Raw genomic sequence first — 357,226 nt, 5'->3', positions numbered from 1 at the left:
TCACGCGGCGCCCCCGCCCGGCTTCCGGCCCGGGCCCGGTGGTCCGGCGAAGGCCTGGGCGATGTTCAGCCAGTGGTCGGCGTCGGGCCCCTCGGCCCGTACGGCCAGGTCGTCGCGGTGGGCGCGCTGGGTGACCAGGAGGCAGAAGTCGAGCGCAGGACCGGTGACGCGCTGGGCCGCGTCCTCGGGGCCGTACGTCCAGATCTTGCCGTCCGGGGCGGTGAGTTCGACCCGGAACTCCTCGGCCGGCGGCTCCAGCCCGCGCGCCGCGTAGGCGTACCCCCGGGCCCGTACGCCGATGCGGGCCACATGCCGCAGCCGGGCGGTCGGCGTACGGCGCACCCCCAGCGCGTCCGCCACGTCCTGACCGTGCGCCCAGGTCTCCATGAGCCGGGCCGTCACCATCGACAGGACGCTCATCGGCGGCCCGTACCACGGGAGCCGGGCGCCCGGCGGCTGCGCGGCGAGCACCCGCGTCAGCCGCTCCCGCCCCTCCCGCCACCGCCGCAGCAGCACGGCGGGCGCGTCGGCCGCCCCGCGTTCCGCGCCCTCGTCGACGAACCGCTCCGACGCGGCGAAGGCCTTCCGCACCTCGTCCGCGAACCCCTCGGGATCTTCCGCCGCCTGCACCACCCGTGCGTCGGTCCAGGCGAGGTGGGCGATCTGGTGCGCGATGGTCCACCCGGCGGCGGGCGTCGGCGCGGCCCACGCCGCGTCGGACAGCCCGGCCACCAGGCCGTCCAACTCCTCTCCTTCGGCGCGCAGTTCGGCGAGCAGAGCTTCCGTCTCGGACACGCGGGACTCCCGGTCGTGATGCGATGGTGCGGAGCGTCGGGAGCGAGCGTGGCAGCGCGGCACAAAACAATCAAGCGTGCTTGCATGATTTTCGGACGGCCGAGCCCCATCCGGTGGGGCACGAACGCGCCGCGGCCGGGGGTCAGTCGGCCGCCGTCGGCCGCAGCGCGTCCATGACGAGGTCGATCAGCCGTCCGGTCTGCTCGGGGGCGCTGTCGACGGTCCCGGCGGCGAGGAAGATCCCCATCAGCATCAGAACGGCATCCTCCGGTTCGACGTCGGCGCGGAGTGAGCCGGCTTCGGATCCGGCGGCGAGGAGCGCGGCAATGGCGGCGGTGACGCGCTCCCGGGTGGCCGGCGTGGCGATCCGCCCCGAGGCCCACCCCGCCCGGAGCGTGTCGAGCATGCCGCGCTTCGTCGCGACGAACGCGGCGTAGCGCTCCATCCACGCCCGGAGCGCCGCGTCCGGCGGAAGTTCGTGGAGCAGGGCGGGAACGCTGCCGGTGACGTCGTCGAGTTCGGCGGCGTACACGGCCTCCACCAGGTCTTCGCGGGTCGGGAAGTGCCGGTACAGCGTGCCGATGCCGACACCGGCCTCGCGGGCGATGCCTTCGAGCGTGACGGCACCGCCGGCGGCCGCGAACGCGGCCCGGGCGACCCGGACGAGCCTGTCGCGGTTGCGCAGTGCGTCGGCACGGGGGGCGCGGGCGCCGCGCGGCTTCCCTCCGGGACCGGCTCCTGTGGTGGCGTCGGAATCCAAAGCGGAGGCACCTCCGGTAAAAGTGCTACAGTCGATGAAGCGGAGCTTCCTCCGCTTCCTTATCGTCTCATGCGGAGGGGATCTCCCCCATGACCACGAGCAGCACTCCCTCGCCCCAGCTCACGGCCACCGGCGCCCCGCGCGCCGGAGGGACCGGCACCCTCGGAGGCCACACGGTCTCCCGCATCGGATACGGCGCGATGCAACTCGAACGCCTGCGCGCCGACCGCGACGCCGCGATCGCACTCCTGCGCCGCGCGGTCGAACTCGGCGTCGACCACGTCGACACCGCCCAGTTCTACGGCAACGGGTTCGTCAACGGGGTCATCCGCGACGCGCTGCGCCCCGAGGACGGCGTGCTGATCGTCAGCAAGGTCGGCGCCGACCCGGACCCGGGCGGCACCCCTCCGCTGCGTCTCGCCCAGCGGCCCGAGGAGCTGCGGGCGAGCGTCGAGGACAACCTCGTATCCCTCGGCCTCGACCGGATACCGGTGGTGAACCTGCGCCGCACGGACACCGGGCCGGGCGTGCGGGCCGAGGGCGGCCAGGTGGTCGACCTCGACGATCAGCTCGCCGTGATGGTCGCGCTGCGGGACGAGGGCAAGATCGGCGCGATCGGCCTGAGCGCCGTCACCCCGGACGGACTGCGCCGGGCCCTTCCCGCCGGTATCGCCTGCGTCCAGAACGCCTACAGCCTGGTGTCGCGCGAGGACGAGGAGCTGCTGCGGCTCTGCGCCGAGCAGCGGATCGCCTGGGTGCCGTTCTTCCCGCTCGGCGGCGCCATCCCCGGCTTGCCCAAGGTGAGCGACGCCCCGGCCGTCACCGCCGCCGCCCGGTCCCTCGGCCGCACCCCCGCACAGATCGGCCTCGCCTGGCTGCTCCACCACGCGCCGAACACGCTGCTCATCCCGGGCACCGCGGACGCCGGCCACCTGGAGGCGAACATCGCCGTCGGGGAGATCGAGCTCGACGACGCCACACTGGCCGCACTGGACGCCGTCGAGTCACGGTCCAACGACATCGCCCTCGGCTGAGGAGAGCGCCGGGGTCATCACCGCCGGGGCAGCCGCTCCGCCAGGACCTCGGCCAAGTGACGGGCCGGGCGTCCGCCGTCGAGCTGGTCCAGTTGGGTGCGGCAGGAGAAGCCGTCGGCCAGGACCTCGGCGTTCTCCTCGGCGTTGCGCACGGACGGCAGCAGCTGGTCTTCCGCGCAGGCCACCGAGACGTCGTAATGGCCCGCCTCGAAGCCGAAGTTGCCCGCCAGGCCGCAGCAGCCGCCGCTCAGCTCGCCGGTCAGGCCCGCGCGTTCGCGCAGGCGACGGTCGGCGGCGTCGCCGAGGACGGCGTGCTGGTGGCAGTGGGTCTGGCCGACGACCGGGCGGTCGACCTTCGGGGGCTGCCAGTCGGGGGCGTACTCCTCCAGGGTCTGGGCGAAGGTCCGCACGGAGTCGGCGAGGCGGGCGGCGCGGGGGTCGTCGGGGCCGAGGAGTTCGGGGAGGTCGGTGCGCAGGGCGGCGGTGCAGCTGGGTTCGAGGCCGACGACGGGCAGACCGGCGTCCAGGGCCGGGGCCATGACGTCCAGGGTGCGCCGCATGACCGCGCGGGCGCGGTCGAGTTGGCCGGTCGAGACCCAGGTCAGGCCGCAGCAGACGGGTTTGGGGGGTACGACGACCCGTAGCCCGGCCGCCTCCAGTACGCGTACCGCCGCCTGGCCGGCCGAGGGGGAGAGGTAGTTGGTGAAGGTGTCCGGCCAGAGCACGACGGTGCGGCCCGTCTCCGGACCGCGGGGGACACCGCGCGCGTGGCCGCGCCACCACCGGGTGAACGGCTCGCGGGCCAGCTCGGGGATGTCGCGTTCGGGGGCGATGCCGCCCGCGCGCTTGGCCACGGCGGACAGGAAGCCGACGCCGGACGCCGCGTTGGCCACCGGGGCCGCCCGCAGGAGGGCGGCCGCCCGGAGCCAGACCGGGAGCCAGCCCATCGCGTAGTGGGCGGCGGGGCGCACCCGGCCCTCGTAGTGGTGGTGCAGGAACTCCGCCTTGTACGTGGCCATGTCCACCCCGACCGGGCAGTCGCTGCGGCAGCCCTTGCAGGACAGGCACAGGTCGAGCGCGTCCCGTACCTCCTCCGAGCGCCAGCCGTCGCGCACCACCTCGCCCGCGAGCATCTCGTGCAGCAGCCGGGCGCGGCCGCGGGTGGAGTGCTGTTCCTCGCCGGTCGCGCGGTACGAGGGGCACATCACGCTCGCGCCGGACACCGCCTCGTTGCGGCACTTGGCGACGCCGACGCAGCGGCGCACGGCGGCCGAGAAGTCGCCGCCGTCGTGCGGGTAGCCGAACTCGACGTCGACCGGGCGGCGCGGCAGAACGTCGAAGCGCAGGTCCTGGTCGAGGCGGCGGGGGCGGGCGAGGACGCCGGGGTTGAGGCCGCCCGCCGGGTCCCACAGGTCCTTGAAGCGGCCGAAGAGCCCGACCATCTCGTCCCCGTACATGCGCGGCAGCAGCTCGGCGCGGGCCAGGCCGTCGCCGTGTTCGCCGGAGAGCGAGCCGCCGTGGGCGACGACGAGGTCGGCGAGGTCGGTGGAGAAGTCGCGGAAGACCCGCACCCCGGCCTCGCGCATCAGGTCGAAGCCGATGCGGACGTGGATGCAGCCGTCGCCGAAGTGCCCGTACGGGGTGCCGCGCAGCCCGTGCTGGGTGAGCAGGGCGCGGAAGTCGCGCAGGTAGGCGCCGAGCCGGGCGGGCGGCACCGCGCAGTCCTCCCAGCCGGGCCAGGCCTCGCTGCCGTCCGGCATGCGGGTGGCGGTGCCGGAGGCGTCCTCGCGGACCCGCCACAGCGCGCGCTGCCCGGCGGGGTCGGCGACCACGGTGTGGTCGGTGGTGGCGTGCGCGGCGGCACGCGCTATCTCCTCCGCGCGGGCGTACGCCTCCTCGCGCCCCGCGCCGCCGACCTCCACGAACAGCCAGGCACCGCCCTTGGGCAGCCCCGAAGCGCCCACGACCAGGTCCGCGGCCATGCCCTCGACGGTGAGCGGCCCGTACGGCAGCAGCGTGTGCGCGGCCTCGGCCGCCGCGGACTCGTCGGGGTACCCGAGCACGGCGAGCGCCCGGGCGGCGGGCGCCTCGACGAGCCGCACGGTCGCCTCGGTGAGCACGCCGAGAGTGCCCTCGCTGCCGGTGAGGGCGCGGGCCACGTCGGCGTTCTTCTCGGGCAGCAGCTCGTCCAGGGCGTAGCCGGAGATGCGGCGGGGCAGCTCGGGGAAGCCGGTGCGCAGCAGCGCCAGATGGTCACCGGCGAGGGAGCGCATGCCGTCGCGGAGCCGGGCGGGGAGCGCGTCGAGCCCCTGGGCGGCGCGGACCCGCTCACCGCCGTACGTCAGGACGTCCAGCTCCCGGACGTTGTCGGCGGTGGTGCCCCAGGCGACCGAGTGCGAGCCGCACGAGTTGTTGCCGATCATGCCGCCGAGGGTGCAGCGGCTGTGGGTGGACGGGTCGGGGCCGAAGGTCAGGCCGTGCGCGCCCGCGGCGGTCCGCAGCTCGTCGAGGATCACGCCGGGCTGGACGACGGCGGTTCGCCGCTCCGGGTCGAGGGAGACGATGCGCCGCATGTGGCGGGTGAAGTCCAGGACGACGCCGAGCCCGGTGGCCTGCCCGGCGATGGACGTGCCGCCGCCGCGCGCCACCACCGGCACCCCGCGCTCCCGGCAGACGGCCAGCGCGCCCGCCACGTCGTCCGCGTCGCGCGGCGCGACGACACCGGCCGGCACGCGCCGGTAGTTCGACGCGTCCATGGTCATCAGGGCCCGGCTCGCCGCGTCGAAGGAGACGTCCCCACGGACGGCTCGGCGCAGCGCCTGCTCCAGTTCGTCTGCCTCGTGCTCAGCCATGTCCCCATGGTCCACGGCGAGGGGCCCGATGGATACGCCCACACTGTGCCGCAAGACCATGATCATGGATCACTGTGCACGGGAGGCTCCGGGGCGCCGGTGTCAACATGAGGCCGCTCACGGTCCCCTTCCGTGGACGGATCGTCTCAGCGAATGGACTCCCCGCTGAATGCCGGGTTGGGACGGATTAGGCTGCGGGCGTGGCTGAGATCCGGATTCCCGAAGACATCAAGCCCGCCGACGGTCGCTTCGGCGCAGGCCCCTCCAAGGTGCGTACCGAGGCACTCAGTGCCCTCGCGGCGACCGGCAGTTCCCTGCTGGGCACCTCCCACCGGCAGGCCCCGGTCAAGAACCTGGTGGGCAAGGTCCGCGACGGCGTGCGGGAGCTGTTCCAGCTCCCCGAGGGCTACGAGGTCATCCTCGGCAACGGCGGCTCCACCGCCTTCTGGGACGTGGCGACGCACGGCCTGATCGACAACAAGTCCCAGCACCTGTCCTTCGGCGAGTTCTCGTCGAAGTTCGCGAAGGCGGCCAAGCTCGCGCCGTGGCTGGACGAGCCGACCGTGATCTCCTCCGACCCCGGCACCCACCCGCAGCCGCGCGCCGAGGCGGGTGCGGACGTCTACGCCCTCACCCACAACGAGACCTCGACCGGTGTCGCGATGCCCATCCAGCGGGTGGCCGGGGCCGACGAGGGATCGCTGGTGCTGGTCGACGCCACGTCCGGGGCGGGCGGTCTGCCCGTGGACATCGCCGAGACGGACGTCTACTACTTCGCGCCGCAGAAGTCCTTCGCCTCGGACGGCGGCCTGTGGATCGGGGTCTTCTCCCCCGCCGCGCTGGAGCGCGCCGCCCGGATCCACGGTTCCGGCCGCCACGTCCCGGAGTTCTTCTCGCTGCCGACCGCGATCGACAACTCGCTGAAGAACCAGACGTACAACACCCCGGCGCTCGCGACCCTCTTCCTGCTCAACGACCAGCTGGAGTGGATCAACGGACAGGGCGGCCTGGACTGGGCCGTGCGGCGCACCGCCACCTCCTCGCGCACCCTGTACGGCTGGGCCGAGGAGTCCAAGCACGCCACCCCGTTCGTCACCGACCCGGCCAAGCGGTCGCAGGTCATCGGCACGATCGACTTCAACGAGGACATCGACGCCGCCGCGATCGCCAAGGTGCTGCGCGCCAACGGGATCGTGGACACCGACCCGTACCGCAAGCTGGGCCGCAACCAGCTGCGGGTGGCGATGTTCCCGGCCGTCGACCCGGCCGATGTCGAGGCGCTGACCGCCTGCGTGGACTACGTCATCGAGCACCTGTGAGGCGTGCGGTCCGAGGCGGCCTGAAGCGGTCTGAAGCGACCTGAAGAAGGCTGAAGAAGGCTGAAGCGGTCCGCAGAAGGCTGAAGAAAACTGAAGCGGCCTGAAGCGGTCCGGAGAAGACCGAAGGAGTACGGGCCCGGGGCGTATCGCCCCGGGCCCGTACCGTGCTCGGCTCCTACGACGACGGGCGGCGGCGGACCAGCCGCCGCAGCCCGAGGAACAGCACCAGCGCGCCGCCGAAGGTGAGCGCGGCCTTCACCAGGTTGCCGTTCTTCTCGGCCTCGGAGCTCTGCCGCTTGCCGTCGGGGCGCGAGGAGTACTCCCCGTCCTTCTTCTGCTTCTTCGCGGTCGCGTCCGGCAGCAGCTCCCCGCCGAGGTCCACCGCGGTGACCTTGCTGCTCGGGCCCTCCGTGCCGTACATGAGGGTGCCGCCGTCGGGGGTGAAGGTCACCGACTCGCCCTGGCGCTGGAGCGGCAGCCCCGGCTCGTCCTTGAGCTCCTGGAGTGGCCGCGGCTTGCCGTTCCGCCAGCGGTACTCGGAGGCCGAGAAGTAGCCGCGGAGCACCAGCCTGCTGCCGTCCGGGGCGAAGGCGCCGTCGGTGACCTCCATGTCGAGGCCGGCGACCCGGCGGAAGACGTTGGTGCCCTGGGGGGAGAGCGTGGCGGGCGCCTCGTACAGCCCGGGGTCGTCGTCGCTCTTGCTGGCGATGTAGACCCGGCCGGTCTTCGGGTGGACCATCATCGCCTCGGCGTTGCGCGGCCCGCCCTGGTACTGGACGGTGAACTGGGTGGCGGTGACCGTGGTGTCCTTGAGGACCTTGGGCTCGGGGAAGCGGTAGATCCATACGTGCGGCCAGGTGCCGCCGAGGTTGTCGCCGATGTCGCCGACGTACACATTGCCGTCGGGGCCTATCGAGATGGCCTCCACGTCCCGGGGGCGTCCTATGCCGCGCAGGGTGACCCGGGCGACCGTCTTTCCGGTCCTGCTGTCCACGGCGTAGACGTACGCCCCGTCCGAGCTGTCGTTGTGCGTCCAGTAGACGCCGGGGTGGGCCCGGCTCGCGGCGAGCCCGCTGGACTCGGTGATGCGGGGGTCCTCGATCGTGAACGAGGACGGGGACGAGTCGTCGGCCACCGCGGGAGCGGGGGTGGCGACGGGCAGAGCCGCCAGCACGGCGGCACCGAGGACGTACGGAAGCGGACGCATGGGCCCAAGCCTGCCATCCCGGCGGGGCGCGAACGGCGCGATACGGCCGCCGGGGCACGGTGGCGCGGCCGGACCGCCTCATGAATCACGGGAAGAATCACGGGCCGATAACGTACGTAAATCATTCGTGGCGACCGGGCCGGGTAAATAACCCGCGGATTATTTGAATCCATCCGGGGATTATCTGCGCCGGAAATTTATCGGGCATTGACGGCATAGCGGACGGGGGCATTGCTTTCCAGAATGGCCGCCTCTACGGTTTCTACCCATGAGCGAATACAGCCATTCCTCTGATGCGCAAACCGCGCCACCGCCGATGCATTCCGCCGGCACCCCGGCCGGAGGCACGGCGGCCGCACCGCCGAAGAAGTTCGCGGTGCTCGGGGCCGTCGGCGCACTTCTCGCGCTGGCCGGCTCCTGTGTGAACTGGGTGGTGTCGACCTCCGACGCGGCCGACGGGGGCGTCAAGGGCATCGACGGCGACGGCATCATCACGCTGATCATCGCCCTGGCCGGGGCGGTGCTCATGCTCGCCGCACTGGCCACCAGGAAGGGCGTGGTCTACCTGATCGGCGCGGCCACCGGCGTCGCCACGGCGATCGTCCTCGCCATCAACATCGCGTCCCCCGAGCGCCTGCTCGCCCAGAAGCTGCAGGACGAGGAAGGGGTGTCCGCGAAGGTCGCCGAAAAGGCGGCGGAGCAGGCCGCGAAGCTGTACGACCTCACTCCCGGGCCCGGAATCTACATCGCCCTCGCCGGTGCCCTGATGATTCTGGTCTTCGGTGTCCTCGGATTCATGAAGACCCGCTCCGGACGCTGAGAACAACCACCATTCCGGAGATTCTGGTAGCCCGCTTTTTGACCGCGACGGGGGGCCAAAAAGCGGGCCTCCAGACTTTCCGGAATACGGCGTCCAGCGCCCGGCAGGCAGCGACGGACAGACAGCGACCGGCAGGCCCGGGGCGGCCCTTGATTAGAGCGCACTCCAAGGGATTGGCTGGGGGCATGGAGTACACGCAGCTCGGACGTACCGGCCTCAAGGTCAGCCGACTGGTCCTCGGCACCATGAACTTCGGCCCGCAGACCGATGAGGCCGACAGCCACGCGATCATGGATGCCGCGATCGACGCGGGCATCAACTTCTTCGACACCGCCAATGTGTACGGCTGGGGCGAGAACAAGGGCCGCACCGAGGAAATCGTCGGAAGCTGGTTCGGCAAGGGCGGCGGACGGCGCGAGAAGACCGTCATCGCCACCAAGGTGTACGGCAACATGGCCGCCGACGGCGAGCCCTGGCCCAACACCGACAAGCTCTCCGCGCTCAACATCCGCCGGGCCGTGGACGCGAGCCTCAAGCGGCTGGGCACCGACCACATCGACCTCTACCAGTTCCACCACGTCGACCGCGCGACCCCGTGGGACGAGATCTGGCAGGCCATCGACGTCCTCGTCCAGCAGGGCAAGATCCTCTACGTCGGGTCCTCCAACCACGCGGGCTGGCACATCGCCCAGGCCAACGAGACGGCCCGGCGCCGGAACTCCTACGGCCTGGTCAGCGAGCAGTGCCTGTACAACCTGGCCGAGCGGCGCGCCGAGATGGACGTGATCCCGGCCGCGCGGGAGTACGGCCTCGGCATCATCCCCTGGTCCCCGCTGCACGGCGGGCTGCTCGGCGGCGCGATCCGCAAGGAGCGGGAGGGCGGCGCCGGTGCCCGCACCTCGGGCGGGCGCGCCGCGGACGCGCTGAAGAACCCGGCCGTGCGCGAGCAGGTCCAGGCCTACGAGGACCTGCTCGACAAGCACGGTCTGGAGCCCGGCGAGGTGGCCCTGGCCTGGTTGCTGACCCGCCCCGGGGTCACCGGTCCCATCGTGGGGCCGCGTACCGCCGAGCAGCTGGCCTCGGCCGTACGGGCGTCCGAGCTGACGCTGAGCGACGAGGTACTGAGCGGGCTGGACGAGATCTTCCCCGGCCCGGGGCCGACGCCGGAGGCGTTCGCCTGGTAGCCGTGTCCGTACCGCCGTACGGAGGGGGTGTGACCGTGTGCGGTCACACCCCCTGCCGGTGCGGGTCTCCACCCCGGCGGCTCATCCTCCGAAGACGGCCGCGACGGCCACCACGACGAGGATCATCACCAGGGCACCACTCATGATCATGTTTCTGGTCTTCGGGTCCACACCCCGAGGTTAGCCGGGCCGCTCAGCCGCCCAGCGGCCAGGCCGCCACCACCTCGTACCGCGGCTGCGCCCCGGGCACTCCGGGGGCCGGCGGATGGCTGCGGACCAGGCTCAGCTCCCGCACTGTCCAGTCGCGGCCCGCGAAGCCGGTCAGGCCCTCGGCGAACGGCGCGAGGCCGGTGGTGGAGCGGTTGCGCGCGACGGTCAGGTGGGGGTGGTACGGGCGTTCGTGGTTCACGTCGATCCCGACGCGGCGGGCCCCCGCGGCCGCGGAGTCGGCGAGCCCCCGCAGGACGGTGCGATCGCCCTCCACGCCGGCCCACAGGGCCCGGTCGGCGAACCGGCCGCCGCCCGCCAGCCGCAGCCGGTGGGGATGGTGGCGGTGGGCGGCGCGGGCCAGCCGGGTCGCCAGCTCGGGGCGGACGTCGTCGCTGACCTCACCGTAGAAGGCCAGGGTGAGGTGCCAGCCGGTGCGCTCGGTCCAGCGGAGGGCGTCCGCGCCGGGCAGCCGGTGCAGTGCGTCGACCCGTGCCCCCAGCTCGGTCAGGACCGGATCGGGGGGCAGGACGGCGGCGAAGAGTCTCATCGGATGAGGCTTCCCCCGGCCCGGCCCGCCCCGAAACCGCGCCCGCACGGGCAGCGGCCCGGCGGCCGTCACGCCGCCGGAGCCAGCCGCTCCTCCGGCACCCGCGGCACGAAGGCCACATGCGGATGGCCGCGGCGCAGATCCACCTTGAGGCGGAGGCCGCCCGCGCGGGCCAGGGCGAGGCCCACCCCGACCGCGGCGGCGGCCGAGATCAGCCCGCCGAAGGCGAAGCCGACCCGGGCGCCCCAGGTGTCGGTGACCCAGCCGATGAGCGGGCCGCCGATGGGCGTACCACCGACGAAGACCATCATGAACAGGCTCATCACCCGGCCGCGCATCGCCGGGTCGGTGGCGAGCTGGACGCTGGAGTTGGCCGTGACGTTGAAGGTCAGGCTGAAGATCCCGACCGGCACCATCAGCGCGGCGAAGAGCCAGAAGTACGGGGTCACCGCGGCGGCCACCTCCAGCACGCCGAACAGCAGCGCCGCGCCGACCAGCAGCCGGCGGCGGGTGGTGACGCGGCGGGCGGCGAGCAGGGCGCCGGTGACCGAACCGGCCGCGATCAGGGTGTTGAGCAGGCCGTACGTACCGGGCCCGGCGTGGAAGACATCGTCGGCGAAGGCGCTGAGCCAGATCGGGAAGTTGAAGCCGAAGGTGCCGATGAAGCCGACGAGGACGATCGGCCACAGCAGATCGGGGTTGCGGCCGACGTAGGCCAGGCCCTCGCGCAGCTGGCCCTTGCCGCGCGGCGCGCGCTTGACCGGGTGCAGCTCACCTGTGCGCATCAGCAGCAGGCCGATGAGGGGGGCGCCGAAGGAGAGGCCGTTGATGAGGAAGGCCCAGCCGCTGCCGACCGCGGTGATCAGGACACCGGCGACGGCGGGGCCGATCAGCCGGGCGGACTGGAAGTTCGCGGAGTTGAGGCTGACCGCGTTGCGCAGGTCGCGGGGGCCGACCATCTCGTTGACGAAGACCTGACGGGTCGGGTTGTCGACGACGGTGACCATGCCCAGCAGGAACGCGATCAGGTAGACGTGCCAGACCTGGACGTGTCCGCTCAGGGTGAGGGCGGCGAGCGCCAGACCGCACAGGCCCAGCGCGGCCTGGGTGACCAGCAGCAGCTTCCGCCGGGGGTACCGGTCGGCGATCACGCCGCCGTACAGGCCGAAGAGCAGCATGGGCAGGAACTGCAGCGCGGTGGTGATGCCGACCGCGGTGGAGGAGCCGGTGAGGCTCAGAACCAGCCAGTCCTGGGCGATCCGCGACATCCAGGTGCCGGTGTTGGAGATCACGGCACCGGTCGCGAAGAGCCGGTAGTTGCGGACCCTGAGTGAGCGGAACATGCCGCCCTTTTCGGGGGCCGCCGTGGTGTCGGCGGAAAGGGAGTCGGTGTGCGGTGCGGGTGCGGAGTCTGCTCCGGGTCCCGTACTCAAGCTCGTTCGCCTCCTGGCTGCTCGGTTGTCTCACTCCATGTGCGCGAGCTTCTCCAGGACGGGCGCGGCGGCGCGCAGCCTCTCCCACTCGTCCTCGGACAGCTGCCCGACCAGTTCGCTCAGCCAGGCGTTGCGCTTGCGCCGGCTCTCTCCGAGCATGACCTCGGCCCGCTCGGTCGGCGACACGACCTTCTGCCGCCGGTCCTCCTGGTGCGGCTCCAGCCTGACCAGTCCCTTGGCCTCCAGCAGGGCCACGATGCGGGTCATCGACGGCGGCTGGACGTGCTCCTTGCGGGCCAGCTCGCCGGGGGTGGCGGAGCCGCACCCGGCGAGGATGCCCAGCACCGACATCTCCGTGGGGCTCAGCGACTCGTCGACGCGCTGATGCTTCAGCCGTCGCGACAAGCGCATCACTGCTGACCGCAGAGCGCTCACCGCGGCCGCGTCATCGAGGGGCGCCTCCGTCGTGGACGACGGCAGACGGGACGGATCCGGCATGGTCTTTAGCATAACTCATTACCTCGCCTAATAAAAACCTCGATACAGGTGTCCTCGCTCACTCACCCATACGAGTGAGCCAGGGCACCGGCACACCGGATCACACGACGCCGAGCGCCTGCTCGATCGGGTGGAGCAGGAAGTAGACCAGGAAGCACAGCCCCACGGCGGCCAGCAGCCACGGGATGTCCCGGACCCGCCGGGTCGCGACACGCAGCAGCAGGTACGACAGCACGCCGAGGCCGATGCCGTTGGTGATGCTGTAGGTGAACGGCATCGAGATCATGGTCAGGAAGGCCGGGACCGCGATCGTGGCGTCGCTCCAGTCGATCTCCTTGACGTTCGCCGCCATGATCATGAAGCCGACGACCACCAGCGCGGGGGTCGCGGCCTGCGACGGGACGACCTTCGCGAGCGGGGTGAAGACCAGCGCGAGCAGGAAGAGACCGCCGGTCACCACGTTGGCGAGGCCGGTGCGCGCGCCCTCCCCGACACCCGCCGTGGACTCCACGAAGCAGGTGTTCGCGGAGGCCGAGCCGAAGCCTCCGCCCGCGACCGCGACGCCGTCCACCATCAGGATCCGGCCCATCCCGGGCAGCTGGCCGCGCTCGTCCGTCAGCCCGGCCTCCTCGCCGACACCGATGATCGTCCCCATCGCGTCGAAGAAGCCGGACAGCAGGACGGTGAAGACGAAGAGGCAGCCGGTGAGGACGCCGACCTTGTGGAATCCGCCGAAGAGGCTGATCTGGCCCACGAGCCCGAAGTCCGGGGTCGCCACCAGGGTGTCCGGCACGTCGGGCACGGTCAGACCCCAGTTCGCGTCCGGAGTGGAGGTGACGGCGTTGATCGCGATCGCGGCCAGCGTCATGACCACGATGCCGATGAGGATCGCGCCCCGGGTCTTGCGGACGACCAGGACGAACGTGAGCGCGAGACCGGCCACGAAGATCAGCACGGGCCAGCCCTGGAGCTTGCCCTCGATGCCGAGGCCCAGCGGAACGGTGGTGTGCGCCGCGTCCGGGTTACGGGTGACGAAGCCGGAGTCGACCAGGCCGATCAGGGCGATGAACAGGCCGATGCCGATCGCGATCGCGCGCCGCAGCCCGCCGGGGATCGCGTCCATCACCCGCTGCCGCAGCCCGGAGGCGACCAGGACCATCAGCACCACACCGGCGAGGACCACCATGCCCATCGCGTCCGGCCAGCTCATCTTGGGCGCGAGCTGGAGCGAGACGACCGCGTTGATACCGAGGCCGGCGGCGAGGGCGATCGGGACGTTGCCGATGACGCCCATGAGCAGCGTGGTCAGGCCCGCCATCAGGGCGGTCGAGGTGACCAGCTGGCCGTTGTCCAGATGGTGGCCGTACATGTCCTGACCCGATCCGAGGATGATCGGGTTCAGCACGATGATGTACGCCATCGCAAAGAACGTGGCCAGACCGCCGCGGATCTCCCGGGACGGGGAGGAACCGCGCTCGCTGATCTTGAAGAACCTGTCGAGGAAGGGCGGGTGGTTCATGGGCGGTGTCGGTGCCTGCTGTGCGGCATCGACCGGCTCGCTGGCCGAGGGAGACATGGACGGACCCCAGTGGTGGTGAACTCGTGAAGCGGGCCTCTTGGAGGATCGCACAGGACATTCCACCCGGACCCAGAACGGTTCAGTATGAATATATAAATCGCGGATCGCCAAACCGCGTGCCGCGCCCCGGCCCTCCCACGCCCACCGCGCCGCCGAGGCCCCGACCAGCACCCCCGTAAGCTGGACCCATGACGAAGTGGACACCCCGGCACGAAGCGCCTGCACCCCTGGAAGGCAACGTCGTCGCCACCATCACCGGCGGCACCATCGTGTGGTTCGTCCTCTTCCTCGCCCAACTCCCGTTCTACGGCTGGTACGCCGACCACGGCCATCTGTGGTGGCTGTGGACCTGCCTGACCGGCGGCGGGCTCGGGCTGCTGGGCATCTGGTACGTACGGGCGCGGGACGCGGCCATCCGGCGCTCCCCGGAGAGCGACACCGGCTGAACCGCGCCCCGCGCCGTCATGCCGTGTGTTACCTCACATCCACGTAGTCGCCGCCCGCCTTGACCGGCGGGGTCGTGCCGGTGCCCGCGAAGTTCCAGCGGAACCAGCCGTCCTGGGCCGCCTTCACGGTGGTCTTGAGCGCGCCCCGGCTGCCGGAGGTCACCGTCTTGACGGCGGTGTAGGCGGAGCTGTCCGCCTTCCGGAACTCAAGCGTCACCGGCTGGACGGTGTAGCCCGCGAACGTGCCGGTCTCCCAGTTGGCCCGGGTCAGGGCGCCGGTGATCGTGATCGTCTCGCCCTTCCCGACCGGCTCCGGCGCGGCGTCGGCGGTCAGCTTCGCGGCGCGCCGCACGGCGAAGGACCCGGCCTTGTCGGCGCTCAGGTAGTCGCCGTCCTTGGCGTCGATCCAGACATTGGCGTACCACCGGCCCGCGACGCTGTTGTCGACGAAGTCGACCCGCGGGTCCAGGGTGAAGGTCGCCTCGCAGGTCGAGGTGGTCGGGTCGTCGGCCGCCGCGGCGCACTTCACGGCGCCGGTCGGGGTCGCGTACCCGTACGACGGGCCGTCCAGGTACACATCGGCACCCTGGATGCCCGAGTCGTCCTTCGCCGTCACCGAGACGGTGAAGGTCTTGGCGCCCGAGGTACCGAGGACGGCGTTGCCCACGGCCACCTTGGTGACCTCCGTGTCGCCGGAACCGTCCGCGTGCGCCGCCGGAACGGCGAGCCCCCCGAGAGCCGCCGCGGTCGCGGTGGCGAGCACGGCACAGGTCATGCGCTTGCGCATCTGCATCCCCCACAAGATGAAGACGGCTCCGGTGCGTTGACCTGCGTCGAGATGGACGCCGACGCGAACTCGGAGCCGAGTGTTGCGCAACTGTACGATTTTCACCGGCCTTTCACAACATCACCGGAGCTTCACATCGGCCCGTTTTTGATGGGACGTCACCTCTTCTGGTCAACCGATCAGTAACATGCGCGGTATGACCGGCCACCGTTTTCGCAGCGACGAAATCGACACCAGCAAGCCGCACTCGGCGCGCATGTACGACTACTTCCTGGGCGGCAAGACCCACTACGAGGTCGACACCGAGGCCGCCCGGCAGGTCGAGGCCGTCTGGCCCGACGTCAAACCGTGGACCCGCGCCAACCGGTCCTTCATGCACCGGGCCACCCGCTGGCTCGCCACCGAGGCGGGCATCCGGCAGTTCCTCGACATCGGCACCGGCATCCCCACCGAGCCCAACCTGCACCAGATAGCCCAGAAGGCCGCCCCGGACGCGCGGATCCTCTACGCGGACAACGATCCCATCGTGCTGGCCTACGCCCAGGCCCTGCTGTTCTCCTCCGCCGAGGGCCGCACCGCCTACATGCACGCCGACATCACCGACCCGCGTGCCATCCTGGCCGCCGACGAGCTGCACGCCACGCTCGACCTGAGCAAACCGGTCGCGCTGTCGCTCAACGCGGTGCTGCACTTCATCGCGAACGAGCAGAAACCGCACGACATCGTGCGGCAGCTGATCGAGCCCCTGGCGCCCGGCAGCTATCTGGTCCTCTCCCACGGCGCGCTCGACCCCCGTAACGAGGTCTCCGAAGCGGTCACCCGGCTCTACCGGGCCAGCGGCATCCACGTCCAGGGCCGCACCCACGAGGAGATCCAGTCGTTCTTCGACGGCCTGGAGCTGATCGAACCCGGCGTGGTCATGCCGCACCGGTGGCGCCCCGAGAGCGAAGAGGCCAGGACCTCGGCGGAGGCCCTGGACCTGTGGATCTACGCGGGCGTGGCCCGCAAGCCGTAGCCCTGGATTCGTGCCCGGACGAAATCTTCCCTAGTGCCGCGTCAGCCAAGGTTCACCCCGCTCGCCGCCCTGGCACGGCCACCTGCGGCGTTGCCGAATCGACCGAGTAGGCCCACTACGAGGCCGATCCGGCGCCTTGCATCTGACCGCACCAGGACGCCTCGCTACCGGGCAAACCTTGGCTGACGCGGCACTAGTCGAACCAGCGGGCCCGGGCCAGTTCCTCGGTGCGGGTGAGGTCCTCCAGGAGGGCCGCCACCTCGAAGCGGCGGGCCCAGTGGCCCGCCGCCCAGGACAGGCCCGCCGCCACGCCCTCCACCGTCGAGGCGTGCAGGGTGCCGTTCACATAGCGCCAGTCCAGCTCGGTACCGCCCTCGATCAGCAGCTCCTCGTGCTCGACGTACGACAGCGGCGCGTCCGGAAGCAGCTCCCGGACCGCCGCCGGGACGTCGTGCGTCTCGCCCCGCGAGGTCACCGGGGCCGGGTACGCCTCGCTCAGCAGCCGCACCTGGAACAGCTCCGCCAGCTCCGCCGCCCGCGCCGGGCGCACCGGCAGCAGGGCACGGCCGTCCGCCTCGGCCAGCGACATCAGGTCCGGCGCGTCGGCGACCAGCACCCCGTCCGCGTCGACCACCCGCGGCTCGCCGTCCACCACGGCGCGCAGCTCGTCCGGCAGGGTCACCTGCTCGGGGTCGAGGTCCGCCAGCAGGCCGTAGAGCGCGTGCAGCTGGGCCGGGGTCACCGGGCGGTCCGGGTCGGCCAGCCGGGCCAGCAGCTCGGCCGCGCCGCCCGGCTCGTCCAGCAGCGCCGCCACGGAGGTCCGCACGCCGAGCGCCCGCAGCACCTGCTCGTCCTCGAACCCGGCCGCGTCCACCGCCTCGTACAGCCCGGCCAGCAGCGGATCGCCGCCGGCCGCGCGCAGCCCGGCGGGGCGGCGGCCGTCCAGCACCGGGTGGCCACGCAGCCACCACGCGGTGTACGAGCGCACCGACTCCGTCGTGCCGTCCGGCAGCAGCACGCGCACCGGCGCGGTCAAGGCATCGCGCAGCGGCGGCTGGGCGAGCATCGCCAGGGCGCGCGGCCAGGCGTCGTCGTCCACCAGGTCCAGGTCGCGCACGGCGACGATCTCGGTGGCCACCGGCGGCACCGGGGTCTCCGGCAGCCGGTCCAGCGCGTCCTCGCACCACACGTCCACGGCGTCCAGCACGCCGACGTCGTCCGGCTCGGCGAAGTCACCCTCGCGCGGTTCCAGTTCGTCCGGGTCCAGCACCACGTCGGTCGCCCGGACCAGGGTGAAACCGGCCAGCACGCCGACCGCGGCCAGCGGCTCCTCGCCCCAGCGCTCGGCGAGGTCCGCGTCGCACGCGGCCAGCTCGCCCTCTCGCATCACCTGTTCGAAGGCGCCGCCGGGGAAGACCAGCTCACCGGCGGGCGCCAGCTCGCCATCCTCGTCCGGCAGCGCGAGCGCGGCCAGCCACGGCTCGTCGCCGGGCGCCAGCCGGGCCTGCTGGACGAGGCCGAGCACCGTGTCGGCCAGGGTGTCCGGGTCCAGCGCGGCACCGAGCCCCGCGCCCTCCTCCGGATACGGGTCGTAAGCGTCCTCCGCCTCCAGCGAATGCGCCACGGCCGCCCGCACCTGCGGGGTGGTCAGCACCGCGCGCGGGGTGGCGGGGGTCGCACCCAGCTTCTCCAGCAGCGGATGCGCGGCCTCCGGATGTGCGACCTTCAGGCCGAGGCGGGCCAGGGTGCGGTGGGTCTCGCCCGCCGAGCCCTCGCCGGTCTCACCGCCCTCTCCCCCGCCGCCTTCCGTGCCGGTCCCGCCGTCCCCTCCGTCCCCTCCGTCTACGTCTCCCGGCAGCGGCAGCAGCACCTGCCGGGGCCCGATCGTCGTCCGGCCGTCCGCCAGCGGCACCGGCAGCCCGCTCAACCGGTCCGGGTCCGTACCGGCCAGCGCGTCGTACAGCCGCCGCCACCAGACCGGGGCGCGCTCGACGCCCGCCAGCCGGTCGATCACCTCGCCCAGCGGCACCCGGGGCACGTCCAGCACCCGCAGCTCCTGCCGCCGCTCGAGCCCGGCGGGCAGCAGCGTCGGGAACAGCTCGGCCAGCACCTCCACGGTCTCCGCGCCCGCACCCTCCACGATCTCCGCGTCCCGGGGGCGCAGCGCGTACGGCTCGCCCTCGAAGGTGCCGCGCGCGAGGATCGCGGCGTCCCGGCCGAGGCCCGCGTCCGCGTCCGGCGCCGCCGCCTCCGGTTCGAGCGTGTCCGGCGCGGCCGCGCTCGGCAGGAACGGCACCCGCGGCAGCCGCTCCAGCACCCGCGCCCGCAGCTCCCCGTCCAGCTCGCCCTTGCCCAGCGGGCCCGGGACCAGGCCGATCGTGCCCGTCCCCACCGGATGCCAGTCGCGCAGCAGCGTCGCGTACGCCTCGGCCGCCCGCTCCACCAGGAATGCGGTGAGCGGGCCGGGCGCGGTGTGACGGCGGGTCGGCTCCAGCGGGAACGAGGCGATCAGCAGCGCGGGCAGCCCCAGCGGCTCGTCGGTCGGCGTCGGCGCGTGCACGACCGGCGCCGTCGCGGGCCGCACCGGCGCGCCCTCGGCATCCACCGGCACCGCCCAGGTCACCGACCACACCGGGCGCAGCCGCTCCTCCACCGGGCGGTCGGCGAGCAGCTCCGGGTCCAGCCGGCCGCTCGCGCGCTCGGTGCGCCAGCGCGTCGTACGGCGGTCCTTGGCGCCCCCGGCCGCGCCGCTCCCGTCGCCTGTATCGCCCGCGTCGGCTGTGTCGGCTGTGTCGGCTGTGTCGGCTGTGTCGCTGTGGCCCGTCTTGCCCGTCCCGGCGGTCTCGTCCTCGATGACCGCGTAGGGGCCCTCCTCGCGGCGCCGCAGCGTCCGTACGCCCTCGGCCGTCTCGACCACGACCTCGGCCAGCCCCGGCAGGGTCAGCAGCAGCGCGTCGTCCACCGCCGCCAGCAGCCGCTCCGCCACGTCCAGCGCGGCGCCGTCGCGCAGCGGCAGCACCACGACCGTGTCGTACCCCTCGGGCGCGGAGCCCTCGGCGGGCAGCGGCAGCCGCAGCAGCGGTACGTGACCGTCGCGGCGGCGCAGCTCGTCGGCGAGGCCGGGGCTGCGCAGCGCCGCCTTGTGGGCCAGTTCGCGAGCCTCCGCCAGCGACCAGCGCACCCCGCCCGAACGGCCCACGACGGCGGGCTCGTCGCTCACCGCGAGCACCGCCGCGAAGCCGACGCCGAACCGGCCCACGGCCCGCCCCGGGTCCTCGTCCCGCTTGGCGGACGCGCGCAGCGTGGACAGCGACTCGGCCCCGGCGGCGTCCAGCGAGGCGCCGGTGTTGGCGGCGACCAGCACGGCCGGTTCGCCGTCGGTCGCCGGGCGCAGCGTCAGCCGCAACCGCCCGGGGGCGCCGATGCGGGCGGCGGCGTCGGCCGCGTTCTGGGCCAGCTCCACGACCAGCCGGTCCCGGTGGCCGCCGAGCGCCAGGTCCTCCTCCGCGTTGGCGTCCTCCCGGAAGCGGGCGGGCGACGCGGCCCAGGCGTCCAGCACGCCGCGCCGCAGCCGCGCGGTCCCGAAGGGGTCCACGTCCTCGGTCGCGCCTCGCACCATCGCCGTGCTGCTCACGTATCGCCTCCGGGTCCTGTGGGTGCCCCCACATTCCACATTGCTAGACCGCGAACGTACCCCTATCGCGGGCACGCACGCGTTCCGCCCTCCCACGGCGAGCGCGGCGAACGCGGCGAACGCGGCGGACATGGCCAACGCGGCGGGGCAGGCGGGGCGGGCACGACGGGACGACCGGCGCGGGCGCAGGTCGTCCCGGGAGGGCTCAGGAGTGGCCCAGCTCCTCCGCCGGGGCGTCCGGCTCCACGGAGCCGCCGGTACGGTCCGGGTGGAGGGGCATCGGTTCGACGACCGTCTCGTCGACCACCGGCGCGGCCGGGCGCGGGGGCTTGGGCATGACGGCCGCCTCGGAGTGGGCGCCGCAGCCGTACGCCAGGGAGACGACCCGGCCGTCCGCCGGGCTGAACTCATTGGCGCACACACCGAACGCCTGCTTCAGCGAGCCCGCGAGGGGCATCAGGAAGCCGCAGGTCACGCACGTGCCGGGGGCCGCCTGCGCCATCGAGGACTTGGCGCCGTACGCCTCGTCCCAGCGGTCGGCGGCGACGTGCAGCCCGTAGCGGGACAGCACCCGGGCGCGGCGCATGCCCAGTTCCTCGGCGAGGGCCGCGATGGTGCCGGTGCGGGGCACGGCCGACTGGGCGGACGGCGGACCGGCCGTGACATCGGCCTCCTCCACCGCCGCGAGCTGCTGCATCTCCTCGGAGACGGCGGAGTTGGGCGGCGGGATGTCCTCGCCCGAGTAGCCGGGCTCCAGGCGCAGGTCGTCGGCCTCGGTGGGGAGCAGATCGCCCGGGCCCATGTCACCGGGGCGCAGCCGCTCGCTCCACGGCACCCACTCCGGCGCGAGCAGCGCGTCGGGGCCGGGGAGCAGCACGGTCTCGGCCAGGGTGACGATCTTCGCGCGGGAGGCACGGGTGACGGTGACCGCCCAGCGCCAGCCGCGATAGCCCGCCTCGGCGCTCTCGAAGAAATGCGTGACGACGCGGTCGCCCTCGGCGATCGCGCCCACGTGCTCGCCGACCGTCCCCGGGTGGGCCGCTTCCGCCGCCGCCTCGCGGGCGAGTTCGACCGCCTCGGCGCACAGGCGGTCTGGGGTACGGCTCCGCATCGCAGCACTCACAGGATCGATTCTCTCTTCCACGCCGTCTCAGCCGTCGTCTGACGAGTGCGCCAGCCGTACGGCCGGACGGCGGGACTGCGGACGGAGCGGACCGTAGGACCGCGTCGACGTCCGCACCCGATCCGGCCTCGGGCGCACCTTGTACGTCCCATTCTGCGGGATGGCGACTCGGCGCATGGCCAGGAACGACCGTGGATGGCGCGTAACGCACGCTACCTTGTCCGGCCGCGCCGCCCCCACCCCCGTCTCATGTCCGGCGTTCGTGCACCCACCCACCGGATGGTTGTTTTCGCTGGCCAGAAGGGTTTGCGCGAGTAGAAGAAGAGAGAGTCATGGCCGGAAAGCCGTCGTAGGTCTCACGTTGCGGGCGGCTTGGCGGCACCATGGTCGGGTGGCAGGCATGCGGTTCCACGACGGCGGTCCGATCAGACGATCGGGCCGTCTGCTCGGCCGCGCGCTCCATCTGCCGTTCACCGCGACCGGCCGCGGCATCCGGCGAGCCACCCACGCCCACGGGGCGGGCGAGTCCGGGCTCGGCAAGCTGATCGAGCTGCACGCGGTCAACTCGGCCGGTGACATGCTGATCACGGTCGCGCTCGCCTCGACGGTCTTCTTCTCGGTGCCGACGGACGAGGCGCGCGGCCGGGTCGCCCTCTACCTGGCGATCACGCTGGCCCCGTTCGCCGTGCTCGCGCCCGTGGTCGGCCCGCTGCTGGACCGTATCCCGCACGGCCGCCGCGCGGCGATGGCGGGCTCGATGCTGGCCCGCGCGCTGCTCGCACTGACCATGGCGGGCGCGGTGGTGGGCGGCGGCCTGGAGCTGTATCCGGCGGCGCTGGGCGTGCTGGTGGCGTCCAAGGCGTACGGGGTCGTCAGATCGGCCGTCGTGCCGCGGCTGCTGCCGCCCCGCTTCTCGCTGGTCAAGGCGAACTCCCGGGTGACCCTGGCCGGGCTGCTGGCGACCGGGGCGGCGGCCCCGGTGGGCGCCGGGCTGCATCAGCTGGGGCCGGGCTGGCCGCTGTACGGGGCATTCGTGATCTTCATGGGCGGGGCGTTCCTGTCCTTCACCCTGCCGCACAAGGTGGATTCGTCGAAGGGCGAGGCGAAGGCGCGGCTGACATCGGGCGAGCACCCCTTCGGGCACCGCGCGGCGGCGCCGAAGGCGGTGCCCGCGAAGGCGCCGACGGTGGTGACGGTCGCCGACCCGAAACCGGGCGACACCGCGAACCCGGGCCCGGGCGCCGGGCGGTCCGGCAGCGCCGGGCGGTCCGGCAGCGCCGGGCGGTTCGGTGGCGGGCGGGCCGGCGCCGGGCGGCGGTTCGGCGGGATGCTCGGCTTCGGCCGGGGGGTCGCCGGGGGGTGGGCCGAGCGCGGCAGGAAGCCCGGGCTGCGGACGGTCGGCCCGTCCGTCCTGCACGCCCTCCAGGCCTGCGCCTCGCTCAAGGCGCTGTCCGGATTCCTCACCCTCTACCTCGCGTTCCTGCTCCGCGAGCATCCGGTGGGCGGGCTGTCCCCCGAGTTCTCGCTCGGCCTGGTCGCGGTAGCGGCGGGCGGCGGCAACGCGCTGGGCACGGCGATCGGCGCCTGGCTGCGGGCGCGCGGCCCGGAGCGGATCATCGCCGTGGTGCTGACCTCGGCCCTCGGCGTGACCGTCGTCGCGGCGGTGCTGTACGGCACGGTGACGGTCGCCGCGGTGGCCGCGGCCGCGGGCATTTCCCTGGCGCTGGGCAAGCTGTCGCTGGACGCGCTGATCCAGCGGGACGTACCGGAAGAGGTCCGCACGTCGGCGTTCTCCCGCTCCGAGACCACCCTGCAGATGGCGTGGGTGGTCGGCGGCGCGGTGGGCATCTCGCTGCCTCTGAGCGGGGTGGCGGGCATGGCGGCCGCCGCGGCGATGATCGCCCTGGGCGCGGCCGTGAGCGTCCGTGGGCTGCTGTCCGCGGCCCGGGGCACCGCCGCGCACCCCCGGGCGGCGTGACGCCACCGGTCCGTACGGGCGGCATGACGCCCCCGGTCCGTACGGGCGGCGTGCCGCCACCGGTCCGTACGGGCGGCGTGACGCCCCCGGTCCGTACGGGCAGGCGGAAGTCCGTACGGGCGGGTGAGGGCGGGCGCCGCGAATGCGCCACCCCGGCGCCGGGCGGCCGGAAGGGCCCGATAGCCTGCCCGCATGACCGCTGCGCTGTTTTCCAGGGGCAAGGGCCGCCGCGCCACCACCGCCGCCTGCGCCGTTGCCCTCGGGCTCATCGCCCTCTCCGCCTGCGACAAGCCGACTCCGCTCGCGACGGTGACGGTCGGTTCGAGCACCGTGACGGCGGAAGCGAGCAAGGGCTGCTTCGGCGACGGAAAGAACCTCGGCTCCAGCACGTTCAAGAAGTGCCTGTCCGCCAAGCCCACCGAGACCGTCAAGGTGGGCGCCGGGGACAAGGTGCGGATCGGGGTGGACCCGGAGATCGCCGACTCCAGCTGGGGTCTGATCGCCAACAACCCGGTCATGGCCGAGGCGAGCAAGGAGACGTACCGCAGCTTCGACAGCGACACGCTCTTCGCGCAGCAGAACGCGCAGACCGGGCAGACCACCATGTCCAAGAGCGTCACCATCACCGTCGCCCAGCTCGGCGACGGCACCCAGGGCGTGAAGGGCATCTGGCGGTTCAAGCTCGAACGGGACAGCTGACGTCCCTTCTCCCCGTTCACCTGGTTCGCGGCACGACAGCCGGGAGGCGCTGATGCGCGTACTCATCGTCACCGCCGTACCCGCGGAACGGGACGCCGTGGTACGCGGTACGGCTGACCCCGCCGAAGTGGCCGAAGTCGCCGTGCCGGGCGGGGTGCTGCACCGGCTGGAGGTGGGCGGCCCCGACGGGCCGCCGCTCACCGTCGACGTGCTGGCCGCCGGGGTCGGCCCGGCCGCGGCGGCGGCCGGGGCCGCCACCGCGCTGACCGTCGCCGCCGTCCGAGGGGCCCCGTACGACCTCGCCGTATCGGCCGGTATCGGCGGCGGTTTCGCGCCCCGCACCCCGCTGGGCTCCGTCGTGGTCGCCGAGGCCGTCGTCGCCGCCGACCTGGGGGCCGAGACCCCCGACGGCTTCGCCGCCGTCACCGAACTCGGCTTCGGAACCGCCGAACACCGGCCGCCGCCCGTGCTCGTCGCCGCCGTCGCCGGGGCGACCGGGGCGGTACGCGGCACCGTGCTCACCGTGTCGACCGTGACCGGCAGCGCCGAGCGGGCCGCCGCGCTGCTGCGGCGCCATCCGCGCGCCGCCGCCGAGGCGATGGAGGGCTTCGGGGTGGCCGAGGCGGCCGCCGCCCAGGCCGTACCCCTACTGGAGGTGCGGGCCGTCTCCAACCCGGTCGGCCCGCGCGACCGGGCGGCCTGGCGCATCGGCGAGGCCCTGGACGCCCTGGCGGAGGCGTTCGCACGGGCCGTGCCCGCCCTCGCCACCGCCCTCCACACCCCGCACCCGGACGCCGCCCCGGACTTGGATCCGGACTTGGATCCGGACTTGGATCCGGACTTGGATCTGGAAGGAAGCCAGCAGTGACCCCGTCGGCAGAAACCCAATCGGCAGCCCAGCCGCTCACGATCTCCTACTCGCCCTGCCCGAACGACACCTTCGTCTTCGACGCCTGGGCGCACGGCCGGATCCCGGGCGCGCCCGCACCGGACGTCACGTTCGCCGACATCGACATCACCAACGGGATGGCCGAGCGCGGCGAGTCCGACGTGCTGAAGGTGTCGTACGCGGTGCTGCCCTGGGTGCTGGAGGAGTACGCGCTGCTGCCGTGCGGCGGGGCGCTGGGGCGCGGCTGCGGCCCGCTCGTGCTCACCAGGGAGCCGGGCGCCGCGAAGGACCTCGCGGGGAAGACGGTCGCGGTGCCGAGCGAGCGTTCGACCGCGTATCTGCTCTTCCGGCTGTGGGCCGCCGACGAGGTGCCGGGCGGGGTCGGGGAGATCCGGGTGCTGCCGTTCCACGAGATCATGCCCGCGGTACGGGACGGCCTGGTCGACGCCGGACTCGTCATCCACGAAGCCCGGTTCACCTATCAGAATTACGGGCTGCACTGCCTCGCTGACATGGGCCAGCACTGGGAGCTGACCACCGGGCTGCCCATCCCGCTCGGCGCGATCATCGCCAAGCGCTCGCTGGGCGCGGAGCGGCTGCGGGAGCTGGCCGAGACCATTCGTACGTCGGTCCGGATGGCATGGGACGACCCGGAGGCGTCGCGTCCGTATGTCCTGGAGCACGCCCAGGAGATGGACCCGCGCGTGGCGGACCAGCACATCGGGCTGTACGTGAACGAGTTCACCGCGGACCTGGGCGAGGACGGTTACGCGGCGGTGCGCGGGCTGCTCACGCGCGCGGCGGCCGAGGGACTCGTACCGCCCCTCGGCCCGGACGCGCTGGAATTCGCCTAATTCCGTTCGCTTTTACGTTCGCTTGCTCACCGGCGCTTGCGGCTCAGAGCGCCTACGCCTCAGAGCCCTTACGCCTCAGAGCGCTTGCGGCTCACCGGCGCTTGCGGCTCAGACAGCTTGCCTCTTAGACATCGAGCTGATCGGCCACCGCCCGCAGCATCCCCGCGATCTTGTGGCCATGCGTCTTGTCGGGATAACGGCCCCGCTCCAGCTGCTGCGTCACGTTCTCCAGCAGCGTGGTCAAATCCTGGACGATCGAAGCCAGCTCATCCGGCTTACGCCGCTGAGCGGCCGCCACGGACGGCGCCGGGTCGAGAAGCGTCAACGAAAGCGCCTGGTCACCGCGGTTTCCCGCCACGACACCGAATTCAACGCGCTGCCCCGGCTTCAGCGCGTCCACGCCGTCCGGAAGCACCGACGAGTGCACGAAGACGTCACCGCCGTCATCGCGGGAGAGAAAGCCGAAGCCCTTCTCACTGTTGAACCACTTGACCTTGCCGGTAGGCACGTCTGTCCTCGTCCTCGTCGCTCGTCGGAAAACACGGAAAAAAAGCTCTGGATAGCACTAGAGCGGGTCGTAAGACCCGCCACCACCAAGGCTAATGGTCCCGAGCCTGGTGACAAGACGTACCCGGGTGGTTCCGGGTGGTTGGTATGCGCGCTCTGGCACCGATCTACCCTGGAGCGGTGAGCAACGAAACCCCGCACCGTGGAACCGGTGAGAGCGCGCCCGGCGACCGGCTCGTGCGCATCGGCGTGATCGTCTTCGCCATCGGCGCGGTCGCCACCCTCGCCACCGTCGCGCCCCTGTTCCTGGGCGCCGATCCGCTGCCGTCGGTGGCGTACTTCGTGTGCATGCTGATGGGCGTCGGCTTCGCGCTCGCGGCGGCCGGGATGCTGCGGTCGATCGCGGCGCAGCGGCGGGAGGCCGCGCGGGCCGCGCAGATCGCGCGGGCTGCGCGTAACGGGTCATAACGAGTCATAGCGGGCCATAGCGGGGGCATCGCCTCCCGGCGCGGGGTCAGGCCGCGGTGTGGGCCTCCAGCCACGCCGGGAACGCGGTCAGGTCGTCCAGCACGACATCCGCCCCCGCCTCGCGCAGTTCCTCCGCGGCGCACGGCCCGGTGGCGACCGCCACCGACAGCGCCTCCGCCGTCCGCGCGCCCCGTACGTCACCGGTGTGGTCCCCGACGTACACCGACGCCCCGTACTCGCGCAGCGCCTCCGCCTTGGCCTCCGCCCACAGCCAGCCGATGACCGCGTCCGCCTCGATGCCCAGGTGACTCAGGTGCAGCTCGGCGTTCGGCTCGTGCTTCGCCGTGACGACGATGGCGCGCCCGCCGGCCCGCCGCACCGCCGCCATCGCCTCCCGGGCGCCGGGCATGGCGAGGGTCGGGGCGATCGCGAACTCCGGGTACAGCTCCCGGTACAGATGGCCCATCTCCTCGATGCGCTCGTCCGGGAACCAGTGCGCCAGCTCCTGCTCCAGCGGCGGGCCGAGCCGGGTGATGGCGAGTTCGGCGTCGATGGAGGCTCCGGTCCGGGCGGACAGCTCCTCGTAGGCGGCCTTGATGCCGGGGCGCGAGTCGATGAGCGTCATGTCGAGGTCGAAGCCGACGGTCAGGGTCCACGTGCTCGGCGCGGTGCTTGTTGCGGTGCTCGGCGCCGTGCTCGGCACGGTGCTTGGTGCGGTGCTCGGCGCGGTGCTTGTTGCGGTGCTTGTCCCGGTGCTTGTCCCGGTGCTTGTCCCGGTGCTTGTCGCGGTGCTCGGCGCGGTGCTTGGTGCGGTGCTTGGTGCGGTAGCTGCTGCGGTGCTCGGTGCGACGTTCGAAGTGGTGTGCGAAGCCATGCCCGTCATTGTGCCTGGCCCTTGCATACACTTAGCCTCGCCTAACCTGCGACGACCTCACGCGCGAGAACCGAACGAGCGAACGGAAGCGATGTCTGCCGACCGGACCAGCAGCCGAAGTCCCAGAGCCGCACTGGTCCGGCGCCGTATCGGCTGGACGACCGCGGCCGTCGTCGCGCTCCTCTTCGCGGTGCTGCTCAGCCTCGCCCTCGGCAGCCGCCAGATCGCGCCGAGCCAGGTCGTGGACGCGCTGCTGCACGGGGGCACGAGCGACGCGGCCGACATCGTACGGTCGCTGCGGCTGCCGCGTACCGTCGTCGGCCTGATGGTCGGTGCGGCGCTCGCCCTGGCGGGCACCGTGATGCAGGGCGTCACCCGCAACCCGATCGCCGACCCCGGGGTGCTCGGCATCAGCCAGGGCGCGTCGGTGGGGGTTGTCCTCGCGATCGCCTTCGCCGGGGTGCACACGCTCACCGGGTACGTGTGGTTCGCGTTCGCGGGCGCGGGCCTCGCCTCGGTCGCCGTCTACGCCATCGCCGCCGACGGGCGGGGCGGCGCGAGCCCGGTCAAGCTCGCCCTCGCCGGGGCCGCCGTCAACGCCCTGCTGGTGTCCATCACCTCGGGCGTGCTGACGACGAAGGCCGCGGCGCTGGACGAGTTCCGGTTCTGGCAGATCGGCTCACTCGCGGGGCGCGACGCCGAGATCATCGGCCAGATCTGGCCGTTCCTGCTGGTGGGCACGGTGCTGGTGGCCGCGGTCGCCCGCGGTCTGGACGCGCTGGCGCTCGGCGAGGACGTCGCGAAGGGGCTCGGCCAGAACATCGCCGTCGTCCGCGTCCTCGCGGGCCTCGGCGCCACGGTCCTCACCGGCGTCGGCGTCGCCGCCGCGGGCCCGATCGCCTTCGTCGGCCTCGCGGTTCCGCACCTCGCGCGCGCGGTGGTGGGGACGGACCACCGCTGGGTGCTCCCGATGGCCGCCCTGATCGGCCCGGTGATGCTGCTGATATCGGACGTGGTGGGCCGTCTCGTCTTCCCCCCGAGCGAGGTCCCGGCCGGCGTCATGACGGCCCTGATCGGCGTCCCGTTCCTGGTCACGCTGGTGCGGCGCAGGACGGTGACCGCATGAGCCCGGTCGAAAGCGGCGTGGTGGAACGAACCGCCGGCCCCGCCCGTCCCGCCCGTCCTGCCCGTCCCGTCGGCTACGGGCTGCTGCGCACCGGCCGCCGCGCCTCGTTCCTGCTGCACCGCCGCGCCGCCGTCGTCGCGCTCGCGCTGGCCGCCGCCACGGCGGCCGTGAGCGTCGCGTACCTGTGCCTCGGCGAAAGCCCCATCGGACCCGCCGACGCCGTGAAGGCCGTCCTGCACACCCAGTACGGCATCGGGCAGCCCACCCCGAACGACCTCGTCGTCGGCACCCTCCGGCTCCCCCGCATGACCCTCGGCCTCCTGGTCGGCGCGGCCTTCGGCATCGCGGGCGCGCTCATCCAGACCGTGGCCCGCAACCCGCTCGCCAGCCCCGACATCATCGGCGTCACCCAGGGCGCGAGCGCGGTCACCGTCGGGGCGATGACGTACGGCGTGACGGCCTTCAGCGTGCTGCCGTACGTCTCCGTCGCGGGCGGCCTGGCCGCCGCCGCCCTCGTCTACGTCTTCGCCTGGCGCGGCGGCCTCCAGGCCACCCGCTTCGTCCTCATCGGCATCGGGTTCGCCGTCGCGCTGCGCTCCATCACCCAGCTCTTCCTGACCAAGGGCGACTATCTCGTCGCCCAGCAGGCCAAGGTGTGGATGACCGGCTCCCTCAACGGGCGCGGCTGGGACGAGGCCACCCCGCTCGGCTGGGCGCTGCTGGTCCTGCTGCCCGCCGTCCTGTGGGCGGCGCGGGCGCAGCGCACCGTCTCGATGGACGACGACACGGCGACCGCGCTGGGCGTACGGCTCGGACGGGTACGGCTCGGGCTCGCCACCCTCGGCATCGTCCTCGCCGCGATGGCGACGGGCGCGGCGGGCCCGGTCGACTTCGTGGCGCTCCTCGCCCCGCAGATCGCCCGCCGCATGACCCGTACCGCGCAGATCCCGCTCCTGTGCTCGGCGCTGACCGGCGCGTTCATCGTCGTCGCCGCCGATCTGCTGGCGCGCAAGCTGTTCGCGCCGACCGAACTGCCGGTGGGGGTGCTGACCGCCGCCGTCGGCGCCCCGTATCTGATCCACCTGCTGCTGACGTCCGGGGGACGTGGCCGCAGCGGCCGCAACGGAGGCACCACGGCATGACCGCATCACCATCCACGCCCGGGGCCACCTCTGGCCGACTCGCCGCCCGCGAACTGACCCTCGCCTACGAGGACCGGACCGTCGTGGACGGCCTCGACCTGGTGATACCCGACGGCGAGGTCACGGTCATCGTCGGCCCCAACGCCTGCGGCAAGTCCACCCTGCTGCGCGCCCTCGGCCGTCTCCTCAAGCCGCGCGGCGGCGCCGTCCTCCTCGACGGGACCGATCTCGCCCGTATCCCCACCAAGAAGATCGCCCAGTCGGTCGGCCTCCTCCCGCAGACCCCGGTCGCCCCCGACGCGATCACCGTCGCCGACCTCGTCTCACGCGGACGCCAGCCGCATCAGCACTGGTGGCAGCAGTGGTCCGACGAGGACGAGCGCGCGGTCGGCGACGCGATGGAGCGCACGGACGTGACGGCGCTCGCCGACCGGCTGGTGGACGAGCTGTCCGGCGGCCAGCGGCAGCGCGTCTGGATCGCGATGGCGCTCGCGCAGGAGACCGGCCTTCTGCTGCTGGACGAGCCGACGACGTACCTGGACATCTCCCACCAGGTGGAGGTGCTGGACCTGGTCCGCCAGCTCAACCACGAGCGCGGCCGCACGGTGGTGGCCGTCCTGCACGACCTCAACCAGGCGGCGCGGTACGCGGACCACCTGATCGCGATGAAGGCGGGGCGCGTCGTCGCGCGCGGGCGCCCGTCGGAGGTGGTCACGGCGGAGCTGGTGCGGGAGGTGTTCGGGCTGGAGTCGGTCGTCGTACCGGACCCGGTGACGGGCAGCCCCCTCGTCGTCCCGGGCGCGCCCTGGCAGCCGGAACGGCCGGCGGACGACTCGGCGGGGGACGATCGTGCGGCGGATGACCGGGCGGCAGACGGCACGGCGGGGGATGACGCGGCGGCGGATGACGCGGCGGCGGATGACGCGGCGGCGGATGACCGGGGCGCGGCGGACGGCACGGCTACGGATGACCCGGCGGTGGGCGACGCGGGGACGGATGACGCGGCAATGGGCGACGCGGCGGTGGGCGCCGAGCGCGGCTAGGGGTGCCGCGGCGGTGGACGCCAAGCGCGGTTGGGGCGCTGCCGCGGCGGTCGGGGCCGAGCGCGGCTAGCGTACGCGGACGAGGTGCCGCGGCGGTGGGCGCCGAGCGCGGTTGGGGCGCTGCCGCGGCGGTCAGGGCCGAGCGCGGCTAGCGTACGCGGACGGGGCGACGCGGCGGTCGGGGCCGTCCGCGGCTAGCGTACGCGGACGGGGCGACGCGGCGGTCGGGGCCGAGCGCGGCTAGCGTACGCGGACGAGGTGCCGCGGCGGTCGGGGCTGGGCGGCCGCTAGCCGGTTCCGCCGCGTCGGCGCGCCCGCCACACCAGGAAGAGCACCGTGGCGACGGCCGCGCCGCGCACGACCACCGGCCAGGTCTCGGTGAGCACGTCCTTCATCCCGTCCTCCGGGATCGGGTCGCCCCACTTGTCGCTGGTCCGGCCCCACAGCCAGACCATCGCCCCGGCCGCCACCAGACCGGGCATGCCCATCACCGCCCACTTCGCCTCGGCGCGGGACAGCTTGCCGGTGCTGTACGTGAGCACCCAGCCGAAGGCGAGCAGGACGATGTTGCCGATCACGGCGCCCGCGATGAGCAGCGCGATCGCGAGCAGCAGCACCGGGCTGAGTCCCGCCGCCCAACCGGCCCGAACGCCCGCCGCGCCGGTGCCGCCCTCCGCCCCGGCGGACTTGCCGGGGCCGAGCAGGGCACGGCGCACCAGACCGCGCCGACGCGCCCCCTTCCCGCCGGTGTCCGCCCCGGCGCCCTCGACGGCCTCGGCCGCTTCGGCCTCAGCCGCCTCCTCCGCCGCGCGCTTCTCGGCCTCCCGCTTCTCCCGCTGCTCCTGCTCGGCCGTCTTGCCGTTGCCGAGCAGTTCGGGCAGCTCGATACCGCCGACGAATCCCTCGACGAACCCGAACTGGCCGTCCGGATGCTCGGGCTGGGCGAACGGGCCGGGCTCCACGTGCCACCAGTCGGGATTGGACTCGCGCGGGCTCAACTCGTCCTCACCCGCCAGATGAGGCGGGGACGCGGCGGCGGACGAGCGGCCGGGGGGCTTCGCCCTGGGGGCTTCCGGCGCCTCGGGGGTCACGGGCATGTGCTTGGCGAGGGAGAGCGGGGTGTCACCGCCCGACGTGCCGTTCGGCTCGCGCGGCGAGGGCACCTTGTTGCTGAGACCGGTGCGTTCGGCGAGCCCGGCCAGCTTGTCGCGGGCCGCCCGCGCCGCGCCCGACGTACGCGTACTCTCCCCGGCCTGCCCGCCGCCGGAGCCGCCTGAACCACCGGCCCCGCCAGAACCGCCAGAACCACCGGACCCACCAGACCCACCGGACCCACCGGACCCACCCGCGGCGGCGACCACCTCGGCGGGCGTGCCCAGCTTGGCCAGAATCCGCTTCACCCCGGCCGGGCTGTCCGTACCGCCCGTTGACCGCCGGTGGTCGATATCGGCCCGCAGTCCGGAGACCAGCCGCATCCGTTCGCCGGACGGCAGACCCTGCTGCTGAGCCAGGTCCCCGACACGGCTCAGATAGTCGTAGACGAGCTTTTCGCTCTCGATCCCCACCAAGACCCCTGAGAATGCGCATGGTCGGCGTGCCAGACGGCACGACGGTACCGTGCGGAGGCTGGATTCCGCCGCACCCCCGACGCCCGGCACCCCCGGGTAGTGTGGATCGAATGAGCAGCTCGCGTAATCGGGAGGCATGCGTGACCGCAGGGACCGGCCCAGACGCCAGCGGCCGCGCGGCGCCCCGCACGCTGGCCGAGGAGCTGCGCACGCGCCCCGACGAAGCCCTCGCCGCGCTGCTGCGCGCCCGCCCCGACCTGCTGTCCCCCGTCCCGGGCGACCTCACCCAGCTCGCCACCCGGGCGGGCACCCGCGCCTCGGTCGTACGGGCGGTCGAACGGCTCGACCGCTTCGCCCTCCAGACCGCCGAGGCCCTGGCGGTCGCGCCGGACCCATGCCCGTACGAGACGCTGAGCGCCCTGATGACGGGGGACGACGACGCCGCTGCCTCCGCCGATGACCCTGCTGCCGCTGACCCCGCCACTGCTCCTGCCGCCGCTGCCCCCGCCACTGACCCCGCTGCCGCTGACCGCGCCACTGCTCCTGCTGCCGCTGACCCCGCCACTGCTCCTGCCGCTGCTGACCCCGCCACTGCTCCTGCCGCCGCTGCCCCCGCCACTGACCCCGCCGATGACCCCGCTGCCGCTGACCCCGCTGCCGTGCTCCGCGACCGGGTCGCCGCCGAGCTGCCGCGCGCCGTCGCCACGCTGCGCGCGCGGGCGCTGGTCTGGGGCGGGGACGACCGGCTCCGCCTGGTCCGTACCGCCCGCGAACTGCTCGCCCCCTCCCCCGCCTCCCCCTCCCCGACCGGGCTCGGGCCCACCGTGCACGAGGCCACGGCCGGGATGTCGCCGGGTCGGCTTCAGGAACTGCTGGCGGCGGCCGGGCTGCCGGCCACCCACGATCCGGTGACGGCCGTCGCCGCGTTGACCGAGCTGTTCGGCGACCGCGACCGGATGGCGGCGCTGCTCGCCGAGGCACCCGACGAAGCGGCCGCCGTGCTCGCCAAGCTGACCTGGGGCCCGCCGTACGGGGAGGTGTCCGTCGCCTCCCCCACCCCGCCCGTCGCCTGGCTGCTGGACCGCGGTCTGCTGCTGCCGTCCGGGCCGCGCAACGTCGTCCTGCCCCGCGAGGTCGCCCTGCATGTGCGCGGCGGCCGCGCCCACCGCGCCCCCGAGCCGGTGGCCCCGTCCCTGGCGTCCACCGCCCAGCACGATCCACAGGCTGTGGACAAAGCAGCGGCCGGGCAGGCGTTCACCGCCCTGGCGACCGTCGAGGAGCTGCTGGGCGAATGGGAGAGCTCCGGGCCGCCGGTGCTGCGCGCGGGCGGGCTGAGCGTGCGCGACCTCAAGCGGACCGCCGTCGCGCTCGACGTCTCCGAGCCGGTGGCCGCCTTCTGGATCGAGCTGGCGTACGCGGCCGGGCTGCTGGCCTCCGACGGCGAGACCGACGAGCGGTACGCGCCCACCCCCGCGTACGACGACTGGCTGCGGCTGCCCGCCGAGCAGCGCTGGGCCGCGCTCGCCATCGCCTGGCTCGCCGCGACCCGTACGTCGGGCCTGGTCGGCGGGCGTGACTCCAGGGGCCGTACGTTCTCCGCCCTCGGCGCCGACCTGGACCGCTCCCCTGCCCCCGAGGTCCGCCGCCGGGTCCTCGAACTCCTCGCCACCCTCCCACCCGGCGCCGCCCCCGACCCCGACACACTGCTGACCCGACTCCGCTGGGAACGCCCGGCCCACCGGGCCCCGGCCGGCGCGGCGGGCCCTGCGGTGGCTACGGGGGCTACGGGGGCTACGGGGGCTACGGGGCTGACCGCCCCCTCCCCCACCAGCAGGGGCGATCTGCGGTCACGGCTGGCGCGCTGGACCCTCGGCGAGGCCGAACTGCTCGGCATCACGGGCCGCGCCGCACTCTCCGCCCACGGCCGCGCGCTCCTCGGCCCGGCGGCCGAAGGGGCAACGGATCCGGCCGCGGCAGCCACCGGGTCCGTCACGACCCCCACCGGGTCCGTCACGACCCCCGCCGAGTCCGCCACAACCCCCGCCGAGTCCGCCGCCCTCGCCGCCGAGGCCGGGCGGCTCCTCGCCCCGCTGCTCCCCGAACCCCTCGACCACGTACTCCTCCAGGCCGACCTGACCGCCGTCGCCCCCGGCCCGCTGGAGCGGCCGCTCGCCGACGCGCTCGGCATCCTCGCCGAGGTCGAGTCCAAAGGCGGCGCGACCGTCTACCGCTTCACGCCCGCCTCCGTACGCCGCGCGCTCGACGCCGGGCAGGCCGCCGACAACCTGCACACCTTCCTCGCCGCGCACTCCCGCACCCCGGTGCCTCAGCCCCTCACCTACCTGATCGACGACATCGCCCGTAAGCACGGGCACCTCCGCATCGGCGCGGCCTCCGCCTATCTGCGCTGCGACGACGAGGCCCTGCTCGCCGAGATCCTGGCCGACCGCCGCTCCGCGGGCCTGCGGCTGCGCCGCCTCGCCCCCACCGTGCTGGCCGCCCAGGCGCCGCCGGACGCACTGCTGGAGGGCTTGCGCGCCATGGGGTACGCACCGGCGGCCGAATCCGCCGAGGGCGACGTCCTGGTCACCCGCGCCGAGGCCCAGCGCACCCCGCCCCGTACGCCGCCCGCCCCGGTCCCGGACGGCCCGCCCGTCCCCGACGCCACCCTGCTGGGCGCGGCGGTACGCGCCATCCGCGCCGGCGACCTCGCCGCGACCGCGCCCCACAAGCCCCCGGCCAGCACGGCCGCCACCGCCGCCACCTCTGCTCCTGCGACCGGCGGCCGTCTCCCCCGCACCACCTCCGCCGACACCCTCGCCACGATGCAGGCCGCCGCCCTCACCGGCTCCGCCGTCTGGATCGGCTACGTCAACGCGGACGGCGCCGCCAGCCAGCGCGTCATCGCCCCGGTCCGCGTCGAGGGTGGCTACGTCACGGCGTACGACCACACCGCCGACGAGGTCCGTACGTACCCGCTCCACCGCATCACCGGCGTCGCCGAACTGGCCGACGAACCGGGCTAGTAGGCGCCCCGTCCGCTCAGGCGGAGCTGCCCCGCCGCTGCCACCAGTGCCGACGGCGCGGGTGGAGGGCGTGACCGAGGCGGCGGCCGATGAGGACGTAGCCGAGCAGGGCGCCCGAGGTGTTCAGGATGACGTCATCGACGTCGAAGGCCCGGCCCTCGACGATCAGTCCCTGTGCCGTCTCGACCATCACCATCACCAGCGACGTCACCAGCACCACCCGCACCGCGCCCCGCGCCTTCGGCACGAGCATCGGCAGCAGCACCCCGAAGGGCGCGCCGAGCAGCACATTGCCGCCGATCTGCTTCACCGTGTCCCGGAAGGCGGGCTGGTTGACGTAGGCGCGCAGCGAATCGCCGGGGCGCAGATTGGTGTGCACGAGATCGCTGGACCCCGGCGACGGCACGAGCGTGGCCTTGGCGAGCGCCGCCGCGAACCCGACCATGCAGACGAACGCCAGCAGCAGCACCAGCACCCGACCGGCGCGGGAACCGAAGGAATCGCGCTGCAGGGGCGGGGACGCCGAGGGCGCGGCGGGGGCGGGGGAACTCTGCGGCTTACGGCCGGCAGCCTTGGCGGCCGCCGCACCGGTCTTCTTGGCGGGCACGGGCACGCCGAACGGCTTCTTCTTCGCCGCCCCGGCCGCCGGGCCGCCCGGCTTCTTCTTCGCCGCCCCGGCCGCCCCGCCACCCGGCTTCTTCTTCGCGCCCGACAACTTCGCTCCGGCCGATGCCCCGGCCTTCCCCTTCGAAGCGCCCGTCGCACCCGTCGCACCCGTCGCACCCGTCGTACTCTTCGCGCTCTTCGCGCTCTTCGCGCTCTTCGCGCTCTTCGCGCTCTTCGTAGGCGCACTCTTTGTCGACGCACTCTTTGTCGACGTCCGCTTCATCGTCCGCCGGATCTCCCACCCAGCGATGCTGATCACAGCGACCTACCTCCCACCCTCGTTCCGGCCCTCTTCTGTGTCCCCGCTTGCCCCTAGCCATGCGGAGTATCCCTGTGGCCCTCCGCCAGGTACGACCGATGAGGGACACTGGGTCTTTGGCCCCGACGGCACGAAGGCCTCCGGCGACACGAAAGGACTTAGGCGCGTGAACGGACCGCTCATCGTCCAGAGCGACAAGACGCTCCTGCTCGAGGTCGACCACGAGCAGGCGGAAGCGTGCCGCCGCGCCATCGCTCCCTTCGCCGAGCTGGAGCGCGCCCCCGAGCACATCCACACCTATCGGGTGACCCCGCTCGGCCTGTGGAACGCGCGTGCCGCCGGGCATGACGCCGAGCAGGTCGTGGACGCGCTCGTGGAGTTCTCGCGCTACCCCGTACCGCACGCCCTGCTCGTCGACGTCGCCGAGACGATGGCCCGCTACGGGCGGCTGCGCCTGCTCAAGCACCCCACGCACGGGCTGGTCCTGGAGACCAGCGACCGCCCCGTGCTGGAGGAGATCCTGCGGTCGAAGCGGGTCCAGCCGCTGGTCGGGGCGCGTATCGACCCGGACACGGTCGTCGTCCACCCCTCCGAGCGCGGCCAGATCAAGCAGACGCTGCTCAAGCTGGGCTGGCCCGCCGAGGACCTGGCCGGTTACGTGGACGGCGAGGCGCACGCCATCGAACTGCGCGAGGACGGCTGGGCACTGCGTCCGTACCAGACGCAGGCCGTCGAGGGGTTCTGGCACGGCGGCTCGGGCGTCGTCGTACTGCCCTGCGGGGCCGGGAAGACGCTGGTCGGGGCAGGTGCGATGGCCACCGCGAAGTCGACCACGCTGATCCTGGTCACCAACACCGTCTCGGCCCGCCAGTGGAAGCACGAGCTGATGCGCCGCACCTCCCTCACCGAGGAGGAGATCGGCGAGTACAGCGGTACGAGGAAGGAGATCCGCCCGATCACCATCGCCACGTACCAGGTGCTCACCACCAAGCGGAAGGGCATCTATCCGCACCTGGAGCTGTTCGACTCCCGCGACTGGGGTCTGATCATCTACGACGAGGTGCATCTGCTGCCCGCGCCGGTCTTCAAGTTCACGGCGGACCTGCAGGCCCGCCGCCGCCTCGGCCTGACCGCCACGCTCGTACGGGAGGACGGCCGCGAGTCCGACGTCTTCTCGCTCATCGGCCCCAAGCGCTTCGACGCGCCCTGGAAGGAGATCGAGGCGCAGGGTTACATCGCGCCCGCCGACTGCGTCGAGGTCCGCGTCAACCTCACCGAGACCGAGCGGCTGGCGTACGCGACCGCCGAGACCGAGGAGAAGTACCGCTACTGCGCCACCACCGCCTCCAAGCAGCGGATCACCGAGGCGCTGGTGGCCAAGCACAAGGGGCAGCAGACGCTGGTCATCGGCCAGTACATCGACCAGCTGGACGAGCTGGGCGAGCATCTGGACGCGCCCGTCATCAAGGGCGAGACGACCAACGCGCAGCGCGAGAAGCTGTTCAACGCCTTCCGGGAGGGCGAGCTGTCCGTCCTCGTCGTCTCGAAGGTCGCCAACTTCTCCATCGACCTCCCCGAGGCCACCGTCGCCATCCAGGTCTCCGGCACGTTCGGCTCCCGCCAGGAGGAGGCCCAGCGGCTCGGCCGGGTGCTGCGGCCGAAGGCCGACGGCCACCCCGCGGTCTTCTACTCGGTCGTCGCGCGCGACACCATCGACCAGGACTTCGCGGCGCACCGCCAGCGGTTCCTGGCCGAGCAGGGGTACGCGTACCGGATCGTGGACGCGAGCGCGCTGCTCGCCGACGAGGACGTCTGAAGAGGCCACCCGCGCCCATGACGTGTGTCGTGGGCGACCGGTGATGGCGGACCCTGCCCCCAGCGGCCCCGGCCCGGAAGAATCCGAAGCCGGAAGACACACGGCAGCGGCAGGTGCGACGCCGTCATAAACCGTTCGCGCACCGTCCACGCCCTGGCTACAATCCCCCGTCTGCCGCCTCCCGCCGGGGAGAGCCGCCGCCCGGACGGAAACCGGTCGGCATCTCGTCGGTACGTACCGCCGTACGTACCGACGTACGAACCGCCGTGCCGCAACCCGCTTCGTGTACCCGCCGGAGGCTACGCCGTGCCCTCGCACGCCCCTGACCAGCCAGAACCTCTGACAGAACCTCTGACAGAACCTCTGACAGGCCCACTGGCAGAACCGCTGACCGACGCCCTGCCGGACTCCCTGCCGGACTCCCTGCCGGACCCGCTGCCAGAACCGCTGACGACCGGCCCGCTGCCAGAACCGCTGCCAGACGCCCTGCGGGACCCGCTGCCAGAACCGCTGACGACCGGCCCGCTGCCAGAACCGCTGCCGGACCCGCTCGCGAACCCCCTGGCGCGGGAACGCGCCCATCTCGCCGCCTCCCGCGCCGCCCTGCGCGCCATGCGCGCCGACGTGGAGGCCCTCGACCTCCGGGACGTCGCCGCCAACTGGGTCAATGCCGCAGCCCTGCACCACCAGGTCGCCGAACGCATCAAGGCCCTCGCCGACCTCTCCCACACCCCGCTCTTCTTCGGCCGCCTCGACTATCTGCACGCACCGGGCGCGGAAGCGGCGGAGGAGGTCGACGGCAAGTACGCCGCCGGAGGCGGCTCGACGGACACTTTCTACATCGGCCGCCGCCATGTGCACGACGCCGACGGCGACCCCATGGTCATCGACTGGCGCGCCCCCGTCTCGCAGCCCTTCTACCAGGCGTCCAAGAAGACGCCCATGGACATCGCGCTGCGCCGCCGCTTCGGCTACACCGGCGGGGAGTTGACCGCGTACGAGGACGAAAAACTCTCCGACCCCGCCGAGGAAGAGCAGACCAGCAAGCTGCTCCAGTCCGAGATCGAACGGCCGCGCGTCGGCCCCATGCGGGACATCGTCGCGACGATCCAGCCCGAACAGGACGAGATCGTCCGCGCCGGAATCGGGGGCACCGTCTGCGTCCAGGGGGCGCCGGGCACCGGGAAGACGGCGGTCGGCCTGCACCGGGTCGCCTATCTGCTCTACGCCCATCGCGAGCGGCTGGCCCGCTCCGGCACCCTCGTGGTCGGCCCGAACCGTTCCTTCCTCCACTACATCGAGCAAGTCCTGCCCGCGCTGGGCGAGTTGCAGGTCGCCCAGGCCACCGTCGAGGACCTGGTGGCGCGCCCCGCCACGGGCGTCGAGGTGCGCGGCGCCGACTCCGCCGATGTGGCCCGCATCAAGGGCGACGCCCGCATGGCCGAGGTGCTGCGCCGGGCCCTGCGCTCACACGTCACCCCGCCCATCGAACCGTGCGTCGTGGTCCGCGGCTCGCGCCGCTGGCGGGTGCCGGCGTACGAGATCGAGGAGATCGTGGCGGAACTGCTGGCCCGTGACATCCGCTACGGCGCCGCCCGCGAAGCCCTGCCGCAGCGCATCGCCCACGCCGTCCTCGTCCGCATGGAGCAGGCGGGGGAGGCCCCCGACGACCGCGTGCAGGACGCGGTGGCCCGTAACCCCGCCGTGAAGGCGGCCGTCAAGGCCATCTGGCCGCCCGTCGACCCCGCCAAACTCGTGCTGCGGCTGCTCTCCGACGCCGACTTCCTCGCCGCCCACGCCGACGGCCTCCTCACCGAAGACGAGCAGAAGACCATCCTGTGGGCCAAGCCGCCGCGCAGCGTGAAGTCCGCGAAGTGGTCCCCGCCGGACGCGGTGCTCGTCGACGAGGCCGCCGACCTCGTCGAACGCACGCATTCCCTCGGCCACGTGGTCCTGGACGAGGCGCAGGACCTGTCCCCCATGCAGTACCGCGCCGTCGGCCGCCGCTGCACCACCGGCTCCGCCACCATCCTCGGCGACCTCGCCCAGGGCACCACCCCCTGGGCCACTGACAGCTGGGAGGAGGCCCTCACCCACCTGGGCAAGCCCGGTTCCGCCGTCGAGGAGCTGACCCAGGGCTTCCGGGTGCCGCGCGAGGTGATCGCGTATGCGTCGCGACTGCTGCCCGCCATCGCGCCCGGCCTGTCGGAGGCCACCTCGATCCGCGAGGCGGCGGGCGACTTCGCCGTACGGGCCGTGGATCCGGCGGAACTCGACGCGGCCGTGATCGCCGCCTGCCACGAGGCCCTGACGCACGAGGGCTCCATCGGTCTCATCGCGGCCGACGCCCGCATCCCGGCCCTGGCCGCCGCCCTCGCCGCGGAAGGCCTGGCTCACCTCGCCCCCGGCGAGGAAACCAGCCCCGAGGCCCGGCTGACCCTGGTGCCCGCGACGCTGGCGAAGGGGCTGGAGTACGACTACGTGGTCCTCGACGAACCGGCCGCCGTGGTCGACGGCGAACCCGACGAACGCACCGGCCTGCGCCGCCTGTACGTCGCCCTGACCCGAGCCGTCTCAGGCCTGACGGTGATCCACGCGGCACCCTTGCCGGAGCGACTGGCGTCGTAGCCCCCGCGGTGAGCGGGACTGGGCGCACCTCGAACCGGTCCGCTCAGCCCACCGAAACGGGCCGCTTCAGCCCACCGAACCGGGCCGCTCAGCCCACCGAAACGGGCCGCTTCAGCCCACCGAACCGGGCCGCTCAGCCCACCGAAACGGGCCGCTCATCCCACCGGCACCGGGGCGTCGAGCGCGAGGCGCCACTGCCCGACGGCGACCGCGTCCACCGAACCGTGCCATCCGCCGGGCCGGGCCGCGCTGCCGATGTGAAAGGCGGTGATGCCCGCTGCACGCAGCTCGGAGAGGTGGTCGAGGCGAAGCCCTCCCCCGACCATGATCCGCGCCTCGTACCCCGGCGCCCCGCCCCGCGCGGCCTCTGCCCGGAGGGTCGACAGCCCGTGGTCGACGCCATGGGCGGAACCGGCGGTGAGATACGTGTCCAGTCCAGGCAGCCCGGCCAGCTGCCGACGGAGCACGTCGCGGTCGGCGGCGCGGTCGATGGCCCGGTGGAAGGTCCAGCGGCTCTCGTCCACGCCCGGCCCGGCGCCGATGACCTCGACCAGGGTGGCGATGGCGTTCAGATCCGCCAGACCGTCGGCATCGAGAAAGCCCAGCACGAACTCGTCCGCACCCTCCGCGTGCAGCGCGGCGGCCTTGCGGCACAGCGCGTCGACGGCCGCGGCGTCCCCTGCCGCGAACCCGTCACTGGCGCGGAGCATCACTCGCACCGGCAGATCCACCGCCGAACGGACGGCGGCGAAGGTCTCCCGAGACGGCGTCAGCCCATCGGCGGCCATGTCGGTGACCAGCTCAAGACGGTCCGCGCCTCCGGCCTCTGCCGCGATCGCGTCCTCCGGGTGGAGGGCGATAACCTCGAGAATTGGTCTAGACATGCCGCATAGCTTGCCACACCCCCCACCACCCGCAACCCCGCGCCCCCGCGCACCCCCGCACAATGGGGCCATGTCCGACCACCCCGCGCTCCTCAACCGCTGGGCGCTCCTCCTCAACAGCGCCCGCGACACCACCACCCCCGACCCGGAACCTTACGGTCGCGACCTCCTCTCCCGCTGGGCCGAACCCCAGCGCCGCTACCACACCACGGACCACCTGATCGCCGTACTGGACCGCGTGGACGAGCTGCTGGAACACACCGAGGCGCCCGACCCCGACGCGATCCGCCTGGCCGCCTGGTTCCACGACGCGGTCTACCTCCCCGAGCGCTCGACCAACGAGGAACGCAGCGCCCGCCTCGCCGAACGCGCCCTCCCGGAAGCGGGCGTCCCGGAGGCCCGCGTGACCGAAACCGCCCGCCTCGTCCGCCTCACCACCGACCACGACCCCGCCGAGGGCGACACCAACGGCGAGGTGCTCTGCGACGCCGACCTGGCCGTACTGGCGGGCTCGCCCGAGGCCTACAGTGCGTACGCGGCAGCGGTCCGCGAGGAGTACGCCTTCGTCCCCGACGACACCTTCCGCGAGGGCCGCGCCAACGTCCTCCGCCACCTCCTGGGCCTGCCCTGCCTGTTCCGCACCCCGATCGGCCACGACCGCTGGGAACCGGCGGCCCGCCGCAACATGACCACGGAGCTGAAGCTGCTGGGCGCGTAACACGTACCGTTCGCGGGCGGGTCCGCTACTTCACCACGGCACGACCTGGTCCTGGTAGTTGACGAAGTGCAAGCCCCCCTCCCCGGCGTGCTTCTCGATCGTGTCCACGACTCCGGGGACGCTCTCCTCGATCGTCAGGAGCGCAGCCGGACCGCCCAGCTCGGTCCGCACCCAGCCGGGGCAGAGGAGCAGCATGGTGCGCGGATCGTGGGCGTGGCGCGCGGCGAAGCTGCGCATCAGCTGGTTGAGCGCGGACTTGCTGGCCCGGTAGACCTCGTATCCGGCCCTGTCGTTGCGCGTGAGGCTCCCTTGGGTCGACGACATGACCCCGATCGTGCCGGTCGGCGGGACGACGTCCTGAAGCGCCTCTACTACGCGTATAGGGCTGAGCGCGTTGGTCACCATGACGCGGTTGAACGTCTCGGTCGACACTTCGGTGACCTGGACATCACCGTTGGTGATCGCGGCATTGACGAAGAGCAGGTCGAAAGCCGTGCTGGCGACCCGCGCACGCAGTGCGGCGACCTGCTCGGGCACGGTGATGTCAACCTTCTCGACCGTCAGTCGACCGTCTGCCGAGTCCGCCAGGTCGTGCAGCTCTGTCCGTCCGTCGCCTCGGACGGTGGCTGTCACATTCCACCCACGGGTCAGGTACTCAGCGGCCATTGCCAGCCCGAGCCCGCGGGACGCCCCGATGATGAGGGCGGTGTTCTGCTTTGAGTGATTGGTCATGTACTTGAGGACATCATCAGAGGCCAACGCTCGTCCAAGACCCATTCACCGCCTCATCGATAACCTCCAGGCATGGATCGATTGGAGACGCGGGAGCTGGAGTACTTCCTCACCATCGCCGAGGAACTGCACTTCGGTCGTGCCGCCGCACGGCTGGTGATCGCTCAGCCGGCGCTGTCGAAAGCAATCCGACGGCTCGAACGCCGGCTCGGTGTCCGGTTGCTGGAACGCAGTAGTCGCCGCGTCTCCCTTACGCCGGCCGGAGAGGTTCTCTTCAGAGAAGGGCGGCAAGCACTGGACATGGTGCTGGCCGCGGCCCGCCGCGCCCAGCAGGCCGGCAATCCCGACGCGCGCCTCAGACTGGTGGTGAAACCAGGGGGTGACGGCGGTCTTCTGCCCGACATCCTCGCCTGCTACGAGCAAGAGCCAGACGCACCGGCCGTGGAGGTCCTCTTCGGTGGTGTCGCAAATCGGGCGAACCTGCTGCGTGACGGACGCGCAGACGTGGCGCTGCTGCACACCCCGCACGAGAACATCGACCGGCTTGAGGCCAGGACACTGGTGATCGAGCAACGCGTAGCAGTGCTGCCCGACTGGCATCGCCTGGCAGGGCGAGCGAGTGTGCGCCTCGTCGATCTGCAAGGCGAGACGCTGCCCCGCTGGCACGGCCTGACAGCCGATGGTGCGACCGGGCCCGAAGTCGCCGACATGACCCAGTTGGCGCAGCTGGTCGCCCTTGGACGCACCATCGCGGTCCTACCCCAGTCCTTCGCGGAGTCGTTGGGTCCTGACCTCCTACGCGTGCCCGTGCTCGACGCAGTCCCCAGCACTCTGGTCGTCGCGTGGCCACCGGCCGCTCCCGCGCGGCACGTCGAGGCCTTCGTCCGAGTCGCAAGGACCGTGGCGGCCCGCCGTCACCACACGAACCAAACGCCGGCCAACGCTGAACCCTCCTGACGTGCGAGCACGCTGCCGCTGTGGGTGGCGAGCCCGGGTCACATTGCGGCCTGCCTGCGGCTGCGGCAAGGCCCTGCCGTAGGCGTGTGAGGCGTGCGATCTTCGCGTCCAGGGTTGCCGGGCGATCAGACGTCACTGAACCATCCAGGGCGGCTGCCTCAGGCTGGGTCAAGCGGCGGCGAACGCTCCACGTATGAGAGCGGTGACGAACAACGACCAGCCGTCTGTGGAGACGATCAGCTCCGGGCCGTGCGGGTTCTTGGAGTCACGGACGGGGACGGCGCCGTGGGTCTGGGCGAAGGTGCGGGAGAACTCCACGCATTGGCCGCCACTGGCGTCGCTGTAGGAGGATTTGATCCACTCGGCAGTGGTGAGATCCAAGGCGTTGCGGGTCGCCGAGAGCAGGGGTGGACGACTCCTCGCATATGTCGAGGACGGTGCCCATGAACATGAAGTGGACACGGGTCATCCCGAACGGCGGCCCGGGTAGCGGATCGGCTTGCGGCAATCCGGGGCAGCGGTGGGTGGCAACTGACCATCGAGCGCGTAGCACAGGGCCGCGTGCAGGTGCTCCGCCGCGGTGGGGGTCAGCCGCAGCTCGGCGGTGCCGAGGCGCTGATCGCCTCTGCTGATGTGGAGCGGGAGGGCAAGGCCGCCGTCCTCGATGCGACGCACCTTCCACTCCGGGGCGTGGCTGATCTGCCATTCCGTCATGCTGGTCCCTCACCGGTAATCGTGCGGGTGGTTGGTGTAGGTGTGGCCGGTGGGGGCGGTCCACGTGGTGGTGCCGGATTCGGAGTCGCGTTTCAGAGCCCAGCCGGGGTGGTGGGTTTTCATCAGGTGGTGGCGTCTGCACAGGGTGGTGAGGTTGTCGGGGGTGGTTTGGCCTCCTGCGGTGGGGTCGGTGTGGTTGAAGGGTGCGACGTGGTCGAGGTCGCAGCGGTGGGCGGGCATGTTGCAGGTGGGAAAGGTGCAGTGGGCGTCGCGGGCGACGACGTGGCGCTCGACTTCGGCGGTGGGCTTGTAGGTGGTGGGGTCGGTTTTGATCAGCATCCCGGTGGTGGGGTGGGTGATCAGGCGACGCCAGACGGTGCCTTCGGCGAAGGCGACTCCGCGGGCCTGACCGGCGGTGATGGGCCCGTAGCCCTTGAGGTGGGCGGGGTCGTCGGTGTCGCCGATCAGGACGTCCAGGGGAACGGTCACCTGGACCACCGCCGCTGAGCGGCCGCCCGAGGGTTCGGGGGTGCTTGCGGTGCTGCGATTGACGACGAGGTCATAGAGGGCGTCGACCCGCTTCTGCTCGAGGGTGCGGCCCTCGTCGGGGAGGGTGGCGGCGTGGCTGTCCACGGCAGCGGTCATGGCCGCGGCCTGTTCGGCCGGAAGGACCGCGCCCCACATGGCCATGCCGTCGTCCTGCGGGTAGTGGACCATCTGCCGCTGTCGCTTGCGGGCCTGGTGGCGCTGCTCGGCACCGTCCGGGTCGGCTCGGACGATCTCGCGGGCCAGGACGCGACGGGTCTGACCGGTGGTCATGGCGGGCAGCTTGTGCAGCACGGCCGCCTCGACCTGCTCCGCGACCTCGGGAGCGAGGACGGCGCAGGCTTCGGTGACCGCTGCGGCCTGTGAGTAGGAGATCTCGCCCTCGGCCAGGAGGGCGCGTGTGGGCGGGTAGCGGCTGGCCAGGTCGCGGGCGACTTCCAAGCGCTTGGCGGCCGTCAGGCCGGACAACTTCAGGGCACAGGCCACTTCCTCACAGGTGAAGTTCCACGCGGCCTCGGTATTGCGGTCCCATTCTGTCGGTGGGATCGAGGTCCAGGCGTCGGCTTCCAGCGCGGCGAGAATGTCCGCCTGCTGGGCCTGGATCCAGGCGGCGTGGCGTTCCAGTGCCTTCAGGGCATCGATGCGGCCGGTGTGCGACAGCTCCTCCGCGCGCAGGACCGGCAGAACCGATGCGGTGTGCGGGCCCGGCGCGGTGGCGGCGAGGTGGGCCGCCCATTCGTCCAGGCGGTCTGGGCCGGCGGCCCATTCGTCCAGACAGTCCGGGCCGTTCAATTCGTTGGTCGTGTTCTCGGTAGCGTCCTCAGTGATGTCCTCGGCCATGGCGGTCGGCATGGCGATCGCTCCCCCCGTAATGCCTCAACACCCACCTCCCCTCGGCGGGTTCACATCTCGATTCTTCATCACTCTCCGTGATGCCGCCAGGTCATAGCCGCCCGACCATCACTTCGAGTGAACGTTCGGGAAATGCGGAACGCTCCAGCCGAGGAATGGCCAACAACCCAGCGGTGTTGACGTCGGCATGCCCATCGCCGTTTATGTACTTGGCCTGTCCGTCTTCGCCCTCGGGACCTCCGAATTCATGCTGTCCGGGCTGCTGCAACCCGTCGCGGCAGACATGGGGGTGTCGATCCCCACGGCCGGGCTGCTGATATCGGCGTTCGCGATCGGGATGGTGGTCGGGGCGCCGGTGCTGGCGGCGGCCACCCTGCGGCTGCCTCGGCGGACGACGCTGATCGCGCTGCTCGCCGTCTTCGGGCTCGGGCAGGTCGCGGGGGCGGTCGCGCCGTCGTACGGGGTGTTGTTCGCGTCGCGGGTGGTGAGCGCGCTCGCGTGTGCCGGGTTCTGGGCCGTGGGGGCGGCGGTGGCCGTGTCGTTGGTGCCGGTGAACGCGCGGGCGCGGGCCATGTCGGTGATGGTCGGCGGGCTCAGCGTCGCGAACATCGCGGGGGTTCCGGCCGGGGCGTTCCTGGGGCAGCACGCGGGGTGGCGGGCGGCCTTCTGGGCGGTGGCCGGGCTGTCGGTGGTCGGGCTGATCGGGGTGGTCGCGCTCGTACCGCGTACGGAGGCGCCGACCGGGAAGGACCGGCCGCGGCTGCGGACCGAGTTGCGGATCTACCGTGACCGTCAGGTCTGGCTGGCGCTGGTCACCACCGCGCTGAGCGGAGGCGCGGTCTTCTGTCTGTTCTCGTACCTCGGGCCGCTGCTCACCGACGTGGCGGGGCTGGACGAGGGCTGGGTGCCGACCGTGCTGGCGCTGTTCGGCGTCGGCGCGCTGATCGGTACGGCGCTCGGCGGACGGATCGCGGACGCGCACCTGTTCGGAACGATGTACGGCGGCATCACCGCCTCGACGGTGGTGCTGAGCGTCCTGGCGCTGACCGCGCACAGCCCGGTCGCGGCCGTGGGCCTGGCGCTGCTGCTCGGCTTCACCGCCTTCTTCACCGCGCCCGCGCTCAACGCCCGCATGTTCAACGTCGCGAACGCCGCCCCGACGCTCGCGGGCGCGACCGCCACGTCCGCCTTCAACATCGGCAACACGCTGGGCCCCTGGCTCGGCGGCCTGGTCATCGACGCGGGCTGGGGTTATCCGGCGGTGGCCTGGACGGGCGCCGCCCTGGCCGGCACGGGCATCGTGACGACGGCGTTCGCGGCGCGGCTGCACCGCGCGGAGGGGCCGTCTCGTGTGGTCGCCACCGGGCAGGCATCAGTCCCCGCGCACGAGGTGGAGGCGGCGTCGGAAGCGGGGCGGGGCCGGTAGGTCTCAGCCGCGCGCCGCACGCGCCTTACGGCGGCGCAGGCCCGCCGCCGTGAGCCTGCGCAGCAGCTCCTTGCTGCCGACCTCCTCCGCCCCCGCGCGTACCGCCCGCGCGTAGAGGTCGCTCGGGACGTCGTAGTGGTCGCGGTCGAAGCCCCGGCGCGGGGCGCCGATGCGGGTGGCGAAGGCGTGGAGTTCGTCGTACGAGACGTCGCTCACCAGGTGCGACCACATGCGGCCGTGGCCCGGCCACGAGGGCGGGTCGATCAGTACGGCCATCAGAGGGTGGCCCCCAACGAGCCCACGGGGGCCACCGCGACCGCCGTCTTGCCGCAGACCCAGTGCGGGTCGGGGCCCAGTTCGGGTTCCACGTCGAGGGCGTGGAGATCGCCGCCCCGGGTGCAGACCGGGCACAGGGGCCAGCGGCCGTAGCGCTCCAGCAGGGCGTCCTGGACGTCCTGGGCGACCAGACCGGCGACGTACGCCACGCCTTCCGGCCATTGCTCGACCCACCAGCGGCGGTGCGTGATGGCGTCCTCGACGAGCGAGACGATGTCGGCGTGGGCGACGTCTCCCGCCGCGAGGTCGGCCAGGACGAGCGCCCGTGCCGCGTGCAGTGCGTGTTCGAGCTTCATGGGTCCCATTGTCACCTTTGCTTCGTCGCGCCGCCTTCCCGCGCGGGGGAGGGGCGGAAGAGGCCCTCCGCGCGCAGTCTTGACGGGCCTCGTGGCCGGAAATAGTTTTCAGATGTGAGTAGCAAGTTGAAGGAAACTTTCACTCCCCTCACCGACCCCGCCGTGCCCGCCCCCTCCGCGCTCACGGCGAAGGTCCGCACCCTGGGCCCCTCCATGACCCGCTCGATGCAGCGCGTCGCCGAGGCCGTCGCGGGCGACCCGGCGGGCTGCGCGGCGCTCACCGTCACCGGGCTCGCCGAGCGCACCGGTACCAGCGAAGCCACCGTCGTCCGCACCTCCCGGCTGCTCGGCTACCCCGGATACCGCGATCTGCGCCTCGCGCTCGCCGCGCTCGCCGCGCAGCAGGCCGCGGGCCGGGCCCCGGCCGTCACGGCGGACATCGCGGTTGACGACCCGATCGGCGACGTGATCGCCAAGCTCGCGCAGGAGGAACAGCAGTGTCTGGCCGACACCGCCGCCGGGCTCGACACCGGCCAGGTCGAGGCCGCGGTCGCCGCGGTCGCCGCCGCCCGCCGGATCGACGTGTACGGCATCGGCGCGTCGAACCTGGTCGCCCAGGACCTGGTCCAGAAGCTGCTGCGGATCGGCCTGATCGCGCACGCGCACGCCGATCCCCACCTGGCCGTCACCAACGCCGTACAACTCCACTCCCGCGACGTCGCGCTCGCGATCACCCATTCGGGGCGGACGACGGACGTCATCGAGCCGCTGCGCGTCGCCTTCGAGCGCGGGGCGACCACCATCGCGATCACCGGCCGGCCGGACGGCGAGATCGCGCAGTACGCGGACCTCGTCCTCACCACCTCCACCGCGCGCGAGAGCGAGCTGCGCCCGGCGGCCATGTCCAGCCGCACCAGCCAGCTGCTGGTGGTGGACTGCCTGTTCATAGGCGTGGCGCAGCGCACGTACGAGAGCGCGGCGCCCGCCCTGTCCGCCTCGTACGAGGCCCTCGCACACCGACACGACCCCCGCCCGCGCCACCGCTGAGACCGACCGGCGCCCGCGCGCCGTCGCCACCACCCCCCACCGTCACGCTCACGTAGGGAAAGAGCCGCCTCGCCATGACGTCCGCCGCCGAGCAGCGACCTCAACAACAGCAACCTCAACAACAGCGACCTCAACAACAGCAGCAACAGCTCCGCGACCAGCTGGAGACCCTCACCACCGAGGCCTTCCGCCCCGAACTCGCCGAGATCGACCGGCTCGACACCGTCGAGATCGCCCGCGTCATGAACGCCGAGGACGCCGGGGTCCCCGCCGCCGTCGCCGCCCAGCTCCCCCGGATCGCCGCCGCCATCGACGGCATCGCCGCGCGTATGGCGGGCGGCGGGCGGCTGGTCTACGCGGGCGCGGGCACCGCCGGGCGGCTCGGGGTGCTCGACGCGAGCGAGTGCCCGCCCACGTTCAACGCCCGGCCGGACCGGGTGGTCGGCCTGATCGCGGGCGGGGAGACCGCCGTGGTGTCGTCCGTGGAGGGCGCGGAGGACAGCGCGGAGCTGGCCGCCGAGGACCTGGACCGGATCGGGATCGGGCCGGACGACGCGGTCGTGGGCGTCTCGGCCTCCGGCCGCACCCCGTACGCCGTGGGCGCCGTCGAGCACGCCCGCCGCCGTGGGGCGCTCACGGTCGGGCTGTCGTGCAACGCGGGCTCGGCGCTCGCCGCGGCCGCCGACCACGGCATCGAGGTGGTCGTCGGACCGGAGTTGCTCACCGGCTCCACCCGGCTCAAGGCGGGTACGGCGCAGAAGCTCGTGCTCAACATGATCTCGACCATCACCATGATCCGGCTGGGCAAGACCTTCGGGAATCTGATGGTCGACGTGCGCGCCTCGAACGAGAAGCTGCGGGCGCGCACCCGCCGGATCGTTTCGCTGGCGACCGGCGCCCCGGACGAGCGGATCGAGAGCGCGCTGGCGGCCACCGGCTGGGAGGCCAAGAACGCCATCCTCACGATCCTCGGCGGCGTGGACGCGCCCACCGCCGAGAAGCTGCTCGGCGAGGCGAACGGCCATCTGCGCGCCGCCCTCGAAGCCGCCGGAGCCTGAATACCGGAACATACGGCGGCCCGGAGCCTGAACCCCGGAACGAACATACGGCGGCGGGGCGGCACCCCTGGGAGAAAGGGTGCCGCCCCGCCGTCGTCAGTGGACGGTATGACCGACCGGCGCGCGGGGCGCCGAAGCCGATCAGAAGTCCATGTCACCGCCCGGCATGCCGCCCGGGGCGCCCGCCGGAGCGGCCTTCTCCGGCTTGTCGGCGATGACGGCCTCGGTGGTGAGGAACAGCGCGGCGATCGACGCGGCGTTCTGCAGCGCGGAGCGCGTGACCTTGGCCGGGTCGATGATGCCCTCGGCGATCAGGTCGATGTACTCGCCGGTCGCGGCGTTGAGGCCGTGGCCGGGGGTCAGGTTGCGCACCTTCTCCACCACGACGCCGCCCTCAAGGCCGGCGTTGACGGCGATCTGCTTCAGCGGGGCCTCCAGGGCCAGGCGCACGGCCTGGGCACCGGTCGCCTCGTCGCCCTCCAGCTCCAGCTTCTCGAAGACCGAGACGGTCTGCAGCAGGGCCACGCCACCACCGGCGACGATGCCCTCCTCGACGGCGGCCTTGGCGTTGCGCACCGCGTCCTCGATGCGGTGCTTGCGCTCCTTCAGCTCGACCTCGGTCGCGGCACCGGCCTTGATGACGGCCACGCCGCCGGCCAGCTTCGCCAGGCGCTCCTGGAGCTTCTCGCGGTCGTAGTCCGAGTCGGAGGACTCGATCTCGGCGCGGATCTGGTTGACGCGGCCCTGCACCTGGTCGGTGTCGCCGGCGCCGTCCACGATGGTGGTCTCGTCCTTGGTGACGGTGACCTTGCGGGCGCGGCCGAGCAGGTCCAGCCCCGCGTTCTCCAGCTTGAGGCCGACCTCCTCGGAGATGACGGTGCCACCGGTGAGGATGGCGATGTCGCCGAGCATGGCCTTGCGGCGGTCACCGAAGCCCGGGGCCTTGACGGCGACGGACTTGAAGGTGCCACGGATCTTGTTGACGACCAGGGTCGCCAGCGCCTCGCCCTCGATGTCCTCGGCGATGATCAGCAGCGGCTTGCCGGACTGCATGACCTTCTCGAGCAGCGGGAGGAGGTCCTTCACGCTGGTGATCTTCGAGTTGACGATCAGGATGTACGGGTCGTCGAGCGACGCCTCCATACGCTCCATGTCCGTCGCGAAGTACGGGGAGATGTAGCCCTTGTCGAAGCGCATGCCCTCGGTGAGCTCGAGCTCGAGCCCGAAGGTCTGCGACTCCTCGACGGTGATGACGCCTTCCTTGCCGACCTTGTCCATGGCCTCGGCGATGAGCTCGCCGATCTGGGTGTCGGCGGCGGAGATGGAGGCGGTGGAGGCGATCTGCTCCTTGGTCTCCACGTCCTTGGCCTGCTCGAGCAGCTGGGCGGAGACGGCCTCGACGGCCTTCTCGATGCCGCGCTTGAGGGCCATCGGGTTGGCGCCCGCGGCAACGTTCCGCAGGCCCTCCTTGACCAGCGCCTGGGCGAGGACGGTCGCGGTCGTCGTGCCGTCACCGGCGACGTCGTCCGTCTTCTTCGCGACCTCCTTGACCAGCTCGGCGCCGATCTTCTCGTACGGGTCCTCGAGTTCGATCTCCTTGGCGATGGATACACCATCGTTGGTGATCGTGGGGGCGCCCCACTTCTTCTCGAGGACGACGTTACGGCCCTTGGGGCCGAGGGTGACCTTGACGGCGTCGGCGAGCTGGTTCATCCCGCGCTCGAGGCCGCGCCGCGCCTCCTCGTCGAACGCGATGATCTTGGCCATGTGAAGTGGTCCTCCCAAGACGGGGTGGATTGCTCCGGACCGCGCCTGGCGCCCGCGACGGACGGCCTGCCTACCGTGCGGTTCCTTGCTCCGCGCGGCGTCGGCGAGCCTCACCGACCCGATCCTTCTGTCACTCTCACCTTCAGAGTGCTAACGCAATAATTAGCACTCGCCCCATGAGAGTGCAAGCGCCCGAAGGGCGTCAAGGGAGCCACGGGAGAGCCCGGAGGCCCGGGTCCCCGCGGACATGCCAGAGGGCCCGCCCCCCTCGCGGGGTACGGGCCCTCCGGCTTTTCTCGTCAGCTGCCTCGCGTTCGGCGCGTCAGCCTACGGCCACGCGGACCATGTCCGCCTGCGGGCCCTTCTGGCCCTGCGAGATCTCGAACTCGACCCGCTGGCCTTCCTCGAGGGTGCGGTAACCGTCCATCTGGATCGCACTGTAGTGGACGAACACGTCCGCACCACCGTCGACCGCGATGAAGCCGTACCCCTTCTCCGCGTTGAACCACTTGACGGTGCCCTGAGCCATTCCTAACTCCCCTATTGCTGGCCCTTGCGCAGGACCGCACTCCGCGGACCCGGGTCAGACCTCACCCCCCGAGTCGAGGGGGGTGTGCGCCGGAACGCGTCGACCGCCGCTGAATGTATCCGTCCCAACGCCCTCTGCAACAGGTCAATTGGACGAGAATTCTGGGCATGGCCGATCGGTAATAAGCGGAGAATTCCTGTGAAGTTCGGGCAAAGCCGACGGGACATAGGGTACCAACCCGACAAATCGCGCACACAGTTTGCGCACAAGTTGACGAGTTCTCATATGCGGTTCCGGCGCCGGGGCCGAGGGGGAAGCTCACGCCCCTTGGTCGGGGCGAGGCAACTCTATCGCGATTCCACACACGGAATCGCCCCGTCCGTTTCTACCCGGACGGGGCGATTTCCAGAGGTGAGAGGGGTGATGGGGCGTCAGCAGCCACCCGCGACGGCAGGAATGATCGACACCCCGGCGCCGTCCGGCGTGGCCGTGCCCAGGCCGTCGGCGAACCGCACGTCGTCGTCGTTGACGTAGACGTTCACGAAGCGGCGCAGCTTGCCGGTGTCGTCCAGGACGCGGGCCGAGATGCCCGCGTGGTTCTTCTCCAGGTCCGCCAGAACCTCGGCGAGGGTCGCGCCCTCGGCGCTGACCTCGGCCTGGCCGCCGGTGTAGGTACGCAGGATGGTCGGGATTCGGACGTTGACGCTCATGCGAGGCCAGCCTCTCGGAACGAGTCAAGGGTGGGTCGGATGATGGCGGAGGGGCCCGTGGTGGGGGCCACCGCGTCGAGGGTCTTGAGGCCGTCGCCGGTGTTCAGGACGACGGTCGTCAGGGACGGGTCGAGCAGCCCGTCCTCGATCAGCTTCTTGGTCACGCCGACGGTCACACCGCCCGCGGTCTCCGCGAAGATCCCCTCGGTGCGGGCGAGCAGCTTGATCGCGTCGACCACCTGCTCGTCGGTGACGTCCTCGACCGCCCCGCCGGTGCGGCGCGCGATGTCCAGGACGTACGGGCCGTCCGCCGGGTTGCCGATGGCCAGCGACTTGGCGATGGTGTTCGGCTTCTGCGGGCGCACCACGTCGTGGCCCGCCTTGAAGGCGGTGGAGACCGGGGAGCAGCCCTCGGCCTGGGCACCGAAGATCTTGTACGGCTTGTCCTCGACCAGACCGAGCGCGATCAGCTCCTTGAGCCCCTTGTCGATCTTGGTGAGCTGGGAGCCGGAGGCGATCGGGATGACGATCTGGTCCGGCAGCCGCCAGCCGAGCTGCTCGCACATCTCGTACGCCAGGGTCTTGGAGCCCTCGCCGTAGTACGGCCGCAGGTTGACGTTGACGAAGCCCCAGCCCTCGCCCACCGGGTCGCCGATCAGCTCGCTGCAGAAGCGGTTGACGTCGTCGTACGTGCCCTCGATGCCGACCAGGTCACCGCCGTAGACCGCGGCCATGACGACCTTGCCCGCCTCCAGGTCGTGCGGGATGAAGACACACGAGCGGAAACCGGAACGGGCGGCCGCGGCACCCACCGCGCCGGCCAGGTTGCCGGTGGAGGAGCAGGACAGGGTGGTGAAGCCGAAGGTGCGGGCCGCCTGGACGGCGATGGCGACGACCCGGTCCTTGAAGGAGTGGGTCGGGTTGCCGGAGTCGTCCTTGACGTGCAGCTCACCGGTGATGCCCAGCTCACGGGCGAGCCGGTCGGCCTTGACGAGCTGGGTGAAGCCCGGGCGCAGGCTGGGGAGCGTGGCCACGTCGGCGGGGACGGGCAGCAGCGGCGCGTAGCGCCAGATGTTGTCCGGACCGGCCTCGATCTGCCGCCGCAGCCCCTCGGGGTCGCCGCTCGGAAGGTCGTACGCGACCTCCAGCGGCCCGAAACACGACACGCACGCGAAGATCGGACCGAGGTCGAAGCGCTCACCGCACTCGCGGCAGGACAGGGCGACGGCGGGACCGAACGCGGCGGAAGCGGAGGACGCCGGGGAATCAGCGGCGGCGGAGTCGGTTGAGCTTTCTACGGATTGCACAGCCATGGAGGCGAGGCCCTTTCTCCTCATCTTCCTCGGGACGCGTTTCGCCACGAGACGGAATTGGCACCTTCCCGAGCTGGGAGCCTCGCCATAGTGAACGAGACCAGCTGGAGGGTTGCCGGGGCTTCAACGGGCCGTTCCCTCTGCCCCTCTGGATGAGCGGTATGGCCGCCGGGCAGAACCCGGGGCGTTTGTCCGCACGGTGCCCCCGACATACGAAGGTCATGTGCGCTGTTCAAGACTGTAACCGACGGCCCGGAGGGTTGAGCCAGCCGTCCGAACCGCGAGATGGATCACAACGATCACGGCAAGCGATCACAGCAGGGAGACAAAACAGGTGCTGGATGAGGTGGAGCGCTGGCTGGAGCACCGCTCCTGGTCGGCCGACGACCGTCCGCTGGACCACCTGCTGGACGCGAAGCGCCACACGGCGACCAGCGTCAGCGTGGTGCTGCCCGCGCTGAACGAGGAGGCGACCGTCGGCGAGATCGTCGCCGCGATCCGCCGCGAGCTGATGACCGAGGACATGCCGCTCGTCGACGAGCTGATGGTGCTGGACTCCGGCTCCACGGACCGCACCGCCGAGGTCGCCGCCGCGGCCGGGGCGACCGTGGTGCACCGCGACACGCTGCTGCCCCGGCTGCCCGCGCTGCCCGGCAAGGGCGAGGTGCTGTGGCGGTCGCTGCTGGCGACCAGCGGCGACATCGTCTGCTTCATCGACGCCGACCTGCGCGAGTTCGACGCCCGCTTCGTCTCCGGGATCGTCGGGCCGCTGCTCACCGACCCCGGGGTGCAGCTGGTCAAGGGCATGTACGACCGTCCGCTGCGGGACGCCGCCGGCCAGGGCGGACGGGTCACCGAGCTGGTCGCCCGGCCGCTGCTGAACCTGCACTGGCCGCAGCTGGCCGGGTTCGTCCAGCCGCTGGGCGGCGAGTACGCGGCCCGGCGCTCGCTGCTGGAGCGGCTGCCGTTCCCCGTGGGGTACGGGGTCGAGCTGGGCCTGCTCGTCGACGCGCTGCACACGGTCGGGCTCGACGCCCTCGCCCAGGTCGACATCGGCGTGCGCAAGCACCGCCACCAGGACGGCAAGGCTCTCGGCAGGATGGCCGCCGCGATCTACCGCACCGCCCAGCTGCGGCTGGCCCGCGGCCATCTGGTGCGGCCGCGGCTGACGCAGTTCGAGCGCGGCGAGAACGGCTTCGAGCCGCGGACGACGGCGGTCGACACGGAGGAACGGCCGCCGATGGCCGAGATCCCGGAGTACGCGGAGCGCGGGCGGCACAGCGTCGCGTAACGCTCAGGGGCAACGGGCACAAGAAGGCACCGTGAACGCGGGCGCCATACCCCTCACGGGCACAAGAAACCGCACGCGCACCTCCCCAGACGCACAGACCGACGCGCGCGCCCTAACCCTCCCGAGCACAAGAAACCGCACGTACGTTTGCGCACGGTGTCCGATGGCTAGGCTCGCGACATGGCCGTTGAACGCAGCGCACCGATCCTCGTCGCGTCCAACCGCGGCCCGGTCTCGTACGCGCTGGACCAGGACGGTTCGCTCGTCCCCAAGCGCGGGGGCGGCGGGCTGGTCTCCGGGCTGAGCGCGATCGGGCCCGACGCCGGTGCCGTATGGGTGTGCGCCGCCCTCGGTGACGGCGACCGCGAGGCGGCGCGCCGCGCCGGGGCCGGGCACCTCGACCCGGACCACACCGGCGGGCAGCAGGTGCGGATGCTCGACATCGCGCCGGACGTGTTCGCCGCGGCGTACAACGGCGTCGCGAACTCGGTGCTGTGGTTCATCCACCACCTGCTCTACCAGACCCCCGTCGAGCCGGTCTTCGACGCGGAGTTCGGCGCCCAGTGGGCGGCGTACGAGACGTACAACGCGGCCTTCGCCGACGCGCTCGCCCAGGAGGCGGCCGAGGGCGCGGTCGTGCTGGTGCAGGACTACCACCTGGCGCTGGTCCCCGGGCTGCTGCGGGCGCGCCGCCCCGATCTGCGGATCGGCCACTTCTCGCACACGCCCTGGGCGCCCCCGGACTACTACCGGCTGCTGCCGGACGATGTCGCGGCGGGCGTGCTGCGCGGCATCCTCGGCGGCGACCGCGCCGCCTTCCTCACCGGGCGCTGGGCCGCCGCGTTCGCCGACTGCTGTGCGGCGGTGCTGGGCGCGGAGGTCGTCCGGGGGACGGACGGTTCCGCGGCCGCCGTGCGCTTCGAGGGCCGGGAGACCCGGCTCGGGGTGCACGGCCTCGGCGCCGACGCGGACTTCCTGCGGGAGCGGTCGCGGGCGGCCGATGTCGACGAGCGGCTGGCGGCGCTGCGCGAGCAGATCGGACCCGGCAGGAAGACGATCGTCCGGGTGGATCGCACGGAGCTGTCGAAGAACATCGTGCGCGGGCTGCTGGCCTACCGCCGTCTGCTGGAGATCCGCCCCGAGTGGCGCGAGCGCGTCGTCCACGTGGCCTTCGCCTATCCGTCCCGCCAGGACCTCGCCGTCTACCGCGACTACACCGAGCGGGTGCGGGTGCTCGCCGAGGAGATCAACGCGGAGTACGGGACGGAGGGCTGGCAGCCGGTCGCGCTCCATGTGAAGGACGACTTCGCCCGCTCCCTGGCCGCCTACCGGCTGGCCGACGTGGCGCTCGTCAACCCGATCCGGGACGGGATGAACCTGGTCGCCAAGGAGGTGCCGGTCGTCTCCGAGCGGGGCTGCACGCTGGTGCTGTCGCGGGAGGCGGGGGCGTACGAGGAGCTGGGCGCGGACGCGGTCGTGGTGAACCCGTACGACGTGGAGGGCACGGCGCGGGCGCTGGACGAGGCGCTGCGGACGCCGGAGGGCGAGCGGGCGGACCGCACCAAGCACCTGGCCGCCGCGGCGACGGCGCTGCCGCCCCGCGACTGGTTCCTGGCGCAGCTGCGAGCGCTGCGAGAGGGGTAAGGGCCGGGGGCTCTCAGCGCATCGCCCCGGCCAGCGCCTCCAGCAGGGCCACCACCCCGGCCGGGCCGTCGACCACCACGTCCGCGCGCTCGGCCAGCTCGGTCACCTCCGTGCTGCCGCTGCACACCAGCAGCCCCGGCACCCCTTCCTTCCGCAGCCGCTCCACGGCGGCGAACGCGGCCAGGTCGCCGAGGTCGTCGCCCGCGTAGAGCACCGCGCCCGCGGACGTCTCGCGGACGTACTCCAGCAGCGCGACGCCCTTGTCCATGCCCGGCGGGCGCAGTTCCAGGACGAGCCGGCCCGGTTCGACGATCAGGCCGTGGCGCTTCGCCAGCGCGTGCAGCGGGGCGCGGAGCTGGTCGAAGGCGGCCTGGGGGTCCTCGGTGCGGCGGGTGTGGACGGCGACGGCACGGCCCTTGTCCTCGGTCCAGGTGCCCTGCCAGGCGCCGTTCGCCTCCAGCACGCCCGGCAGTTCGGACCGGACGGCGGCGATGCCCGGGTGGGCTTCGGGGGCGCGAACGGTATGGCTGGACGCGTCCCAGCGCTCGGCGCCGTAGAGGCCGAGGACGACGAGGTTGGCCGGGGCTCCGCTGTCCGCGAAGCCGCCGTAGCGCACGGCGACCTCGGCCGGGCGGCCGGTGATCACCGCGAGGGAGCGCAGCCGGGGGCCGAGCGCGGAGAGGGCCGGGACGGCGCCGGGGTGGGCGCGGGCCTGGTCGGGGTCGGGAACGATGTCGGCGAGGGTGCCGTCGAAGTCGACGCCGACGACGGCCCGGTCGGGCCGGTCCAGGAGGGCGGCAAGGCCCTCACGGCCGGCGGCGGTGACGGGTACGGGAAGGGGGTGGCTGCCCATGCGGCGACCCTACCCGCCCCCGCCCACCGGCATCCGTAGCGGCGATGGGCGTCGGCCACCCGGGGCCCCCACCCGGGGACCCCACCCGGGGACCCCACCCGGGGACCCCACGCGGGGACCCCACGCGGGCGGCGGCCCTCAGCGCCGTTCGCGCCGCTCGTCGCGCAGGCGGCGCAGCCGGTTGACCGTCACCGGGTCGTGCTCCAGCGCGCGGGGGTCGTCCAGCAGGGCGTTGAGCAGCTGGTAGTAGCGGGTCGGGGTGATGCCGAGCCGTTCCCGTATGGCCCGCTCCTTGGCGCCCGGCCCCGGCCAGCCGCCGCGCTCCACGGCGAGCACGGCCAGGTCCTGTTCGGAGAGTTCCTCGGCGGTCACGGCTTGGCCGTCTCCATGGCGTCGGCCGCGCGCTGGATCTCGCCCAGGACGCTCGCCGGGTCTCCGCCGCTGCCCACCGTCGAGCCGATCTTCTCCTTGATCATCTTGCTGATGGTCGCCCAGGAGGTCTTGTCCGCCGGGTAGAACTGGGCCCGGTCCATCTGGTCGAGGAAGCGCCACAGCTTCTTGTGCTCCTTCTCGTGGCGCATCGTGGCGGAGACGGACGTGGTGACCGGCAGCAGGTCGTACTGGTCGGCGAAGGCCAGCACGTTCTTGTCCTGGTAGACGAAGTCGAGGAATTCGCCGATCTGCTTGCGCTTGCCGTTCGCCTTGAAGGCCATCAGCCAGTCGGCGACGCCCATCGTCGAGGTCGACTTGCCGTGGCGGCCGGGCAGCGGGGCGGTGGCGTAGTCGATGTCGTGGCCGGACGCCTGCTGCATCAGGGTGGGGTGGCCGTTGAGCATGCCGACCTCGCCGCGGATGAAGGCGCCGAAGACGTCCTGGCGGTTGGTGCGGGCCGGGGAGCGCGGTCCGGTCAGGCCCTCGCCGACCAGCTCGTCCCGCAGCCATTCGAACGTCTCGATGTTGGCGGTGGAGTCGATGGTGTAGCTGCCGTTGGAGTCGGTGTAGCCGCCCCCGCCGCCGAGCATCCACATCAGGGTCTCGGCCTGCGACTCCTCGGGGCCGAGCGGAAGGCCGTACGGGGTCTTCACCCCGGCCGACTTGAGCTGCCGCGCCGCGTCCTTCAGCTCCGTCCAGCTGGTGGGGGCGGAGGATATGCCCGCGTTGTCGAACAGCTTCTTGTTGTAGAAGAGCAGCCGGGCGCTGGAGACGAAGGGCAGCCCGTACTGCACCCGGCTGACCTCGCCCGCCTGGGCGATCGAGGCGATGAAGGAGGCCTGGGTGGGGATGGAGAGCATCTGGTCGGCGCGGTAGAGCTTGCCCGCGGCGGCGTAGTCGGCGTACGCGCCGATCTGCGCGATGTCCGGGCTGTCGCCGTCCTTGACCATGTCGGCGACCTTCTTGTCGACTTCGGTCCAGCTGTAGACCTTGGTGTCGACCGTGATGCCGCTGTGCTTGGCCTCGAAGGCCCGGGCCAGCTTGTCCCAGTACTTCTGGGAGGTGTTCTCGGCGTTGTCACCGTAGTCCGCCGCGACCACCTTCAGGACGTTCCCGTCCGATCCGGAGCCGTCACTGCCGCAAGCCGCCAGCGTGGGCATCGTCACCGCCGTCGCGGCCCCAGCCGTCGTCAGACTCAAGAACCGTCGCCGCTGCACTGCCTTTTCCCACCCTATGGCTTGATTCATCCTCCGCGGTCGCTTCTCACGAAGGTCGAGCGAGTCTGCCTTGCAAACCTCCACAAGGTCTACACCATGGGCGTATCGCTTCGGTATCGGACCTCTCCTTACCAGGTCAGACGTATCGCACACCCCTACGTGTGATGTGTCACGCCGTCACAACTCGCCGACCCGCACGCGAGAACCACCCGGCGAGTGGACTAGACCTCTCATGGTGGATCGCGGGAGACTGTCCCCGTGAGACACGTCATCGCCCTCGATGTGGGCGGCACCGGCATGAAGGCCGCCCTGGTCGGGGCGGACCGCACACTCCTGCACGAGGCCAGGCGGCCCACCGGGCGGGAGCACGGGCCCGAGGCCGTGGTCGCCGCGATCCTCGACTTCGCCGCCGAGCTGCGCGCCATCGGCGAGCGGCGGTTCGGCGAACCCGCCGCGGCCGCCGGGATCGGCGTGCCCGGCCTGCTGGACCACGACCGCGGCGTCGCCGTCTTCGCCGCCAACCTCGGCTGGCGCGACGTACCGCTGCGCGCGCTGCTGTCCGAGCGGCTGGGCGGCGTCCCGGTCGCCCTCGGCCACGACGTACGGACCGGCGGGCTGGCCGAGGGGCGGCTGGGGGCGGGCCGGGGCGCCGACCGGTTCCTGTTCGTGTCGGTGGGCACCGGGATCGCGGGCGCCATCGGCATCGAGGGCCGCCTCGAACCGGGAGCCCACGGCGACTCCGGCGAGATCGGCCACATCGTCGTACGGCGCGGCGGCGCCCGCTGCCCTTGTGGCCAGTCCGGCTGCCTGGAGACGCTGGCCTCGGCCGCCGCGGTGGGCCGCGCCTGGGCGGCGGCCGGCGGCGGGCCCGGCGCGGACGCGGCCGACTGCGCCAAGGCCGTCGAGTCCGGCGACCCGCGGGCGGCAGCGGTGTGGCGCGAGGCGACCGGCGCCCTCGCCGACGGCCTGGTGACCGCCCTCACCCTGCTGGACCCCGAGCTGCTGATCATCGGCGGCGGGCTCGCCGAGGCCGGGGAGACGCTGCTCACCCCGCTGCGCGCGGCGGTCGAGGAGCGGATCACCTTCCAAAAGCTCCCCCGCGTCGTCCCCGCGGCCCTCGGTGACGCCGCCGGCTGCCTGGGCGCGGGACTGCTCGCCTGGGATCTCATCGCCACGCCGTCGCCGCACCCCGAGCAGTCCTCCGCGTCCCCTTCTCCCCCCTCTCCCCACGCGCGGTCCGCGCAGTCCACGGAGGTATCCGGCTGATGGTCCAGCGAACGGTTCTCACAGGCGCCCGGGTGGTGCTGCCGACCGGCGTGGTCACCGACGGACGGCTGACGGTCGAGGGCACCCGCATCGCCGGGACGGCCGCGGGAGCGCCGGGAGGCGCGGGCGACGCCGTACGGGATCTGCCCGGCTGCTGGATCGTCCCCGGCTTCGTCGACCTGCACCTCCACGGCGGCGGCGGCGCTTCGTTCTCCACGGGCACCGCCGAGGAGGCGCTGACCGTCATCGGCACCCACCGCGCGCACGGCACCACCACGATGCTCGCCTCCACCGTGACCGGCGACCTCGACGACCTCGCCCGGCAGGCCGCGGTGCTCTCCGAGCTGGCCGAGGAGGGCGAGCTGGCGGGCATCCACTTCGAGGGCCCGTTCATCTCCCCGCACCGCTGCGGCGCCCACCAGCCGACGCTGCTGCGTGACCCCGACCCGGCGGACGTGCGCAAGCTCCTCGACGCGGCGCGCGGCACCGCGCGCATGATGACGCTCGCGCCCGAGCTGCCGGGCGGTCTGGAGTCCGTGGCGCTGCTGGCCGACAGCGGCGTCCTGGCGGCCGTCGGCCACACCGACTCGACGTACGAGGCGACCCGGGACGCCGTGGAGGCGGGCGCGACCGTGGCGACCCACCTGTTCAACGCGATGCCGTCGCTGCTGCACCGCGAGCCAGGACCGGTGGCCGCGCTGCTGGAGGACGAGCGGATCACCGTCGAGCTGATCAACGACGGGACCCATCTGCACCCCGCCGTGCTCCAACTGGCCTTCCGGCGCGCGGGCGCGGACCGGGTCGCCTTCATCACCGACGCGATGAGCGCGGCGGGCATGAGCGACGGCAGCTACGCGCTCGGCCCGATGGAGGTCGAGGTCAAGAACGGCGTGGCCCGGATCAGCGACGGCCCCACCGCGGGGTCCATCGCGGGCTCCACCCTCACCCTCGACCACGCCTTCCGGCGGGCCGTCACGGTCGACGGGATCGGCGTGGACGAGGCGGCCCGGGCGCTGTCCACGACCCCCGCGAGGGTGCTGGGCCTGGCGGACCGGGTGGGGTCGCTGGAGGCGGGCAAGGACGCGGACCTCGTCGTCCTCGACGCCGACTTCCACCTGCGGGGAGTGATGCGGCGCGGCGCCTGGGTGGTCGACCCGGGCTAGTGCCGCGTCAGCCAAGGTTTGCCCGGTAGCGAGGCGTCCTGGTGCGGTCAGATGCAAGGCGCCGGATCGGCCTCGTAGTGGGCCTACTCGGTCGATTCGGCAACGCCGCAGATGGCCGTGCCAGGGCGGCGAGCGGGGTGAACCTTGGCTGACGCGGCACTAGAGCCGCCGTTCCCGCCCATTGGTGCCGCGTCGACCCCGAATTGGCTGATTCAGCGCCATGATTGGGCGTCCCGGTCACCCCAAAAGGGTGGGCCGGGCGCCGCGCCTTTGGCATGATCGCTCACGCGCGGGGCGCCGCTGGGCACCCGGCCACACGCTTCAGCACAGGAATCTCCGTCCGGCGGGGGGACGGGAAGGGAGATGCCGGGTGATCCTGACGGTCACGCTCAACACCGCCCTCGACATCACCTACCGGGTGCCTCGGCTGCGCCCCCACGCCAGCCACCGCGTGACCGAGGTCACCGAGCGGCCCGGCGGCAAGGGCATCAACGTCGCGCGCGTCCTCGCAGCCCTCGGCCACCACACCGCCGTCACGGGATTCGCCGGAGGGGTGACCGGCACGGTGGTCCGTGAGCTGCTGGCCGCGGAGCCCGAAGCGGATCCGGACGCGGGCACCGGCGGCGGGCGGATCACCGACGCCCTGGTGCCGATCGCCGGTACCACCCGGCGCACCCTCGGCGTCGTCGACACCGCGTCGGGCGACACCACCCAGCTCAATGAGGCCGGACCGGCCGTCACCGCCGCCGAATGGGCCGCCTTCATGGACGCCTACGCCCGGCTGCTGCGCGAGGCCTCGGCGGTCGCCCTGTGCGGCAGCCTCCCGCCCGGCGTGCCCGTGGGTACGTACGCCCAGCTCATCCGCGAGGCCCGGACCGCGGGCGTCCCCACCCTGCTGGACACCAGCGGCGAACCGCTGCGCCGCGGCGTCGCCGCCCGCCCCGACATCGTCAAGCCCAACGCCGAGGAGCTGGCCGGGCTCACCGGCTCCACCGAGCCGCTGCGCGCCGCGCGCGACGCCCGGCGGCGCGGGGCGCGCGCCGTGGCCGCCTCGCTCGGCGCGGACGGGCTGCTCGCGATCACCGCCCAGGGCGCCTGGCAGGCGGCCCCGCCGGAGCGCCTGACGGGCAATCCGACGGGCGCCGGGGACGCGGCGGTGGCGGGGCTGCTGTCCGGGCTGGTGGACGAGGTGCCCTGGCCCGAGCGGATCGCCCGCGCGGTGGCCCTGTCGGCGGCGGCCGTACGGGCACCGGCGGCGGGCGAGTTCGACCGGGCGGTCTACGCGGAGCTGCTGGGCCGGATCGAGGTCACCGAGCACCCGACGGCGGCCTGAGGCGGCGGGACGGACCCGCCGCCGGTTCTGCCCCAGCTCCGTCTCAGCCCCTCTTCAGCCACATCTGGTCGAGGTTGACGTCACACTTGTCGCCCTCGCCGCACGACAGGGTGATCGTGTTGCTGCCCTGGCTGAGCTGCACGATGGACCACGAGTACGTCCAGCCCTTCTCGTAGTCGCCCTTGGGCGCGTTGGAGAAGTTCTTCATGCTGATCGGCCGGTCCGACTTCTTGCCGTTGACCGTCAGCGACAGGCTCTGGTCCTCGCCGGGCACGCCGTAGCGCACGTACAGCTTGTACGCCTTGGCCCGGTCGACGTCCACGTTCCAGGTCGCCGAGGAGCCCGGGCTGTTGAAGCCGCCGACGTAGGTGCCGCCCTTGCCCTTGGCGCCCTTGACGTCGCTCGCCGGGGCGGCGCCGCCGCCGAGCTGCATGCTGGCCGCGTCCTCCTTGGGCAGCTTCCCGCCGGGCTTCTCGGAGGGCTCCGGCTTGCCGCTGGGCTCGACGCTGGACGCCGCCGTGGGCTTCCCGCCCGCCTGGTCGCCCTGGTCCTTCTTGTCGTCACCATTGGTGAGCATCGCGACGCCGATGCCGACGACGACCACCGCCACCACGGCGACGGCGCCGATCAGCAGCCCCCGGTTGTTGGGGCCCCGGCCGCCACCGCCACCGCGCGGGGCGGCGGACTGGCGGTGGCCGTTGCCGCCGGGCAGCGTCTCGGGGGCGGCGTAGTGGGCGTTCTGCCGGCCGTACCCCTGCTGGCCCTGCTGCCCGTAGCCCTGCGGCTGCTGGTTCGGGATCTGCTGGCCGTAGTTGCGCTCGCCGACCGCGCGGACGTGGTTGTACGAGGTGCGGGGCACCCCCGGCTGCTGCCGGCCGGCCGGGCCGGGGTAGCCGTACCCACCGGTGCGGGCGGGACCCGGCTGACCCGACTGGCCACCCTGTCCGCCCTGGTCGCCCTCCGAGCGGTACAGATAGGCGAACGGGTCGTCGTTCTCCGGTGTGTCCGAGCCGTTGTTGCCGGCCGTCATCCCTGGTCACTCCCCTATGCATATGGCCATCGGCGCTCAGGTGTGCGTACGCGCCACGACAGCTCATATCAGGGCCGACAGGGCCTCAACAGGGCGTGGGCTATCCGGATGGCCAATATTCATGATCGGTTCACTGTCGGCGGCAGGGCCGCATCGACGCAGCGTACCTCGATCGGAGCGGGCCGGGCTCCCGCCCGTCCCGGCCGAGGCCCGTACGGACCTCACCCGGCCCGTCTGCGCTCCTTCGAACGGGCCCGTTTCTCGACGTACATGCGCTGGTCGGCGGAGTGCAGAACCTCCTCGGCCGACATGCCGCAGCCCGCCCAGCCGATCCCGAAACTGGCCCCCACGCGCACCGCACGGCCGTCGACCCGGATGGGTGGCAGGATCGCGTTGCGCAGCCGGACGGCCAGGTCCTTGGCGTCCGCCCGGCCGAGGCCGTCGGCGAGGACGACGAACTCGTCACCGCCGAGCCGGGCGACGGTGTCACCGTCCCGCACCCCGCTGGTGAGCCGTCGGGCGACCTCGATGAGGACCGCGTCACCCGCGTGGTGACCGAACCGGTCGTTGATCGACTTGAAGCCGTCGAGGTCGCAGAAGAGGACCGCGAGCCCCTTGTGGCCGTCGTCGACGTCGTCGTCCTCGTTGGGCGCGAAGGTGTGCACATGGTGGTCGAACTGGACGCCGCCCGTGGCGAGCGGGGGCCGGGAGCCGAAGCTCTCGTACTGGTCGAAGCCGTGCGGGAAGCCGCCGCCGGCGGGCGCCACCCCCTCACCGCCGTCCGCGCGTCGCGGCCCGTCGGCGAACTCCGCCCGGCCCCCCGGCGGCGGATGGGCGCACAGCCTGCTGCCCAGACGGGCGCGCAGCTCGGCGCTGTTGGGCAGGCCGGTCAGCGAGTCATGGCTGGCGCGGTGGGCGAGGGCCAGCTCATGGCGCTTGCGCTCCTCGATGTCCTCGACGTGGGTGAGCAGGAAGCGCGGACCGTCGGCGGCGTCGGCGACCACCGAGTTGCGCAGCGACACCCAGACGTACGTGCCGTCGCGGCGGGCGAGCCGCAGCTCGGAGCGGCCGCCCTCGTGGGAGGTGCGCAGCAGGGTGCCGATGTCCTCGGGGTGGACGAGGTCGGCGAAGGAGTAGCGGCGCATCGCCGAGGCGGGGCGGCCCAGCAGGCGGCAGAGGGCGTCGTTGGTGCGCAGCAGATGGCCGTTCTGGTCGCCGCCCATCTCGGCGATGGCCATGCCGCTGGGCGCGTATTCGAACGCCTGACGGAAGGATTCCTCACTGGCCCGGAGGGCCTGCTGCTCGCGCTCCAGCCGCAGCAGGGCGCGCTGCATGTTGCCGCGCAGCCGGGCGTTGCCGATCGCGACGGCGGCGTGGAAGGCGTACATCTGCAGCGCCTCGCGCCCCCATGTGTTGGGGCGGCGCCCATTGCGCGGCTTGTCGACGGAGAGGACCCCGATCAGCTCGCCACCGGAAGCGCCCGCCGCGTGCAGGGGGGCGAACAGGCGGTCCCTGGAGTGCCACTCGTCGGCGAAGCGGGGCTCGGGGCCGGTGGTGTGCCACTGCGGCACGTCGTCATCGTCGAGGACCCAGCCCTCGGTGTGCGGGATGAAACGCAGATCGCCCCAGCGGTCGCCCATCGACAGCCGGCGGTCCCAGGAGGCGCGGGAGCCGACCCGCCCGGCCATCAGTGCCTCGGCGCCCGAGCTGCCGCCCACGGCGGCGACCACGAGGTCACCGTCCGGACGGACCAGATTGACGGCCGACAGCTCGTAGCCGAGCCCGGCTATGACGCCGTCGGCAACGGTCTGCACGGTGTCGGCGAGGCTGCGCGCGGTGTTCAGGTCGGCGACCACCTGATGCAGCTGCCGCAGGGTCGCAAGACGGATATAGGGCTCCGACTCGGCCTCCATCGCTCGCCCTCCCCCGAGACCTCGACAGCAACTCCTGGCTTCCTTTGTCGTCCGATTGCCAACGGCCACTGAATCACAGCGAGCTGCCCACTCGGTACACAGGGTCAACAATTACCGGCTGCTGTGACTCATGTCACAGAACGTGTTCGCGGCCCTCCGGAACCGCGTGGGAGCGCTCCTCTTTTTTCTGAAAGCAAATTCCGCAAGCGGGCCGCCTACGGCCGCAGACCTACGTCCGGACTGGTCCGGCGGCCCGATGCGGAGGGCGGCCGGATCTGACTAGCGTGGAGAACGTGTTCCAGACGACGCCTTCCACTCCCGCCCCCTCCCCGACCCCGGCCGGGCCCGCCGTCCCGCATGCTGGTGGGGTGAGTGAGGACGACTTCCGCGCCGCCCTGTCGCGACTCGCGGCGGGCGTGGTGCTGGTGACGGCGCACGACCCGGAAGAGGGGCCGAGCGGTGAGGACGTCGGCATGACGGCCACCGCGTTTATGTCGGTGTCACTTGACCCGCCGCTCGCGATGGTGAGCGTTCGCAACGGCTCCCGGCTGGACGAGCTACTCGAACGACAGCCGCTCTGGGCGGTGTCGGTCCTGTCGGAGAGTCAACGGACCACAGCGGGACGATTCGCCATGAAGGGGCGCATCAGCGACAGGCTGTTGTTCGCGGACATGGCCGTGACGCGCGGCGCGGAGTCCGGCGCTCCGCTGGTGTCCGGGGCGCTGGCGACGGTCGAGTGCCGCACCGAACAGCGGGTGCCGGCCGGGGACCACACCCTCGTGATCGGCCGGGTGCTGGCGGCGGCGACGCCGAGCACGGAGGGCGGCCCGCTGACGTACTTCCGCGGCCGCTACCGCACCCTCGAATAGCCGCTGCCACACCCTCGCGCCGCCATACCCTCGCGCCCCCGCCCCCAGAACAGGGGGGACCGTCCCCGTCCCCTCAGTCCCAGCCGCGTCCAGAACGACCGCGCTTGGTGTCGCTCCGCTTCTTCTTCTCCCGCAGCCGGCGCTCGTTGATGCCGCGCGGGATCCGGGTCGGGCGGCGCGGCTTGGGCGGCGGCGCGCTCGCCTCCGCGAGCAGCGAGGCGAGCCGGACGGCGGCCGTCTCGCGGTTGCGCCACTGGGAACGGTGCTCGGACGCCCGTACGGTGAGCACCCCGTCGGCCAGCCGCCCGGCCAGCCGCCGCAGCGCGCGCTCCTTCCATACGGGCGGCAGCGCGTCGGTGGCGGCCAGGTCGAAGCGCAGCTCGACGGAGGTGTCACTCGTGTTGACGTGCTGTCCGCCGGGCCCGGACGACCGGGAGAAACGCCACATCAGCTCGGCCTCCGGCAGGGAGACCGCACCACGGATGACATAGGGCCCGGACATGGCTCCATCGTCACCCGCCGACCCCCGCGCCGTCATCCCGTTTTGGCGGGGCGCGGGGCGGGGCCCACGGACCCCCATCAGGGTTTGGCAAAGAAAGTAAAGGTATCTGGAACCTGCCGGTGCCCTGACGGCGTTGTGGAGGGTGACGGCGGCTTCGCCCGGAGCTTTGAGGACGAAGCCCGCCGGCTCGAACCATCGAGACCACGAAAGGGACTCCCCATGGCTGTAAGCCTGTCCAAGGGCGGCAACGTCTCGCTCACCAAGGAGGCACCGGGCCTGACCGCCGTCACGGTCGGCCTCGGCTGGGACGTCCGCACCACCACGGGCACCGATTTCGACCTGGACGCGAGCGCCATCGCCGTGAACACGAACGGCAAGGTCTACTCCGACCAGCACTTCGTGTTCTTCAACAACAAGGCCACCCCGGACCAGACCATCGTCCACACCGGTGACAACGTCACCGGTCAGGGCGAGGGCGACGACGAGCAGATCAACGTCAACCTGGCGGGCCTGCCCGCCGACATCGACAAGATCGTCTTCCCGGTCTCGATCTACGACGCCGAGTCGCGCAGCCAGAACTTCGGCCAGGTGCGGAACGCGTTCATCCGCATCGTCAACCAGGCCGGCGGCACCGAGATCGCCCGCTACGACCTGAGCGAGGACGCCGCCACCGAGACCGCCATGGTCTTCGGCGAGCTGTACCGCAACGGCGCGGAGTGGAAGTTCCGCGCCGTCGGCCAGGGCTACGCCTCGGGCCTGGTCGGCATCGCGCAGGACTTCGGCGTCAACGTCTGAGGTTCCCAGCGCTTCACGCGGCGAGGGCCGCCCCCACCCCAGGGGGCGGCCCTCGCCGCGTTTACGGACACGTGCGCATCAACCGGGCATTTCCATGCCATGCCTGACTGACCGAAATTTGCCCTGTTTGAATAACGAATGGTCAATTTCTTGTTACGCACCTGTCAGAACGGATCGTTCGATGACACTCTCTGCTCGGCTCGCCGCGCGTCGTTCCTGACTCCGCGGTAGCCCTGGTTCGCATTTGGCACCTCACGCACCACTCCTGCTCGACCGGGCAGCCCACCCACGGCTGTCCGCACCCCCTACGCAGGGCCGCGACCCCGCGGCCCCTCAGCAAGGAGACCGAGTGAGACCTCACGCTTCCTCCCCCCGCAAGCAGGCCATCCGCGCGGCCGCGTTCGTCGCCTCCGCCGCCATGGTCGTCATCGGCGTCCAGACCGGTTCGGCCACCGCCCAGCCGGACAACTCCCGCGAGGCAGGCGCGACCGCGCTGCAGCTGACCCCCGCGGAGCGCACCGCCTCCATCAAGGCGGCGCAGGCCGATGCCTCCGCCCAGGCCGATCACCTGGGGCTCGGGGCCAAGGAGAAGCTCCTCGTCCGCGACGTCATCAAGGACGCCGACGGAACCGTGCACACCCGCTACGAGCGCACCTACGACGGGCTGCCCGTCCTCGGCGGCGATCTGGTCGTCCACGAGAAGCCCAGCGGCGCCCGCACCGTCACCAAGGCCACCAGCGCGACGATAACCGTGCCCGGCACGGACGCCGCGGTGTCCGCCTCCGCCGCCTCCAAGGCGGCGTTGAAGGCCGCGACCGCGTCCGACTCCGGTGAGAAGGCCAAGGCGCCGCGCAAGGTGGTCTGGGCCGAGTCGGGCAAGCCCGTCCTCGCCTGGGAGACCGTCGTCACCGGCACCCAGAAGGACGGCACGCCCAGCGAGCTGCACGTCATCACCGACGCCGCCACCGGCAAGAAGCTGGCCGAGAACGAGGCCGTCGAGACCGGCACCGGAACCAGCAAGTACAGCGGCACGGTCACCCTCGGCACCACCAAGAGCGGTTCCACGTACAGCCTCACCGACTCCACCCGCGGCAGCCACAAGACCTACGACCTCAACCAGGGGTCGTCGGGCACCGGCACGCTCTACACCGACGCCGATGACGTCTGGGGCGGCGGCCGCCAGACCGCCGGGGTGGACGCGCACTACGGCGCGGCCGAGACCTGGGACTTCTACAAGAGCTTCCTGGGCCGCAACGGCATCAAGAACAACGGCGTGGGCTCGTACTCCCGCGTCCACTATGGCAACAGCTATGTGAACGCCTTCTGGCAGGACTCCTGCTTCTGCATGACCTACGGCGACGGCTCCGGCAACTCCAACCCGCTCACCTCGATGGACGTGGCCGGCCACGAGATGTCCCACGGCGTCACCGCCGCCACCGCCAACCTCAACTACAGCGGCGAGTCCGGCGGCCTCAACGAGGCCACCTCGGACATCATGGCCACCGCGGTGGAGTTCTACGCGGGCAACGCCTCCGACGCCGGTGACTACCTCATCGGCGAGAAGATCAACATCAACGGCGACGGCACCCCGCTGCGCTACCAGGACAAGCCGAGCAAGGACGGCGCGTCCAAGGACTACTGGTCCTCGACGCTCGGCAACGTCGACGTCCACTACTCCTCCGGGCCCGCCAACCACTTCTTCTACCTGCTGTCCGAGGGCAGCGGCGCGAAGACCATCAACGGCGTGAGCTACAACAGCCCGACGTACGACGGCTCGACGATCACCGGCATCGGCCGGGACAAGGCCATCAAGATCTGGTACAAGGCCCTGACCACGTACCTGACCTCCACCAGCAAGTACGCCCAGGCCCGCACCGCCACCCTCAACGCCGCGCGCGACCTCTACGGGGCGAGCAGCACCGAGTACAACACGGTGGCCGCCACCTGGACCGCGATCAACGTGAAGTAGCCCCGCCTCCCGCCCCGCGGCGACCCACCTGCCCGCGGTAAGCGGAACGGGCCGCACCGGTGATGCCGGTGCGGCCCGATGCGGTCGCCCCGAGTTCCTGTCGTAGCCGCTGATCGGCCCTTACGCTGCTTCCATGACTCAACACGTACGCGGCGTGGTGGCCCCCGGCAAAGGCGAGCGGGTCCGCATCGAGACGATCGTGGTGCCGGACCCCGGCCCCGGCGAGGCGGTGGTGAAGGTCCAGGCGTGCGGCGTCTGCCACACCGATCTGCACTACCGGGAAGGCGGCATCAACGACGACTTCCCGTTCCTCCTCGGGCACGAGGCGGCGGGCGTCGTGGAGTCCGTCGGCGACGGCGTCACCGAGGTGGCCCCCGGCGACTACGTCATCCTCAACTGGCGCGCGGTGTGCGGCCAGTGCCGGGCCTGCCGCCGCGGCCGCCCCTGGTACTGCTTCGCCACCCACAACGCGTCCCAGCCCATGACGCTCACCGACGGCACCGCCCTGACCCCCGCCCTCGGCATCGGCGCGTTCGCCGAGAAGACGCTCGTCGCGGCGGGCCAGTGCACCAAGGTCGACCCCGCCGCCTCCCCGGCCGCCGCCGGGCTGCTCGGCTGCGGAGTGATGGCCGGCATCGGCGCCGCCATCAACACCGGCAACGTCGGGCGCGGCGACGCGGTCGCGGTCATCGGCTGCGGCGGAGTCGGCGGCGCCGCGATCGCCGGATCCCGGCTCGCCGGCGCCGCGAAGATCATCGCGGTGGACGTGGACGACCGGAAGCTGGAGCAGGCCCGCTCCCTCGGCGCCACCCACACCATCAACGGCAAGACCGCCGACGTCGTCGAGGCCGTCCGCGAGCTGACCGACGGCAACGGCGCGGACGTGGTGATCGAGGCCGTCGGCCGCCCCGAGACGTACCAGCAGGCGTTCTACGCCCGCGACCTGGCCGGCACCGTCGTCCTGGTCGGCGTGCCCACCCCGGAGATGAAGCTCGAACTGCCGCTGATCGACGTCTTCGGACGCGGCGGTGCCCTCAAGTCCTCCTGGTACGGGGACTGTCTGCCCTCCCGCGACTTCCCCCTGCTGATCGACCTCTACCAGCAGGGACGGCTCGACCTGGACGCCTTCGTCAGCGAGACCATCGGGCTCGACGACATCGAGGCGGCGTTCGACAAGATGCACCGCGGCGACGTCCTGCGCTCGGTGGTGATGCTCTGATGATCCCTGGTGGTGACACCGCGATGACCCCTCCGCCCGTACGCATCGACCATCTGGTCACCTCCGGCACCTTCTCGCTGGACGGCGGCACCTGGGACGTCGACAACAACGTCTGGCTCATCGGCGACGACCACGAGGTGTACGTCATCGACGCCGCCCACGACGCGGACGCGATCGTCGAGGCCGTCGGCGACCGCCGGCTGCTCGGCGTCATCTGTACGCACGGCCACGACGACCACATCGACGCGGCCCCGGACGTCGCCGACCGCACCGGCGCCCCGATCCTGCTGCACCCGGACGACGAGGTGCTGTGGCGGATGCGCCACCCCGACCGCGCCCCGGACAAGCCGCTGGCCGACGGCGACGTGCTCACCGTCGGCGGTACGCAGCTGCGCGTCCTGCACACCCCCGGCCACTCCCCCGGCGCGGTCTGCCTGCACGCCCCCGCCCTGACCACCGTGTTCTCCGGGGACACCCTCTTCCAGGGCGGTCCGGGCGCCACCGGGCGCTCGTACTCCTCGTTCGACACGATCATCGAGTCCATCCGGGAGCGGCTGTTCGCCCTGCCGCCGCAGACCGTCGTCCGCACCGGGCACGGCGACCCGACCCTGATCGCGGACGAGGCACCGCACCTGGAGGAGTGGATCGCGCGCGGCCACTGAGGCGACGACGCCGAGGCGGCACCGCCGAAGCGACGACGCCGAGGGCGCCCGGCCCCACCGCCCGGGCGCCCCTGCCGCCTTATCGGCCGGCCCCCGCATGACACCATCGACCCCGTGATCGACCTGGGCTACTCCCTTTCCCGCCGCTTCCCGGACCCGCCGCAGACGGACTACCGGAGCGCGGACACCCGCGCACTGCGCCACGACCTGTTCTGCGGCGACGTCTATCTCGCCGACACCGTGGCCGACCGCGAACTGTCCACAGCCTGGGGATGGGTTCCGGTGCTCGACTTCGCCTGGGCCCTGTGCGACATCGTGGAACGGCTGGACCGCGACCCGCGCGGCAGCCGGTCCGCCCGCCGCATCCACGAGGAGCTGGACTTCACCGAATCCGCCGACCGCATGCTCTTCGAGCGCCGCTTCGGCTGGGTGGACATCACCGCCGACTGGGTACCGCTCGAAGAGGCGCCGCTGACCTTCCAGCACTCCGCGCTGCGCCGCGAGGCCCGCGACTTCCTCCAGGACCTGATCGCCGACCTCGTCGACATGCACGAGGGGCTGGGCGACAACCCGGCGATCTGGGACCTCCAAGCACGCTACCCCCGCGTCTGAACCCCCGGCCCCCTTGCCCCACGAACCCCTTGACCCACGAACCCCTTGCCCCATGAACCCCTTGCCCCATGAACCCCTTGACCTGAACCGAGGTTGAAGTCGAAGGCTGACGTCGGCCGGCCCCTGGTCCCGTACGCGAAGCACGCGGGCGCCACCGTCGTGGGTCTCGCGGGCGGCCCGGCGAAGCCGGCGCGCGTGCGCGAACCGGACGCCCTACTTCGGCACGCTGGCCCCGACGTCGTCCAGCACCGCGTCCGTCACCAGCCCGGTGTCCTCCAGCACCGTCATGTGGTCCATCACGGTGTCGTTGGTCACCTGGGCCAGCCGCCGGACCAGATGGTTCTTGGTGGCGGCGCGGACCTCGCCGATGGTGATGAAGATCTTCCCGTGCGAGGCGCGCAGCAGATCCACGAAGAGCTGGTCGAACTTCTCGCCGTCGGCGGCCTTCAACTGCCGTACCCACGCCTGCTGTTCGGCCGAGGCCTCGTCCGGTATGGACGACGACAGCGCCTTCGCGTCCTCCCGCACCAGCTGGTCGAGCTTGCTGTGCCCGTCGAGCAGATGCGTCCCGGCCCGCTTGATCGCCTCGCTCGACGCCTGGGTCTGCGCCATCCGCCCGGCCGGGATCTCCCACAGCCCGGCCTGCCGGACCTTGACCAGGAACGTCTTGTCCAGCTCGCTCAGCGGCCCGGAGTTCGCGGCCTCCGCCCCCGGCGCTGCGGCCGCCCCGGCCCCACCGTGCGCGGACGGCATCCCGCTGTCGGTCACCGACTGGCTCCCCTCGTCATCCGCCTGGGAGACCCAGATCCCCGCCCCCGCGACCACCGCCGCCAGGGCGACACCGCCGGCCGTCATGCGGCTGCGGTTCGATGCTGCGCGGCTGCCACGCCCGTGAGTTGTCATCGTGCCTCCTGGTGGGGGGTGCTGGAGTACGCGAAACACTAAACTTTGCCTGCTGCAAAAAACCGCGTTCGTCAGGAGTGCACAAAAGCACCCACACCGCGCCCGGCTTGCCCCTACACTCCCCGCGCCCCAAGGCCTACCTGCCGCCGTGATCTGTGGGCGCGCACCACGGCCGACACCCCTCGGCCATGCGCGAGGCGGCTATCGCCCTACCGCCGGCGTCTCCCGATGCGCCGCGTCCATGATCTGCCGCATCTCGGCGAGCGCGGACCCCAGCGCCTCCCGGTTGGTCGCCTCCTCCGCCACGACCTCCAGCTCCCGCAGCCGTGCGGCCCGGGCCGGATACCGCTGAATCGCGACGAACTCGCCCCACCACTGGAGGAAGGTACGCAGCGGAGAGATCGTGCCGTTGCGCGCGGCCTGCTCGACGGCCCGGTCCAGATGCTCGACGAAGGCCGTCAGCTCCCCGGGCGCGATCTGGGCGACCGCCGCCCGCAGTGCCGACGGGGTGAGGACCGGCATCGGGATCAGGGGCCCGTCCTGGGCGGAGGACTGCTCGGTCATCACCAAATCTCCTGACACACCATCAAGCGATCGCCGGTCGCGAGCCTACGCCCGCGTCCCATCCGCCACACGCCCCTGACCTCTATTGATCGTTTGGCCTCGCCCCGGCAGCGGAAAGTGAACGCCCCGGACGACCTTTGTCCGCCTCGCGAACCGCTGGGTGGATGAAGCGTCGGAGAACACTGCGCGGCGCATCCACGAGGCTTTCCGGAACGACGGCTCCGCGCTATCCGAATTGCCGCCGTCTGTCCGGGCTGGGCGGGCTTCGGCGGCCGTAGCGTGAACCGCCCGTGGCCGTTGCGCCCGAGGTTCCGTCGGTTCCCCCTTGTTCGGTTCCCCCTTGTTCGGTTCCCCCTTGTTCGGTTCCCCCTCGTGAGGATGACGCAGGTCTGATGCAGGTCAGGTTTCAGCAGCCGCTTTCCCCGGCCGTCGACTCGCCCGGACGCGGTGGGGCCGCCGTGGCCGGGCGCACCGGCGGCGACTCCCCGCCGCGGACGGCCCCACCGCGTCCGGCCCCGCCAGGGACGGCCCCGACGCGAAAGGTGGCCACCGTCGGGCGGCCCCGGCTGTACGTCGTCGACGGCATCCGCCTGGTCGCCGCGCTCATGGTGGCCCTGCACCACTACGCGGGCACCAACCGGGCCAACCAGCCGGGCAACGCGATCTGGGGGCGCCCCGCGTCCGAGATCATGCCCACCCTGTTCCACTTCGCGTCCTTCGGCTGGATCGGCGTGGAGATCTTCTTCGTGATCAGCGGCTTCGTCATCTGCATGTCGTGCTGGGGCCGCACGCCGAAGGACTTCTTCGTCTCCCGCGTGATCCGCCTCTACCCGGCGTACTGGGTCGGCGTGGCCTTCACCACGGTCTCCATGATCGTCCTGCCGGGCGTATGGGACCGGCCGCCGGGGCGGGACATCCTGCTCAACCTCACCATGCTGCAGTCGGGTTCCGACGTGCCCGACGTCGACCTCGTCTACTGGACCCTCTGGTCGGAGCTGCGCTTCTACCTGCTCTTCATGGTCGTGGTCGCCATGGGCCTGACCTACCGCAGGGTCGTCGTCTTCTGCTGCGTATGGGGCGCGGCCGCGATGCTCGCCCCCGTGTCCACGTTCCCGCTGCTGGTCCTGGCGGCCGACCCCGGCGGCGCCTGGTACTTCATCGCGGGCCTCGCCCTCTACCTCATGCACCGCTTCGGCCAGGACCTGCTGCTCTGGGGCATCCTCGCCATGGCGTGGCTGATGGGCCAGCGCGAACTGGCGATGCGGGTCGCGTACGAGGACGTCTCCAGCTGGCGCGGCGCCGTCCTGATCTTCACCGTCTTCCTGCTCATCATGGTGGCCGTCGCGCTCGGCTTCACCGACCGCATCCGCTGGAGGTGGCTGGTCACCGCGGGCTGCCTGACCTACCCGCTCTACCTGATGCACTACGTCGCCGGCGTGTCCCTGCTCAACCGCCTGCACGACACCATGGACCCCCGCCTGCTCCTCGCCCTCGTCATCTCCGGCTTCCTGGCCCTGAGCTGGCTGGTGCACCGCTTCGTGGAACGCCCGGCGGCGCGGCTGCTGAAGCGCGGGCTGGAGTCCTCCTTCACCAGGCTCCGCTCCTTCGGCCGCGCGGCCTGACCCGCGTCCGTCTCAGCGAAGCAGCAGGTCGATCACCCCGGTCGTCCCCTCGTCGCCGTGTCCCGCGGCGAGACGGCGTTCCATCAGCGCCATGAACGGGCTCAGCAGTTCCGGGCTCACGCCCTGCTCCTCGGCGGTGCGCAGCCTCGTACCCCGCGCCCAGCCACGCCCGAGCGAGCGCGGCGCCCATCGCGCCGAGGCCGAGCACGGTGATCTTCTTGAGGTCTACGACGAGGTGCCGCCGCGCGTCGCGTACTCGCTGACCGCGTTCGGCACCTCGCTCAACGAGGCGCTGGCCCCCTCGGCGCCTGAGGCCGCGAGAACATCCTCGACGGCGCCCACCACGACTGACTCCGGCTTCTCCGTAGCCCCTCAGCTGCCCGGGCCCACCGCCGCGCCGTCCACGTGCCGCGATTCCACCGCCCTCCCCGGCACCAGGACGGCAAGGGTGCTGCGCGCTTCGCGCCGCAGCGAGCGGCGCCGCGCGAAGGTCGCGGTAAGAGCGAGAATCGAGATCGTGGCCCCGTAGAAGACGGCAACGATCGTGGAGAGGAGCCCGACCGTCATCGGGCACGCACCTTTCTTCCCCCGCTCGGCCCGCCCAACTCAACGTTCGAGGCGGGGCGTTGATGCGTTTCCGCTCCACCATACGTCCGCCGTCAACCGGCCGGTACCCAATTGCTGGATGGCGGAGGCCAGGAGCGCCAGCTTCCCGGCGCTGTCGGTGCCGGGATCCGGGTGGTGGACGACGAGCGTCTGGCCATCCGCGCCGCCGATGCCCAGCCGCTCTCGATTGAGCAGCAGCCGGCCGACCTGAGGGTGGTCGATGCGCATGGGTACGCCTTCGCATACGTGCACGTCATGGCGGGCCCAGAGGCGGCGGAAGCGGGTGCTGGCGAGGGAGAGTTCGCCGACCAGCTCGATGAACCGGGGGTCGTCCGTGGCGGTGCCGACGGACTCGCGGAAACCGGCGACCAGTCCCGTGGTGGCGTTCTCCCAGTCCGGATAGAGGGCCTGCTCGGCGGGGTCGAGGAACAGGTCCCGCAGCCGGTTGGCCCCCGCCACGAGGCGCGGCGACAGCGCCGTCGCCAGCGCGTTGGCGGCGAGGACGTCGAAGCAGCGGCCCTCGACGTACGCGGGCAGCGGGAGCGTGGCGACGAGCTTGCCGACGCCCGGAGGGACGGCCTCCGCCGGGGGCCGGGCCCGACGCCGCCGGGCTTTGGCCGCGCCCAGCCGCAACAGATGCGCCGTGGCGTCGTCGTCGAGCCGCAGCACCCGGGCGAGGGACTCCAGGACCTGCACCGAGGGGTTGCGGTCGCGGCCCTGCTCCAGGCGCAGGTAGTAGTCGGCGCTGATGCCCGCGAGCATCGCGACCTCTTCCCGGCGCAGCCCCGGCACGCGCCGCCGCCCGAGGGCGGGGATACCGGCCTGTTCAGGGGTGACGAGCTCGCGGCGGGCGCGCACGTAATCGCCCAGCGGATTCGGTTCGCCGGTCATCCCCCGACCCTAATGTGCCTTCTCGCCCGCGTGCCTGGCCCTGTCACCCCCAGGACCGCGGGGACCCTGGCCCACCCGGAGCCCGGGCACCAGCCTGATCAGCGACCCGGACATCCACGGCGAGGAGCAGCCCATGTCCTTGTATCTACTGATCCACGGTGCCTGGCACAGCGGCCGATGCTGGGAGCGGGTGGTTCCGCTGCTGACGTCGGCCGGCCACCGGGTGCTCACGCCGTCGCTGACGGGCTACGGCGACAAGGCGCATCTGCTCGGCCCCGAGGTAGGGCTCGACACACATGTCGACGACATCGTCAGCCTGATCGCCGAGGAAGACCTCACCGAGGTGATACTCGTCGGCCACAGCTACGCCGGGCTCGTCATCTCCTCGGTGGCCAACCGGATCCCGGACCGGATCGCGCGCTTGGTCTACCTCGACGCGATGGTCCCGGAGGACGGCGAGAGCGCGGCCGACATCATGCCCGTCACCCAGGGCCTGATCGACCTCGCCGTCGCGTCCGACAGCGGCTGGCGAGTCCCGCCGCTCCCCGAGCTGCCGCCGCCCGCGGGCCTGTTCGGGGTCACCGACCCGGCGGACGTGGCGTGGCTGCGTACCCTGCTGTCGGATCAGCCGGTGCGCTGCCTCCAGCAACCGGTCCGCCTGGACAACCCGGCCGCGCGCGCGATCCCCCGGACGCACATCCACTGCGTCGTCGGCGAGCCGGAGGGCTACGCCCGGCGCCCGGTCCCCCCGGTACAGCCCAACGGCACCCCGGCCCAGGTGTGGGAACTGCCGACCGGCCACGACTGCATGATCACGATGCCGGTGGAGCTGACCGAGCTGCTGCTCAGGCTCGCCCCACAGCCCTGAGACCCCACCGACGTCAAGCCTGGTGAACCAACTCGCACAGCGCGCGGTCGGCGAGCGTACGCATCACGGGCGCGGAAGGGCGGGACCCGGTGAGTGGGCCCCGCCCTTCCGCGCCGCTGTGGTCAGCAGCTCATGGCCGCGGTTCGGATCAGGCGGCTCACTCGGGGTCTTCGACGTCGTCGTCGGACTGGAGACCTTGCGTGGGGGGCGGGTCAAGGGCCCCGGTGGGGTTGGTGCATCCGGGGACGCTGCCTTCGGGGGCGCAGTTGTCCGGGGTGTTGTTGACGACCTTGGTGTTGGTGAGCGTCACCTGACCGCCCGACTGGTTGTCGATGCCGCCGCCGGCGGTGATCGCCGTGTTACGTGTGATCAGGCTGTCGACCAGTGTGGCGGTGGCGTTGGGGCCGAGGTTCGAGAGGCCCGCGCCTCTCACGGCGATGTTGTCCTTGAGGGTGGTCGACTTCAGGTTCAGGGTGGAGGTGTTCACGTTGCGGATGCCACCACCCTCGATGGCGGTGTTGCCCCTGATCGATACGGACTCCAGGGTCGCGGTGCCCAGTTGGTTCTCCAGACCGCCACCATTGCTGGTGACGGCCCGGTTCTTGATCAGGGCCCCGCCCTTCATCGTCATTGTGCCGTTGCCGGTGGTTGTGCCGTTACCGGTGTTGAGGACTCCGCCGCCGAAGCTGGCCGCGGTGTTGCGTTCGACGGTGGTGCGGTCGAGGTGGAGCTGTCCGCCGTTGTTGGAGACGCCACCACCGGTCACCGCGAAATTGTCCTTGAAGACGGTGTTCTTCAGGTTCAGCGTGCCCTGCTCGTTGAGGGCTCCGCCGCCAGAGTCCCTGCTGACGCCGCCGCTGACCGTGAGGGACTTCAGGGTGAGCGTGCCACCGGACACCACGTGGAAGATGCGGAAGCTGCCCGTGGCGTCCGGGTCGCGTCGGATGGTGGAGCCGTTGCCGGAGATGGTGACATCCCCGGTGATCTCGGGAAGCCCATCGTCCGGGTTGTCCGGCGTGGTCAGGGTGTAGGTGCAGCGGGACGCAAGCGTGATGCGACCGCCGTTGGCGTTGGCCTGGTTGATCGCATCCACCAGGCCGGAAATGTCGTTGCACCGCACGCGAGTCCCCTCGGCGGCACTGGCCGACCCGGTCGGCAGGACCGCGAGGGAGAGTCCCGCACCGACCGCGACGGTCATGGCGCCGGACCGCGAAATGAACCTCATCGCTACGCCTTCCTCAGCGCTGGAGTGAAGCGGCGCATCACCGGCATCAGCGGTCATGCTGGTCAACCGGGATGGCTGGATGACGTTCTCTTTCTAACGACAGGTGATCGCGCCCTCACCTGATGTGCCGCCAAACGGGTCCGGCCGTTGCCTCAGTGTTCGCTGCTCGTGGGGGTCTGGGGGGCCTCCGTCGGGGCAGGCTCGCCGGCGCAGCATGCGTCGGTGGTGTCGAGTGCCGCGCTCTTGCCCATCCGGTCGGCGTCGCCCTTGACGACGTAGACCTCCCACGGCTCCTCACCGGGGCCGTGGACCCAGACCTTGTCCTGGAGGGCGTAGCAGCAGGAGGTGTCGTTCTCCTCGAAGGTGGCGAGCCCGGCCTCCTTGAGGCGATCGGTGGCGGCGGTGACCTGGTCGGTGGAGGCGACCTCCACCCCGAGGTGATCCAGGCGCGTTTCCTGCCCGGCCTCTCCTTCGATGAGGACGAGCTTCAGTGGCGGCTCGGTGATCGCGAAGTTGGCGTATCCGGGGCGGCGCTTGACTGGCCCCACGCCGAAGAGCTTCGAGTAGAACTCCACCGAAGCGTCCATGTCGGGCACGTTGAGGGCGAGCTGAACACGAGACATGACCGTCCCCCATCTCATTACATCGATGTCCTTCGATTCAAGATTGCGCCTTGGATCGAAAGACGTCAACATAGAAGCATGTCGAAACAAGACCTCGCGGTGGTGGGCCAGGACAGCGTCGACGGCTGCTGCCCAGGACTGCTGACCGCTCCCCTGGACGAGGCGCAGTCCGTCGAGCTGGCGAAGGTGTTCAAGGCGCTGGGCGATCCGATCCGGCTGCGGCTGCTGTCGATGATCGCCTCCCGCGCCGGGGGCGAGGTGTGCGTATGTGACCTCACCCCCGCCTTCGAGCTGTCGCAGCCGACGATCTCCCATCACCTGAAGCTGCTGCGGCAGGCCGGGCTGATCGACTGCGAGCGCCGGGGCACCTGGGTCCACTACCGGCTGCTGCCGGAGATGACCGACCGGCTCGCCGGGATCCTCACCCGCCCCGCCGGACAGCCGCTGCCCGACCGTGCCGGGACGGCGGTGGACGCCTGATGACCGCCGAATCCATGACGGCGCCCGTTGCCGCGCGCCTGTCGTTCCTCGACCGCTTCCTCGCGGTGTGGATCCTGCTGGCGATGGCCGCAGGCCTCGGCCTGGGACGGCTCGTTCCCGGGCTCGGTGACGCCCTGGCGAAGGTGACCGTCACCGGCGTCTCCCTGCCGATCGCGCTCGGCCTGCTGGTGATGATGTACCCGGTCCTGGCCAAGGTCCGCTACGACCGCCTCGACACGGTCACCCGGGACCGACGCCTGCTGATCCTCTCGCTCGTACTGAACTGGGTCCTCGGCCCGGCGATCATGTTCGCACTCGCCTGGCTTCTCCTGCCGGACCTGCCGGAGTACCGCACGGGCCTGATCATCGTCGGCCTGGCCCGCTGTATCGCCATGGTCATCATCTGGAACGACCTCGCCTGCGGCGACCGTGAAGCCGCCGCCGTCCTCGTCGCCCTGAACTCCGTCTTCCAGGTGATCGCCTTCTCCGCGCTCGGCTGGTTCTACCTCACCGTGCTGCCCGGCTGGCTCGGCCTGGAACAGACCGGTCTCGACGTCAGCGTGTGGGAGATCGCCCGCAGCGTGCTGATCTTCCTCGGCATCCCGCTGGCGGCCGGCTTCCTCACCCGGCGCCTCGGCGAGAAGGCCAAGGGCCGGGCCTGGTACGAGACCCGGCTCATCCCCAGGATCGGCCCCTTCGCGCTCTACGGGCTGCTGTTCACGATCGTCGTGCTGTTCGCCCTCCAAGGGGACGCGATCACCTCCCAGCCGATGGACGTGGCGCGGATCGCGCTACCGCTCCTGATCTACTTCGCCGTGATGTGGGCCGGATCCATGGCACTGGGCAAGGCCGTGGGCCTGGACTATCCCCGCTCGACCACGCTGGCCTTCACCGCCGCGGGCAACAACTTCGAACTCGCCATCGCCGTCGCCATCGCCACCTTCGGCGCCTCCTCCGGGCAGGCCCTGGCCGGAGTCGTCGGCCCGCTCATCGAGGTCCCCGTCCTGATCGGCCTCGTCCACGTCGCCCTGGCCGCCCGCCGCCACTTCCCCCAACCCACCGCCGCGGCCACCGAGCGCACACCCGACGAGGAAGGCACCGCCCATGTCTGACCCCCAGAAGCCGGAGAAGCCATCCGTGCTGTTCGTCTGCGTCCACAACGCGGGCCGCTCCCAGATGGCCGCCGCCTTCCTCAATCACCTCGCGGGTGACCACATCGAAGTCCGCTCCGCCGGCTCGGCACCCGCCGAGCACGTCAACCCGGCCGTGGTCGAGGCGATGGCGGAAGTCGGCATCGACATCGCGGCAGAAATCCCGAAGGTCCTGACCGCCGAAGCGGTCCAAACCTCCGATGTCGTCATCACGATGGGCTGCGGCGACGCCTGCCCGTACTTCCCCGGGAAGACCTACCTGGACTGGAAGCTCGACGACCCGGCCGGCCAGGGCGTCACAGCGGTGCGGCCGATCCGCGACGAGATCCGCACCCGCGTCCACAACCTGATCGGCGAGATCATCACCGAAGACCGGCTGTGACCGGCATACAGAGTCGACCATGAGCTGCGCACGGCCATGGGGGCCACGGTCGCAGCCCGCCCTCCATGCTCTGTCCGTTGCCGGTGCACTCGAGTTCGTCCCACAGACGACGCGGGCCGCCCTGGTGCACGGAGGACGGCTCCGTCCGTTCGGCCGACGCACGCGCCCATGATCCGTCAGCGTGGACGCCGAACGCCCCGGACGAAGATCGTCCGGGGCGTTCGCGCAGCTCCCGCACAGAGCCGACTGTCGGGTTCGAACCGACGACCTTCGCTTTACAAGAGCGGTGCTCTACCAGCTGAGCTAAGTCGGCGTCCCCAGCAGTGTACCCACCACACCGGGGTGCTCCGTTCGAAAATTGTGGTGCCCGGAGTAGAGACAGGGTGGGGGTGGGCGGTATAGCGTCACGCCAGTCCACTTCAAGTGGACTAGACCCCTACCTTTACTCGGATCGTCCGGCACGTTCCTGCCGGTGAAGGGACCAGATCACCATGGCCACTGTCACGTATGACAAGGCGACCCGGATTTACCCGGGCACCGAGAAGCCCGCTGTCGATCAGCTCGACATCGCCATCGAGGACGGGGAGTTCCTCGTACTCGTCGGTCCCTCCGGGTGTGGGAAGTCCACGTCGCTGCGGATGCTCGCGGGGCTGGAGGACGTCAACGGCGGAGCGATCCGGATCGGGGATCGGGATGTGACGCACCTGCCGCCGAAGGACCGGGACATCGCCATGGTGTTCCAGAACTACGCGCTGTACCCGCACATGACCGTCGCGCAGAACATGGGCTTCGCGCTCAAGATCGCCGGGGTCAGCAAGACCGAGATCCGGCAGAAGGTCGAGGACGCGGCGAAGATCCTGGACCTCACCGAGTACCTGGAGCGCAAGCCGAAGGCGCTGTCCGGTGGTCAGCGGCAGCGCGTGGCGATGGGGCGGGCCATCGTGCGGGAGCCGCAGGTGTTCCTGATGGACGAGCCGCTGTCGAACCTGGACGCCAAGCTGCGTGTGCAGACCCGTACGCAGATCGCGAGCCTGCAGCGGCGGCTGGGGATCACGACGGTGTACGTCACGCACGACCAGGTCGAGGCCATGACCATGGGTGACCGGGTGGCCGTCCTCAAGGACGGGCTGCTGCAGCAGGTCGACACGCCGCGCAACATGTACGACCGGCCGGCGAACCTCTTCGTGGCGGGTTTCATCGGGTCGCCCGCGATGAACCTGGTCGAGGTGCCGATCATCGACGGCGGTGTGAAGTTCGGCAACAGCGTGGTGCCGGTGAACCGGGACGCGCTGGCCGCCGCGGCCGACAAGGGCGACCGTACGGTCACCGTGGGTGTCCGGCCCGAGCACTTCGACGTGGTGGAGGCGGGTGGCGCGGCGGCGAAGACGCTGTCCAAGGCCACCGACGACGCCCCGGCCGGTCTCGGGATCACCGTCAACGTGGTCGAGGAGACGGGCGCGGACGCGTACGTCTTCGGTTCGGCCGAGGTCGGCGGCGAGAGCAAGGACCTGGTGATTCGGGTCGGCAGCCGCCAGGTGCCGGAGAAGGGCGCGCAGCTGCACGTCGTGCCGCAGCCGGGTGAGGCCCACGTCTTCTCCACCTCCACCGGGGAGCGGCTCAGCGACTGAGCCAGGGTTTGAGGGAAGGCGTCGTCGGCCGCCGGTGCGCGGGGGCGGCGCCTTTCTCGTGCGGGGAAGCCAGATACATGGCGTTGTGGTGTTGTCGATAAATTCCTCGACATTTCGGTCTTTTCGATCGTGTTCGTCAACACGTCTGCGACCAACTACGGGTTTCCATCACCCGGCATGGTGACTCAATGTCGCCAAATCATCGCTCCTCGCTACGATCCCTCCCGTGAACACCGTAGCCCGCCGTATCGGCAGAACCCTCGCGCTCGTCCTCCCCGTCGTGCTCGTCCTCTCCGGAACGCTCGCCGTCACCCGCGTCCCGTGGGCCTCGCCGAGCGCCGAGTCGCAGATCCTCACCGCCTCCTCCGACCGCGCCTCCACCCGCGCCGTCCACCGCGCACCGCACGAGCTGCTGCGCGACCGGCTGCTCGCGGAGTTGCAGGAGAAGGATCCGGCGGTGGCCCTCACCCACCTCCAGGTCGCCACAAACGAACGGCCCTCGCTGGCCAGGCACTGCGCGGACATCGCCCGTGCGCTCGGCCGCGCCGCGGTCGCCAAGTACGGGGGGACGAAGCAGGCGCAGGCCTACGCCCGTCCCGTCTGCGACACCTCGTTCGCGTCCGGCATCACCCAGGCGTACCGCTGACCAGACCGCCGGGCATCAGATCACCGCGCACCACACCACCACGCACCACACCCCCGTCGGCCACACCCGGCTCCACTCCCCGTGCGGTCACCGCGCCACCGCATATGGTGCGATCCATGACCGATGACCTCCACAGGCCGGGGCACCACGCTCACCATCCGCACCCCCCGCGCCCCACACAGGCCGTCGTCCTGGCCGGAGGCCAGGGCTCGCGGCTGCGTCCGTACACCGACGACCGTCCCAAGCCGATGGTCGAGATCCCGGGTACCGGGACCCCGATCATCGGCCATCAGCTGGCCTGGCTGGCCGCCGAGGGGGTCACCGACGCCGTCGTCTCCTGCGGCCATCTCGCGGCCGTCCTCCAGGACTGGCTGGAGTCGGCGGAGCTGCCGCTGCGCGTGACGACCGTCGTCGAGAAGGAACCGCTCGGCCGCGGCGGTGGCCTGAAGTTCGCCGCCGCCCGGCTCCCTCACCTCGATGAGCCCTGGTACGCCACCAACGGCGACATCTGGACCCGCTTCTCGCTGCGCGAGATGGCCGACTTCCACCATGAGCGCGACGCCGTCGCGACGCTCGCGCTGGCCCGGCCGCGCATCCCCTGGGGGGCGGTGGAGACGGACGAGTTCGGTCACGTCCTCGACTTCATCGAGTCGCCGCCCTCCCCGTACCTCATCAACGCGGGCGTGTACGTCTTCTCCGCCACCTTCACCGGCCTGCTGCCGGGGCGCGGCGACCACGAGCGGACGACGTTCCCGCGGCTCGCCCGGGAGCGGCGGCTGGCCGGGTTTCCGCTGCCCCACGGGGCGTACTGGCGGGCCATCGACACCGCCAAGGACCTCACCGAGGCCGCCAAGGAACTCTCCGCCGGCCCTCCCCCGACCGGTCGCGGCTCGCTGGAGTCAACACCGGTCAAGCCGCTGCACGATTGAGCCCGCAGGTACGGGGAAGGGCCCTCCGCGCGGAGGGCCCTTCCCCGTACGCGGCGTACGGCCGTCAGCCGAGGAGGCCGCCCAACGCCGCCTCCTCCTGGGCCGGTTCGCCCTCGTCGTAGGAGCCGGCCGCCGGGGCGCCACCGCCCAGGCCGCCGCCCTCCGAACTCGTACCGCCCAGCCCCGCGGCGCCCGTGCCGTCGAGGTCCGGACCGCCCGGGGTCGTCATCGGGGCGGCGGGCCGGTTCGGGGTACGGGGGGCCGTACGGTGGCCGCGCCGCGCCTGACCGGGGCTGCCGGAGCCGCTCGCCGGGCCCGTCGCGCTGGGGCTGCCCGAGGTGGCGGACGCCGACGGGGAGGCGGAGGGGGTCGTACGGCCCAACGGGGCGCGGTGCGAGGGGGTTCCGGGGGTGTCCACCGCGCCGCCCACCCCGCCGCGCGGGCTGGTCTCGGGCTTCCGGGGCAGCGGCGAGCCGGGGAGGCTGTTCCTCGGCACCTCGCGCGGCTCGGGCGCGCGCACCGTCTCCGAGGACCGTACGGCGCCGCCGATCATCGAGCCGAGCAGCAGGGTGAGCCCTGCCACCACCATCGCCATGACGGTGCCCCGGCGCAGCACCCGCCGCCGCAGCGCCCAGAGTTCGACGCGCGGGCCGAGCCGCCGCCAGGCCTCGCCCGCGAGGCGGGCGTCGGCCGAGTAGACGGGGGCACCCGCGATGATCAGCGGGCTCCAGGCGGCGAGGTAGATGATGTCGGGGGCGTCGTAGACGGGGACGGTGCGCCAGCTCACGGTGAGGATCAGCGCGGCGGACAGCACCGCGCCGACGCAGGCCGCGAGCCGCTGCCACAGCCCGAGGATGGTGAGCACGCCGACCACGATCTGCAGGAACGCCACGGTCAGCCCGGCGCCCACCGGATGTTCCAGGGCGAGGTCGCGCAGTGGCTCGGCGATCGGCCAGGGGTGCAGGGACCGCAGCCAGGTGACCATCGAGCCGCGCTCGCCGCCGTCGAAGTACACCGGGTCGGAGAGCTTGCCCATGCCCGCGTAGACGGAGATGAAGCCGAGGAAGACGCGGAGCGGGAGGAGGACGACGCCCAGGTTCATCCGGCGGTCGGGGTAGTACGCGTGCCGCACCTGGTCGGAGGGGCGCCGGGGTCGCGGGACCTGGGGAGTCCGGTGGGGGTGGGGAGTTCGGTGGGCCGGCTGCGGCATCCGGCGGGTCGGCTGGGCCGCGTGGGGCCGGGGGACGCGTGGCGTCGGGCCGGTGCGGTGCGTGGCGTCCGACTCCCGCGGCCTCGGCGGGCGTCCGGTCTCTCCCGGCCTCGGCGGCCGCCCGTTCTCCGGCGCCGGGTCCCGGCGCGGGCTGCGCGGCCCGATGACCGTGGGCGGGCCGTCGTCGAAGGTGACCCGCGGCAGCACCTGCGTGGTGCCCACGTCCTCGGGGCCGTCCACGGTTTCGGAGTACCGCACGGCCTGCAGCAGTCGGGTCGCCGCCGTGTCCCCGCCGGGCCGGGTGCGGCCGCTCCACACCACGGGCGGGCGGCGCCGGGGCACGGCCCCGGTCCCGATACCGGCGTGCCGGGCCGTGTCCGCCAGCGCGCTGCTCACGACCGGGGAGGCGAGGTGCACCCGGAAGCTGGGGGGATTGACGGCGACCTTCGCAGGATCACACGGCACCTTGGCCATGGTCAGCTGCGGTTCGTCGTCGAATCCCGGCGCGCGTCCCGCCAGGGGCGTGCGGAATTTTCTGGTCTCCACGCTCAACTAACCGAGTGACCGGCGGGAAAGACACTGCCGGGGACGGTGTGATCTGTCGGGGGACCGTCAAGATCGTCCGGGGTGGGGACTGGCGGGGACGTACGCCCCGCCTCGCCCGACACACGCCTCACCGCCCCCGGCGTACGACTCACACCGCCCGACACACGACTCACCGCCCGGCGTACGCCTCACACACCGCCCGACACACGCCCCGTCTCGCCCGACGTACGACTCACACCGCCCGACACACGACTCACCGCCCGGCGTACGCCTCACACACCGCCCGACACACGCCCCGTCTCGCCCGACGTACGACTCACACCGCCCGACACACGCCCCGTCTCGCCCGGCGTACGCCTCACACCGCCCGACGCACGCCCGCCTCGCCCGATCACAGCGGAACACGGGCGGGGCGAGGCCGGCCACGCCGTTACGACCGGCGCCGCGACGCCTCGTACAGCACCACGCCCGCCGCGACACCCGCGTTGAGCGACTCCGCGCCGCCCGGCATCGGGATGCGGACCCGGAAGTCGCAGGTCTCGCCGACCAGTCGGGACAGTCCCTTGCCCTCGCTGCCGACGACGATCACGACCGGGCCGTCCAGCGCCTCCAGGTCCTGCAGTTCCGTCTCGCCGTCCGCCGCGAGGCCGACGACCGTGAGGCCCGCCTTCTGGTAGGACTCCAGCGCCCGGGTCAGGTTGGTGGCGCGCGCCACCGGGGTGCGGGCGGCGGTGCCGGCGGAGGTCTTCCAGGCGCCGGCGGTCATCCCGGCCGCGCGCCGCTCCGGTACGACCACGCCGTGGCCACCGAAGGCGGAGACGGACCGCACCACGGCGCCCAGGTTGCGCGGGTCGGTGACGCCGTCGAGGGCGACGATCAGCGGGTCCTCGCCCTCGTCGAAGGCGGCCGCGCTCAGGTCCTCGGGGTGGGCGTAGTCGTACGGCGGGACCTGGAGGACGAGGCCCTGGTGGTTGAGCCCGTTCGTCATCCGGTCCAGCTCGGCCTTCGGGGCCTCCATGAGGTGGATGCCACCGCGGTCGGAGGCGATCTTCAGCGCCTCGCGCACCCGGTCGTCGCTGTCGATGAACTGCTGCACGTACAGCGTGTTCGCCGGGACGCCCTCGCGCAGCGCCTCGACCACCGGGTTACGGCCCACCACCAGCTCGTTCGTGCCCTTGGCACCGCCGCGGCGCGGGGCCGGGCGCTTGGCGGCCTGCCGGGTACGGGCGTTGGCGATGCGCTGCTTGGCGTGCCCCTTGCGCGCCTCGGCGGGCGGGGTCGGGCCCTTGCCCTCCAGGCCCCGGCGCCGCTTGCCGCCGCTGCCGACCGTCGCGCCCTTCTTGTTGCTGGTACGGCGGTTCCTGCGCTGGCTGTTGCCGGCCATGAATGTCACCCATCTCTTCACTGCTCAGCGCTGCTCGGCAAACGGCAAACGTCGAACGCCACACGCATCTACGGTCTACGGTCACATATTCGGTCACCAGTGTGCCGCCCGGCTCGGCGGGCGGCACAACGGCCCACGAAGGACGAGGTCAGCGGGTGCCCAGCTCCCAGCGCGGGCCGGACGGGGTGTCCTCGATGACCAGCCCGGACTGCTGCAGCTGGTCGCGGATCGCGTCCGCCGTCGCGTAGTCCTTGCGGCCGCGCGCGGCCTGCCGCTGCTCCAGGACCAGCCGTACGAGCGAGTCGACCACGCCGTGCAGATCCTCGCCCCGGTCCGAACCGCCCGACCAGTGCTCGTCGAGCGGGTCCAGGCCCAGCACACCGAGCATGGCGCGCAGCTCGGCCAGCCGCGCGACGGCCGCCTCCTTGTCGTCGGCGGTGAGGGCCGAGTTGCCCTGGCGGACGGTGGTGTGGACGACCGCGAGCGCCTGCGGCACCCCGAGGTCGTCGTCCATCGCCTCCGCGAAGGCGGGCGGCACATCGGCCGCCGGCTCGACGTGCCCGGCCTTCTCCACGACTCGCTGGATGAAGCCCTCGATGCGCGCGAAGGCGGACTCCGCCTCGCGCAGCGCCTCCTCGCTGTACTCGATCATGGAGCGGTAGTGCGGGGTGCCCAGGTAGTAGCGGAGCACGATGGGGCGCCAGCGCTTGACCATCTCCGAGACCAGCACCGAGTTGCCGAGCGACTTGCTCATCTTCTCGCCGCTCATGGTGACCCACGCGTTGTGCACCCAGTACGTGGCGAAGTCGTCGCCGAACCCCTTGGCCTGCGCGATCTCGTTCTCGTGGTGCGGGAAGATCAGGTCGACGCCGCCGCCGTGGATGTCGAAGGCGCTGCCCAGGTACTTGTGCGCCATCGCCGAGCACTCCAGGTGCCATCCGGGGCGGCCGCGCCCCCAGGGGGTCTCCCAGCTCGGCTCGCCGGGCTTGGCCGCCTTCCACATGGCGAAGTCGCGCGGATCGCGCTTACCGGTCTCGCCCTCGCCACTGGGCTGGCGCAGCCCGTCCAGATCCTGGTTGGAGAGCCGGAGGTACTCGGGGTACGAGCGCACGTCGAAGTAGACGTTGCCCTCGGCCGCGTAGGCGTGACCCCGGTCGATCAGGCCCCGCATCATCTCGATCATCTCGGGGATGTGACCGGTCGCCCGCGGCTCATAGGTCGGCGGCAGGCAGCCGAGGACGTCGTACGCGCTGGTGAAGGCGCGCTCGTTCGCGTAGCCGATCGACCACCACGGGCGGCCCTGGTCGGCCGACTTGGCGATGATCTTGTCGTCGATGTCTGTGACATTACGGACGAACGTGACGCCATACCCGCGGTACGCGAACCAGCGGCGCATGATGTCGAAGTTGAGCCCCGACCTGATGTGCCCGATGTGCGGGGCAGCCTGCACGGTCGCGCCGCACAGGTAGATCGAGACGCAGCCCGGCGTGAGCGGGGAGAAGTCACGGATCTGCCGGGCACCGGTGTCGTACAGGCGAATAGTCACGCGTCAAGGGTAGTCGGAACCCGGCAGTGCCCCGCGACCCGTCGGCCGCGGGGACACAGAAGCGTGACACTTCTCCGTGACGCTTGCTTCTCCGTGGCACGCCCCCTCAGAGGCTGCCGACGACCTTGCGGGGAGCGATCCGCACGACGATGCGCTCACCGTCCTGGTCGGCGGCCGGGTTGAACTCGGCGTACCTCTTGCCCGCGTACTTCAGCGACAGCTCGTCGATCAGGTCCTGGCCGCCGTCGGTGGTGTAGCTCGCCGTGCCGCGGATCTCGGCGTACGTGTACGGCGCGTCCGCGGGCTGGACCAGGACCGTGACACGGGGGTCGCGGTCGATGTTCTTCTGCTTCCGCCGGCCCATGGTGGTCGAGAACAGCAGCTCGTCGCCGTCGCGCTTCACCCACACCGGTGACAGCTGAGGGCTGCCGTCGGGCTGGGTGGTGCCGATGATGACGAAGACGCGGGTGTCGAGGACGCGTTTGAGGTCCTCGGAGAGTGTGGTGGTCACGGGGTGCTTCCTTTCCTCGCGCCGGCCGGGCGGTGGTACGGCCGGGTGGTGGTACGGCCGGGTGGTGGTACGGATGGGGTAGGGGTTACCCGATCCGTACCCCACACACCGTCAGGGCATTTCGGTTCCGGACGCGGAACGGCCCGTACGGCGGAGACTCAACGCCGCACCACCAGCGCGGTCGCCACCGCCGCCAGACCCTCCGCCCGGCCGGTCAGGCCCAGCCCGTCCGTCGTCGTACCGGACACCGAGACCGGGGCGTCGATCGCCGACGAGAGCGCCTTCACCGCCTCGTCGCGGCGCTTGCCGATCTTGGGGCGGACTCCGATCACCTGGATCGCCACATTGCCGATCTCGAAACCGGCCGCCCGCACGATCCGGGCCGCCTCCGCCAGCAGCGTCACCCCGGACGCGCCGGACCACTCGGGGCGGTCGGTGCCGAAGTGGGCGCCGAGGTCGCCGAGTCCCGCGGCGGAGAAGAGCGCGTCACAGGCGGCGTGAGCGGCCACGTCACCGTCGGAGTGCCCGGCCAGGCCGTACGCCTCGCCCTCCCACAGCAGACCGGCGCACCACAGCTCGCGGCCCTCCTCGAAGGCGTGCACATCCGTGCCGATGCCCACCAGGGGGAGCGCCGCCTGAGCGTCAGAAGCCATCGTTCGCCCTCCTGCGCGCGAGAACCGCCTCGGCCAGCACCAGATCCAGGGGCCGGGTCACCTTGAACGCCTCCTCGTGGCCGGGCACGACCACGACCTCGACGCCCATCCGCTCGACCATGCCCGCGTCGTCCGTCGCGCCGTCGCCCTCCAGGACGATCTTCTCGTGCGCGGCGGCGAGCGTGGCCCGGTCGAAGCCCTGCGGGGTCTGCACGGCGCGCAGCAGGGCGCGCTCGGGGGTGCCGACCACCGGCTCGGGCTCACCGGCCCGGTCGCCGGTGCGCGGCTCGACCCGCTTGACGGTGTCGGTGACCGGCAGGGCCGGAACGACGGCGGGCGAACCGTCCCGTACGGCGGCGACGACCGCGTCCACGGTGTCCACGGGAACGAGCGGGCGCGCCGCGTCGTGCACCAGCACCGTCGTGACGGTGTCGGGGACGGCGGCCAGGCCCAGGCGCACCGACTCCTGGCGGGTCTCACCGCCGGGGACGACGACGACCTCCGTGGTCCCGGTGAGCGGGTACGCGTCGAGCAGTCTGCGGACCTCGTCGGCACCGTCCGGCGGGGCGACCACGACCACCAGGGAAACGGCGCGGGATCCGGCCATCGCCCGAACGGCGTGGACGAGCATCGGCGTACCGCTCAGCGGGCGCAGCGCCTTGGGGGCGCCCGGGCCCAGCCGCACGCCACGACCCGCTGCGGGGATCACGGCGGCGGTGCGGGCAGGACGCCCGGGGTCGCCGGCAGGCGGGGTTACGGACATTGAGTTGGCGTTCAGGTTTGCTTCCTCGGCCGAAATGGGTATGGCCACAGCGTGCCGGGCGCGATGCCCCGACCGGCCCCTTCCGTGACGACTGGTCGAGCCAGCTGCCCGGGCCCGGCACACTTTGCAACACAACAGCGACACCACAAGCGGTCTTGCGCCATGGGCTTGGATGTGGTGGGCTGAGGTGCCTGTGTGCGAACATGCCGCAGCGCCCGGCGAACAGACTTACAGGGAGCAGGTCTGCATCACTCGGGCACCGCGGCATCTATGCGTCAGGACGCGAGTACCTCATCCAGCAGGGCCTCGGCCTTGTCTTCATTGGTGTTCTCGGCGAGGGCGAGCTCGCTCACGAGGATCTGGCGCGCCTTGGCGAGCATGCGCTTCTCGCCGGCGGACAGTCCGCGCTCCCGCTCTCGGCGCCACAGGTCACGCACGACCTCGGCAACCTTGATCACATCACCGGAGGCGAGCTTCTCAAGATTTGCCTTGTAGCGACGGGACCAGTTCGTGGGCTCTTCCGCATACGGTGCGCGCAGCACCTCGAAGACTCGGTCCAGCCCGTCCTGGCCGACCACATCACGCACACCGACGAACTCCGCATTGTCCGCCGGTACACGAACCGTCAGGTCACCCTGAGCGACCTTCAGCACCAAGTAGGTCTTGTCCACGCCTTTGATCTGACGAGTTTCGATGGCCTCGATCAGCGCGGCCCCGTGATGGGGATAGACCACGGTGTCGCCTACCTTGAACGTCATGTGACAGGTACCCCTTCCGTGGCTATCCAGGGTAACACGTGAACGCCTTCTTCTGAATGGCGTTTTCGCAGGTCAGGGCATATCTCGGGGCTTGACAACAGCGGCTGGGACGTGCTGGGCACGGTGGGCGGAACCGGGTATTCGCAGGTGGGAGCGGTTGTCCGGGCGGCGCGAAACCGGCGCGTTACGTACCCCGAGAGCATCATGCGGGTGGCCGTACGTCCCGTTTTGCCGGAGTCCGGTCGATGGACTTCCGCTACTCCGTTCGGCCGAGGAGCGACAGATCCGGCCCCGATTCCCGAATTGATCACGGCCGTGCTGATCATGCCTGTGAGACATCCGTGGTCAAGTGCGTGATCAATTCTTCGGACGTCCACGGATTCCTTACCGATAATCTCCCCGATCTGTCACCGAACCGATATTCAGGGTGGTCGGGAGGGTCGTCGCGGAAGCGCGGTGAGGGGCATACGGGACGGCCGCGTCGCCCGGGAGGCGGGTCGGGTGCGGAGCCGGAAGGGCGGATCGGTAACCTAAGCGCGCTGGTCCACCTTTTACCTCGTCCTAGGAGATGCCGCCGCCGTGAGCAGCAGCCTTCGACGCGGCGCCCTCGCCGCAGCCGCCATCGTGGTCTCGGTCGCCCCGCTCTCCGCCTGCGGAGCCGGGAACGACGCGCAGACGCTGGAGGTCAAGCCCGACAACGCCGCGACGTCCGTCGGAGACATCAAGATCCAGAACGCCAGCGTGGTGACCCAGCCGGACCGGACGGCGAAGGGCCCGGCCGTCATCACGGCCCGGATCTTCAACAACGGCGACCGGGACGAGACGCTCACGGCCATCACGCTGCCCGAAGCGCACGGCGCGAAGGCCAAGCTGCACCCGGCCGGCAAGGCCGCGGGCAAGGTCGTCGTCCCCGCCGGCGGCTCCGTCATCCTCGGCGGCAAGGGCAACGCCTCCGCCGTTCTCGCCGACGGCCGCGAGGCCGCCAAGGACGGCGACGCCCAGCGGGTCGTCTTCGATCTCAGCTCGACCGGCGACGTGCCGATCACGGCCTTCGTCGTGCCCGCGACGAGCTACTTCGAGGGCTGGGGCCCGTCCAAGGTGCCGGCCCCGGCCCCGTCGGGCACGCCGGGCGGTACGGCCTCCGGGACGCCGGGCGGGACCACGAAGCCGGGCGGAAGCAAGCCGGGCGACAAGCCGTCCGGCGAGGCGAGCAACAAGCCGGGCGGCCAGAGCAACGGCATCGCTTCCGGCGAGCCGACGCCGAACCACTGAGCCCGCGCTGAGCCCGCACTGAGCACACGCGAGGGCGGCCCCGGAGATCCGGGGCCGCCTTCGCGTCGTCAGCGGGCACGTGACCGTGCCGGGTTCCCCTGCACCGTGCGCACCTCGCACCGAACGGCCCCGGGGGCCTCGGGGGCCTCACGGGCTTCGGCGGCCCTCGGCGGCCTTCAGCGGGCCGGGGATCGTTCGGTTTACGGCTCGAACTTGTAGCCCAGGCCGCGCACCGTCACCAGATAGCGCGGCGCCCCCGGGTCCGGCTCGATCTTGGCTCGCAGCCGCTTGACGTGGACGTCGAGCGTCTTCGTATCGCCCACGTAGTCCGCGCCCCACACCCGGTCGATCAGCTGCATCCGGGTCAGCACCCGGCCCGCGTTGCGCAGCAGCATCTCCAGCAGGTCGAACTCCTTCAGCGGGAGGTCCACCTTGCCGCCGCCGACCGTGACCACGTGCCGGTCCACGTCCATCCGGACCGGGCCCGCCTCCAGGGCCGCGGGCGTGACCTCCTCCGGCTCGCCGCGGCGGCGCAGGACGGCCCGGATCCGGGCCACCAGCTCACGCGACGAGAAGGGCTTGGTCACGTAGTCGTCGGCACCTATTTCCAGGCCGACGACCTTGTCGATCTCGCTGTCCTTGGCAGTGACCATGATCACCGGGACGTTGGAGCGGCCGCGCAGCTGGCGGCACACCTCCGTACCGGGCAGTCCCGGCAGCATCAGGTCGAGCAGCACCAGATCGGCGCCGTTCCGCTCGAACTCGTCGAGCCCATCGGGTCCCGTTGCCGCGATGGCGACCTCGAATCCCTCCTTGCGGAGCATGTACGACAGCGCGTCGCTGAACGATTCCTCGTCCTCGACGACCAGAACTCGGGTCACGGAAGGACCTCCGGGGCAGAAAGTTGATCGTTGGTGAAGGTCTCGTACGGTCGGTCGCCGTCCTCCCCATCGAGGTCGGATCCTGAATCGTACGGCTCGCCCGGCCCGCCGGCCGTGCGATCCCGGTCCCGCGCCGCACCGGCCTCCGGGAGCCTCAGGGTGAACGTGGAGCCCTGTCCCTCGGCGCTCCACACCGTGACCTCCCCGCCGTGCGAGGCGGCCACGTGCTTGACGATGGCGAGACCGAGGCCGGTCCCGCCGGTCTGCCGCGAGCGGGCCGGGTCGACCCGGTAGAACCGCTCGAAGATCCGCTCACGATCCGTCGTGGAGATGCCGATGCCCTGGTCGGTGACGGCGACCTCGATCAGATCGCCGCCCGTCGCGGGGATGCGGCGGGCCGCGATGCCGACGCGGGTGCGGGCCGGGCTGTAGTTGACCGCGTTCTCGACGAGGTTGCCGAGGGCGGCGGCCAGCTGGCCGCGATTGCCCCACACCCGCAGATCGGCGGTGCCGCCGGCGGCCATCGTGATCTGCTTGGTGCCCGCCTGGTGGCGGCAGCGGTCGATGGCCTCGGCGACCAGCTCGTCCACCCGGACCGGCTCGGCGTCCTCCAGCGGGTCGTCGTTCTGGACCCGGGAGAGGTCGATCAGCTCCTGGACGAGGCTGGACAGCCGGGTCGCCTCGACCTGCATCCGGCCCGCGAAGCGGCTGACCGCCTCCGGGTCGTCCGACGCGTCCATGACGGCCTCGGAGAGCAGGGAGAGCGCGCCGACCGGGGTCTTCAGCTCATGGCTGACGTTCGCGACGAAGTCGCGCCGTACGGCCTCGATCCGGCGGGCCTCGGTGAGGTCCTCGACCAGCAGCAGGACCAGCCGGGAGCCCAGCGGAGCCACTCTGGCGGACACGGCGAGGGCGTCGCCCCGGCCGGTGCCGCGCCGCGGCAGGTCCAGCTCGATCTGCCGTATCTCGCCGTCCCGCCGCGTGTCGCGGGCCATGGCCAGCATCGGTTCGACGGCGAGCTTGCCGCCGCGCACCAGCCCCAGCGCGTACGCGGCCGAGCTGGCCTTGACGACGGCGTCCGCCTCGTCGAGGACGACGGCCGAGGAACGCAGTACCGAGAGCACGGTGTCCACGCCGGGCGGCAGGGCGGCATCGGTGTGCAGCGATGAGCGCGTAGGCTTCGCCTGTTCGCGCTCGCTCCATCGGAACGCCAGCATGGCGATGACACCGGTGCACAACCCGGCGAGCGCCGCCACTGCGGCGATCGCCGCGTTCACGTTCATGCGTCCAAGGTTATGCGGGCGGGGAGCGGCCTCCACAGCCCCGCACGGGCTCCCTCGAACAGACGTTGCCGAGAGTTCACCGGTGGGTTGGCGCCGGTTCACTCCCGGCGCCGCGCCGACCGGCCGCCGCACGGGGTGGCGTGGGGGACGTTACCGAGAGTTCACCTCGACGTCCGGGGCGGTTAACCGAGGGGCGCCGAGCCGGACGCGTTCCGATCCGAACGTGGCAGGGTGGGTCACACGAGTCCACGAAGATCCGTCAGCGAGAGTCAGTGAGAGAAGGTCAGTGATGCGCGACGCGTACCACGAGGAGCTGGATTCGATCGGGGAGGGCCTGGTCGATATGGCCCGGCTCGTCGGTTCCGCCATCGGCCGCGCCACCACATCCATCCTGGACGCGGACCTGAAGCTCGCCGAGAGCGTCATAGCCGCCGATGAGAAGGTCGACGACCTCCAGCGCGACCTGGAGAACCGCGCGATAGCGCTGCTCGCCCGGCAGCAGCCGGTCGCCACCGATCTGCGGATCGTCGTCACCAGCCTGCGCATGAGCGCCGACCTCGAACGCTCCGGTGACCTGGCGCAGCACGTCGCCAAGCTCACCCGGCTCCGCTTCCCGGCCAACGCCGTACCGCACGACCTGCACGCCACCATCCTGGAGATGGGCCAGCTGGCGCAGCGGCTGATGGCGAAGGCGGCCGAGGTCATCATCACCAAGGACGTCGACCTCGCCTCGCAGCTGGAGCAGGACGACGACGCGATGGACCTGCTGCACCGCACCCTCTTCCAGCACCTGATGGACGACCGCTGGAAGCACGGCATCGAGACGGCCGTCGACGTCACCCTGCTGGGCCGCTACTACGAGCGGTTCGCGGACCACGCGGTGTCGGTGGCCAAGCGCGTCATCTACCTGGTCACCGGTGAGCACGCGGACGAGATCGGCGCGGCGACCACCCACGAGGCCTGAGGCGGACGCGGCGGCATCACGGCGGCGTGCCTCCGCGCGCCGTCGATGCGCCCCTGTGGGCGGGCCGTGGACCGGGACCATGAGCAGCAGGTGTTCCCTTCCGAGGAGACGACTCATGGCGGACATCACCCGTCCCGAACCCCACCCCACCCACCCCGTCGGCGCCTGCGGCTGCGGCTCGGGCTGCGGCTGCGGCTGCCAGTCCGGCGGCTCCTGCTCGTGCGGCGGCAACTGCGGCTGACGCGGCGGCGCGGCCACGAACGACCGGGGCCCGGGACCGAACGATTCGGTCCCGGGCCCCGTCCTGTCCGCCGCCCGAGGTGCGGCTTTGCCGCCCGAGGTGCGGGCGGCGGCCACTGCGGCGAATCTGGTCCTATGAGCGATGAGACCCCTGCCCGCCCCCGCGTGGTCGTCGAGGAACCCCTCGACGGCCGCCGTCGCGTACGGGTCGACGGCGAGGACGTGGGAGTCGTGGTCGACCCGGACGAACTCCGCCGCCTCCTGACCCGCGCGGGCCTGACGGACGAAGCCGCCCCCATCGACGACCCGAACCTGATCGACTGGCAGGGCGGCGGCCCCGACGACTGGCCCGCGGCGTAGGGGCCGGGCTTCGTACCCCCGACGGGTGAACGACTCGTAGGCGGCGGGCACTGCCCGCGGCGTAGCGTGGATGGACCATCCACCGGGGCGGGGGTGTACATGCGGTACCGGAGCGAGAGCATCGGCGATCGGATCGGCCGGCGGCGTGCTCTGCTGCCCCAGCTCATCCGAGACGCCCGCGCCGCCGCTCGCGGGCATCATGGTGGTGACCAAGCGGCCGCGTATGCGGTGCTCGCCGAGGCGTACCAGGTGGCGGCGACCACGCTCACGGCGTTGGGCAGGGAAGACGCCGCGTTCACGGCCATGGAGCGCGCCGTCGAAGCCGCCGGACGCTCCGACGACCCCCACTTGGCGTCCATCGGCGCCTCCACCCTGGCGTGGATCTTCACCAGGCAGGGGCGGCTGGAGGACGCCGAGCGGGTCGCCCTGACGCACGCCGACCGGATGGACCCCGGCTTCCACTCACGGCCGGTCGAGCTGTCGCTATGGGGGACCTTGCTCCTCCGCGCGGCCACGGCGGTCGTGCGGCAGGGCGAGAGCAAGTACGACAGGGTGGAGGAACTGCTGCGGCTGTCGCCGGGTGCCGCGGCGAGCATCGGAACCGATCGGCTCGACTACGCCACGCCGTTCAGTCCCACCAACGCTGGTGCGATCGCCGCGGCGCGGACGGTGCCGGACATCGGGTCGCTCCCCCACCCCCCACCTGGCGGGCCAGGTTCCATGTGGACCGCGCCCTCGCGTACTTCGAACTCCGGCAGGACGACTCGGCCACCCGAGCCCTGTTGAGGACCGAGCAGGACGCCCGGGAATGGATGAGGTACCACGGGACCACACGCCACCTCGTGGCCGAACTGCGCGGCCCTGAGCGCCGCCGCACCTCTCCGGTGACCCAGCCCGCCGACCGGCTCCACCTGGCCGGGTAGGGCGCTGCGTCCTACCGTCCGGAAGGTCCAGGACGGTGCGTCACTGTCCGAACATCATCGGCGACCAGTCCGGCGCGGTCATCCAGGACCGCTGCAACACCTTCTACTGGCTCACCGCCCCCGGCGGCGCCGCGTCATGGAATCTGCGGCGGGTCCATGTCCTCGGCGAGACGAAGGGCGTCACCACCTACCTCGGTGTCCCACGGACCGGACATCCGGCCCCGGGACGTACTGGCGGGTCCCGTTCACCCGCGACCTGACCGACCCGGCACTTCCGTACAAGGCGCCGGCCGTCGCCCTCACCGAGGACGCCTCGTGACGTCCCGGGTCTGCGCGCGCTGCGACAAGCGGACCAGCAACCCGGTCGTCGTCGCGATCGAGCACGGCGCGAGCGTGGGAGGCCGCACGATCTACGCCTGCCCAGGCCGTTGCGCCGCCGGCTTCCCGCCGCAGGGTGACCCGTTCACCGAGGCCACCGCGCTGCGCCGCAACCACCAGCAAGAGGACGCCCGATGAGCATCAAGCCGGACCCGACCCACGTGCGGACGTGCCGCTGCCTGCGGCGACAACCACCCTGCTCGGACAACGCCCTGGAGCCAGTTCCTCTCCCACGCCGCGAACTGCGCCGACTGCCAGACCGGCCAGCCGTGCACGATCGGCAACGACCCACGCCACGCGGCCCGGCAGGCCCGCGCTACGACGGCCCCATAACGCATCGCCCTGTTGCCCGTCCGTGTGCCGTCCTGTGGTACGCGGGCGGGCCTTCGCCGCACCGCTACCACTCCACAACAGTGTCACTTCTTCTTGAAGTCGGTCACCTCGCTTGCCATCGGTCGCTTCTGGGCCCTTCGAATTGCTCCCATATGGCCCCGCTGTCAGCAAGTCGCGCTACGATGCGGGGGCTTGGCCGTCTCATCTCGACACACTCCCCCGCTCCCAGGGGGCGGGTCTTCAGAGATCACATCGAGATGAGGAGTCAAGCTGATGGCACGATCAAAGCAAGGTCGTAGGCTGCGCCGGGACCGTTCCGAGTCGGATTGGCTGCGAGCGGTGGTCGCCGTCTCGGCTGCCGTGACTGCCATCGCGCGGTGTATCGGACTGTTTCTCCGCTGACCGGTACCGAAGGACCCGCCGATCGGGGGGCTCACTGATGTGGGCCCGACCGCCCTATGTTCGGCCGGGCCCACGACCCGCGTGACAGGTCCGGTCCATGGCCCCTATTCCATGGACCGGACCTTCCGCGTCTACGCGGGAGTTTGAGCTACCTGCCCGTGTGCCTGACGGAGTCCTTCACGACCCGCTGGTCGACTGGCGGGACTCACCCGTGGAGATACACACGGCCTGTCCGGCCAGGTTACTCTGCCGCTTGTTTCGAGGGGCCCGTAGCGGGCCGGATACGCGAAGGAAGCCTCCATCGACGAGACTGGCCGCCCCCGTTCATGGTCTGCGTCTGCGTCTGCGGCAGCTGGTGATGTCAGATACACCGCTCGTCACAGGCTCCCATGGCGTGGAAGTTCGGTCGCGCCTCGGTGAGGCTTAGTCCGCGGTTGGGGCCACCACGGACCTCATCAGCATCGTGATCGTCCTGTCCGTCGTCCTCCCAGAAACAGACGGGACAGCTCTCGTAATCCGCAGCAGGGGCAGCGGTAGGGACGGTTCTCGGTCTTCCCACCGACGTTGGAGAACGGAGGGGGCTTTCGTTATGCCCGGCGGGACGCTCCATCCGGCCAGATGACATCCACAGGGATGTCTGCCTCGCGCGCCTGGCGCACCACGTCCGCTGTGCCGCCGCCCTTGCCGGAGGGTGGCTGTCCGTTCCACACCGCCACCAGGCGGTCGGCGCGGTCCAGCAGCACCGCGTTCGCCCCTTCGTACGCCTGACGGTTCGCCGTCTCGTGCGGCATCACAAGAACCTCGTCAGCCGCCTCCACGAGCCGGTCGAAGGTCTCGGCGTGGTCCGGCTTCACCTTCGCCTGCCGGTAATCCTGCGACGGAATCACCACGGCCAGGCGTCCGCCGGCCGCCAGGACCGCCTCGGCGAACAGGCTGTCGCTGCCCTTCGCGATGCATGACACGCCGACCAGCCCGGAGGGCTCGTAGGCCGCGAGGACCTTGTCCAATTCGGCTCGCACCAGCGGGACCGACTCGTCGGTGAGGTCCATGTGCCCGGTCACGGAGATCGTCGTCATCGAGTCTTCCTCGTCATGTGGTGAGCAGGGTGCGGATGCTACCGCGCACGTCGGCGACGGTCCGGGGCACGCTGTCGCCCAACCACAACGCCGCCCGCGCGGCCGAGCCCTCCTGCCGCAGGACCTCAAGCGGACCGCGTGACCGGGGACCACACGTCGAACCACTGCTCGGCGCCATTGTCCTCGTACCGCTCCACCTCGGTGAACCCCAGCTTTGCCGCGAGGCGCATCGAGCGCTCGGATATCTCGGGCACCTCGCGTTCGAACTCATCACGCGGTCGAGGGCCACCGAGGTACACCTCCGGTGAGGCGAGCAGCTCGATGAGCTGATGCGAAAATGCCCCCGATCCGCGCCATACGCGCGGGTCGGGGGCGTGATCAGAAGGGCTACTTCTTCTTGCCCTTCTTGCCGAGGATCTTGAGGAGCTGGGTTTTTGCTGGTGAGAGCCATGTAGGGCCTGACCGGGCGGTCCTCGTCGGTCGTCGTTGGTCGCTGCCGAGTGACCTCGGACGGCCCAGACACGGCCCGAAAGTGCAGTGCCGTGTCATGATGCGGCCTTCCGATCCGTAGCTCAAAAGACATCGGCATCAGGGGTCACACAGGTTGCCGGTCAGTCCCTCAGAGCTGCGCTGCTGTACTACAGCGGCTCTACGAACGCGCCTCGGCCAGTGGCGTGCCCACGTTGGCACACATGGCGCGCCGGACGATCGCGATGGAACTCAGGGTGATCAGGCTCTCCAGGATGCCTTGAACTTGGTCAAACCGGGCCCAAATCACCACGATGATCAGAACGACGACCCACGTGTCGGGGCGGACGATTGACATTGACGGGTTCGTTGGGGACACACTCATCTCAGCGCCTCCTAGCTAGGTGCACCGCCCACCCCTACTGCCCTCGCCGGGAAGCCTGTGCAGCATGGGGTGGGCTCTTTCATGTCGACACCACTGTGATCTGAGCCACTGTAAGTTCGCAATTCCGAGTTGAGCGGGAAAGGTCACACTGTGTTTGGCCTACAGGATTTGCCGAATTCCGCGCACCGAGATGACAACTCACCTACACTGCCAGCCCACCCCAGGGCCCTCCCAGCCGAGCAGGACCCACGCGGGCGGCGCAGCGGCTTTGGGCTGGAGCTGCTTTGGGGCGAGTGAGGCTCGCCCCAAAGTGGCGCCTAAAGCCGTGGAGCGGGGTGGAGACAGGAGCGCAGGCACGGCCGGGGGCCGGGCCGCGCGCGGTGAGCGGAGCGAGCCGCCTTGAACCAGTAGAGAAGGTTGTAACTCACTGCTGTCCGGTCCCGGTGTGCCCCTCGTACGGCCTTCGGCCACGGGAGGGGCTTTGTCGGTCAAGGCAGCGCGCTGGCTTCTACCGGAACGGGGCTGTTCAGCCGTCCCCGCCGGGTCGGCCGCGGGTACCGTTCTGGGTGTCCAGGGCAGAACGGAGTTCAGCATGCCGCAGAGCATTGAGGAACACACCGGTGCACGGATCGCACGCACTCGTCGCGAGCGTGGTCTGACGCAGCAGGGTCTGGCGATGCGCGCCAACGTCTCGAAGTCGCTGCTGTCCAAGGTCGAATGCGGCCAGAAGCCCGCCTCGCCATCGCTGATCGCCACCTGCGCTCGCGCGCTCAGCGTCACCACATCGGATCTCCTCGGCCAGCCCTACACCCAGGAACTCCGGCGGGAGCGGCTGGATGAGGTGATACAGCCCATCCGGGTCAGCATGGAGAACTGGGACATCCCCCTCGACTGGCAGGTGCCGGCCTGAGGTTCCCCCGAGATGCGGGGAGGGGTGACAGGGGGTGGCCGCCACGGCCCCGTGAACCGAGCGGGCCACCGCGCCTGAGTCCCGGGCCGGACGCGCCGACAGCAGTCCGCTCCCTCGCTCCCTCTGATCGGCTGCTGGACTTCCATCGGCCACAGGGAGGGTCAACGTCACTCCTCGGCATCCCCCCGGAGGCACCGTGAGCGACTACAGCGAGTACCAGGACAAAGCATCTGGCCTCAGCAAGGGCAAGCACAGCAAGAACAACGACACCGGCCGTCACCGCGAGCCGCCCCCGGGCGGCGATCAGGGCGTGGCCGGCGGGTCGAGCGGCTGCATGGTCGTCGGTCCGGCGGCGGGCGCGTTAGCCGCTACCCTCGTGACCGCTCTCATCTGGACTCGGAGACGGTGACCATGAAGATCCGCAGTGTGCACATGTGCCAGGACGCGGCGTGTGCCGGAGGCGAGCCGCATGAGGACGACAACGGCACCCGCTTCTTCGGAGTGCCCGCATGGGCGATCTGCCTGGTGCTGTGCGCGGCGATGCCGGTTGCGCTGCTGGCCTACACGTACGCCAGCCGCTGACCGCGCAATGCCCACAGTGGCCCGGCTGTGAGAATGCCCCCGATCCGCGCCATACGTGCGGGTCGGGGGCGTGATCACAAGGGCTACTTCTTCTTGCCCTGGTTCTTGACCGCCTCGATGGCCGCCTTCGCGGCGTCCGGGTCGAGGTAGGTGCCGCCCGGGTTGGTGGGGCGGAAGGCGGCGTCGAGCTCGTAGGAGAGCGGGATGCCGGTGGGGATGTTGAGGCCCGCGATGTCGGCGTCGGAGATGCCGTCGAGGTGCTTGACCAGGGCGCGCAGGGAGTTGCCGTGGGCGGCGACGAGGACGGTGCGGCCGGTGAGGAGGTCGGGGACGATGGCGTCGTACCAGTACGGGAGCATGCGGACGACGACGTCCTTGAGGCACTCGGTGCGGGGGCGCAGCTCCGGGGGGATGGTGGCGTAGCGCGGGTCGGCGCTCTGGGACCACTCGGCGCCGTCCTCGAGCGGGGGCGGCGGGGTGTCGTACGAGCGGCGCCACAGCATGAACTGCTCCTCGCCGAACTCGGCGAGGGTCTGGGCCTTGTCCTTGCCCTGGAGGGCACCGTAGTGGCGCTCGTTGAGGCGCCAGCTGCGGGCGACGGGGATCCAGTGGCGGTCGGCGGCCTCCAGGGCGAGCTGCGCGGTGCGGATCGCGCGCTTCTGGACGGAGGTGTGGACCACGTCGGGGAGCAGGCCGGCGTCGCTCAGCAGCTCACCGCCGCGGACTGCCTCCTTCTCGCCCTTTTCGTTGAGGTTCACGTCCACCCAGCCGGTGAACAGGTTCTTCGCGTTCCACTCGCTCTCGCCGTGGCGGAGGAGGATCAGCTTGTACGGTGCGTCGGCCATGCGGTCGAGCCTACTGGACCGGTCCGAGGGGGTCGTTTGACGGACCTGATCAATTGAGTGGCGGCCCGGGGACGGGGATCGGTAATGTGCGTATGCCGCTAGCACCTCTTACATGGGGATGCGCAGTCACGGGGGGTTCGGGATGTCCGTCGCTCGGTTGAGAGAGGCCGCGAAGGGGAGCGTGTCGGGGTTGCCCCGGGCGTTCTGGTGGCTGTGGACGTCCACGCTGGTGAATCGGCTGGGCGGGTTCGTGGCGACGTTCCTTGCCATGTACCTGACCGTCGAGCGGGGGTACTCGGCGACGTTCGCCGGGCTGGTGGGGGCGCTGCACGGGCTGGGCGGAGTGGTGTCGGCAGTGGTCGCGGGGGTGCTCACCGACCGGCTGGGGCGGCGGCCGACGCTGCTGGTGGCGCAGGTGTCGACGGCGGTCACGGTGGCCGTGCTGGGCTTCGTACGGGATCCGGTGGCGATCGCGGTCATGGCGTGCCTGGTGGGCATGGCCACCAGCGCGTCGCGGCCCGCGGTGCAGGCGATGATGGCCGACATCGTCGCTCCCGAGGACCGGGTGCGGGCGTTCTCGCTCAACTACTGGGCCATCAACCTGGGCTTCGCCTTCTCCGCGACGGCGGCGGGGCTGATCGCACGGCACGGCTATCTCACGCTGTTCCTGGCCGACGCGGGGATGACGCTGCTGACCGCGCTGATCGTCTTCGTGAAGCTGCCGGAGTCCCGGCCGGAGGGGCAGAGTCCGGGGCGTGGGGCGGACGGAAAGTCGGTCGGGCTCGGGACCGTGCTGCGGGACCGGCGGTTCATGGCCGTGGTGGCGCTGACGTACCTCGTCGCGACCCTCTTCCAGCAGGGCTACGTCGCGCTGCCGGTGGCGATGGGCGCGGACGGGTTGTCCAGCGCGGACTTCGGGCTGGCGATCGCGACCAACGGGGTGCTGATCGTAGTACTCCAGATCCCGGTCACGCGGTTCATCGAGCACCGGGACCCGGCGCGGCTGCTGGTCGTGGCCGCGCTGCTGACCGGGTACGGGTTCGGGCTGACCGCCTTCGCCGGGTCGGTGGGCATGTACGCGCTGGCCGTGGCCGTCTGGACGCTCGGCGAGATCATCAGCTCGCCGACCCAGATGGGGCTGGTGGCCCGGCTCTCACCGGCCCAGGGGCGGGGCCGCTACCAGGGGATGCACGTGCTGGCGTGGTCGCTCGCCTCGCTGACCGCGCCGCTGGCGGGCGGCGCGGTGATCGACCGCTTCGGGGCGGCCACGCTGTGGGCGGCGAGCGCGGTGGTGGGCACGGTGGCCGCGGTCGGTTACGCGGTGCTGGGGCGGCGGTTGCGGAGCGATGAGGCGGAAGGGGCAGGGGCGGAGGGGGCAGGGGCGGAGGCCGCCGGTGTGCGGGCGGAGGAGGTGGCGGGGGTGGCCGCCGCGTGACGCTCTCGCGGTGCGGGTCAGGGCGTGGCTCGGGGCAGGAGCGGGGCGATGTCGAGGCTCGGGCGCGGGATCGCCGTACGCCACGGCGGCGGCGCCGTGGGCAGCGCCCCGGTCGGGTTCGGGGTCGGGTACGGGGTCGGGTTCGGGGTCGCGTACGGGTTCGGGTTCGAGGTCGCGTACGGGTTCGGGTACGGGGTCGCGTACGGGTTCGGGTACGGGGTCGCGTGCGGGTTCGGGTTCGGCAGGAGTGGGGAGTACGGGGGCCGGCCCGGCTGGGTGGGCGGGTTCCAGGGGGTTACGGCGGTGGCGGGGACCCGGGGGTAGCCGGGCTCGTCGCGGTTCGCCCACACCCCGTACGACACAGCCGTCAGCCCCAGCAGCACGGTGAGGGACAGCGCCCGGACCGAGGTGATACGGCGACGGGCGGGCTCGGATACGGCGGGGGCGATGCTGATCTCGGGTGGCGTGCCGGGACCGGGCTCCGGGGTGTCGGGGGCCGGCTCCCGGGTGTCGGGGGCCGAGGAGTTCCGGGGTGCGGTGGCGCGGGGCGGGGCGGGTGGGCTCGGGCGCAGCGGGACGTGTTCGTCCACGCCCAGCGCGGCCAGGTGCAGCCCGAGCCGCCGGGTCTGGCCGGGCTGCCGTACGGCGGCGTCGGCCCAGTCCCGGATGTCGTCGGGCGCGGTGCCGGCGGGCGGGACGAGGATTCCGGGCCCGGTCCAGTGCATCGCCCAGTACGCGGTGCCGTTCGCGACGAGCTGCGCCCCGATCAGGGCGGCCAGGGCGGTGGACAGCGGGCCGAGTGGGTCCCGTTCGGCGTCCGCCGAGACCTCCGAGGGTGGGAGGGCGCCGTTCAGGGCGCGGGCGAGCGGCATGCGGCGGCCGCTGTCCAGCAGCCGCAGCACCCGATGGATCGTCAGTCCGGCGGTGGACGGCGCCGCGCCGCGTTCGACCGTACGGACCGCCTTCGCCAGCGGCGCCAGGGCCTGGGTCGCCCGGTGTTCGGCGAGGAGGCCGAGCCACTCCCGCCACGGCACCGTCGCCCCGTCCGGTGTCCCCACCGCGCGGGCCAGCCGGACCGCGTACCGCGACGGTACGGAGAGGGGTTCGGCGGGCGGCGGCGAGCCCTCGGGCAGGCGGGCCAGCCGGTCCAGGCGGGTGGCCAGATCGGGGTGGGGGTCGTCGGGGTCGGCGCGGTGTTCGGTGGCGCGGGCGCGCAGGGCGGCCAGGGGCTCCCGTAACTCGGGCGCGTCCACCATGTGCCCGAAGGCCCGGAAGGGGTCGTCCGGCACACATCCGTACGCGCGGCGCATGGGCGTCAGGTGGGCCGTGGTGAACTCCAGCCACGCCGCTTCGAGCGCGAGCGCGGCGCGCAGCGCGTCGGCGACGGCACGGGGCCCGGCCGCGCGGGCGGCCTCGCGGTCGGCTTCCAGCTCCTGCCGCCGCCGGACCGGGCGGGTGAGCCCGGTGAACACACGGGTGTAGAGGCGGAGGAGGAGCAGGGGGCCGCCCGCGTACATCCGGACCAGGTTGTTGGCGGTCGCCGCCTCCACGATCGCCTGCCGGGCGGCGAGGAGCCCTGCCGTACCACGGTGGGCGAGGACGCCGAAGCGGCCGTGGCGGCGGGAGAAGTGGCCCAGTTCATGGGCGAGGACGGCACGCAGTTCGGCGGGGGTCAGGCCCATGAGGAGGGGCAGGCCGAGGTAGAGCGTGCGGCCACCGGGGGCCAGGCCGAGGAACGGGGCGTCGTCCGTGACGGACGCGTTGACGTCGGCGGTCAGCCGGACGCGGTCGGGCGGCCGGGTGCCCACGGCGCTCGCCAGCTCCTCGACCACGGCCCACAGCGCGGGCGCCCCGCGCCGGGACACCGTCACCGCGTCGGGGCGCGGGGCGGCGGGCCGGGCGGTGCGCACCACCGCCCAGAGCAGGGCGACGACGACCGGCGCGAGGGCGGCGCACAGCATGATGACGTTGGTCGGGGGCGTCGTGGCCGTCGGCTCTCCGGCGCTCCACACCGCGACCACCAGGGCGGCCACCCACAGCAGCACGACGACCGCGACCAGTGCGTAGAAGCCGGCCAGCAGGGCGAGGGCGAGGACGGCACGGGCGGCGGCCGTCATGCCGGCGGCCGTCATCCCAGCTCCTTCCGGGCGGTCGGCCCCTGCCGGGCGGCCAGCGCCTGCCGTCGCTGGGCGATGTGACGGTCGGCGCCCAGGCCGTCGCGCAGCCACGCGGCGGCGCCGCGCAGCGCCCCGCACACCGGATCCAGCTGGTCGGCGGAGATCAGGCGCTCGCCGTCGGGGCGAACGTCCCAGGAGAGGTCGAGCAGCAGGGTGAGCCGGGCGCGGGCCTTGTGCAGATTGCTGCCGACGCTGCCGGTGGAGATGCCGAGTTCGGCGGCGATCTCCGCGTAGCTCATGCCCTCCAGCGAGTGCATCACGACCACCTGACGCTGACGCGGCGGCAGGGTGCCGAGCGCGCGCAGCACGGCCAGCGCCTCCGCGGTCTCCTCCACGGTGGCGGTCGTGGCGGCCGGAACGGTCAACTCGACCGGCTTCCAGCGGAACCACCAGCGCCGCCCGTCGCGCGAGAGCTTGCGGCGCATGGTGGTGTCCACCCATGCCTCGGGCGAGGCGCAGGCCCTGACGTGCGGCCAGCGGCGCATCGCCTCGATGTACGCCTCCTGGACGGCGTCCTCGGCGTTCTGCCGGTTGCCGCTGAGCATCACCGCGCGGGCGGCGAGCACCGGGTAGGTACGGGCGTAGAACGCGTCGAACTCCTCGCCGCGCGTGGTCTCCTCGGCCGTGTCACTCATGGCCGCCCCCTCGGTGCACGGTCACCGCGGCGCCGTCGGCGCGGCGGTCGGTGAGCACCGTGCCCGGCTCCGACCTGTCCAGCATCTCGATCAGCATGCGCGCCCGGACGCGTTCGCCCGAGCGCGCCGCCAACCAGCGGACGACATCCCCCATCAGCCGTAGCACCCCCACTGTCACGACCGTTGCCACCGTGAGCCACGGATTGTCCATGAGCACCGCTCGTCTCCCTCGTATGGTTCCCGGCTGTCGGCGCCGGTTCACCAGAGAGAGTCATCGGGGGGCGGTTTTCTTCACCGCGGGGCGGAGGGATTTCGCGGGACAAGACGGGGCGGGACGGGGCGGAACGGGGCGGGATCGGTCAGCGCAGGGCGCGCTGGGCCTCGTACAGATTGCGCGGGCGGACGGCCTCGGGGTGGCCGTAGGACTCGATACGGGAGTGGAGCGAGCCCTGGAAGTCCGGTACGTCGGTCTGGCCGAACTCCCGGACCTCGCTGATGCCGACCGTCGCGCTGTACGGGGCCACGTCGTCGATCCTGACGCACCCCGCGCGCTGATTGGCGACGGTGACGTTCCAGTGGGCGAACCGGGCGCCGTACAGCGGGCCCGCGACCGCGTCGCCGCCGTGCGCGCCGGTGTTGTCGAGGGTGATGTCGGTGCGGACATTCGCGAACGGCATGCCGCGGTGGGTGTCGAAGGTGCCCATCTCCATCCGGCCGCGTGACCAGACGTTGTAGCTGGACAGCCCCTCGACGTTGATGCCGTGCAGCTGTGTTCCGGCGGGCGCGGGCACGGTGCGCTGTTTCAGCACGAAGTCCTCGACCAGGTTGTCGTGCGAACCCTCGCGGCAGCAGTACGGATGGTGGCTGCCGCGCCCGGAGACGGTGACCCGGCGCAGGGTGCACGCCTTGGCGGCGACGAGCAGAAAGCCGTTGTCGACGTTGTTGACGGTCACGTCGTCGATCCAGCAGTCCCACGCGCACTGCAGCGCGACGCCGTTGTAGCCCTTGTCGAGCAGATGCAGCCCCTGCGGCGTCTCGACGACGTCCAGGGTGATCCCCTCGACGCCGGAGCCGGTCACCGGCCGGATCAGGGTGGTGAACCGGGGCTTCCAGGCGGGCCGGGCGTCGAGCGGCAGCGGACGGTCCAGCGTCACCCGGCGGCGGCGCCGGTCGACGGCGGTGACGCGGCACGGCCATTCGTACGGGACGTACGAGGTCAGCTTGGTCTTGTCGGCCCACGGATACCCGGCGGCGCCCTCGACGTCCCCGGCCATGTGCTGCAGCAGGGTGTGCGCGTCGTCGTCCGCGAGCTGGAACAGCACCCGGTCGCCGCGCCGGAGGGCGGCGGTGCTCTCGACCGGCACGGTCCAGTCGCCGCGCCGGGCGGGGCGGTCGACGGCGGTCAGGGTGCGCCACTCGTCGCGCTCGTTGCCCGTCCAGCCCTCGAACGGCCACGCCTGGGCCCTGATCGCGGCGGTGAGGGAGCGCCAGCGGGCGTCCGGGCACATCCAGATGAGGCCGCCGGCCCAGGACCAGGACGACTTGGTGCCGCCGTAGCGGCTGCCGTACGGCCCGATCAGCTCGGTGAGGTCGCGGGTCGCGTGCAGCGTGGTCCGCCCGCTGCCCGCGCCGCGCAGCACGACGTTGTCGTGGCCGATGCGGATGATGCCGTCGATGCGGTACGTCCCGGGCGGCACCACCACCGTGCCCCCGCCGCGCCGCCCGACGGCCTCGATGGCGCGGTTGATCGCGGGGGCGGCGTCGGCCGAGCCGTCGGGCCGGGCGCCGTAGCGCCGTACGTCGGCGGCGACCGGGTAGCGGGGTAGGTCCCGGCGCCCGCCGCGGAATCCGGCGCGGCCGACGTAGGGGATCTGGGGGTGGTGGTACGGATCGGCGCGGAACTCGCGCCAGAGGGCGGAGCCCTCCGTTCGGTCGGCTGTTCGTCCGGTCGCGGCGGCGGGGGTCGCGCCCAGCAGCCCCACGGCGGCGGACCCGGCCGCGCCCGTGGCCGCGCCGAGCAGCGTGCGTCTATCGATTTGCCTGTCGATTTGCCTGTCGTTTTCCCCGTCGTTTTCCCTGTTCATGAGGCCCACACCTTCCATGGATGTGAACGTCGTTCAGATGAGCGACGGCGTGAGCATGCCACGGGAGTCTCCGGCGCAGAAGGGGTCAGGCCCGCGTGGAGGGCGCCGCTCCGGGTGACCGCCACCAGCACCGGGGCCGTCGGCTAGGAGCGGCTGACGCCGTCGAGCCGGAGCGAGGGCGTCACTCGGTGGCCACGTCGCGGGTCAGGTTGGTGAACGCCTCCAGGTTGCGGGTGGATTCGCCGCGCGAGGTGCGCCAGGCGTACTCCTTGCGGATCGCGGTCGCGAAGCCCATCTCCAGCAGGGTGTTGAAGCTGCCGTCAGCGTTCTCCAGGACGGTGCCCAGCAGCCGGTCCAGTTCCTCCGGAACGACGGCGGCGAGGGGGAGGCGGCCCACCAGGTAGATGTCGCCGAGCTGGTCGATCGCGTAACTCACCCCGTACAGGCGGGTGTTGCGCTCCAGCAGCCAGCGGTGCACGGCCTCGTGGTTCTCGTCCGGGTGGCGGACGACGAAGGCGTTGATGGAGAGCGAGTGGCGCCCGACCCGCAGGGAGCAGGTCGTCGACAGCTTGCGGGTGCCGGGGAGCTTGACGACGTACGTGCCGTCCTCCGGGCTCTCCCACTCCAGCTCGGCGTCGTTCAGCGTCCGCTCGATGACGGTGCGGGCGTCGGCCTGGGGGGTGGTGTCAGCCATGGGCCGATCGTAGGCGACGCCGCTCGCGCATCGCGGCCCTACGGCCCCGTCAGCCGAAGAGCGGTGTCAACCGAAGACCGGTGTCAGCCGCCAGGCCGGTGTCAGCCGGAGACCGGTGTCAGCCGCCAGGCCGGTGTCAGCCGGGGACCGACCGCAGGCTACGCCGCTCGCGCATCGCGTCCGCGTAGACGTCCGCCGTCGCCGCCGCGGCCGTGTCCCAGCCGAAGGACTGGGCGTGGCGGGCGGCGGCCGCGCCCATGTGGGCCGTCCGTCCGGGGTCGTCCGCGAAGGGGCGCAGGGCGCGGGCGTAGTCGGCGGGGTCGTGGCCGTCGACCAGGGTGCCGCTGACCCCGTCCCGTACCGCCACCGGAAGGCCGCCCACCGAGGCCGCGACCACGGGGGTGCCGCAGGCCTGGGCCTCGACCGCGACCAGGCCGAACGATTCGCTGTACGACGGCATCACCAGCACCGACGCCGCCCGGTACCAGTCCGCCAGCTGGTCCTGGGCGACCGGCGGCTGGAAGCGGACGACGTCGCCGATGCCCAGGCGCGCCGCGAGCTTGTGCAGCCGCTCGGGCTTCGCCAGGCCGGTGCCACTCGGCCCGCCCACCACGGGGACCACGATCCGCTCGCGCAGCGACGGCTGCTGCTCCAGGAGGTGGGCGACGGCGTGCAGCAGGATGTCGGGCGCCTTCAGGGGCTGTATGCGGCCCGCGAAGAGGGGGATCAGCGCGTCGGGCGGCAGCCCGAGCCGGGCCCGGGCGGCGGCGCGGCCGTCGCCGGGGCGGAACCGGTCCAGGTTCACCCCGGGGTGGACGACGGCGACCAGATCGCGGTCCGCCTCGTAGTGGCGCACCAGTTCCTCCGCCTCCTCGGCGGTGTTCGCGATCAGCCGGTCGGCGGCGCTGACGATCTGCTGCTCGCCGATGACGCGGGCGGCCGGTTCGGGCGTGTCACCGGCGGCGAGGGCGGCGTTCTTGACCTTGGCCATGGTGTGCATGGCGTGCACCAGCGGCACGCCCCACCGCTCGGCGGCAAGCCAGCCGACGTGGCCGGAGAGCCAGTAGTGGGAGTGGACGAGGTCGTAGTAGCCGGGCCGGTGTCCGGCCCACGCCTGCATCACCCCGTGCGTGAACGCGCACAGCTGCGCCGGAAGCTCCTCCTTGGCCAGCCCCTCGTACGGGCCCGCGTCCACGTGCCGCACGAGCACGCCCGGCGTCAGCTCGACGGTCGGCGGGAGGGCGCCGGTGGTGGCCCGCGTGAAGATCTCCACCTCGATGTCGATGGCGGCGAGGCGACGGGCCAGCTCGACGATGTACACGTTCATCCCGCCCGCGTCGCCGGTGCCCGGCTGGTGCAGCGGCGAGGTGTGCACGCTGAGCATCGCGATCCGCCGCGGACGGCGTGGAGCGCGTCGAAGGCGCTGGTGGTGGGCCGGGCCGCCGAAAGGTGCATGGGACCGGCCACGCAGGCCGCCGAACCGGTACGGGTGCTGGCTCACCGCGCGATACCTCCTTTTCGGGGCAGGCTTCCCCTGTGCCTCCCCCTTCCAGGCCACAACACCGGAACCCTTCATTCCCATTTCCGCTTTGCCAAAGTGTGACGTTCGCCGCTCGTGGGGCGGGCGCCTTCGTGGGCAGGGCGCCTTCGTGGGCGCCTTCGTGGGCAGGGCGCCTTCGTGGGGCGGGCGCCTTGACCGCACATGGTCAGGGCACGCCACACAGCGCATAGGCTGCTCGCCATGTATGCCCGCGTGCCTCCGGCGATCCGCCCCATCGGAACGGTCACGCGCGGGACCACCAACCCCAACCGGCTGCGCCGCATGGACCGCTGGATCGCCGCCGTCCACGGCGCCACGCTGCGCCGCGCCGAGACGGCGGTGGCCGTCGACCTCGGGTACGGGGCCGCGCCCTGGACCGCCGTGGAACTGCTGCACCGGCTGCGGACCGTACGGCCCGGGGCCCTCGTGGTCGGGGTGGAGATCGACCCGGCGCGGGTCGCCGCCGCGCGGCCGTACGAGCGGGACGGGCTCGTCTTCGCGCACGGCGGGTTCGAGGTGCCGCTGCCGGGCGGGGTGCGGCCCGTGCTCATACGGGCGGCCAACGTGCTGCGGCAGTACGACGAGGACGAGGTCGCGGGCGTATGGCGGCGGCTGTGCGCGCGGCTGGCGCCCGGGGGCGTCCTGGTGGAGGGCACCTGCGACGAGGTCGGCCGACGGCACGTCTGGGTCGCGCTCGGCCCGGAAGGCCCCCGTACGGTCACCTTCGCCGCCCGCCTCGGATCCCTGGAACGCCCCTCCGACCTGGCCGAACGGCTTCCGAAGGCGCTCATCCACCGCAATGTGCCGGGCGAACCGGTGCACACCTTCCTGCGCGACTTCGACCGCGCCTGGGCCGCCGCCGCGCCGTACGCGACGCTGAGCGCCCGGCAGCGGTGGATCCGCAGCGCCCAGGCGCTGCGCGCGGCGGGCTGGCCCCTGACGGACGGTCCCACCCGCTGGCGCCAGGGCGAGATCACGGTGCGCTGGGAGGCGGTGGCCCCGGGCGGGGCGTGACCGGCTGGTGGCCCCGCGCGGGGCATGTGACCGGCTGGTGGCCCCGCGCGGGGCATGTGACCGGCTGATGTGTCCGCGCGGCGTGACCGGCTGATGTGTCCGCGCGGGGCGTGTGACCGGCCACCGAAACGGGCGGGCGGGCGGTCAGGGGGTTTCGCGGGAGCGGGTGAAGACCCGCTCCCGAGCCTCCTCCGTCGCCGTCGCCACCGCGCCCAGCAGGACCGCGTCCTCGCCGAGGGTGCTGGCGCTGACCCTCGGGCGCAGCGGGCCGATCCGGTGGAGGGTCGCGGTCACCGGCGGCAGCAGCAGGTCCGCCCCGCCGCCGAGGCCGCCGCCCAGGACGACCAGGTCCGGGTCGAGTACGGCGGCGACGGCGGCGATCACATGGGCCAGCCGCTCCGCCTCCTGCCGTACCGCCGCCACCGCCGGTTCGACGCCTTCCCGGGCCGCGTCGAAGACGTCCTTGGCGGATCCCGGGTGGGCCATGCCCAGTTCCCGCGCGGTCCGGACGACCGCGCCGCCCGCCACCGCGTCCTCCAGGCCCGGCCCGCCGCTCGGCAGCGTCGGCAGGAAGCCGATCTCCCCCGCCGCGCCGTGCGCGCCGGTGAAGAGGCGGCCGTCGGCGACCACGCCCATGCCCAGGCCGGTGCCGACCATGATGGAGACGAAGAGCCTGCTGCCCCGGCCCGCGCCGAAGGCGTACTCGCCCAGCGCGGCCAGGTTGGCGTCATTGTGGACGGACAGCGGTGTGCCCAGTTCCTCGCGCATCCGGTCCAGCAGGGCCGCCCGCCCCCAGCCGGGGAGGTTCACCGCGTACCGCACCCGCCGCCGCTCCGGGTCGTACACGCCGGGCGCGCCGACGACCGTGTGCACGACCAGCGCCGGGTCCACCCCGGCCTCCGCGACGACCCGGCGGGCGGCGCCGACGGCGAGGTCGGCCATGGCGGCGGCGCTGCGGCCGCGGTTGCGGACATCGGACCGGGCGACGACGGTCCCGTCCAGGTCGGCGGCGGCCACCCGCAGCCAGGAGCGGCCGATGTCCAGGCCGAGGACGTACCCGGCGGTCGGGTCCGGTTCGTACAGCACCGCGACCCGCCCCCGCTCCGGCGGCGCCTGCCGGCCCGCCTCCCGGACCAGGCCCGCCTCCTCCAGGGCGGCGAGCGCGGTGGAGACGGTCGGCTTGGACAGACCCGTGTCGCGGGCGAGCTGGGCGCGGGAGGCGGGGCCTCCGGCGCGGAGCCGGGCGAGGAGCAGGCGTTCGTTGTTGCTGCGCAGCCGCCGGCGGTTCCAGGGGCGGGCGTCGTCACCGGGCATGCCGGACCCGGGCATGCCGGACCCGGGCACATGTGTCATCGCGGCACCCTCCCCGGTCGTCTCCAAGGCCCTTGAGCGTGACCCTTGACGGCATCAAGTAAGGCTCCTTAACTTAATCCATCCCACGGAGGTGGACATGTCCGGCACCGGGGGCGGATTCGTCCGCCGCATCGGCCTCTTCCAGGCCACCGCCATCAACATGAGCCAGATGTGCGGCATCGGGCCGTTCGTCACCATCCCGCTCATGGTCGCCGCCTTCGGCGGGCCGCAGGCCGTCGTCGGCTTCGTCGCGGGCGCCGTGCTGGCGCTGGCCGACGGGCTGATCTGGGCGGAGCTGGGCGCCTCGCTGCCCGGGGCCGGGGGCAGTTACGTCTATCTGCGCCAGGCGTTCCAGTACCGCAGCGGCAAGCTCATGCCGTTCCTCTTCGTGTGGACGGCGATGCTGTTCATCCCGCTGATCATGTCCACGGGCGTGGTCGGCCTCGTGCAGTACCTGGGCTATCTGTGGCACGGCATGACCCAGACGCAGGGCGATCTGGTCGGACTCGGCGTGATCGCGCTCGTCGTCGGGCTGCTGTGGCGCGGGGTCGAGCACATCGCCCGGATCACGGCCGTGATGTGGTGCGTCATGATCGCCTCGGTGGTGCTGGTCATCGCCGCCGCGTTCAGCCACTTCGACCCGGGGCAGGCGTTCACGTACCCCGCGCACGCCTTCGACCTGGGCAGCGGCCAGTTCTGGACCGGCTTCGCGGCCGGGCTGACCATCGGCATCTACGACTACCTCGGCTACAACACGGCCGCGTACATGGGCGCCGAGATCAAGGACCCCGGCCGCACCCTGCCGCGCGCGATCGTCGCCTCCATCCTCGGCATCATGGGTATCTACCTGCTGCTCCAGATCGGCACGCTCGGCGTCGTCGACTGGCACCGGATGCTCGACCCGAACTCGGTCGCGTCCCAGTCCGTCGCCTCCGCGGTGCTGGAGGAGACCTGGGGGAAGACCGCGGCGAACGTCGTCACCGTCCTCATCCTCATCACCGCCTTCGCGTCCGTCTTCGCCGGGCTGCTGGGCGGATCGCGGGTGCCGTACGACGCGGCCCGCGAGCGCGTCTTCTTCCGCCCCTACGGCACGCTCCACCCCCGGCACCGCTTCCCGGTGCTGGGGCTGGCGACGATGGGCGTGGTGACCGCGGTCGGGTTCCTCATCGGCCGCCACACCGATCTGGCCACGCTCATCCAGCTGCTGACGACGGTCATGGTGATCGTGCAGGCGCTGGCCCAGGTCCTCGCCGTGACCGTGCTGCGCCGCCGCCAGCCGACGCTGCGGCGGCCGTACCGGATGTGGCTCTACCCGCTGCCGAGCGTGGTGGCGCTGGTGGGCTGGCTGGTCATCTACGGCTACGCGGACAAGAACTCCCCCGGGCGGCACCCCATCGAATGGTCGCTCGCCTGGGGCGCGGCGGGGTGCGTGGCGTTCGTGCTGTGGGCGCGGGTGGAGAAGGTGTGGCCGTTCGGCCCGAAGGAGATCAGCGAGGAATACGTGGAGCAAGGGGCCGGGGGCGGCGACCCCGACGCGGCGGGCCCGGCGGGCACGCGGGGCGACGCCGCCTCGGTGTGACGGCCCAGTGGGTGTCCGAGCGGCGCGGCCACGTCCGGTTCCGCACCGAGCAGCCGCCGTACTCGATCCTGGCGCGGAGCGTGGAGGCGGCCGTGCTGCCGACCGCGCGGAAGTACGGGATGGGCGTGCTGAGCTGGAGCCCGCTCTCGGCGGGCTGGCTCTCGGGCCGCTTCATGAAGGCGTCGGACATCGATCTGACGGGCGGCAGCCGGGCGGCGCTGGAGCGGTTCAAGTTCGACCCGTCGCTGCCGGAGAACGTCCGCAAGCTCGAAGCGGTCGACGAGCTGAGCAAGCTGGCCTCCGACCCCGGGGTCTCACTGCCGCACCTGGCCATCGCGTTCGTACGGGCCCACCCCGCCATCGCCTCGGTGATCATCGGGCCGCGCACGATGGACCAGCTGGAGGACCTGCTCGCCGGGTCCGAGGTGGAGCTGAGCGCGGACGTCCTGGACCGCATCGACGAGATCGTGCCGCCGGGCACCGACCTCAACCGGGCGGACAGCTACTACGTGCCGCCGTCGCTCGCCGACAAGAAGCTGCGCCGGCGCTGAGGCCGGCCCTCAGGACGCGTCGAGCGCGGTGAGCAGCGCGTCCACGAGGGTGCGGTCGTGGTCATAGGTGAGGCGGTCGCGGGCCGCGCGCGGGGGCAGCCAGAGCAGCCGGTCGACCTCCCGGTTCGGCACGAACGTCTCGTCGGGTACCGCCTCGGCTGCCCAGTAGCGGACCTCCTTCGGGCGGCCCCTGGCGACGTAGTGCAAGGTGGGCAGCTCCACGCCGGGCGTGCAGCCCATCCCGGTCTCCTCCGCCACCTCGCGCACCGCGCAGTGCAGCGCGTCCTCGCCGCGCTTGAGCTTGCCCTTGGGGTGCGACCAGTCGTCGTACCGGGGCCGGTGGACGAGGGCGATCTCCAGCCCGTGGGTGCCCCGCGGGATGTGCCGCCAGAGCACACAGCCCGCCGCCAGCACGGTCGTCACATCGTCCCGGGCATCACGCCGGCTCATCCCGCCGTCCCGCCTCCCCTCGCGTCCGTCGTGCGTCGTGCGTCGTGCGTCGTGCGTCGTGCGTCTACGGCTTCCGTATACGTTCGTACGTCAGGATGCCTGGCCCGCGACGCGCCGCCACATCCGGCCGAACGCGAACCGGGCCGCCTCCACCTCGTGCCGCTGGTCCGCGTGCAGCACGCCGAGCGCGTACGCCGTCGCGGGTGCGATCCGCGGCGTACGGGCCGCGGCCGCCGCCGACGCGGCCGCCTCGGCCGCGTCGCGGTGCCGCTCCAGCGCCTGCCCGGCGGCCCGCAGCCGCGTGGCCCGGGACGGTTCCCCGTCCACAGCCGAGGACGCCCCCGCCATCAGATCCAGCACTTCCAGCGCGTAACGCCGCATCCGCACCAGCCGCCGCACCTGGTGCCAGGGCGCGTCCTGCCGGTCGCTGGCGGGCGGCGCGTCGGCGGAGGGCGTCGCGGCGAGCCCGTGGACCAGCGCCTCCGCGTTGTACGGATGCCCCGCGCGGCCCAGCGGAAGCGCCTCCACCGCCTCGATCAGCCGCCGGTTCGCCAGCTCGGCGAGCGGCGGCAGCACCTGCTCGGCGGGCCGCCCGGCGGTCGCCTCGTCGAGCGGCACCTCGGAGGCGAGGAGCGCGACGGTGTCGGCGACCGCGTGGAAGCGGGACGAGCCGAGCGCCTGGAGCGCGGCGGTGTGCGCACGGGTCCGGGCCAGGGTGAGCTGGCGTTCCAGCAACGCCCCCGCGCGGGCGGCCCCCACCGTCAGCGCCCCGCCCCGGGCCTCCTCCACGTCCCCGGCCCGCTGGTGCGCCGGCGTGCGCGCGCCGCGCGCGCGTCCCCCCTCGGCGCCGCTGCGCCCGCCGGTACGGCCCGCCCGACCGGTCTCGCCCTCCGGGCCGGCCCCCGGCCCGGCGGCGCCCGCGGCGCCCGCGGCGCCCCGGCCCGGCGTGTCCGGGGATTCGGCGCACCCCGCCGTCCGGCCGGGCACCTCCGTACGCCCGTCCGTACCGCCCCCCGCCCCGGCCGCTTCCGCGCCGGGCCCGTGCGTACCGCCCGCACCCGTACCCTCCGGCGGGGCGGCGGCGTCGCCCCACTCCTCGTAGCCCTCGTACGGGCGGCGGGGCGCCGTGTCCCCGTCCGGGGTGCCGGAGGCGGCGCTCCGCGCCCGGGCGGTGCGTCCGCCCGCCTCCGCCGCCTCGGCCCGCGTGGCGCGGGCCGACGGGTCCGGGGCTCCGGTGGCCAGGGAGACGCTGCGGCGGGCGGTGCGGGACGAGCGGGGGGCGGCGCCCGTGGGGCCGTCGACCCCCGCCGTCACCCCGCCGCGCGCGGTGCGGGCCGCGAGGGTGGTGGATCCGGAGGCCCCCACAGCCTCCGGATCCACGCCGGTGGGCGCCGGTTCCCCGGCCGCCGTGTCCCCCTCGGCCGTCCGGTCCGGCGGTCCCCCCGCGCCCGAGAGCCGCTGCAGGGCGTCGCGCAGGCGGGCCAGCCGCCCGGCGTACGCGTGCTCCAGCGCCAGCGTGCCCGACAGCCACACCAGCTCGGCGCGCAGCTGATCCGACCAGGCCGTGTCGGTGATGGGGCGGTAGACCCAGAGCGCGCCGCTGATCCGGCGGGCGGCGCGGCGCAGCAGGCGGGCGGCCTCGGCCGCCTCCTCGACGTCGGCGCCGCTCTCGCGGTGCAGTCGCAGGCTGCGCAGGAAGGCCCCGGCCTGGGTGTGCAGATACTCCGAGAGCACCTCGCCCGCGGTGCCGGGACCGGTGGCGGGCCCGGTGCCGGGACCGGTGGCGGGACCGATGCCGGGACCAGTGCCGGGACCGATGCCGGGACCGGTGGCGGGACCGATGCCGGGACCGGTGGCGGGACCGATGCCGGGACCAGTGCCGGGACCGATGCCGGGACCGGTGGCGGGACCGATGCCGGGACCGGGACCAGTGCCGGGACCGATGCCGGGCGCGGACGCCGCCACGGGCGCCTCCGCGACCCGGTCCGCCGCGTGCTTCGTCATGTCGTACCCCCCGGGACCCACGGCTGCGGCGGCGGTGCGGGGCGAGGCGCCGGGTGCCCCTCCGGCCCCGGTAATCCCGACCAGCGGCAGGTCATGTCGTTGAACCACGCCGTCGCCTCCGGGCGTCTATGAGCATCTCCTGTACGTTCCGCAGCGGCTGTCCGTCCGCGTCCGTCGCGTGCCGGGTCCAGCCGCCGTCCGGGCCCAGGTGCCAGGAGGAGGTGGAGTCGGACATGCCGGTCTCCAGCAGGCGGTTGAGCGAGGCGCGGTGGGCGGGGTCGGTGACCCGTACCAGCGCCTCGATGCGGCGGTCGAGGTTGCGGTGCATCATGTCGGCGCTGCCGAGCCACACCTCCGGCTCGCCGCCGTTCCCGAACACGAAGACGCGCGAGTGTTCCAGGAACCGGCCCAGGATGGAGCGGACCCGGATGGTCTCCGACAGTCCCTCGACGCCCGGCCGCAGCGCGCAGATGCCGCGCACCCAGATGTCGACCGGCACCCCGGCCTGCGACGCCCGGTAGAGGGCGTCGATGACGGCCTCGTCCACCATCGAGTTGACCTTGATCCGTACGGAGGCGGGACGTCCGGCCCGGTGGTGGGTGATCTCCTTGTGGATGCGGGTGACGAGCCCGTCGCGCAGCGACTTGGGGGCGACGAGGAGCCGCCGGTAGTTCTCGCGGCGCGAGTAGCCGCTGAGCCGGTTGAACAGGTCGGAGAGGTCCGCGCCGACCTTGGGGTCGGCGGTGAGCAGCCCCAGGTCCTCGTACAGCCGGGCGGTCTTGGGGTGGTAGTTGCCGGTGCCGACGTGGGCGTAGCGGCGCAGCGTCTCGCCCTCCTGGCGGACCACCAGCGACAGCTTGCAGTGGGTCTTCAGCCCGACCAGGCCGTAGACCACATGGCACCCGGCCTCCTCCAGCTTGCGCGCCCACTTGATGTTGGCCTGCTCGTCGAACCGGGCCTTGATCTCGACCAGCACCAGCACCTGCTTGCCGGACTCGGCGGCGTCGATGAGCGCGTCGACGATCGGCGACTTGCCCGACGTCCGGTAGAGCGTCTGCTTGATCGCGAGGACGTCCGGGTCGGCGGCGGCCTGCTCGAGGAACGCCTGGACGGAGGTCGAGAACGAGTCGTACGGGTGGTGCAGCAGCACATCGCGCTCGCGCAGCGCGGCGAAGATGTCGGGCGCGGAGGCGGACTCCACCTCGGCCAGGTCGCGGTGGGTGCCCGCGACGAACTTCGGGTACTTCAGCTCGGGCCGGTCGGAGGCGGCTATGTCGAACAGCGCGGTGAGGTCGAGCGGGCCGGGCAGCGGGTACACCTCGGCGTCGGAGACCTTCAGCTCGCGCACGAGCAGGTCGAGGACGTACGGGTCGATCGACTCCTCGACCTCCAGCCGCACCGGGGGCCCGAAGCGGCGCCGCAGCAGTTCCTTCTCCAGCGCCTGGAGCAGGTTCTCCGCGTCGTCCTCCTCGACCTCCAGGTCCTCGTTGCGGGTCACCCGGAACATGTGGTGCGCGAGCACCTCCATGCCGGGGAACAGCTCCTCCAGATGCGCCGCGATCACGTCCTCCAGCGGGACGTACCGGTGCGGGGAGGCCTCCAGGAACCGGGAGAGCAGCGGCGGAACCTTCACACGCGCGAAGTGATCGTGTCCGCTGACCGGGTTGCGGACCACCACGGCGAGGTTCAGCGACAGCCCCGAGATGTAGGGGAACGGGTGCGCCGGGTCCACCGCGAGCGGGGTCAGCACGGGGAAGATCTGCTGGCGGAAGAGGGTGAAGAGGCGGGACTGCTCCTTCTCCGAGAGGTCCGCCCAGCGGATCAGGTGGATGCCCTCCTCGGCGAGCGCCGGGGCCACGTCCTGCTGGTAGCAGGCGGCGTGCCGGGCCATGAGCTCGCGGGACCGGGTCCAGATCAGCTCCAGCACCTCCCGGGGCTGCAGCCCGGAAGCGGAGCGGGTGGCCACGCCGGTCGCGATGCGCCGCTTGAGCCCCGCGACCCGCACCATGAAGAACTCGTCCAGGTTGCTGGCGAAGATCGCGAGGAAGTTCGCCCGCTCCAGCAGCGGCGTCGCCGGGTCCTCGGCCAGCTCCAGCACCCGCTCGTTGAACGCCAGCCAGCTGCGCTCACGGTCCAGGAACCGGTTGTGGGGCAGCTCGGTGCCGTTCGCGTCCGGACCGGCGTGCTCTTCCTTGTAGGTGTCCGGATCGCCGTCGAGATCGGGATCCAGGGCCCGTACGGGCGGGGCGGCGACCGCGTGCGGACGGTGCGCCGCGATGGACCCGACCGACGGCTGGGGCTGGGGCTGGGGAACGTGGACCGGTGCCTGACCGCTGGACTCGTTCATGACCTCATTGTTCCGCGCCGCGGCGAGACGCGGCGTGGCGGAAGGCGGCGCGGGAGCGGCACGGAGCCTCCGGTTCGAGGGATCGGGCACAGCGGGCTGCATTCAGTGATGCTTGCAACCGAGATTGAACCGTCGGTAACGGAGACATGGCGCTTGGGAAATCGGGACTCGACTCGCGGGAGTCCCGACCGCCCCTCTCGCGGGAGTCCCGACCACCCCTCCCGCGGGAGTCCCGACCACCCCTCCCGAATACCCGGATACCCGGATACCCCTTGCCCTCAGGTCTCGGTCCGATACATCAGATCCGTCTCGTGCGTGACGAAGCCGAGCCGGTCGTAGACGGAGACGGCGGCGAAGTTGTCCGCGTCGACATAGAGCATCGCGGTCGGCAGCCCCTGCGCCGCCAGATGCCGCAGCCCGATCGCGGTCAGCGCCCGGCCCAGACCGCCGCCCTGCGCGTCCGGCCGCACCCCCACCACGTACACCTCGCCCAGCCGCTCCTCGCCGTGCACCTTCGTCCAGTGGAAGCCGACGATCTCGCCCGCGCGCTCGGCCAGGAAGAACCCGGCGGGGTCGAACCACACCTCGCCCTTGCGGTCGTCCAGGTCACGCTGGGTGAGCGAGCCCTGCTCGGGGTGGTGGGCGAAGGCCGCGGCGTTCGCGGCCAGCCAGGCCGCGTCGTCCGCGCCGGGCCGGAAGGTCCGTACGGTGATGCCCTCAGGCAGCGTGGGCTCCGGAATGCCCAGCTCGTCCGGCGGCCCCAGCGGCCGCCGCATCTGCCGCAGCTCACGGAACAGGGTCAGCCCCAGCACCTGCGCCAGATGGCGCGCCGAGGCGTGCCCGCCGTGCGCCCACACCCGCAGCCGCTTCCCGGACTCCTTCAGCAACGTCACGCCCAGCGCCCGGCCGTGCCCCCGGCCGCGGTGCGCCGGGCTCACCACCAGCTCGGCGGCCGGGGCCTCCACCGGGTCGGTGTCCTCCAGCTGTGCGTAGCCGACCAGCTCCCCGCTGGGCTCGCGCAGCACCAGATGCCGCACCCCGTCCCGGCGCCCCCGCAGCTGCAACCGCCCCTGCTCGGACACCGCCTGCTGCCCATCGGCGCGCGCGGACTCGGCGATCAGCCGCAGCACGTCCTCCACCACGGCGGGGGCCAGCTCGTCCTGCACCTCGATCCGGCGCGCACCGGGCATCTCGTTCACCACGTCATCCATGGGACCGAGCCTACGGCCGCCCCCCGGCCGGGCAAGGTGGCGGACTCCCCGTCTCCGGCGGGTCACCCGGTTGACCACCGGCAACCAGCTCGTAACCTCCATCCCCCTGCCCCGCTACGCGCGTTGACCGTAAGCTGCGGCCCACCATTCACCACCGGGCACACAAGGGGACGACATGTCAGCGAGACTTGGGCGGCGCGGTGCGGCACGCCGTTGGGCCACGGGAGTCGCGGTGCTGGCCGCCGCGGCCGGGGTGCTGTCCGCGGCGAACCCGGCCGGGGCCGACGCCCAGCGGCACGGGCCCGACCGCACCGTCGACGTACAGCTGCTGTCCTTCAACGACCTGCACGGAAACCTGGAACCCCCGCAGGGCTCCTCCGGCACCGTCACCGAGACCCAGCCGGACGGCACCACGAAGGCCGTCCCGGCCGGTGGCGCCGAATACCTCGCCACCGCGCTCCGCCAGGCCCGCAAGGGCCACGCGTACTCCGTCACCGCCGCCGCCGGCGACATGATCGGCGCGAGCCCGCTGATGTCGGGACTCTTCCACGACGAGCCGACCATCGAAGCCCTCAACAAGCTCGACCTCGACGTCACCTCCGTCGGCAACCACGAATTCGACGAGGGACGCGCCGAGCTGACCCGCGTGCAGAACGGCGGCTGCCACCCCAAGGAGGGCTGCTACGAGAAGGGCAGGACCTTCCGCGGCGCCGACTTCCCCTACCTGGCCGCCAACGTCACCGACGAGAAGACCGGCAAGCCGATCCTCCAGCCGTACACCGTCTGGCGTCACAAGGGCGTCAAGGTCGGCTTCATCGGCGTCACCCTGGAGGGCACCCCCGACGTCGTCACCGCCGAGGGCGTCAAGGGCCTGAAGTTCCACGACGAGGTCGAGACGATCAACAAGTACGCCAAGGAGCTGCAGCGCAAGGGCGTGAAGTCGATCGTCGCCCTCATCCACGAGGGCGGACTGCCCGCCTCCGCCGCGTACAACGACGACTGCGACAACGGCGGCGCGGGCAAGGGCATCTCGGGTCCGATCGTTGACATCGCCGAACACGTCACCCCGAAGGTCGACGCCCTGGTCACCGGCCACACCCACCAGGCCTACGCGTGCACCATCCCGGACCCCTCCGGCACCCCGCGCACCGTCACCTCCGCCGCCTCCTTCGGCCGCCTCTACACCGACACCACCCTCACCTACGACCGCCGCACGAACGACATCGTGCGCACCACCGTGAAGGGCGCCCACGCGGCGAACCACGTCGTCGACCGCGACCGCCCCAAGGCCGCCGACATGACGTCCCTCATCGGCCGCTGGAACAAGCTCGCCACCCCCGTCGCGAGCAAGCCCGTCGGCTATGTCTCCGGCGACATCAACGGCCGGGGCGCCTCGACCTACGAATCCCCGCTGGGCGACGTCATCACCGACTCCCAGCTCGAAGCGCTCGCCCCGGACGGCAAGGGCGGCGCACAGATCGCCCTCATGAACCCCGGCGGCATCCGCTCCGACCTCGCCTACAAGGCGTCCGGCGGCGAGGGCGACGGGGTGGTGACGTACGGCGAGGCGTTCACCGTGCAGCCCTTCACCAACATGATGAACGTCGTCGACCTGACCGGAGCCCAGCTCATCACCGCGCTCCAGCAGCAGGTCAGCGGCTCCAACGAGGCATCCCCCAGGATCCTCCAGGTCTCCAGGGGCCTCACCTACACCCTCGATCTGACCAAGTCCGGCAAGGACCGCGTCATCACCGGCACGGTGAAGCTGAACGGTGAGCCCATCGACCCCGCCAAGACCTACCGCGTCGCGATGAACGAATTCCTCGCGGGCGGCGGCGACGGCTTCTCCGCCTTCAAGGACGGCAAGAACAAGCTCGTCGGCGCCTCCGACCTGGAGGCGCTGACGGCCTACCTGGGCGCGCACTCCTCGGCGTCGGCGCCCCTGGACCCGCCGAAGGCGGACCGCATCACCATCGTGAAGTAGCCGCACCGGCCGCACCCGCGGCCCGGCCTTGCGGGCCGGGCCGCGGGCGTGCGTCAGAACCTCAGCTCAGCATCTCCTCGATCAGGTCCGCGGCCCGCGCCGTGCCGCCCTCGGCCCGCGTCCGGTCCCGCAGTTCGGCCGCCCGCCGGGCCACGCCCTCGTCCGCGGTGAGCTCCAGCAGCGCGGCGCGCAGCACCCCGGCGGTCGCGTCCGCCGTGTCGACGCGGCGGGCCACGCCCAGTTCGACGAGCCGGTCGGCGTTCATGGGCTGCTCGGCCCCCTGCGGTACGGCGATCATGGGCAGCCCGCAGTACAGGCCCTCGCCGCTGCCGCCCATCCCCGCGTGGGTGACGAACGCGTCGGCCTGCCGCAGGATCGCCAGCTGCGGCACCCACCGGTGGACCTCGACGTTGGCCGGGACGGGCCCCAGCTCCCCCGGGTCGACATAGCGGCCGATCTGCAGCACGACGTGCCAGCCGGGCAGATCCCCGAAGGCGGCCAGGCACTCCCGGTAGAAGCCGGGCTGCCGGGTGAAGGCCGAGCCCAGGGAGACCAGCAGCACCTTCTCGGCGCCCGCGGGGCGCTCCCACCGGCCCTGGTCGGCGCGGTCGCCGAGACACGGCCCGACGAACGTCACCACCTTCTCGTCGACCCGGTCGGCGTGCGGCTGCATGGCCCGGGGGATCAGCGCGATCGCCCGCCCGGGCGGGCCGCAGAAGGCGTTCACGTCGGTGGTCACCGCCCCGCAGCCGGCCAGCCACGCGGCGAACTTCGTCTGGTACGCGTCGGCCCCCGGCAGCGCCATGATGTGCGCCGCGACCTCCTCCTCGTAGCCCTCCCAGGCGACGAAGGACGGCGACAGCTGCAGCGCCGGGCGCCCCTGCTCCTCGGCGAGGGCCCGCCCGGCGTACCCGCCGATGTCGTACAGGTAGAGGTCGGCGGGGTCGTCGTCGTACACGGCGCGCAGCTGCGGCAGCGCCTGGATCGCGTCGTCCAGGAAGACGGTCATCGCGGCGATGGGGTCCTCGGGCCAGTCGTTGTCGGCGACCGGCAGGGTCGAGGCGTACGGCACCAGCGCGGCGCCGGTGGGCTCGATGACATCCGCCCGGCGGGGGTCATTGGCGTACGTCACGCGGTGGCCCCGCGTCACCAGCTCCCGGATCACCTCAAGGCTGGGGAGCGTATGGCTGATGGCGGGGATGCCGACCATCGCGATATGGGCACGGCGACGGGACATGAGAGATCACTCGATTCAGGTCTGCGGCGAAAGGGACACGACGGCCCGGCACAGCGGCGATCTCGCCGGTGCGCCGGAGGGAGCGGTGTGTCAGCCGTAGATCTGACGGAATGAGTCCATGCGGGCACACTACCGTCGATCGTTCGTCCGGCCGTACTGATTTTTCCCCCCGCTCAGCCCGCCATAAGCGCCCGCTCAGCGTCCGGCCATAGGGTCGCCCCTGCGACGGGCCGCCCGTTCTCCCCCTCTCCCGGCGGGCCGTCGCCCCCAAAGGCCACGGGGTGCCGGAAGCCGCGCGTTCCGCCACGCGGCCGAAACGCGCCCCATAACGCCGGTGTTTCCCTTTCCCGGTAGCCGACGGCTCTTTATCGCATGAGCCTTTCGACGTGATCGGAATGGCGCATATGACAAAAGGGGCCGCTGGACCGTTCAGAAACGGTCCAGCGGCCCCTCAGCCGCTCACAAGGTGACGCTTACGCGTCCTTGCTCAGGTTCGGGCCACCACCGGCGGCGGACTCGATCGGCGGGGTGTCCGGCAGCGCGGACTTCTCCTCGCCGCGGAAGGTGAACTTCTTCTCTTCACCCTCGCCCTCGGTGTCCACGACCACGATGTGGCCCGGACGCAGCTCGCCGAAGAGAATCTTCTCCGAGAGCACGTCCTCGATTTCCCGCTGAATCGTCCGGCGCAGCGGCCGGGCGCCCAGCACGGGGTCGTAGCCCCGCTTGGCGAGCAGCTTCTTGGCGTCACCGCTGAGCTCGATGCCCATGTCGCGGTCCTTGAGCCGCTCGTCCACCTTGGTGACCATGAGGTCGACGATCTGGATGATGTCTTCCTCGGTGAGCTGGTGGAAGACGACGGTGTCGTCGACACGGTTCAGGAACTCGGGGCGGAAGTGCTGCTTCAGCTCCTCGTTGACCTTCGCCTTCATCCGCTCGTAGCCGGTCTTCACATCGCCCTGGGCGGCGAAGCCCAGGTTGAAGCCCTTGGAGATGTCCCGGGTGCCGAGGTTGGTGGTCATGATGATCACCGTGTTCTTGAAGTCCACGACCCGGCCCTGGGAGTCGGTCAGCCGACCGTCCTCCAGGATCTGCAGCAGCGAGTTGAAGATGTCCGGGTGGGCCTTCTCGACCTCGTCGAAGAGGACCACGGAGAACGGCTTGCGGCGCACCTTCTCGGTGAGCTGGCCGCCCTCCTCGTAGCCCACGTATCCGGGCGGGGAGCCGAAGAGCCGCGAGACGGTGTGCTTCTCGCTGAACTCCGACATGTCGAGCGAGATCATCGCGTCCTCGTCGCCGAAGAGGAACTCGGCGAGAGTCTTGCTCAGCTCGGTCTTACCGACACCGGACGGGCCCGCGAAGATGAACGAGCCGCCGGGGCGCTTGGGGTCCTTGAGGCCCGCACGCGTGCGCCGGATGGCCTGGGAGAGCGCCTTGATGGCGTCCTTCTGGCCGATGACGCGCTTGTGCAGCTCGTCCTCCATGCGCAGCAGCCGGGAGGACTCCTCCTCGGTGAGCTTGAAGACCGGGATACCGGTGGCCGTGGCCAGGACCTCGGCGATCAGCTCCTCGTCGACCTCGGCGACGACATCCATGTCGCCGGCCTTCCACTCCTTCTCCCGCTTCGCCTTCGCGGCCAGGAGCTGCTTCTCCTTGTCGCGCAGGCCCGCGGCCATCTCGAAGTCCTGCGAGTCGATCGCGGACTCCTTCTCCCGGCGCACGTCGGCGATCTTCTCGTCGAACTCGCGCAGGTCCGGCGGCGCGGTCATCCGGCGGATCCGCATCCGGGAACCGGCCTCGTCGATCAGGTCGATCGCCTTGTCCGGCAGGAAGCGGTCCGAGATGTAGCGGTCGGCCAGGGTGGCGGCCGCGACCAGGGCCGAGTCCGTGATCGAGACGCGGTGGTGCGCCTCGTAACGGTCCCGCAGGCCCTTGAGGATCTCGATGGTGTGCGGCAGCGACGGCTCGGCGACCTGGATGGGCTGGAAACGACGCTCCAGGGCCGCGTCCTTCTCCAGGTACTTGCGGTACTCGTCGAGCGTCGTCGCGCCGATGGTCTGCAGCTCGCCCCGCGCCAGCATCGGCTTGAGGATGCTCGCGGCATCGATCGCGCCCTCGGCGGCGCCCGCACCCACCAGGGTGTGGAGCTCGTCGATGAACAGGATGATGTCGCCGCGGGTGCGGATCTCCTTGAGGACCTTCTTCAGGCGCTCCTCGAAGTCACCGCGGTAGCGGGAGCCGGCGACCAGGGCACCCAGGTCCAGGGTGTAGAGGTGCTTGTCCTTGAGGGTCTCGGGCACCTCGCCCTTGACGATGGCCTGGGCCAGTCCCTCGACGACCGCCGTCTTGCCGACGCCGGGCTCGCCGATGAGGACCGGGTTGTTCTTGGTACGGCGCGACAGCACCTGCATGACCCGCTCGATCTCCTTCTCGCGCCCGATGACCGGGTCGAGCTTGGATTCGCGGGCGGCCTGCGTCAGGTTGCGGCCGAACTGGTCCAGGACGAGCGAGGTGGAGGGCGTGCCCTCCGCCGGGCCGCCGGCCGTGGCGGCTTCCTTGCCCTGGTAGCCGGAGAGCAGCTGGATGACCTGCTGCCGCACCCGGTTCAGATCGGCGCCCAGCTTCACGAGGACCTGGGCGGCGACGCCCTCGCCCTCGCGGATCAGGCCGAGCAGGATGTGCTCCGTACCGATGTAGTTGTGGCCGAGCTGAAGGGCTTCGCGGAGCGACAGCTCCAGCACCTTCTTGGCACGGGGGGTGAAGGGGATGTGCCCGGACGGGGCCTGCTGGCCCTGACCGATGATCTCCTCCACCTGCTGGCGGACCGCCTCGAGCGAAATCCCGAGGCTCTCCAGGGCCTTAGCGGCGACACCCTCACCCTCGTGGATCAGGCCCAGGAGAATGTGTTCGGTGCCGATGTAGTTGTGGTTGAGCATCCGGGCTTCTTCCTGAGCCAGGACGACAACCCGCCGCGCGCGGTCGGTGAACCTCTCGAACATCGTTAATCGCTCCTCAGAGCGGTCAGAAAGATCGGGGACGATCCCCTCCCTGTCCTTCCGCATGCTAGTCCCGCAACCCGGGACAGCTCATTCCAACTGCCGACAACCGTCCGGATCGGCCCCACTCTCACAGGGCTCACAGCAGATGGCCTCCTGCCCGAACAGCCGACAACTGCTCCAACCCGATGGTGCGAGACGATGTTCCCGCAGGCCAGGCATATACGCCCACCGTCACTACGCCGATGGCGAACGCCCCTTTCTCCCGACACGCGGACCGCCCCTCCCACTAGGGATGTCTTACCCGCAAGCACGGACACTCCATGCCGCGCGGGCCGGTTCCCTCCGCTACGGGCGAACAACCTTGCGCCGGTTCACCACCCCTGCAGCCCCTCACCCGGTCACGCCTCGCGCTCGTTCGGCCACGTGACGTACACGGCGGGACGTAACCTTCGGCCGGGGAGACAGTTGCTCTGGGCATGATCTCCACCGCCGCGGCGCAGTCCGGCCGCTCACAGGACCGCTCGGCCCCCGGTCCGGGGGCATCGGGATGTGCGCGGTGGTACGAGCGGGAGCTGGGGTGGCCGACGACCGGCAGTGGTCCCGTCGAGCTGCTCACGGGGGTGGCATTCGACGTACTGGAGCTGCCGGCCGTCGCCGGTTTCGCGCTGCTGCGGCGCGTACCGCGGACCGGTCCGGTCGCGGTGGAGGGCCCCTGGATGCGGCTGCTGGTGGCCGCGGGCAGCGCCGACGAGCTGCCGGGGCTGCTCGACTGGCTGGAGTGGGGCGGGATTCCGCTGGATCTGACCGCACTCGGCGCCGGCGGCCGGATCACCGCTCCGTGTCCCTCCGCCTCGTGGCCTCCGCCCGGGGAACCCGGGACGCCCCAGGCGCCCGGTGAACGGTGCCCGCAGGAGGCCGCCGTATGGCTGCGGCCTCCCGAGCCGGGGGGCGGGGTGGAGCCGACGCTGCCGGTGACAGCCTTCGGGGGCGATGGGGACGCCCCCGACCTCGTGCGGCTCGTGGGTGCGGCGGCCACGGAGTGCCACCGGGCCCGGTTGCTGCGCGCCCGGCCACTGCCCAGACAGCGGCGAGCCGGGGAAGGGTGACGTGCTCAGCCGTTGGCCTTCTCGTACGCCTCGCGAACGGTCGCCGGAACGCGGCCGCGGTCGTTGACCTCGTAGCCGTTCTCCTTCGCCCAGGCGCGGATCTTCGCGGTGTCCTGACCGCCGCCCGACGCCGCGCGCGCCTTGCCGCGGCCACCGGAGGCCCGGCCACCGGTGCGACGGCCACCCTTGGTGAACGGCTCCAGGGCGTCACGGAGCTTGTCCGCGTTGGCCGTGTTGAGGTCGATCTCGTAGCTCTTGCCGTCCAGCGCGAACGTCACGGTCTCGTCCGCCTCGCCGCCGTCGAGGTCGTCGACAAGAAGGACCTGAACCTTCTGTGCCATGGGGTTCCTTTCAGGGAAAACGGGGGGCTCGGGGCGCGGCCTTAGCCGCTGATGTCACACCCCCCAGGTAATTACACTACGGGAGAATAGGAAACCGCTTTTCCCGGAAAAACACAAACCCTCCGGGAAGGTTCGACCGATCGACCATGCGGGAAGGCTGATGGAACCCACTGTTCCGGAGCTATGTGATAGGGGCGCGATTCGGACATAGGGCCCGCGATCACAGTTGCAGAAGCATCCGGCTGTTGCCAAGGGTGTTCGGCTTCACCCGTTCGAGACCCAGGAACTCGGCGACGCCCTCGTCATAGGAACGCAGCAGCTCGCTGTAGACATCCCCGTCGACCGGCGTCTCGCCGATCTCCACGAAGCCGTGCTTGGTGAAGAAGTCGACTTCGAAGGTGAGGCAGAAAATGCGCCGGACGCCGAGCCAGCGCGCCGTCTGCAACAGCTTGTCGAGCACCAGGTGGCCTACACCACTCCCCTTGGAAGCGGGATCCACCGCGAGAGTACGAACCTCCGCGAGGTCTTCCCACATGACGTGGAGTGCGCCGCAGCCAATGACCTCAGCATCCTCGTCCCGCTCCGCGACCCAGAACTCCTGGATGTCCTCGTAAAGGGTCACCGTGGCTTTGTCGAGCAGGATGCGATCGCTCACGTAGGAGTCGATGAGCCGGCGCACCGCTCGTACATCGCTGGTCCGGGCGCGGCGGACGGTGACTACTTTTGATAGTGCAGAGGACATGCCCGGACGCTATCGCCCCGGCTCATCGCTCCGACTCACCGGGGCTCTCCCCGGGCTCACCGAGTTGTGCGACCCGCATGGCATCCCGCAGTGCCTCTCGCTGCTCTTCGGACATCATCCCGAAGAACGCGACGAGGGCCGCCGCCGGGTTGTCACTGGTCGACCACGCTTCGTTCATCAGTGCGGCCGAGTAGGCGGCCCTGGTGGAGACCGCGGCATATCGATAGGCGCGGCCTTGCACCTCCCTGCGGAGCCAGCCCTTGTGATGGAGGTTGTCCATTACGGTCATGACCGTCGTGTAGGCGATCGAACGTTCTCGTTGAAGGTCTTCCAGGACTTCTCGGACCGTGACCGGGCGGTTCCACTTCCACACCCGCGTCATGACCGCGTCTTCGAGCTCTCCCAATGGCCGAGGCACATGTGAATAATAGTGGGAGATGTGCCGAATGTCGGGGGATGTGGGCGCCGAAAGGCCGCACGCCCCGGGATGCGGGCGCATCCCGGGGCGTGGCGGTGAAGCGGGGGCGGTGTGGGGCCGGTGTCAGGACGCGTCGCCGACCGGCGCCTGACCGGCCGGTGCCTTGCGGTCCGCCTCGGCGCGGGCGAGCGCCGCGTCCACGAGGTGGTCCTCCTTCGCCTTGTTGGCGCCACCCTGGCTCTTGATCATCGTCACGATCAGAAAGGTGAAGGCCACGGCCATCACCAGGGGCGGAACCAGCGCGGAGACGTAATCCATGGCTATCGGCCTCCTTTTGCTCGATGCCCCCAGATTACGCGGCGCCCGCGTCGACCCCCGCGCCGGGCCGGACGCCGCGCCGGACGCCGGGACTCGGGCCGGGGCCGAGGCGGGACTCGTGGTCCGGCGGCGGGGAGGGGCGGCGGCGCTTGGGCGGGAAGACCTCGGCGGGCGTCGGCACCGGCCGCTGCGGGCGCCGCGGGGTGCCACGGCCCGGCTCCCGCCGCTTCGGCTCCTCGCGGTCGCCGCGGTCGGGGGCGGGGGTGGGCTTCTTGCGCGGCTCCTGCTTCGGCTCCTCGTCCTTCAGCAGCGGCTCGGGCACTCCCTGGGGCACGACTGCTCCCCGCGCGGCTCCGACGCCGCCCGGCAGGGCGCGCAGCCGGGCCTCCGGGAGGCGGGAGCGGGCCGGCGCGGGGGGCACGGCAGGCGTCGCGAGCCGGGCGCGTACGCAGCGCTCGGCCAGGCGCTCGCAGTGGCTCAGCAGCGCGCGGCGGCGCTCGGCCTCGCCGTCCGACGCGGCGTCCCGGCACAGCGTCCGCAGCGCTGCCAGATCCTCCGGGAGCGGCTCGTAACCGGCGGCCAGGGCGCCCTCGAGCTGCTCCAGATAGCCGACGGCGGCACCGGGGAGGGCGGCGCGGTAGCGGGCCAGCTCGTCGAGCAGGAACGCTCGCAGCCGCCCGCCCTCGCGGACCGCCTCGTCCACGGCCTCGGCGAGCCGGAAACAGTCCTGGACCTCCTCCGCCCGGTCCGGGCCGAGGGGGCCGGGGGGAGTGACGGGTTCGGGTTGGAGGGCGATGGCGAGGGCGCGTCGGAGCACACGCAGCTCATCCGCACTGAACGCCATACCGCCGCGGGATCCATAGGGCGTGGGCATGGGAGGACTTTAAGTGCTAAGCGGACAAATTTCGCTGAGCGGCGGGCGGTGCGGCGCGTTGCGGGGGCGGCCATTCGGCGGTGGGAGCCGGGTCGCGGTCCGCCGCGGCGGCGGGGCCCGTCCGGAGCCGGTCCGGAGACCGGGCGGACGGGCTCGGGGGGCGGCCGGGCGGGTTCCGCTTGTCGATCCCGAATTCGACGGGACGGCATTCCTCGACTGCGCCTCGGCAGTCGGTGGAGTGCCCTCGGCGCCGCCCCGCCGAATGAACAGCGCGATGAACCGTGCGAGGAACACGGCGATGAACACCGCGATGAACACCGGCCGGAATTCGTTTCGTAATGCCGCCAATACCGCCGAGTTCGCAGGTGAACGGTGTTTTCGGCGCGATCGGGCGCCGAACGGCCCGATCGCGCCGATCAGCCGCGCGCGACGTTGCGCTCGTAGACCAGCCGCAGCCCGATCAGGGTGAGCCAGGGCTCATGCTCGTCGATCACCGAGGCCTCACCCAGCACCATCGGGGCCAAACCGCCGGTGGCGATCACCGTCACGTCCTCGGGGTCCTCGGCCAGCTCGCGCGCCATGCGCCGGACGATCCCGTCGACCTGGCCCGCGAAGCCGTACAGGATGCCGGACTGCATGGCCTCGACCGTGTTCTTGCCGATCACGCTGCGCGGCCGGGCCAGCTCGATCTTGCGCAGCTGCGCGCCGCGCACGCCCAGCGCCTCGACCGAGATCTCGATACCGGGCGCGATCACCCCGCCCACGTACTCGCCGCGCGAGCTGACCGCGTCGAAGGTGGTCGCGGTGCCGAAGTCGACGACCACGCACGGGCCCTCGTACAGCTCGACGGCGGCCAGGGCGTTGATGATCCGGTCGGCGCCGACCTCCTTCGGGTTGTCCATCAGGATCGGCACGCCGGTCTTCACGCCCGGTTCCACCAGCACGGACGGCACATCGCCGTAGTAGCGGCGGGTGACCTCGCGCAGTTCGTGCAGGACGGAGGGGACGGTGGAGCAGATCGAGATGCCCTCGATGCCGTCGCCCAGCTCCTCGCCGAGCAGCGGATGCATCCCCATCAGGCCCTGCAGCAGCACGGCCAGTTCGTCGGCGGTGCGGCGGGCGTCGGTGGAGATCCGCCAGTGCTCGACGATCTCCTCCCCGTCGAAGAGGCCGAGGACGGTATGCGTGTTCCCCACGTCGATGGTCAGCAGCATGGGCGACACCCCTTCCGGTCGGACTCACGGCAGAGGGCGGGTTCTGGGGCGACGGGCGGGGCGATGGTCAGCAGCATGGTTCAGTCACCCCGCGTCGCGCAGGTCCAGGCCGATGTCGAGGATCGGGGACGAGTGGGTGAGCGCGCCGACCGCCAGGTAGTCGACGCCCGTCTCGGCGTACGTACGGGCGTTGGCCAGGGTCAGCCGGCCCGAGGACTCCAGCGCGGCCCGGCCCGCGACCAGTGCGACCGCCTCGCGGGTGCGCTCCGGGGTGAAGTTGTCCAGCAGGATCAGATCGGCGCCCGCCTGAAGGACCGGCGGGATCTGGTCCAGGGTGTCGACCTCCACCTCGATCGGCAGGTCCGGGAACTCGTCCCGTACGGCGCGGAACGCCTGCGCCACGCCGCCCGCCGCGACCACGTGGTTGTCCTTGACGAGCGCCGCGTCCGACAGCGACATGCGGTGGTTGACGCCGCCGCCGCAGCGCACCGCGTACTTCTCCAGCGCGCGCAGCCCCGGCGTCGTCTTCCGGGTGTCGCGGACCTTCGTCTTCGTGCCCTCCAGGGCGTCGGCCCAGGCGCGGGTCGCGGTCGCGATGCCGGAGAGACGGCACAGCAGGTTGAGCGCGCTGCGCTCGCCGGTGAGCAGGTCGCGGGTGCGGGTGCGGACGCTCAGCAGCTTCTGGCCGGGCTCGACCCGGTCGCCGTCCTCCACGTGCCGCTCGACCTCGAACTCGTCCGTACAGACGACGGACAGGACCGCCTCGGCGATCCGCAGCCCGGCCACGGTGCCCGCCTCACGTGCCGTGAAGTCGCCGGTGGCGAAGGCGTCCTCGGGGACGGTGGCGACGGTCGTCACGTCCACGCCCTGGTCGAGGTCCTCCTCGATCGCCATGTGCGCGATGTCCTCGACCTGGACGGGGTCGAGCCCGGCCTCGTCCAGCAGCTGGGCCAGGTCGGGGTCGAGGCCGCACTCCATCGGGTCGAGCCCGTACGCCCCGTCGTCGTCGGTGCCACAGCCGCAGGCGCTGCCGCAGCCGCCACCCTCGCCGCCGCCCGGGCCGCCGATCTGGAGCAGCGGAAGGGCCACGGGCTGCGGGGGACTCTGCTGGCGGTCGTCGGAGATGCTGCTCACGGGTGGGACTCCGTCTCGGATCGGGTGGTGGGTGAGGGGAACGCCGCGGAGTCCGTCGTACGGACGTCGAGCGAGCCGTCGGGGCCGAGGGTGACCAGGAGGTGCCGCCGCCAGGCCGCGTCGTCCCGGTCGGGGCGGTCCTCCCGCCAGTGGCAGCCGCGGGTCTCCTCGCGCCGGAGCGCGGCGGCCACCAGGACCCGGGCCACGAGGAGGAGGTTCGTCGCCTCCCAGGTCTCGACGCCGGGCTCGGCCGTCTTGCCGTCGCGGCGCAGCGTCTCGACGGCGTCGTCCCGGACGCGGTCCAGCTGCCCGGCGGCGTGGGCGAGGCTCGTCGCGGAGCGGAGGACTCCGGCGCCGGCGGTCATGATGCGCTGGACGGCGTACCGGGCCTCGGGGGCGAGCAGGGGCCCTCCCCCGCCCTGCCCCGCCTCGGGGGCGGCCGCGTCCCGGGGTGCGGGGCCCGGTGTGCGGGTCGGGCCGGCGATGTCCGCCGGGTCGCGCTCGGCGATGTCCGCCGCGATGCGCTCGGCGAAGACCAGGCCCTCCAGCAGCGAGTTGGACGCCAGCCGGTTCGCGCCGTGCACGCCCGTGCAGGCCGTCTCCCCGCACGCGTACAGCCCCGGCACCGTGGTCCGCCCCCGCAGGTCCGTCCACACCCCGCCGCTGGCGTAGTGCGCGGCGGGGGCCACCGGGATCGGCTGGGTGACCGGGTCGATGCCGTGGGACCGGCAGGCGGCCAGGATGGTCGGGAAGCGGTGCTCCCACATCCGGGCGCCGAAGTGGCGGGCGTCCAGGTACATGTGCTCGGTGCCCTGCTCCCGCATCCGCCGCGTGATGCCCTTGGCGACGATGTCGCGGGGCGCCAGCTCGGCCAGCTCGTGCTGCCCCACCATGAAGCGCACGCCGTCCGCGTCCACCAGGTGGGCGCCCTCGCCCCGCACCGCCTCGGAGACCAGCGGCTGCTGCCCCTCGGCCTCCGGGCCGAGCCACAGCACGGTGGGGTGGAACTGGACGAACTCCAGATCGCTCACCTCCGCCCCGGCGCGCAGCGCGAGGGCGACGCCGTCGCCCGTGGAGACGGCGGGGTTGGTGGTGGCGGAGAAGACCTGGCCCATGCCGCCGGTCGCGAGGACGACGGCGCCCGCGTGGACCGCGCCCACGCCGTCCCGCGCGCCCTCGCCCATGACGTGCAGGGTGACGCCCGCGGCGCGGCCGGAGGCGTCCTTGAGGAGGTCGAGCACGAGGGCGTTCTCGACGGTGTCGATCCCGGCCGCGCGCACCGCGTCGACCAGGGCGCGGGAGATCTCCGCGCCGGTCGCGTCGCCGCCCGCGTGGGCGATGCGGTGGCGGTGGTGGCCGCCCTCGCGGGTCAGCAGGATCTCGCCGGTGTCGTCGTCGGCGTCGAAGCGGGCGCCGGTGCCGATGAGGCGGTGGACCGCGCCGGGGCCCTCGGTGACCAGCATCCGCACGGCCCGCTCGTCGCACAGCCCGGCGCCCGCGACGAGCGTGTCGTCGAGATGCTGCTCGGGGGTGTCGCCCTCGCCGAGGGCGGCGGCTATGCCGCCCTGGGCCCAGCGCGTGGAGCCGTCGTCGAGGCGGGCCTTGGTGACGACGGTGACCTTCGCCCCGGCGGCGGCGCAGCGCAGCGCCACGGTCAGGCCCGCGACGCCCGAGCCCACGACCACGACATCGGCCTCGGTGGCCCAGCCCGGCGCGGGGGCGCGCAGCGCGGCGGACGGGGTCATGGCGGCGGACGGCGCGGTCATCGGCCCGCTCACGCGTCCGCTCCGAACCGCAGCCGGATGTTGTCGATCAGCCGCGTGGAGCCGACCTTGGCGGCGACGGCCAGGACGGCCTCGCCGGTGTGGTCGTCGGGCGCCTCGGTGAAGCCCACCGGGTCGATCAGGTCCAGGTAGTCGAGGGCGAGCGGTGGTTCGAGGAGGGCCGCCTCCTCCAGCACCGCGCGCGCCGCGGCCCGCACCGCGCCGGGCGAGGCGACCCGGACGAGGCCGTCCGTATCACCGCCTCCGGTGCCCCCGGCGGCCCGCGCCGCCAGCAGCCCCGCGTCACGCCCCGCGAACAGCGCCCGGGACAGGGCCAGCGCGGTGTCCCGCTCCGGCGCCGACAGATAGCGGTTACGGCTGGAGAGGGCGAGCCCGTCGCCCTCCCGGACCGTGGGGACGCCGACGATCTCCACCGGGAAGTCCAGGTCCCGCACCATCCGGCGGACCAGCACCAGCTGCTGCGCGTCCTTCTCGCCGAAGAAGGCGAAGTCCGGGCGGGTGAGGTGGAGCAGCTTGGCGACGACGGTGAGCACCCCGTCGAAGTGGCCGGGCCGGGAGGCGCCCTCGTACCCCTCGCCCATGGCCCCGGCGGCCATCCGTATCCGCGGCTCGCCGCCGCCGTACACCTCCTCGGCCGAGGGGGCGAAGACGATGTCCGCGCCGGCGGCGGCCGCGACCTCCAGGTCGGCGTCGAGCGTGCGCGGATAGCGGTCCAGGTCCTCGCCCGCGCCGAACTGCAGCGGGTTGACGAAGACGGTGACGGTGACGAGGCCCTTGGCGCCGACCCGGTCGCGCGCGGCGCGGATCAGCGAGGCGTGCCCGTCGTGCAGCGCGCCCATGGTCATGACGACGGCCGTACGCCCCGGCGCGGCGAAGTGCGCCAGCGCCGCGTCGAAGTCCGCGCGGCGCGCGAACAGCTCGACGTCCGGCTCACCGGGTCTCGGCTTGGTCCACAGCTTCGGGCTCATGATCCCGCTCCTCCCCGGCCCCGGGCATCCGAGACATCCGACAGAACGCCCAGCAGGTTCTCCGCCAGCTCCGGCTTGAGTGTGCCGTGCGCGAGCGCCCGGTCCGCCGTGGCCCGGGCCATCGCGAGATATCCGGCGACGGTCTGCGGCGCGTGCCGCCGCAGCTCCTGGACATGCACGGCGACCGTGCCCGCGTCGCCGCGCGCGACCGGGCCGGTGAGCGCGGCGTCGCCGCTGCGCAGCGAGTTGTCCAGGGCGGCGCCGAGCAGCGGGCCGAGCATCCGGTCGGGCGCCTCGACCCCGGAGGCGCGCAGCAGCTCCATGGCCTGGGCTACCAGGGTGACCAGGTGGTTGGCGCCGATGGCGAGGGCCGCGTGATACAGCGGACGGGACTCCTCCGCGACCCACTCGGGCTCGCCGCCCATCTCGATGACCAGCGCCTCGGCCGCGAGCCGCAGCTCCTCGGGGGCGGTGACGCCGAAGGAGCAGCCCGCGAGCCGCTGGACGTCGACCGGGGTGCCGGTGAAGGTCATCACGGGGTGCAGGGCGAGCGGCAGCGCACCGGCCCGCAGGGCGGGCTCCAGCACGCCGGTGCCGTAACGGCCGGAGGTGTGCGCCAGCAACTGGCCGGGGCGCACCGCGCCGGTCTCGGCGAGGCCCGCGACCAGCTCGGGCAGGGCGTCGTCGGGGACGGTGAGCAGCACCAGATCGGCCCGCGCCAGCACCTCGGCGGGCGGGACGATCGGGACTTCGGGGAGCAGGGCGGCGGCCCGGCTCACGGAGGCGTCGGAGACGCCGGAGGCGGCGACGGGGCGGTGCCCGGCCAGCCGCAGCGAGGCGGCGAGCGCCGGGCCGACATGACCGGCGCCGACGACGCCGACGGTGAGCCGGGCCGGGCGGTCCCGCGGCTCGGGAAGTGGATGTGCGTTCACGCGTCTGCGGCCTTCCGTTCCAGTCCTCAGGGGGTACCGGACGATTCCCCGCCATGCTACGCGAGTGCCCCTGGGGGACTGGGCGCGTCCCCACGCCTGTGGATAACTCCGCCCGGCGCCTCCTGCCGCCGCCTGTGGACAACTCCGGGGGTGACCTGTGCGTGGGTCATCATCGGATCATGGCCGACATGGCCGACATGGCGGATGCGGGGGATGTGGTGGTGTGGTGGACGTGACGGATGAGGCTTCTCCGGCAGAGGGGACCGAGCAGGCGGCTCGGGCGCGCCGGCTCGCCGCCTGGCACGGCTCCGAGCGGACCCTCGCGCGCGGCCCGGCGGAGCAGCGGATCGGCGAGCGGCTGGCGGCCCTGACCGCCGCCGCCCCGGGCCTCGACGGCGCCCTCGACGACTGGGTGGACGGGTACGGGGACGGGGTGGTGGAAAGGCTGGAGCGGCGGGTCGCGGACCTGCTCGGCATGGAGGCCGCGGCCTTCTTCCCCACCGGCACCATGGCCCAGCAGATCGCGCTGCGCGCCTGGGCGGGGCGCACCGGCAATCCGGTGGTGGCCGTCCATCCGCTGGCCCATCTGGAGGTGCACGAACGGGACGCGTATCTGACGGTGAGCGGGCTGCGCGCGGTGCGGCCGACCAGCGAGCCACGGCTGCCCACCGCCGCCGAGATCCGCGAGCTGGACGAGCCCTTCGGCACGCTCGCCCTGGAACTGCCGCTGCGCGACGCGGGCTTCGTGCTGCCCGAGTGGGACGACCTGGTCGCCGTCGTGGAGGCCGCCCGTGAGCGGGAGGCGGTGGTCCACTTCGACGGGGCCCGGCTGTGGGAGTGCGCCACGCGCTTCGGGCACGGGCTTCCGGAGATCGCCGCCCTCGCGGACACGGTGTACGTGTCCTTCTACAAGTCGCTCGGCGGCATGGCCGGGGCCGCGCTGGCGGGGCCGGAGTCGCTGATCGCGGAGGCGGTGGCATGGCGCCACCGGTACGGCGGCCAGGTGTTCCAGCAGTGGCCCACGGCGCTCGCCGCCCTGGCCGGTCTGGACGGGGAACTGCCACGGCTGCCGTCGTATGTGGCCCATGCGGCGGTGGTGGCGCGGGCGATGCGCGAGGCGTTCGCGGCGGCCGGGGTGGCCTGGTCCCGGGTGCACCCGGAGGTGCCGCACACCCATCAGTTCCAGGTGTGGCTGCCATATCCGGCGCGCGTGCTGGACGAGGCGGGGATACGGCTGGCCGAGGAGACCCGGACGACGCTGTTCCGGCGCTGGTGGGAGCCGGGGCCGCCCGGTCTGGCCATGTCCGAGGTGACGGTGGCCGCGCCCGCGCTGGGCTGGACGGCGGAGGAGGTGACGGAGGCGGTCGCCGCCTTCCTGACGCGGGTGCGGGCGGTGCTGGCCGAGGACGGCCCGGACGACGACGCCTGAGCCGGAGGGACGGCCGGACCGGACGGGACGGATAGGACGGGACGGATAGGACGGGACGGATAGGACGGCCAGGACGCACGGGACACACAGGACACACGGGACGCACGGGACGGACAAGCGGTGCTCAGCCGGTGGTCGGGCACGAGGACGGGTCCGCGGCCGGGCGGGCGGGGGCGGCCCCGCGCAGCGGCCCGGTGGCCGACGGCTGTGCGGTGCGTACAGGCCATACGAGCCGTACGGGCCGGGCGGTGCGTACGGCCCGGACCGTTCCCGCCGCCGCCCGGAGCGCCCGGAGCGCCCGCAGGACGGCCCCGCGGCGGCGCCGGGCCGGGCGTTCCGCGATCACGGCCTGGAAGTCGCGGTACTCGCGCAGCGTCCGGAGGGCGCGCCAGTCGCCCTGGCCGGGGGCGGGCGGGGCGGGCTCGCCGCGCTGGGCAGCCCGGTACAGGTCGAGTGCGTACTGCTGGGTGAGGGACATGACACGAGCGTCGGACCGCCCACCGCCGCCCGTCACCTCGGTTGACGATCGCCGTCAATCGAGGTCGGGATGGGGCGCGGGCTGCCGCACCATGAGGGGCATGGCAAATGTCGTGGACATCACCGGGCTGCCGCCCGAGCGCATCGTCTTCAGTCCGTCCCCGCTCGCGGAACTGGGCGCCGCGCTGCACGTGCTGTACGAGCCCGGCCACCACCCCGGGCTGCACGGCTGGGCCACCGCGACCGCCGCCTCCCTCAAGCCCGATCTCGCCGACCGGCTGTGCGAGGCGGACTTCCTGTGGGGCACGGCCCGTTCCGACCTGCTGCTGCCGTCCGCCCCCGGGGCGACGCTCGCCGAGGAACTGGACGCGCTGGACCGGATCGACGACGAGGCGTTCGTGGCGGCCGCCTTCGAGATCAGCTGCTCCGCCAGCTACGACCGGCCGACGCCGTCGCCGCTGGTCGACCAGGGCGAGCGGGACCGGATCCGGGACCTGGCCCGGGCCCGTGGGCCACGGCAACTGGCTTTCGTGGACCGCATGCTGGTGGACCCGGACGGGCTGCGGGTGTGGCTGCGCCGGCTGCTGGAGGACTGCGATCAGGCGTTCTTCGCGGACACCTGGCGGCGAGTGCGGGTCCAGCTCGCCACCGACGCCCGCCACAAGGGCGAGCTGCTGCAGCGCAAGGGGCTCGCGGAGGCGCTGGCGGCGGCCTCGGCCGCGCTGTCGGTCGAGGAGGGGGCGGACGGGCGGTCGCGCATCCTGGTCGACAAGCTGGCCGCGGGGCGTACGACGGCGACCGGGAGCGGGCTGACCCTCATCCCGACGACCTTCGGCCGGCCGCATCTGCTGCTGGTGCACGCGCCGGGCTGGCAACCGGTGATCCAGTACCCGGTCGCCCAGCCCGAACTCGCCCCGCCCGCCGCCCTGCAGCTCGTCCAGCAGCGGCTGGAGGCCCTGGCCCACCCGATGCGGATGCGCATCTGCCGCGCGCTGGCCCGGGGGCCGCACACCACTGGTGAGCTGGCCGAGGCGTACGCCATCACGCCCCCGGAGGTCTCCCGGCACATCGCCGTCCTGAAGAAGGCCGGGCTGCTGCAGACCCGGCGGCGCGGGCGGTATGTCCTGCACCAGCTGGAGTTGGCGGCGGTGGCGCGGCTGGGGAGCGACTTCCTGGAGGGCGTCCTGCGGTAGCCGGGCCCCGCGCCCCTCAGCGGGGGGCGCCTCCCGCCCGCACGAGGCCCGTCTCGTAGGCCATCACCACCACCTGCACCCGGTCCCGCAGCTCCAGCTTGGTGAGGATGCGGCCCACGTGCGTCTTCACGGTCGCCTCGGACAGCACCAGGCGGCCGGCTATCTCACCGTTCGACAGCCCCTGGGCGACGAGCAGCATCACCTCGCGCTCGCGGTCGGTGAGCCGGTCCAGCTCGGGCCGGGCCGCCGTGGCGGACCGGGAGCCGAGGCCGCCGCCCGTGCCCGGGAGCATCGGCGCGAAGCGGTTCAGCAGGCGGCGCGTGGTGCTGGGCGCGACGACCGCGTCACCGCTGTGGACCGCGCGGATCGCGGTGAGCAGTTCGCCCGGCGGCACGTCCTTGAGCATGAAGCCGCTCGCGCCCGCCTTGAGCGCGGAGAAGGCGTACTCGTCCAGATCGAAGGTGGTCAGGATGAGTACCCGCGGCGCCCCTTCGCGCTCACAGATGCGCCGGGTCGCCTCCACTCCGTCCAGCTTCGGCATCCTGACGTCCATCAGGACGACATCCACCTCGGCGGAGCGCACCGCCTCCAGCGCCTCGAGCCCGTCGCCCGCCTCGGCGACGACCTCCATATCGGGCTGGGCGGCGAGCACCATACGGAAACCGGTGCGCAGCAGCACCTGGTCATCGACGAGCATGACGCGGATCGACATCCGGTCGGTCCCTTCCCTCGGCTTCCTCGGCGCGCGCTCCGTACGGCGCTCACCACCTACGTACACACAGCTCCACGTACGCGCACTCCCCCCATACGCGCACTCCCCACATACGCGCAGCCCCGCATACGCGCGGTACCACGTACGCGCGGACGGGTGCCCGCGGCTCATCCCGCCGGTTTCAGCGGCAGCAGCGCGCTGATGCGGAAGCCGCCGCCCGGGCGCGGGCCCGCGTCGAGCGTGCCACCGACCATGCCGACGCGCTCGCGCATTCCGATCAGCCCGTGGCCGCTGCCGTCGGCGCCGCCGTCCTCGTACAACTCGCGCTGGGCGCCCCGGCCGTCGTCCTCGACCAGCAGGCCGAGACCGTCGTCGAAGTAGGTGATGCGGACGCTGGCGCCGACGTCGGGGCCGCCGTGCTTACGGGTGTTGGTGAGCGCTTCCTGCACGATGCGGTACGCGGTCAGCTCCACGCCGCTGGGCAGCTGGCGCGGGCTGCCGACGACCTTGAAGTCCACCGGGAGCCCGGAGCCGCGGGCCTGCTCGACCAGTTCGTCGATCTGCTCGACGTCCGGCTGCGGGACGTAGTCGCCGGCCTCCCCCGGCTCCCCGGTGCGCAGCACGCCCAGCAGCCGCCGCATCTCGGCGAGGGCCTGGCGGCCGGTTCCGGAGATCGTTTCCAGCGCCTGCCGGGCCTGGTCCGGGGAGGCGTCCAGGACGTACGCGGCGCCGTCCGCCTGAACGACCATCACCGACACGTTGTGCGCGACGACGTCGTGCAGCTCGCGCGCGATCCGGGCGCGTTCGGCGGCGACCGCGACCTTCGACTGCGCCTCGCGCTCCCTCTCCAGCCGGGAGGCGCGCTCCTCCAGCTGGGCGTAGTAGGCGCGGCGGGTGCGGATCGAGTCGCCGAGCACCCAGGCCAGGACGAAGGGGATGGTGACGAAGACCGTCGAGACGGCGGCCTCGCCCGATGACTCGTGTGTGCCGGGCCAGCGGAGGGTGGCGAGCGACGGTGCGCAGATCGCGGCGGCCAGGGCCAGCCGGGAGGTACGGCGCCCGGCGGTGCACGCGGCGGTGTAGACGATCACCAGCATCGCGAAGTCGACGACGTTGATCCGCACGTCCAGCGCGAGTTGGGCGATGCCGCACGCGATGACCAGCCCCAGCATCACCGCGGGGGCGCGGCGGCGCAGCGCGACGGCCGCGCACAGCGCCAGCGTGATCGGCACGGCCGCGAGCGGTGGCTCATGGCCCGGGGTCGCCTGTACGAGCCACAGGAGACCGCAGCCGAAGAGAAGGACGCCCCAGAAGGTGTCCACCCCTGTCGGATGGCTGCGGAGAAAGTCGTAGAGGCGCTGCACGTCACCCAGAGTAGGCAGTGCGGATACCCGGGCGGGTCAGCCCGAGGGGCGATCCGTACCGCCCGGCCCTACTCCCCAAGGTGGATACCGCTCCGCTTTAGCGTGGGGACGTGGCGAGTGAACAACGGGAATGGTGCGGGTGGCGGGCCGCCGCCGAACAGGCGCTGTACGGGACGGACGGCTTCTTCCGGCGCGCGGAGGGGCCGGCCGGTCACTTCCGCACCTCGGTGCACGCCTCGCCGCTGTACGCGCGGGCCGTCGCGGAGCTGCTGCGCCGGGTGGACGAGGCGCTGGGGCGGCCGCCGGAGCTGGCGCTGGTCGACGTGGGCGCGGGGCGCGGCGAGCTGCTGACCGGGGTGCTGGCGGCGGTCGCCGGCCTGCCGCACGGTCCGGCCGCGCGGCTGCGGCCGTACGCGGTCGAGCGGGCGGACCGGCCCGCCGGGCTCGACGGGCGGGTGGAGTGGCGGGAGACGGTGCCGGAGGGGTTCACCGGGCTGCTGTTCGCCAACGAGTGGCTGGACAACGTCCCCGTCGACGTCGCCGAGACGGACCCCGAGGGCGTCCCGCGCCGGGTCGAGGTCCGGGCGGCCGACGGCGCCGAACGGCTCGGCGCCGAGGTGACCGGCGAGGACGCGGCGTGGCTGGACCGCTGGTGGCCGCTGGCGGGCGCCGAGCCCGGGCTGCGGGCAGAGATCGGCCGGCCGCGCGACGCGGCCTGGGCCGAGGCGGTGCGGTGCGTCGGGGCCGGGCTGGCGGTCGCCGTGGACTACGGCCATGAGCGCGCCGACCGGCCGCCCTTCGGCACGCTGACCGGCTTCCGGGACGGGCGGGAGGTGCGACCGGTACCGGACGGCTCCTGCGATCTCACGGCGCATGTGGCGCTGGACGCGTGCGCGGCCGGAACGGACGCCCGGCTGATCGCCCAGCGGGACGCGCTGCGCCATCTGGGCCTCGACGCGGGCCGTCCGCCGCTCGCCCTGGCCTCCACGGACCCGGCGGCCTACGTACGGGCCCTGGGCGCGGCGGGCGAGGCGGCGGAGTTGCTGGACCCGGCGGGCCTGGGCGGCTTCCGGTGGCTGGCCCACCCGGTGGGCGTCCCGTACGACGCGCTGCTCCCGTAACGGGCCGGTCCAGGGGCCGGACCCGGTTTCTGGCCGGGGCGGGTGTCGAGACAAACTGTTCCCATGACGGAGACGACAGTCGGCATCGGCGGCGCGGCGGAAAGCACCGACATGGTGCTGAACATCGGCCCGCAGCACCCGTCCACCCACGGCGTGCTGCGGCTCCGGCTGGTGGTCGACGGGGAACGCGTGCAGCACGCGGAGCCGGTGATCGGCTACATGCACCGCGGCGCCGAGAAGCTGTTCGAGGCGCGCGACTACCGCCAGATCATCATGCTCGCCAACCGCCACGACTGGCTGTCCGCCTTCTCCAACGAGCTGGGCGTCGTGCTCGCCGTCGAGCGGATGCTCGGCATGGAGGTCCCGGAGCGCGCCGTGTGGATGCGCACGCTGCTGGCCGAGCTGAACCGGGTGCTCAACCATCTGATGTTCCTCGGGTCGTACCCCCTGGAGCTGGGCGGCATCACGCCGATCTTCCACGCGTTCCGGGAGCGCGAGGATCTGCAGCACGTGATGGAGGAGATCTCCGGCGGCCGGATGCACTACATGTTCAACCGGGTCGGCGGGCTCAAGGAGGACCTGCCCGCGGGCTGGCTCGGCCGGGCCCGGGCAGCCGTGGCCGAGGTGCGGTCGCGGATGGACGTGTACGACGGGCTCGTGCTCGGCAACGAGATCTTCCGGGGGCGCACCCGCGGGGTGGGCGTCCTGTCCGCGGAGGCCGTGCACGCCTACGGGGTCAGCGGCCCCATCGCCCGCGCCTCGGGCGTCGACTTCGACCTGCGGCGCGACGAGCCGTACCTGGCGTACGGGGACCTCCAGGACGCCCTGAAGGTCGTGGTGCGCGAGGAGGGCGACTGCCTCGCCCGCTTCGAATGCCTGCTGGAGCAGACCCACAACTCCCTGGCGCTCGCCGACGCCTGCCTGGACCGGCTCGACGGGCTTCCGCCGGGGCCGATCAACCAGCGGCTGCCGAAGGTGCTCAAGGCCCCCGAGGGCCACACCTACGCCTGGACCGAGAATCCGCTCGGCCTCAACGGCTACTACCTCGTCTCGAAGGGCGAGAAGACGCCGTACCGGCTGAAGCTCCGCTCGGCCTCGTTCAACAACATCCAGGCGCTCACGGAGCTTCTGCCGGGCACGCTCGTCGCCGACATGGTGGCGATCCTGGGATCGCTGTTCTTCGTCGTCGGCGACATCGACAAATAACGACACCGGCCCATAAGGACACCGACACATAACGACATCGGCCCATAAGGCGACACGCGGCGCGGGGCCTTACTTACGGCGGCTCACGGCGGCGCGCCTTCAGGAGATCGCGCTGCGCAGCTCCTCGGCCCCGGCGGGATCGCTCTCCTCGTCCTCGTGCGCGGTCAGGTCGATGACCTCGCCCACCGCGCCCTTCCGGGTCTCGGCGAGGGTTTCCGCGCCGATCACGTCGGCGAGGTCCTCCTCGGCCTCCGGCTCGGGCTCCTGCTGCTTCGGCGGGGTCTTCTGGGTGCCGAAGTAGTCGAAGCCGCCCTCCGACCGGGAGGCGGCCCGGCGTGCCGCGGCATACGGCACCACGGCGGAGGCGGCCGTACGAGCGTGCGGAGGCGGCACCGGGGAGCTGTCCGGGCCGTCACGCTCGTCGGCCGCCGGGCGCTTCCCCGGGACGGCCGCACCGTCCTCGTCCGGGTCCGCGGCCGCTCTTCCGGCCTTGCTGTCCGTCGCTTCCGCTTTCTCCTGCTCCTTGGCCTCGGCGTCGGCCTTCTCCTGCTCGGCCGCGAGGGCGCGCGATTCCGCTTCGGCCCGCTCCCGCTGCTGCCGCGCGCTGGCGACGAGACGGCTCAGCGCCTCGTCGGCGCGTACGTACGCGCTGAGGTCGAGGCCGTCGCCGATCACGGAGTCCGCCGGGTCCCCGTCGGCCTCGGCGGTCTCGTCGGACGACTCCGCCGCGGTCAGCGCCTTCGACGGGGTCGCGGCCTCCAGGGCGAGCCTGCGACGCCCCTCCAGGGCGCTGGCGCGCTCGGTCTCTGCCGTGGCGTAGCGGCGCAGCAGCTCGGCGTGCTCGTTGCGCAGCCGGGCGAGTTCGGCCCGCTTGGCGCGCAGCCTGGTGTTGAGCGCGGTGCGCAGCTCGGCCGCCTTCTCGGCGTCCGCCTCCAGCTCCGCGATCCGCTCCTCGTACTTCATCTCCTGGCGGGCGGTCTCGCTCGCGGACTCCGCGACCCGGCGACCGGCCGCGCGGTCCCAACGGCGGGTCAGGACCGAGCCGACGACCGCGGCGGTGGCCGCGGTCGCGGCGAGTCCACGGATCACAACCGTGTCGCCGACCAGCCAGGCACCGGCGGCGCAGGTTATTGACGCGGCTGCGACCGACAGAGGGGGAAGTAGCCTGTGCAGGGGTGGGGATTGGCGGTGGCGTCCACGTGGCATGGGCCGAAACTTACCGTGCGTACGGCTCCTTTGGGGGGTCGGCAGGCCACATCCGTTGTCAATCCGTTGGCAAACTACTTCACGAGCCCCTTCTCCTTCAGGTAGTCCGCCGCGACATCGGCGGGCTTGAGCCGCTCGGCGTCAACTTTCTTGTTGAGTTCGGTGAGATCGGCCGTGGTGAGCACGCGGCCGAGCTTGTTCAGCGCGTTTTCGATCTTGGATGAACCGGCGGACTTCGCATTCACCACGGGAAGTACGTTGTCGGCATTCTGCAGATTTTTGTCGTCGTCGAGCAGGACAAGGCCGAACTGATCGAGCGTGGCGTCCGTGGTGGTGGTCAGGACCATCTGGTCCTTGCCGTCCTTGACCGCCTGCTTGGCCTGCACACTGCCGATGTCGAGCGGGTCGATGCCCACGATGTCGATGCCGTAACGCTTCTCCAGACCGGGCTGGCAGAACGGCCGCTTCGGGCATTCGTCACCCGCCGCCAGCTTGACCTTCTGCCCGGACTTTCCCAGATCGGAGAGCGTCTTGAGGTCGTGCTCCTTCGCGAACTTCCCGCTCACCGCGAAGGCGTTCTGGTCGACCGCCTTGCCGGCGTCCAGCACCTTCAGCCCGCGCGGCTCGGCGAGCTTCTTCAGCGCCTTCACCGTGTCGTCCACATCGGAGGAGGCCACGGGCTCGGCATTCGGCCCGTTCTTCTTCTGGTTGAGGAATTCGGCGAGCGTCGCCGCGTACTCCGGTACGACATCCATCTGGCCCTTCTCCAGGGCCGGTTCATACAGTTCGCGGGTGTCCACGGTCTTGATGGAGGTCGAGTAACCGGCGTGCTCCAGCAGCCCCGCGTACAGCTCCGCGAGGATCTTCGACTCGGCGAAGGACGCGGTCCCGATCACCAGCGAGCCCTTGCCCGGCTTGCCGGAACTGTCGCCGCCGCCGGACTTCTCCAGGCTGTCGCCGCCGCATCCGGTCGCGCCGACCGCCAGCGCCACGGCGCTCGCCGACGCCCCCACCACTCTCAAGATCTTGCTCATGGGTTCCCCATCCATAGATATACGTACGATGCGCCCGCGTCACAGCACACGTCACGGCATGCGTGACGACGGACCCGACGACGAGCCTTACGACGTCAACGCGGGCGACTTGGGCGCCTGGTCGGCGGGCGGGCGCCGGAACGCGGCCGCCGGCCGCCCCGTCTTCCGCCGCATCGGGTCCAGCACCAGACCCAGCACCACGAACACCCCCTCGACGAGCAGCGCGAGCCCCGCGACCAGCACCGCCCCGGCCACCACCTGCGGGGTGTCGGTGAGCCGGAACCCCGCCGTGATGATCCGGCCGAGCCCGCCGCCGCCGGGCAGCGCCGCCAGCGTCGCGGTGGCCACCACCTGCACCGCGGCGGTCCGCACGCCCGTCATGATCAGCGGGAACGCGAGCGGCAGCTCCACCCGGCGGATCAGCTGACCGCCCGTCATCCCCATGCCCCGGGCCGCCTCCACGACCTCACGGTCCGCCTCGCTCACCCCGACGTAGGCGTTCGTGAGCAGCGGCGGGACGGCGAACAGCACCAGCGCGATGATCGTGGGCCACTCGCCGTGCGTGCCCAGCGGGCTGAGGAGCAGCAGCACCAGCACGGCGAAGGTGGGCACGGCCCGGCCCGCGTTGGAGATGTTGACCGCGATCGCACCGCCCTTGCCGATGTGGCCGAGCAGGACGGCGACCGGCAGCGCGACCACGCACGCGATCGCCAGACAGACGACCGTCAGGAACAGGTGCTCGCCCAGCCGGTGCCACACACCGTCCCCGCCCGACCAGTGCGACCCGGTGGCCAGCCAGTCCCACGCCTCCCCGATGACGCCCATCAGGCCCTCCTCCTCTTACGCGCCCAGGGCGTCAGCAACCGCTGGACGCCGAGCAGCAGCAGATCCGCCACGACCGCCAGCGCCACGCACAGCACCGAGGCGGTGAGCACCTGCGCCTTGAAGAAGCTGTGCATGCCCTCGTAGATGAGGTTGCCGAGCCCGCCGTAGCCGATGATCGCGCCGACCGTGGTGAGCGAGACGGTGGAGACCGTGGTGATGCGCAGCCCGGCCATCAGCGCGGGCAGCGCCAGCGGCAGCTCGACGCCGAAGAGCAGCCGCAGCGGCCCGTACCCCATGCCGCGCGCGGCCTCCCTGGCGTCCTCCGGCACGGAGGCGAGGCCCGCCATGATGTTGCGCACCAGGATGGTGAGCGAATAGAGCACCAGCCCCGTGATCACGACCGCCTGGGACACCCCGAAGACGGGCAGCAGCAGCGAGAACATCGCGAGCGACGGCACCGTGTAGAGGATCGTGGTCAGCCCCAGCACCGGGCCCGCCACGCCCTGCCGGCGGCGGGCCAGCAGCGCGAGCGGGAAGGCGATCACAAGACCGATCGCGACCGACGCGAGAGTGATCCCGACATGCTGAAGCGTCGCGTCCGTCAGCTCCTGACCACGGGTGCGCACATACTCGCCGCAAATCCATTCGTTACTGATCAGACAGTTCTGGTCCGCCATACGCTCACCTCCCCCGGGCACGTGGTCGTCCAATTCCTGGGTGACCCTATCCCCGGGAGATGACAATCTCGTCCGATCGCCACACAACAGCAACAATGTCTGCCACGAATGCGGCAACAATGGGGAGCCATGATCCGTTTCGAGCATGTCACCAAGCGCTACGCCGACGGCACGACCGCCGTGGACGACCTGTCCTTCGAGGTCGCGGAGGGTGAGCTGGTCACGCTCGTCGGGCCCTCGGGGTGCGGCAAGACCACCACGATGAAAATGGTCAACCGGCTCATCGAGCCGACCTCCGGCCGGATTCTGGTGGAGGGCGAGGACATCGCCGAGACGGATCCGGTCGCGCTGCGCCGCCGCATCGGCTACGTCATTCAGCAGGTCGGTCTCTTCCCGCACAAGACCGTGCTGGAGAACACCGCGACCGTGCCGCATCTGCTGGGGTGGCAGCGGAAGAAGGGGCGGGAGCGGGCCGCCGAGCTTCTCGATCTGGTCGGACTCGACCCTTCCGTATATGCCGACCGCTATCCGGACCAGCTCTCCGGCGGCCAGCGGCAGCGGGTCGGGGTGGCGCGGGCGCTGGCGGCCGACCCTCCGGTGCTGCTGATGGACGAACCCTTCGGCGCCGTCGACCCGGTCGTACGCGAACATCTGCAGACGGAATTCCTTCGCCTTCAGTCACAGGTGCGGAAGACCGTGCTGTTCGTGACGCACGACATCGAGGAAGCGGTGCGGCTCGGCGACCGCATCGCGGTGTACGGCTCCGGGCGCATCGAACAGTTCGACACCCCGGCCGCCGTCCTGGGCGCGCCCGCCTCGCCGTACGTGGCCGACTTCGTCGGCGCGGACCGGGGCCTCAAGCGGCTCTCGGTGACCCCCATCGAACCCGGCGACCTCTGGCAGCCCCCCGTCGTCCACCTCGACGACCCGCTCACCAAGGCCGCCGCCCGCCTCGCCTCGGACGGCGCCCGGTGGGCCGTCGTCCTGGACGACGCGGACCATCTGCACGGCTGGATCCCGGCGGACGCGGCCGACGCGGCCGACGCGGCGGAAGGAGCTGAGGGGGCCGAGGGGACCGAAGGGGCCGAGGGGGCCGAGGGGGCCGAAGGGACGGACGGGACGGTACGGGACCACGCCCGCCGCATGGAGGCGTGGCTGCCGGTCGGGGCGCCGCTCAAGCAGGCGTTCAGCACGATGCTCCAGCACGACGCGGGGTGGATCGCCGTCCTGGACGGGGAACGCTTCCTCGGCGTCCTCACCCCTGGCCGCCTCCACGAGGCCCTGCGCCGCTCGATCGACGCGGACGCCGGCGGCATCGCCCGAGGCGACGTGAACCTCCAGACGGTCGCCGACACCTGAGCCGCGCCCCGGGGCCCGGGGCACAGCTCTCAGCGGGCCTGGAGGCGGGCGCCCATCCACTCCAGGGCGGGGGCCACCTCGCGCTTCCAGGTGTTGAAGTTGTGGCCCCCGGTGCCGAGGATGATCGACGAGATGCGGATCGACTCGCCCCGCCGGTTCAGCTCGCGCACTTTCGCCACGAACCGCATCGTCGCCCCATAGTTCTTCTCCCCGCGCTCGCTGCTGCTCACCAGCAGCGAGACCGGCGGGGCGGGCAGCTGGTCCAGGCGCCACATGAGGTTGTTCTCGCACTCCAGCCGCTTGCTGCCGCCGAAGAGGTCGCCCGTGGTCGCGTCGAGGGGGGCCTTGTAGAAGGGGGACAGCCCGGCGGCGGCGGAGAACGCCTCGGGGTGGCGCATCGCCATCTTCAGGGCGCAGTAGCCGCCGGTGGAGTTGCCGATGACGCCCCAGTTGCGGGCCCGGGTGCCCACCCGGTAGTGCGCGGAGACGGCCCTCGGCACGTCCTTGGTGAAGAAGGTCTCGGTCCGCGGCCCCCCGGGGATGTCCATGCACTCCGTATCCCGCGGCGGCGTCACGGTCGGCCGCATCATGACCAGGATGGTCGGCTGCATTCTCCCCTCTTTGACCAGTTTCTGAGACTTCTGGGGGTATTTCAGGCCATTGATGAGGGCTTCGGTGGTTCCGGGGTAACCTGTCAGGACGAGGGCGGCGGGAAACCGGCGCTCGGCGTAGCGGGGCTGGAAGTACTCCGGCGGCAGATAGACGTAGCCGGGGCCGGCGATCCGCGAGACCGGCCCCCGGAACGTGACCTTGTCGACGCGCCCGCCGACCTCCGGCGACGAGCCGCCGGAGACGTTGAGCTTGCGGGTCTCGGTGACCTTCACCCTGGTGCCGGGGGTGTCATGGTCCACCACCACGCCCACCTCGTCCTCGGCCCCGAAGAGGTCGGCCCAGGAGCCGTAGAAACCGAATGACTGATTGGCGAACAATCCGAACGCCGCGAACACCGACACCTGGGTTCCCAGTAGCATGCCGACCCGGCCGAGCACGGCGGTCACCCCCCGTCCGGCCAGCCGCGGCCACAGCCATATCGTGGCCGTGAACAGCAGTAGCGCCCCGACGACAGCCAAGATCACGACGTTGTTGCTCGTGAGACCCATCACTATCTTTCTGTCGGGCGGCCGGTCCTCCGTACCGCGGAGGCGCCCCCGACGGGAGCCGGAGGCGGAACCCCGCCGCCTCGAATCGCATCTAGATAGACGCAAATCGTGCGGAAGCTGCGTCAGAGAACCAAAGATCCTCTTGACCGAAGCGACGGGAATGCGAATGTCTGACAGTCCAGATGCCGAAAAGTCCGGAGGGGTTCCCAACCGGATACGGCGCGTGCTGCGCGGCCCGCGCCCGGAGGCGGTGCCGACGGCCGTCGGCACCGCCTGCATGCTGATCGGGCTCGTGGACATCGTCTTCCCGCGGCTGAGGCACAGCAGGGTGCACGCGCTGGCGGAGCTGCTGCCCGGCGCGGTCAGCTCCCTGGCCGCCGCGGCGTCGATCGTGGTCGGGCTGCTGCTGCTCATGCTGGCGCACGGCCTCAAGCGGCGTAAGCGCCGCGCCTGGGTCGCGGCGGTGGCGCTGCTGCCGCTCGGCGCGGCGGCCCAGCTGCTGTACCGGCACTCGGTCCTGGGCACCGTCTTCTCGCTCGTCCTGATGGGCGTGCTGATCCGCTACCGCCGCGAATTCGCCGCGCTGCCCGACCCGCGCAGCCGCTGGAGGGCGCTGGCCAACTTCGTGGTCATGGGCGGGCTGAGCGTCGGGATCGGGCTGCTCATCGTGCGGTCGCACCCGGACGCCATCGAGGGCCGCCCGTCGCTGTCGGCGCAGCTGGCGCACGTGCTGTGGGGGCTCTTCGGCTTCGAGGGGCCGGTCGGCTACCGCGACGGCGCGGACTACACGGTCGGCTACTCGCTGGGCGCTCTCGGCCTGCTGACGGTCGCCACCACCGCGTACCTCGCCTTCCGCCCCGAGCACCCGGCCGCCCGACTCACCCCCTCCGACGAGGAGCGGCTGCGGGACCTGCTGGCCACCCACGGGCACCGTGACTCGCTCGGTCACTTCGCGCTCCGCCGCGACAAGGCGGTGATCTTCTCGCCCAGCGGCAAGTCCGCCGTCTGCTACCGCGTGGTCTCCGGCGTGATGCTCGCCAGCGGCGACCCGGTCGGCGACGTGGAGGCGTGGCCGGGCGCGATCGCCGCGTTCATGGAGGAGGCGCGGGCGCACTCCTGGACCCCGGCGGTGATGGGGTGCAGCGAGACCGGCGGCGAGGTGTGGACCCGGGAGACCGGTCTGGACGCGCTGGAGCTGGGCGACGAGGCGATCGTGGACGTCGCGGGCTTCACCCTCTCCGGGCGCGCCATGCGCAACGTACGCCAGATGGTCAAGCGCATCGAGCGGGCCGGATACGAGACCAGGGTGCGGCGCGTCGCCGACCTGGACCCGGAGGAGCTGGAGACCGTCCGGCGCGCCGCGGCGGACTGGCGGGGCACCGACACCGAGCGCGGCTTCTCGATGGCGCTGGGCCGGATCGGCGACCCGGCGGACGGCACATCGGTGATCGCCACCGCCCACAAGGCCGCCGAGGAGGGCGCCGACGAGGGCCCGTTCGGGGATCTGAAGGCCGTCCTGCACTTCGTGCCCTGGGGCCCGGACGGGATGTCGCTGGACCTGATGCGGCGCGACCGCGGCGCCGACCCGGGCATGAACGAACTGCTGATCGTCGCCTCGCTGGAGGCCGCCCCGGCCCTCGGCGTCAGTCGCGTGTCGCTGAACTTCGCGATGTTCCGCTCGGCGCTGGCGCGCGGCGAGAAGCTGGGCGCGGGCCCGGTGCTGCGCGGCTGGCGGGGGCTGCTGGTGTTCCTGTCCCGCTGGTTCCAGATCGAGTCGCTGTACAAGTTCAACGCCAAGTTCCAGCCGCGCTGGGAGCCGCGCTTCGTGGTCTTCCGCACCACCCGGGACCTGCCGCGCATCGGCCTGGCCGCGATGCAGGCCGAGGGGTTCGTCTCCCTCGCGCTGCCCCGGCTGCTGCGCCGCGGACGGCGCGCCGAGCCCCAGCCCTGCGCGCACCAGGCCCCGGCCCGGCGCCGCGAACTGGAGCAGGCCGCCTAGGAACTGTCCGAGCGGGCACCCCGCCCCCGCGTCCCCCGTCCGGACTGCCGGTACGTCTAGCCTTAAGGTCATGAGGACGTTGCGCGAGCGGGGCCGAGTGGCCGGACTGCCGGAATGGGACCGGTGTGCGGTCATGGGCGTGGTGAACGTCACCCCCGACTCCTTCTCCGACGGCGGCCAGTGGTTCGACACCGACCTGGCCGTCAAGCACGGTCTGGACCTGGTCACGGCCGGGGCCGACCTGGTGGACGTCGGAGGCGAGTCGACCCGGCCGGGTGCGGCGCGCGTCGACGAGGCCGAGGAGCTGCGCCGGGTGATCCCGGTGGTGCGGGAACTGGCCGGGGCGGGCGTCCTGGTCAGCGTGGACACCATGCGGGCCACGGTCGCCGAACGGGCGATCGCGGAGGGCGCGCTGCTGGTCAACGACGTGAGCGGCGGCCGCGCCGACCCGGCGATGGTGCCGGCGGTGGCCGCGGCCGAGGTGCCCTTCGTGGTGATGCACTGGCGTGGCCAGTCGATCGACATGAACAACCGGGCGGTGTACGAGGACGTGGTCGGCGAGGTCGTCGCCGAGCTGCGCCGAAGCGTGGACCGGGCCGTCGCGGGCGGTATCGCCCCGGAGCGGATCGTGCTCGACCCGGGGCTGGGCTTCGCCAAGAACGCCGAGCACGACCTGGCGCTGGTCGCACACCTGCCCGCGCTGAGCGAACTGGGCCGCCCGCTGCTGGTGGCGGCCTCCCGGAAGCGGTTCCTGGGCCGCGTCCTGGCCGGGGACGGGGACGCCCCGCCGCCCGCCCGGGAGCGGGACGCCGCGACCGCCGCGGTGACCGCGATCGCCGCGCGCGAGGGCGCGTGGGCGGTGCGGGTGCACGAGGTGCGGGCGAGCGCGGACGCGGTGCGGGTGGCCCGGGCCATCGAGACGGCCGAGGCCGTGTACTCCGAGAACGCGGCGAACGCGGCGGGAGCGCTGTGACTTCCCTTACGGACAACGAGCGAGTGGCGCTGGTGAACACCGCGCTGTACGAGGCCATGGAGCAGGGCGACCACGGGGCGCTGGACCGGCTGTGGCTGGACTCCGCCGAGACCGAGGTGTCCTGTGTGCACCCGGGCTGGCCGGTGCTGCGCGGCCGGGGCGAGGTCTTGCGTTCGTACGCGCTGATCATGGCGAACACCGACTACATCCAGTTCTTCCTGACCGACGTCGAGGTGTCGGTGATGGCCGACACCGCGCTGGTGACCTGCACGGAGAACATCCTCAGCGGCGCCCCGGCGGAGGAGGAGGGGCAGCTGGGCCCGCTGGTCGGCCAGCTGGTGGTGGCCACGAACGTGTTCCGGCGCACCGACGACGGCTGGAAGGTGTGGTCGCACCACGGCTCCCCGGTGCTCGCGGAGCGTGACGACGAGGGCCCGGAGGGTCCCGAGGACGACGACCGGCTGATGCCGGGCTGATGGCCCCGTGCCCGCCTCCGTTCGCCCCTCTTCCCACCCCTGTTCTCGGCCCCGTGATGGCTCGAATGGGTTCCGTTCGAGGCGCCCGAGGTGCGGGTAGATGAAGGTGGCGCGGGCTGTGGGAGGCACCTGCCGCGACCCCGTGGGCATGTGCCGCCGACATTCGCAGGTAGATTCGAGGAGGTTCCCCGCCGACGGCAGGGGGCCACTGGTGCGCTCCGGACCGCCCGGAGTGTGCCCGCGTCACCGACGACCAGCAGGAGTGATTCGGGTGGATCGTGTCGCGCTGCGCGGCCTGAGGGCTCGTGGGCACCACGGCGTGTTCCCGGAGGAGCGCGAGGAGGGCCAGACCTTCGTCGTGGACCTCGTGCTCGGCCTGGACACCCGTCCTGCCGCCGCCGACGACGACCTGACCAAGACCGTCCACTACGGCGTGGTGGCGGAGGAGGTCGTGGAGGTGGTGCGGGGCGAGCCGGTCGAGCTGATCGAGACCCTTGCCGAACGGATAGCGGACACCTGCCTGAAGCATGATGCGGTGCGCGAGGTCGAGGTCGTCGTCCACAAGCCGCAGGCCCCGATCACCGTTCCCTTCGACGATGTCACCATCACCATTACCCGGAGCCGAGTATGAGCAGCAGCGACCCGACCGTGCAGCCCGTTCCCGCCTCCGTGGTGGAGAAGGTGGACGCCGCCGATGTGACCCTGTCCAACCCCAAACGGGCAGTGATCTCCCTCGGCAGCAACCTGGGCAACCGCCTGGAGACCCTTCAAGGCGCGGTGGACGCGCTGGAGGACACCCCGGGCCTGCGGGTCAAGGCCGTTTCCCCGGTGTACGAGACCGAGCCGTGGGGCGTGGAGCCGGGCACCCAGGCGACGTATTTCAACGCGGTGGTGCTGGTGAAGACCACCCTGCCGCCGTCCTCGCTGCTGGAGCGCGGCCACGCCATCGAGGAGGCGTTCGAGCGGGTGCGGGACGAGCAGTGGGGACCGCGCACCATCGACGTGGACATCGTGGCGTACCAGGACGTGGTCTCCGACGACCCGCTGCTCACCCTGCCGCATCCGCGCGCGCACCAGCGGGCCTTCGTCCTGGTGCCGTGGAACGACGTGGACCCGCAGGCCGAGTTCCCCGGGCGCGGCAGCGTCGAGGCGCTGCTGCACGAGGTCGGCCAGGACGGCGTACAGGTCCGCGCGGACCTGGAACTGCGACTGCCCGAATAGACGTTGACCCCGATAGATGACCGGGGATGGCAGCTTGACGGATGTATGGAGGGGCGACCGCTCGGTGAGGCAACTTCGGATCGGGGTGCTGGTCGGGCTGTTCGCCGTGGCCGGTGTGGTGTCGTGGGCGGGCGCCCGGCTGTGGGACACGCTGGGGTCGCTGCCGAGCGTTCCGGTGGCGGCGCCGATCGTGCTGGCCCTGATCGCGGTCGTGCTGGTCGCGACCGCGATCTCGCTGCGGGCCCGGCTGCGCGCCCAGCGGGAGCGGGAGCCGGACGCGAAGGGCGTGGACCCGATGGTGGCCGCCCGCGCGGTGGTTTTCGGCCAGGCGAGCGCGCTGGTGGCCGCGCTGGTCTCCGGGATGTACGGCGGGGTGGGCGTCTTCCTGGCCCTGGAGCAGCTGGACGTACCGGCCCGCCAGGACCAGGCCATCTACGCGGGGGCGTCGGTGCTGGCCGGGGCGGGCGTGGTGGCCGCCGCGTTCTTCCTGGAGCGGGTCTGCAAGCTGCCGGAGGACGACGACGAGAACGGCCGCGGGCCGGGCGCCTCGGCCCGGGCCTGAGCAGCGCTGGGGCCGACCTCGCTCGGGCTGCTACGCGCTCTGTACGACGCGGAGCGAAGACAGGCTGAGGCGGACGTGCTGTGTCGCCGGCTTCGCGACGCGGGCCGCCAGGTCCGTGTGCGGCAGAGCTGTAGGCTCTCGCCGGCACGCCCCCGAAGACGTCACACCAGGACCTCCGCGTTCGTGCGTGAGTCCACGCCAGCACAGTCCCCTTCGCGTCGCGTGCGTGAACCCAGCCGTCGGGACTCCTCAACAACTGGTTGGGGGCCGCCACGAATGTGGCATGCCCGGTCACCACTTCCACGACCTCGCGGGCCTTGATCACGGTGATGTCCATCACCGTGGTGGTCACCGTCCGCTCGCCCACGAGCGTCCACAGCGCGTCTCCCCGCCGGACGTCAGCCACTCTCCGACGGCCGGTCGCCCCGTTGATCGTCTGTCGGCTCGGCAGCCCCGAATACATCGGTCCTCCCCTGACCCGTGATGGGCACTGGGGAGGACCGTATCGGGCACCACCGACAATCGGGCTATCGAGCCACTATCAGGCTCATCGCCTCAGCACGCGTGGTGGCATCGCGCAGCTGACCCCTCACCGCCGAGGTCGTGGTCTTCGCGCCGGGTTTCCGTATGCCGCGGACCGACATGCACATGTGCTCGGCTTCGATGACGACGATCGCGCCCTGCGCATCGAGAATGCGCATGAGCGAGTCCGCGATCTGGGTCGTCAGCCGCTCTTGGACCTGCGGGCGGCGGGCAAAGACGTCCACGAGGCGAGCCAGTTTGGACAGCCCCGTGATCTTGCCGCTGTCGGCCGGGATGTATCCGACATGAGCCACTCCGTGGAAGGGAAGGAGATGGTGCTCACACAGAGAAACGATCTCGATGTCCTTCACCAGTACCATCTCGTCGTGCCCGAGATCGAACGTCGTGGTCAGGACGTCTTCGGGCTCTTGCCAGAGTCCGCCCAGGATCTCCTTGTACGCGCGGGCCACCCGCCCCGGCGTCTCGCGCAGCCCCTCGCGGTCGGGGTCCTCGCCGACGGCGATCAGAAGCTCACGGATCGCGTTCTCAGCTCGCTTCTCGTCGAACACGCCGATGGTGCCCTCACCGTCCAGCGTCACCGGGTCCGTCATGGAGCTGCCTCGTTCCTTATGTGCACATAACGCGGAATGCCGCGTCACCAAGGCTAAAACCTGGGTGGCGCGGCATTCATTCCGGGTCCCTCCCCGGGGCCTGTGAGCCCCGGGGAGGGACGGATCAGCTTTCGGAGCCGGAGCCCGACTCCTCGGGCCGCTCGGCACCGTCCTCGGGCGTGGTGGCCTTGGTGAGCGAGGCCGCCGAGGTGGGCTGGGCACCGTTCGCCGGGGCGAGCTCCCGGGGGGAGAGCACCGGCGGGCGGGTGGAGGGCGTACGCCGCGAGGAACCGGTCCACGCCGGACGGGCCGGACGCTTCACGATCGGGGTGAAGATCTCGGCGATCTCCTCCTTGTTCAGCGTCTCCTTCTCCAGCAGCGCCAGCACCAGGTTGTCGAGGACGTCGCGGTTCTCGACGAGGATCTCCCACGCCTCGTTGTGCGCGGCCTCGATGAGCTTCTTGACCTCCTCGTCCACCAATGCGGCGACCTCTTCCGAGTAGTCGCGCTGGTGGGCCATCTCACGGCCCAGGAACGGCTCGGAGTTGTCGGAGCCGAACTTGATCGCGCCGAGCCGCTCGGTCATGCCGTACTGCGTGACCATCGCGCGGGCCGTCGCGGTCGCCTTCTCGATGTCGTTCGAGGCGCCCGTGGTCGGGTCGTGGAAGACCAGTTCCTCGGCCGCCCGGCCGCCCATCATGTAGGCGAGCTGGTCCAGCATCTCGTTGCGCGTGGTCGAGTACTTGTCCTCGTCCGGCAGGACCATGGTGTAGCCCAGGGCCCGGCCTCTGGAGAGGATCGTGACCTTGTGCACGGGATCGCTGTTCGGAGAGGCCGCCGCGACCAGGGCGTGTCCGCCCTCGTGGTACGCGGTGATCTTCTTCTCCTTGTCGCTCATGATCCGGGTCCGCTTCTGCGGACCGGCCACGACACGGTCGATCGCCTCGTCCAGGAAGTGGTTGTCGATCAGCTTCTTGTCGCTGCGGGCCGTCAGCAGGGCGGCCTCGTTCAGCACGTTCGACAGATCGGCGCCCGTGAAACCGGGGGTACGGCGGGCGACGGCCGACAGGTCGACGTCCGGCGCGACCGGCTTGCCCTTCTGGTGAACCTTGAGGATCTCCAGACGGCCCTGCATGTCCGGGCGGTCGACGGCGATCTGCCGGTCGAAACGGCCGGGGCGCAGCAGCGCCGGGTCCAGGATGTCCGGCCGGTTGGTGGCGGCGATCAGGATGACGCCGCCCTTCACGTCGAAGCCGTCCATCTCCACGAGCAGCTGGTTCAGCGTCTGCTCGCGCTCGTCGTGGCCGCCGCCCATGCCCGCGCCGCGGTGCCGGCCGACGGCGTCGATCTCGTCGACGAAGACGATGGCCGGGGCGTTGGTCTTGGCCTGCTCGAACAGGTCACGGACCCTGGAGGCACCGACACCGACGAACATCTCGACGAAGTCGGAACCGGAGATCGAGTAGAACGGGACGCCCGCCTCGCCCGCGACGGCGCGCGCGAGCAGGGTCTTACCCGTACCGGGCGGGCCGTACAGCAGCACACCCTTGGGGATCTTGGCACCGACGGCCTGGAATTTCGCCGGCTCCTGCAGGAACTCCTTGATCTCCTGGAGTTCCTCGACCGCCTCGTCCGACCCCGCCACATCGGAGAAGGTCGTCTTCGGCGTGTCCTTGGTGATCAGCTTGGCCTTCGACTTCCCGAAGTTCATCACCCGGGAGCCGCCGCCCTGCATCTGGTTCATCAGGAACAGGAAGACCACGACGATCAGCACGAACGGGAGCAGCGAGAGCAGAATCCCGACGAACGGGTTCTGCTTCGATGTCGAGACGTTGTACCCGTCGGGGATCCCGTTGTCCTTCTGGGCATTCGCCTGCAGGGTCCTGGCGAGGTCGACGCCCTGGTCGCCGATGTAGGTGGCCTGGAGCTTGTTGCTGCCCGAGACCTTGGCGACGTTGTCCTTGAGTTCGACCTTGATCTTGTGCTCGTCGCCGGTCGTCAGCTCGGCGGACTGGACCTGGTTCCTGTTGATCGCCTTGACGACCTGGCTGGTGTCCACCGACTTGTAGCCGCCGGACGAGCCGACGACCTGCATCAACACGACCACGGCGAGGACGGCCAGCACGATCCACATGACCGGCCCACGGAAGTAGCGCTTCACGTCCATCCATACGGGGCGAAACCGCCCCGTCCCTCCTGCCACAGTGAGGCACGGCAGCCCTGGAGGGGTGCCTGTGCGTGCGGTGTATTGCGGTGTATTTAGTGGTGTATGAGCTGTGTAATCCTCAGTCTCGAAAAAGACTGACCTTCGGACGGTACCCCAGCATTGTCACCCGACGCCGCCGTGGAGTGTTAACACATCCGCCTTCCCCTGCTCCAACGGCGGAAAACCGCGCCAGGTTCCCAGGGGAAGGCGGTGCTCTCAGCCGCCGTAGACGTGCGGGGCCAGGGTCCCGACAAACCGCAGGTTGCGGTACTTCTCCGAGTAGTCGAGGCCGTATCCGACGACGAACTCGTTCGGGATGTCGAAGCCGACCCACTTCACGTCGATGGCGACCTTGGCCGCCTCCGGCTTGCGCAGCAGCGTGCACACGTTCAGCGAGGCGGGCTCGCGCGACCCCAGGTTCGACAGCAGCCAGGACAGCGTCAGACCGGAGTCGATGATGTCCTCGACGATCAGGACGTGCTTGCCCTTGATGTCGGTGTCCAGGTCCTTGAGGATCCGCACCACGCCCGAGGACTGGGTGCCCGCGCCGTACGACGACACGGCCATCCAGTCCATGGTGACCGGCGTGGACAGGGCCCGCGCCAGGTCCGCCATCACCATCACCGCGCCCTTGAGGACGCCGACGATGAGCAGGTCCTTGCCCTCGTACTCGGCGTCGATGCGGGCGGCCAGCTCGGCCAGCTTCGCGTTGATCTCTTCCTCGGTGATGAGGACCGACTTGAGGTCGGTGCCCATGTCCTTGTCGTCCACCCGCGCCACTCTCGTTCGACGTAACCGGCTCATCTGGCTCGGGCGGATCAGCCCTGCCGGATCACCAGTCTGCCACCCTCCCGGCGGACCTCGACGCGGCCGGGGAGGTTGATGGCCCGCTGGCCCCGCCAGCCGGTGATCAGCCGGTCGACTTCCTCGATGTGGCGGGCGAAGAGCGAACCGGCGGGCGCGCCCGCGGCGATGGCGGCGCGGCGCAGCACCCGGCGGCGGACGGCGGGGGGCAGCCCGTGCAGGCCGACGGTGTCCAGCTCGACCGCGTCGGGGCCGCCGGGCCCGTCCCCGGGGGCGGGGGCCGGGGTGGTGCGCAGGATGTCGGCCTCGGCGCGGACGGCCCAGGCGTCGAGGGCGTCGGCGTCGTCGCGGGAGAGCTGGGCGGTGCGGGCGAGGGCCTCGACGACGCCCTTGCCGAGCGCCTTCTCCAGGACGGGCAGCGCCTCGTGGCGGACCCGGGAGCGGGTGTAGGCCGGGTCCACGTTGTGCGGGTCGTCCCAGACGGGCAGCGACTGGGCCAGGCATGCCTCGCGGACGGTGTGCCGGTCGAGCTGGAGGAAGGGGCGGCGGTAGCGGCCGCCGGTGCCGGAGACGCGGGCCATGCCGGACAGCGAGCGGGTGCCGGAGCCGCGGGCGAGGCCCAGCAGAACCGTCTCGGCCTGGTCGTCGCGGGTGTGGCCGAGCAGTACGGCGGCGGCGTGGTGGCGCTCGGCGGCGCAGTCGAGGGCGGCGTAGCGGGCGTCCCGGGCGGCGGCCTCGGGGCCGCCGTCCCGGCCGACGGACACGGCGATGGACTCGACGGGGGCCAGGCCCAGCTCGCGCATCCGCTCGGTGACCTCGGCGGCGCGCAGATCGGAGCCCGGCTGCAGGCCGTGGTCGACGGTGACGCCGCCGGCGCGCAGGCCGAGCCGGGGGGCCTCGAAGGCGAGCGCGGAGGCGAGGGCCATGGAGTCGGCCCCGCCGGAGCAGGCGGCGAGCACGAGGGGGCGGCCCTCGCGGGGGGCGGAGCCGCGGGGGGCGGGCGCCTGGGCCGGGGAGGGCGGGGCGGCCGGGGGATGCTGTGCGGATGCGGAGGTGGCCGGGGAGTCGACGAGGACGTCGTGGAGGACGCGGCGGACCGCCAGGCGTATCGCGGCGACCGCTGGATGGGGACCCATGTCCGTTTCCCATCTGTCATGCGAGGGGGTGCCTCGGGGGCGTACGAGAAATGTCGTCACGCGGGGGAATTCGTCACGCTGTGTATGTCGATGGTGACAGAAGCGAGCTGTTCCCCGAGCATCGCACGCCTACCCGTCGCGAACGGTCCCTCGGACGAGTGATTAACGGGAGCATTCATCCGTTCCCGAGTGAGCCGGTCCTACGACTCCGCCTTACGGTGCACCCGCGCGACCCACTCCGCGGGTTTGCCGATCTCCGACTTGGTCGGGAGCGTGTTCGGGGAGGTCCAGACCCGGTTGAAACCGTCCATGCCGACCTGGTCCACCACGGCCCGTACGAACCGCTCACCGTCACGGTACTGCCGCAGCTTGGCGTCGAGCCCCAGCAGTTTGCGCAGCGCCTGGTCGAGGCGGCCGGCGCCGCTGGCCCGCCGCTTCTGGAACTTCTCGCGGATCTCGGCCACGCTCGGCACGACGTCCGGCCCGACCCCGTCCATCACGTAGTCCGCGTGCCCCTCGAGCAGTGACATCACGGCGGTCAGCCGGGCCAGGATCTCGCGCTGGGCCGGGGTCTGGACCAGCTCGATGATGCCGGCCGCGCCGCCGCGCCCCGCGGTCTCCTCGCCGTCCGGCCGCCCGCCGCCCAGCGACTGGACGGCCTCCCGGATCCGCTCCAGCAGGGTGGCCGGATCCACGTCGGTCTCGCCCAGGAACGCCTGGATCTCGGACTCGATGTGGTCGCGCAGCCAGGGCACCGCGGTGAACTGGGTCCGGTGCGTCTCCTCGTGCAGCGAGACCCACAGCCGGAAGTCGTGCGGGGCCACGTCCAGCTCGCGCTCCACGTGGACGATGTTGGGGGCCACCAGCAGCAGCCGGCCGCCGCCCGGGGCCCCGGCGGGCAGGTCGCGGGTGGCGGGCGCGAACGTCTCGTACTGGCCGAGCACCCGGGAGGCCAGGAACGACAGCAGCATCCCCAGCTCGACCCCGGTCACCTTGCCGCCGACCGCGCCCAGCACCGCCCCACCGGGCAGCCCGCCGCGCCGGTCCTGCATCTTGCCCAGCAGCGGCGACAGGATCTGGCGGAAACCCGCGACGTTGGCCCGGATCCAGCCCGCGCGGTCCACGACGAGGACGGGAGTGTCGGACGCCGGGCCGCCGGGGACGGCCATCCGGGTGAAGCCGCGTACGTGCTCCTCCGACGATTTCGCGTGCCTGCGCAACTCCGCGACGACGGCGCGCGCCTCGTCCCGGCTCACTTCGGGGCCCGGACGCACCAGCCGGGTCGCGGTCGCGACGGCCAGGTTCCAGTCGACCATCTCCACACCACCGATGCTCGTCATGGCTTCACGGTACGTGGCCCGCGCCCCATCCGGGAGGAGACGGCTCCCCCGCACACCCGGCCGCCCCCGCCCGACCGGGCGACGCGTCACCCACGTCGCCCCCGACTCACCGGCATCCGCAGTTGGCGAGCGCCGAGGCCATCGTGTCCAAGGCGCGCTGGGCGCTTGCGGCGTCGGTGGTGCCGTTGGTCATGAACGCGAACACCAGCAGCCGGCCGTCGGCGTCGACGACGCTGCCCGCCAGGGTGTTGACCCCGGTCAGGGTGCCGGTCTTGGCGCGCACCACGCCGCGGCCGACGGTGTCCGCGCCGTAGCGGGTGCGCAGGGTGCCGCTGAATCCGGCCACCGGCAGCCCGGTGAGCAGCGGCCGCAGCTCGGGGTGGCCGATGTCCGCGGCCCGCACCAGCACCTGGGCGAGCAGCGCGGCGGAGACGTGGTCGTCGCGGTTCAGCCCGCTGCCGTCCGCGATGCGGGCGCCGGAGACCGGCAGCCGGAGCTTCTGCAGCCGGGCGGTGACGGCCTTCGCCGCGCCGGCGAAGCTCGCGGGCTCACCGGAGGCGACGGCGGTCTGCCGGGCCAGGGCCTCGGCGATGTCGTTGTCGCTGTTGGTCAGCATCCGCTCCACGAGCGCGAACAGCGGCCGGGAGCGGACGGTGGCCAGCGGCCGGGCGTGTTTTCCGGCCTCCGTGGCCCGCGGCTGCCCGGTCACCTCGACGCCGCGCTCGCGCAGCATCGAGGCGAACGCTCCGGCCGCGTCGGCGGCCGGGTCCTCGGAGCGCGCGGCCGGGCCGTGGTCGCTGTCGTCCAGGCGGCCCTCGTCGGCCATCAGCGGGGTGACGGGCGAGATGTTCTCGTTGGGGCCGATGGGGTGCAGCCCGGGCCCGGAGTACAGCGAGGTGTCGTACCCGAGCCGGACGGACGTCGTGCCGCGCTTCTTCAGCGCCCGGGCGGTGCCGTCGGCCAGGGCGCGCAGCGAGGCGGGGCTGTCCGCGCCCTTGGCGGCGCGGGCGGTGAGGGTCGGGTCGCCGCCGCCGACCAGCACGATGCCGCCGTCGCCTCCCTGGACGACGGTGGTCTTGATCCGGTGGTCGGGGCCGAGGGCGGACAGCGCGGCGGCGCCGGTCGCCAGCTTGATGGTCGACGCGGGCACCACGGCGCCCTTCGCGCCGGTCCCGAACACCTGCCGGCCCGTCGTCACGTCCACCACGGACGCCGCGCGCTCGTCGCCCAGCGCCGGATCGTCCAGCAGCGGTTCCAGGGCGTCGGCGAGCCCGCCGCCGGTGGGCGGCGGGACCGCGTCCTCGCCGCTGTCCGGCGACGGTACGGCGCCGGGCGCGCCGAGGGCGGCCAGCACGGGCGCCGCGCTGGGGGCGCGGCCCCCGGGGTGGCGCTCGCCGCCCGCGCCCGGCCCCCGGGCGGCGCGGGCGCGTTCGGCGTCACGCTGACCGGCGTCCCAGGGCCCGGCGGCGAGCACCGATCCGGCCGCGACGGCGAGGCCGACCGTGCCGGAGACGGCCACCAGCCGCCAGGTCGCGCGCTGTTGGGCCGGGGTGCGCTGCCAGCGCGTCCGCGTCCGGCTGTGCCGCCAGCGCGTGCGGAGGCGTTCGTGGAGCGGTTCGCGGACCGGGGCGTTCCACCACCGTTCGCGAAGCTCTTCGATGGCCCGGCCGGGGAGCCACCGCCCGCGGGCCCCGCCGTACCGCCGGCGTTCTCGGAGCCGGGCGCGGCGCCACTGGTCCCGCACGAGGGTCCGCCCGCGCGCGAGCAACTCCCTGAACTGCCGTGATCTGGCTTCAGGCACGACGGACCAGCCCCTTTCGCCACCACACACCTGCGTGGGGGACACTTAATCACCAGACGTATGTGTTGATCATGGAGGAGCCACCCGTGGAGTTCGACGTCACCATCGAGATCCCGAAGGGTTCGCGGAACAAGTACGAGGTGGACCACGAGACGGGGCGCATCCGTCTCGACCGTCGACTCTTCACTTCGACCAGCTACCCGGCGGATTACGGCTTTGTCGAGAACACCCTCGGCGAGGATGGCGACCCGCTGGACGCCCTGGTCATTCTCGACGAGCCGACGTTCCCCGGCTGCCTGATCAAGTGCCGTGCCATCGGCATGTTCAGGATGACCGATGAGGCGGGCGGCGACGACAAGCTGCTGTGCGTGCCCGCGTCGGACCCGCGGGTCGAGCACCTGCGTGACATCCACCACGTGTCCGAGTTCGACCGCCTGGAGATCCAGCACTTCTTCGAGGTCTACAAGGACCTGGAGCCCGGCAAGTCGGTCGAGGGGGCCAACTGGGTGGGACGCGCCGAGGCCGAGGCCGAGGTCGAGGCGTCCATCAAGCGCCTGGAGGCGTCCGGCGGCCACTGAGCCCCGACACCTGAACGGGCCGGTCCTCGGACCGGCCCGTTCACGTTTTGCGCAGGTCAGAGCAGACAGGCGCAGATCAGAAGCCGCGGGTGCGCTTGGCCGCGCGACGCCCCGAGGGGTCGTCCGCGCCACCCGGGACCTTGAGGAACAACCGGGCCGCCTCGCCACCCAGGTTCACCCCGATGGCGATCGCCAGGGCCAGTGCCGCCGCCTGGGTGAGATGGGGGATGCCGCGGTCCAGATTTCCCTGCGCGAGGGCGAGCAGTCCGAAGTACGTCGCGCTACCGGGCAGCAGCGGTCCGATCGCCGCCGTGACGTACGGCAGGGCGGACGCGTAGCGGTAGCGGGAGAGCAGCTGGCCGAAGAGGCCGACCAGCCCGGCGGCCACGGTCGTGGCGGCCACGGGCGGCACCTGGGCGGTGTCCGCGAGGGAGCCGTAGACCACCCAGGCGACCCCGCCGTTGAGCGTGGCGAACAGCACGGTGTGACGTTCCTGCTGGAGCAGGATGCAGAACGTCAGCGCCAGCAGCATCGCCGCCAGGGTCTGGGTGACCGGCCGCACGTCGTGGCCCAGCGCCGCCTCCGGGTTCAGCTTGGCGTCCAGCTGGAGCCCCCCGTACAGCACGGTGAGCACGCCGCAGACGATGCCGACGATCAGGTAGCCGACCTCCAGCAGCCGGGCGGCGGCGGTGATGTAATAACCGGTCAGCCCGTCCTGGACGCTCGCCACCAGGGCCCGCCCGGGGATCAGCGCGAACAGCCCACCGGTGATCACCGCGGACGACTGGAGTCCCGCGCCCAGGAGGCTGAGCGCGACCCCCATCGCCGCGGGCGGCATCGCCGCGACCACGAACTGGTAGAACTCCGGCAGCCCGCGCCCGGACGCCAGCCACGCCAGCCGGTCGCCGAGCATCGCGCCGATCGCCGCCGCGAAGAACACCGGCCACGCGCCGCCGACCAGCATGCTCGCCGCGCCGGCCAGCCCGCCGGCGGCCACGGTGAGCGCCCAGCCGGGGTACGGGTGGCGGTTACGGCGGATCTCGGCGAGCCGCCGGTACGCCTCCTCCAGGGTGAAGTCGTCCTGCGTGGTGATGTCGTCGACGAGCCGGAAGACGGCGGCCAGCCGGGTGTAGTCGGTGCCCCGGCGGCGCACCGTACGGCTGGCGGTGACCGGGTCCTCGACCAGCGAGGGCTGGTAGCTGACCGACAGCAGGGTGAAGGTCACCGTGGGCTCGCAGCGGTCGAGCCCGTACGCGTGCGCCACGCCGAGCATCGCCGCCTCGACGTCCTCGGCCCCCTCGCCGCCCGCGAGGAGCAGCTCGGCGATGCGGAGGGTGAGATCGAGCACACGGGGCACGGCGGGGCCCGTGTCGTCCGGCGGATCGGCGCGCTCGGGCGTCGGGCGCTCGCTGATCGGCATGCGCAGCATCGTGCGCATCCGGTCCTGCCAGGGCGCGTCCTTGGTCAGCCGGACCATGGGTATGCCGTTCGGCGGCGTGAAGGCGAAGCCGCCGGTGGTCTGGTTGGACGTGGTGACCCCGGGGGGCGCCACGAAGGCCGAGCCCTCGGGCTCGGCCGCGGTCGGCTCGGTGACCAGCCCCTCGGGGATGGCGAACTCCGAGGTCGGGTGCTCGCCATCGGGCGAGGGCGGCCTCGGTACGCCCTGGGGTGGTGTGAAGGCACTGCGCGCCTCATCGGACTGCGGCTTGCGGTTCTCCGCCGTGTCCGCGTTCTGCGTGCCGGCGCCACGCTGCACGTACTGTCGCTCCGTCCCCACTCCGCCTCGCTCCTCGACCGCCTCCCCGTGCACTGTGTCAGCAGCCACGATGCAACATCGGCGGCCGCCGAAGCCCATTGTGCGGGGAGGCGGCCGCCGAGCGGGAGTGGGGGCAGCGTGCGCGACGGGTGTGTAGTGGAGTGACCCCTGTGAAGTGAGAGTGAAGATTTCGCGGTAGGGGCGGCCGGCGCTCGGCGTGCCGCCCGGTCAGCGCTTGGCGTGGCGGCCGCGCGGGCCCTGCTGGTCGGCCACCGGCCCGGCCGGCGCCTCGGCGGCCTCCTTCTTGGCCTTGCTCCGGGCCCGCAGGAACTCGATCGCGATCGGGATGACGGACAGCAGGACGATGCCGACCAGGATCAGCTCGATGTGCTTGTGGACGAAGTCGACCTTGCCGAGCGCCGCGCCCAGCAGGGTGACGCCCGTGCCCCACAGCACACCGCCGACGATGTTGAAGATGATGAAGGAGCGGTAGTTCATCCGGCTCACGCCCGCGATGATCGGCGTGAACGTCCGCACGATGGGCACGAAACGGGCCAGGATCAGCGACTTCGGGCCGTGCTTCTCGAAGAACTCATGCGCCTTCTCCACGTTCTCCTGCTTGAAGAGCTTGGAGTCCGGGCGCTTGAAGAGTGCCGGGCCGACCTTCCGGCCGAAGAGATATCCGACCTGGTCACCGACGATCGCCGCGACGGCGACGGCGACGCACACCAGCCACAGCTCCTGCTTGATCACCTCGGTGGTGACCAGCAGACCGGTGGTGAACAGCAGCGAGTCACCCGGCAGGAAGAAGCCGATGAGCAGGCCGGACTCCGCGAAGACGATGGCCAGCACGCCGAGCAGCCCGAAGGTTTCGATCAGATAGTCCGGGTCAAGCCACTGAGGGCCGAGCGCGAGGGTGGTCACGGGTCACAGGCTCCTGGGTCGAGGGGTGCAGGCTCGTGCTCGTGCGAGGCCCGGCCGCAGGGTCGGGGTCGGACTGCTGCGGGGTTCATCGCTTCGCAGTGTGCCGCCCAAAGCTATCAACGCCGTGTGCGTCCCCGTGGTTCCCGCTGTCCGCCCGCCCCTCCCCCGTACGGCACCCGCTACCCGTGGCGCTCCGCGTTGGCCACGATCGCGCCCCGGAGGTAGGCGGCGAGCCCCGGCTTGGCCTTGTCGATGTTCTCGGTGAAGCGGTGATCCGTCACGTACATCTCGCCGATACAGGCGTGCAGCCGGTGGGGGCAGTCGTAGTGGTTCCGGCACATCCACTGCCGGTGTTCCTCGGCGAGGTCCATCGCCGCCCCGGACTCCGCCGCCGCGCCCGACTCCATCAGCGCGATGAAGCGGTCGTTGATCGCGTCGCCCTCGGCCTTGATCCGCTGCCAGTCCTCCTTGGTGTACGTGGCCGCCCGGCGCTGGGACTCCCGGTACGCCTCGGTGTTCCCCCAGCGCTCCTCGACCTCGTCCGCGTACTGGTCCGGGTCGCCGCCGAAGACCTCGAACTTCTCCTCGGGGGTCAGGTTGATGCCCATCTTCCGTGCCTCCATGGCGCGTTCGACAGCGGCGGCCATCTTCTCCAGCTGCTCGATCTGGCCGGTCAGCAACGTGTGCTGGCGCCGCAGGTGGGCCTGCGGGTCCGCGTCCGGGTCGTCGAGGAGGACCGCCACCTCATCGAGCGGAAAGCCGAGTTCCCGGTAGAACAGGATGCTCTGCAGCCGGTCGAGGTCGGCGTCGTCGTACCGCCGGTGCCCGGCCGCGCTGCGGGCGCCCGGACGCAGCAGCCCGATCTCGTCGTAGTGGTGCAGCGTGCGCACCGTGACGTTCGCGAGGCCCGCGACCTGTCCCACCGAGTAGCTCATGACCTGGTCCGCTCTCCCTGGTGTTCCGTACGGGCTCCACGGTGGCGCCTCACGTCGCGTGAGGCGCAAGTCCGGATGCCGAAATCCCGCGGGGCCGATCCGCACTCCCTGGCATCCTGCCGTCTGTGCTGGGGATAACCGATCTTTCGACGTATCTGGCGGGCCTTGCCCTGATCATCCTGCTGCCGGGCCCGAACTCGCTCTATGTGGTGTCCGTCGCCGCGCGCCGCGGCCCCCGGACCGCCTACCGGGCGGCGGCCGGGGTGCTGTGCGGGGACGCGGTGCTGATGGCGCTGTCCGCGGGCGGCGTGGCGTCGCTGCTCCAGGCGAGCCCGGCGCTCTTCGCGGTGGTGAAGTTCGCCGGCGCGGGCTATCTGACCTGGCTCGCTGTGGGCATGCTGCGCGGGGCGCGGAGGCTGTGGCGCGAGGGGCCGGGCGCGGCGCGGGCCGCGGCGGAGGCCGCGACCCCCGAGGCGGCCGCGCCCTCCGGGACGGCCGCCTCCTCCGGCGAGGGCGGGAACGGCGCGGGCGCGGCGGTCGAGCGGCCGTACCGCCGGGCGCTGGTGGTGAGCCTGCTGAACCCGAAGGCGATCCTGTTCTTCATCTCCTTCTTCGTGCAGTTCGTGGATCCGGAGTACGCCCATCCGGCGCTGTCCTTCGTGGCGCTGGGCGCCTGGGCGGAGCTGTTCAGCATCACCTATCTGTCGTTGCTGATCTTCGGTGGCACGTATCTCGCCGCCCTCTTCCGGCGGCGCAAGCGGCTGACGGCCGGGCTGTCGGCGGGTGCGGGGGCGGCGTTCCTGGGCTTCGCGGCGAAGCTGTCGCTGAGCAGCGCGGGCTGACGGCGCGGGGTCGCCGTCAGCCCCGGGCGGCGCGGGATCCAGTGATTCGCCGCAGATGTCCGTAATTTGATGGGCATGGCACTTCACGGCGGCAGGCGCGGCACGGCAAAGCGGCCCGACATCTCGGTCAACCCCGTCTACGGCGTGGCCGACCCGGTCAGCGGCATGTCGACGAACCCCCCGCGCCGCCGCCTCCCGGACGGGCCCATGGCGCCCTCGGCCGCGTACCAGCTGGTGCACGACGAGCTGATGCTCGACGGCAACGCCCGTCAGAATCTCGCCACCTTCGTCACCACCTGGATGGAGCCACAGGCGGCGCGGCTGATGTCCGACTGCCGGGACAAGAACATGATCGACAAGGATGAGTACCCGCGCACCGCGGAGCTGGAGCGGCGCTGCGTGACCATCCTCGCCGACCTGTGGCATGCCCCCGACCCGGAGACCGTGGTGGGCTGCTCCACGACCGGGTCGAGCGAGGCGTGCATGCTCGCCGGGCTGGCCTTCAAGCGGCGCTGGGCCAAGCGGAACCCCGTGCGCTATCCGGCCACCGCCCGGCCCAATCTGGTCATGGGGATCAACACCCAGGTGTGCTGGGAGAAGTTCTGCGCGTACTGGGAGGTGGAGCCGCGGCACGTGCCCATGGAGGGCGACCGGTTCCACCTCGACCCGCGGGCCGCCGCCGAGCTGTGCGACGAGAACACCATCGGGGTCGTCGCCGTGCTCGGCTCGACCTTCGACGGATCGTACGAACCGGTCGCCGAGGTGTGCGCGGCGCTGGACGGCCTCCAGGAGCGCTCCGGTCTGGACGTACCGGTCCATGTGGACGGCGCCTCGGGCGCGATGGTGGCGCCGTTCCTCGACCCGGAGCTGATGTGGGACTTCCGGCTGCCCCGGGTCTCCTCCATCAACACCTCGGGGCACAAGTACGGCCTGGTCTACCCGGGCTTGGGCTGGGCGCTGTGGCGTACGCCGGAGTGCCTGCCCGAGGAACTGGTCTTCCGGGTCAACTACCTGGGCGGCGAGATGCCGACCTTCGCGCTCAACTTCTCCCGGCCCGGCGCCCAGGTGGCCGCCCAGTACTACACCTTCCTGCGGCTCGGCCGGGACGGCTTCCGCGCCGTCCAGCAGACCTCCCGCGACGTGGCCTGCTCGCTCTCGGCACGGATCGCGGAGCTGGGCGACTTCCGCCTGCTCACGCGCGGCGACGAGCTGCCGGTGTTCGCCTTCACGACGGCGGAGGAGATCACCGCCTTCGACGTGTACGACGTGTCGCGGCGGCTGCGCGAACACGGCTGGCTGGTGCCCGCGTACTCGTTCCCGGCCAACCGCGAGGATCTGTCGGTGCTGCGGGTGGTGTGCCGCAACGGCTTCTCGGCGGACCTGTCCGACCTCTTCCTGGACGATCTGCGCACGCTGCTGCCCGAACTGCGCGAGCAGCCGGGGCCGATGGGGCGGCCCGAGGCCGTCGCCACGGCCTTCCACCACTGAGCGTCTGCCAGGGGGGTCAGCCCGCCTGCGCGGTGGCGCGCAGCAGCTCGACCCTGCGCCGTACGGCCTCCAGGGCGCCCGGTCTGCGGCCCGGCACCCGGCCCCGCAGATCGATCAGCATCGGCGCGAGGGCATGCGCCCGGGCCGGTTCCTGGACGAACTGCCACTGGTGGTGGGCCCGGTCCACGGCTCCCTCCACCTCGGGGTGTCCGGCCGGCTCGCCGTTGCCCAGCCGGGCGTCGGCCACCGCCAGCCACAGCTCACACGCGCGGGCCGGATCCCCGGCGAGCCGGGAGAGGTCGGCGCGCACCTCCAGCCAGTGGATCGCCTCGGAGGAGCGCGGGCCCGCCGACCGAAGGGCCTCCTGCTCCCATGCGGCGGCCATCGATGCGGCCTCGCTGTGCCGTCCGGCGTGCGCGGCCTCGAAGATCGCGGCGTGCGGATCGGGGACGGACGCGGAGGCCCGGACGGGCTCGGCCCGCCGGGCCGGTATCGGCTCGGGCGCCGGGGCGCTCCCGGGGGCGGGCGGGGCGGCCAGGGGCGGCGGCCCGGGCGGGGGCGGCGCGGCGGATGGCGCCGCCCGGCCCGATACGCCCGGTGCCTGGGACTGCTGGGGACTCTGGAGCTGCTGGGGGCTCTGGGGTTGCTGGGGGCTCTGGAGCTGCTGGGGGCTCTGGGGTTGCTGGGGGCTCTGGGGTTGCTGGGTCTCGTGCGCTTCCCGCGGCTCATACGCCCCCGGGACCCCGTACGTCGCCGACGCCTCGTACGCCGCGTAGCCCTCCACCGGCGCGCCCAGCAGCAGCCCGGGCCCGGCGCCCAGCCCCGCCTCGGCGGCGGCCTGCTGGTGCAGCAGGGCGAACGGCGGGCGGTCCGCGGCGCCGCCGCGCAACAGCCCGGCCAGCGCGCGGCTGTAGGCCGGTGCCGCGAGCCGGCGCTTGGGCGGGGCCGGGGCGACCGTCCCGTAGAGCGTCAGCCCGGAGGCGAGCGTGTCGACCGGCAGCCGCCCGTCGGACAGCCGGGGCCACGCCGTCTCGTCGGCCACCAGGTCGGCGAGCACGGTCGTGCCGCCCGGCGGCCGCTGGGCCAGCTCGGTGGCCAGCCAGTGCCACGGCAGCGCGGTGTAGCGGGCGGTCCTCGGCGTCGTACGGGCCAGCGCGAAGTGCGGCAGCCGCTGCTTGTGGTCGAGGGTGAGCTGGCCCGCGAGATAGATGAGCACCGGACCCGGATGGGCGGCCGCCGTCCGCAGATGCGTCAGCACGGTCTGCGGATCGGCGGGGTCCACCAGTTGGACGACGCTGGCGCCGCCGGGCGTGCCCAGCAGCGCGGCCGGGGGCACGGCCGCGAGCTGTGGCAGCGCGGCGGCCGCGTCCATCAGCCGCTGCTTGCCCACCGGTCCGGCGGCGAGGAGCAGGGCATAGCCCGGCCCGCGTGTCCGTGCCGCCCCCGTGCCCGCCGTGTCGTTCCCCATACGTGCACCGTATCCGCATCCGGCGGCGGGTGGAGGTGTGACATGGGCGGCATCGGGGACGGCGGCTCAGCGGCTGAGCCCCCGGTAACGGCCCACGGCGAGCGGGAAGAAGACCACGAGGAGCGCCAACGGCCAGCAGACGGCCAGGAGTCCGGCGTGCTCCGCGGCCCAGGAGCCGCCGACGCCCCCGGGGCTCCCGAACAGGTCGCGGACGGCGGTGGCCGTCGCCGACATCGGGTTCCACGCCGCGATCGCGCCCAGCCAGCCGGGCATCGACTCGGGCGAGGCGAAGACGTTGGACAGGAAGCCGATCGGCCAGACCAGGATCTGCACGGCCTGGACGAGTTCGGGGCGCCCGGCGAGCAGGCCCAGCCAGATGCCGATCCACAGCATCGCGAAGCGCAGCCAGAGCAGCAGCCCGATCGCGGCCGACGCCTCGCCCGCGCCGCCGTGCCAGCGCCAGCCCATCGCGAGCCCGACCCCGATGAGGAGCAGCAGGCTCAAGCCCGACTGGAGCATGTCCAGCACGCTGCGCCCGATCAGCACCGCGGAGGAGGCCATCGGCAGGGAGCGGAAGCGGTCGATGACGCCCTTGTTGAGGTCCTGGGTGATCGCGAGCATGGTGGCTTCGAGGCCGAAGGCCATGGTGAGGGCCAGCATGCCCGGCACCAGGTAGTGCTTGTAGTCGCCGCCGCCGGGGACGGTCATCCCGCCGCCGAGGAAGTACGCGAACATCAGCAGCATCAGCACCGGGAAGACCAGGCCCACGACCACCTGCACGGGCTGCCGCGCCCAGTGGGCGAGGCCGCGGCGGGTCATGGTCCAGGAGTCGACGAGGGTCATGGCGGTCATACGGGCGTCTCCTCTTCGGCCTTCGTGTCCTTCGTCAGGTGCAGGAACACCTCGTCGAGCGTGGGGCGGCGCAGGGCGATGTCCTCCGCCTCGATTCCGGCCGCGTCCAGCGCCCGTACGGTCTCGGTGAGCGCGGCGACCCGGTCGGTGACCCGGGCGCCGATCCACCGCCGGTCGGGGTCGGTCTCGACCGACGCCGCGCGGGCGGCCGCGCCGATCAGCGAGGCGGCGGCGGTCAGCTGACCGGCGTCGCGCAGCACGATGTCGATGCGGTCGCCGCCGATGCGGGCCTTGAGCTGATCGGTCGTGCCGTCCGCGACGACCCGGCCGTGGTCGACCACGCAGACGCGGTCGGCGAGCTGGTCGGCCTCCTCCAGGTACTGGGTGGTGAGCAGGACCGTCATACCGTCGCCGACCAGGGAGCGGACCGACTGCCACACCTCGGTGCGGCCGCGCGGGTCGAGCCCGGTGGTGGGCTCGTCCAGGAAGAGCACCCGCGGCCGCACGATGAGGCTCGCGGCCAGATCCAGCCGCCGCCGCATGCCGCCGCTGTACTGTCCGACCGCCCTGTCGCCGGTGCCGTCGAGGCCGAACCGCTCCAGCAGTTCGTCCGCGCGGGCCGCCGCCCGCCGCCCGCCGAGGTGGTGGAGGCGGCCGAACAGCTCCAGGTTCTGCCGGCCGCTCAGCTCCTCGTCGACCGCGGCGTGCTGGCCGAGGAGCCCGATGCGGTGGCGGACCTCGTCGGGGTGGCGCAGCACGTCGTACCCGGCGACTTCGGCGCGGCCGCCGTCATGGCGCAGCAGGGTGGCCAGGATGCGTACGCAGGTGGTCTTGCCCGCGCCGTTGGGGCCGAGCACGGCGTGCACGGTGCCGGGCGGGACGGTCAGGTCGAGCCCGGCCAGGGCCGGTTTTCCTCCGGCCCGTTTCCCTCCGTAGGTCTTGCGCAGTCCTTCGACGACGATCGCGGGATCGCTGTCGGCCACGGTCTTCCCCTCTCGCTCGGATGAGCACCACCATTAGTCAAACTTGACTACGAGCATCCGGAAGGTACTCCCCGACCGGGGGCTAGTCAAACTTGATTACTCGTGGGACTCCTCCGCGTACGGGTTCGTCGCCCCGTCCGGCAGGACGTCCACCGAGCGCTCCCCCTCGCCCGCCATGACGTACGCCCCGCCCTCGAGCCGCTCGATCAGCCCGCGGGTCCACTCGGCGCCGCTGTCGGCCGAGTGGACCCAGAACTTCATGATCTCGCCGATGTGGCCCCACTGGTCGGGGGCGCCCTGCGGCGGCGACCAGTGCCCGGTGACCTCGGCCCGCCACGCCTCCAGCGCCGCCACCCGCTCCTTGAGCAGCGCGATGGCCTCGCCGCGCGGCAGATCGACGATGAACCCGACCCCGGCCGTCAGCTCGTCGATCTTCTGATCGTGCCGCAGCAGCGCGTCCCGCAGCAGCTTGAAGTACTCCTCCTCGCCCGCCGCGGTCAGCTCGTACTCGGTGCGCGGCGGGCCGCCGACGGTGCTCGGGGCCACGTCGTGGGCGCGCATCAGGCCCTGCTTCGCCATCTGCTTGAGCGCGTGATAGATCGATCCGGGCTTGGCGTTGGACCACTCGTGCGCGCCCCAGAACTCCAGGTCGTTACGGACCTGATAGCCGTGCGCCCGCCCGTGCTGGCGCACCGCTCCCAGCACCAGCAGCCGGATCGCTGACATGTGCCCGTCTCCCCATCTTGCCCCCGCCTGACCTGCGCTGGGGTCCAGAGTAGGGGGGTCAGCCCTCCATGAGCGACCAATCGGGCTCGGGCATCGCCCCGGTCTCGAAGACCAGATCGAACGCGCCCTTCCCGTCGATCGTCTCGCGGATGACGTCCGCGTGCCCCGCGTGCCGGGCGACCTCCTGGATCAGGTGGAGAACCAGCCAGCGCCAGGTGCGGGTGCCGCCCTCGTCCCAGGGGTAGCGGGGCGACTCGAAGGTCGCGTCGAGCGAGGGCAGCGCGCGCACGACGTCGTCGGTCGCGCGCGCCACCGCCTCATACCGCTCCAGCAGCACCGGGACCGTCTCGTCCTCCGTGGGGACGAAGCTCTTCTCGAACTCCGCCAACGCCTCGGGCGACAGCCGGGTCTCCCCCTGGCCCTGGCCCCTGCGCACCCAGCTCAGCTCGGCGGAGGTCACGTGCTTGACCAGCCCGGCCAGGGACAGCGCGCTGGCGCTGGGCGCGCTACGGGCCTGCTCCTCGGTCAGACCGTGCACGGCGCGCCGGATGCCGCCGCGCTGCGCGTCCAGGAAGGCCAGCAGCGCGGAGCGCTCGTCCTTGCCGGCTTCGGAACTCACGATGATGGGCATGGCTGCCGCCTTTCACCAGGGCGGCCGGGTCGGCCGCCGTTCGATGGACCTCACAGTAGGAAGGGTTGCGGTCAGCTTCTGTCCGCAAGTCCGCAAGTCCGCAAGTCCGCAAGTCCGCAAGCCCGTGAGCCCGTAATCCCCGTAAGCGGACCTCGATCAGAACGGGAACCGGCTGCGACCGTGCTGGATCGAGATCCACTTGGTGGTGGTGAAGTCCTCGATCATCGCTTCGCCGTTGAGCCGCCCGAGCCCCGAGTGCTTCTCGCCCCCGAACGGCACGATCGGCTCGTCGTGCACGGTGCTGTCGTTCACATGGATCATGCCGGTGTGGACGCGCTTGGCCAGGCGGACACCGCGCTCGATGTCGCCGGTGTGCACGGCGCCGCTGAGGCCGTAGTCGGTGTCGTTGGCGATCCGGATGGCCTCCTCGTCACCGTCGAACGGGATCAGCACCACGACCGGGCCGAAGACCTCCTGGGTGAGGATCGCCGCGCCCTCGGGGACGTCGCCGAGCACGCTCGGCTCCATCAGGGTGCCCTGGGCCCGCCCCCGGACCAGCGCGGTCGCGCCGTCGGCGATCGTCTGGTCGACGAGCGCGGTGATGGCCTCGGCCTGGCCCTCGTTGATCAGCGGGCCGATGTGGGTGGCCGGGTCGCCCGGGTCGCCCACCTTCAGCGACTTCACCTTCGCCACGAACTTCTCGGTGAACGCGCGCTCCACCGCCCGGTCCACCAGCACCCGGTTGGCCGCCATGCAGACCTGCCCCTGGTGGACGAAGCGGCTGAACACCGCGGCGTCCACCGCGTAGTCGAGGTCGGCGTCGTCCAGCACGATCAGCGCGCTGTTGCCGCCCAGCTCCAGGATGGAGCGCTTGAAGTGCGAGGCGGCGACGGTGGCGACATGGCGGCCGACCCGGTCGGAGCCGGTGAACGAGATGACCTTCGGGACCGGGTGCTCGATCAGGGCGTCACCGATCTCCGCGATGTCGGTGACGACCACATTGAGCAGCCCGGCCGGCAGCCCGGCCTCCTCGAAGATCTTCGCGACCAGACCGCCGCCGCATATCGGGGTGTTCTGGTGCGGTTTGAGGACGACGGAGTTGCCGAGGGCCAGCGCCGGGGCGACCGACTTCAGCGACAGCAGGAAGGGGAAGTTGAACGGGCTGATCACGCCGACGACGCCGACCGGCACCCGGTAGAGGCGGTTCTCCTTGCCGTCGTCCGGCGACGGCAGGATGCGGCCCTCGGGGCGCAGCGCCAGCTGGACCGCCTCGCGCAGGAACTCCTTGGCGAGGTGCAGTTCGAAACCCGCCTTGACGTGGGTGCCGCCGCACTCCGCGATGATCGCCTGGGTCAGCTCCTTCTCGCGCTCCTCGATGACGCTCAGCGCCCGCTCGAAGACCGCCCGCCGGGCGTACGGGCTGCGGGCCGCCCACTCCGGCTGGGCCCGCTCGGCGGCGCGGTAGGCGAGGTCGACCTCGTCGACGGTGGCCACGGTGATGGAGGCCAGCTTCTCCCCGTCGTACGGATTGAAGTCGACGATGTCCCAGGAACCGCTGCCGGTGCGCCACTCACCGCCGATGTACTGAAAGGCCAACTCGGAGAAGTAGGACATGCCATCCCTATCTGGAGGACGCGGGACCGCATCCGGACACCCGCGAACGCGTGGGGGGTATTCCTGACGACACGTCATCCTACTGATCGGTCAGACCTCGCGCAGGAGCCCCCTGAGCAGGTCACGGCTCTTCTCCGGGGACAGGCCGTCCACCCGCAGCCGCCCCAGCACCCGCTCGTACTGCGCCACTTCATCGGGTTTGTCGAGGTAGAGGGCGCTGGTGAGCTGTTCCAGATAGACGACGTCCGGGAGATCGGGCTCCGGGAACCGGAGCAGGGTGAAGGCACCGCTCTCCCCCGCGTGCCCGCCGAGGGCGAACGGCATCACCTGCAGCCTCACGTTCGGCGCGTCCGAGACGGAGATGAGGTGCTGGATCTGGGCGCGCATCACCTCCGGTCCGCCGTAGGGGCGGCGCAGCGCGGCCTCGTCGAGCACCACGTGGAACGCCGGCGCCCGCTCGGAGACCAGCAGCTTCTGCCGCTCCAGCCGCAGCGCGACCCGGCGCTCCACCTCCGCGTCGCACGCCTGCGGCTGGCCCCGGGTGACCACGGCGTGGGCGTAGCCCTCGGTCTGCAGCAGGCCGTGGATGAACTGGACCTCGTAGACCGCGATGTGCGAGGCGGCGCCCTCCAGGCCGACGTACGTCTGGAACCAGCCCGGCAGGACGTCGCCGTAACTGTGCCACCAGCCGGTGAGGTTGGCCTCGCGGGCGAGTCCGAGCAGGGCCGCGCGCTCCGCCTCCTCGGTGACCCCGTACAGGGTGAGCAGGTCCTCGATGTCGCGCGCCTTGAAGCTCACCCGGCCCAGTTCCATCCGGCTGATCTTGGATTCGGAGGCGCGGATCGAGTAGCCGGCCGCCTCGCGGGTGATGCCCCTGGCCTCGCGCAGCCGCCTGAGTTGGGAGCCCAGGAGAATGCGGCGCACCACCGATCCACTCGACTCGCTTGCGGTCATCTGTCCGTGACCCTCCCTGTACGGAATGCGCACTTCCGGCGATGGGCCCCCGCAACCCGGCAGGCCGAAGTCTGCCACTTTCCGGGCTGCGGGCTGTGCCCAAGTGGTGACCCGAGCGGAAGACCTACGCACATGCGCGTAGGGATAAAGTGCGTCAAATCCGGATGTGGTGCCTCAATTCTTCTGCGTGCACGTGCATTTGCCCTTGCATCTGCTGTCGGCATTCGAAACCATGGGTATAGCGCACGTGCAAGCTCGTACGAGATCTGGCCAGGATTCGTCAGGGCCACGGATGCAGGAGTGCTCGCATGGGGAGCGAAGGTTCGGCCCTGCTGGAACCGCTGTGGCGAGGGCTTCCCGCGATCGATCCTTCCGCCGTCTCCGGCGCCGTCTCCTGTTCGCTCCCCGCGCGCTACGACGCGGTCAAGGGGGCACGGCAGTTCACCGGGGCCACCCTGCGTCAGTGGGACCTCCCCGAGCTGCTCGACGAGGTGGCCCTCGTCGTCTCCGAACTGGTCACCAACGCGCTGCGGCACGCGGTCGCCGCAGTGATGCCGGGCGGCCCGCCCGGCGACGGACACGAACCACCCCTGGTGCGGCTCCACCTGATGTACTCCGCCTCACGACTGGTGTGCGCCGTACGCGACCCCAGCGAAGCGGGGCCGGTCACCGGGGAGGCCGGGGACTGCGCGGAGTCCGGGCGGGGGCTGTACCTGGTGGAGTCCTGCACCGACGGCTGGGGCTGGCATCCGCTGGCCGGAACGCTGCCCGGCAAGATCGTCTGGGCCCTCTTCCGCCTGCCCCGCGCCTAGGGCCCATCCAGCGTGCCGCTCAATGGGGCGTGGTCTCCGGCGGCGCCGTCGTGATGCCCAGCGTGTGCAGCTGGAACAGGCGCCCCACATCGTGGGAGGTGACGATCCCCTCCAGATGTCCGTCGTCCACCACCAGCACCGGCATCCCCCCGGCCCCCGGCCGGGCCCGCTCCAGCACCTCGCTCAGCAGCTCGTCCGACACCGCGACCGTGCACCGCTCCAGCGGCGTCGCCACCTCGCGCACCCGCCGGTCCTCCCGCATCCCGGCCGGCACCGCGGCCAGCGCGCGCAGCTCCACCACACCACTGGGCCGGCCCTCGAAGTCCAGCAGCGGCAGCACCGAATGGCGTGAGTGCGCCGCCACCTCGTCGATGAACCGCCCCACCGGTAGCCAGTCGGCGCCCGTCGCGACCGGGGACGACATCGCGTCGCCCACCCGCACCCCGCGCAGCGCCGTGTTGATCCCGGCCCGCCGCCGCTCCGCGTTGGCGATCACCAGCATGAACAGCCCGACGAGCGCGATCCACAGCCCGCCGCCTTGCCCGCGCACGAACGAGAACCAGCCGACCGCGACGAGCAGGATCCCGAAGATCTGGCCGCTGCGCCCGGCCGCCCGCTCGGCCCGTTCCCGGTCGCCCGTACGCCACCACAGCAGCGCCTGCACCACCCGGCCGCCGTCCAGCGGGGCGGCGGGCAGCAGGTTGAACACCCCCAGCAGCAGATTGGCCCAGCCCAGCCAGATCAGCAGCGCCGCGGGCAGCCCCCACCCGGCGAGCGCGTTGACCCCGACCCCGGCGCCCACGGCGACGCCTCCGATGACCAGGCTGGTGAGCGGGCCGCTGACCGCGACGAGCAGGGCGATCCCGGCGGTGCGCGGCCGCCCCATCTGGGTCACGCCGCCGAGGGCCCACAGCGTGACGTCCTCGACGGAGACGCCCTTGCCGCGCGCGGTGACCGCGTGTGCGGCCTCATGCAGCAGCAGGCTCCCCATCAGCAGCAGCGCCCCGATCACGCTGGCGACGGCGTACACGAGTCCGGTCCGGCCGGGCGTCCAGGCGGGCAGCGTCTCGCGGCCCAGCCCGTAGGCGAGCACGACGACCAGCACCGGGGCGCTCCAGTGCATCCGCAGGGGCACCCCGAGGACATGACCTATCCGGACCGAGCCGTTCATCGCTCATCGCCCGTCTCACATCAGCAGGCCCCCCACCGATCACTACCAGTGTCGCTCACACATGGCCGACCGGGTCGTGCACCAGATGATCGAATTCCCCGTCCTTGGCGCCGCGCAGCATCGCCTCGACCTCGGCCGGGGTGTAGACGAGCGCCGGTCCGTCCGGGAAGCGGGAGTTCCGTACGGCCACGTGCCCGCCGGGCAGCTTGGCGAACTCGACACAGGACCCCTGGGAATTGCTGTGCCTGCTCTTCTGCCAGACGACCCCCTGGAGGTCCGCGGCCGCCATGCCGTTGTACGGGTGGTCGCGCACAGGGTTCTCCACTGTTCGTGCATCAGTGCAATGGTCAACTGCCTCGGATCATAGCCGCGTTTCTTTACTTGTACATGGGAAAATGCATGAGCAGATGCACGTGCATCGCTGATGTGATCACTGGGGCACGGCGTCTTCTGCCCCGCGCGGCGCGCATCAGTCGTCATGATCGGTCGTCATGATCGGTCGTCATGATCGGTCGTCAGGGTCGGTCGTCATGATCGGTCGTCAGGGTCGGTCGTCAGGGTCGGTCGTCAGGGTCGGTCGTCTTGAAAGACGACGAGGACGCCCTGCGGGTTGGCCGCGCTCGCCGTTGCTCCCGGGCCGTTGTCAGACCCCCCTGGCAGACTCACGGCCATGAGGTGGGCAGCGGCGGAGACGGGCGACGGGGGTGTTCGTCTCTGCCCGCTGGACGCCTCAGGAAAGGCCGCCGGGCCGGTCGCCGAGGTCCCGGCGGCGCGAGGCGGGATCGCCGAAGCCGTGCGGTCCCGCCCGGAGGCCGACCGGTGGGTGTGGCGGTCCACCGCCGAGGTCTATCCCCGGCTGCTGGCGGCCGGGGTCCGGGTCGAGCGGTGTTACGACATCGAGGCGGCCGAGGCCCTGCTCCTCGGCCACGAGGGGCGCTCGGGCGCCCCGCGCTCCCTCGCCGCGGCCTGGGCCCGGCTGCGCGGGCTGCCCGTCCCCGAGGACCCGCCGGTGCGGGCCGCCCAGACCCAGCCGTCGCTGTTCGAGCCCGGCCCGCCGCCGCTGCCGCCCGGCACCGACCCGCTCGACGCGCTGCTGGCGGTGTACCAGGCGCAGCTGGCCCGCACCGAGGCGGCCGAGCACCCGGGCCGGATGCGGCTGCTGACCACCGCCGAATCGGCCGGGACCCTGGTCGCCGCCGAAATGCGGCGCGCCGGGGTGCCCTGGCGGGCCGACCGCCACCGGGAGCTGCTGGACGAGCTGCTCGGCGAGCGCTATCCGGGCGGTCTGGAGCCCCAGCGGCTGGCCGAGCTGGCCGACGAGGTCTCCCGCGCCTTCGGGGACGGGGTGCGGGTGCGGCCCGATCTGCCCGCCGACGTCATCCGGGCGTTCGGGCGCGCGGGCATCACGCTCACCTCCACCCGGGCGTGGGAGCTGCGGGAGATCGACCACCCCGCGGTGGAGCCGCTGCTGCGGTACAAGAAGCTCTACCGGCTGCACACCGCCCACGGCTGGTCCTGGCTCCAGTCCTGGGTGCGCGAGGGCCGCTTCCGCCCCGCCTACCTGCCCGGCGGCACCGTCTCCGGCCGCTGGACCACCCACGGCGGCGGGGCCCTCCAGATCCCGAAGGTGGTGCGGCGCGCGGTCGTCGCCGACCCTGGCTGGCGGCTGGTCGTCGCCGACGCCGACCAGATGGAGCCCCGGGTGCTCGCCGCGATCTCCCGCGACCGGGGCCTGATGGAGGTCGCGGGCACCGGCCGGGACCTGTACGCGGAGCTGTCCGACCGCGCCTTCGCCGGCCGCCGCGACCAGGCGAAGCTCGCGCTGCTCGGCGCGATCTACGGGCAGACCTCGGGCGACGGGCTCAAGCACCTCGCCGCGCTCAGGCGCCGCTTCCCGGCGGCCGTGGCGTACGTGGACGACGCGGCCCGCGCGGGCGAGGAGGGCCGCCTGGTGCGCACCTGGCTGGGCCGCACCTGCCCACCGGTCGGCGGCGCCGCCGACCCGGCCGACGAGGCGGGCCTGCCGCGCGACCTGGGCGAGGAGCCGGGCTACGGCAGCACACGGGGCGCCCGCGCCCGCGGCCGCTTCACCCGGAACTTCGTCGTCCAGGGCAGCGCCGCCGACTGGGCGGTGCTGATGCTCGCGGCGCTGCGCCGCGCCCTGGCGGCCGCCGGGCTCCGCGCCGAGCTGGTCTTCTTCCAGCACGACGAGGTGATCGTGCACTGCCCGGAGCCGGAGGTGGCTGCGGTGCGGCAGGCGATCGCGGAGGCGGGCGAAGCGGCCGGCACCATCGCCTTCGGCTCCACTCCGGTCCGTTTCCCCCTCACCGTGGCGGCGGTGGAGTGCTACGCGGACGCCAAGGACCAGCCACAGGGCGAGGGACTCGCATCGCCCGACCGGCGCACCTCCGGAGGCAGCGGCCGCGCCCCGGCGCACACCATGGCCCCATGAGCATCAGCCTTGAGCGGCTGCGTCGCTGCTCCATCGCCGTGGACCTCGGAGCGTCCAGGACCCGCGTCTACCTCAAGCGCACCGGCCTGATCGTCGACGAGCCCACCGTGGCCGCCGTCAACACCCGCACCGGCGCGGTGATCGCGGTCGGGGCGTTCGCCGAGCGCATGGCGGGCCGTACGCCCGCCCACATCAGGGTGGTGCGTCCCGTCGCCGGTGGCACCGTCGTCGACATCGCCATGGCGCAGCGCATGCTGCGGCTGCTCCTCGGCAACAAGCTGCGCCGCGCCTGGCGCCGCAAGCCGCTGCCCAGCGCCGCCGTCTGCGTCCCGCACGACGCCGATCCGCTCGCCCAGCGCGCCGCCGTGGAGACGCTGTCCGGGCTCGGCGCCCGGCGGGTCGAGCTGGTGGACACGCTGATCGCCACCGGCGTGGGCTGCGGGCTGCCCGTGGAGCGGCCCGAAGCGACGATGATCGTGGTGTGCGGCGCGGCCACCACTCAGGTCGCGGTGCTGTCGCTGGGCGCGATCGTGGCCGCCGAGCGGGTGCCGGTGGGCGGCGAGACCGTCGATCACGCCGTCGTCCAGCACCTGCGCAACGCGCACGCCCTGATGCTGCCGAGCCAGGCCGTCCGCCCGCTGCACCTGGTCCTCGGCGACACGGCGCTGGCCTCTCTCGGTACCGAGGTGCACGGCCGTGATGTGGCCACCGGGCTCGCCCGGTCCGTCACGATCGACGTCGAGGGCGTGCGCAACGCCATCCGCACCCCGCTGACCGCCGTCATCGACGCGATCAGCGCCGTACTGCGCCGCTGCCCGCCCGATCTGGTGGCCGACCTCGCCGACCGCGGCATCGTCCTGGCGGGCGGCAGCGCGGTGCTGCCCGGGCTGGACACCCTGCTGCGGGAGTCGACCGGTGTCCCGGTGAACATCGCGGACAACCCGGGCGTGTGCGCGGTGGAAGGCCTCGGCGCGATGCTGGAGGGCAAGGTCCAGCCTCATGTCCTCAGTTCGGCCATCACCTGAGACCACCGCTCACCACCTCTCCCTCCGGGCAACTCCAGGAACTGATCGGAACTTTCTTCCCGACGCGTTGAGTGGCCGCCCCCTCCCGTCCGTACGAAGGGAGGAAGAGGCCGACATGGCCACCCAACCCCCCCGGGGCACAGACCGGGAGTCGTCAGTTGATGTTGTCCAACTCAGGTCCTGTCCTGGAGGTTCTGGTGCACGACGACGCCGCCGTGGCCGATGAGCGTCCGTCCAGATCGCAGCGCGGTACACCGGACGAGCAACTCATGCGTGCGCTCTACCAGGAGCACGCCGGACCGTTGCTCGCGTTCGTACTGCGCCTGGTCGCGGGCGATCGCCATCGCGCGGAGGACGTCGTGCAGGAGACCCTGGTCCGCGCCTGGCGGAATGCGGACCAGCTGTCCCGGGCCACCGGCTCCATCCGGCCCTGGCTGGTCACGGTCGCGCGGCGCATCGTCATCGACGGGCACCGCAGCAGGCAGGCCAGGCCTCAGGAGGTCGACCCCTCTCCACTGGAGCTGATGCCTGCGGAGGACGAGATCGACCGGGCACTACGACTGATGACACTGTCCGACGCGATGCACGACCTCAGCGACGCCCATCGCGAGGTGCTCGTCGAGACCTACTTCAAGGGCCGTACGGTCAACGAGGCGGCGGAAACGCTCGGCATACCCAGCGGGACGGTTCGGTCCCGGGTCTTCTACGCGCTGCGCTCCATGAAGCTCGCGCTTGAGGAGAGAGGAGTGACGGCATGACAGCGCAGGCGCACCACGCGGGACACGACGCCGTTGGCGCGTATGTGCTCGGCGTGCTCGACGAGGCGGACGCCACCTATTTCGAGGAGCATCTGGCCGGTTGTGACCAGTGTGGACGGCAGCTCGACGAGCTGACCGGACTGGAACCCCTGCTGGCGGACCTCGCGGCGGACATCCCCGGCATCCATGGGGCGCCCGGCCGGACCGCGATCACGGGCCACACCCCGCACGCGTTCACCGCCACCCCGACCGCCATCGACACCCTGACCGCAAAGCCCGGCCCCGCCCTGCTGAACCGCATGGTCGGCGAGGTCGCCGCGGCCCGCAGCAAGCGCAAGCGGCGCGGCCTGTACCTGGTCGCGGCGGCGGCCGCCCTGATCGTCGGCGGACCGCTCGGCACGATGGCCGCCACCTCGGGCTCCGACTCCAAGGCGCCCGTCGCGGCGAGCCCGACCGACAGCGCGCTCTTCGCCAAGATGCCGATGAAGATGGAGGGCACCGACCCGACCACCAAGGTGTCGGCGGCGGTCGCGCTGCAGGACAAGATGTGGGGCGTCGACGCCGTACTGCGGCTGAAGAACGTCAAGGGCCCGCTCAACTGCAGCCTCGTCGCGATCTCCAAGGACGGTCATGAGCAGACCATGATGACCTGGGCCGTGCCCAAGTGGGGCTACGGGATCGAGAACAGCACCGAGGAGATCGCGAAGAAGCCGCTGTGGGCACACGGCGGAGCGGGCATGAAGAGCGACGACATCGATCGCTTCGAGGTCCGCACGAGCGATGGCAAGCGGCTGGTCTCCGTCAAGGCGTAACCAGCCCTGCCCGAACAGCCCCGCCGGCCGCCGTGTCACCCGGATCGCCGACCACCCCGTGCGACGCCGTGAGCGAGATGTTACACAGAGTGTGATATGTCGCTTTCGCGTCCCCGGGGGGTCCGGATCCGAGGAGGCACACGTGGCTGACCCGGACGCCCATCAGCAACGCATGTTCACCCAGTACGTGCTGCCCGAGATCGAGGTGCTGCTGCGCGTGGCGATGTCTCTGACCGCTCAGCGCGCCGACGCCGAAGATCTCGTGCAGGACACGTTACTACGGGCGTACCGGGCAGTCGGCCGTTTTGACGGGAGACATCCACGGGCCTGGCTGCTGACGATCATGCGGCACGCGGAGGTGAGCCGGCGCCGCCAGCGTCGGCCCCGCCTGCTGGACGACCCGGACACCGAGCTGGAACGGCTCTCCCCGGCCCGCGACGCCACCCCGGAGGAACTGGTGGTGGACACCGCGTTCGACGAGGCCGTGGACGCCGCGTTCACCGCACTGCCGCTCCGTGACCAGCAGGTCGTACGGCTGGTCCATGTGGACGGGCTGTCGTACGCGGAGGCGGCGCAGGTGCTGGACGTCCCCAAGGGCACGGTGATGAGCAGGCTGCACCGGGCCCGGAGGCGGATCCGGAACCAGCTGCTGGCCGCGGGGCGCACCGGACGGGAACCCGAGCGAGGTGAGGCATGAGCCGATGGACATGGTGGCGCGACACCGAGCGGCGCCGGACGAGAGAGTGCCCGGTGGGCGCGCCGATGCTCCAGTCGTACCTCGACGGCGAACTGGACGCGCCGGACGCGAGCCGGGTACGGGCCCATGTGGCGGAGTGCCACGCTTGCGCCCGTGAGCTGTCCCTCTACCAGCGCGTCACCAGCGCGCTGGCCTCCCGGGGGGTGACCGACGAAGCGGCGCTGGCGCGGCTGAAGGAGTTCGCGGCCTCGATCGCGGAGCGGGAGAACACCCGGGAGCCGGGGGCGGACCCGGGTCCGGGGCCGGGGTCGGGGCCGGGGTCGGGGTCGGGGTCGGGGCCGAGCGCGGTGCGCAAGTCCGGAGGCTGACGCGGGGCCGCCGCGCGGCGGAGCACAGCAGTACGGCCGCGGTGAGCAGGGTCCCGGTGACGAGGGCGACATCGGCCAGGTTGAACACCGGGCCGCGCCCCGCCACCGTGATCCAGTCGACCACGGCGCCGCGCAGCGGGCCCGGCGCCCGCACCACCCGGTCGGCGCCGTTGCCGACCGAGCCCCCGGCGATCAGCGCCATGCCGCAGGCCAGGCCCCGGCCGTGGGCTCGCAGCCCCGCGCACACGGCGGCCAGGGTGGCGACCGCGCCGGTGAGAGTGATCATGGTGATCAGCGCCGGGCGGCCGTTCCCCAGCCCGAAGGCCACGCCCGCGTTGTGCACCAGCACCGCGCGGAACGGTCCCAGCCGGGCCTGTGGCCCCCAGGTACCGCTCCAGGCGGCCACCGCGAGCGCCTTGCTCACCTGGTCGGCCGCGATCACCATGAGCGCGGCCAGCGGAAAGAGCAGCCGGCCGGTGTGCTGGTGGGGGTTCATGGGCGGCCTCCCTGGATGCCGGGGCCGGTCCGTGGCACGGGCCGGGCCCGGGAGGGAAACCCGGCGGGAGCGCGTCCCGCTTCCCTCCATCCGTGACTTTCCCGGCTTTCGGCACTTTTCCGGGCCTTCCAGGCCCTACAGGTCTTACAGGCCTTCCAGGGCGCGGACACGACGGAGGGCCCGCAGGCGGCTGCCTGCGGGCCCTCGCTGTCACTTCACCGTGCTCGGCCGATGGCCGGAAGGGGTCACTCCGACGTCTTCCCCTTCGGCTGCAGCAGAGGCATCTGGTAGTCGGACAGCATCTTCATCTTGTTCTTGTCGATCGTCTTCCAGTCCTTGTTCAGCACACCGCCGGTGTCCCCCGAGTCCGGGTTCCAGGTCCAGTAGGTGTAGCTGATGCCGTTCTTCTTCAGGTAGTCCATCAGGGCGTTCTGCCAGATGGCCTCGGTGCTGTTGCCCGCGGTCTTGCGGCCGCCGAACTCACCCAGCAGCACCGGAGCGATGTTCTGCTGCTTGATGTAGGCCCAGTGCTTCTTCCAGATGGCGGGCATGTTCTTCGGGAAGTCCTTCGCCTGGAACCAGTTCTGGTTGAAGACGCCCGGACCGTAGTCGTGGGCCGAGTAGACGACCTTGTTGCCCTCGTCCAGCTTCACCGGGTACTTCTTCACACCCTGGAGGTCGCCGCCCCACCAGAACTGCTCGTTCTTGTGGCGGTCGGTGCCCTCGACGAAGATCAGCCAGTTCTTGTTGACCTTGTGGATCGCGTTACCGGCCTTGGTGGCCGCCAGGCGCCAGTCGGTCTTCGGGTTGCCGTCGCCCCAGGTGGCCTGGCCACGCGGCTCATTGTGCAGGTCGGCGCCGATCACCCGGTCGTTGTTCTTGTAGCGCTCGGCCAGCTTGACCCAGTCGCCCAGCCACTTCTTCTCGGTGAGGTTCTGGGAGTACCACAGCTCACTCTGGCCGTACTGGTCCGGGCGGTGCTGGTCCAGGATCACCATCATGCCCCGGTCGGTGGCACCCTTGACGATCTTGTCCATGATCTGCTGGCCGGTGAGGCCCTTCAGGTCGGGGTTCTTCTTGAAGTCGATCCCGTTGGGCTTGCTCTTGGCGTCGAACATCTCGTTCGAGTAGGGGAAGCGGATGGTGTTGAACCCCTGCTTCGCCATCTGGTCCAGCATGGACTCCCAGCTGCGGGCCCACAGGCCGTGCGGCGCGAAGGTGCCGGTCTCGGAACCGAACCAGTTCACACCGGTCAGGACGACCTTGTGGCCCTGCGAGTCCACGATGTCACCCTTCTTGGTGGACAGCGGGAACTTCACCTGCGAACCGGCGGGCTTGCCCGCGGCGACCGAGGACGAGGAGCCCGAGTCGTCGGAGTTCATGGTGAACGCCGTGACGGTGCCACCCACGGCAGCGACAGCGACGACGGCCGCGGCGATACCCATACGCAGACGGCGGGAGCGCGGAGCGCGCTTCGTCTCGGTGGTCTCGGGGTTGGTCGGGACGTTGTTCTGGTCCATGGGGGAATTCATTCGGTGATACTCCTGAGGAATTCGCGTATTTCGGTCTTGAGGATGCTGGGGGTATTCGTCGGAGATTCCAGGCATTCCATTTGGGGGTCGGATACGGCGGTCAGCCGGACAATCCGCGCCTGTGGGAGGAGGTCGCCGATGAGGCGGTCAAGACCCTGGTCCTTCCAGCCGGGCCCGTCCACATCGATCAGCACCACATCCGGTTGCGCCGCTCGGGCCAGAGAAATTGCCTCCCGGGCCGATCCGGCAATTCCGGACAACTCCAGTCCCGGCTCCTCGATCACGAGATCAGCGAGAGCACTCAGCACTTGGGTGTGGTGCTCCACGACGAGAACTCTTTGCATCGATGGAGCTCCTTCGGGCTTTTTTGTCCTGTCGCTCACCGACATTAGAAAAACCCGGGGCTCGAAACACCGTACGCACGACCGAAATCTGGATACCTCAATTGCAGGAATTCAGGGCACGCCAAACGGCCGAATTCCGACTACCTCAGTTGAGGTAGCGAAATTCGGCCGTTTTATATGGGTTATGTCCGTTTCGCGGAGGTGGTGGAGGGTGCGCGAGGGAGCGTGCGAGGGCACACGAAGGGGCCCCGCGGAGGTCCGCGGGGCCCCTGGGGATGCCTACCGGGCGAGGATCAGCCGGTCAGCCGGTACGCGTAGCCGGGGAGGAAGACACCCGCACCGGCCGCGCAGCCGTCCGCCTGCCCCGGTTGCTTGATCCACAGGAAGGCGTCGATCCCGGGGATCCCGGTGGCCGCCGTGGGGGTCCGGCCCAGTCTGCGGCCCGGCGGATCGCAGAACTGGTGCTTGGAGGTGGGCCCCGCCCCGTTGCGGCTGGTGTCGACCACGACCCCCAGCCGGGGGAGGCGCAGCTCGCGCAGCACGGTCAGGCCGTAGCGCACCTCGTCGCCGGTGGCGTTGAAGTTGGAGACGTTGACCGCGATGCCGTCCCCGTACCGGTCGATACCGGCGCGCCGCAGCCGCCCGGCCATGGTGCGCGCGGGCTGCCAGCCGGAGTTCCCGGCGTCGTAGTAGACCCGGGCGCGCGGGGCCCGCGCCTTGAGCGTCCGGGCCGCGTACGCGAGGGCGGCGAACCGCTCCGCACGCTGCCGCTTGCGCAGACAGCCCACGTGGGCGAGGGCGTCCGGTTCGAGGACGACCAGGGCGGGCCGGTCACCGACGCCCCGGGTGAACGCGTCGATCCAGCGCCGGTAGGCGACGCCCGCGTCGCCGCTGCCGCCGGAGCTGTACTGCGCGCAGTCCCGCTGCGGGATGGCGTACGCGACCAGGACCGGCAGCCGCCGCTGGGCCGCGGCCGTGCCGACCAGGCCCCGGACCCGGTCCTCGACCAGCGACTCGTTGGTCTCGGTGAACCAGGCGGCCTGCGGCTGGTCGGCGATGCGCCCGCGGATGGCCGCCGCCCGCCGGTCGCGCGGATGGGCGCGCACCCAGGACGCGGCGGGGTTGTGCGGGTCGGTGTAGAAGCGGGTCGTCGCGGGATAGAACGGCTTGGCCACGGAGAGTGAGGGCCTGTGGGAAGGGGTGGCCGCGGGCCGCAGCAGCGTGCGCACCGTGGTGACGGCCATCACGACCTCGGCCACCAGCACCATGACCAGCAACTGGGCCATGCCGCGGCTCAGCCATGAGGCACGGCGCGACCGCGCCGGCGGGCGGGCCCGGTCGGCGCGGTCGCGCGGTTCGGTGAACATCGCCACCTCCGCCGGTCAGCTGTGGTGGGAGTCGCCGGGCGGCGGGCGGCGGCGGCTGATGAGCACCACGGCCAGCACCGCGAGCACGACCAGCACCCCGGCCACCACTCCTATCGTGACCAGGGCGGATTCATCCCCCGCCGCATGGGAGGCGGCGGCCGGTTCGGTGCGGTGCGGGGAGGGGGCCGCGGTGGGCTCGGCGGAGGGCGGCGGCGCGGCCCGGTCCGCGAGCGCCCTGGCGGGGGCGATCACCCCGTAGCCGTAGCGCGGATCGTGGCCCGCCGAGCCCTTCCGGTCGGCCGTGTCGATCAGCTTCCGGACGATCTGCCGGGAGTTCCAGCGGGGGTGCTCCGAGCGCAGCAGCGCCGCTCCGGCGGCGACCCAGGGCGCGGCGTAGCCGGTGCCGTCGCCGGTCCAGTAGTCGTTGTTGCCCGCCGTGGTGAGGATGGCGACTCCGGGCGCGGCGAGGGTGATGCCCCTGCCGTGGTGGGACGAGGTCCACACGGCGCCCTTCTTGTCGGTGGCCACGACGGCGACCACCCCGGGGAGGGCGGCCGGGTAGGTGGGCCGGTTGCCGTCCTTGCCGTTGTCCCCGGCGCCCGCCACGACCACGGCGTCCTGGGTCGCGGCGTACTTCACCGCGGACTTCAGGGCGGGGCTGGGGTGCTTGAAGGACACGGCCACATGGATGATGTGCGCGCCGTGGCTCGCCGCGTGGCGGATGGCCCGGGCGGTGGCCTCGGCCTGGGGCTTTCCGTTGCGGTACACCCCGAGCGGCATGACCCGGGCCCGGGGCGCGAGCCCGTACACCCCGTCGCCGCGGTAATTGCGGCCGGTGCCCGCGATGATGCCCGCGGCGTGGGTGCCCTGCTCGTCCGCGTTTGCGTCGTCCCGGGTGACGGGGCTGCCGCCGCCCGCGAAATCCTTTCCGGCGGCGACCCGCCCGCGCAGATCCGGATGAGTCGCGTCCACCCCGGTGCCGACGACCGCGACGGTCACTCCGGCACCCTTGCTGAATTTCCACGCGCGCTCCGCCTTGAGCGCGGTGAGCGCCCATTCGGAATCGTGCAACGCACCGCTGCCGGAATCACTCGCCGCGGCCGGCGTGGCCAGTGCGAGGGTCATCGCTGCGATGACCACTCCGGCCCGGCCGGCGCATGGATGGCGTGACATCACGTGACCTGACATTACGTCACCTACTCTCATCACACGGGACGCAAGGCCGTCGGGCCCCTTTCATCTTGGGCAGCCCCCGGAAGTACTGACACCCGCGGGCGAGGGATCCGCCCTTCCCCTCTTCGGGGGAAAGGCCCGGGGCCGGAGAGGCGGCGCTCCCCGAAATGGGGGAGGAAAGAGGTCCGCCGAAGGTGCACTCACCGCTCCCCCGAGCGCGGGTACTACCTCCTTTGCGGGTGACGCACTCTGGGACTCGACGGCGATAAGAGCCTCCTGTCGAGGGAGTCGCGATGCAGCGTTTCCGAACGTTCAGTGAGCGCACCGGAGAGCCGGGCGATCGAGCGGACGTGACCACCCACCGGCGAAACGGGAGCCCTGTCCGGATCGGTTCACCGCGGCGGAGGACGGCGGGTCTGCCCGGTCTGGCGCTGCGGTTCGCGGTGGTCGGCGGGGGCGGTGTGCTGGTGAATTCGGCAGCGCTCTTCGCGCTCTACCACTGGGTGGGACTACCGCTTCTGGTGGCGTCCGGCATCGCGGTGGAACTGGCCGTGGTCCACAACTATCTGCTCAACGACCGGTGGACCTTCGCCCTGCGCACGCCGTCGACCGGACGTTTCGTCAAATTCAACATATCCGTGCTGGGCGGACTCGCGATCAACGTCGTGCTCGTCTGGTCTCTGGTGCACGCCGGAATGCATCTCCTGCTGGCGAATTGCCTCGGCATCGCCGCCGCGTTCGCGGTCAACTTCGTGTGCAGTACCGGCTGGGTGTGGGGGAGGCGAAGCCGATGATGATCCCGATCGTCTATCTGGTGCTGGTGTCGGTCTCGGTGCTGCTCACCGTGCAGTCGAGCCACGTCCTGTACCTCATGCTCTACACCTGGGACCGGGCGGACGCCGAGCGGAAGGCCCGGGCGCCGGAGACCTTCATTCCGCCGCGGCTCTCCTTCAGCGTGCTGCTGCCCGCCCGGCATGAGGAAGACGTCATCCAGTCCACGATCGAGCGGGTGGTGCGCGCCGATTATCCGGCCGAATTGCTGGAGGTCTTCGTGATCTGCTCACAGGACGACGACGGCACCGTGAAAAAGGCCGAGGAGAAGATCGACCAGCTGGCCCGGGAAGGGCTGCACAACGTGCGGGTCGTGGTCTTCGACGACGGGCCGATCAACAAGCCGCACGGGCTCAACACCGCCCTGCCGCAGACCGCCAACCAGGTCGTGACCATCTTCGACGCCGAGGACGACATCCACCCGAAGATATTCCGGCTCGTCAACACCGTGATGGTGAAGGAGCGGGTCCGGGTGGTGCAGGCGGGCGTCCAGCTCATGAACTACCAGTCCAACTGGTATTCCACGCTGAACGTCCTGGAGTACTTCTTCTGGTTCAAGAGCCGGCTGCACTACCACGCCCACCACGGCTCCATCCCGCTCGGCGGCAACACCGTCTTCTTCTCCCGCGAGCTGCTGCTGAAGCTCGGCGGCTGGGACGACCGCAACCTCACCGAGGACGCGGACATGGGCCTGCGGATCTCGGCCATGGGCGAGCGGGTGCGCGTGGTCTACGACGACCGGTATGTGACCAAGGAGGAGACCCCGCCCACCCTCGGCCACTTCATCCGGCAGCGCACCCGCTGGAGCCAGGGCTTCATGCAGACCCTGAAGAAGGGCACCTGGAAGAAGATGCCGACGCGCAAACAGCGCTGGCTGGCCTTCTACGTGCTGGTGTTCCCGCGTGGGCAGGCGCTGCTCGGCCTCTATCTGCCGCTCTCGCTCGGCATGATCCTGATCCTCAAGGTGCCGGTGCTGATCGCGCTCTGCTCGTATCTGCCCGTACTGCTGCTGGTCGCGCACTTCCTGGTGCAGATGGTCGGCCTGTACGAGTTCACCGACGCCCATGGGCTCGAAGCCTCGCCGAAGGCCGTCGTCCGGATGGCGATCGCCTGGTTCCCGTTCCAGATGGTCCTCGCGTACGCCGCGCTGCGGGCCATGCGGCGGCAGCTGGCCGGCCGCCACGACTGGGAGAAGACACAGCACGTGGGCGCCCACCGGGGCCCGACCGAGGAGGCGGAGTCGCGTGTCGCATGACCCCGTGCCCCACCGGGCACCCTCGAACCCGGTCACCGTCGACCAGGACCGGGCCGCCCCGCAGCGGCCCCCCGCGCGGCGCCGCCGCCGGTTCTCCGTGGAGCGCGGCTGGTTCCCGCCGCTGGGGAACGCCGGGCGGATCGCCCTGGTGCTCTCCCTGCTGACCGGAGCGCTCACCCACGGCTACCACCTGTTCCGCTACCCCCTCTACCTCACCGACGAGGGCATCTACATGCAGCGGGCCTGGTCGCTGGTGCGCGAGACCAGCCTGTCCCCCTACACCTACGACTACGACCACGCCCCGGCGGGCTGGATCACGCTGGCCGGCTGGGTCTTCCCGCTGCCGAAGCAGTTCGAGACGTTCGGCAACGCGATCAACACCGGTCGCTTCCTGATGCTGCTGGTGCATGTCGCGAGCGTCTATCTGCTGTTCGAGGTCACCCGGCGGCTGTCGGGCAGCACGCTGGCCGCCACCATCGCCGCGTTCTTCTTCAACGTCTCGCCGATCGCGGTCTACTACCAGCGCCAGGTGCTGCTGGACAACCTGATGATGTTCTGGCTGCTGCTGAGCCTGTTCGCGCTGCTGCGCCGGGAGACCACCATCAGATCGGTGTTCGGCGGCGGTCTGGCCCTGGGGCTCGCGCTGATCACCAAGGAAAACGCGATCTTCTTCGTGCCGAGCTTCGTCTATCTGCTCTACCGGCGGATCAAGGGGTCGGCGAGCCACCGGTTCCTCCGGACGCTCTGGCCGTTCGCCGCGGCGGCTCCGATCGGCGCCTATGTGACGTACGCGCTGCTCAAGAACGAGCTGCTGCCGAGCAGTTTCGACTTCGACCTGAACAACCCGCCCGCGGACCACGTCTCGCTGCTCTACACCCTGTGGTGGCAGCTCAACCGCAGCCAGGGCAATCTGCTCAGCCACAACGGGCTGCTGTACACGAGCTGGCTGATGCGCGACTCGTTCATGCTGATCACCGGGTTCGGCGCGATGCTGCTGTGCCTGTGGTGGGGGCTGCGGGACCGGCAGCGCAACCTGGGCTACCTGATCGTCGGCACCCTGGCCTTCGGCTACACCTTCTATCTGCTGCGCGGCAGTGTGGTGCTGGACTTCTACGTCACCCCGCTGATCCCCATGTTCGCGATCAGCATCGGGATGGCAGCGGACCGGCTGCTGAAGGCCTCGTTCAAAAGCCGTTTCATGCGCCAGGCGCATTCGATGGTCCGGGTCGCCGTGCCCTCGCTGGTCGTGGTCGTCCTGCTGATATCACCGTCCTCCGGATATCTGGTGCACACCAATACCGAGGGCCATGTGCAGATCGCCGACCAGTACCAGTCGAAGCTGAATCTCACCAAAATGCAGCATGATCAGATCGCCTGGATACGCAAACACGTGCCATCAAATTCACGCATCATCATGGACGACGACCTATGGGGAGAGCTGCACGATGTGCGCCCGTTCTATCCCTATGCGCATTCGCACTGGAACGCCTCGTCCGACCCCGATGTGCGCGACAAGCTGTTCAAAAAGAGATGGCAGAACATCGACTACATCATCTTGTCGAACAAGATGCGCAAGTCGATGGCGACAAACAACGCCGACGGCCGCGAAAACTGGATCCTACGGGCCCTGCAGAATTCCGACCGGGTCTGGGCGGACGTCCAGGGCAACATCAAGCTCGAAATCTACCGGGTGCAATAGCCGCGGGAAGAGGAGGTGAAGGCCATGCCTGAGTACGACGACTGGGATGTTCCGGAGGACAGGGATGTTCCCGAGTACGAGGAGGAATCCCCGGCCGGGAACGACCCGGGCGACAAGCCCAAGAAGAAGCTCACCTGGAAGACGGTCCTGCTCGCTCTCGTGGTCTTCGCGATCGTCGGATCGCTCGTGCAGGTGATCGCGCGCGGTGGCTTCGGTGGCGCCCTCGACACCACCGGCAACGGAGGCGGCGGAGCCCCGAAGAAGGGGCATCCGCACGAGCGGCAGGAGATACGGCCGCCCAAGCAGCCCAAGACCATCAAGCTGGGCAACCAGCGCGTCCCGCAGGCGTCCGGCCCGATCATCGTGCTCAACCCGGGCCTGGTGACCCCCGGCGGCAAGGCGACGGTCGAGGGCGGCGGCTTCGGCAAGAAGTCCACCGTGGACCTGCTGCTCAAGGCCCGGGCGTCGGACACCAAGGGGCGGGCCATCGGCAGCGTCCGCACCGACCGCTACGGCTCGATCTACGCCCGGTTCACCGTGCCCGAGTCCAACAGCGGCCGGCCCGCCACCCTCGTCGCCCAGCAGCGCGGCAGCGCCAACGCGGCCGAGGCCAAGGTGATCACCGGCGGCGCGGTCGGCACCGCGCGGATCAACAAGCTGGTCGGCCGGCCGGGCGACACCGTCTCGGTCAGCGCCCACGGCTTCCGGCCCGGCGAGTCGATCGACGTGTTCTGGGGACGGACCACCGGCGTCCCCGTCACCACGCTGCGCACCGACAGCGGCGGCAGCGTGGGCCGCGCGGACATCAAGGTCGGGGTGGCCCCGACCGGCAACAGCACGCTGGTGCTGGTGGGCAAGCGCAGCAAGACCACGGCCACCGCCCCCTTCCAGATGCTGGCCATGTACCCGTCGATGAAGTCCAAGCCGTACGCGCTCAAGGCCGGTCAGCGGATCACGCTGTCCGCCAACAAGTTCGCGCCCGGCGAGCGGGTGCTGGTCTACATCAACCGCAACAGCGGGCTGCCCGCCTTCACCGCCCAGGCGAACGCCATGGGCCAGATCCGCGACGTGGCGTTCAACGTGCCGTTCGGGCTCAAGGGCCGGCAGACGCTGATGGCGATCGGCGACCAGAGCCGGGCCGTGGTGCGCTCGGGGTTCACGGTGCTGCCGTACACCCCGTCCGCCGAGCCCAGCGCCTTCGGCGGCCGGGCGGGCACCACGCTGAGCTTCTACGTCGCGGGCTTCGCCCCGGGCGAGACGGTGACCGCGTACGCCGGGTCCGGCTCCACCGGACAGCGGAAGATCGCGACCTTCCAGGTCGACAGCCGCGGCAAGGCGTCGGCTGTGGGCTCGTACCGGATCACCCCGGCCGACGAGAACGGCGTCGCCTTCCAGCTCGTCGGCCAGAAGAGCGGCGGCATCGCCAAGGCGAGCATCAACATGTCCTCGGGCCACGGACAGAACGATTAGGTACGCCGGTGACGCCGGTGACGCCGGCGAAGACGCCCGAAGCGGGAACGTGGGCCGGCAGGTCCGTCCGGCCGCCTTCAGGGCCCTTGGGCCCACGTTCGCGATAGTCCGGAGATGTACCATGCGTCCTGGAGTGTCCTATGAGTATTATTTTCGGCCCCAACTCGCGAAGAGTCCTCCAGTTCCTGACCCATATCGAGGACCTCTCCCCCGAAGAAATCGACCGGGTGGCCGATCTGTGGAAGCAGACCTCCAGCCAGACCCGGGCCGAGGGGTGGGCGGAGGTCCACCGCACCACGACCGACGAGGAGCGGTACCGCATCCTCGTGGCCGCCGCCGTCGCGCGCCGCGCCGCCCTGGACGCGGCCCGTAACCACCGCCGTCACGACTGGGCCTTCTGGGCCGCGGTGTGGGACGCCGCGGCGGCGGTCGCCGTGTGCGATCGCATCGGAAGCCACTACACCGTGCTGGTCGCGCCGCTCGCCGCGGTCATGCCGTCGCTGGCGCACTGCCGGCGCGATGAACTCAGCACCCGCGAACTGCAGGGTGCCGTCCTCAAGGGAGGTGGGTAGCGATGGGTGACGACCGGATCGACGTTGTGGTGGCCGATGACGACCCGGCAGTCCGGGAAGCCCTCGCGGACCTCATCGACTCCCACCCCGACCTGGAACTCGTGGGGCTGGCCACCGACCACGAGCAGGCCGTGCACGAGGCGGTCGAACACCATCCCCGCGTCGTCGTAATGGACGTGCACATGCCAAAGGGCGACGCCCCGGGCAGTGTCCGTGCCATCCGTGACCAGGCCCCCGGCGCCCGCGTGGTCGCGCTGTCCGCCCACGGCGACCGCGAGACCGTCCTCAACATGCTCGCCGTCGGCGCCACCGGCTACCTGGTCAAGGGCACCCCCGCCGAGGAGATACTCGAGGCGATCAACCGGGCCGCCCGCGACCAGTTCTCCATGTCCGCCGACCTCCTCACCGACTGCGCGGAACCCCTGCGCCGCGCCGACCGCGCCGCCTGGCGCTTCGAGGACCTGGTGGGCGGCCGGCTGGAGGAGTCGTATCTGGACCTGCTCGGCCACGCCCCCTGCGGCGTGCTGGTCCTCGGCTCCCGCGGCCGGATCGAGTTCGCGAACGCACACGTACGGCACATGTTCGGCTACAGCTCGTCCGAGCTGCGCGACAAGCGGCTGCGGGACCTCGTCCCCGAGCGCTACCGCACCGCCTCCGAACAGCTCGTCGGCCGGGTGTTCAGCGCCCCGTCGGCGATGGCGGGCCGCCGCCGGGACGGCACCGAGTTCCCCGCCCAGTTCAGCGGCGGCCATCTGCAGGGAAAGCGGGCCCGCGGCGTCGTCTTCGTCGCCGACCTGAGCCAGCTGCGGGCCGCCGAGAGCCGGTTCCGCCAGCTCATCGAGTCCTCCCCGGACGCGATGATGATCGTGGACACCGCCGGGCGCATCCAGGCCGCCAACAACCGCACCGAAGCCCTCTTCGGCTACGACCGCGACCATCTCATCGGCCGCGCCGTCGAGGCGCTGCTGCCCGACCAGCCGCTGACCGTCTCGCTGCGCGAATGGGACGAGTCCGAGGAACCGCTCGGCCACAGCATGGAACTGGTCGGCCGGCGCAGTGACGCCAAGCAGTTCCCGGCCGACGTCAGCATCAGCCCGCTGCGCACCGAGGAGGGTCTGCTGACCGTCCTGACCGTCCGCGACATCACCGAGGTGCAGCGCGCCCAGTTCGTCCTGGAACGCAGCCTGGAGCTGCTGGAGGTCACCGACCGGGACCGGCAGGCCCTGCTCAGCCATCTCGTCCACGCCCAGGAGGCCGAGCGCGGGCGGATCGCCGCGGACATCCACGACGACACCATCCAGGTGATCACCGCGGCCAGCCTCCGGCTCCAGCAGCTGCGGCGGCGGCTGCGGGACCCGGAGGAGCAGCGGGTGATGGACAAGCTGGACGAGACCCTGAAGCTGTCGCTCAGCCGGCTGCGCCAGCTGATCTTCGACCTGCGTCCGTCCAGCCTGGAGCACGGCTGCCTGGCCGCCGCGCTGCGCGGACTGCTGGAGCAGATCCGCACCGAGACCGGCCTCACCTACCGGCTGGAGGACCGGCTCGCGGCCAAGCCGCCCGCCGAGACCATGGCGCTGATCTACCGCACCGCGCAGGAAGCCCTGATGAACGTGCGCAAGCACGCGCGGGCGAAGACGGTGCACGTCCAGCTGCTCGGGCTCGACGAGGGCTGTCTCGTACGGATCGTCGACGACGGCCAGGGCTACAACCCCCTTGAGGTCGAATCCCGTCCCGGCCACCTCGGGCTGTCCCTGATCCAGGAACGGGCCCAGATCGCGGGCGGCTGGTGCCGTATCGAGAGCGCCCCGGGCGCGGGCACCACCGTCGAGTTCTGGGTGCCGCTGAGCGATCCTCCGCCGATCCCGGCCCTCGGCGCGCCATCCCTCGGCTGCCCGTCCCCGGAAGGGGAACCGGAGCCGTGACCGCCCCGGCGGAGCTGACCAAGGTCCTGATCGTCGAGGACCACCGGGTGGTCGCCGAGGGACTGTGGGCGCTGCTGGCCGAGTACGCCGACCTGACCGTGGTCGGCTGGGCGGACTCGGTCGCCGAGACCGTGCCCATGGCCAAGGAGCTGTCACCCGATGTGGCCCTGGTCGACTTCCGGCTGCCCGACGGCACCGGGGCCGACGCGGCCGCGGGCATCCGGGCCCATGATCCCTCCACCGCGATCGTGATCCTCAGCGCCGACGCCAGCGACTCGGCGCTGCTGGCCGCGGTGGAGGCGGGCGCCTGCGGCTATCTGCTGAAGTCGGCGAGCGGCGACGAGATCGCCTCCGCCATCCGCTCCGCCGCCGAGGGCGAGACCCTGATCCCGGCCGGCACGCTGGTGGAGGTGCTGTCCCGGCACCGCGAGTCGGCGCGCTCGACCGCCGAGCAGACCGGGCGGCTGGAGAGCCTGACCCGGCGCGAGCAGGAAATCCTCACCCTGATGAGCCAGGGCCTGGACAACCGGGCCGTCGCTGAGCGCTTGCTCATCAGCTACGCGACCGTCCGCACCCATGTGCGCAAGATCCTGGAGAAGCTCGAGGTCCGCTCGCAGCTGGAGGCCGTCGCCAGGGCCACCGAATGGGGTTTCCGGCCCGTGGAACCGGAGTAGCGCCTCGGTCAACCGGGGGCGGACGAATGGGGGACGAAATCCCCCGGCAGTTGGAATTCCGGACGGCCCTCGCCGAGTTCCCTTCCCGTGCGCACAGCTGGACCTCCGTTCCGTCGTTCCGTCGCTCTCGTTCCCTGGGCAGGTGAGTCAACGTGGCGCTTCGCGTTCTGATCGCAGACGATCACGCGGTGGTCCGGCAGGGCCTGCGCATGATCCTCGGGCTCGACAACGAGATCAAGGTGGTCGGCGAGACGACCAACGGCCGGGAGGCCGTACGGCTGGCCCGCGAGCTGTGCCCCGACGTCGTCCTCATGGACCTGCTGATGCCCGTGATGGACGGGGTGTCGGCCACGGCGGAGATCCGCCAGGACATCCCCGAGGTCGAGGTGGTCGCGCTGACCAGCTCCCTCGACGACGCCATGGTGATGGGCGCGGTACGGGCCGGGGCGATCGGCTTCCTGCTGAAGAACGCCGAGGCCGACGACCTGAGGAACGCGGTGAAGGCCGCGGCCGCCGGCCAGATCCATGTCTCCCCCGCCGCGATCTCCCGGCTGATGGGCCAGGTCCGCGAGCCGAGCGGACCCGAACAGCTCACCGAGCGGGAGACCGAGGTGCTGACGATGCTGGCCCGCGGCAAGGCCAACAAGGAGATCGCCCGCGATCTGCGCATCGGCCAGCAGACCGTGAAGACGTACGTGAGTCACATCCTGACCAAACTCGGCGTGCACAGCCGGACCCAGGCGGCGGTGTACGCGGTGCAGTCGGGCCTGGTGCCGGCCGGTGAGCTGACCCCGCCCGAGGCACTGGAGTCCACGACGAGGGAGCAGTGGTGGTCGGCGTGATCGCTTTTGGGATACATGGGCACCGGTACGGGCACGGCTTCACACCGGTGAGGTGGCGGCGCCGTCGCACCGCGCTCGCCGAGGTGACCGAGCGGGTCCTCGTCGGCGAGCCGGGCGACGAGGTGCTGCGGCTGATCGCCCACCGGCTGCGCGAACTGCTGGGCGCCGACCTGGCGCGGATCATGGTGCTGGAGCCGGGCGACGTCCTGGCGGTACGGGCCACCGACGGCACCCCGGACGCCATCCCCCGCGGGCTGCTGACCCCGGGCGGGTCCGCCCCCGCCCGTAGGGCCATCCGCGCCGGACGCCCCACGGTCTCCGGGGGCGAACCCGAGCGCCCCAACCTCTTCGGCCTCTTCCGGCGGGTTCCGCACGACACGGCGCTGGCCTGCGTACTGGACGCGCCGCTGCTGGTGCGCGGCCAGACCGCGGGCGTGATCGAGGTGGCGACCCGGCGCGGCGGCCGACGGCTCACCCGGGCCGATGTGAAGACCGTCCGGATGTTCGCGGAGCCCGCCGGGCTCGCCGTGGCCCGGCTCCGCGGCCGCGAACAGCTGCGCCGGGTGGCCGCCACCGCCGCCGCGGCCGCCGGGCAGGGTTCCGTACGGCGCGCCCTGGACTCCCTGGCCGCGGCCGCGGTGGCCCGTACCACCGCCGCGAGCTGCACCGTCTACCTGCTGGAGCCCGGGCCGGGCGCCGTCCTGCGCATGGCGGGCGGCGGCCACGGGCACACCCCGCCGTCCCGTGGAACCGCGCTGGAGGCGATCGCGGGCGCCACGCCGGTGATCCGCCACGGCGGGACCGGGACGAGGGAGGCTCCGGCGCGGGGCGCGGTGGCCGCCTGGCCGCTGCTGCGCGGGACCACCGTCATCGGCGCGATGTGCTGCCACTTCCCGGCGGGCCGCCGCCCCGGCGAGACCGACATGGCCGTCCTGGAGGTCATCGCGGGCCACGCGGCGTGCGCCGTGGAGACCGACCGGCAGCGCGCGGCCGCCCGGGAGACGGCGGTACGGGAGGAGCGGCAGCGGGTCTCCCGGGAGCTGCACGACTCGGTCTCGCAGGCGCTGTACGGCATCGCGCTCGGCGCCCGTACCGCCCGTGAGCTGCTGGAACGCGATCTGGCCGAGCCGACCGGGGTGGTCGAGCTGGCGCAGCTCGCCGAGCCGATCGAGTACATCCGGCGGCTCGCGGACGTCGCGATCGCCGAGACCCGGACCCTGCTGTGCCAGCTGCGGCCCGAGTCGCTGGAGGCCGAGGGCCTGGTCGCCGCGCTCACCCAGCACGTGGAGACCCTGCGGGACCGGTACGGCATCACGGCCGAGGCGACGTTCGGGTCCGAGCCGGAGACCACGCCGGAGGCCAAGCACGCCCTGTACCGGATCGCGCAGGAGTCGCTGCACAACATCGCCAAGCACTCCCGGGCCCGGAACGTCACCCTCCACCTGCTCAGCGGCCCCGACACCGTCACGCTGACCGTGGCCGACGACGGCGTGGGCTTCGACTCCCAGGGCACGTTCCCCGGCCATCTGGGGCTGCTGTCCATGCACGAACGGGCCCGGGAGGTGGGCGGCACCCTGCTCGTGGACAGCCGCCCGGGGCAGGGAAGCCGGATCCGGGCCACGGTCCCGGCCGAGCCCTGAGCCGAACCCGAGCGACATATGAGACATTACTGCCCCTCCATGTCGAATCTGTGAAGGGAAACCCGGGGTGATCGTCGTCGGGAACCACACGCGGGAACCGGATCTGCGGGCCGCGCTGGCGGCGGTCGAGGACAGCCTCGTGGAGGCCACCCGCAGCGACGTGCCGTTCATCAGCGAGGCCGCCCGCCATCTCACCCGCCCGGGCGGCCGCCGGCTACGGCCGATGCTGGTGCTGCTGGCCGCCCGGTTCGGCGATCCGGACGCGCCGGGCGTGGTGCCCTCGGCGGTCGTCGTCGAACTGACCTATCTGGCGACGCGCTACCACGACGACGTACGGCACGAGCCGCACGCCTCGGTCGCCGTGCTCATCGGCGACTTCCTCTTCGCCCGGGCCTCGCGCCTGCTGGCCGGGCTGGGGCCACGGGCCGTACGGCTCCAGGCCGACGCGTTCAAGCGCCTGGTCAGCGGCCAGATCCTGGAGACGACCGGCCCCCGCGACGGCCACGACCCGGTCGCCCACCACCTGCGGACCCTGGCCGCCCGCGCCGGCGCCCTCACCGCCGTCTCCGGCCGCCTCGGCGCGCTGACCTCCGGCGCGGACGAGGAGACGGCGGACGCCCTCGCGGTGTACGGCGAGCGACTGGGCGTGGCCCGCCACCTCGCCGCCGAGTTGCGCTCCCCGGTCCAGGGCGCCCCCACGCTGCCGGTCCTCCTCTCCGGCGACCGGTCGGCCCCGGCCGTGGCCGAGGCCCGCCAGGAGGTGCACCGCCAATGCGCCGCGGCCCGCGAGGCCCTCACCGACCTCCCCGAAAGCCCGGCCCGCGAGGCCCTGGCGGAGCTGTGCGACACGGTGATCCAGGACGGCTGACCCACAGGAGCCGACACACGGCAAGCGCCCCACCGAGAACGGCCGACCTCCCAGGACCGCTGACGGCTCAGAACGGCCGCTCGCCCCGCGACAGCGCCTCCCCGAATCGCCGCAACCGCGCCAGCGCCCCGGGGTCCAGCGCCTCCCGCCGCCGTACCAGCGCCCGCGCGACGGCGCGCCGCGCCCCCGCGCCACGGCGCCGGCACTCGCCCGCGCCACCGCACCGGTACGCGCCCGCCCCCTCGCCCTGTCCCCTGTGCGTCTCCACCCCACGGAAACCCTCACCCCACGCCACCCGATTCCACCCCCGCCCCCGCGCCGCCGGGACAACCGCTACGGCGGCCACCAGTTGTTGCTGACCACCAGCATCGCCTGAAGCTGCACGCTCGCCGAGTAGTACCGGCCCGGTACCGGCGGCGACGCCGCCATCCACTCCCACAGCGCGTCCAGCCACTCCTGCCCGCCGCCACCCACCATCGCGGCCACCCCGAACGGGGCGACGAACGCCCCCGCCGCGCCCTCCCCGTACGCCGCGCCGTCCAGCCGGTACCCGCACCGGACGCGGCCCGGATCGCCGTGCGTCGCCGCACGCATCCACCGCCCCATCCGCCCGGCCACCGCCCGCGCCCGGGCGTCGCCGCTCACGACCGCGTCCACCCCGATCCGCCAGGGGACACGGCAGGCGTTCCAGTGGTGGTCACCGTCGTGCGCGCTCTCCAGCACCTGCCCCGGCGCGGGCTTCGGATCGGTCCTCGTATCCACCACGAAGTCCGGCAGCAGCCCGGTGTCCGGCGCGTACTGCCGCTGCAGCGCCCCCGCCAGCGACAGATGCGCGTCCAGCGCCTCGCCCCACCGAGGGTCCCCCGTCGCCGCCCGGAACGCCCTGAAGTGGCCGGGCATCCAGTCCGAGGTGCGGGAGACCTCGTCGAAGTGGCCCGATGACCAGTCGCCCAGCTTGATCGGCCCGCCCGCCGCGGGCAGTCCGGTCTCCCGGACGGCGTCGATCCGCCGTATCGCCCGCGCCAGGTAATCGCCACCCCACTGCCGGTCCGCGAGCAGCAGCCCGTACGCGATGTCCAGGTCACCGTCGGTCGCGGAATTCGCCCCTCCGACGTCCCGTCCCGCATCGTCCTGCTGGGCGGCGTGCAGATCGGGATGACCGGCGGACGGATGGTCGAGGACATACCGCAGGATTCCGTCGAAGACATCCCGCGCGTCGGGGTCGGCGCCCGCCATCAGCGCGCTGATCACCATGCCGTACCCCTGCGCCTCGGCGACGTACGGATACGCCGCGTCGGGGGCGTACACCGCGCACGAGCCATCGCTCCAGGACCGTACGAAATGGCTCTTCCACAGCAGGTAGTGCTCCAGCACCCGCCGGTCGGCCGCCGCCGGATCGCCGGAGGCCCGCAGGGTGCCGGGGGCGTACGGGAACGCATGGCCGCCGAACGGCACGGCAGGCCACCCCACCGTCATGACCCGGTCCTCATCGCCCGGTCCTCATCGCCCGGTCCTCATCGCCCGGTCCTCATCGCAGCGGCCGCCGCCGCGCCCGCCGCGACCAGTGCACGGCCAGGAAGATCACATCGGCCACGAACACCGCCACCCCGATGACCAGCAGGTATCCCAGCCCGTGCACCACCGTGCCGATGAGCCCGAGCACTATCGCCACGATCACGAAGAAGAGGAAGAGAGCCACCGCGCGACACCTCCCCGGCCCATCGGGCCAACCGTCAACGGCGGGCGAGCCGCCGCTGACCGCCCGCGCCCGCCTGGTACGCCTTGCCGTAGTACTGGAAGATCGCGCCCTCCTCCTCGGCGGGCAGCACATCGTCCACACCGAGCGACGGGGCCTTCTTCACCAGCGCCCGCGCGTACGACACCTTGACGTAGCCCGGTCCCACGATCGCGTCGTCCACGGGGACGAAAACCAGACGGTGCCGGGTGGGCATCCCGGTTCGGACCGTCGCCATCTGTGGCTCGTCGGTGGCCGTGGACACATAGACCGACTCCAGCGCGCCGATCTTGCGCCCTTCGTCGTCCACGACATCGCGGTCGCGCCACTCACGGATATCAGCCGGCTGAATCATGACCATCACCCTCCGCCCTGGCGGCCCTGGCCGCGCTGTACACCTCCAGGCTGCGCCTCGAGACGGTGTTCGACAACTGACCGAAATGATCAGGCGTGTGCCCTTGGCGGAGGGGTACTCGAAGCGTCGGAGGTTGATAATCATGGTCCCCCTTCTCGTGGTACTGCTTCTCGCGCTCCTTCTCTTCGGTGCCGGGTTCGCCCTGAAGGCACTGTGGTGGATCGCCGTGATCGTTCTAGCTGTCTGGCTCCTCGGATTCATCATCCGTCCCACGACGGGCGGCCGCCGAGGCCGCTGGTACCGCTGGTAGCACGGCCATAAGGAAAGAGTGGGGCCCGACCGGATTCCCGGTCGGGCCCCACTCGTACGTTCCTGCTCGTACGTTCCTGCTCGTAGGTTCCTGCTCGTAGGTTCCTGCTCGTACGCTGCTGAAAAACCAGGGCGGACATGCGCCGGGGCCGAGCCGCGAACGGCTCGGCCCTGATCAGTCGGCTTCAGTCGGCGCCCAGCGCCCAGGCCGGTCAGTCGGCCAGCAGACCACGCCGCAGCCGCGTCAGCGCCTTCGTGAGCAGCCGCGACACATGCATCTGGGACACACCCAGCTCGGCACCGATCTCGGACTGGGTCATCTCCTCGCCGAACCGCATCTGGAGGATGCGCCGGTCGCGCTCCCCCAGCTGCTCCATCAACGGCTTGAGAGCGTGCAGGTTCTCCACGACCTCCATCGCGGGGTCGACCTCACCGATCCGGTCCGCGTAGGTGGTGACGCGGGTCGTTCCGGTCTCGGGGTCGGCGGGCGCGTCCAGCGACGAGGTGCTGTAACCATTGCTGGCCACCAGCCCGTCGAGGACCTCCTCCTCGCTCAGGTTCAGATGCTCGGCCAACTCGGTCGTCGTCGGCGACCGGTCCAGCCGCTGGAACAGCTCCTCGTTCGCCTTGGCCAGATCGATCCGCAACTCCTGCAGCCGGCGCGGCACGTGCACCGCCCAGCTCGTGTCACGGAAGAACCGCTTGATCTCACCGACGATGTACGGAACGGCGAAGGTCGTGAACTCCACCTCGCGGGTCAGGTCGAACCGGTCGATCGCCTTGATCAGCCCGATCGTCCCGACCTGGACGACGTCCTCCATCTCCACCGAGCGATTACGGAACCGCCGGGCGGCATACCGCACCAGCGAAAGGTTGAGCTCGATCAGGGTGTTGCGCACGTACTGGTAGTCGTGCGTCCCCTCTTCCAATTCCGTCAGCCGGTCAAGGAAGACCTTGGTCAGCGCACGAGCGTCCTGTGGCGTCACCTTGGTCGGATCCGCCACGGCCGGCAGCCCGACTACCGCGCACGTCTGCTCAGCCTCCCCTGCCATCAGCTCCGACGAGTCCACGGTTGCCGTGCCGTTCACGACGCCCTCCCTGCCATCGGCTTGTTGCAGCTGAACGAGGAGCCGCCTACCCACCATTCACACCTCCATGCCTTTTTCTTCGAGCGCCGACGACGGCGCCGTGGCAGACCCGGGCAAACCGATCCCCAACCGACCTGGGCGCTTGACCCGTTGGCCCCCTCCGCGAAGCCCCCGCCCCACGGCCGACCACCGGCCCTCCCCAACTCGTCCACGACGGAGACCGGCTGGGGACATGAGGGCTGAACGGGTCCCCAGTTCAACGTGGTGGTGATCGCCGCGCCCCTGGTGGTGATCACCCTGCCTGTCGTGAAAGCGGCCAAGGCCGGATCGAGGGGCAGCCCCCTCGCCGCCAACGGACGCGCCCGCCGCTCCAGCGGCCGGGGCCGGGGCCGGAGGCGGCGGATCCTTCTGGCGCGTACACGGGACGCCCAGCAAAAAACCCAGGCCACACGAGGTGACCTGGGCTTCTGATGAGCCGCCTAAGGGAATCGAACCCTTGACCTACGCATTACGAGTGCGTCGCTCTGGCCGACTGAGCTAAGGCGGCATGCTGGTGTCGCCTGATCGGCAGCAGCAGCTTCGCCAAGTCTACACAGTCCCGGAGGGTGCTCCGTACGGGGTTCCGGGGCGGCGGACGGGGAGGTCAGGCGCAGCGGCGGTGGGCGGGGGCGGGGGGTCGGCCGGTGAGGAGGTAGGTGTTGATCGCGGTGTCGACGCAGCGGCTGCCACGCGCGTAGGCCGTGTGGCCGTCGCCGTCGTACGTGAGGAGGGTGGCGGAGGTGAGCTGGGAGGCGAGGGCGCGGGCCCAGCGGTACGGGGTGGCGGGGTCGCGGGTGGTGCCGACGACGACGATGGGGGCGGCGCCCTCGGCCCGGAGGGAGTGGGGGCGGCCGGTCGGGGGGACGGGCCAGTAGCCGCAGTTCAGGGCGGACCAGGCCAGCGACGTGCCGAAGACGGGGGATGCCTTCTCGAAGTCGGGGAGGGCGGCGCGGACCTCGGCGGGGGTGCGGAACGCGGGCGGGAGGTCGAGGCAGTTGACCGCCGGGTTGGCGTACATGAGGTTGGCGTAACGGCCGTCGGTGTCGCGCTCGTAGTAGAGGTCGGCGAGGTTCAGCAGGCCCTCGCCGTCGCCGCGCCGGGCCGCGCGGAGGGCGGTGCGCAGCTGGGGCCAGGCGCCCTCGTCGTACATCGCGGTGATCACGCCGATGGTGGCGAGGGATTCGGTCAGCGTCCGGGAGCCGCCGGTGGGGACGGGATGGGTGTCGATGCGACGGAAGAGGGCGCCGAGCCCCTTGCGGGCGGATCCCACGGTGCCGGTGCCGAGGGGGCAGCCGGAGCGGCGGAGACAGTCCCGGGCGAAGGCGGTGAAGGCGGTTTCGAAGCCGGCGGTCTGGTCGCGGTTCATGCGCCGGGAGGTCAGCGTGGGGTCGAGGGCGCCGTCGAGGACGAGGCGGCCGACGCGGGCGGGGTAGAGGTCGGCGTAGGTGGCGCCGAGGAAGGTGCCGTAGGAGGCGCCGACGTAGGCGAGTTCGCGGTCGCCGAGGGCGGCGCGCAGCAGGTCCATGTCGCGCGCCGCCTCGACGGTCGAGACATGACGGAGGACGCGGCCGGAGCGGGCCGCGCAGCCGCGCGCGAACGTCTTGTACGCGGCGACGAGCCGACGGGTCTCGGCGGAGTCGTCCGGGGTCTGGTCGGTCCGGGTGAAAGCGTCCATCTGCCGGTCGTTCAGGCAGGTGACGGGTTCGCTGCCGGCCACGCCGCGCGGGTCCATCGCGACCAGGTCGTACCGCGCGCGGACCGCCGCCGGATAGCCGATCGCCGCGAAGGTCTGCAGATAGCCGATCGCGGAGCCGCCCGGGCCGCCGGGGTTGACCAGGAGCGAGCCGATGCGGCGGGCGGGGCGGGCCGCCTTCTTCCGGGAGACCTCCAGCTTGAGGTCGCGGCCGGTACCGGGCTTGGCGTAGTCGAGCGGGGCCTTCAGCGTGGCGCAGTCGAAGCCCGCGCCGCCGGGGCACTTGTGCCAGCTCAGGGACTGGCCGTAGTACGGCTTGAGGGCGCTGGGGACGGCCGTCGGCATGGACGCGGCGCGCGGCGCCGAGGCTCCGGCGGTGCAGCCGGAGAACAGCAGGGCGGCGCCCGCGACGGCGACGCCGATGGTGGTGAGCGTGCTGCTGCGGCTGGTGGCCATCGGCGGATCCCTCGGGTCGCGGGCGCTGGCGAGGAGCCACCAGCGATACGGAGGGTATCCGCCCGACTACGCTCCATGCGCCGACCGGCTCACTCGTACGGATGAGGAAACCGGCCCGCGACCCGGGACGGGCCCCCGGGCTCAGCCCGCGCGCAGCGCCATGGTCATCGCCTCCACCGCCAGCAGCGGCGCCACATTGCGGTCCAGCGCCTCGCGGCAGGCCGAGACCGCCTCGATCCTGCGCAGCGTCCGCTCCGGCTTCGAACCGGCCGCGACCCGCTCCAGGGCGTCCCGGACGTCGGTGTTGGCGAGCGCGACCTGGGAGCCGAGCTGGAGGGCCAGCACATCCCGGTAGAAGCCCGTCAGCTCCGTCAGGGCCAGGTCGAGGGTGTCGCGCTGGGTGCGCGTCGCGCGGCGCTTCTGGCGGTCCTGGAGGTCCTTCATGGCCCCGGCCGTGCCGCGCGGCAGCCGCCCGCCCGTACCGGCGGCGGCGCCGAGCGCGGCACGCAGCTCCTCGGTCTCCTTGGCGTCGACCTCCTCCGCGACCTGCTTGGCGTCCTCGGCCGCCGCGTCGACCAGCTCCTGCGCCCCCTTCAGGCAGCCGCCCACATCGTCGATGCGCAGCGGGAGCTTCAGCACCGCCTTGCGGCGGGTCCGGGCCCGCTCGTCGGTGGCCAGCCGCCGGGCACGGCCGATGTGCCCCTGGGTGGCGCGGGCGGCGGAGGCGGCCAGCTCGGGGTCGATTCCGTCGCGGCGGACGAGGATGTCCGCGACGGCGTCCACCGGGGGCGTACGGAGGGTGAGGAGGCGGCAGCGGGAGCGGATGGTGGGCAGCACGTCCTCCAGAGAGGGGGCGCACAGCAGCCACACGGTGCGCGGCGCGGGCTCCTCAACGGCCTTCAGCAGCACGTTTCCCGCGCCCTCGGTGAGCCGGTCGGCGTCCTCCATGACGATCACCTGCCACCGGCCGCCCGCGGGCGAGAGCTGGGCGCGGCGGACGAGCTCGCGGGTCTCCTTGACGCCGATGGTGAGCATGTCCGTCCGCACCACCTCCACATCGGCGTGCGTACCGACCAGGGCGGTGTGGCAGCCGTCGCAGAAACCGCAGCCGGGGACGCTGCCGAGCGCCCGGTCGGGGCTCACGCACTGCAGCGCGGCGGCGAAGGCGCGGGCGGCGGTGGCCCGGCCGGAACCGGGCGGTCCGGTGAACAACCAGGCGTGCGTCATCTTCGACGACGCCATGGGCTCGGAGGCGGGCTCGGCCGACGCACCGGCCGTGACCAGCGCGTCCGCGTCACGCGCGGCAGCGGTCAGCTGGGCCGCTACGCGGTCCTGCCCGACCAGGTCGTCCCACACCGCCATGACTGCCTCCGTTCGTGCCCGACGCGTCCCATTGTGGGGCACCCCACCGACAACGCCGCGAGGCGGTCAGCGGCGGCGCCGACCGCCGCCGCCCTCGTCGTCACGGTCGCGCTCCCGGTCGCCGAGGAGTTCGTCGGCGAGCGTCGGCAGGTCGTCCAGCGGGGTCTCCTCCGCCCACTCGGGGCGCGGGCGCCGACGTGGCGGCTGATCCTGGTGCTGGCCCTGGTGCTGGTCCTGGTCGAACTGCGGCAGCTCGCGCGTACGGTCGTTCTCCTGCGCCTGGCCCTGGTCCTGCCCCCGCTCCTCCTTGCGGAACATCCACGGCGGAACCCGGTCGGCCGGATCGGCGGACCGCTCCTCCCGTACCGGCGGCAGGACAGCCGTCTCATCGGCCGCGGAGGGCTCCTGCGGCTGGGGAAGGACCCTGGTCTCCTCGGCGTCCGGATCCTGCCGGGGACGCACCGGCGGGAGCACGGCCGTCTCGTCGGCGTCCGCGTCACGCGCGCGGGGATCGCGGGCGGTCCGCGGGTCGAAGCGCGGCGTCCGGGCCGTCTCGGCCCCATCCGGGGACGCATCAGCCGCCGTATCGCCAGTAGCTTCGCCCGCCGTACCGGCCGACCTCGGGAGCTCGGTCTCCACGGTCGGGGCGTCCGACGCCATCCGCGCCTGCTCCGCCCGCAGCAGCGCCTCCTCCGCCTTGCGCTGCTCCTCCTGGCGGCGCGCCGCCGCCTCGGCCCGCTCCAGGGCCTGCGCCTCCGCCTTGCGGCGGAGCCGCTCCTGCTCGGCGGCGCGGGCGCGGTCCTCGGCCTCGATGCGCTTGCGGTCCTCCTCGGCCCGGCGGCGCGCGTCCTCGGCCCGCTTCCGGGCCTCCTCCGCCTGCCGCTCGGCCTCGCGCTGCCGCGCCTCCTCCAGCTCGCGGCGCTTGCGCTCCTCCTCCTCGGCGCGCGCCTTGGCCAGCGCCTCCTGGCGCTCGCGCTCCAGCCGCTCCTCCTCCGCCTTGCGGGCGGCCTCTTCCTCGGCCCGGCGGCGCGCCTCTTCCTCCGCCGCCTTGCGGGCCTCCTCCTGGGCCTTCACCTCCGCCTCCGACAGCGGCAGCATCTGGTCCAGGCGGTGGCGTACGACGGAGGTGACCGCCTCCGGCAGCTGCCCGGCGTCCACGACCAGGTAGCGGGCCGGGTCGGCGGCGGCGAGGGCGAGGAATCCGGAGCGCACCCGCTGGTGGAACTCGGCGGGCTCGGACTCCAGCCGGTCCGGGGCCTCGGTGAAGCGTTCGCGCGCGGTCTCCGGGGAGATGTCGAGCAGCACCGTCAGATGCGGCACCAGGCCGTTCGTCGCCCAGCGGGAGATGCGGGCGATCTCGGTCGCGGCGAGGTCGCGGCCCGCGCCCTGGTAGGCGACGGAGGAGTCGATGTAGCGGTCGGAGATGACGACCGCGCCGCGCTCCAGGGCCGGACGGACCACCGAGTCGACGTGTTCGGCGCGATCCGCCGCGTACAGCAGTGCCTCCGCGCGGTGCGAGATGCCCGCGGACGAGACGTCGAGCAGGATCGAGCGCAGCCGCTTGCCGATGGCGGTCGCGCCCGGCTCGCGGGTCACGACCACCTCGTGGCCCTTGGCCCTGACCCATTCGGCCAGCGCCTCGACCTGCGTGGACTTGCCCGCTCCGTCACCGCCCTCGACGGCGATGAAGAAGCCGGTCGCGGCCGGGGCCTCCTCCGCGCCTCCGCCGCGCAGCAGCGCCTCGCGCAGATCGCGCCGCAGCGGCACGCCCTGCCGGTCGTCGGTGCGGCCGAGGACCAGCGCCGCGATGGGCAGCAGCAGCGCGCCGACGAGCATGAGCGTGAAGGCGGCGCCGCCGTGGGCGAACACGAAGTCGCCGCTGCCGAGCCGGTGCGGCCCGATCACGGCGGCGAGCAGCGGGGCGACGACGGCGCCGAGTCCGACGGCGACGCGGACGACGGCGTGCAGGTGCTCGGTCATCCGGGGCCGACGGGCCTCCTCCAGCTCCTGGTCCAGGAGGGAGTGGCCGGTGTTCGCCGCGACTCCGGCCGACAGACCGGCGAGCAGCGCGATCATCAGGACGGTCGTCGCGTCGTGCACCAGACCCGCGGCGAGCAGCGCGAGACCGGTCAGCGCGACCGACAGGGCGAGCAGCCGCCGCCGCGAGAGCCCCGGGAGGACCTTGGGCGCCCAGCGGATGCCCATCGCCGGGCCACCGCTGAGCACCAGCACGAGCAGCGAGAAGCCGACCGGGCCGCCGCCGAGGTCGACGGCCTGCAGCGCGGCGACGCCGACGGCCGCGGCGATGGCGGCCGCCACTCCGGCGCAGGCCAGGATCAGCAGCGGTGCGGCGCCGGTACGGCCCTTGTCGGCACCGGTGCCGGAGACGGAGCGCGGACGGCGCAGCCCTTCGAGCGGGGAGCGCGTACGGGGCGTCTGCGCGCCGGGCAGTTCCACGAAGTAGAGGACCGAGATGGACGCGGCGAACAGGCCGGCACCGACGTACGAGCCGAGCGCCGCCTGATGTTCGTGGAACCAGCTGACGCCCGTCCCCAGCAGCCTGCCGATGAGCATGACAACCAGCAGCCCGGCGGCGGCCAGCGGCACGCTGAGGAAGTTCGTCCGCAGCGAGAGGCGGCGCAGCGCGTCCATGTGGTCGGGCAGCGGGCGCACCGCGGCGCCCTCGACGGGCGGCGCGGGGAGCAGCGCGGGGGCCGCGTCGTCCTTGGCGATGGTCCAGACGCGCTCGGCGACGCCCACGACGAAGGTGGTGATGAGCAGCCAGGCGACGGCGTCGTCGGGCGTCCAGTCGATCCACAGCGGCGCGATGAGCAGCAGGACGAGCCGCAGCCCATCCGCGCCGATCATGGTCCAGCGGCGGTCCAGCGGACCGGACGGGCCGATGAGCGCGGAGAGCGGGCCGAGGAACACCGCCCCGAACAGCAGCGTCGCGAGGAGCCGCACGCCCAGAACGGCCGCGACCGCCAGCGCCGCTCCGCGATAGCCCCCGCCGAACGAGCCCGCGGACACCGCGGCCTGCAGCGACAGCAGGACGAGCACCAGCACGGCCAGCCCGTCCGCGGCACCGCTGACGAGTTGGGCGCTCCAGAGCCGGCGTAGCGGCGGATAGCGCAGGAGGGCTCGGACGGCACGCTCGCGGGAGTCCGCGGCAAGGGCGCCGGAAGTGGGGGTCACGTCCGAAGGCTGCTCTCGCGTCATCCCGCCAGCCTATCCGGATCACATGAATGCACGTCCCCCCGGCCGAACAAACGGGCGGGGGGACGCGGATGACGTGGGGACGAACCGGGCGGTTACTCCGCCTTGGCCGCGGTCTTCTTGGCCGCGGTGGTCTTCTTCGCGGCCGTCTTCTTGGCCGCGGTCTTCTTCGCCGCGGTCTTCGTGGCCGCGGTCTTCGTGGCGGCCGTCTTCTTCGCGGTGGTCTTCTTCGCCGGCGTCTTCTTGGCCGTGGTCTTCTTCGCCGCCGCCTTCTTGGCGGTCTTCTTGGCCGGGCCCTTGGCGCGCTTCTCCGCCAGCAGCTCGTAGCCGCGCTCGGGCGTGATCGTCTCGACGTCGTCGTCCCGGCGCAGCGTCGCGTTGGTCTCGCCGTCCGTGACGTACGGGCCGAAGCGGCCGTCCTTGACCACGACCGGCTTCTCGCTGACCGGGTCGGTGCCCAGCTCCTTCAGCGGCGGCTTGGCCGCGGCCCGGCCTCGCTGCTTGGGCTGCGCGTAGATCGCCAGCGCCTCGTCGACGGTGATGGTGAAGAGCTGCTCCTCGCTCTCCAGCGAGCGCGAGTCGGTGCCCTTCTTCAGATACGGGCCGTAGCGGCCGTTCTGCGCGGTGATCTCGGTGCCCTCGGAGTCCGTGCCGACCACGCGCGGCAGCGACATCAGCTTGAGCGCGTCCGCGAGGGTCACCGTGTCCAGGGACATCGACTTGAAGAGCGATGCGGTGCGCGGCTTGACCGCGTTCTTGCCGGTCTTCGGGGTGTCGTCGGGCAGCACCTCGGTGACGTACGGGCCGTAGCGGCCGTCCTTGGCGACGATCGGGCGCCCGGTCTCCGGGTCGGTGCCCAGCTCGAAGTCGCCGCTCGGCTTGGCGAGCAGCTCCTCCGCGTACGCCACGGTCAGCTCGTCCGGCGGCAGGTCGTCCGGGACGTCGGCGCGGTGCCCGGTCTCGCCCTCGGTCTGGGACGGGCGCTCGACGTACGGGCCGTAGCGGCCGACGCGCAGCATGATCCCGTCGCCCACGGGGAAGGACGAGATCTCCCGGGCGTCGATCGCGCCCAGGTCGGTGACCAGCTCCTTCAGGCCGCCGAGGTGATCACCGTCGCCGTTCCCGGCCTCGGCCGCGGCGCCCTCGACGACGTCACCAGCCTCGACGCCCTCCGCGCCCTCGCCGAAGTAGAACCGCTTGAGCCACGGCACGGCCTGGGCCTCGCCGCGCGCGATGCGGTCGAGGTCGTCCTCCATCTTCGCGGTGAAGTCGTAGTCGACCAGCCGGCCGAAGTGCTTCTCCAGCAGGTTGACCACGGCGAAGCTCAGGAAGGACGGCACCAGAGCGGTGCCCTTCTTGAACACATAGCCGCGGTCGAGGATGGTGCCGAGGATCGTGGCGTACGTGGACGGACGGCCGATCTCGCGCTCTTCCAGCTCCTTGACCAGCGACGCCTCGGTGTAGCGGGCCGGAGGCTTGGTGGCGTGGCCGTCGGCGGTGATCTCCTCCGCGGCGAGCCCGTCGCCCTCGGCGACCTGCGGGAGCCGGCGCTCGCGGTCGTCCAGCTCGGCGTTCGGGTCGTCGGCGCCCTCCACGTAGGCCTTCATGAAGCCGTGGAAGGTGATCGTCTTACCGGAGGCGGAGAATTCCGCGTCCCGGCCGTCGCTCGCCCGGCCACCGATCTTGACGGTGACGGAGTTGCCGACCGCGTCCTTCATCTGGGAGGCGACGGTCCGCTTCCAGATCAGCTCGTACAGCCGGAACTGGTCGCCGGTCAGACCGGTCTCCGCCGGGGTGCGGAAACGATCACCCGAGGGGCGGATGGCCTCGTGCGCCTCCTGCGCGTTCTTCACCTTCCCGGCGTACGACCGCGGCTTGTCCGGCAGGTAGTCGGCGCCGTACAGCTGTGTGACCTGCGCCCGGGCCGCCGCCACCGCCGTGTCGGAGAGGATGGTGGAGTCGGTGCGCATATAGGTGATGTAGCCGTTCTCATACAGCTTCTGCGCGACCTGCATGGTGGCCTTGGCGCCGAAACCGAGCTTGCGGCTGGCCTCCTGCTGCAGCGTCGTCGTACGGAACGGGGCGTACGGCGAGCGGCGGTACGGCTTGGACTCGACGGACCGCACCGTGAAGGCGGTGTCCGCGAGGGCGGCGGCCAGGGCGCGGGCGTCCGCCTCGTCCAGGTGCAGAATGTTCGCGCCGCCCTCCCGTCGCCCACCACCGCCCTCAATCGAGGCTTCGCGCTGCCCGTTCTTGAGCTGCCCCAGCGAGGTGAAGTCACGGCCCTGGGCGACCCGGCGGCCGTCCACGGCGGACAGCCGGGCGCCGAAGGTGCCCGGATCGCTGACGTCACCGGCCCGGCCGGTGGAGAAGGTGCCGGTCAGGTCCCAGTACTCGGCGGAGCGGAAGGCGATGCGGTCGCGCTCGCGCTCGACGACGAGACGGGTGGCCACCGACTGGACTCGGCCCGCGGAGAGCCCCCGCATGACCTTCTTCCACAGGACCGGCGAGACCTCGTAGCCATAGAGGCGATCCAGGATGCGGCGGGTTTCCTGGGCGTCGACCAGGCGCTTGTTCAGCTCGCGCGGATTGGCGACGGCCTCGCGGATCGCGTCCTTGGTGATCTCGTGGAAGACCATCCGGCGGACCGGAACCTTGGGCTTGAGGACCTCCTGGAGGTGCCAGGCGATGGCCTCGCCCTCCCGGTCCTCATCGGTGGCGAGGAAGAGTTCGTCGGACTCGGCGAGCAGCTCCTTGAGCTTCTTGACCTGGCTCTTCTTGTCCGCGTTCACCACGTAGACGGGCTGGAAGTCATGATCGACGTCCACGCCGAGCCGGCGCACCTCGCCGGTGTACTTGTCGGGAACCTCGGCCGCACCGTTCGGCAGGTCCCGGATGTGCCCGACGCTCGCCTCGACCACGTAGCCCGGGCCCAGGTAGCCCTTGATCGTCTTCGCCTTGGCAGGCGACTCGACGATGACGAGTCGGCGGCCGCCCTGTGCGGTCTCGCTGGTGGTCGGGGACAACTTCGCTCTTCTCTCCGGTCGACGCTCGGTGAACGGGCGATGCAGCGCGGGTAACGCGTACACGGCCCCTCTACGGTGACGCTGCGGAGTGTGACGGTACATCCCGCCCCCGTGTCAAACGGAAAAAGCCCGCAACGCCACTCGAACGGTAACCCGACAAGCGTCCTGTCTGCCGCCCGGACCGGCACAAGCCTCGCGGAAGGCGCCCTGTCAGGCGTAACCCAGGCACCAGATCCCGCCGCCCAGAGAGGCGGCGGCGAAGAGAAGGGAGAGGGCCGCGGAAGCGACGGGACTCACACCGTCGGCGACCGGCGCGCGCAGCTTCAGCCGCACCGCTGTCCACAGCAGCAGGGCCGTACCGAACAACACGAATGCCGCTCCGGCGAAGATCGCAGGTCCGCTCTCCATGAGCCGGAGCGTGACACGCGCCGGAGGCGTACGCACGAACCCCGGGTGAACGGCGCGCGACCGCCCTTTCCGGCCGTGTTCACGTCCCCGGCGGCGGCTTCCCGCCATGCGGGGGCAAAGGGGGCGCGCGACCGCTCCCCCGGCGTACGCCCGGCGCGCGCTACGCGCCGGTACGGGCCTACGGCACCTCGTCGGCCACCGGCTGCAGAAAACCCTGCTCCACCAGGAGCCGGATGGACTGCGGGGTGCGGTCGCGCAGCACCACCGGGTCCTCCCCGAGCAGCTGGGCGATCGCGTCCAGGATCCGGCCGGCGCTCAGCGTGCCGTCGCACACCCCCGCGAAACCCGCGCTCACCGTGTCGACCTTGGTCGCGCGCCGCATGCCCCGGTTCTGCCGGAGCACCACATGCTCGGGGTCCTCCGCGCCGGGCAGCCCGACCTGCTCCTGGACGACCTCGTCGGCGAGCCGGAAGCGGGCCGTCAGCAGCGCGGCGTCGTCGTGCGCGCGCAGGAAGTCCTGCCGGTCGAAGTGGGCCGCCACGGCCTCCCCCAGCGGCTGCTCGACCGGATGCGGCCACTCCTCCACCGTCACCGACGGCCGGTCGGCGCCGGACTTGCGCAGGGTGATCCAGCCGAATCCGACGGCCGTGGTCCCGCGCGCCTCGAATTCGTCCAGCCAGGCGTCGTAGCGCGCCGCGTACGCCTCGGGCCCGGCGAGATGCTCGCCCGCGTCCCGCAGCCACAGCTCGGCGTACTGCGCGACGTCCTGCACCTCGCGCTGCACGATCCAGGCGTCGCAGCCGGGCGGCACCCAGGCGGCCAGCCGCTCGCGCCAGTCCTCCCCCCGGACATGGCTCCAGTTGGCGAGCAGCTGGCACCAGCCGCCGTCGCCCAGATGACCGGCCGACTGCTGGACGAGGGTGCGGCACAGATCGTCCCCGCCCATGCCGCCGTCCCGGTAGACCAGCCGGTCGCCCTCCGCGGAGCGGGGCGAGATCACGAACGGCGGGTTCGACACGATCAGGTCGTACATCTCGCCGCCGACCGGCTCGAAGAGCGACCCCTCGCGCAGATCCGGCTCCGGCGCCCCGGACAGGGCGAGGGTGAGCCGGGCCATGTCCAGGGCGCGCGGATTGGGGTCGGTGGCGGTGACGTGGGCGGCGTGCCGGCTCGCGTGCAGCGCCTGGATGCCGGAGCCGGTGCCGAGGTCGAGAGCCCGCTTGACGGGCGTACGGATGGTGAGACCGGCCAGCGTGGTGGACGCGCCGCCGACCCCGAGGACGAGCCGGGAGCGTTCCGCGGCCCCGCGGGCGCCGCCGGGCCCGCCGATGCCTCCGGCACCGCCGACCGCGCAGCCCAGGTCGGAGACGATCCACCAGTCCTGGCCCTCGGGGCCGCCGTAGGGGCGCACGTCGACGCTCGCGCGCACCTCGGAGCCGTCCCGCACAAGCCAGCCGTCGGTGAGGCAGTCCGCCACCGGCAGGGCGGCGGCCGCCGGTTCGTGGGGCACCGGGCGCTGCAGCAGGAAGAGCCGCACCAGGATCTCCAGCGGGCTGCCACCCCGGGACGCGCGCAGGGCGGGGACGGTCTCACCGCGGGCCAGGGCGGCGTAAGCGGACGCGCCGAGCAGATCCAGCAGGCCGTCAGCGGTGAACGAGGCGGCCAGCAGCGCTTCGCGGAGGCGGGCGGTGCGCTCGGGGTCGGCGATCGGGAGGCGGGACGAGGGCTGGTGCGTACTCACGCCCCCATTGTCGGGGCAACAGCCGGCCGTCGGCGACGACGGGCGGAGGCCTGTGGACAAGCCACCCTGTGGGGATAACTCGGCAACTCGACAACAGGGGCGTGCGGGCGGACCTTCGCGCCCTACGTGACGCTGGTGGCGCCCCCTACGTGGCGCTGGTGGCGCCGGTCTTCGGCTTCTGGCAGCCGGGCTGCTTCGCCATCGCGGTGCCGACCTTGCCCTCCTGGAGCTGCTTCAGGGCCTGGTCACCCGATTTGCTGAGCTTGTCGAGCTCGTCGGCGACACCCTTGAGGCCTTCGGCGAACTTGGACTTGTCCGAGGTCTCCAGCTTGTCGACGGTCGTCTTGAGGTCGTTGTACGCCTTGGAGGTGGCGTTCAGCTCCTTCACGGCCTGCTTCTGGGTCTGCTCGCCCTTGTCGACGGGCGGGGCGCCCGCCTTCTGCACCGCCTTGGCGAGCGCCGCGTAGGACTCGGAGATCTGCTGGAACGCCTTGGAGTCCGTCTGCTGGAGCTTCTTGGAGTCCTGCTCGTCGGACGCGGCCTGGATGGAGGCGTTGGCACCCTGAATCTTCTTCAGCTGCGGCTGCACCTGGTCACATACCGACTTGGCCCAGGCGTTGACCTTCTTGTCACCCTCATCGCCGCCGCCGCAGCCGCTCAGCGCCAGTACGAGTGCCGCACCGCCGGACAGTGCCACAAGCTTCTTGTTCACCGGATTGGTCCCTTCCATGGCTCTCGGCCCCGGAACATACACGTCCGAGCCGCTCGGACCTTCTGCCGAGCATCCTGTATGGATACTTTTGAAGCCATTTGAACCAAGCTCGGTGTGCCATCCGCCTCATCGTGCCCATCGCGCCAACGGGCGGAAAGGCGGGCACGGCTGCGGGCGGACGGCATGCCGTCGCACACCGTCCGCCCGCATGCCGCGGGGGCTCGTACGGCCCCCTGATCGCTCCCGGGCCGGTTACCGGGTCAGGACACCACCGCCGCGTCGGCCGACTTCGCGACGCGTTCGGAGTTGCCTTCGTCACCCACGGCGATTCCCCGCCGCTTGGAGACGTAGACGGCACCGACGATGATCGCGAAGGCCAGCGCGGCGATCCCCGCCCGGAGCCCCGGGCTCGCGTTGTCGCCGAAACTGAACTTCACGACCGCCGGGGCGATCAGCAGCGCCACCAGGTTCATGACCTTCAGCAGCGGGTTGATCGCGGGACCGGCGGTGTCCTTGAACGGGTCGCCGACCGTGTCGCCGATCACCGTCGCGGCATGGGCCTCGCTGCCCTTGCCGCCGTGGTGCCCGTCCTCCACCAGCTTCTTCGCGTTGTCCCAGGCGCCTCCGGAATTCGCCAGGAAGACCGCCATCAGGGTGCCGGTGCCGATCGCCCCGGCCAGGAACGAGCCGAGCGCGCCGACCCCGAAGGCGAAGCCGACGGCGATCGGCGCCAGGACCGCCAGCAGGCCGGGGGTGGCCAGCTCGCGCAGCGCGTCCTTGGTGCAGATGTCGACGACACGCCCGTATTCCGGCTTCTCGCTGTAGTTCATGATCCCGGGCTTCTCCCGGAACTGCCGCCGCACCTCGAAGACCACCGCGCCGGCCGACCGCGACACCGCGTTGATCGCCAGCCCCGAGAAGAGGAAGACGACGGCGGCGCCGAGGACGAGACCGACCAGGTTGTTGGGCTGCGAGATGTCCAGGCTGAGGTTCATCTGCCCGGCCACGGAGGTGTGCACATCGGAGACCGCCTCCGCGATGGCGTCACGGTACGAGCCGAACAGCGCCGCCGCGGCGAGCACCGCCGTCGCGATGGCGATACCCTTGGTGATCGCCTTGGTGGTGTTGCCGACCGCGTCGAGGTCGGTGAGCACCTGGGCGCCCGCGCCCTCGACATCGCCGGACATCTCGGCGATGCCCTGCGCGTTGTCGGAGACCGGCCCGAAGGTGTCCATCGCGACGATGACGCCGACGGTGGTGAGCAGACCGGTCCCGGCGAGCGCGACCGCGAACAGCGCCAGCATGATCGAAGTGCCGCCGAGCAGGAACGCGCCGTAGACGCTGAGCCCGATCAGCACCGCCGAGTAGACGGCGGACTCCAGGCCCACCGAGATACCGGAGAGCACCACGGTGGCCGGGCCGGTCAGCGAGGTCTTGCCGATGTCCCGCACGGGGCGCCGGCTGGTCTCGGTGAAGTAGCCCGTGAGCTGCTGGATGAGCGCGGCGAGCACGATGCCGATGGCGACGGCGACCAGCGCGAGCACCCGCGGGTCACCGCTGTGGCCGAGGATCTCGCGATTGGTGACGCCGTCGAGGTCGCCGTAGCTGGACGGCAGATAGGTGAAGACGACGGTCGCCACCAGCGCCATCGAGATCAGCGCGGAGATGAAGAAGCCGCGGTTGATGGCCGACATCCCGCTGCGGTCGGAGCGGCGCGGCGCCACGGCGAAGATCCCGATCATGGCGGTGATCACACCGATGGCCGGGACGAGCAGGGGGAAGGCGAGGCCCGCGTCGCCGAAGGCCGCCTTGCCGAGGATCAGCGCGGCGACCAGGGTCACGGCGTACGACTCGAACAGGTCGGCGGCCATGCCCGCGCAGTCGCCGACGTTGTCGCCCACGTTGTCCGCGATGGTCGCGGCATTGCGCGGGTCGTCCTCGGGAATTCCCTGCTCGACCTTGCCGACCAGGTCGGCACCGACGTCGGCGGCCTTGGTGAAGATGCCGCCGCCGACCCTCATGAACATCGCGATCAGCGCGGCGCCGAGACCGAAGCCCTCCAGCACCTTGGGCGCGTCGGCCGCGTACACGAGCACCACGCAGGAGGCGCCCAGCAGGCCGAGCCCCACAGTGAACATGCCGACCACGCCGCCCGTACGGAAAGCGATCTTCATTGCCTTGTGCGAGACCGCCGTCAGATCCACGTTCGGCTTCCCCGGAGCGGACGACCCGGAATCCCCGTTGACCGGGGTGGTGGGGGCCTCGGGGGTGGCTTCCCGGGCCGCGGCGGCGACGCGCACATTGCTGCGCACCGCGAGCCACATGCCGATATAGCCGGTGGCCGCCGAGAATCCCGCGCCGATCAGAAAGAACACCGACCGCCCGATGCGCTGTGGCCAGTCATCCGCCGGCAACAACATGAGCAGGAAGAACACGACGACGGCGAATCCGCCGAGCGTGCGCAGCTGCCGGGCCAGATAGGCATTCGCGCCTTCCTGAACGGCCTCGGCGATCTTCTTCATACTGTCCGTGCCCTCGCCGGCCGCGAGTACTTGTCGTACCAGCACCACGGCGACCGCGAGCGCCGCGACCGCGACCGCGACGATCACCATCACGATCACACGATTTTCGTCGGTCAGTTCTGCGGCGGCCAGGGTCGTGGTGAGGTCCAGCTGATGAGGGGTGAGAGGCCCCGCCATTCGTCCTCCTTGACGTTTGGCACATGGGCGCGCAGCAGTTCTGCGACCGCAGAAGAGCCGCCACGCTCAGGCGTCCTGAGCTCAAGATGTGGACGGATTGTAGGTAGCGTCACACGATCAAAACAGGGCGCCGGAATGGGAATTCGCCTGCACCAGCGAAGATCAATAGGTTTGGGCCACAGGAATTCGTCCGGAAGGACGAAGGTCAACAATTCACTGACGGGGGTGGAATGATCTCTATAAACGATCTCAGTGCACTATGAAAAGTGCTGTTCAGAGCGGTTTTCCGGACACCCTGAACGCGCCCCGGGCCTGACCGGAACCCCCGGAACTCCCGGAACCCCCGGAACGACGACCGGGCCGGCCGTCACGGGGACGGCCGGCCCGAAGGTCACGGCAGATCGAGCGGAATGACGGCGGATCGTTACGGCACGAGGGACTGCGGCGAAGCGGGCCAGCTCATGCGGATCACACCGCCGGTCTCGCTGGTGGTCACCTCGACGTCGTCGACGAGCCCGCTGATGACCGCGAGGCCCATCTCGTCCTCGGTCTCGGCCGCGCCGTCGTCGTCCACATCCGGATGGGAGCCGGGGGCATGCCCCGCCGAGGTGGGCGACTCATCGCCGACCTCGATGGAGAACTTCTTCTCCTCCTCGGTGAGCGCCACCCGCACCGGGGCGTCCACCCCGTTGCTCAGGTGCAGCCCCACCGCACGGGTGCAGGCCTCGCCGACCGCGAGCCGCACCTCGTCGAGCACGGCCTCGTCCACCCCCGCACGACGCGCCACGGCAGCCGCGACCAGCCGGGCGGTCCTGACGTGCTCGGGAAGCGCGCTGAAGCGGAGTTCGACAGTGGCCATGCCATCCCCCTCGGGCGTATGGGCGTGCAGATCGGGGGGGCCGGGCGAAATCGCCCGGAACCCCCTTGGTGGTCTTCCCGCGGTGACTGGTCAGTCAGTCGCCGCGACAGCGTCCTCGACCGAGGTGTGGATGGGGAACACCTTGGTCAGGCCGGTGATACGGAAGATCTTGAGAATGCGCTCCTGGTTGCACACCAGACGCAGTGAGCCCTCATGGGCACGTACGCGCTTGAGCCCGCCGACGAGCACGCCGAGCCCGGTGGAGTCGAGAAAGTCGACGCCCTCCATGTCGACGACCAGGTGGTAGCTACCGTCGTTGACAAGCTCGACCAGCTGCTCGCGCAGCTTGGGCGCGGTATATACATCAATCTCGCCACCGACCTCGACGACCGTGCGGTCGCCAACGGTCCGAGTCGACAGGGACAGGTCCACGGATCCTCCAGCACCTTGCATCGAGCGGTCGCCCCCCATGGATCGGCAGCCGCGATGGCATTCAATCACTTACCAGCAGGCGTGCACGACGCCTTGAGCCCATTGTCCGTCAGACCAGTGACACACTCGGTGTCGATGGCCCACAACCAACTCCCGCGGCAGGCGGGCATACGCCCCTCGCCCCGGGCCGTTCTCCACCGGCTCGGCACCGGAGCGGGCCGAGGCGCGCGCATCACTCATACGGAGCACTTGCCCCCGCGTCTCGGCAGCCATGCCGACTGGCCTTCGCCGATCCGGCCGGAAGTGATCGACGCCATCCGGGCCGCCGGAATCGAGCGCCCATGGGCCCATCAGGCCCGCACGGCCGCCCACGCCCTGCGCGGTGAATCCGTGGTCGTGGCCACCGGCACCGCCTCCGGCAAGTCCCTGGCCTACCTCGCCCCCGTGCTCAGCACCCTGCTGGACGGCTCGGAGGAGCCCAGCGGGCGGGGCACGACCGCCCTGTACCTCTCGCCCACCAAGGCGCTCGCCGCCGACCAGCGCCGCGCGCTGGCCGACCTCACCACCCCGCTCGGCACCGGGGTGCGGGCGGCGGTCTACGACGGCGACACGCCGGTGGAGGAGCGCGAATGGGTCCGCCAGTACGCGAACTACGTGCTCACCAACCCCGACATGCTCCACCGGGGCATCCTGCCGGGCCACCCCAGATGGTCCTCCTTCCTGCGCGCGCTGCGCTACGTCGTCATCGACGAGTGCCACACCTACCGCGGCGTCTTCGGCTCCCATGTCGCCCAGGTACTGCGCAGGCTGCGGCGGGTCTGCGCCCGCTACGGCTCCTCGCCCGTCTTCCTGCTCGCCTCGGCCACCTCCGCCGACCCGGCCGTGGCGGCCGCCCGGCTGACCGGGGTGCCGGTCACGGCGATCACCGAGGACTCCTCGCCCCGCGGCGAGGTGGTCTTCGCCCTGTGGGAGCCGCCGCTGACCGAGCTGCACGGCGAGCAGGGCGCCCCGGTCCGCCGCACGGCCACCGCCGAGTCCGCGGACCTGCTCACCGACCTGGCCGTCCAGGGCGTCCGCACCGTCACCTTCGTGCGCTCCCGGCGCGGCGCCGAGCTGATCGCCCTGATCGCCCAGGAGCGGCTGGCCGAGGTCGACCGGTCCCTGCCGGACCGGGTGGCCGCCTACCGCGGGGGATATCTCCCCGAGGAGCGCCGCGCCCTGGAGCGGGCCCTGCACTCCGGTGACCTCCTGGGCCTCGCCGCCACCACCGCCCTCGAACTCGGCATGGACATCGCCGGTCTGGACGCCGTCGTACTGGCCGGCTATCCCGGCACCCGCGCCTCCCTGTGGCAGCAGGCGGGCCGGGCCGGCCGCACCGGACAAGGGGCCCTGGCGATCCTGGTCGCCCGGGACGACCCGCTGGACACCTATCTCGTCCACCACCCGGACGCCCTCTTCCGGCAGCCCGTCGAATCCACCGTGCTGGACCCCGACAACCCGTACGTCCTCGCGCCGCACCTGTGCGCGGCCGCCGCCGAGCTGCCGCTCACCGAGGCGGACCTTGGCCTCTTCGGCCCCGCCACCGAGGAACTGCTGCCGCAGCTGGAGCAGCGCAAGCTGCTGCGCCGCCGCGCGACCGCCTGGCACTGGACCCGCCGCGAGCGCGCCGCCGACCTCACCGACATCCGCGGGGAGGGCGGCAGCCCGGTCCAGGTCGTGGAGGCGGGGACCGGGCGGCTGCTGGGCACCGTGGACGCCTCGGCCGCCCACACCACCGTGCACGAGGGCGCCGTCCACCTCCACCAGGGCCGGAGCTATCTCGTCCGGCAGCTCGACCTGGAGGACTCGGTCGCGCTGGTGGAGGAGGCCAGTCCGCCGTACTCGACCACCGCCCGCGACACCACCGCGATCTCCATCCTGGAGACCACCACCGAGATCCCGTGGGGTGACGCGCGGCTGTGCTTCGGATCCGTCGAGGTGACCAACCAGGTCGTCTCCTTCCTGCGCCGCAAGCTGATCACCGGTGAGGTGCTGGGCGAGACCAAGCTCGACCTGCCGCCCCGCACGCTGCGCACCCGGGCCGTGTGGTGGACCGTGACCGAGGACCAGCTGGAGGAGGCCCGGGTGCATCCCCAGGCCCTCGGCGGCGCCCTGCACGCCGCCGAGCACGCCTCCATCGGCATACTGCCGCTCTTCGCGACCTGCGACCGCTGGGACATCGGCGGGGTGTCGATCCCCCTGCACCCCGACACGCTTCTGCCGACCGTCTTCGTGTACGACGGCCACCCCGGCGGGGCGGGCTTCGCCGAGCGGGCCTTCCACACGGCCGCCCGCTGGCTGACCGCCACCCGCGAGGCGATCGCGGCCTGCGAGTGCGAGGCGGGCTGCCCGTCCTGCATCCAGTCCCCGAAATGCGGCAACGGGAACGATCCGCTCGACAAGAGGGCCGCCATCCGCCTGCTGACGACGCTCCTGGCCAAAGCCCCGGACCAACCGCCCACCGAAGGCTGACCGGACCCCGGCGCCCACCGCCGAGCGCCCGCCGGGGCCGGATACGGGGGTGTCGGCGGGGCCTGCCCGCGCCCGGGCCCGGAGGGCGAACGGCCCGGCCCGCACCTCCGCCGTGAGATCCGCGATCTCGCCGCTCAGGGCGCACCGCACCACGCGCGCGCCCTGGGCGGAGGCCACCCGCCGGGCGAGGCGGCACGCCGCCCCGGGCCCCTCCAGGCCGTGGTCCGCCGCGGCGAGCGCCGCCAGGTCGGCGGCCCCGCCTGCCCGGTGGCGCGCCACCATGACCTGCCCGGCCGCCAGCACGACCGCGAACACCGCGCACAGCGCCGTCGCGGCGAACGCCGCCCACACCGTCGCCGACCCCCGGTCGCCGCGCTCGCCCACCCCGCGTACGCAACGCCTCACGCGACCGTCCGCCGCCGCGCCTGCGGAACCCCTCGCACGACCGTCCGCCGCCCGGCGTACGACACCCCTCACCGGACTGCCTCCCGCCCGGCGCCGACCGCGCCCACCGTGTCCTCGGCGAGTGCGGTCGACTCGGCGTGCAGCCGGAGCGCCAGCGGGCCGGGGCCGACCGCGTGGGTCCGGACCCGCACGCGCATCAGGTCTCCGTCCCGCCACAGCTCCACCCGCGCGCCGCGCGGCGCGGCCGACCGGACGGCATCCATCACGGCGTCCCGCGGCTCCGAGCGCGCCGCCGCCCGGGCGCCGGCCCGGGCCGCGTCCACGCAACTCAGCTGCGCGGACGCGGCCATCAGGCTCCAGATCAGCATCAGGGCGAACAGGGCCAGCACCGGCAGCGCGACAGCCGCCTCCGCGGTGACGAAGCCCCGGTCCGACCCGATGCCGACCGCTCCCGCGCGGGCCGCTCCCGGTGCGCTCCGCGCGCGAAGACCGGCCCGCGCGCCCGGCCGGCCCACCGTGGACAGTGCCTCAGAACGGCGCATCGAGAGCCCGTCCGATCACCGATCGCAGCGCACCGCTGACGGTCCCGCTCGTCACTACCTTGTACAACACCGCGGCGAAGGCGCACGCCGCCAGCGTCCCCATCGCGTACTCGACGGTGGCCATTCCCGCCTCGGCCTGTGCACGCACCGCCGCGCGCCACCGGACCCACCACTGCTTCACCATCTCGATCCCCCTCGTAGCTGTCATGTGCCGTACATACGGGCCCCTCGTGCCGCACCGGGCCGAGGCGCCCTGCTCAGGTGTGGCCCGCCAGGCCGCCCGCCAGCCCGGTCATCACCGGGGCCACACCGATCAGCAGATACGCGGGCAGGAAGCAGGCCCCGAGCGGGGCGGTGGCCAGCACGCTCGCCCGATCGGCGCGTCGGCCCGCTTCCCTCTCCTGCTCGGCGCGGCTGTCGGCGGCGAGCCGGGACACCGGCTCCACCGCCGGGGCGCCCGTGGTCCCGGCGTGCTCCAGGGCGCGTGCCAGCCCTTGCGCGCCGGGCAATGCGCCAAACCGCCCCCAGGCGTCGGCGGGATCGCCTCCCAGCCGCAGCTCCGCGGCGGTCCGGACCAGCCGCTCGCCGACCGGGCCGCCGAGCGACTTGCCCACCGCGTCCGCCGCCGTGCGCGGGTCCGCCCCGGCGGCCAGACAGGCCGCCAGCAGGTCGGCGGCGAGTGGGAGCTGCCGCACCGCTTCGGCCTCCTGGCCGCCCGCGCCACCGGACCGGCCGCGGGACCGCGCGGCGGCGGCCTGCCGCCGCTGCCACCGCCGGACGCCATACGCGGCCGCCGGCCCCGAAACCCACCCCAGTGGTCCTCCGACGAGGACGACAGCGGCCAGCAGGACACCGAGCGAGACCACCCAGGCCAGGACCGCGCACTCGTCCACCCGGGCACGCCGGCGCTCCCAGGCCTTGCCCCGCCGCCGGGCCGCACCGGTGTCCGGTTCCGCATCCGCTCGCCCGCCCGGCAGCAGCGCCGCCAGACGCCGCCCGGCGGTACGGTCCCGCCGGGCCTCCACCACCGCCATCGCCACATACGCGACGGCGGCCATGAGGGACAACGCGATCCCCAGCCTGTGGACAAGGGCGGCGCTCATCGGCCGACGGCCTTCCCGGGAGCGAGCGCCGCCCGCGTCGACCGTCTGAGCCAGGCGAACCCCGCCCACTCCAGCAAGCAGCCGCCCAGCAGACAGCCCAGCCCGACCGGGGTGTGCAGAAGCTGATGCAGCGGCTCGGTGCCCAGCGCGGAACCCATCACCAGCCCGAAGACCGGCAGCACGGCCAGCACCACGACAGTGACCTTGGGTCCCGCCAGCCTGGCGCGCAGCGTCTCCCGCTGCGCGCGCTCGGCGCGCAGCGCCGAGGCCACCCGGTCGAGCCCGGTGGCAAGCCCCGCGCCCTCGTCGACGGCCACCTGCCAGCAGGCCGCGACCCCGGTCAGCCCCTCCGCGCCCGGCTGCCGGGCCGCCCTGCGCAACGCCTCGGGCACATCCCCGCCGAACCTGGCGGCGGCGGACACCAGTCCCCATCGCTCCCCCAGGTCTCCCGAGGGCACGGACAGCAGTGCCTCGCCGGGCTGCCGCCCGGCCCGCAGCTCGCCCGCCACCGTGCCGCACAGCTCGATCACTCCCGCCGCACGCCGGTCACGCGCCCGGCCACGCTCCCGGGCCCGCAGCCAGCGGCCGACCAACGGCACGGCCGCCACCGCGGCGAACAGCGGCAGGACCGACGCGCCGAGCACCGCGAGCACGCAACCCAGCGGCAGGCACAGCAGCTCACGCCCCATCCGCCCGCCGTACGTGACCCGCCAGCGCTCCTTGAGCCAGGCGGCCGTCTCGGACAGCCGCCGCGCCGGGTCCGGCCCGGTGGGCGCGGCGGGCCCGCCACCCGCGAACAGCAGCCTGGCCCGGCGCAGTTCCCGGTCCCGCGCGGAGAGCAGCCACGCGGCCACCGCCGCGCACAGCAAGGCCGCGCCGAGGCTCAGCGCCCCGGGGTTCCCTCCGGTGCCGGTCATGACGCGCCTCCGCCTCGTCCGCACAGGCGCTGGAGCCGCTGCCAGCCCGCCGCCCGCTCGAAGCCCCGCGGGCTCCATACGGCGGCCGGCACGGTGGTGACGAAGCCCGCGCGGTCCCGGTCCAGCACGTGCAGCTCGGCGATCCTGCGCCGTCCACCGCGGTCCCGCACCAGATGGACCACGACCGACAGGGCGGCCGCCAACTGGCTGTGCAGCGCGGCCCGGTCCAGGCCCGCGGTCGAGCCCAGCGCCTCCAGCCGGGCCGGTACGTCCCCCGCCGTATTGGCGTGGACGGTGCCGCAGCCGCCTTCGTGGCCGGTGTTCAGCGCGCCCAGGAGATCGGTGACCTCGGGGCCGCGGACCTCACCGACCACGAGCCGGTCGGGCCGCATCCGCAGCGCTTGGCGCACCAGGTCCCGCAGGGTGACCTGGCCCCGGCCCTCCTGGTTGGCGGGGCGGGTCTCCAGCCGGACCACATGGGGATGGTCGGGCCGCAACTCCGCCGAGTCCTCGGCGAGGACGATCCGCTCCTCCCTGCCGACCAGCCCCAGGAGGGTGCTGAGCAGCGTCGTCTTGCCTGACCCGGTGCCCCCGCTCACCACGTACGACAGCCGGGCGTCCAGCATGGCCCGCAGCAGCTCCGCACCGCCGGGCGGCACGGTCCCGGCGGCCACCAGCTCGGTGAGGGAGAACGCCCGCGGACGCACCACCCGCAGCGACAGGCAGGTGGATCCGACGGCCACCGGTGGGAGCACCGCGTGCAGCCTTGTCCCGTCCGGCAGCCGGGCGTCCACCCACGGCCGGGCGTCGTCCAGCCGCCGCCCGGCCACCGCGGCGAGCCGCTGGGCGAGCCTGCGCACGGCGGCCGCGTCGGCGAAGGCGACGGCCGTCCGCTCAAGCCCCGCGCCGCGGTCCACCCACACCTCGTCGGGGGCGGTGACCAGCACGTCCGTGACGTCGGGCGCGGCGAGCAGCGGCTCCAGGGGGCCGGTGCCGACCAGTTCGGAGCGCAGGGCGGCGACCACGCCGAGCACTTCGGTGTCGCCCAGCAGCCGCCCCTCCTCGCGCAGCGCGGCCGCCACCCGGGCGGGAGTCGGCTCCGCGCCGCTCTCCGCCAGCCGCAACCGCACCGCGTCCAGCAGGTCAGGGGTTTCGACGCTCATGCGGTGACACCCCCCGTCGCGCCGGGCAGGGCCCGTGCCCAGAATTCGGCACAGAACCGGCCCAGCGGGCCGCGCGCGCTGCCGCCCGGGGGCTCGCCTCCGTCGTGTGCGTCCAGCAGCCCGGGATCCGGAGGCAGTTGACCGGCCAGTGGCAGCCCGAGCAGCCGTGCGATCTCCTCGTCGTCCAGCTCCGGCCCGCAGGGACCCCGCACCACCGCGCGCAGATCGCTCAGCACCATGCTCACCGTGGACGCCACCCGGTGGGCGGCCGCGACGGCGCGCAGTTCCGCAGGGACGACCAGCAGACCGAGGTCCACCTGGGCGAGTGCCTCGGCGGCCGCCTCGTCCACCCGGCGCGGAAGATCCACCACCACGACCCCGCCGCGCCGCCGGGCCGCGGCCAGCACGGCGCGCATCGCCGAGGGCGGGATGACGACCGAATCCCCCCTGTCCCAGCTCAGCACCCGCAGGGAATGCAACTCGGGCAGCGACTCCTCCAGCGCGCTCCCGGCGACTCGGCCACGCGATTCGGCGAAGGCGGGCCAGCGCAGCCCCTCCGCCCCCTCACCGCCGAGCAGCACGTCGAGGCCACCGCCCAGTGGATCGCCGTCGATGAGCATGGTGCGCCGCCCCGAGCGGGCCGCCGTGACGGCCAGGGCGCAGGCGAGGGTGGAGGCTCCGGCCCCGCCACGGCCTCCGATGACCCCGATGGTGACCGCCTGCCGGCCAACTCCCTCCGCCACATCGGCGATCCGGTCCACGAGCCAGGTCTCGGCATCGGGCAGGAAGGCCACATTGTCGGCGCCGAGATCCACCGCCCGGCGCCAGATGCCGTGGTCGTCGAGATCGCGCCCGATGAGCAGCACGCCCGCTCTGCGGACGCGGCCGCGGAGCCCGGCCGCCGCGTCGTCCCCGACGAGAATCAGCGGCGCGCCTTCCCAACTGCCCCGGCGTGTGGGCGCGCCATGGGCCACTTCGGCTTCGGCCCCGGCTGCGGCGCACAGCCTCAGCAGATCGTCGAGAAGCTCTTCGTCCTCGGTGATGATCAGCGGTCTGCCGCGTTGTCCTTCTGCCGGTGATGACCGTTCCGGTGTGATGGATGCAGTCACGATCCCCTCCCCATATCGTTACGCGCTCTCACTCACGCGAACGGCGAGTGCAAACAACGCGGAGAATCACCGTGTCGCGATCCTGAAAATCTTGGGGATCTTGGTCCAAAACCGTGGACAACTCATCAGTTGTGAATATCCCAGTCACCTAAACCAGTGACTTCCGGAGTGCAGTCTAGCGATTACGCACAGTAACCGTTCAGGCTGTCGGGGAGCAGAAGTCGCCCAGGCCCGGATGAGGGGAGAAAGATCTCGTGAAAGCACCGAAAAGGCGTCCGGACATGCGACGACCCCCGCCGGGGGGGAGAGCGGGGGTCGTCCCCACGGCCGACTCGGGGGGGGAGGAGTCGGGCCGGGTTAGCACGGTCGCGAACGATCCGTGACTTCCATGGTGTACCCGAGAGCCTTCTCAGGCAAACCCACGCGCCTGAGCTTACGCCGAATGGTGGGCCCTATGCTCGGCGTCGTGGAAAACCACTCCTTGCCCCGGACAGCCGCCTTCTTTGACCTGGACAAGACGGTCATTGCGAAGTCAAGCACGCTCACCTTCAGCAAGTCCTTCTACCGGGGTGGGCTGATCAACCGTCGAGCCGTACTGCGTACTGCTTATGCCCAGTTCGTCTTCCTCGCCGGCCGCGCCGATCACGACCAGATGGAACGGTTGCGCGAGTACCTCTCGGCACTCTGCCGCGGCTGGAATGTCCAACTGGTGAAGGAGATCGTCGCGGAGACTCTGCACGATCTGATCGATCCCATCATCTATGACGAGGCGGCTTCCCTCATCGAGGAGCATCACGCCGCAGGACGCGATGTGGTGATCGTCAGCACCTCGGGTGCGGAGGTCGTGGAGCCGATCGGCGAGTTGCTGGGCGCGGACCGGGTGGTGGCCACGCGCATGGTCGTCGAGGACGGGGTCTTCACCGGGGAAGTCGAGTACTACGCCTACGGGCCGACGAAGGCGAAGGCGATCGCCGAGCTGGCCGAGTCCGAGGGGTACGACTTGTCGCGCTGCTACGCCTACAGCGATTCGGGGACGGACCTGCCCATGCTGGAGTCCGTCGGCCATCCGCACGCGGTGAATCCTGACCGGGCCCTGCGCCGCGAAGCGGTCGCCCGCGGCTGGCCGGTCCTCTCCTTCGACCGCCCGGTGCGACTGAAGCAGCGACTGCCCTCACTGTCCATGCCGCCGAGGCCGGTCCTGGCCGCGGTCGCCGCGGTGGGCGCTGCCGCCGCCACTGCCGGTCTGGTGTGGTACGCCAGCCGGCGGCGCGCCCCTTATACCCGGGTTTGACCTGGCCACAAAGATCTGCGTGGAGGGGTTCCGCTTGGCTTCGCGCAGGAGTAGAAAGGAATCGACGGCCCGCGAGACCAGGGGTATCCGGGAGGATCTCCCCAGACGCACCAGGCCCCACGGACCGAGCATGGATGCCGGGCACCCACGCGACGCCGACCCGTCGATTACGGGCCAGCCGCACCAGGTGACGGGCGAAGATCCCGACCTGATGGGCGAATTTCCGTGCACGCACTGGTAACCCGGCGGACGTGCCAGCGGCGGCACCCCCGTGGTGCCGCCGCAACTCTGTCCGGGCCCGGGCCTCCTCGCCCCGGACGGCCTCAGGCCGCTCCCCGCTGCATCGCCTCGCACACGGCCGTGCTCTCCCGCACGCCCAGCTCAACCGACCGTCCGCAATGCGCTATCCAGGCCGCCATGCCCTCGGGCGTCCCGGACACATAGCCCTCCAGCCCGGCCACACACGCCGCGGCACCCTGCTCCGCGTGACCCACCTCCGCCGGGCAGACGGATTTCGGGTCCAGCCCGCTGCCGACCAGCACGATCCGCTCGGCCGCGCGCGCCACCAGGCCGTTGTACGAGGCGAAGGGCCGCAGTGCGAGCAGTTCCCCGTGCACCACCGCCGCCGTCACCAGCGCCGGGGCCTCGCTGCCCGCGAGCAGCAGCCGCGCCAGCCCGTCGAGTCGGCCCGCCACCTCGTCGGCGTCCGGCGGCTCGGGGCCGACCAGCCGCTCCCGCACCGGTTCGCCCGCCAGCCGGGGCCGTCCGACTCTGTCGTCATCGTCCGCTCCACCGGCCGCGACCAGATGCAGCCGGGCCAGCACCCGCAGCGGCGACTGCCGCCAGACGCTCAGCAACTGGCCGGCCTCGGCGGTCACCCGCAGCGCCGCACCCACCGTGTGCGGCTCGCCCTCGGCCCCGAAGTCGGTGCGGCGGCGGACCTCTTCGAGCGCCCAGTCGGCACCGGCCAGCGCCGCGGAACCACGCGCGCCGCGCAGCGCCGCCTCGGACGTGACCTCGTTGCTGCGGCGGCGCATCACCCGGTGGCCGTAGACCCGGTCCACTGCCGTCCGCACGGCCTCCACGGACTCGGCCACACCGGGCAGCCCCGCCAGGGCGGCGAGCGGATCTGCTGACGTACTCATGAGTACGACCCTACGCACCCACGGCCCGAGGACCCTCGTTGGAGTGGTTTTCTTCACGTAAATCCCTCACGGGAGAGGATCACTCACCTACGCTTTCTGAACATGAAGATCGCTTTCGTAGGCAAGGGTGGCAGCGGCAAGACGACGCTGTCGTCGCTGTTCATCCGCCATCTCGCCGCCGCCCGAGCCCCCGTCGTCGCGGTCGACGCCGACATCAACCAGCATCTGGGCGCGGCACTCGGGCTCGACGAGGCGGAGACCGCCGCACTGCCCGCCATGGGCGCCCATCTTCCCCTGATCAAGGACTACTTGCGCGGGACGAACCCCCGGATCGCCTCCGCCGAGACCATGATCAAGACAACGCCGCCCGGTGAGGGGTCGCGGCTGCTGCGGATCAGCGAGGACAACCCCGTCTACGAGGCGTGCGCCCGGACGGTCCCGCTCGGGGAGGGGGAGGTGCGGCTGATGGCGACCGGGCCCTTCACCGAGTCCGATCTCGGCGTCGCCTGCTACCACTCCAAGGTCGGCGCGGTCGAGCTGTGCCTCAACCATCTGGTCGACGGGCGCGGGGAGTTCGTGGTCGTCGACATGACAGCGGGCAGCGACTCCTTCGCCTCCGGGCTCTTCACCCGCTTCGACATGACGTTCCTGGTCGCCGAACCCACCCGCAAGGGCATCGCGGTCTACCGCCAGTACAAGGAGTACGCCCGCGATTTCGACGTGGCGCTGCGCGTGGTCGGCAACAAGGTGCAGGGCCCGGACGACCTCGCCTTTCTGCGCGCCGAAGTGGGCGACGACCTGCTGATCACCGTCGGCCACTCCGAGTGGGTCCGGGCGATCGAGAAGGGCCGCGCACCGCGCTTCGCGGAACTGGAGGAGCCCAACCGCGAGGCGCTGCGCACCCTGCACGACGCGGTGGACGCCTCCTACGAGCGGCGGGACTGGCAGCGCTACACCCGCCAGATGGTGCACTTCCACCTGAAGAACGCTCAGAGTTGGGGAAACGCGAAGACGGGTGCCGACCTGGCGGCACAGGTCGACCCGGCCTTCGCCCTGGACGAGTCCGCTCTGGCCGGGCGGGCGGCGGAGACCGCTCCCACGCCTGCCTAGCCATCCGCCCCGGCACAGTCATCTCATCTGACTATTCACCCCATAGAGGGGGCAACACCCCTCTCTGCCTCAAAAGGCTTCCCATTGACTTTACCTGGCATTACGATTCATTTACCAACGCTTGGGAGTCAGCACCGCAGTACGCCGTGACCCACGGCCGCGCCCTTGTCCGCGACCGCGAAGCCCCGGAGGAGACGGGAATGTTGAAGCTCTTGGACCAGATCGCGCTTGCGGCGGGGGCCCCGCTGCACGCCGGGCTGATGGCCGTCGCGCTCGCCGGGATCGCGGTCGTCGTCCTCGTCTCGCTGCGCCTCGTCAACCGGCCGGGCCAGCCGGCCGCCGAGCCGGCCGGCGCACCCCCCTGCCGCCCATGGACGCCCTGGCGCAACCACCACTGCACCCGCCCCACTCCGGCGGCCCGGGCCGGACACGACCCCGGGGGCGGCACGGGGCAGCTGCTGGGCGGGGTGAGTGCCTTCCAGCGCAACACCGCGCCTTTGGTGCGCGCCGAGCTGGCGCGGCTCGCCCGGGAGGGACAGCGGCCCACCCAGTTGTTCCTCACCTGCGCCGACTCCCGGCTGGTGACCAGCATGATCACCTCCAGTGGCCCCGGCGATCTGTTCACCGTGCGCAATGTGGGCAATCTGGTGCCGCCTCCCGGCGAGGATGCCGCCTGCGATTCGGTGGGAGCGGCCATCGAGTACGCGGTGGAAGTGCTGAGGGTCAGCAGCATCACGGTGTGCGGACACTCCGGATGCGGGGCGATGCAGGCACTGCTCGGCTCGTCGGCCGCGCCACCCGGAGCACAGACGCCGCTGGCGCGCTGGCTGCGCCACGGCAGGCCGGGGCTGGCGCGCATGGAGCGGATCGGGCGGCTGGGGCGCGGCGAGGTCGCGCTGGCCGACCGCCCGGTGGCCGACGAGCTGGAGCGGCTGGCGCTGATCAACGTGATGCAGCAACTGGAGCATCTGATGGCGCACGCCTGCGTCGCGCGGCGGGTGGCGGAGGGAGGGCTGGTGCTGCACGGGATGTACTTCCATGTGGCGGAGGCTCAGGCGTACGTCCTGGACGCCCGATCGGCCAGATTCCTGGCCGTCCGGCCGGACGACGGCACCCCGGTGGCCGTCTGCGCGGCCGGTCCGGCCGTCGCCCTGGAGCACGAGAAGGAGGGAGCCACGGAAGCGCTGGAGGCGATCTGAGTACAGGTCTAAACCAATTTACGGCGTCAGGCCTTGTCAGGGCCTACCCGAGGCTGATGAGCTATGGCCGGGACACAACGGACACCCTGGGAATGGGAGATGTCGTGAGCAACGAAAGCCTGGCCAGTCTTCTTCGGGAGGAGCGCCGCTTCGCGCCGCCGGCCGACCTGGCCGCGAACGCCAACGTGACGGCCGAGGCGTACGAGCGTGCGAAGGCGGACCGCCTGGGCTTCTGGGCCGAGCAGGCCCGTCGGCTTACCTGGGCGACCGAGCCGACCGAGACGCTCGACTGGTCGAACCCGCCCTTCGCGAAGTGGTTCGCCGACGGCAAACTCAACGTGGCGTACAACTGCGTCGACCGCCATGTGGAGAACGGTCTCGGCGACCGGGTCGCCCTCCACTTCGAGGGCGAGCCGGGTGACACCCGTTCGCTGACCTACGCCGAGCTGCAGCGGGAGGTCTCCCAGGCGGCGCACGCGCTGACCGAGCTGGGGGTCCAGACGGGCGACCGGGTCGCCATCTACCTGCCGATGATCACTGAGGCCGTCGTCGCGATGCTGGCCTGCGCCCGCATCGGCGCCCCGCACTCCGTGGTCTTCGGCGGCTTCTCGGCCGACGCCCTCGCCACCCGTATCCAGGACGCCGACGCCCGCGTGATCATCACCGCCGACGGTGGCTACCGCCGCGGCAAGCCGTCCGCGCTCAAGCCCGCTGTCGACGAGGCCCTGACCCGCCCCGGCACCGAGAACGTGCGCAGCGTGCTGGTCGTCCGCCGCACGGGCCAGGAGGTCGCCTGGACCGAGGGCCGCGACGTGTGGTGGCACGAGATCGTGGAGCGCCAGCCGGAGCAGCACACGCCCGAGGCGTTCGACGCCGAGCACCCGCTGTTCATCCTCTACACCTCCGGCACCACCGGTAAGCCGAAGGGCATCCTGCACACCACCGGCGGCTATCTCACCCAGGTGTCGTACACCCACGACGCCGTCTTCGACCTCAAGCCGGAGTCGGACGTCTTCTGGTGCACGGCCGACATCGGCTGGGTCACCGGCCATTCGTACATCGTCTACGGGCCGCTCTCCAACGGAGCGACCGAGGTGCTCTACGAGGGCACCCCGGACACCCCGCACCAGGGCCGCTGGTGGGAGATCGTCCAGAAGTACGGGGTCACCATCCTGTACACCGCCCCCACCGCGATCCGCGCGTGCATGAAGTGGGGCGACGACATCCCGGCCAAGTTCGACCTGTCCTCGCTGCGCGTCCTCGGCTCGGTCGGCGAGCCGATCAACCCCGAGGCGTGGATCTGGTACCGCAAGAACATCGGCGCGGACAGGACGCCCGTCGTCGACACCTGGTGGCAGACCGAGACCGGCGGCATCATGATCAGCCCGCTGCCGGGCGTCACCGCGACGAAGCCCGGTTCGGCCCAGGTGGCGCTCCCCGGTATCGCCGCCACCGTCGTCGACGACGAGGCGAACGAGGTGCCGAACGGGGCGGGCGGCTATCTGGTGCTCACCGAGCCCTGGCCGTCGATGCTCCGCACGATCTGGGGCGACGACCAGCGCTATCTGGACACCTACTGGTCCCGCTTCGAGAACCGCTACTTCGCGGGTGACGGCGCCAAGAAGGACGACGACGGCGACATCTGGCTGCTCGGCCGGGTCGACGATGTGATGCTGGTGTCCGGCCACAACATCTCGACGACCGAGGTCGAGTCGGCGCTCGTGTCGCACCCCAAGGTCGCCGAGGCCGCCGTCGTCGGGGCCACCGACCCGCAGACCACCCAGGCGATCTGCGCGTTCGTCATCCTGCGCGGCGGCGCGGCCGAGGACGAGGGTCTGGTCGAGGAGCTGCGGGCGCATGTCGCCAAGCAGCTCGGCCCGATCGCCAAGCCCCGGCGGATCCTGCCGGTGGGCGAGCTGCCCAAGACCCGTTCCGGCAAGATCATGCGCCGGCTGCTGCGCGATGTCGCGGAGAACCGCGCGCTGGGTGACGTCACCACGCTCACCGACTCCTCCGTCATGGAGCTGATCCAGAGCAAGCTGCCGGCCGCGCCCAGCGAAGACTGACCATCAGCGAAGTCTGACCAGCGGTCTTCGGGCTGAGGGGCGCTCCCGCCATGCGGGAGCGCCCCTCGTCCGTTCCGGTTAAGGTGAAGACCTGCCGCGTCAACAACGCGACAAGATGACGAGGGCGCGCCGGGAAGTCTGGTCGGCACACACCACACGTGTGTCCGCACCCGCCCGACGACCCAGGAGGCCCCGCCCGTGGCCGCGCCCACCACCCGCAAGTTCCTCGGCCGCCTCTCGCTGCCCGAGCGGACGTTCATCACCGACGCGCTGCGCACCGAGACCGTCGGCGGCATGATCCTCCTCCTCGCCGCGATCGCCGCGCTGATTCTGGCGAACACCCCGCTCAGCGGCGTCTACGGCGACATCAGGGAGTTCTCCTTCGGCCCCCAGGCGCTGCATCTGCACCTTTCCGTCGAGTCCTGGGCCACGGACGGCCTGCTCACCATCTTCTTCTTCGTCGCCGGCATCGAACTGAAGCGCGAGTTCGTCGCGGGCGAGCTGCGCGATCCGAAGGCCGCCGCGCTGCCCGTGATCGCCGCGCTGTGCGGCATGGCGGCCCCCGCTCTCGTCTACGTCGTCGTCAACGCGACCGGCGGCGGCAGTCTGAAGGGCTGGGCGGTGCCGACCGCCACCGACATCGCCTTCGCGCTCGCCGTCCTCGCCGTCATCGGCACCGCGCTGCCGGCCGCCCTGCGCGCGTTCCTGCTCACCCTCGCGGTCGTCGACGACCTCGGGGCGATCCTGATCATCGCGATCTTCTTCACCAAGGACATCAACTTCGTCGCCCTCGGCCTGTCCTTCGCCGGGCTCGCCCTCTTCCGGCTGCTGCACCACAAGGGCGTACGCGGCGTGTACATCTACCTCCCGCTCGGCCTGGTGATCTGGGCCCTGATGCACGCGAGCGGAGTGCACGCCACCGTCGCGGGCGTCGCGATGGGCCTGATGCTGCGCTGCACCGTGCGCGAGGGCGAGGACCGTTCCCCCGCCGAACGCGTCGAGCACCGGGTGCGCCCGCTGTCGGCCGGGCTCGCCGTGCCGGTGTTCGCCCTCTTCGCCGCCGGGGTCCCGATATCCGGCGCCGCCGTCGCGAACGTCTTCACCCGTCCCGAGACCCTCGGCGTCGTCCTCGGCCTGGTGGTGGGCAAGGCCGTCGGGGTCTTCGGGGGTTCATGGTGCGCGGCCCGGTTCACCAAGGCCGAGCTGAACGAGGACCTGGCCTGGGCGGATGTGTTCGCCGTCGCGATGCTCGCCGGTATCGGGTTCACCGTCTCCCTCCTCATCGGCGAACTCGCCTTCCCCGGCGCTCCGGCGCTCGCCGAAGAGGTGAAGTCCGCGGTCGTCATCGGCTCGCTGTGCGCCGCGCTGCTCGCGGGCGTCCTCCTCAAGCTGCGCAACAACCGCTACCGGCGGCTGTACACGGAAGAGGAGCGGGACGAGGACATGGACGGCATCCCCGACGTCTACGAACTCGACACCCCCGAATACCACCTCCGGATGGCCGCCCTGCTCGAGGCAAAGGCCGCGGAGCACCGGCGGCTTGCCGAAGTAACCGCCGCGGACGGCTCCGGTGACGATGGTCCGGCATGATCTGAGACGCCATGATCTGAGAGGCTTGAAAGCCGCGGAAACAGTGCAGAAGACCTGCACGCGCGGAAGAACGCGCAGTCGTGTGAAGACGCGCCGGCTGCACACCGACGACGCGCCGAGACCGCGACGAGCGCCGAAGACGACCGGAAGACGTACAAGAGCAGAGGGAGATGGCGATGAGCGCAGCCGACGACGGCGGCAACCGCAGCCTCGGCCAGCTGGTGGCCACGGCGACCACCGAGCTGTCCGCGCTGGTGCACGACGAGATCGCGCTGGCCAAGGCCGAGCTCCGGGTGGGCGCCAAGAAGGCGGCGGTCGGCAGTGGCGCCGGCATGGCCGCCGGGGTGCTGATCCTGTTCTCACTTCCGGTGCTGAGTTTCGCCCTCGCCTACGGAATGCGGTCCTGGACCGGCCTCGGCCTCGCCTGGTGCTTCCTGATCGTGGGCGGCATCTACTGGCTGATCGCGGGAATCCTGGGCCTGCTCGCGCTGCTGAAGTTCAAGAAGGTCAAGGCGCCCAAGCGGACCATGGCCTCGTCCAAGGAGACGGCGGCCGTCCTCGGGAACGTCAAGCCGCATCCGCGGGCGGGTGAGAATGGCGGCCGCTCCGCACAGAATGTGACACGCTCGTCGGCATGACCGTCCCTGACATTCCCGCGTCGGTCGTTCGGCTCGACGGCCCCTGGACCCACCGGGACGTCGCGGCCAACGGCGCGCGCTTCCACATCGCCGAGCTGGGCGACGGCCCGCTGGTGCTGCTGCTCCACGGGTTTCCGCAGTTCTGGTGGACCTGGCGGCACCAGATGACCGCGCTCGCCGATGCCGGCTACCGGGCGGTCGCGATGGACCTGCGCGGAGTGGGGGGCAGCGACCGTACGCCGCGGGGTTACGACCCGGCCAACCTCGCCCTCGACATCACCGGCGTGATCCGCTCCCTCGGTGAGCCGGACGCCGCCCTGGTCGGCCATGACCTGGGCGGATATCTGGCGTGGACGGCGGCGGTGATGCGGCCGAAGCTGCTGCGGCGGCTCGCGGTGGCCTCCATGCCGCATCCGCGGCGCTGGCGCTCGGCGATGCTCGGGGACGTCAGGCAGAGCAGCGCGGGCTCCCACATCTGGGGCTTCCAGCGGCCGTGGCTGCCCGAGCGCCAGCTGGTCGCGGACGACGCGGCGGCCGTGGGGCGGCTGATCCGGGACTGGTCCGGGCCGCGGCTGCCCGAGGACGAGGTGGTGGACGTCTACCGGCGCGCGATGGTCATCCCCTCGACCGCGCACTGCTCGATCGAGCCGTACCGCTGGATGGTGCGGTCGCTGGCGCGGCCGGACGGTTTCCAGTTCAACCGCCGGATGAAGCGGCCGGTACGGGTGCCGACCCTGCATCTGCACGGGTCGCTCGACCCGGTGATGCGCACCCGCAGCGCGGCGGGCTCGGGGCAGTACGTGGAGGCGCCGTACCGGTGGCGGCTGTTCGACGGCCTCGGCCACTTTCCGCACGAGGAGGATCCGCACGCCTTCTCCACGGAGCTGATCAACTGGCTCAAGGACCCGGAACCGGACCGCTGAGCCGACGCCGCGCCGAGCCCCGGCGGGCCCTGTGCGAACAGGTGTTTCTCGAACAGCCACTTGCCTGGCGCATAGGCCAATTGCCGCAGTCAGCGGCGATTACCGACCTTGGGCCAGGGGCACAGTCCGAAGTATGGGCTGGACGCACGACTACCGTGACGCACCAAGCGGCCGCGGCCCCGAAGCCGCCGCTGCTGCCAATGCCGCACTCAGCGTTTCCGAGCGGGGCGGCTCCGGGCCTGTTCAAGGCCATGATCCCAATATCGTCGGGATTCCCCGCATCATCCGGCGCCGTGCCCGCTGGGTCTCGGCGCGGCTGCGCCATCCACGCAGCCGGTAGGCACGGCCTACCGGCATCGCACCACACGCGCACCGGGGCACCGGGAAGCACGCACCGGCGCAGGCACCGGAGCACGCACCGGGTAACAGGGGCTAGAGGGCACAGCCCTGGCTGTCCACCGGCTGGTCGGCCGTACGCCCCTTCTCGGCGTCCTTGCGGACCTCGTCCGCCGTCAGCGCGTACCCCGTGGCCGCGTCGTCGAGCGACTTGGCGAAGACCACGCCGTACACCCTGCCCTGCGGGGTGAGCAGCGGGCCGCCGGAGTTGCCCTGGCGCACGGTCGCGTACAGCGAGTAGACGTCACGCTGCACGGTGCCACGGTGGTAGATGTCCGGGCCGTTGGCGGTGATCCGGCCGCGGATGCGGGCCGCGCGCACATCGAACGCGCCGTTCTCCGGGAACCCGGCCACGATCGCGTCGTCTCCGGTGTTCGCGTCGCCCTGGGTGAACTGCAGCGCGGGGGCCTGCAGCGAGGGCACATCGAGGACCGCGATGTCGCGCTTCCAGTCGTAGAGGACGACCTTCGCGTCGTACAGCCGGCCCTCGCCGCCTATTTGCACGGTCGGGTCGTCGACCCCGCCGACCACATGGGCGTTGGTCATGACCCGGTTCGGCGCGTAGACGAAACCGGAGCCCTCCAGGACCTTGCCGCAGCTCGGGGCGGTGCCGACGACCTTCACGATGCTCTTCTGGGCCTGGCCGGCCACCGGGGACTGCGCGAGGGCCGGGTCGGGCTGCGGCACCGAGGGGATCGGCTCGTTCGAGAACGGCGAGAAGACCTGCGGGAAGCCGCCCTGCGCGAGCACGGTGGAGAAGTCGGTGAACCAGGAGTTGGCCTTCTCCGGGACCACGCGGGAGACCCCGAACAGCACCTTGGAGTCGCGGACCTCCTTGCCGACCGTGGGCAGCGACGTCCCGGCCACCAGGGAGCCGATCAGCCAGGCGACCATGAGCATCGCCAGGACGTTCACCAGCGCGCCGCCGGTCGCGTCCAGGGCACGCGCGGGTGTCCAGGTGATGTACCGGCGCAGCTTGTTCCCCAGGTGGGTGGTGGCCGCTTGGCCGACCGAGGCACACACGATCACCAGCACGATCGCCACGATGGCGCCGAAGGTGCCGGGCGACGCGCGGTCAGTGGTGCCGTCCCAGATGACCGGCAGCAGATAGACCGCGACCAAGCCACCGCCGACGAATCCGATCACCGACAGCACGCCGACGACGAAGCCCTGGCGATAGCCGATGATCGCGAACCACACGGCGGCGAGCAGCAGCAGGATGTCCAGCACATTCACCGGGACACCGTCTCACGCGCGCCAGTCGAGTGGGACGTGCTTCGCCCGGTCCCATGGTCGTTCCCAGCCCGCGTAGTGCAGTATGCGATCGATCACACCCGCCGTGAAACCCCAGACCAGAGCCCCTCCGACCAGGAACGCCGGGCCCCGGTGACCGCTGGGGTGGACGGTCGTCGCCCGGTTGGCCGGGTCCGTGAGATCCGCCACGGGAACCGTGAAGACCCGGGCCGTCTCGGCAGGGTCCACCGGCCCGACCGGGCTCGGCCGCCGCCACCAGCCCAGCACGGGCGTCACGACGAAGCCGCTCACGGGGATGTACAGGCGCGGCAGGACGGCGAAGACCTGGACGCCCGTGGGATCGAGCCCGGTCTCCTCCTCGGCCTCGCGCAGCGCCGCGTGCAGCGGACCGGCCCCGTCCGGATCGCCGTCCTCGGGGTCGAGCGCGCCGCCGGGGAAGGACGGCTGGCCCGCGTGGGAGCGCAGCGACCCGGACCGCTCCATCAGCAGCAGCTCGGGGCCGTCAGGACCCTCCCCGAAGAGCACCAGCACGGCGGAGGGGCGGCCGCCGCCCTGCGGCGGCGGCAGGAACCGGCTCAGCTGGTGCGGCTCGATCGTCTCGGCCGCTCGCGCCACGGGGAGCAGCCACTCGGGCAGCCCCTGGGAGCTGACCCGCACGCCTCCGCCGTACGTGCTCGTCATCCGGCGGCTCCCAGCGGGGCGGCGGGGCTCCCCGGGTAGTCGGCGGGTGGCCGCAGCCGCTGCCCCGGCCGACCGCCCATCTCGTACTTCAGCAGCTTCTTCGCCTTGTCCGGATCGGTCTCGCCCTCCCCGTACGCCGGGCACAGCGGGGCGATGGGGCAGGCGCCGCAGGCGGGCTTGCGGGCGTGGCAGACGCGACGGCCGTGGAAGATGATGCGGTGCGAGAGCATCGTCCACTCGCTCTTCGGGAAGAGCGCGGCGATCTCCGCCTCGACCTTCTCCGGGTCCTCCTGCTCGGTCCACTTCCAGCGCCGCACCAGCCGCCCGAAGTGGGTGTCCACGGTGAGCCCCGGCACCCCGAACGCGTTCCCCAGGACCACGTTGGCCGTCTTGCGGCCGACGCCGGGCAGCGTGACCAGGTCCTTCAGGCGCCCCGGCACCTCGCCGTCGAAGCGGTCGCGCAGCCCGGCCGAGAGCCCCAGCAGGGATTTGGCCTTGGCGCGGAAGAAGCCCGTGGGCCTGATCAGCTGCTCCAGCGCCTCGGGGTCGGCGGCCGCCATGTCCTCGGGGGTCGGGTAGGCGGCGAAGAGCGCGGGGGTGGTCTGGTTGACCCGCAGATCGGTGGTCTGCGCGGACAGGACCGTGGCGACCAGCAACTGGAACGGGTTCTCGAAATCCAGCTCGGGGTGGGCATACGGATAGACGTCGGCCAGCTCACGGTTGATGCGCCGGGCGCGGCGCACGAGCGCGGTCCGGGATTCCGGCCGGGGCGGCTTCGAAGGCTTGGCGGCCTTGGCCTCCTTGACCGCCTTCGCGGGCTTGGCCGCGCTCGCGCTCTTGGCCGCGCTCGCGCTCTTGGCCGCTTTGTCGCTCTTGGCCGCCTTGTCGCTCTTGGCCGCCTTCGCGGGCTGCGCGGGCTCAGCGGATGTGGTGGGAGTGGCCGGCTTGGCCGCTTTGGGCACCTTCGCCGCTTTCATCGGCTCGGCGGGCGCTTGTTCGCCCACAGCGGAATTACGAGATGCGGTCACCCGTTCGGCCCCCTTGCCCCGTGCTCTCACCGGCGTATTGGACACCCGGCCAGCCTAAGCCCAGCCACCGACATCCGGCCGGGCCACCGACCAGACCCCGCCCAATCGGACCCCTGCCGCACGGCCCGGCAGGCCAGTGCGTCAAACTTGTGATTGATCGCACTGTTTTACCGTCCGGCATCATGGGGACGACGGTCCCCTGTGCATGTCGACAAGGAGAGACTCGTGGACGACGTTCTGCGGCGCGCCCCGCTCTTCGCGGCGCTCGATGACGAGCAGGCCGCTGAGCTGCGCGCCTCCATGGGAGAGGCCACCCTCGCGCGGGGTGACGCCCTCTTCCACGAAGGGGACCCGGGCGACCGCCTGTACGTGGTCACCGAGGGCAAGGTGAAGCTCCACCGCACCTCTCCCGACGGCCGCGAGAACATGCTCGCCGTGCTCGGCCCCGGCGAGCTGATCGGTGAGCTCTCGCTCTTCGACCCCGGCCCGCGCACCGCCACCGCCACCGCCCTCACCGAGGTCAAGCTGCTCGGCCTCGGCCACGGCGACCTCCAGCCATGGCTCAACGCCCGCCCCGAGGTCGCCTCCGCGCTGCTGCGCGCCGTGGCACGGCGCCTGCGCAAGACCAACGACCAGATGTCCGACCTCGTCTTCTCCGACGTGCCCGGCCGCGTCGCCCGGGCCCTGCTCGACCTGTCGCGCCGCTTCGGTGTGCAGTCGGAGGAGGGCATTCACGTCGTCCACGACCTGACCCAGGAGGAGCTGGCCCAGCTGGTCGGCGCCTCCCGCGAGACGGTCAACAAGGCACTCGCCGACTTCGCGGGCCGCGGCTGGCTGCGGCTGGAGGCGCGCGCGGTGATCCTGCTGGACGTCGAGCGGCTGGCCAAGCGGTCCCGCTGACGAACGGCGCGTAGGACAGCAGGACAAGACACAAGAAGGGCCCCTGCCGGATTCCCGGCCGGGGCCCTTCGCCATGGGCCTTCGCCTCTGGCCCTTCGCCTTTGGCCCTTCGCCTTTGGCCCTTCGCCATGCCCGGAGCGCTCAGATCAGCCCGTGCTCGCGCAGATAGTCCAGCTGGGCGCGCACCGACAGCTCGGCCGCGGGCCACAGCGACCGGTCCACGTCCGCGTAGACGTGCGCCACGACCTCCGAGGGCGTGCGGTGGCCGCTCTCGACCGCCGTCTCGACCTGCGCGAGGCGGTTGGCGCGGTGTGCCAGGTAGTACTCCACCACGCCCTGCGCGTCGTTCAGCACCGGGCCGTGGCCCGGCAGCACCGTACCGACGCCGTCGTCCACCGTGAGCGACCGCAGCCGCCGCAGCGAGTCCAGGTAGTCGCCGAGCCGCCCGTCCGGATGCGCGACGACCGTGGTGCCGCGCCCGAGCACCGTGTCGCCGGTCAGGACCGCGGCGTCGGCCGGGAGGTGGAAGGACAGCGAGTCGGCGGTGTGGCCGGGCGTGGGCACCACCCGCATCTCCAGACCGCCGGTGGTTATGACGTCCCCCTGTTCCAGCCCCTCGTCGCCGAGCCGCAGCTCGGGGTCCAGCGCCCGGACCCGCGTCCGGGTCAGCTCGGCGAAGCGGGCCGCGCCCTCCGCGTGGTCGGGGTGGCCGTGGGTCAGCAGCGTCAGCGCGATCCGCTTCCCGGCCCGCTCCGCCGTCGCGATGACGTTCTCCAGGTGGCCGTCGTCCCGCGGGCCGGGATCGATGACGACAGCGAGGTCGGAGTCCGGCTCGGCGACGATCCAGGTGTTGGTGCCGTCCAGCGTCATGGGCGACGGATTCGGCGCGAGGACACAGACGGCGCGGTCGGTCGCCGGGCCGCCGATCGCGCCTCCGCGCGGCTGACCGGGCAGGGCGGCTGCGTACGTCATGCTCGCGGCTCCCCCGTGGCGCCCGGGATGAGCTTGGTGAACTCGTCGTGGCCCGGCCAGCTCAGCACCAGCTGATCGCCCTCCCGCCGGGCCTGTGCGAGCACCGGGGTGAGGTCCTGGTCCGTGGCGGCCACCAGCGCGTCGTGAACCGTGTTGTGGCGCCGCAGCTGCCGTAGCGTCGCGATGGTCGGGGGCATCATCAGCAGCTCGCCCCGGTCGTAGCGGTCGGCCGCGTCCCCGGGACGGATCCAGACCGTGCGGTCCGCCTCCGTGGAGGCGTTGCGCGTGCGCTGTCCCCGCGGCAGCGCGGCCACGAAGAACCAGGTGTCGTAGCGGCGTGGTTCGAACTCCGGAGTGATCCAGCGCGCCCAGCCGCCGAGCAGGTCCGAGCGGAGCACCAGTCCGCGCCGGTCGAGGAATTCGGCGAACGACAGGTCCCGGGCGACCAGCGACAGGCGGTCCGCCTCCCAGTCGTCGCCCGTGGTGTCCGCGACGACCGTGTGCGGGGTCGGGCCCGCGAGGAGCACGCCGGCCTCCTCGAAGGTCTCCCGGACCGCCGCGCACACGATGGCCTGAGCCTGGGTCGCGTCGCTCTCGTCGAGGCCCAGCCGCCGCGCCCACTGGGCGCGCGAGGGCCCGGCCCAGGCGACCATCCGCTCGTCCCGCGGGTCCACCGCGCCACCCGGATAGGCGTACGCGCCTCCGGCGAAGGCCATGGAGGCGCGTCTGCGCAGCATGTACACGGCGAGCCCGGCCGCCCGGCCGCCGCGATCGCCGTCCGTTCCGAACTGGTCTCCGTGCCGTTTTCCGAACTGGTCTCCGTGCCGTTCCCCGTTCGCCCCGTACTCCCCGTCCTGCCCGCCCGGCGCGCCGTCCGGTCCGTCCCGCAGCAGCAGCACGGTGGCGGCCCGGCGCGGCGTCACCGGGGTCAGCTCACCGGCCGACAACAACCGGATGCGCTCTGGCCACTCGGGTGGATACCACTGGCCATTCGTAGTGGACATGGCCGGATGCTATGCGTTCGCGGGCGGATGTTCGAGGGGCCCCGGCCGGGGCCGAATCACGCGGACGGGCTAGGGGCGTCTTGTCGATCGGACCGGATCAGCGAGCGGCGTCTGGCGCAGGGGGCACCTCCCAGCGGTAACTGGGGGAAGCTCGCAACCCGCGTGAGGAGAGCGCAGCGGCGCTGTGTGCGACGAGCGCGGGGCCGCGAGGTGCCGTGCCGGGCGTCGGGAGCCCGGCACGATCGGCACGACACCCCCTAGTCCGCGACCTCGACCTGGATCTCCACCTCGACCGGCGCGTCCAGCGGCAGCACCGCCACGCCGACCGCGCTGCGCGCGTGCACGCCCGCGTCGCCCAGCGCCTCGCCCAGCAGCTCGCTCGCGCCGTTGACGACGCCCGGCTGCCCGGTGAAGTCCGCGGCCGAGGCGACGAAGCCGACGACCTTCACCACGCGCACGACCTTGTCGAGGTCGCCGACCACCGACTTCACGGCGGCCAGCGCGTTCAGCGCGCAGGTGCGCGCCAGCTCCTTGGCCTCATCCGGCGTCACCTCCGCACCGACCTTGCCGGTCACGCCCAGCTTCCCGTCGACCAGCGGCAGCTGGCCCGCGGTGTAGACGTAACACCCGGTGCGGACCGCCGGGACGTAACTGGCGAGCGGCGCCGCGACCTCAGGCAGCGTCAGGCCGAGCCCGGCGAGCTTCTCCTCGACCGCGGTCATGCCTTTTCCCGCTTCAGGTAGGCCACCAGCTGCTCGGGGTTGTTCGGCCCGGGAACGACCTGGACCAGCTCCCAGCCGTCCTCGCCCCAGGTGTCCAGAATCTGCTTCGTGGCGTGTACGAGCAGCGGCACGGTCGCGTATTCCCACTTCGTCATGCAGCCGACTGTAATGCCTCACTCCCGGGGCCTGGTGCGTAGCCCGTGGGGGGACTGGTTAGGCTCCCCAGTGTGAGCAGGCTCCATGTCGTCAGTGGCAAGGGCGGAACCGGCAAGACCACGGTCGCCGCCGCACTCGCGCTGGCCCTCGCGACCGAAGGCAGGCGCACGCTGCTGGTCGAGGTCGAAGGCCGCCAGGGCATCGCGCAGCTCTTCGAAACGGAACCGTTGCCCTATGAGGAACGCAAGATCGCGACCGCGCCGGGCGGCGGGGAGGTGCACGCCCTCGCGATCGATCCGGAGTTCGCACTCCTGGACTACCTCCACATGTTCTACAAGCTGGGTTCGGCGGGGCGTGCCCTGAAGAAGCTCGGCGCGATCGACTTCGCGACCACGATCGCGCCGGGACTGCGGGACGTCCTGCTGACCGGCAAGGCGTGCGAGGCGGTGCGCCGCAAGGGCAAGGACGGCCGTTTCGTCTACGACTCCGTAATCATGGACGCGCCGCCGACCGGCCGGATCACCCGCTTCCTGAACGTCAACCACGAAGTGGCGGGGCTGGCCCGGACCGGCCCTATACACAACCAGGCCCAGGCCGTGATGCGTGTCCTGAAGTCGCCCCAGACGGCGGTCCACCTGGTGACGCTGCTGGAGGAGATGCCGGTCCAGGAGACCGCGGACGGCATCGCGGAGCTGCGCTCGGACGGCCTTCCGACGGGCGCGGTCATCGTCAACATGGTGCGGCCGGCGATCCTCGACCACGAGGCCGTCGACGCCGCCGCCAACGGCCGTCGCGCGGCCGTCGCCAAGGCGCTGTCACAGGCCGGGCTGGGCGGCGCGCGGCGCGGCGGCCTCGCCGAGCGGCTGGTCGACCCGCTGCTGGAGCAGGCGCGCGAGCACGCGGAGCGCGTCGCCCTGGAGCGGGCGCAGCGGTCCGAGCTGTCCGGTCTCGACCTGCCGCTGCACGAGCTGGAGCTGCTGACGGACGGCGTCGACCTGGCCGGGCTGTACCGGCTGGCGGCGGATCTGCGCAAGCAGTGGCCGTCGTGAGCCGCGGGACGGGTACGGCACGGAACCCGTGCCGTACCGCCCGTACGAGCGGTGCCGGCCGTACGGGCGCCGAGGCCCATGCGGGCAGCATGATCAGCACACGCGGCACAAGCGGCACACGCCGTACGCAGGAGGCGGCATGAGCATGGACGTGGCACCCCGGCTGGATACCGACGCGCTGCTGGACGATCCGCAGACCCGCATCGTGGTGTGCTGCGGCTCCGGCGGCGTGGGCAAGACCACCACGGCCGCCGCCCTCGGCGTACGGGCCGCCGAGCGCGGCCGTAAGGTCGTCGTCCTCACGATCGACCCGGCCCGCAGGCTCGCGCAGTCCATGGGCATCGACGCGCTCGACAACGTACCGCGGCGGGTGGCGGGCGTCGGGGACGAGGCGGGCGGCGAACTGCACGCCATGATGCTGGACATGAAGCGGACCTTCGACGAGTTCGTCGAGGCCCACGCCGACCCCGAGCGCGCCCGCGCGATCCTGGCGAACCCCTTCTACCAATCGCTTTCGGCCGGCTTCGCGGGCACGCAGGAGTACATGGCCATGGAGAAGCTCGGCCAGCTGCGGGCCCGCGACGAATGGGACCTGATCATCGTCGATACGCCGCCGAGCCGGTCGGCGCTGGACTTCCTGGACGCCCCGAAGCGACTCGGCTCGTTCCTGGACGGGAAGTTCATCCGGGTGCTCATGGCGCCGGCGAAGGTCGGCGGCCGGGCCGGGATGAAATTCCTGAACGTGGGCGTCTCGATGATGACGGGCACGGTCAGCAAGGTCCTCGGCGGACAGCTGATGCGCGATGTGCAAACGTTCGCGGCTGCGATGGACACCATGTTCGGCGGGTTCCGCACCCGCGCCGAGGCCACCTACCGGCTGCTGCAGGCGCCCGGTACGGCCTTCCTGGTGGTGGCCGCCCCGGAGCGGGACGCCCTGCGCGAGGCCGCCTACTTCGTCGAGCGGCTGGCGGCGGATCAGATGCCGTTGGCCGGTCTCGTACTGAACCGGGTGCACGGCAGCGGCGCCGAACAACTGTCGGCGGAACGGGCCCTGGCTGCGGCGGAGACGCTGTCCCTGAAGAGCGTCGGCGCTGCGGATCCGCCGGGGGAGGGTAGCGTTCCGGCCAACCACGGTGAGGGCACGGAAAATCTTGGTGCCGACGGATTTGTCGATCCCCACTCAGGGAATGCTCAAGCCCGGAACGCCTCAGCGGCGGACAACTCCTCGGTAGCCGATCCCGGCGTCTCCCCCACGTCGGCGGAGCGGCTTGCCGCGGGACTGCTCCGGCTGCATGCGGAGCGTATGCAGGTGCTCGGACGCGAGCAGCGCACACACGACCGCTTCACGGCGTTGCACCCCGAAGTTCCAGTGGCCCAGGTGGCCGCGCTCCCCGGAGACGTACACGACCTGGCAGGGCTGCGAGCGATCGGCGATCGCCTCGCGGCGGCCCCGACGGACCAGTCCGAGCGCACGGCAGGCTGACGCCCGGCCGCGGCGTGGCGGGCCCATGACCCGCGACCTGCGGCCTGCGACTCGCGGTGAATGACGGCCGACACGAAACGAAGGCCGTCAGGGCAGGCTCACGCCTACCCACGTGCCCATGGCGGGCATACCCATGGTGCCGTGCCCCCATGGCACGGGTGCGGCATGGCGCGCCTGCCCAAAACCATGGCGTACCCATGCGCGGGTACGTCCGGCTGCGCGGACACGTCCGGCACGGCGCGCACGGCCGGGAACGGTCACAGCGCCCGCCGCGGATCCCCAATCGTCCGCACCGTCGCGCTCTGCCCATCCGTCCCTGCACGTCGCCGCCGTAAAGGCACGTCGCCGCCCAAGAAGGCACGCCGTCCATAAATCGTGGCGGGCTGCCCCAAGGTCCGCGGGCCCCCACCCGTGAACCACCTAGCCCGGCCACGACCGGCCGCGACCACTGTCGCGGCCGTACTCGTGTCGTACACCCTTCCTCGTCCCGTCGTAGATGAGAGAACAAGCCCGTGACGAGGGGTGGGTGAGATGAAGTTGTGATGCGATGCGACGCCGTCGTCACGTGCCGGCCTGGCGGCCGACCGCTATCCGACGGCAGCGAAGCGCTCGTACTCTTCGTCGTCGAAGGGCAGAATGCCCGCGCTGCGCTCGTACTCGGTGCGTGCGGTCTCCAACAGCCTTCGCCAGGAGGTCACCGTCGGGCGGCGGCGTAGCAGTGCCCGCCGCTCACGCTCGGTCATCCCTCCCCACACACCGAACTCGACACGGTTGTCCAAGGCATCCGCAAGGCATTCGGTGCGCACCGGGCATCCGGTGCAGACCGCTTTGGCCCTGTTCTGTGCCGCGCCCTGGACGAACAGTTCATCTGGATCAGTAGTGCGGCAGGCGGCCTGCGCACTCCAGTCGGTTACCCAGCCCATGCTGGCGCCGTCCTCTCCCGAATCGGAGCTCCCCCACGGCGACAAACGGCATACTCACCGTCGCCAGTTGAGGACGTTACGGAAGGCGAGCAGGGCGCAACACCCCCTGCAGGCCCAATCTTGGATGGCCCGAACGGACTATGGGTACGCGGCAGATCACCCAACGGAGTGAGCTGACGACATTTGCGATTACTGGTGCAAACCAGGGCAGTTCAGTCGACGAACATCGGTCAGCTCAGGACACGGGACCACAATCCGGGCACGTCTCCTCGCTCACTCGAGTGAGGAGGGGGATGTCGTGCGATGTGGCGCGGCAGCACATACGTGGCTGGCGTGAAACAGCGTATGCGAACACGCCGTCACCTGTCCGGCGATTCGCCACGTAGGCTGCCCCTTATGGGTTACACGCGCTCGGGCGGAGGGCTGTCCACCGCTCAACAGGCCGCCAAGTTCCTCGGCGTCAGCGCGCTGGCCGGCGCCGTGATGGCCGGGCTCGCGCTTCCCGCCGTCGGGGCGTTCGGCCTCACCGCCAAGGAAACGGTCCAGGAATTCGACGATATTCCGGCCAATCTCAAGACGCCTCCGCTCAGCCAGCGGACCACGATCCTGGACGCGAAGGGCGGCGAGATCGCGAAGGTCTACTCGCGCGACCGCACCATCGTGAAGCTGGGTGACGTCTCCCCGTACATGCGCAAGGCGATCGTCGCGATCGAGGACGCGCGCTTCTACCAGCACGGAGCGGTCGACCTCAAGGGCGTGCTGCGCGCCGCCAACCGGAACGCGCAGAGCGGCGGCGTCTCGCAGGGTGCCTCCACCCTCACCCAGCAGTACGTGAAGAACGTCTTCGTCGAGGAGGCGGGCGACAGCAAGGAGAAGTTCGCCGAGGCCACCCAGCAGTCCATAGGCCGCAAGATCAAGGAACTGAAGTACGCGATCCAGGTCGAGAAGGAACTGGGCAAGCGCCGGATCCTCGAGAACTACCTCAACATCACGTACTTCGGGCAGCAGGCCTACGGCATCGAGGCCGCCTCCCAGCGCTACTTCAGCAGGCCCGCCAAGGACCTGAAGCTGGAGCAGGCCGCGCTGCTGGCCGGTCTCGTCCAGTCGCCGAGCCGCTACGACCCGGTCACCAGCCCGGAGACCGCGAAGGCCCGCCGCGACACCGTGCTGCAGCGCATGGCCGAGGTGAAGGACATCACCCCCGCCCAGGCCGCCGCCGCCAAGAAGAAGCCGCTCGGCCTCGATGTCAGCATGCCGCGCAGCGGCTGCATCACGGCCGTCAAGGGCGCGGGCTTCTACTGCGACTACGTGCGCCAGATCTTCCTGAACGACCCGGTCTTCGGCAAGACCGCTGAGGCGCGCGCCAAGCGCTGGAACCAGGGCGGCCTGACGATCCGCACGACACTGGACCCGCAGGCGCAGGAAGCGGTCCAGAAGTCGATCAAGTCGCATGTGTACCAGTCGGACAAGGCCGCCACCGCGGTCTCGCTCGTCGAGCCGGGCACCGGCAAGGTCCTGGGCATGGGCCAGTCCAAGCCGTACGGCTTCGGCAAGGACCAGACCCAGATCAACCTCTCCGCGGACCACTCCATGGGCGGCTCGAACTACGGCTTCCAGGTGGGGTCCACGTTCAAGCCGATCACCGCCGCGGCCGCCCTCGAGCGGGGCACGCAGCCGTACAAGCGCTACTCCTCGCCGTACAAGATGAAGTACCCGAGCCCGGTCAGCACCTGCAACGGCACCTGGAGCAACAGCGAGGGCTCGACCGTCTCGAACGAGAACGAGTCGGAGGTCGGCCCGTACGGGATGAAGGAGGCGACCGCGAAGTCGGTCAACACCTACTTCGTCCAGCTGATCAGCGACATCGGCGTCTGCCCGGTGACCGAGCTGGCCGACAAGATGGGCGTGGAGCGGGCCGACGGCAAGGAGCACCACCAGGTGCCCTCCGTCACCCTCGGCACCGAGGGCTTCTCGCCGCTGACCATGGCCAACGCGTACGCGACCTTCGCCAACCGCGGCGTCTACTGCTCCCCGGTCTTCATCGACTCGATCACCGGCCCCGGCGGCAAGGAGCTGAAGGTGCCGCAGTCGAAGTGCTCGCGCGCGATGTCCGAGAAGACCGCGGACACGATCAACACCCTGCTGCGCGGTGTGGTCGAGGACGGCACCGGCAAGCAGGCGGGTCTGCGGAGCCGGGCGAGCGCCGGTAAGACGGGTACGACGGATGAGCGCCGGGCCGCCTGGTTCGTCGGCTACACCCCGAACCTCGCGGGCGCGGTGTGGGTCGGCGGCGGCCCCGGCGCCAGCGACCTCAAGATGGAGAACATCACCATCGGCGGTGTCCCCCACGACAAGGTCTACGGCGCGGACACCCCCGGCCCCATCTGGAAGGACGCGATGAGCGGCGCGCTGGACGGCAAGCCCGCGCCGAACTTCGTCACCGTGCCGATCAAGGACCCCAGCGCACACAAGCCCGCGCCCAAGAGGCCCGCACCCAAGAAGCCGGGCGGCGACAAGCCCGGGAACGGCGGCGGCCGGAACAACGACCCCTGGCCGGACATCTCCCTCCCGCCGGGCGTGATCGGCGGCAACGGGAACGGCGGCCATGGGAACGGCGGCTTCAAGTGGCCGCGGTAGCGGCACCCACTGCCGATTGATCGCGAAAGGGGCCCGGACGACGCCGTCCGGGCCCCTTTCTCACACCTGTGGGCCCCTGCCCCCGATGCGGTCCCTCACCCGCCCGCGAGCCGCCGCTTCACCGCGGCGGCGACCCGGCCCCCCTCGGCCCGGCCCGCGATCTTCGGGTTCACGATCTTCATCACCGCACCCATCGCCCGCGGCCCCTCGACGCCGCCCGCGGCGGCCTCCCGCACCGCCTCCGCGACCAGCGCCTCCAGCTCGTCGTCCGTCAGCGGCTGCGGCAGATACCCGGCCAGCACCTCGCCCTCGGCCCGCTCCCGCTCGGCCTGCGCCGCCCGGCCGCCCTTGTCGAACGCCTCGGCCGCCTCGCGGCGCTTCTTCGCCTCGCGCGCGATGATCGTCTCCACCTCGGCGTCGGACAGCTCCCGGGCGCTCTCCCCCGAGACCTCTTCCTTCGAGATCGCGGTGATGGTGAGCCGGAGCGTGGAGGAGCGCAGCTCATCGCGCGCCTTGATCGCTGCGGTGAGATCGTCCTGCAGCCTGGACTTGAGCGTGGTGGTCATGGTGTCGAGTCTGCCAGCACTGGCCGGGAATCACCCGAAGATTTCTCCCCCCGCGGCGTTCTGCGACCATGGAGAACATGCGCGCGCGATACGGAGTACCCCTGGGAATCACGGCGGTCGGCGCAGCCGGTCTCGCCTACGCCGTCGGCTTCGAAGTGCGGTCCTTCAGGCTCCGCCGGGTCACCGTGCCCGTGCTGCCGCGCGGCATGCGGCCGCTGCGCGTCCTGCAGGTCTCCGACATCCACATGGTGAGCGGGCAGCGCAAGAAGCAGCGCTGGCTCCAGTCGCTCGCCGGTCTGCGGCCCGACTTCGTCGTGAACACCGGCGACAACCTCTCCGACCCCGAAGGCGTCCCCGAGGTCCTGGACGCGCTCGGCCCGCTGATGGAGTTCCCCGGCGCGTACGTCTTCGGCTCCAACGACTACTACGGACCGAAGCTGCGCAACCCCGCCCGCTACCTGATGGAAAAGGCCAACGGCCGCCACGGCCTCAACGGCAACCCCCCGGCCGTCGGCGTCGTCCACAACCCGTGGACGGAGCTGCGCGACGCCTTCGACGGGGCGGGCTGGGTCGGCCTGTCGAACACCCGCGGCCGGCTCAAGCTGGACGACATGGAGATCGCCCTCACCGGCCTCGACGACCCGCACATCAAGCGCGACCGCTACGCCGAGGTCGCCGGCGGTCCCGAGACCGGTGCGGACCTCTCCCTCGCGGTGGTCCACGCCCCGTACCTCCGCGTCCTCGACGCCTTCACCGCCGAGCAGTACCCCCTGATCCTCGCGGGCCACACCCACGGCGGCCAGCTGTGCATCCCCTTCTACGGCGCCCTGGTCACCAACTGCGACCTGGACACCCGCCGCGTCAAGGGCCTCTCCACCCACGAGGCCGGGGGTCACACCTCCTACCTCCACGTCTCCGCAGGCTGCGGCACCAACCGCTACACCCCCATCCGCTTCGCCTGCCCCCCGGAAGCCACCCTCCTCACCCTCACCCCCCAGGCCCCCTGACCCTCTCCCCCGCCCCGACCTGCGAGACCACGGGAACCGGATTTCGTGTCTGGCCACCGGTCCGCTAAAGTAGAGCTCGTTGCTTCGGGGTGTAGCGCAGCTTGGCAGCGCGCTTCGTTCGGGACGAAGAGGTCGTGGGTTCAAATCCCGCCACCCCGACTGAAGGAACACAGGTCAGGGGCCTGATCCGCGAAAGCGGATCGGGCCCCTGACTCGTTTCCGGGGCCTCTTGGGAGCCGTTTGGGAGCCGACCCCGAAATCCGGCTCCCAAGGAGCCGCCGCCGAAGCAGCGGTCCGGGGCTCCGACGGGATACCTACCGAGACGCTCCACGTGATCAAGTGTCTGGCTCGTGTACAGGCAGTACGAGGGTGCAGCCCTGACGCCGCCCCGCGTGCTGGACCAGCCTGAGCCGACGCGCACTGGGATGCCCGCACCGGTATGGGTCCGCAGTGCAAGACAGAGGTTTGCTGTCAGTCCCGGTGCGTAGCCTCGTAGTCATGGAGGAATCCGCACAGGTCCCCCCGGCAGAGCCCGACCGCGGTGAAGCGTGGCAACGGCTGACCGCCTATTCGTATCTCAGCGCGCCGGAGCGGCTGGAGCATGTCGCCATCATGCGGGTGTTCTGCGCGACATTGCTGGCGGATATGGCGGTGCCGGATGTGTTGGCGAAACTCACTGATTCCGGTGGGCCCGCATCGGGACTCGACGCCGAGACGCTTGCCGTTCGGCTCGAACAACTGGTGCGGTGGGGAAACCTGCTGCGCAGCAGCCATACGGTGAAGGCATCGAGCATCACCGAATACCAGCGCGCCCGGTCTCGCTACCAGTTGTCGAAGCTGGGCGAACGGATCCAGCGAGACGCGGACGAGGTGCTGGCGGGGGCGGACGCCGCCCGCGAGGTCAGCAGCGAGTTGCTGGCGCTGGTCGAGCGTGGGCTCCGGGAGTTGGCCCGACTCGCCCAGGAGCCGGGTGGGGTGGAGGCACAGGACGCACTGGAGCGGGTAAGCACCATCTTCGTCCAGTTCACCGAGTTCGCGGATTCCGTCAGGGATTTCTACGCCTACCTGGGCCAAGTGCTCGCCCGCTACGACCTGGACAGCGCCGAGTATCACGGCTTCAAGGAACTGCTCCTCGACTACGTCGAGGCCATCACCGAGGATGTGTCCTTTCGCGCGCCCCGCATCGCCGCGGTTCTCAGCAGCCTATGGCCTCAGCTTCCTGATCTCCTCGATCGGCTCGACGCACACTCACGTGGCCTTGCCGGAGCCAAGGCCGGGCTGGAGGGAGAAGCGGGGATTCGAGTGCAGCGCAGCCGGGGCCGCGAGATGACCGATTGGGAGGCGTTGCGAGGCTGGTTCTCCGACGCCGACGGACAAGGCAGTCAGGTCGATCAGCTGCGTGATGCCACACTGCGCGCGCTGCAGTCGCTGCTCGCCAATGCCAAGCGGATGCTCCGTTCGGCTTCCGGTGAGATGTCGCGCCGCAAGGACCTGTTGCGCCTCGCCCGGTGGTTCGACGAAGCAGCCCCTGCCGAGGCCCATGACATCGCGGTCGCCGCGTTCGGTCTGTACAGCGCCCGGCATCTGGGCGTACCGCCGGCCACGGACGAGGCGGTGCCCGCGTACACGAGCTGGTGGACCGGACCCGTGGTGGAGGTTCCGGTAGCGCTCCGTGAGCGGGGCAACCGAGCCCAGCGGGGCCGGGCATCGGCTGTGGAGGATCATTCTCAGCAAAAGCGACGGCTCCAGCAGGCCGCGCGCGACCGAGCCGCGGCCAGACAGGCTGCCGCCGAGGAGCTGCGCAGTGCTTCCGGGCGCTTCGCTCAGGTCCGGCTCACCTCTGCCGCCCTTGCCCTGCTACTCGAACTGTTGGCGACGGCATTGGGCAACGCTCAGTTGCGGCGGAATCAGGACCCTGGAACGGGCCAAGTCCGCACCTTCGCCCTGGACGCGGCGCAGAGCGAGGACGCTGAACTTGGCATTCGTCTCACTGTGCGACGCATAGCCGGTGCGGACACGGTGCTGACCTCGGTCGACGGCGATCTTCTGCTGGACGATCTGGAGCTGAGCGTCGAGAGCTCCACTGCCGTGGAAGGCCAAGAGGCCGGGGTGAGGGTGTCGTGACCCTTCCTTCAGCCCACGATGTCGCCCTTGCAGCCGAACGCCGAAGTGCCGCCAGACTGCTGCTCGTCCACCCGTTGGTGACCGCGGCCGGGCCACACTCCGATCTGTTTCCACTGATCCGCAGGCATGCCGACTGGCTGGCGAAGCGATTCCAGCAGGTCCTCGGCTACCAGCTCCTCGTCGACACCTCCTACGCCCGGCTGTTCAAAGCTGGGCTGGGAGTCGGCGCGGGACACCGGTTGGAGCGTTCCACCGGCACGCCCTTCACCCCACGCACCTACGCCTGCCTGGCCTTGGCCCTGTCGGTCCTGGTGACAGCTCCGGAGCAGCTGCTGCTGTCGCGGCTGGTCGCCGACATCAAAGCCGCGGCAGCCGACGCCGGCGTTGAGCTGGAGGGCACGGGCCGGGCGGCGGAGAAGCGGACTCTGGCTGCGGCGCTGCGCCAGTTGGTCGACTGGGGCGTTCTCGTAGAAACCGAAGGCAGTGTCAACGCGGTCACTCAGGAGGACGGCGGCGAAGCGCTGATCACTATCGATCGAGAGATCGCTCGCGCTGTCGTCGCCGGTCCTCTGGCGCAAAGCCGAGACGGCGCTGACCTGGTACGGAGAGCAGCGGACCCCGGCTTCGGCGGTCCTCGTACGTACGTCCGCCGAATGCTGGTGGAGACGCCGGTCGTGTACCTCGACGATCTGACGGACGCCGAGCGTGACTGGCTGCGTACCCGGCAGCGCAGGGAAGCCCAGGCGTTCTCCGAACTTCTGGGTCTGGAGGCCGAGATCCGGGCAGAGGGGGTGGTGCTGGTCGACGCCGAGGAGGAAGTGACCGATGTGCACCTCCCCGGCACCGGAACCGTCGCGCAGGCCGCGCTGCTCTTGCTGGAACAGTTGGTGGAGCGCCTGCGGCCCGACAGTCCGGGGCATCCGGCGACGGGGGGCCGATTGGTGATCGGTGTCGCCGTTCCCGACGGGATGGTGGACGAGCTGCTGGCTGAACTCGTCGAGGAATACGGACGGCGGAGCAACTGGCAGCGCGGATACCTAGAGGACCAGACCGCCCTGCGCGACGCCGTACTGGACTTGCTCTCGCGCATGCGGCTCGTGGCCCGCGTCAGCCGACTCCGCTCTCAGGGACAGGGCTTGCCCGAGGGATACGACGAGAAGGTCCCAGAAGATCGTTCTGTCACCGACGTCACAGGGGCGCGCGAGGACGAAACCGGCCTGGTGCTTCTCGCCGCTGCCGCCCGATACGCCACTCAGGTCACCGTTCGCAAAGCTGCCCGGGGACACCCCGAGACCGACGTACAGCAGGAGCTGCCGCTATGAGCTCTGACACGAGCGCAACCATCCCCCTGCAGCGTTCCGTACCTTCCTCGTCTCACCGTTTCCGGTTGCACCGGGCGGGAATTCGCAACGTCTGGCAGTACGACGAGCAAGAGTTCTCGTTCGGTGACGGGCGGCTGCTTCTGCGCGGCAAGAACGGCGCGGGCAAGTCCAAGGCGCTGGAGATGCTGCTTCCGTATCTGCTGGATGGCGATTCCCGGGCCCTGGACGCCACCGGTACCGGTCGGACCACGCTCGTCTGGCTGATGCTGGACGGCTTCGAGCAGACGAATCGCCTGGGTTACCTCTGGGTCGAGTTCCGTATGACAACGGTCGACGGAGGCGACCGGTACCTCACTCTCGGTGCGGCGATCCGGGCATCGAAGTCGACCAAGAAGGCGATCCCGGCCTTCTTCGTCACGCCGCTCCGTATCGGGGAGGATCTCCACCTCGTCGAGGGAGGGAAACCCCTGCCGGTCGAGAAGCTCAAGGAGAAAATCGGCCCGGACAATGTGACGGAGAGGGCCGTCCAGCACCGGTCCCGCGTGGCCCGTGAGCTCTTCGGTATCACCGACACCACTCGTTATCGCAATCTGACTCAGCTCCTCCACCGGCTGCGCCGTCCCACCGTCGGCGACCGCATCGAGTCCGGTGGGCTCGTATCTCTGCTCAGCGAGACCCTGCCGGGGCTGGAGGAAGAGGTCGTGGAGAAGGTAGCGCGCAACCTCCATGATCTGGATGCCGTACGCGATGAGCTCGGTCGGCTGGAACGAACCGACACGGCGCTTCGCACCTTCCTCACCAGTTACCGCGGCTACCTGGCCGGTGTCCTCCGCCGGGTGTCCGACGGAGTCAGCAAGGAGCTGGATGCGCTTGCTCAGCAGCGTCGGAAAGCGGGCGACGCCGCCAAGGCGACGAACGATCTGAGGATCCGGGAAGCAGAGGCCGATACCCGACTACGGGATCTACGAAGGGAGCGGGAAAGGGCGCAGACGGAGCTCGAAGCTCTTCAGGCGAGTGACAAGTACCGCAGCCTGGCCGAGCTGTCCGAACGGCGCAACACCGTGGCTGCGTTGGGGACTGCCGCTGAGACGTCCTATGCCTCCGTGCTCAGCGCACATCGTGCTGTGGAGTACGCGGCGGACCGGTTGGCCGAAGGGACCCAGCGGCTCGGGAACCGGATCGGCGAGCTCGCAGCAGAGCACCGGGAGCTGTTGACCACAGCGGAGAAGGCAGGGTTGCCGCCGGGGCACCTCGGCGAAGTGGTCCCCCTGCACCACACGCATCTGGGCGGGCCGACCGAGGTGGAGGTCCTCAGCCCTGCCGAAGAACCACAGATCGTCACGCATCGCAGCGTGACCGTTCCTGATGTGACCTCCACTCGGGCCGCGTTGGACGCCTGGCATAGGCAGTTGGAAGGTTCGCAGTCGGTGGTGAAGCACCGGCTGCGAATGGTGCAGGAAGTGGACGGCCTCGCCGCCAAAGCGCGCGCATCCCAGGCAGCCGCGGCCGCTGCGGATACCGAACGGGAGCGGCTTGAGGGCGAAGCCGAGGAAGCCGCCGACCAGCTCGCGAATCACCGTGCGAATGCTGTCGAAGAGAGTGGTACGTACGCCCAGGAGGTGGCCGAGTGGGCATCGCGGATGTCCCTCGCCATCGGACCGGAGTGCCCTTCGCTGACGCCTCTCCGGGGCACGGTCGAGCTTGAGACGTCATCGGACGCGCCATTCGCCGAACAAGTTCTGCACGCGGGGATCGACGTGGAGGCGCAGCAGGCCGCTCACGCCGTGCTGGATCCTTACGGCGAGGTTCTGGCCGAGCGGCGGGACGCTCTTGCGCTGAGGGTGAGCCTCCTCTCCGAGGAGCGCGATCGGCTTGTCGGGCTGCAAGAGGAATGGGAACGACGCACGGACCCGGAGCCTCCCGTCCCGTACCACCGTGGAACGGAACGAGCACCCGGCACAGGGGAGCCGTTCTTCCGCCTGGTGGACTTCGCCGATGGACTGGCCTCAGCCGAGCGAGCGGGCTTGGAAGCGGCCTTGGAAGCGAGCGGCATCCTGGACGCCTGGGTCACCGCGGACGGCGTCGTTCTCGATCCGCTGACGCGCGACACCCTGTTCGTGCCCGGGCAGTCAGCGGGGAACGGTGCAACGCTGGGCAACGCACTGCGTGCCGTCTCATACCCCGAGAGTGTCGTCACAATCGAACAGGTGGAGCGCATCCTGCACACCATCGCGCTCTCGTCGTCCGAGGAGACCACGGCGGCCAGTGCCGTGCACTACGACGGCAGTTGGCGCCTCGGCGCTCTCCGCGGCCGGCACATGAAGGACGAGGCGGAATACGTCGGTGCTGCCGTTCGTGCCGAGACCCGGCGCCGGAAGCTGGCAGAGCTGGAGCAGGCGTTGGCCGAGGTGGAGCAGCGGCTCACCATCGAGCACCACGGTCTGGCAGAGATCGACGCGTGGCGACGTGCCCTGGCTTCGGGGATGCGGGTGTTCCCACAAGCACGGCGTCTGGCCCACGCGTGGTCCCAGATCAAGGACGCCGAGACCGCCGTACAGGTCCTTGCCGGGAAGGTGGTCAGCGCCACACGTGAGGCCGAAGAGATCCGCAGCACGGCTGTAGCCGACCGTGCCGAAGCCGAGGCCACCGCGACAGCCAATGATCTCCCGACCGACCCTGATGCCCTGTCACGAGTGCGGACGGCGCTGGCCGGCTTGCAAAGCGGCATCAAGCACGTGCAGAGGGCAATCCAGAGCACGGTCCGAGACCTGAGCAGCAGCGTGGCGGAGCACGAGGGCTATGGCCGGGCTTGTGATGACCGCCTGGAAGCCGAGCAGGACTACCAACTTCGTCTCGATGAGCTGCGGCCCGCTCGTCAGGCCCTCCGTATGCTCGAAGAGGCCGTCGGGAGCGCTGAGGACGAGATCCTGGCGCGCGAGGCGGAGACGAAGGGGCGCATCGCGTCTGCGGTTCGCTCCGTACCAGAGGCGCAGCGGGCGCTGGGAGAGCTCCACGATCAGAGGGTCCGCGCCGAGGAGAAGGAAGAAAGCCGCCGCGTGGAGCTGCGCACGCAGGAGACCGCGGTGATCACGGCCGGGAACGCGCTGCGCAAGGCACTGTCCCGGCCAGAAGTGCTGCGCGGCGCGGGCTTGGACCGTTCGGAGTCGCCGGAGCGGCACGGGGACGAGCCCCTGGCTGATATCCGGAGTCGCATACGAGCGCTGCGTGACCTCGCTGAAGCCGTGAAGGGTGGTCTTGACCAGCCGAAGCACGATGTGTCGGACAGCGCGTTGCTCAACCGGCACACCGAACTTCGTGACCAACTCGCGGGCGGCTATGACGCCCAACTCGAAGAGCTGGATGGGATCAAGGTCTGCCGACTGCTCGACGACCACGGCCCCCAGGACGTCGCCCAGATCGGCGAACGCATCGCCGAGCAGGCCGCCGAGGCCCGGGGCCGACTCACCGAGCGTGAACGCGAAGTCTTTCAGCGCTTCCTCGCCGGCGAACTCGGTGACCATCTGTCGGCGCAGGTCATCACCGCCGCCAATCTGGTCGCTGCTCTCAACAGCACGCTGAAGACGGTTCGCACGTCACACGGTCTCGGCGTTGAGCTGCAGTGGAAGCTGGACGAAGACGTCGACGCCGATGTACGAGCCGCCGTCGAGCTCCTCCGCAGCCCCTCCGGGCTGCGGACGCGCGAGCAGACCGAGCAACTCCGTGAGGTGCTGCAACGCCGCATCGAAGACGCGCGCAGGGCCGACCCCTCAGCCGGCTATGCCGCCCACCTGCGCACCGCCCTGGACTACCGCGACTGGTTCCGCTTCCACACGTTCGTCGTCGAGGACGCCGCCCCGAACCGCAAGCGCAGGCTCACCGGCCGGACCGGGCTCAGCCAGGGCGAGCAGCGCGTGCTCTCCTACCTCGTACTGTTCGCCGCGGCCGCCGCGCACTTCACCACCCTCGGCGAAGCGGCGCCGAACGCACCACGCCTGATCCTCCTCGACGATGCCTTCGCCAAGGTCGACGAGCCCACCCATGGACGTCTGGGGCGGATCCTCGTCGATCTCGATCTCGACTTTGTCCTCACCAGCGAACGGCTCATGGGCAACTGGCCCGAGGTCCCTTCCCTGCACATCTACGAGTGCCTGCGCGATCCGCACGTACGCGGCGTAGCCACACTGCACTACACCTGGAACGGCCGCCATCGGCGCCTGGTGTCCGTATGAGCACGCTGCCGACCGAAACGCGGGACTGGCTCACCCGGCCCGGCCTGGACCGTCTGTGGGAAGCGACCCGCAAACGTCTGGAGAGCAACGGCCTGCACGCCACTGGCACGCTGAGAATCAGCAAGATCGACACTCAGGAGAGAACTGCCCTGTCCCAGCTCTTGGGCAAGGCCATCACCAGCGACACGGTGACGATACGACTCGACGCGTTGGATTCACGCCTGCGTGCGTCAGCCGCGGGACTCGGACTGGTCGAGACCCTCCAGGCGATCGGGCCGCCGCTCACCGACCGGCAGGCCGTCCGGGCGGGTGCCGTCGCTCGGCGCGAGATGGTGTGGTCCGCAGTCACCGACTCGCTGGAAGCCTCTCCCTTGAAGACGGAGGCGTGGGCTCGCCAGTGGTACGACGGCCTCCGGCGCGTGGGCGTACCCAGAGGAATCACACCGGAAGCCGCGGTCCGAACCCTCCAGCAAGCCGTGCGGGTACTGGCGCTGCTTCTGGGGCCTGGCAGGTCTGGCATACGCGGCCGGGGGGAGCTTGCCGCCGAAGTGACCGGGTCGGCCCATGGTCTGGACGACGGGACCTGGCTTGCCCGGCTCGTCCAACGGGGCATCGCTCTCGCTCATGACTCCGAACTCCCCGATAACGCGGCTGGACGGCGCGCGCTCTGGCGACTGGCGGCCGTCACTCCGGACGAAGTCTCCAGCACCGTGCTCGCCTACGGTCTACGGCCACTCGGTGATGGCTGGCGAGAACGGGCGCTGCGCGAGAGAGCGCTGCATCACGCGGAGACCCATCTCACCTTGCGTGACGTGCACGTCCTGCACCTGACGTTGCCGTCCGCCACCATGGTCCGCATCTGTGAAAACCCACGCGTCGTGGAAGCCGCCGCTGACGCGGCCTGCTCTCAGCCACTCGTCTGCACATCCGGCAGTGCCGCGACGGCGGTTCTCACCCTCCTGGATGCTCTGGCTGCTGGTGGTTGTCACTTCGCCTATCACGGTGACTTCGACTGGCCTGGGATCGCATTGGCCAACCGGATCATCCGCCGCTATGACGCACGCCCGTGGCGGCTGAGCACCGAGGACTACGAGCAGCTCGCCACCAGAACCCAGGCCCAGGGCGTCCCACAGCTTCCACTCGTCGGCGAGCCCGTCACCGCGAACTGGGATCCGGGGCTGGCACCGGCCATGACCGGACTGGGCATCGCCCTTCACGAGGAAGCAACCCTCGACCTTCTGGTGGCGGACCTGAGCTGAGAAAACAGGCCCCGATCACCGCCTTATCCCACACCGCGTTGGCAGCAGACGGCAGCTGGCTACATCCTCAACCCCGACCAGGCACAGCAGTACGGGCGCCCTCACTCTTGGCGAGCCTCAGAAGGCCAGTTGGCCTCCCTGGCCCAGAAGTTCGCTGAACATGCCGCCGTGGCTCTGGAGCTGTGGGAACCCGATCCAAAGGCGCCGGTTCGCTCGGCGAAGAATCTGCGCTGGGTGCGCGACCTGCTGCAGCACCTGCCGGTGGTGACCCCGGACGTGAAGGAGAAGGCACGGCTGATCTGCCGGGAAGCGAGACGAGAGCTGGCCGGGCGCCGGGACTACGGCAGATATGGGATGGACTCGGACGTGCAGCAGGCGCGTGAACTCCTCGACACCATCGAGCGGATGACCGCCGAGCCGCTCCCGGACCCTGGCCCGGCGCGCACCGCGTCCCTCGGCAAGCCGGACCAGGTCACGGTGCGCGATCTCGCGGGCGCTCCGGACGCTGTCCTCGATGACTACGTGCGGCGGCACCAAGGCAACGACGCCCTCGTGGAAAAGGCCCTGCTGTCCTTCACTTCCCGTGTCTACCGCCGCGACGTGTCCTTCGCCGACGTGCTGAACCGCCACTCAGACCCGCAGGGCGCACTGCGGGACCTCACCCAGAGCCTCCGCCGACGTCTGGGCGGTGGCCCGAACCTCCGAGAGGCGTGGGTGAGCGCCGTGCTGAGCCTGCCCACCACAGACGCCGATCTGACCCGCGCTCTGCCCGCCTGGACCGCCCTCAAAGCCAGAGGCCCCCGCGGCAAGGAAGCACACCCAGCGGTCATCTCGGTCGTACGCGCCGCCCTTGGCGACAACGCCGAAGCATGGCAACGGTTCGCTACAAACCCGGCCAGCAATGCGGGGCCCACGGCATGGCTCCGCCTCGGCGACCTCCTCGACGCCGCCGCGAACGGAACGCCCTGGCCCACGCCTCCGCACAAGTAGCGATGGCAGGGGTGACAGGAGTCGAACCTGCGACATCCGGTTTTGGAGACCGGCGCTCTGGCCTCTGAGCTACACCCCTTCGACGCCGCCCAGCCTGGCACGGCCGAGCACGTGATTCCACGAGTTTTCACGGTGAGCACGGCGGCTGCCGCCACCGACAGCAGGGGTCGCATAGCCAAGGATCACAGCGCTGGGCGAGGCACAGGACGGTATGGACGAGCGGCGGCAGCGTGACGCTGCCGGAGAAACGGAGATGCAGCAGCCTTCGTGATCGCTAGACGCACGCCCTCTCCCTGTGTCACCTTTCGATTGCGCTGTGAAGCCGCATCCACCCTTGTGAGGAGCACGATGCCCGCACCTACCGCCGAGCAGAGTACGGCCGTCGATACCTTCAAGCGCGGAGACCACGTGGTCCTGCAGGCCGGGGCCGGGACCGGTAAGACGACGACGCTGGCGATGCTCGCGGCCAGCACGACGAAGCCCGGCCGGTACATAGCGTTCAACAAGTCGATCGCGAACGACGCTGCCCGCAAGTTCCCCGGCAATGTCCGGTGCAAGACCGCGCACTCGCTTGCCTTCGCAGCCGTGGGCCACAAGTACGGATCCCGGATGAACGCACCCCGGGTGCCTGGCTGGAAAACCGGCGCCTCCCTGGGCATCGCCCTCAACATGAGGGTCCGGATCGGCGAACGTAACGTCACCAACAAGGCACTCTCCTACACCGTGCTGCGGACCGTCACCCGCTTCTGCCAGTCCGCGGATCGCACCATCAAGCGCCACCACGTTCCCCGGCTGCGAGGCGTCGAGGCCGAGGACCTGCACGCCCAGCTCGTGGACATCGTCTTGCCGTACGCGGCCAAGGCATGGGACGACCTTCAGAACCCGCAGGAAGGCGTTGTCCGCTTCGATCACGACCACTACCTGAAGATCTGGGCGTTGACCGAGCCGAGGATCGAAGCGGATTTCCTCCTCCTGGACGAGGCACAGGACACCAACCCGGTCGTCGAGCAGGTCTTCAACGCCCAGCGGGACCACAGCCAGCTGGTGATGGTCGGCGACTCCGCCCAGGCCATCTACGGCTGGCGCGGGGCGAGAGACGTGATGAGCGACTTCGACGGCACCCAGCTGGCCCTGTCCCAGTCATTCCGCTTCGGTACCGCGCTGGCCGAGGAAGCCAACCGCTGGCTGGGCATCGTCGACTCTCCGATCCGCCTGACCGGCACTCCGGCCATCAACACCCGGCTCGAACGGCTGGAGGATCCGGACGCGATCTTGTGCCGGTCCAATGTGGGCGCCATGCTCGAAGTCATGCGCCAGCTGGAAGCCGGCCGCCGCGTCGCGCTGGTCGGCGGCGGCGACGCACTGCGAGCCCTGGCCCGGGCCGCCCGCGACCTGAAGGCCGGCAAACGCAGCACCCACCCCGAACTCATCCTCTTCGAGAACTGGGGCGAACTCCAGGAGTACGCCGAGTACGACCCGTCCGGACGTGACCTGCTGCCTCTCGTCGACTTGGTCGACGAGCACGGGGTGGACGTCATCCTGCAAGCGGTGGACCGGCTCGCAACCGAGCAAGGGGCGGAGATAGTCGTCTCCACCGCCCACAAGTCCAAAGGACGCGAATGGGCCTCCGTACGCATCGGCGAGGACTTCGAGGAACCAGCCGACCAGGAAGAGACCGACGAGAACGGCGATCCGTTGCCCGGCGACATCGACGACGCCGAGGCACGCCTCGCCTACGTCGCCGTCACCCGCGCCCGGCACAACCTCGACCTGGGCGGCCTGTCGTGGATCAACCAGCACCCGGACGGCAACCCCGGCGGCAAACGCCCGCCCCAGGACCCCGAACCGCCCGCCGGGTGGGCCGCGCTGGGACCCGCACCGCACTGAACACCTGGCGAGATGCGGCCCGAACGGCGATGTCAGTGTCCTCTGCCACCGTGGAGACTGGCACGAAGGATCTGCTCGGAGAGGGGTACCAGGTGCCGATGACGGCGATGCACCCAGCACGCGGTCGGATCGATGCCACAGCCGAGGGCCTCGGCTATGACTGGTCTTGGTCGGCCATCCACCGCGTACGGCCCCGGGTCCCTCTGACCTGCCCGGAATGCGGCCATGGGCTGCGGGTCAAAGTCTCCCGCCGCGGTCCGTCGCGGCCCCGAATGGCGTCCGCATTGTCGTCCTCGAACAGCCAGGTTCTTGAACGCCGCGGGACCGACCCGCGCGGCACGAGAGGCCCTTGTATGCCGCCCAACAGGCCCTTAAGCGCGCGCACTTGAGCCGACGGCTGTGGGGGGCTGAGCGTGGCGGTGTTGATGGTGGCCGCGACGGTGTATGGCGTCGTGCAGCTGCTGGTGTTGTCATCGCCGACGCGTTCGGTGCGGGTCTCCACCGTACTGCTGGCGATCGCAGTGGGCGTCTACGGCTGCGGCATCGTGACCGTGCTGCTGGAGTACGCGTACACACGCACCGTCTCCGACCAACCCCATGGCGGGGCACTGCTCAACACCGTGAAGACGGCCAGCTACACCGTAGACCCGGTCATCGAAGAGCTGGTCAAAATCACGCCTCTGCTGCTGGCGGCGTGGAACGTCAAGATCCGCCGTCAGTGGGGCCTGACCGACTACGTGGTCACCGGCGCGGCGCTGGGCGCGGGCTTCGGGCTGCTGGAGGCGGTAGCCAGGTTCGGGCTGGACGCGGCCCGGGCCATCAGCCTCCCGACCGGTGGCTGGGTGATCCCCAACAGCCTCCAAGCGCCTTGGATCCCCGGCCCCGAGCAGGTCTTCGCCGCCTGGTTCCCTGCCCCCTTCACCACCCTGGACTTCGGCGAGGCCCACCCGGCCGCTGACGTCAGCCCCCATCTCGTCTACACCGCAGCCGCGGCCCTGGGGGTTGGCATTCTCATTCGTGGTCGCCGCTGGCTGCGGGCCCTGGGGCTAGTGCCCATCGCGGCTGCCTGCGCCCACCACATGCTCGCCAACTACGCGGCCGCACACCTGGGCGACCGGGACACCCAATCACTGGTCGATGACCTCAACGGCATCCTGTGGACTATCCCGCTGGCCGTACTGGCCATCGCGATGGCCGCCGACATGTGGCAGATCCGCCATGCCAAGCGGACGGTCCCAGGCGTACTGCTGCGCGAGGAGCGAGCAGGACGCACCGGCCTTACGGCATTGACCGGATACGGGCTGTGGCGAGTCCCTTGGTCGACGCTGATCGCACTGCGCTTCGCTCGCATGCGTAGAGCCCTCTTCTACGCGGCAGCCAGCACCCCGTACACCGACATCGCCCCTCTGCACCGCACTGTCGCTTGGACCGCCGCGCAGATCGACACCACCGACCACCAACACGCCTGGCAAGGCATCGGATTGCGAACCGTCCGCCAGGCCGCCCGCACATTACGGGACCGGCGAAGATGGTGGTTCATCCTCATCTCCCTGGTCCTGATGCTCCCGGCCTTGGTCTTCCTCGGCGCGGGATCCTTCCCCGCTGCCGCCGAACTCCAGGAACGCTTCACCACCAGCGACGGGCCCGCTGTCCTGATGGCCTTCGGTATCGCCGCACTGCTGTGGACGGCCTGGAACCTCACCAGGCTCCTGCGTACCTGGCAGGCAACCAGCGCGCTCCCCCTCGCCGACGCCCACGCCATCGTCCGCTTCCGTATCTGGACCGCGCTCGGCAGTCTCATCGCAGGCACCGTGCTCCTGCTCCGCATGCAACAAGAAGGGCTCGGAGTCGGCGACAAGCTCTTCCGAAACGTCCACCTGTTGGAAGCGCTCAACAACTTCCTCGCCTACCTCGGCTTCGCGCTCATCCTCCTCGCCCTCCTCGCCCTCTTCCCACCGGGCAGTGGACTCGCCTTCGCAGGCGCCGGCATCGCAGCAGGCACGATCACCGTCGAAGCCGCAATCCACGCCACCGCCCTGGGAACGCTCGGCGTCGTCCTCATGACCGCCGCGGGTAGTGGCGCACCGACCGACGGGCCGCCCGAGAGACAGGCGGATGCCGGGAGTCAGAGTGGCTCGCGCCCCAAGCCGGAAGAGCCGAACCCCGTCACCGAGGAGCAACAGCAATCCTTCAATCAGAGCCAGCAGCATCTGAACGGACTCAGCAAGCGGAAACAGGCAGACGAGGTCGGCAGAGGATTCGAAAAAGACGGTCAGAAATACAAGCCTGAAGCCCCACTACTCAAGACCGGCAAGCACGGCGTTGACTGGTCCGAAGGAACGGCCCGCGCGATAAGAGACGGACGACCCCAGGGGCAGTTCGGCAGCGCAGCGGACGTCAAGTACGCAGCGGAACGCGGAGCCGAACTAGGGCCGAATAAAACAGGGTTCTTCAGGCTACCCGAAGGGCACAACTGCATAGAGTATCTTCCAGATGGCACGACGCGCACACCGAACAGCATTTTCGTCAAGGTGTACCCGAACGGCAAGGTCCACGCCTACCCGCTGACTCGATAGGAACAAGCATGAACTTCCGGCTGCAAGCAGGGAACCCTGAGACCCTGAAGGTTGGGCCAGCCGACGACATGGCGGACGCGACAGGACAGATGTACCCCATGGAGACCGAAGATGCCATCCTTTTCTGGAACCGGGTCCCCGTGCGACTCGAATACCGTTACGACATTCCAGTCTTGCTTGATGACCTCATCCCGTTGCTTGAAGAAGTCCAGAATCCAGGATTCTCTCAAACACAGGTCCACTGGGGATCCGACACATTCTCCACCGAGTGGAACATCGTTCGCGACGGGGATTCCCTCAGAATCGATTCGCACTGGGACAGCGCCCATGGAAGCTACGAGTTTCTTCTCAACGACCGAAGCCAGTTGACCGTAGGAATCGCTGCCTTCGTAGCCGAGTGGCTGAAATTGCTACGCCGGATCACATCCGACCTCATCATCTGCCATGTACGCCTGGAAGATGATGACATCGCGGTCCGGGCGAAAGCTTTGTTGTCGAAGTCGAGCTGACCTCCAAGAGGCTGGACGTACAGGCCCTCCGGATACAAGGCCGAGGGCCCGGCAGGGATAAGTACGTGCCCACCTCTCTCGGCGACCGGCTGTGCGCGCGTGGGCGGCGGCCATTCCCAACGGGCGTGGTCGGCGGACCTGATGTGCGAGTGATACACCGATTACGGGTTGTGCTGACATGACCACAGACGGTACGACAGTCGCCATGCACCCTTGGTCTCCGTTAAACGACCGCCAGCTCGCCCTGCTCACCCGTATCGGGGACGGGTCCGATCCTGTCACCTCAGACAGTCCCGAACTCGCCGCTACTGCCCGCGCACTCAAAGAGCGGGGGCTGATCACCAGGCCGAAGCAGGGTGGGAGGTGGCAGGCGGAGATCACCGACGCCGGACGCTTCTACCTGGAGCACGGCCATCATCCGGACCGGCCGGAACCAGCTTCGCGCAAGCAGCGTTCGGTGTACGCAGACAGACAAAGGCGACTTCTCACCACGGTCGCCCTGTAGTCGGATATTCTGCGCCGCCCGGATCAGGTGCACGCGATCCGGTCACGCTTGGTCCAGCCGCGCAGGCTCTCCGGGCTCACCCCAGATCCCGCGCGGCCTCCCTGATCGTCTTGCTGGAGGAGCGGGTCAACACGATCGCGCCCCGCTTTAACTCCTCCGAAACCGCTTCGAGTACTGACTTCCCAGGTGGCACTACTTCCTCTGGAGCCTCGCCCCAGTCTCCAGGTGTCCACGATCAAGGGGAAGCTTCACCTCCACTGATCACTCAGTCCCGGACAGATCGTCCGTGCCTCCGTACACCACTGCCCTCACGCTGAGCTCGTGCAGCGCAGGGATCGTCCGAAGCTCGGCCCCGTCCATGCCGTTGCCGCGCCGCTATCGTGAGAAGCGCCCCTACACCACGGGAGGCAGCACATATGCGTGGTCTCGGAGATCACCTGAGCATTGGTGAGCGGATCGCTTTCCACCGCAGACGCCGCGGGTACACGCAGCAGGTACTGGCCGGGCTCGTCGGCCGTAGCACGGACTGGCTGGCGAAGGCGGAGTCCGGTCGGCGTAAGCCGCCGCGTATCGACATGCTCGCGGAGTTGGCACGTGTGCTCCGCGTGCCGCTCGGGGAGTTTGGTCGGCCAACCCGTGCTCATGGAGGACGAAAAACAGCAGGACGAGGTCCCGGCCGTGCGGGACGCGTTGATGAGTCCGCGTCGTCTCTCCCGTTTGCTGTTCGGACCGGAGGCCGAGGCGCAGCTCCCGAGCCCCGGCCCGACCGCTGAGGTCGTAGAACAGACCTGGGACGACTATCAGTCTGGTCGGCTCGGCAAGGTGATCGCCGGGCTCCCCGGCCTTCTTCAGACGGCCCAGGAGCTTGAGGACCGCGCGGCGCGTTCTGCCGCTGAACGCCGGGGCTGCTGGGCCGTTTCCGCCCGGGTACACCACCTCGCCGCCACGACGCTTGCCAAGATCGGGGAGTCCGATATCTCGTGGCTCGCCGCCGAACGAGCCATGCGGGCCGCCGACGAATCCGATGACCCACTGGTCTTGGCGTCCGCCGCACGGTCCGGCACACATGCCTTGCTGGCCAATGGCCGGTACGACGACGCCATGGAACTGGGCGACACCGCCTCGGCGTGGTTGTCGGCCCGGGTCGATGACACCGATCCGGCTGCCCTGAGCCTGCTGGGCATGATCTACCTACGGGCTGCCATCGCAGCGGCCCGGCACCAGGACCGGCCCACGGCGACGAGTCTCTTGAACCGAGCAGAGGTGCTCGCCAACCGGCTCGGCTCCGACGAGAACCACTGACAGACGAGCTTCGGACCGACGAACGTCGTGCTGCACCGGCTGTCGGCGGAGCTGGACCTCGACAACATCTCGTATGTCGTGGAACGCGGTCAGGTCGATGTGGACCACATGTCACCGGAGCGCGGCGTCTCCCACCGCATTGACTACGCCCGTGCCCTCTCAATGGCGGGTCAGGGCGACAGCGCGTTCGCGGAGCTGAGTAAAGCCGAGCACGCGTCGCCTCAGCTCGTACGGAACAATCCCCGTGTACGGGACACGCTGCGCGACCTGATCAAGCAATCCCCGGTCACCGGCAGCGCTCGTTCGTCGGAGTTGTTCATGATGGCTCAACGGTGCAGGGCGGTGGAGTGAACACAAAGAAGCGCGGAGTCCTCGGGGTCGTGGGCACGAGTGCTGGAGGAGTCGAAGCCTTGCGCACCGGGCTGGTGGAACCGGCTCTGGCGCATGGGTGGCAGGTCGCCGTAACGCTCACTCCGACAGCCGGTCGGTGGCTGCGGATGAGCGGTGAGGTCGACCGGCTGGAGAAGCTGACCGGCCTGCCGGTACGAGACGAACCACGGCTGCCAGGCGAGGCAAGACCGCACCCGAGGGTGGACTGCTACGTGGTCGCCCCCGCCAGCGCGAATACGGTGGCCAAACTCGCGACGGGTATCGCAGACAACCAGGCGCTGACGCAGGTGGGGGAAGCCATCGGCACCCTGGGGCTACCGGTCGTTGTCTTTCCAAGGGTGAACGCCGCTCACGCCCGCCACCCCGCCTGGCGGCGCCATATCGCCGCGCTGCGAGAGGCCGGCGTTCTCCTCGTCTACGGCCCGGACGTCTGGCCGCTGCACGAGCCACGTGCGGCCCCCGCCGGACGGGACCTGCCATGGGGGACGGTACTGGACGCGATCGACCGAGCCATGGAAGCCACGGAATGACGGCTCGTCAACTTCCTTGATCTGTAGGCACAGAGGACCCTGACAAACTGTCCGGGGCCTCTGTTCGTGGCGCGTCGAAGCTTGCTGCCATGTCGGAATTGGTCAAGCGACACAGCGCGGGAACCGCACAGACGGACCACCACACCCAGCGGTATGCCCCGTTCAAGCCACTCGATGCCGTTGTCCGGCAGGAGCGGTGGCAATGGTGACGGCGGCTCGTCCCGCCGAGGAAACTGCGCCTGTCAGCACCGGGGTCCGGCGGGCGATGCGCGTGGAGATCACCCCGTAGCTCCACCTCGTGGCCCCCGTACGACTCGCGGTCGTCGCCGCCCTCCGGCCGTGGGGTGTCCCCGAGCTCGCGAACGACATGGGGCTGATCGTGACCGAGCTGGTCGTCAACGCCATCCGCCATGGCAGCCCGGACGGTGTGATCGTGATCCTGACGGTTCGGGACGGCGTCGCGGTGCTGGAGGTCGAAGATGACAACGGCGGGCGCCCGGCCGTTCTGCAGACCGCCGAGGACGATGTAGGCGGGCGGGGCCTGATCCTCGTCCGGGCGCTGGCCGACCGGTGGGGGTACCGGCCCGGCGCGTGCGGCCGGAAGACGGTGTGGGCGTCGCTCGCGCTGTCGGGGGCCGGGCCGGAGGACGCCACGTGAGCGCCTCCCGTCCACCGCACCACGGCGCGTTCGACGACAGGAGGCAGGCCGCCACCACCATCGCCCGGGGCGAGCGCTGCCCGCCGTCGTCCCAGCTCTTCCGCTGCGAAGCCTTCGCGACGCTGGACAGCCCAGACCGCCAGAGCGCGATCATCCGGCCGATGTTCTGGCTCAGCAGAGTTACCGTCTCCGGCCCGGAAGCGGCTGTCGCATGGGTTGTCGACCGGCTGGAACGGTTCGCCCAGCTGCTGGACGGTCCCGACGTCAGTCACGCCGCCCAAGTTGAGGTTCCCCCGGGATGCGCCTTGGGAGCCATCTGGAAGCCAACCCGCTCCCCGGGCCCCTTCGAGAACGCCCGAGACCACGGCACCCCAACCGTCTGATCAGGTAAAACATCATCCGGGCAGGCCAGACCAGTAGCCGAACCTCATTCGGGACGAAGAGGTCGTAGATTCAAATCCCGCCACCCCGACTGAAGGAACACAGGTCAGGGCCACCTACGAAAATTCGTAGGTGGCCCTGATGCGTTGTGCGTGACTACCCGCGTGGTTGCTGGCTGGGGGCGCTGGAGCCTCCTCTTTACGGCCGCCGGTGGGAGGCGCCTCGCGCCCCGCAGATGTTCGGAACCCCCGTGGCGGCCTTCAACTGTCCTTACACTGTGCATACCGCGACATCACACACTTCAGGGGGACCGATGTTCCGGCGAGCGGTAGTGGCACCCGGTATGTCTGAAGAGGGGGCGGTGCCGACCGGCCTGCCGCGGGCACGTCGGTTGTGCGCCTGGGCGTTGGATTTCGCCGTCGTCGTGGCCGTGGCCGTGCTGCTCGGCTGGTTCACGTTCCACCGGGTCAGTGCCGAGGTCACCGATGTGACGAGCCTGGCCGGGACGAGTGCCTGGGAGGTCATCACCTCGCATGGCGATATCGCGGGGGCGGGTCAGGACGTCGGGGAGTCGCTTTGGCACTCTGCGGTGAACGCCGTCCAGCAGGCATTCGCAGCGCTGGTCGCGTTCACCTTCGCCTACCACTTCCTCTCGCTGGCCGTGATGGGCCGCACCCCGGGGCAGGCGTTGACGGGCCTGTGCGTCGTGCGGCGCCGGGGCGGCGGGCGGCCCGGGCGGGGCCGGGTCGCGGTGCGCGCCGCGGTGAGCACGCTGGTCGACGTCGGTTGGTATGCGCTGGCCTGCTGCCTGCTGGCCGGGGGTGCGATCGGCTTCTCGGTGTTGTGCTGGATCGTCGCCATCGCCTTCTTCGCCGTCAACGCGGGGCTGGCGCTGCTCGGCTCCCAAAGGTCGCTGGCCGACCGGCTGGCTGGGGTCACGGTCACCGGGGCGTGGCGCGTCCGGGCCGCGATCGCACGGATCAGAGGGTGGCGCGGCGAGATGGCCGGCTGAGGAGCCGGAGCCTCGCGGGCGCCGTCGGCACCTCGTGGATCGTGGAGTCCGCCGACGACCGTTCCCGCTCACCGCTGCGGGGCAGTCCCGGATTTCCACGTTTGAGCCGAGGTGGCGGATCGGGGCGCTCCCTTCCACAGGGACAGAGGGTAGAAAGGGCGTATGGCGCGCCGTCCCTTAGCCTCCGCTTCCGAAGCCTCCGTTGCGGAAACTTCCCGTACCGAAGCTTCCGCTTCCGAGGCCTCCCAGCCCCGTGCCGACGCTCCCGAATCCGATGCCGAGGCGATGGTCACCGCGGTGTTGACCGCGTCGCGGCTGCTTGTGGCCGTCTCGGCCCGGTCGTTGGCGGCGGTGGAGGAGCCGCTGACGCTGCCGCAGTTCCGGATGCTGGTCGTCCTGGACGCCGGAGGTCCGTTGAGCCTGTCCGGGCTGGCCGGGGAGTTGGGGGTGCAGCCGTCGACCGCCATGCGCATGATCGACCGTCTGGTCACGACGGGCGTGGTCGCGCGCGGCGGCTCCGCCGAGGACCGGCGTACCAGCGTGATCTCGCTCACCCAGGGCGGTCGGCGGATCGTGGCCGAGGTCACCGATCGGCGGCGCCGGGAGATCGCGCGCATCGTCGACGTCATGCCCGCCGGGCAGCGCCGTCATCTGATCGACGCGCTGCAGGCGTTCGCCGAGGCGGGTGGCGAGCCGTCCGTCGAGGCCGGTCCGCAGCCGCACGCCGCCTGGTGACCCACCGCGCCGGGGCAGGCCGCTCGGCGCCCGGGCGGTGGGCCCCGGTAACCCTGCGAGAATGATCAACTGCTCTGGGAGACCGTAAGTCCGGTGAGTGGCCGGGGGGATGGGGACGTGCGATGAGGCTGCGGGACCGGCTGCGGTATTGGTTCGACGGCACGATGGACCGGGGGACGCCCGCGCTGATCGGCTGGCTCGGCCTCGCCTCGCTGGCGTTGATAGCGGTGGTTTCCACGCTGGTGGTCTCCTTCTCCCACGAGGACACCCGGAAGAGCGGCGGCTGGTCGGGCGTGGTGTGGATGAGCCTGCTGCGGACGCTCGACCCGGGCACCATGGGCGGGGACACGGGCCGGCCGCTGTTCCTCGTGCTGATGCTCACGGTCACGATCGGCGGCATCTTCATCGTCAGCGCGCTCATCGGTGTGCTCACCACGGGCCTGGAGAACCGGATCCAGATGCTGCGCAAGGGGCGGTCGCGGCTGATCGAGCACGGGCACACGGTCGTGCTGGGCTGGTCGGACCAGGTGTTCACGGTGATCGCGGAGTTGGTGGAGGCCAACCAGAGCGCCCGCCGCTCGTGTGTGGTGATCCTCGCCGACCACGACAAGGTCGACATGGAGGACCAGATCCGCCACCGGATCCCCGCGACCGGCCGCACCCGGGTGATCTGCCGATCCGGAAGTCCGCTGGAGCGGGGCGACCTGGAGCTGGTGAGCCCCGACACCGCCAAGTCGATCATGGTGTTGCCCCCGGTCGGGGACGACACCGACACGGACGTCATCAAGGTGCTGCTACTGCTCAACAGCCGGAAGTGGAAGAGCACGCGGCCGAACGTCGTGGCGGCCGTGGAGAGTTCGGACAACCTGCCCGCGGCCCGTCTCGCCGCCGGTACGAACGCGCTGATCATCGACGCCGACGACATCGCCGTACGGCTCATCGCCCAGGCGCACCGGCAGTCCGGGCTGTCCAGTGTCTTCAACGAACTGCTCAGCTTCGAAGGTAACGAGTTCTACTTCCGCGACGAGCCGGCGCTGGCGGGTTCGACGTACGCGGACACCCTGGCCCACTACACGCAGGGCATGGCCGCCGGGCTGCGCAGGAGCGACGGTGAGGTGCTGGTCAACCCGCCGATGGACACCGTCGTCCGGGCCGATGACCAGCTGCTGGTGATGGCCGAGGACGATCTGCTGATACGGCGCGCCGAGCCCCGGGCCGAGATCGTCCCGTCCGCGATCACCACCGCGCCCGGCCGGCCGCCGGTCCCGGACCGCACCCTGCTGATCGGCTGGAACTCCCGGGCGTCGAAGCTGATCAAGCTGCTGGACAGCTTCGTCGAACCCGGTTCGGCGGTGGACATCGCGGCGCCGCGGCGGCCGCGGAAGGGGGTGCCGGAGGGGCTGAAGAACCTGACGGTCGGCCACAAGCGGTGCGAACCGACCCGCCGGTCGTCCCTGGAGGCCCTCGACCTCGGCAGCTACCAGCACATCGTGGTGCTGTCCGACGACGCCGTCGATCCCAAGCGCGCCGATGACCGGACGCTGGTGACGCTGCTGCACCTGCGCGACATCGAGGTGCGGCTCGGTGACCCGTACTCGATCGTCACGGAGATGAACGATGACAGCAACCGGGAGATCGCCCAGGTCACCAAGGCCGACGACTTCATCGTCAGCACCAAGGTCATCAGTCTGCTGCTGACCCAGCTGACCGAGAACCACGACCTGTACGCGGTGTTCATCGATCTCTTCGACCCGGAGGGTTCGGAGATCTACCTCAAACCGGCCACCAACTATCTGGTGCCGGGCGCAGAGGCCAACTTCGCGACGGTCGTCGAGGCCGCGCGGCGGTGCGGCGAGACGGCCCTCGGCTACCGGCTCGCACGCCACGCCGACGTACCGCCCGCCTACGGGGTCTTCCTCAACCCCGACAAGGCCGCGCCGCTGGTCCTGGAGGAGGGCGACGCGATCGTCGTGCTCGCCGAGGAGTAACGCTTCCGCGCGCCGGAAGGCCCAGCGGACTCCGGCTACTGGCGGCTCAGGGAGCGGCTGATGCCCGCCGCGGTCGTGGTGGCCAGGATCCAGCCGGTGACGATCAGGAGGTACGAGAGCCACTGGTACGCGCCCTGCGGGGCGAAGGCGCTCTCCTGCCCGAAACCGATGATGGGGAGGAGCAGGTCGAGGGTGTAGAAGACCGGGTTGAAGTCGGGGGCCTCGCCGGATTTCAGCGGCCGCGGGTGGTGAAGGGCGAAGGCGACGGCGCCGGTGAGGAGCAGCGCGGAGAGCCAGCCCGCGGCACGCAGGGGGCGGAAGCCGTAGCCGACGGTGACGTCCTGGAGGTGACCCCAGACGCGGGCGTAGCGCGGCAGGGTGCTGCGGTGGCGGCGGAGCTTGGCGAGCTGGACGGTACGGGCGGCGGCCTCGTCGCCCGCGGCGCGGTAGGCGGTGGTCAACTGCTCGTAGGAGGCGGGGAGATAGCCCTCCACCTCGCGTTCCAGGAGCGGTAGCCGCTCTTCGGCGGGGAGGTGCGGGGCGAGGCTGCGGTAGCTGAGGCCGTCGATCTTGACGCGGTCGGGCCAGACCTCGGGACGGATGTGCAGCAGGTCGATCTGGGAGCGGCGCAGGTTCACGTCGCCCTCGACGGGGGCGGCCTCACGGAACCACAGTTCGCCGATGACGCAGCTGCTGGCGCGCAGGGCCTGGCCGCCGGGGTGGGACAGCCGGGCGTAGGCGAGATTGAGGTGGCGGGGCATCCGGGCCCCGCTGAGGTTGACGTGGCCTTGCGCGCGCAGCCGCATGGCGTGCAGATCGTTGCCGACGGACAGGTTCTCGGCGTGCAGGGCGATGCCGCCGGGGGCGTGGAGTGCGCTGTCGTCGAGGTTCACCTGCCCGGCGACGGTGGCCTCGTTGAGCCGCAACTGCCCATGGGCGACGAGACGCCTGGCCTGGACATCGGCGCCGACGACCGCGTGGTTGAGCTGCAGCAACGGTTCCTCGCAGCGGGTGTCCGGAGTGCCCAGACGCGCCCCGTCGAGGAAGAGCCCTCCGGCGATCTGCGCCCCGGCGAGCCGCACCGGGCCGGTCGTGCGGCATTCGGTCATCCGCAGGACGCCCTCGGTGTGCAGGGCCCCGGCCGTGAGCCCGGGCAGCACGGAGCGGCTGAGCACCAGGACGCGCAGTCGCGCCCCGTACAGCTGCGGGGTCCGCTCGAAGTGGCAGGACCGCAGCCGTACGGCGTGCTCGACCGCCCCGTACTTCAGGCGCAGCTCACCGGTGATGCGCGCGCCGGTCAGCTTCAGGCCCGCCACCTCGCCGTCGCGCGTGGGTCCGTCGAGCAGCAGCGCGCGCAGCACCTCGGCTCGTATGGTCCGCTCGGGCCCCCAGGAGCCGCCGCTTTCGGGGGCGTCGTCGGCGCCTTCGCGGAAATCGACGCTCTCATCGAGCGGGAAGGCCCGCCAGACGCGCCGCTCCGCCGGTGTCAGGTCCGTGATCTCCACCGGCGGGATCGTGTCGCGGCGGCGATCGGGGTGTCAACCGCGTTGTGTTTCGCGGTGCTTGGACTCGGCGGCGGTGGTCTCGGAGGTGGTTTCCGCGGTGGTTTCGGTGCCGGTCTCGGCGGTGCTTTCGGCGGTGCTTTCGGCGGCAGGGGCCGCGGCGGGCTTGGGGCGGATGAGGCGGCGCGCCAGGGGCTCGGTCCAGCGGGCGGTGAGGGGGCCGACGACGACGAGGATCAGGACGTACGCCGTGGCCAGAGGGCCCAGCCGTGGTTCGATGCCCGCGGTGACGGCGAGTCCGGCGATGACGATGGAGAACTCGCCGCGCGCCACCAGGGTGCCGCCCGCGCGCCAGCGTCCCTTGGCGGAGAGCCCGGCGCGCCGCGCGGCCCAGTAGCCGGTGGCGATCTTGGTGCAGGTGGTGACGACCGCCAGGGCCAGGGCGGGCAGCAGGACCGGCGGGATGCTGGCGGGGTCGGTGTGCAGGCCGAAGAAGACGAAGAAGACGGCGGCGAACAGGTCACGCAGCGGGCTGAGCAGGTTGTGGGTGCCCTCGGCGACCTCGCCGGAGAGGGCGATGCCCACCAGGAAGGCGCCCACTGCGGCGGAGACCTGGAGCTGCTGCGCTATCCCGGCGACCAGCAGGGTCAGGCCCAGCACGACCAGCAGCAGCTTCTCGGGATCGTCGCTGGAGACGAAACGGGAGATGTGACGGCCGAAGCGGACGGCGACGAAGAGGACGAAGCCCGCGACGCCGAGCGCGATGGCCAGGGTGATGCTGCCCGCGGCCAGTCCGACACCGGCCAGCAGGGCGGTGACGATCGGCAGATAGACGGCCATCGCCAGGTCTTCGAGGACCAGGATGGACAGGATGACCGGGGTTTCGCGGTTGCCGAGCCGCCCGAGGTCCCGGAGGACCTTGGCGATGACGCCGGACGAGGAGATCCAGGTGACCCCGGCCAGCACCACGGCGGCCACCGGGCCCCAGCCCAGCAGCAGCGCCATGATCGCCCCGGGCAGGGCGTTGAGCGTGGCGTCGACCAGCCCGGACTGGTACTGAGTCTTGAGGTTGCTGACCAGATCGCTGGCGGTGTACTCCAGCCCGAGCATCAACAGCAGCAGGACGACGCCGATTTCGGCGCCGATCGCGACGAACTCCTCACTGGCCCCGAGCGGCAGCAGCCCGCCCTCGCCGAAGGCCAGCCCGGCGAGCAGGTAGAGGGGGATGGGCGAGAACTGGAAACGTCCGGCGAGGCGGCCCAGCAGTCCCAGGCCGAGGATGACCGCACCGAACTCGATCAGGAAGACGGCAGAAGAGTGCATCCGTCTGTCACTCCCGACCCAATATCGCCGCGGCGGCTTCCACGCCCTCGCGCGTGCCGATCACGATCAGGGTGTCCCCGCCCGCCAGCCGGAAGTCCGGCGCCGGGGAGGGGATGGCGTCCGCCCGGCGCAGCACGGCCACGATGGAGGTGCCGGTCTCGGTGCGGGTCCGTGTGTCGCCCAGCACCCGCCCGTTCCAGTACGAGTGCGAGGACAGTTCGATCCGCTCGGCGACCAGCCCCAGCTCGGTGGTGGACAGCAACGTGGGGCTGTGGTGCGCGGGCATCAGGGCGCTGATGAGCGCCTCCGCCTCGCCGGGGGTGAGCCGGGTGGCCAGGGCGCACTCATCGGGGTCCTCCCGGCGATACGCGCTCAGCGTCCGTCCACCGTCCCGGTGCGCGACCACCGACAGTCGGCCCTGGTCCCGCGTGGTCAGGTCGTAACGGACTCCAATGCCCGGCAACGGCGTACTGCTCAACCGCGGAACACCCACAGCCATCCCCTCCTCGTGACCTTCGCGCTGGTAGCGCGGGTCGAAGTGTCGTCCGCCCACCGTAACAAACGGTAAAGAGTAGGTAATGGCGGAAAGTGATCCGTGGCTCGGTGGAACAATCCGCGTTCGGGTGTCCGTACCCCGGCAGAGGCGCGAGAAAGACGGTGATCATGATCGAGTGGCGGCAGCTCAGCGTCGGCATGAGGCCCGTACCCGAGCCCGTCGCCACCCCGGTCATCTGGTCCGCGGCCTTCGCCGGGGCCCTGCTGCTGGTGGCCGTGCTCAACTCGCTCGGCGGCCATGGGCGGCCGACACTCGCGCTGATCGCGCTGTCGCTGTTCGCCGCCGTGCTCGGGCTGTGCGCGCGGTTCGTGGCGGCACCGGGGACGGCCGTGCTGTGCTGGCTGTTCCTCAACGGCTTCGCCATCCCGCCCGCCGGCGTGCTGACCTGGACGGGCGACCGTGACAGCGCCTGGCTCGGATGCCTGCTCGGCGCGGCCGTCGTCGGAACGGCCTGCGCCCGCGTCGTCAACGCCCGCGCGGGCTACCGCCGGATCACGCCACGCGATGGCTGAGCGGGGGCCGGGTGGCACGTTCCGCGAGCCGGGTTCGGTACGGCGTGCCGGTCCGGGTACGGCGTGCCGGCTCTCGGTACGGCGCGCTGGTCCGGTCGGCCTGAGCGCGGCGTGACCCCGGGCGCAAGGCCCAGGCCACGCCGGTCGCCCCGCGGAGGGCTACTCCTCGTTGCCGTAAGGCCGGGTAATGATCTCCATGCCGTGACCGGCCGGGTCCATGAAGTACAGCCCGCGGCCGCCGTAGTGGTGGTTGATCTCCCCCGGCTGCTTACCGTGCGGATCGGCGTAATACGTGATGCCCTGCTCCCGTATCCGCTGGAACGCCGCGTCGAACTCCTCGTCGGAGATGAGGAACGCGTAATGCTGCATGGTGATCGACTCGGCGGGGACGCTGGCGAAGTCCAGGGTGACCCCATTACTGGTGGAGACCGGTATGAACGGGCCCCAGGCGTCCCCCACCTCCAGGCCCAGAATGGCGGCCAGGAATTCGGCGGATTCACGGTTGTCCCGGGAATGGACGATGGTGTGGTTCAGCTCGACTGACACTGTGGAATGCCTCCCGATAAGGCAATCTCACGGGCACCTCCATGCCTCACCCAGCCGGTGACCGACACGCGATGCCGTATCTCCGATCCTAGGCACCATCCGGCTCGCCCGTCGAGCCTCTCCCCACCGCCGCCACGCTGAAGATTCCGCCCTCGGCGTCGCGGAGCGCCGCGATGCGGCCGTAGGGGGTGTCGACCGGCGGGGAGACGACGCTTCCGCCGAGTTCCACGGCGCGTTCGGTGACCCGGTCGACGTCCGCGACCCGGAAATAGGCGTGCCAGCGAGGCCGCACATTCGGATCGGGGACGGCTTCCAGGGCGCCGCCGCGCAATCCGGCCACGGCCTTTCCGTCGATGTGCAGGACCACGCGGTCATGCTCGAAGCGGACGTCGCATCGCTCCCGCGCCTGGGCGTCCCAGCCGAAGACATGGCCGTAGAAGAGCGCCGCCTCGAACGCGTCGCGCGTACGCAACTCCAGCCACACCGGGGCGCCCGGCCTGCGCTCGCCCCACCAGGCGGAGGTGAGATCGCCCTCCCAGATGCCGAAGACGGCGCCGTCCGGATCGGCCGCCCAGGCCACCCGGCCGTTGCCGAATTCCAGCGGTCCGACCGCGACCGTGCCTCCGCGCTCCTGGACGCGCCAGGCCACCTCGTCCGCGCTGTCCGCCGCGAAGTACGTCGTCCAGGTGACGGGCAGCGTCACACCCGCCGTCGGTGCCGACGCACCGATACCAACCGTCGGTACGCCATCTTCGGTACAGGCGATGGTGTAACGGCCGTGCCCGTACCGCGTGGGCCGGAAGGTCCAGCCGAAGAGGTCTCCGTAGAAGGCGTGCGCGCGGTCCAGATCGGCTGCCATCAGGCTCACCCAGCAGGGCGCTCCCTGGACAGCGCGGAACCTCTCCCGCAAGCCGCTCACCTCACTCCGCTCACTCCGCGTCCCTCGCGACTCAAGCCGGGTCCACCGCGATGGACGGTCCTTCCGCGCGCAGCCCTCATCGCTCGCGCGTCACGCCCGATATCTTCACTTTCCTCCGATCCTCCGGACCGCGCCACCGCACTGATCGCGAAGCGCCCCGGGGAGCGGCCGCGGCCCGGCTGTGGTACATCACACCGGGGCACGTCTGCCAACGCGTCATGGACGAGCCGCCGTGGCAGGGCAGTATTGCGCCCATGTCGAATCTCCGCTCGAACATCGTCACGTGGCTGAGCCGCAAGTACTTCACGAAGATTCAGAAGAACGGGTTCGATCTGTCCAAGATGTCGTTCCTTCCGGATGCCACGCTGGCACCGCTGAGGCGCGACGGACTCGACCCCGTGGCAGATATCGCCAAAACCAGGGCAAAGGAACCCATCAGCAAGATTTGGCTCCCTTTCGGGATCAACGGGTGGCTCGTCACCGGCTATGACGAGACCAAGGCGGTCCTCGGAAAGGCGAAGGGATTCAGCTCCGACTTCACCAACCTCGCCGAGAAGACCGTCGGCTTGGCCCAACAGCAGAATCCCGGCGGCCTCGGCTTCAGCGATCCACCGACGCATACGAGACTGCGACGGCTACTGACGCCCGAATTCACCATGCGGCGGCTCAGCAGGCTCACCCCGCGCATCCACGCCATCGTGGAGGAGCGGCTGGACGAGATGGCCGCGGCCGGGGACCCGGTCGATCTGGTGGAGATGTTCGCGCTCCCCATTCCGGCCCTCGTCATCTGCGAACTGCTCGGCGTTCCGTACGAGGACCGCGATGACTTTCAGCGGTACAGCACGGCACGGTTCGATCTGTTCGATGGCGCGAACGCGTCCTTCGGCGCCATGTCGGATTCGCTGACGTATCTGCACGGAATCGTCCGCAAGCAGCGCGAAGAACCGGGTGACGGACTGCTCGGCATGCTGGTGAAGGAACACGGCGACGAAATCGACGACCAGGAGCTGGCGGGGCTGGCCGACGGGGTGCTGACCGGCGGTCTGGAAACCACCGCGAGCATGCTGGCGCTGGGCACGCTCGTCCTGCTCCAGGCACCGGAACAGTTCGCGGCGATGCGCGACCGGGAAGACGTCGTCGACCGTTTCGTGGATGAGCTGCTGCGCTATCTCTCCGTCGTCCAGGTGGCATTCCCGCGGTTCGCGCGCGAGGACATGGAGATAGCGGGCACGAAGATATCCGCGGGCGATCTCGTGCTGTGCTCGCTGAGCGGAGCGAATCGCGACGAGAAGCTGGGCCCGGACATGGAGCGGGTCGATCCGCACCGGCAGACGCCGTCTCACCTGGCCTTCGGCCACGGCATTCATCGCTGCATCGGCGCCGAACTGGCCAAGATGGAACTCCGGGCGGCCTACCCCGCGCTGGTCCGGCGATTCCCGGAAATGCGGCTGGCCGTGGATGCCGACAAGCTCAAGTTCCGGAAGCTGTCCATCGTTTACGGCGTCGACGCGCTGCCGGTGACGCTGCGCTAGCCGAGCGCCGGAAGGGAATCACGGGAGTCACGGGGAATCACGGGGAGGGGAAACCCAGGGAAGGGAAAACGGGGAGGGGAGACACCGGGAGGGGTGCGGGGGGACGGGGAGAGAAGGGGGCGAGGGCGGGGGACCACGGGGTGGATACGGGGAGTTGCGGTACGGGGAGTTGGGGTACGGGGTCCGTCAGAAGCGCTCGATGAGTTGCTCACGCCCGGCCGGCGGCTCGTACGAACCGGGCCAGAAATCGGTGATGGTCTGGATCCTGCCGTCGGGGGCGGAGGTGAAGAAGCTGATGCCGTGCGTCTCCTCCTCCTCGTCGCTGAACCGGACCCAGGAAACCGCCTGGTCGGCGTCGGCGACCACGCGCTCCACCTCCAGGCTCCACTCACCGAGCTGCTCGGCGTTGAGGCGGACCACGCCGTCCCGGCCGACCACCCGCTCCCGGGTCTGTGGAAACTCGTAGCGGACGTCGTCGGCGAGGGTCGCGCCGAACGCCCTCCAGTCCCTGGCCTGGGCCGTTGCCCAATATGTCTCCACCGTCGCGGCTATGTCGCCCATCGTCTCCCCCTCCATCACGGCCCGTCTGTCCATGCCCGCCGCGAACGTTATCCACAGGCGCGAGGGGACGCCAGCGCGGATGTCGGGGTGCGGCGCAGAATGGGGTCATGACTGAGAGCACGGAGTCCATGCCGGACTGGGAGAAGCGGTTTCGGGCACCGCGAGTGGGGTTGCCGGAGTGGGCGGAAGACGCCCCGGACCGGTCGCTGTTCGTCTCGAACGCCACGGGCACATACGAGCTGTACGCATGGGACCGCGCCACCGGTGCGCAGCGGCAGGTGACGGACCGGCCGAACGGGACGACGGACGGGGTGCTGACCCCGGACGGCCGGTGGATCTGGTGGTTCTCGGATACCGATGGCGATGAGTTCGGAGTGTGGCTGCGCCAGCCCTTCGAAGGTGGCGGGAGCGGCGACAGCGGCCCGGGCGGCGAGGGCGGCAAGCCGGGGGTGGACGAGCCCGCGGCGCCCGGTCTCGAGCCCTCCTATCCGGCGGGTCTCGCGCTCGGCCGGGATGGCACGGCGGTCGTCGGCCGGTCCACGGACGAGGAGGGCTCCACGATCCATGTGGTGGCGCCGGGAGCCGAGCCCCGGGAGATCTACCGGCACCGGGAGTCGGCCGGGGTGGGCGACCTGTCGCACGACGGGACGCTGATCGCGGTCGAGCACACCGAGCACGGCGACGCCATGCACTCGGCGATCCGGGTCGTCCGGCTGGACGGTACGGCGGTCGCGGAGCTGGACGACACCAAGGGCGGCACCGAGGAGCTGGGCCTGGCCGTCATGGGCTTCGCACCGGTCGCCGGGGACACCCGGCTGCTGGTCGGGCACCAGCGGCGGGGCCGGTGGGAGCCGATGGTGTGGGATCCGCTGACCGGGGTGGAGACGGCCTTGGCCATCGATCTGCCGGGCGATGTCGGCGCGGACTGGTTCCCGGACGGCTCGGCGTTGCTTGTCTCCCACAGCCACCAGGCGCGCGGCGAGCTGTGGCGGTATGAGCTGGCCTCCGGTGAGCTGACCCGTGTCGAGACCCCGGCCGGGACGATCGCGGGCGCCTCCGCGCGGCCGGACAGCTCGATCGAGTTCCTGTGGTCCTCCGCCGAGCAGCCGCCGCAGGTGCTGTCGACGAGCGGACGGACCGTGCTCGACCCGCCGGGACTCAAGGCCCCCGAGTCGGTGCCGGTGACCGACGCCTGGGTGGAGGGGCCGGGCGGGCGGGTGCACGCCCTGGTGCAGAAGCCCGAGGGGGAGGGCCCCTTCCCCACCGTCTTCGACATCCACGGCGGGCCGACCTGGCACGACAGCGACGCCTTCGCGGCGGGCCCGGCGGCCTGGGTCGACCACGGTTTCGCCGTCGTCCGCGTCAACTACCGCGGCTCGACCGGCTACGGGCGGGCCTGGACGGACGCGCTCAAGCACCGGGTCGGGCTGATCGAGCTGGAGGACATCGCGGCGGTCCGGGAGTGGGCGGTGGCCTCGGGGCTGGCCGACCCCGAGCGGCTGGTGCTGTCCGGCGGCTCATGGGGCGGCTATCTGACGCTCCTGGGCCTGGGCGTCCAGCCCGAGGCCTGGGCGCTGGGCCTTGCCGCGGTCCCGGTCGCGGACTATGTGACGGCCTACCACGACGAGATGGAGGCCCTGAAGGCGATGGACCGCACGCTCCTCGGGGGCACCCCGGAGGAGGTTCCGGAGCGGTTCGAGGCGTCCTCCCCGCTGACCTACGTGGATCGGGTGCGGGCGCCGGTCTACATCTCGGCCGGGGTGAACGATCCGCGCTGCCCGATACGGCAGATCGACAACTATGTGGAGCGCCTGCGGCAGCGCGGCGCCCCGCACGAGGTGTACCGCTACGACGCGGGGCACGGCTCGCTCGTGGTCGAGGAGCGGATCAAGCAGTTGCGCTTGGAGATCGATTTCGCTCAGCGTCATCTGGGGCGGGGTCCGGCCGCGGGCCGGGCACAGGAGCCGCAGGCTCGTCCGGAGTGATGCCCAGCGCGAGGTCGCGGGCGGCCTCGACCTCGCGCCGGTAGAGCCGGAACCACATGAAGACCACGAAGCCCGCGAAGACGAACCACTCACCGGTGTAGCCGAGGTTCTGGAACGCCTTGAGGTCCAGCCCGGTGCCCTCCGCCACGACGGGGGGCACCGGCCGCAGGGCCCCGGGCGCCTGGGAGGAGGTGATCCACGCGTCGTACACCGTGTACGGCACCAGATTGACCAGTGAGGCATCGCTGATCATGCCCAGCTGACCGCGCGGCAGCGCGCCGCTCGCGGTCACCCCGCCGCTGCCCTCGTGCTCGGTCGCCTGCAGCGCTCCGGTGACCGTCACCCGGCCGGACGGCGGCGCGGGCACCTTGGCGGTGTCGGCCTGGGAGGAGGCGTCCCCGGGCAGCCAGCCGCGGACCACGGGCAGTGCCTTGCCCCCGTCGGTGCGCAGCAGCGTCAGCACATAGAAGCCGGTACGGTCGCCGAGCCGCCGGTCGGGAACGAGGAGTTGGTGTTCGGTGTCATACCGGCCGATGGCGGTCGCCTGCCGCCCGGAGGTCTCCGTGGTGACCGGCAGCAGGTCGCGCAGCGGCTTCGCGGCGGCCTTCTCGGCGACGGACGCGTCCTCCTGCTGCTGCTTGTGCGTGTCGATGCGCGTCTCGAAGCGGCTGAGCTGCCAGCTGCCCATGAAGAGGCAGAACGGGATCGCCACCACGGTGAACACGTTGATCACCCACCAGCGGGGTGTCAGCAGAAACCGATGCACACCCCCACGGTACGGGCCTCACGGCGGGCCACCGGCGGCGGGCCCCGGGATCACGCCGCCGGGAGGGCCCGAACAGGCGCCGGGACGGGCACCGGCACCGGAGCCGGGGCGGCGCCGGGGACAGGGTCCGGGAGGAAGCCCAGGACGAGGCTCAGGAGGAAGCTCAGGAGAAGGCTCAGGAGGAGGCCAGCAGGCCGGTGCCGTAGACCGTCCCCGCGCAGGCACCGCTCAGGGTCACGCTGCCGACCGCGGGCTCGCCCGCCTCCGGCGTATAGCTGACCTGGACACTCGCGGCCGGCTGCTCGCCACCGCCGCCGCCCGGGGAACCGCTCGGGTCACCCGAGCCGGGCTGGTCCGACGGGCCGTCGGCGGCGTTGGGAGAGGGATTGGCGGTCGGCGTACCGTCGCCGGAGCCGGGGCATCCGCTGGGGCCGCCGCCCGACGCCGGTATCCATGCGAACCGGACCTCGTACGCCTGACCCGGCTGAAGGATCAGCGAGCCCGGCTCGGTGGCCGGGTCGGGCAGACCACTGGCCGCGTCACCCGTCGTGTGATCGACGTAGAAGACCTTCGCGGGGTCCGCTCCACCCTGCGCGGCCACGCCGAAGGTGCCGCCGCCCTCGACCACGCAGGCCTGACGGGACGTGTTCACCACGCGGAACGAACCATAGATCCGGCCCTCGGCGTCGGCCGCTCCGGCCGATCCGCCGCTGCCGCCGAGCTGGGTGCGGGAGCAGGTGGGCGAGGTGGCGTTCAGCGTGCTGGAGGGGTCGGGGGCGGTGCCGCCCGAAACGCCGTCCGGGGCGCCCTTGGACGGCTTGTCCTTGCCCTTCTCGCCGCCCTTGCCCTTGTCGCCGTCGGGACCCGTCCGGGCCTGGCCGGCGGGCCCGTCGGGGTCCTTGCCGCCGCTGCCCTCGCCGTGCTCGCCGCTGTCGCCCTCCTGCGGGGTGCGGTGGCTGCTGGCCGCGTTGGCCGGGCGATCGGTCGAGCTGTTGCTGGCGGACGTGACGTGCACCAGGGCGGGCAGCGCGGCGCCGCCGAGCACCACCGCCGCCACGGCCCCGACCAGGGCCTGGCGCCGCCGTGCCCGCCGGGCGGGCACGGCGCGGCGCAGCTGCTCCAGGGAGTGCGGGGGCGGCTCCAGGTCGTCCACCGCGTGGTGCAGCATCCGCCGTAGCGCCTGCTCGTCCATGTCACGTGCGCCGCTTACGTCACGCGCGTCGCTTACGTCACCGGCGTCGCCCGAACCGGCTCCGGCAGGGCCCGCGCTGTCAGGGACCGCTCCGTCGGGACCTGCTCCGTCGGGGCCCGCTCCGTCGGGAGTGGCCCGCGACGGCTCGCGGTCGGCCTTCCGGTCGGGGTCCTCCGGGCCTGGCGTGTCGTTCTCGTGGTTCATGCGGGGGCCTCCATGGCGACACGGAGCGCCGCGATGCCGCGCGAGCCGTACGCCTTGACCGAGCCGAGCGATATGCCCAGCGTCTCGGCCACTTGGGCCTCGGTCATGTCGGCGAAGTAGCGGAGCACCAGGACCTCGCGCTGGCGGCGCTGCAGTCCCTTCATCGCCTTGATCAATTGGTCGCGCTCCAGTTGGTCGTACGCGCCTTCCTCGGCACTGGCCATGTCCGGCATGGGCTTGGAGAGCAGCTTCAGACCGAGGATGCGGCGGCGCAGCGCGGAGCGGGAGAGGTTGACGACCGTCTGCCGCAGATAGGCGAGGGTCTTCTCCGGGTCGCGGACTCTTCGGCGTGCCGAGTGCACGCGGATGAACGCCTCCTGCACCACGTCCTCGCAGGACGCGGTGTCGTCGAGGAGGAGTGCGGCGAGGCCGAGCAGCGACCGGTAGTGGGCGCGGTAGGTCTCGGTGAGGTGATCGACTGTGGTCCCCGCTGCCATCGCGTCGTCAGTGTCCTCGCGCCCTGTCGCGAGGGGCGCGGGGCGCGCGGCAGACCATGGCGCGATCACCGGCATACCGCCTGCCGCGCGCGGACGCGGGGGCCGCACTGCCGCGCCGCCGCGCCCTGGAACCGTTGTGATGCCGAATACCTCTGCCACGTCTGTTGGACACGCTTGCCCCTGTCAGGGTTGTACGCGCGTGGCACCGCTTTTGACGCTGCACCAGATCCCCCCATGCGCCCCAACTCTCCCCAAGCCCAGATTTCACAGCGCCCACGGGTGGGCGACCAGAAAGACGCTCCCCGCTCGCTGTCGGTTGCAGCAAGCGGGGAGCGGTTCGTCGAACAGGTCATCGACTCGGATCAACTGGTCCAGGCCATTGACCAGATCACAGGATATTCACATTATCCGGGGCGTGCACCCTGTGCGGGGCGCTCTACCGGTGCACCAGTCGTGCGGCCGCACCAGCTGCGCGGCCCTACGCGGCGGTCAGCTCCGCCGCGATGACCTCCCCGATCTGCGCGGTGTTGAGGGCCGCGCCCTTGCGGAGGTTGTCGCCGCATACGAAGAGTTCGAGCGCCCTCGGGTCGTCCAGCGAGCGCCGCACCCGTCCGACCCACGTCGGATCGGTGCCCACGACATCGGCGGGCGTCGGGAACTCGCCCTCCGCCGGGTTGTCGCACAGCACCACACCCGGCGCACCGGCCAGGATCTCGTGCGCCGCCTCCACCGTCACCTCGTTCTCGAACCGCGCGTGCACGGCCAGCGAGTGCGTGGTGATCACGGGCACGCGCACACAGGTCGCGGTGACCCGCAGGTCCGGCAGTCCCAGGATCTTGCGGGACTCGTTCCGTACCTTCAGCTCCTCCGAGGACCAGCCGTCCTCCTTGAGCGAGCCCGCGAACGGCACCACGTTGAGCGCCATCGGCGCCGGGAACGGCCCGGTCTCGCCGACCGCCCGCCGCACGTCGCCCGGGTGCGTACCCAACTCCGTACCGGCCACCAGCGCGATCTGCTCGCGCAGCGCGTCGATGCCCTCCTTGCCCGCGCCGGAGACCGCCTGGTACGAGGAGACGATCAGCTCGCTCAGCCCGAACTCGGCGTGCAGCGCGCCCATCGCGACGATCATCGACAGCGTGGTGCAGTTCGGGTTGGCGATGATGCCGCGCGGCCGGACGCGCGCCGCGTGGGCGTTGACCTCGGGCACGACCAGCGGCACATCCGGGTCCATCCGGAAGGCGCCGGAGTTGTCCACGACGACCGCGCCCTTGCTCGCCGCGATCGGCGCCCACTGGGCCGAGACCTCGTCGGGGACGTCGAACATCGCGACGTCGACGCCCTCGAACGCGTCCTCGCCCAGCGCGACGACCTCGACCTGCTCGCCCCGGACGGTCAGTTTCCGGCCGGCCGAGCGCGGAGAGGCGATCAGCCGGATCTCGCCCCAGACGTCGGCCCGCTCGGACAGGATCGAGAGCATGACGGTGCCGACGGCACCGGTCGCACCGACGACGGCGAGCGTCGGCTTCCGGCCACCGGCACCGCCGGCCCGGGTCATCGGCCGGTCCCTCCGTACACGACCGCCTCGACGCTGTCGCTGTCCAACCCGAACGCGCTGTGCACGGCGCGGACCGCGTCCTTCACCTCGTCGGCCCGGGTGACGACCGAGATGCGGATCTCGGAGGTCGAGATCAGCTCGATGTTGACCCCGGCGTTCGACAGCGCCTCGAAGAAGGTCGCGGTCACGCCCGGGTTGGTCCGCATTCCGGCGCCGACCAGCGAGATCTTGGCGATCTGGTCGTCGTAGCGCAGCGAGTCGAAGCCGATCTGCGGCTTCGCCTTGGTCAGCGCCTCCATCGCCCGGTGGCCGTCCGTCTTGGGCAGCGTGACGGAGATGTCGGTCAGCCCGGTCGACGCGGCGGAGACGTTCTGCACCACCATGTCGATGTTGATCTCGGCGTCCGAGATCGTGCGGAAGATGGCCGCGGCCTCACCCGGCTTGTCCGGCACCCCGACAACCGTGACCTTGGCCTCGGACGTGTCGTGTGCGACCCCGGAGATGATCGCCTGCTCCATGCCTTCTTCTCCTTCTCCCGCTTCCTGCCGATTGCGCACCCAGGTGCCCTGATGGCCGGAGAACGACGACCGTACGTGAATGGGGATGTTGTACCGGCGCGCGTATTCCACGCAGCGCAGATGCAACACCTTGGAGCCGCTCGCGGCCAGCTCCAGCATGTCCTCGTACGGGATTTCGTTGATCTTGCGAGCCTTCTTCACCACGCGCGGGTCGGCGGTGAACACGCCGTCCACGTCGGTGTAGATCTCGCAGACCTCGGCGTCCAGGGCCGCCGCCAGGGCCACCGCGGTGGTGTCCGAGCCGCCCCGGCCGAGGGTGGTGATGTCCTTGCTCTCCTGGGACACGCCCTGGAAGCCCGCGACGATCGCGACCGCGCCCAGCTCGAGCGCGTCGCGGATGCGCCCCGGCGTGACATCGATGATCCGCGCTTTGTTGTGGACCGCGTCGGTGATGACTCCCGCCTGGCTGCCGGTGAACGACAGCGCCTCGTGACCGAGGTCTTTGATCGCCATGGCCAGCAACGCCATGGAGATTCGCTCTCCCGCGGTCAGCAGCATGTCGAACTCGCGCCCAGTAGGAATCGGGGATACCTGCTCGGCGAGATCGATCAGCTCGTCCGTCGTGTCGCCCATCGCGGAAACCACGACGACCACCTGGTGGCCGTTCTTCTTGGCTTCGACGATTCGCTTGGCGACCCGCTTGATGCCCTCGGCATCGGCAACGGAGGAGCCTCCGTACTTCTGCACGACAAGGCCCACGTGCGCTCCTCGCAGATCTCAATATTGCGGTCGGCTCAGTTTAGCGAGCGGCCGGAAAGTACCCTCCCGATATCAGATAGCGAGACACACGCCTCATCAATCTGACCAGGACGGACCAGACGGACCCGGGCGGACCAGGCGGATCATGCGGCACAACATCCCCGTACCGCGGATACTCCTGGCATCCGGTACCACTCGTTCAGCGACGAACCCTGCCCGCTTCCGGGCGAAGCACACGGGAACGTAACCCAGCTCACAGGGCGCGCGGAGGCCCTACCGGCGCTACAGCGGCGCTCGCGCGGACTTCCGGGCGGGCCCCGAAGGCACTCCGACGGCACTCCGACGGCACCCCGACGGACTTCCGACGGGACTCCGAGCGGTCTCTCAGGGGCGCAGGGAGCGCAGCCCCAGCGGCTCCGCGATCTCCGCCGCCATGACCCGGCCGGCCTCCTCGGCCAGCGCCTCGTCCCCGCCCGCCTCACTGTCCGTGTCCAGCCCGTCCAGCTCGTCCAGCGGGCTGTCCAGCCGGACGTGCGCGACGAGCGACTGGAGCGCGCGCAGGGCGGCGGAGGCGGTCGTACCCCAGTTGGAGAGGTACGAGAACTGCCACCACCACATCGCCTCGTTGATCCGGCCGTCGCGGTAGTGCGCCATGCCGTGCCGCAGGTCCGTGATGATCAGCGCGAGATCGTCGGAGATGCGGCAGGGGACGGGCTCACTGCGCGGTACGTACGGGTCGAAAACCTCCGAGTAGATGTCCACCGGCTCCAGCAGCCGGGCGAACCGCTCCCGCAGCTCGTCGACGTCCGGCTCCGGACCGGCGTCCGGCTCGTACCGCTCGTCCGGTACGAAGTCCTCGTGCGCGCCGAGCCGCCCGCCGGCGAGGATCAGCTGGGAGAGCTCGAGCAGCAGGAACGGCACGGCGCTGTCCGGTTCGTCGCCCTTCGCGACCTCGGTGACCGCGACGATGAAACTCTCGATCTGATCGGCGATCTGGACCGCGAAGTCGTCCGGGTCCGGGTGGGCGTCGTGCAACGTTGCGTCAGACATCGAGAAGTCTTCTCCCTTCGAAGGCACGACCCAGCGTGACCTCGTCGGCATACTCCAGGTCTCCCCCGACGGGAAGACCACTGGCCAAGCGCGTGACCTTCAAACCCATGGGCTTGATCATGCGCGCGAGGTACGTGGCGGTGGCTTCACCCTCCAGATTCGGATCGGTGGCCAGGATCAGCTCGGTGACCGTACCGTCCGCGAGGCGGGCCAGCAGCTCCCTGATCCGCAGATCGTCCGGACCCACGCCCTCGATGGGGCTGATCGCCCCGCCGAGCACGTGATAGCGACCGCGGAACTCGCGGGTCCGCTCGATCGCGACAACGTCCTTCGGCTCCTCGACCACGCAGATGACCGCGGGGTCGCGGCGCGGGTCCTGGCAGACCCGGCACTGCTCGGCCTCGGCGACGTTCCCGCACACCGCGCAGAACCGCACCTTCTCCTTGACCTCGGTCAGCGCGTGGGCGAGACGGCGGACGTCGGTGGGCTCGGACTGGAGGATGTGGAAGGCGATCCGCTGCGCGCTCTTCGGACCGACGCCGGGCAGCCTGCCCAACTCGTCGATGAGGTCCTGGACCACGCCCTCGTACACGCCTGCATCCAATCTCGCGCCGCCGCGCGGTGGCTGTACTGCATATGAATATTCGGTTGCGCCGGTCGAAACGGGACACAGGGCCCGTCGAACGGTTCCCCGTCCGGCCCGGTCACCCGGCCCAGTCTCAGGCTTTCGGCCTCAGAAAGGCAGACCCGGCATCCCACCCAGCCCCTGCGCCAGCGGGCCGAGCTTCGTCTGCTGCAGCTCCTGCGCCACGTGGTTCGCGTCGCGGACGGCCGCGACGACGAGGTCCGCGAGGGTCTCGGTGTCCTCCGGATCCACCGCCTTGGGGTCGATCACCAGCCCCTGCAGCTCACCGGCACCGGTCACGGTCGCCTTCACCAGCCCACCGCCCGAGGACCCCTCGACAGGGGTACGGGCCAGCTCCTCCTGGGCCGCGGCGAGGTCCTGCTGCATCTTCTGCGCCTGCTGCAGCAACTGCTGCATGTCAGGCTGGCCACCACCGGGAATCACGAGTTCGCTCCTGGCTGTCGACTGCGGTTCTCTTCGATAGCCCGAGCCTACGTGCTCCCACGGCGCCTTGCCCTACGCCGTACGGAGGAGACCGCGGCGCCCGGAATCCGGGTCCGCCCCGCGCCACCCCTGCGCCGTGTGGCCTACTCGTTCGCGATCTCCTCGATGACCGTGGCGCCCAGCTCGCGCACGATCAGGTCGTGCCCGCTCAGCGCCGTCTCGTCCAGATCCGGGTCGTCCTCGGCCGGCATGTCGTCCTCCGGCGAGATCGGCGGAGGCTCGGGCTCCCGGTACGCGGACGCCTCGGCGGGCGGCCCCGCGTCGGCGGGCGCGGGAGCCGGGGCCGGGGCCGACGGCGCGGCGGGGGCGGAAGGGGACGCGGGGGCGGGCTGGCCGCCGCCTCCCCCGAAGCCGCCGCCCGCGTTCCCGCCGCCGCCGAAGCCACCGCCGCTTCCGCCGCCGAAGCCGCCGGGGCTGCCGGGGCCACCGCCGGACGTTCCGGGTCCGGGCCCGCCGGGGCCGGATCCTCCCTGCCCACCAGAGGTGTCGACGATCGCCTCGATGCGCCACTGCACACCGATCGCGTCGTTGAGGGCCTGCCGCAGGATGTCCTCGCTGCCGCCGTTGGCGAAGCTGTCGCGGGCGCCCGCGTTGGAGAACCCGATCTGGAGGGTGGTGCCGTCGAAGCCGGAGACCGTCGCGTTCTGGCTCAGCAGGATCCAGGTGAAGCGGCGGCGGTTCTTGACCGCCTCCAGGATGTCCGGCCACATCTGCCGCACCTGCATGGCGCCCTGCGCCATGCCCGGAGTCGGCTGCGGCTGGCCGGGGCCCCCGGCGGGACGCCCCTGCCCGGCCGCAGGCCCGGCCCCGGCTCCAGCTTGGGGCGCAGCCGCAGCCGCGGGCGCGGAAGCTCCCGCCCCGGGTGCGGAAGCCGTGGGCCAGGCCCCCGGCCGCTGCCCTCCGCCCGCCGCCGCGGGCGAACCGCCGTGCTGCTGACCGCCGCCGCCCGCCCCGGGCTGCGTGCTCGTGGGCCAGGCACCGGGCCGCTGGCCACCTCCCGGCGCCGCCTGCCCGGCCGGACCGCCGCCTCCGCCCGCCGAAGGCCAGGCGCCGGGCCGCCGCGCACCACTGTCCGCACCGCCGCTGTCCGCACCGCCGCTGTCCGCACCGCCGCTGTCCGCGCCACCAGCGCCCGGACCGCCGCTGTCGCCGGCCGGTCCGCCGCCCGGCGCGGGCGGCGCGCCCTCTCCGGAAGCGTCGTACCCAGGCGCCGGACCGCCGCCACCGCCACCGGCGGGCGGCCCACCGGCCGTCTCGTCCTGCCCTCCGGGCACCCCCGGCGCACCAGGCGCACCCGCGCCCGGCCCTCGGCCACCGGCCATCGCCGCGCGAGCGGCCGCCGGGCCGGAGGGCCCGGCCGGGGCGTGGGCCTCGGGCCCCGGTGCGTACCCCACGGCGGGCCCGGGCGCAGGACCGCCACCACCACCGGCGACGCCACCGCCCAGGCCGCCCGCCAGGGCACCCCGCTCCAGCCGCTCCAACCGCGACTGGACGGACCGCGCGTCATCGAAGGCGGCGGGCAGCAGCACCCGCGCGCAGATCAGCTCCAACTGCAGCCGCGGCGAGGTGGCGCCGCGCATCTCCGTCAGCCCCTCGTTGACGAGGTCGGCCGCCCGGCTCAGCTCGGCCCCGCCGAGGACCGACGCCTGCGCCTGCATCCGCTCGACGACATCGGCGGGGGCGTCGATGAGCCCCTTGTCCGCCGCGTCCGGCACGGCGGCGAGGATCACCAGGTCGCGCAGCCGCTCCAGCAGGTCGGCGACGAAGCGCCGCGGGTCGTTGCCGCCCTCGATCACCCGGTTCACGACCTCGAAGGCCGCCGCGCCGTCGGTCGCCGCGAACGCTTCCACGATCGCGTCGAGCAGCGAGCCGTCCGTATAACCGAGCAGCGACGTGGCCATGGCGTACGTCACGCCGTCCTCGGTCGCGCCCGCGAGCAGCTGGTCCATGACCGACATCGAGTCCCGGACGGACCCCGCGCCCGCCCGCACCACCAGCGGCAGCACCCCGTCCTCGACCGGAATGTCCTCGCGGCCGCAGACCTCGCCCAAATAGTCGCGGAGCGTCCCCGGGGGCACCAGCCGGAACGGATAGTGGTGCGTACGCGACCGGATGGTGCCGATGACCTTCTCCGGCTCGGTGGTCGCGAAGATGAACTTCAGATGCTCCGGCGGCTCCTCGACCACCTTCAGCAGGGCGTTGAACCCCGCCGAGGTGACCATGTGGGCCTCGTCGATGATGTAGATCTTGTAACGGCTCGACGCCGGCCCGAAGAACGCCTTCTCCCTCAGCTCCCGCGCGTCGTCCACACCACCGTGCGAGGCGGCGTCGATCTCGATCACATCGATCGACCCGGGCCCGTTCCGCGCGAGGTCCTGGCAGGACTGGCACTCCCCGCACGGCGCCGGGGTGGGTCCCTTCTCACAGTTCAGACAGCGGGCCAGGATGCGCGCACTGGTCGTCTTGCCACAGCCGCGCGGACCACTGAACAGATACGCGTGGTTGACCCGGTTGTTGCGCAGCGCCTGCTGCAGCGGATCGGTGACATGCTCCTGCCCGATGACCTCCGCGAAGGTCTCGGGGCGGTAGCGGCGGTACAGCGCGAGGGACGACACGCTTACGACGATATCGGGGCCCACCGACATCCGGACGCCGCCCGGGGCCCCACCTCCGGAACGCCCCACAACGCAAGGGCCCCCCACGCACCCGCCAGAGCCCACTTACCCTTGCTGCCTTCCGGCCCTGGGGGAGTTCGGTGAGATAGCGCCACGTGAGGGGCTGGCCCCCACCCTAGCGGATAGACCGGGGTGGGAACGAGTTCGCGAGCACTCCCGATCGTCTTGTAGAGTCTCCAGCGGAGGATTCGCCTAGAGGCCTAGGGCGCACGCTTGGAAAGCGTGTTGGGGGCAACCCCTCACGAGTTCGAATCTCGTATCCTCCGCAGCCGCCTGAACAGGCGAAACAGAGTGCCGGACCGCAGTTCGCGGTCCGGCACTCTGTTGTGCTCTGGTCTCATTTCTGGTCTCATTTATTTCCGGCATTCGACCTATTTCGCTCGCTTAGCAGACCGCTCCCCCGGGTTGCGTCCTTGGAAGTGGTGTACCGGGTTCCGCCTGATCCGGGGGTTTTCCTCGGCGTCGGGGTGAGGGCCCGGATAGACAGACGGCCGACAATCACGCATCGCCGTGCGCCCCGGGCTGGGCCCTGGGGGAGTCTGCTCACCTCATCCCAGCGGGTAGCCCAGGGCGCGAGTGGCCTTGCGAAACGCCGGCAGCCACTCAGGGGAGACCATGAGGTGGCGTTCGCCGAGCCGGGTGCACAACACGCGCGGCGGCGGTCGTTTACAGCGAGGGCTGCCAGTGCCTCGTCCTCGCATTCGATCTCGGCGAACAGGCCGTCGGCGGATGCCCACTCACCCGGGGTGAGGCCGGCCAGCGCCTGGCCGGCGATCTTGCGGCGCGGTTTGGCGGCGGTCAGGACGTTCACCGCGCGCTGGCCCTTGATCTCCTCGACCCGGGAGAGCTCGTCCAGGAGACTGTTGTTCAGCCAGCGCTGCCACAGGCTGGTGATGGCCAGGTGCGCCGACCGGGTCAGCGCGGCCCGCCCGCGCGTAGTCAGCCCCAGTCGGCCGCCGGTGAGCTGGGCGAGGCGCCTGACTGAAGCAGCATCGGCCAGGCGAAGGCGGCGATGGCCTCGTACGCAGAGAAGTCGCCGCCCTCCAGGACGTCGGCGACCGCCGCGACAGCGGCGGCGCCGGGGCGACGGGCCTTCTCACCGCACCGCAGCTTCCCCGCGGCGCACAGACGCAGCACCGCCGGCAGGCTGGCCTGCGCCTCATTCTCGGTGTGCCGGAACCGCGGAGCGTCGGTGGACTTTTATTGCCATTCGCCCGGTGTCACTGCGCGTATCCCCTGCCTCGTGCTGCTCGCGTCCCATTCCTACAGATGGGCGGCATAGTGATAGTTGCCGGCCCCACAGGTGCGCTCCAGCGTCTGCACCACCTTGCGCGGGTCGTCGTAGGGACCCGAGAAATAGAACGGTTTACCGTCCCGGCCGAAGGCGATGGTGGGCCGATCACCGGGCGGGATCCCCAGGTGTACGGCGGCGTCGGTGAAGCCGGCCGCGGGCTCGAAGCCGAGGCCGCCGGCGTAGGTGACCGCATCGCGCACGATCGTCTGTGCCTGCTCCACGCTGATCGACAGCGGCGGGTGGTCAAAGGCCGAGTAGTACATCGGCACGTATGTAGTCAGGGAGCCGGAACCCATCACCTCCGGGTCGGTCACGTTCTTCACCCCCAAGCAGTACACGTCCACCAGAAATCCGGTGACGGTCACCCTGCTGGCCCGTTCCTGGCGGGCCAGCAGGATCTGGGCGAAGCCACCCGTGTCTGAATCCGGCTCATGACCGATCGGGTCGGCCGCTGCCCAGTCCGGGGCCTCAGTCATGTCCAGTCCCACGCTCCACCCCGCATTGACCCAGCAGCCCACCACTGGCCGCTCATCTGGTGGAGTGTGCGCCTGCGCCGCCTCGGCGACCCGCCGCACCAGCGCGTTGGCCTGGGCCGGACGCAGCCCCAGCGCCTTCGCGATCTGCTTCGGCGCGCTGCCGCGCTCCCTCATTTCCCGTACGCGGGCCAGCAGTTCCTCATCGTGCGTAGTCACCGTGGCAGTCTGGCACGCTCGCGTCATGCTCCGTTACGTAGTGCACGTGAGCGCATTCCGGCCCAGCTGACCACCGCCTGTCATCCTGGGCTTGGTGGCAAGGGGAGCAAGCGAGCCGGAGCGTGTGGATCAACATGAGTGAGGCCGTAGGCAGGACCGTCGAGCAGATGCGAGCGCTGGTCGACTGGGTCGGTACGGGTCGGAAGCTGACCCAGACCGGCCGTGTGACGCTCGCCGACGCTCGGGCACTGGTGGAGGATCTGGACACCGGCGACCGGATGGACCCGGTGATCGGAGACCGTACGTTCAAGACGAAGTCCAGCGAGGAGCTGTACCACCTCACACTGCTGGTCGAGTGGGCGAAGGCGGCACGACTGCTGCGGATCGCGGGCGGGCGCCTGCTGCCGGTGAAGAAGAACGCCAAGTTGCTGGACCGCCCCGACGAGTTGCGTCACGCGCTGTTCGGCGCGCTCCCGCACATCGGCCCGGCCGTGACGGTATCCGGCTGGCTGGAGTCCCTGCTCACGCACGAGTACGACCGGGGCCTGCGAGCTTTGCTGCAGCAGTTCTACGCGGCCACGGCCCCGCTGCCGCTCAGTGACCTGTACGAGGTGGTGTGGCAGGCGGTCAGCCCGCTGTACGCGCTCGACGACCTGCCCCCCGACCGCTTGGAGCATCTGCGCACCGCCAACGACCACGACATCCAACGGGTCCTGAATGCCCTCGCCTCCCTGGGCGCTGTCCATCTCACCGAGGGCAGCGCCGAGTTGACGGCGGACGGACGCACCGAGACGGCCCGGATGCGCGGCGAGCCCGAGCCCGGCGACGCGGTGTTGCAGATTCGCGTCGAGTTGGCAGACGTGGACGGCCCCCGGGTTTGGCGGCGGCTACTTGTGCCCGCCGCGATCCGCTTGGAGCGGCTTCACTCACTGATCCAGGCCGTGATGGGCTGGCAGAACTGCCACATGCACGCGTTCACCATCGACGGCGTCCAGTACGGCCGCCCCGACGACGAACTCGGCTTCCGCGACGAGCACGCCGCCATACTGGGCGCCCTGCTCAAACCGGGCGCCCACTTCATGTACACGTACGACTTCGGGGACTCCTGGGATCACCTCATCACCGTGGAGCAGCTCCAGACAGCCTCGGCCGGGCTTCACTATCCGCGCTGCGTGGACGGTGCCGGGGCGTGCCCGCCCGAGGACTGCGGCGGCGCCCCCGGCTACAGCGATCTCAAAATGATCCTTGCCGACCCGGCACATGAGGAGCACAACACCGTGCTCACGTGGCTCGGCCTTCGGTCCGCGACCGCATTCAACCCTGACCGTTTCGCTCGGGACCAGGCCAACGTGTGGCTGCTGCGCCTCCCGGCACCATGAAAGACGAGTCGTCCGACCGCGCCACACTTCGCGACAGGTCACTGGTAAGGGACTCCATACCAGGAGTAAGGTCGCTTATATGGCGACGACCAAGAAGGTGACGGTGACGATCCCCGAGGACCTCCTCGACGAGATCAGAGCAGAGGCGGCGGAACGGGGCCTGTCGGCGTACGTAGCCGAAGCGCTGCGCTTCAAGCGCGACCGGGACCGACTGCGCGAACTGGCCGACTGGCTGCAGGCGGAACACGGCCCCCTCACCGAGGACGAGCGCGCGGCCGCGTTCGAGGAACTGGAGGAACTCGACGCCGAGCACGAGCGCCGCGCCACCGGACGGCACGACGCTGGAGAGGCCGCGTGAAGAAGCGGTCCGCTGAGCATGGGCAGCGACCACTGCGCGTCTTCGTGCTCGACTGCGAGGCTCTTTCCTTGGCCGTGCGCGGCGACCGGAAGATGATCGCCTGGCTCGACCTCGCGGCCCGGGGTGAGGCCGAGGTGGTGACGTCTCCGATGACGCTGGTCGAGGCGTACGACGGCAGGACCACCGAGCAGCGCTGGGACTGGGTGCTCTCCCGGCTCAAGGTCGCCGACATTGGGAAGGACGAGGCCCGCCAGGCCCGTCGATTCCTGGCCGACGCCAAGCTGCACGGCCACAAGTACGCAATCGACGCGGTGCTCGCCGTCATCGCACGACAGCAGAAGGGGCAGGTCACCGTCTTCACCTCGGACGTGGACGACCTGGAGAGGCTGGTTCCGGAATCGATCGTCGTCAAGAAGGTATGACCCGGCGCTCTGGTCTCAGTTCTGGTCTCATTCACCCCCGTCCAGCACCGTCCACCACCCGACCCATACCCCGCTCCGCCGCAGGTCAGGACGCCCCCGAGCGGCGCCGAACCCCCGGACGACCTTTTGGAAAGCGTGTTGGGGGCAACCCCTCACGAGTTCGAATCTCGTATCCTCCGCCATTGCTCTCACCGGGCAATACGTCGAAGGGCCCCACTGCTCGCGGTGGGGCCCTTCGACGTTGTCCTCAGACCTCGTTGTCCTGGTTTTTGTCCACAGGGAGCGTTTCCGGGGGTCCCCAGATGGCTTCGGCGATCTTCCGAGCCACGTCCTTGAGCATGGCGTCCGGCACGTGGAGGTACCGCGCCCGCATGCTCGCGGACGTCCCCGGCTCCCAGCCCATGATCTGATCAATGACGCGGTCCGGGACACCGAGCAGCATGAGCACGGTGGCGGCCGTGTGCCGGGCGTCATGCAGCCGACCGTCCCGCACCCCGGCGTCTTCCAGCAGCCGCTTCCAGTCGTGATAGTACGTGTTCGGGCTCAGCGGGCCACCGAGCGGCTTGGTGAACACGTACTCCGACTCGGCCCACAGGTTGCCGACCGCCTTGCGCTCCCGCTCTTGCGTCTCGGCGTGTGCACGGAGCATGGAGACCAGCGGACCCGGCAGGGGCACGGCGCGCCGGCCCGCTCGGGACTTGGTGTTCTTGGTCTCCCGCCGGACCTGCACCTTGCCGGGGCAATAGCCCGCCTTCCTGCCGCGCGGTGAGGCTTCCGGGCATCCGTGCTCGTACCTGGGGCGCAGACGGTTCCTCCGCAGCTTCAGGTACTCGTTCCCCAGGTCGACGTCAGACCAGCGCAGTCCGAGCGTTTCGCCCTGCCGCAGTCCGAGCGCCAGCGCCAGCATCCAGCGGGCGCTGTTCCGACGCTTGTTGGCTTCGAGCAGCAGGCGCTGAACCTCTTCCACGGAGTAGGGCTCTACTTCTGTTTCGTCCTCCTCCATCCGTGGCGGTTTCGCCAGCGAGGCGGCGTTCTTCGCCGCGTAGCCGCGCCGTACCGCCTCCCCCAGAGCCGTTCGGGCGGTGCGGTGAGCCTGGTGAGCCGTACCAGCCTTGCGCGCCCCCTTCGCCTGCATCCGGCGATACAGGCTCTCCAGATGCTCGGGCTGCAAGCGGTCAAGGCGGTGCTTGCCGATACCAGGGACGAGGTGAACGCGAACGGCGACCTCATAGCCGTCGTACGTGTTCTCGCTCACGGTCGGCTTAGCGATGTTCTCAACCCAGTGCCAAAGCCACTTCTCAACCGTCCACGGCTTGCCGGGTTGAGCCGCCGAACCCGCGTCGCGCTGCTTCTCAAGCCGCCGGACTTCGTCAACCAGTTCGTCGCGCGTCGGGCGCGTCACCTGTCGTCGGTACGGCTCCCCGTTGTCCTTGTAGCCCATCGGCACACGAGCGTGCCAACGACCATCCTTCCCGAGGTAGATCGCGGATTCGCCGTTGGCGCGGCGGGTGCCCTTCGTCTTTTGCTCTGCCACAAGCAGGCTCCTTCTGAGGTGCTGCGAATACGCAGAGCCCTGCCCCACGTGGGGCAGGGCTCCGAGAAAGCTGGTTCAGGCGGCGCGCTGCTGGGCGCGACGTCGAGCGACGTATTCGGCGGGCGCGTCAGCGAGGACGCGTCGGAGACGACCAACCGGGATGGACTCCAGCTCTCCGGCGCGGATGAGCGCGAAGCATGTGGTCCGGCCGATGCGGAGTCGGCGGGCAGCCTCCTCAACCGTGAGGAGAACCAGAGTCGAATCGTCGGCGGCGGAGGGCGTAAGGGTCCTGTCCTCGTCCAAGGTGCACTCCTGTTGAACCGTGTCGGGATGGGCGAACAGGGCGGCGGGCTGTCCTTGGTCGGGGGCCACTGCCCTGAGATCGATGACAGAACTGACAGAACCTAGGTGATAGCGCTCTGACCTGCCTGTTTAGGCTCAGAGGCGGCTGTGACAGAACTCGCGAAAACTCTGACAGAACCTCCTGACAGGGGGTTCTGTCAGAGCGGCCGCCATCCGGGTCGGTTGGGTTCTGTCAGAGTTTCCGGAGGTTTTGTCACAGCCGCCGATTCGGCCGTTCCCGCAGGTCAGCGGTAGCTGGGTGGGGTTCTGTCAGTTCTGTCGGTCCGGTGGGGGTTGTGTCAGGCGCCTCGGGTGAGGCGGGGGTGGGCGTCGTAGCGCGGGGAGGGCGGTCGGCCGCCACGAGGGCGCGGACGGCGGATGGCAGATCCGCCATGGTGCCGGTGCCGGGGCCGAGCCAGCGGGCGTAGGCCATGCGCGACTTGATGTCCACGCCGGGGCGAACCTGGTTGGCCGAGGGCATCGTTCCTCGGTAGATCCAGTGCTCACCGCGTGTGGTCGGCACGGTCCTGGTCGCCGGAAGAGTGTGGCGAGCCCATTCGACGGCCGGGGGGTTGTCGAGGTCCACGACGGTCAGCCCGGCGCCGGCGGGGTGGTAGGCGACGGCGACGGCCAGGCGCCAGGCCAGGGTCCAAGCCTGGGAGGTGATCACGGCGGGGTCGGTCGTGGCGGAGGCCCAGCCGTGGCAGACGGCGGGACACTGGCACGGGCCCGCGGTCTTCATGTTGGGCCGTCCGCCGCAGGCGGGCGGGCGGCCTGCGCAGGCGCGGCAGTTCCCGAACGGCACCTTCCCGTGGCGGAGTGGCAGCACCGGCACACCGGCCCTGGCCAGTTCCAGCGCGGTTCGTGCGAGGTCGGGGGCGGAGTGGTCTCGCCGGATGGGGTTGGGTCGGGCCATGCTTGGAGTTCTCCTGTTCCGTTGTGGATGGGCAGGGGAAGCCGGGGAGGCGGGCTGTCCTTGGTCGGAGGCCGCCTCCCCGGGCCTCAGCGTCGAGCGGGTTCGCAGAGGTCGACGGTGCGGATGCTGATGAAGCCTTCGGCGGCCAACTGCTCGGCGGTGGGGGTCATCTGGTGCAGCTCGCGCAGCACGTCCGGTGGGACCTGGCGGGCGCGGGCGGTGTTGCGTGCCTGGCAGATGTCCAGCGGCAGGTCGAAGAGGACAGCCACGGCGGGGCGCTGGTAGTAGCGGGCGCGGGCGAGGAGTCCGGCGCGGGCGAGGAGTCCGGCGCGGACGTGGGGCAGCACGTTGGTGCTGTCCACGACGGTGGTCAGGCCGCGGACGAGCCGAGCGTCCAGCAGGAGGTTCTGGATCTGGGCTGCTGTCGGTGTGGCGGACTGGTCGGCGGCATTGTCTTCCCTGTTGGATCGGCGTGTTGAAGCAGATCGAGCAGGGGTGGATGCGTGCCGGGTTGGCGTACGTTCTGGGTGCCCGAGGATCGTCGGGTGGTAGGGGATCGGGTGCCTGTTCTGGCCGACGGGGGCCTGGCTGTGCGGGAAGACCGGGCCGGACCCCTGGGTTCCCGGCGAGAGGTGCCGCTGGTGGAGTCCTCCACGGCCGCGCCGTCTGCGTCCCAGCCAGCCGCGTTTGGTCCGCCCCGACGTGCCTGCCGGTGCGAGCCGTCGATCACCGTCCGCGACCGGTCAAGCTTCCTGGCCCGGTGCGACTCGGTCAGCAGGACCTGGTGCGACTGACGGTCGACCTGCCGATGACCGTGTCGGAACGCGGGAAGTCCGGTCCCCGCCGTGTCGCTCAGGTGCGTCGGCACGGCCGAGGATTCGGCTCACGGGTGGATGACATCAGTCGAGACGGTTGAGACGTCAGGACGTCCGCTGCCGCCACGCCGGAAGTTCCCGGTCTCACCACCTCGTTGACCGGTGCGGCTCCGGCCGGGGGCATGCGTCGGAGGATGGTCTTCCGCTGCCGGGTCCGTGAGTGGCCCCCGGGTGCCGCCGCGTGGGTGACCGAGGTGTTCGTCGACGCGTTGGGTGCCTCGGGCGGGACCGAGCCCGTGCTGGTGCCCGTCTCCTGTTTCGTCCCGTCGCTGAGGCGGGTACCGCGCGTCGCTGGGGGTGGTCCGTCCTATACGACTCGGGGACCACACACGACTGTTGTCTCATACCCAGGGTGGAGGAGAGGTGCAGCCCGGAGAGGGATCCGTATGCGTGGCCGGTTCCTGAAAGATCTTTCCTGTCCGAACATGCGATCGGAAGGATCGATATCTTGCGCAGACGACGTCTTGCGCCCCTGCTGGCCTTGAGTGTCACGGCAACGCTGGCTCCCGCGCTCGCCACCTCGACGGCTACCGCCGCTCCGGCCGCCACCCCTTCGACCCCTTCCTCGTCCGCCGCCAAGGGCGCGCTGGACCAGTATGTGAAGCAGAAGCCGCAGTGGAAGCGGTGCTTAGCCGACTCTCCGGCGGAGTTCGAGTGCGCCACGATCAAGGTCCCGCTGGACTACCGGGTTCCCGGGGGCAAGCGAATCGGCTTGGCCATGTCCCGGATCAAGAGCACCGCGCCCGACAAGCGGCACGGTGTCCTGTTCTCCAACCCCGGCGGCCCTGGGGAGAAGGGGCTCTACACGCCGCTGGGGATGCAGGACAAGCTCCCCAAGTCCGCACAGCAGAAGTACGACCTCATCGGCTTCGACCCGCGCGGTGTGGCACAGAGCGGCCCGGTTTCCTGCGGTCTGGAGCCGGAGGAGGCGGAGAACTGGCTGCGGCCCTACAAGGAGGAGACGTTCGACAAGGACGTCGCCTGGGCACGCGACGTCGCGAACAAGTGCAGGGAGAAAGCGGGCGACACGCTCCCGCACATCACCACGCGCAACACCGCGCGCGACATGGATCTGATCCGGGCGATCCTCGGTGAGAAGAAGATCTCGTACGTGGGCTATTCGTACGGCACCTACCTGGGCGCCGTCTACACCCAGCTCTTCCCGGGCCGGGCCGACCGGTTCGTGCTGGACAGCGCGGTCGATCCGGTGCGCGCCTGGCGAGGGATGATCCAGTGGTGGGCGGAGGGCGCCGAGCCCGCGTACGACCGGTGGACCGAGTGGGCCGCCAGGCGTTCGGAGAAGTACGGCCTCGGTGACACCCCGAAGGAGGTCGACCGGACCTTCTGGGACCTGGTCGCGCAGGCCGATGAGAAGCCCATCGAGGTGGATGGGCGGCCGAACACCGGTGACGACGTCCGAAGCGGTATGCGCGGGGCGGTCTTCACCCCGCAGGACGCCACTGAGGGGATCGTGGAGCTGAAGAAGGCCGCGGCCGGCGAGCCCGCCTCCGCGAAGAAGCTCGCGGCGTTCGCCGGAGCTGAGGGGACCGGCACGGCAGGCGCCGCTGCCGATACCGCCGAGGTGCCGTCCGACAACCCGACGGCGAGTTTCTGGGCCGTGGTGTGCGGCGACAACTCGGCCGCGTGGTCCCGCGATCCTGAGAGCTACCGGCGGGACGCCATCGAGGACAAGGGCCGTTACCCGCTCTACGGTGACTTCGCGTCCAGCATCAAGCCCTGTGCGTTCTGGGACAAGTCCGTGGAACCGGCAACCAGGGTGAACAACAAGGTCGGCTCCCTGATCGTCCAGAACGAGTGGGACTCGCAGACCCCGCTGCCCAGCGCCCAGGTCCTGCACGCCGAACTGGAGGGCTCGAAAATGGTCACCGTCCTCCGCGGCGAGGGCCACGGTGTCTACCCGAACGGCAACGCGTGCACGGACGGCACGGTCAACGACTACCTGCTCACCGGCAAGCTTCCGGCGAAGGACGTGACCTGCCAGGCGACGGCCGACTCGAACGCGGAGGCGCGGAAGAACCAGAAGCGGGATGCGCTCCCCGGGTCTCCGCTCCCCGAGCGTCACCCGGACCGTTTCTGAGCCCGGTCGAATGGCCCATTGCTGCATGACCCAGTGAAGACGGGGCGGGATCTTTTGGCGGGGTCCCGCCCGGTGTCCGTGGCCACCTGGTGGTGGCCGATGAAGCTCTTCATGGTGAGGCTCCGAAGTCGTCGGATGGGCAGGGAAAGGCCGGGGCGGCGGGCTGTCTCTTGGTCGGAGGCCAGCCGCCCCGGCGGGCGGTGCAGGGAAGGGGTCAGTGGGTCAGGGCGTAGCCGCTGACGCTGCGGACCCGGGGGTTGAGGTGCCGGGCGCCGGTGACCTTCACGTCGCCGGAGACGGAGGAGGCGGTGATGAAGCCCGTCGCCTCCGGGTGGGCGGTCAGGTGAACGTCGCCGCTGGTGGTCGTGGCGTTGGCGGTGTCGCCCCGGTAGGACAGGACCCGCACATCCCCCGAGACGCTGCGCGCGAGCAGCTCGCCGGTCACGGTCTCGGCCTTGATGTCGCCGGAGGTGGTGTGGGCTTCCAGGACGTGGGCCGTCATGGCGGTCACGTCACCGGATACCGAGTGGACTGTGAGGCGTGCGAGCTTGCCCCGGATGGTGGTGTCGGCCGAGGTGGTGACGACCGACAGGCTCGACTCGGCGGGAAGTGTGACGATCGCTTCGATCGGCCGGATCGTCGGCATGCTGGTGCCGGCGGTGACGAGCCGCCCGTTGATGAAGGTCAGCCCGGTGACGGTCTGGCCGAAGGCGACGGTGCCGACGGTCTGGGTGACGCGGGGGCCGCTGCGGCGGGTCGCAGCGGGCGAGGACCGTCCCGTCGAACGGATCGCGCTGCGGCGGGAAGCTGGCGGCACACGTGCCGGGGCAGGCGTGGACGGTGCGGCCGCCGACGCTCGCGCCGTGCTCGATCGCGACCACGACCGGCTCGCTCGTCGTTTCGACACAGCGGGCGCAGACCTGGGACATCACCTGGCCGTCGCCTCCTCGGTGGAGCTGATCTGGTCGACGACCGCCTGAGCCAGGGCTTCGTGGAGCCGGTTCGCATCGGTGAGGTATCGACCGGGCCCCACTGGGAAGCGCCAGTGCAGACGCGGGCCCGTGGCGTGCGTGGCCGGCGGAACACCCATGTAAGGGACATCGGCGCGATGCGCACCAAGTGCCTGCACCCGCCGCAGCGCCCGCCAGTACTGAGCACTGCCCGGACCAATGAGCCAGTACATAAGGCTGTAGTCGGCGATAACGGCGCCAGTCGCATCGGCCAGCACCTTCAACGCGCGCTCGCCGATGTCCGCAGGGGCCATCACCGCGTCCCAGTACAGCCCCACTCGAATCAGCTCTACGTCGTCATTGGTCGTCATGCGTCTCCTTCGCCATTACGGGTAGCACCCACCACACGGACGCCTTGGCGGACGGCCAAACGCCCCCGTGGCCCTGGGTGTTCGAGGTCGCAGCAGCCCGACTGACCTGTGGCGCCCGGCTCGGGCTTCCCCGGTGGGTGACTACCTCCCAAGACACAGCGGCTGCCGCACTGACATCGAGCCACGAGAAACAACGCGCGCTACTGACGCTCGACCTCGCCGGCGCGCATCTCACGAGCGGCCGACTGGACGGTGCGTTCGCCCTGGTCACCCGAGCGCTGGAGACCGGCGTGCGGTACCGATCGGGCCGGATCATCGAACGCGCCCGTGGGCTCCGGCGAGCGTATGCGTCGCCCACTCCCTCCAGGGTCGTCCGCGACGTCGACGACCGTCTGCACGGCATCTACCTGTGATCGCGAAAGGACACCTGATGCGACTGGGCATCACCGGCCACCGAGGGCTGTCCCCGGAGACGGAGCACCTGGTTCACTTGGCCCTCGCAGACGAAGTCTCCCGCCACACCCCCGATCTGACCGGGATCTCATGCATCGCCGATGGCCCGGACGCCTGGTTCGCCGAGCTGGTGTTGAAGGCCGGTGGCCGCCTTGAGGTCGTGGTGCCCGCAGAAAAGTACCGCGAGGGTCTGCCGGAGGAGCACCACGAGAGCTACGACCGCCTCCTCAAGCAGGCGACCGAGGTTCACCGCACGGGCCTGGTCGCGTCCGACTCGCAAGCCCATATGACCGGGAGCGAAATCCTGGTCGGCCTCGCGGACGAGCTGATCGCCGTCTGGGACGGCCGACCGGCCCGCGGCTACGGCGGCACCGCCGACGTCGTGGCCTACGCCGAACGCGCCGACGTCCCCACCCGGGTGATCTGGCCGAAGGGCGCCACCCGCGACTGACCATTGACCTCTTTGCCCCAGCTGCCGACCGCGCCGTCGACCACTCGGCACGGGCGTGCAGATTGGTATCGCTGGAGATAGTATCTGCGATGAGACTATCTCCAGCGGGAGGCTTGCCGTGCGTCGTTTCATCGGGCGGGACCGCGAGCTGAACGTCCTCCGCAACGCCTTGCAGGCGGTTCAGGATGCCGCCGGGTCGGGGAAGCCGGGGCAGTGCATCCTCATGCGGGGACGACGGCGGGTGGGCAAGTCCAGCCTTGTCGAGGAGTTCCTCCGGCGCACCGGGATGCCGCACCTCTTCTTCACCGCGGCGGGCGGCACTGCGGAGGACGAGCTGACGGAGCTGCTCGACGCCGTCGCCAGGTCCACCCTGCCGGAGCGGGGACTGTTCCGCGAGGAAAGCCCCGATCAGTGGAACGCAGCGCTCAGGCTGCTTGCGGAGATCCTGCCCGACGACTCTCCCAGCGTCGTCGTCATCGACGAGGTTCCGTATCTCATGGACCGCGTCGATGCCTTCGAGGGCATGCTCCAGCGGGCCTGGGACCGGCTACTCAGCCGCAAGCCGGTACTTCTCCTCCTGGTCGGATCCGATCTGTCGATGATGGAGGCGCTGAACGACTACGACCGTCCCTTTCACCAGCGGGGCCGGGAAATGATCGTGGGGCCGCTGAACCCGGCCGACATCGGCGAGATGCTCGGCCTGTCGCCGGCAGCCGCGTTCGACGCCGCTCTGGTCACAGGAGGTCTCCCCCTGGTCTGCGCCGAGTGGCGGCCCGGAGCGGAGGTCTGGGAGTTCCTGCGCGACTCGCTGGACAACCCGATCTCGGCACTGCTGGTCTCCGCCGAGCGCTCACTGGCCGCGGAGTTTCCACCGCAGGCGATGAGCAGGGAGGTCCTGCGGGCCATCGGATCGGGGGAGCGCACCTTCACCAACATCGCTCGTGCGGCCGGCGGCATCGCCCACACCACTCTCACCCGAGCCACTGACGTCCTGACGGAAAAACGGGTCGTGGCCGCCGAGCTGCCGCTCTCACTCAGGCCGTCGAAGGAACGCCGCTACCGGGTGGCCGACCCCTACCTGCGTTTCTGGCTCTCGTTTCTGGATCCGCACATGGCGGAGATCGAGCGGATGCGGGGAGATCTCACGCTGGGCCGGATCAAGGAGCGGTGGACGAGCTGGCGTGGCCGCGCGATCGAGCCCCTGATCCGGGAATCCCTCGCCCGCCTCCTGCCGCACGGGTCCCTGCCCGCCGCCCCGGCGATCGGCGGGTACTGGACCCGCAGCAACGACATCGAAATCGACCTGGTGGGCGCCGACCGGCAGCCGGTGGCCAAACAGTTGCTTTTCCTCGGCTCGGTCAAGTGGCTGGAGAACTCCGCGTTCGACAGCCACGACCTGGCCGCGCTGCAGAAGCACCGGGCGGCGCTCACCGACGAGCCGGTACCGCTCGTCGCGGTCTCCCGTAGCGGGGTCGGTTGCTCCGGCCTTCAGGCGGTGTACGGCCCTGAGGAACTGCTCAGCGCTTGGCGCAGAGCGTGAGCTGGAGCTGAAGCCCGCGGCGCACTTGCCGGGACAGGCGCAGGCGGTAGGTCCAGGTGGAAGGGGGAGCCCGGAGCAGTGGGGGTCCAGCCCTTACGGAGGGCCGGCTGGATGATCTCGGCGACGCCGGATGGCAGTACGGGCTTGGGCTCATAGCCGAGACAGTTGCTCGGATGTGGCCGGCTGGTCGTGACGACGAGCGTGGTCCTGGGGGCGTCTGCGTGCTCGACCGCGAACGTGCACGGTGACCAGGCCAGGCCCCGGCAGTAGGTCGGCCTGTGTCGCAGGTGCCAGCGGTAGGGCGTGCCGTCGACGACGAGGCGCCGTGCGCCCTTGCGTGGCAGTGCCGCGACTTCCCCTCGACGCTGAGCATGCCAGATGAGCGCGGGCCCTCGCGCCCGGGTTCCGCAGCGCGCGGGGGCCGCCTCGGGGTCAAGCTCGTGGGTTCTCACCCCTTGACGTGGGGTTCTCGCGTGGGCACCATCCTCCCACCTCATGTGAGAAAAGATATCACAGTATGAGAAGAGCGAGGGTGTCGATGCGTGTAGGGATCCTTGGACTGGGCGAGGCCGGGGCGTTGTACGCCGCTGGGTTCGCGGAAAGTGGCTGGTCGGTGGTGGGGTATGACCCCGGCGATGTGCCGACGCCGGACGGTGTTCGGCGGGCGGGGAGTGTGGCGGAGGCGGTCGCGGGGGCCGAGCTTGTACTGGGGCTGACGGGGGCCGCGGCGGCTGCGGGGGTGGCGGCGGAGGCCGCACCCCATCTGCGGGACGGTGTCGTCTTCGCGGACATGAACGCCGGAGCGCCGGAGCTCAAGCGGACGATCGACGGCATCGTCGGTGAGGGTGGGCGGGCGGTCTTCGCGGATGTGTCGGTGATCGGTTCGGTGCCCAAGTTCCGGCACCGTACGGCGCTGGTGGCCAGCGGTCGGGGGGCCTCGGCGGTGGCGGAGCACTTCGGGGCGCTGGGGGCGCCGGTGGAGGACCTGGGTGGGGAGCCCGGAGCGGCATCGGCGCGGAAGCTGCTGCGCAGCCTCTTCATGAAGGGGCTGGGCGCGGTCATCGTGCAGACGGTGGAAGCGGGCCGTGCCGCCGGGGACGAGCCGTGGGTGCGCGAGCAGATCATGCGGGAGCTGGCCGACGGTGAGGCCACGTTGGAACGGCTGTATGCAGGAACGTTCAAGCACGGGCTGCGGCGGGCCGGTGAGGTGGCCGCCGCGGCCGGGCTGATGGCGGAACTCGGCCTGGACGCGGCGCTGGCCGACGGCATCAGCAGGCTGCACGCCCTGGCCGCCCGGCCGGACGGATTGCGCGCCGCACCGCTGGTGACCGACGAACTGCTGGCGGCCTACGAGGGGCTGCCGACCGCCAACATCGGCGACGCGCGCGACCGGCTGGGGCTGGTCGACTCCGGCATCAGCCCGCTGTGGGCCGGTGCCCGCGCGGTGGGCCGGGCGGTGACGGTGCTGACGCGGGCCGGGGACAACCGGGCCCTGCACGAAGCGTTGCGGGTGGCCGGGCCCGGTGATCTGATCGTGGTCGACGGGCAGGGGGACACCTCCCGTGCCCTGATCGGTGAGCTGATCGCCGAACGCGCCCGAGCCCGTGGCGTGATCGGGATGGTGCTCGACGGCGCCGCCCGCGACGTGGAGGTCCTGGAGGAGATCGGCTTCCCGGTCTGGGCGCGCGCGGTCACGCCCGCCGGGCCGTACAAGGACGGCCCCGGCAGGGTGAACGTCGCCGTCGCCGTCGGGGGCGCGGTGTGCGGGCCGGGTGACCTGGTCGTCGCGGACGGCGACGGGGTCGCCGTCGTGCCCGCCGAGGAGGCAGAGTCGACACTGGTCGCGGCGCGTGAGATCGAGGCCGACGAGGCCCGCCGCCGCAGCAGCATCCGAAGCCGAGGGGCTGGAGGGGCTGGAGGGTCCAGGCAGGCTGGACCGGCCGCGGGCGGAACGGCCGCGGGCACACCGGCAGGAGAAGCAGCATGATCGCGATATGGGCCCTGGTCTGCTACATGACGGCCATCATCGTCTGGAACGCCGTCCTGAAGAGGAACATCGGCGAGTCCCTTCTCGTCGGCTTCGTGGTGACCGGCCTGTTCGCGGGCGGCGACATCGGCCACGTGATGTGGCAGGGGTTCGCCGAGGCGATGCAGGAGGAGGTCACGTTCGCCGCCCTCGCCTTCGTGTTCATGAGCTACCTGCTGAGCCGTACGCCGGTCCTGGACCAGTTGCTGAACATCCTCAACTCGCTCCTCGGGCGGCTGCGGGGCGGGCCGGTGTACACCTCGACCGTCGCCGCGGGCATCTTCGGCGCCATCGCCCACGTCGGCGCGGCCGTCACCGCCGCCGTCGGTTCGGTGACCATCCCGTGGATGAAGCGCTCCAAGGTCAGCGGTGAACTCGCCGCCACCGTCGCCGCCGGTGGGGCGGGCATGGGGGTCACCTTCCCGTTCAGCTCCACCATGTTCATCCTGATGGGATCGGCCGGGGTGGCGGCGCTGGTCTCCAAGGACGACATCGTGCTGCCGCTGTTCATGGGCGGCCTGTGGTGTCTGGGTTACCGCCTGCTGGCGGCGTTCTGGATGATCCGCCGCCACAGGATCCAGCCCATGGACCGGGCCGATCTGCTGCCGCTCCGGGCCAGCCTGGGCGCGGGGTGGACCAGCCTGTTCCTGTTCGCCGGGATGATCGTTCCCCTGCTGCTGACCCGCGGACCGACCGGCGGTGAGCTGGGCCGTTACGTCGGAGTCGTGATGTCGGACGCGATCAGCCTGATCACCTGGATACCGGTCCTGCTCATCGCGATCGTGCTGTTCCTGGGCCGCCGCCAGCTGCCCCGCGCCGGACGGGGGTGGTGGCGACTGCTGGAGGGGGCGGCGCCGCAGTTCGGGGTCATCGGCGTCACGATCGTGGCCGCCTTCTCCGCCTCGAACGTCCTCGGTGAGCTGGGCCTGCCGCAACAACTCACCGACGTGCTGACGCAGCTGCACGCACCGAAGTGGGCCATGACCCTGATCGTGGGACTGATCGTCGTCGCCGTGGCCATCCCGCTCACCGCGAGTGCCACCATGGCCGCCATCGGCCCCGTCGCCGTCTCGTCCCTGGCCGAGGCCGGGGTGCCGGCCGCCACCGCGTGCGTCGCGGTCCTGATCTTCGCCTCCACGGAGGGCGCCTCGCCGCCCTCCGGAGCGCCGATCTACGTGGCCAGCGGCATCGCCGGAGTCAATCCGGCCCGCACCTTCGCTCCCCTCGTCGGCTACTACTGCCTGCCCATCCTGCTGATCGGCGCCGCGGTGGCCACCGGCGTACTGCCCGTCTGATCCGCTCTTCCGTACGAGGTCGTGCCATGCCCCTCCACGTGATCAAAATCCTCTTCCGCCTCGGCGTCCTCGGCTTCCTGCTCGGCGGCCTCTGCATCGTCATGGGCCAAATGCTGGGACTGGTGCTCGGCGACGCCGCCTGGGTCAACGATGTCGCCACCGCCGCCGGGCCCCCGACCTTCATCACCGCCGGCGTCACCGGCCTGCTCGCCTACGTGCTGTCGTACGCCGCTCCCGGCGACCCGGAACCGGTCGCGGAGGCCGCACCCGAGGCGCGGCCCGCCGAGGTCGCGTCACAACCCGAATAAGACGGCCAACCGAAACAAGACGGCGTACCGCTCCGGGTGGATCTTGTGCGCACCACGCCGCTGCTCGCATGCTGATAACACTTATCAGGAAATTCCGCAGCCGAGCAGACCACCCAGGAGCCGACCCATGGCCACCCCCGCCTCCCCGATGCGCTCGGTCGACCGAGCCTTCGACGTGCTGTCCGTGCTGGAGGACGCCCGTCACCCGCTGCGGCTGAGCGAGATCGCGCGCCGCTCCGAGCTCCACGTGGCCACCGCCCAGCGCATTCTGAACGTCCTCATCGACCGCGGTTACGCCGTCAAGGAAGAGCCCGGCTATGTCGCGGGCCCGGCCTCCGTGGCCACCGCCCACGCCTTCCTGGTCAACAACCGGCTCAGCCAGGTCGCCCTGCCCGTCCTGCAGGAACTGGCCGCGACCACCGGCATGACATCCACCCTGTACGTACGCGTCGGCCTCTCCCGGGTGCTGATCGCCCGCGTCGAGGGCCTCAATCCGCTCCGTTACCAACTGCCCATCGGCGAGAAGCTCCCCCTGCACCTGGGCGCCGGGAAATCCCTGGCCGCCTGGCTGCCCGAGGAGGAACTCGACGCCTACGTCGACAGCGTCACCCCCTTCACCCGGATCTCCGGCGAACGCGTCAGCGCCGACGACCTGCGCGGCGAGCTGCGGTGCGTCAAGGAGAACGGTTACGCCGTCTCCCTCAGCGAACGCGTCCTGGACGTCACCGCCTTCAGCGCCACCATCCACCGCGGTGACCAGGTCCTCGGAGCGCTCAGCGTCGCCGGTCCCAGCAGCGACCTGCCGGCCGCCGACCACCCGCGCGTCATCACCGAAGTACGCCGGGCAGCCGGCGCCATCGCCGCACGCTGTCCCTGAAAGTCCTTGACGTCCTTGGAAGTCACAGAAGCTCCTGACCAGAAAGGGCCTCTCCCCTTGCCTCACCCCACCTACGACGAGTTGCTGCGGCGCACCGACGCCCCGCCCGGCTCCAGCTGGTACCTCTTCGCCGACCAGCCCGAGCGCGGCATGGCCAACTTCGCGGGCCCCGAACAGGTCCGGAGGGCGGCACACGAGGTCCGCGATGGTCGCGCCTTCAACCTGGACTACGCCCTTGACGCCTTCGACCCGCCCATGTCCCGGGCCCGTGGCATCCCCCGCCACCGCATCACCGCCAAACACGACCAGGCCCGCGACGACGTGCTGGAGGAGTTCTTCCTCCAGGCGAGCACCCAGATCGACGGTCTGCGCCACCGCCGCGCGTCCGGGCACGGTTTCTACAACGCCGTACCCGACGATGAGATCGCGCCGCGAAGCCCCCGCCTCGGGGTGCAGTTGTGGGCCGAGACCCCGCTGGCCGGACGCGCGCTCCTCATCGACATCGACGGTCTCCTCCGCGACCGCGGCACCCCGCTCGACCACGCGACCGGCCCCGCCCTCGGCCCCGATCTGCTCGACGCGGCACTCGACGCACAGCGCTGCCGCGTCGAACCCGGCGATCTGGTGCTCGTCCACACCGGCTGGGCCCACTGGTACCTCACCGCCGACCCCGGCGAACGGGCCGCAGTCCGCGCCGAGCGGCGCGCCACCGGGTTCGTCCAGTCCCGGGACGTCGCCGCCTGGTGCTGGGACCACCGCATCGCGCTGCTGGCCACGGACACCTTCGCCGTCGAAGTCCTCCCCGTGGTGCCCGGGAGCGACTTCCACGACAGCGCGCCGGAGGACGACGGCATGATGCACCAGGAGCTGATCGCCAAACTCGGCCTGCCCCTGGGCGAGCTGTGGAACCTCGACGGACTCGCCGCCGACTGCCGGGCCACGAGCCGCTGGAGCAGCCTCCTGACCGTCAAGCCCCTGAATCTCACCGGCGGTGTCGGATCTCCCGCCAACGCCACCGCCCTCCGGTGACCGGGGAACGCTCAGGGCATGGTCACGGGGCGGCGGTCACAGCCAGCCGTTGCGGCGGAAGCCCCGGTGCATCGCGAAACAGGCGGCGGCGATGACGGCGATGATCAGCGGGTAGCCGAAGCGCCAGCGCAGCTCGGGCATGTGGTCGAAGTTCATGCCGTAGACACCGCACACCATGGTGGGCACCGCGATGATCGCCGCCCAGGCGGTGATCTTGCGCATGTCCTCGTTCTGGGCGACGGTCACCTGGGCGAGGTGGGCCTGGAGTATGGAGTTCAGCAGGTCGTCGAAGGCGGCGATCTGCTCGGTGACCCGGGCGAGGTGGTCGGCGACGTCGCGGAAGTACTTCCGCATGTCGAGGTCGACCGCGGAGAGGCGCTGGGTGGAGAGCCGTTCCATCGGGCGGCCCAGGGGCGCCACGGCGCGCTTCAGCTCCAGCAGCTCGCGCTTGAGCTGGTAGATCCGGCCGCCCACGTCGGTTCGGTGGGCGGGTTCGGGGGCGAAGACCTCGGTCTCGACCTGGTCGAGGTCGTCCTGCACCGCGTCGGCGACGGCAAGGTAGTCCTCGACCACATGGTCGGCGATGGCGTGCAGCACCGCGGAGGGGCCCTTGGCCAGCTGGTCCGGGTCCGCCTCCAGCTCCTCGCGCAGCGGGCCGAGCGATCCGTGGCGGCCGTGCCGTACGGTGACGACGAAATCGGGCCCGGTGAAGACCATGACCTCGCCGGTGTCCACGACCTCGCTCGTCGTGGACAGCTCGTCGTGATCGACGTACCGGACCGTCTTGAAGACGGTGAACAGCGTGTCGTCGTACGTCTCCAGTTTTGGCCGCTGATGAGCATGGACGGCGTCCTCGACGGCCAGCGGGTGGAGCGCGAACAGCTCGGCGATCCCGGACAGCTCCCGCTCGGCGGGTTCGTGCAGCCCGATCCACACGAAGCCGCGCCCGGCGCGGCGCACCCGCTCGATCGCCTCCTCCACCGGGCAGTCACCGGGCTGCCGCTTCCCGTCGACGTACGCCACGCAGTTCACCACCGACGTGCCGAGCGGCGAGCGGGCGGGGTGGTTGAGATCGACGCGGCGGCGCCGACGGGCCAGGCGCGCCACTTTCCGGAGGTTGCCGACCATCGACATGGGAACTCCTTCGGCTGAGCTACGGCCGGGCCCTCCCCCGTCAGGGGACGGCGCCGGCTGCGTCCACAGCGTACGGCCCGGCCCCGCATCGCCCCTGGCGCGGCCGATGAGTTTTCGCGGCGGCGGCCGTCCGAGGGGAGGAAGAGTTCACCGCACTCGCGTGGAGGGCATCATGCGGAAGATCATCGCCAGTTTGTTCATCTCGCTCGACGGGGTCGTGGAGGCGCCCGACCAGTGGCACTTCCCCTACTTCGACGACGAGATGGGCGCCGCCGTCGACGCGACGTTCAGCGCGGCCGATACCCTCCTCCTGGGCCGCAAGACCTACGACAGCTTCGCCGGGGCGTGGCCGGAGCGGGAGGCGGCCGGGGGTGAGGACGCCGACTTCGCGAAGAAGCTCGGCGACGCGCGCAAGATCGTCGTGTCGCGTCAGGATCTGTCGTTCACCTGGCGGAACACCGAGCAGCTCAAGGGCGGGCTGGCCGACGCCGTCGCCGCGCTGAAGAGAGAACCGGGCAAGGACATCGCGATGAGCGGTTCGGTCTCGGTCGTCCGGCAGCTGCTGGCGCACGGGCTGCTGGACGAGTTGCACCTGCTGGTGCATCCGATCGCCGTGCGCAAGGGGATGCGGCTGTTCGACGAGAGCGAGACCACGCTCCCGCTGCGGCTGCTGTCGTCCAAGACGTTCAGCACGGGGGTGCTGCACCTGGTCTACGCCCCGGCCGAGGCGCCAGGGGACGCCACGTACGACGACGCCAAGGCGCATCTGCCGCAGAACGAGGCGTAGTCACGCGTTCCCGGGCCGCGCTCGCCGCGGAAGTCGGCGGCCGGCTTCTTGTCGAGGTCGATGTGCTCGCGGTCTGCCCGCCCCAGCCCGCTCCGCCGCACGGAACCGGAGCGCGGGGACGGGCGCGGCGCCCGTGACGTGGATCGGCCGGGTGAGGGGCCACGCGAGGCGACCTGACGAAGAGGTTCCGCGTCGGTGGCAGGGACCTCAGGACCGGCGCGCGGCCCGTAGGTGGCCGGCGGCCGAGCTGGGCCGGTACGGGGCGGTGCCCATGTACGTGGCGCGGTAGCCGAGCTGGCGCAGGTCGTCGTATCGGGCGCGCGATCCGGTGCGGAGGGTGGCGTCGCACCGTGCCCTGCCCCGGGTGTTCGTGATCGCGGCGCACAGCTTGTGGGCTCCGGTGGAGTCGGTGAACGTCACCCTTTCCCCGGGCAGCGGTGCGCCGTCGGCGGTGGTCAGAGTGGCGGACAGTCCCTTGACCCGCAGGGACGCGGGCGAGGTGTGCCGTTCCACGGTGGCCGCGCTCGCCTTGAGACGGGTGGCCTCGGGGTGCGACGGCGGGATGGCCAGCCCGACCGGGCTGCTCAGCCCGGCGATGGGCACGGTGGTCTGACCGCCGCCGTCCGCGGGGATCTCCACGACGCGGTCGTTGCCGAAGTCGGCGATGAACAGGTCGCCGTACGCGTCGACCGCCAGCCCCTGCGGGGTGTTCAGGCCGGTCGCGGGAACGGTCGTCTGCGAGCCGCCGCCCCGGGGCAGCTTCACCACGCGGTCGTTGCCCGAGTCGGCGACGTACAGGTTCCCGGCCCGGTCGAAGGCGAGCCCGGTGGGCTCGGACAGCCCCGCCGTGGGCACGGTGCGCTGCGGCCCGCCGTCCGCGGGCACCACGACGACGCGGTCGTTGACGAAGTCGGCGATGTAGAGGTTGCGGCGGGCGTCGAGCGCGAGGCCGTCCGGGTGGAGCAGGCCGGTGGCGGGCACGGTGGTCTGCGGACCGCCTTCCAGGGGGAGCCTCACCACGCGGTTGTTGAAGCTGTCGGCGATGAACAGTTCGTCGTCGCCTTCATCGCCTTCAACCCCGCCGTCGCCTTCATCGGCCTTTCCGAGGGCCAGGCCGATCGGGCGGGAGAGGCCGGTGGCGGGGACCGTGCTCTGGCCGCTGCCGTCCGCGGGGACCTCCACCACCCGGTTGTTGCCGGTGTCGGAGATGTAGAGGTCGCCGTCGTCGTCGAGGGCGAGGCCGGTGGGGCGGGTGAGACCGGTGGTGGGGACGGTGCTCTGGCCGCTGCCGTCGGTGGCGGCCTTCAGCACCGTGTTGTCGGTGTAGTCCGACACGTACAGCTGCGCGACATGCGGTGCGGGTGCGGGAGCGGCCGTGGCGGCGGCCGCCGAGGCGATACCGGAGACGAGTCCGGCCGCACACAGCGTCAGGATTCCTGCCAGCGCGGTCAGTCGGTGCCGTACGGGAAAGCGTCTCATTCCACACCCACCTGTGGTTTCTGGACGGTCGGCCCATTGCCGTGACCCCGACATTAGGAACCCACCGCCCGCCCTGGTCCGCACCACGCCAGCGGCCCGCCGGGATCCACCCGGGTGGCAGGCGCCGGAATGGCCGTATCCGGGTTGCGGCGTGCTGATCACGCCCGTACGGTCCGAGCGCGGCGACTCCATGACGTACGACTCGTCGCCGCCGTGCTGCGCCGGGCGGGGGCGCAGCGCCTGCGGGGCGGTGCGGCCGCGGGTCATCGGCGAGATCGAGTCCGCGTCCTGACGCCGGTCAGCGCGGTCGGCGCGGACCTGGGCGCGTCCGACCATCCCGGTCCAGCTGTCCCTGTGTACGTCCGACCAGGCCGTGCACGATCTCTTCCATGAGCCGATCGCCGACTTCGGCTAGTGCCGCGTCAGCCAAGGTTTGCCCGGTAGCGAGGCGTCCTGGTGCGGTCAGATGCAAGGCGCCGGATCGGCCTCGTAGTGGGCCTACTCGGTCGATTCGGCAACGCCGCAGATGGCCGTGCCAGGACGGCGAGCGGGGTGAACCTTGGCTGACGCGGCACTAGGTGCCGGTACGGGCGGGCCGGGTGGGGTCGGCCGTCCGCTCCGCCCGGTCCGCGGCGGGCTTGCGCAGCAGCAGGAGCGCCGCGTCGTCGTGCAGCCGCCCGCCCACATGGGCCAGCAGTTCGTCGTGCAGCCCGGCGAGGGTCCGTGACGGGTCGTCGCACACGTGCCCGGGCACCCGCTCGGCCAGCGGGAAGTACGCCCGGCCGTGGTCGCGCGCCTCGATGACGCCGTCGGTGTACAGCAGCATCTGGTCGTCGTCGGCGAACGGCACCACGTGCAGGCTCGGCGCCTCGCCGCCCAGCGAGGCCAGGCCCAGCGGCGGCGCCGGGCGCACCGGCTCGACGGGCACGACCGCACCGGCCGGGCCGATCAGGAGCGGCGGCGCGTGTCCGCAGTTGACGATCTCCATGCGCCCCTCGCGGGGGTATCCGGCGACGACGGCGGTGACGAAGTCGTCGGGAGCGAGATTGCGGGCGAGGCTGCGCTCGATCCGGCCGACCACGTCCAGCAGGTGCGGTTCGTCGTACGCGGCCTCCCGGAACACCCCCAGCACCAGCGCGGCGGTGGACACCGCGGGCAGTCCCTTGCCGCGCACGTCGCCGACGATCAGCCGGACCCCGTACGGGGTGGACACCAGGGCGTACAGGTCGCCGCCCACCCGGGCCTCCGCCGCGGCGGCGCTGTAGCGGACCGCCACCTGGAACTGGCCGACCCGGGCGGGCACCGGCCGCAGCAGCGCGTTCTGCGCGGCCTCGGCGACCGAGCGGACCGCGGCCAGCACCCGTTCCCGGCGCCTGCGCAGCACACCGGACAGGCCGCTGGCCAGGGTCACGGCGACGATCGTGGACAGCACGACGGCCCGCCCGTGGAGCGGCGCGTCCAGCCAGGCGCCGAGCAGCGCGCCCAGCGCGACGGCGAGGAAGCCGATCCGCAGCACCGTCCACGGGCGGCACGCGGCGGCGGCCAGCGCCGGGCCGACGGCGAGCAGCGGCAGCCAGCTCGATCCGTCTCCGGTGACGAAGGCGATGACCGCGACCGCTCCCAGGATGAGCACGGGCACTCCGGCCGCGAACGGCGCGGGGGGATAGGGCTGGTCCAGATGGGTGCGGGCCTGGATCATGTCCGGGTCGACTGCTCTCTCGTTCACTCAGCCCGTTTCTCCGGGCGCTACGACGTCCACGACGCCCTGTCCGTTACGTCCAGAGAACCAATGGTTCGCGGTGGGCCACAAGGGCCGGAATTTCAGATAGTGAGCGAAAGGCGCCTGGTCACGCGGTCGGCCGTGGGCAGCAGCCGGTCCCGTATCTCCTCCGGCCGCGCGTCCCGGGCCGCGCGGCCGGCCTGAAGCGAGACTCCGAGCGAGCCGAGCCGGTCCCCGCTGTACACGGGCACCGCGAAGCAGACCGTGCCCAGCGCGTACTCCTCCAGGTCGGTGACCGGCGCGTCGTCGGTGAAGGCGTCCAGCCGCCGCAGCAGCTCGGCGGAGCTGGTGACGGTGCGGGGCGTGAGGTCGGCGAGCGGATGCCGGGACAGATACTCGCCGCGGGCCTCGTCGTCCAGCTGGCGCAGCACGCACTTGCCGAGCGCGGTGGCGTGCCCGGCGTCCTCGAACCCCACCCACAGGTCCACCCGCGGCGCCCGGGGGCTGTCGACGATCTCCGCGACCCGGATCTCGCCGTCCTCGTAGAAGGTCAGGTACGCGGCCGCCGACAGCTCGTCCCGCAGCGCGGCCAGCGTCGGCCGCACCCGGTTGAGCAGCGCCTGCCCACGGCTGCCGGCCTGGAGCGTGTGCAGCTTGTCGCCGACGACGAAGCCGCCGTCGGGCAGCCGGTGCACATAGCCGTCGTGGACCAGCGTCCGCAGCAGGTGGTAGGTGGTGGCCAGGGGCAGCCCCGCCTCCCGTGCCAGCTGTTTCGCCGGCGCACCGCCCTCATGTGCGCCCACGGCCTCCATCAGGCGGAAGGCTCGCTGCACGGAGGTGATGAGCGTAGGGCCTCCTGGAGTACCCATATGACCAGCTTGCGCCCGGTACGGCGGCCGGGCAAGGGCCTGCGCGACGCTCCGGGCGCATGGCGAGGGCGCCGGCCACCCTCTGGAGGTGGCCGGCGCCCTCGGCGGCGGGGTGGGGAGGGTCAGCCGGGGCTGATGCGGCCCCGCCAGCCGCCCTCTTCCTGGCCCCGGTGCTCGATGAAGTCCTTGAACCGGTGCAGATCGCCCTTGATGCGGCGGTCGAGCGTCCCGGTCATGTCCGCGGCCTTCTCCGCCAGTCCGCTCGGCTCGAACACCATGGCCAGGTTGACCTCGGTGTGGCTGTCGTCCAGGGGCCGGAAGGTCACCAGGCCCTGCTGCCGCACCTCGCCCGAGGTCGTGCGCCAGGCGATGCGCTCATCGGGCAGCTGATCGACGATCTCGGTGTCGAACTCACGGTGCACACCGGCGATGGAAGTCGACCAGTGGTTGCGCCGGTCGTCCACCTGCGTCACCTGGTCCACGCCTTCCATGAACCGCGGGAACTCGGTGAACTGCGTCCACTGGTTGTAGGCCGTCCGCAGCGGAACCTCAACCTCGACGGTCTCCCGCACGGTGCTCATCGGTGACTCCTTTCGACGTGGTCACCGCACCGGGTAACCGGCCGCGCGCCCGTAAAACGTCAGCACGAGGCGTGATCGCCCGGCGTCATCGCAGCGGGTGCAGCGCGGCCAGTTCGGCGGGGGCGGTGCCGGTCGCGATGGCGTCGGCCAGCAGCCGGCCGGTGAGGGGGCCGAGGGCCACACCCCACATGCCGTGGCCGCCGTTGACGTACACCCGCGGCGAGCCGGTCGGGCCGACCAGCGGCAGCCCGTCGGCGGTGCACGGGCGCGAGCCGACCCATTCGTCCCGGCGGGCGTCCCAGTCGACGTCCCGCAGCAGCGGACGGGCCGCGGCGATGATCGCCTGGATGCGGCGCGGATCGACCGGCCGCTCCGGGGGCGCCAGCTCCATCATCCCGGCGACCCGCACCCGGCCGCCGCCCAGCGGGGTGCACACCACCTTCCGCGCGGCCAGGTACGTCGGGCGCGCCGGTGCGCCCGCGGCGGGCACGCTGAAGCTGTAGCCGCGCCCGGACTGGACGGGCACCCGCACCCCGAACGGGCGGACCAGCCGGTTCAGCCATGTCCCGGTGGCGACGACGGCGACGTCGGCGCGCAGTTCGCCCTGGGGCGTGCCGACCGCGACGCCCGTGCCCAGGTCGCGGATGCCCGACACCTCGGCCCGCTCCACGACCTTCCCGCCGCGCTCGCGCACCGCGTCCGCCAGCGCCCGCACGAAGTTCCCGGGGTTCAGCCGCCGCTGCCCGTGCAGCGCGATGCCCGCGCCGACCGCGTCGCTGAGCACCGGCTCCAGGGAACGCGCCCGGTAGCCGTCGACGAGGTCGTACGGAATCTCGTAACCGGCCGCCCGGGCGTGCTCCAGTTCCTCCACCATCCCCGCGCGCTCGGCCGCCGTGCCGAAGGCGAGCAGCATCGGGTCCACGGGGACGGTCGGCTCGGCGACCCCGCCCGCCGCGAGGTCGTCGTACGCCGCGAGCGCGTGCCGGTTCAGCGCGGCGAACGTGGTGGCCAGCACCCGCCAGCGGCGCGGGGTGCAGTGCCGGGTGAACGACAGCAGGAACCGCGCCAGCCGCGGATCGGCCCGCGGCGGGATGTAGACGGGCGAGGTCGGTGTGACCAGGCTGCGCACCCCGTACCGGAGCGCGGCGGGCTCGGGCAGCGGCATGGCGAGCGCCGGCGTCAGCCACCCCGCGTTCCCCCACGAGGCCCCGGCCGCCGGCCGCCGCCGCTCGGCGACGGTGACCTCGATGCCACGGCCCTGCAGGGCCCAGGCGGTGGCGAGCCCGACGATCCCGGCCCCGACGACGACGGCGCTGCGTGGTGTGGACACGGTGGCGTTCCCCTTCCCCGGATGATGCGCGCTGCGTAACGCATCATCGGCGGCCGGGGGCGCGCGCCGCACTGTCCGCGTGGCCGATTGCGCGGGGCGGGTGTTGTCGCGCGGAACAAGCCGCACGCCGGGCGCGGGTCAGGTGAGACGTAGCGCGCGAAGGCGCAGACGGAGCTGGATCTCGAACTTGGCGGCCGGGTCGGCGAGGTCGAGGCCCGCGATCTCGTGCGCCCGCCGCAGGCGGTAGCGCAGGGTGTTGGGGTGGATGTGCAGCCGCCGGGCGGCCAGCCGGGCGTCCTCACCGGCGGCCAGGTAGTGGGCCAGGCTGTCGAGCAGTTCCGTGCCGCGCTCGCGGTCGTAGCGCTCCAGGTCGGCGATCGCGCCCAGCGGATCGTGCCCGGCCGCGTCGGCCAGGTCGGCCGTCTGCATGAGCAGGGCGTCCAGGTGGACGTCGCGGATGTGGGCGGCCGCGCCGCCCGCGCCGCCGCCCAGCCGGGTGAGCAGCCGGACGACCAGGTCGGCGTCGGCCCGGGAGCGGTCCAGTTCGCCGGGGCCGGGGACGGTACGGCCCACCCCGGCCACCAGCCCGGCCCGCGCCTGGAGCTCGCGGACCACGCGCGCCAGCCACTGTTCGTCGCGCACCGGCACGACGGCGTAGCCCGCGCCGTCGGCCTCCGCGTGCACGCCGCCGTGCGCCGTCCCGGCCGGGACGGCCAGCGCGTCGAGCCCGGCGAGCGCGCGCCGCAGCGGCTCGCCGGAGGGCGCCGGGGCGACCGGCCGCAGCGCGACGACGGCCAGCGGACCGGGGGCCAGCGGCAGTTCGGCGGCGGCCTCGACGGCCTCAGGGCCACCGCCCAGGAGGGCCCGTACGACCGCGGCGCGCCGCGCCTCCTCCCCGCGCCGCCGCGCGATCTGCCGGGCCAGCACCGGGGCGGCCAGCGCGGCCGACTCCTCCAGCGCCGCCCGCTGCTCCCGGGAGGGCGCGTTCGGCACGATCGCCCAGATGGACCCCACGGACAGGTCGTCCACCCGGATCGGCATGATCGCCCGCGGCAGCACCCCGGACGCGCGGAAGTCCGCGTACAGCGGGGCGGACGAGCCCGCCAGCCGCACGTCCAGCCGTTCGTCGCGCAGCAGCGGCCGGTACCGGTCGGGCACCCGGCGGTTGAGGATCATCGCGACGCGGGCGTCGTCGGAGTTCTCCTGGCCGGGCGAGTAGGTGATCAGCTCCGAGGCGTCGTCCTCGATGGTGACCGGCGCGCCGACCAGCCCGGCGATCCTGCCCGCCAGGGCGAGGAGGCCGTCCGGGGAGTCGTCGTACATCGCTCCTCCGCTCATGGGCGCGCCGCCGGTTCCGCGGGGCGCCTACCCGGGCCGACCGTGTCGACGCTCCGAGGCGGAGATTATCCATGGGCGGGCGGCCGGCAGCCATCCCCGGCCGCGGCCTGCCCGATGGCCCGCGGGCGCCGCCGCCCGTGCCCGGTGGCCTGTTCGAAGGCGTGGCCGATCTGCAGGACGGCGAAGTCCGCCCGGTGCGGTCCCACGATCTGGACGCCCACCGGCAGCCCGGCGGGGGTGAACCCGCCCGGGACGGACAGGGCGGGGCTGCCGGTCGCCGTGACCAGGTACGCCGAACGCATCCACTCCAGGTAGTCCCGCATCGCCACCCCCGCCACCTCGGTCGGGTACTCGATGCCGATGTCGAAGGGCGGCACCTGGCTGACCGGGAGCAGCAGCACGTCATAGCGCTCGAAGAAGGCGCGGACGCGGTGGTAGAGCGCGGTGTGCAGCACCTCGGCGCGGGCCACGTCGGGCCCGGTGAGGCGGCGCCCCGCCTCCGCGTTCTCCCGGATCGTCCGCTTCAGCTCCTCCGGGTGACGGTCCATGAGCGGGCCGAACGCGACCTCGAACAGCGCGGCCCGCTGCGTACGGAACACCTCCTCGCCCTCCGTCAGGTCCGGGCACGCCCGCTCCACCGCGCACCCGAGGTCCTCGAACACCCCCGCCGCCGACTCCACGACCGCCGCCACCTCCGGCTCCACCGGCACCAGTCCGCCCAGATCCGGTGACCAGGCCACCCGCAGCCCGGCCAGGTCCCGGTCCAGCGGCCTGGCGAACCGGGCGCCCGGCTCCTCCAGCGCGATCGGCGACCGGGCGTCGGGGCCCGCCATCGCGGACAGCAGCAGGGCGGTGTCCGCGACGGTACGGGCCATCGGGCCCTTGACCGAGAGCGTGGTCCACGCGTTCGCCGCGGGCCAGGTCGGGACGCGCCCGGGCGACGGGCGCAGCCCCACCACGTTGTTGAACGAGGCCGGATTGCGCAGCGACCCGCCCGTATCGCTGCCGTCCGCGATCGGGATCATGCCGCTGGCCAGCGCGGCGGCCGCGCCCCCGCTGCTGCCGCCCGCGCTGCGGCCGGGGGCGTACGGGTTGTGGGTGGCGCCGAAGATCGGGTTGAAGGTGTGCGAACCGGCGGCGAACTCGGGCACGTTGGTCTTGCCGAGGGTGATCGCCCCGGCGTCCCGGATCCGCTCGATGATCAGGTCGTCCTGGTCCGGTATGCCGTCGGCCAGCGGCGAACCGTGACTGGTGCGGATGCCCGCGGTGTTGTGGGTGTCCTTGTGCGCGATGGGCAGCCCGTGCAGCACCCCCACCGCGTCCGCCCCCTCCGCGACGATCCGCTCGTCGGCCGCGGCGGCGGCGTCGAGCGCGCGGTCCGCGACGAGGGTGACGATCGCGTTGACGCCGGGGTTGACCCGCTCGATCCGGTCCAGATGCGCCCGCAGCAGCTCACGGGCGGACAGCTCACGGCTCCGGAGCAGGGCGCTCAGCTCGTGCGCGGTGCGGTAGCAGAGGTCGTCGTTGTGGTCCGTCACGGTTGCTCGCTCTCGTAGATTGCCGAATTGTCCCCACCCCGCCCCGCCCCGAACCAGGGGCCGGGCCCCTGGATTCCACGGGGCTGCCGCCGCGCCACGCGCGGGGCGCCGCCGGGAAGGCCGCCCGCGCGTGTGGCGGGCGGCCTTCCCGGGAGCGGGTGGGCGGCATCGGGGCGCGGCGGGCGGTTATCCGCGGGGGGATTCGTCGGGGTTCCGCGGGGCGGTGGCCGCGGCGGCGTGGGGCCCGGGGGCCGAGGCACCCGGGGCGGGGGTCCGGTGGGGGACCCAGGGCCGGTCCCCGGTTCGGGAAGGGGCGGGGCGGGGGAACAGCAGCTGCACCAGCAGCGCCACCGCCACGTTCACCGCCACCCCCACCAGCCCGGCGTTCACGTGCCGTACGTCGATCTCGGCCAGCGTCAGCCACGTCACCACGGCCTCCCCCGCCGCCAGCCCGGCCAGCGCGGCCCGCGCGGTGAGCAGGCGGCGGCCCCGCCTTGTCCGAGGGGACAAGACGGGGCCCTGAGCACCCGCGGACTCCTACCGGAGCGCACCCACGGGAAGCCGGGCGGCCGACGTCCCCAGCCCGGTCGGGCCGAACAGCCGCCGCGGCAGCCGCGGCGCCCCGGCCTCGTACCGCGGCTCGTCCGCCCGGTACCGGGCGGTTTGCCGGTGCCAGGCCAGGATTCCGCTCATCCAGTCCTGGAGGTCGCGCACATACCCCTCCAGGGCCGCCCGGCCCTCCGCCGGCAGCCCGAAGTCCTCGTACAGCACCGGGAACTCATGGGCGGCGACGTGCTGGAACTGCCGCATCCGCGAGGTCATCAGGTCATCGACGATGGCCACCCCGGTCGGGTAGTCGCAGTCGAAGAAGTTCCGCACGACCAGGACGCCGTTGTGGACCTCGCCCTCGAACTCGATCTCCTTCCGGTACGAGAAGACGTCGTTGAGCAGGGTCGCGTAGTCCATGGCCGCGTTCTCCAGCGACCGGACCGGCCCGCTGCGGAAGATCCCGGGCGGCAGGCGCTTGCCGTACGCCGGCCGGCGCAGGCTCAGGACGAGGTGGGGGCCGAAGGTGTGGCGGCGCGTCTCGATGTAGTCGACCGGGTCGGGGATCCGGTTCTGCGCCTGGTTCGCCAGCTCCCACAGCCGGCTGTCCAGCATGTCGTCCACGGTCCGGCGGAACTCCCGGCGCGCACCCTCCTCCATCGACCCCGCGGTACGTGCCCACAGGTCGGCGAGGGACCGCTCCAGCCCGCCCACCGGGGCGGGGGTGGGGCCCGCGCCGAGGGGCATGAAGGCCGTGAGCCGTTCGTTGCACGCCTTGGCGCCGGCGAGGTCCCGCCGCCGGCCGAAGACCCGCGGGTAGTAGTCGTCCGCGTAGGTCCCCCAGGCGAGCCAGCCCGACGTCAGGTCCAGTTCGCCGGGGGACGCCTCCGGGCGGATGCCCGCCGCGCACAGCGGAAGGTCGGCGGCGCGCAGCCGGCGCTCGTCCCAGACGTCCGAGTCCGGGATGCCGGGCTGGGGCCCGAAGATGCCCATCCGGTGCGACCACTCGACCAGATTGCGGCGCGCCCGGTCCAGATGCGGGCTGAGCCGGGCGGTGAAGGGCATGAAGAAGTCCGGCAGCCGGGACGGCCCGACCCGCTGATGCGGCACATGGCTGAAAGTGCGCGCCCGGGCCCGCTCCGCCCGGCCGGTGGTGAGCCGGATATCGGCGGCGGACAGGCCGAGGCCGCCGATCCCGAGGCCGCTGACGGCGAACGGCGACCGGGCGGGCTCGCTCCCGGTCCCTGGGCCGTTCATGTAGCGGCTGGACCGCATGTGCCACTCGTGGCCGCCCGACTGCCAGTCCTGGAGCCCCTTGACGTACGCCATGACGCTCGCGCGGGCCGCCATGTCCAGGCCGTGCTCGGCGAAGAGCGGGGGCAGCTCGGTGAACGTGGTGTTCTCGAACTGCTGGAGCCGCGAGGTGAGCAGGTCGTTCACGGCGTCCGCCGCCTGCTGGGTGGTGCAGCCCAGGAACGTCTCCAGGACCAGCACCCCGTTGCTCAGCTCGCCCTCCTCCTCGATCTCCCGCTGGTACGAGAACAGGTCGTTGCGCAGGTGCACCGCGTCCGAGAACGCGTCCCGCAGCACGCGCAGCGGCCGTGACTCCGCGACCACCGCGGGCACCTCGGCCCCCACCGCGTGCTCCACGAGCCCCGCCGACCACGGGGCGCCGCCGACCTTGCGGCGCATCTCGATGTACTCCACCGGGTTGGGCGTGCGGCCCGCGTTGATGTTGGACAGCTCCCAGAGCGATTCGCCCAGCAGATTCTCCGTGGACTCCCGGAACCGGGCCCGCCAATGCGGCGACATCGTGGGCACCGTCCGCGTCCACAGGTCCTTCAGGCCCGCCTCGACCGGGTTGACCGGCTCCGGCGCCCCGGCCGCCGCCGGGTCCATCGGCATGAACAGCGGCAGCCGGTCCAGATACGCCTTGCCGCCCTCCCGGTCCTGGGAGCGCTTGAACCGCTCCAGGAAGTGGTCGTCGAAGAAGAACACCCACACGTACCAGTCCGTGATCAGCGCCAGCTCCGCGGCGGAGCATTCGGGGTGGGTGTAGGCGCACAGCAGGGCGTAGTCGTGGGCGTCGAGATCCTGCTGCTCCCATATCCCGGAGCCTTCGAGCATGCCCATCCCGCGCGCCCACCGGGTGGAGTGCTCCCGCGCCGCCTGGACATGGGGATTCAGCCGCGCCGGGTACGGCGTGTAGAAGTCGGGGAGTTGAAAGGGCTGTGTCACTGGTGCGCCGGGACCTCTCCGTGCGACGGACGCCCGCGGCCGTCAGCGGGCCCCCGGGCTGATCGGCTCGGCTCTACCCAGGGTCCTGACGGGCTATCCGACCGCCCGGCGAGTCACATAAGCGTGCGATCGTTTCCGGCCCCGCCGCGGGGGTACGGACGGCCGCGGCGGTACGGACGGCCGCGGGGGTACGGACGGCCGCGGCGGGGCCGGAACGGACCAGCTCACGCACTAGCGCGGCGATCTGGTGGCCTGGGACGGAACGGCCGCCCGCGCCGTCTTCGCGGGCCGGAAGGCCCACTCCATCCGGGGCTCCATCGCGAAGCGGAAGACCCGCTGGACGAGCGGGGAGCACAGCGCGGTCACCACCACCGCGGCGATCGCCGTGACCACGATCGCGCCCGCAGGAGTGTGCGGCCAGGACCGGTCGTACCAGCCGGCGACGTGGGAGCCCTTGATCAGCAGGCCGTGCAGCAGGTACCCGTACAGCGTTCCGGCGCCGAGCGCGGTGAACCACAGCGTCCGCCCGGGCACCCAGGCGAAGAAGCACGCGGTCAGCACCATGGAGCAGCCGAACAGGGCGAACGTCATCACCACACCGCTCCACCACGGCGCCCCCAGCTCCTGGGCGCTGTCCCGGTGGTAGAACCATCCGGCGTCCATGCGCGGCACCGCCCAGTAGGCGAAGACCAGCGCGGCCGCCGTCACCGGCACCGCCGGCAGCCGCACCGCGCGGCGGCGCACCATCCGGAAGTGCTCCGGCCGCATGTGCGCCCCGGCCACGAAGAAAGGCAGGAACTGCAGCACGCGCTGGAGGTCGAGATCGTCGCCGATGTCGGGCGAGCACGAGGCGAGCGCGGCGATCGCGAGCGCGAGCGGCACCGGATGGCGCACGATCCGCCACACCGGGGTGGTGATCCGCCAGACGAAGAGCGCGATCAGGAACCAGGTCAGATACCAGGGGTCGAGCAGGCTGACCGGGTACGAGACGTCGCCGCCCGCCCAGCCCTTGAGGAGGCTGTAGACGGTCTCGAAGATCACGTACGGGACGACGACCCCGGTGAGGAGGCGCTTCAGCCGGTCCGGCCGGAGGTCGAGGTTCCGCGAGAAGTAGCCGGAGATGAGGATGAACGCCGGCATGTGGAAGGCGTAGACGAACAGGTAGAGGGCGGACGCCGCCCTGCTGCCGTCCCGCAGCGGTTCCCAGGAGTGCCCCATCGCGACCAGCACGATGGCCAGGTACTTGGCGTTGTCGAAGAACGCGTCACGCTGCTTCGAAGCGTCGGGAGCGGCGGGAGCGGGCAGGGCGGGGACGGGGGCCGGGGAGGCGGGCGCGGGGGCGGGGGCGGGCCGCGCGCGACGTAAGGACGAGACGTTCATCACATACGCCGCCCCGTGGAACCGACAGCGGCGATCCCGCCTCTTTGTGGGGTTGAGGAGAGGGCTGCGAAGTGGAACATTCCCCGCACGGTAGTGGCGCCCACGGGGCCACGGGCGGAATGGCTCAGCTCTTGCGTACGACGGTTCACGCCCCCGCCGCCACTGGCACACTGCGCCCCCGCACCCGCCGCCCCCATGGCCGTGAACCGCCCGTCGCCCCTTTGGCCCGGCTGTGCGGGCGGGCACCCGCCGCCTCGCCCATGCTGGGGCCCGGAGGGAGTGACCCGACGACCCGAGCGTTGCGAAGGGCAGGGCCCCGATGAGGCTTGTCGTCGATCTCAACCGCTGCCAGGGATACGCGCAGTGCGCGTTCCTCGCCCCCGACGTCTTCGCCCTGCACGGCGAGGAGGCGCTGCTCTACACGCCGTACGCGGACGAGTCCCAGCGGGGGAACGTGGCGCGCGCGGCGGCGGCCTGCCCGGTCCAGGCCATCCTGGTCGACGACGAGGACCTGTCCGGTGACCGCTGACGGCGCGCCGCACACCCTGCGGCGCGAGGGGCGCATCGTGATCGTGGGCGCCTCGCTGGCCGGGCTGCGGGCCGCCGAGACGCTGCGCGAGGAGGGGTTCGCCGGGGCGCTCACGATGATCGGGGACGAGCCCCATGAGCCGTACGACCGGCCGCCGCTGTCCAAGCAGGTGCTGCTGGGCCGGGCCCCCGCCGACCGCACCGCGCTGCCCCGGCGCCGCGCGGTGGACGCCACGTGGCGGCTCGGCGTCGCCGCCACCGGGCTGGACATGACGGCCGGGCGGGTGCGGCTGGCCGACGGCGACGAGGTCGGCTACGACCGGCTCATGATCACCACCGGGGTGCGCGCCCGGCCCTGGCCGCACCCCCTGGAGGCCGAGCTGGACGGCGTCTTCGTGCTCCGTACCCGCGAGGACGCGGCCGCGCTGCACCGCCGGCTGTCGGCCGGACCACGCCGGGTGCTGGTCATCGGCGGGGGCTTCACCGGTTCGGAGATCGCCTCCGCCTGCCGCGAACGCGGGCTGCCGGTCACCGTCGCCGAACGCGGCCCCACCCCCCTGGTCGGCGCCCTCGGCGGGGTGCTCGGCGCGGTCGCCGCCGACCTGCAGCGCGCCCACGGCGTCGATCTGCGCTGCGGCGTCATGGTCACCGCGCTGGAGGGCGACGCGGCCGGGCGGCTGCGGCGGGCCCATCTGTCCGACGGCACCGCCCTCGACACCGATGTGGCGGTGGTCTCCCTCGGCATCACCCGCAACACCGAATGGCTGGCCGGGTCCGGGCTCGGCGCCGGGCCCCGCGGCATCGCCTGCGACGCGGGCTGCCGCGCCTTCGACGTGGCGGGCATCGTCACCGACGACATCTTCGTGGCCGGGGACGTCGCCCGCTCCCCGCACCCCCTCTTCAACTACCAGTTCCTGTCCCTGGAGCACTGGGGCAACGCGGCCGCCCAGGCCGAGATCGCCGCCCACAACATGATCAGCGCGAGCGCCGACCGCCGGCCGCATCTGTGGGTCCCGGCCTTCTGGTCCTCCCAGTTCGGGGTGAACATCAAGTCGGTCGGGGTGCCGTCCCTGGGCGAGGAGGTCCTGATCGCCCAGGGGTCGCTCGCCGAGCGCCGCTTCACGGCGGTCTACGGATACCAGGGGCGCGTCATCGCCGCCGTCACCTTCGACCAGGGCAAGTGGTTGGCGTTCTACCAGCGGCTGATCGAGACCGCCGCCCCCTTCCCGCCGCCGTTCACCACCGTCGACCGCCGCGCCGAAGGGCTGCGGCCGGTCCCGGCCGACTTCCCGGACCCCACGCTGCCCACCCACGGTCCGACCGTCACACTCAGCGGCTACTCGCCCGCCGACCGGCGGATCGCCTTCACTCCCCCACGCATCTGACCACCCCCGATCCCGGCCCTGCCCCCGACCCGCTCCCCGGCCCTGATCCCCGGAAGGACTCCGCCATGGCCCACGGCCCCCTCCTGCGGAAGATCACCGACTACGCCAACCGCGCCGACCCGTACCCGGTCTACGCGGAACTGCGCAAAACACCCGTGGTGCACGAGGAGGACGGCCCGTACATCGTCAGCACCTACTGGGAGATCCACGCCCTGCTGCACGACCCGCGCATCAGCTCCGACGCGCGCAACCTCGACCCCCGGGCCGCGGGCGGACCGGCCGACGCCGAGAGCGAGTCCGAGGAGGACGACCCGGGGCTGCCGCCCGCCTTCCTGAAGCTCGACCCGCCCGAACACGACCGGCTGCGCCGCCTGGCCATGACCCCCTTCGGCCCCCCGCGCACCCCCCGGCGGATCCACGCCATGCGCGGCGAGCTGTCCCGCATCGTCAACGAACTGATCGACGGCTTCCAGGACCGGGACCGCGTCGACCTCGTCGACGACTTCTCGTACCCCTTCCCCGTCACCGTCATCTGCCGGCTGCTGGGCGTGCCGCGCGAGGACGAGCCCCGCTTCCACGCCTGGGCCGACACCCTCGCCGCGAGCCTCGACCCGGACCCCGGGCAGGACGCCGCGACGCGGCGCGGCGCCACCCACCAGGCGCGCGCCGAACTCGGCCGCTACCTCTCCGAACTGATCGAGGAACGCCGCCGCTCCCCCGGCGACGACATGCTCTCCGCCCTGGTCACCGAGGACGGTCCGGACGGCCGGATGAGCCATACGGAGCTGCTGAGCACGGCCGCGCTGCTGCTGGTCGCGGGCCACGAGACCACCGTCAACCTGATCACCAACGGCATGCTCGCCCTGCTCCGCAACCCCGACGTCCTGGCCCGGCTGCGCGCCAAGCCCCATCTGGCCGTCCCCCTGGTCGAGGAGCTGCTGCGCTACGACCCGCCCGTCCAGCTGCTCCCCCAGCGCACCCCGCTCTCGGACATCGACATCGCCGGGGTGACGATCCCCAGGGGCGCCCCCGTCTGGCTCGTCCTGGCCTCCGGCAACCGCGACCCGCAGCGCTTCCTCGACCCCGACCGCTTCGACCCCCAGCGCCGCGACAACCAGCACCTCGGCTTCGGCAGCGGCATCCACAGCTGCTTCGGCGCCCCGCTGGCCCGTCTGGAGGCCCAGCTGGCGCTGACCGCGCTGGCCCGGCGCCTGGAGAACCCCCGTCTCGTCGAGGACCCGCCGCCCTACCGCCGCAACGCCGTCCTCCGCGGCCCCCGCCACCTCCCCATCACCCTCGAAGACCTGCGCTGACCGACTCCGACTTCGCGGCGATCTTGCGGGCCATCCCGCCGAACACCAGCGCGTGGAACGGCGAGACGCCCCACCAGTAGACGTGCCCGGCCAGCCCGTGCGGGTGGAAGACGGCGCGCTGACGGAAGACGGTCCGGCCCTCCGCGTCCCGGTCCACCCGCATCTCCAGCCACGCCAGCCCCGGCAGCCGCATCTCGGCCCGCAGCCGCAGCAGACGGGGCGGCAGAACCTCCTCGACCCGCCAGAAGTCCAGGCTGTCCCCGACCCGCAGCCGGGTCGCGTCGCGGCGGCCGCGGCGGAGGCCGACGCCGCCGATCAGGGTGTCGATCCAGCCGCGCAGCGCCCAGGCGAGGGGGAACGCGTACCAGCCGTTCTCGCCGCCGATCCCCTCCACCACCCGCCACACCTCCTGCGGGGTGGCGTTCACGGCGCGGCTGCGGTGGTCGGTGTAGAGGGTGCCGCCCGCCCAGTCGGGGTCGGTGAGCAGCGGGTCGCTGGGCGCTCCGGGGGTGGCGGCGGAGGACCAGCGGGTGGCCACGTCGGCCTCGCGGATCCGCCGCAGGGCCAGCTCCAGGGCCCCGTTCACGCCGAGGAGGCCGCCCGGCGGATCGGGGACGTAACGCCTGATGTCCCGTTCGGCGCACACCACCTCGTGCCGCAGGGACTCCACGAGGGGCCGCGCGAGGGCGCTGGGGACCGGGGTGATCAGGCCGACCCAGAGGCTGGAGAGCCGCGGGCTGAGCACCGGCAGCGGCAGGATGCAGCGCCGGGGCAGCCCGGCGACGGCCGCGTACCGGCGCATCATGTCCCGGTAGGTGAGGACGTCGGGGCCGCCGATGTCGAAGGCCCGGTTCACCTCGTACGGCAGTGCGGCGCAGCCGAGCAGCAGCCGGAGCACATCGCGGACGGCGATCGGCTGGGTGCGGGTGCGCACCCAGCGCGGGGTGACCATGACCGGTAGCCGTTCGGTCAGATAGCGCAGCATTTCGAACGACGCCGAGCCCGACCCGATGATCATGCCGGCCCGGAGCACCGCCGTCGGCACCCCCGAGTCCAGGAGCACGCGGCCCACTTCGGCGCGGGAGCGCAGATGGGGAGAGAGGTCGCGCTCCGGGACCCCGGCCGGGGTCAGCCCGCCGAGGTAGACGATCCGCCGGACCCCGGCGGCCCGCGCCCGCTCGCCGAAGACGCGGGCGGCGCGCCGGTCGGTCTCCTCGAAGCCGGGCCCGCCGCCCAGCGCGTGCACCAGGTAGTACGCGACGTCCACGCCCTCCATGGCCGCCCGGACGGACTCCTCGTCGGTCACGTCGCCGCGCACGATCTCGACCCGCCCCGCCCAGGGGTGATCGCGCAGCTTCCCGGGGGAACGGACCACGCAGCGCACCGCGTGCCCCTCGGACAGCAGCTCGGGGACGAGCCTGCCGCCGATGTATCCGGTGGCCCCGGTGACCAGACAGCGCATGCGGCCATGCTTGAACGCACGGAGGCCACCCGCAACCGGGCCGGGTGCGGACAGCGCGAAACCTGCGAGGTGGGCTCCCTTCGCCGGCATTGTCCGGATCAGGTTGTGGAGGTCGCCTTCCGGTCTCCCCGACCTTCCGGCCTCTCAGCCCGGCCATCAACGAGACGTTCCGGAGAACCAAAGTCCTCTGTCCTGAGCGCCTCTCCGGTCGAGCTCCCTCGCTCGCCCCGCAGGCTGCTTTTCAGGTTACTCCTGACCCCCTTGGGCGACTAGTCCCCTTTCAAGAATTTTTCACCCTTTTGTCAGCGCGTCCTGGCGGCCCTCTTCCCGGGCCCCGGCCTGGTACTCCCGCGCCTTGGCTGCGCCGGAAGGCGCTTGCCCGGTAGGCTTTCCGTGTGATCTTCAAGCGCATCGGAAACGGTCGGCCCTACCCCGACCACGGCCGGGAAAGCACCCGCCAGTGGGCGGATGTCGCCCCACGCCCGGTACGTCTTGACCAACTGGTCACGACGAAGCAGCAGCTCGACCTGGAGACGCTGCTCGCCGAGGACTCGACGTTCTACGGGGACCTCTTCGCCCACGTCGTGAAGTGGGACGGCGACCTCTATCTGGAGGACGGGCTGCACCGCGCGGTGCGCGCCGCGCTCCAGCAGCGCCAGGTGCTGCACGCGCGCGTCCTGGAGCTCGACTGACCCCGCCCCCGCCAGGTGCGGCCGGGCCTTCGCATTGGCCCTTTCGGGTTGGACTGCACACCAACGATTGATCATTTAGTAGGCATCGTCACCAGGTCGCACTACGCTGCGCATATGAGCATGCTGACCCCTCCTGGGATGGGCGGAAAGTACCGCATCACGGGCGACCGCTACCCGCGCATGCGCCGGCCCCGGAGCCGCCGTCGCCTGGTGTTCGCGGCCCTCGGCTCGGTCGTGGCGCTCGGCCTGGCCGGCTGGGGAACGCTTCAGCTCATCGACGTCTTCTCCGGCGGCGGCAAGGGCGCCGACACGGTGCGCGCGGCGCGCGGCAGCGCGGACTGCAAGCGCGATCCCGGCAAGGGCGGCGGCCGCGACCGGGGCTCCGGGACCTCGTCCCGTACGGCGGCGGCGAAGCTGCCGAAGCCCTCCGACATCACCGTCAACGTCTACAACGCGACCAAGCGCTCCGGGCTCGCGAAGGACACCGCCGATGAGCTGAAGAAGCGCGGCTTCACGATCGGGGACGTGGGGAACGCCCCGACCGCGTACGACAAGAAGGTCAAGGCCCCGGGGATGCTCCTGGGCGCGCCGGGCTCCGCCGACGGGGCCTTCCGGGTGCTCGGCACCCAACTGGCCGGGACCGAGACCAGGAACGACGCCCGCCGCGGCAAGGACGTCGATCTGATCATCGGCACGGAGTTCAAGGACCTGGTCCGGCAGAAGGACGCCGACAAGGCGCTCACCGCGCTGACCAAGCCCTCGCCCCGCCCCTCGGGCTCGCCCTGCTGAGCGGGCCCGGTCGGCCCTACTGGCCCGCGGTCCCGTACATCCGGTCGCCCGCGTCGCCGAGCCCCGGCACGATGTAGCCGTGCTCGTTGAGCCGCTCGTCGATGGACGCGGTGACCACCGTCACGGGCGTGCCCGCCAGCTCGCGCTCCATCACCTCGACGCCCTCGGGCGCCGCCAGCAGGCACAGCGCGGTGACGTCGTCGGCGCCCCGCGATATGAGCTCGCGGATCGCCGCGACGAGCGTCCCGCCGGTCGCCAGCATCGGGTCCAGCACGTACACCTGACGGCCGGAGAGGTCGTCGGGCATCCGGGTGGCGTACGTGGACGCCTGGAGCGTCTCCTCGTCGCGGATCATGCCGAGGAAGCCCACCTCGGCCGTCGGCAGCAGCCGCACCATCCCGTCGAGCATCCCGAGGCCCGCCCGCAGGATCGGCACCACCAGGGGGCGCGGATGCGAGAGCCGCACCCCGGTCGTCGCCGTCACCGGGGTCTCGATGTCGACCTGCTCGGTCCGCACATCGCGGGTGGCCTCGTACGCGAGCAGGGTCACCAGCTCGTCGGCGAGCCGCCGGAAGGTGGGGGAGTCGGTGCGCTTGTCGCGCAACGTGGTGAGTTTGTGCGCCACCAGCGGGTGGTCGACGACGTGGATCCGCATGGCAATGACACTAACGGAGCCCTCGGGCCGCGGCTCCCGGCGGTAACCTCCGGCGCGCGACGACAGTCTGTCGCCGTACTGGCATCAAAGCGCTGTTTCGGGGGAAAGTGGGCAGGAGCGCCCGGGCCGACGTCCGGGCGAAGACCTCGGTCCGAGGGGTGAGGCCATGGCCGACACCGACATGTCCACCGGCAGGACAATGGGCGCCGCGTCCGCTCACGAGAGCGCGGCGGACCGCCGCCGCCGTCGCGAGCGCTTCCTGCGCGCGCTGAACGAGGCGCGGCAGGTGCGCGACCGCGTACGGCCGCGGCTGACCCGCGCCGCCCGGATGCGTGAGGCGATACTGCTGCGTACGTTCCGCTGATGTTCCACCGATGAACCCGAACCCGGCGCACCGCCGATGGAGCGATCAGGTCGGTCCGTTTCGTTTCACGTGAGCCACATCTCTTTGGACTGGTGCACGACGCAGCGCGGAAGACCTCTCGCGAAGCGATGGTTTCTGCCACGATTCCGATTGGGGCTGGACACTGTCCCGCCCGCCCCGGCACGCCTATGACCAGTGGGAGAGTCACGGTGTACTTCGCCGCATTGCTCGCGCGCACCGCAGAAGGGTGGGAAGCGAGCGACACAGAGCTCGATGACGTGGAGACTCTGACCGATTTGATCGAACTGGCTCGTGGGGCCGCCAAGGACGACGACACGGTTCTGGCCTTCATCGAGCACGAAGACGCGTGGTTCGGCGTCGTCCGCGTCGACGGCGAGGACGACCCGCACATCTACGTATCGGACGCGGCCGCGGCCGCCCGCACCTCGTACGGCTCGATGCTCACCGACGAACTGCTCGGCCGGGATCCCGACGACGACCTGGACAGCCTCGTCGACCTGGACGGCACCGAGGACGGCGAGCCCGACGAGGCCGACGACACCGACCCCGACGCACCGGTCCCCGTGGGCCCGCTCGGGGACGGCGACATCCTGGCCGACCTGGGCATGGAGGAGAAGGAGCTGAAGGCCCTCGACGGGGACGCGCTCGAATCGATCGCGGACATGCTGGGCTGCTCCATGGAGGGCCTGGAGGCGGTGCGCTGACCGCCGCCACACTGGTGACATGACCGATCCGCTGACCGGCATCCTGCCCGGACCCGACCCCGACCCCCTGCGTGACCCCTGGCGCGCGCCGATGCGCCTCGCGCTGGAGGAGGCCGTACGGGCACCCGAGACGGGGGACGTACCGGTCGGCGCCGTCGTGCTGGGCCCGGACGGCACGGTGCTCGGCCGCGGCCGCAACGAGCGCGAGGCCCACGGCGACCCCACGGCCCACGCCGAGGTCCTCGCCCTCCGCGCCGCGGCCCGCCGCCTCGGCGGCTGGCGGCTGACCGGCTGCACCCTGGTGGTGACCCTGGAGCCGTGCGCCATGTGCGCCGGCGCCATCGTGCTGTCCCGGCTCGACCGGGTGGTCTACGGCGCGATCGACGAGAAGGCGGGCGCCGTCGGCTCCCTCTGGGACATCGTCCGCGACCGCCGCCTCAACCACCGCCCCGAGGTCATCCACGACGTCCTCCCCGACGAGTGCGCCGCCCCCCTCACCGCCTTCTTCCGCACCTCCTGACCCACCCCCACCCGGAACCGATTTCGGATCTCGGCCCTCCGTCCGCTAGGCTCTGCCTCGGTAGCGTGTCCGAGCGGCCGAAGGAGCGCGCCTCGAAAGCGCGTGAGGGGGCAACTCCTCCGTGGGTTCAAATCCCACCGCTACCGCTCGAAACACCCCCTGACCTCGCGGAAACGCAGGGCAGGGGGTGTTCTGCGTGTGGACGCGTCCGCTCCTTGTGTGGACGTGACCTGGCACGTGCCCCCGCCTGTCTCCAACTGCCTGCTGGAACGGCCGTCGATGACGGGCCTGCTGCGGGATCCGGCCCTGCGGGTCCCGCCTGGACAAACTGGACTTCCCGCCGCTCTACAAGCCGACCGCGGCGGCGAGGACTTATCAGGCGCGGCCAGGAGGCGCGTAGGTGATGCCGACGTGATCTGGGTGTCCTCCTGCACGATGACAGGTTCGCCGGTGGCACTCCGGTCCACGGGACTCTCAAAGGGATGAGGCAGGATTTCAGCTGCCCAGCATGACAGCTGACTGCCGTCGGGAGAGCGCGTCCATTAACCGATCGGTTGTTGGACGGCGAACTCCGGCCGTGAGTCCGAGGTCTGACGTCGGGGTCTCCTGACCTTCTCACCGATTGATCGCGGAGAGGCGCCCGTCATGCCGGCCAGCAGCGCTTGGGCGCTATCGGGCGAGAAGGGCGGTGATGATCTTGCCGCCGGCCGTCCGGCGGGTCACCGCCGTGGTGCGGGCGAGGCGGTTGACCATGGGCCAGCCGAACCCTCCCGTGCCGCCGTTCAGGTCCGGGGTGCGCATGCGCGGTGCCCGCGGATTGCTGTCATGCACGGCCACCTCGATGCTGTCCGGGTGCGCGGTCAGGTCCAGCGCACAGGTGCCGCCGCCGTGGCACAGGGCGTTGGTGACGAGCTCCGAGACGACCAGGACCACGGTGTCGGCGGCCTCGGCCGCGATCGCCGGAACAAGGCCGCCGAGGAAGTCCCGAGTGCTCTCGCGTGCGCCTGCCACGGATGTCGCGGAGCGGACGGTTGCGACGTTGACGCTCATCGTGTCCATCAGGTCACCCTGGTCTCTGGATCGTCAATGCCTGTCCTGTCTGCCCGGTCCTTGTGCCCCGCCTGCGGCGCGGCAACCGCACGAAGCCTCGGCCGTGGAGCGGGGCCACCACGCGCCCTCTGTGTTCGAGGTCGACTACCTCTCTGGCAAGCGCACGAAAATCTGCGTCGGCCGGAGTAGACATTGGGTGGTGGTGTGGTTATGGTTTCTCTCGTAGCCGAGATCGAGCAGGGCCCGGCAGAGATGAACTGCCGGGCAGTAGTACACGCAGTTGCAGTTCGCAGGACGGTGCGGTGGTGGAGCTTCGAAGCCAGAGTTGTTCAAGGCGGCGACGAGGCTGACGACCGGACCGGGTGGCCCGCAGTGATCAGGGGCCGCCGTGCAGTACCCGTTTGGTCAGTAGTTCATCCAGAGGGAAAGAACGGAGGAGTTGAGCGCCATCAGGATCGCCCGGGCGGAAGTCTTGAACCCGGGTACCGCGGGACATCGATAGTGAGGTGGTCTCCGGTCAAGCAACCACGATCCCCGCACCCCCGACAGCATTCAGGTCGGGTCTGCGAAAACAGAAGGCCGGCGCAGTACCAGGGTCGGCAGATGGTGTAGCAGTTCCTTCGGGGCCCTGGTGCCATATGGCACCAGGGCCCCTCCACGCGTTCCACAGAGAGGTGCGATGACAGCAGACGACTTGTACAGCCGTCTCGACGACGACGACTACCCTGCCTACACCATGGGCCGGGCCGCCGAGATGCTCGGCACCACCCAGGGCTTCCTCCGCGCCATCGGCGAAGCCCGCCTGATCACCCCGCTCCGCTCCGCGGGCGGGCACCGCCGCTACTCCCGCTACCAACTGCGCATCGCGGCCCGCGCGCGTGAACTCGTCGACCAGGGCACCCCCATCGAGGCCGCCTGCCGCATCATCATCCTCGAAGACCAGCTCGAAGAAGCCCAGCGCCTCAACGCCGAATACCGCCGAAGCGTCCGGCCACGCCGAAGCGGCCGGCCACTCCCGGCCTGAGACGGTGCGCCCGCCGGGCACCGGTGGACCCCGGAAGTCGGTCGCTTCAAGCTCGGGTGCCGCTTGCTCTGTGCGGCTGTCGTGTAGGTGGAGGAGCAGTCGTTCAGACGCTCGTCCAGGCTTCGACGAAGGCTTTCCGTCCAGCGGGGTCGTCCCACCTGCGGTCGGCGTGCAAGACGCGCCAGGCGGTGAGTTCGAGATCTCGGAGCCACAGTTCTCCGATGACCTGTGTCTTGAGATCGGGAAGATGGTCGGACTCGGCGAGGGCTTGACCGATCACCTCCCCGGCTGCGAAGCGTTGGGGCGGGGTCATCTCATCGACGGCTGAGAGGATCTGCCGGGCCAGGGCGGTTCCTTCACCTGCCATGGATTGCAGCACCTCAGCCTTGATGTTGGCGGGGAGCAGGTAGGCGGTGCCGGAGGACCTCCACAGGTCCGACCAGAAGCGTTCGCCTGCCTTGGTGGGGGCAGGTAGCGCGGCCAGCAGTCCGAGGAGATGGCCGATGGCCGCGTAGCCACCGGAGTGGGCAGCTGCGACGACGGCGATGCCTGCGACGCGCTCCACATCGAGGTGGCCGGCTTCGAGGTCTGGAGCCAAGCCCAATTGGTGTTCCAACTGGTCTGTGAGGGGTGCGGATACGTGGGGACGGACCTCAGGAAGCATCGGCGATCCTTGCGGGTAGGCGAGCGGAGATGCCCGTTCGGAAGCCCTGATCGTTCCCACGGCCAGCCGATCTACTCGGCTTCGGGTGGCCCAATTCGCGGTGGGACCGAGGGGCCGGAGTCCACATAGCGGCGAGAGAGCCCAGGGCCAGAAGGGCCCCAGGCCGAGAACAACAGCGCTGCCCGGCCTTCCCACCCGCCCTCGGAGGGCACGGCTGCCCCGCGCAGGCCTTGCCGTCGAGACCGGCTACGGGCGTGAACAGCGACCGCTCTTCCTGAAACGCTGCGCTCCGGGTGAGCCAATATCTATGACCGCGAGATGAGGGTTAAACGCGCCGCGCGGGGAGCGTTTTTACCACAACTAACAGAGTGAAAAAAAATACCGCACACGGGCCACCACTCCATGCTACTGTCGATCTCAGTTGCAGTTGTGGTTCCCAAAGCTTCAAGCGCCTTCGCCGCTATTTTCAGCCATCGGAAGCGTCTTCGTGTTGCCGGTCATTTTCCGGACGGGGCATCATCGCGGCGACCCGGTATCCGTGCACCGCGGGTCCCGGCGCACTGCCCCAAAGGAGATATGGCATGACGTCAGGCACCGTGAAGTGGTTCAACGCAGCCAAGGGTTTCGGCTTCATCGAGCAGGACGGTGGCGGCCCCGACGTGTTCGCCCACTTCTCGAACATCGCCGCGCAGGGCTTCCGTGAGCTGCTCGAAGGCCAGCGGGTTACCTTCGACATCGCGCCGACCCAGAAGGGTCCGACGGCCGAGAACATAGTCCCCGCCTGACGCGCGCTTTGCAGCTGGGGCCCGCATCCCTCGGGACGCGGGCCCCAGCTACGGGCAGCCTCCGAGGTTTCACCTGCGGGATGGCGCCGACCGTGGCCCCCGCTCCGGGGAGCGGGCCCCTTCGGAGCCATACCGGTCGACGTCCTGGATTTCACGCCCCCATGACGTCACACATTTCATCGCCTGCGCCCGCACCAGATTCGCCGCAAGCCAGATTCACTTTCGCGCTCCATTCGGTCCGTTCTTGTGATTCCCCGCGCCACTCTTCTGCTGCGGGAATTCCTTGATGCGTGCCGCGTCAAGGAAGGTTCTGAATGAACCCCACACGTACGAACGGCCGCATTTCCCGCCCCCGCCGGACCGACAGCCCCGCCGACCCCGTCGTCCACTCCGTCGGCCCGTCCGCAGGCGCGGTCACCACGATGGAGCACCACGTGCCGCACGTCCACGGCGCCGACAAGCACCGGACGACGACGCAGATCGCAGCGCGCGAAGGCCGAGTGATCATGTTCCTGGACACCAAGCACGCCGTCGACCGGCTGACGCAGGATCTGCTGAACAGCGGTGTCCGGGCCGCCACCCCGCACGGCGGCACGTCACAGACGCAGCGCACCCGGACCCTGGCCCAGTTCAAGACCGGGCACGTCACCGTGCTCGTGGCCACGAACGTCGCGGACCGCGGCATCCACGTCGACTACCCCGACCTCGTCGTCAACGTCGACCCGCCGACCGACCGCAAGGACTACCTTGATCGCAGCGGCCGTACCGCGCGGGCCGGGGAGTCCGGCAGCGTCGTCACCCTGGTCACCCCCGACCAGCGCCGCGACATGACCTGCCTCATGGCGGCCGGCGGCATCGTGCCCCAGACCTCCGGCATCCCCGTGACGATCACCGCGCCGGTGGCCGAGCGGCGTGAGCACAGCGCGGCCTCACGCGGCCGACGCAGCCCCGCTTCGGCCGCCCGGCGCGCGACCGCGCGGACGTCCTCGTTCGACGCGGCTGCCTAGTGCCGCGTCAGCCAAGGTTTGCCCGGTAGCGAGGCGTCCTGGTGCGGTCAGATGCAAGGCGCCGGATCGGCCTCGTAGTGGGCCTACTCGGTCGATTCGGCAACGCCGCAGATGGCCGTGCCAGGGCGGCGAGCGGGGTGAACCTTGGCTGACGCGGCACTAGAACCTTCGTGATCAGGAAAATGACCCACCTCTACAGGAGGCACATTGTGACGCTGATTCAGATGCAGCCCCGCTCGGCGAATGCCACCCCCGTGCGCAGGACGGTGGCCGACGCCATGGACACCGCCGGACCGCAGGTCTGCGATGACATGACCATCGAGGTCGCCCTGTCCGTCATGGCAAGCGCCCGCACCGTGCACCTCCTCGTCAGCGACAACGACGGCCTGTGCACCGGTCTGCTCACCCAGGCCCAGCTCACCGCAGTCCGCGACAGCTCCGCGTACACAGACCGGATCCAGCTGCGCGACGTCCTCGGCGACCGCGGCCCGTTCACCTCTCCCGTGACCACCATGACCGAAGCCCAGCACGCGATGCGCTACCACCAGCTCGATGCCCTGCCTGTGGTCGACGAACACGGCAGCGCCTTGGGCATCCTCGCCCTTGCCCGCTGAACCGCCTCAACCGCGGCAGAACCATCCCCCATCCGTTCTTCTCCCTGTGAGGCATCATGCGCTGTGTCATCGCCCGCTTCCCCTTCGACCTCACCAAAAGCGGCGTCCTGGAATCCATGAAGGGCGTCAAGCCCGAGGAAATCTTCGGCGAGTCCGTGACCATCGGCCACCGCACCTACCCCGTCAAACAGGTCGGCCAGGTCATCACACGCCAGGACCGCCGCGATTTCAGTGCCGGCGAAGTCCTCCGGGCCATGACCCGGCTCGGCTTCACCTGCCGCGGCCTTCCTCCCCGGGCCGCCGCGCCCAAACGCGCTCTCACCCCGCTCCAACAGGCGTCCGCGATGCTCGGCATCCCTGCGGCCATCTGACCGACGGGCGGGCGTGAGCCGCCATCGAAGCAGCGGTGAGGGTCCGACCGGAATGCGCCGGTCGGACCCTCACCGCGTAACGGGAGATTCTCGGTGCGGCAGTGGGTCAGTGGTCGGAGTAGCTGAAGTCGCCCATGGTCCAGGCACTGACGTCCTCGATCGCTACCCGGTACATCCCACCCGTCTCCGGGATCCCCACCGCGCCCTGCAGAATCCGCGCCACATGGAAATGCAGATGCGTGGGCGGTTCCGCCTCGCGCGTCGCAGCGGTGAACACGGCGGAGAAATCGCTCAGGCGGGCCGAGTCCGCCAAAACCTCCGACACCCGCTGCCTCCACACGGCTTCCGGAGCCAGCCGCCCCGTGATGACAGCACCACCCGCTACCACGGTCAGAGACATCTGATTGCTGTGCCCGGACTCCACCAGGGCGGCGACGTCAACGAGCAGTTCGTCAGGCTTCGACATGAGAGACGATTTTAATCACCGGCCGTCCGGGCAGCTGAAGCAGTGGTGCTACATGAAAATGCAAGATCGAACTGCGCAGATGAGGGCGTTCTAGGCGGTGGGTCACCCCGGGCAGCTGCCCTGACCTGCCCTGTTCCAGCGCCACCGACCGCACTCCCCCGGCCTGGCCTGGCCACGACCCGTCTGCCTCCACCACCCGCACCACGACGACGCGACACCCGACCGGCCAGCCCCCTCCCCTCACGGCTACCGGTGAACTGCCCACGCCGGGGAGAGGGCGCCGACTGGACGGCCCACCGGCCCCGCGGTCCCGCGGCCGCGCGGCCCCGCTGAGCGCACCGGTTGTTCCCGTCGACCGCGTCAACTGCCTCCCCAGTGAAACGATGTGTACATGTCCCCTTCCGGAGCGGCCATCCGGCCAGCGAGCCACGCCGACCTGAAAGCCGTGGCCGACATCTACACGCACTATGTCCGCCACAGCGTGATCACCTTCGACGAGACGCCCCGCTCCGCCACCGACTGGGAGCAGTTGCTGGGCTCCCTCACCGTCCGGGGTCTGCCCTTCCTGGTCGCCGAACTGTCGGGCGCCGTGGCCGGGTACGCGTACGCCGCTCCGTGGCGCCCCAAGCCCGCCTACCAGTACACGGTGGAGGACACGATCTACCTCGCCCCCGACGCCACCGGCCAGGGGCTGGGCACCGCCTTGCTGGGCGGCCTGATCGACGAGACCGCCCGGGCCGGGAAGCGGCGGATGATCGCGGTCATCGCGGACACCGGCGGCGACGGCACCGGCAGCGACGCCTCGACAGCGCTGCACCGGCGCTTCGGGTTCAGCGAAGCGGGCCGGCTGACCGCCGTCGGCCACAAACACGGCCGCTGGGTCGACACGATGCTCCTGCAACGGTCCCTGCCGGAGCAGGGCTCCGCATGAGCGGTGGGGCCCGGGCGCGCGGGCGGCATGCTGTCGGGCAGGGCGGGTAGTCGGCAGGCACACCTCACAGAGGAGTGCTTCGTCATGATTTTCGCCATCGTCGGCATCTGTGTCGTTCTGGCCGTGCTGGCCTTCCTCGTGCCGCGCCTGTCCCGCCACCCCGAACGGGGCACCCAGCGCACCCTGGGCGCCGGTTCACGCGTCGGCGGCAAGGCCCCCGGCGTCCTGGGCCGACTCCTCAGCAAGCCCTTCCGCAGCAGCTCCAAGGCAGTTGGCCGCAGCGGCTCCGCCGGCCGGCGCGCCCGGGGCCACATGCCGTTCTAGGCGGTACGGCGGTACGGCCCTGGAGACCACCGCCTGAGGCGCTCAGGAGGACGGAGGCGTGTTCGCCGCGTCCAACTTCTCCAGCGTCCCCTGGAGCCGGCCGCGGGCCCCGCCCATGTGCAGTGCGAAGCGCGCGTGGGACAGGGGCCGACACGCGCCTGGCATGCCGCAACCGGAACCCCGGCCTCTTGCCGCTTGCCGCGCGGTGGCGGTCGCGCACCGATCCCCGGCCCGGAGGACCGGACCAGGGACGGCTTCCGCGCACACGGCCCCGGGGGTTACTGCGGGGGCTGCTGCTGCGGCGGGGGCTGCTGCGGCGGAGGTGGCGGGGGCGGTTGCTGGGGCGGAGGCTGCTGCGGAGGAGGCGGCGGCGGGGGTTGCTGCTGCTGGTTCTGCTGGTTCGGGTCCGTCGGCTGCTGCGGCGGGGGCTGCTGCTGGGGCTGCTGGCTCTGTTGCCCCGGATCGGACGGCTGCTGGTTGGGCGGCGGCTGCTGGCCCGGATCGGACGGCTGCTGACCGGGATCCGTGGGCTGTTGGCCGGGATCCGTGGGCTGCTGCCCGGGGTCCGACGGCTGCTGGCCCGGGTCCGTGGGCTGCTGGCCCGGGTCCGTGGGCTGCTGGGACTGATCCGGCGGCTCGGACGGCTCCAGTGACGGAGTATCGGACGGGCGGATCGTCTCCAGGCCCAGCGGCGAGTGACGCTTGATCCTCTTCGGCGCCTCCGCCAGGTTCGGGGCGTTCTGCTCACCGGGCATCGCCAGGTACTTCGGGTAGTGGGACGGGGACAGCACCACGTCCCGCGCCTTCTTGCCCTTGGCCACACCGATCACCCGCCGGAACAGCTCCGACTTGCCGGACGTCACCACGGTGATCCGCTTGACCGCGTCCGGGGCCGGGCGGATGACGGTGACCGCGTTCCGGGAGAAGCCGGACCACTGGGGGCCGGTGAACGTCAGCTCGGCGCCCTTCTTCGGGGCCGCCGCACTGATGGGATTTCCGGAGGCGCACTTCACGACCGGCATGCCCTTCCTGTCGACGAACACGGCGGTGCCCGCCTGGAGAACGGTGGCCGCTGGTTTCACCCGGCCCTGGTAGCCGTACGTCCTGGCGTAGGTGTCCGACCGCAGGACGACGCCGGAGAGCCGGTGCGCATACGCCCGTATGCGCACCGGCCGGATGTGCTGGACCTTGCTCCAGGCGGCGGCCTTCTTCGGGGCCGCCTTGAGGTCGCGGATCAGCTCCTGCCGGTCACAGGTCCGCCGGCCCGGGGTCCCGGCGTAGAGGCCGGGGGTGTCGCCCTGGAAGGCCCGGCCCCCGTTGGAGGGCGAGACCACATGCCGGCGGTCATGGCCGACGGCGGAGGTGAACGCCGGTACCGAGGTCTTCCCGACCGGTTCGCGGCGGTACTCCGCCGTCGCGGCCCACCCGGAGGGGGTGACCGTCCCCAGGACCGCCACGGCGGACACGACGGCGACGGATCCGGCGGCAAGTCCTGATCGGCGCGAGGTGAGATGCCATGAGATCGAGCGCATGTCCGTTTCCCTTCCCTCGCCCCCATGCTGCGCTCGGCCCGCGGATCGCCGCGTCCCCCGAAACCCCGACATCCGCCCCCACCTTCGGGGGACCGGCCCGCCTCCCCCATCCGCGGAACCCGGACCCGGCACGACGCAGAACCGCCCCCGGTCCGGTGGCCCGGACCGGGGGCGGCCGCTGCCCCTCGCGGTTCTGTGGAGGGATTCCCCGAACATCACGGCACATCGCGGATATACCCCTCCTCTTTAGACTAAACGCAAAAGCCCGTCCACGCTCCTGGAGGGAGAAGGCGATGACCGGCCCTGTCGTCGCTGGTGTCGACGGCTCGGAGCGCAGCCTGGCGGCGGCGGAGTGGGGCGCGCGGGAGGCCCACCGCCGAGGGGTCGGGCTGCGGCTGACGCATGCGTGTCCGCCGCTGCCGCGCAGGGTCTCCCCGGTGCCCGGATGGACCGCGTGGCAGCACGTGGGCGAGCAGATGCTGCGGCGCACGGCCGACGAGTTCAGGGGCCGCCACCCCGGCCTCGACGTCGAGGGGGTGCACACCGACACCGAACCCGAGCAGGCCCTGCTCGCGGCCGCTGCGGACGCCGCGCTGCTGGTCGTCGGGGCACGCGGCTGGGGCGGCTTCGACGGGCTCGCGGTCGGGTCGGTGGCGCTGTGTGTGGCGGCCGCCGCGGACTGCCCCGTCGTGACCGTGCCCGACACGGCGGCGCGACCGTCCGCCATGGGTCAGGACGCCGACGAGGTGGTGGCCGGTGTCAACGCGCACGACCCGGCGGACGAGACGATCGGCTTCGCCTTCCGCGCCGCCCGGGAGCGGGACGCCCTGCTGCGGGTCGTCCACGCGTGGGCGCTGCCCCCGGCCTCGCCCTCCGCCTGGATGCTGACCGTGCTGGAGGAGGACCGCGGCCTGTGGGAGGACCAGGAGAGCCAGGTGGTCTCCGACGCCCTGCGGGCATGGCGGGAGAGGTACCCGCAGGTCCCGGTGGTGCCGGACGTGGTGCTGCTGGGTCCGGCGCAAGCGCTGGTGCGGGCGTCGGAGCGGGCCCGGCTGCTGGTCGTCGGGCGCCGCACGAGCCCACGGGTGGCCGAGCGCCGCCTGGGCCCGGTCGCGCACGCGGTACTGCACCACGCGCACTGCCCGGTGGCCGTCGTACCGCACCCCGCCTGACCACGGACAGCCTGACCCGGACCACGGACATACGCCCTCACCCCCCCGTCAGCCCATGCCGTCACCCCCTCGTCCGAAGTCCGGCTCCGAATCCGGCTCCGAATCCGCGAAGCACGCGCCTCATCCGAAGAACACGCCGAACTCCGCGTAGAGCGCGGGGTCGACGGTCCTGATCCCGGCCGCGGCCTCGGCGAGCGGCACGCGCACGACGTCCGTACCGCGCAGCGCGACCATGACGCCGAACTCCCGGTCCACCACCGTGTCGACCGCGCGCAGCCCGAAACGGGTGGCCAGCCAGCGGTCGAAGGCGCTGGGCGTGCCGCCGCGCTGTATGTGCCCGAGCACGGTCGTGCGGGCCTCCTTGCCCGTGCGGTCGGCTATCTCCCGGGCCAGCCACTCCCCGACGCCGGACAGCCGCACATGGCCGAACGCGTCCAGCGCCGAGTCCTTGACCACCATCTGCCCCTCCTTCGGCACGGCCCCTTCCGCCACCACCACGATCGGCGCATACCTGATCTTGAAGCGGTTCTCCACCCAGCCGCAGACCTGGTCGACGTCGAAGGGCTGCTCGGGTATGAGGATGACGTTGGCTCCGCCCGCGATGCCCGAGTACAGGGCGATCCAGCCCGCGTGGCGGCCCATCACCTCGACGACCAGGGTGCGGGTGTGGGACTCGGCGGTGGTGTGCAGCCGGTCGATGGCCTCGGTGGCGATGTTGACCGCGGTGTCGAAGCCGAAGGTGCTGTCGGTGCCCGCGACGTCGTTGTCGATGGTCTTGGGCACGCCGACGACGTCGATCCCCTCGTCCGAGAGGGCCGCGGCGACCCCGAGGGTGTCCTCGCCGCCGATGGCGATCAGGGCGTCCACATCATGGTCGGCGAGCGTCTCCCGGACCCGGCGCACCCCGTCCTCGCCGGCCAGCGGGTTGGTGCGGGAGGAGCCGAGGATGGTCCCGCCGCGGGGCAGGATGCCGCGCACGGCCGGCACGTCCAGCGGCACGATCCCGCCGTCGAGGGCGCCGCGCCAGCCGTCCCGCACCCCGACGAAGTCGAGGCCGTGCACCTCGACGCCCTTGCGGACGATGGCGCGGATCGCCGCGTTCAGCCCTGGGCAGTCGCCACCACCGGTCAGCACCCCGACACGCATCTCCGCCTCCCTCCAGGACCTTCGATCCCGCCCCTCTCCAGAGTCCACCCATCGTCGCCCGGGCGCCCACTCCACGAAGCCCGCACCTGTGGATCACCTGCCGGATGATCGGACTGATAAGACTGATGCTTCCGCGGTGTGGATAGACTCCGCCGCGGTTTGCACCAGGGGACACAGCGCGAGAGGCAGTACGAGATGGCTCAGGCGAAGAAAATCGCTCTCTACATGCTGATCGTCTTCGTGCTGTACACGATCATCAAGACCCCGGCGCGGGCAGCCGATCTCGTCCAGGTGGGGTTCGAGGGCATATCGGACGCCGCCAAGAGCGTCGGTGAGTTCATGAGCGAACTGGTCAGCTGAACCGGTCGCCCGGGATGAGCGGCCGGGTATCAGCAGCCGGGTGATCAGGGGCTCCGCCTTCCGAGTGCCGACTGCCGCGCACCGAGGGAAGCAGCCGCCCCAGTATGGGGCAATTTCGCCACCAACACGTAGTAAAGCGGTGCTTGCACACAGTGCACATGTCTTGTGATGCTATGACCGCTTTGCCGGGTGAGTACATCGTGAAGGGGTGGCGTGACCGTGTCGGCCCGTACCGCGCCCAGAACCCCGTCCCGAGGCGATGACGGCAGAGGCGACGGCGGCAGCGAGAGCGGCAGAAGCCGCGGGGCTGACGCCAGAGCCCTCACCCAGGTGCTCTTCGCCGAGCTGTCCGGCCTCACCCCCGGCACCCCCGAGCACACCCGGGTGCGCGATGCGCTGATCGAGGTCAATCTGCCGCTGGTCCGCTACGCCGCCGCCCGCTTCCGCAGCCGCAACGAGCCCATGGAGGACGTGATCCAGGTCGGCACGATCGGCCTGATCAACGCGATCGACCGGTTCGACCCGGAGCGCGGCGTCCAGTTCCCGACCTTCGCGATGCCCACCGTGGTCGGCGAGATCAAGCGCTACTTCCGCGACAACGTCCGCACCGTGCACGTACCGCGCCGGCTGCACGAGCTGTGGGTGCAGGTCAACGGCGCGACCGAGGACCTGACGGTACTGCACGGCCGCTCGCCCACCACCGCCGAGATCGCCGAACGGCTGGGACTGGGCGAGGACGAGGTGCTGGCCTGCATCGAGGCCGGGCGCTCGTACCACGCCACCTCCCTGGAGGCCGCCCAGGAGGGCGACGGGCTGCCGGGGCTGGTCGACCGGCTCGGCTACGAGGACCCGGCGCTCGCCGGAGTCGAACACCGCGACCTGGTGCGCCACCTCCTCGTACAACTGCCCGAGCGCGAGCAGCGTATCCTTTTGCTCCGTTACTACAGCAATCTGACGCAATCTCAGATCAGCGCCGAGTTGGGTGTCTCGCAGATGCATGTGTCCCGGCTACTGTCCCGCAGCTTCGCCCGGCTGAGATCCGCGAATCGGATCGAACCGTCATCGTGACGGGGGACCCCCTCCCCGGCCCTTCGGCGCCGTAATGTCGACATGGCGCTACAGCGTGTTGCCGACATGTGACATTCTGCAGGAGTTGCGTTTGCCGCGGCCCGACCTCCGGTATTGAGGGGGAGGCTGCGTTGAACGCTTCAGAGCGCAACTGGGATCCGTCCGCGACCTCAAGGGGGTGGCATGTCCGTAGAACTGGGCAGCTCGAAGGTGCTCACCAACGACGCACCGCACGTGCTTGACGACTGCGACGCCATCGACACCCGCACCCTCTCCCGCTCCCTGTTCCTGCGGCTTTCCGCACTCGACCGGGAGAGCGAGGAAGCCGGGTATGTACGTGACACCCTCATCGAGCTGAACCTTCCGCTGGTGCGTTACGCGGCGGCCCGGTTCCGCAGCCGCAACGAGCCGATGGAGGACATCGTCCAGGTCGGCACGATCGGACTGATCAAGGCGATCGACCGTTTCGACTGCGAACGGGGCGTGGAGTTCCCGACCTTCGCGATGCCGACCGTCGTGGGCGAGATCAAGCGCTTCTTCCGCGACACCAGCTGGTCGGTGCGCGTGCCACGGCGGCTGCAGGAGCTGCGGCTGGCGCTGACGAAGGCCAGCGACGAGCTGGCCCAGAGCCTCGACCGTTCTCCGACCGTCACCGAGCTGGCCACGGCGCTCGGCGTCTCCGAGGAGGACGTGGTCGACGGACTCGCGGTGGGCAACGCCTACACCGCGTCCTCGCTGGACTCCCCCTCCCCGGAGGACGAGGGCGGCGAGGGCTCCCTGGCCGACCGGCTCGGCTACGAGGACAGCGCCCTGGAGGGCGTGGAGTACCGCGAGTCGCTGAAGCCGCTCCTCGCCAAACTCCCCCCGCGCGAGCGCCAGATCATCATGCTCCGCTTCTTCGCCAACATGACGCAGTCCCAGATCGGCGAGGAGGTCGGGATCTCCCAGATGCACGTCTCCCGGTTGCTCACCCGGACCCTGGCCCAGCTGCGCGAAGGACTCATCGCGGACTGACCCTGTACTCCTGACGGCCCGTCAGCCACACTGGGCCGATGCGACCCGCGGGGAGCCGGACAACGGGCCGCCGGGGCACGGCACTCGCCACCTCGGCGGTCGCGCTGTGCCTGGGCGCGCTGCTCGGCGGCTGCGCCGGAAGCGGCCAGGGCCATGTCGCCACCGGGGCGGCCGGTCCCGGTGACGGGCGGGCCCCGACGAAGGCCGTGCCCCCGGAAGGCGGCGTCGACCTGGTGCCGCTGGACCGGGGCGACGACTCCGGCGAGCGCCGCCGGACGGACGACGAGAGCGCCCCGGGCACGACACCGGGGACGACCGGCGCGGAAGAGACGAGCGGCGCGCCCCCCAGCACCGCGTCCAGCACGCGTACGCCCGGTCCATCGGCGTCGGCGTCGTCGCGGCCCCCGAGCACCGGCTCCGCCGGCGAACAGGGCGGCGAACAGGGCGGCCAACAGGGCGGCGAACGAGGCGGCGACGGCGATACGGGCCCGGGCGGCTCGGGCTCCACCGGCGGACGTACGGACGACGAGCCCGCACCCTCCTCCCCACCCGGCGGCACGTCTCCCGCGCCCTCCACACCCTCCGGACCGGCCGCCCTGAAGGTCGGCGACCCGGAGC

Annotated in this window: 330 protein-coding genes, 6 tRNA genes, 1 other RNA gene, 9 pseudogenes and 2 riboswitches (1 of these 348 running past the window's edge); of the genes and pseudogenes, 162 read left to right on the top strand and 184 right to left on the bottom strand. The window is 71.4% G+C overall.

The annotated features are described in order from the left end of the window. Together ASC60_RS04070 and ASC60_RS04065 are read right to left on the bottom strand one after the other, a co-directional pair. Complete coding sequence (locus ASC60_RS04070; RefSeq protein WP_055546659.1) at nt 1-795, bottom strand: TIGR03084 family metal-binding protein; 795 nt, start codon at nt 793-795, stop codon at nt 1-3. A gap of 142 nt (nt 796-937) precedes the next feature. Then, nucleotides 938-1,555 carry a TetR/AcrR family transcriptional regulator gene (locus ASC60_RS04065; RefSeq protein ID WP_055546657.1) on the bottom strand — a complete coding sequence of 206 codons (618 nt, stop codon included), beginning with the start codon at nt 1,553-1,555 and terminating at the stop codon, nt 938-940. Between the two features lie 89 nt (nt 1,556-1,644). Between ASC60_RS04065 and ASC60_RS04060 the strand changes: the two genes are divergently transcribed. After that, nucleotides 1,645-2,589, top strand: coding sequence for an aldo/keto reductase (locus tag ASC60_RS04060; protein ID WP_055546655.1), 945 nt, complete (start codon nt 1,645-1,647; stop codon nt 2,587-2,589). A gap of 17 nt (nt 2,590-2,606) precedes the next feature. On the opposite strand, the gene ASC60_RS04055 is transcribed toward ASC60_RS04060, so the two are convergent. Continuing rightward, nucleotides 2,607-5,441 carry an FAD-binding and (Fe-S)-binding domain-containing protein gene (locus ASC60_RS04055; RefSeq protein WP_055547229.1) on the bottom strand — a complete coding sequence of 945 codons (2,835 nt, stop codon included), beginning with the start codon at nt 5,439-5,441 and terminating at the stop codon, nt 2,607-2,609. A 200-nt stretch (nt 5,442-5,641) separates the two neighbouring features. Here ASC60_RS04055 and serC point away from each other — a divergent pair, with 200 nt between their 5' ends. Beyond that, nucleotides 5,642-6,760, top strand: a complete 1,119-nt coding sequence (serC, locus tag ASC60_RS04050; RefSeq protein WP_055546653.1) for a phosphoserine transaminase — start codon at nt 5,642-5,644, stop codon at nt 6,758-6,760. Nucleotides 6,761-6,935: 175 nt separating this feature from the next. On the opposite strand, the gene ASC60_RS04045 is transcribed toward serC, so the two are convergent. Then, nucleotides 6,936-7,967 carry a hypothetical protein gene (locus ASC60_RS04045; protein WP_055546651.1) on the bottom strand — a complete coding sequence of 344 codons (1,032 nt, stop codon included), beginning with the start codon at nt 7,965-7,967 and terminating at the stop codon, nt 6,936-6,938. A gap of 316 nt (nt 7,968-8,283) precedes the next feature. Here ASC60_RS04045 and ASC60_RS04040 point away from each other — a divergent pair, with 316 nt between their 5' ends. Together ASC60_RS04040 and ASC60_RS04035 are read left to right on the top strand one after the other, a co-directional pair. Continuing rightward, nucleotides 8,284-8,787, top strand: coding sequence for a Trp biosynthesis-associated membrane protein (locus ASC60_RS04040; RefSeq protein ID WP_055546649.1), 504 nt, complete (start codon nt 8,284-8,286; stop codon nt 8,785-8,787). 185 nt (nt 8,788-8,972) lie between these two features. After that, on the top strand, nt 8,973-9,971 hold the full coding sequence (locus tag ASC60_RS04035; RefSeq protein ID WP_055546647.1) for an aldo/keto reductase: 999 nt from the start codon (nt 8,973-8,975) through the stop codon (nt 9,969-9,971). A gap of 193 nt (nt 9,972-10,164) precedes the next feature. Here ASC60_RS04035 and thpR read toward each other — a convergent pair whose 3' ends face one another. The 4 genes from thpR to ASC60_RS04015 all read right to left on the bottom strand — a co-directional run bounded on the left by thpR (nt 10,165) and on the right by ASC60_RS04015 (nt 14,235). Then, nucleotides 10,165-10,728 carry an RNA 2',3'-cyclic phosphodiesterase gene (gene thpR / locus ASC60_RS04030; RefSeq protein WP_055546645.1) on the bottom strand — a complete coding sequence of 188 codons (564 nt, stop codon included), beginning with the start codon at nt 10,726-10,728 and terminating at the stop codon, nt 10,165-10,167. A gap of 68 nt (nt 10,729-10,796) precedes the next feature. Further along, entirely contained in the window at nt 10,797-12,161 is a 1,365-nt protein-coding gene (locus ASC60_RS04025; RefSeq protein WP_055546643.1) for an MFS transporter, read from the bottom strand. A gap of 30 nt (nt 12,162-12,191) precedes the next feature. Further along, entirely contained in the window at nt 12,192-12,659 is a 468-nt protein-coding gene (locus ASC60_RS04020; RefSeq protein WP_055546641.1) for a MarR family winged helix-turn-helix transcriptional regulator, read from the bottom strand. Between the two features lie 100 nt (nt 12,660-12,759). Further along, nucleotides 12,760-14,235, bottom strand: coding sequence for an NCS2 family permease (locus ASC60_RS04015; RefSeq protein WP_055546639.1), 1,476 nt, complete (start codon nt 14,233-14,235; stop codon nt 12,760-12,762). Nucleotides 14,236-14,426: 191 nt separating this feature from the next. On the opposite strand from ASC60_RS04015, the gene ASC60_RS04010 reads away from it, so the two are divergent. After that, a complete protein-coding gene (locus ASC60_RS04010) occupies nt 14,427-14,684 on the top strand; it encodes a DUF2530 domain-containing protein (RefSeq protein ID WP_055546637.1) in 258 nt (85 codons plus the stop codon). A gap of 28 nt (nt 14,685-14,712) precedes the next feature. On the opposite strand, the gene ASC60_RS04005 is transcribed toward ASC60_RS04010, so the two are convergent. Beyond that, on the bottom strand, nt 14,713-15,471 hold the full coding sequence (locus ASC60_RS04005) for a hypothetical protein (RefSeq protein ID WP_055547227.1): 759 nt from the start codon (nt 15,469-15,471) through the stop codon (nt 14,713-14,715). Nucleotides 15,472-15,667: 196 nt separating this feature from the next. On the opposite strand from ASC60_RS04005, the gene ASC60_RS04000 reads away from it, so the two are divergent. Then, a complete protein-coding gene (locus ASC60_RS04000) occupies nt 15,668-16,486 on the top strand; it encodes an SAM-dependent methyltransferase (protein ID WP_055547225.1) in 819 nt (272 codons plus the stop codon). Nucleotides 16,487-16,679: 193 nt separating this feature from the next. Here ASC60_RS04000 and ASC60_RS03995 read toward each other — a convergent pair whose 3' ends face one another. After that, nucleotides 16,680-20,105 (bottom strand): sacsin N-terminal ATP-binding-like domain-containing protein, encoded by a 3,426-nt coding sequence (locus tag ASC60_RS03995; protein WP_055546635.1) that lies wholly within the window; start codon nt 20,103-20,105, stop codon nt 16,680-16,682. Between the two features lie 220 nt (nt 20,106-20,325). Beyond that, entirely contained in the window at nt 20,326-21,243 is a 918-nt protein-coding gene (locus ASC60_RS03990; protein WP_055546634.1) for a DUF3027 domain-containing protein, read from the bottom strand. Between the two features lie 391 nt (nt 21,244-21,634). Between ASC60_RS03990 and ASC60_RS03985 the strand changes: the two genes are divergently transcribed. From ASC60_RS03985 to ASC60_RS03970, 4 genes are all read left to right on the top strand, one after another. Further along, the gene (locus ASC60_RS03985; RefSeq protein ID WP_234356768.1) at nt 21,635-23,221 is read left to right on the top strand and encodes an MFS transporter; all 1,587 of its coding nucleotides are present in this window, start codon (nt 21,635-21,637) and stop codon (nt 23,219-23,221) included. A 192-nt stretch (nt 23,222-23,413) separates the two neighbouring features. Beyond that, on the top strand, nt 23,414-23,920 hold the full coding sequence (locus ASC60_RS03980) for a hypothetical protein (protein ID WP_055546630.1): 507 nt from the start codon (nt 23,414-23,416) through the stop codon (nt 23,918-23,920). Nucleotides 23,921-23,972: 52 nt separating this feature from the next. After that, entirely contained in the window at nt 23,973-24,788 is an 816-nt protein-coding gene (locus ASC60_RS03975; protein WP_079038136.1) for a futalosine hydrolase, read from the top strand. Then, nucleotides 24,785-25,663: a 1,4-dihydroxy-6-naphthoate synthase gene (locus ASC60_RS03970; RefSeq protein ID WP_199830854.1), complete on the top strand. Its 879-nt coding sequence runs from the start codon at nt 24,785-24,787 to the stop codon at nt 25,661-25,663. The genes ASC60_RS03975 and ASC60_RS03970 overlap by 4 nt, the downstream gene beginning before the upstream one ends. Before the next feature lie 124 nt (nt 25,664-25,787). Here the strand turns inward: ASC60_RS03970 and ASC60_RS43870 are convergent, their stop codons facing one another. Continuing rightward, nucleotides 25,788-26,171 (bottom strand): cold-shock protein, encoded by a 384-nt coding sequence (locus tag ASC60_RS43870; RefSeq protein ID WP_055546628.1) that lies wholly within the window; start codon nt 26,169-26,171, stop codon nt 25,788-25,790. A 179-nt stretch (nt 26,172-26,350) separates the two neighbouring features. Here ASC60_RS43870 and ASC60_RS03960 point away from each other — a divergent pair, with 179 nt between their 5' ends. Beyond that, nucleotides 26,351-26,638 carry a hypothetical protein gene (locus ASC60_RS03960; RefSeq protein WP_055546627.1) on the top strand — a complete coding sequence of 96 codons (288 nt, stop codon included), beginning with the start codon at nt 26,351-26,353 and terminating at the stop codon, nt 26,636-26,638. Between the two features lie 46 nt (nt 26,639-26,684). On the opposite strand, the gene ASC60_RS03955 is transcribed toward ASC60_RS03960, so the two are convergent. Continuing rightward, nucleotides 26,685-27,341 (bottom strand): HAD family hydrolase, encoded by a 657-nt coding sequence (locus ASC60_RS03955; RefSeq protein ID WP_370592869.1) that lies wholly within the window; start codon nt 27,339-27,341, stop codon nt 26,685-26,687. A gap of 262 nt (nt 27,342-27,603) precedes the next feature. Between ASC60_RS03955 and ASC60_RS03950 the strand changes: the two genes are divergently transcribed. The 3 genes and pseudogenes from ASC60_RS03950 to ASC60_RS03940 form a co-directional block, all read left to right on the top strand. Beyond that, a complete protein-coding gene (locus ASC60_RS03950; RefSeq protein WP_055546625.1) occupies nt 27,604-28,638 on the top strand; it encodes an iron ABC transporter permease in 1,035 nt (344 codons plus the stop codon). Continuing rightward, on the top strand, nt 28,635-29,780 hold the full coding sequence (locus ASC60_RS03945; RefSeq protein WP_055546623.1) for an iron chelate uptake ABC transporter family permease subunit: 1,146 nt from the start codon (nt 28,635-28,637) through the stop codon (nt 29,778-29,780). Before ASC60_RS03950 ends, ASC60_RS03945 begins: the two co-directional genes overlap by 4 nt. After that, a pseudogene (locus tag ASC60_RS03940) lies at nt 29,777-30,598 on the top strand (ABC transporter ATP-binding protein); the annotation flags it as partial. The gene ASC60_RS03945 and the pseudogene ASC60_RS03940, both read left to right, overlap by 4 nt. 512 nt (nt 30,599-31,110) lie before the next feature. Here the strand turns inward: ASC60_RS03940 and ASC60_RS03935 are convergent. Beyond that, nucleotides 31,111-32,388 carry a hypothetical protein gene (locus ASC60_RS03935; protein ID WP_055546621.1) on the bottom strand — a complete coding sequence of 426 codons (1,278 nt, stop codon included), beginning with the start codon at nt 32,386-32,388 and terminating at the stop codon, nt 31,111-31,113. A gap of 194 nt (nt 32,389-32,582) precedes the next feature. Here ASC60_RS03935 and ASC60_RS03930 point away from each other — a divergent pair, with 194 nt between their 5' ends. Next, nucleotides 32,583-35,417, top strand: a complete 2,835-nt coding sequence (locus ASC60_RS03930) for a helicase C-terminal domain-containing protein (RefSeq protein ID WP_370592882.1) — start codon at nt 32,583-32,585, stop codon at nt 35,415-35,417. Between the two features lie 16 nt (nt 35,418-35,433). Here the strand turns inward: ASC60_RS03930 and ASC60_RS03925 are convergent, their stop codons facing one another. Then, on the bottom strand, nt 35,434-36,132 hold the full coding sequence (locus tag ASC60_RS03925) for a VanZ family protein (RefSeq protein WP_370592868.1): 699 nt from the start codon (nt 36,130-36,132) through the stop codon (nt 35,434-35,436). Nucleotides 36,133-36,508: 376 nt separating this feature from the next. Here ASC60_RS03925 and ASC60_RS03920 point away from each other — a divergent pair, with 376 nt between their 5' ends. After that, nucleotides 36,509-38,158 carry a DNA repair helicase XPB gene (locus ASC60_RS03920; protein ID WP_055546617.1) on the top strand — a complete coding sequence of 550 codons (1,650 nt, stop codon included), beginning with the start codon at nt 36,509-36,511 and terminating at the stop codon, nt 38,156-38,158. Between the two features lie 612 nt (nt 38,159-38,770). Beyond that, nucleotides 38,771-40,786 carry an ATP-binding domain-containing protein gene (locus ASC60_RS03915; RefSeq protein ID WP_370592867.1) on the top strand — a complete coding sequence of 672 codons (2,016 nt, stop codon included), beginning with the start codon at nt 38,771-38,773 and terminating at the stop codon, nt 40,784-40,786. A 155-nt stretch (nt 40,787-40,941) separates the two neighbouring features. Here the strand turns inward: ASC60_RS03915 and ASC60_RS03910 are convergent, their stop codons facing one another. Continuing rightward, on the bottom strand, nt 40,942-41,670 hold the full coding sequence (locus ASC60_RS03910) for a copper homeostasis protein CutC (protein WP_055546615.1): 729 nt from the start codon (nt 41,668-41,670) through the stop codon (nt 40,942-40,944). Nucleotides 41,671-41,740: 70 nt separating this feature from the next. Between ASC60_RS03910 and ASC60_RS03905 the strand changes: the two genes are divergently transcribed. Next, on the top strand, nt 41,741-42,388 hold the full coding sequence (locus tag ASC60_RS03905) for a hypothetical protein (protein ID WP_055546613.1): 648 nt from the start codon (nt 41,741-41,743) through the stop codon (nt 42,386-42,388). A gap of 30 nt (nt 42,389-42,418) precedes the next feature. On the opposite strand, the gene ASC60_RS03900 is transcribed toward ASC60_RS03905, so the two are convergent. After that, nucleotides 42,419-43,120, bottom strand: coding sequence for an SDR family NAD(P)-dependent oxidoreductase (locus ASC60_RS03900; protein WP_055547215.1), 702 nt, complete (start codon nt 43,118-43,120; stop codon nt 42,419-42,421). 72 nt (nt 43,121-43,192) lie between these two features. On the opposite strand from ASC60_RS03900, the gene ASC60_RS03895 reads away from it, so the two are divergent. Next, nucleotides 43,193-44,077 carry a LysR family transcriptional regulator gene (locus ASC60_RS03895; RefSeq protein WP_055546611.1) on the top strand — a complete coding sequence of 295 codons (885 nt, stop codon included), beginning with the start codon at nt 43,193-43,195 and terminating at the stop codon, nt 44,075-44,077. Between the two features lie 168 nt (nt 44,078-44,245). Here the strand turns inward: ASC60_RS03895 and ASC60_RS03890 are convergent, their stop codons facing one another. From ASC60_RS03890 to ASC60_RS03880, 3 genes are all read right to left on the bottom strand, one after another. Beyond that, nucleotides 44,246-44,458, bottom strand: coding sequence for a DUF397 domain-containing protein (locus tag ASC60_RS03890; RefSeq protein ID WP_234356766.1), 213 nt, complete (start codon nt 44,456-44,458; stop codon nt 44,246-44,248). 84 nt (nt 44,459-44,542) lie between these two features. After that, the gene (locus ASC60_RS03885) at nt 44,543-44,791 is read right to left on the bottom strand and encodes a hypothetical protein (protein ID WP_055546609.1); all 249 of its coding nucleotides are present in this window, start codon (nt 44,789-44,791) and stop codon (nt 44,543-44,545) included. Between the two features lie 9 nt (nt 44,792-44,800). Next, on the bottom strand, nt 44,801-46,189 hold the full coding sequence (locus ASC60_RS03880; protein WP_234356765.1) for an HNH endonuclease signature motif containing protein: 1,389 nt from the start codon (nt 46,187-46,189) through the stop codon (nt 44,801-44,803). A gap of 187 nt (nt 46,190-46,376) precedes the next feature. Here ASC60_RS03880 and ASC60_RS03875 point away from each other — a divergent pair, with 187 nt between their 5' ends. Beyond that, nucleotides 46,377-47,615, top strand: a complete 1,239-nt coding sequence (locus ASC60_RS03875; protein ID WP_055546608.1) for a Cmx/CmrA family chloramphenicol efflux MFS transporter — start codon at nt 46,377-46,379, stop codon at nt 47,613-47,615. A 3-nt stretch (nt 47,616-47,618) separates the two neighbouring features. On the opposite strand, the gene ASC60_RS03870 is transcribed toward ASC60_RS03875, so the two are convergent. Both ASC60_RS03870 and ASC60_RS03865 read right to left on the bottom strand, forming a co-directional pair. Further along, a complete protein-coding gene (locus ASC60_RS03870) occupies nt 47,619-47,891 on the bottom strand; it encodes a DUF4031 domain-containing protein (protein ID WP_055546605.1) in 273 nt (90 codons plus the stop codon). After that, complete coding sequence (locus ASC60_RS03865; protein WP_107096969.1) at nt 47,891-48,247, bottom strand: hypothetical protein; 357 nt, start codon at nt 48,245-48,247, stop codon at nt 47,891-47,893. The genes ASC60_RS03870 and ASC60_RS03865 overlap by 1 nt, the downstream gene beginning before the upstream one ends. Nucleotides 48,248-48,361: 114 nt before the next feature. Between ASC60_RS03865 and ASC60_RS03860 the strand changes: the two genes are divergently transcribed. Beyond that, nucleotides 48,362-49,294 (top strand): MurR/RpiR family transcriptional regulator, encoded by a 933-nt coding sequence (locus ASC60_RS03860; RefSeq protein ID WP_055546602.1) that lies wholly within the window; start codon nt 48,362-48,364, stop codon nt 49,292-49,294. 74 nt (nt 49,295-49,368) lie between these two features. Then, nucleotides 49,369-50,352, top strand: a complete 984-nt coding sequence (gene murQ, locus ASC60_RS03855) for an N-acetylmuramic acid 6-phosphate etherase (RefSeq protein WP_079038132.1) — start codon at nt 49,369-49,371, stop codon at nt 50,350-50,352. Between the two features lie 141 nt (nt 50,353-50,493). Here the strand turns inward: murQ and groL are convergent, their stop codons facing one another. From groL to thrC, 4 genes are all read right to left on the bottom strand, one after another. Next, nucleotides 50,494-52,119, bottom strand: a complete 1,626-nt coding sequence (groL, locus tag ASC60_RS03850; RefSeq protein WP_055546600.1) for a chaperonin GroEL — start codon at nt 52,117-52,119, stop codon at nt 50,494-50,496. A gap of 322 nt (nt 52,120-52,441) precedes the next feature. Further along, complete coding sequence (locus ASC60_RS03845) at nt 52,442-52,648, bottom strand: cold-shock protein (RefSeq protein ID WP_009716982.1); 207 nt, start codon at nt 52,646-52,648, stop codon at nt 52,442-52,444. A gap of 431 nt (nt 52,649-53,079) precedes the next feature. Continuing rightward, the gene (locus tag ASC60_RS03840; RefSeq protein WP_055546597.1) at nt 53,080-53,358 is read right to left on the bottom strand and encodes a MoaD/ThiS family protein; all 279 of its coding nucleotides are present in this window, start codon (nt 53,356-53,358) and stop codon (nt 53,080-53,082) included. Then, nucleotides 53,355-54,671: a threonine synthase gene (gene thrC / locus ASC60_RS03835; protein ID WP_055546595.1), complete on the bottom strand. Its 1,317-nt coding sequence runs from the start codon at nt 54,669-54,671 to the stop codon at nt 53,355-53,357. The genes ASC60_RS03840 and thrC overlap by 4 nt, the downstream gene beginning before the upstream one ends. Before the next feature lie 17 nt (nt 54,672-54,688). Next, a riboswitch (SAM riboswitch) is annotated at nt 54,689-54,830 on the bottom strand. Nucleotides 54,831-55,005: 175 nt separating this feature from the next. Here thrC and ASC60_RS03830 point away from each other — a divergent pair. Next, a complete protein-coding gene (locus ASC60_RS03830; RefSeq protein WP_055546594.1) occupies nt 55,006-55,962 on the top strand; it encodes a glucosyl-3-phosphoglycerate synthase in 957 nt (318 codons plus the stop codon). A 180-nt stretch (nt 55,963-56,142) separates the two neighbouring features. After that, a complete protein-coding gene (locus ASC60_RS03825) occupies nt 56,143-57,606 on the top strand; it encodes a trehalose-6-phosphate synthase (RefSeq protein WP_055546592.1) in 1,464 nt (487 codons plus the stop codon). Between the two features lie 13 nt (nt 57,607-57,619). On the opposite strand, the gene otsB is transcribed toward ASC60_RS03825, so the two are convergent. The 3 genes from otsB to ASC60_RS03810 all read right to left on the bottom strand — a co-directional run bounded on the left by otsB (nt 57,620) and on the right by ASC60_RS03810 (nt 60,051). Continuing rightward, nucleotides 57,620-58,459, bottom strand: coding sequence for a trehalose-phosphatase (gene otsB, locus ASC60_RS03820; protein ID WP_055546590.1), 840 nt, complete (start codon nt 58,457-58,459; stop codon nt 57,620-57,622). A gap of 138 nt (nt 58,460-58,597) precedes the next feature. Then, nucleotides 58,598-58,831 carry a DUF3263 domain-containing protein gene (locus tag ASC60_RS03815; protein ID WP_055546588.1) on the bottom strand — a complete coding sequence of 78 codons (234 nt, stop codon included), beginning with the start codon at nt 58,829-58,831 and terminating at the stop codon, nt 58,598-58,600. Then, a complete protein-coding gene (locus tag ASC60_RS03810; protein WP_234356764.1) occupies nt 58,828-60,051 on the bottom strand; it encodes an extracellular solute-binding protein in 1,224 nt (407 codons plus the stop codon). The genes ASC60_RS03815 and ASC60_RS03810 overlap by 4 nt, the downstream gene beginning before the upstream one ends. A 315-nt stretch (nt 60,052-60,366) precedes the next feature. Between ASC60_RS03810 and ASC60_RS03805 the strand changes: the two genes are divergently transcribed. The 3 genes from ASC60_RS03805 to ASC60_RS03795 all read left to right on the top strand — a co-directional run bounded on the left by ASC60_RS03805 (nt 60,367) and on the right by ASC60_RS03795 (nt 63,870). Next, on the top strand, nt 60,367-61,374 hold the full coding sequence (locus ASC60_RS03805; protein ID WP_079038130.1) for an ROK family protein: 1,008 nt from the start codon (nt 60,367-60,369) through the stop codon (nt 61,372-61,374). Then, entirely contained in the window at nt 61,374-62,537 is a 1,164-nt protein-coding gene (gene nagA / locus ASC60_RS03800) for an N-acetylglucosamine-6-phosphate deacetylase (RefSeq protein ID WP_055546584.1), read from the top strand. Before ASC60_RS03805 ends, nagA begins: the two co-directional genes overlap by 1 nt. A 370-nt stretch (nt 62,538-62,907) precedes the next feature. Continuing rightward, nucleotides 62,908-63,870, top strand: a complete 963-nt coding sequence (locus ASC60_RS03795) for a 1-phosphofructokinase family hexose kinase (protein ID WP_055546582.1) — start codon at nt 62,908-62,910, stop codon at nt 63,868-63,870. Between the two features lie 43 nt (nt 63,871-63,913). Here ASC60_RS03795 and ASC60_RS03790 read toward each other — a convergent pair whose 3' ends face one another. Both ASC60_RS03790 and cdgB read right to left on the bottom strand, forming a co-directional pair. Next, the gene (locus ASC60_RS03790; protein ID WP_055546580.1) at nt 63,914-64,900 is read right to left on the bottom strand and encodes a CBM35 domain-containing protein; all 987 of its coding nucleotides are present in this window, start codon (nt 64,898-64,900) and stop codon (nt 63,914-63,916) included. Between the two features lie 221 nt (nt 64,901-65,121). Beyond that, nucleotides 65,122-66,813: a diguanylate cyclase CdgB gene (gene cdgB, locus ASC60_RS03785; protein ID WP_055546578.1), complete on the bottom strand. Its 1,692-nt coding sequence runs from the start codon at nt 66,811-66,813 to the stop codon at nt 65,122-65,124. A 293-nt stretch (nt 66,814-67,106) separates the two neighbouring features. Here cdgB and ASC60_RS03780 point away from each other — a divergent pair, with 293 nt between their 5' ends. After that, nucleotides 67,107-67,682, top strand: a complete 576-nt coding sequence (locus ASC60_RS03780) for a flavin reductase family protein (protein WP_055547206.1) — start codon at nt 67,107-67,109, stop codon at nt 67,680-67,682. Nucleotides 67,683-67,755: 73 nt separating this feature from the next. Here ASC60_RS03780 and arfB read toward each other — a convergent pair whose 3' ends face one another. Next, nucleotides 67,756-68,184, bottom strand: a complete 429-nt coding sequence (gene arfB / locus ASC60_RS03775) for an alternative ribosome rescue aminoacyl-tRNA hydrolase ArfB (RefSeq protein ID WP_055546576.1) — start codon at nt 68,182-68,184, stop codon at nt 67,756-67,758. A 219-nt stretch (nt 68,185-68,403) separates the two neighbouring features. On the opposite strand from arfB, the gene ASC60_RS03770 reads away from it, so the two are divergent. From ASC60_RS03770 to ASC60_RS03750, 5 genes are all read left to right on the top strand, one after another. Next, nucleotides 68,404-68,979: a TerD family protein gene (locus tag ASC60_RS03770; protein WP_055546574.1), complete on the top strand. Its 576-nt coding sequence runs from the start codon at nt 68,404-68,406 to the stop codon at nt 68,977-68,979. 349 nt (nt 68,980-69,328) lie between these two features. After that, nucleotides 69,329-70,948, top strand: a complete 1,620-nt coding sequence (locus ASC60_RS03765; RefSeq protein WP_055546572.1) for a M4 family metallopeptidase — start codon at nt 69,329-69,331, stop codon at nt 70,946-70,948. A 133-nt stretch (nt 70,949-71,081) separates the two neighbouring features. Continuing rightward, entirely contained in the window at nt 71,082-72,167 is a 1,086-nt protein-coding gene (locus ASC60_RS03760) for an S-(hydroxymethyl)mycothiol dehydrogenase (protein WP_055546570.1), read from the top strand. Between the two features lie 23 nt (nt 72,168-72,190). After that, on the top strand, nt 72,191-72,829 hold the full coding sequence (locus tag ASC60_RS03755; protein WP_055547204.1) for an MBL fold metallo-hydrolase: 639 nt from the start codon (nt 72,191-72,193) through the stop codon (nt 72,827-72,829). Between the two features lie 114 nt (nt 72,830-72,943). Beyond that, entirely contained in the window at nt 72,944-73,441 is a 498-nt protein-coding gene (locus ASC60_RS03750) for a hypothetical protein (RefSeq protein WP_055546568.1), read from the top strand. Between the two features lie 213 nt (nt 73,442-73,654). Here the strand turns inward: ASC60_RS03750 and ASC60_RS03745 are convergent, their stop codons facing one another. Then, entirely contained in the window at nt 73,655-74,296 is a 642-nt protein-coding gene (locus tag ASC60_RS03745; RefSeq protein ID WP_107096968.1) for a DUF4142 domain-containing protein, read from the bottom strand. Nucleotides 74,297-74,545: 249 nt separating this feature from the next. Further along, nucleotides 74,546-74,908 carry a DUF6247 family protein gene (locus ASC60_RS03740; protein ID WP_055546564.1) on the bottom strand — a complete coding sequence of 121 codons (363 nt, stop codon included), beginning with the start codon at nt 74,906-74,908 and terminating at the stop codon, nt 74,546-74,548. A gap of 392 nt (nt 74,909-75,300) precedes the next feature. On the opposite strand from ASC60_RS03740, the gene ASC60_RS03735 reads away from it, so the two are divergent. Beyond that, on the top strand, nt 75,301-76,530 hold the full coding sequence (locus tag ASC60_RS03735; protein ID WP_079038129.1) for an acyltransferase: 1,230 nt from the start codon (nt 75,301-75,303) through the stop codon (nt 76,528-76,530). A gap of 12 nt (nt 76,531-76,542) precedes the next feature. Here the strand turns inward: ASC60_RS03735 and ASC60_RS40555 are convergent. After that, nucleotides 76,543-76,680, bottom strand: a pseudogene (locus ASC60_RS40555) (NAD(P)-dependent oxidoreductase); the annotation flags it as partial. On the opposite strand from ASC60_RS40555, the gene ASC60_RS42605 reads away from it, so the two are divergent. Beyond that, the gene (locus ASC60_RS42605) at nt 76,667-77,059 is read left to right on the top strand and encodes a winged helix-turn-helix transcriptional regulator (RefSeq protein WP_234356762.1); all 393 of its coding nucleotides are present in this window, start codon (nt 76,667-76,669) and stop codon (nt 77,057-77,059) included. The pseudogene ASC60_RS40555 and the gene ASC60_RS42605 overlap by 14 nt on opposite strands. Before the next feature lie 77 nt (nt 77,060-77,136). On the opposite strand, the gene ASC60_RS03725 is transcribed toward ASC60_RS42605, so the two are convergent. Next, on the bottom strand, nt 77,137-78,027 hold the full coding sequence (locus ASC60_RS03725; protein ID WP_055546560.1) for a helix-turn-helix domain-containing protein: 891 nt from the start codon (nt 78,025-78,027) through the stop codon (nt 77,137-77,139). Between the two features lie 133 nt (nt 78,028-78,160). Between ASC60_RS03725 and ASC60_RS03720 the strand changes: the two genes are divergently transcribed. Next, the gene (locus ASC60_RS03720; RefSeq protein WP_055546558.1) at nt 78,161-78,895 is read left to right on the top strand and encodes an alpha/beta fold hydrolase; all 735 of its coding nucleotides are present in this window, start codon (nt 78,161-78,163) and stop codon (nt 78,893-78,895) included. A 157-nt stretch (nt 78,896-79,052) separates the two neighbouring features. On the opposite strand, the gene ASC60_RS03715 is transcribed toward ASC60_RS03720, so the two are convergent. Then, nucleotides 79,053-80,120, bottom strand: a complete 1,068-nt coding sequence (locus ASC60_RS03715) for a hypothetical protein (protein WP_055546555.1) — start codon at nt 80,118-80,120, stop codon at nt 79,053-79,055. A gap of 152 nt (nt 80,121-80,272) precedes the next feature. Continuing rightward, on the bottom strand, nt 80,273-80,743 hold the full coding sequence (locus ASC60_RS03710; RefSeq protein ID WP_055546554.1) for an ArsI/CadI family heavy metal resistance metalloenzyme: 471 nt from the start codon (nt 80,741-80,743) through the stop codon (nt 80,273-80,275). Nucleotides 80,744-80,821: 78 nt separating this feature from the next. Between ASC60_RS03710 and ASC60_RS03705 the strand changes: the two genes are divergently transcribed. The 3 genes from ASC60_RS03705 to ASC60_RS03695 are packed head-to-tail and all read left to right on the top strand — an operon-like array spanning nt 80,822 to nt 82,756. Continuing rightward, complete coding sequence (locus ASC60_RS03705) at nt 80,822-81,223, top strand: helix-turn-helix transcriptional regulator (protein ID WP_055546553.1); 402 nt, start codon at nt 80,822-80,824, stop codon at nt 81,221-81,223. Next, nucleotides 81,223-82,335 (top strand): ACR3 family arsenite efflux transporter, encoded by a 1,113-nt coding sequence (arsB, locus tag ASC60_RS03700; protein WP_055546552.1) that lies wholly within the window; start codon nt 81,223-81,225, stop codon nt 82,333-82,335. Before ASC60_RS03705 ends, arsB begins: the two co-directional genes overlap by 1 nt. Further along, nucleotides 82,328-82,756: an arsenate reductase ArsC gene (locus ASC60_RS03695; protein WP_055546551.1), complete on the top strand. Its 429-nt coding sequence runs from the start codon at nt 82,328-82,330 to the stop codon at nt 82,754-82,756. The genes arsB and ASC60_RS03695 overlap by 8 nt, the downstream gene beginning before the upstream one ends. Before the next feature lie 240 nt (nt 82,757-82,996). Here ASC60_RS03695 and ASC60_RS03690 read toward each other — a convergent pair. Further along, nucleotides 82,997-83,069: transfer RNA gene (locus tag ASC60_RS03690), tRNA-Thr, on the bottom strand. A 178-nt stretch (nt 83,070-83,247) separates the two neighbouring features. Here ASC60_RS03690 and ASC60_RS03685 point away from each other — a divergent pair. Together ASC60_RS03685 and ASC60_RS03680 are read left to right on the top strand one after the other, a co-directional pair. Next, complete coding sequence (locus ASC60_RS03685; RefSeq protein ID WP_055546550.1) at nt 83,248-84,384, top strand: ABC transporter ATP-binding protein; 1,137 nt, start codon at nt 83,248-83,250, stop codon at nt 84,382-84,384. A gap of 226 nt (nt 84,385-84,610) precedes the next feature. After that, a complete protein-coding gene (locus ASC60_RS03680; protein WP_055546549.1) occupies nt 84,611-85,030 on the top strand; it encodes a hypothetical protein in 420 nt (139 codons plus the stop codon). Here ASC60_RS03680 and ASC60_RS42600 read toward each other — a convergent pair. Continuing rightward, nucleotides 85,011-85,148 carry a hypothetical protein gene (locus ASC60_RS42600; RefSeq protein ID WP_234356761.1) on the bottom strand — a complete coding sequence of 46 codons (138 nt, stop codon included), beginning with the start codon at nt 85,146-85,148 and terminating at the stop codon, nt 85,011-85,013. The genes ASC60_RS03680 and ASC60_RS42600 overlap by 20 nt on opposite strands. Between ASC60_RS42600 and ASC60_RS03675 the strand changes: the two genes are divergently transcribed. Further along, complete coding sequence (locus ASC60_RS03675; protein ID WP_055546547.1) at nt 85,147-85,959, top strand: nucleotidyltransferase family protein; 813 nt, start codon at nt 85,147-85,149, stop codon at nt 85,957-85,959. The genes ASC60_RS42600 and ASC60_RS03675 overlap by 2 nt on opposite strands. 64 nt (nt 85,960-86,023) lie before the next feature. Here ASC60_RS03675 and ASC60_RS03670 read toward each other — a convergent pair whose 3' ends face one another. The 7 genes from ASC60_RS03670 to ASC60_RS03640 all read right to left on the bottom strand — a co-directional run bounded on the left by ASC60_RS03670 (nt 86,024) and on the right by ASC60_RS03640 (nt 93,330). Beyond that, nucleotides 86,024-87,715 carry a DoxX family membrane protein gene (locus ASC60_RS03670; protein WP_370592866.1) on the bottom strand — a complete coding sequence of 564 codons (1,692 nt, stop codon included), beginning with the start codon at nt 87,713-87,715 and terminating at the stop codon, nt 86,024-86,026. 430 nt (nt 87,716-88,145) lie between these two features. Continuing rightward, nucleotides 88,146-89,099 carry a 23S rRNA (guanosine(2251)-2'-O)-methyltransferase RlmB gene (gene rlmB, locus ASC60_RS03665; RefSeq protein ID WP_055546545.1) on the bottom strand — a complete coding sequence of 318 codons (954 nt, stop codon included), beginning with the start codon at nt 89,097-89,099 and terminating at the stop codon, nt 88,146-88,148. Nucleotides 89,100-89,247: 148 nt separating this feature from the next. Next, entirely contained in the window at nt 89,248-90,645 is a 1,398-nt protein-coding gene (gene cysS, locus ASC60_RS03660) for a cysteine--tRNA ligase (RefSeq protein ID WP_055546543.1), read from the bottom strand. A 106-nt stretch (nt 90,646-90,751) separates the two neighbouring features. Continuing rightward, entirely contained in the window at nt 90,752-91,156 is a 405-nt protein-coding gene (locus tag ASC60_RS03655) for a PPOX class F420-dependent oxidoreductase (RefSeq protein WP_055546541.1), read from the bottom strand. 158 nt (nt 91,157-91,314) lie between these two features. Continuing rightward, a complete protein-coding gene (gene ispF / locus ASC60_RS03650) occupies nt 91,315-91,809 on the bottom strand; it encodes a 2-C-methyl-D-erythritol 2,4-cyclodiphosphate synthase (protein WP_055546539.1) in 495 nt (164 codons plus the stop codon). Continuing rightward, nucleotides 91,799-92,572 (bottom strand): 2-C-methyl-D-erythritol 4-phosphate cytidylyltransferase, encoded by a 774-nt coding sequence (ispD, locus tag ASC60_RS03645; protein ID WP_055546537.1) that lies wholly within the window; start codon nt 92,570-92,572, stop codon nt 91,799-91,801. Before ispD ends, ispF begins: the two co-directional genes overlap by 11 nt. A gap of 275 nt (nt 92,573-92,847) precedes the next feature. Beyond that, complete coding sequence (locus ASC60_RS03640; protein ID WP_003953493.1) at nt 92,848-93,330, bottom strand: CarD family transcriptional regulator; 483 nt, start codon at nt 93,328-93,330, stop codon at nt 92,848-92,850. A gap of 579 nt (nt 93,331-93,909) precedes the next feature. On the opposite strand from ASC60_RS03640, the gene ASC60_RS03635 reads away from it, so the two are divergent. After that, nucleotides 93,910-94,602 (top strand): hypothetical protein, encoded by a 693-nt coding sequence (locus ASC60_RS03635; protein WP_055546535.1) that lies wholly within the window; start codon nt 93,910-93,912, stop codon nt 94,600-94,602. 200 nt (nt 94,603-94,802) lie between these two features. Here ASC60_RS03635 and ASC60_RS03630 read toward each other — a convergent pair whose 3' ends face one another. After that, complete coding sequence (locus ASC60_RS03630) at nt 94,803-95,483, bottom strand: response regulator transcription factor (protein WP_037795450.1); 681 nt, start codon at nt 95,481-95,483, stop codon at nt 94,803-94,805. Next, nucleotides 95,480-96,766, bottom strand: a complete 1,287-nt coding sequence (locus ASC60_RS03625) for a cell wall metabolism sensor histidine kinase WalK (RefSeq protein WP_055546533.1) — start codon at nt 96,764-96,766, stop codon at nt 95,480-95,482. The genes ASC60_RS03630 and ASC60_RS03625 overlap by 4 nt, the downstream gene beginning before the upstream one ends. Before the next feature lie 289 nt (nt 96,767-97,055). On the opposite strand from ASC60_RS03625, the gene phoU reads away from it, so the two are divergent. The 6 genes from phoU to ASC60_RS03600 all read left to right on the top strand — a co-directional run bounded on the left by phoU (nt 97,056) and on the right by ASC60_RS03600 (nt 99,769). Continuing rightward, nucleotides 97,056-97,730, top strand: coding sequence for a phosphate signaling complex protein PhoU (gene phoU / locus ASC60_RS03620; protein WP_055546531.1), 675 nt, complete (start codon nt 97,056-97,058; stop codon nt 97,728-97,730). 115 nt (nt 97,731-97,845) lie between these two features. After that, on the top strand, nt 97,846-97,971 hold the full coding sequence (locus ASC60_RS43665; protein WP_267892774.1) for a hypothetical protein: 126 nt from the start codon (nt 97,846-97,848) through the stop codon (nt 97,969-97,971). A 134-nt stretch (nt 97,972-98,105) separates the two neighbouring features. Then, nucleotides 98,106-98,330, top strand: a complete 225-nt coding sequence (locus ASC60_RS03615; RefSeq protein ID WP_055546530.1) for a hypothetical protein — start codon at nt 98,106-98,108, stop codon at nt 98,328-98,330. Nucleotides 98,331-98,429: 99 nt separating this feature from the next. Next, entirely contained in the window at nt 98,430-99,116 is a 687-nt protein-coding gene (locus tag ASC60_RS03610; RefSeq protein WP_234356760.1) for a hypothetical protein, read from the top strand. 172 nt (nt 99,117-99,288) lie between these two features. Beyond that, the gene (locus ASC60_RS03605) at nt 99,289-99,513 is read left to right on the top strand and encodes a hypothetical protein (protein ID WP_055546526.1); all 225 of its coding nucleotides are present in this window, start codon (nt 99,289-99,291) and stop codon (nt 99,511-99,513) included. A 55-nt stretch (nt 99,514-99,568) separates the two neighbouring features. Continuing rightward, on the top strand, nt 99,569-99,769 hold the full coding sequence (locus ASC60_RS03600; protein ID WP_055546524.1) for a hypothetical protein: 201 nt from the start codon (nt 99,569-99,571) through the stop codon (nt 99,767-99,769). Nucleotides 99,770-100,727: 958 nt separating this feature from the next. Here the strand turns inward: ASC60_RS03600 and ASC60_RS38760 are convergent. The 4 genes and pseudogenes from ASC60_RS38760 to ASC60_RS41465 all read right to left on the bottom strand — a co-directional run bounded on the left by ASC60_RS38760 (nt 100,728) and on the right by ASC60_RS41465 (nt 102,268). Continuing rightward, a complete protein-coding gene (locus tag ASC60_RS38760; protein WP_079038128.1) occupies nt 100,728-100,976 on the bottom strand; it encodes a CPCC family cysteine-rich protein in 249 nt (82 codons plus the stop codon). Continuing rightward, nucleotides 100,954-101,442 carry a hypothetical protein gene (locus tag ASC60_RS03595; protein ID WP_055546522.1) on the bottom strand — a complete coding sequence of 163 codons (489 nt, stop codon included), beginning with the start codon at nt 101,440-101,442 and terminating at the stop codon, nt 100,954-100,956. The genes ASC60_RS38760 and ASC60_RS03595 overlap by 23 nt, the downstream gene beginning before the upstream one ends. Nucleotides 101,443-101,567: 125 nt before the next feature. Continuing rightward, nucleotides 101,568-101,765 (bottom strand): annotated as a pseudogene (locus tag ASC60_RS42030) (hypothetical protein); the annotation flags it as partial. Nucleotides 101,766-102,091: 326 nt separating this feature from the next. After that, nucleotides 102,092-102,268, bottom strand: coding sequence for a hypothetical protein (locus ASC60_RS41465; RefSeq protein ID WP_159043198.1), 177 nt, complete (start codon nt 102,266-102,268; stop codon nt 102,092-102,094). 619 nt (nt 102,269-102,887) lie between these two features. On the opposite strand from ASC60_RS41465, the gene ASC60_RS03590 reads away from it, so the two are divergent. The 3 genes from ASC60_RS03590 (at nt 102,888) to ASC60_RS41460 (ending at nt 103,787) form a co-directional block, all read left to right on the top strand. Further along, on the top strand, nt 102,888-103,205 hold the full coding sequence (locus ASC60_RS03590; protein ID WP_055546520.1) for a helix-turn-helix domain-containing protein: 318 nt from the start codon (nt 102,888-102,890) through the stop codon (nt 103,203-103,205). Between the two features lie 196 nt (nt 103,206-103,401). After that, nucleotides 103,402-103,614 carry a hypothetical protein gene (locus ASC60_RS03585; protein ID WP_055546518.1) on the top strand — a complete coding sequence of 71 codons (213 nt, stop codon included), beginning with the start codon at nt 103,402-103,404 and terminating at the stop codon, nt 103,612-103,614. 2 nt (nt 103,615-103,616) lie between these two features. Continuing rightward, nucleotides 103,617-103,787, top strand: coding sequence for a hypothetical protein (locus tag ASC60_RS41460; RefSeq protein WP_159043197.1), 171 nt, complete (start codon nt 103,617-103,619; stop codon nt 103,785-103,787). 83 nt (nt 103,788-103,870) lie between these two features. Here the strand turns inward: ASC60_RS41460 and ASC60_RS03580 are convergent, their stop codons facing one another. Beyond that, a complete protein-coding gene (locus ASC60_RS03580) occupies nt 103,871-104,632 on the bottom strand; it encodes a phosphoglyceromutase (protein WP_055546516.1) in 762 nt (253 codons plus the stop codon). Nucleotides 104,633-104,774: 142 nt separating this feature from the next. Between ASC60_RS03580 and ASC60_RS03575 the strand changes: the two genes are divergently transcribed. Further along, the gene (locus tag ASC60_RS03575; RefSeq protein ID WP_055546514.1) at nt 104,775-106,067 is read left to right on the top strand and encodes an MFS transporter; all 1,293 of its coding nucleotides are present in this window, start codon (nt 104,775-104,777) and stop codon (nt 106,065-106,067) included. Between the two features lie 17 nt (nt 106,068-106,084). Here the strand turns inward: ASC60_RS03575 and ASC60_RS03570 are convergent, their stop codons facing one another. From ASC60_RS03570 to mshA, 6 genes are all read right to left on the bottom strand, one after another. Beyond that, nucleotides 106,085-108,199 carry a M48 family metallopeptidase gene (locus ASC60_RS03570; RefSeq protein WP_055546512.1) on the bottom strand — a complete coding sequence of 705 codons (2,115 nt, stop codon included), beginning with the start codon at nt 108,197-108,199 and terminating at the stop codon, nt 106,085-106,087. Beyond that, entirely contained in the window at nt 108,196-108,879 is a 684-nt protein-coding gene (locus ASC60_RS03565) for an RNA polymerase sigma factor (protein WP_055546510.1), read from the bottom strand. The genes ASC60_RS03570 and ASC60_RS03565 overlap by 4 nt, the downstream gene beginning before the upstream one ends. Continuing rightward, on the bottom strand, nt 108,872-109,090 hold the full coding sequence (locus ASC60_RS03560; protein ID WP_159043196.1) for a hypothetical protein: 219 nt from the start codon (nt 109,088-109,090) through the stop codon (nt 108,872-108,874). Before ASC60_RS03560 ends, ASC60_RS03565 begins: the two co-directional genes overlap by 8 nt. A gap of 148 nt (nt 109,091-109,238) precedes the next feature. Continuing rightward, on the bottom strand, nt 109,239-110,963 hold the full coding sequence (locus tag ASC60_RS03555; RefSeq protein ID WP_055546506.1) for a glycosyl hydrolase family 28-related protein: 1,725 nt from the start codon (nt 110,961-110,963) through the stop codon (nt 109,239-109,241). Between the two features lie 181 nt (nt 110,964-111,144). After that, nucleotides 111,145-111,657: a YbjN domain-containing protein gene (locus ASC60_RS03550; RefSeq protein ID WP_055546504.1), complete on the bottom strand. Its 513-nt coding sequence runs from the start codon at nt 111,655-111,657 to the stop codon at nt 111,145-111,147. A gap of 136 nt (nt 111,658-111,793) precedes the next feature. After that, the gene (gene mshA, locus ASC60_RS03545; protein ID WP_055546503.1) at nt 111,794-113,158 is read right to left on the bottom strand and encodes a D-inositol-3-phosphate glycosyltransferase; all 1,365 of its coding nucleotides are present in this window, start codon (nt 113,156-113,158) and stop codon (nt 111,794-111,796) included. A gap of 240 nt (nt 113,159-113,398) precedes the next feature. On the opposite strand from mshA, the gene ASC60_RS03540 reads away from it, so the two are divergent. After that, nucleotides 113,399-114,211, top strand: a complete 813-nt coding sequence (locus ASC60_RS03540) for a class I SAM-dependent methyltransferase (RefSeq protein ID WP_199830853.1) — start codon at nt 113,399-113,401, stop codon at nt 114,209-114,211. A gap of 144 nt (nt 114,212-114,355) precedes the next feature. On the opposite strand, the gene ASC60_RS03535 is transcribed toward ASC60_RS03540, so the two are convergent. Then, entirely contained in the window at nt 114,356-115,540 is a 1,185-nt protein-coding gene (locus ASC60_RS03535; RefSeq protein ID WP_055547194.1) for an ROK family transcriptional regulator, read from the bottom strand. A gap of 121 nt (nt 115,541-115,661) precedes the next feature. On the opposite strand from ASC60_RS03535, the gene ASC60_RS03530 reads away from it, so the two are divergent. Both ASC60_RS03530 and ASC60_RS03525 read left to right on the top strand, forming a co-directional pair. Then, on the top strand, nt 115,662-117,143 hold the full coding sequence (locus tag ASC60_RS03530) for an APC family permease (protein WP_055546502.1): 1,482 nt from the start codon (nt 115,662-115,664) through the stop codon (nt 117,141-117,143). Continuing rightward, nucleotides 117,140-117,694, top strand: coding sequence for an aldo/keto reductase (locus ASC60_RS03525; protein ID WP_055546500.1), 555 nt, complete (start codon nt 117,140-117,142; stop codon nt 117,692-117,694). The genes ASC60_RS03530 and ASC60_RS03525 overlap by 4 nt, the downstream gene beginning before the upstream one ends. A gap of 9 nt (nt 117,695-117,703) precedes the next feature. Here the strand turns inward: ASC60_RS03525 and ASC60_RS03520 are convergent, their stop codons facing one another. The 4 genes from ASC60_RS03520 to mshD all read right to left on the bottom strand — a co-directional run bounded on the left by ASC60_RS03520 (nt 117,704) and on the right by mshD (nt 123,706). Further along, on the bottom strand, nt 117,704-118,144 hold the full coding sequence (locus tag ASC60_RS03520) for an NUDIX hydrolase (RefSeq protein WP_055546498.1): 441 nt from the start codon (nt 118,142-118,144) through the stop codon (nt 117,704-117,706). 90 nt (nt 118,145-118,234) lie between these two features. Continuing rightward, a complete protein-coding gene (locus ASC60_RS43945) occupies nt 118,235-119,386 on the bottom strand; it encodes a CHAD domain-containing protein (protein ID WP_370592881.1) in 1,152 nt (383 codons plus the stop codon). 853 nt (nt 119,387-120,239) lie between these two features. Continuing rightward, nucleotides 120,240-122,495, bottom strand: coding sequence for an RNA degradosome polyphosphate kinase (locus ASC60_RS03510; protein WP_055546496.1), 2,256 nt, complete (start codon nt 122,493-122,495; stop codon nt 120,240-120,242). 278 nt (nt 122,496-122,773) lie between these two features. Beyond that, nucleotides 122,774-123,706, bottom strand: coding sequence for a mycothiol synthase (gene mshD / locus ASC60_RS03505; RefSeq protein ID WP_055546494.1), 933 nt, complete (start codon nt 123,704-123,706; stop codon nt 122,774-122,776). 175 nt (nt 123,707-123,881) lie between these two features. On the opposite strand from mshD, the gene ASC60_RS03500 reads away from it, so the two are divergent. Next, nucleotides 123,882-125,690: a bifunctional UDP-sugar hydrolase/5'-nucleotidase gene (locus ASC60_RS03500; protein ID WP_079038127.1), complete on the top strand. Its 1,809-nt coding sequence runs from the start codon at nt 123,882-123,884 to the stop codon at nt 125,688-125,690. 61 nt (nt 125,691-125,751) lie between these two features. Here ASC60_RS03500 and ASC60_RS03495 read toward each other — a convergent pair whose 3' ends face one another. Together ASC60_RS03495 and ASC60_RS03490 are read right to left on the bottom strand one after the other, a co-directional pair. Beyond that, nucleotides 125,752-126,927: a macrolide family glycosyltransferase gene (locus tag ASC60_RS03495; protein WP_063787058.1), complete on the bottom strand. Its 1,176-nt coding sequence runs from the start codon at nt 126,925-126,927 to the stop codon at nt 125,752-125,754. Between the two features lie 473 nt (nt 126,928-127,400). Then, nucleotides 127,401-129,923, bottom strand: a complete 2,523-nt coding sequence (locus ASC60_RS03490; RefSeq protein ID WP_055546488.1) for an ATP-dependent Clp protease ATP-binding subunit — start codon at nt 129,921-129,923, stop codon at nt 127,401-127,403. Nucleotides 129,924-130,399: 476 nt separating this feature from the next. Here ASC60_RS03490 and ASC60_RS03485 point away from each other — a divergent pair, with 476 nt between their 5' ends. Further along, the gene (locus ASC60_RS03485; protein WP_055546486.1) at nt 130,400-131,029 is read left to right on the top strand and encodes an SCO3374 family protein; all 630 of its coding nucleotides are present in this window, start codon (nt 130,400-130,402) and stop codon (nt 131,027-131,029) included. A 5-nt stretch (nt 131,030-131,034) separates the two neighbouring features. On the opposite strand, the gene ASC60_RS03480 is transcribed toward ASC60_RS03485, so the two are convergent. From ASC60_RS03480 to ASC60_RS03435, 10 genes are all read right to left on the bottom strand, one after another. Then, nucleotides 131,035-131,370 carry an Lsr2 family protein gene (locus ASC60_RS03480; protein WP_055546484.1) on the bottom strand — a complete coding sequence of 112 codons (336 nt, stop codon included), beginning with the start codon at nt 131,368-131,370 and terminating at the stop codon, nt 131,035-131,037. 220 nt (nt 131,371-131,590) lie between these two features. Further along, the gene (locus ASC60_RS03475; protein ID WP_055546482.1) at nt 131,591-132,112 is read right to left on the bottom strand and encodes an amino-acid N-acetyltransferase; all 522 of its coding nucleotides are present in this window, start codon (nt 132,110-132,112) and stop codon (nt 131,591-131,593) included. Between the two features lie 22 nt (nt 132,113-132,134). After that, a complete protein-coding gene (locus ASC60_RS03470; RefSeq protein ID WP_055546480.1) occupies nt 132,135-132,530 on the bottom strand; it encodes a BlaI/MecI/CopY family transcriptional regulator in 396 nt (131 codons plus the stop codon). A gap of 123 nt (nt 132,531-132,653) precedes the next feature. Further along, on the bottom strand, nt 132,654-132,848 hold the full coding sequence (locus tag ASC60_RS03465) for a hypothetical protein (RefSeq protein WP_055546478.1): 195 nt from the start codon (nt 132,846-132,848) through the stop codon (nt 132,654-132,656). A gap of 34 nt (nt 132,849-132,882) precedes the next feature. Continuing rightward, the gene (locus ASC60_RS03460; RefSeq protein ID WP_234356758.1) at nt 132,883-133,722 is read right to left on the bottom strand and encodes a hypothetical protein; all 840 of its coding nucleotides are present in this window, start codon (nt 133,720-133,722) and stop codon (nt 132,883-132,885) included. Nucleotides 133,723-134,138: 416 nt separating this feature from the next. Beyond that, the gene (locus ASC60_RS03455; RefSeq protein ID WP_055546476.1) at nt 134,139-134,936 is read right to left on the bottom strand and encodes a type III pantothenate kinase; all 798 of its coding nucleotides are present in this window, start codon (nt 134,934-134,936) and stop codon (nt 134,139-134,141) included. Nucleotides 134,937-135,020: 84 nt separating this feature from the next. Then, nucleotides 135,021-136,070, bottom strand: coding sequence for a carboxylating nicotinate-nucleotide diphosphorylase (gene nadC, locus ASC60_RS03450; protein WP_199830852.1), 1,050 nt, complete (start codon nt 136,068-136,070; stop codon nt 135,021-135,023). Continuing rightward, nucleotides 136,067-137,836 carry an L-aspartate oxidase gene (locus ASC60_RS03445; RefSeq protein WP_370592865.1) on the bottom strand — a complete coding sequence of 590 codons (1,770 nt, stop codon included), beginning with the start codon at nt 137,834-137,836 and terminating at the stop codon, nt 136,067-136,069. Before ASC60_RS03445 ends, nadC begins: the two co-directional genes overlap by 4 nt. Before the next feature lie 8 nt (nt 137,837-137,844). Next, nucleotides 137,845-138,822, bottom strand: a complete 978-nt coding sequence (panC, locus tag ASC60_RS03440) for a pantoate--beta-alanine ligase (RefSeq protein WP_055546474.1) — start codon at nt 138,820-138,822, stop codon at nt 137,845-137,847. Further along, nucleotides 138,819-139,754, bottom strand: a complete 936-nt coding sequence (locus ASC60_RS03435; protein WP_055546472.1) for a Rossmann-like and DUF2520 domain-containing protein — start codon at nt 139,752-139,754, stop codon at nt 138,819-138,821. Before ASC60_RS03435 ends, panC begins: the two co-directional genes overlap by 4 nt. Nucleotides 139,755-139,980: 226 nt before the next feature. Between ASC60_RS03435 and ASC60_RS03425 the strand changes: the two genes are divergently transcribed. After that, complete coding sequence (locus ASC60_RS03425; RefSeq protein WP_234356757.1) at nt 139,981-141,183, top strand: low specificity L-threonine aldolase; 1,203 nt, start codon at nt 139,981-139,983, stop codon at nt 141,181-141,183. A 124-nt stretch (nt 141,184-141,307) separates the two neighbouring features. On the opposite strand, the gene ASC60_RS03420 is transcribed toward ASC60_RS03425, so the two are convergent. Then, nucleotides 141,308-141,661 carry a hypothetical protein gene (locus ASC60_RS03420; protein ID WP_055546468.1) on the bottom strand — a complete coding sequence of 118 codons (354 nt, stop codon included), beginning with the start codon at nt 141,659-141,661 and terminating at the stop codon, nt 141,308-141,310. 100 nt (nt 141,662-141,761) lie between these two features. Between ASC60_RS03420 and ASC60_RS03415 the strand changes: the two genes are divergently transcribed. Then, a complete protein-coding gene (locus tag ASC60_RS03415) occupies nt 141,762-142,853 on the top strand; it encodes a DUF5937 family protein (protein WP_055546466.1) in 1,092 nt (363 codons plus the stop codon). A 16-nt stretch (nt 142,854-142,869) separates the two neighbouring features. On the opposite strand, the gene ASC60_RS03410 is transcribed toward ASC60_RS03415, so the two are convergent. Both ASC60_RS03410 and ASC60_RS03405 read right to left on the bottom strand, forming a co-directional pair. Then, nucleotides 142,870-143,565, bottom strand: a complete 696-nt coding sequence (locus ASC60_RS03410) for a response regulator transcription factor (protein ID WP_055546464.1) — start codon at nt 143,563-143,565, stop codon at nt 142,870-142,872. Between the two features lie 167 nt (nt 143,566-143,732). Beyond that, entirely contained in the window at nt 143,733-144,929 is a 1,197-nt protein-coding gene (locus ASC60_RS03405) for a sensor histidine kinase (RefSeq protein WP_055546462.1), read from the bottom strand. Between the two features lie 110 nt (nt 144,930-145,039). Here ASC60_RS03405 and ASC60_RS03400 point away from each other — a divergent pair, with 110 nt between their 5' ends. Together ASC60_RS03400 and ASC60_RS03395 are read left to right on the top strand one after the other, a co-directional pair. Continuing rightward, entirely contained in the window at nt 145,040-146,050 is a 1,011-nt protein-coding gene (locus tag ASC60_RS03400) for an SAM-dependent methyltransferase (protein WP_055546460.1), read from the top strand. A gap of 63 nt (nt 146,051-146,113) precedes the next feature. Further along, nucleotides 146,114-147,256, top strand: coding sequence for an NADH-quinone oxidoreductase subunit D (locus ASC60_RS03395; RefSeq protein WP_055546458.1), 1,143 nt, complete (start codon nt 146,114-146,116; stop codon nt 147,254-147,256). A 99-nt stretch (nt 147,257-147,355) separates the two neighbouring features. Here ASC60_RS03395 and ASC60_RS03390 read toward each other — a convergent pair whose 3' ends face one another. From ASC60_RS03390 to ASC60_RS03375, 4 genes are all read right to left on the bottom strand, one after another. Next, nucleotides 147,356-148,462 (bottom strand): hypothetical protein, encoded by a 1,107-nt coding sequence (locus ASC60_RS03390; RefSeq protein WP_079038125.1) that lies wholly within the window; start codon nt 148,460-148,462, stop codon nt 147,356-147,358. Between the two features lie 74 nt (nt 148,463-148,536). Next, nucleotides 148,537-149,496, bottom strand: a complete 960-nt coding sequence (locus tag ASC60_RS03385) for an ABC transporter substrate-binding protein (protein WP_055546454.1) — start codon at nt 149,494-149,496, stop codon at nt 148,537-148,539. Nucleotides 149,497-149,583: 87 nt separating this feature from the next. Further along, the gene (locus ASC60_RS03380; RefSeq protein WP_055546452.1) at nt 149,584-150,321 is read right to left on the bottom strand and encodes an ABC transporter permease; all 738 of its coding nucleotides are present in this window, start codon (nt 150,319-150,321) and stop codon (nt 149,584-149,586) included. After that, nucleotides 150,321-150,998 (bottom strand): ABC transporter permease, encoded by a 678-nt coding sequence (locus tag ASC60_RS03375; protein WP_055546450.1) that lies wholly within the window; start codon nt 150,996-150,998, stop codon nt 150,321-150,323. Before ASC60_RS03375 ends, ASC60_RS03380 begins: the two co-directional genes overlap by 1 nt. Before the next feature lie 129 nt (nt 150,999-151,127). Here ASC60_RS03375 and ASC60_RS03370 point away from each other — a divergent pair, with 129 nt between their 5' ends. Then, nucleotides 151,128-152,357: an ABC transporter ATP-binding protein gene (locus tag ASC60_RS03370; RefSeq protein ID WP_055546448.1), complete on the top strand. Its 1,230-nt coding sequence runs from the start codon at nt 151,128-151,130 to the stop codon at nt 152,355-152,357. Between the two features lie 29 nt (nt 152,358-152,386). On the opposite strand, the gene ASC60_RS03365 is transcribed toward ASC60_RS03370, so the two are convergent. Continuing rightward, nucleotides 152,387-153,517 (bottom strand): esterase family protein, encoded by a 1,131-nt coding sequence (locus ASC60_RS03365; RefSeq protein ID WP_055546446.1) that lies wholly within the window; start codon nt 153,515-153,517, stop codon nt 152,387-152,389. 166 nt (nt 153,518-153,683) lie between these two features. On the opposite strand from ASC60_RS03365, the gene ASC60_RS03360 reads away from it, so the two are divergent. The 6 genes from ASC60_RS03360 (at nt 153,684) to ASC60_RS03335 (ending at nt 158,748) form a co-directional block, all read left to right on the top strand. After that, complete coding sequence (locus ASC60_RS03360) at nt 153,684-155,516, top strand: phosphatidylglycerol lysyltransferase domain-containing protein (protein ID WP_055546444.1); 1,833 nt, start codon at nt 153,684-153,686, stop codon at nt 155,514-155,516. Nucleotides 155,517-155,586: 70 nt separating this feature from the next. Next, a complete protein-coding gene (gene folP, locus ASC60_RS03355) occupies nt 155,587-156,489 on the top strand; it encodes a dihydropteroate synthase (RefSeq protein WP_234356756.1) in 903 nt (300 codons plus the stop codon). Continuing rightward, on the top strand, nt 156,486-156,965 hold the full coding sequence (locus tag ASC60_RS03350; RefSeq protein WP_055546441.1) for a nuclear transport factor 2 family protein: 480 nt from the start codon (nt 156,486-156,488) through the stop codon (nt 156,963-156,965). Before folP ends, ASC60_RS03350 begins: the two co-directional genes overlap by 4 nt. 271 nt (nt 156,966-157,236) lie before the next feature. Further along, nucleotides 157,237-157,596: a dihydroneopterin aldolase gene (folB, locus tag ASC60_RS03345; RefSeq protein WP_055546439.1), complete on the top strand. Its 360-nt coding sequence runs from the start codon at nt 157,237-157,239 to the stop codon at nt 157,594-157,596. Next, nucleotides 157,593-158,186, top strand: coding sequence for a 2-amino-4-hydroxy-6-hydroxymethyldihydropteridine diphosphokinase (gene folK, locus ASC60_RS03340; RefSeq protein WP_055546437.1), 594 nt, complete (start codon nt 157,593-157,595; stop codon nt 158,184-158,186). Before folB ends, folK begins: the two co-directional genes overlap by 4 nt. A 64-nt stretch (nt 158,187-158,250) precedes the next feature. After that, nucleotides 158,251-158,748, top strand: coding sequence for a DUF3180 domain-containing protein (locus ASC60_RS03335; protein WP_055546435.1), 498 nt, complete (start codon nt 158,251-158,253; stop codon nt 158,746-158,748). Nucleotides 158,749-159,275: 527 nt separating this feature from the next. Here the strand turns inward: ASC60_RS03335 and folE are convergent. From folE to dacB, 6 genes are all read right to left on the bottom strand, one after another. Beyond that, the gene (folE, locus tag ASC60_RS03330) at nt 159,276-159,881 is read right to left on the bottom strand and encodes a GTP cyclohydrolase I FolE (RefSeq protein WP_055546433.1); all 606 of its coding nucleotides are present in this window, start codon (nt 159,879-159,881) and stop codon (nt 159,276-159,278) included. Nucleotides 159,882-160,005: 124 nt separating this feature from the next. Beyond that, nucleotides 160,006-162,048, bottom strand: coding sequence for an ATP-dependent zinc metalloprotease FtsH (gene ftsH / locus ASC60_RS03325; protein ID WP_055546431.1), 2,043 nt, complete (start codon nt 162,046-162,048; stop codon nt 160,006-160,008). Between the two features lie 255 nt (nt 162,049-162,303). Further along, nucleotides 162,304-162,843: a hypoxanthine phosphoribosyltransferase gene (gene hpt / locus ASC60_RS03320; RefSeq protein WP_055547184.1), complete on the bottom strand. Its 540-nt coding sequence runs from the start codon at nt 162,841-162,843 to the stop codon at nt 162,304-162,306. 62 nt (nt 162,844-162,905) lie between these two features. After that, nucleotides 162,906-164,027, bottom strand: a complete 1,122-nt coding sequence (tilS, locus tag ASC60_RS03315) for a tRNA lysidine(34) synthetase TilS (RefSeq protein WP_055546429.1) — start codon at nt 164,025-164,027, stop codon at nt 162,906-162,908. A gap of 200 nt (nt 164,028-164,227) precedes the next feature. After that, entirely contained in the window at nt 164,228-165,367 is a 1,140-nt protein-coding gene (locus ASC60_RS03310; protein WP_055546427.1) for a zinc-dependent metalloprotease, read from the bottom strand. A gap of 106 nt (nt 165,368-165,473) precedes the next feature. Next, nucleotides 165,474-167,168: a D-alanyl-D-alanine carboxypeptidase/D-alanyl-D-alanine-endopeptidase gene (dacB, locus tag ASC60_RS03305; protein WP_370592864.1), complete on the bottom strand. Its 1,695-nt coding sequence runs from the start codon at nt 167,166-167,168 to the stop codon at nt 165,474-165,476. An 86-nt stretch (nt 167,169-167,254) separates the two neighbouring features. On the opposite strand from dacB, the gene ASC60_RS03300 reads away from it, so the two are divergent. Then, nucleotides 167,255-167,746, top strand: a complete 492-nt coding sequence (locus ASC60_RS03300) for an inorganic diphosphatase (protein ID WP_009716864.1) — start codon at nt 167,255-167,257, stop codon at nt 167,744-167,746. 76 nt (nt 167,747-167,822) lie between these two features. Here the strand turns inward: ASC60_RS03300 and ASC60_RS03295 are convergent, their stop codons facing one another. The 3 genes from ASC60_RS03295 to ASC60_RS03285 all read right to left on the bottom strand — a co-directional run bounded on the left by ASC60_RS03295 (nt 167,823) and on the right by ASC60_RS03285 (nt 171,361). Further along, nucleotides 167,823-169,571, bottom strand: coding sequence for a threonine/serine exporter ThrE family protein (locus ASC60_RS03295; protein WP_370592863.1), 1,749 nt, complete (start codon nt 169,569-169,571; stop codon nt 167,823-167,825). 159 nt (nt 169,572-169,730) lie between these two features. Further along, nucleotides 169,731-170,426 (bottom strand): DedA family protein, encoded by a 696-nt coding sequence (locus ASC60_RS03290; protein ID WP_055546423.1) that lies wholly within the window; start codon nt 170,424-170,426, stop codon nt 169,731-169,733. Between the two features lie 179 nt (nt 170,427-170,605). Continuing rightward, entirely contained in the window at nt 170,606-171,361 is a 756-nt protein-coding gene (locus tag ASC60_RS03285; protein WP_055546421.1) for a MerR family transcriptional regulator, read from the bottom strand. Nucleotides 171,362-171,486: 125 nt separating this feature from the next. Here ASC60_RS03285 and leuE point away from each other — a divergent pair, with 125 nt between their 5' ends. Both leuE and ASC60_RS03275 read left to right on the top strand, forming a co-directional pair. Then, a complete protein-coding gene (gene leuE / locus ASC60_RS03280; RefSeq protein ID WP_055546419.1) occupies nt 171,487-172,203 on the top strand; it encodes a leucine efflux protein LeuE in 717 nt (238 codons plus the stop codon). A 75-nt stretch (nt 172,204-172,278) separates the two neighbouring features. Further along, complete coding sequence (locus ASC60_RS03275) at nt 172,279-173,691, top strand: glutamate decarboxylase (protein ID WP_055547181.1); 1,413 nt, start codon at nt 172,279-172,281, stop codon at nt 173,689-173,691. 16 nt (nt 173,692-173,707) lie between these two features. Here ASC60_RS03275 and ASC60_RS03270 read toward each other — a convergent pair whose 3' ends face one another. The 7 genes from ASC60_RS03270 to ASC60_RS03240 all read right to left on the bottom strand — a co-directional run bounded on the left by ASC60_RS03270 (nt 173,708) and on the right by ASC60_RS03240 (nt 180,919). Next, nucleotides 173,708-175,159 (bottom strand): hypothetical protein, encoded by a 1,452-nt coding sequence (locus tag ASC60_RS03270; protein WP_055546417.1) that lies wholly within the window; start codon nt 175,157-175,159, stop codon nt 173,708-173,710. 66 nt (nt 175,160-175,225) lie between these two features. Next, nucleotides 175,226-176,011 (bottom strand): ABC transporter permease, encoded by a 786-nt coding sequence (locus ASC60_RS03265; protein WP_055546415.1) that lies wholly within the window; start codon nt 176,009-176,011, stop codon nt 175,226-175,228. Further along, entirely contained in the window at nt 176,008-176,994 is a 987-nt protein-coding gene (locus ASC60_RS03260) for an ATP-binding cassette domain-containing protein (RefSeq protein ID WP_055546413.1), read from the bottom strand. The genes ASC60_RS03265 and ASC60_RS03260 overlap by 4 nt, the downstream gene beginning before the upstream one ends. A gap of 96 nt (nt 176,995-177,090) precedes the next feature. Then, complete coding sequence (locus ASC60_RS03255) at nt 177,091-177,720, bottom strand: PadR family transcriptional regulator (RefSeq protein ID WP_055546411.1); 630 nt, start codon at nt 177,718-177,720, stop codon at nt 177,091-177,093. A 58-nt stretch (nt 177,721-177,778) separates the two neighbouring features. Then, nucleotides 177,779-178,351, bottom strand: coding sequence for a DinB family protein (locus ASC60_RS03250; protein WP_055546409.1), 573 nt, complete (start codon nt 178,349-178,351; stop codon nt 177,779-177,781). A gap of 156 nt (nt 178,352-178,507) precedes the next feature. Continuing rightward, nucleotides 178,508-179,965: an aldehyde dehydrogenase family protein gene (locus ASC60_RS03245; RefSeq protein ID WP_055546406.1), complete on the bottom strand. Its 1,458-nt coding sequence runs from the start codon at nt 179,963-179,965 to the stop codon at nt 178,508-178,510. A 90-nt stretch (nt 179,966-180,055) separates the two neighbouring features. Beyond that, a complete protein-coding gene (locus ASC60_RS03240; RefSeq protein WP_055546404.1) occupies nt 180,056-180,919 on the bottom strand; it encodes a helix-turn-helix transcriptional regulator in 864 nt (287 codons plus the stop codon). A gap of 308 nt (nt 180,920-181,227) precedes the next feature. Here ASC60_RS03240 and ASC60_RS03235 point away from each other — a divergent pair, with 308 nt between their 5' ends. Next, nucleotides 181,228-181,731: an ATP-binding protein gene (locus ASC60_RS03235; RefSeq protein WP_055546402.1), complete on the top strand. Its 504-nt coding sequence runs from the start codon at nt 181,228-181,230 to the stop codon at nt 181,729-181,731. 19 nt (nt 181,732-181,750) lie between these two features. On the opposite strand, the gene ASC60_RS03230 is transcribed toward ASC60_RS03235, so the two are convergent. Then, nucleotides 181,751-182,902, bottom strand: coding sequence for a site-2 protease family protein (locus ASC60_RS03230; RefSeq protein ID WP_055546400.1), 1,152 nt, complete (start codon nt 182,900-182,902; stop codon nt 181,751-181,753). Nucleotides 182,903-182,957: 55 nt separating this feature from the next. Beyond that, entirely contained in the window at nt 182,958-183,191 is a 234-nt protein-coding gene (locus tag ASC60_RS03225) for a DUF397 domain-containing protein (RefSeq protein ID WP_055547179.1), read from the bottom strand. Nucleotides 183,192-183,572: 381 nt separating this feature from the next. On the opposite strand from ASC60_RS03225, the gene ASC60_RS03220 reads away from it, so the two are divergent. From ASC60_RS03220 to ASC60_RS43940, 6 genes and pseudogenes are all read left to right on the top strand, one after another. Then, nucleotides 183,573-185,354, top strand: coding sequence for a bifunctional 3'-5' exonuclease/DNA polymerase (locus ASC60_RS03220; protein WP_079038124.1), 1,782 nt, complete (start codon nt 183,573-183,575; stop codon nt 185,352-185,354). Continuing rightward, nucleotides 185,351-186,379, top strand: a complete 1,029-nt coding sequence (locus tag ASC60_RS03215) for a rod shape-determining protein (protein ID WP_055546398.1) — start codon at nt 185,351-185,353, stop codon at nt 186,377-186,379. Before ASC60_RS03220 ends, ASC60_RS03215 begins: the two co-directional genes overlap by 4 nt. Before the next feature lie 161 nt (nt 186,380-186,540). Next, the gene (locus ASC60_RS03210) at nt 186,541-187,137 is read left to right on the top strand and encodes a sigma-70 family RNA polymerase sigma factor (RefSeq protein ID WP_050799946.1); all 597 of its coding nucleotides are present in this window, start codon (nt 186,541-186,543) and stop codon (nt 187,135-187,137) included. Further along, nucleotides 187,134-187,949 carry a zf-HC2 domain-containing protein gene (locus tag ASC60_RS03205; RefSeq protein WP_055546396.1) on the top strand — a complete coding sequence of 272 codons (816 nt, stop codon included), beginning with the start codon at nt 187,134-187,136 and terminating at the stop codon, nt 187,947-187,949. The genes ASC60_RS03210 and ASC60_RS03205 overlap by 4 nt, the downstream gene beginning before the upstream one ends. 142 nt (nt 187,950-188,091) lie before the next feature. Next, nucleotides 188,092-188,646 (top strand): RNA polymerase sigma factor, encoded by a 555-nt coding sequence (locus ASC60_RS03200; RefSeq protein WP_107096967.1) that lies wholly within the window; start codon nt 188,092-188,094, stop codon nt 188,644-188,646. Further along, nucleotides 188,643-188,786 (top strand): annotated as a pseudogene (locus ASC60_RS43940) (zf-HC2 domain-containing protein); the annotation flags it as partial. The gene ASC60_RS03200 and the pseudogene ASC60_RS43940, both read left to right, overlap by 4 nt. A 37-nt stretch (nt 188,787-188,823) precedes the next feature. Here the strand turns inward: ASC60_RS43940 and ASC60_RS03195 are convergent. The 5 genes from ASC60_RS03195 to ASC60_RS03175 all read right to left on the bottom strand — a co-directional run bounded on the left by ASC60_RS03195 (nt 188,824) and on the right by ASC60_RS03175 (nt 193,878). After that, nucleotides 188,824-189,510 (bottom strand): signal peptidase II, encoded by a 687-nt coding sequence (locus tag ASC60_RS03195; RefSeq protein WP_055546394.1) that lies wholly within the window; start codon nt 189,508-189,510, stop codon nt 188,824-188,826. Nucleotides 189,511-189,755: 245 nt separating this feature from the next. Then, complete coding sequence (locus ASC60_RS03190; RefSeq protein WP_199830851.1) at nt 189,756-191,042, bottom strand: glycoside hydrolase family 5 protein; 1,287 nt, start codon at nt 191,040-191,042, stop codon at nt 189,756-189,758. After that, nucleotides 191,039-191,386: a response regulator transcription factor gene (locus ASC60_RS03185; protein WP_055546392.1), complete on the bottom strand. Its 348-nt coding sequence runs from the start codon at nt 191,384-191,386 to the stop codon at nt 191,039-191,041. Before ASC60_RS03185 ends, ASC60_RS03190 begins: the two co-directional genes overlap by 4 nt. A gap of 293 nt (nt 191,387-191,679) precedes the next feature. Beyond that, nucleotides 191,680-192,753 carry a glycoside hydrolase family 6 protein gene (locus ASC60_RS03180; protein ID WP_055546390.1) on the bottom strand — a complete coding sequence of 358 codons (1,074 nt, stop codon included), beginning with the start codon at nt 192,751-192,753 and terminating at the stop codon, nt 191,680-191,682. A 15-nt stretch (nt 192,754-192,768) separates the two neighbouring features. Continuing rightward, nucleotides 192,769-193,878, bottom strand: coding sequence for a S8 family serine peptidase (locus ASC60_RS03175; RefSeq protein WP_234356755.1), 1,110 nt, complete (start codon nt 193,876-193,878; stop codon nt 192,769-192,771). A gap of 398 nt (nt 193,879-194,276) precedes the next feature. Here ASC60_RS03175 and ASC60_RS03170 point away from each other — a divergent pair, with 398 nt between their 5' ends. The 10 genes from ASC60_RS03170 to ASC60_RS03125 all read left to right on the top strand — a co-directional run bounded on the left by ASC60_RS03170 (nt 194,277) and on the right by ASC60_RS03125 (nt 205,699). Then, entirely contained in the window at nt 194,277-194,720 is a 444-nt protein-coding gene (locus tag ASC60_RS03170) for a GtrA family protein (protein ID WP_234356754.1), read from the top strand. Next, nucleotides 194,717-196,012 carry a glycosyltransferase gene (locus tag ASC60_RS03165; protein WP_079038121.1) on the top strand — a complete coding sequence of 432 codons (1,296 nt, stop codon included), beginning with the start codon at nt 194,717-194,719 and terminating at the stop codon, nt 196,010-196,012. Before ASC60_RS03170 ends, ASC60_RS03165 begins: the two co-directional genes overlap by 4 nt. Next, nucleotides 196,002-197,711, top strand: coding sequence for a glycosyltransferase family 39 protein (locus tag ASC60_RS03160; RefSeq protein ID WP_234356753.1), 1,710 nt, complete (start codon nt 196,002-196,004; stop codon nt 197,709-197,711). Before ASC60_RS03165 ends, ASC60_RS03160 begins: the two co-directional genes overlap by 11 nt. Before the next feature lie 24 nt (nt 197,712-197,735). After that, nucleotides 197,736-199,181: a hypothetical protein gene (locus tag ASC60_RS03155; RefSeq protein ID WP_234356752.1), complete on the top strand. Its 1,446-nt coding sequence runs from the start codon at nt 197,736-197,738 to the stop codon at nt 199,179-199,181. A gap of 140 nt (nt 199,182-199,321) precedes the next feature. Continuing rightward, nucleotides 199,322-199,753, top strand: coding sequence for a hypothetical protein (locus ASC60_RS03150; protein ID WP_055546381.1), 432 nt, complete (start codon nt 199,322-199,324; stop codon nt 199,751-199,753). Between the two features lie 2 nt (nt 199,754-199,755). After that, on the top strand, nt 199,756-201,675 hold the full coding sequence (locus ASC60_RS03145) for a PAS domain S-box protein (RefSeq protein ID WP_055546379.1): 1,920 nt from the start codon (nt 199,756-199,758) through the stop codon (nt 201,673-201,675). Further along, entirely contained in the window at nt 201,672-202,349 is a 678-nt protein-coding gene (locus ASC60_RS03140; RefSeq protein ID WP_055546377.1) for a response regulator transcription factor, read from the top strand. The genes ASC60_RS03145 and ASC60_RS03140 overlap by 4 nt, the downstream gene beginning before the upstream one ends. A 152-nt stretch (nt 202,350-202,501) precedes the next feature. Further along, nucleotides 202,502-203,191 carry a response regulator transcription factor gene (locus tag ASC60_RS03135; protein WP_009716830.1) on the top strand — a complete coding sequence of 230 codons (690 nt, stop codon included), beginning with the start codon at nt 202,502-202,504 and terminating at the stop codon, nt 203,189-203,191. Then, a complete protein-coding gene (locus ASC60_RS03130; RefSeq protein ID WP_159043195.1) occupies nt 203,188-204,831 on the top strand; it encodes a GAF domain-containing sensor histidine kinase in 1,644 nt (547 codons plus the stop codon). Before ASC60_RS03135 ends, ASC60_RS03130 begins: the two co-directional genes overlap by 4 nt. A gap of 67 nt (nt 204,832-204,898) precedes the next feature. Beyond that, nucleotides 204,899-205,699: a polyprenyl synthetase family protein gene (locus tag ASC60_RS03125; RefSeq protein WP_234356751.1), complete on the top strand. Its 801-nt coding sequence runs from the start codon at nt 204,899-204,901 to the stop codon at nt 205,697-205,699. Nucleotides 205,700-205,766: 67 nt separating this feature from the next. Here ASC60_RS03125 and ASC60_RS03120 read toward each other — a convergent pair whose 3' ends face one another. From ASC60_RS03120 to ASC60_RS03110, 4 genes are all read right to left on the bottom strand, one after another. Continuing rightward, nucleotides 205,767-205,967: a hypothetical protein gene (locus ASC60_RS03120; RefSeq protein ID WP_159043194.1), complete on the bottom strand. Its 201-nt coding sequence runs from the start codon at nt 205,965-205,967 to the stop codon at nt 205,767-205,769. Nucleotides 205,968-206,032: 65 nt separating this feature from the next. Beyond that, nucleotides 206,033-207,175: a glycosyl hydrolase family 8 gene (locus tag ASC60_RS03115; protein WP_055546369.1), complete on the bottom strand. Its 1,143-nt coding sequence runs from the start codon at nt 207,173-207,175 to the stop codon at nt 206,033-206,035. Nucleotides 207,176-207,227: 52 nt separating this feature from the next. Continuing rightward, entirely contained in the window at nt 207,228-207,398 is a 171-nt protein-coding gene (locus ASC60_RS42025; RefSeq protein ID WP_199830850.1) for a hypothetical protein, read from the bottom strand. Between the two features lie 34 nt (nt 207,399-207,432). Next, nucleotides 207,433-207,789, bottom strand: a complete 357-nt coding sequence (locus tag ASC60_RS03110; RefSeq protein WP_055547169.1) for a PRC-barrel domain-containing protein — start codon at nt 207,787-207,789, stop codon at nt 207,433-207,435. A gap of 142 nt (nt 207,790-207,931) precedes the next feature. Between ASC60_RS03110 and ASC60_RS42585 the strand changes: the two genes are divergently transcribed. Further along, nucleotides 207,932-208,099: a hypothetical protein gene (locus tag ASC60_RS42585; RefSeq protein ID WP_055547167.1), complete on the top strand. Its 168-nt coding sequence runs from the start codon at nt 207,932-207,934 to the stop codon at nt 208,097-208,099. Nucleotides 208,100-208,310: 211 nt separating this feature from the next. On the opposite strand, the gene ASC60_RS03100 is transcribed toward ASC60_RS42585, so the two are convergent. The 12 genes from ASC60_RS03100 to bldG form a co-directional block, all read right to left on the bottom strand. Continuing rightward, nucleotides 208,311-209,150 carry an RNA polymerase sigma factor SigF gene (locus tag ASC60_RS03100; protein WP_055547165.1) on the bottom strand — a complete coding sequence of 280 codons (840 nt, stop codon included), beginning with the start codon at nt 209,148-209,150 and terminating at the stop codon, nt 208,311-208,313. 509 nt (nt 209,151-209,659) lie between these two features. Then, nucleotides 209,660-209,733: transfer RNA gene (locus ASC60_RS03095), tRNA-Thr, on the bottom strand. Nucleotides 209,734-209,829: 96 nt separating this feature from the next. Next, on the bottom strand, nt 209,830-211,374 hold the full coding sequence (locus tag ASC60_RS03090) for an alpha/beta hydrolase (protein ID WP_055546367.1): 1,545 nt from the start codon (nt 211,372-211,374) through the stop codon (nt 209,830-209,832). Nucleotides 211,375-211,515: 141 nt separating this feature from the next. Continuing rightward, the gene (locus ASC60_RS03085) at nt 211,516-212,736 is read right to left on the bottom strand and encodes a DNA polymerase III subunit delta' (protein ID WP_055546365.1); all 1,221 of its coding nucleotides are present in this window, start codon (nt 212,734-212,736) and stop codon (nt 211,516-211,518) included. 66 nt (nt 212,737-212,802) lie between these two features. After that, nucleotides 212,803-215,955 carry a dTMP kinase gene (tmk, locus tag ASC60_RS03080; RefSeq protein WP_055546363.1) on the bottom strand — a complete coding sequence of 1,051 codons (3,153 nt, stop codon included), beginning with the start codon at nt 215,953-215,955 and terminating at the stop codon, nt 212,803-212,805. 92 nt (nt 215,956-216,047) lie between these two features. After that, the gene (gene topA / locus ASC60_RS03075; protein WP_055546361.1) at nt 216,048-218,978 is read right to left on the bottom strand and encodes a type I DNA topoisomerase; all 2,931 of its coding nucleotides are present in this window, start codon (nt 218,976-218,978) and stop codon (nt 216,048-216,050) included. 210 nt (nt 218,979-219,188) lie between these two features. Continuing rightward, nucleotides 219,189-219,386 carry a hypothetical protein gene (locus ASC60_RS03070; protein WP_055547163.1) on the bottom strand — a complete coding sequence of 66 codons (198 nt, stop codon included), beginning with the start codon at nt 219,384-219,386 and terminating at the stop codon, nt 219,189-219,191. A gap of 178 nt (nt 219,387-219,564) precedes the next feature. Further along, the gene (locus ASC60_RS03065) at nt 219,565-221,127 is read right to left on the bottom strand and encodes a class I SAM-dependent methyltransferase (RefSeq protein ID WP_055546359.1); all 1,563 of its coding nucleotides are present in this window, start codon (nt 221,125-221,127) and stop codon (nt 219,565-219,567) included. 145 nt (nt 221,128-221,272) lie between these two features. Beyond that, nucleotides 221,273-221,839, bottom strand: a complete 567-nt coding sequence (locus tag ASC60_RS03060) for a hypothetical protein (protein WP_055546357.1) — start codon at nt 221,837-221,839, stop codon at nt 221,273-221,275. Nucleotides 221,840-222,099: 260 nt separating this feature from the next. Continuing rightward, a complete protein-coding gene (locus tag ASC60_RS03055) occupies nt 222,100-224,538 on the bottom strand; it encodes a sodium-translocating pyrophosphatase (protein WP_055546355.1) in 2,439 nt (812 codons plus the stop codon). Nucleotides 224,539-224,962: 424 nt separating this feature from the next. Continuing rightward, on the bottom strand, nt 224,963-225,397 hold the full coding sequence (locus ASC60_RS03050; RefSeq protein WP_055546353.1) for an ATP-binding protein: 435 nt from the start codon (nt 225,395-225,397) through the stop codon (nt 224,963-224,965). Nucleotides 225,398-225,487: 90 nt separating this feature from the next. Next, a complete protein-coding gene (bldG, locus tag ASC60_RS03045; RefSeq protein ID WP_009716787.1) occupies nt 225,488-225,829 on the bottom strand; it encodes an anti-sigma factor antagonist BldG in 342 nt (113 codons plus the stop codon). A gap of 54 nt (nt 225,830-225,883) precedes the next feature. Here bldG and ASC60_RS42020 point away from each other — a divergent pair, with 54 nt between their 5' ends. Beyond that, nucleotides 225,884-228,340, top strand: coding sequence for a DEAD/DEAH box helicase (locus ASC60_RS42020; RefSeq protein WP_199830848.1), 2,457 nt, complete (start codon nt 225,884-225,886; stop codon nt 228,338-228,340). Between the two features lie 117 nt (nt 228,341-228,457). Here ASC60_RS42020 and ASC60_RS43935 read toward each other — a convergent pair. The 7 genes and pseudogenes from ASC60_RS43935 to ssd all read right to left on the bottom strand — a co-directional run. Beyond that, a pseudogene (locus ASC60_RS43935) lies at nt 228,458-228,655 on the bottom strand (Rv3654c family TadE-like protein); the annotation flags it as partial. A gap of 158 nt (nt 228,656-228,813) precedes the next feature. Beyond that, a complete protein-coding gene (locus tag ASC60_RS03035; RefSeq protein WP_234356750.1) occupies nt 228,814-229,287 on the bottom strand; it encodes a TadE family type IV pilus minor pilin in 474 nt (157 codons plus the stop codon). Then, nucleotides 229,274-229,471, bottom strand: coding sequence for a DUF4244 domain-containing protein (locus ASC60_RS03030; protein ID WP_107096990.1), 198 nt, complete (start codon nt 229,469-229,471; stop codon nt 229,274-229,276). Before ASC60_RS03030 ends, ASC60_RS03035 begins: the two co-directional genes overlap by 14 nt. Nucleotides 229,472-229,544: 73 nt before the next feature. Further along, nucleotides 229,545-230,390: a type II secretion system F family protein gene (locus ASC60_RS03025; protein ID WP_055546347.1), complete on the bottom strand. Its 846-nt coding sequence runs from the start codon at nt 230,388-230,390 to the stop codon at nt 229,545-229,547. Further along, the gene (locus tag ASC60_RS03020; protein ID WP_055546345.1) at nt 230,387-231,307 is read right to left on the bottom strand and encodes a type II secretion system F family protein; all 921 of its coding nucleotides are present in this window, start codon (nt 231,305-231,307) and stop codon (nt 230,387-230,389) included. Before ASC60_RS03020 ends, ASC60_RS03025 begins: the two co-directional genes overlap by 4 nt. Continuing rightward, nucleotides 231,304-232,470, bottom strand: a complete 1,167-nt coding sequence (locus ASC60_RS03015; RefSeq protein WP_079038120.1) for a TadA family conjugal transfer-associated ATPase — start codon at nt 232,468-232,470, stop codon at nt 231,304-231,306. Before ASC60_RS03015 ends, ASC60_RS03020 begins: the two co-directional genes overlap by 4 nt. Then, nucleotides 232,467-233,579 (bottom strand): septum site-determining protein Ssd, encoded by a 1,113-nt coding sequence (ssd, locus tag ASC60_RS03010; RefSeq protein WP_055546343.1) that lies wholly within the window; start codon nt 233,577-233,579, stop codon nt 232,467-232,469. The genes ASC60_RS03015 and ssd overlap by 4 nt, the downstream gene beginning before the upstream one ends. A gap of 454 nt (nt 233,580-234,033) precedes the next feature. On the opposite strand from ssd, the gene ASC60_RS03005 reads away from it, so the two are divergent. After that, the gene (locus tag ASC60_RS03005; protein WP_055546341.1) at nt 234,034-234,870 is read left to right on the top strand and encodes an HAD family phosphatase; all 837 of its coding nucleotides are present in this window, start codon (nt 234,034-234,036) and stop codon (nt 234,868-234,870) included. A 323-nt stretch (nt 234,871-235,193) separates the two neighbouring features. On the opposite strand, the gene ASC60_RS03000 is transcribed toward ASC60_RS03005, so the two are convergent. After that, nucleotides 235,194-236,015, bottom strand: a complete 822-nt coding sequence (locus ASC60_RS03000; RefSeq protein ID WP_055546339.1) for a hypothetical protein — start codon at nt 236,013-236,015, stop codon at nt 235,194-235,196. Nucleotides 236,016-236,117: 102 nt separating this feature from the next. Here ASC60_RS03000 and ASC60_RS02995 point away from each other — a divergent pair, with 102 nt between their 5' ends. The 7 genes and pseudogenes from ASC60_RS02995 to ASC60_RS42580 all read left to right on the top strand — a co-directional run bounded on the left by ASC60_RS02995 (nt 236,118) and on the right by ASC60_RS42580 (nt 243,881). Beyond that, nucleotides 236,118-237,125, top strand: coding sequence for an ATP-binding protein (locus ASC60_RS02995; protein ID WP_055546338.1), 1,008 nt, complete (start codon nt 236,118-236,120; stop codon nt 237,123-237,125). Nucleotides 237,126-237,430: 305 nt separating this feature from the next. Beyond that, nucleotides 237,431-238,324 (top strand): annotated as a pseudogene (locus tag ASC60_RS02990) (carbonic anhydrase); the annotation flags it as partial. A 104-nt stretch (nt 238,325-238,428) separates the two neighbouring features. Continuing rightward, nucleotides 238,429-240,390 carry an acetate--CoA ligase gene (gene acs, locus ASC60_RS02985; RefSeq protein ID WP_055547157.1) on the top strand — a complete coding sequence of 654 codons (1,962 nt, stop codon included), beginning with the start codon at nt 238,429-238,431 and terminating at the stop codon, nt 240,388-240,390. Nucleotides 240,391-240,588: 198 nt separating this feature from the next. Further along, a complete protein-coding gene (nhaA, locus tag ASC60_RS02980; RefSeq protein ID WP_055546334.1) occupies nt 240,589-241,980 on the top strand; it encodes a Na+/H+ antiporter NhaA in 1,392 nt (463 codons plus the stop codon). Nucleotides 241,981-242,156: 176 nt separating this feature from the next. Next, nucleotides 242,157-242,618: a phage holin family protein gene (locus tag ASC60_RS02975; RefSeq protein ID WP_055546332.1), complete on the top strand. Its 462-nt coding sequence runs from the start codon at nt 242,157-242,159 to the stop codon at nt 242,616-242,618. After that, nucleotides 242,615-243,541, top strand: coding sequence for an alpha/beta fold hydrolase (locus tag ASC60_RS02970; RefSeq protein ID WP_055546330.1), 927 nt, complete (start codon nt 242,615-242,617; stop codon nt 243,539-243,541). Before ASC60_RS02975 ends, ASC60_RS02970 begins: the two co-directional genes overlap by 4 nt. A gap of 133 nt (nt 243,542-243,674) precedes the next feature. After that, nucleotides 243,675-243,881 carry a hypothetical protein gene (locus ASC60_RS42580; protein WP_079038119.1) on the top strand — a complete coding sequence of 69 codons (207 nt, stop codon included), beginning with the start codon at nt 243,675-243,677 and terminating at the stop codon, nt 243,879-243,881. Nucleotides 243,882-243,973: 92 nt separating this feature from the next. Here the strand turns inward: ASC60_RS42580 and ASC60_RS02965 are convergent, their stop codons facing one another. From ASC60_RS02965 to nth, 3 genes are read right to left on the bottom strand one after another with little or no spacing between them, the layout of a single operon-like run. Continuing rightward, on the bottom strand, nt 243,974-245,173 hold the full coding sequence (locus tag ASC60_RS02965; RefSeq protein WP_055546328.1) for a MarP family serine protease: 1,200 nt from the start codon (nt 245,171-245,173) through the stop codon (nt 243,974-243,976). Between the two features lie 12 nt (nt 245,174-245,185). Further along, nucleotides 245,186-245,872: a CoA pyrophosphatase gene (locus ASC60_RS02960; protein WP_055546326.1), complete on the bottom strand. Its 687-nt coding sequence runs from the start codon at nt 245,870-245,872 to the stop codon at nt 245,186-245,188. Continuing rightward, a complete protein-coding gene (gene nth / locus ASC60_RS02955) occupies nt 245,869-246,876 on the bottom strand; it encodes an endonuclease III (protein ID WP_370592862.1) in 1,008 nt (335 codons plus the stop codon). Before nth ends, ASC60_RS02960 begins: the two co-directional genes overlap by 4 nt. A 249-nt stretch (nt 246,877-247,125) precedes the next feature. On the opposite strand from nth, the gene ASC60_RS02945 reads away from it, so the two are divergent. Further along, nucleotides 247,126-247,800: a Crp/Fnr family transcriptional regulator gene (locus ASC60_RS02945; RefSeq protein WP_055546320.1), complete on the top strand. Its 675-nt coding sequence runs from the start codon at nt 247,126-247,128 to the stop codon at nt 247,798-247,800. A gap of 141 nt (nt 247,801-247,941) precedes the next feature. On the opposite strand, the gene ASC60_RS02940 is transcribed toward ASC60_RS02945, so the two are convergent. From ASC60_RS02940 to ASC60_RS40545, 4 genes are all read right to left on the bottom strand, one after another. Further along, nucleotides 247,942-248,772 carry an MBL fold metallo-hydrolase gene (locus tag ASC60_RS02940; RefSeq protein ID WP_055546318.1) on the bottom strand — a complete coding sequence of 277 codons (831 nt, stop codon included), beginning with the start codon at nt 248,770-248,772 and terminating at the stop codon, nt 247,942-247,944. Next, complete coding sequence (locus tag ASC60_RS02935; protein ID WP_055546316.1) at nt 248,769-249,776, bottom strand: NUDIX hydrolase; 1,008 nt, start codon at nt 249,774-249,776, stop codon at nt 248,769-248,771. The genes ASC60_RS02940 and ASC60_RS02935 overlap by 4 nt, the downstream gene beginning before the upstream one ends. Nucleotides 249,777-250,033: 257 nt before the next feature. Next, on the bottom strand, nt 250,034-250,498 hold the full coding sequence (locus ASC60_RS02930; RefSeq protein WP_055546314.1) for a RidA family protein: 465 nt from the start codon (nt 250,496-250,498) through the stop codon (nt 250,034-250,036). After that, nucleotides 250,495-250,653 carry a DUF4177 domain-containing protein gene (locus ASC60_RS40545; RefSeq protein WP_003967454.1) on the bottom strand — a complete coding sequence of 53 codons (159 nt, stop codon included), beginning with the start codon at nt 250,651-250,653 and terminating at the stop codon, nt 250,495-250,497. Before ASC60_RS40545 ends, ASC60_RS02930 begins: the two co-directional genes overlap by 4 nt. Before the next feature lie 72 nt (nt 250,654-250,725). Between ASC60_RS40545 and ASC60_RS02925 the strand changes: the two genes are divergently transcribed. Together ASC60_RS02925 and ASC60_RS02920 are read left to right on the top strand one after the other, a co-directional pair. Next, a complete protein-coding gene (locus ASC60_RS02925) occupies nt 250,726-251,703 on the top strand; it encodes an ArsA-related P-loop ATPase (RefSeq protein ID WP_055546312.1) in 978 nt (325 codons plus the stop codon). Between the two features lie 139 nt (nt 251,704-251,842). Next, nucleotides 251,843-253,186, top strand: coding sequence for an ArsA family ATPase (locus ASC60_RS02920; protein ID WP_055546310.1), 1,344 nt, complete (start codon nt 251,843-251,845; stop codon nt 253,184-253,186). 587 nt (nt 253,187-253,773) lie between these two features. Here the strand turns inward: ASC60_RS02920 and ASC60_RS02915 are convergent. Further along, nucleotides 253,774-254,109: a WhiB family transcriptional regulator gene (locus ASC60_RS02915; RefSeq protein ID WP_030829787.1), complete on the bottom strand. Its 336-nt coding sequence runs from the start codon at nt 254,107-254,109 to the stop codon at nt 253,774-253,776. A gap of 396 nt (nt 254,110-254,505) precedes the next feature. Here ASC60_RS02915 and ASC60_RS02910 point away from each other — a divergent pair, with 396 nt between their 5' ends. Beyond that, nucleotides 254,506-256,746: a transglycosylase domain-containing protein gene (locus ASC60_RS02910; protein ID WP_055546308.1), complete on the top strand. Its 2,241-nt coding sequence runs from the start codon at nt 254,506-254,508 to the stop codon at nt 256,744-256,746. Nucleotides 256,747-256,841: 95 nt separating this feature from the next. Here the strand turns inward: ASC60_RS02910 and ASC60_RS02905 are convergent, their stop codons facing one another. Beyond that, nucleotides 256,842-257,312 carry a GatB/YqeY domain-containing protein gene (locus ASC60_RS02905; RefSeq protein WP_055546306.1) on the bottom strand — a complete coding sequence of 157 codons (471 nt, stop codon included), beginning with the start codon at nt 257,310-257,312 and terminating at the stop codon, nt 256,842-256,844. Nucleotides 257,313-257,389: 77 nt separating this feature from the next. Here ASC60_RS02905 and ASC60_RS02900 point away from each other — a divergent pair, with 77 nt between their 5' ends. From ASC60_RS02900 to ASC60_RS02870, 7 genes are all read left to right on the top strand, one after another. Next, the gene (locus ASC60_RS02900) at nt 257,390-258,319 is read left to right on the top strand and encodes a metallophosphoesterase (RefSeq protein ID WP_199830847.1); all 930 of its coding nucleotides are present in this window, start codon (nt 257,390-257,392) and stop codon (nt 258,317-258,319) included. A gap of 85 nt (nt 258,320-258,404) precedes the next feature. Beyond that, nucleotides 258,405-258,478 (top strand) — tRNA-Pro (locus tag ASC60_RS02895). Nucleotides 258,479-258,817: 339 nt separating this feature from the next. After that, entirely contained in the window at nt 258,818-260,443 is a 1,626-nt protein-coding gene (locus ASC60_RS02890; protein ID WP_055546302.1) for a TIGR02677 family protein, read from the top strand. After that, the gene (locus ASC60_RS02885; protein WP_055546300.1) at nt 260,440-261,765 is read left to right on the top strand and encodes a TIGR02678 family protein; all 1,326 of its coding nucleotides are present in this window, start codon (nt 260,440-260,442) and stop codon (nt 261,763-261,765) included. Before ASC60_RS02890 ends, ASC60_RS02885 begins: the two co-directional genes overlap by 4 nt. Further along, complete coding sequence (locus ASC60_RS02880) at nt 261,762-265,994, top strand: TIGR02680 family protein (protein ID WP_055546298.1); 4,233 nt, start codon at nt 261,762-261,764, stop codon at nt 265,992-265,994. The genes ASC60_RS02885 and ASC60_RS02880 overlap by 4 nt, the downstream gene beginning before the upstream one ends. Continuing rightward, nucleotides 265,991-267,253, top strand: coding sequence for a TIGR02679 family protein (locus ASC60_RS02875; protein WP_055546296.1), 1,263 nt, complete (start codon nt 265,991-265,993; stop codon nt 267,251-267,253). Before ASC60_RS02880 ends, ASC60_RS02875 begins: the two co-directional genes overlap by 4 nt. Nucleotides 267,254-267,421: 168 nt before the next feature. Next, nucleotides 267,422-268,243: a hypothetical protein gene (locus ASC60_RS02870; protein WP_159043193.1), complete on the top strand. Its 822-nt coding sequence runs from the start codon at nt 267,422-267,424 to the stop codon at nt 268,241-268,243. Between the two features lie 3 nt (nt 268,244-268,246). On the opposite strand, the gene ASC60_RS02865 is transcribed toward ASC60_RS02870, so the two are convergent. Beyond that, nucleotides 268,247-268,322 (bottom strand) — tRNA-Trp (locus tag ASC60_RS02865). A gap of 269 nt (nt 268,323-268,591) precedes the next feature. Here ASC60_RS02865 and ASC60_RS02860 point away from each other — a divergent pair. The 12 genes and pseudogenes from ASC60_RS02860 (at nt 268,592) to ASC60_RS02815 (ending at nt 280,716) form a co-directional block, all read left to right on the top strand. Then, nucleotides 268,592-270,130, top strand: a complete 1,539-nt coding sequence (locus ASC60_RS02860) for a UvrD-helicase domain-containing protein (RefSeq protein ID WP_055546292.1) — start codon at nt 268,592-268,594, stop codon at nt 270,128-270,130. A 413-nt stretch (nt 270,131-270,543) separates the two neighbouring features. After that, the gene (locus ASC60_RS02855) at nt 270,544-272,706 is read left to right on the top strand and encodes a PrsW family glutamic-type intramembrane protease (protein ID WP_159043192.1); all 2,163 of its coding nucleotides are present in this window, start codon (nt 270,544-270,546) and stop codon (nt 272,704-272,706) included. Nucleotides 272,707-272,714: 8 nt separating this feature from the next. Continuing rightward, nucleotides 272,715-273,215, top strand: coding sequence for a hypothetical protein (locus tag ASC60_RS02850; RefSeq protein WP_055546288.1), 501 nt, complete (start codon nt 272,715-272,717; stop codon nt 273,213-273,215). Between the two features lie 921 nt (nt 273,216-274,136). After that, nucleotides 274,137-274,283: pseudogene (locus ASC60_RS42575) on the top strand (helix-turn-helix domain-containing protein); the annotation flags it as partial. A gap of 79 nt (nt 274,284-274,362) precedes the next feature. Continuing rightward, nucleotides 274,363-275,022 carry a hypothetical protein gene (locus ASC60_RS42570; protein ID WP_234356806.1) on the top strand — a complete coding sequence of 220 codons (660 nt, stop codon included), beginning with the start codon at nt 274,363-274,365 and terminating at the stop codon, nt 275,020-275,022. Nucleotides 275,023-275,049: 27 nt separating this feature from the next. Then, nucleotides 275,050-275,373: a hypothetical protein gene (locus tag ASC60_RS42565; protein ID WP_234356749.1), complete on the top strand. Its 324-nt coding sequence runs from the start codon at nt 275,050-275,052 to the stop codon at nt 275,371-275,373. Next, nucleotides 275,355-275,942: a flavoprotein gene (locus ASC60_RS02840; protein ID WP_079038118.1), complete on the top strand. Its 588-nt coding sequence runs from the start codon at nt 275,355-275,357 to the stop codon at nt 275,940-275,942. Before ASC60_RS42565 ends, ASC60_RS02840 begins: the two co-directional genes overlap by 19 nt. Before the next feature lie 298 nt (nt 275,943-276,240). Beyond that, nucleotides 276,241-276,600 (top strand): ATP-binding protein, encoded by a 360-nt coding sequence (locus ASC60_RS02835; RefSeq protein WP_055546286.1) that lies wholly within the window; start codon nt 276,241-276,243, stop codon nt 276,598-276,600. Further along, the gene (locus tag ASC60_RS02830) at nt 276,597-276,983 is read left to right on the top strand and encodes a hypothetical protein (RefSeq protein WP_055546284.1); all 387 of its coding nucleotides are present in this window, start codon (nt 276,597-276,599) and stop codon (nt 276,981-276,983) included. Before ASC60_RS02835 ends, ASC60_RS02830 begins: the two co-directional genes overlap by 4 nt. 341 nt (nt 276,984-277,324) lie before the next feature. Next, nucleotides 277,325-277,993 (top strand): RDD family protein, encoded by a 669-nt coding sequence (locus tag ASC60_RS02825; RefSeq protein ID WP_079038117.1) that lies wholly within the window; start codon nt 277,325-277,327, stop codon nt 277,991-277,993. Between the two features lie 285 nt (nt 277,994-278,278). After that, a complete protein-coding gene (locus ASC60_RS02820) occupies nt 278,279-278,728 on the top strand; it encodes a MarR family winged helix-turn-helix transcriptional regulator (RefSeq protein ID WP_055546282.1) in 450 nt (149 codons plus the stop codon). A 122-nt stretch (nt 278,729-278,850) separates the two neighbouring features. Further along, nucleotides 278,851-280,716, top strand: coding sequence for a potassium transporter TrkA (locus ASC60_RS02815; RefSeq protein ID WP_055546279.1), 1,866 nt, complete (start codon nt 278,851-278,853; stop codon nt 280,714-280,716). A 35-nt stretch (nt 280,717-280,751) separates the two neighbouring features. Here the strand turns inward: ASC60_RS02815 and ASC60_RS02810 are convergent, their stop codons facing one another. From ASC60_RS02810 to ASC60_RS02800, 3 genes are read right to left on the bottom strand one after another with little or no spacing between them, the layout of a single operon-like run. Then, on the bottom strand, nt 280,752-282,221 hold the full coding sequence (locus ASC60_RS02810; protein ID WP_055546277.1) for a hypothetical protein: 1,470 nt from the start codon (nt 282,219-282,221) through the stop codon (nt 280,752-280,754). Nucleotides 282,222-282,254: 33 nt separating this feature from the next. Next, nucleotides 282,255-283,541 carry a cation:proton antiporter gene (locus ASC60_RS02805; protein ID WP_055546275.1) on the bottom strand — a complete coding sequence of 429 codons (1,287 nt, stop codon included), beginning with the start codon at nt 283,539-283,541 and terminating at the stop codon, nt 282,255-282,257. 7 nt (nt 283,542-283,548) lie between these two features. After that, complete coding sequence (locus tag ASC60_RS02800) at nt 283,549-284,040, bottom strand: cation:proton antiporter regulatory subunit (RefSeq protein WP_079038115.1); 492 nt, start codon at nt 284,038-284,040, stop codon at nt 283,549-283,551. A 164-nt stretch (nt 284,041-284,204) separates the two neighbouring features. Between ASC60_RS02800 and ASC60_RS02795 the strand changes: the two genes are divergently transcribed. Beyond that, nucleotides 284,205-284,609, top strand: coding sequence for a hypothetical protein (locus tag ASC60_RS02795; RefSeq protein WP_055547151.1), 405 nt, complete (start codon nt 284,205-284,207; stop codon nt 284,607-284,609). Between the two features lie 159 nt (nt 284,610-284,768). On the opposite strand, the gene ASC60_RS02790 is transcribed toward ASC60_RS02795, so the two are convergent. Together ASC60_RS02790 and ASC60_RS02785 are read right to left on the bottom strand one after the other, a co-directional pair. Next, nucleotides 284,769-285,155 (bottom strand): VOC family protein, encoded by a 387-nt coding sequence (locus ASC60_RS02790; RefSeq protein WP_055546271.1) that lies wholly within the window; start codon nt 285,153-285,155, stop codon nt 284,769-284,771. An 88-nt stretch (nt 285,156-285,243) separates the two neighbouring features. Further along, nucleotides 285,244-286,014, bottom strand: a complete 771-nt coding sequence (locus ASC60_RS02785) for a VOC family protein (protein ID WP_199830871.1) — start codon at nt 286,012-286,014, stop codon at nt 285,244-285,246. A 314-nt stretch (nt 286,015-286,328) separates the two neighbouring features. Between ASC60_RS02785 and ASC60_RS02780 the strand changes: the two genes are divergently transcribed. Continuing rightward, complete coding sequence (locus ASC60_RS02780; protein WP_055546268.1) at nt 286,329-287,606, top strand: cytochrome P450; 1,278 nt, start codon at nt 286,329-286,331, stop codon at nt 287,604-287,606. A 186-nt stretch (nt 287,607-287,792) separates the two neighbouring features. Here the strand turns inward: ASC60_RS02780 and ASC60_RS02775 are convergent, their stop codons facing one another. Beyond that, nucleotides 287,793-288,167 (bottom strand): nuclear transport factor 2 family protein, encoded by a 375-nt coding sequence (locus tag ASC60_RS02775; RefSeq protein WP_055547149.1) that lies wholly within the window; start codon nt 288,165-288,167, stop codon nt 287,793-287,795. Between the two features lie 128 nt (nt 288,168-288,295). Between ASC60_RS02775 and ASC60_RS02770 the strand changes: the two genes are divergently transcribed. Then, nucleotides 288,296-290,152 (top strand): prolyl oligopeptidase family serine peptidase, encoded by a 1,857-nt coding sequence (locus ASC60_RS02770; RefSeq protein WP_055546266.1) that lies wholly within the window; start codon nt 288,296-288,298, stop codon nt 290,150-290,152. Here the strand turns inward: ASC60_RS02770 and ASC60_RS02765 are convergent. The 10 genes from ASC60_RS02765 to ffs form a co-directional block, all read right to left on the bottom strand. After that, nucleotides 290,055-290,918: an SURF1 family protein gene (locus tag ASC60_RS02765; RefSeq protein WP_055546264.1), complete on the bottom strand. Its 864-nt coding sequence runs from the start codon at nt 290,916-290,918 to the stop codon at nt 290,055-290,057. The two genes, ASC60_RS02770 and ASC60_RS02765, sit on opposite strands and share 98 nt — an antisense overlap. Nucleotides 290,919-291,093: 175 nt before the next feature. Beyond that, entirely contained in the window at nt 291,094-292,314 is a 1,221-nt protein-coding gene (locus ASC60_RS02760) for a hypothetical protein (RefSeq protein ID WP_055546262.1), read from the bottom strand. Beyond that, nucleotides 292,311-292,886, bottom strand: a complete 576-nt coding sequence (locus ASC60_RS02755) for a SigE family RNA polymerase sigma factor (protein WP_055546260.1) — start codon at nt 292,884-292,886, stop codon at nt 292,311-292,313. The genes ASC60_RS02760 and ASC60_RS02755 overlap by 4 nt, the downstream gene beginning before the upstream one ends. A gap of 403 nt (nt 292,887-293,289) precedes the next feature. Next, a complete protein-coding gene (locus ASC60_RS02750) occupies nt 293,290-294,366 on the bottom strand; it encodes an aspartate-semialdehyde dehydrogenase (protein WP_055546258.1) in 1,077 nt (358 codons plus the stop codon). Next, nucleotides 294,363-295,643, bottom strand: a complete 1,281-nt coding sequence (locus ASC60_RS02745; protein WP_055546256.1) for an aspartate kinase — start codon at nt 295,641-295,643, stop codon at nt 294,363-294,365. The genes ASC60_RS02750 and ASC60_RS02745 overlap by 4 nt, the downstream gene beginning before the upstream one ends. 384 nt (nt 295,644-296,027) lie before the next feature. After that, a complete protein-coding gene (locus ASC60_RS02740) occupies nt 296,028-296,693 on the bottom strand; it encodes a DUF5063 domain-containing protein (RefSeq protein ID WP_055546254.1) in 666 nt (221 codons plus the stop codon). Continuing rightward, nucleotides 296,686-297,285, bottom strand: coding sequence for a recombination mediator RecR (gene recR, locus ASC60_RS02735; RefSeq protein ID WP_009716708.1), 600 nt, complete (start codon nt 297,283-297,285; stop codon nt 296,686-296,688). The genes ASC60_RS02740 and recR overlap by 8 nt, the downstream gene beginning before the upstream one ends. 141 nt (nt 297,286-297,426) lie before the next feature. Continuing rightward, nucleotides 297,427-297,762, bottom strand: a complete 336-nt coding sequence (locus ASC60_RS02730; RefSeq protein WP_009716707.1) for a YbaB/EbfC family nucleoid-associated protein — start codon at nt 297,760-297,762, stop codon at nt 297,427-297,429. 143 nt (nt 297,763-297,905) lie between these two features. After that, nucleotides 297,906-300,437: a DNA polymerase III subunit gamma and tau gene (locus ASC60_RS02725; protein WP_055547147.1), complete on the bottom strand. Its 2,532-nt coding sequence runs from the start codon at nt 300,435-300,437 to the stop codon at nt 297,906-297,908. Between the two features lie 71 nt (nt 300,438-300,508). Next, nucleotides 300,509-300,605: signal recognition particle sRNA small type (gene ffs / locus ASC60_RS38425), an RNA gene on the bottom strand. 73 nt (nt 300,606-300,678) lie between these two features. Between ffs and ASC60_RS02720 the strand changes: the two genes are divergently transcribed. Next, nucleotides 300,679-300,763, top strand: a tRNA-Ser gene (locus ASC60_RS02720). Between the two features lie 673 nt (nt 300,764-301,436). Here ASC60_RS02720 and ASC60_RS02715 read toward each other — a convergent pair. Next, on the bottom strand, nt 301,437-301,634 hold the full coding sequence (locus tag ASC60_RS02715; RefSeq protein ID WP_055546252.1) for a hypothetical protein: 198 nt from the start codon (nt 301,632-301,634) through the stop codon (nt 301,437-301,439). 126 nt (nt 301,635-301,760) lie between these two features. Then, a complete protein-coding gene (locus ASC60_RS02710) occupies nt 301,761-302,483 on the bottom strand; it encodes a hypothetical protein (protein ID WP_199830845.1) in 723 nt (240 codons plus the stop codon). 134 nt (nt 302,484-302,617) lie between these two features. Between ASC60_RS02710 and ASC60_RS38720 the strand changes: the two genes are divergently transcribed. From ASC60_RS38720 to ASC60_RS02695, 3 genes are all read left to right on the top strand, one after another. Then, nucleotides 302,618-303,862: a plasmid pRiA4b ORF-3 family protein gene (locus tag ASC60_RS38720; protein WP_234356747.1), complete on the top strand. Its 1,245-nt coding sequence runs from the start codon at nt 302,618-302,620 to the stop codon at nt 303,860-303,862. A 79-nt stretch (nt 303,863-303,941) separates the two neighbouring features. Beyond that, on the top strand, nt 303,942-304,220 hold the full coding sequence (locus ASC60_RS02700) for a CopG family transcriptional regulator (RefSeq protein ID WP_055546248.1): 279 nt from the start codon (nt 303,942-303,944) through the stop codon (nt 304,218-304,220). After that, nucleotides 304,217-304,642: a PIN domain-containing protein gene (locus ASC60_RS02695; protein ID WP_055546246.1), complete on the top strand. Its 426-nt coding sequence runs from the start codon at nt 304,217-304,219 to the stop codon at nt 304,640-304,642. Before ASC60_RS02700 ends, ASC60_RS02695 begins: the two co-directional genes overlap by 4 nt. 247 nt (nt 304,643-304,889) lie before the next feature. Here ASC60_RS02695 and ASC60_RS02690 read toward each other — a convergent pair whose 3' ends face one another. From ASC60_RS02690 to ASC60_RS40540, 4 genes and pseudogenes are all read right to left on the bottom strand, one after another. Further along, the gene (locus ASC60_RS02690) at nt 304,890-306,176 is read right to left on the bottom strand and encodes a site-specific integrase (RefSeq protein WP_055546244.1); all 1,287 of its coding nucleotides are present in this window, start codon (nt 306,174-306,176) and stop codon (nt 304,890-304,892) included. A 75-nt stretch (nt 306,177-306,251) separates the two neighbouring features. Continuing rightward, the gene (locus tag ASC60_RS02685; protein ID WP_055547143.1) at nt 306,252-306,479 is read right to left on the bottom strand and encodes an excisionase family DNA-binding protein; all 228 of its coding nucleotides are present in this window, start codon (nt 306,477-306,479) and stop codon (nt 306,252-306,254) included. Nucleotides 306,480-306,807: 328 nt separating this feature from the next. Beyond that, nucleotides 306,808-307,434: pseudogene (locus tag ASC60_RS02680) on the bottom strand (bifunctional DNA primase/polymerase); the annotation flags it as partial. A gap of 86 nt (nt 307,435-307,520) precedes the next feature. Next, nucleotides 307,521-307,973, bottom strand: a complete 453-nt coding sequence (locus ASC60_RS40540) for an AAA family ATPase (RefSeq protein WP_234356794.1) — start codon at nt 307,971-307,973, stop codon at nt 307,521-307,523. A gap of 784 nt (nt 307,974-308,757) precedes the next feature. Between ASC60_RS40540 and ASC60_RS02670 the strand changes: the two genes are divergently transcribed. Then, the gene (locus ASC60_RS02670; RefSeq protein WP_055546240.1) at nt 308,758-310,407 is read left to right on the top strand and encodes an alpha/beta hydrolase; all 1,650 of its coding nucleotides are present in this window, start codon (nt 308,758-308,760) and stop codon (nt 310,405-310,407) included. Between the two features lie 214 nt (nt 310,408-310,621). On the opposite strand, the gene ASC60_RS02665 is transcribed toward ASC60_RS02670, so the two are convergent. Beyond that, on the bottom strand, nt 310,622-311,053 hold the full coding sequence (locus ASC60_RS02665; protein WP_079038111.1) for a DUF4097 family beta strand repeat-containing protein: 432 nt from the start codon (nt 311,051-311,053) through the stop codon (nt 310,622-310,624). Between ASC60_RS02665 and ASC60_RS42560 the strand changes: the two genes are divergently transcribed. Then, on the top strand, nt 310,965-311,387 hold the full coding sequence (locus tag ASC60_RS42560; RefSeq protein WP_234356805.1) for a hypothetical protein: 423 nt from the start codon (nt 310,965-310,967) through the stop codon (nt 311,385-311,387). The two genes, ASC60_RS02665 and ASC60_RS42560, sit on opposite strands and share 89 nt — an antisense overlap. Here the strand turns inward: ASC60_RS42560 and ASC60_RS02660 are convergent. Then, nucleotides 311,336-311,728 (bottom strand): hypothetical protein, encoded by a 393-nt coding sequence (locus ASC60_RS02660; RefSeq protein ID WP_107096965.1) that lies wholly within the window; start codon nt 311,726-311,728, stop codon nt 311,336-311,338. The two genes, ASC60_RS42560 and ASC60_RS02660, sit on opposite strands and share 52 nt — an antisense overlap. 77 nt (nt 311,729-311,805) lie before the next feature. Here ASC60_RS02660 and ASC60_RS02655 point away from each other — a divergent pair, with 77 nt between their 5' ends. From ASC60_RS02655 to ASC60_RS02620, 8 genes are all read left to right on the top strand, one after another. Continuing rightward, the gene (locus ASC60_RS02655) at nt 311,806-312,141 is read left to right on the top strand and encodes a hypothetical protein (RefSeq protein ID WP_199830844.1); all 336 of its coding nucleotides are present in this window, start codon (nt 311,806-311,808) and stop codon (nt 312,139-312,141) included. 17 nt (nt 312,142-312,158) lie between these two features. Further along, complete coding sequence (locus tag ASC60_RS02650) at nt 312,159-312,632, top strand: hypothetical protein (protein WP_055546234.1); 474 nt, start codon at nt 312,159-312,161, stop codon at nt 312,630-312,632. Nucleotides 312,633-312,750: 118 nt separating this feature from the next. After that, nucleotides 312,751-314,172: an ATP-binding protein gene (locus ASC60_RS02645; protein WP_055546232.1), complete on the top strand. Its 1,422-nt coding sequence runs from the start codon at nt 312,751-312,753 to the stop codon at nt 314,170-314,172. 538 nt (nt 314,173-314,710) lie between these two features. Continuing rightward, nucleotides 314,711-316,159, top strand: a complete 1,449-nt coding sequence (locus ASC60_RS02640) for a DUF1932 domain-containing protein (protein WP_107096964.1) — start codon at nt 314,711-314,713, stop codon at nt 316,157-316,159. Then, complete coding sequence (locus tag ASC60_RS02635) at nt 316,156-317,493, top strand: TRAP transporter large permease subunit (RefSeq protein ID WP_055546230.1); 1,338 nt, start codon at nt 316,156-316,158, stop codon at nt 317,491-317,493. The genes ASC60_RS02640 and ASC60_RS02635 overlap by 4 nt, the downstream gene beginning before the upstream one ends. Nucleotides 317,494-317,519: 26 nt before the next feature. Beyond that, entirely contained in the window at nt 317,520-317,801 is a 282-nt protein-coding gene (locus ASC60_RS02630) for a hypothetical protein (protein WP_055546228.1), read from the top strand. Nucleotides 317,802-317,928: 127 nt separating this feature from the next. Further along, nucleotides 317,929-318,678, top strand: coding sequence for an IclR family transcriptional regulator (locus ASC60_RS02625; RefSeq protein WP_055546226.1), 750 nt, complete (start codon nt 317,929-317,931; stop codon nt 318,676-318,678). A 57-nt stretch (nt 318,679-318,735) separates the two neighbouring features. Beyond that, a complete protein-coding gene (locus ASC60_RS02620; RefSeq protein ID WP_055546224.1) occupies nt 318,736-319,707 on the top strand; it encodes a cyclase family protein in 972 nt (323 codons plus the stop codon). Between the two features lie 36 nt (nt 319,708-319,743). On the opposite strand, the gene corA is transcribed toward ASC60_RS02620, so the two are convergent. Then, nucleotides 319,744-320,841: a magnesium/cobalt transporter CorA gene (corA, locus tag ASC60_RS02615; RefSeq protein WP_055546222.1), complete on the bottom strand. Its 1,098-nt coding sequence runs from the start codon at nt 320,839-320,841 to the stop codon at nt 319,744-319,746. 172 nt (nt 320,842-321,013) lie between these two features. Between corA and ASC60_RS02610 the strand changes: the two genes are divergently transcribed. Beyond that, nucleotides 321,014-321,628, top strand: coding sequence for a dihydrofolate reductase family protein (locus ASC60_RS02610; RefSeq protein ID WP_199830843.1), 615 nt, complete (start codon nt 321,014-321,016; stop codon nt 321,626-321,628). A 207-nt stretch (nt 321,629-321,835) separates the two neighbouring features. Here ASC60_RS02610 and ASC60_RS02605 read toward each other — a convergent pair whose 3' ends face one another. Further along, nucleotides 321,836-323,107 carry a hypothetical protein gene (locus ASC60_RS02605; protein ID WP_063787056.1) on the bottom strand — a complete coding sequence of 424 codons (1,272 nt, stop codon included), beginning with the start codon at nt 323,105-323,107 and terminating at the stop codon, nt 321,836-321,838. A gap of 151 nt (nt 323,108-323,258) precedes the next feature. On the opposite strand from ASC60_RS02605, the gene ASC60_RS41455 reads away from it, so the two are divergent. Continuing rightward, nucleotides 323,259-323,399: a hypothetical protein gene (locus tag ASC60_RS41455; RefSeq protein WP_159043191.1), complete on the top strand. Its 141-nt coding sequence runs from the start codon at nt 323,259-323,261 to the stop codon at nt 323,397-323,399. Nucleotides 323,400-323,681: 282 nt separating this feature from the next. On the opposite strand, the gene ASC60_RS02600 is transcribed toward ASC60_RS41455, so the two are convergent. From ASC60_RS02600 to ASC60_RS02560, 9 genes are all read right to left on the bottom strand, one after another. Beyond that, nucleotides 323,682-324,806 (bottom strand): PP2C family protein-serine/threonine phosphatase, encoded by a 1,125-nt coding sequence (locus ASC60_RS02600; protein WP_055546220.1) that lies wholly within the window; start codon nt 324,804-324,806, stop codon nt 323,682-323,684. 122 nt (nt 324,807-324,928) lie between these two features. Then, nucleotides 324,929-325,696: an IclR family transcriptional regulator gene (locus ASC60_RS02595; RefSeq protein WP_055546219.1), complete on the bottom strand. Its 768-nt coding sequence runs from the start codon at nt 325,694-325,696 to the stop codon at nt 324,929-324,931. A 122-nt stretch (nt 325,697-325,818) separates the two neighbouring features. After that, nucleotides 325,819-326,277 (bottom strand): SRPBCC family protein, encoded by a 459-nt coding sequence (locus ASC60_RS02590; protein WP_055546217.1) that lies wholly within the window; start codon nt 326,275-326,277, stop codon nt 325,819-325,821. An 85-nt stretch (nt 326,278-326,362) separates the two neighbouring features. Beyond that, the gene (locus ASC60_RS02585) at nt 326,363-327,607 is read right to left on the bottom strand and encodes an FAD-binding oxidoreductase (RefSeq protein ID WP_055546215.1); all 1,245 of its coding nucleotides are present in this window, start codon (nt 327,605-327,607) and stop codon (nt 326,363-326,365) included. A 138-nt stretch (nt 327,608-327,745) separates the two neighbouring features. After that, nucleotides 327,746-328,930 (bottom strand): CdaR family transcriptional regulator, encoded by a 1,185-nt coding sequence (locus ASC60_RS02580; protein ID WP_055546213.1) that lies wholly within the window; start codon nt 328,928-328,930, stop codon nt 327,746-327,748. An 80-nt stretch (nt 328,931-329,010) separates the two neighbouring features. After that, entirely contained in the window at nt 329,011-330,483 is a 1,473-nt protein-coding gene (locus tag ASC60_RS02575) for an amidase (RefSeq protein ID WP_055546211.1), read from the bottom strand. A 186-nt stretch (nt 330,484-330,669) separates the two neighbouring features. Then, nucleotides 330,670-330,993 carry a hypothetical protein gene (locus ASC60_RS02570; protein ID WP_055546209.1) on the bottom strand — a complete coding sequence of 108 codons (324 nt, stop codon included), beginning with the start codon at nt 330,991-330,993 and terminating at the stop codon, nt 330,670-330,672. Nucleotides 330,994-331,020: 27 nt separating this feature from the next. Then, on the bottom strand, nt 331,021-333,267 hold the full coding sequence (locus tag ASC60_RS02565; RefSeq protein ID WP_055546207.1) for a terpene synthase family protein: 2,247 nt from the start codon (nt 333,265-333,267) through the stop codon (nt 331,021-331,023). 231 nt (nt 333,268-333,498) lie between these two features. Further along, nucleotides 333,499-334,647: an acyltransferase family protein gene (locus ASC60_RS02560; RefSeq protein ID WP_055546205.1), complete on the bottom strand. Its 1,149-nt coding sequence runs from the start codon at nt 334,645-334,647 to the stop codon at nt 333,499-333,501. A gap of 319 nt (nt 334,648-334,966) precedes the next feature. Between ASC60_RS02560 and ASC60_RS02555 the strand changes: the two genes are divergently transcribed. From ASC60_RS02555 to ASC60_RS02545, 3 genes are all read left to right on the top strand, one after another. After that, nucleotides 334,967-335,176: a ferredoxin gene (locus ASC60_RS02555; RefSeq protein ID WP_055546203.1), complete on the top strand. Its 210-nt coding sequence runs from the start codon at nt 334,967-334,969 to the stop codon at nt 335,174-335,176. Continuing rightward, nucleotides 335,166-336,560 (top strand): NAD(P)/FAD-dependent oxidoreductase, encoded by a 1,395-nt coding sequence (locus ASC60_RS02550; protein WP_055546201.1) that lies wholly within the window; start codon nt 335,166-335,168, stop codon nt 336,558-336,560. The genes ASC60_RS02555 and ASC60_RS02550 overlap by 11 nt, the downstream gene beginning before the upstream one ends. A gap of 65 nt (nt 336,561-336,625) precedes the next feature. Further along, the gene (locus tag ASC60_RS02545) at nt 336,626-337,873 is read left to right on the top strand and encodes a cytochrome P450 (protein WP_055546199.1); all 1,248 of its coding nucleotides are present in this window, start codon (nt 336,626-336,628) and stop codon (nt 337,871-337,873) included. Here ASC60_RS02545 and ASC60_RS02540 read toward each other — a convergent pair. Next, the gene (locus tag ASC60_RS02540; RefSeq protein WP_055546197.1) at nt 337,851-339,335 is read right to left on the bottom strand and encodes an SDR family oxidoreductase; all 1,485 of its coding nucleotides are present in this window, start codon (nt 339,333-339,335) and stop codon (nt 337,851-337,853) included. The two genes, ASC60_RS02545 and ASC60_RS02540, sit on opposite strands and share 23 nt — an antisense overlap. Nucleotides 339,336-339,393: 58 nt before the next feature. Next, nucleotides 339,394-339,565: riboswitch (TPP riboswitch) on the bottom strand. Between the two features lie 165 nt (nt 339,566-339,730). Here ASC60_RS02540 and ASC60_RS02535 point away from each other — a divergent pair. Next, nucleotides 339,731-340,027, top strand: a complete 297-nt coding sequence (locus ASC60_RS02535; protein ID WP_009716657.1) for a type II toxin-antitoxin system VapB family antitoxin — start codon at nt 339,731-339,733, stop codon at nt 340,025-340,027. A gap of 114 nt (nt 340,028-340,141) precedes the next feature. Then, the gene (locus tag ASC60_RS02530) at nt 340,142-340,816 is read left to right on the top strand and encodes a LytR C-terminal domain-containing protein (RefSeq protein WP_055546195.1); all 675 of its coding nucleotides are present in this window, start codon (nt 340,142-340,144) and stop codon (nt 340,814-340,816) included. A gap of 16 nt (nt 340,817-340,832) precedes the next feature. Here the strand turns inward: ASC60_RS02530 and upp are convergent, their stop codons facing one another. Continuing rightward, a complete protein-coding gene (upp, locus tag ASC60_RS02525) occupies nt 340,833-341,471 on the bottom strand; it encodes a uracil phosphoribosyltransferase (protein ID WP_055546193.1) in 639 nt (212 codons plus the stop codon). 166 nt (nt 341,472-341,637) lie between these two features. Between upp and ASC60_RS02520 the strand changes: the two genes are divergently transcribed. From ASC60_RS02520 to ASC60_RS02505, 4 genes are all read left to right on the top strand, one after another. Continuing rightward, a complete protein-coding gene (locus ASC60_RS02520; protein ID WP_055546191.1) occupies nt 341,638-341,835 on the top strand; it encodes a hypothetical protein in 198 nt (65 codons plus the stop codon). 188 nt (nt 341,836-342,023) lie between these two features. Beyond that, on the top strand, nt 342,024-342,560 hold the full coding sequence (locus ASC60_RS02515; RefSeq protein WP_079038109.1) for a hypothetical protein: 537 nt from the start codon (nt 342,024-342,026) through the stop codon (nt 342,558-342,560). A gap of 19 nt (nt 342,561-342,579) precedes the next feature. Then, a complete protein-coding gene (gene tadA / locus ASC60_RS02510; RefSeq protein WP_055546188.1) occupies nt 342,580-343,080 on the top strand; it encodes a tRNA adenosine(34) deaminase TadA in 501 nt (166 codons plus the stop codon). A 59-nt stretch (nt 343,081-343,139) separates the two neighbouring features. Beyond that, nucleotides 343,140-343,226 (top strand) — tRNA-Ser (locus ASC60_RS02505). A 523-nt stretch (nt 343,227-343,749) separates the two neighbouring features. Here the strand turns inward: ASC60_RS02505 and ASC60_RS02500 are convergent. Beyond that, nucleotides 343,750-344,139 carry an ATP-binding protein gene (locus ASC60_RS02500; RefSeq protein WP_055546186.1) on the bottom strand — a complete coding sequence of 130 codons (390 nt, stop codon included), beginning with the start codon at nt 344,137-344,139 and terminating at the stop codon, nt 343,750-343,752. Nucleotides 344,140-344,809: 670 nt separating this feature from the next. Between ASC60_RS02500 and ASC60_RS02495 the strand changes: the two genes are divergently transcribed. Next, complete coding sequence (locus ASC60_RS02495) at nt 344,810-345,154, top strand: MerR family transcriptional regulator (RefSeq protein WP_055546184.1); 345 nt, start codon at nt 344,810-344,812, stop codon at nt 345,152-345,154. Nucleotides 345,155-345,257: 103 nt separating this feature from the next. On the opposite strand, the gene ASC60_RS02490 is transcribed toward ASC60_RS02495, so the two are convergent. After that, nucleotides 345,258-345,752: a hypothetical protein gene (locus ASC60_RS02490; RefSeq protein ID WP_234356746.1), complete on the bottom strand. Its 495-nt coding sequence runs from the start codon at nt 345,750-345,752 to the stop codon at nt 345,258-345,260. Nucleotides 345,753-346,399: 647 nt separating this feature from the next. On the opposite strand from ASC60_RS02490, the gene ASC60_RS02485 reads away from it, so the two are divergent. From ASC60_RS02485 to ASC60_RS02470, 4 genes and pseudogenes are all read left to right on the top strand, one after another. Then, nucleotides 346,400-346,603: a cold-shock protein gene (locus ASC60_RS02485; RefSeq protein ID WP_055546182.1), complete on the top strand. Its 204-nt coding sequence runs from the start codon at nt 346,400-346,402 to the stop codon at nt 346,601-346,603. Between the two features lie 374 nt (nt 346,604-346,977). After that, nucleotides 346,978-347,610 (top strand): annotated as a pseudogene (locus ASC60_RS02480) (helicase-related protein); the annotation flags it as partial. Between the two features lie 209 nt (nt 347,611-347,819). Then, on the top strand, nt 347,820-348,224 hold the full coding sequence (locus tag ASC60_RS02475) for a CBS domain-containing protein (protein WP_055547136.1): 405 nt from the start codon (nt 347,820-347,822) through the stop codon (nt 348,222-348,224). Nucleotides 348,225-348,280: 56 nt separating this feature from the next. Next, nucleotides 348,281-348,595 carry an SCO5918 family protein gene (locus ASC60_RS02470; RefSeq protein ID WP_055546180.1) on the top strand — a complete coding sequence of 105 codons (315 nt, stop codon included), beginning with the start codon at nt 348,281-348,283 and terminating at the stop codon, nt 348,593-348,595. Nucleotides 348,596-348,701: 106 nt separating this feature from the next. Here ASC60_RS02470 and ASC60_RS02465 read toward each other — a convergent pair whose 3' ends face one another. Next, nucleotides 348,702-349,061, bottom strand: a complete 360-nt coding sequence (locus tag ASC60_RS02465; RefSeq protein WP_055546179.1) for a hypothetical protein — start codon at nt 349,059-349,061, stop codon at nt 348,702-348,704. A 391-nt stretch (nt 349,062-349,452) separates the two neighbouring features. On the opposite strand from ASC60_RS02465, the gene ASC60_RS02460 reads away from it, so the two are divergent. Beyond that, nucleotides 349,453-349,992, top strand: coding sequence for a GNAT family N-acetyltransferase (locus ASC60_RS02460; protein ID WP_055547134.1), 540 nt, complete (start codon nt 349,453-349,455; stop codon nt 349,990-349,992). Nucleotides 349,993-350,076: 84 nt separating this feature from the next. Then, the gene (locus ASC60_RS02455; protein ID WP_055546177.1) at nt 350,077-350,316 is read left to right on the top strand and encodes a DUF6411 family protein; all 240 of its coding nucleotides are present in this window, start codon (nt 350,077-350,079) and stop codon (nt 350,314-350,316) included. A gap of 278 nt (nt 350,317-350,594) precedes the next feature. Here the strand turns inward: ASC60_RS02455 and ASC60_RS42010 are convergent, their stop codons facing one another. After that, the gene (locus ASC60_RS42010; protein WP_055546175.1) at nt 350,595-351,848 is read right to left on the bottom strand and encodes a DUF6777 domain-containing protein; all 1,254 of its coding nucleotides are present in this window, start codon (nt 351,846-351,848) and stop codon (nt 350,595-350,597) included. A 293-nt stretch (nt 351,849-352,141) separates the two neighbouring features. Between ASC60_RS42010 and ASC60_RS02445 the strand changes: the two genes are divergently transcribed. After that, nucleotides 352,142-353,020 carry a universal stress protein gene (locus ASC60_RS02445; protein ID WP_055546173.1) on the top strand — a complete coding sequence of 293 codons (879 nt, stop codon included), beginning with the start codon at nt 352,142-352,144 and terminating at the stop codon, nt 353,018-353,020. A 120-nt stretch (nt 353,021-353,140) separates the two neighbouring features. On the opposite strand, the gene ASC60_RS02440 is transcribed toward ASC60_RS02445, so the two are convergent. Next, on the bottom strand, nt 353,141-354,166 hold the full coding sequence (locus tag ASC60_RS02440; protein ID WP_055546171.1) for a 6-phosphofructokinase: 1,026 nt from the start codon (nt 354,164-354,166) through the stop codon (nt 353,141-353,143). Between the two features lie 195 nt (nt 354,167-354,361). Here ASC60_RS02440 and ASC60_RS42005 point away from each other — a divergent pair, with 195 nt between their 5' ends. The 4 genes from ASC60_RS42005 to ASC60_RS02420 all read left to right on the top strand — a co-directional run. Next, on the top strand, nt 354,362-354,526 hold the full coding sequence (locus ASC60_RS42005; protein WP_199830841.1) for a hypothetical protein: 165 nt from the start codon (nt 354,362-354,364) through the stop codon (nt 354,524-354,526). Between the two features lie 213 nt (nt 354,527-354,739). Further along, entirely contained in the window at nt 354,740-355,594 is an 855-nt protein-coding gene (locus ASC60_RS02430) for an RNA polymerase sigma factor SigF (protein ID WP_055546167.1), read from the top strand. Nucleotides 355,595-355,777: 183 nt separating this feature from the next. Further along, entirely contained in the window at nt 355,778-356,608 is an 831-nt protein-coding gene (locus ASC60_RS02425) for an RNA polymerase sigma factor SigF (RefSeq protein ID WP_055546165.1), read from the top strand. Between the two features lie 38 nt (nt 356,609-356,646). Beyond that, a protein-coding gene (locus ASC60_RS02420; RefSeq protein ID WP_055546163.1) for a hypothetical protein crosses the window boundary here: on the top strand, nt 356,647-357,226 show its 5' portion. 323 nt of this gene lie beyond the right edge of the window; the window shows 580 of its 903 coding nt (coding positions 1-580); its start codon is at nt 356,647-356,649; the stop codon falls past the right edge of the window.

It is taken from the genome of Streptomyces sp. NBRC 110028 (genome assembly GCF_001417735.1).
GTDB lineage: Bacteria > Actinomycetota > Actinomycetes > Streptomycetales > Streptomycetaceae > Streptomyces.
Note: the sequence above shows the minus strand (reverse complement) of the source record. Positions and strands in the feature narration are given on the sequence as shown.

Excerpts from the sequence above, each read along its gene's own strand:
- ASC60_RS40545 (WP_003967454.1), bottom strand. The coding sequence starts at position 250,653 with ATGACGAAGTGGGAATACGCGACCGTGCCGCTGCTCGTACACGCCACG.
- ASC60_RS02930 (WP_055546314.1), bottom strand. The coding sequence starts at position 250,498 with ATGACCGCGGTCGAGGAGAAGCTCGCCGGGCTCGGCCTGACGCTGCCT.
- ASC60_RS03810 (WP_234356764.1), bottom strand. The coding sequence starts at position 60,051 with ATGCCCACGCTGGCGGCTTGCGGCAGTGACGGCTCCGGATCGGACGGG.
- ASC60_RS02970 (WP_055546330.1), top strand. The coding sequence starts at position 242,615 with ATGACCGTCCCTGACATTCCCGCGTCGGTCGTTCGGCTCGACGGCCCC.
- ASC60_RS03015 (WP_079038120.1), bottom strand. The coding sequence starts at position 232,470 with ATGAGCGTCGAAACCCCTGACCTGCTGGACGCGGTGCGGTTGCGGCTG.
- ASC60_RS03590 (WP_055546520.1), top strand. The coding sequence starts at position 102,888 with ATGCCGCAGAGCATTGAGGAACACACCGGTGCACGGATCGCACGCACT.
- ASC60_RS03210 (WP_050799946.1), top strand. The coding sequence starts at position 186,541 with ATGTTGTCCAACTCAGGTCCTGTCCTGGAGGTTCTGGTGCACGACGAC.
- otsB (WP_055546590.1), bottom strand. The coding sequence starts at position 58,459 with ATGGGCAGCCACCCCCTTCCCGTACCCGTCACCGCCGCCGGCCGTGAG.
- ASC60_RS03995 (WP_055546635.1), bottom strand. The coding sequence starts at position 20,105 with ATGGTGCGAGGCGCGACCGAGGACGTGGACCCCTTCGGGACCGCGCGG.
- ASC60_RS02805 (WP_055546275.1), bottom strand. The coding sequence starts at position 283,541 with ATGCACTCTTCTGCCGTCTTCCTGATCGAGTTCGGTGCGGTCATCCTC.
- ASC60_RS03760 (WP_055546570.1), top strand. The coding sequence starts at position 71,082 with ATGACTCAACACGTACGCGGCGTGGTGGCCCCCGGCAAAGGCGAGCGG.
- ASC60_RS03225 (WP_055547179.1), bottom strand. The coding sequence starts at position 183,191 with ATGGCGGCCGCGGACCTCCAGGGGGTCGTCTGGCAGAAGAGCAGGCAC.
- ASC60_RS42005 (WP_199830841.1), top strand. The coding sequence starts at position 354,362 with ATGGCTCAGGCGAAGAAAATCGCTCTCTACATGCTGATCGTCTTCGTG.
- ASC60_RS03625 (WP_055546533.1), bottom strand. The coding sequence starts at position 96,766 with ATGAACGTGAACGCGGCGATCGCCGCAGTGGCGGCGCTCGCCGGGTTG.
- ASC60_RS03245 (WP_055546406.1), bottom strand. The coding sequence starts at position 179,965 with ATGTCCTACTTCTCCGAGTTGGCCTTTCAGTACATCGGCGGTGAGTGG.
- ASC60_RS03370 (WP_055546448.1), top strand. The coding sequence starts at position 151,128 with ATGATCCGTTTCGAGCATGTCACCAAGCGCTACGCCGACGGCACGACC.
- ASC60_RS03905 (WP_055546613.1), top strand. The coding sequence starts at position 41,741 with ATGTCCGACCACCCCGCGCTCCTCAACCGCTGGGCGCTCCTCCTCAAC.
- ASC60_RS02875 (WP_055546296.1), top strand. The coding sequence starts at position 265,991 with ATGAGCACGCTGCCGACCGAAACGCGGGACTGGCTCACCCGGCCCGGC.
- ASC60_RS42560 (WP_234356805.1), top strand. The coding sequence starts at position 310,965 with ATGGTGGTGTCGGCCGAGGTGGTGACGACCGACAGGCTCGACTCGGCG.
- ASC60_RS03675 (WP_055546547.1), top strand. The coding sequence starts at position 85,147 with ATGACCGATGACCTCCACAGGCCGGGGCACCACGCTCACCATCCGCAC.
- ASC60_RS03000 (WP_055546339.1), bottom strand. The coding sequence starts at position 236,015 with ATGAGTACGTCAGCAGATCCGCTCGCCGCCCTGGCGGGGCTGCCCGGT.
- ASC60_RS03885 (WP_055546609.1), bottom strand. The coding sequence starts at position 44,791 with ATGACGGAATGGCAGATCAGCCACGCCCCGGAGTGGAAGGTGCGTCGC.
- ASC60_RS03840 (WP_055546597.1), bottom strand. The coding sequence starts at position 53,358 with ATGAGCGTCAACGTCCGAATCCCGACCATCCTGCGTACCTACACCGGC.
- ASC60_RS03235 (WP_055546402.1), top strand. The coding sequence starts at position 181,228 with ATGGGGAGCGAAGGTTCGGCCCTGCTGGAACCGCTGTGGCGAGGGCTT.
- ASC60_RS03270 (WP_055546417.1), bottom strand. The coding sequence starts at position 175,159 with ATGGGGAACGACACGGCGGGCACGGGGGCGGCACGGACACGCGGGCCG.
- ASC60_RS03055 (WP_055546355.1), bottom strand. The coding sequence starts at position 224,538 with ATGGCGGGGCCTCTCACCCCTCATCAGCTGGACCTCACCACGACCCTG.
- folK (WP_055546437.1), top strand. The coding sequence starts at position 157,593 with ATGAGCAGCAGCGACCCGACCGTGCAGCCCGTTCCCGCCTCCGTGGTG.
- ASC60_RS03880 (WP_234356765.1), bottom strand. The coding sequence starts at position 46,189 with ATGCCGACCGCCATGGCCGAGGACATCACTGAGGACGCTACCGAGAAC.
- ASC60_RS03145 (WP_055546379.1), top strand. The coding sequence starts at position 199,756 with ATGGGTGACGACCGGATCGACGTTGTGGTGGCCGATGACGACCCGGCA.
- corA (WP_055546222.1), bottom strand. The coding sequence starts at position 320,841 with ATGTCGATGGTCGGCAACCTCCGGAAAGTGGCGCGCCTGGCCCGTCGG.
- ASC60_RS02975 (WP_055546332.1), top strand. The coding sequence starts at position 242,157 with ATGAGCGCAGCCGACGACGGCGGCAACCGCAGCCTCGGCCAGCTGGTG.
- ASC60_RS02780 (WP_055546268.1), top strand. The coding sequence starts at position 286,329 with ATGTCGAATCTCCGCTCGAACATCGTCACGTGGCTGAGCCGCAAGTAC.
- ASC60_RS02520 (WP_055546191.1), top strand. The coding sequence starts at position 341,638 with ATGGCCGACACCGACATGTCCACCGGCAGGACAATGGGCGCCGCGTCC.
- ASC60_RS04055 (WP_055547229.1), bottom strand. The coding sequence starts at position 5,441 with ATGGCTGAGCACGAGGCAGACGAACTGGAGCAGGCGCTGCGCCGAGCC.
- ASC60_RS03595 (WP_055546522.1), bottom strand. The coding sequence starts at position 101,442 with ATGACGACGATCTCCGTGACCGGGCACATGGACCTCACCGACGAGTCG.
- ASC60_RS03865 (WP_107096969.1), bottom strand. The coding sequence starts at position 48,247 with ATGAAGCTCGAACACGCACTGCACGCGGCACGGGCGCTCGTCCTGGCC.
- ASC60_RS03390 (WP_079038125.1), bottom strand. The coding sequence starts at position 148,462 with ATGCCACGTGGACGCCACCGCCAATCCCCACCCCTGCACAGGCTACTT.
- ASC60_RS02630 (WP_055546228.1), top strand. The coding sequence starts at position 317,520 with ATGCCCCTCCACGTGATCAAAATCCTCTTCCGCCTCGGCGTCCTCGGC.
- ASC60_RS02465 (WP_055546179.1), bottom strand. The coding sequence starts at position 349,061 with ATGTCGAAGCCTGACGAACTGCTCGTTGACGTCGCCGCCCTGGTGGAG.
- tilS (WP_055546429.1), bottom strand. The coding sequence starts at position 164,027 with ATGGGTCCCCATCCAGCGGTCGCCGCGATACGCCTGGCGGTCCGCCGC.
- ftsH (WP_055546431.1), bottom strand. The coding sequence starts at position 162,048 with ATGGACGTGAAGCGCTACTTCCGTGGGCCGGTCATGTGGATCGTGCTG.
- phoU (WP_055546531.1), top strand. The coding sequence starts at position 97,056 with ATGCGCGACGCGTACCACGAGGAGCTGGATTCGATCGGGGAGGGCCTG.
- ASC60_RS02605 (WP_063787056.1), bottom strand. The coding sequence starts at position 323,107 with ATGAGACGCTTTCCCGTACGGCACCGACTGACCGCGCTGGCAGGAATC.
- ASC60_RS03825 (WP_055546592.1), top strand. The coding sequence starts at position 56,143 with ATGGCCGTTGAACGCAGCGCACCGATCCTCGTCGCGTCCAACCGCGGC.
- ASC60_RS03025 (WP_055546347.1), bottom strand. The coding sequence starts at position 230,390 with ATGAGCGCCGCCCTTGTCCACAGGCTGGGGATCGCGTTGTCCCTCATG.
- ASC60_RS02440 (WP_055546171.1), bottom strand. The coding sequence starts at position 354,166 with ATGCGTGTCGGGGTGCTGACCGGTGGTGGCGACTGCCCAGGGCTGAAC.
- thpR (WP_055546645.1), bottom strand. The coding sequence starts at position 10,728 with ATGAGACTCTTCGCCGCCGTCCTGCCCCCCGATCCGGTCCTGACCGAG.
- arfB (WP_055546576.1), bottom strand. The coding sequence starts at position 68,184 with ATGTCCGGGCCCTATGTCATCCGTGGTGCGGTCTCCCTGCCGGAGGCC.
- ASC60_RS03500 (WP_079038127.1), top strand. The coding sequence starts at position 123,882 with ATGTCAGCGAGACTTGGGCGGCGCGGTGCGGCACGCCGTTGGGCCACG.
- ASC60_RS03570 (WP_055546512.1), bottom strand. The coding sequence starts at position 108,199 with ATGACGGCCGCCGGCATGACGGCCGCCGCCCGTGCCGTCCTCGCCCTC.
- ASC60_RS03550 (WP_055546504.1), bottom strand. The coding sequence starts at position 111,657 with ATGGCTGACACCACCCCCCAGGCCGACGCCCGCACCGTCATCGAGCGG.
- ASC60_RS03615 (WP_055546530.1), top strand. The coding sequence starts at position 98,106 with ATGAGCGATGAGACCCCTGCCCGCCCCCGCGTGGTCGTCGAGGAACCC.
- ASC60_RS03530 (WP_055546502.1), top strand. The coding sequence starts at position 115,662 with ATGTCCGGCACCGGGGGCGGATTCGTCCGCCGCATCGGCCTCTTCCAG.
- ASC60_RS04015 (WP_055546639.1), bottom strand. The coding sequence starts at position 14,235 with ATGTCTCCCTCGGCCAGCGAGCCGGTCGATGCCGCACAGCAGGCACCG.
- ASC60_RS03195 (WP_055546394.1), bottom strand. The coding sequence starts at position 189,510 with ATGAACCCCCACCAGCACACCGGCCGGCTGCTCTTTCCGCTGGCCGCG.
- ASC60_RS02755 (WP_055546260.1), bottom strand. The coding sequence starts at position 292,886 with ATGCCGGTGATCGCGCCATGGTCTGCCGCGCGCCCCGCGCCCCTCGCG.
- ASC60_RS03180 (WP_055546390.1), bottom strand. The coding sequence starts at position 192,753 with ATGTTCACCGAACCGCGCGACCGCGCCGACCGGGCCCGCCCGCCGGCG.
- ASC60_RS03385 (WP_055546454.1), bottom strand. The coding sequence starts at position 149,496 with ATGAGCAAGATCTTGAGAGTGGTGGGGGCGTCGGCGAGCGCCGTGGCG.
- ASC60_RS02640 (WP_107096964.1), top strand. The coding sequence starts at position 314,711 with ATGCGTGTAGGGATCCTTGGACTGGGCGAGGCCGGGGCGTTGTACGCC.
- ASC60_RS03255 (WP_055546411.1), bottom strand. The coding sequence starts at position 177,720 with ATGTCAGCGATCCGGCTGCTGGTGCTGGGAGCGGTGCGCCAGCACGGG.
- ASC60_RS02425 (WP_055546165.1), top strand. The coding sequence starts at position 355,778 with ATGTCCGTAGAACTGGGCAGCTCGAAGGTGCTCACCAACGACGCACCG.
- ASC60_RS02915 (WP_030829787.1), bottom strand. The coding sequence starts at position 254,109 with ATGGGCTGGGTAACCGACTGGAGTGCGCAGGCCGCCTGCCGCACTACT.
- hpt (WP_055547184.1), bottom strand. The coding sequence starts at position 162,843 with ATGGGCACCGACCTCAAGTCGGTCCTCATCACCGAGGAAGAGATCAAC.
- ASC60_RS03975 (WP_079038136.1), top strand. The coding sequence starts at position 23,973 with ATGCGCGTACTCATCGTCACCGCCGTACCCGCGGAACGGGACGCCGTG.
- ASC60_RS03870 (WP_055546605.1), bottom strand. The coding sequence starts at position 47,891 with ATGGCCGTACTGATCGACCCGCCCTCGTGGCCGGGCCACGGCCGCATG.
- ASC60_RS02635 (WP_055546230.1), top strand. The coding sequence starts at position 316,156 with ATGATCGCGATATGGGCCCTGGTCTGCTACATGACGGCCATCATCGTC.
- ispD (WP_055546537.1), bottom strand. The coding sequence starts at position 92,572 with ATGTCCGTAACCCCGCCTGCCGGCGACCCCGGGCGTCCTGCCCGCACC.
- ASC60_RS02595 (WP_055546219.1), bottom strand. The coding sequence starts at position 325,696 with ATGGGTACTCCAGGAGGCCCTACGCTCATCACCTCCGTGCAGCGAGCC.
- ASC60_RS02590 (WP_055546217.1), bottom strand. The coding sequence starts at position 326,277 with ATGAGCACCGTGCGGGAGACCGTCGAGGTTGAGGTTCCGCTGCGGACG.
- ASC60_RS02495 (WP_055546184.1), top strand. The coding sequence starts at position 344,810 with ATGACAGCAGACGACTTGTACAGCCGTCTCGACGACGACGACTACCCT.
- ASC60_RS03395 (WP_055546458.1), top strand. The coding sequence starts at position 146,114 with ATGACGGAGACGACAGTCGGCATCGGCGGCGCGGCGGAAAGCACCGAC.
- ASC60_RS03215 (WP_055546398.1), top strand. The coding sequence starts at position 185,351 with ATGAGCATCAGCCTTGAGCGGCTGCGTCGCTGCTCCATCGCCGTGGAC.
- ASC60_RS03375 (WP_055546450.1), bottom strand. The coding sequence starts at position 150,998 with ATGGCGGACCAGAACTGTCTGATCAGTAACGAATGGATTTGCGGCGAG.
- ASC60_RS02610 (WP_199830843.1), top strand. The coding sequence starts at position 321,014 with ATGCGGAAGATCATCGCCAGTTTGTTCATCTCGCTCGACGGGGTCGTG.
- ASC60_RS02500 (WP_055546186.1), bottom strand. The coding sequence starts at position 344,139 with ATGGACACGATGAGCGTCAACGTCGCAACCGTCCGCTCCGCGACATCC.
- ASC60_RS03285 (WP_055546421.1), bottom strand. The coding sequence starts at position 171,361 with ATGAGCTACTCGGTGGGACAGGTCGCGGGCCTCGCGAACGTCACGGTG.
- ASC60_RS03360 (WP_055546444.1), top strand. The coding sequence starts at position 153,684 with ATGTCTGACAGTCCAGATGCCGAAAAGTCCGGAGGGGTTCCCAACCGG.
- ASC60_RS03250 (WP_055546409.1), bottom strand. The coding sequence starts at position 178,351 with ATGCCCATCATCGTGAGTTCCGAAGCCGGCAAGGACGAGCGCTCCGCG.
- ASC60_RS02890 (WP_055546302.1), top strand. The coding sequence starts at position 258,818 with ATGGAGGAATCCGCACAGGTCCCCCCGGCAGAGCCCGACCGCGGTGAA.
- ASC60_RS02960 (WP_055546326.1), bottom strand. The coding sequence starts at position 245,872 with ATGACGAGCACGTACGGCGGAGGCGTGCGGGTCAGCTCCCAGGGGCTG.
- ASC60_RS03165 (WP_079038121.1), top strand. The coding sequence starts at position 194,717 with ATGATGATCCCGATCGTCTATCTGGTGCTGGTGTCGGTCTCGGTGCTG.
- ASC60_RS03790 (WP_055546580.1), bottom strand. The coding sequence starts at position 64,900 with ATGACGGCCGGCAACAACGGCTCGGACACACCGGAGAACGACGACCCG.
- ASC60_RS03485 (WP_055546486.1), top strand. The coding sequence starts at position 130,400 with ATGATCTCCACCGCCGCGGCGCAGTCCGGCCGCTCACAGGACCGCTCG.
- ASC60_RS02485 (WP_055546182.1), top strand. The coding sequence starts at position 346,400 with ATGACGTCAGGCACCGTGAAGTGGTTCAACGCAGCCAAGGGTTTCGGC.
- ASC60_RS03035 (WP_234356750.1), bottom strand. The coding sequence starts at position 229,287 with ATGCGCCGTTCTGAGGCACTGTCCACGGTGGGCCGGCCGGGCGCGCGG.
- ASC60_RS03005 (WP_055546341.1), top strand. The coding sequence starts at position 234,034 with ATGCTCGGCGTCGTGGAAAACCACTCCTTGCCCCGGACAGCCGCCTTC.
- ASC60_RS02470 (WP_055546180.1), top strand. The coding sequence starts at position 348,281 with ATGCGCTGTGTCATCGCCCGCTTCCCCTTCGACCTCACCAAAAGCGGC.
- ASC60_RS38760 (WP_079038128.1), bottom strand. The coding sequence starts at position 100,976 with ATGGAGCGTCCCGCCGGGCATAACGAAAGCCCCCTCCGTTCTCCAACG.
- ASC60_RS03705 (WP_055546553.1), top strand. The coding sequence starts at position 80,822 with ATGTCGAAACAAGACCTCGCGGTGGTGGGCCAGGACAGCGTCGACGGC.
- ASC60_RS02760 (WP_055546262.1), bottom strand. The coding sequence starts at position 292,314 with ATGAACCACGAGAACGACACGCCAGGCCCGGAGGACCCCGACCGGAAG.
- ASC60_RS03190 (WP_199830851.1), bottom strand. The coding sequence starts at position 191,042 with ATGAATTCCCCCATGGACCAGAACAACGTCCCGACCAACCCCGAGACC.
- ASC60_RS03950 (WP_055546625.1), top strand. The coding sequence starts at position 27,604 with ATGTCTGCCGACCGGACCAGCAGCCGAAGTCCCAGAGCCGCACTGGTC.
- ASC60_RS03720 (WP_055546558.1), top strand. The coding sequence starts at position 78,161 with ATGTCCTTGTATCTACTGATCCACGGTGCCTGGCACAGCGGCCGATGC.
- ASC60_RS03380 (WP_055546452.1), bottom strand. The coding sequence starts at position 150,321 with ATGGGCGTCATCGGGGAGGCGTGGGACTGGCTGGCCACCGGGTCGCAC.
- ASC60_RS02820 (WP_055546282.1), top strand. The coding sequence starts at position 278,279 with ATGGTCACCGCGGTGTTGACCGCGTCGCGGCTGCTTGTGGCCGTCTCG.
- ASC60_RS02625 (WP_055546226.1), top strand. The coding sequence starts at position 317,929 with ATGGCCACCCCCGCCTCCCCGATGCGCTCGGTCGACCGAGCCTTCGAC.
- thrC (WP_055546595.1), bottom strand. The coding sequence starts at position 54,671 with ATGGCTGTGCAATCCGTAGAAAGCTCAACCGACTCCGCCGCCGCTGAT.
- ASC60_RS04060 (WP_055546655.1), top strand. The coding sequence starts at position 1,645 with ATGACCACGAGCAGCACTCCCTCGCCCCAGCTCACGGCCACCGGCGCC.
- ASC60_RS03090 (WP_055546367.1), bottom strand. The coding sequence starts at position 211,374 with ATGGCCACCAGCCGCAGCAGCACGCTCACCACCATCGGCGTCGCCGTC.
- ASC60_RS03770 (WP_055546574.1), top strand. The coding sequence starts at position 68,404 with ATGGCTGTAAGCCTGTCCAAGGGCGGCAACGTCTCGCTCACCAAGGAG.
- ASC60_RS03695 (WP_055546551.1), top strand. The coding sequence starts at position 82,328 with ATGTCTGACCCCCAGAAGCCGGAGAAGCCATCCGTGCTGTTCGTCTGC.
- ASC60_RS02880 (WP_055546298.1), top strand. The coding sequence starts at position 261,762 with ATGAGCTCTGACACGAGCGCAACCATCCCCCTGCAGCGTTCCGTACCT.
- ASC60_RS03575 (WP_055546514.1), top strand. The coding sequence starts at position 104,775 with ATGTCCGTCGCTCGGTTGAGAGAGGCCGCGAAGGGGAGCGTGTCGGGG.
- ASC60_RS03495 (WP_063787058.1), bottom strand. The coding sequence starts at position 126,927 with ATGTCCCGTCGCCGTGCCCATATCGCGATGGTCGGCATCCCCGCCATC.
- ASC60_RS02775 (WP_055547149.1), bottom strand. The coding sequence starts at position 288,167 with ATGGGCGACATAGCCGCGACGGTGGAGACATATTGGGCAACGGCCCAG.
- ASC60_RS03415 (WP_055546466.1), top strand. The coding sequence starts at position 141,762 with ATGGCAAATGTCGTGGACATCACCGGGCTGCCGCCCGAGCGCATCGTC.
- ASC60_RS42580 (WP_079038119.1), top strand. The coding sequence starts at position 243,675 with ATGGGCTGGACGCACGACTACCGTGACGCACCAAGCGGCCGCGGCCCC.
- ASC60_RS04045 (WP_055546651.1), bottom strand. The coding sequence starts at position 7,967 with ATGCGTCCGCTTCCGTACGTCCTCGGTGCCGCCGTGCTGGCGGCTCTG.
- ASC60_RS03220 (WP_079038124.1), top strand. The coding sequence starts at position 183,573 with ATGAGGTGGGCAGCGGCGGAGACGGGCGACGGGGGTGTTCGTCTCTGC.
- cdgB (WP_055546578.1), bottom strand. The coding sequence starts at position 66,813 with ATGGAGGCCGAGTCGGAGCCCTATATCCGTCTTGCGACCCTGCGGCAG.
- ASC60_RS03420 (WP_055546468.1), bottom strand. The coding sequence starts at position 141,661 with ATGTCCCTCACCCAGCAGTACGCACTCGACCTGTACCGGGCTGCCCAG.
- ASC60_RS03685 (WP_055546550.1), top strand. The coding sequence starts at position 83,248 with ATGGCCACTGTCACGTATGACAAGGCGACCCGGATTTACCCGGGCACC.
- ASC60_RS38720 (WP_234356747.1), top strand. The coding sequence starts at position 302,618 with ATGAGTGAGGCCGTAGGCAGGACCGTCGAGCAGATGCGAGCGCTGGTC.
- ASC60_RS02700 (WP_055546248.1), top strand. The coding sequence starts at position 303,942 with ATGGCGACGACCAAGAAGGTGACGGTGACGATCCCCGAGGACCTCCTC.
- ASC60_RS02905 (WP_055546306.1), bottom strand. The coding sequence starts at position 257,312 with ATGACCACCACGCTCAAGTCCAGGCTGCAGGACGATCTCACCGCAGCG.
- ASC60_RS03560 (WP_159043196.1), bottom strand. The coding sequence starts at position 109,090 with ATGGACAATCCGTGGCTCACGGTGGCAACGGTCGTGACAGTGGGGGTG.
- ASC60_RS42585 (WP_055547167.1), top strand. The coding sequence starts at position 207,932 with ATGGTCCCCCTTCTCGTGGTACTGCTTCTCGCGCTCCTTCTCTTCGGT.
- ASC60_RS02750 (WP_055546258.1), bottom strand. The coding sequence starts at position 294,366 with ATGACCCGGGCCGGCGGTGCCGGTGGCCGGAAGCCGACGCTCGCCGTC.
- ASC60_RS03580 (WP_055546516.1), bottom strand. The coding sequence starts at position 104,632 with ATGGCCGACGCACCGTACAAGCTGATCCTCCTCCGCCACGGCGAGAGC.
- ASC60_RS03725 (WP_055546560.1), bottom strand. The coding sequence starts at position 78,027 with ATGACCGGCGAACCGAATCCGCTGGGCGATTACGTGCGCGCCCGCCGC.
- ASC60_RS42020 (WP_199830848.1), top strand. The coding sequence starts at position 225,884 with ATGGCATTCAATCACTTACCAGCAGGCGTGCACGACGCCTTGAGCCCA.
- folE (WP_055546433.1), bottom strand. The coding sequence starts at position 159,881 with ATGACGGACCCGGTGACGCTGGACGGTGAGGGCACCATCGGCGTGTTC.
- ASC60_RS03540 (WP_199830853.1), top strand. The coding sequence starts at position 113,399 with ATGTATGCCCGCGTGCCTCCGGCGATCCGCCCCATCGGAACGGTCACG.
- ASC60_RS03535 (WP_055547194.1), bottom strand. The coding sequence starts at position 115,540 with ATGCCCGGGTCCGGCATGCCCGGTGACGACGCCCGCCCCTGGAACCGC.
- ASC60_RS03455 (WP_055546476.1), bottom strand. The coding sequence starts at position 134,936 with ATGCTGCTGACCATCGACGTGGGGAACACGCATACCGTCCTCGGCCTC.
- ASC60_RS42010 (WP_055546175.1), bottom strand. The coding sequence starts at position 351,848 with ATGCGCTCGATCTCATGGCATCTCACCTCGCGCCGATCAGGACTTGCC.
- ASC60_RS03460 (WP_234356758.1), bottom strand. The coding sequence starts at position 133,722 with ATGCCCACGCCCTATGGATCCCGCGGCGGTATGGCGTTCAGTGCGGAT.
- ASC60_RS03945 (WP_055546623.1), top strand. The coding sequence starts at position 28,635 with ATGAGCCCGGTCGAAAGCGGCGTGGTGGAACGAACCGCCGGCCCCGCC.
- ASC60_RS02940 (WP_055546318.1), bottom strand. The coding sequence starts at position 248,772 with ATGACGTACGCAGCCGCCCTGCCCGGTCAGCCGCGCGGAGGCGCGATC.
- ASC60_RS03150 (WP_055546381.1), top strand. The coding sequence starts at position 199,322 with ATGAGTATTATTTTCGGCCCCAACTCGCGAAGAGTCCTCCAGTTCCTG.
- ASC60_RS04005 (WP_055547227.1), bottom strand. The coding sequence starts at position 15,471 with ATGCGCAAGCGCATGACCTGTGCCGTGCTCGCCACCGCGACCGCGGCG.
- panC (WP_055546474.1), bottom strand. The coding sequence starts at position 138,822 with ATGAGCCCGAAGCTGTGGACCAAGCCGAGACCCGGTGAGCCGGACGTC.
- ASC60_RS03910 (WP_055546615.1), bottom strand. The coding sequence starts at position 41,670 with ATGTCTAGACCAATTCTCGAGGTTATCGCCCTCCACCCGGAGGACGCG.
- ASC60_RS42600 (WP_234356761.1), bottom strand. The coding sequence starts at position 85,148 with ATGGATCGCACCATATGCGGTGGCGCGGTGACCGCACGGGGAGTGGAG.
- rlmB (WP_055546545.1), bottom strand. The coding sequence starts at position 89,099 with ATGGCCGGCAACAGCCAGCGCAGGAACCGCCGTACCAGCAACAAGAAG.
- ASC60_RS02825 (WP_079038117.1), top strand. The coding sequence starts at position 277,325 with ATGTCTGAAGAGGGGGCGGTGCCGACCGGCCTGCCGCGGGCACGTCGG.
- ASC60_RS02515 (WP_079038109.1), top strand. The coding sequence starts at position 342,024 with ATGACCAGTGGGAGAGTCACGGTGTACTTCGCCGCATTGCTCGCGCGC.
- ASC60_RS03445 (WP_370592865.1), bottom strand. The coding sequence starts at position 137,836 with ATGACCGCGCCGTCCGCCGCCATGACCCCGTCCGCCGCGCTGCGCGCC.
- ASC60_RS03410 (WP_055546464.1), bottom strand. The coding sequence starts at position 143,565 with ATGTCGATCCGCGTCATGCTCGTCGATGACCAGGTGCTGCTGCGCACC.
- ASC60_RS03735 (WP_079038129.1), top strand. The coding sequence starts at position 75,301 with ATGCAGGTCAGGTTTCAGCAGCCGCTTTCCCCGGCCGTCGACTCGCCC.
- arsB (WP_055546552.1), top strand. The coding sequence starts at position 81,223 with ATGACCGCCGAATCCATGACGGCGCCCGTTGCCGCGCGCCTGTCGTTC.
- tmk (WP_055546363.1), bottom strand. The coding sequence starts at position 215,955 with ATGACGCGAGAGCAGCCTTCGGACGTGACCCCCACTTCCGGCGCCCTT.
- ASC60_RS02660 (WP_107096965.1), bottom strand. The coding sequence starts at position 311,728 with ATGACGACCAATGACGACGTAGAGCTGATTCGAGTGGGGCTGTACTGG.
- folP (WP_234356756.1), top strand. The coding sequence starts at position 155,587 with ATGAGGACGTTGCGCGAGCGGGGCCGAGTGGCCGGACTGCCGGAATGG.
- ASC60_RS04035 (WP_055546647.1), top strand. The coding sequence starts at position 8,973 with ATGGAGTACACGCAGCTCGGACGTACCGGCCTCAAGGTCAGCCGACTG.
- ASC60_RS03155 (WP_234356752.1), top strand. The coding sequence starts at position 197,736 with ATGCCTGAGTACGACGACTGGGATGTTCCGGAGGACAGGGATGTTCCC.
- ASC60_RS03520 (WP_055546498.1), bottom strand. The coding sequence starts at position 118,144 with ATGAGCCGGCGTGATGCCCGGGACGATGTGACGACCGTGCTGGCGGCG.
- ASC60_RS03020 (WP_055546345.1), bottom strand. The coding sequence starts at position 231,307 with ATGACCGGCACCGGAGGGAACCCCGGGGCGCTGAGCCTCGGCGCGGCC.
- ASC60_RS02800 (WP_079038115.1), bottom strand. The coding sequence starts at position 284,040 with ATGGCTGTGGGTGTTCCGCGGTTGAGCAGTACGCCGTTGCCGGGCATT.
- ASC60_RS03475 (WP_055546482.1), bottom strand. The coding sequence starts at position 132,112 with ATGTCCTCTGCACTATCAAAAGTAGTCACCGTCCGCCGCGCCCGGACC.
- ASC60_RS02910 (WP_055546308.1), top strand. The coding sequence starts at position 254,506 with ATGGGTTACACGCGCTCGGGCGGAGGGCTGTCCACCGCTCAACAGGCC.
- ASC60_RS04010 (WP_055546637.1), top strand. The coding sequence starts at position 14,427 with ATGACGAAGTGGACACCCCGGCACGAAGCGCCTGCACCCCTGGAAGGC.
- ASC60_RS02770 (WP_055546266.1), top strand. The coding sequence starts at position 288,296 with ATGCCGGACTGGGAGAAGCGGTTTCGGGCACCGCGAGTGGGGTTGCCG.
- ASC60_RS03510 (WP_055546496.1), bottom strand. The coding sequence starts at position 122,495 with ATGAACGAGTCCAGCGGTCAGGCACCGGTCCACGTTCCCCAGCCCCAG.
- upp (WP_055546193.1), bottom strand. The coding sequence starts at position 341,471 with ATGCGGATCCACGTCGTCGACCACCCGCTGGTGGCGCACAAACTCACC.
- ASC60_RS02445 (WP_055546173.1), top strand. The coding sequence starts at position 352,142 with ATGACCGGCCCTGTCGTCGCTGGTGTCGACGGCTCGGAGCGCAGCCTG.
- ASC60_RS02555 (WP_055546203.1), top strand. The coding sequence starts at position 334,967 with ATGAGGCTTGTCGTCGATCTCAACCGCTGCCAGGGATACGCGCAGTGC.
- ASC60_RS03715 (WP_055546555.1), bottom strand. The coding sequence starts at position 80,120 with ATGAGGTTCATTTCGCGGTCCGGCGCCATGACCGTCGCGGTCGGTGCG.
- ASC60_RS42570 (WP_234356806.1), top strand. The coding sequence starts at position 274,363 with ATGGAGGACGAAAAACAGCAGGACGAGGTCCCGGCCGTGCGGGACGCG.
- murQ (WP_079038132.1), top strand. The coding sequence starts at position 49,369 with ATGACGTCCGCCGCCGAGCAGCGACCTCAACAACAGCAACCTCAACAA.
- ASC60_RS03275 (WP_055547181.1), top strand. The coding sequence starts at position 172,279 with ATGGCACTTCACGGCGGCAGGCGCGGCACGGCAAAGCGGCCCGACATC.
- ASC60_RS03755 (WP_055547204.1), top strand. The coding sequence starts at position 72,191 with ATGACCCCTCCGCCCGTACGCATCGACCATCTGGTCACCTCCGGCACC.
- ASC60_RS41465 (WP_159043198.1), bottom strand. The coding sequence starts at position 102,268 with ATGTCAATCGTCCGCCCCGACACGTGGGTCGTCGTTCTGATCATCGTG.
- ASC60_RS03745 (WP_107096968.1), bottom strand. The coding sequence starts at position 74,296 with ATGACGGCCGGCGGTGTCGCCCTGGCGGCGGTGGTCGCGGGGGCGGGG.
- ASC60_RS03875 (WP_055546608.1), top strand. The coding sequence starts at position 46,377 with ATGCCCATCGCCGTTTATGTACTTGGCCTGTCCGTCTTCGCCCTCGGG.
- ASC60_RS02995 (WP_055546338.1), top strand. The coding sequence starts at position 236,118 with ATGAAGATCGCTTTCGTAGGCAAGGGTGGCAGCGGCAAGACGACGCTG.
- ASC60_RS03230 (WP_055546400.1), bottom strand. The coding sequence starts at position 182,902 with ATGAACGGCTCGGTCCGGATAGGTCATGTCCTCGGGGTGCCCCTGCGG.
- ASC60_RS02460 (WP_055547134.1), top strand. The coding sequence starts at position 349,453 with ATGTCCCCTTCCGGAGCGGCCATCCGGCCAGCGAGCCACGCCGACCTG.
- ispF (WP_055546539.1), bottom strand. The coding sequence starts at position 91,809 with ATGGCTTCTGACGCTCAGGCGGCGCTCCCCCTGGTGGGCATCGGCACG.
- ASC60_RS02455 (WP_055546177.1), top strand. The coding sequence starts at position 350,077 with ATGATTTTCGCCATCGTCGGCATCTGTGTCGTTCTGGCCGTGCTGGCC.
- tadA (WP_055546188.1), top strand. The coding sequence starts at position 342,580 with ATGACCGATCCGCTGACCGGCATCCTGCCCGGACCCGACCCCGACCCC.
- ASC60_RS02530 (WP_055546195.1), top strand. The coding sequence starts at position 340,142 with ATGAGCATGCTGACCCCTCCTGGGATGGGCGGAAAGTACCGCATCACG.
- ASC60_RS02795 (WP_055547151.1), top strand. The coding sequence starts at position 284,205 with ATGATCGAGTGGCGGCAGCTCAGCGTCGGCATGAGGCCCGTACCCGAG.
- ASC60_RS04020 (WP_055546641.1), bottom strand. The coding sequence starts at position 12,659 with ATGCCGGATCCGTCCCGTCTGCCGTCGTCCACGACGGAGGCGCCCCTC.
- ASC60_RS03240 (WP_055546404.1), bottom strand. The coding sequence starts at position 180,919 with ATGACCGCAAGCGAGTCGAGTGGATCGGTGGTGCGCCGCATTCTCCTG.
- ASC60_RS03050 (WP_055546353.1), bottom strand. The coding sequence starts at position 225,397 with ATGGCCACTGTCGAACTCCGCTTCAGCGCGCTTCCCGAGCACGTCAGG.
- nagA (WP_055546584.1), top strand. The coding sequence starts at position 61,374 with ATGGTCCAGCGAACGGTTCTCACAGGCGCCCGGGTGGTGCTGCCGACC.
- ASC60_RS03895 (WP_055546611.1), top strand. The coding sequence starts at position 43,193 with ATGGATCGATTGGAGACGCGGGAGCTGGAGTACTTCCTCACCATCGCC.
- groL (WP_055546600.1), bottom strand. The coding sequence starts at position 52,119 with ATGGCCAAGATCATCGCGTTCGACGAGGAGGCGCGGCGCGGCCTCGAG.
- ASC60_RS02665 (WP_079038111.1), bottom strand. The coding sequence starts at position 311,053 with ATGCCGACGATCCGGCCGATCGAAGCGATCGTCACACTTCCCGCCGAG.
- ASC60_RS03115 (WP_055546369.1), bottom strand. The coding sequence starts at position 207,175 with ATGACGGTGGGGTGGCCTGCCGTGCCGTTCGGCGGCCATGCGTTCCCG.
- ASC60_RS02850 (WP_055546288.1), top strand. The coding sequence starts at position 272,715 with ATGAACTTCCGGCTGCAAGCAGGGAACCCTGAGACCCTGAAGGTTGGG.
- ASC60_RS03185 (WP_055546392.1), bottom strand. The coding sequence starts at position 191,386 with ATGCAAAGAGTTCTCGTCGTGGAGCACCACACCCAAGTGCTGAGTGCT.
- ASC60_RS02860 (WP_055546292.1), top strand. The coding sequence starts at position 268,592 with ATGCCCGCACCTACCGCCGAGCAGAGTACGGCCGTCGATACCTTCAAG.
- ASC60_RS03365 (WP_055546446.1), bottom strand. The coding sequence starts at position 153,517 with ATGGGTCTCACGAGCAACAACGTCGTGATCTTGGCTGTCGTCGGGGCG.
- ASC60_RS03900 (WP_055547215.1), bottom strand. The coding sequence starts at position 43,120 with ATGACCAATCACTCAAAGCAGAACACCGCCCTCATCATCGGGGCGTCC.
- ASC60_RS02900 (WP_199830847.1), top strand. The coding sequence starts at position 257,390 with ATGCGCGCGCGATACGGAGTACCCCTGGGAATCACGGCGGTCGGCGCA.
- ASC60_RS02545 (WP_055546199.1), top strand. The coding sequence starts at position 336,626 with ATGGCCCACGGCCCCCTCCTGCGGAAGATCACCGACTACGCCAACCGC.
- ASC60_RS02540 (WP_055546197.1), bottom strand. The coding sequence starts at position 339,335 with ATGCGCTGTCTGGTCACCGGGGCCACCGGATACATCGGCGGCAGGCTC.
- ASC60_RS02815 (WP_055546279.1), top strand. The coding sequence starts at position 278,851 with ATGAGGCTGCGGGACCGGCTGCGGTATTGGTTCGACGGCACGATGGAC.
- ASC60_RS03265 (WP_055546415.1), bottom strand. The coding sequence starts at position 176,011 with ATGACCGCCATGACCCTCGTCGACTCCTGGACCATGACCCGCCGCGGC.
- ASC60_RS43665 (WP_267892774.1), top strand. The coding sequence starts at position 97,846 with ATGGCGGACATCACCCGTCCCGAACCCCACCCCACCCACCCCGTCGGC.
- ASC60_RS04000 (WP_055547225.1), top strand. The coding sequence starts at position 15,668 with ATGACCGGCCACCGTTTTCGCAGCGACGAAATCGACACCAGCAAGCCG.
- ASC60_RS03980 (WP_055546630.1), top strand. The coding sequence starts at position 23,414 with ATGACCGCTGCGCTGTTTTCCAGGGGCAAGGGCCGCCGCGCCACCACC.
- ASC60_RS02740 (WP_055546254.1), bottom strand. The coding sequence starts at position 296,693 with ATGTCTGACGCAACGTTGCACGACGCCCACCCGGACCCGGACGACTTC.
- ASC60_RS03740 (WP_055546564.1), bottom strand. The coding sequence starts at position 74,908 with ATGACCGAGCAGTCCTCCGCCCAGGACGGGCCCCTGATCCCGATGCCG.
- ASC60_RS03085 (WP_055546365.1), bottom strand. The coding sequence starts at position 212,736 with ATGGCGGTGTGGGACGACCTGGTCGGGCAGGACCGCGTAGCGGCCCAG.
- ASC60_RS03205 (WP_055546396.1), top strand. The coding sequence starts at position 187,134 with ATGACAGCGCAGGCGCACCACGCGGGACACGACGCCGTTGGCGCGTAT.
- mshD (WP_055546494.1), bottom strand. The coding sequence starts at position 123,706 with ATGGATGACGTGGTGAACGAGATGCCCGGTGCGCGCCGGATCGAGGTG.
- ASC60_RS03030 (WP_107096990.1), bottom strand. The coding sequence starts at position 229,471 with ATGGTGAAGCAGTGGTGGGTCCGGTGGCGCGCGGCGGTGCGTGCACAG.
- ASC60_RS03565 (WP_055546510.1), bottom strand. The coding sequence starts at position 108,879 with ATGAGTGACACGGCCGAGGAGACCACGCGCGGCGAGGAGTTCGACGCG.
- ASC60_RS03100 (WP_055547165.1), bottom strand. The coding sequence starts at position 209,150 with ATGGCAGGGGAGGCTGAGCAGACGTGCGCGGTAGTCGGGCTGCCGGCC.
- ASC60_RS04040 (WP_055546649.1), top strand. The coding sequence starts at position 8,284 with ATGCATTCCGCCGGCACCCCGGCCGGAGGCACGGCGGCCGCACCGCCG.
- ASC60_RS41460 (WP_159043197.1), top strand. The coding sequence starts at position 103,617 with ATGAAGATCCGCAGTGTGCACATGTGCCAGGACGCGGCGTGTGCCGGA.
- ASC60_RS02600 (WP_055546220.1), bottom strand. The coding sequence starts at position 324,806 with ATGATCCAGGCCCGCACCCATCTGGACCAGCCCTATCCCCCCGCGCCG.
- ASC60_RS03070 (WP_055547163.1), bottom strand. The coding sequence starts at position 219,386 with ATGGAGAGCGGACCTGCGATCTTCGCCGGAGCGGCATTCGTGTTGTTC.
- ASC60_RS03555 (WP_055546506.1), bottom strand. The coding sequence starts at position 110,963 with ATGAACAGGGAAAACGACGGGGAAAACGACAGGCAAATCGACAGGCAA.
- ASC60_RS03640 (WP_003953493.1), bottom strand. The coding sequence starts at position 93,330 with ATGACGTTCAAGGTAGGCGACACCGTGGTCTATCCCCATCACGGGGCC.
- ASC60_RS03915 (WP_370592867.1), top strand. The coding sequence starts at position 38,771 with ATGCGCGCCGACGTGGAGGCCCTCGACCTCCGGGACGTCGCCGCCAAC.
- ASC60_RS02650 (WP_055546234.1), top strand. The coding sequence starts at position 312,159 with ATGCGACTGGGCATCACCGGCCACCGAGGGCTGTCCCCGGAGACGGAG.
- ASC60_RS02560 (WP_055546205.1), bottom strand. The coding sequence starts at position 334,647 with ATGAACGTCTCGTCCTTACGTCGCGCGCGGCCCGCCCCCGCCCCCGCG.
- ASC60_RS02580 (WP_055546213.1), bottom strand. The coding sequence starts at position 328,930 with ATGTACGACGACTCCCCGGACGGCCTCCTCGCCCTGGCGGGCAGGATC.
- ASC60_RS02785 (WP_199830871.1), bottom strand. The coding sequence starts at position 286,014 with ATGGCAGCCGATCTGGACCGCGCGCACGCCTTCTACGGAGACCTCTTC.
- ASC60_RS03710 (WP_055546554.1), bottom strand. The coding sequence starts at position 80,743 with ATGTCTCGTGTTCAGCTCGCCCTCAACGTGCCCGACATGGACGCTTCG.
- ASC60_RS02935 (WP_055546316.1), bottom strand. The coding sequence starts at position 249,776 with ATGTCCACTACGAATGGCCAGTGGTATCCACCCGAGTGGCCAGAGCGC.
- ASC60_RS03490 (WP_055546488.1), bottom strand. The coding sequence starts at position 129,923 with ATGTTCGAGAGGTTCACCGACCGCGCGCGGCGGGTTGTCGTCCTGGCT.
- ASC60_RS03310 (WP_055546427.1), bottom strand. The coding sequence starts at position 165,367 with ATGACGAGCATCGGTGGTGTGGAGATGGTCGACTGGAACCTGGCCGTC.
- ASC60_RS03465 (WP_055546478.1), bottom strand. The coding sequence starts at position 132,848 with ATGGATTACGTCTCCGCGCTGGTTCCGCCCCTGGTGATGGCCGTGGCC.
- ASC60_RS03610 (WP_234356760.1), top strand. The coding sequence starts at position 98,430 with ATGCGGTACCGGAGCGAGAGCATCGGCGATCGGATCGGCCGGCGGCGT.
- ASC60_RS03480 (WP_055546484.1), bottom strand. The coding sequence starts at position 131,370 with ATGGCACAGAAGGTTCAGGTCCTTCTTGTCGACGACCTCGACGGCGGC.
- ASC60_RS03845 (WP_009716982.1), bottom strand. The coding sequence starts at position 52,648 with ATGGCTCAGGGCACCGTCAAGTGGTTCAACGCGGAGAAGGGGTACGGC.
- ASC60_RS03175 (WP_234356755.1), bottom strand. The coding sequence starts at position 193,878 with ATGACCCTCGCACTGGCCACGCCGGCCGCGGCGAGTGATTCCGGCAGC.
- ASC60_RS03110 (WP_055547169.1), bottom strand. The coding sequence starts at position 207,789 with ATGATTCAGCCGGCTGATATCCGTGAGTGGCGCGACCGCGATGTCGTG.
- ASC60_RS02920 (WP_055546310.1), top strand. The coding sequence starts at position 251,843 with ATGAGCATGGACGTGGCACCCCGGCTGGATACCGACGCGCTGCTGGAC.